Origin of the sequence: Calothrix sp. NIES-2100, assembly GCF_963875285.1 — a bacterium.
In the GTDB taxonomy this organism is placed as follows: domain Bacteria; phylum Cyanobacteriota; class Cyanobacteriia; order Cyanobacteriales; family Nostocaceae; genus Aulosira.
The window spans coordinates 7,596,761-8,058,133 of sequence record NZ_CAWNLA010000001.1 but is presented as its reverse complement, the minus strand read 5'-3'; the positions used below and the strand labels follow the sequence as shown (position 1 = coordinate 8,058,133).

Sequence of the window (461,373 nt, the reverse complement as noted above, 5' to 3'; positions counted from 1 at the left end):
AGACTTCTCACCTACGTCAGATTAAGTAGATGTAAAATTACTGGATTATCTATGAAGATATTGTGATTTTTTTGCTACAAACCTTGGCTGCTTTTGCCTCTATTTCCTGCCCCATCAGGATTTAACTAGGTAGCGAGGATAACTTAGATATTAATTATGGCATGTGTTTTCTATGGTAATCTATCAGAAAGATTACGGATAATTTTTGCAAGTAAACTATAGTCAAAACGCTGAGACGAACAGTCGTTAATTTTAGTACTGCCAGCAAAAAAAATCACTTTTGCTCGTAATTATGACGAATTATTAAATTAATTAATTCTATAGAAAATATTAAGGCGGAATGTGATGGGAAAGGAGGCTATTCTTCAATCAGATAAAATACAAAAGTTTGATGATAGTGGATTTGCGGTTGATAAGTGTCATATTCATAACCAAAGTTTAGCTTCAGAGTGGCAGGGATCGGTAAAAGAAGCTTATGAAACTACATCAGCAAATACACCTAGTTGTATTGCTTTAAACTTTGATGATTTGAAATGTTTTGAAACTGTAGAACGCCAGTATGAGTCTTGGGGTGCGATTTTTCATAATTCTTTGGCTATCCAACCATCAAATCCAGCATTTCCCACCCACTCAGGTTTGACAGTATTGATGGGATCGCCGAAGAGTGGATTGTTAGAAGTGAGTTTTTTGCAACCTGTCAATTGGGTTAGTGCTTTGGTCACAAGTTCACAGCGGCTAGTGTTGACAGCTTACGATCGCGATCGCAAACTGCTGGCCCAAACAGTACTACCAGGAGCAAATCTGGCTAATTCAGACTCCGCTTTACCGCCCAATACTCTGTTATCTATAGACGCAAATGGTATTCATTCTGTTACCTTCAGTGCGTTTGACGGTCTATTTACCCTTGATAACTTTCGTTTTTGTTTTTAGCTAAATTGTCAGTTGTCAGTTGTCAGTTGTTTTTCGGCATTGGGCATTGGGGAGGCAGTGCGTTGCAAAGCCAGTCGCGTGGGCGGGTTTCCCGACTTGAGCGAACTGGCGTGGGGTTTCCCCCGTTGTAGCAACTGCCGTCATTGGGCATTGGTTATTTCTCCTGGAGCTTTCTTGTCCTCCTTGTCCTCCTTGTCCCCCTTCCCTGTTTTGATAGATGGCGACGAAATATTTTTTCATCGGGACTGCCAGAAATCTACCCAAGTCTTCTAAATAAGGTATTATTGATTGTCGATGGCAGCGTGAGGCAACTCCAAAAGCTGGCATAAATACGCCCACAGGCCTCGAAAGCCTTAAGAATAAATGGGTGTCGTATTTTTTCCTTAATATATAGTAAAACTTATACACTACAATCTTGTAATCTAGATAGGTAAACACCGTGGCGCAGGCTTTGTCTTCGTGGCAGCAATTAATTAACCAGCTTTCCAACTGGTCGCTTCCAGATCTTAAGACAGGAGCCTCAAAGCAGCGAAAATTCCAGCGGTTTTCTGGGCCAGGCGGCATTCTGGGATTCCTGACAATTATCGTTGCTATGCTGTTGTGGAACTGGAAACTTCTGTTGGCGCTGCTGATCGGTATTGGGGTAATGTTATCAGTCTACTTAATGCAGAAGTGGGACTGGCAAAAACGCTGGTCTCAAATGCAGGAGTTTGTCAACCCCCCCAACCGTCAGTTAATCTTGGCAGTTAGTAGTGGTGGGATTGCAACTTTTACCACTTACATAGCAGCTACAATTTGGTTTGACTCCAACAGTCCTTGGATTGCGGCTGGTGTGATTCTCCAAGGTTTGGGAACTGTATTAACTTTAATTTTGTTGGTCTGCCAAATTGTTAATTTTTATGGAATTCGCCAAGAAGACTACCTCGATCGCTTATTGGATAACTTAACCCAAGCAGATCCCTTAAAGCGTCTCATCGCTGTGCGTCAATTAACTAAACTTATTGCGCGAAAACGGGTTGATGCTGGGTTACAACAAAATGTGATTGAATGTTTGCAACTTTTATTAACTAAGGAAGAGGAAGCAGTAATTCGAGAAGCAGCTTTTGAAAGTTTACAAACTTTAGATAGCTCAAAAATACCACTATCCAACACATCTGGTATTTTGATTCCTGTATCAGCAAAACTCAAAAGTCAACTGAAGGCTGAAATATGACGTATGAAGTATGAAGTATAAAGTATGAAATTAACCCAGCCATAAAGCGAAAATTTGCAGTCGGGTGTGGGACTGGTTACCCGAATTGTAGACTCGTAGTGACTTGTAACAAATTCCTCATTTCATCCTTTATCCTTCATCCTTTGGGAAATGATTATTATCATCATGGGTGTTTCTGGATCTGGTAAAACCACAGTCGGAAAACTGTTAGCAGACTCTTTAGGCTGGACTTTTAGCGATGCTGACGCTTTTCACTCACCAGAGAATGTTGAGAAAATGCGGCGTGGTATCTCCTTGAATGACGCAGACAGAAAACCTTGGTTAAAAGATTTGCAAACAGCCATTAAACACTGGCTGCAAGAAAATACAAATGTAGTGTTGGCGTGTTCGGCCTTAAAAGACAGCTATCGCCAATTTCTGGTAGTGGATAGCGATCGCATCAAGCTAGTCTACCTCAAGGGAACTTACGATTTGATTCAAAAGCGATTACAAGAGCGTCAAAATCACTATATGACGGAAATACTCCTCAAGAGTCAGTTTGATACTCTCCAAGAACCGTTAAACACTATATATATAGATATCGCACAACCACCCCAGGCAATTGTGCAAAACATTAGAACAGTTTTAGGAATTTAGATTTAACAAAATTAAATAAATAGGCGGACTGCCTTACTAAGGGTATCCGCCTTATAGACAAACAACAATACTATGAACTTACCCATCATTACAGCTGATGAATGTTTATTGCCGAATCTAATTGCAGTATATTCATGAAAATTATGAATAAATCGCATTTTTGAGAGCGATCGCGCAAAACAAGGGTGCAGATATCCTACTTACCAGTACTCTAAATTTGCCTATCTGATCGCGCAAAAGGGCGGGGAGACCCATTGGTGTCAACTTAAGTTAAAAGGCTTATCCCACAAGCGTTTTACCCCTCCCCTTAATCCCCTCCCCGTTTACGGGGAGGGGACGTTTTGGCTTTAGACAAAACTGGGGTGGGGTAACGCGGATCGTGATGGTAGGCAATTTGATTCTAAATAACGTCTTGGCAAGGGTTTCGCGTTAAGTTGACACCTATGGGGGAGACCCCGCCCCTACAATTTGGGATAATTTATTTTTGGTATTCCCTATGGAGTGTTAGGAATCAATCTACCGCAGGGATAGGTAGCTGCTTGCTGAGATGCACTATCAGCTACAACCGCTGGGATTTGCTCGGATGGTTGCGCTTTAGCTGCTAGATAATCTTGGCGCAGTTTCTCGAAAATGGCTTCTCGCTTGTCATATATCCGCTTCAATGGGCGTGGCTGGCACTTTTGGAGAACGTATGCTGTTACCAGTGGTAAGGCGATCGTACTATCGGTGTAACAAACAATCGTGCTGGGTAATTCTTCTGGGTCAATTTTACCCCAACTGACCGCTTCTGAAGGAGTTGCGCCAGACAAGCCACCTGTATCAGGACGCGCATCGGTAAACTGGACAAAGAAATCATGTCCCCGTTCTTCTAGCCCCAGTACCTCGTGAAGTTGCGGTTGGGTTTGTAGCAAAAAGTTTTTGGGACTACCGCCACCAAGAATCACAGCTGCACTTTTACCTTCTGCTTCTCGTGCATTGTAGGCGATCGCAGCTGTCTCGTTAACATCAATTGAGGGATCTATGACTAACTGCGAACCTTCCAACGCTAAAGCGGCGACGTTCATCCCAATGGAACTATCTCCTGGAGAAGAAGTATAAATCGGTACGCCACACTCATAAGCTGTGGCTAGCAAGCAGGAATTTTTCACGCCCAATTGCTTTTCGATTTCCCACACATACTTTCCTAGCAAATGGTGAAATTCAGCAGTTCCCATCCGCTTTTGAAAAGCTTCTGCTTGCAGTATCTTGCGGATAAACGCATCAGTTTCCAGCAGCACATCATAGCCAAAAATAATGTCATAAATCCGGATAGTCCCTTCTTGGCGTAGCTTCACATCATCCAAAAAGGGATTACCCGCAAACAGTTCAAAACCCAAACCATAGTGCATATCGTGGTAAAGATTTGCACCAGTGCTAATCATCCAGTCAATAAAGCCATTGCGAATCAAAGGCGCAAGGGCGGAAACCCCGAATCCGGCTGGTGTCATCGCTCCAGAAAGGCTAACACCCACCGTTACACCGTCTGTTAACACCTCACGACTCAGCAGTTGACAAATTTCCCGCAACCGCGCCGAGTTGTAAGCGGTGAAGTAATTATCAATCAAATCAACTACCCCAATATCCGCTGACATCGGTGTTGGTGCAATTTTTTGACCCAGCTGTTTTGACATTTTGAGAATCCCGAAAAGATAACACGAATCTCATGTTATCTAGGATTACGTTAATTCTCGTATAACTTTTAGATAACAATCGTAGGCGCTTTGTCCAAAGCACACAAAAATCACTTGTTCTATGGACTGATGGCTGTGTAAAAACTTGTTAACTTCTGTAATGGCAATTTTGCTAGCGCGTTCCATTGGAAACCCATACACACCAGTGCTAATCGCCGGGAAGGCTATGCTTTTAATTTGATATTGTTCTGCCACAGCCAAGCTATTGCGGTAACATTTCGCTAACATTTCGTCTTCACCTTGATTGCCACCATACCAGATGGGGCCGACTGTGTGAATTACCCATTTTGCTCTCAGTTGGTAACCTTTGGTGATTTTGGCTTCCCCAGTAGCACAACCATTTAACTGGCGACATTCAGCCAACAATTCTGGCCCTGCGGCGCGATGAATTGCACCATCAACACCCCCACCACCCAGTAAGGAATTTTTAGCAGCATTCACAATCGCATCTACTTGTAGCTGAGTAATATCCCCTTGAAAAACTGATGTTTGCTTGATCATGTTTGCTTCACCATTGTTATGAGTATTTTCTAACATCCAATCTGCATGAATTGCTTGTAATCTTTGAAATATTAAGAGCAAGTGTCCATTGTTGATCATCGCAGATCAATGACCGCTACAAAAACGCTCTTTGCGAATGTGCGTTGTAAACAATTTCTGCAATGTAGAAATGTCTGCTAAAGTTAATAGTTCACTCCTCTGTAACAAAACTATGTGCTTCCTGGTGCCAAGATAGCCAATCAAAAGAAATGATAAAATTTTCTTGATAACCAGATGTAATAAACTGGTCAAATTCTTTAGAATAGCAATATGGCTCGAAAGTCAATGGTTCAGTTTGTATGTCATATAGCTTTGCTTCTTTATCCGTAAATAATTTGACAAAAGCTAATATACTTTCCAGATTTTTCAGGGTAATTTGAGGAGACATAATAACAACTGAAGACTGAAGTATTAAGTATAAAGTCTGAAGTCAATAAATTCTCAACTCTGGACTTTTGACTATTGTTAACATTATTGCCAAATAAAATTGATGAAAAACGATAACCCACAACAATTAGATTCAGACCAAGAGATCGCACGCGTAATTGACGAGGTAATGTCCTCATCTTTAAGTAACGAACAGTATCGCCAAAAGATGCAGCGACGTAAAGAAGTACAGGACAAGCGCATAGCACAAGCTGTACCAGAAAAAGGATTAATTATTGTAAATACTGGAAACGGGAAAGGGAAAACGACTGCGGCTTTAGGGATGGTAATGCGATCGCTTGGTCATGGATATAAAGTGGCGATCGTCCAGTTTATCAAAGGAGCTTGGGAACCCTCAGAAAAAAGAGTGTTCAGTAATTGGCAAGACCAGTTAGAATTTCATGCTATGGGCGAAGGCTTTACATGGGAAACCCAAGACCGCGATCGCGATTTAGATAAAGCTCAAGCTGCTTGGGAAAAATCATTAGAATACATTCGTAACCCTGACTTTAGATTAGTCTTATTAGATGAAATTAATATTGCTCTAAAAATGGGGTACTTACAAGTTGAGCAAGTTTTAGCAGGTTTAGCCACAAAACCTGCTGATACTCACGTTATTCTTACAGGTCGAGGCGCACCACCTGCTTTAATCGAACGCGCAGACCTAGTAACAGAAATGACCCTAGTTAAGCATCCCTTCCGTGACCAAGGTGTGAAAGCTCAACCAGGAATTGAGTATTAAAATAATTCGTAATTGAGCCAGCGTATTGCAGATAAATAAACTACACAGGTGGGGGCAGAACATTGTTGTGCCCTTACAATTATCTATACCCCACCAAGTTCTCATCCGCTGCAATTAGTAATAATTATGAATTAGGCATGATGTCTTCAAGTTTAAGTTGTAAATTGGGAAATAAATAAGAAGAAATAGTATCTTTTAAACGATATTGTTGCTGCTGGTATACACCGTTAACTAACTGACAAACAGTGAAGGTGGGTTGTTTTGGATTACCGATAAATTGCCAACCACCCAAGCCACGAAAGTCCACAATCCAATATTCTGGAATGTTAAGAAAAGCGTATTCTTCCACTTTTCTAGCATAATCATCTTGCCAATTTGTACTGACAACTTCTGCAACTAGTTTGATTGTACTGCCGTTACAAATAATAGGTTCTTTTTGCCAGAGTGGTTCTTTACTAAGTTCTGCTTGATCTAGAACAATGACATCAGGACGTAAGGCTGTGGCTTCAGCAGCAGGTGGTTTAATCAGACAACTTTTTGGTACTAGCCAGTTGAGTTTAGAACTAAAAATTTCCACATAGATCCTACCTGCTATGCTACCTGCAACAGCTTCATGAGGGCCTGTAGGTTCCATGTCTCTAAGTTCTCCATCAATTAGTTCGTAGCGTTCATTATCACTATATTGGGCGATAAATTCCTCAAAAGTTAAGGCTTTGGATGGGGTGTAGGTCATAGGTCTTGCTTGGACGCTAACATAGCCTTATTGTAGCGGAGGCGTTTTTGCAGGATAAAATTTTCAGCTAACAACAGCAGCGATCGCTATAACTCCGATGCCAATGGATTTGATATCAAAACATTACTATAAATTAGCAATAAATTAGGAGTTATAAAAAACATAAATCCTAATTTATTATTCATTATTTGACTAATTTGTGATATTCAGTTTGTAAAAGCTTGATTGCACATTTGCAACATGCGCTTATCATTAGCACTAACAGATTTTAGCTGATGATAATCTTGCAATGCTACTGAATAAGCATAGGAACTGAACTCATCATCATTAATGCTAGGTATTGTATTAGTTGTGGCAACCTGATTTGTGCTAGTGTCATCTGAGGTAGCTTTAACAGTCATTGCCAACTCTCCTGAGCGATCCATTGTGCCTTGAAAACAACTAAACTCAGAATTAGGCATATACATTGCACCCTTTACCGTCGCTTGGCGCTTTTCAAATATAATATACCCTTGCCCAAGCTGGTTTGGTTTTGGTGACTGACCATACAGATAAACTCCATCTTCTGTCGGCAAATTACTTATTGGTACATTTGTAACTTCTGCGGCAGATTTTTGAGTTCTAGTCACCAACGCTGTGGTTTCGGTTGGTGTTTTTAAATCCTTTGCTGAACCTTGAGAATTTGGTTGTGGCAAATTCTCAGTATTATTGCTAGTTGCGGAAGCTTTCCAATCTTGATTTCTCTGGGCTTTTACTTCTCTTAGCTGTGATAAGAGATAATTTCCCGAAACATTTTGAGAATCTACTGTTATGGGATGACTCAGTACTGATTTAACTTGTTCACCAAACACACCAAGGGTAATTATTAAAGCTACAGCTGGAATTGCCACTTGATGAGAGGAACAGAACTTATAAAGATTGTTAAGCACCCAATTTCTCCTCTTACAAAAATAACTACTCTCTCAACACCTGACTTAAACTTAACTAAGTATTTATGAAGCTAGGCTCGGCCAAAGGTTCGATTTATATTGTCCCGGTAAAAATACGTCCGAGAACGGAAATTTTTATATAATTTGCGATCGCCACCTTAGATTACCGTCCTTCAGCCATCTCCGGCTTCACCCCATAGCATCACCTGATCGGGTGATGCAAAGTTAAGCAGAAAAAATTGTTTGCTTTTGTGAAACTCAACGATTCATGACATTTAACTCGAAACATCTAACTTTTGCCCTATAACTTCGGTAGCAGTATAGGTAACTACATCAGATAATATCTCTATTACGGAATATTCCTCAAGATTTTTCTCAAAAAACCTAACTGTAGAGTGCTAATTAGGCTGAAAAGCTTATGTGAACACCATTTGAGGTATTAATGGGCACTGGATTTGATTAGGATAGTGGAGGCGACTAACTGATACCGTTTTTTTGTTAGCTTTGCCAAATTCTCTTAATCTCTTATTTCTCGGCGTTCTTGGCGGTTAGTTTTTTTCCGAAGATAATTAAGCGCATCTTCATCCACAATTGGTAAGTAGCCGTCATGAACTGGGTACACCAGGAGACATGAAAAAATTTCTGATTCCCCTCCTCGCTTGCGGGGAGGGGTTAGGGGTGGGGTGACGCGGATCGTGATGGTAAGCGATTAACTTTTTACTTTTGCCTTATTTGGTGAGGTTTGTCTCGTTAACTGTGATTGTTCTCGGCTTTGGCAATTTCTAACATTGTTTTTAAGACGGAATCGGGATTTAAACTAATCGAGTCTATTCCCTCTTCCACCAAAAACTGGGCAAATTCTGGGTAATCGCTTGGTGCTTGTCCACAAATGCCAATTTTGCGATCGCTTTTTTTTGCAGCTTGGATTGCCATTTTTACCATGCGCTTGACTCCTGGAGAGCGTTCATCAAATAATCGCGCTACCAGTGCTGAATCTCTATCTAGTCCTAATGTTAACTGAGTTAGGTCATTAGAACCGATGGAAAATCCATCAAACACTTCAGCAAATTCCTCTGCCATAATTACATTATTAGGCAACTCGCACATCACATAAACCTGCAAGTCATTTACACCTTGCTGTAAACCATTCTTCGCCATTTCTGCTAACACTAAACGCCCTTCATCGGGAGTGCGACAGAAAGGTATCATCGGGATAACATTAGTTAAACCCATGTCTTCCCTAACTCGCTTAATGGCATGACATTCTAAGGCAAACGCTTCCCTGTAACCTGGATCGTAATAACGTCCAGCCCCTCGCCAACCTAGCATCGGGTTTTCTTCATCAGGTTCAAATTGTTTACCGCCTAAAAGATTGGCATATTCATTACTTTTGAAATCCGACATCCGCACAATGACTGGCTTCGGATAAAATGCGGCGGCAATTCTGCCGATACCTTGGGCTAATTTATCAACAAAATACTGGGGTTTATCTTCATAAAGTGCGGTGATTTCGGCAATTTTTTCTTTAACAAATTCATCTTTTAAATCGTCATAGTGAATTAACGCCATTGGATGAATTTGAATTTGATTGGCGATAATAAATTCTGTCCGGGCTAAACCAACTCCATCATTAGGTATAGCAGATAAGCTAAATGCTTCTTGGGGATTACCCACATTCATTAAAATTTGCGTGCGGGTGCGGGGTAAGTCTTCTAAGAGGACTTCTTGGACTTCAAAAGGTAATAACCCTGGATAAACTCTTCCTTCGTCTCCTTCCGCACAAGAAACTGTCACTTCTTGACCAGTTGTTAAAATTTCTGTCGCTTTGTTGCAACCCACGATCGCCGGTACACCCAATTCTCGCGCAATAATCGCCGCGTGACAGGTACGTCCGCCAGAGTTAGTAATAATTGCACTCGCCCGTTTCATAATTGGTTCCCAGTCGGGGTCGGTTCTATCTGTGACCAATACGTCCCCAGGCTGGAATTGGTCAATTTTATTCACATCTAAAATTAGACGTACTTTTCCTTGACTAATCGCTTCGCCGATCGCCCGTCCTGTAATCAGGGGCTGAGGGGATTTCGCTGTGATGAGCCGATAACTCCGCAGCACATTTCCCCGCTTCTGTGACTGGACTGTTTCTGGACGTGCTTGGACGATAAATAGTTGATTTGTAATGCCATCTTTTGCCCATTCAATGTCCATTGGGGTGTAATGACCGTGGACTTGGGAATAATGATCTTCAATTACACAAGCCCAATTTGCTAGTTGTAAAATCTCATCATCACTCAGGACAAATTTACATCTATCTACTGGAGGAACTAAAATATTTTTGGTAAATTTAGAGCCATCATCATAGACCATTTTCAGTTCTTTGCTACCCAATTTTTTATCGACAATTGGGCGAAAACCAGCTTTTAAAGTAGGTTTAAAAACATAATATTCATCTGGATTGACAGTCCCTTGCACGACATTTTCACCTAAACCATAGGCGGCGGTAATTAAGGCTGCATCTTTAAAACCTGTTTCTGTTTCAATGGAGAACATTACCCCAGCAGAAGCTAAATCAGAACGCACCATTTTTTGCACGCCTACAGCTAGGGCAACACTAAAATGGTCAAAGCCTTTAGTATGACGATAAGAAATAGCGCGATCGGTAAATAAGGAAGCAAAACAGCGATGACAAGCGGCTAAAACTCCCGCAACACTAACAACGTTGAGGTAAGTTTCTTGTTGTCCAGCAAAACTTGCATCGGGGAGATCTTCCGCTGTGGCGCTAGAACGGACGGCGACATCGGTATCTGCATTATATGGCTCACATAAACTTTCGTAGGCTTTGGCGATCGCCACCCGCAGTTCTGCTGGAAATGGTGTGTGCATCAACAGCGCCCGCGCTTTTTTACCTCTTTCTTGTAAATTTTTGACATCCTCCACATCCAAGTCGGCAAATAGTTCTCGTAGTTTAGCGTCTAACCCAGCAGACTCGATGAAATAACGATAAGCATATGCAGTAGTTGCAAACCCAGTGGGAACATTCACGCCCTTGGGTGTCAACTGGCGAATCATCTCTCCTAGTGAAGCATTTTTCCCCCCAACTAAGGCAATGTCCCCAATCCCCACCTCATCAAACCAAAGAATCAGCGATCGCTCTTTGGTATCCACAGACAAAGTATTCTTAGCTACTGTTACCATCAGGATTACCTCACAAGTAAATGCTCTGGTTGTCAGGGCAAAATTGCTAGTACTGCTACGCATAAGGGGTTAAGAGTCAAGCACCACTAGTCAGGGATCAAGGAGAACTATAAGTATCTCAAAAATTCTCCTTCCTCATATAGAATTTTTATTTGCGCCGTAGTGTGCTAGTATATTTTGCCTATGTTCAATTTTAGATATTAAATTCGCAATTGTGCTATAAAATGCCCAGATATAGTCAAGAAAAATTAACAATAATCTGAGATAATCTCCATATTGAGAATTAAAGATATAATATAAGATGGCGCAACTAGAACAATTACTGAGAATGGCCGAAGACGAGCTAACAGAGTACAGTACTGATGCGCGCAAAATTGAAAAACTGCGCCGCAAAATTGGATTATCAGTATCTTTAGCAGAGCAAAGGCAAATCAAAGCCGAATTATTAGAGACTATGCAACCGAATCAAATTGCCCAAATTGTCGAAGAACAAAGACAAGTAGTAGCTTTACCATTTTGGGGAATTGCGGGATTAGGTTTATTATTAGGAATTTCCTTAAATCAACCGATAGGATTATTAGCAGCTGTAGCGGGTTCTGTGGCTGCTTTTAGAATTCAAAAATGGGGTTGGCAATTACAGGCGAAACGTCTATTACTGCAAACATTAGAAGATATCGAAGCGCGGATTGCTCAACCTAAGTAGACCAACAGAAATAAACATAACTTACAAAAAATAAATTACTCATTTTCCGTAGTGCAAGCCGAAAAGCTCGCTGATGTTCATTCATTGAGCGAGAGTAGTGCGAGCCGAAAAGCTCGCTGATGTTCATTCATCAAGCGAGACGTTTGTCCTTCCCTACGGGAGGCTGCGCCCTAAGCGTAGCTATGCCGCAGGCTTTACGGACACGCTCTCGCATTCGCACTACAAATTTTGGTGGTATTTCAAAAATTGGATGTCCCCAAGAAGTAGGAGCGGGTTCACAGATATAATCCCTTCATTTACGAATATCTGGCTTACAGCTGTTTTCAAGTAAATAGACCACGCGGTAGGGGCACGGCACCGACAATCGAATGGTACATATAATAATCTTACTGATGTTCCCTACGAAAGGATCTGTGGTTCAATTACCACTGAAACTGCTGTAACCCGCCCCTAAGTTGAAAAAAGTTGTGATAAATCCAGGTCTTTCGTCCATAAAGTGAACCCTTTCGTTAAGAAAGGGAACCCCTTCGTTGAGAAAGTGAACCCCTTCGTTGAGAAAGGGAACCCTTTCGTTAACAAAGTGAACCCTTTCGTTGAGAAAGTGAACCCTTTCGTTAACAAAGTGAACCCCTTCGTTAACAAAGTGAACCCTTTCGTTGAGAAAGTGAACCCCTTGGTTCAAAACATGAAGACTTTCATTCACAAAGTGAAGACTTTGGTTAACTAGACAAGTCTGTGAGTGGGACTTTGAGGGAATATAGCGCTTCTGCTTTGGATGCAATACAAAATTATATCGTTGCGGGTAGGGGCACTGCCGTGCCCACAAGAGTGTATTGGACTCAACCGAAAACCGCTATATATCGTCGCGTGTAGGGAACACGTTCGCCCTACAGCCCTTCTCCCAAGGCGAGACGCTACGCGAACGGGCATCCTAGAGACTACCAAATAAAAAAATATTCCAATCATTAATTTACCAAAGCCGCAACTCGTAGGGGCGGGGTAACCCCGCCCCTACAATTTGGCATAATTTATTTTTTGGAGTTCCCCTACGGCAGGCGTTGCTGTTCGACGAAGTCGTTCCCGCTTTCTTAGACAAATTTGAAATGCTGCTGCAAGTTTACATCGCTTGAGTCTTGAATAACACAAATCAAATCATCACCAAAGTAAACCGCAGTATCGTCAGCGGAACTACCAGACCAGTTTCCTGAAACGAGTTTATATAGGCTAGCACTACCTTTAGCTTCGATAGAATCTTCCTGCCCATTCCAGTCAGTAATAGTAGCATGACCATAGTTTCGGTATGCAATTCCCTGGCTACCACCAATAACGAAAGTATCAGATCCAGCACCACCGACTAGGGTGTCTAATTCAGAGTCGCTGTTATAGCCATAGCCGTCAAGGCGATCGTTACCATCTTCACCAGACAAAATATCGTAACCGTTCAGACCTAAAAGAGTATCATTGCCGCTGCCACCTATAAGGGTATCATTTTTATCGGTTCCTTCGATTGTCTGATCGCCGTTAGTCTTATCGTAACTTCTATAAAGAATGTCATTGTCAGTGTATTTGCTCAAGCTGTAGGTGGCATTTTCTTTGCCATACTCACTCGCCTGAAAGTACAATGATTCTTGACGCATATTCAAGTCTGGTAAGCTTGTGGTACTACTGCTAGACCTTCCAGTAAATAGAGTATCTGTACTTAGGACACAAAGATCCAAACTGGAGCCTAGTACGCTTGCTTGAGTGCCATTAACAAAACTAGTATTTTGAGCGTCTAAAGGATTCGTATTTGTACTATTTGCTGCAAACATGCGTACTCTCCTGGATTTTCAGAAATGCTTGTTGCCGATGAAGCAATTTTTAAACTTTAAAAGTCTAAATTGCCCATAGTTCAAGGAAGACTAAAGCCATCCTTTTAAGATTGTTTAAATTTTGTTGCCCAGATTATCTGGTAGGAACGCTCGTAATTCCCCTAATAAATCGGCTATTTCTAGCTTGATTTTTGCTTGCAGATAAATCTCCTAATCGGTTATTTTCCATTATTTATTTAGGAGAAATATGTTGCATTTTGCTTCTTCAGCGCGATCATAGCAGATTAAAACTTATAAAAGCAATAATTAGAAATACTGGGTTTGCTTATAGGAGCGATGCCTACGGCAAGGCTTCGCCAACGCACTTAACATTTCGCATAATCAGAATTCAATTTAAAACATAATTAAAATACATACATTAACTCACCTTTGCCAGTATGATTTTCTATCGCTTTCAATGAAAACACATTTGCTCTGTGTTAACCTGTTTACTGAAACTTTTATTTTTGCTGGTCGATGAACGTTTCTATCCGTTTACTACAGTCCCATGAATTAGCTGATGCTGACTACATTTTTCGGTTGGCTTTTGGCACTTTTGTCGGATTACCAGAACCGACTCAATTTGCTGGAGATGCAGCTTATATCCAGCACCGTTGGCAAACCGATCCAAAGGCTGCATTTGCGGCTGAGGTGGATGGAAAATTAATCGGTTCTAACATAGTAATCAACTGGGGAAGTTTTGGTTATTTTGGCCCTTTAAGCGTTCATCCTGATTTTTGGCAGCAAAAAGTTGGTCAACAACTCATAGAAGCTGCGATCGCCTGCTTTACACAATGGGAAACTCGGTTAGCTGGACTTTATACTTTTGCTAACAGTCCCAAACATCACGCACTTTATCAAAAATTTGGTTTTAATTTACGTTTTTTAACTCCCATCATGGCAAAGTCAGTGCAGCCATCTGTGCTGCTACCCCAAGGCATGAGATACTCACTCTTAAGTGAAAATGAACGTGCTGAATCTCTCAAAGCTAGTTACCAGCTAACTGATTCTATCTACGAAGGGCTAGATTTAACAAGGGAAATTCAGACAGTGCAACAGCAAGCACTAGGCGATACAGTTTTATTTTGGGATGATATCGGTTTAGCCGGATTTGCCGTTTGTCATTACGGCGCAGGTACAGAAGCAGGTAGTAACACTTGCTTTGTCAAGTTTGGTGTAGTGCGATCGGGAACTGATGCAGGACAACGTTTTGAGCAGTTATTAGATCTATGTGAAAACTTGACTCTCACCCTAGGAATGTCAACGTTAGTTGCTGGGGTGAATACTAGCCGTGACGAAGCTTACCGCAGAATGATCGCCCGTGGTTTTCGTAGCGATCATATTGGCGTGGCCATGCATAGACCAAATGAACCAGGATATAATCGCCCAGATGTTTTTGCACTGGATGATTGGCGATAATTTGATTTTAGATTTGGGATTTGAGATTTTGGATTGAAAGTCTTTGCCAAAAGCTATTCCAGAAATTTTAACGGAGCGCGGAAATCCCCACCCTCAACTCGCGAGTTCGGTGGGGATAGGGGGTGGGGGATGAGGATTACATCTGGAATTGATTTTTTACCTAACCACTCACTTCATCCTTTCTAAGATTCCCTTCCTGGTGTCCAGGTATCACGCCACTTCACAGTACCTTCTTTGGCAATTACCCAACGACGGGGTACTGTATTTTCGCGTAGAGGCGATCGCCCTTCGCGCCACATGGCATATTTATAACTAATTAACTTACCTGTACTTTCATCAAAGGGAATTTCTGCAAACCAGGTGTTTGTGTTAATATACTCCAAAGGGTATGCTTTGCTAATATCCCAGTTACCCAACTCTGGACAGTCGCCAGTCACCACGATGGTTTCACCTGGTTGAGTTTGTACACCGTTTAATTGCACGCGCACAATTGTCGTTGCTCTGATTCTCTCCCCAACATGGCTGAAAACAATCACCCCACGTTCTGCAAGTACTAAATTTTGAATTTTGCCGTCTTTGACTTCATACTTGTTACGAGTGACGACACAGGTATGTTCGCCATCTGGTAGTTCTGTATCTACTTCTTCTAGAGTGACTTCTCCCCCCCGATTCAAGGCGACAAAGCACAGAGAATCACGATAACGGCGCACGTAGCAATAAACATCTTCAGTTAAGTATTTTTGCCAGTGGCTACCCATTGATATGGCTGGGTTTAGTCGCCGTAAACCAGATAATAATCTGATGTAACGATAAATCTCTGTATCACTATCCCAATTTTCCATCATGGGGCGATTGTAGGGATCGTTACCGCCATCGGTATCGTTGTGCAGATATTGTTCTGTACCATAATAGATGCAGGGAATACCGCGACAAGTCATAATTAAGGCGATCGCTACTTTTAACATCGCTGGATCTGGGTTCAGCGATTGGAAGCGACACATATCATGATTATCGATAAAGGTAATTAACTCTGTCGCGCCACTGTAGCGATGGTCTTGGTCAAAGATATATTGAATTGTATGGAATCCATTTTCTGAACCTTGTCCTAATGCAGCTCGAATCGCCACACACAAACCAAAGTCTAGAAGTGTCATCCCGGAGTTATTCGCAAATTCCACAGAGCGATCGTCACTGGGACTACTATAAATCCATTCGCCAAAAATGAATACATCTGGCTTATGATTGCACATATCACCAGTGAATTCTTGCCAAAACCAAATCGGCATATGCTTGACAGTATCCACCCGCAAAGCATCTACACCTCTATCTAGCCATTGTTTAATCGCTGACTTAATATACTCACGGTAGTCGCTATTATTTTCATTAAAGGTTGCTAGACCAGCTAATTCGCAATTCTGGACTTGCCAATCATCTTCCCAATTTTGCACCTCACCGTAGTGATGATACCAATTATTCACATCATTATTAAAGTCGGCAATTTTTACCCCATCATCATATAATTCGCCTTTGCTACCACTTGTATCTGGGGTGCTATGGTTGCAAACAATATCTAGGATTAATTTCATATTCCGCTTATGCATTTCTGCAACTAAGCGGTCAAAAGTTGTATCTTTTGTTTCCTGAGTTGCGTTTAAAGAAGGGTTTTCATCTTGGGCAATAAAGCGGGGATTGATGCGTTTAAAATCTTTTGTCCAATAGCCATGTATGGCAGCATTACCAACAAATAATTCTTCAACTTGCTCAAATAAAGGAGTTAGCCAAATGGCTGTGACTCCCATATTCTTCAAATAGTCTAGTTTATCAATTACACCTTGTAAATCCCCACCCCAGTACTTACCCCAATCTTTTCCGGTGGGGTCGTACAGTTCTGAGTTAATCCCTTCGCTATTATCTGGATCGCCATCATGAAAGCGATCGACTACGAGAAAGTAAATAGTTTCTTGACGAAATTCAATATCTCTAGTGTAGAGAAATTCTAAATTAATCTCCGTCTCTGATGGTGGCGATTGGATAATATTTTCTACTTCTTGAGCGGGCGCATCTACTTTGTATTGTTCGGGAGAAAATTGAGATGGAGGAGTCTGTACCATAAAAATATTCAAAGTTATAGGTAATACAAGTTTGCAGTTTTTAATGTGTTTTTTCACTGCGAACTCAGGTATTATCTAATGATTTTTTTTCTTTGGGCATCTATCTCCAGTTAGTCTCAGCTTCAGCCTTTAGATATATAGCTCCCAATTATATAAGGTACACCCTAGCCTCTAACCTAAGCGCTGTAACTTTCGTACCAAGTTGTAGATTTTTTCTCGCTTCCCTTGTACTACGGTGTACACACAAGTCTTATAACCTAGCCCCATAACGTTTCGCTCCCCCTAAATCCCCCTTAATAAGGGGAACTTTGATTCTAATTCTTCCCTTAAAAAAGGGGGGTTAGGGAGGATCGAGCAACATTTTGCACTTAACACAAAGATGTGTGTACACCCTAGCTTCCCTTGTAGGGAAGGGTTTGGGGTTAGCTTACCTAGAACTCACGTTAAAATAAGTCTAATTTATGAGACTTCCAACAGTTTTTTCAGAGAATGCTTGTTGACATACACCATCATTTCTTCCATACTTTCTGAGAAAACTTCAAACACTTTCTCTACTAACTCAAAAGATTTAGTTTTTTGCTCTTCTGTCAGTTGCAAGTTTTCCACAAACTGCTGTAAGTTATCTGTTCCTACGGCGTGGCCAGTTTCCACACAAAAGTGATGCTGACCAAAATAGCGATAATTTTGCTTGGTATCTTGTTGGAGTTCTTGTGCTACTTGTGCAGTTAAAGCTAAAGCTACATGACCTGTTGCTTCTATGGCTTCAATTGCTGCTAGCACAACTACAGGTTCTGCTTGGAAAGTATGTAGTGCAATTTGATGACATATTTGGCGTGTTTTGTATGTTTCCTCACCCCAAAAAAATTTCATCGCATCACTGAACTTCATTGAATTGTTCAAATTCAGTTTCTCGATATCTTCTAGAAACCATCCCCAGTGATTATCATCTTCATAAGTATGTTTATTAATTATTGCCTGAATAGGATTGTTGGTTGGCTCTTTTCGGAAATCATATTTATTCAATTGTCCAAAACCCATTGCAAAAGGAGCTAGACAAGGTGCCCAAGCTAGTCTTTCTCTTGGATCTATATTTTTATCTTGTAGAAATTTAAATAACGGCAATTGGGCGAATTCTCGCTTCCTCTTTTCAATTAATTCTAAAACTTCTTTCATGTTTAAACCTCAATGATTCAAAAATATTGATTTCCAAAAGTTACTTGTAAAGTAAATACAAAAGTACTCTATAGAAAATACGTAAGTAATAATTATTGCTAGCAAAGTTAACTATACTAGTAAACTTTTCTACAACAGATAAGGCGTAACGTATTCTCAAAACTTAAAATATTTACTTTACACATCAAAACCAACTTTCACACTGCACTTCAAACAGTGTAAAACTCATTTTTTCGCCACTTATGTCACTATATGTGCCTTTGATTTAGTTTAAGTTTCATTAAGTTTAAATGCTAAAACTTAACTTAATTAAGTATTTTTTAATATTTTTCACCAAAAAAGTATCCGTAAATTTATGTATTTATTATGAATAACGTTAATACTTTTAATACATTGTTTTATAATTTACTGCTTTTTATAAAAAATAAGTAAATTTATTTAAGTAATTTACTAAAAATAATTTTGGAATTAAATACATAAAGTTGGCAAACACTGGGAAAAACAAGATAAATTCTCAATAGATTATTAAGTAATTTAGCAAACTAAAAATTTAAGTATAATTTCTTAGATGTCATCTAATTATGACATATTAAACTGATGCAGCATTTCATTTGGATGTAGAAAATAGATTCAAAAGTTCAAACTCTGCCCAATTACATAGACATTTTTCTATCTAGTCACAGATGCAGTGGGAAACAATCCGCTGCAAGTAATAAATAATACACGGTTAAACAATATTATCAAAGCGTAATAAATATCATTCCAATTGAAGATGACAAATTAAGTAAGCTTATTGTAATACTTTGACAATATTATTTTGAAAATAAACATTTTCTATACTGTTTGAAAGGAAGCAACTGGTACATAAAGCATATTGAATCAACTTAAAGTATCGAAACCTAAAATAGTAAACGATTTCCTTTCTTGCGGCGTTTGATTTCCGCCTGAATTGCATCAACTACAGTTTCAATTACCTTGACTCTGGCATAATATTTATCATTGGCAGCAACAATTGTCCAAGGAGCAGTTGGGGTAGTGGTACGTTGAATCATCTGATTTACTGCGACTTCGTAATAAGGCCACTTTTCCCGATTCCGCCAGTCTTCATCGGTAAGCTTGTATTGTTTAAAAGGGTCATTTTGGCGTTCGGTAAAGCGCTTGATTTGTTCTTCTGAGCTAATATGCAGCCAAAACTTGACTAAAACGTAACCTGCACTGGTTAATTGGGCTTCAAACTCATTAATTTCTTGGTAAGCTCTGCGCCACTCTATTTCCGCTGCAAATCCTTCGATGCGCTCGACTAACACCCGCCCATACCAAGAACGGTCAAAAATGCCAATTGTCCCAGTGGTGGGTAATCGCCGCCAGAATCGCCAGAGATAATGATGGGCTTTTTCTTCATCTGAGGGAGCAGCAAAGGGATAAACAAAGTAACTCCGGGGGTCGAGAATATCTGTAAGTCGCTTAATCGCCCCACCTTTACCAGCTGCATCCCAACCTTCAAACATCACCAACACAGGAATTTGATGCTTGTGGATGCTTAACTGTAGCTGACGCAGTTGTATTTGTTCGTTAGCTAATTGCTCATCGTAATCTACTTCTGAAAGACTTTGGCTTAAATCAACCTGGGCGAGTAAGTCTGGTTCTGTGGGTTCTAAATGAGACTGTGCTGGTAGGATAGGAGTAGGAAGTTGGATTTGCTGCCGATCTAAAGCAGCAGTTAAAGTTGCAGCCAAATGACTTAACACCTTCACCCGCGCCCAGCGCTGCGAGTCACCCTCTACTAAAGTCCAGGGGGAACTACCAGTACTAGTTTGCACTAGCATATCTTCAGCCAAAGTTGTATAGCGATCATAATGTTTTTCTTGTTGCCAGTCTTCTTTACGCACCCGCCAAGCCGTTAGGGGATCTTTACCATATTCTTTCAACCGACTTTTCAATTCTTTCCGGCTGAGATGTAACCAAAATTTAGCGATCGCAACTCCATCATCTACCATCTGTCGCTCAAAAGAGTTAATTTGCCCCATTAATAGCGGAATTTGAGCGCTTGACACTCGGTCAAATAAACGGTCTTCTAAAACATGGGTATACCAACTATGATAAAAAATACTGATTGCACCTTGGGCGGGTAGTTTTCCCCAAAATCTCCAAAGAAAGGGATATTGGCGTTCCTCTGGTGTCGCCGCCCAGATAGGATGTACCTTAAATCCTCTGGGGTCAATATAGGATACCATTTGCTTGACCAAGCCACCCTTACCAGAAGCCGCCCAACCTTCCAAGACGACAATCACAGGTAATTTTTTTTCCCAACAGGCGGTTTGCAGCGTTCGGAGTTGATGCATTAACCTGTCAATCTCAGATTTATAGGTTGTTTTGTCTAAAGTTAAGCTTAAATCTAATGTATCTAGCATAAAAGGTGTCAAATATTAGCATTGCTGAACTATTAACCTCGCCCAAGTTGAAAACTGGAGTTTTTCAAAAGGGAACTCTGAACAGGCAAAGAGTATAAGATTTGGGAATAAAACCCGATTCAGAAAAAAACTAGGGGTTTCAAAGTAGACGTGGTTTAGATAATATGCCTAAAACTCTGGATATGCGCACAAACAGCTAATGAAATATAAATTTATTCACAGATATTTAGGAATTGGGCTGGTAGCTCGTGACAGTATAAATAGCGGTTGTATTTCTCCCAAAGACGGAAAAAATTAGTTTTTACACACAGCTAAAAACTGCTGAAGCAATCCTATTTGCTTTTTCAACAAAACTCCGGATACTTTTATGCGTTCTTCGCTTTTCCCTGTTTAGAGTTCAGAGTTCCCTATTCCCTACCCAAGTAAGTTAAGGAATCCAATCGGATTGCTAGAAAAAATCCAAATATTTTTGCTAAAAATGGTAAGCACATGACTGAAACACCAACTAATGTGAGGTTTCCTCAAGGTCGCACAGCTTTTTTACTCATCCACGGGATTGGTCAACAAAATCCTTATGAAACTGTAGACTATTTTGCACAGAATTTGCTCAAATATTTTCAACAAGAGAAATTACCAACTGACCTAGAACACCAGATTGCTAGGCGTAAATATGACAATGGTAGTGGGTGGACAGAAAGCTTTGTCAGATTAAGCCCCAAGGACGCTGAAACAAAGGGATTACAGGGACAAATTGATGTTCATGAATATTATTGGGCACCTGATACAGAAAATAAAATTTCTGTGCCCGAAATATTGCAATGGGCAGAGCAGACACTTGAGGGTACAATCGAGTTTTACAACCGCCCGGAGAATAGAAAGTTATTAGATCATCTGCTGAAAAATCAAAATCGCAAAGGCTGGTTTAAATTTCGCTTGCGATCGCTCACCATCTTCCTGCGTATATTTAACTTTATATACCCTTTATTGCGACTGGCAATTTTGTTAGTTTTATTGTTGGCAGGCCCTTTTCTCAAAGGACGTTATCTCCAATCAGCCTGGAAACTCAGTAAAACGCTAATCACTCCAATGTTAATTAATTTTGTGGGTGATGTAGCTATCTACACCAAAACCGACCCAAAATCACCTTACCAAAAAATTCGCCAACAGGTGATTTCCGAATGCTTAACATTACTCCAACAAATTTTACAAGACCAGCAAGCCAATTACGACCAAGTAATTATCGTTGGACATTCACTAGGTAGCTGTATTGCCTACGATACATTAAACCAGCTCTGTATTGAGTCTACCCTTTCTCCCGATTTGCCTAAAAGTATCGGTATCGATCGGCTCAAAGGATTGGTTACCTTTGGTTCACCACTAGATAAAATCGCCTTTTTCTTCAGCAATGTCGCGCAGGAGGGGCAATATATTCGACGGCGGATAATTGAACACCTCAAGTCCTTCCGTGTGAAAACAGAATTGGTGGAAGAAAGTCCCTACTTAAGCAAAAACCCAGTAGTTTGCAAACTTGAGCATATTTCTTGGGTGAATTATTACCATTTACAAGATCCGATTAGCGGTAACCTAGATTACTACGAAAATCTCACCAATGAGGAAATGACATATAAAACTTCTTGGGGAACTTCGGGACATTTAGGTTACTGGACTGATATGAAGTTTTATGAAAGCATTGCTAAACGCTTTCTTTATTAGGGCTTAGGGTGTCAATAGTCAGTAGTCCACAGTCCACAGTCAAGTGACTAGGGACATCCAATTTTTTAAATACCACCAAAATTTGTAGTGCGTAAAGCCTTCTCTTCGAGAGGCTGCGCCTACTGCATAGCTTCTCCTATCGGAGAGGCTGCGCCCTAAGCGTTCGCGTTGGCGTTAGCGAAGCGGTAGCGACGTAGGAGCGTCAGCCTCTCGCAGAGAAGCGTCTCGTAGAGAAGCTATGCCGTAGGCTTTACGCTTAGCGCGAGAGCGTGTCCAAAGGACAAACGTCTCCCTCGATGAATGAACTTGCGTAAGTCCTATAGCCAATAAATTTGTAGTCCGAGCGAGACGCTCGATGAATAAACATCAACGAGCCGAAAAACTCACACTACGGAATATGGGTAATTTATTTTTTGTAAGTCCCCTAATAAACCTTAACTGTTGACCAATGACTATTGACTCTTGACCAATTCCCGAATCTGTTGTGGCACAGATTCGCTACATTGCTAAACTGAGACTTGCACGATTCTCAATCACTCAATTTAGGGCATAGCCCAGCAAGCTATTTTTTAGGAGGTAGCAAGAATGACCAAGTACGATCAGATTTTTCACTCCAAGCAAACCACCGCAGAATCATTGAGTCCAGAAGAAGCAGTAGCCGCGATCGCAGTTATCAGCGCGATCGCGGATTCTTCTATAGAAGAAGTGGATGCAGAAGCCTTAGCCACCGTGCTTTGGGATTTTGAGGTGTTTGATGAATACTCAGAAGAAGAAATCACAGATATAGTTTATCGGCTGCTAGAAATTTCCCAAACAGATGGACTCGGTGCTTTATTTAATAGCGCTAGTGCAGCCCTTTCTGATGAGGTAGTTCTAGATGCTTATGCGGCTGGTGCGATCGTTCTTTTAGATGAAGAATTGCTAATTCCCGATGACAAAAGATCTTATCTCCAAGATTTACAAAAAGCCTTAGATTTGGAAGATGAAGAAGCAGAAGAAATTATTCAAGAGATAATAGCTGCTATTGAAGAAGCAGAAAATGGAGAATTCACAGACGATGAAGTAGAAGTAACCTCAGTAGAAGACTATGGTGACCAGGTATATGAATCACCTTTAGGAAATTTTACAGTCCCAATTCCTGTGACCTCAGAGCAAGGGGGTAAAATTCAAAGCCAGGAAGGAGTAGTTGGCTTTGCTGATGACTTTGGCACTTTAGTGAGAATCGATTATTATCCGATTCCACCAGAACATGAAGAAGAAATAGAATCTCTAGGACAGGAAGAATATCTGCAATCAATTTTAGTAGATAGGTATGTACCTCAGGCAATTTTTGCCAATGTACCCAATGCTGAAGTCAAGTATGGCGAATATTTGGAAAATACCCTAGCCGGGTCTTACTATGTGTTGGTTGATATGCCACAGGGGTCAACAATTTCCAAGCAAGAAAATAATGGCAATGCTAAAAGATTAGATGCGTACCGAGGTTTACTAACCTTTATTCATACTGACTTTTTATATATAGTTAGTAATCAGCGCAGCTTTTTTAACGGCGAAACGCCTGCGGCAGTGGAAGAAGAAGCTAAAATCCTCAAAGAAAAGATTTTAGATTTTGTTAAAAGTATACAGTTTAATTAAGCAAATGGCGGCAATCCTTCTGTGATTTCAGACAATGCATTTTATTAAATAGGCATAAAACCCCAACCCATTCTTAGGTAGGGATATAATACCGATTCAATCAATGATTGCGCGCTCTTGATTGTCGTCATGGCGGGGGTTTCCCCGCCCGTACAAATGCAATAAAAGAACACCAAGAAATAAATTATCCGACTCTTAGGAGCACGGCACCGATAAAATATCGCTATTACCAAAAGTTTGTGGATGTTGCCGACAATGGGGATATTTTTTATTTGGAAGTCCCTAAGCATTACTGTTTAACCTGAATTCGGGATAAACAAAGGGACAGGTAATAAGTTGAAAATCCTACTAGCGGTTGGTGGTGGGTAATTCGCATTCTTTCTGGAGATATATAGACAGAGCAAGTAATTCTACCTAAAAATTACAATGGACATTATTTATTTGGCAGAATGACCAATAAAGGTTGATATTCCCCAAAATTAATCTTTGGGAGAATGTGCTGGCAACGACTTCTCTGTAGCTGTCAACCACCCATCGCTGATTAGGAGTACCTAATACAGCGAGGGCTTGAAAAAGCCCTAAGTTGACCAGACTAAGTTCTTAACTGAACTACGTTAGAGGCAAGAGTTTAAGACCTACCAAGGGATGCGAAGCTAGTTCCTTGCTCTAGAACTAAACGATTAAACAGGCTTAAAGGGTTAAACCAGTGTCGTTTGGATAGTTACCGACCTCTAACATTGTCGAAGCTAACTTTACCCAGAAATGGAGGGACTTATGTCCAAAGTATTTGTTTTAGACGCAGAAAACCGTCTACTAAATCCAATCCACTCAGCACAAGCAAGACAATTATTAAGGAACAAAAAAGCAGCCATTTATCGCCGTTTTCCATTCACAATTATTCTCAAAGAATCACACTTATCGCCAGTACAACCACTGCGATTAAAGCTTGACCCTGGCGCAAAAGCAACAGGGATTGCATTAGTCAACGATGCTACAGGGGAAGTTGTATTTGCAGCAGAATTAAAGCATAGAGGTTTTACTATTAGAGATGCTTTAACTTCTAGGAGACAATTAAGACGCGGTAGACGGACTAGAAAAACGCGCTATCGCAAACCAAGATTTTTAAATAGAACCCGTCTTGAAGGATGGTTAGCACCAAGTTTGCAAAGTCGTGTTGACAATATCAAAACCTGGATTAATAGATTATCTAAATTAGCACTGATTGGAGCGATTAGCCAAGAATTGGTGCGCTTTGATATGCAGTTAATGCGTAATCCGGAAATCGAAGGTAAAGAATATCAGCAAGGCACACTCGCTGGATATGAGACTAGAGAATATTTACTTGAAAAGTGGAATAGACAATGCACTTATTGTGGTGTTAAAGATGTCCCTTTACAAATAGAGCATATTCATCCCAAAGCTAAAGGCGGTTCTAATTCCATCACAAATCTAACCTTAAGCTGCGAAAAATGTAACCTAAAGAAAGGCACTAACGATATTAGAGATTTTCTCAAAAAAGACCCTAACAAATTGCAAAAAATTCTATTGCAAGCTAAGAAGCCATTAGCTGATGCAGCAGCAGTTAACACTACTAGATATGCATTGCTGGAAGTTTTAAAAGCGACTGGTTTGACTGTCGAATGTGGTTCAGGAGGTTTAACTAAATTCAATCGTAACAATCAAAACTTGCCTAAAAATCATTGGCTGGATGCAGCTTGTGTTGGTAAATCAACGCCCTTTCTTGTTATTAAAGGTGTTAAACCATTGTTGATTACAGCTAACGGTCATGGTACTAGGCAATCATGTCGCACAGATAAATACGGTTTCCCAAATCGTCATTGTTCAAGAACTAAATTTCACTTTGGTTTTCAGACAGGAGACATTGTTAAAGCTGTTGTTAAAACTGGTAAGACAGTTGGTGAATATATTGGGAGAATTGCAACTCGTGCGACTGGTAGCTTCAACATCTCTACCCGGAACGGATTAGTTCAAGGAATTAGTCACAAATATTGTTCAGCAATTCACAAAAAAGATGGTTACTCGTATGCTTTGGGAAAGATTTAGAAATTACTCAACTGTTTCCCTTACGGTTTCTGCTATGCAGAAAAATGCTCAGAAAACGTTTCGTAATTTCTCTCCCATTCCTCCCACCACTAATCGGAGTACCGATATAGTGGGGGTCTCCTGGGAGGTTTAGATGAAGCAAATTAACTTACTCAAACACCCGTATCCGTCTCCGCCCGCCGCTGAATGTGAGGTTTTATGAAATCCTTTTCCAAAGCGGAGTAAAGATTATGGGGAATGAGCAAAAATTGATGGGATGTGCAGATATTCTAGCGGGCGGAGGTGAGATGAGACAGCTGATGCGATCGCTTGACTGGTCAAATACTGCAATTGGTGATGTAGAGACTTGGCCCCAAAGCTTGAAAACTGCGGTTCAGATTATTTTGGGTTCCCGTTACCCCATGTTTGTTTGGTGGGGAACCGATTTGATCAACTTTTACAACGATGCTTACATTCCCGTTTTAGGTCAACGTCATCCCCAAGCACTAGGTCAGCCAGCTTCCCAGGTATGGGCGGAGATTTGGGATACCTTAGGGCCGCAAGCTGAAGCTGTGCTGCAAAAAGGGCATTCTTCGTGGAATCAGGAATTGCTGTTAGTAATGCAGCGCAATGGCTACCCAGAAGAAACCTACTTTACCTTTTCCTACAGTCCCGTTCCCCAAGATGATGGTACTGTGGGTGGGGTCTTCTGCGCCTGCACTGAGGAGACTCTTCGCGTTGTCGGCGATCGCCGCTTACACATTTTGCGAGAACTAGCTGCGAATAGCGCAGAGGCGAAAACCGTCGAAGATGCTTGTGAAATTTCCGTCAAAACCTTAGATCGTAGTCTCTATGATGTGCCCTTTGCCCTGCTGTATTTGTTAGATGATACACAAACGCGGGCACGGTTGATGGGTGCAACTAGATTAGCCCCAGGAACCCCAGCCAGTCCCCAAGAAATTGAGATAGGATCGGCAATATGCGATCGCTGGTCATTACCTGCTGTCCTTGCTGCTGGTAAAAGTCAGTTAGTAGATTTGGTAAAATCAGAATTTGCGGATCTACCTGGTGGTGCTTGGCCTGAGTCACCAAAAAATGCTGTAGTTCTACCCCTCACCACCCCCGGACAAGACCGCAAGAGCGGATTTTTGATTGCTGGTATCAGCCCGCGCCGCCAGTTTGACGATGATTATCAAGGATTTTGGGATTTAGTAACCGGACAGATTACCACTGCGATCGCCAACGCCCGCGCCTATGAAGCCGAACGTCTCCGCGCCGAAGCACTTGCAGAAATCGATCGCGCCAAAACCGAGTTTTTCAGTAACGTCTCCCATGAATTTCGCACCCCATTAACCTTGATGTTGGGGCCGATTGAGGATGCATTATCTGATTTTGATGCTTCCTTACCTCCTGTGCAACGAGAACGAATTGAAATTTTGCAGCGCAATGCACTGCGGTTACTAAAATTAGTCAACACCCTACTCGATTTTTCCCGCATTGAAGCAGGGCGAATTCAGGCAGTTTATGAGCCGACAGATTTAGCCACCTTGACTGCTGAATACGCCAGCGTATTTCGCTCCACAATTGAACAGGCGGGAATGCAGCTCATTGTGGATTGTCCCCCATTACCAGAAGAAATTTATATAGATCGGGAAATGTGGGAAAAAATAGTATTTAATCTGTTATCAAATGCATTTAAATTTACATTTTCCGGGACAATTACAGTTAAATTACATTATTTTCAAAATTACGTTGATTTAGTTGTTGAAGATACAGGCATAGGCATTCCATCTGAAGAAATTCCCCATTTATTTCAGCGATTTCATCGAGTTAAAGGTGCCCAAGGACGGAGTTTTGAAGGCTCAGGTATAGGATTATCCCTGGTGCAAGAATTCGTAGAACTTCATTGTGGTACGGTTACCGTCACCAGTGTTTTAGGCGCAGGAAGTTGTTTTATCGTCGCCATTCCCACAGGATCTCATCATTTGCCAAAGGAAGCAATCTGCGCCCGTCGCACATTAACTTCAACAGCTTTAGGCGCAACCCCTTATGTAGAAGAAGCTCAACGCTGGATACCGGAAGAGAGCAGGGGGAGTGTGGGAGATAAGGGAGATGAGGGGGATGAGGGAGATGAGGGAGATGGAATTATCTACTCATCTGTACCTCAAGAAGTTCGCATTCTGTTGGCTGATGATAATGCTGATATGCGCGAATATCTCCAGCGGCTGTTGAGTTCCTACTATCAGGTGGAGACGGTTGGAGATGGGAATGCGGCATTGAATGCGGTGCGGCAAAATCCACCAGATTTGGTGCTAACAGATGTGATGATGCCAGGAATGGATGGTTTTGAATTACTGCGATCGCTACGTTGCGATCGCAAAACTCAAGATATCCCAATTATTTTATTATCAGCTAGGGCGGGGGAAGAATCGCGAATTGAAGGATTAGCCGCTGGAGCCGATGATTATATCGTCAAGCCATTTTCTGCTAGAGAATTACTCGCCCGTGTCGAAGCCAGTCTCAAATTAGCCCAAATGCGACAAGCGGCACAAGTGCGCGAACAAAGCTTAAGAATACAAGCCCAAACTGCACTGCGCGATCGGCAGCTGATAGAAGCATCTCTGCGTGAAAGCGAAGAACGCTTTCGCCAAATGGCAGAAACAATCGAAAGCGTCTTTTGGCTAGCCGATGCAAATTCACAAAAAATACTTTATATCAATCCTGCCTATGAGCAAATTTGGGGGCGTTCCTGTGAAAGCCTCTATCGCGATTTCAGCAGTTGGATAGCAACGATTCACCCCGATGATCGCCAGCAAGTGCAAATTGCCACAGAAGAATGCTTAGATAAAGGTAATCATACAGAAGAATATCGCATTGTCCGCCCTGATGGTACGATTCGCTGGATACGCGATCGCAGTTTTTTAGTCCGCGATGGCAATGGACAACCATATCGGATTGCTGGAGTTGCCGAAGATATTAGCGATCTCAAACAAGCCGAGCAAGAACGTGAAAAATTACTCATGGGCGAACGCGCCGCCCGGGAAGCAGCAGAAAAAGCCAGCCGCATCAAAGATGAATTTCTCGCCGTCCTCTCTCACGAATTACGCTCCCCCCTCAACCCGATTATTGGTTGGTCACAATTATTACAAAATGGCAAACTCAACCCCAGCAAAACTGCTGAAGCACTGGCAACAATCGAGCGCAATGCCAAGTTACAAGTACAACTAATTGACGATTTACTGGATGTCTCGCGCATTATCCAGGGGAAATTGGTTTTAAATGCCATACCCCTGGATTTGGGGAGCGTCATTTTATCAGCCTTGGAGACAGTGCGATTAGCTGCCGATGCTAAGTCATTAGAAATTTACACAAATATTACCCCAAAGGTCAGCGTCATCGGTGATGCAACGCGATTACAACAAATTGTGTGGAATATTTTAGCCAACGCCGTGAAATTTACCCCATCAGGTGGAAAAATAGAAGTTGGTTTAACCTGTGTGGGCAGTAATGCCCTTCTTCAGGTGCGAGACACAGGCAAAGGTATTAGTGCTGAGTTTCTGCCCTATGTATTTGAGCATTTTCAGCAAGAAGACGGCTCCATCACTCGTAAATTTGGGGGTTTGGGGTTGGGATTAGCGATCGCCCGCCAACTTGTAGAACTGCATGGAGGTACTGTAGCAGTGGATAGCCCCGGTGAAGGAGAAGGCGCAACTTTTAGAGTGCAAATTCCCCTATCCTTAGATCTATTGCCCACACCAGCTTTAACAACAACAGATGAGCAAGCCTTAAATCTCAACGGTATCCATATTTTAGTTGTGGACGACGATGCCGACTCCCGCAATTTGATCGCTTTTGTCCTCAGACAACACCAGGCAAAAGTAACAGCAACAGCATCAGGAAAAGAAGCACTTCAGGCTTTAGTGCAAGCAATTCCAGACATATTAATTAGTGATATCGGTATGCCGGAAATGGATGGCTACATGCTCATGCAAAAAATTCGGGCTTCACCACAAGGCAAATCTATTCCCGCGATCGCCTTAACTGCTTATGCTGGAGAAGTTAATCAGCAAAAAGCGATCGCCGCCGGTTTCCAAAGACATATCGTTAAACCAGTCGATCCTCATGCAGTCGTGGCGATCACTGTCGAGTTAGTTCGGCAACAACAAATACAAGAAGCTAGGAGCTAGGATCTAGGGGGGATGAGGGAGACAAGGGAGACAAGGGAGACAAGGAGGACAAGGGAGACAAGGGAGCAGAGGAAGCTCTTGAGACAACTGACAAATGCCCAATGCCTAATACAAATAACCAAATACCAATGACAAATGACCAATGACTATTGACAACTGACAAATGACTAAAAATGAGTTCCGAATTGGACTAGCGGCTATATTTATTTTCTCACTTGCCTTGCGTTTTTGGCAGTTAGATAGATTCAATACCCTAGTATTTGATGAAGTTTACTTCGCCAAATTTGGGAATAATTATCTCACCCATACTCCCTTTTTTAATGCTCATCCACCGTTGAGTCAATATATTATTGGTATTGGCATTTGGCTGGGTAAGCATGTTCCTTTTTGGCAACAACCAGTTAATGGTTTAGCAGGTTCTTTACTATCTCCTTGGAGTTATCGTTGGGTAAATGCTCTGACTGGCTCATTTATTCCTTTAGTAGTTGCCGCAGTTGCCTATCAAATTAGTCATCGTCGTAGTTTTGCTTTGCTAGCAGGCTTTTTCACAGCTTGTGATGGCATATTTCTCGTTGAGTCTCGCTATGCTCTGAATAATATTTATATTGTAATTTTTGGTTTATTAGGGCATTGGTTTTTATTATTATCCTTAGAAAATCAAAAACAGCGACGTGCTTTATGGTTAATTGCCGCTGGTATTAGTTTTGGTGCGTCAGTTGGCACAAAATGGAATGGTTTATGGTTTCTTTTAGGTGCTTATTTAATTTGGCTAACAGCTTGGCTAGTGCGGTTGTTACATTCTTATCAAAATAAGCAAGCCATTGATGCCGAAAAAGCTCCAAAACTGCAAACACCACTACAAAAGCTAACTCAGCTAAATATTTTGCAGATGGGGTCTTATTTAGGAATTATCCCGGCGTTAATCTACAGCCTCATCTGGATTCCGCACCTGCAACTAGATAAAAGCTATGGTTTTATCGAAGTACATCGACAAATTTTAAACTTTCACCTGCACATGGGTGGTAATACTCCAGATGTGCATCCTTATTGTGCTGCTTGGTATAAATGGCCTTTGATGACTCGCCCAATGGCTTATTATTATCAAACAGCTCGTGATTTTACCGATCCACTACCGATAATGGGGCCTAATTTACCTCCTGCTGATGGACAGGTAATTTATGATGTTCATGCAATGGGTAATCCTTTTTTGTGGTGGACTGGTATGGCTGCTATGTTGTTTTTAGTCGGATGGCTATTGTCAAAATTGGCGATTGTTGGGAAAAAACGTCAGCAGTTTTCTGTACCTGCAAATCTGGAAGTTGATACTTGGATTGCTTTATTTTTAGTCTTAAATTATGCTGCTAATTTATTACCTTGGGTAAAAGTAACTAGGTGCGTTTTTATTTACCACTATATGTGTGCTGTAGTGTTTGTCTTTTTAGCGATCGCTTGGTTTGTCGATCAATGTCTGCGCAGTTATCATCGCGAATTGCGCGCCTTCGGTGTCACAATTACTTTTCTCATTTTGGCAGCTTTTATCTTCTGGATGCCAATTTATTTGGGCTTACCTTTAACTTCTGAGGGTTATAAACTGCGAATGTTGTTTAGCTCTTGGATTTAAATACCAATCAAAGTAGATGATTTACCTAGAACGCAAACAGAGCGATCGCTTCTGTGAACGTCACAGTGTAAATTTTTGTAACCTTTGCCAGACGATTTGGATAAAAGTCACAATTACCGTTCGATAGTTTTTAGAGAAATTACGATTCTCACAAACCTATGAACGAGCAACAGCTTCAAGAGCTAGCTCTACAAGCCCAACAACAAGCCCTAGAAACAACTACTAGACGGATAACTTTATCAAAACTAATCGATGGTATATACCGCTCAGGTAAACTTTCCCGCCCATATAAAAGTCAATTTCCAGGAGTTTATGAACAAATTTATCAAGAAGCTTTACAAGATCTATTTTTGTATATCTGTAAAAATATTGATAAGTATGACTCCCAACGAGCCTCATTTATGACTTGGGTAAATATGTTATTGAGTCAACGTTTTTTTAAAGAGGCTATTCCCAAAATAATTGGTAAAGTCAATGAAATTCCGGTAGAAAACTCTGTCTTAGAAAACCTGGAAGATTTGGCATTTGACAATACCGAGTCCGAGGATAATTATATCTCTGCTTTTCAAAAAATCAAACGATATATAGAAATAGACCCCAAAGGGATTTTTAAACAAACATATATCAAAAAATATCCCCAAGCAAATTTTCAAGAAATTGCTATCAAAAGATGGTTAGGTATATCTTGGAAAGATATTTCCCAAGAATTGAATATTCCCGTAGCCACATTAAGTAATTTTTATCAGAGAAATTTAGAAAAATTTCGCGACGATCTTAAAGATTTATCTGGTGTTAAAGACTTAACTTAAAGGAGACAAATGATGAGTGAAATGGCAACTATTTCTACATTTACAGGTCCGATATCGACCGTTGCTCACAGGCTAGCACAAGCATGGTCAAGACAACAAGGAACTCCGGGAAAAAGTCAGCAGGTTTTTTTTAATACTTTGTCTGTATCTTTCATGAATTTCTATCTAGAATGTATGGGTTTTGAAACTGACATAGAAGCGAGTGACAGTTGGAATCCGGTAGAACAAACTCTGATGGATGTAGCTGATTTATTGATTAAAAATTTGGGTAAATTAGAATGTCGTCCGGTGTTAGAAAATGCACAATTTGTTTATGTACCACCAGAAGTCCAATCAAACCGAATTGGCTATGTAGCTGTAGAAATAAGTGCATCTTTCCAATCAGCCAAGTTGTTAGGATTTGTCAAGGAAGTATCAATTGATAACTTACCTATCAACCAACTACAACCCATAGACAATTTACTGCAACATCTAGAATTTCTGGAATTACAAACCAATCAATTATTGCCGCAAAATTGGGATTTATCTCATCAAAATACCGTTGAATTACAAAAATGGTTTGAGAATATTTTTGCATCTGGTTGGTCAACAATTGAATCTATATTATCAACTGAAACAGCTTGGCAATTTAGAAGTGGGGAAGAGGAAGTTAAAAAATATGTTGAGCGGGCTAAGTTGATTAATTTTGGCATCAAAGCCAACAGGGGAACAGTAGGAATAGTTGTTAAAGTCAGTCATGATGAAAACAACTGCGACGAAATGAAAATTATTGTCGAGTTACATCCAATTAATCATCAAGAACACTTACCAGACTTTCTTCATGTCATGATTTTAGATGAAGAGGGCACTGCTGTTATGGAAGCTAAAGCTCAAAAAGAACACAAAAAAATTACATTGGAGTTTAACGCTACTGTGGGAGATAATTTTAGTGTCAAGATAGCTTTAGCAGATGTTAGTATAATAGAAAATTTTGCAGTTTGAAAATTTAAACCCATTTTTTCAGTAAATAATTTTTGATATACTGGCACTTGTAATTTGTCAATTTTCAAAGCATTTGAATTAATTATTGACGGTTGACGGTTGACGGTTGACGGTTGACGGTTGACCATTTTTTGAATTCAAAATTCAAAATTCAAAATTCTGTTAGGAATAATAAGAATAATTTTGAATTAATTAATTCTGGTTACAAGCCCCCACTGATTGTAATTTTGAATTGATAATTTTGAATTTTGAATTGTTTTGACGGTTGACTATTGACTATTGACTATTGACTATTGACTGTTGACTGTTGACTGTGAACAATAGCTTCGGGAATATTTTTTTACGAGTAAGTCCGTGTAATTAAATAAGTATTGATTTTACTATGGTTACGCCAGACATGACATGAGTGATATCAAATGCGACTAATTAGGGATAATTCCTGAATCTATGCATAAAACCTAAAAACCTTTCCCCCCAGCCCCCCTTGCGGACATGATATGAAGGTTATAGATTGCAATTAAACATCAAATTTTGGCAAAATTTCTGAGGAAAGGTGTAACTTAATAGAAATGCTGATTTTTTTTGCTAGCAATGACAAAGTTGGTTGCTTTAAAGCTAGATGGCGATTTACAGCAGGGTGTACGAGTAACCCTTTCCATAGCCAATGAAGGTGTTAGTCCACATAAAGAAGTCACTGGTAATCTACCAGCAGTTGTTTCCTTGCAGACAACAATTGATCAGTGGCGATCGCACTACCGTAGTTTGGGAAGTGACAATCGCGGTATCAAAGCTATAAAAGTTACTTACGATGCTTCCATTACTCAGAATTACGAAAATTGCCAAAAATCAGCGAAGGAGTTACAAACACAATTAAATAACTGGCTGCGTTCCGAATCATTTCGCCCCATCCGCGAAAGTTGGTTAAAGGAATTACCAGAACAAGAATTGGTGAGGGTGCTAATTCGCACATCAAGTCAGCAGTTGCGACAAATACCTTGGCATCTTTGGGATTTAGTGGAAGAATACCCCAATGCCGAAATAGCTTTGAGTGCAACCGATTATCAAAAAGCAATAACAACAAAAACCCCTACCAAAAGAGATAAAGTAAAAATTCTGGCGATTTTGGGCAACAGTACTGGTATTGATGTGGAAACAGACCGAAGGTTACTCAACAGTTTACCAGATGCCGATGTAACTTTTTTAGTGCAGCCCCAACGTCACGAAATCAGCGATTCCTTGTGGGAGAAATCTTGGGATATTCTGTTTTTTGCAGGTCATAGCCAGACAATAGGAGATAGTGGTCGAATATATATTAATGAAAATCAGGAAAGCTTAACTATTGATGACCTCAAATACGGCTTGAAAAAAGCGAAAAGCAACGGTTTAGCTGTAGCAATTTTCAATTCCTGTGATGGTTTGGGATTAGCGTCTGATTTAGAAGCACTACAAATTCCCCAAATTATTGTCATGGGGGAACAAGTACCTGATAAAGTAGCACAGGTATTTTTAAAGCATTTTTTAGAGAATTTTGCTGCGGCTGGTAAATCTTTATATCAAGCAGCCAAAGAAGCAAGGTTAAAGTTGCATGGACTTGAAGATCAATATCCCTGTGCTTCTTGGTTACCAGTAATATGTCAAAATGCCGGTACAGCCCCACCAAGTTGGTTAGACTTAGGTCGTCGTCCCACAGACATTATTCCCTATCGTGGTTTGTTTGCCTTTAAAGAAGAACATGCACAGTTCTTTTTTGGGCGGGAATCTTTCACAGATATATTGATAGCTGCGGTGCAAAATCAACCCTTGGTGGCGGTGATTGGTGCTAGTGGTAGCGGTAAATCTAGTCTGGTGTTTGCAGGTTTGGTCAAGCGTCTGCGAGATACTGGTAACTGGGATATTGTTGACTTTCGTCCCGGTTCCAAACCTTTGTTTAATTTGGCAAATGCCCTTTTTTCCCACAAATTAACCGATTTTAATGCAGATGCTCGTCAAAAAGGGTCACCACCACCTGTACTCAGCCGCACTGAATGCTTGCAGGAAATTAGAAAACTTGCTAGCCACCTGGCTGAGTGTGAAAATAAGTTGCGAGATGTGGTAGATGATCTTCTTCAACAAGATCCCAACCAGCATTTGTTGCTCATTGCCGATCAATTTGAAGAACTTTACACCCTTTGCACAGATGCACAAGAGCGTCAAGCTTTTCTCGATAGATTACTAGAAGCAATCAAGAATCGGCCTAATTTTACTTTTGTCCTGACTCTTAGGGCAGATTTTTTAGGACAAGCATTATCTTATCGTCCCTTTGCTGATGCTTTGCAGTATGCAGACTTAAAACTTAGTCCGATGACAAACTCGGAATTGCAAGCGGCGATAGAAAAGCCAGCTTCATTGCTGGGGGTAAGAATAGAAGACGGGCTTGCTGAACGCATAATTTCCGAGGTGAGTGCAGAACCAGGGGATTTACCTTTATTAGAGTTTGCCTTAACTCAACTGTGGGCAAAACAGCTTGATGCCCAGTTAACCCATCCTGCTTATGATGAAATTGGCAAAGTAGAAGCAGCATTGGCTCGTTATGCTGACCAAGTATATAACCAGCTTTGCTTCGAGGACAAAGAAAGGGCACAGCGAATCTTTATTCAACTGGTGCATCCAGGAGAAGGAACCGAAGATACCCGCCGCCTCGCTATCCGTGCTGAGGTGGGTGAAGAGAATTGGGATTTGGTAACTCGCTTAGCTGATGCGCGGTTGGTAGTTACCGGATGGGATGAAAAAACAGGTTTAGAAACAGTAGAGATTGTCCATGAAGCCTTGATCCGCAGTTGGGAAAAATTACATCAGTGGATGCAACAAGACCGGAATTTTCGCCAATGGCAAGAACTTTTGCGGATAGCAATGCGTACTTGGGAAAGTAGCGGCTTTGATGAAGGGGCACTTTTAAGGGGAAAGCCGCTTACTGATGCGGAAGATTGGCAGCAAAAACGTCCTCACCAGTTAAGCAAATCCGAGCAAAATTTTATTTTAGAAAGTTTGGCACTCAAAGATCGCGAGAAACAGGAACGGGAACGCCAACGACGCAGAGCTATGATCGGGCTGACTGGTTTTTCAGCAGTTGCCTCGATTCTAGCTGGAGCCGCTGCATTGGGGTGGTCGTTTACAGAATTTCAAAGACAACAAACCATTAATGGTTTGACAACTGCTTCACAAGAACTATTTGACTCAAATAAAGAATTTGATGCCCTGCTGACAAGCATAAATGCAAGCAAGCAACTCAAACAGTCAGCATTCGGGATACATTCCGAGATGCAGTTTCAAGTGAAAGTTGCATTGCAACAAGCAATTTATGGGGTAAAAGAGCGAAACCGCTTAGAAGGACACAACAGTGGTGTTTTTAGTGTTACCTTTAGCCCGGATGGACGAATGCTGGCTTCTGGTAGCCGTGATAGTACTATCAAACTATGGGAGACTGGCACAGGCAAAGAAATTCGCACATTAACTGGGCACAAAGATACAGTCTCTGTTGTTAGTTTCAGTCCGGATGGGCAGTTGCTAGTTTCTGCCAGTAACAGTGACAAAACTGTTAAACTCTGGGATGTCTCCACTGGTAAAAATATCTTCACCTGGAATGGATATCAGGCTGACGGCAATGGTAACAAAGGTGTCAGTTTCAGTCCGGATGGGCGATCGCTAGCTGTTGCAAGTATTAACAACACCATCCAACTGTGGGATGTTGCTACTCGCCAACAAATAGCCACCTTTACCGGACATAGCGGGACAGTCAATGGCGTAAGTTTTAGCCCGGATGGAAGATTACTCGCTTCTGCCAGTTTTGATCGTACGGTCAAACTCTGGGATGTTGCCACACACAAAGAAATATCCACCTTGACTGGGCATAATGCTTGGGTCTTTGGTGTTAGTTTCAGCCCGGATGGACGAATACTGGCTTCTGGCGCTGATGGCGGTGGTGTTAAACTGTGGGATATTGCCACACGCAAGGAAATTAGCCATCTCTCTGGTTTTTCTGGGCGGGTCACAAATCTCAGCTTTAGCCGGGATGGGCAACAGTTAATTGCTAGCGGTTTTAACAATGCCATTAAAATTTGGAATGTAGCTACACGCCAAGAAATATCCACCTTGACTGGACATCGCAATAATGTCAATAGTGTTAGTTACAGTCCTGATGGGCAATGGTTAGCTTCTGCTAGTAGCGACTATAGCATCAAGCTTTGGTATATCGCCCAGCGTCAAGAAATCAAGACTCTTTATGGAGGTAATGTCAATGTCAGCAGCGTTAGTTTCAGCCCAGATGGACGGTTACTGGCTGCTACTAGTAAAGAGTACAACAGAGTTAAACTATGGGATGTCGCTACTGATAAAGAAATCCCTAACAACATTCAGCATAGTGATTGGATTGAAAGTATAAGTTTTAGCCCCGATGGGAAAAAGTTAGTCTCTGGCAGTTGGGACAATACTGTGAAACTGTGGAATGTGGCTACTGGTAAAGAAATCCCTAGCAATATGCGGCACAACCTTTGGGTTACAAGTGCAAGTTTCAGCCCAGATGGGAGACGGTTAGCTTCCGCTAGTTGGGATAATACAGTCAAACTGTGGGATGTTGCTACAGGCAAAGAACTTTATACCCTTACAGGTCATAGCAGTGTAGTCTTTAGCCCCGACGGAAAAATACTAGCTTCTGCTAGTAGCGATCAAACTATAAAACTGTGGGATGTCGCTACAGGCAAAGAACTTGCTACCCTCACCGGATCTAAGACTGAGGGGGGAAGCGTCAGTTTCAGCCCCGACGGACAAATGCTGGCTTTTGGTGGCGATAAAACTATCGTATTATGGGATGTCGCCACCCGCAAAAAAATCGCTACCCTGACCGGACACAAGAGTGAGATTAACAGTGTTAGTTTTAGCCCAGATGGGCGATCGCTTGCTTCGGGCAGCAAAGACAATAACATAATACTTTGGGATATTGCCACCCGCAAACAAATCAACATCTTCAATCCCAGATCTGAGATTTATAGCCTCAGTTTTAGCCCCGATGGGCGACAGTTAGCTTCAGGAACTGCTTCCGGAAGAGTAATTTTGTGGAATTTAGAAAAATCGAATTCCACTCTTGAAGATCTACTAGCACAAGGTTGCAATTGGCTGCATAGCTATCTGGAGAATAACCCCAATGTTAGCAACAGCGACAAGCAACTGTGCAATGGAATTGATGATACGAAATAACGAATTACAGCAGTTTTCACGTATTTGAACCACATCTATATAATAGTGCGATTATCAAAGCACATATTTATTTTTTTAGATTTTTTTGTTTATTTTAAAATAAAAATACCAAAGTAAAGTACCCCGATGGGTACTTTTTTTATGTAGTTTCGTCGTCATAAAAGTACCCATCAGGGTAATACCATTTTATCTAAATTTATGCTGAATTTAAGACCTAAAGCGACTTTTGGTATTATCTAAACTTTTGTTACAAGTCTGCTTTATTTCAGATAAAGAAGTTTTTTTTTGACCGAGTAATTTGTAGAGCAACCTCGAAATGAAAGGAAGCAAAAAATAAATATTAGGAAAAATTATGAGCGATTTTTTATTAATTAATGCTGAAAGCCAGACTAAAAAACTCTTAATGAAATATTTGGAAAACGCAGGGTTTGAGGTTGTTGGCATGGAAAATGGTATTGTTCGTGTTCAGCTAGCACAGGAGAAATTGTCTACCACTGAGGAAAGTATAAAATTAAACAATACTCAATCCATATTTCCATCTATTCCCCGACTGCGTGAGGTCTTTGAGTTCATTGAATTGAATTATCATCAAAATATTAAACTAAAAGAAGTAGCTCAAGCAGTCGGCTATTCCTCAGCCTATTTAACCGACTTAGTGCGAAGACTTACCGGGAAAACGGTCAATAATTGGATTATCGAGCGCCGACTAGCAGCAGCAAGCACCTTGCTTTTAGAAACTAATTACTCCGTTGATGAAATTGCCTTAAAAGTAGGTTATCAAAATATCAATCATTTCTACTGCCAGTTTCGCGATTACTATAAACATACTCCCCGTGCTTGGAGAGAAGCACAGCGTTCTCGGCATTCTTATAACTGCACATAAAATCTTACCTATTAAGTTCTAATTAATCAACTAATATATTATCTCAATGCCTACTAGATTATGTTATTTACGAATCTAGTATTTTTTATGTGAAGATTTATGGTAGTTATCAACTCTCAACCTTAGTAAATGCTTATAAAAACTTAAATATTTGATTTACATTTTCTGGTTTTGCAGAAAATCTAAAAATACTTAATGTTTAATTATAATTAAACAAAAAAATAGTTAATTATCAATAACATTGCATCGAAATACTATGTATATAGGCAAAGGAAAGACTACAGCGTATATAACGGTTTTGGGATGGTTGAGGTACAGTTTTAAATCGCAAAGCCTGTAGGGGCGGGAAAACCCCGCCCCTGGTTGTATTGCATCCTTGTATATTTTTGAGAAATGCAATGCTTGAGAATTCGCATTTTTGTAGGATAAATTAAGTAAGCGTTCATAATAGTTTAAATGCTACTGTGAAAATGTTTATATATAGATGCTTAATTAAAAAATACTAAATTTGAGCTTTACCAAGTTGTAAATTATTGCGGCAGTGAGTAATTGTTTCGGCAGTTGCTCACTGCTTTTTCTATAAATGGTTTTATATTCATCAATTTGGCTTGACTAAACAATATACATATTATCTGGACAAGAATCAAGCAAGCATCACTAACTAAAAATAATTAACTATCGCTTCTCTGAGTACCTAAAAATAGTTAATTATCAATCCAAGGAATCAAGAATAATATTGGTATTACGAAAGAACGAAAGGGTTAACAAACACGCTAACCACAATGTTCAACAAAACTAACTTATCAAAGGAGAAAAACATGGCTAAAAAACAGAATGAAGGTCTTCCTACCACACATAAAGTTGAACAAGGTGACAGTTTTTCTGATATTGCCCAAGCCTACTACGGAGATAGCAATCAGTATAAAAAAATTATCGATGCTAATGGCGGTATCGACCCCAAACTTTTACAAGTTGGCACAATACTTACAATTCCTGCTTAACAGATTTAAAAGACTTGTAAACATAGCTGCTTCTAATAGCAGTTATTAAAAATGCAGAAGGTTAGAAACTAAAACTGACCTTCTGTAACCAACATTTGCTAATGGATTCATATTGGACTGAAAAAAGCCAAAGTAACTACTTTTCAAATTTTGGAGCGTTAATTATGTCAGTCGAAATTTTTATAGATTCCCAATTCTCTGGACGCGCATCAGGTTCTCTCGATCAAGACTATTCTTATGTTGGAGATTTTTGGAATGACAAAATATCTTCGATTAAAGTTTACTCCGGCACTTGGGAATTTTTTGAGCATCAAGACTTCCAAGGGCGAAGTTTTCGGCTTACGCCTGGTGAATATGCTTGGGTCACCAATGAATGGAATGATAAGATTTCATCCTTCAAACAAGTCGGACAAGGTACTCCATCTGTTCCGTCAGGCGGTGGTATGGCACAAGAGATATTGAACGCCCACAATTCGTATCGAGCGCAAGTCGGTGTTCTACCCCTCACTTGGTCTGATACTTTAGCCCGTGATGCTCAAGAGTGGGCAAATTACCTCAGTTCTAACAGAAAACCTCTCGAACATAGTCAACAGAGGAAAGGACAAGGAGAAAACCTTTGGATGGGAACATCACGCCGCTTTAGCTTCACACAAATGGTTGGAAGTTGGGGGAATGAAAAGCAGTTTTATAACGGTGATGTTATCACTCAAAGCAATATTGAAAAATTTGGTCACTATACTCAAATGGTTTGGAGAAATACTACACAAGTTGGATGTGCTTGTGTAGACGGTCCTGATGGAAACGCTCGACTTGTTTGCCGCTACAATCCTTCAGGAAATTTTATTGATCAAAGGCCTTACTAAAATTATTTGTCTTTTTGATAGAGATCGACCAAATTTAGATTTGGACTCAAGCATTGCAAGGCTTTTAGACTTCTCATCAAAGAAGTCTAATGGCAGATTTATTGCAAGTTAAATGTGGCACAGCTTATTTAGCGAAAGGAGTAGAAAAATGGGATTTTCTCAAGATTATTCAAACGTTCCTGACTGGGTATCTAAAAGCGAAGGATACCAAACCGGAGCAATGGTTAAATATCAAGGAAATATCTTTTATGCAAACTTTTGGGCTTCAGAACCTGGCGTAGGAGATGCAGAACAAAATGGTTGGCGATTTTATGATGAGTTATATGATGTAACACCTCACACTCCAACTGAGCAAGCCAAAATAATAGCATATATTCCTACATGGCGTAAAAAAGAAGGCTTTAACTATACCAATGATGAGATATATCAATACATTACTCATGGAATAGTCGCTTTTTTAATGTTTAGCGAGACAAATCTTGGTGAGTTTGACACCAATTCAGTCAATGATGTTAATGCAATTCTTGCAGATGTTGTTAATACTGGGCATCAAAACGGTACGAAAATTTCAATTGCACTGGGAGGTGCAACTGATTATGGATTTCTTAATTTGATGACATCTATAGGAAATAATCCGGCGAATCCACTACTCGATCAAGCAGTACAAAATGTAGTCAATTTTGTGAACTCGAACAATTTAGATGGTGTAGACCTAGATTTAGAATGCTGGTGGGGTAAACCGGGTGAACAGGAGCAGGGAGGAAGAACAAAAAGTGAAGGACCTCATCCGGCTGGATATGCTTTGACTTTGTTTGCACAAAAATTAAAGCAAGCTATGCCTGACAAGTTAGTTTCAGCTGCTGTCTTTGGGACATCATGGTATGGAAATAATTATGATTCCAAAATAGCTGATTATGTGGATTGGCTAGGAGTGATGACATATGATTTAACTGGCTCATGGAATAACTCTCCAGTAGGTCCACATTCAGCCCTTTTTAAAATAAGAAATCAGGAGTCTTCTAAAATACGTAACCAAGAGTTTTATCAGGAGTCCTACATTCAGGAGCAACAGGGAGAGTGGCCTGGTGATGGGAATGTTAATAATCCGATTCTTTCAGTGGAAGATACGCTTTGGTACTGGACAAATCCATTATTTGTCAACGGGCAAGGTAGTGGACACAACATACCCAGAAATAAGATAGCAGCAGGTGTGCCGATATATGGATATGACTTTGCCTATGGTAAAGATCCAGACGACCTCAGTGGTCAAGTACCTCCCGGATATAAGTCAATTAAGTATAAAGACATCCTGAGTCAATTTCCTGATGCTCATCAAGCTCCCAATGGCAATATTAAAGTGTCGGGAAACACACCAAGACCTCCTTTCATCTCAGCTTCAGGAAACTACCCCTATGCTCACAATATCTACTTTGAAACTCCAGATACTGCTGTTACCAAATTAAAATTTTTGAAAGACGTAGGATGCCAGGGTGTGATTATTTGGGAGCTTTCCAATGATGTTTGGGAAGAAGCAAAAAGCATTATTAAAGCGCTTTACAAAAATTCAGGTAACACCGAGTTAAGAACACCAATATTAAGAGCAAATCTATCAAAGCAAACAAGTTTTCCTCTAATAAGTTTAGAGTTTACTAAAGATACACAAGTACCAAATGTAGGTATATCAGGTTCCCCTGCTGTGGCAGTGTTTAATAACAAGATTTATTGCTTCCATGAAGGATCTCATAGCAATCAAGAACTATGGTATACCACTTTTGATGTAAGCAACTGGGAAAATGACAAACTAATACCTAATGTAGGTATATCTGGCTCGCCCTCACTAGCAGTATTTAATAACAGACTTTACTGCTTTTATCAGGTAGGAGTAGATATCATAGAAGGTTTTGATTCGTTTACTAAAATGGAATTATGGTATAGGAGTACTGTAGATGGAAGCAACTGGGAAAATGATCAGAAAGTACCAAATGTAGGTATATCAAATTCTCCTGCTGTGGCAGTATTCAATAACAAACTCTACTGCTTCCATGAGGGAGCTTACAGTAATCAAGAACTATGGTATACCACTTTTGATGGAAGCAACTGGGAAAATGATCAGAAAGTACCAAATGTAGGTATATCAGGTTCCCCTGCTGTGGCAGTATTTAATAACAAGATTTACTGCTTCCATGAAGGATCTCGCAGCAATCAAGAACTATGGTATACCACTTTTGATGGAAGCAACTGGGAAAATGATCAGAAAGTACCAAATGTAGGTATATCAGGTTCCCCTGCTGTGGCAGTATTTAATAACAAGATTTATTGCTTCCATGAAGGATCTCGCAGCAATCAAGAACTATGGTATACCACTTTTGATGGAAGACAGTGGGAAAATGACAAACTAATACCTAGTGTAGGTATATCTGGACCGCCAGCACTGGCAGTATTTGAAGACAAACTTTACTGCTTCCACCAGGGATTTAATGAAAATGGGGAATTGTGGTATACCGTCTTTAGTGATGTCGCCCCTCAGACAAAGAAGTGGCCAAGCACGATTATCTTAGTACACGGCTACGCAGACAGTCGCCGACCTGTGGGGGACAATGCGAACAAAAACAAAGGCCAAGAAGACAACTTCTGGTACTGGCAGGGCATGTACTCGGATAAAACAGAAAGCTACGATGTTCCCAATGCGCTGATCAATGCTGCCAAGGCGGATGGTGAGCAGGTGACGATCAAGGCCGCAAACTGGGATGGCCGTAGCACCATCGAAAATTCCGTCCATTATCTTATTGACGTGCTGGATCGCTACTGCACTGGTTCCAACACCTGCGACTTGGTCGGGCACAGCACTGGCGATGCTATCATCGGCTACGTGCTGGACAAGTTTCAGGAGACTCACCAATGGAACGTTCGCACTGTGTTCGTTGCGGGCGGTGCGGGCGGAGGGACTGAGGTCTCCGACTGGCCAGACCCTCGTAATTTTTTCTCAAATGGAGATCCGGTCGTCAAGCAACTCGTGCCCAAGACAATGCGCGAACTATACAACCACAACATGCGAGGATACTACGCAAATGTCCCCAACATCCGCTTTGTCGGGGCTGGTACGAAAAGGGACGAAGCTAACAACATTACCTACAGCTTTTTTGCGAGTTTTGTCCGTGGCCAGAGCGATGGGCTGGTGCCCTTTCACTCTCAGGGTGGGGTGAGCGAGATGGAGTACGATCTGGTCAACCAAGCGTATGATGCCTACTGTATCAAGAAGCATACAGGTCTCGTCTATTCATGCGGTCAACTCAACCTGTACCCACAACTAGCCGAGCGCTGGACTTACCAGAAATACCAGGAAATATCCCTCTTCCACGGCTTCAACATCCAGATGATTGATGATGGCAAGTTCTACAACCACAGCGATGAGGTCGGCCGCCTAGCAGAGTGGATTATCCGCTACAAGCATGACCAAACGCCGTGGTACTCCTCAAAGATGCTTCCCGTACAAGACAGGTTTCTCGTACAATCGATATTCTTCACGTACAAAATAAAATCTGTTTTAAGCGGAAAAGTAATAAATGTACAAGGTGGCTCACATGACTCTGGTGCCGACATCATCCAATATGATGATAATGATGATAACCATCTGGGCAGCCAGTGGTATTTTAATCATGTCGGAGGATACGTATATAAAATTACTTCTGCATTGAGTGGGCTTGAACTGAATGTTAAAGGGGGTTTACGTGACAATGGGACTCAGATCATTCAATATCAGCAAAGTGACGACGACAATAGTAAATGGAAATTAGATATTGATGGAGAGAGTAATAACTATAAAATTATCTCAGTACTAAGTGATAAGGTTTTGACCGTGCAAGGCGACTCGATCGTTCAGTATGACGATCAATATAATCCCGGAAACATATGGAAACTCGTACCTGTGCAACCTAGGATTGCTCACGATGACGATAGTGTGGTACCTGACGATATTATAATAATGCCTTAAAACTCAAGTGCGATCGCCTGTTTTTCCAAGCTCTTGTATATACAATCTTAAAAGTCAGGCGATCGCTGGTATTTTATTTTGTCGGTGCCAAATCAAAACTGGGATGCACTCTAAATTAAATGGCATTAGCTGATTAAAAACTTAAACATTAAAAATTATGTATTTTTTTAATCGCCCAGGCGATCGCCTGTTCATCATTTAATTTTGCCGTACTCAGCAGTTATAATGCTGACTATGCTGACATTATTACCTATTAAATTTTGTTATAGTTGCTAACTGCAAGCTTCTTTTTACACAACTACACATTTAGCGGTTTATTTAATCACCTAGTTTTCATATATCTTATCTCTACACGAGTTTACTGCCTGTTAAACTGTGAATTGCAAAGCAGAAAAGGGAGATACTGCGCAATGCTACTGAAAATTTCCACATTCTCAGCATCCAAATCATTAAGCTAGCGCAGTGCATCGGGAATAAAATATAAATAATGATATATAAACTGTAATTTATAAGTTTTTTCGCATTGGCATTGTTTATTCCCCGCCTCTGGCAATTGGGAAATTGGAATCCTAATATTACTTAGGACAAGATTCCTACCGAGGTATTAATCTCACTATCTGTAACTGAATTGTCAACATCATCAGTACTGTGCAACCTTCAGTAAGTAATTCACACTTATTGATACTCTACTTTTGATGCTCCCGTCCTCTAGAGGAGAATCGTAATGGTAAGAGAATTAGAATTACAAGGCATTAATGTCAGTAGCTTAAAAGAAGCAGCAATACATATTCATAGTCAAATTCAGTCTCATGGTGTTCTGTTTGTCTTAGAAGAACCTGAGCTAAAAATATTACAAGTTAGCAATAATACATGGAATGTTTTCGGCATATTGCCGGAAAATATTTTGCAAACAAAATTAGAGGAACTACTCGATCCCTTCCAAATCGAAAGAATTAAAGCAGGTCTATTAGAAGGAAATCTTGATTATATCAATCCGACTAAAGTATGGGTGAGAAAAAAGGGTGATGAATACGTAGTATTTGATGCGATTTTTCACCGCAATCCAGAAGGATTTTTGATTTTAGAATTAGAACCGGCTATTTCCCAAGAAAATATCCCCTTTCTCAGCTTTTATCATTTAGCTAGAGCTTCTATTAACCAATTAGAAAAAACAACTAATCTCCGCGATTTCTGTCAAATAATTGTCCAGGAAGTCCGCAAAGTGACTGGATTTGACAGAGTCATGCTATATAAGTTTGACGAAGATGGACATGGCTGTGTTATCGCTGAAGAAAAGTTAGACAGCATGGAACCATACTTGGGTTTACACTACCCAGAGTCAGATATTCCCAAACCAGCGAGAAAATTATTCACTTCTAATTTTATCAGAATCATCCCAGATTCCTATGGGGAACCTGTACAAGTGATTCCAGTTAAGAATCCCATTAGTCAAAGTCCGATTGATTTAACCAATTCAATTCTGAGAAATGCTGCTGCTTGTCATTTAGAGTACTTGCACAACATGGGTGTAGGTGCTTCTTTGACTATTTCTTTAATTAAAGATGGTAAACTCTGGGGTTTAATTGCTTGTCATCATCAAACACCGAAATATGTTTCTTATGAATTGCGGAAAGCCTGCGAATTTTTAGGAAGAGTAATATTTACAGAAATCTCCGCCAGAGAAGAAACAGAAGATTATGACTACCGGATGAATTTGGCATATATTCAGTCAGTTTTGATGGAATATATGTCCCAAGAAGAAAACTTTATTGATGGGTTAGTTAAACACCAGCCAAATCTTCTAGATTTAACGAGTGCGCAAGGTGCAGCTGTATGTTTTGGGGATAATTGCACAGTTATTGGCGAGACTCCCAAAGAAGAAGATTTGAATTTTTTAGTCCAATGGCTAAAGAATCATGTCAATGAAGAAGTATTCTATACAGATTCTCTACCACAGCTTTATCCAGATGCCGAAAAGTTTAAAAACGTCGCCAGTGGTTTGTTAGCGATTCCCATTTCCAAGCGGAATTATGTATTGTGGTTTCGACCGGAAGTAATTCAAACGGTAAATTGGGGTGGTAATCCCAATGAAGCGTTTGAAGTTAACCAATCAGCAGGAAATTTGCGCCTTGTTCCCCGCAAATCATTTGAATTGTGGAAAGAAACGGTGCGGTTAACTTCCTTACCTTGGCAATTTGTGGAAATCAAAGCAGCCTTGGAACTGCGCAAAGCTATCATTAATATTGTCTTGCGCCAAGCCGATGAACTAGCCCAGTTAGCGCAAGATTTAGAACGTTCTAATGCGGAATTGAAAAAGTTTGCCTATGTCGCTTCCCATGATTTACAAGAACCGTTAAATCAAGTAGCAAACTATGTGCAGCTATTAGAAATGCGCTACGAAGACGAACTTGACGAAGACGCAAAGGAATTTATTAACTTTGCCGTTGAGGGAGTTAGTTTAATGCAAACGCTGATTGATGATGTACTAGCATACTCTAAAGTAGATATGCAGGCGATCGCCTTTGGGCTAACAGAGGTCGAAGCACCACTCAATCGCGCCCTCAGCAATTTGCGTGGACGCATCCATGAAACTGGAGCGATAATTACCCACGACCCCTTACCCACTGTGATGGCTGATAGTACACAATTAATGCAGCTATTTCAAAACCTGATCGCCAACGCCATCAAATTCCGCAGCAACAAACTACCACAAATCCACATCGGAGCCGAAAGATTAGAAGATGAGTGGTTGTTCTCAGTACGGGATAACGGTATTGGACTAGATCCCAGATTTAGCGATCGCATTTTCGTCATCTTTCAGCGTCTACACACCAGAGAAGAATATCCCGGTACAGGCATGGGCCTAGCAATCTGTAAAAAAATTATAGAATGTCATCGGGGACGAATCTGGGTAGAGTCACAGCTAGGTGCGGGTGCAAGCTTCTACTTTACGATTCCAGTCGGAGGCCGCGAGCGTGAGCGTAGAAACGGAAGAAAAACACAAAACAATCTTTTTGGTTGAGGACAATAAAGCTGATATCCGCTTAATCCAAGAAGCACTGAAAAAAAGTACAGTCCCACATCAAGTGGTAATAGTTAGGGATGGCATGGACGCTATGGCTTATTTACGCCAAGAAGGTGAATATGCTGATTCTCCACGCCCTGACCTGATTCTCTTGGATTTAAACCTACCCAAAAAAGATGGTCGTGAGGTACTAGCAGAAATTAAAAGCGACCCCAAACTCAAACGTATACCAGTAGTTGTGCTGACAACATCCCGCAACGAAGATGATATTTTCCACAGTTACGATTTGCATGTAAATTGCTACATCACTAAATCTCGTAACCTGAGCCAGCTGTTTCAAATCGTCAAAGGTATTGAAGAGTTTTGGCTCTCTACTGCCACATTGCCCTCGGAGTAGGGGGATGAGGGGGACAAGGGAGACGAGGGAGTGTGGGGAGTGTGGGGGGTGTGGGAGAGTGAAAGAATTAAATATTATCTGTTCATCTCCCCACCCTTCCCCCTCTCCCCGCTCTCCCCCATCTCTTCCCCATGCCCCATGCCCCATGCCCAATGCCCCATGCCCCATGCCCCATGCCCATTTTCAAAAAGGAGGTAATATCAGGAAATGATGGCGACAGGCTCAGTAAAAATCTTGTTGATTGAGGATAACCTAGCAGAAGCGAGATTGTTACAAGAGTTTCTGAAGCAAGCCCAATCCAAAGACTTTAGTGTAGTTCATGTTCAGCGCTTGCAGAATGCGCTTCAGGAATTAACTAAAGACAGAGCATTATGCTCTTATGATGTCATTTTGTTGGATCTAACCCTACCTGATAGCGAAGGATTATCATCCTTGCCAACATTGATTGATTATGCGCCTAAGCTACCAATTGTTGTGCTTACAAATACCAATGATGAAGCACTAGCAATTGAAGCAGTCAGACAAGGCGCACAAGATTATTTGGTGAAGCGACAGGTAAATGTTGAGGTGTTAGTTCGCTCTATACATTATGCGATTGAACGCAAGCAAGTATTAGAATCATTACGGACAACGAATAAAACATTAGAGACCAGAGTTGAACAACGCACAGCCGAACTGGTGAAAGCTCAAGAAATCAACCAGTTCAAATCTGAATTTGTTTCTATGATCTCCCATGACATCCGCAATCCTTTAAATACGATCCTCCTAGCTGCTGGCTTGCTACAAAATAGCGATGACAAATTAACCAAAGAGAAAAAAAGTTCTCATTTTCAAATGATTCGCTCAGCAATCAAAAACATGGCGCAGCTATTGGATGAAGTTTCGCTAATCGGTCAAGCGGATTCAGGTAAACTTCACTGCGAACTCATCTCCATAGATTTACAGAACTTCTGCCGTTATCTAATTGAGGAAGCGCAACTCACTACTGGGGAAAAGCAGATAAATCTTGTGTTTACAAGTGTAGGAGAATTTAGAGATGCTCTCTGGGACGAGAATCTCCTACGGCATATTTTAGGTAATTTGCTGACTAATGCAATTAAATATTCACTACCTGGTGGTACAGTTAAGTTTGAACTAATTGGTCAAGAACAAGCGATCGCCTTTCGGATTCAAGATTACGGGATTGGCATTCCCGAACCAGACCAGAAGCGCTTGTTCCAACCATTTCAGCGGGCAGAAAACGTCGGTTCTATTCCTGGTACAGGCTTAGGTTTAGCAATTGTGAAAAAGTGCGTAGAAGCACATGGCGGTGAGATTTTACTCGAAAGCAAAGAGGGAGTGGGTACTACCTTTATTGTTGTGCTACCTTTGCTGTCGTTGTGAAGGCAGGAGGCAGCGCCTCTCTTCTCCCAAGGGGAGACGCTCCGCGAACGGCTCCGCTCGGCGACCGGGGCAGGGGAGCAGGGAAGCAGGGAAGCAGGGGAGCAGGAGACTTGAGTCAAGCTGAAGGCGCTCAGTATGAAGTAGGGGCGGGTTCACAGATATCCTCAATTATTCACGATATTTTGGATAAACCCGCCCGTACGAAATTACCCCACCCATAAAGGGATGGGGCATGAATTAAGGAAAAACTTATTTTTTTTCGCCCACAATTCCACTCGGCTCCTACTTCAATCACTTCATCCTAGCCTGCGGCAAGCCGCGGAGCGTCTACATCCTTCATCCTTCATCCTTTCTTTTGTCAAAAGCCTCGTTAATGGAGTTCAAAGCTTCGTTAATGGAGTTCAAAGCCTCGTTAATGAAGTTCAAAGCTTCGTTAATGAAGTTCAAAGCCTCGTTAATGAAGTTCAAAGCCTCGTTAATGAAGTTCAAAGCCTCGTTAATGAAGTTCAAAGCCTCGTTAATGGAGTTACAAAGCCTCGTTAATGAAGTTCAAAGCCTCGTTAATGAAGTTCAAAGCCTCATTAATGGAGTTCACAGCCTCATTCACCGAGCAAAAAGCCTCGTTAATGAAGTTCAAAGCCTGGTTAATGGAGTTCAAAGCCTCATTAATGGAGTTCAAAGCCTCGTTAATGAAGTTCAAAGCCTCATTCACGGAGTGCAAAAGTTCATACCCCATGCCCAATGCCCAATGCCCAATGCCCCATGCCCAATGCCCCATGCCCAATGCCCCATACCCCATGCCCAATAAAAACTGTACGATTAACAGGAAAACATATTTCTTTTTTAAGAGCTGAGAGCAGTTGTTACAAAGAATTCTGTTAATCGATGGTCATCCAGTAGAGCGATCGCTCACTGTCCAAGCACTAATTCAAAATTTACCAGGAGTTCAGATTGCGGAAATTGTCAATGGCGATCAGTTAGCACAGGCGATAGCAACCTGTAACTTTGATTTGGTAATTACCGATTATCAGTTACCTTGGACAACCGGACTGGATGTTTTGCGGACTCTCAAAGCGCAGCTCAGCGATTTTCCGGTGATTATGTTCACAAATTCCGGTAGCGAAGAAATTGCTGTTGCAGCCATGAAAGCAGGGTTGGATGATTATGTGATCAAGTCGCCCGCTAATCTGACTCAATTGGTGCAAGCAGTTCGTAGTGTCTGGCAAAATAGCCAAACCCGTTATCCAGCAGCACAAGCTTTAAACAGAAGTGAACGCCGCTTATCCACCTTGATTAGCAATCTACCTGGTTATGTATACCGGGTTGCTAACGATCGCAATTACACCCCTGAATTCGTCAGTGAGGGAGTGTTTAATATTACAGGCTATCGACAAGAAGAATATCTCATTGATAGCACGATTACTTGTGGACAAGAAATGCATCCCGACGACTGCGATATGGTCTGGGAGAAGGTTCAGCGAGCAGTGGAACTCCAGCAACCCTTTGAGTTTGAGTATCGGATTATCACGAAATCGGGAATCCAGAAATGGGTTTGGGAACGAGGAAGAGGTATATTTTCCGACAGCGGGGAACTCCTCTTTTTAGAGGGTTTTGTCACAGATATTACTGCTCGCAAAGTTGCCGAAACTGCGCTGCAAGAGTCGCAACAGCTATACCAAACCCTGGTGGAACATTCCCCTGATATTATCGAACGCTTCGATACACAGCTACGACATCTTTATACTAGTCCAGCCCTGACACAAATCACAGGCATTCCCAAGGAAGTGTTTTTGGGCAAAACCTGTCGCGAACTGGGATTACCAGAAGCAATGATCAACACTTGGGAAACTGCTGCACAAACGCTACTGACAACAGGTGAAAAACAGATTATTGAATTTGAGACACCAACACTCAACGGAGTGCGTTTCTTTGAAATGGCGATCGCACCTGAATTGACTCGTGAACATACAATTAACTCAATACTCTGTATTTCGCGGGATGTCACCGATCGCAAAGCTGCCCAAATTGCCTTAGAACGTCAGGCAAAGCAAGAGCAAACCTTAAATCGAGTAGTTCAAAGCATTCGCAGTTCTCTAGATTTATCGACAATCTTCTCCACAGCCATAGCTGAAGTCACTGAATTATTGGGAGTTAATCGGACTTCTATCGTCCAGTATTTCCCAGACCGCCAATGTTGGCAAGTTCTGGCGGCTCATTGCCAAAATGCATCGCTGATAGATACAACAGGTTTAGAAATTCCCGATGAGGGCAATCCCTATGCTACACAACTAAAGCAACTCCAGGTGGTGCAGATAGATGGAATGGATAGCGTTAAAGATCAGGTTAACCTAAAAATTGCCGAGAGTCTTCCGCCTGCTTGGTTGTTAACACCCATCGTCGTTAACAGTACAATTTGGGGCAGCTTATCGCTGTCCAAGCCTGTTGAAGAAGCTCCTTGGAAAGAAGAGGAGGTAGAACTTGCTGGTAAAGTAGCAGTTCAGTTAGCGATCGCTATTCAACAAGTCCAACTTTATCAACAGGTACAGCAAGAACTGAGCGATCGCCAACGCGCTGAAGCCGCCTTGCAACAACTCAACCAGGAACTAGAACAGCGAGTTCAAGAACGAACCGCCCAACTCCAGATGGCGCTCTTTGCTGCCAAAATGGGAACTTGGGAGTTAAATACACAGACAAATGTCGTCCACTGGTCGCCTGAAGAATATGAGCTATTTGGCTTTAAAACCGATGCTCAAGGACGAGTTCTCGATCAAAACGGCGAAGAAATTAGTCCCTATCCAACCTTTGAGGTGTTCTTGAGTTGTGTTCATCCCGATGATCGAGACTATGTTGTGCAAAAAACCCGGCAAGGTTTAAAACAAGGTTCTTCCTTTGAAGTAGAGTACCGACTGCTGCGACGAGAAGGCTGTTGGGTGTACGCACGCGGTGCTTGTGTCCTGAACGAACAGGGACAAGCTGTTAGGCTGACGGGAATTGCAATGGATATCACCAATCGCAAACAAGCAGAAGCCGCTCTACAAAAGCAAGCAAGACTTGAGCAGGTGTTGCGGCTGGTTACCCAAGAAATTCGTCAGTCTTTAGATCTCGATGCCATCCTCACAACTGCCGTGACTGAAGTTAGGCAAACATTACAAGCCGATCGGGTTGCAGTTTATCGTTTTCATGGCGATTGGAGTGGCAGCTTTATCGTTGAGTCAGTCGCCCCAGGATGGGTTGAATTGGTTACACCCAACATTCAAAAAGTCTGGGAAGATACTTATTTGCAAGAAACCCAAGGAGGACGCTATAAAAATCACGAAACCTTCGCTGTTACAGATATTTACACTGTGGGACACTCTTGTTGTCATATTGAGCTTCTAGAACAGTTTCAAGCCAGAGCGTATGCGATCGCGCCGATTTTTTCTGGAGATCAGCTTTGGGGTCTGTTAGCAATTTACCAAAATGCAGCACCTCGCCATTGGCAATCTTGGGAAATGGAACTATTGCAACAGCTAGCCAATCAATTGGCGATCGCCATCCAGCAGTCGGAACTCTACAGACAACTTCAAACCGAACTGCAAGAACGCCGACAAATTGAACAACAAATCCGAGCATCCCTTAAGGAAAAAGAAGTTTTATTGCGTGAAGTCTATCACCGGGTCAAGAACAACATGCAAATGGTTTCTAGCCTGCTAAACCTACAGGCCAGTAGCATTGACGACCCCACCGTTCTGAAGTTACTCAGCGAAAGCCAGCGTCGAGTCAAAACAATGGCACTCGTCCACGAACGGCTTTATCGTTCGCAAAACCTTGCCCGAATTAACTTTGCCAGCTATGTGGAACATCTTGTCAACGATTTAGTACGTTCCTATACCTCGAATAAGTCATTTATCCGTGTTTTACTAGAGGTGGACGATCTGGAACTAGACCTAGATACAGCCGTTCCCTGCGGTTTAATCATCAATGAATTAGTTTCTAATGCCCTCAAGTATGCTTTTCCCAATCAGCAAGGAGAAATTAAGCTGCAATTTTACCTGGATAATCCTGAATATTATTGCCTAGTTCTCAAAGATAATGGAATTGGAGTTCCTGCCCATATTGATCCAGAGCGTACTACTTCCCTAGGAATGCAACTTATATATGGATTAACAGAACAACTTGGAGGTACGCTGCAATTAGATAGACAAGGAGGCAGTCAATTTAAGATCCTCTTGAAAAAAAGGTTGTAATTTCCTATGCCACAAGTTTCTTCTCCTCCCACTATCCTAATTGTCGAAGATGAATGGGTGATTGCTTTAGATATCAAACAACATCTGAGCAAGTTAGGCTACAACGTGTCTGGAACTGCTAATTCTGCCGAAAAAGCTTTGGAACTTGTAGCCGCAACTAAACCGAATCTAGTGTTGATGGATATTTACCTGCAAGGCGACAAAAGCGGAATTGAAGCAGCAGAGCAAATTCGGCAACAGTTTCATCTACCCGTTGTCTTTCTCACCGCCCATGCTGATGAAGCAACATTAACACAAGCGATCGCTACCCATCCCTACGGTTACATCGTTAAACCCTTTGAGGAACAGGATCTTATTATTGCTATCCAGGTAGCCTTGGCTAACCATCTCGCTGAACAAGCCATACACCAAGCACTACAGAAAGAAAAACAGCTAAACGAGCTGAAATCTCAATTCGTCTCCATTGTTTCCCATGAATTTCGCAATCCCTTAAGTTCCCTACTCGTGACACTAGAACTCTTTGAACAGCCAGATAGACTAACTCCCGAAAAGCGACAAGCTCATATTGAACGGGGTAAAGCAGCTATCAAGCACATGGCACAATTGATTACAGATGTTTTAGTTCTAGGCCAAGTAGAACAAGAGCAGTTTCACTCTCAACCAACACTCATCAATATTTACCAGTTCTGCTCCTATCTGGTAGAAGATCTACAATCCCCTGCTCAAAGCAGAGATAGATTGGTGTTTACCGTTTCGGGATGCGATGAACCAGCACATCTTTTTTATGAGCTAGATCCCAAGTTATTGCAACATATCCTCATTAACTTGCTGGAGAACGCCCTGAAATATTCCCCAGAAGATAGCACAGTCACATTCCAGTTACACTGTGAGGCAGATTACATTCAATTCCAGATTCAAGACCAAGGAATTGGACTAACAGAGCAAGATTTGGCAAAGCTATTTACGCCCTTTCATCGCGGAATGAATGTTAGCAAGATTCCCGGAACAGGCTTGGGATTATCCATTGTCAAAAAATGTGTTGATGCACATGAGGGACAAATCTCAGTTGATAGCACTGTTGGCGTCGGCACAACTTTCACCGTCATCATACCCGCGTTGAAAATTTGACATTCAACGGTTAACAGCGATGCACTCAGAGCTTCAACAAGTCTCAACTGCCAACGCTTAACAAACCTTTATGCAGTATTTCAAAAATTATTTAGGAGTGCTAGATCTCAAATTACTATATATAAAATCTAACTGCTATCAAGTAACGTTGTAAAGATTAGACTCTTACCCAAGCCTCAAATAAACAGTATTTACCTCAATATCAAAAAATCCTTGCTTGTGTCATTTAAGTATTATTAGTTATTTTTTCGGGAAATTTTTTATTATTGATACAAGTGACTGATAGATATCATAATTTTTATATTTTCTGGCAATCAAATTTTGTAAGTTTTGCTACAGAAAATTTTCTGGGAATTTTATGCATAAAAATGATGAAATTTGTGTATAAAGAAATTGAATTTTGTGTAGAATGTAACTAATTTTTATGGATAATAGATCCAAATATCATGGGTAAAAATGTTGTTTAAGCCTGAGTAAGCAAAAGATAATAGCTCCTTATGGTTACTTTAGATGTAAATAACTATTAATAACCCTTGGTAAAGGTTGCATTTGAGAAAATGTGTGAAATAACGGATAACAAACATGTTTACTTAAAGACTGGCCAAGTTCAGTTATTGGTCTGAAGTTCTTAAAGTAGGACTTGACTTTATACCGCAATTCAATGTAACCTATCTTACTTTACAGGTGTGAAGAAACTACCCAATTAATTGTTACTTGTAGCAATTAATTATGGGACTTTCGTGGAGAGGAAAACGGAAATATGTCTCATATATTGTGGAAAAATCTGGTATTACTGCCAGTATTTTTGGGTGCAAATGCCTTGGCTTCGTCTAGTGTCATGGCTGCGGAAATATTAAATGCTTCTAACTCACAAGCAGCAAAAAATAGCAGTGATGCTGCTGTTGTACTAGAGCAACCAACAACTAGTAAGCAATTACTTGCACAGGTTAAAACTGGTGAAGCTAATAACCAGGACTCAATGTCTCAAGTTACGTCAGTATCACAGTTTTCTGACGTACAACCAACCGATTGGGCATTTCAAGCATTGCAGTCTCTAGTTGAGCGCTATGGCTGTATCGCCGGTTACCCCAATGGAACTTATCGGGGAAATCGTGCATTAACCCGTTATGAATTTGCCGCTGGTTTAAATGCTTGTTTAGATAGAGTTAATGAACTGATTGCAACAGCCACCGCTGACTTGGTGACAAAGCAAGATTTAGCCACCCTCCAGCGTTTGCAAGAAGAATTTGCCGCCGAACTAGCAACTTTACGCGGTCGAGTCGATGCTTTAGAAGCACGGACTGCGGAACTAGAAGCAAATCAATTTTCGACAACAACCAAGTTAGTTGGTGAGGCAATTTTTGCTGTCACTGATACCTTTGGCGACAACAACACTAACAAAACTGTATTTCAAGACAGGGTACGTTTAGACTTACAAACCAGCTTTACTGGTAGAGATACCTTACACACCCGGATTGCAGCTGGTAACGCCAATGCATTAAGTTTGCCCGGTAACAGCTTTGAGAGTACTCAAACCTTTAACCTAGGCAATACTGGCAGCAACAGTGCCATTATAGACTGGTTATCCTATTACTTCCCCTTAGGTAACTCCCAAGTATATATAGCAGCCAGCGGCGGTATTCACAGCGATTACGCGCCTACCGTTAACCCTTACTTTGAAGGTTATGACGGTGGTAACGGTGCTTTATCTACTTTTGCATCTGAAAGTCCAATTTACCGGATTGGCGGTGGTGCAGGCGGTGGTGTTAATTTTGTTTTTGGTAGCGGTAAGGGCGGTTTCCAACCTTCAGTAACTGTAGGTTATTTGGCATCCCAAGGTAATAACCCCGCGCCAGGTTCCGGTTTATTTGAAGGTAACTATGCAGCTCTGGCACAATTAAACTTGAACGTAGGCGAGCGCTTTTCTTTTGCTGCAACCTACGTTCATGGATATCATAAAGCCGGAAATGCTTTATTCGATTTAGGCGGAGGCGGGAATATTGGTGTAGTCGGAACTAACCCAGCTAACTTGCCTATTGGTGACACCAATCCATATAACAGTAATTCCTATGGTTTTGAAGCTGCTTTCAGACCTAGCGACAAACTCTCAATTAGTGGCTTTGTATTGTACAGCGATATTACAAGCTTAGTCGGCAATAATAATGATGAAGTTTGGAGTTATGGTGTTGGGGTAGCATTACCAGATTTCGGTAAAAAAGGCAACATTTTAGGAATTTTTGCAGGTGCCCAACCATACTTAGGTAGTATAAGTGGCGATCGCCCCTACCACATTGAAGGGTTCTATAAATATCAAGTCAGCGATAATATCTCCATTACCCCAGGTGTGATTTGGTTAACCAGTCCTGGTCAAGTTGCCAATAGCGACAATGCCATCATTGGTACATTGAGAACCACTTTCACCTTCTAAATCCCAGGGCGGGGTTTCCCATTGGTGTCAACTTAACGTGAAACCTGCTTGGTGACAACGTTTTGCCCTCACCCCCAACCCCTCTCCCTGAGGGAGAGGGGAGCCAGAAATTCAATTCCCCTTCTCCCAAGGGAGAAGGGGTTAGGGGATGAGGGCGTGGGGAATTTGTACAACGCCCGCCCTATATAGCTTTTGGCTTAAGTTGACACGTATGGGGTTTCCCCGCCCCTACAAATAACCTAAGAAGCAGAGGGGTTAAGGGCGATGAGGGAGACCAATGACCAATAACAAATGACAAATGACAAATGACAAATGACTATTCAACTAGTCACAGACAATTTGACCTGAACAATTAAATCGTTGAAATCCCAATCGCTACCTGCTCCTACTTGATCCTCAAAGCCAAAGCAGTTATTCCCCAGCAGGCGAACATGATTGTTTTTATCAGAATTTGCACCTAAGAATGGACTGTAAACTGCTGTGTCGCTGGAATTACTATTTAAAATTGCTTCCACAGTAGAATTAGCAATCACAAACGGTGCAAAAAGCCAACCTGATTCAAAATTGCTGGTGAAAGTTGCTTTACCTTGGTTGTTCACCTTCAAGTCAATGCCCTCAACACGGGCGCGAAGCATGGCTTTAATATAGCCTGCATCCCCTGGACGGAAGTCAATTTTACCATCGCGATCGCTATCAATTCCACCATCTGCATCATCTATTCTACAGAAGCCTACAAGGTTGTCGTAAGCAGCCTCTCTGTGGACAACAAATTCTGCTTTTACCTTAGTTTTAACTTCCCGTAAATCGATGACTTCCCCTTGATGTTTTCCTTGCAAGCCGATACCTAGAGGAATGTCTTGATTAGTTTCCTTCACCTTCACGACTAAATCGCTACCACTAAGACCTAAACCTTTCCAAGTTAGAGAGAACCCTTCAGTTTCGGAACTTGTCACGCTGACATTAGTCGCAGATGAAAAGACAACCTCAGACAAAGAAGTTTGTCCAGATAGCACAGAATAACTGGTGCTGTTGCGGATCATGTAGAATCTCAAGTTTGCACCTGAGTTGAATTCTAACAAGCTTGGCAGGTCAGATAGATTAAAACCATTGGGTGCATTGGCAATAGCAGAGCAAACTATTTTTGCTCGCTTCAGTGCTACTTCTGCGTAACCTACTGCACCTGGAGCGATTCCGTCAATCCTACCTTGTGCATCGTCAACGACAAATACACCCATTTCATTGGCTGCTTTAGAATTACTGCCTTCAATTTTGATTGACAGTTTTGCTTTATTACCTTTGATTTTACTTTTGACGGTAAAGATATTTTCAGTAACACTGGTTAACTGGACAGTCGTTTTCACCTGAGAAGTTGTAAAAAACCCAAGCTGCTCAAAATTGATAGACAAATCCTTATCAAAGGAGAAACCTCCACTGTCAGTAGTGCGGACGCGGATGTTGTAAACAGATTTAGTCGCAGAAGATTTAATTTTTAGGCGCCCCTCTTCGATAATGAACGCATCATTATCAGTATCACCAGTGCCTGTAACTAAACTATAAGTGTGCTTCTCGGTTTTGTTTGAATCAGTGGTGCTGATGATGCCAATAACTTTGTCATCATCGTCATCATCATCACCATTACCATCGTTATCATCATCGGCGCTGAGAGTGCCAAATATTAAGTCTGTAGGGGCAGAATTATAATACAGTACCGAGATGCTATCAGAATCAGCATCTGCCACTACCAAGTCAGGTTTGCTGTCATCGTCTATATCTCCCACAGCAATATAATCTGAAGATGTTTCAACTGTGTAAGTAGTCGCAGTGTCAAAGCCACCCTTACCATCATTCAACATCACCGAGACTTGCTTCTGTGCAGCGTTTGCCAACACTAAGTCAACTTTGCCATCACCGTCTATATCTTCCAAGACGACAGAATTAGAAGTTGTCCCGATTGTGAAATTAGTCGCAGCACCAAAGCTACCCATCCCATCATTCAACATTACTGAGACATTACCAGAAGCATAATTCGCTACTAGCAAGTCAAGTTTTTTGTCCCCGTCTATATCTCCCACCACAACACCAGAAGGTACAAATCCGACTGAAATATTGGTGGGAGTGCCAAAGTTGCCCATCCCATCGTTCAAAAATACTGAAACATTCTTGTTTTCAGCATCCGCCACCACCACATCAACTATGCCATCACCATCTATATCTCCCACGACAACAGCAGAAGGTTTTGTATCAAGTTCGATTTGAGCGACATTGACAAAGTCGCCACTATCATCCCTCGACAGTACTGAGATAGTCTTGTCATCAGCGTTCGCTACCACCAAATCATCTTGTTCATCACCGTCTATATCTCCCATAGCGATGGAACTAGGAGTTGTCTCAACTGTGAAATGATAGGGATCTTTAAAGTTGCCACTACCATCGTTTAATAATACGGTGATGTTTTTGTCATTAACGTTCGCCACCACTAAGTCAAGCTTGTCGTCACCGTTGAAGTCTTTGACTAGAACAGAAGAAGGATGTGAACCAACGGGAAATTTATTTTCAGTTGTAAATGATAGGCTCATAACTTTTTCCATAAAACGTGTTTATTCTTCCTCACAATGATTCTTTTTAATTCACACAATAGTCAGCACCGCAAATTTAATATTCTTTATTCAAATTGTGAGGAATACTTCATTCAGGTTATTGTGTAAATCATCAAAAATGCTTCAGTAAAGATACTATAAATTTATTCAGGGAAATTACGCAAAGACTTTCACAACAAGCTTTGACGCTGTTTAATAGACTTAAATGGAAAATAGAAAATAGGGTAACCAGGGCTAGAGGCTAGGGACTAGGTAAGAGAAATTTTAATTTTTAGTTGTGAGATTTTCCCTAATTGCAGTCATTAAAAATGAAAAACTCCATCCACAAGGGGGTGGAGTTTTGGGCATGGGGAAGAATTTACCAATGCCCTGTTTGGCTAATGCCCATTAAAAAAGAAAAGTACTTCTCAAAATACCAATAGTAACTGGCTCGTTATTTGGTGTATGACCAGGTTCTATAATATGAATTATTCCTGGTGTAATACTAATATTATCTGTGAGTTGAAACCGATAAAATGCTTCGATATGAGTAGTCGTTCCTGGTTGTCCACCGGCACGTCCTAAACCTGTATTAAGTGAGTCAGGAACATTGCTACCATCTGGTAAGTTACTGCTAGTAATTTTCGGAGGTTGTCCTATATAAATTCCGCCCAAATTTCCTTTAGCAAATAAATCAGGAAAATTGAGAAACGCCATATAATTTGTTGTTTCTACACTTCCTGTCTGCCCAGGAATGTAAGAACTAGTGTAACCACCCCATGCACCAAGAGTAATGTGGGGTGAAATTTGCCAGGTGACAGTTGCACCTACAGCATTGGTTTGTAGGGGTTCTGATGTTGCAGTTAAGCATTCATCCCCCACATAAGTCAATAAACAACCATCTGAAGAATAATTATTAACGTAATATAAACTTAAATCTATAGTATCAGTTGGCGTTACAAGTAACTGTACGCCTGTAGTAGTGTTGCCATCAAATAAGCCATTACCTTTATCAGAATTGCCAGGATTATTACTAGAATAAATTGCCTGTAAACTGGCACGTTTAGCAAATTGCCAATCCACAGCTATACCACCATGACCAAATCCCATATCTAAAATTGGGTTGCGTTGGGCAAAGAAAGATAGTGGTCCTGTAGCGCCGCTTTCTACCCGATTTGGACCTCGGAAAGCAGCTGCCATATTTACGCCTTCTGTTCCCACCATCAGCGCAAAGTTATCAGCAACCAACCAGTGATAATTGAGGTCACCGATAATAAATTCGTTATCTGTGGGATATTCATAACCGAGAAAAAAATCATTCCGAGAAACTTTATTGGCAGTAAATCTCGGATCGCTAGCACCCATACCATATAACAGACTTGTAAATAAGTAACTGCGAGGGCTAAATTGGGTCGTTAAAGATAGTTGCGCTATGGTAATAATATTAATATTTGTCCCTGCATCATCTGAATCTTTGATGCCATCTCGAGGATTAACGTCACCTCGATTGCTAGTCCGTCCTTGAACGCCAGAGACGATGATTCCTGAAAGTTTAGTTGTGGTGGAGAATTGCTTACCTTCTAGTTCAGTGGTGCGTGCTTCTAAACTATCAATTCTACCCCGCAAGGTTGCTAATTCATGGGCAAATTCTGACTGTAATTTTTGGATCTTGGCGATATCTGCGCGGGTGACAGAATCACTTGTAGCTGTAGCAATTAACTCATTGACTCTATCTAAGCAAGCATTTAGACCTGCGGCAAATTCATAGCGAGTCAAAGCGCGATCGCCGCGATAGGTGTTATCTGGATAACCTGCTATGCAACCATAGCGTTCCACTAATGATTGCAATGCTTGAAATGCCCAATCTGTAGGCTGTACATCTTTTAGTTGAGACACCGATGTGATTTGTGACATCGGGTCTTCTGAATCCAGATCAGACTGTAAACTAGGTGACGGAAAGCTGTATTCTTGTGCGATCGCTGTTTGTACAACTCCATTTATACCCGCCATGATTAACCATGCGAGCATCCAGGCTTTACTCTTATTGTGGCTAATCATTCTAGTCTTCAATTTCTTGTACTCTATTTATACGGGTAGGTTATAAGTATATGTAAATTTATTTATTAACATCCTGAGTAAATTTACTAATATTTGGCCAAATTAGATTAAAAAATTCCTGGGCAATATCTCAGAAGCGCGAGTATAAAAGATAAATTACTCAGCCCAAATATACTCTCCAGAGAGTGAAAATTAGCATGGCAAATCGGTTGCGAAAGCTGACGCTCAAAAATCAGCCTCGTGCAGGTAAAATCAATCATCTGTTGCACAAACCCCAGAACAATAGTCAGTTGGGAAATTGGTTGCTCTCAACATTAGCGATCGCTACATTATTGAGCAGTGTTGGTTTACTAATTGCTTTTGCCTGGATCAGTATTCTCTTTATCTTCAATCCCGAAAAAATTATTTGGCTGAATAAATTTTTACCGGAGTGGGCACAAATCACAGTCGGTAATTACGGTGAACGACCCCAAACCCTCAAACAAATTAAAACCAACCTCAGTCAAAAAAAACTCATAGCCGGGGAAATCCTAACTTTGGAGCGGGATAAAGAAAATTCTTTTTTACTACCAGTGATCCAAAAACGCCCAAATTGTCAATTTGATTGTCAAGCAATTGTCGAACTGAGGGTTTATCAACAATCCCAAGATGTAGAGTTGCAATCCCAACCAGAAAAATATTACCGTCTGGCGTCCCAATTAGCGATCGCGGGGATAGAAGAAGCCTTTGTACTTTCTCCCACAGATGAAGTTACAGTAGAAAACTCAGAAAACAGCATTCCCTTACCTGTCAATGAAATTAAACGCTTTGAGGGTCAAACCCCATCTAATGGTGTTTGGTTTTATTTACAAGGTAAACTGCCACAAGGCGCTGGTGCGATCGCCTACGGTAAAATTGTCTACTACAATCCACAACGCAGTCAGATCCATCAGATGTTGTCGTGGAAAAGTCCCAATGGAGATGTGCCTAAATGGCAGCAAGTAACTGGTGATACTAACAAAGAATTAGTCATCGATCAAACAGTAGGTTTAGAACCACAGTTACGGATTTACCAAGTCAAATCTCTGAAGTTATCTCACAACGCCATTGAATTAGCAGAAATTTCCCTCAAAACACCAGCCATCAAAGATACTGCTTACCAAAATGCGTTATTACTCGCCCGAAATGGACTGTGGACACCAGCCTATGAGTGGTTAAAATCTATACAGAAACAGCGAAAACAGCCACTACCGGAAGCGGCGCAAGCACAAATCGATGTAATTCGCCTACACTCGCAAATAACTAAAAGCCAAGCCGATCAAATTTGGGCTATTCCTAGTCAACAGGTAATAGCAGATTTGATTGATGGTCGTTGGGAGAAAGCTTTAGAGGTATTTTCAGCATCTGCGGAGAATGTCCAAGAAGTTGCGACTCTACTGCAAATGGATGGGGGACGGTTGTGGAATCGTAGCACAACAGCATTGCGAGTCAACCCTAATAGACCAGAAGTTGCAGCTTGGGGAGCATTGATTCTAGCAGTTCAACGGGGAGAAGAACGAGCAATTTCTTGGTTGCAAGCACAACCAAAAATTAGTACAGATACTCTGACTCGAATTCAAAGTCTCTTAGTCCAGCTCAATAACGAAGGAGTCAAACCGAAAATCTTTTCCACTCACCCCAGTCGCATTGTGGGTTCAGTCCAACCCCTGACTAAATTCAACAATACTGAGTGGCTCAGACCAAACCCACAAGCAGATCTGCAACTTACAGATAACGAAGCTTGGTATCAGGTAGAGGTGAGTGCATTTCATGACGGTAAACAGTGGCTCAATTTCCCCTTTGAAAGGTTACAGCTACCGCAAATTTCTCCTGGTAAATTTCTCTGGGAAACTTTGGGTATTTATTCTGACCCAGCAGTTTTACTTGTAGTTTGGTTACCTAATGGAGAACAACAAATAACTACCGCCACTATTAAAGGCGTAAAATTAGAGAGTGGGGTTTTGCGCCTACTAATTGCTGGACAAAAAATCGCTGACAATCAAAATTATCTGCTTCAACCCCCTCCTTTAGCCTTGACAGATGCGGCGCTGGAATGGGTACAACCATCGCCGCTGACTCTGGAACAACTATCTCAACAAGATCCAGCCAGAGTAACGGCAATGTTGCCAATCGTGTGGCGAATTTTACAACAATCTGGACAAATTCCCAACGGTACTTTGCCTAGCCTGCAAAAAATGCAGCGAGAACTCAGCTATTGGCCTGTACAAGTGATGAATTTAACCAATAATTCTCAGCCAGAAACCGTACTAACGATCTCAGCAGAAGCGATCGCCTTGTTGAAACAGTCCCTAACTGGAGATGAAAAGCCAGAAGAACATTTATCTCCTCCCCGGACAGTGATCTTGTCTAATAGTGGTAAAGTAATTTATACTGATTTTCAAAGAAATTACCCACAATCATTGACAGCGATCGCTAAGCTCCTAGATGGGCAATCTCTAGCTTTGTTAGTAGAAAACGGCGATAAATACAGCCTCAAGCGCTGGTCAAAGAAAAATCAACGCTTTGAATAGCAATCTTAGGAAGGCTGAAGGTTGCGAGGGTTTAGATCCCCGACATCTTGGAGGATGCTACTGGCGAATCAGGAGTAAGACCCCTCCCTTACCCAACAGACCGCCGTCACCCTACAAGGGTGCGGCTAACTCTACAAAGCCCACGAAGGTGGGCTTTGTAGAGTTAGCCCCAGGCTTCCAGTTCCTGCGGGCGTTATTTCGGGTAAGCGAGATCACTGTTTGTATCGGTATTGAGGGGTCTAACCCACTATTCGCCAGCATCCTCCAAGAAGTTGGGGATCTAAAAACCGTGTCAGAGCGTCTCAATTCTCCCCCGACAATGAGGATATTTTTTGATTTGTAAGTCTGTTATTGTTCTTGGCTATTGGTAGAAAGGCGTTGTTCCTTGAGGTTCTGCAACTGCATCAGCAAAGAATCCACCTCTGCTTGCAAGTGCATAAATTTGACTTGCTGATCGTCTTGGTAATAAGACTTGTTTAGCTTTGTTGCCCAAACATCTTGGGCGGAGCGGTCAGAAACACTAGATGAACAGGTAGACATAGTTAACTTTATTCCACAACTTAACTCACACCATTAGAGATATTATAATAATGTAGTTTTAAGCTTTGTTAAAAGATTGTAAATTTTCAATTACTTACTCTAATGGGTTTTTATCTTTGTGATAAGAGACTCAAATTAGGAAGACTGTGTTCCAGAAAAAACATCACACCTGTGATCCGGTGGTGACAAAACTTCTGGTAAAGCTGACCCGATAAAATGGTAAAAAAAAGTAATAGGTATCAGCCTGCACCATAAGAAATTTCTTTCTTGTGTTGAGAGCCTCTAGTGGTGCAAGATGTGTACCACTGGTATTTTTCAGTTTGCACTTAAATAAAAATTTGTATAAATCACCGTGACTGTAAGCCCGTCTGTTGCTAAATCTCATCGCCAACCCTGGCCTGGACTGATAGAAGCCTATCGTGAATACTTGCCTGTCAGCGAAAAAACGCCGGTTATTACCCTATTGGAGGGAAATACACCTCTAATCCCAGCGCCGGCGATCGCCGAACGCATTGGTAGACAAGTGCGTGTATTCGTCAAATACGATGGTTTGAACCCCACTGGTAGCTTTAAAGACAGGGGAATGACAATGGCCATTTCCAAGGCGAAAGAAGCAGGGGCCAAAGCAGTGATTTGTGCCAGTACAGGAAACACCTCCGCCGCCGCCGCCGCTTACGCTAGGCGTGGGGGAATGAACGCCTTTGTATTAATTCCCGATGGTTATGTGGCGTTAGGTAAGTTAGCCCAAGCTTTACTATATGGGGCTGAAGTACTGGCAATTAAAGGAAATTTTGACCGCGCCTTAGAAATTGTCCGCGAGATGGCTGAAAGTTATCCGATTACCCTAGTGAATTCGGTAAATCCCTACCGCCTAGAAGGTCAAAAAACAGCAGCCTTTGAAATTGTCGATGTGTTGGGTAATGCTCCAGACTGGCTGTGTATTCCCGTAGGAAATGCGGGGAATATCTCAGCATATTGGATGGGATTTTGTCAATATCATCAAGTCGGGAAATGCGATCGCTTACCCAAAGTAATGGGATTCCAAGCAGCAGGCGCAGCCCCCTTAGTCAATGGTAAGCCAGTAGAGCATCCAGAAACCTTAGCAACAGCGATTCGTATTGGGAATCCGGCGAGTTGGGAAAAAGCGATCGCCGTCAAATCAGCCAGTCAGGGAAATTTCCACGCTGTCACCGATGCCGAAATTCTCGATGCTTACCGGCTGTTAGCATCATCGGAAGGGATTTTCTGTGAACCAGCCAGCGCCGCTTCCGTCGCCGGATTGTTGCAAGTCAAAGATCAAGTCCCCACAGGCGCAACAGTAGTTTGCGTCCTTACAGGTAATGGTTTGAAAGACCCAGATACAGCGATAAAACACAGTAACAGCCAATTTAAACAAGGTATTGCGGCAGAATTAGGAGCAGTCGCCACAGCAATGGGATTTTAAAGAAGGCAAGGGGCAGAGGGGGACAAGGGGGACAAGGGGGACAAGGAATTTTAGATTTTAGATTTTAGATTTTAGATTTTAGATTCAAACCCAATCCGTCTTGAAAAGCTTTGATCGCCGGAAGCCGGCGCTCAAACTTTTCGCAAAATCGCAAATCCAAAATCCAAAATTGAATTGCCCCATGCCCAATGCCCCATGCCCAATGCCCAATGCCCAATGCCCAATACAATTAACGTTGAAAAATGGCTGAATTTGCCAAATCTCCGACTGGAGAAAACTGTGATGGCAATAAATTCCACATGAGACGATAGAGTTGTAAAGGCTTGTCTTGACCTTTAACTTCCACAAGCGGCATTTTTTCCAAAGGCCAATTTAGATTCTTGATCTGATCAAATGTGGTTTGAGAGATCACAATTTCACCAGCTTGAGCGACGTTACATATTCTACTGGTGACATTTGTTGTGTCACCAATAGTGGCGTACTGAATTAGTTTTTCCGAACCAATGTTACCCGCAGCAACTTTTCCTGTATTCAATCCAATGTGAATTTGAATTGGTTGCTTACCCTGCTGTACCCACTTTTGATTTAGCCGCCGCACAGCCCACTGCATATCAATGGCTGCTTGTATAGCGCGCTGTGGATCATCTGATTTGCTATAAGGCGCACCCCAAATCGCAAACAAAGCATCCCCAATATATTTCTCTAAAGTGCCTTCATATCGAAAGACAATCTCCTCCACTATCACCTCAAAGTATTCATTGAGCATTTCAATCACTTGACGCGGCTGCATTGTGGAAGACATTTTCGTGAAATTACTAATATCAGCAAATAAAGCTGTAACTTCTGTATCAACAATGCCTAAGTTTCCTTCTTCCCTGAGTTTTTTTCTGACGGGTTCTGGAAAGAAGCGTTCTAATTTATTACGGATGATTGCTTCGGCTTCAATCTTTTTGTAGAGATTGGCGTTGTCAATAGCGATCGCCGCTTGGTTCGCTAAACCAGTTAAAAAGTCTACATCTTCGTCCGAGTAAACATTCGACATGGATAAATTATCCACGTATAATACCCCAATCACCTCTTCTCTGGGTTTGAGAGGAATGCAAATTGAAGCTCGAATGGTTTGGACAAAGATAGACTCGGATTCATTAAACCGGTGATCGCGGCAAGCATCTCTAGTTAAAATGGCATTACCATTTTTATAGACAAGATTCGTAATATTCTTACTATAAATTTGATTTTCGTGAGGAATTCCCACACGTAATTTTACAGCCTTTTGCTCAAGCTGCTTTGTAGTTTCATTGACTAACAAGATAAATGCTCGGTCTACATTTATAATCTCGAGTAGTAAATCGAGAATTTTCTCTAACAGGCGATCGGGTTCTTCCGGAGAGGAAAGCAGTTTACTCACCTCTAGCAGAATTTTTAACTTGTCTACGTTTCGTTGATTACTAGCCCTTTCTGATATTCTCAGCAGTGAATCACTTCTCCCTGGCGCATCCAGTAAATCCTGGATCTTAAAGCGACTTGGCTCAGTGGAAAATTGCTTGATGATTGTTTCCGCGATAGGTGTTTGATCGTCTGGTTCGCTTACGGTTGCTTGCTGGGAACTCGCCTTATCAGCAGTTTTGGGTGTGGTATTGATTTTCTGAACAAACTTCAACTCCACATTTCCACAATTAATCAAGTCTCCATTCTGAAGTTCGGATTGATCAATTTTCACCTGATTCACAAAAGTGTGGTTAAGGCTTTGCAGATCCTTAATCATTAGCCGATCGTTGGTGACTGTAATCTCAGCGTGGTAACGGGAGAGACTTTCATCAGCGATCGCGATCGTGTTGTCAGTACAACGCCCAATCGTGTTTACCCCAAACATCAACTGATGAGCTTTTTCTTGAGGAGTGTTGGGAGCATAAATTAAATAGAACATATTTCGCCCTCACCTTTCCACCTGTCTTGAAAATTGCTTTGCTGACTTAAAGAATGAACTCTACAGTCATGGATATAGCATTCCCAAATGATTGGCGTTCTCAAATCCGGGTAATCACTGATCATTAGCACCTCTGGGTGTCAGACTAAACAATAAGTCTTTCAGCGCACATTATATAAGAAACTACTAACGACAAGCGACTATTGACAAAAGATCCAACTCCAATAGAATGGCTATAGTATAGAATTCACCAGATTCCGCACTGATTTCGGAATATCACTATATATATTTACTGTGCTAACGTCAAAACCCAACCCAAGAGTGGATGAGGATGAAGATTGAGCCAATTTGGTTGTGTGGGGTTGTGATGTTGAGTCGCTTTGTCACAAACAAAATTTTTGGAGATTGAGCAACTTTTCGGTTTAAAGTTTCTGAAATCACAACAATCCAGTGGCGATCGCAACTACTCCCAGTAGGCTATGACTGAAAATGACACTATATAGATTTTGGAAATTTTTGTAGTGATATCCCCAAACCAAACCGATTATGAGAGTAAACAATAAAGTTGGTAAGTCCCAGTAAATCACATGGACGAAGCTATACAATATAGCAGAAACCACAAGAAAGTATTCCGAAAAACCTACTTTTGAGAAAAGATGAAATAGATAACCTCTATATAGAAATTCTTGAAAAGGCGTAGATACAAGAATAAAGAATAAATAGAAGTACCACTGGATAGCAGAATTATCTATTCTTGTTCCCTTCAGGAAGTAATAAACTAGCATTAATAATGCAAATCCGAGTGTTACAGGTAAAATATCCCTGACAGCAGGTACTAAATTTTGGTGAGTACAGCCTAATTCTTCTAACTTTATTTGATTTATCCTAGTATATAAAATTACTAAAATAGTCACTAATACTAGTAATATAAATCGATAATAAAACGATATCAGACCAACAAGCATCAAGGCAATAGGACAAATATATAAGATGACAACGATGAATGTAAATTTAATTTTTTCATAACTTGATGCAGCCATTTTAGGTTTCTCTCACTTTATTATCAACTAAATAAATAATTAAAACCGAGAGAAATATAAAAAAAGTAATTGTCCCCAACCAAGTGATAAAAGTACTATTACTGTGAATTCCAAACATCTGATCGATAACAGATACACCACCCCAAAGCCTCACTAAATTAGTCAGCACTACCACAGCAATCACAACAAAGCTTAAAATATAGCGATATTTTGGTGATTTAATCTGAGTCATAGTCACGATAAGTGTCAGGACTAGTAGAGAAAAGATGAATAAATATACAATTCCTGTAAGATTAGTTAATTCTGGATTTGTATCAAACAATAATGGCTTGATTTCGTGGATATAGTAAGAATAAAAGGGACACCAAAGTAGAAGTCCTGTATCACAGATAATCAAATAACTAATATACTTATGCTTCTTAAATACTGATGAAGGTTCGAGTAAATTTTGAATAAGTAAAGCAAATAATTCTGCTCCACAAAAAAAGATAATGAAGTAACTGAAGGCATAAAACCAACGACTTACAGATAATTGGTTATTCCAGAGCCGATACTTCAAGACACTTCTAAGAAAACTCTTATAGGCTTGGTAGTTTGGATTTTGTTTATCCTGTGGCTTAATCCGAATAAATTGTTTTACAGACTCTTCGATAGGTTGCTTTTTTAGCGTAAAATTACCTCGATAATCAATTGTTTGAGAACTATTCAACAAATCTTTGGGGATGGTTTTTAGCTCGTGTTTGAATAGTTTATAACCTGGAAACTCTGCCGCCAAATCCTGTAAATTTACCACTGCTGTTGCATTCGACTTTAACTCAAGGAGCAAAGTGGGATCAGTATTTAAATCCAAAGCTAGTCCAATACTGCTAAACACAAATACTATGGCTGTGAAACCCCAAAATATCTTTGCTTTTTGCCGAATTAAACATATTGATCTGTATAATGCGTATAGTGATATCCACAGAAAGAGAGATGGATAAATCACAAGGTGTGAATAAAGTTGAGCATAAAGTTCTAAAGTATTGACATCCCTAAACTCTGCCAAGATACTAAGTGGTAGTCCGATAACTGCTATCAGCAAGATAGCAAAAATCAGAAACTCCCATTTTCTATCTAATCTACGCTCAGTAAACATCCCATCCCAGGTGAGCGATCGCGCTTCTGGATTCGCTACAATTACAGGTAGCCAACTTTTGCCAGGATGTTTACCGTCTTCGTCAAATTCTTGGCGCAGAGATTCACGCGCTGTACGCATCGAAGCAAATAGCGATTTACCTTTGACAAAAGCAGTCAGCAAATGTCTCAATAGCCTACGAGCAAACAAAGATTCGACAGGCTCACGCATGACGATACAGTAAGGTAAAGATAGGGAAGTTAGCTGATTTGCTAAACCCAAACCATCACAGGAATTAAAAATAGCAAGCTGTAACTTATCTCGAATGAGTTTTTCCAGTTGAGTTGTGAGATTTTCAATTGAAATTCTTTCATAAGGGTTAATTTCTATCCAGCCAATTTTACCGTTCTCATCACTGCCACTATGGCCTGCGAAGAAAAATATATGCCAACCTTTCGATTCTTGCAATGCTTGCTCTAGAGTTTCTCGATTTGGCTGGTGTAAAAATTTAATTAGCCCTCCATATTTTTCTAAACTAGCAATTAAAGTCTTTTCTTCATCTAAGCCTAGTTTTTCATCTCCGAAAACAGCAAGAATTCTCACTCGTGCATCTAGCAAAAGAATTTGTTTTTGCTCTGGGCGCTTGAAATTCGTTGCACTAATCGATACCTCTGTATTAGAGTGATTAATAAAGAATTTTTGGAGTACATCCCATTCTTGCCAAGGTAGCCCCCTTAAATCTCTGTTTTCAGTCTGAATAAAAATCTGTATTTCTTCCTTTTCGGGATAGTAGCTTTCTAAAATATTTTTAATTTTGGTATCTTTATTTCCATCCTCATTGAGCCATCCTTCCTGATTCAGCCATTGGTTGAGGTTAGTCTTAAAATTATTTGCTATTTGCTCAAAGTTAATATTGCTGTCATTAATTTCTGGATTATTACTGGGATTTATCGGTTCTAACTTGAGCCGCCTAACAGAAGAATCATCAGGATTAGGAGCAACATATTTTTGCCATCGGCGAAATGAATCTCTGAGAGTTTTAGGTAAAAGAGATAAATAAAAACCCGAACCAATTTCTTGTAATAATCCCACATCATCATAAACTGTCAGCGTCACAGGTAAAGCTGCTACAGATACACGTTCTAGTTGAACGCTAGATCCAAGCTTAAGGTATATTCTTTTCACCATGACAACCAGCTACCCAGGAAAATCTTCCTTAACAGTTTCATTTCCCAAAGTTAGTCCGACACTAAAACGATCGTTCAGTTCACAGGTAAATCTTTGTCCATAAGTAATATCAAGCAAATTAGTTTGATGAGCAGCAAATTTTTCTAGTATAATCTCATCAAATTCATCGAATATACAAACTTTTAGTCCCTCCGGTAAATACCCTTTACCTTCTGATGGACGAACTTTCAGAAATATTTGTATTTCTGTTGCACTTAATGGCATGATTGTAATGAGAAGTTCTACAGATTTATTCTGGAATTGAATTAGTTTAATACCTGTAGCAGATTGACTACTTCTTACAGCTGGTTGTAGTCCCTTTTGCCAAAGGCGATCCAACCAAATTCTATATAAATCTAACTCTTCATTTACAGACTCGATTAAGGATTGAGAAGCAACAGACATTGCTTGCCGAGATTCTAATTCTTCCGCAGAAATCATCCCTACATCTAGAATTTTGATACCTAGTAGATTATTCAATTCACCAGACTCAAAAAGAGCTACAATTCTTTCGAGTTCGTCTGTAGAGCCTTCTATAATAAAAGTACTGCGTTTTGCCATGACTCTATATCTCAAATATTTTTTTAAGCGTCAATTATTCGACTAATTTTAATGTTGAATCCTCTGTTTTGTACCAGAGCATTAAGTTCATCAACACTAATATCACTTTCGACTAACATCCGCGCTAATTGTTTTTGTGATGTACAACTCGGACTTATCTTATATCCACTATTTTCTAAAAATTCAATAATATCTTTCCAAGATGGCATACGTTGATTCTCATCTATCAAATTCATCAGTCGCTTGATATACCTGTTTATTCGAGTAGACATCTCAGCATTTAAGTTTTTTCTCCACCGTTCTATATCTTCACAAGCTTCTAGTTCTTGACTATTTGGAATTTTATGTCTGTAAAAATAATAAGCAATCTCTCCTTTGCTATAGCGAGAAAGCGAAAGGCAGAGGTATTTAATTTCTTTGTCAGATAATTCTTGACTGTGTCGATGATACTTAGACTTACACTGTGCCAGTTCCAATAACAAGCGTTTCACATCTATTCCGGAGCTTTTTTGCGCTTCCAAGCATTCTGGACAGAGACTTTCGTCTGTATTCGCGTGGCACATAAATATATCAAAAAAGACTCAATATTTAATAAATCTTTACATCAACCTCTATCCCTTAAGGAAAAATCAAGAGTTTCAGTAATTTTTACAGAAATATGAATAATCACATAGTATCAGTATTTTGACGTAAAGCAGCAAAAAGTGTGAATAGCCCAACTTATCGCGCTGAAACAGCCCAACTTATATTTAATTGTTGTGTAGCTTGTTTAGTTGGTGGATCTGTAATCTTGCTTACATATCAGCAGAACTTGATGCACGAATTAAGTAATAGGAGTTAAAGAATATAGGACATCAAAGCACGGGTTGAGTTTGTGGCGATCGCTATTTTATTCTGTCTGATACAAAACTTATATTAACCAGAAAATGCAGATGTTTCGATATTTAAGGCGATTTCCTCTATTAGTTGTGATGTCTTCTGGTGCGTCTGCTCCGCGAACAGTGAGCGCAGCGATCGCACTACTGTTTTCAATCTGCTCAATTGTTCCTGAAGGTGCGTTGGCGCAGTCCGCCATAGGCATCGCCACTCCCACAAATAAACAAAAGGGTTGTCTTGATAATAGATCGCTGAAATTGGGGATAAATAGTCCTGGCACTTATATGTTATTTGATGGAAGCGATGATTCTATCAATCTGCGCTCAAAACCCAGTGTTCAGTCGTCTGTACAAGGTGTTGTAGCTTCCCGAACACCAGTAGTTATTAAGCAGCAAGTTTCAGGAAAGGATGGTTATTGCTGGCTCGAAGTGCAGCTTACCACTTATGATGTCACGGGTTGGGTACGAGGTGACTTGATTAGCATAGTCTCTGCCAAATCGAGACAATCTAAATCTACAACGATTGAGCTACGCACAGGCAGTCCTTACGAATCTATCGTAGCCAATTACTACCGTAGCGACTTTCAGCCTTCGGAAGAACATTTGAAAAATACATTTTACCCAACTGCGGCAATCGATCTCAATGGTGATGGTATTGATGAAGTGATTGGTCAGGTTACAGGAGGATCGAATTGTGGCACGGCTGGATGTATCATCTATGTTTTTGAGAAGAAGAAAGGTAAATGGCAACCGATTGGTGATTTGTTCGGTAATACTATTGCACTGGGTTCCAGTACAACAAAAGGTTATCGTGATTTATTAATTTACGGTTGGAAAGGTCGGCAAGCGCTTGTGCAATTTGATGGTAAACAATATTCCCTAGCCCGTTAGTTAATTAAAGCGGCAGAATAGACTATCAATGAAATATCAAAAAACATTCAGTATTTTGGTGGCGATCGCACTACTTTTTTCAATCTGCTCAATTGTTCCTGAAGGTGCGTTGGCGCAGCCCGCCTTTGGCATCGCCATCCGTACAAATAAACCCAAAGGCTGTGTTGAGGATGGAGAGCTAAAAAAAGAACCACTGGAATTTTACATAATACATGACCCAGAAAATCCTTCTAGTAACTCTCCTGCTTCAATTAATATTCGAGAAAAACCAAGCACTACATCTGCCGTTGTTCATGTTGCATCTTCTGGGAATCCTGTAATTATTTTTCAGCAAGTTGTTATAGATAACTATTGCTGGCTCAAAGTCGATGTCACTAGTGTAAGCAAGAACGATCCAACATCTTATATTACTGTCAGAGGTTGGGTACGCGGTGATTTTGTAATACCAAGTCAGAATATATAAATCTATATAAACTACAAAAATCAAGGATATTTCATGCAAGTTTACATTCCAGAAAACCTAAAACTCTTTATAACATCTCATTGGATAAATGGAAAGTGCAAAGTGGAACTTGAAGCAATTACAGGTATTGTGATGAGCCACGAAGAGCGTACTAAAACACGAGTCTATGGAGATCATACAGGTGTTGGTAGTTCAACATCTATAGATCAGGCATTTTGGATACAGCTTGAAAATGGTCGCGAAGAGTGTATTGAATTGGGCAATATTGATCTTCATCTAGCTAGACCTGGACATCAGCTTACTTTTATCAAAGCTACAAATTTACTAAACAAGGAACACTATAGTTTGTATGTTGCATTATATAACCACGTAACCGATAAACATTGTATTTATCAACAGAGAGACACTCCTTTTACATGGAAATGGAGATTTATTCTGTATAAACCCAAGAAAAAGTTTAACTGGCTGAAGTTTGTAATATTTTATTTTGCTGCAACTGTCTTGTTACGATTGATTGTAGCGAATCTCGGACTATCCACTTCCGATATTGGTGGTTTAATAATCATAGGAATGTTTGCGTTCTGGGGATTTGCCATAATATGGGCGCTCTTAAAAAAAACTGATCGTCGATTTAATGAGTTTGAAAATCACATTAGAAAAATCATCCATGACTTTCGTGAACAGCTTAAAATAAGTTAAACAACCTCCTCAGGTAAAATTAAGTAATCTTACTATAATTACCATATATATGTGGTAAAAAACTCATTACTTGAGTGGTAGACTGTTGAAGATATAGCTAGTCTGCATTGAAGTGACTGAAATAAACATCCATCCATCATGAAAACATATACTATGCTAAAAAAATCTCAAAAGTTGGCGGCTCTAATTAGCACCCCTTCAATAGCTATGCTTGTCTTTTTTTTCAGTAATCCCGCAGTAGCAGAACGAGCCTGTGTCAAGACAGATGCGGGAAAAGTTGTCTGTGGTGAATTAGTAGAGGATGGTAATAATAGAACTGCTCCAAAGCCAAACTCTTCAATACCCCTTGATGGCAAATATTCTTTTTCATGGACTCAAGACGCAAACCAAACAAGTGGGTGTGTGCCAAGTGCTGCGTTAGACGAATTAATAATTTTTCCTAATGGTTTAATGAATGGTCATTATAGCGGAAAAAATAGTAGTACTGATTTTGATTTTAATGGGAAAATTAATCCCGATGGCACTTGGTCAGGTAATATACCTGCAACTGGGTATCGATTTGAGGGAAATATTCGTGATGGTAAAGTATCAGGAACATACACTGCACAATCAGAGATTACCATGTCACAACAACAATGTATAGGAACAGTTACAGGTTTTAAAAAGCCTAAATGATACTATTAATCAATTAGTCAATGTCAATTTTTAAAACCTATTTCCTGACTCAATTGGGTGCATCTATACTTTACAAAAATAATACAGCAATAAATCGAATTACTGGCATTGAATTCGACAAACCTCACCCACCCAACCTCCCTCTCCTTTTAGAGAGGGAGGAGTAACAAAAAATTAGCCTTTTTGCACCCCTGTCTTGTTAGAAGAGGGGCTGGGGGTGAGGTCAGAATTTTGTGTATAGAACTCGCGTTAAAGATGTAGAGAAATTAATCAGAAGAATCACTGACAACGTACCTGAGAGAAATTCGTAGAACTCGATTACTGAGTGGATACGAAGAGATTGAACTTTATTAAAATCTCCTATCAATCAGCAACGCCAAAATACCAATATATCAATGGGTAGTACCTTGAGTATTTGATTTTTCCTGATTTAGCTGATTATTCTTATTATATTTATCTACAGTATTTCGTCCCTGTTTAGCTAAATTATCCGCAGCTTGTTTGAATAATGGTGCTAATTTATCTTGCCAGTATTTAATGTTAGGCAATTTTTCGGGATGTTTTTTATAATCTAAAACTTTATCCCATTGACCTTTATCTATTGCCGCATTAATTTCATTAAATAAAGCATCTGCCTTCGCCCAATCTTGTTGCCACTGAGCAATCATTACCCCAGTTTCTTTAAAATCAGCAGCAGCTGTTTGCGGTACAGATTTCAGCAGTGCGATCGCTCCGATTAAATCCCCTGATTCATACTTCTTCCTGGCTGATTCCAAAACTTGAGCGCTGTTATCCTTAGACTGCGACTCGGATTTTTCTGTGCCACCGGTAAACGGTTCGGAACGAAATGGATCTGATTTACTAGATGATGAAGTTTCTACCTTAGTAGATTTAGGTTCTGGTTTCGGCAGCGGTCGAGCCGCAATTAAAGTATTATCATCTACTGTCTTAATTGCAATTCCTTTATCTCGCAAACAAGCAAGCCATTGTTCATTATTTGTGATCACATCCGAGTGCGCCCAAGCTGATTGTCCGGAGTTAAGTTTCACTTCTATCCAACCCCGTTGGGTGCGTTTACCAGTCACTTCAAACTTACTATTACTGATAACTGTTTGCACAACATTATCTGAATTAATCCCACTCGGTTCAGAACGAATATTAGAATTACCCTCGACAACAGCTAAGCACTTGTTGCCTACATTAGTATCATTACCTGTTAAATTAGCAGCTACATTTTTGATACTGGGATAGACATTTGTCACCAAAGCCGCCGCCCCACCCGCCAACATCAGTCCCACTATTAAAGGTAAGGGGTCAGGTTTGCTATAATCTTGACGGACTGGTTTAGCAGCTACTTTATTAGCTGGTGCAACTGCAATAGTGTGCTGCTGTGTTCCTTGGGTGGGAGTGTGATTTGCTTGAGTGCTAGAATTTAGCTGCAATTCCTTTAATTTCGCAGCTACAGCCACAGGAGTCATCAACCCTCTACATGCTTGCAGTGCTTCTGTAGCACTTTGGTAGCGGTCTTTAAAGTGATAACGCACCATTTTAGTCAACACCGCTGCTAACTCGGAATTGACACTCACTAAATCTTGCCACAGGAGTTCGCCTGTATTCGGGTCTTCTTGCAATGCTGAGGCTGCTACTCCTGTTAAAGCTTGAATAGCAATGATTCCTAAAGAATAAATATCGCTATTGGCACGGGGTTTACCTTGCCCTTGTTCTGTAGGCATATAACCAGGAGTACCAATGACTATCGTCGCACTAGGTTGCGCCCCAGGCACAACTAACTGTGTACGTAGTTGTTTAACAGCACCGAAGTCTACTAAAACTAATTTATTGTCAGAACTCCGACGGATAATGTTATCTGGCTTGATATCGCGGTGAATCACGCCTTGACTGTGGACATATTCTAAAATGCTCAACACTTCCAACAACAGTTGGACTACCTGAGTTTCGCTCCAGCGCTTACCAGGTAACAGTTCCTCACTTAAAGTATTTCCTTCAATAAATTCTTGTACTAAGTAGAATTGCTGATTTTCGTCAAAGTAAGCCAAAAGCCTGGGTATTTGATCGTGTTTGCCCAAAATTTCCAAAGTTTCAGCTTCAATGTTAAATAAACGCTTGGCTGTGTCAAAAACTCTGGGGTCGGAACTAGTAGGCTGAAGATGCTTGACAACGCAGATGGGGTTACCTGGCCGTCTAGTATCTTGAGCAATGTAAGTTTGACCAAATCCGCCCGTCGCTAGGACTTTAATTACTTGATAACGATGGTCTAGTAGTTTACCGATCATATTGCCTCCCCAGAGTTAACACCCAAATTTCCAGATGCTAATCAATATCTCCAAATTTTCTTCCATGAAATCCGCTATCTTGAGAAAAGATTTGAATTAAAAATGTAATTTTTTTCATAAACACACTTTGTTAATTTTTGTTTCAATATCCTTTTGTGATTAGCAATGCCACCCAAAATCAACAACTCTGTTACATGGCAGCAAGCTGAAATGCTTATGCAGCCTGCTTTCATCCGCGTAGTTGATAATATTCGCAAGCAACTAGATGTATCTTCCTGGACTGGAACTTATCATGATGTCTTGATTTGGCCGGCCAGTATCACCGATGAAACCAAAGCAATTGTGACCAATCTGTTGCAGGAAATGGAAACTGCGACACCAGAACAAGCAGATGACATCAGAAAAACCCTTTCTGGTCTGCCAATGCCCCATCCAGGATATCATCTACGTTTACAGCGTCAAGAGCAGCAAGTAACTATAGACTTGTGGGATCTATGTTATCAAGTGTGTTTTCTAAATTACAGCCCAGAAGCGCCAGATGCGGAAGCTTCGATGATTGACACTAGTTTATTTGATGAAATGGGAGAAGTGGATTGGCAGCATTTAGAAGTGAAGACGAAGGAATTAGTGGAACAGGTATTTGCCAGTTTACCCACATGATAGGGAACTCCAAAAAATAAACAACAGCTTAAAGTTGTTGACGGTTGACGGTTGACGGTTAACAGTCAACCGTCAACAATAACAATGGAATATTTTTTTACTACACTAATTCTTGTGTCACTACTCTACGCAGAATCTCAGTGACTTCAGTTGCCATTCTCGCATCTAGCTCAACTGCATCGCGGTTTTTTGCCTGTTCAATAGCATTAGGATTAGTTTCCTGTAAAGGTTTTGCTCCCCGCAGAGCCAAACCTAACGTTATCAGTTCAGCAGGTTTTTTCCCAGGTTGTGGCAAATCCAGAATAAATTTAACTAATGCTAGGTAAACTATTTCCGTACTTTTGCGTGTATCGCTGTAGCCGTCGCCTAATTTAGAGATAATCACTGGAGAACTAATAAAGCTTTTCAATCCCAATGTCTCAATGGCAATATCAGTATAACGGCAGGCATCTTTGCCCATAGCTTTGATGATCTGTCCTAAACTGTGCCACTGGGCACCTGGTATTCTCGCTTCCGGTGGTAGCTGATGATGCCAACCTAGCATCGAGAGCAACCTGAGTAAATCGTATGCAGTGACGAGATTATCTCCTCTAGTTGTCTCCGGTGCGGCACTCAGCAATACTTTTCGCGTTTTTAAATCAAACAACTCAGGCTGGTTAATAAAAGGATCTTCGCCATAACGCCCACGGAAAACTAAATCTTGGTTACCTGTGATTTTTTTGACCCAGGTTTCTAAGCCTTCCCAAGTCTCGAATCTTTTGCACATAGCAGCTAGTGAATTAGAGCTGGCTATCTGTTTTTTATAACTAATTATGTCAGCTGCTACGTCAAAGAAGGGAACATCTTTCTGACGCTTGGCTGGGTCTCTAATAACGCAGTTTTCTAGGCTTGATTGAAAGAATTTTGTATTGGATTGAGACACAATATTTAACAAAGGAATGATTTTGGTGCCACTCCAAAACTGATTTTTATTCAGGGCATTCCGACCCATCCAATGGGCTTTGATCTTCCCGTCATTTACTCGACCAATGCAGATACAAGCTTCTTTGATATCTGAATGGAGAAACTCTAAACCTTGCCGATCAATTTGCGGCATTTCTCCGACTTTAGGATAAGGTTTAAATATTAATTCCTCTGGATTTTGTGCTTGTTTCAGGCTCTCTGGATAATTATTTATATCTTCTTGATAGGGCGAACTCTCCACCCCTCGATATAATAATGCTAGCTTCTCAGCCGTGGAACCTGCATTAATTCCCACTTTGAGATATTGGTCAAAAATTTTATCCCTATTCTTAGCCTGATCTAGTTGGTCAGTTGTGAGGGCAGAAATAGCAGGGTTATTAGTATTTGCAGAATTGGACATAAGCTAATGATGGCTTAAATATTAGGTTAGTAGCTGCATTGCTGATGGCATTGTATCTTATTTACAACTGACAGAGCTGATTGAAATGTGGCGACAGGATATCAAGGTGTAGAGCATGAAAAACTGGAGCGGAACTTTTTAATAGGCGACTACATCTCGATTTTGAAAAGAAGGAGATTTAGTGCCAATGGCGAATAAATTTGCCGCACTTCTACAGCAATAAATAAACTGGGGAAGATAGAATGACATTTAGTATCTTGCTGAGCACTTTTCTTGCCCCATGCTACCAGTCATCTATTCCGATGAGTTTCTGGAACACAAGACGGGAAACTACCACCCAGAGACACCAGAACGTTTGACAGCGATCGCAAAAGCTCTCAAAGAAGCTGAGTTTGCAGATAAAATTGACTGGCGATCGCCTACACCAGTTTCACAAAACCCATCGCTGATGTCTGTACTGTTGCAAGCCCATACAGCAGATTACATCCACAAAGTTCAGGCGATCGCGACAGCAGGTGGTAGTTACTTAGATGGAGACACACCTGTATCGCCTCGGAGTTATGATGTAGCACTATTGGCTGTGAGTGCTTGGATGGATGGCGTTGATACAGTATTAGCCACAGAAAATCCAGCTTTTGTCCTAGCCCGTCCCCCCGGACATCATGCAGAAACTGATGCGGGAATGGGTTTTTGTTTATTTTCTAATGCAGCGATCGCAGCTTTTTACGCTTTAGAACAACCTGGAATTAACCGTGTCGCCATCTTAGATTGGGATGTACATCATGGTAATGGTACTCAGGCGATCGTGGAAACTCAGCCGCAAATTGCCTACTGTTCTCTACATCAGTACCCTTGCTACCCTGGTACTGGTAGAGCCTCCGAACGCGGCTTTCATAATAATGTCTTAAATTTACCTGTACCGCCTGGTAGCACTATAGACGTTTATCAACCGCTATTTGAGAAGTCCGTAGTCCCCTTTTTAGCTCAATTTCAGCCAGATTTACTGATTATTAGTGCTGGTTACGATGCCAACGCCGCAGATCCTTTAGCTAGTATTAATTTGCAACCAGCAGATTATGGTTTGTTCGTGGATTATTGTTTAAAGCTGACTCGCAAAATTCTTTTTGGCTTGGAAGGTGGCTATGATTTATCAGCCCTTTCCCAATCAGTTGTCGCCACAATCGAACGCTGCTTGCTTTAGCACTCTTAGACTGACAACGCGAAAGTTTAAAGATTTGATTGTAAAGTTTTATTTCAGCCTCCCAATCAGGCTGTAGTTCAAGCAGGCGAAAACAGGGGAGGTTATCACCTGCTGACAGTCGCTAGCGGGATAATTTTGCCATTTTGACAAGCTGGCTACAAAAAATTTTTTCATGTCCAAGCATAAGAATTAAATAATACAATTTTAATATGTAATATTACTAGTAAACTTATTCATTATTTGCTGTAAATGCTTGAAATAAAAGCTATAATCCCAGCAAAATAAAATATAAATTTTTGTATCACAGTCCTATAAAAGACTTATTCGCTATATAAATATACTTAAAAAAATGTTGCTAGATTTTTGACAATAATTGATTTTCAGTATTGAATTGCACAAAATACCAAGAAAATTCATGGAATCTTCAAAAAGAAAAAATTTGAGATGTGTTTTTAAAGAGCTAAAGTTTTGTTAAGATGCAATTGCTAGGAAGTTCGAGAACGAAATACACCCATCGGGGTGTGAAGAGATTAAACAGCACTAGCAACACAGAGTTATAAAGGTGAAGCGTAATGACCACCTACATTTTTTTCAATGATGCCCTGCAAATGCTTGCCAACGCCTATTTGATATCCGCAATAGTGCTAATAGCAGCTTCTGGTATAGGTTTGGTAGTTATAGAAACAATTGAAAAGACTGGAGAACGCTAAATTCTAAGCTGGCGTTTTGCATTTGAGCAAAAAACCGATTGAGTGCTTGTGTTCGCTGTCAAGAAATCTTGGGAACACTAAACCATGAAAGTCTCACAGCGTTGCAGGCTAACCTGGAAGTTATAGAACATACAGGTAACTGTACCGCTATTGAGACCTCAATCAAGGAGCAACTACAATGGGTTTATTAGACACAGTATTGGATACAGAAAGTCAGGCTCATGTGACACTTAGTCCAGCGGAAGCATTTGCGGCTATCACTCTGGCTGCAACGGCTATTGATGGTTATTTGTCAGAAAATGAAGCGCGTTGTATCTCCTCAGTTTTATCACGGTTAAAGCTTTTTAGAAACTATACCAACGAGTTGATGAACAGGCTATTTGAAAAAATCCTGAGCATCCTCCGACGGGATGGGATGAATGTTTTATTCGATGCAGCTAAAGAATCCTTAACCGAAGAACTACGGGAAGCAGCTTTTGCGGTAGCGACAGACTTGCTATTATCTGAGGGTATAGTCAAAGAAGAAGAGAAAAATTTTTTAAACGATCTATATCAAGCCTTGGGGATTTCCAGAGACGTGGCAATCCAAATCGTGCAAGTAATTTTAATCAAAAACCGTGGATAAGGTAGCTGCGTTCAAGCGATCGCGGACTTCCAGATAAAAAAATATTCAATAATATTGGGTGTGTCAGTCAGATAACAGTTGGAAATACCAAATTATTCCTACTGATGCACCCTACTGATTAGTAAAAGCCCAATTTTGCAGTGTGTGTTACGTCGCTGGAAATCTCTAGATTCCATTTGCTCAAATAAAGCGGCGTAACTCACCACCTTTGACAGCGTGCATAACTGATTTTGATCAAAGAATGAGACAGATGCATCTGTAGAGTCGGGGTTTCCTCGCCCTTTGCGACAATCCATATGTCACGATCATTAATTGAATCGGTATAATACAAGAGCGTTAAAAATCTTGGTAGATAGATGATAATAAACTTATTTACCAGTAAACGCACGGTTATGCTTTGTTGCCTCAACCCAGCCTGTCACAACCCGCCTGCACCTGATGGTACGAAATTTTGCTCTAATTGCGGCGTTCCTTTGGTTGTGTTGAGAAATCGTTATCGCCCACTTAAATCGTTGGGTGGTGGGGGATTTGGTAAAACTTATTTAGCAGAAGATATTGACAAATTAAATAAAAAGTGCGTCATTAAGCAATTTGCACCACAAGTTCAAGGAACTCTAGCGCTGCAAAAAGCCACAGAATTATTTGAACAAGAAGCAAGGCGACTAGAACAATTAGGCGAACATCCACAAATTCCGACGCTGTTAGCGTATTTTAAAGAAGATAATCGCTTGTATTTGGTGCAGCAGTTTATTGATGGGCAAAATTTATTAAAGGAATTAGAACAGCAGGGAACTTTCAACGAGAGAAAGATTAGAGATTTATTACAGGATTTATTGAGTATTCTCCAGGTTGTACATCAACAAAACGTTATTCATCGGGATATTAAGCCAGAAAATATTATTCACAGAGGTGATACCTCCGGTAAGGGCGAAGCCCTACGCAAAGTTGTTTTAATTGACTTTGGTGCATCCAAGCAACTCACAAAAACAGTAATGACTGCAAAAGGAACCATGATAGGTTCTTTTGGTTATGCACCTTTGGAACAAATGCAAGGAGGGGAAGCCTATCCAGCAAGTGATTTATATAGTTTGGGTGCAACTTGCTTTCATTTACTAAGTGGAATTCATCCTTGGGAACTTTGGAAAACACAAGCTTACGGCTGGATTAAGAGTTGGAAACAGCATTTACAGCAACCAGTGAGTCGAGAATTGGGGAAGATTATTGATAAGTTACTACAAGAAGATTATCAGCAGCGTTATCAATCTGTAGAGGAAGTTTTAAAGGACTTAAATCCACAGCTAATACTGTCAATTCAGCCTGTTAAACCGATAGTTACTCCGTCAGCACCACAAAGACAACGTAAAGTTTTCACATCATTAACAAATTTACAAAAAGTATTGATAGTTGCGACTTTTATTGTAGCAGCAATCATTACAGATATCTGGGTCAAGTATACTAATATATCAGGTGTTTCTACTGAAAATAACCCAATTTCTCAACCCACAAATACAACTACAACCACAGAAACTATAACTCCAACTAAATCTGCATCTAATAACAGCAGCGAGAGCATTGCTGGCATAGAAAATTTACCACGACTTGAAGGTAAGGCAACAGTAGTAATGACTGTTAAGGGTTCACCAATAACAATTGAAGTAGATGGGCTAAATGCTCCAATTACTGCGGGAAATTTTGTCGATTTAGTACAAAGAGGTGTATATGATGGGTTATCTTTCCATCGAGTTGTGCGCGATCCCCAACCATTTGTAGCCCAAGGTGGAGATCCCCAAAGTAAAGACCCTAGAACTCCGGATAGTAGAGTGGGAAACGGTGGCTATATTGACGAAAAAACGGGGACTGAACGCTTTATACCCTTAGAAATTAAACCCAAGGGTTCTGATGCACCAATTTATGGCAAAACTTTGATAGATACCCCTGTACTGAATCACAAACAGGGGGCTGTGGCAATGGCGCGGGGACAACAGCCAGACTCTGGTTCTTCTCAGTTTTATTTTGCTTTAGCAGATTTGGGATTCTTAGATGGAAATTATGCTGTGTTTGGTTATGTCATCAAAGGCTTTGATGTCGTAAACAAGATTAAGCAGGGCGATCGCATTGATTCAGCAAAAGTTACCAAAGGTGCAGAAAACCTAAAAAATGCTAGTCAATAGGGAGTAAAAGAACCGGGAGAAAGCTTGTGGCAAATTATTTTCTAATTGATGCGATCCTTCTGTCGAGCCAATTTTTGATTCAATAAATAACAGTTTTAACTTAGGCGATCGCTTGTTGACAAGGGTGAGGACAATACCAATAACAAATAAACGGTAAAACTTTTAACGTTTAACAATAAATGTATAGATTCACAAAGAATGCTGGACTTAAGTTACAGAGTATTTTATGGAAATGAATTACACACTTTAGGGCAGAACTTCCTACGATTATCTGTATCTCAGCAAGTTACAATCTGCTGTATAACTCTAAATAAAAAGCCAAAATGGCTACATTTTTTGATTGTTTGGTTATAGGATCATCTGGAAAACATTTAATATTTGAATTTAAAAATCTCAGAGTAAAGCTGTCAGGCTTTAAAAAATACTATTTCGATGGGTGAAAGCTTGTAAACCTTATCTATTTTGAAAGTGGGAGTTTTGAATTATTTATCACGTCAAACTTTATGGGGTAAAGCTTCCCCTGAGAAGATTTGATTGCAATCATAAATGAGCAAATATAAATGCCATTTACATCATCAAGGATGTAGGCAATCAACATATCGCTTGCTTTTTCCTGTAAACTACACGGAGGTTTTTTATGTCTGATACATCACAATCTCGCTCTTTAATCGTCGGTCATGATTTGTTTGACGATGAAGAAACTTATTTGCACGACTTGAGTAAGGAAGAACTTAGTAGCCTTTCTGGTGGAGCGCTGAAAAAGACAGGCCCTATGACTACCGCCATTAATTGTACAGTTCCCGCCCCAACCAAAACAGTTGCAACCACTGCAATTAGTTGTACTTGTCATCCAGGCCCACAACCAACACCACCTGTGGTAATTGATCCTTGTCCGAAACCGATAACCACTGCTTGGTTCTGTACTCTTTACTAACGGGTAAGTAATGTTTGAAAATCTCCTTCTCATGTTGAGAAGGAGATTAAACTTCAACCCAGAATTGAGCCAGGAAAGGGGGATGAATGACCTTTGTTTTGAGCGTTCAAAATGTGGTGGACTATTTGGTAGAGTGCAACCTTTGTGATGTTGTCGATCGCTCATCTATCCAAATTCAACCATTACCTGCCAAGAACTTCAATTTGCTGGTGACATTATCCGACGAGCGACACCTTTTGGTGAAGCAGGAGCGGTTAAATCAACCGGGGAAAACTGCTGGAGAATTCCTCAATGAATGGCAGGTTCACACACTCGTTCAAAGCTTTACTGCGCTCGATCGCATTCGTCGGTGGCTATCGGAAGTAGTGTATTTTGATCCGGTCAATTCGGTCATTGTAATGCGTTATCTCACGGATTATCAAGACCTGTTGACAGTGTTTGCTCAAGACAATTCCTTGACCATTTCCCTGATGAATGGGGTGGGTAAACGGTTAGCTACAATACATCAACTAACCTGGAATCAGAGTAGCTATCAAGAGTGTCTAGTTCGTTCGCTTCCTGCTGTCCATCAGGTGATTGGTACTACTCGCATTCTGGGGCGGATTACGCCGGAAGTTTTTGGGAAAGCGCCGCCTGCGGGTATCAAGTTTCTGTCACTTTGTCAACGATATACGAGTTTGACTGAAGCGATCGCCGAATTGGTGACAACGTTTACTCCTTGTTGTTTGACGCACAATGATTTCAAACTAAACAATATTTTGGTTCACAATGATTGGCAAGCAATCGGCTTAGAGTCTGATGTGTCCCTGAAATTCATTGATTGGGAACGCGCCGCTTGGGGTGATCCGAGTGCGGATCTGGGATTTGCGATCGCCAACATCCTAGAATTTTGGTTACAGAGTTTAATCGTCAATCCGGCAATTGCGATCGCCGATTCTCTGTTGATGGCAATGGTACCACTAGACGAGTTACAACCGGCGATCGCCGCATTTATCACTGGCTATCTTCAGGAATTTCCCGATATTTTGGCACTCGAACCACAATTTCTCAAGAAAGTAGTGCAATTTGTGGGTATTGCTTTGCTGCATCACATCCAAGCAGACATCCAATATAATAAGTCTTTCAATAACACAGGCATTTGTACCCTGCAAGTTGCTAAAAAGTTGCTGTGTTATCCTGAGCAATCTATACCGACAATCCTGGGGAAAACGGAAGCAGACTTGATGCAAATGAGGGCTGTGGGAGTTTAGATGATGATGCAACCCGTTCCTTTCTCCGCTCTTTCTCCCAATCTCCAAGATGCTCTCCAGCATTTGGTGGAAAATATCCACATTCAGTCCGCTTTCTGCATCCACCATCCCAACTATGGTAAAATTGAACTGGTAGGAGCAGTTGCAGAACGATTTGGGCAGCTTCCACAGACCCTGCAAGATCAATATCTGCTCATACAACTGCAAAACTTAATTTACTCCGTCTATTACAACGGTTTAATTAAGATTTCCCAGAATGACTCAACGCCGGATTCCCAAACAGTTATTCAAGGTTATCAAGATTTAGAGAATAATACCTTACTGGGAGTCGATACTCAGTTTTACGATCGCTTGCATGAACACAATACCGGAGTTGGCTACTTTGATCCGGGTTGGGCGGTGATCGGTTGGGAAGATAGCCAGACGCTGATGGTAAAAAAGAAAGAGATTACCCTACACCTCGATCCAGAACGCCATTTGCACCCTGAAAGTCGCGCAGGTATTTTAGCCGTTACTGAACTAGTTCCCGAAAAATATGCAGTTCCTGTCTTAATGCCGAAAAATCGCGTGCAAAATGGATTTTATATGGCGGTTGGTAATGCAGGAATACAGCAACCAGATGAGAATTCAGTCATTGTGAGAATTTATTTTAATATCACGGCTGAAGGTGCGGTAATGTTAATGCAGCACATAACGCAAAACCTGAATCAGCAAATGATACCCTTCAGCTTCAAGGTTTTGTACAATCCCTCAGATTACAAGCGTTATGATGCTGGTGTTCTTTACTTCCATCAGCGGGATTTTGCAGCCATTTGGTCTATCTTACAGTCCATTGATGATGCAACGCGATCGCACTTTCGTTCTCCAGTGCCGCTATTTACAAAGCCATTAGCACCAGGATTGGGATTAGCCCAAGAACCCGATCGCAAGTTTGCTCAAGAAGAGAGTTTTGGAATGCATCGGTGTCGAGCGATCGCTCAGGGTTTATTATCTGCCTATAGAGAAGGAAAAACATCTGTTGAGCAGCGATTGCATAGCATTTTACAACAGTTTGCCGCCAGTGGTGTGGATTTGCGCTATCCCTATTTAAACTCAGGTTCAACCGATTATTATGAAGAAATTTGTCGAGCAATACGCGATCGCACCTGAAGCAGCGCTTGGATCAAAGCCAATTTATCAACCAGGAAACACCTTGGATAAGTCCAATACTAAATCATAAAAATTTGGCAGATTAACTGATTCATTAGGTAGAAAAATTACCTTGCGGCGATAACCCAATTTACTTTGTGAAGCTTGATAAGGCTCGCTGTAGCATTCTAGATAATTATCTACTAAATTAAATATCCAGTAATCAGAAATACCTGCTTCTGCATAAAGGGGTAGCTTTTCTTGTTGGTCATATTTTAAAGAAGAATCAGCAATCTCAATTAACAATAATATATCTGAAGATCTAGGATGTGTATCAAGATAATCGTCGGCGCGATTTTTTATTATGACTAAATCTGGTTCAGGTTCACTGTCTGGAGGTAAAGTAACAGGAGATTGACACCCTAAAATTGCTTGTTCTGCTATCAGCTTAAATAACTCTCGCATCAGTTTAGTTATACAAGCTGAGTGCTTTGGAGTTTTAGCTATTCTATGGGTGACTCTACCGCGAATTAATTCAAATCTGTTATCCTCAGCAAAAAATCCCAGTTCTATAAGGCGGTGATATTCAGCTATGGTAAAGCGTTTAGCACTGCTTAGGCTCATAACAAATATGGAAATGCATAGTTATTTGCATCTTACACTTTTACATGGAAAATAGGCGGACTGGGAGCTTACCCTTTCCACCTGTTAAATTTAATTACCAAATATGTTGACAAATTAAGTTAAGTGATTTTCCAACAGAGAGGCGATCGCTTCTGGATGAACTTTCTTGTATTGCTTTTTACCAATCCTGACAACGCAGTTAGGCGCGCTGCTACAGCGTTTTTGACAGCCTGTATGCTCAATTGTTACTTTGTCGATCAAACCGCGATCGCACAAAGTTTTTTCTAAATCTGACAATAAACCTTTACCACCCCGCTTGATGCAACCAGATTTTTGACAAACCATGATTTTGGCTTTGGTTTGCGGTGGTAAATTTTCAATCGGGCAAACACCAGTTGCTTTTACCCGGAATGCTTTGAATTTTATTTTACCTGTTTGCGGGTTTAATTGGCTGATACCATCAACGCGAATGTGTTCCCCAAGTACTAAGGTTGAACCTAAAGAACTGCGTAACTCTTTGGGAACTTTAACTTGCAAATTCCCGGCGGGAATGGCTAAGCGCAAGTATTTAAATTTCCCTTCATCGCCTACAAAACCCAGGAATTTACCCTCAAGGTTTAATTCCGATAACGTCTGATATTTTTCACCCATGTTCAGTAACTCACAATTCAAAATGAAACTTAGTTCAACCTGAATCTAAACGGGTGCTATCATGTCCTATACAATGCTGATATCATGTCCGATAAATTAACAATAATTAAAACTTTTAACGTTGCCGCCTGAGTCTAAATTATGTATATTTAAACATACATGATATTCGCTAATTCTTGGTTGCTCATCAACGCCAACTGAGCAATGACCAATGACAATTGACCAATGACCAATGACAATTGACCAATGACCAATGACCAATGACAACCAAGTAATTAGTTGGACATGATATAAGAGATAGATGCTTCCCCAATTCCTATCTCCCCCGACAATAAAGTACTTCCAAGTAAAAAAATATTCCATTGCTATTGTTGAACGTCAACACTTCCCTGCGGGACGCTACGCGAATGACTTCGCGGTATTTGAGCGCAGTCCAAACTCAGTGCGGCGCAGTCAACAGTCAACAGTCAACAGTCAACAATCAACAATCAACAATCAACAACTTTAAGCGGAATAATTTATTTTTTGGAATTCCTTAATTTTAGGCGAGCCGTCTAGCTTCTACTGTTAGGGGTAAACTCTTTTCGTCTGGCATCTCACGAAATTCTAATTCCCAACCATTAGCTAAAGTGAGAATCTTCCCCTCAGCGCCGTCTGTTTGTTTGACTACGACTTCTTCTAAATCTTTTTTAGCGACGTAGACAACTAAATGACCAGCATCATTCATCCGTAGCATTACTTTCATTAATTTCCTCAACCAATTCTAGTTCTTTTTTGCGACAACCAATGACGAACCCTGTATCTAAGAAATGCACAGCATAGATATAGGATCTCTGCAAATATGTGCCTATACTAGCAACGTAGCCAACTTCTCCCTTTTTGGCTAAAACTACCCCAATGTCTTGACCGGGAAATGTGCCATCGTTTTTAATCAGCTTACGCAATCGTACTTTTTGGCCCATTTCAAAAGCGGGTGGTGAGTCAAGTTCCATTTCATCGGGTCGCATGAGAATACCTCTGTTCTCTGGCTAAATTCAACAGTTCTTCTGTAGTCAAGCTACGTTTTTTCTGGGTAGATTGCTGGCGGACTGCATCTAAAACAGTTTGGGTTTCTTCTGAGTTGAGAAAAATACCATGCTGTTCTAGGACGCTAGATACTAAGTGACGACCAGAATGTTTACCAACTACTAAACGGCGTTCCCAACCTACTTCTTCCGGTGCAAATGGTTCGTAGGTAACGGGGTTTTGCAACACGCCATGAGCATGAATTCCAGATTCGTGAGCAAAGGTATTTTCACCAACAATTGCTTTCCAAGGTGGAACACTGCTACCTGATGCTGATGCAACTAGTTGAGATAGTTCTAGTAATCTGGGAGTGTCAATACCTAAATCTTGACCGTAAATGCGTTTAACGGCCATGACGACTTCTTCTAAAGCTGCGTTTCCAGCGCGTTCACCCAAACCGTTGACTGTGGTATTTACTGAAGATGCTCCGGCTTTGATACCAGCAAGAGCATTGGCAGTAGCTAAACCAAAATCATTGTGGGTGTGGATTTCCAGCGGAATCATCAAAGCTGATGCTAGCCGCTTGACTTTATTGTAGGTAGTAAATGGGTCAAGAACGCCAACAGTGTCGCAAAAGCGAAACCGCGATGCACCCCATTCTTGAGCATAAAGCGCTACGTCCAAGAGGAAATTTTCATCCGCTCTTGAGGAATCCTCTCCGCCTACTGCTACCCAAAGACCATTATCAACCGCAAAGCTGACACAATCTTTAAGTTTTTGCAGACTTACCCGCCACTGTCCATGAAATTTCGCGGCGATTTGAATACCAGAAACGGGAATGGCGATATGTACTCGCTGTAAACCGCAAACAATAGAAGCCTTAATATCTGACATCACAGCGCGGTTCCAGCCGAGTAATTTGGCTTGCAAACCCAAGTTAGAAATTGCTGAGATTGCGCGTGTTTCTTCCTCACCCATCGCCGGAATACCGACTTCTAATTCAGGAACACCGATGGCATCTAGAAACTTAGCGATCGCAACTTTCTCTTCTAAGTTAAAAGCAACCCCTGCTGCTTGTTCGCCATCACGTAATGTAGTGTCATTAATTATGATTTGACTCATCTCAAACATCTCACTATGGGAATTATTCTTAATATTGTTTCTAGATTGCATTCCTGGTGTTCTGCAATCGTCACTAATGGTAAATGCCTATATATTTTCCAGAAAATGATGGTAAATGCTTAAGAATCTTAAAAGGCATGATTCATGACTCTTCATTATGCTCCATTAAAACTCAACACATCTGTATGACAGAGAACCAAATTACGGTATCATTTACAAATTCTTTTTACGTTGATGGTTGACTGTTGACGGTTGACTGTTGACTGTTGACTGTTGACAAATGACCAATGACTATTGACTATTGACTAATTTAACTTTGCTCGTATAGCCAATCAAAAATCCGTTCAAGTTGCTCTAAATCAACTAGTCCGTATTGCCAAAGCAGCATTGGTAACGGCCCGTTATCCATTTGTTGGTGTCGCAGTGCGACAGAAATATCCGCACTGGAAAGTTCAAGTTCATTATGCAAAAAATTAAGGAATTGTTTATCGCTGTTGCGAATGACCATAATCAGACTGTACACTTTTAGATAGGGGCAAAACTCAAAAACTTGAAATTACAACTCTGCATATGTAACTTCACTTTTTTATTTGCCAAAATATGTCAAGAAACTTTCAGATTTAGCAGATGGGACAAACCCAAAGTAATTCGTAATTCGTAGTTCGTAATTAAGAGGGGTCAGATTTAATCGGGGTTTGGTGCGGTTGAATCTGTTGCCGGAGATGAGAGAATTGATATTACTTCCTCAGTCTGCAATAAAATGGCTTCGGGAACAGTAACTTCTACTTCTAATTCTCCCAGCAGATTATGCATATCTGCAAAAATTCTCAATTATCCTGACAAATGCAATTTGCAATTTGAGATGGGTCAAGACTCAGGAGTATAATGCCAGCAATGTTCTAACCAGTCCAGCAATTGTTGGCGAGAAGCGAAAAACTGCATCAGAGTACTCCGAACCAGTATTGCGGTTTGTAGACTATCTACTTGTACCCGCAAAGAACCATCAGCCAGACAGGAACAGGGAATCATTAATTCTTGCAAGCGGGAATAGATTCGCCAGCGATCGCTCAGAGGAATTTGCAACACGCGATCGCCTAGAAAGTTAGAACTACTAGGGGGTAACATTTATAATTGTCCTTTGTCAGTGGTCAGTGGTCAGTGGTCAATAGTCAATAGTCAATGGTCAATGGTCAATAGTTAAGAAAATTTCTACTTTTGACTCTGGACTGTTGACTCTGGACTGTTGACGGTTGACTGTTGACGGTTGACTTTTAATTCTTGCAGTTGTTGTTCTAGTTGCTCGATGCGGGAAAGCAAAGAGCGCATGACGCTGGCTTCCACGTCGGGGAGTTTACCATGTTCTAGGGGTTCGCCTTGCTTGCGAGAAATAACGCGGCCAGGAATCCCTACGACAGTGGAATCTTCAGGGACATCGCGTAAGACAACTGAACCAGCGCCAACTCGGACGCGATCGCCAATTTGAATATTACCTAAAACTTTTGCACCTGCACCGACAACTACGTTTGCGCCGATAGTCGGATGGCGTTTACCGCTTTCCTTGCCGGTTCCACCAAGGGTCACACCTTGATAAATTAGTGTATAGTCGCCGACAATTGCCGTTTCGCCAATGACGACACCCATACCGTGGTCGATAAATACACCTTTCCCAATCTCTGCACCTGGATGAATTTCAATACCCGTTAAAAACCGTCCTAGGTGCGAAATCAACCGGGGGAAGAAAACCACCCCGCGACGGTGTAACCAGTGCGCCAGACGATGCAAACAGATAGCGTGCAATCCAGGGTAGCAAAAGACTACCTCTAGCCAATTACGCGCTGCGGGATCGCGCTCAAAAATAATGCAAAAATCGCTCAACAATGGCTCAAGAAAATTGCCAGAGAGTAGATTTTTCAGCAGGGAGTTATTTGCAGAATCCGGCTTAATAGTAGTTTTGGGATTTCTGATACTATTTAATGTCTGTTGCATCGGTACTTTCTGGTTGAAAAAGCCATGTGCTATTTTTCTGCTTATATCAGGCAGCTTCAAATAGGACAGTCTATCCGATGTCTATTGGAATTATTGGATTGATTAAGCTTGTACTCAACCCCTCAAACCCCCATTGCAGAGACATCTAAAATTTATCTTGGGGTAAAGGTACTAGCTTTTTCTGTTGGGGGTACTAGCATTTATGAGGTAGGGGGTTAAGCTTTTCTGTACTCATCACCAAACCCTCAGCCTGTAACACTTCGCAATCATTTCTCTCACTTGTTTTGCGATATATTAAGCTGTACTCAAATGCTGATAAATCGGAAGTAAATGAGGTAACAAATGGAATATCTGTATTCCTAGTTACCTTTCTTATTTTATTATTTTGCTAGGGAAAAAACCTAATTTCTTAATTTTGTTTTAGGATTTGTTGTCTGTAAATATCTATACTTTTTGCGATCGATTTGGTTGTTAATAAAGGGGTTTTAGGTCACGCAGAGGAGGACACTTGCGTGTGGGGGTTCCCCCCGCTTTTGCAAAGTGTCCGTCACGCAGAGGCGCAGAGAGAAATACCAAAATTTATACTAACCTTTGAAATGTATTGCAATACCGTTGCTGATATTTTTGAATTTGCTAGAGATGATCAATATCTCAAAGATGATTTAATTTGCTGTAGTCGATAGCTGGAATGATATTTAATTCCTAGATGTGGGAAGAATAATATTAGTGTTATCTGCTTTTCTATACCCATGCTCAATTTAATATTTGCTTATGGATACTCCAGCCTTGGTTATATACTTTATAATGCTGGCGACTACACAGGAGCTATTGAAAATTGTAATCAGGCTATTTTACTAAATTCGGAAGATTTAACATCTTATCTTATTCGTGGTGCAGCTTATATAATGACAAAGAATTATCAAAATGCGATTGAAGACTTTAATCAAGCTATCCGCATGAGTCCTCAATATAGTCGAGCTTACGCTGAACGTGGTGTTGCTCGTGCAGCAATAGGCGAAAATCAAACTGCAATTGAAGATTGTAATCGTGCAATTGAATTAGAGCCGCAATATGTACGAGCCTATTATGGACGAGGTGCAGCGCGTTTTTACTCTGGTAACTATCAAGGTGCGCTAGAAGACTTCAGTCTGGTAGCTCGTATGGAACGTTCTGCTATTGCTTACTACAATTTGGGGATTCTGCAATATTCTCAGGGGATTAATACTCAAGCCATTAAGCACTTAAGCAACGCTCTTGATAAAGATCCCAACTTAATGGCTGCTTACTATGTGCGGGGTAATGCGTGTTATGAATTAGAAGATGAGCAAGGTGCATTTGCTGATTTTAACGAAGCCCAGCACATTGAAACCATAGGTGCAAGTGAATTTTATTCTGAGGATGAATTTGCTTTCTACGCCAGAGGTTTGGCTCGTTATCGCTTAGGAAATCGAGAAGAAGCGATCGCCGATCTGCAACAGTCAGCCCAAATTGCATTAAAGCATCAAAACACAATACTTCACCAAAAAGCGATCGACTTCATGCATGAAATTCCTTCTTAATCAGGATTTGGGGCGGATGCTGGATAGGTTGTTATAAGAAGAACAGCAGTAGCGTTATCAGTTGGAGGCAGATTTATACAAGATTTAAATCCGCCTCCACCACTTTTAGAAACCGTAAAATTTACCAAAGACACAAGACTATTAATCTATTAATCCTGATTATTATTTTCTTGCTTAACTTTTTGAGCGATCGCTTCTTCAATTATCCGAATATTCTCTTCTATAGGTTTACCATCTTCAGTAAACATCGACGGATATATAATTGCTTCTGAGTCGGGAGTACGCCGACTAAATAGAATTTCCAACGCTTCCATATCTTCCCGATGAGCAAGCACATACGCTCTCAATTCTTTAGTGGACATTTGAGCAAAATTAGGTTTCATTGACAAATCTCCAAGTTCCATCACGAAATACAAGGATTTGCAGTTCTTCACCAGCTAAAATAAACACATCGCCAGTTGTGTCACTAAAACGGAATAGCTGAATTTCCCGGTAAAAATTGGACAAGTATTGGCAAATAATCACACACATAAGTGCTTGCCGAGTTGTAGGATATATAGAATTTTCCTCAATTGTGACATAAATAATATTAAGCCTTACAGTGTTAAAGAATCTCGGTTAACACCGGAATAATTCCCGCGATTGCCTTTATCGCCACAATCAACTCACCCTTGGATTGCATAAAGAGGTTCCAAGCCTCATTAATGGAGTTCTGAGCCTCATTAATGAAGTTATTAGCCTCATTAATGAACTTCTGAGCCTCGTTAACGGAGTTCTGAGCTTCATTAACGGAGTTCTGAGCCTCATTAACGGAGTTCTGAGCTTCATTAACGGAGTTCTGAGCCTCGTTAACGGAGTTCTGAGCTTCATTAACGGAGTTCTGAGCCTCGTTAACGGAGTTCTGAGCCTCATTAACGGAGTTCTGAGCCTCATTAATGAGGTTCTGAGCCTCATTAATGAGGTTTGATTACTCACGAACCAGATGCAACTTTAGCTGATCTACCTTTAATAGCTTTGAAGCGTTCGCCTAATTGTTCAGCGACAGTTTTTAAGCCTGGAGTCTTTTTCGCAGCAGTCTTCACATAGTCATAAACTGTCAAACTGCTGCTCATAGCTTCACTACCGACTGCTAGTAGAGTATCATCTACTTGTTCAGTTAGTTGGCGCATAGAGGTTAAAAGTTCAGTGAGTGCGGAGGCTAATTGATAATCTCGAACAAGTTCCTCAACATCAAAGCTAGCTGGGAGAATTTCCCGGTTCGACTGAGCAGCAGTGACGCTATTGTTCACAAACGCAAGGCTTTTATCACCCATTTTTAACAAGCTACGCCGTTCATCGTTGCTGAGAGTGATTAAAAAGGGTAGCTTTTTTTGGACAGTCTGTAGCGCGGCTTTAATTTCTTGGATATCTTGTGGTGAAAGGGAGCCTGTGATGTTTTGATAAGCCATCGTATTATTACTGGGGTAATTCTAAGTTTGAGTAGCAATACTTGCTAAGTATAGAATGCCCAGAATCAGGATGCGATCGCACATCTGAGAGTAATTTTCAGTAATAAAATTCTTGAGTTAGTAGGGTGTGTTATGCCGTAGGCTAACGCACCTTAAATTGCTAACTATGGTTTGGTGCGTTGCGCTGCGCGACAACACACCCTACAAATACTCTGTACCTGTAGGGGTGAAAATTAATGTAGAATCTGTGGTTTCTGTTTAGATCAAAGCCTATTTTATATAGATTTTGCACAAATAAATTGAGCTTATATTTTGCTAGTTTGACTATGAGTAGGTTATGGTTAAGCAATAATCAATACACTTGCACTTGTCCGTAGAGACAAAGTTATGATCTGCTGCCTAAATCCAGCTTGCCACAATCCACCTCATCCTGATAATACAAACTTTTGTTCTAATTGCGGTGTTCCCTTAATAGTTTTGAGGAACCGCTATCGCCCCATTAAATCATTAGCTGGTGGGGGATTTGGTAAAACTTATTTAGCAGAAGACATTGATAAACTCAATGAACATTGTGCGATCAAACAATTTGCACCACAAGCACAGGGAACTGGCGCACTAAATAAAGCCACAGAACTATTTAAGCAAGAAGCAAAACGACTGCAACAGTTAGACAAACATCCCCAAATTCCTACACTTTTAGCGTATTTTGAGCAAGATAATCGCCTGTATTTGGTACAGGAGTTTATCGAAGGGCAGAATTTATTGGTGGAATTACAACAGCAGGGAATTTTTACCGAACAAAAAGTCAGAGAATTATTGCTTGATTTGTTAGATATTCTCAAAACAGTTCATCAATACAAACTTATTCACCGTGATATCAAACCAGAAAATATCATTCGTCGCAGTGATGGGAAGTTGGTACTCATTGACTTTGGTGCATCCAAACAGCTGACAGCAACAGTGATGACACAACTAGGAACAATCATTGGTTCTTTTGGTTATGCACCATTAGAACAAATCCAGGGTGGAGAAGCTTATCCAGCGAGTGATTTATATAGTGTAGGTGCAACTTGCTTTCACCTATTGAGTGGAATTCATCCTTGGGAATTGTGGAAACGACTTGGTTATGGTTGGGTTGCTAGTTGGAGACAGCATTTGCAACAAAGCGTGAGTCAGAATTTAGGGCGAATGCTCGATAAATTGTTGCAAGAAGAATACCAGAAGCGTTATCAGTCGGCTGAGGAAGTTTTACAAGCATTCAATTCACAACAAATACTAGTAACTCAACCACTTACACCTCCAGTTCCGCCACCACCTTGGCACAACAATTCTCATCCTATATCTAATGTTGTTAATTTTCTAAAAAAAGGATTAGAAAAATACAACAACAAGGATTTTCACGGTGCAATTGAATATTATAACCAAGCCATCAAAATCAATCCCAACTATGCAGAAGCTTACTACAACCGTGGTAATGCTCGTTCTGAATTAGGAGATAAGCAAGCAGCAATTCATGATTACACCCAAGCCCTTAAAATCAATCCCAACTATGCAGAATCTTACTACAACCGTGGTAATGCTCGTTCTGAATTAGGAGATAAGCAAGCAGCAATTCATGATTACGCCCAAGCTATCAGAATCAATCCAAATGATGCCGATGCTTACTTCAGCAGAGGTGTAGCTTTCTATGAATCAGGAGATAAGCAAGCAGCAATTCAAGACTACACCCAAGCCATCAAAATTAATCCCAACTATACAGAAGCTTATTTGAACCGAGGTGTAGCTCACTATGAATTAGGAGATAAGCAAGCAGCGATTCAAGATTACACCCAAGCCATAAAAATTAATCCTAACTATGAACTAATTTACAACAATCGTGGGTTGGCTCGCTATGAAATAGGAGATACTCAAGCAGCAATTGAAGATTACAACCAATCCCTCAAAATTAATCCCTACTTTGAACTAAGTTACTACAATCTTGGGTTAGCTCACTCGGCTTTAGGAGATAATCAAGCAGCGATTGCAGATTACACCCAAGCCATCAACATCGATCCCTACTTTGCGCTAGCTTACAATAACCGGGGTAATGCTCGCTCTGCTTTAGGAGATAATGAAGCAGCAATTGAAGATTACAACCAAGCCCTCAAACTCGATTCCAACTATGCAGATGCTTACTTCAAACGTGGTAATGCTCACTCTACTTTAGGAAATAACCAAGCAGCAATTAAAGATTACAATCAAGCTCTCACAATCAATCCCAACTATGCAGATGCATACTTCAATCGTGGTTTAGCTCGCTATGAGTTAGATGATAATGAAGCAGCAATTGAAGATTACAACCAAGTCCTCAAAATCAATCAAAATGATACACATGCTTATTTCAATCGTGGTTTAGCTCGCTATAAGTTAGGTTATAAACAAGCGGCAATTAAAGATTTTTATAAATCTGCCGATTTGTATAAGCAACAAGGGAAAATAAGTGAATATCAAAATGTTCTTAACTCCATTAAACAACTTGAACAATAACAAAATTGCCAACTTGTTCATCAAGCCAGCAATATTATCCGCAAAAGTGTAAAATTTTGGTAATTAGGAGTTAATCAAGATTATCTGGATCTATGCCAAGCGATCGCAATTTATCAGCTAACCGTTGAATTCTCTCTTGCGGTGTAGGATAGCGTTTTCCTGATTCATCATACCAATAAAGCCATTCTCTAGTTACACCGGAATAATTGCCGCGATCGCAGCCAATTCCTAAGCCTATTTCCGGTAGCCAAACCGGATTTCCTGCTTGCAATTCATACTTGCCATTCACTAATTTATGTACTTCTAAACGAGGTTTACGACGACGGCGAGAAGAATAGATTACATAATAAAGTATGCCCAAGTCTGCATATTCATCTAATTTAGTTGTGTACTCTTTACGATAAGTTTGAGATACCACCTCTAACACTAAACTAGGTAAAACTTTTTCTTCCCACAACACATAACTAGGACGTAATTCTTCATCATAAAACCGTTCTACCCCTAAACTCAAAAACCCATCTGGCACAATCGGTGGTTTCTCAGGGTGATAATAAATACCCATATCTACGCCAAAGAACCAGTCCATGCGTTCCGCCCAAAGTATCAGCAGTATTGCCTTCAGCAAGCCTGGTATTAATTCTTGCAGTTCATTATCCACAGGCGTTTCATCTGAGTCGGGTAGTTCTTCGGCACTTGGCAAGTACCTTGGCAGATTGTACTCTAACATGGCTAGTTTCCCTAAAACTCACCAAAATTATAGCGGTTAACTTTGATGATTATTCTCTTGCTGAATTCTTTGAGCGATCGCTCATTATCATTCATCTGTAATTGAGTAATAATGGTTATTTTATTTCTAGAATTTTGTTGTCATTACCGTGAAAGAAATTTCAATCATCATCATCGTGAAATAGTGATGATAAATCTCGATAACCACTAATCACACGGAAAATCTCGACATCTTCTCCTATGGGCATATATGGGCATATAAAGGATGAGATAATTATCTATATGAAGACTACGGATACCTGGTAAAATTTCATCACGCTGTCGTCCTAATTTTGGGAATTGAGCAAAATTGCTCAATTTAGCATCAAGTTTACTCAAGAACAACTCTGATTGAGTTAAACCAAACTTTTTGGCAATATAATCTGCAATCTGCTCAATATCCTGAATCGCAGGTTCAGTGAGGCGAAATTGTGGGGTCATACTTCGTCTGAGACACCGTAGCGCGATGTCTACGACGGGCTACGCCTACTCAAATTGGCACGGATTTGAGCCATTGCAGTTGAACCATCAACTACTTTACCCTCCTGGGATGCTTCTAATCCAATACATGCTTCCATCTGAAGCTCTCCCAGTCGTCCTTGATATATGTCTTCTTCTTGCTGTTCTAGTAGTTTTATTCCTGCAACAATAACGTCAACGGCATTATGATATTTACCGCTTTTTAGTTGGCGTTGTAGCAGGGCTTCTACCTCTGGGGGCAAAAAGATTTGCATGGAATTTTTTCAGAGTCAGGATTAACTCCATTGTAAGCGGTAAGCAAGGATGATTGTTGACATCGCTCCTTAATCAAGATTATCTGGGTCTATGCCAAGCGATCGCATCTTAATTAACGCGATCGCCATCTAAACTAGAAATAACAGCAAAACCCCATATTTGGAGGTGCAGCAGTGGTACAACAAGTCACACCAGAAGACACCATCGCAGTCATCTACCCAGAAAGCGACGGACAGCCAATGGCGGATAATACAGAACAATTTGCATGGATTGTCAAAATTAAAGAAAATTTAGAAATCTTATTTGCATCGCAAGCTGATGTATTTATCGCCGGAGATTTGTTTTGGTATCCAGTTCAAGGAAACCCGAATATTAAACAAGCGCCAGATACGATGGTAGTCTTTGGTAGACCAAAAGGAAAACGGGGTTCCTATTTACAGTGGGCTGAAGATAATATTCCCCCACAGGTGGTATTTGAAATCCTATCGCCTGGTAACACCCTTAAAGAAATGACCAAAAAATTGCAGTTTTACCAGCGTTACGCCGTGGAAGAATATTATATTTACGATCCAAATAAAAATGATTTAAATGGCTTGCTCCTTTCAGGGGATAGTTTTGAAGTCATCGAAGAAATCAATGGCTGGGTAAGTCCGCGTTTGGGAGTCCAGTTTCAACTGACAGCCGAAACCCTAGAAATTGTTTCTCCTTCTGAACAACAGTGCTTAACACTGGTAGAACTTGAGCAGCTACGGGAACAGGAACGTCAAGCAAAGGAAGTGGTTTTACAAGAATTACAACAAGAGCGCGATCGCTATCAAGCATTGTTAGCTAAACTCAAACAGCAGGGTATTGATACAGATAATTTGTAATTGCTGCTAAGTTAATGCTTGACTAACGAAATTCACAATTAATACTTACTCTTGTAAAATCAATGAACTGGAAACTGGACGAAGCACAACAAAAACTACCAGAGGTAATTGATGCTATTGCATTAGAACCTCAATTAATATTCAAGCAAGACAAATTAGTGGCTGCAATTGTAGAACCAAAACTTTTTCAAGAGTTTCTTGCTTGGCATCAGCAACAAAAAGCCTCTTCCCTCGCAGATGCTTTTACAGAATTACGCCAACTCTGTGCGGAAGAAAATTATATTTTAGAAACTCCTGCACGTTCTAGCGATCGCCCCATTCCATTTGCAGATGAATAATTATGAGTTTTCTCTGCGATACTAACATTATCAGTGAATTAGCTCGTCCATTACCTAATCCTGGTGTCATTGCTTGGAGTCAAAGCATCTCATCAATTTTTATTAGCGCTATCACTTTAGAAGAAATTTACTACGGTTTATCAGCAAAACCCAACCCCAGAATTCAAACTTGGTTTGATAGTTTTTTCGTAACTTACTGTCAAATAATCCCTGTCAGCCTAGAAATTGCTAAACGTGCGGGTGAAGTAAGAGGATATCTACAAACTCAAGGAAAACCCCGCTCTCAAGCTGATATGATAATTGCCGCAACCGCCAAAATCCACAAAATTACTTTAGTAACAAGAAATACAAAGGACTTCGAGGGATGCAGTATTACTATACTTAATCCTTTTACTTGAATTTTTTTTAATCAACTCTAAACCCTATTGAGTAACAGCGATCGCAATTTTCCCGATGGCACGTTCTGTTTCACTTTCTGTATGCGCCGCTGCTAATTCTTTTAAGGGATATGTGCGGTGAATCACAACACGAATTTTATCCGCTTCAATCAACTCTTTTAAATACAGCAAGTCTTTAGTATTGGGTTTTTCTAAGATAAATTTGACTTTTTGACCGGGTAGGAAGGTTGTTAAAATACTCTGCACGAAACTTTCTGCGCTGGGTATAGTTGTGATGTATACACCATTGGATTTGAGAACTCTTTTGCATTCAGCAGGCGATCGCTTACCCACAACATCGAAAATAATGTCATAGGAGTTTGTGTCTTTGGTAAAGTCCTGCTGTGTATAATCAATGACTTTATCTGCTCCCAAAGATTTCACCAAATCCAAGTTTTTAGTACTGCAAACTCCCGTTACCTCAGTCCCTAAAGCTTTGGCTATTTGCACTGCAAAAATCCCTACACCACCAGCAGCGCCATTAATCAAAACACTTTGCCCAGACTGGATATTACCCTGCTCTCGTAGCGCTTGCAAAGCTGTGAGGGCAGCTAAGGGAACAACGCCTGCTTGTTCATAGTTCAAGTTCGTAGGTTTGGGAGCCACTAAATTTGCTGAGACAGCCGCGAATTCTGCATAAGCGCCTCCAGGTAAAGCCGTACTTCCGTAGATAGCATCTCCAGCCTGAAAACCCGTGACACTAGAACCAACCTCTACAACTTCCCCCGCCAAATCAAATCCCAGAATCATCGGGAATTTGTTACCTATAAGCAATCGCAACATTCCCTTGCGGATTTTCCAATCAATAGGATTAACACTACTGGCATGAATTTTCACCAGTAATTGGTCAGGCTTGATTGTTGGTAGCGCTACATCTTCATACTGCAACACCTCAGCGGAACCGTATCTACGAATAACAACAGCTTTCATCTCATTCCCCCTGCTACCCTGTGTTTCTCTATAAATACAGTGTAATGACGGTTGGGGCATTGGGCATTGGGCATTGGGCATTGGATAATTATTATTTCTCCTCGTCCCCTCATCCCCCTTGTCCCCCTTATCCCCCTTGTCCTCCTTGTCCCCCTCATCCCCCTCATCCCTCCCATTCCCCTCACGCTCAAATCAAACTCTCCATCGCCTGTTGTAAATCATTGGTCAAATCTGTTACAGCTTGCTTTGCACCCAAGCGATTAGCTTTATACGCCGGATAACGCTCAGAGACAGATATCGGCTCACCTATGCTGATTTTTACGCATTGCTTACCCAATTGGGGACGGCGCTTTGGGTTATCATTACCTTGAATTTTCTTGACCATATCTCTTAACAATAAGGTAGTTTCCGCAAACCTTTCTACTGTGGGTTTTTCTTTGATATAGTTACCAGAAACAGCCACAAAACTTTCAACTAATCGCATATGCCACATCCGAGAATATGCTTCTTCCGCAATGCGATCGCCTAAGGCGCGTTCAATAGGTGATAATGCTTTTACGTCCTTAAAGTCTTCTCTAAAAATATAATTCCAGCCTGCTTGCTCTAGTCGCCGACAACGGTCATTCCAAGCACCCTTAGGCGGTAAGTCAAAATACTGCTCGGATATTTGTAATGCTACGTGCATCAAGGCTTGTAAGCGAGCTTTTAAAACTTGATTGCGATCGCCTGCTTCGGGAATTGCGATCGCAGGCTCTTTGAGTTTTTGATGATAAAACCGCTGATAAAATTCTTCCATCAACGTTAATAAACGTTCTGCCAAAGTCAACAATCGCGGATAAAGGGACTCGATAGTTGCACTATTGCCATTTTCCGAGGGATTCACAGGTAAACCGCTAGCCACTTCCAATTTACTGAGAAGATCGGCGATCGCACTCCAAGGAGCAGCAACGTAACTATATTTAATTCCAACTGGTAAAATTAAAACCTGCTCGTCGGCGCGGGAAGCTTTGTGCAAATCTTCAGCGCACCAAAAGCCTAATTGGGCAATACCCGGTTCTAAGGGACTCATAATCTCCGATAAACCATTAGTTGCTCCTTCTGGCGCAGCAGCCATCGGGAATTTCCCATTGGCGAATAGATCGCGTGCTGAACGTAAACCATTCCAGTCAGCCTTACCGCGCTGAATGGGAGTACCGCCTAAATGAGAAGCCAGCCAGCCAATGTGTTCACCTGCCCATAGAGGAATACCGCGATCGTAGATAAAATGAGCATGAATTGGAAGTTGGATTTTTATGTCTTGTTCTCGTGCTACCTTAGGCACGAGTTGGGAAAGCAAGTAGCCTAAACAAAGTGGATCTTCCGTTTTTGGATGGCGAAATGCTAGCAAAAACCGAATCTTACCATCCTGAAACTGACGATAGAGATCCGCTAAAATTTCTACGTTGTCTGCTTCAATCTCGGTAATCGCTGTTTTCCAGTTGATCCAACTTGGGAGTAACAAGTGCGCCAATTGAAGTAATAAGGGGTTAAACCTCGGAGGAATAAATTCTAGAGGTGGTTTTGCTTGGTAAATTCCGTTAGACAAGATATTTTTCTCCTATAAGTAGCGATTAAAAAAGGCAGAAGGATAAAAAATGAAGGATGAAACTTGATACTTTATACTTCATACCTAATGAAGTTAGTCAACAAATTGTAGTAATTGCAGCTTTATACTTCATACTTCATCCTTCATCCTTCATAATTCATTAAGTGTTTTGGTAAAGGGAATAAACGATGCGACTGTCACAAATGTTATTCGTTACACTGCGGGATGATCCAGCTGATGCGGAAATTCCCAGTCATAAATTATTACTGCGTGCAGGTTATATTCGTCGCATCGGTAGCGGTGTTTATGCTTATTTACCACTGATGTGGCGAGTATTGCAGAAGGTTTCCCAGATTGTGCGCGAAGAAATGAACGCCACAGGCGCACAAGAATGTTTGTTACCGCAATTACAACCTGCTGATTTATGGAAAGAGTCAGGACGGTGGGATACTTATACCAAGGCTGAGGGTATCATGTTTTCCCTCATCGACCGACGAGAGCAGCAATTGGGATTAGGCCCAACCCATGAGGAAGTCGTCACCACGATCGCCCGTGATATGATTCGCTCATACCGTCAGCTACCGCTAAATCTTTATCAACTGCAAACGAAATTCCGTGATGAAATTCGTCCCCGCTTTGGTTTGATGCGCGGACGAGAATTTATCATGAAGGACGGTTATTCCTTCCATGTGGATGAAGATAGCCTCAAAGCCACTTACCAAGATATGTACCAGGCTTACAGCAACATGCTGCGACGTTCTGGTTTGGCTTTCCGTGCAGTTGATGCTGACTCTGGCGCTATTGGTGGTTCTGGTTCCACAGAATTCATGGTATTGGCGGAAGCGGGAGAAGACGAAGTTCTCTACACCGAAGATGGGAAATACGCCGCCAATGTGGAAAAAGCTGTTTCTTTACCAGCTGATGCGGTAACCTCACAGTTTACAACTCATGAGAAACGCGATACACCTGGAACAGACACCATTGAAACAGTCTGTAAATTTCTCAACTGTTCTCCTAGCCAAGTGGTGAAGAATGTTCTTTACCAGACAGTTTATGACAATGGCAAAACAGTTTTAGTTTTAATTAGCATTAGAGGCGATCAGGAAGTTAACGAAGTCAAATTACAAAATGAATTGACTAAATTAGCTCCGAATTACGGTGCTAAAACTATTATTTCTTTAACTGTACCCAATGCCGAAGCACAACAAACATGGGCAGCAAAATCTCTACCTTTAGGCTATATTGCACCTGATATCGCCGATGAGTATATTAAAGGCGATAAACAAGTACATCCCAAGTTTTTACGCTTTGTCGATCAAACAGCGGTTGATTTAAACAACTTTGTCACAGGCGCAAACGAAACTGGCTATCACGTAGTTGGAGCTAATTGGGGTGAGCAATTTAAGTTACCTGAGTTAGTAGTAGATATTCGCAAAGCCAGACCAGGCGATCGCGCACAGCACAACCCAGAGCAAACCTTACAAAGTGCTAGAGGAATTGAAGTAGGACACATCTTCCAATTGGGGACAAAGTACTCTGTAGCGATGGGTGCAACTTATACCAATGAACAAGGTGAAGAAAAACCTTTAGTTATGGGTTGTTATGGTGTAGGCGTGTCGCGATTAGCACAATCAGCCGTAGAGCAATCCTATGATAAAGATGGGATTATTTGGCCAGTGGCGATCGCGCCCTATCACGCCATTGTGACAATTCCTAACATCAAAGATGCCCAACAAGTGGAAATTGCCGAAAAACTCTACAGGGAACTCAATCAAGCCGGAATTGAAACCTTACTAGATGACCGTGATGAACGGGCAGGAGTAAAATTCAAAGATGCCGATTTAATTGGCATACCTTACAGAATAGTCACCGGTAGAGCGATCGCTAACGGCAAGGTAGAAGTTGTAGAACGGGCAACTCGTCAATCGCAAGAAATTGACATTCAGGAAGTGACAAGTACGATCAAACAGTGGATTGCAGCCGCGATATAAGATGAGGGGCTAAGGGATAGGGGCTAGACGGGACAAGGCAAGGGGGACAAGGGAGACAAGGGAGACAAGGGGGACAAATAAGAAATGACTTATGTCCAATGCCCCATGCCCCATGCCCAATGCCCCATGCCCAATACCCCAGATAGGTGACGTAGTAAAATTACGAATCTAAAATAAAAGTATTCCCTGCGGAAAGAGACATGGCGGCATTGTTGTTAAAAATAGCCATCCTCTAGGTGTTAGGAAACTCCCGATTTATCAGTATCGTCCTTAATCAGGCTGCTCTTCCCACACATAACATCTCAGCCCTCAGTCAAGCAGGTTTTGAATATGAAAGACCAACAAGGATCTAATCGGAATTCTTCGGGTGTCATAGCAGCTGTCTCAGCAGCGGTCGTAGCAGTCAGTGGCGGTGTTGCTTGGCTTACTTGGCACTCCAACAATCCGCCGACACCATCAGTAGACAACACAATCATAATCAAAAAGCCAGGAAACAAAATAAGCGAACAGCCCCCTCAAGAGCAAACTGCTAATATTTATTGGCTCAAAGACAATGGCAAAAATTTGGAACTGGCTCCGCAGCCGGTTAAAATAGCCGCTGCCCAACCTAACCAGGTCTTAGAAAAGGCTTTAGAAAATTTATTAGCAGGCCCCACAGAAGGTGCAGAATCTACAACCATTCCCAAAGGCACCAAATTACTAGGTGTGAAAGTTAACAATGATGAAGTTCATGTTAATTTATCTGAAGATTTTACCAGTGGTGGCGGTAGTAGCTCGATGACGGGTCGTATTGGACAGATTGTCTATACTGCTACCACAATCAATCCTAATGCCAAAGTGTACATTGATGTCAATGGCAAACAATTGGATGTTTTAGGTGGCGAAGGCGTGGAATTGGAACAGCCACTGACCCGTGAAAGCTTTAAGAAAGATTATCCGCTTTAGTCAATGGTCAATCGTCAAGAGTCAATGGTCATTGGTCATTGGTCATTTGTTTTAAACAAACGACTAATGACAACTGACAACTGACAACTGACAACCGACAACCTATAATTTGCTATTTAACACCCGAAATTTATGGGCTTGCTGTTCTAACCTCGTAGCGAGGCGATCGCAAACCCGATTACATAATTCAAAAATCATCTCATCTTCCACCCGGTAGTAGGCGCAAGTTCCTTCACTGCGGCGGCTAAGAATACCTGCTTGCCACATTACCTTCAGGTGTTTTGAGACGTTTGCCTGGGAAGTCTGTGTTGCCTCTACCAACTCTTGTACGCATTTTTCTTCATCTCGTAGTAAGTGCAACAGCCGAAGGCGCATCGGTTCACTTAACAGACTGAAGTATTCAGCTACTTGTTGCACCACTTCTGGTGGTACAGGCAACACTTGTTTCATCAGGATTAACCCGCTGTACTGACAACTTTAAAATGACTCACGTCATATATAGATTAATACTTAATCAGGGTTAATTCGCATTAAAGGCTGACCATATTCTACAGGTTCACCATTTTGCACCAAAATTTCCATGACCTGACCAGATACTTCAGCCTCAATTTCGTTCATCAGCTTCATCGCTTCAATAATACAGACTGCTTGACCACTGCGGATGCGATCGCCTACTTCCACAAATGGGGCTTCTCCTGGTGCTGGTGCGCGATAAAACGTGCCTACCATTGGGGAAGACACTTCTACTAATCTTTTATCAATCGCTGAGGGAGATCCTGACAATTGCACGTTAGATCCAGCAGCATTATCAACCAGGCGTGTCCCTGTTTCTGCTACGGTCGTTGATACTGTTTGGGGTGCAACAGGTGAAACCGATGTTAATCCCGCACCAACCACACCGCCTGATGCTGCTTGACCTACCGCAAAACTCACAGCTTTACGTACCGTTAGCTCAAAATCATCGCTTTTTAGCGTGACTTCGGCAATATCTGTTTGTGCAATAGTTGCTAGCAGTTGGCGAATTTCATTAAAGTCCAATGGCACAGTTTTTATTACCTCGACCTGTACATAAAAAAATTTTCAGTGTGGCAGGGATTTAATCCCTATAAAGGGATTGAAATCGGAATTGTTCTCAAATGAGATAATAATTATTCCCTGCCTAAATATTTATCATCACGGGTATCAATCTTGATACGTTCACCTTGAGCAATAAACAAGGGAACCATGATAGTTGCACCTGTTTCTAGAATTGCTGGTTTAGTACCACCTGTGGCCGTGTCACCTTTAACACCCGGATCGGTTTGCACGATTTCTAAAACTACAGAATTAGGCAGTTCCACTTCTAGCACTTGGTCACCCCAGCGGATGACGTTAACTTCCATGCCTTCTTTGAGATATTTTACGCGATCGCCAATCTGCGTCGCACTCAATCTGCCTTCTTCGTAATTTTCCATATCCATAAAGACGAATTCATCACCTTCTTTATAGGTATGCTGCATCGTGCTTTTTTCGAGAGTGGCTTGCGGTACTGTTTCCCCCGCCCGGAAAGTTTTTTCTAGAACCTTACCACTCTGGACATTTTTCAGTGTTGTCCGCACAAACGCTGAACCTTTTCCAGGTTTAACGTGGAGGAAGTCTATCACTCGCCATACAGACCCATCTAAAACAATTGAGACACCGGGTCGAAAGTCGTTACTGGAGATCATGAAACTTTCAAATATTGGAAGACAATCGGCATTTATTGTACCCTTCTAGGGTAGTCAATGGTTATTAGTCATTGGGAATTGGGCATGGGGGAGGCAGTGCGTTGCGGAGCCAGTCGCGTGGGCGGGTTTCCCGACTTGAGCGAACTGGCGTGGAGGTCTCCTCCGTTGTAGCAACTGCCGTCATGGGGCATTGGGAGGGGTAGGAAGCTTGTTTATATTCTTCCTTGTCCCCCTGGTCTCGCTTGTCCCCTCTAGCCCCTAACCCTTAATCCCTAATCCCTAGTCACTAATACTGTGGGAAGATAAGTGATGGGTTACGTCCAGTCAACAATTTTAATGCTGCATTTAAGCCATACCATGTTTAATTTATTAAAATCCTGGCTGAAGAACAGCCTCATGGCAATACTGCTGGTAACAATATTTTTAGGCATAAGTACAGCTGGATGGACTCCCTCCAGTAGCGCCGCCCTACCAGCCGGGAATGCAATCACTGATGGCAGATCTCTGTTGCGGTATGCACTCCCGATAAATAATGAACCTGTACGGCAATTGCAAGCCAGTTTAGAAGATATCAAAAACCAACTGCGGGGAAATCGGCGGTGGGGTGCTATCTCCAAAGACATCAGCAAAGCTGCCAAAGTTCTCGATCAACCATCCAAAATCCTAGCAAGCATTCCTGAAGAACGCCAACCCCAAGCTAAAGCTTGGATTGAAGAATTGCAATCTGGCGTTAATGCATTGGCTGAAGTTGCCAAGGCCAAGGATAAAGAAAAAATCAAAGATGAACGCAATCGACTCCTCAATCTCGTGTCTCTTCTAGAAGAGTCAATGGTGACGGGATTTCCTTTTGAAGTCCCTAAGGAGTACAGTAACCTACCCCAACTCAAAGGTCGAGCTACCGTAGATATCAAAACTAACAAAGGCAATCTTACTGTTGTGGTAGATGGTTATAGCGCGCCTATTACTGCTGGTAACTTTGTTGATTTGGTACAACGTGGTTTTTATAACGGTTTAGAATTTACCCGTTCGGAAGAATCTTACTTTCTACAAACTGGCGATCCCGCAGGAAAAGAAGTAGGTTTTATTGACCCCAAAACCGGAAAATACCGTTCTATCCCTTTAGAAGTCCTGGTTCAAGGCGATAAAGCTCCCACCTACGGTATTACACTCGAAGACGCTGGACGTTACCTCGATATGCCAGTTCTGCCGTTTTCTTCCTTTGGTGCTGTGGTCATGGCCCGTCCTGAAAGTCAAGTAAATGGTGCTTCTTCACAATTCTTCTTCTTTCTGTTTGAACCAGAACTTACCCCAGCCGGACGCAACCTGTTAGACGGTCGCTATGCTGTTTTTGGCTATCTGACTGAGGGAGAAGAAATTTTGGATAAACTCAAAGCAGGAGATAAAATTGAGTCTGCTACTGTTGTTCAGGGCATAGAAAATTTAGTTCAACCAGAAGCTGTATAATAGATTTTAGATTTTGGAGTTAATCCAAAATCTAAAATCTATTGATATTTTTACCAAAATGTTTTCTAGACAGTGATTTGATGCTGATTAGTTAAACACATTGCAGTACCTGTCTCGTAATAAGCTGCTTCATTGATAAAAACCGGATAAGTAATTGAGTTACCTTCGTAGGGAATTGTTTGACCATCCAATGTCAAGAACATAGGATCGCCAGGATTTAAAGCCTCATAATCTTTAAACTGAAGCTGTGGATGAATCATGGCTGTAATTTCTCCGTTTTCATTTCTCGGATAATCAATTTTTTCTATGTATTTGTACAAGATAAAAGTATTTGGAAATTCAGGTAATTTATTCACGTTATACAGTTCTAAGTAATTTAAAATTGTGTAAATTATGCTTTGAGTTTTTAAGAAAAAATCTGCATTCAACACTCCTTGAGGTATGCAACCAACCTCAATCCCAATGCCAAATTTACCAAGCGATCGCAGTGCATTTTGGCTACGTCCAGAGTTTCCCGAACTATAAACTTTTATTGCTGGATTAACGTGCCTTAAATAGGCAGCTAATTGCAGATGAAATGGTTCCTCATTATCAATCAGGATAGTTACGCCCATGTTGGACGTTGTACTATGTAAATCTAAAATAAAATCCACAGGCTTTTTACCATTTTGCCCATAAGAATCATTAATTTTTTTAGCCAGTAAATCTTCATAAGTAGACAGCGTTGTATCCTCTAAGTTTTGGCGCAAAAAGCATCTATTTAAATCTTTGTGAATGTACCGCCTTCCGACTGCAAAAGCTTCAGGATTCGCCAACAAAGTCAGGGTTTCAAACTTATCTCTGCGAATTAACTCGGGAAACTGCTCAAACAGTTTAATTAAATATACTCCGGTAAACTCGTTTCCATGAGTTCCACCGACAATCAAGGCGCGATTGATTAGATTATTAAGTTTCATTTCTAGTTTTTCCATGACTATTTGTTTTGGTGTCATTAACTTATCTGGAAAAACAGCGATCATAGTGTCTGAATTAGACAACATTCGATGACGATTTTCGTGAGTTGATTGCTCACCAATGATTTAAAGTTGCTCTATAATGCTCAACAAACAAAAATCTTTAGCCTGTTACTGATGGTTAAATGGGATGGAATAGAATTACTGCAATTGAAGTATGCGATCGCTGTATATGATCACCAGGGACTTACCAGAGCTGCTGAATACCTGAACATCGATAAGGGCTTTTTAAGTAGAAAAATCGAATTACTGGAAAAAAAATTGCAGTTTAAAATATTTAAAAGTAAAAAAAGTCCATTAAAATTAACAATTGCTGGTCATGAATTTTTACAAGCAGCCCGTCAAATTCTGCATCAATTTCAACAAACAGTTGAATTAGGTCAGCGATTAAATCGGGCGGAAAAGGAACAACTAAATATAGGCATTAATACTTCCATTGCTAACAGCATACTACCCGAAATTCTCAGAGCATTTCATCAGCAGTGTCCAGAAGTAGAACTGATGTTATATGAAATGGCTTCCTACGACCAAATTGAAAAATTACGACACCAACAAATAGATTTAGGCTTCTTTCATTTACATAATTTGGAAAGTATCCAGCAAAATAATGATAATGATGTCTTGGCTTTTAAGACCATTCTCAAAGAACAACTAGTGATTGTTTTACCAGAAAACCATCGTTTGGCAAGACGAGCTAGCATTGAAGTGAAAGAATTGAGAAATGAACAATTTATTTTGCCACCCGATCACCTATTACATAACTTACGCGATAAAATTAATGAGCTTTGCGCGATCGCAGGTTTTCAGCCAAATGTCAGACAAGAAGCAGCATGGATATCAACAGTTGTGAGTTTAGTAGCAGGTGGTATGGGGATTTCACTGCTACCGGCTAACGTCCAAAATCTCCAACGCAGTGGTGTAATCTATCGTCCTCTAGAAGGACTATCACCGATATTAGAAATCGTTGCTGTTTGGCGCAGCAATCATGTATCGAGAATTTTGTCAAATTTTTTGCAAGTACTCGATAATTTAAGATACATTTCTTAGCTTACAAATTTCCAGAACTTAACACCAAATCAACTGCGATCGCAATTTCGGGAAAAGTCTGCGATACAATCTGCTGATTACCTGTAAACACTTTTTCCTCATACAGTCCCTCTTCAAGTAATAACACTGTAATTTGTGCAGTTAATGGGTCTACAATCCAATATTCTGCTACTTCCAACGCCGCATATTCAGACCGCTTATACCGATAGTCCCGTTTCACAGAATCTGGACTGACAACTTCGACAATCAACAATGGCGGAGACTGAAATACTGCTGACTTATCGATCAATTCTTTTGCTTGTTCTAAAGTCACCACAGATAAATCAGTCAACCGAGATTTATTTCTCCCTGTTCTCACCCCACTTTCACGAAAGCACAGCCAATGTAAACTCAGCCGTTTAATTTCTGCTTTCAACAGAGTATCCAAGAAATCTACAATCAGAAAATGTTCAATTGTCGGTGGGTTCATGAGTTCTAACCTACCATCCACCAGTTCGTAATGAAAACCTGTACCATCATCATAGGTTAAGTACTCTTCAAAAGTGATACTGGTAACTGGTGTAGTGACCATAAGTAGTGTTGAGTAAAAAAAACTAGTAGTAAGGACTTCAGTCCTGATTTTTCAAGCACGCTTTGTGCTAACTACAAATCTATCAAAACTTTGGCGATGGAAAAGGCTATAAATTTGGAGGATAGCGATTGTGAATAATGAGTTATCTTCCATGCTCGTGAAAGATATTGGCGAACAAGGATTGTTAGCCAGATTACAACGCTTTTGTCCTCAAGACATTATTGGGGATGACGCAGCGGTGCTTGTCACGACACCAGAAAAATCTTTGGTAGTGACGACAGATGTCTTGGTTGATGGTGTGCATTTTAGTAATGTTACCACCTCCCCAGAAGATGCAGGTTGGCGGGCTGCTGCTGCTAATTTATCAGATTTGGCGGCGATGGGTGCGACACCTTTGGGAATCACCGTCGGATTAGGACTTCCTGGGGATGTTAGTGTCAGTTGGGTTGAGCGTTTGTACCAGGGAATGACAGAATGCCTACAAAAGTACAATACGCCAATTGTCGGTGGTGATATTGTGCGATCGCCTGTCACTACTTTATCAATCACCGCCTTTGGTCAAGTTCACCCCAATCAAATTATCCGACGTTCTGCTGCACGGGTGGGAGATGCGATCGCAATCACAGGTATACATGGAGCCTCCCGTGCTGGCTTAGAATTGCTCTTACATCCAGAAATAGGACAAACCCTCAAAGATGCAGACAAGGCGGCTTTAATCACCGCACACCAGCGTCCCCAGCCACGATTAGATGTCTTACCGATACTTTGGAAAATCTTAAATTCCGCTTCTCCCATTCTCTCCTTTCCTCCCATTGCTGGGATGGACAGCAGCGATGGTTTAGCAGATGCTGTTGTGCAAATCTGCCGTGCTAGTAATGTTGGCGCTATGCTAGAAGCTAAGCAAATTCCTTTACCAGCAGTTTGCGATCGTTGGTTAACTAAAGAACAAGCTCTAAATTATGCCCTCTACGGCGGCGAAGACTTTGAATTAGTGCTGTGTTTGCCACAATATGCAGCATCAGCTTTAGTAGAACAACTAGGTCAAGATGCAACAATTATCGGCACGATTACATCGGGAACAAATGTACTATTACATACAGACAAAGCAGAAATCCCTGACCAAGTTTTAAATCTTACTCAGGGATTTCAACATTTTTAGTCAATTGTCATTTGTTAGTTGTCAGTTGTTTAATACCAATGACTAATGACTAATGACTAATGACTAATGACCAATTTATTGCCATTTTTCAGCTACTAGTTCTGCCAAATCTAGAACGCGCTGGCTGTAACCCCACTCGTTGTCATACCAAGCCATGACTTTCACTAGGTCATTGCCCATAACCAGAGTCAAGCTAGCATCAACAATCGAAGAAGCATCAGTACCTTGATAGTCTGATGATACAAGTTGTAGTTCGCTGTAATCTAAAATTCCTTTGAGTGGCCCTTCGGAAGCATCTTTTAAGGCTTGATTAACTTCTTCCGTAATAGTACGCTTCTCAACCTGAACTACGAAATCTACCATTGAGACGTTTGGGGTAGGTACACGTAAGGCAACGCCATTTAGTTTGCCTTTCAGGTCAGGGATCACTAGTGCTACTGCCTTTGCTGCACCAGTAGAGGTAGGTACAATGTTAATGGCTGCTGCCCTAGCACGGCGTAAATCGCGGTGAGAAGCGTCTAGCAAACGCTGGTCACCTGTGTAGCTGTGAGTGGTGGTCATCGTACCTTTGATGATGCCAAATTTGTCATTCAAAACTTTGGCGATCGGCGCTAAGCAGTTGGTGGTACAGCTAGCATTACTGATGATGTGGTGTGTGTTGTGGTCGTAATCATGATGATTTACTCCCATTACAAAAGTACCATCTTCATTTTTACCGGGAGCGGTGATCAGAACCTTCTTAGCTCCAGCATTCACATGCTTGAGTGCTCCTTCTTTGCTGGTAAAAACACCTGTTGCTTCGATAATTAGGTCAATTCCCCAATCTTTCCAGGGCAAGTTTTCTGGATTGCGATCGGATACGCACTTAACGGTCTTACCGTTAATGATGATGGAGTTATCATCTGCTGTAATGTCAACATCCTTTAACTTCCCTAGCATTGAGTCATACTTCAGCAGGTGAGCGTTAGTTCTAGGGTCAGATGTGTCATTAATAGCGACAAGGTCGATGTTGCTGTTCTGTCTACCGACCCAGCAACGTGCAAAGTTACGCCCAATCCGCCCAAAACCGTTGATTGCGACTCTAATCACAGTGTCTTGCCCTCTGTATTTATGCCTATAAGTTTATATCGTTGACCCCAATCATATCGCAAAGGGGGGGAGCTTTAATAACCATAAAGTGTTAGATCCAGAAAAAAAACACATAATTTATTCAGATTTATTTTGAGTAAAGGTTGTGGGCGGTGATGTACAACCTCACCGGTTCAACAACTAAATAGCGAATAGACTGGCGTTCGCGAATTAATTGACGAATTAGGCTTGACGAAACTCCTACTAATGGTATATGCAGTAATTGCCACTTAATACTGACTGACTGATTTTTTAATTGTTGCTCTACTTGCTTGCAGATTAACTGACTTTGCGCTATAGTCTCACCACCTAGGAGTCGGGGTGCAATTAACCAATCACACATCTGGGCTAGTTCGTGTCCACAGTACCAACGGGGTAAGGTTTGGAATGCGTCCAAGCCGACAATCCAGTACCAGTGAGTATTAGGGTAAGCAGCAGATAAATTGATCAGGGTATTGATAGCATAGGATGTTCCAGGGCGATTTAGCTCAACTAGTGAAACCGTAAATCGAGGATGATCATTTGTAGCTAGTTTCAGCATTTCTAAGCGATGCTCAAACGCAGCTGCTTGTTTATGTGGAGGATTTAGCGATGGCACCCAAATTATCTGTTCTACAGGTACTTGATGCAAAGCTGTCTCGGCTATGAGTAAGTGTCCCCAATGAATTGGATCAAATGTGCCACCAAAAATTGCTAGTTGCTGCATCCAGTTAGATCAAGCTCATATTCAACTTCAAAGAAGTTGGACTATCAATGTACTATTGTAGTCAATTTGCCCCTAAACTTTATCTAATTAAAAGCAGTTTCACTGCAAACGTTGTACTGTAGCCAATTCCAGTCAGGACAAGGAAAATATGTGTTTTTCATTACAAGAATTTCTTTCCCGATGTGGCGGAAATTTTCAGAATAATCATAAGATACAGTTCAGAAATAGCAAAAACCTCTAACAAAGGTAAAATCATTCTCAGGCAAAAAAAACAGAGGAGAAAAATCCACGAACCTACAAAAATTAAATATATACAGGAGCAGTTACAGTAAAAATCCAATTCCTGTTATGATACGCGTGTCATTTGAGATTATGGTGTGGTGTGGTGTAAGAGGAGTAATCAATGAATAATTCTGTAGATTTTAGCGGTAAACCATTTCATTTCATTGGTATCGGCGGCATAGGTATGTCAGCGCTGGCATATGTTCTGGCCAAACGTCAATTGCCAGTATCAGGTTCGGATCTACGTCCAAACCACATTACAAGAAAGTTAGAATCTATCGGGACTCATATTTTTAGTAGACAAGAAGCCAGCAATCTGGAATTCTTTCGCCCGCGAGTTACCGCAGGAGTAGCATCAAACTCGCAAGCAGAATTGCCTACAGCGGCTAACACAACACTGCCTCAAGTTATTTGTTCAACTGCAATTAACACCAATAATTTAGAATACAAAGCAGCACTAGAATTGGGTTGCCCAATTTTACATCGTTCAGATGTACTAGCTGCGTTAATTGCCGATTATTACAGCATTGCAGTTGCCGGTACCCACGGCAAAACTACAACCAGTAGTATGATTGGCTATATGCTGTTAAAAGCAGGTTTAGATCCAACTATTCTCGTAGGTGGTGAAGTTAATGCTTGGGAAGGTAATGCCAGATTAGGAGAAAGTAGGTATCTCGTAGCTGAAGCTGATGAATCAGATGGTTCTTTGGTAAAACACGCTCCAGCAATTGGCGTGATTACCAATATTGAACTAGATCATCCCGATCACTATGAAACATTAGAAGAAGTCGTTGATATTTTCCAAGAGTTTGCTCAAAGTTGTCAGACTTTGGTAGGTAGCATCGATTGTGCAACAGTACGCGATCGCCTCAAACCAACCATCACCTACAGCCTACACCCAGATACTAACGCTGACTATACTGTCACTAATATTGACTATCGTGCTGATGGTACCACAGCTCTTGTTTGGGAAAAAGGTAAAGCCTTAGGCATGTTGAATGTGCGCCTACTAAGTCGGCATAATCTCAGCAATGCCCTAGCAGCCGTAGCAGTAGGTAGAGCATTAGGCTTAGAATTTGGAGAAATTGCCAAGGGTATTGCTACCTTTGAAGGCGCAAGACGGCGCTTTGAGTTTCGTGGTGAAGTCGATGGTATTACCTTCATTGATGACTATGCCCATCATCCGAGTGAGATTCGCGCTACTTTAGCAGCAGCACGCCTCCAAGCAAGACCAGGGCAAAGAGTTGTGGCAATTTTCCAACCCCATCGCTATAGTCGGACACTGACCTTTTTAGAAGAATTTGCTGAATCTTTTACTCATGCTGATTTAGTGGTACTGACTGATATTTACAGTGCCGGAGAACCCAATTTAGGGCAAATCAGTGGTGAATTATTAGCAGCAGCAATTACTAAACAGCACCCACAGGTTGTTTATCAACCAACATTGGAATCAGTGTGCGAATTTTTACTCAAAACCTTGCGTCATGGAGATTTAGCACTATTTCTCGGTGCGGGAAACTTGAATCAAGCGATTCCCGAAATCATTGCGACACTTTGCCAACCAGCAAAGGCTACATCTTAATTTCATTTTAGAGACAAATGTCTACCGCATTTGTCAGAGTTTCATAAAAATTTCATAGTACAGCCGTCTGATTACGGCAGATAAATGTAAAAATTTCACTAAATTGACCTAAAGATGACAATCTCTCAGGCAGATGCCAACGTCTGCACAGTTTCTACATTGACGACAGAGAAACCAGAAATCGGAAATGCCGTTGAAAGTTCGGTAATTTATTTGCCTGGGACTGATTGTGTAATCAAGTCCCAGGCTTCTTTGTCTGCATACACATCCTATAGGGTCGGTGGAGCAGCACAATGGTATACCGCCCCCCGCAACTTAACAGCACTGCAAGCAGGGTTGAAGTATGCAAAAGAACGTGATATCCCAGTAACAGTAGTGGGTGCAGGTTCTAATTTGTTAGTGAGCGATCGCGGTTTACCGGGCTTAGTGATTGCGACTCGTCATCTGAGATATAGTTACTTTGACCCCGAAACCGGTCAATTAACCGTAGCCGCAGGTGAATCGATTCCTAGCTTGGCATGGCAAGCAGCAGATTTAGGCTGGGAAGGACTAGAATGGGCTGTTGGTATCCCCGGAACTGTCGGGGGTGCAGTTGTCATGAATGCAGGAGCACACAGTAGCTGTACCGCAGAGATGTTAGTCAGCGCCCAGGTACTATCACCCGATGGCACCCTGGAAACTGTGACGGCGGCGGATTTAAATTACAGCTACCGGACTTCAAAATTACAGGGTAGCGATCGCATCGTTACCCAAGCAACCTTCCAACTGCGTCCTGGTGCAGACCCCGCAAAGGTTTTTGCTGCAACCAAGCAACACAAACAACATCGGCTCAGCACCCAGCCATACAACTTTCCTAGCTGTGGCAGTGTTTTCCGCAATCCCAAACCTCACTCAGCTGGATGGTTGATTGAACAAACCGGATTAAAAGGCTTCCAAATTGGTGGTGCCCAAGTAGCACAACTCCATGCCAATTTTATCGTTAACCGTGGCGGCGCAAAAGCTAGCGATATCTTTTGTCTGATCCGTCATATTCAGCACCAGGTGCAAGACCGTTGGTCAATTCTCTTAGAGCCAGAAGTCAAAATGCTCGGAGAGTTTCAGGCGGCTTGTGGATAAGGACTTCACTGTTAAGCAGACAAGGGGAATACAGAGGACAAGGGAGATGAGGGAGTGTGGGGAGTGTGGGGAGTTTTCTTCCCTATCTCCCCCATCTCTTACCAATGCCCCATGCCCCATGCATTAATTAGAAGTAAAAAAAGAGGCAATTTGCCTACCGCATCTATAATTGAATTTGATTTGTTATTGAACGCACACGCGGACTATTAATTATGACAGGAAAAGGACAGGGTTTTGGCTTTGGCTTGGGAAAAATGAAAGAACTAGCCGAAGCTTTCAAAAAAGCACAACAAGTTCAAGAAGGTGCAAAGCGTCTCCAAGAAGAATTGGAGCAAATGGAGATTCAAGGAGAGTCTGGCGGTGGTATGGTCAAAGTAATTGTCACCGGCAACCAAGAACCCAAGCGTGTGGAAATTTCCCCACAAGCCCTAGGAGAAGGTGCAGAAGTACTGTCCGACCTGGTGACAGTGGCAATGAAAGATGCCTACAACAAGTCCACAGCTACAATGCGGGAACGCATGGAAGATTTAACCAGTGGGCTGGAATTGCCTGGATTTTAGTCAATGGTCATTTGTCAATGGTCAACCCTTCGACTTCGCTCAGGGTAAATGGTCAATGGTTATTAGTCATTAGTCAAAGGACAAATGACTAATGACAAACGACAAAGGACAACTGACTAAGCACAAAAGATACTTATGCCCTACAAACTACTTTTTGTCTGCCTGGGTAATATCTGTCGGTCACCATCGGCAGAAAACATTATGAATCATCTGATTGAACAGGCTGGCTTAAGCAATAGTATTGTCTGCGACTCTGCTGGTACATCCAGTTATCACATCGGTAGCCCACCTGACCGACGTATGAGTGCCGCAGCTGCTAAAAAGTTGGGAATTAAACTGCGCGGTCAAGCCCGTCAATTTCGGAAATCGGACTTTCAAGACTTTGACTTAATTTTGGCGATGGATCGGGAAAATTATGAAAATATCCTGGCCCTTGACCCAACCAAGTCCCATCAGGATAAAGTTCGGTTAATGTGTGATTTTTGTACTCAGTATAACATTAAAGAAGTTCCAGATCCTTACTACGGTGGCCCAGAAGGATTTGCTCAAGTGATCGATCTGTTAGTCGATGCTTGTGAAGGTCTGCTGAAAAATATTGTGAGTCAGCAACTTAAAACGTGAGTGCTGAGTGTTGAGTAAAGTCCCTGGGAAAAACTCATTACTCAGCACTCTGTTGTACTATTCCACTAGACCATGCTTGATCGCAAAACGCACCAGTTCAGCTCGGTTACTGGTTGCGGTTTTTCTCAATAAGCTACTAACGTACTTTTCTACTGTACGCGCACTTAGATGTAGCTGGTGACCCATGTCAGCATTAGACAAACCATGTGTTAACAGTTCTAGCACTTCCTGTTCTCTGGGAGTCAATGATGAGAGCATTTGAGATTTTTGAGTTTGAATAATTTCGGCAGAATGGGCATCCACCGCTTTTATTTGGTTGGAACTGCCCAAATTTTCTTGATGAGAAAAGCGATACTCAGATTGAATAATTTGCGATCGCTCCAGTAAATTCCGAATAGCTGCTGCTAACTCTTCTAGCTCAAAAGGTTTGGGCAAATATAAATCGCACCCTGATTGGTAGCCCAGAATTCGTTCTTGGGTCTTAGTTCGGGCTGTTAATAAAATTACAGGTAATAAACGGAACTCTGATTTTTGACGCACCCGGCGCACCAATTCATAGCCATTCATTCTTGGCATGACAATATCAGTGACAATCAAATCAGGATGGAACTCCTCTACCATTACCAAAGCTTCTTGACCATCATTCGCCGTAATCACTAAGTAGCCAGACAGTTCAAGATAATCGCTAATCGACAGACGAGTGCCCAGATCGTCATCCACCACAAGGATCGTCAAGGGCATGGACAGTACACCCCTAGCATTGTTTTTACTAACAAATTGGCTTGTTTGAGCACTATTAGTGAACACAGGCATGAATGATGTGCTCTTATGTTTCATACTATGACAGGATTACTAGCTAATTACTGCCTTTGGACTGATTTATAAAGAAAATCTTAATTCTTTAGAAATTGTTAATAAATTTTAACGCACTGTTCCATCTTAGTGCTTGGCAAAGATAAATAATGTAGCACTTCATAACAAATAACCAACACGATAGAGTAATCTTTTACCCTACTGTAAATTAAATTCACTCGATCAGCTGTCTAGTTGAGACAAAATTTGCTTTGAAATTTTTGATTGAGAACATCAATTACCCTACCTAACTCTGTCGAATTTTGGGGAAAAAGCTAAATTAAGTAATATGAGACTCCTACCTAGAGTAAGCATTGATCGTGGTTTAATATAGGCTCAATGAATTTTTCTACCTACTCCAACCATTTTTTAGACACATTTTCAGTACGCATAATTTTCCATGAGCGATAAAAGTGACGGTTACAAAGTAATTAGCGACAATCGACAAGCCCGTTATTTGTATGAAATCCTGGAAACCTACGAAGCCGGAATTCAGTTGACAGGAACAGAGGTCAAGTCGATTCGGCAGGGAAAAGTCAATCTCCAAGATGGGTATGCTTTGATTCGCGATGGCGAAGCATGGTTAATCAACGCCCATATTTCACCTTACACTGCTAGCGGTCAATATTTTAATCATGAACCACGTCGAACGCGCAAGCTTTTACTGCATAAGCAGGAAATCCGCAAGCTAATTGGTAAAGTCGAACAACAGGGTTTGACTTTAGTACCTTTAAAGTTGTACTTCAAACGTGGCCGGGTGAAGGTGAGTATAGCCCTTGGCAAAGGTAAAAAGCTCCACGATAAGCGAGAAGACTTGAAAAAACGCCAGGATAAACGGGATATGGAACGGGCGATGAAAAATTATTAGCGATAATTTTCGTTCTCATCAGCACACAAATTTTAGCCCGTCCCAAGGATAAGATTTTCATCCCCATCTACTAAAGGGATGAGGGCGATGATGGGGATGAGGTGACGAGGTGAATCACAAATGACAAATGACAAATGACAACTGACAAATGACTCTTTCAAGCTAGTTGTATATCCTCAGTCAGAGTTAAGCAAAAGCCGAGTTTATCGCCGCAGATTGATTTTGTTCTGTCTTGGACTGTGTAAAGTGGTGAGTAACTTTGGAAGGGATGAGATTTTTCACCATGACAAGCAATTTCACTAAAGTGATAAGCACTGGCGTTCTCACCTTGAGTATGGCAATTTTGTCCTTAACTCTACCCGTACAAGCCCAAACTTCTACCACTGACCCTGGAACCACCACTAGCCCAAGCACAACAACTTACGATCGCAATGATTTTGATTGGGGTTGGTTAGGATTAATTGGTCTATTAGGTCTAGCGGGTTTGACAGGTAGAAAACGTGACGACGAACCAACCCGTTATCGCGATCCCAATACGCCAGGGGCTACTACCTATAGAGAATAAGTCATTAACAATTTTCCCCTGATAGTTGTCAGTTGTTTGTTGACTGTTAACTGTGAACAGTCAACAAGTTTCACCGGAATAATTTATGTTTTGGAGTTCCCTAACAAACAACTGACAACTAACCGATTTTAGTTTGCTGCTGGTTCAGAGTTAGCTGAAGCTAGCTCTTGAGTATTGTTTTGACTTAAAGGTGTCCAGTAGCTAGCAATCAAAGCAACTAATAGCCACCAAAGACTATTAACTTCAGGACGAAACCAGACGGTATCAACAGTCCCATGAGCAAGTATACCTACCATAGAAGCGATCGCCCCGATTAACCAAAATGCTTCTTTGTTTCCCAATTGTCGCAATCGTCGCAATTGTAGGTAACCTGTATTAAATGTGACAATCAATAGCCACAAGAAACAGGACAAACCAATAAAGCCTGTTTCCACAGCAATTTCTAGCAAAATCGAATAAGCACTCAAGGCAGTATAACGGGGACGCTGGTAAAGGGGATAGATTTTATTAAAAGCATTGTGACCAGGCCCAATACCTAAAATTGGGCGATCGCGAATCATCTCAAATACAGCATCCCAAACATTCCGGCGAAAGTTATTACTGCTATCCTGGCGGTCAGCAAAAATACTTAAAACCCGCAACCGGACAGGCTCAATGAAAATTACCGCTAGCACCAATACCCCAATTAAACCTCCCAAGATAATTGGCAGTGACCAAGTCCGCCAGAAAGGAGGCATTTGCACACTCCACCAATAAATTAGCAATGCCATGACTGTCAATATTGCCGCTACTAAGCCAATCCAACCGCCACGACTAAAGGTGAGAACTAGACAGGCACTATTGACAATAAACGCCGTTAATGCTAAAGCTTTTTTATACCAACTTTGCCAAGCAAAAATTGCCACCAAACTAAAAACTACTGCGGGGATAAGATACCCAGCCAATAAATTGGGATTACCCAAATAACTGTAAACTCTTGTAGTTTTAGACAAAGGCGATTCTGGGTCAACCCAAGTTGCTAACGCCGCTGCGCCAAAAAACCATTGCCGTAAACCATATACACTGACAATGAGCGATACATGGAGGTAGAGGACGATCAACCAAGATCGTAAGCGGGAAGACCTCAGCACCCTAGCACAAAGAGCAAACAGCAGCAAATATAGCGTTAAAGTGACAAAATCGCTCAATGCTGCCTTTTTGACAGGTGAGAATGCTGTAGCTACTGCGGCAATTGCCCAATAGAGTAATACCAGCAGATGAATCGGGGTAAATGATGAAGTAGTTGATGTTGCTTCATCCGATAAAGTCAGTAATAGCCAAAATCCCACACAAGCTGTCAGCAACAACCCTAACAAGGTAGTTGAAACAAAAGGTGCTAGAACATACACTAGGCTAAGTAAAGCGATCGCTATAGTATCTCCCCACTGCATCAATATACTACTTTGCCGCCAAGACGATAACAGCCCCACCAAAGAACGGTGGAGGTAGCTGGTAGCAAAATATTCTTGGACTCGGAAATAAGATAACGTGAATGTTTGCCAGACTAAATTCATAAAACACGCTGTGACTGATTAGCACGCCCGCTGAGAACTTGGACTCGATCATAATGCATGTCGTCGTGTCTACAACTATGCTTTGGCAGAGTGCAAGGACTAGTTTAAATCTTGTACAGGGGCAGAACGTTTAGTTCAGGACAGCAAGACACTAAGTGTGAATGAGCAAGTGGTGAATGAAGCCGGAATCCCAAATAGCCCTGTTGACAATCCCACCCTTGAAGGGGTGGCTGGATGTAAAGGGAAGGTGTAAGCAATTCATGATGGCTATTTAGGAAGCTGACTTAAACATCACTCATTGCTTCTGGAGAAACTACGACTTGCAATGGCAAAGACAGCACGTAGCGATATCCTGATTCTGGAGAACCTTGGATCGAGATTTGTCCGCCGTGTAATTCTGCTAGCTGACAGCTAAGTAATAGACCTAAGCTTTCGCGAGACAAACTACTCTGTGGCTGAGCTGCAGTAGCTGGATTGATAGTCATGACCTCTGAGTGGGAAGCACTCGCGTTGTTTGATTTTTCCACTACTAGTGGGAAATTTCCTGCTTGTTCATGGTTATCTAAATGGATATTATAATTTGCTGCCTCAGTGGTCAGCTCCAGCAAAGACAAGGGGCTAAGACGAAAATAAGGGTCAACCTCAGTTAAACCGTCTCCCAGCCAAGGATGTGAAACCCAAACTGTAATATTTAGCGTGTTTTCTTTATAAGAAACATGAATGCGCACTACACTACCTGTAGCGGAGAGTTGAATCACACTAAAAATTAAGTGATACAGCATTTGTCGGACTTTATCTTTATCCAAAGGACAAATGCGGCTGTGTCCAGGTTCGATAGATAGACGAATATCTTGCTCGCGACGATTAGCAGCTTCCTCTAGAGTATTGATAGCCTGTTGACAGACCATTTCAATATCTACAGGAGCGATATTCAATTCAGTTGAGCCTTCATCCATTGCTCCTAGTTCAGTAATTTCATTGACCAAAGAGAGTAAATATCGACCACTGTGTTGGATAATATCCAGATATTCTCTTTGCTTAGTTGTCAAAGGGCCATAAATCTCACGTCCTAAAACGCTAGCCATTCCTAGTACTGAGGTTAAGGGCGTACGTAACTCCTGAGTTAGCTGCCCTAATAGTTCTAGTTTTAGTTGCTTAGTAGAACCAGAATCTGGTTCTAAAGCAGGTGCGGTGATTTTGATCTCAGTGCTAGTCTGCTCAGAGAATGATAAGCTCAGTGCATTTTCAGGAATACTGACTTCTGACTTTGCTTTGAGCAATCGATTACGCTCAAACTCACTCATGCTCCAACGAGCTATGATTTGTAAAAATTCAATATCGCGATTAGTAAAATTACGCGGTACTAAATCCATCACTGCCAATGCTCCTAGACAATGGCCAGAAGCATCAATTAATGGCGCTCCCAAGTAAGCGCGAATGCCATAATCCTGTATCAACTTGCTAGAAGCAAGAACTGGATCAGTAATTTTGTGCGTATCATTTATTACTAAAATTTGAAAACTGTCTACTACTTGGGTACAAAAAGATTCTCGGCGTAATAATTGCCGACTTTGTGCCAAATGATTCATTAGCCCCAGTCTAGATAAACCTACTGCTGACTTGAACCAATGACGTTCTTGATCTACAAATCCCAAAATGGAAATAGGTGCTTCCAAAAAATGGGCAGCAGTTTGAGTGGCTTCTTCAAAGACAGGAATTGTTTCTGATTGCCGCAAACCTAAATCGGACAAGGCTTGGAGGCGTTGTTTTTCTCTTGTTTCCTGGGAAGACCAACCATCCTTGAGGGCAAATAATTTGTTTTCAGGCTCTACCATTCCCACCCTTACCTTGATAATTGCTCGATACTGTAGTTTATATAACCAATGTTTGTAGGTTATTATTTTCTATTTTTAAGCATTCCCCAATTTCACCTCCGATAAACAACTTGAGCGCAAAAATTTTTATCTTCTTTTCTGAGTTGCTAGGAAATATCAGTAAATATTCTAGTTTGCACGAAAAAAAATCAGATTGTTGCTTTAGCTTGACTACACAGCGTTAGTTTTTGTTTCAAGCTGGGTAATATAACAATTAGCAGAGAAAATAAAGTCTATGTCATGCTGATGTATAGTAAATATTTTTTCTGTATATACACAGTTCTCGTTCTGTTTGTAATTTAGTTAGATTTTGAGTTTCCGAAGGCCATGTTTGGAAGCATGAATAATATTTGGGAAAATTTATCAATGATTTACTGGTGCTGACATTTCATAAATTTAAAACATAGTATTTTCCTAAAAATTTTATAACAGAGTATCATTTTTCCTACCGAAAACAATAAAAACAAATTAAAGTTACAAATTTAAATAAGAAAAAATTATTTATCTGGTTCATCATTTGTACTAAAAGAGGAGAAATCAAGTATGAAGAAGACAAGGATTTTAATGTCGATTAATAGAAAACTTTAAAGAGATAGTTTTTCTAGGTTTAAAAAAATTATCAAAATCAAAATATTGTTGAAAATATTATGATGTACATAAATATGTAACCAAATTTTTAATTAGTTATAAAAAGATATTTATATTTTTAAATAAAGAGGTAATTTGCCAATGAATAACAACACTATGAGAATTCCTTTTGTAGACCTGAATTTACAACACAAATCGATTCAAATTCAACTAGAGCAAGCCATCCAGGCTGTATTAGCACAGGGAGATTTTATTTTAGGGCAAGCACTTTCAGATTTTGAGGTGGCATTTGCTGCCGCTTCTGGAACAGAATATGGTGTTGGTGTGGCATCAGGTACGGATGCGATCGCTCTCGGTTTACAAGCCTGTAATATTGGCAATGGTGATGAAGTTTTATTACCTGTGAATACCTTTGTTGCCACCTTGATTGGCGTGCTACGTGCTGGGGCAAAGCCGATTTTTGTAGATTGCGATCGCCAAACAGCTTTAATTGATTTAGAAGCCGCAGCCAAAGTAATTACACCTCGGACTAAAGCCATTATTCCTGTACATCTATATGGTCAAATGGTATCACCCCGACAGCTGTTAGATTTTGCTCAGACATACAACCTGCTAATTTTTGAAGATGCAGCCCAAGCACATTTAGCAGAACGAGATGGATATCGTGCAGGTTCAGTAGGAATTGCAGCCGCTTTTAGTTTCTATCCTAGTAAAAATTTGGGTGCATTTGGAGATGGCGGGATGCTGTTAACGCGAGATCCAGATGTAGCCAAAAAAATGGTGCGTTTGCGGAATTATGGCGCATCACAAAAGTATTTTCATATCGAAGTGGGGACAAATAGTCGCTTAGATACCTTGCAAGCAGCAGTATTACGGGAGAAGCTACCATATTTACCCAAATGGAACTGCGATCGCAATCATATCGCCCAACAGTACGATCGAGAACTATTACCCTTAGCATCTGCTGGGATTCTTCCTCTACAAAATCACAGCGATGTAGGGCATGTATATCATCTTTATGTAATTAAAATTGATAATGCTTGTCCTTTAACACGCCAGCAAATTCAAGAAAAACTCGCAGAATTGGGAATCCAGACAGGAATTCATTACCCAATTCCCTGTCATCTCCAGCCAGCATTTACTAATTTAGGCTATCAACCCGGAGATTTTCCCCAAGCAGAAAAATTAGCAACGCAAATATTATCTTTACCCATGTACCCAGGTTTAAGCAGTAGTGAAATTACAGAAGTTGTGAAATCAATTACATCAATTCTTAGCGTTGAACCACAACAATTACTATGCCTTTAATTATTTCCTAGACACCTAAAAACCACCCACTTTTGGGTTGTGGTCTTAGACTTCTTCCAAAAACAACTGACAACTGACACGCGAAGCGCAATAAATTTTGCATTGCTTAAAATTATGGCAATCCAACAATATCTGAAATATAGAAATACTGCACAATTAGTCAGTCTAGCAATTTTAGGTGTTTTAATACTGCTTTATGCGCCTATATTGCTACACTGGGTGGATGGTTGGCTGCACAAAAATATTAGTACAGAACACGAATATTTTAGCCACGGTTTAATTGGTTTACCCTTTGCTGCTTACCTAGTTTGGCTACAACGCAAACAATGGCAAAGACTACCAGATATGATCCATCCTCTAGGTGCTGTTTTATTGTTAGTTGGGGGAGTGTTTTATTTAAGTGGTGTAGCTGAGTGGGTTAACCTTTCTTTCCCCGCAATTTTAGCCGGATTGTGCCTATGGTTCAAAGGTATACCAGGTTTCCAACTACAAGGATTTCCGCTATTACTAATATTTTTAGCAACTCCAACGTCACTACCTTACCTGATTGCACCTTACACCTTACCCTTGCAAAGTTTCATTGCTGGTACGGCTGGGTTCATACTAAATCAGTTTGGTATGGATGTAACTGTTGAAGGAATAAATCTTTTCGTAGGTGGGCGGATTGTAGAAGTTGCGCCTTATTGTGCAGGGTTGAAAATGTTGTTTACTACTATATACGTCAGCTTAATGTTACTTTATTGGACAGATGCTTTGTCTTCACGCCGCACAACAAATTGGTTTTTAATAATTGCTGTTGTTATTAGTATTAGTGCCAATATTATTCGCAACACTGCACTGACCTTTTTTCATGGTACAGGTCAAGAAGCAGCTTTTAAATGGTTGCATGATGATTGGGGTGGTGACCTCTATTCTGCTTGTCTGCTGCTGTTACTAGTGCCTTTGTTGAATAAAATTAATAGTTATTTTTCAACAGTAGTAGAGATGGAATCAGAAGCAGATAGTTAGAAAAGAATTTAATTTATCTAAACAAAAGTTGCTCTTTATCGATTTCTCAATATGTCTGGTAACTCCGACGAGTTTCCAATTTAGATAAAAACTCACTAAAGTAATATTCAACTCGCGCTAAATTCATTTCATCTAACAACATAATTACTATTCTGTCTTGCATTGCTGAATCGTGATTATATTGATACAGTCCGCGCATTAAATCAGTTGGCTTAAATTTTTTCTCTACATAGTTATAAAAGCCTTGCAAATCTTGAGGGGAATTACAGCGCGGCTGCACAGCTAAAGTTAATAACTGTGCCCCAATATAATTAGCATATTTTTGTGGTAATTCGCTTTTACCTGTGCTTTTAGGCTCGTCAATTGTTGATTTAACTTTTTCCACTCCTCTTGTTTAACTACCTGCTGTCGCAACACCTTAATCTCAATTTCTGTTTTTCGTTGTTTATGACTGGAAATAGCTACTCCTAAAACCACGCCTGTGCTACTTCCTAGTAATGCTCCACTGGCTCCACCAGCGCCACCTGCAAAGGATGCTGTTGCACTTACCACTAATGCTATTGAACCTACTATTACCCAGTCTGATAAATTTTGCACCCTTTAACCTCAGAAATCTTGACGCTAGGTTTATTTTTACATTCTAAATGAATCTTTTTTTACAACGCTCCAGTAAATTTACTGTTAAAGCAAATTTAGATATTTTAAATTGCAGTATTTTATGAAAATCGAGAGACTCATATACCCAGGCTCAGATACCCGACTTTTTTAAGAAGTCGGGTATCTTTTTTTTCAAAAATTATTTATAATGCTTATATCAAGATTTAATGGTACTATTTGAAAATCTTTTATTGAATATAATTTATGTGAAATAAAGATAATTTATATGTGCTTGCATCCAATCAATAAATAGGTGCTATATATATCATCGAAATAATTCATACTTGCCCCAATTATCTATAATTTTAGCATTGATAAAACCATACAGAGGTTGCAGTTAGGAATAAACTTTTATTATCGCTATCAATAAATTGAGTTGTTACACCCTTTAATGACGAATTACGAATTACGAATTAATTGGTCAATCTTACTGAACTCATAACGCCATCTGACAAAGTAAACTTTGCCTAAGTATTGCAAAGTTTATGAATGATTTCCTTATCTAAATTTCTCAAAGAAAGCCAATGGAATCAAGTAGTAGCGCTTTTCTTATTACTACTACTGTTTGCTATTGGAGGTGTTCCCGGATACCTAACAGGACACTGGCAATGGAAACAGCCGCCACCGATAACCAGCCTGAAAGCATTGAAACATATACGCAATTCTGGGTTAACTGTTCCAGGTTGGCAAACTATTGAGCAGGTGCAACAACAAATTGGTGAGCAAAAATGGTCGCTACAGGTAATTCAGAAACAAGACTCGCAAACTCAAGCGATACTACTGTTGTTACCGCAAAATGGGCCGATGGATCAACCTGAGGTTGAATGGACAGAAATTAACGGTTGGGCAAAGTCGCGTTGGCGAAAGTGGGACATAGCTCAATATCGTGCGGCTAAATTTACTGTGAAACAGCCTAGAGAAACCCAGGTAGAAGCAAGATTCTTTCGCGCTAATACAAAACAGGAAACTTTTGGTGTGTTGCAGTGGTATGCTTTACCAAATCGGGGAAACCCATCACCGTTACGCTGGTTTGTAGCGGATCAATTAGCACAGTGGCGTAAGCAGCGAGTTCCTTGGGTTGGTGTGAGTATTCTCCTGCCTATGGAACCTTTAGGTAAGGTGGAAAAAATTTGGCCTTTAGCTGAATCTATTGGCCAGACTGTACAAGCGGCTTTAATGGCAGACTCATTACAGAGCGATTAAGTAGTTGTTGTTGCAGAGATATGGTTGTCTGGTGTTAAGGAATACCAAAAAATAAATTACCCCAAATTGTAGGAGAGGGGTTTCCCCGCCCCTATGAGCGATCGCATAGGCAAATTTATGATTGGGATTGTTTTTTTATAGTAATTCTCGGTTACGTGAGGTACACCATGAGGGCATTGCCGTGCCCCTACATTTGGCGATATAATTTTTTACCGCATCTGAATGGGAATCGCTATATTTGTCCCGATCGCAAATTGTTGCTGAAATATGGTTGCGATCGCTCTCTTAAATCTCAATTCCATCATAAAGGGCGGGGAGACCCCACCCCTACGTTATGTATGCCATATTTTATCCTGATGACATCTGGTAATTTCTCGGAGAAATCAGAGACAGTTTAGGTATTTACAGAGTAAAATAGCGGCTCGACAAGACCCATTCTGAGTCTAGCTTTACTGCACAAATGCTTATATTTTACAATTCTCATATGCGTGCAATCAGCGCTCTGTGTTTTGTGAGCCTTCAGATAGGTGTTTTCTGGACAACAGCGTTTCAAGTGGTTGTTGCTCAGTCTGTACCATTTCCAGAACAACCCTCAGGTCAATCTCCTTCGTTATCCTCACCCACTGAGGTTGCACCTGGGGGTTTAAATAACGAAGTTTCTCCCCAACTCAACCGATATCTTTTAGGGCCAGGAGATACTCTTAGTGTGGTGGTTCAGCGTCCCCCTGGCCCCTATCGCTTAGGGCCAGGAGATACTATTAGTGTTGTGGTTCAACGCTTTCCAGATTTGAGTTTCCAAGCTGCAATTAATCCCGAAGGCAACATCATCGTACCCCTGATTAAAAAGGTGTCGCTACAAGGTTTAACTTTGGAACAAGCACAAGAAAAAATTCGCTTGTTACTCAATCGTTACGTAGTCGAACCGATAGTAGTTTTATCATTAGCAGGACAGCGTCCAGATTTGAACTTTCAAGCCGGAATTAATCCTGAAGGTAACATTTTAGTGCCGCTTGTAGGAACAGTATCCCTACAAGGCTTAAGTGTGGAAGAAGCACAAGAAAAAATTCGCTTAGCTTTAAGTAGCGTTTTGGTAAATCCGATTGTGGTAGCCTCATTGACAGCGCCACGACCAGTGCAAGTGACTATTAGTGGGGAAGTGTTTCGTCCGGGGATTTATCCAATTGCTTCAGCTACACCCCGTGTCGGGGATGCTTTGCTGACATCTGGTGGGACGACAAGCAACGCAGATTTAAGGCAAGTGCAAGTGCGTAGGCGGTTGCTTGATGGTTCTGTGATTTCCCAAACTGTTGACCTGTACACAGCATTACAAAATGGCAGTTCCCTGCCTAATTTAAGGCTACAAGACGGCGATGCTATCATTGTGCCCCGTCGTGAAATCGGCACTGAAGATGGCTATGATCGCAATCTGATTGCGCGTTCTACTTTAGCTATACCACAAATTAGAATCAGGGTTTTAAACTATACTGCCGGTGGTATTGCTAATCAAGTCCTTCCTAATGGCAGCACATTTATAGATGCATTAGGAGGTATCAGTCTTGACACTGCTAATCTCCGGGATATTGCCTTAGTACGCTTCGACCCCGAAAGAGGTCAAGCTGTTACCCAGAGACTGGATGCGAAAAAAGCTTTAGGTGGTGATATGTCTCAAAACGTGCCCCTACAAGATAATGATGTTATTGTGGTTGGTCGTAACCTCATCGGTAGAATTACTAATGCTCTCAATACAATTACACAACCATTCTTTAATTTTCAGAGCTTTATTCGCTTCTTTGACTTCTTTACAGGCGGATCGAAGTAATTGCAAATTGGGGAATGGAGGGATGAGGGAGATGAGGGGGATGAGGGAGTGTGGGTAGAGACGCGATAACCCTTGTCTGTACAAGTGTGGGGAGTGTGGGGAGAAGGAGAATGCCAAATGCCAAATGCCAAATGCCAAATGCCAAATGACTAATGACTAATGACTAATGACTAATGACTAATGACTAATGACTAATGACTAATGACTAATTTCTTATGACCCCACCAATTGTTAAGCGCTATTTTATTGCTTTTGAAAAGTATAAATGGATTGGATTAGCTAGTTTTGTCTTAGTTGTAGCAGGTTCAACGGTGGTGGCTATACAACCTGAACCGCCAGCTAACTACATAGCAAATGCTGCTCTTACTTACAATCGTCCGCCAGTTTCATTTTCTACCACTGGTAGTGAAATTCAACAACAAGGGCAGGAATTGAATGAACAAGTTTTGCTATCAGATCAGGTGATCGAAACTGTGGCAAAAAAATTGAATATCAATCCAAAAAAAATTGGGATGAATGTTGTCATCACAGTACCTAAAAAAAATCCCCGGACGGGACAATTAGATTCGACGATTATTGAGCTTAAATATAAAGATAATGACCCTAAGCGATCTGTAGAGGTATTGCGATCGTTAATGCAAGCCATGATTAAGCTCAGTGGTGATATTAATAGTGGGCGATTAAAAGCAATTATTGAAAAAATTAATCAGCGTTTACCACAGTCTAAGTTGGAATTGCAAGCTGCTGAGAAGAAGCTAGAACAGTACGATCGCACACAGCGTCCAGCTATATTAGCATCGGAGAATGGTAGTTTACTGGCTGCGGTGACTAGCAGTCAAAATCAGCAACGGCAAATTCAACTGACTATTGCGGGGATTAATGCCCAAATTAGCAGTTTACAGGATAAGTTGGGATTAAATGTCAGTCAAGCTTACGTTTCCTCAGCTTTGAGTGCCGATCCGATTCTGATCGGCTTGCGATCGCAAATTTATCAAGTTGAGTCACAAATTGCTGTTCTCCGTAAGGATTTGCGTCCCGAACATCCGACAATGATTCAATTGCAACGTCAAAAACAAGCAGCTCTGGAATTACTGCAACAACGTGCGGTTGAGGTAGTCGGTGGTGGTGGAGCAGCAGCACCTCTGACTGGTAATGTCTCTAATATTCGCGCTCAAAGTAACTTAGATCCAGCACGACAACAATTAGCAAACCAGATGGTGGCTTTGCAAACCCAAAGGGAAACGCTGCAACAACAATTAGCACAACAAGTTCAAGAAGAAACACGATTGCGGCAGGTATATTCTTTAATACCTAATAAACAATTAGAGCGATCGCGTTTAGAACAAGAGGTTGCACTCAAAAAAGCTATCTATGATAAGATGCAAGCGAAGCTAGCCGATGCTAGAACCGCAGAAGCAGAAACTGTCACTAGCCTAACTCTTGCTAGATTGCCGATGGTAGTTGCCGATGCTGTCAAACCAAAGAAAATGTCTGTGACATTGGCTGTCGGTGGCTTCATGGGATTGGTAATTGGTGGTGGTGTCATCTTCTTATTGGGTTCACTAGAAGGTACTTTCAAAACTAGAGAAGATATCCGCGAAAGCTTGAAGCAACGAGAAGTTGCGCTGCTAGGAGAAATACCTTTAATGCCAATTGATGATTTGGATCAAGCAGTCATACCCGCTTTACTTTCCTCAGATTCTCCCTATTTAGAGTTTTATGAAAAATTCCGCAGTAATTTGCGACGACTTGGCGGGAAAAATTTCAAAATAGTTTTGATGACTAGTGTGAGTAAAACTGAGGGTAAGACTACAAGTGCTTATAACTTAGGCATCGCATCTGCCCGTGCTGGTAAAAGAACTTTAATTATTGAAACAGATTTGCGATCGCCTTCGGGTTGTTCATCCTTAAAAGTTACTCCCGATCCAGATGCGAATATTGAACCTCTGCACTATTATGGCAACCTCAGCGAATGTATACGCTTAGTACCTGATGTAGAAAATTTATACATTATTCCTAGCCCTGGTCCTGTGCGCCAATCTGCGGCAATTCTTGAGTCTAGTGAAATGCGACGACTCTTGGAGGATGTTCGGGAGCGTTATGATTTAGTTATTTTAGATACTAGCCCACTCAGTTTATCTAACGATGCCTTATTAATCCAACCTTACAGTGACGGTATAGTAATTGTGACACGACCAAGCTATACGCAAGAAAATTTATTAGGTGAAGCGATTGATCAATTAGTTGATTCAGAACTGGGACTGATCGGAACTGTGATTAATGGTGCTGATATTCTCGTCTCTTGGCCTGATTCAGTAGAACCATCACCAGCCTCTTCACCACAAGAAGAACTCTCAGTAGGTGCAAAGAATAACTAAAAAAATCCCAAAAAATAAGTATAAATTCGTAGTCATGACTTTAGTCCTGAATTTTTCAGCACTTACAGCAGATTGCAAGTTGGTGCAGTACAGATAATTGTAAGGGCAAGGCAGTGCCCATTGGTGTCAACTTAAGCTTGAAGGAACAATTAGATGTCATCTCAGAACATCTTGATTGATGTTGTTAGTGATACATCATGAGTAAAAAACGTCCAGCGCGAACAGGAAACTCTGATCTGCGGCAGCAAAAGCATGTACCAGCACCGCCAATAGAGGAAATGTTTATACCATTTTTCTCCAGCTTTTCTCCGTGGTGATGCCAATGAAGTTGTGACCTATCTTGTCGAACATCAAAAGCTATGCAGGATTAGTCAAAGCCAGGCGTAAGCGCCATCGAGAGATTGACGCTTACACTCAACAAATTTGGGCTTTACCTTCTTAAGTTGACACCAATGTTCATGAATCACCCCTACATTTATGTCAAATTCTTTTTTCAAATTTGGTATAAGTTGATTACGCTGTATTTTGGATACAGGACTAAATCTTCCTTTTCCGTTCCCCGTTAAAAGTTCCCACCCCACAGGGCTTAGTCAAACAATTAAGGTTGAGTGGACTTTTCTAGAAGCTCTTTTTGTTGCAACCAATCTTTACCTACTTGAATACTAATATCGGAAGCGATATTACCAGTACTTTCCACGCGGACTTCACCAAATCCCAAAATATCGCGAATTGAGCCGGCGCTATTACCATCACCTTGTTGAGCGACAATGTGAGTCACATCCAAAGGTTCACTCCAAGGTTTAGACACATAAATATTGCGATATCCAGCTTTTTCCAAAGATCTAATTAAAGGACGCAAAGTATTAAAATCGCTACCTGTGCTGTCTTGAATTGCTACACGCACAGAACTAGGTTCAGTTGTTTGTTGTTCTTGTACTTGTGTTGATTCCACTCCATAGTGTTGTGCCATCAGCTTGGCAATTCCATCTTTATTTGGTAACCAATAGCTAGCATCATACTCATTCTTTTCGCTAAAGCGACCAGGTACCATTAACATCTGCATATTGGAGCGATTGGTGCGGACACCAAAACCCACTAAAGCCACCAATTCTTCGACATTTAAGTTAGTATCAATATGTTCTTTAACTACATCAAGCACTTTCGGGAATTGAGCCACAGTTGCGGGGTTAAGTGACTGATCCATCAAAGCACGAAGCACCATTTGTTGCCGTTGAATTCGCCCAATATCGCCTAATTCATCGTGGCGGAACCGTAATAGTTGCAGCGCCTGATCGCCATTAAGATGTTGTTTACCTGCTTTTAAATTGATGTATAAATGCTGGGCTTCATCTTGGTACTTCATATCTTTCGGGACGTAGACTGTGACACCGCCCAAGGCATCAATTAGTTTAGCAACTCCCAAAACGTTAATCCGGACATAACGATCAATTGCTACCCCATCTAAGAGATTGCTGACGGTTTTAGCTGTTAAAGCAGGCCCACCTTCAAGATTGGCATGATTAATTTTTTTTACGCCATGTCCTTCTATTTCTGTGCGGGTATCTCTAGGAATAGAAAGCATGGTCATTTTTTTGGACTGCGGATCAAATTTGATCAAGAGCATGACATCAGAAAGACCATCAAAGGAGTTTACCTGGGGGAGGTAACGCAAATTTTTGGTTTCCTCGGGAGGATTATCCACATCTGGTGGGAGTACGCTCATTCCCATCACTAATATATTGACAGGACGCGTTAATTCCGAAAATCGCAATCCACCGCCAGAAATGCGATCGCCATCAAATACAGCCTCTTCTTGGGGGCTAAGCTGAGCTTGCTGCAAAGGCGTACTGGTTAAAGACACTGCCAACAGCGCACCTGCTGTAGCTGAAACCATTGCAATACCGCTCATACCTACCCAAAACCACAACCAACGCCCAGATTTAGAGTTTTGGTGCTTTTTTTTGCTCTTGTTAGCAACGTTTCCCAACTGGTTTTCTTCCGTCGAAGTTCTTTGAATGGTCACAGACATCCTCACACTTACTGATCAAATTCGGTACATTTGCAGACTAATAAATATGCAGACAAATCAAAGCATAATAGCTAATTCTTAATTATTAGTGCTAACGTTTTCATTGTTGTGTCAACCACAACACTTATAGCAGTCTTTTTCTTTTTTTTCGACAAATTGGATGATGTGTTATTGCAGTATGACAACAATAAACGAATTTGACCAGATCCCTGAAGATATAATCTTGAATTTGAGATAAAATTAAGTAGAATTACTGGACTAAAGATTCACCAAAAATTTAAGATAAATATTTGCCCAGCACTCGGTCAGCAAAACGACTAAACCCCGGTAAACGGTGAGACTTTCCCTGAATCAGGCGCAACATCAGCCAGACACTCACCAAAAAGTAACCAGAAGTGAGAAAACTATTGAGGATTAATAGGCGAAGTCCGAAAAATTCTGAAGTCTGGGCCCCGGTTGCTAATAATAAGTATCCCAGAAACCAGGTAAATGCCAAAGTAATAGACAGGCGGCTAGCAGCTATTTGTTCCCGACTTCCCTGACGGCGATAGAGAGTCCACAGGGATGGGAAAAAGCCAATCACTGGAATCAAGTACACAAGCAGCTGGGTGTTAGGGGTGGCTGAGTCTTGATCGGAAGTGAGGAATTGGGAAGATGAAAAAGACGCGGTGACGCGGTGACGCGGTGACGCGGTGAAACGATTCTCCGTGTCTCCCTGTCCCTGCGTCTCCGTGTCTGTTGACTCAGACGGGGGCGAATTGTGATTTGGTTGAAAATTTTCCATTTGGTTGATTCTAATCCTAAACTAGGAGGATGAATGAGAGTTATGTAGTTAGAGATAATAAGCTGTAAAGAAGGATTTTATTTAGTTCTATCCTGTAATCGGCTAAAGATGCAGACACGTAAGCTACTCGACTGGTGGGAGACACTAACGCCCATAGCGCGGATCGGAGCGATCGCGTTATTCATTCCGCTGTTAGTGCTAAATGGTTGGGCTATTTCATCGATTTTTAATTATTTCCACTCCTTAATAGTCATTTTAGTCGGAGCCTCGGTGCTAGCATTTCTGCTCAACTACCCCGTTAGCTGGATGGAGCATCATGGTGCTAGGCGAGAGCCAGTTGCTATTTTAGTTTTTCTCTTGGCCTTATCAATTTTATTAGCCTTGGGTGTGACTCTATTTCCCCTAGCCCTTACCCAAGCTCAGCAACTAGTGGCTCGCATACCGGAGTTGATCGACTCTGGACGTTCCCAGTTAATGATGTTAAACGAAAAAGCAGAGGTTCTTGGCTTACCGATCAATCTTGATGCCCTAGTCGTGCAAATTAACGATCGCGTCAAGGGACAATTGCAAGCGATCGCCGGACAAGTGTTAAATTTAGCTGTAGTCACAGTCACTAGCTTGCTAGATTTCGTCTTGACGATGATTTTGACTTTCTATCTTTTGCAACATGGCGGTGAACTCTGGCAAAGTTTGGTAGAATGGCTACCCGCAAAAGTTCGTGAGCCTTTTTCCCAAACAGTACGCCTCAGCTTTCAAAATTTCTTTATCACCCAGCTGATTTTATCTACCTGTATGGCATCAGCTCTGATTCCAGCATTTTTGTGGCTGAAAGTCCCATTTGGTCTGTTATTTGGCTTAACTATTGGTATCATGGCTCTCGTTCCCTTTGGTGGTTCTGTAGGTATAGCCCTGACTACCTTATTGGTGTCGCTGCAAGATTTCTGGATGGGCGCAAGAGTTTTGATGGCCGCAGTCATCGTCCAGCAAATTCTGGAAAATTTAATCGCCCCCCGCATTTTAGGGAGTTTTACAGGTTTAAACCCAGCTTTAGTAGTTATTTCTGTGTTGACAGGGGCGAGAATTGGGGGACTTCTCGGTGTAATTGTGGCAGTACCCAGTGCTGTTGTGATTAAAACTGCTATCAGTGTCATACGTCCGGCGACACTAAGCGGTGATACTGAAGAATATTCCCATTCTGGGGAATTAGCTGCACCTATTACACCCGAAGTCTCCCCAAAACCTGAAGCGCAAAATCCCCTGAGCGTATCAGAAGCTACATCACCCTAATATAAGAAAGCATGGGGGCTGGGGAGCAGGGGAGCAGAGGGGACAAGGGAGACAAGGGAGACAACTGACAACTGACAACTGACAACTGACAAATGACAAATGACCAATGACAAATGCCCTATTGTGGTTCCATAATTGAACCCATAAACAAAACGCTTCCTGTCTGATTATCCCGAATAGCGCAAAAGAAGGGACGGTCAACAATCATTTTGAATGGTTCTGGTTTTTGCATGGCAGATGTTGCCACTATTGATACTGAAGTTGATGCTGCGGCTTCAGTTCCTTCTTCATTAACTTCTACAAAGGTTTTATGCTTCACCTGGCTAATCGTCAGGTTTTTACCGATTCCAGAGAAATTCGCTTTGGTGCTAAAAGCTTCTTCCATACCTAAAGCTTTTAGTGCATCGTTGAGGGTAACTTCATAGTCTGTTTTAAACCGAGGTAACTTAATTGAGCCTTCCCGCTTGCGAAACTGAGTCATCCATTGTTCCCAGTTCTCAGCATTCAAGTTTTGATATAAGGCTTGCAAATTTGAGTTTGGTTTAGGCAAAAAGATATAAAGGCTGACTTTACCATCTTTACCGTAAGGTAAACTTATTGCCTGAAATTGTTCATTTTCTTGGTATTTGTAATCGCCATCTTGCGACATAATTGGGTGATTTTTTTGTTTGCCAGATGCTAGGTTAAAGGGCAATGTAGCCGTTTTACTTTTATCAAATTCGTTGCTCCATTGTCCTTTAAAATATATGGCATTTATCAGAAATAACATTTGATTTGGATCAAGATTATCAACTATTTTGTTGATTTTGCCTTGGGTATTATCCTTGACCCAGCTATTGATAATATTTGGTGCTGATGCATCCTTAAAATTTAAATTAGTCACCTGAGCTTGATAGAAATCCTGGTTTCTCTGGAGAAAATCTGACTGTAAGCTAGCATCTTTATTAGCCCAAAGCGAGTTAGCGATAGTCAGTTTTACATCGTTATCAGGATTTTCTAATAGCTTCTTTAATGCTGCGTAAGATGAGTTAATTTCTGACAAATTCATCCCCTGTAATTCCAGGGTTTTTGCCATCGATTTTTGTGTAGAACCGCTAGCTCCATTGTAGGTCATGGCTAAGGCGATCGCGACACTCGAAGGCGAAACAAAAACGTTCTTTTCACTACTTTCGGTTTTCAGAATTTCTGAAAACAGTTTAAAGCCAAATTTATTGTTAGCATTAACTAATTTTGTATCAGGCTTAACTGTTTTTTTTTGCACAGGAGACTCTGAACTAGGCAAAGAAGATTGGGCTAGTACGCTCGTATCGCCATTAACCTGAGAACAGCCTAATACACCCAAAAGTACAACGCCAGCCGCCGCCAGCACGTAACGTCTTCCTAACCGAACACCGTAACGTCTTTGCAAGAAATTTTCTTTCACACCACTACCACTAAATTTCTGCCGATTCATTCTGCCACCTCGTTCGCCATAGATTTTTAGCCGTCTTTCAAGTTGGACGCTAATGACCTGTTAATTGTTAACTATGGCATTTACAGCAGCCGAAGAAGTTGGCTGTTACAGTTTTGGTAACAGTAAATAATTTCCAGAATTCAATAAAAGTTATGCCAGCTACTATTTGCTAATTGAGACAACAATATACATGGATAATTCGCCAGTATTTCCTGGTTTTTGAATAATCGTATGTTAGGCTACAAAAGCGCAGAAAATTAGAATTTTTTTGAAGGATGAAAAGGGCATTGGGCATTGGTCAATAGTCAATAGTCAATAGTCAATGGTTGTTTGTCTCCCCACACTCCCTCATCCCCCGGTTGGTGAGCGTTCGCGTAGCGTCTCGCAGAGAAGTCGAACCACATCCCCCTCATCCCCCTCATCCCCTAGTCTCTAGCCCCTAGGTACAGTCCACCAAGCTAAACCATAGCTTTCCGTGGCTTCGTTAACTTGTTGGCGCATCTGGACACGAATTTTGTAATTTCCATCCGCAGGAATAGGACAAAAAATGTGTTCTACGCTATCAATTGGGCTGATAGATGAGCAAACAGTACCAGCATCTGTATTTTGAGCATCAGCTTTTACTAGATACAGGTCGAGGTTATTCAAACCGCGATCGCGAAAACTATCTCCAACATCATAAAGTTCATTTTTATTGCGATCGTTGAGTTCTACCAATCTGTCCCAAGTTAAAGTAATCGCCACAAAACTTCCCCCTTTTAAGGGTTTTGCTAGCACATATTCTACAGGGGCAAGCATATCTACTGTCCGGTAATCCCAACCAATCGCAGGTACGGGAGTTGATGGCTGCCATTGACCGACGCTAAATTGTTGATAAGCGCGGAATGCATTCAAATGACCTGTTCCCATTTGAGAATCCAAGGGAATTTTTGGATCTTGATAAGCATCAGAAGCCAGCCAGTCTTGATTTTGTTTATCAATCAGTGTCCGAGTCATTCCTAAGCGCAAGCCATCACCGCTATCTTTGAGCTTATCGGCAGAATTGAGCAATACAGCTTTCATTACTTGATGACGGCGAGAATCGATACTCCAATTAGGTTGTTTTGTCCGTAACTGGCGATCGCCAAATTCCTGCAACAAAGCCACGGTAGCTGTAACGTGAGGTGCTGCAAAACTTGTACCTGTGACCTTATTCACTTTACCATCGGGATTGAGCAGAACAATATTACTGCCCGGTGCAACTAAATTGATCGCACGACGATTACCAATATTAAACTCCTTCCCCGCTAGCCTACCAGTGACTCCTTGGGAAGCACCCGCCAGATTAGAAACGTCAACTTTATTAAAAATCCCTTCTCGGCGGGATGAAAAAGCCACGTTCACTCCATTAAAATTATCTGTAGGAATGGGAATACCACCTTTGCCCTGGTTACCTGCGATCGCATACACAACATCATGAACACGGCTCGACCAGTCAATACACAGAGTCAGTAAAGCATTGCCATCTAAAATAGCTTCTGGGCGCGGATCGCGGTTTAAAGGTTCACCAAAACTAAAATTGATGGCGCGAACATCACCACCATTTTGCAGTGCAATGTGTTGTGCTGACAAACATTCCTCCGGTTGTCCCATATTTTTAGTCGAGCCAACAGCCGAAGAATACAGCCGCGCCTCTGGAGCAACTCCCGGCCAAGCCTTGTCATTACTAACCATCACACCAGCAACATTATAGGCATGGGGGTCAACGCCACTATTTGATTTCGCTGGGCCATTACGTAAAAAAATGCCTGCTAGGGATATAGCACGATTTTTAGATACCGCTTTATCCCAACCAAACATTCCCGGACGCCCGATTTCTACCTGACCAATAGCAATTTTACGACCGCTTAAATTATAAGGAGGTAGGTGTAGCCTCAGAGCATCAATACCATTAGTTCCTAAAGATGTTTGTAAAGCTGAAGCCAGTACTGGCACACTCAAACAAGAAGCACTCAGTCCCCAAAATAGCCAAGTTAGTTTTTTAGTCATTTGTCAGTTGTCAGTTGTCATTTGTCATTTGTCATTTGTCTCCCTCATCCCCCTCATCTCCCTCATCCCCCTAGCCCCTACAAAGCCGGGGATCAAATTTATGAGCGATCGCTAAATATTTTGTTACAATACTTACAGACGAGGATGCTTCAAAACCCACTAGCCATGACCCAAAACCTATCTCAAAAGCCCATTGTTATTGCTCCATCTATCCTATCAGCCGATTTTAGCCGTCTAGGTGACGAAATTCGCGCAGTAGACGCAGCTGGAGCAGATTGGATTCATGTTGATGTAATGGACGGTCGTTTTGTACCTAATATTACGATAGGTCCTCTGGTTGTGGAGGCGATTCGTCCGGTGACAACCAAACCACTTGATGTCCACTTAATGATTGTGGAACCAGAAAAGTATGTAGAGGGCTTTGCGAAAGCGGGTGCTGACATTATCTCCGTACACGCCGAACATAATGCTTCGCCCCACCTACACCGCACTCTGGGACAAATCAAAGAACTTGGTAAAAAAGCAGGAGTTGTACTTAATCCTTCCACACCTTTGGAATTTATTGAGTATGTATTGGAACTCTGCGATTTAATCCTGATTATGAGCGTCAACCCTGGTTTTGGCGGTCAAAGTTTTATTCCCGGTGTAGTACCCAAGATCCAAAAGCTACGTCAAATGTGTGATGAACGCGGACTCGATCCTTGGATTGAAGTCGATGGCGGACTCAAAGCCAATAATACTTGGCAGGTTTTGGAAGCTGGCGCTAATGCGATCGTTGCTGGTTCAGCTGTATTTAACGCTCCAGATTATGCGCAAGCGATTACAGCAATTCGTAACAGCAAGCGTCCAGCGCCGGAATTAGCTAAGGTTTAATCCTTTTTGGATTAAATATTCGGTCAAAAATGAAAGTAGGCTGAACAATGTTCATCCTACTTTTTTTGCTCGTAATTTTGCACTTGATGGTCTATCTCATTAATTTTGAGGAGTTTGTATTCATCTATTCAGTGCTTCTCAATCCACTGAATAAATTCCTGAATACGAACTTATGCAGTATTTTCTCAGCTTTTATCTACTAATTCTTGCCCATTGGGTTGCTTTCCAAAAACTGAAAAATAAAGCTGCTGAAACCAGAGCACCAAGATTCCATTTCACAGAATTCTTGACTAAGTTTAGACGCTGAGAAGATTCAGTAGCCTGTGCTTGGTTCTTAATTTGTGATTTAGCTTTAGTAACTTCTGTCAAAATTTGATTTTTTACTTCATCAGGACTTTTACCATCTAATGAGCGCCCTTGTCCCTTTAAAAAATTACCTATTTGTTCTGGTGTAGCTTTGCTTAGCTGCTGTTCTACCTGTTCTGCTTGGGTTAGTTGTTGTTTGGATATATTGGTAATCTGCGCTGCACTTTGTTTACTGAGACGAACAGTGTTACCAATTCCTAAAGGTATGAGTAATAAAAAGATGACGGCTAACAATAAAGTTAACCAAGATATCAGCTTCAGACTCAGGAATTCCCATTTGCTTCGGGAATACAGTTCTCCATAAAATATCAGCGCTAAACCGATTAAAGGTACTGGTACTCGTTCCACAAGTGCGCCAAAAGTTTGAAATTCCCAAGCAGGATTCATAAAGTTTGGTGGAACGAACATCTCAACAACATCGAACAAAGCCAATATTAGTAAGCCGTAGCCCAGTATTCGCAAAATCTTCGTTGAGCCTGTTTGGCTGAAAGCAAACTCTTGTAACTCTTGTACTAAAGCGGGAATGAATTTATCACTACTTGATTTAGTCATGTTCCTTATACAGTAAAAAAGAAAGATCCCAAATGAGGAGAATCTAAGGTTTTTTTATTCAGGTTTTGCCACTATTAATTCCCATAACACCTTTGAGTTAGAGAAATTGGCAATATACCTTTTACTTGCAACCATTGTCTAGTTCTTACCTCTATCTGCTCCTAGCTCTAGCTAGGAGAAAAAGCATTATCGTCTGTCTTTTGGTGTGAGGCTATGCATATGTGGTCTTTACACAACGCAACATTATAAGATTCGCGTTGAGACTGTTCTGGTTTTGGCTTCTTGATAGTTGTCGTCAAAAAAACTTTCACTAAAACAAAGAGGACGCTACCTAAAGTTATAGCCAAAAACACTATTCGCAGTTGTTTCCACAGAGTCATCACCTTTAAAACTCCGCAACATCATCAATTTGTTCATTCCTGCTCTTGTAGCAGGAACAGGTAGTATGACACCAAAATCAGCACTGCGTAGGCGTAGCCCGTCGTAGACATCGCCACTAAGGAAAAGTATAAAAGCTAATGACAGTTTTTACTCATCAATAAAAGTTTTACCGTCTCAAACCCCTGACAAACCATCATTCTGTTTCTTGAGGATACAGCCATCGATCACAATCAGTGAAGTATTTCATCTTTGTTTTATCTTAGCTGTAGTAATTATTTTACGTATTTATCCTGAAGAATACGTAGCTATTATTACGTAGTTTTGTATTTTTAATCAAGAATTTTGCTTTATCTTAATACAATCTTTAATTTCATTTGTTTTTGGAAATTAACTTTATGTAGTGTCTAAAGTCAGTTTACATAAGGTTTACATCGAAAAAAAAAGATGCTTTTTAGATAAATTTTACATAAAATTATCTAAACTTTGCATAAAATTGTCTAAAACGCAGTTAAAAAGTATGTTTTTATACTAGCAATTTGCTAGTATTAATCACTGTGCTGAAAAAAATGCATGGGTGGGAATATTAGATACACAAATATTTAATTTATACATAAATACTTAAATTCCCAAAACCCATCACATACTTGATTTAAATGCAACTATGTATTAGTTGTAGCTTTTTGTTGCTGCTTTTGTTTGCGACGCAAAGCCACACCAAAAGCGCCCGCTGTCAATGTACCAAAAATAGTCAAAGGTTCCGGGACAGAGTTGGAGGGTTCCACTACTGGAGCCTGAGTAACTTTAATGATGCTAGATTTAATTCCCTGTTTAAAGTCATAATAGTTGTCGTTAGGGTCTACATCATCAAGTTGGTAAACAACTTCTTGGGTATTCACAAGGCTGGTATAAAAGTTATCAAGATTTGATTTATCAGTGACATGGAACCAGCCTGTATCCAAAGTATTACTGCGGAAACCACCACCGCTCACACCAGCAGCAGCTTCATTTCCTAGAGCATCCGTATTTTGAGTAATTACACTGCCCCAGTTACCAAAGTTAATGTTATTTACCAGCAGTGTATTGTCATTATGATCAAAGTTGCCTACCCCTGTGTCACCATCAAAAAGGGTAAAACGAACAGCCAGTTCTTTAATACCACCCCCAAGTGCATCTATGATTGTCGAGGTAAAACCGCTTTGGATACCGATAGTCCCAGGATTACCTTCATAATCAGCTGGCTTACCATTATTGAAACGGCCTTTGAATAACTTATTGCTTCCCAATTGGCTAGTTACCCGTGAATTGTTCTGACCAATAAGATCCAAAACAATTCCACCTACTGGAGTGATTTCAGTGGGTAAAACTCCTTTAGCTGTAGGCGAGGTACTCGTTAAACTTGCAGCCTGCGCTGACTCTGCTGCTGAGAAAGTTGCCAAACTGAGAACAGTTACTGTTGCTACTTTCCACAATTTTTTTCTGATTTTAAATCTAGTCATTGCACTTCTGCTCATTACTAATAATCAAGTTGGATGCTCAATGTACCCACGGTAAAATTTGCTAGTACCGCAAAACACTTTGCACAAGTAATCGATTAGCTGGCGACAGTCAGAGGATGTATTAAAAATCTTCTTGTCGGTAGCAAAATCTTCTATATCCCCTTGTCCAAGGGAACTTTGATTCTGATCTATTTCCAAAGGATGCTAGGAATCAATAAGTACAAAAATACAGCCAAGCACTTTTCAAACAACCTCTAAAGAAGGCTCTTCGATTGGTACACAATTTTTCAACAGTCAAACCAAACTTCTACATCTCAGCAGTAATCAGTAATTTTTAATATAAAGAACTCAGTAAAATCAACTAATTAGCCCGAAGTTCATGAAAACTTTAGGGTAATTTTTTTGCAAAAAATATTACAAGCCTTAATCTGTAAAGATTAAGAACTGGTTAATTTAAAAAATTGGATATAAAATTTACATAAATTTAGAGGAATTTATCCAGAAATTTACTATTTCCGGAGTAAATTTTTTACATAAACTTGCCTATATATCAAAAATCAAGGTGAGTATTACTCACCTTGATTTTAAGTATTAATAGATACGCAAATCAAAACCCAGTATTTACTTGTGTCTGCCTAACCACTTAGCTGCGGCGATACCAATAATACCTGCAACTACAGGATTGCTGAGAAATTTAATAATACCTGGTTGCTCAGCCAACACCTCACGGAAAATATCCGGGTGGTTGTGATAGACGAAGGAAGCTAGTTTGCTGACATCATCAGCACTCATGCGACTGGCGTGATGAGTGGAAAGACCTAGTTGTTGCTCTAGATGACGTTCATCTAGTCCTCTTTCCTTGAGGTTTTTGAAAAAGGCGCGTGCGACATCATCCCGTTCATTGGGTTTGATTTGGGCGATCGCCTGTTGTAATTCCGGTTCCATTTGGCTGGGGGGAATTTTCTCTGGATGTAAAGACCGACTAAATAATTGACGACGCTGATCTGTTGTGGTGCGTTGAGCAAAATCGTCAAAGTTTTCGTATTGGGTGCTTGAATCTGTCGTTACATCATCTAAAGATTCGACATTTCCCTGTGCCAAATCTTTCATAATTTCACGCTTGTATTGTTCGCTGCTTGTCACTTTGGTTCTCTCCTTTTTCAGGTTTATTTTTTAATCACCTGATATCCTGGGAATTTTCATCATCCACAGAGATAAATCTGGGGGATTGGATTGCTAACTCAGTAATTAGCTGTACTGAACTTGCCTACTTTGAGTGTCGTACTTAGCAGTTAAAATCAGTTTTTTGTCGGGAGCATAAACTAAAACTGTTAGGTCTTGATTGGGGAAATTCTTGCGAAATCCTTGTACTAAGGATTGTGTTAAAGGTCGCACTTCATTAGGACGCACCTGTTGGGAAATTACAACGCCTAATTTGTTGTTATCACGTACATAGGCATCTTTAATTAACCCTTTAGATGTTTGCACAACCCAGTTACCAAAATTTTGTCCGGAGGAAGTATTACCCCGTTCTAATTCTGTATAGGTTACATCTCGACCAATTGCTGGAGTGCTGGTTGTGCGGTCAAGTTGGGCAACGTTGCTACCACCGCAGGCAGTGGTGATTGTCAGAATCAAAATCAAGATGCCAGCCATCAAGATTCTCCGACTCTGCTGAAGCAGAATCATTTTTACACCTCCTAAAAAACAGAGAATAATAATTAAATAGCTTCTCAAGGCGAGCTATTTTAATTTATATTTTTATATCTATATTTATAAATATTTTTACTGCAATTTTTCAAAAAAAATGCTACAGAAGGGCTACAATACCTCTACTATTCCTCTGAAGATAGAGGGAATAATAGAGGTATAAACTGATTAAACTTCTTGGGGGAGTGGGGAAAGGCTAAGGGGTACGGGATAAAGGGGAAGAGGCTAAGAAAAACCCTTTCCCTTTAACCTTTTTCCTTTCCCCAAGAGGTCTATTGTTTATCCGCCGCTATTTTTGCAGAAGTAGTTCGCATCTAGGTCAGTTTTCTAGAACTTCTGCAAAAATATATTGGCTTTAGTCAAGTTTTTTCTTGACGTTGTCTTTCACGTCTTCTATGCCATGACGGACTTCACTTTCAGCTTGTTTTGCTTTACCTTTAGCTTTATCTTCTGGATCACCAGTAACGTTACCTAAAGCTTCTTGAGCTTTACCTTCAATATTTTTAGCTGCGGCTTTTGCGCGATCTTCTATACTCATTTTGTACTCCTTCATTTAATAGAGATTTTGTTGCAAAGTTATGTTGTAACTTTGAACTTTTTCTGATTACTTTTACACAGTAGCTTAAAGTTTTCTCCATAGACTTCTGCCACAAGATATATTAACTATCTATGCTAAGAGACAGATAAGATAGCAGTTTTAAATCATTCTAGGACTAAAGCTGCGTATCATATTTTTTCAGTCAAAACCGTCCTGAGCGGAGCCGGAGACGCTCCGCCTCCGGTCAAGAGTCAAATGTCCAAAAAACCTTGACAATTGACTATTGACCATTGACTATTGACCAGAATATATGTGCCAGTTGCGTAAGTCCTGATATTTGACCAACAAAATTATTCTTCACTAAATTTTAGAAATAAAATTATTAGGTATTCGCTATTTTTTTTGATAAATACTTGATATAAATAACCCGCCTTCTGTATAGAGGACGGGTTGATAAAGTTATGAAAATGATTCTTATATTTAATCTAGAAAACCCATCAGGTTTTCAGAATTATCAATCTCATTTGATGCTATTGGACGGTTGCCGAATATTGAATAGCTTTCAGAAATTACCAACGAACTTGAGCTAACTGGGCGAATACCAGAGAGATTGATGCTTTCAACAACTTGGAATGTGTTCGCACCAATTGGGCGAATACCCATTGCGTTATAAGTTTCAACGACTTCTAATGCACTTGTGCTAACAGGACGCACCCCAGCAATTGAGAGTTTTTCAGCCACTTCTAAGTCGCTAGCGCCTATGGGACGTATTCCAGAGATCGCCAGTGTTCCTTGATTTTCTTTCTGCACTGGCTGTTCTTTACCTTGTTCGACTTTATCTGTATTCAAGCTATTACCCTGATTGTTTTCAACTTCCACTGTACTTTCTCCTTTGAGCTTGGCTCCCCTTTGGCGGGGACTGACAGCTTTGCCAGTGCTACTGATGCTCATGACTTAACTCCTCCGATATGTTAACTGGTTTTTACAATAATTAAACTGACGTGAATTTTTATCTATATATGAGAGTTTAACCTTAAAAAACCTGACATAGATATAATTATCTTCAAGATCTACACATAAGTAAATGCAATACGTAAAATTTTCTAAATAAAGATTGCTATTTATGCATTTGACTCATTTGGTGCCACGAGTTGATGTCAGATCGCTACTATGGGAGAGGGTATTTCTGGCACAACTGTATGACAGAATTTGGTCTGCAAGCTCCCTTTAGTCCAACAGGCGATCAACCACAAGCGATCGCCCAACTAGTAGCCAGTATTCAAGCTGGGAATCGTTACCAAACTTTACTGGGTGCTACGGGAACCGGTAAGACATTTTCAGTAGCAGCGGTAATTGAGAAAGTTGGTAAACCTACCTTGGTACTGGCTCATAATAAAACTCTGGCGGCACAGCTTTGTAATGAGTTGCGGGAGTTCTTTCCCCATAACGCTGTTGAATATTTCGTGAGTTATTACGACTATTATCAGCCAGAAGCGTATATTCCTGTGACGGATACTTATATTGAGAAAACAGCGGCGATTAATGATGAAATAGATATGTTGCGCCATTCAGCGACGCGATCGCTTTTTGAACGTCGTGATGTGATTGTCGTTGCTTCCATCAGCTGTATCTACGGTTTAGGGATTCCCTCAGAATATCTCAAAGCTGCCATCCCCCTAAAGATAGGTATGGAAGTAAATCAACGCCAAATTTTGCGCGAACTAGCATCTGTGCAGTATAGCCGCAACGATTTAGAAATGGGTCGGGGAAAATTTCGCGTCCGGGGGGATGTGTTAGAAATTGGCCCCGCCTACGAAGATAGAATTATTCGGGTAGAATTTTTTGGGGATGAAATTGACGCGATTCGCTATATTGACCCAGTGACAGGTGAAATTATTAATAGCCTACAAGGGGTAAATATCTATCCAGCGCGTCACTTTGTCACCCCAGAAGAACGCTTAGAAGTAGCTTGTGATGATATTGCAGCTGAATTAAAACAACAAAAAGCCGACTTAGAAGCGGCGGGGAAATTATTAGAAGCGCAACGGATAGATCAGCGTACAAGATATGACTTAGAAATGTTGCGCGAAGTTGGTTACTGTAACGGCGTAGAAAACTATTCGCGCCACCTCGCAGGAAGAAAAGCCGGGGAACCACCAGAATGTTTAATTGATTATTTTCCCAAAGATTGGCTGTTGGTGATTGATGAATCTCACGTTACTGTACCGCAAATTCGCGGTATGTATAACGGTGACCAAGCAAGGAAGAAAGTGTTAATTGAACATGGATTTAGACTTCCCAGCGCGGCTGATAACCGTCCTTTAAAAGCTGAGGAATTTTGGGAGAAAGTAAATCAGTGTATTTTTGTTTCTGCTACTCCAGGAAATTGGGAATTAGAAATTTCTGAAAATCATATAGTTGAGCAAGTAATTCGCCCAACCGGGGTAATCGATCCAGAAATTTCGGTGCGTCCAACAGAAGGACAAATTGATGATTTATTAGGAGAAATAAAAGACCGAGTTGACCGCCAAGAAAGAGTTTTAATTACGACATTAACTAAGCGCATGGCGGAAGATTTAACAGAATATCTGGAAGATCACGGCATTCGCGTGCGCTATTTGCATTCAGAGATTAATTCCATTGAACGCATTGAAATTTTGCAAGATTTACGTGCAGGTAAATTTGATGTATTAGTGGGAGTCAACTTACTGCGGGAAGGTTTGGATTTACCAGAAGTTTCCCTAGTCGCAATTATGGACGCAGATAAAGAAGGATTCCTACGCGCCGAACGTTCCTTAATTCAAACTATTGGGAGAGCCGCCCGACATATCCAAGGACAAGCAATCATGTATGCTGATAATCTCACAGATAGCATGATTAAAGCCATTGATGAAACCGACAGAAGGCGAGGAATTCAAATGGCGTATAACAAAATGCATGGAATTACGCCGCAATCGATTGTTAAGAAATCAAGTAATGCGATTTTGTCCTTTTTAGACATTTCCCGACGGTTAAATGCAACAGACTTGAAAGTTGTAGATGAACATATAGATGAACTACCTCTAGAAGACATTCCCGACTTGATTGTGAAACTCGAAGCGCAGATGAAAGAAGCCGCCAAGCAACTAGAATTTGAAGAAGCGGCAAAATTCCGCGATCGCATTAAGCACCTGCGGGATAAAATGCTCGGACGTTAGTATTTAGGCGATTTCTGAAAAATAATCTCCCCGCCCAGTGTTGGCTTCTCTGCGAGACGCTACGCGAACGACTTCCAATAGCCAACACCGCACCCTGAGCGAAGTCGAAGGGTGCGGTGTCGTTGGCGCAGCCTCTCCGTTCGCGCAGCGTCCCGTAGGGAAGGAGAAGGGCACAATCACGATTGGTAGAATATTTTCTAGAAATCTCCTGAGTCAGGATAGCAATTAAGAGAACGCTCTTTTTTCGCTATCCTATAACAGTAAATCATTTCCCGATCGCGCCGATGGTTGCTTTACCCGATCGCATTTTGATGAGTGCAGAAGCATATCTCGTTTGGGAACCCACCCAAGAACAACGCTATGAGTATTGGGATGGGGAAGTGGTGGCGATGAGTGGTGGTACACGCAACCATAATCGGATTTCTTTCAATTTCTCGAAGCTTTTAGATGATGCTTTAGGCGATCGCACTTGTGAAGTATACATTGTAGATGTCAAGGTGCAGGTTGAACCGGGGCAAAAGTATTTTTATCCCGATGTGGTGGTAACTTGCGACGAACGCGATACCGATCCGCAATTGGTGCAATTTCCCTGCTTAATTATCGAAGTGCTATCACCTTCAACAGAAGCAGCCGATCGGGGGAAAAAGTTTGCCAAATATCGCCAGTCTCCCACCTTGCAAGAATATGTTTTAGTCCAAGTAGCGCAACCGGTTGTGGAAGTATTTCGGCGCAACGAACAGGGTAAATGGGTGCTGTCGGAGTATAATTTGGATGAGAAATTGCGGCTGGAATCGGTAAATGTAGAAATAGCGATCGCTGATTTGTATCGCCAAGTGCAGTTTGAACCTGAAACAAGCGATAATTCGGTTTAGGTATCACCAAAAGTTTTCTGTAAAAGGCGATCGCATTCAGCATCTGTAGGATTTATTAGGACATTAGCTGAGTCTGATACTTGTCAACGAGGCTTTTAGCTTCATTAACGAGGCTTTTAACTCCATTAACGAGGCTTTTAACTTCATTAATGAGGCTTTTAGCTCCGTTAACCAGGCTTTTAGCTCCATTAACGAATATCCAATGTTAACTGTGGATACAAACTTGTCATTGCGAGTGGAACGAAGCAATCCCAACCCTTGCGATTGCTTCCCTTCGGTCGCAATGACGATTACTTAAATGGATATGATATGAAGCGATCGCAATCACCGTAAATATTTTTGCGCCTGTGTGCGGCTCACAGTGGGAAAATCTGCGAGAAATTCATCCAGGCGATCGCATTTCCCCTAATAAGCTTGAGTTAAAGTTTATTCGTGCGGCTTTAGATCCCCGACTTCTTCAAGAAGTCGGGGATCTGGATACCTGAATGTTTAACGTTCATCCTGAGAAACTGCATCGATAACAGGCTAAACCTGACTACGATCAAACACCCAGCCATCGCCAACAATCTCCTCTAGGCGTTGATTGAGTCGGGGGAGGAAATATTCTGGATCATTTAGCCTTTGCTGGACAAACCAATTATCAAAGGCTTCTCGTGTCTCAATTCCTTGTCTACCCGCCGCACCTGCTATCATCTTCCAACTACTCTCTTGCTTTACCTTGGACATCACCAATCTGCTCAATTATTTCCAAGGATTGCGGCCAAAGTGTGATCGCTCTTGGGATGTCCCCTTGTTGGGCGATTACCCCTGCCATATTACTGAGGGTAGCAGCTTTGCCTTGGACATCACCAATCTGCTCAATTATTTCCAAGGATTGCTGCCAAAGTGCGATCGCTCTTGGGATGTCCCCTTGTTGGGCGATTACCCCTGCCATGTTGTTGAGGGTGGTGGCTTTGCCTTTGACATCACCAATCTGCTCAATTATTTCCAAGGATTGCTGCCAAAGTGCGATCGCTCTTGGGATGTCCCCTTGTTGGGCGATTACCCCTGCCATGTTGTTGAGGGTGGTGGCTTTGCCTTTGACATCACCAATCTGCTCAATTATTTCCAAGGATTGCTGCCAAAGTGCGATCGCTCTTGGGATGTCCCCTTGTTGGGCGATTACCCCTGCCATGTTGTTGAGGGTGGTGGTTTTGCCTTTGACATCACCAATCTGCTCAATTATTTCCAAGGATTGCGGCCAAAGTGCGATCGCTCTTGGGATGGGGAGCAACGTGATTTGGTGAGGTCGGATAAAAAACGTGCGTTCACGCAGTGTGCCGTAGGTATCGCTAAAAACTCATTTCGGTATAAATAGGATATTTATTACAGCTAATTACGTATTAATACTAATTAAAATTGGCTGATAATTTTAGAATATGAAGATGAGTTGTTTTTTTGGGACAAAAAAAAGGTAGGATTCCCGAATAGTAAAGGTTTTGATATCTGACATCAAAACAGGGAATGCCTACACTGAATGAAAAATAACATATATTCTACCTGGGATTTAAGCAAATCATTGTTACATTTTCAAGAAAAAGTTACCAAACTTTTAGAATCAACAAATATATCAGAATTTGATGGAATACTTTTAAAACTATGTGAGAAAGAAATTAGGGAATCTGCATTAATTTTAGCAGGAGAATGTATTGCTTTATTGCTTAATAATCTGTCTAAATCTCAAGAATTTTTAGATAAAGCAATGCACCAAACACAGGGATGGTGGCATAATAAAACACAAAAACATGGTTGTAAAAAGCGACGAATATTAACAATTGGCAATGTCGAAGTAACTCTAAAAATGAAGATATCATGCAAGAACAATCTTCAGATAGAGATTATAACGACATTATCTTTACAGTCAAAGGTGCAACTACAACAGTACCATCTCTGGGGAAATTAATGGTTCCCACCAAAGAATGGCGGCATACAGAATTAGGCAAAATATTAATTAATAATGCTTTAACTGTGGCTAACTTTGACACAGAAGCGCCTAAAGTTACAGCAAACTTAATTAAAGATACAGGTTCTGCGATCGCCAGCCTTAGCTATCATTTCCATGATGCTAATGAAATCCCTGTCACTATTAATAGTGATAGAGTATTTGATCAAGAATTAGCGGATATGCAATGCGATCGCCAAATTAACCTGGAGGGTGGTTGTAAACCGATAGAGCATACTTGAGCATAAATCCAGAGAGTAATGCTAGATAGGGTAAAAGCAAACACACCACACAATAAAGGTGGAAAAGCTGTTAATGCAACTTTGCTAGCAACCTGATTTCCGCCAAAGAGGATACAGAGGCCAAGGGCAATTAAAATTGCGATCGCTGGCATGGGAGACTTATCGTTGGCGGGTAGTTCATCTGGCATGATAACACTCTGTTTATATATGTAGATATACTCACAAGTTCCTCACATTTTTTTTCTAAATTGAATGTAAATTCATAAAAGATGCTCAGGTGGATGGTGAATATTCACTTGCAAGTTTTCATGCTTGAGCAGTGGTAATTGAATGTGAAATAAAGGTGAAAATTATTATGGATAATATCAAAGTTTTGTTTCTAAATCAGTCTAATGCTAGCGATCCATTTAGCCCAGAGCGTGACAATGTTTTGGCCTATATACGATCTAAATTCTCATTACAAGAATCAGATTCCATAAAAGATGCTCAAGCACAACTAGCAGAAATTGACATTTTGATTATGTGGGTTGATCTAAAGAGGTCTGGAAATTGGGAAAAACTAGATATTTTTATGAAAGAACAAGATATATCTTATGTAGGATTTATTATTATTTTTGGCTTTGGCGGGGATGAGTTACTTACTAAAGTGCATGAAGCATTATTGCAGAAAAAACGCACTTTTGTATGCCCCATTAATCTATGTGCAATTGAAGCATCTATTAACGCCTTGGCAGAGGAGATGAAGTATAAAAAATCTCTGGAAAATTTCAAAAGTGAGCTATTTAAAGCAGATAGTTTAAATTCTATAGTAGACAAAGCACTTAAGCAATTAAAAACGCATAAATTGGTTGGATATGAAAGAGCCACTATATCCTTAGTTGATAGAAATACTGAAACTTTGGCAAGATATTTATTGAAGTTTGACTCAGAACCAAAAAATAATCAGCCAAAGCGGAGACTTCAGAAAGATATCAGACCTGACAAAATTCTTTTGATTTTCTTATGGCAACTTTATTTAATAGACAGTAGCAAACGGAATATCGCTACACAGTTTACACTATGGTTTATAAAATTTGTATGTATAATAGCTGGCGATAAGCTAATCATGAGAGTTGATAAAGAAACAGTATTTATCATACAAAATCTTGAAGATAAGCGTAAAGATAAATCAGGCAGACAATTAGCTGATTTGGGTTGGGATGAGGACGAAACTACAACAAAAGATATCAAATCTTGGATTGGATTAGCTGCAAAACATCAAAATCAGACTGTAGCAATTATTACTCTTGATTATACAACTGAAGACAAGTATCAAGAAAACAATCATAAACTTGTAGATTTTTTGAGAGATTTTGGTGAAATTTTTGCAAATGCTATCATAGACTTCTTCTCGCAAAGAAATAAAAGAGTAATCAAAAGTATTTTCAGTGAAATGGGAAATCATTTAGAAAGTAAAGAACTGGTAAGAACAATACTCACAAAATTGAAAAATGAACTTGGCTGTGATAACTGCACCTATTTTTTAGTTTCATCTGATCCTGACTCTAATCCTGATAAGGAAGAAGTCTTTCTCGAAGAATGGACTTCAGCCAAAGACGATCCTCATAAACCAGTAGAAAAAAGTAACCACAAATTTAAAAAAGGTGTGGGGATTGTAGGTACTGTTTTAGAAAGTGGTCAAAGTAGAATTGTACCTCATGCAATTGAAGATAATAAATTTATTCCGTCTTTGAGGCATCCAGGCGATAATCTTTCTTTATTAGCAGTACCTGTAATACCAATATTTAACGAAAACTCAGTGGAAACTAATCGGATCATTGGTGTTATTTCCTGTTATAAGGAAAAACAGATGGATTATTTTACAGTTTACGATCGAGATTTAGTTAAAGATATTGCGCTCAGTGTCGCTACTGTCATTGAACGCACAATAACTTTAGAATTCTTAAATGATATCAGTTCAAAAATGGCTGAACTTGTTCTTAATCCAGACAAGAAACAACTGCTTGAGCAAATTTGTCAACACGCATTGAAAATGACAAGTGCAGGGTCAGCTAGTATTCATCTTCTCGAGTATTTAGATGGAAAATATAGAGCTATAGAATCTCCTCAATATACTTATCCTCCTGGTAAAAAAGAATTACCTCCTCGTTTAGATGGTACAGGCACTACTGATTTAGTAATAGTAGATAAGGAAATTAAAGAGTTCTCAGAAAAGCTTGGAAATTCTGATCGTATTAGGGATAAAGGCGTTAAAAGTAAGATTGTAGTCCCTCTGATCATCACTAAAGATAATCAGCAATCTCTTATCGGAGCTTTATATTTAAATAAATATTCAGAGGAGCCATTTTCTAAAGTTGAAAAGTTTGCGCTGGAGTTGTTTGCAAAACAAGCAGCTAGCATTATTAATGATCAAAATACTTTATCGGAAAAACAATTTAGAGCTGATGCTCACCAAAAATTTAGTAGTGCTATTGCAGAAATAGCCGATAAAGATGATATAGGCTTATTATTGCGAGACGTGGCAAGATATTCATGTGAACTTTCAAAGGCAAAATTCAGTTTTGTAGATATGTATAATCATGAAGATAAGCCTGAGGTCAAAGCTGCGTGGCCTGAGTATAGATTGATAGACGTAAAGAACAAGTCTTGTGAAGATGACAAGATAGGGATTATAGGTCTTGCTAAAAAAGATAAAAAACCATATCGTATTGATGATATTAATGAGGAAAAAAAGAAAAATAGTGAAAAGTGGCAACAGTATATTGAGTATGATAAAGAAACTATTTCAGAATTAGCTGTGCCTATTATAGACCAGAAAAATCACAAAGTAATTGGCATGATTAATCTTGAGCATAGTAAACCTTATGCTTTCACTAGACTACATCAAGAAGTTATCGAACATTTTGCAGCACAAGTCGCCATTGCATATCAAAAGAAAAAACTGATTGATTTTATTAACAATAATAATGGGATGTTGACTAGTCTACATCAATCCTTACCTAACATCATGTCAGAGACACCTCAAAATATGTTGTATAAAGCAGTGTCAGCGACTCGTGAATTATTAGAAGCAGACGAAGTTATTGTTATTCCATTTAAAGATAAAAAAAATCTTCTTTTAAATCAGAATCCAATTGTTTTGAAGGATGAAATTGTTCCTCAAAAAGCTGATAATATCATACAGATTCTAGAAGAAACTTCTCAAAAAGTTTATTGCGATCGGAAAGATAATCAGCTAAAGAATTTTTATTTTGGAGGGCTAAAAATATCTTATGGATTATGCCTACCTTTCTCTGCTGGATTAAAAAAAATTGGAGTGATGTGGATACTTTTCTCCAAATCAATAGATGTATTACAGTTAGAAAAAAATAAGGATGTATATAAAGCTTATGCCAATCAAATTGCTTTAGCTTATGAAAATGCCAAGCGATTTGAAGAGTTAAAAAATAAGGAAGCTGAAGATTTATCTAAAGAAATTAAAACCTATTCTAATGATGTAAGAAATGAGGCGAAAACTTGGTTTTTGGCTTCACTCATTTCTGCAAGCCTTGGTTTTGTTTTTATTTGTTTTGGTGTCTATTTATTATATATTGGTGTCAATGCAAACCCGTATTTAGTTAACGACTCTAAAAATACTATAAATACAGAGTTAACAATTGATAACAAAAAACCTGCAACTGGAGAAAATCTTCTAAATCATCTAAATAAAGGAGGTATTGCTTCTACTATAGCAGGTATTATATTAGAAGCCGTTACTGTACTCTTCTTTAAGAGTATGAAGGAATCAAACAAGCGATTAGATCGATATCATGAAGAACGTGTTGATATTGGTAAACTAAGTATTCTACTTGCTGCTACAGGACAAATTGCTCCAGATATGATACTTGCAGAAAAGCAAAAAATTATTCAGCTTACTGCTAATAAGTGGTTAAAATCAACTAATGAAGTAAAAAATACAGACAAAGTTGATGAATTTAACAACACGGGTAGATAGGTGATTATTATAAATAAAAGTGGAGATATTTTTAGTTGGGGTCGCTCATATTATGTGGCAATCCCAATTGAGTTATGAGAAAACACGTAGAGTTTAAATCAAAACTAAGAGTTATATTTTATTCAGCCTTGGCGATTAGAAATCGCAGCTATACAGACAAAACCCGCCTGCGCGGGTTATTGTATTAAGTCCCCGCACCATCTCGACTTTATTTGTGTAGTAGCGAATTATATTCGCGTAATTAGTTCTCAATTTCTTATAAACGATTTAGGATTGCTATAGATGAGTTCGATACTAGGTAAGTAAATGTCTTTTTCACTTACATTCTTAACTGCTTCTGCCATCAGAATAATTTACTATCGATTTTCGCAGTGAATACTTCATACTGATGCTTATAGCTTAAGATTACCAATAATAGACTTAGCCATTTCTTTCAATTCATCTGCATATAACTCACACAAAACCCTTTCAGGTGTAAGTGGAGATGTAAAGGCTAATTCTCCCTGATAATGAAACGCTTGCATCGCTTGACGTATCGCAAAAAATACTCCAACCCCATACATTAACGGCGGTTCTCCTATGGCTTTAGAACCATAGGGTGCAGGAGAGTTATCAGCATTCTCTAAAAATTTAATCTCTATTTGCTTTGGTACAAAGTAAATATCAGGAACTTTATAATTTGCCAGATTATTAGATAGTAATTGCCCCTTTTCATTAAACTGTAAATCTTCAATTGTCATCCAACCCAAACCCTGAGCAAGTCCGCCTTCTACTTGCCCAATGTCAACCAGCTTATTTACCGATCGCCCTAAATCATGTACTATCTTCACCGCATCTATCTGATAAATTCCCCGCAAACAATCTAGTGTCACCTCAACAATTGCTGTACCGCAGACATGGTAAGCAAAGGGGTGTCCTTTTTCTGTGATGCGCTCAAATTCCAGCCCAGGAGTGGCGTAAAATCCATGAGCAGAAATATTCTTGCGAGATAGATAAGCTGTTGTTACCAACTTCTCCCAAGTTAAGTCTGTGGGTTCTCCAGCGTACAGGACTTGTTCATGGGCGATCGCTATTTTATCAACTTCATCTACTCCCAGTTCTTTTGCTGCTACTAATTTCAATCTGTCTAAAATTTGACCAATAGCCGCCAAGGTTGCATTCCCATTTAAATCAGCAGTCACACTAGCAGCGCTGGCAGACATATTCGCAATTCTTGTTGTGTTAGTGGTTTCTATATTAATGCGGTTTTCATCAATACCAAGCGCTTTCACTGCGATTTCGGCAAGCTTGGTACTCAATCCTTGCCCCATCTCTACCCCACCTGTGGAGATGCTGACATTACCATCTGTATAAATCTCAACTAAGGCACTGGCTTGATTGAGAAAAGTCTGGGCAAAGGAAATACCAAAACACACAGGCATGATTGCATAGCCCTTTTTTGTATCAAAATGACTGGCGTTGAATTGGGCAATACTATTTCTGATTTCTGATAACTTATAGGTTGTTTCTGCTTCCTGCCAACACAAGCGGACATTATTCGTGGCTAACTCTTGACCATAGGGTAAGATATCACCTTGCTGCAACAAATTTTTCGCTTGAATCTCCTCACGGGGGATCGCTAAAGTTTCTGCTACCTTTGCGATCGCACTTTCAATGACAAACATCCCCTGCGGCCCGCCAAAACCCCGCAAAGCAGTACTTGGAGGCAAATTAGTCCGACAGGAAGCACCAAAAATCCTGACGTTGGGGATAAAGTAAGCGTTTGTACTGTGAAACAAAGTTCTTTCTAATACTGCTGGTGATAAATCCGCATAAGCCCCAGCATTTTGATAGTGCTTAACTTCATAGGCGAGAATCTTACCTAGGTTTGTCACGCCAATTTTGAAGTCTGAAGAATAGGGGTGGCGTTTCCCAGTCATTTTCAAGTCGTCTAAACGTGACAACACCAACTCTACTGGCTTTTGTAGATGCCAAGCAGCCAGCGCAGCCATACACGCCCAAGGTGTCGCCTGTTCTTCCTTCCCGCCAAAAGCACCACCCAGACGCTTAACATCCACTTCTACGGCGTGGCAGGGTAAGCCTAAAATTTGGGCAATGGTTTTTTGCGTACCGTGGGGATTTTGGGTGGATGAGTAGACACGCATCGCCTTACCTTCTAGAGGAATAGCACGCGATCGCTGAGTTTCTAAGTATAAATGCTCTTGTCCGCCAATTTCGCACGTCCCCTCGACAACCAAATCACACTGTTCCCAGCTACTATCCACGTTCCCCAAAACAAAGGTTCTGGGCTTACCAATTATTTGTCCTTTGGCAAATGCTTCTCGTGGTTCAAGAATAAGGGGAAGTTCTTCTATATCAATAGTGATGTGTTTCGCAGCTTTTTGGGCGATTTGCTGAGTTTTCGCCACTACCACAGCTACAGGTTGCCCTACATACTGCACTTCATTAATAGCCAGCAAGGGTTGATCGGCAATGATTGTACCCCATTGATTGCATCCAGGGATATCAGCTGCGGTGAAAACTGCGATCGCCCCATCCACAGTCAGCGCTGCTTGCGTGTCTAAGGCTAAGATTTTTCCATGTGCGACTGGGGAAGCAAACACAGTCGCATACAGCATTTGGGCTGGTGGAGGTATATCATCTACGAATTGTGATTCCCCTCGGACGTGGTAAACAGCATCAATTCGTTGCATACAAATCTCTCACTTTTCTCTATCGGCTATTCACACCAGGTTTTTGCACAACATTGATAGTCAATCATTCACAAATGCCAGATTGACTAACTTGATGAAAAGTACTTGTAGATGCGATCGCACTTTTGTATCTAACTTAAACTCAACCTATTAGCCATTGCCTGAAACCCTTAGTATACAGAATTGCGACAGATTGTAGGGGCATGGCACTGCCCATTGGTGTCAACTTAAGTTAAAACGCTTATCCCACAAGTCTTTCACCCCACCCCTTAATCCCCTCCCCGTAAACTCTGAGGGGACGTTTTGGCTTTAGACAAAACTGGGGTGGGGTAACGCGGATCTTGATGTTAAGCGATTTAATTCAAAATCAAGCTTTGGCAAGGGTTTCATGTTAAGTTGACACGTATGGGCACTGCCATGCCCTCTAGAATATATTGATGTGTCGCCAACATGATTTGATTTGGTATAATTTGCGATCGCACCATCCACAGCCAACCCATCGCACAGAACTACTCAAATTATCCATGCAATTGCTCTGCCATATTTAGTTCTGCGATCGCTTCTTGTTCATTACCCTGTGCAGCTAAAGCCAATCCTAAATTGTTGTGAGTTTCTGCGAGATAAGGATCGAGCGGAACGGCTTTGCGAAATTCAGCGATCGCCTCATCTACTTTACCTTGCTGATACAAGACTACTCCTAAATTGTCGTGTGCATCGGCTAATCCTGGATTGAGGCGAATCGCTTGACGGAATGCAACTGCTGCTTCCTCCCATTTATCTTGTTGACACAGGACGACACCTAAATTGTAGTGAGCATCAACACAATTAGAGTTAAGTTGGATTGCTTGCTCAAATGCCGTCACTGCTGCTTCCAGATCACCCTGGCGGTAAAGGGCAAGCCCCAGATTAGAATGCACTTCAGCTATCTCTGGATCGAGGCTGATTGCCCGTTTGAATTCTAGGATCGCCTCCTGGAATTGCCCTTGTTGATACAACACCGTTCCTAAATTAGACTGTGCTGCTGCCAGTGGAGGGTTGGGATAAATGGGTTGTTGGACTTTCATACCATACTCCTTCTTTAATCAGGCCTGTGTAACTTTTGCTGATTCAATGGCTAATCTCGAAAGTTAATCGCTGTCAGTTCCAAAGCTAAAGTCTCAGCTGATATCGTCAGATATGCTGAACTGCCAGTGGTTGAGTCAATTGGCTGTAGTATTGTGCTAAGACCATTGGGAATTGATCTACCACCTGTCTAACTTTAGTTGCAGGGGTTGGTTGAGCTATTTGTCCGGCGATGCGGTTAATCTGACAAGCCATGACAGCCGCTTCTTTGTGGCTAATTCCAGCATAGACGAGCGCTGAAACTAAACCCGTAATGGTATCTCCTGTTCCCCCAATTGGTTCTAAGGTGGGAACATTAGGTTGATCAATTGTGGCAACAATCTGCCCATCGATCGCTACATAGTCTGTTTTACCTTTAACCAGCAAAAGTTTTGCGGCACTGTTGAGTTGGAATGCAGTCTTAATTTGCTCAGGAACAGCACTGGCATCCGAAGCTAACAGGTGATGGGAAATATAAGCTGGATGGGTGGCTTGTGGATCAGCCAGAAACGCGATTTCGCAGGTATCTGGTGTGAAAATGTCAAACTCTTGAGCTAACCCAGCTCCTTTAGCCGCATACATTCCCCCAGCATCAGCAATCAGAATGGGTCGTTGAGGACAGCCCCCAATGGCTTCACAGAGTTTTTTCAACAGTCCCATGATCGGTAGACAATAGTGCAGGGTCAGCACTTGCGGCGAGAGGATAACAATGTTTTGGGTCAAATATTGAAACAATGCCTTGGTGCCCTTGCCATCCCCAATATCACCTGCAACTAAAACATAGGGTGGATCTAAACCTAAACTTGTGGTGACAGCTAAAGCGGCACTGATCATAGCACCCGTTCCTTGAGTGCGAGAGAAACTACGTCCTTCTGCCACCAGTACATCTCCATCCCGTTGAACTGCACCCATCGTCAGCGGTAAGGATGGATCGGGGACACTACCAAACAGGAGTAGCATAATTAGATTCCTCCTTGTTCAAGGTGAAGGGACTCTTCGTAAGCACGTTGCAGCATTGTGGCACAGAGGGTATAGCCCAAGTCTCGCGGATGAGGAGCTTGATTGAGAGGTTTGTCTACCATTTCGGCATGGAGATACGGAATATCCGGACACCCTCCACCAGATATGTTAACGATCGCTCCTGTATCTTTTTCATAAGAAAGTTTCATATTCCCGGCTTTCACCATCACCCACTGACCAAAATCAGTGACTTTGACGATTTCGCACATCCGGGTACTTCCTTTGCTGATCGGCAGGATTTTGACATAGGTGAGGCTTTGCTCCTGCAATAACCGTTCAATGCCATGCTGCTGCACTAAACTGATTTCCAGTGCTAGATCGCAACCCATTCGCAGTTCGGGTGGAGGCGCTACTAGCTTCACATCATACCCAGTTGTTTGAATTGCCTTTTCTGTTTTCATAGCCGAGGCAACATCAGGGAAGATAATTATGCCATCTCCTGCAAACATCTGTTTCTCTTGTTGAGCTTGAGGTTGCATACTTCTCAGTTGTAGGAACCCCAAAACCAGACAGAAGCCAAGCCCTAAGAGGACAGCCATTGGCCCCCAACTGCCCAAACCTGCGGAACTGGAAGCAATGGGTAGACGATGGGTGATCGCAGCTCCTGCAAAATAGCCGAGGATTGTCACCGTAGCATCGGTATCACCTTCACCAGCGCGGATTAAATTTCGCAGTGGACAACCTTCCAGAAAAGTTCCTGCTAAACCCACTAAAGCCAGACTTAGGAACGTCCAGACATATTCAGTCCAGTGCGTCATCGGCAGTGCGATCGGTTGGTGAGTGAAGCCCCAGTGATAGCCAATTCCAGTTGGGCTGAAATTGCCAGCTATATAATTAGTTAACACAGCCGCCATTAGGAAAGCTGCAACGCCACTGAACAATTGGAAATCTTTGACCAAAAAGATATCCCGCCATGCTCCGATCGAACAAAATCGAGTCCGCTGTACCATCACACCAACCAACAGCCCCAATCCCAGACCAAAAAGTATTGGTGTATGTTGAGCGCCAGCCCCCGTTGTACTGAAGGCAATGAAAGCAGGATGCCTTACCAGTAGAACAAGCAAGCCCACTGTCATTAAGGGCGCGATTAGTCCCACCACTGGGGCTTGGTTAGCGTTAGTCCCCAGAGAGAAACCTTGCTTCAAGAAGAATGTCCCAGTTCCGATTCCAGCCACGAATCCTGCTAGCGCGATCGCACCATTGAGATCGCCCCCAGCAATGCGAAGTATGACTCGAATGGGACACCCTAAAAACACCAGCACGCCAATCATGACGAACGCACCCAAGATAAAGCGGAGAATGGGAGAAGAACCCCCACGCGATCGCCATTCTCCCATCGCTAGAGAAATGCCAAATGCCCCCAGAACAAATCCAATTATCTCAGGTCGGATGTATTGTGCTAGAGGGTTGTGGTGCAGTTGCAACGCACCAGCCGTATCCCGCAAAAAACAGGCTGCACAAATGCCCATATTCGGTGGATTTCCCCAGTTGACGGCTAGCGCCCCCAATGTACCAAACAGAATTCCTGTTAGGATAATCCACCTATTTGAGGTCAAGAATTGTTTATTATTCACCTTCTCTTCCTCCTTCAACTATTAATGAAGAGTTTACCTGTGGGGAGAAAAAACCATCGAGCAGATTTTTTACCTCATTTTGAGAGGTTTATATAAGTAGAGCTAAACAGTCAGGATGGTCAGTGATTTTATTTACATACTAAATTTATAATAAAGATGTTGAGGAAGTTGTGAGGAAATAAAAAAAGGCGATCGCCTTTTTTTTGGTTCTAGTTGTTATGGTGCAGGATGGGTGATGAATCACCATTAAGCTAAGGGAAAATCAGGGGCGATTTCCTCGGTCATAACACACCTGACATCTACTGAACAGTGTGCTTATGATAGGGGATTCCAGTTAAGAGCTTTCCGAACTTCGTTAATGTCTTCAATAATAGAGTTCTGTTCAAGTTGAACTCGAGGACTTGAAGAGCGGTATGTATCATAACTACCTCCATAAAGCAAGCTAAGATTAACAACTGCCTGCTTCACACAATCACGAAGGTGTTTTGGTAAGTTAAGAAACTCTTTTTTCCCGCTCCTTATGTCTTCAGCCACTACTGAGACTAGGCTACCTAGGCTCTCTACTTGCAGGGATGCAAACACAAAATTATTATGGTAGCAGCTAAGAGAGTGTACATGAGTTTCTGGTGGTTGAGTAAATAACGCTGGGAACCAAATTGCTCGACTCCTTGGACGTTCATATATGATGTGACTATCAGGAGATATCTTTCTAATTGCTAACTTTGTCTCATCGATACCTAAGAGATGTGCAAATTTATAATCTTGGTTCCATTCAGTCACTGCTTGCAGTGCACGATGGACTTCATCTGTAATTAATCTAGTAGTTGGGTCTACCCCCTCCCCTCTGATAACAGTAAAGATTGTAAAAGGTTCAACTGATTGTGTTTTACGTTGTAGAATACCTGCGCGAAAAGCTGTGAAACATTTCTCAGCAAAAGTGCAAAGAGTTAAGTTTTCTGAAACTCCTGGATTCCATTCCACCTCCAATGTTTTTCCCCTTCTAACTTGAAAGGCTACATCAACAGCTTTATCCAAGGGAAGTTGGCTGCGACATCTTGCTGTTACAACTAAAGCAATACCATGAGGATAAAAAAATGATTCTAATTTGAGGTAGCCTTTTTCCCCGAAGCACTGCGGAGACTCTACCACAACAGGAACATTACAGCGAAACGGAACGAGTGCTTGCCAAGCTTTCTCACCATTGATATCTATGTGCCCTTTCTTACCGAATAAGTAGTATACCCAAAAATGTTGTCCTGCTAGCTTTTGATCTTTCCAAGGCAGTTTGAGGTAAAGTTCCTTGTTCATCCCCAGCCAAGGTAACTTTAGACACAAAGGTTCTTTGTTTTGCTTTAGAGCTTCAAACTGTTTCTTGTATTCGTAGTCACGACCAAGAAAAAATAAAGGTGAAGAAGGAGGGTTTTCTTCAAGAAGGTCGAGAATTGTCTCAGCCCAGATCAAAGATAACTGGAAATCGTGGATTTTAATTTCTAAGGTCACTTGTAAAATTACTCCATTTATGATATTTTTTTTGTTCATGTTATAATATAGTTAACTAAGGGTAGACCTAGTATTTCAGTAGAAGTATGAGGATGGTTTATCAGGTGGTTTGACAAGGGATTACCACAAATAAAATCTGTAAATTTTGTTTGGAGGTTAAAACTGTGAGTATCAAAAACTAGGTAATCTGAAAGGATGATACGGCTCTTACCTAGTAGCGGCTCTAAAATGACACGACATCAAACTTATTCCACAGTCGCGGCTCTTAAATGACCGCCACATAAACCCCTTTTTCAAAAGAGAAAGGGGTTTGAAGTAGGACAATATATTGTGATGCCATAATCCTGTTCTCCTTAGATATGTTCATTTTTCTTTGACAAAAATATCCTTTGAATAATTTGTAATATCTATACTCTTCACTTGCTTAGGTTTAAGGATATTACTTCCAGTTTGCCAATCTACTCGCAGTGCCTTAATTTTTTCACCTTTTTTGAGTAAATTTGCCAAAGTCTTAGCCTTACCTTGGAGAGTAAGTTGGTTGCTCACATCTTCCCGCAGTGTCTTACACTCACTTCCTTTAAGCCATTCCAAGATAATAGGAGGAGCTACCCAAAGCTTTTCTTTGTCATCTTTTGTGGATTCAAGTAAAAATACAGGTTGTTCTATCCCTTTCAAATTCACACACTCTAGAGCAACCCCTAAACCTTGCTTATCTAGCTTGTACAGTATTGTTACAGGGTCATCTTCTGGTGAAGGAGCATCTTGTTTTATTCTCCATATTTTATATAAATTAATTGAACCTATACTTATTAAGTATAATGCAGCAGCAAGAAGTATTGAAGATACCCAAACTAGTAATACATCGGTGGGTCCATAGGTTTCTAGATAGCTACGACGGATTTTTAAAACCCGCTCAGTAATAATAGGATAAAGAAATATCATAGGTATTGATAATGTTATGGCTATGAACCAGAATTCCGGGCTGATAGTTTTTAGTGGAAATGTGTTATTTTTGTCTTTAGTATTATTAAGTTCCCAAAATATTTTTACTGTCACTAGCATTAGAAATCCTGGAAGAACTAGAAGAGATGGTACTCCCAGAAGCTTGAGAATCTCTGATTCACCTATAACCCCAACGTTAATTTCTTTAAAAGAAACTAGATTTATTATTTTAACTTTACCTAAATCTTTCCATTGAAAAAAAATGTTAAATAAAAAAAGATGCTTTCCAGGTAAAACTTGACCTTGAGTTTTGATTTCAATTGCAAGAATTTGGGTTTGATGAGGAGAAATAGTTATCTTATCTTTTGAATAAACAAAATCTATAAAATCAGGACCAATCGGACAAACTTGACTTATCAAAATATCTTTATTAAATTTATTTTTTATTAAAAGATATATTTTCCCTGGATGATACTCGTCAAGTGATGAAATAGTAGTTTTTATATTGACATCTACCACTTGTTCAATCGTCTCAGTTGCATTAGTGGATTTGGCATAGACAATCGGAGGCTTTAACAGTTGATTTTGAGCCGGATACATAATTGAAGCAAGCACTGTCACTACTGTTAGTATCAGCAGTTTGATTAGACTTCTATTTAATCTTTTTGGATAATTAAGATAATTTTTCATGTCAAAATTTTCTGTGTATATAATACAGCAAATTGCAATCAAACGTACCACAGATAGAAATATTAAAACCAATCCTGGACTTAGTTTCCCAATTATTTTTGTGGCGGGTTTGCTCGAAAACTGCTGTAATTCTGTTGTTGCCCAGCCGCAGGTCCCTGATTTAACTCTGCAAAATCCTTTCCAAATCTTTCTGTTACTTCCCAATAATCAGCCTCATTTTCCTGATGAAGAAAACACAGATGCGTAAAGCATTTCGGCTGGTGGGAGCATATCATCTACAAATTCTGACTCCCCTCGAACGTGGTAAACAGAATCAATTCGTTGCATAAACATCTCTCACTTGCAAAAATTCTGGAAACAGCTTGGTAAAGTGAGCAATTAATACCTGACGCGCTAGCAGTCGCTTATACTCCTCAGAACCATGTACATCGCTTATGGTAGAAATTTCCTGTTGTAAGAAAGGTAAAACACCCTGAATCGTTTTGGATGTGATTCTTTTCCCAAGGAAATAAGCACTAGTTTCTTTTAATAACAGAGGAATGGCAGAAACACCTCCCATAGAAACTGCAATTTCACGAATGACATCCCCTTCACAGCGTATTTTGATCGCACTATTAACTACAGCACAATCTAAATATTGACGTTTCGATATTTTTTCAAAATTAAACTTTGTCAGTGCAGAGGGGAGAGGAATCACAATCTCGGTTAAAATTTCGCCGGATTTTTTCGCTGTTTCCTTGTATCCCTGGAAGAAATCTGTCATTGGTAGGATGCGGTTTTGTACTCCGTAGTCGAGTACTAACTGTGACTCTAGGGCTAACAGCATGATACTCCCATCTGCCAAGGGAGAAGCAGCAACGATATTACCGCCCAAGGTCGCACGGTTGCGAATCTGCCAAGAGGCTATTCGCTGCACGTAGGTTTGGATATCGGGAATCAGTTTGATAATTTCTGGATGGGTAGCAAACTCTGCAAAAGTCGTGAGTGCGCCAATGTGAATCTGATTGTCATAGCTGGAAATTCCCTTCATTTCTGCAACTGAAGTTTGGTTTAATAACGTCACTTGAGAATCTGGGATGACATCGTCTTGTTCTACATAAATATCAGTACCTCCGGCAATCACAAAATCTGGCGTTGCTTTTCCATTTTCTAAAGTTGTTGGGGCTAACTGGGATAGACGCGATCGCACATCTTGGAAATATTCGGGAATGATTTTCTGGGCGATTAAATCTGCAATAGTTAATTTTGTTCTATTGCCAAATAGCTTCACTAAGAAACTACCCACCCGCTTCAGGGATGCGTAACCTGTACAGCGACAAAGATTACCACTTAAAGCATTTTTTACACCTTCATCACTGACTTCTGTCTCATTTGCCAACAAGTAGCCAGTCAGAGACATGACAATACCTGGCGTACAAAAGCCGCATTGGGTTGCACCAAAATCAGCGATCGCTTGTTGCACGGGAGAAAGCTTTTGTTGATTTAATCCTTCTATGGTGACGAGATGTTTCCCTGATATTTCACCCAGAGGTAACAAACAGGAGAGGACAGATTTGTAAACCAGGTTTCCGCCTTGTAATTCTCCTAAAAGTACCGTACAAGCACCACATCCTCCTTCCCGGCAACCCTCTTTAGTTCCTGTGAGTCGTTCTAATGAGCGCAGATAGTCTAGCACAGTACTACCTGGAGATTGAGAGGTACAGACCGTGCGATCGTTGAGGATGAAGTGGATTTGAGCCGTCATAATTACAGCGAGCAAGCTTTAGATCTGTTTTTAACCTGCTTTTAATTTCTATTCTTGATCGTGGTTTGTGGAACTGAGGCGATCGCTTTTCAAAAATTTATACCACAGTTACTGGCGAGGAATACAGATCAATCCATTTGCCACCAGCCCCTTGCTTGGCTATAAGTCAAACTAATTATTCCCTATTCCTACAAATGTAAGTCGGTTGTGTGCGATTGGCAGGGAGTAATATAGCTCAATAAAGAAGTGTTTCAATAATTACATTTTATCAGAGAACTTCCTTAAAATAAAAATAGAAATAATAATTAAGTCCTTGCAAAAACCTCAGGAGGCGAGTAGTATGCAAAGGGCTGTAAATAGACATATTTACAAGAAAATACTTGTTTATACTTTAGCAAGTTTTTTAGTGATTTTTTCTGCTCTTCATCCGTTAAATTTAGCTGTAGCCCAAAACATCAACTCAGCTATTGAAAAAATAGAACAGGCTTTAAAACAAAACCCCAATGACCCAGAGGTAAACCTAGCCTTAGCTACTGCCTATTTCCAAAAATACCAGGAGACTGGTAAGATTAAAGACTTGGATACAGCGATTCAAACTGTGCAAAACGGAATTAGTTTAGAATCAGAATTTGCTCCTGCTCATTTGGTTTTATATAGGTTGTTAACTGAAAAAGCAATACAGCAGAGTAATATCAATTTATTGAATGAAATCAATCATGAATATCAGGAAGTTTTGCGGACTTTTCCTGATTCCGAAAGTCTCAAAGTAATTCCTCATCCTAACCTGATAGCGGGAATGTTGTACTACAATCTTAGCCACAAGGAAGCAGGAAATAATGAACAAGCTAGATATGAAGAAAAAGCTATTATTGAACTCCAGAAAGCTATTAATGCTCAACCCAATAATGCCAACAATCATCAGTTATTGTCAATAATTTACTTTGACAGAGACAAAAATGATTTAGCTTTATTGGAAGCGAAGGAAGCGAACAGATTAGCTCCGAATGATGCCGAAAACTACAAGTTAATTGGTAGCATCTACGGTGACAATATTCATCGTTCAAAGGATTGCTGGGATGCTGATGCAATTACACAGGGAATTAAAGCATTTAAAGATGCAATTCGGCTTGCACCAGAAGATGCTGATACACATATGGGTTTAAGTGATTTTTATATTCATCAGGGAGCTTATAATTTGGCTGTAGCAGAGAGCAAAATAGCTGTTAGACTTTCTGCTAGTCCGCAGCACCATAGAAAATTAGGAGACGCGTTGTTATTTGTTGGAGATTACGAACAGGCATTTAAAGAATATAACGAAGTTCTGAAAAGAAATAGCTCCTACGTAATAGCACATGCAGATTTAGCTTTTGCTTACTTCCTACAAAATAAATTTGAGGATGCCGCTAAGGAATATCAAAAGTATACCAAGCTTGTGAAAGCACCAGGTGCCTATGCAGTCTCATATTATAGTATTGCTTTACGGCATCTCGGTAAGAATGCAGAAGCGCAGCAACTACTAGAAAAATATGTGAAAAACTATCACGAAGGAGAATGGCAATTACAATTATTGAATTTTAATTTAGGCAAGCTCACGGACGCAGAATTGATTGGTAGAGCTAGAAATAAATGCCAAACAAGTGATGCCTTGTTCTTGATCGGGTATAAGTATTTGCTTGCGGGTGATAAGTACAAGGCACGGGAATATTTCCAAAAAACTGTAGATACACAAGTTTTTTGCTCCTATCGCTATATAAATGCTAATGCCAGATTGAAAGATTTAATACTTCATTGAGGAATAGAAAATCAAGAATAAATAAATGTCATTGTAGTAAGTACAAAGTGTGCTTACTACAAATGAATAATGTTTTAGTTAATTTTACCAACGAGATTCTCAACAATAATTAATAACTGTGAGAGGAAATATGTACCCAAAACAGTTTAACATCAACTTTCTTTGCAATATCATCAGGAGTCAAAGACAAATTTTGCAAAGAACGACTGCAACAATATTGTCAGCAGTGTTACTGATGGGTGCAGAAACTCGCATGGCTCCAACGAAAACTCTGCAACCAACCAAGCAAAATACCTCACAAGAATTACTCTTTAACAATGCAGACAATTCTTACAGTTTAATCAGTAATAAAAACAGTATTGAAATTACTTCACCGTCTCTAACGGCTCAAGTCCGCAGAACTGTTTTAGCAAATGGACTCACGGTTCTGACTAAGGAAGTTCATACAGCACCAGTCGTAAGCTTACAAGTTTGTTATCAAGTTGGTTTAGCTTATGAAGCACCATCCGAGAAGGGGATTGCTCATTTAGTCGAACACATGTTGTTCCGAAAAACCCAAGTCCGCCCAGTTGATTTTCGACATTTGTTAACTGCTCTTGGTAGTGAGTTTAACGCCTGGGTCGCTAATGATTATACATGCTACGTTGATAATGTCGAGTCAAATAAACTTAACGCACTGCTGACTCTAGAAGCTGACCGCATGCAGAATAGCGTGTTTGATGATAACGGCATCACTCAAGAAAAACAAGTTCTGATCGCTGAACTGCAAGCTACAGAAAATATCCCCAACTACCGCCTTTACAGTGCTGTAATGCAATCAGCCTTTGCTAATCATCCTTACGGTCAAGTTCTCACAAAAGCTGATTTTGAAAAGATTACAGTCGAGCAAGCGCGGAACTTTTACCGCAAAAATTACAGACCAGATAACGCCTTGATTGTAATTGTGGGAGATTTTTCAACTGAACCAACTCTCAAAACAATTCAAGAAAGCTTTGGTAAGATTCCCAAAGGTAAGGGGATGACAAGCCGAGAAGAAAACGCGAACAAATTGGCTTTTTCTCCCAACCCATCACTTCGTAAATCTGTTGTGATCAACCAACCAGGAAAGCTTCCTTTGCTGGCACTAGTATATCCTTTACCCGATCGCAATCACCCCGATATATCTGCTTTAGTGGTAATGGATTATATTCTGACTTCTGGGGCAACTTCTAAGCTTCATCAAGCTTTGGTCTGGTCTGGTTTGGCTAGTGAGGTGGTAGGAAATACAAATTTATATAGTGATGGCGGATGGTACTTTTTAGGGGTGACCGCCAATCTAGATCGGAAATTGGAAAACGTTGAGCGGACTATTGAACAAGTCATCGCCAATTTACAAACTCAAGGTGTAACGGATGAACAGTTAAACCGGGCGAAGAAACAAATCCAAGCTGGGACAATTTTTAGCAGCCGCAATCTTAATAGCCAAGCAAGTCTATTAGCTTACGACCAAAGTACGACCGGAGATTATCGTCAGACAGACCGTTTTTTAGAAGCTGTTGCTCAAGTGACTGCTGCTGACGTGCAACGGGTTGCCAATCAATACTTGAAAACAGAGAACCGTACTTTAGGATGGTTAAAACCAACTAAACAGACACAAGTTTCTGGCAGTCTTAACATTACAGATTTTAGCCGCATTACCGCAGACTTTCGTCCCACAAAACCTTTCTCATTTCCAGAGGTCGCTAAGTATTTGCCGCCGTTCCCACCATCAACTGCTAAATCCCAGCAAGCCATACCACAGCAGTTAACTTTATCTAATGGCTTGCAAATTTTACTCCTACCTGACTCCAGCAATCCATCTGTTTCCCTTAGGGGTTTTGTTCGCGCTGGCCAAGAGTTTGACCCGAAAGAAAAAATAGGTCTGTCTACCCTTACCGCTATGAACTTATTCAACCAATCCATCTGGCTTGTTGAAGAGTTTGAAAATAGGGGGGGATTTGGACTCGCAGTGCAGCCAGACAGGGAAGGTACTTATATTTCCGGGATAAGCTTAAAAGCCGATTTACCCTTCTTGCTCGAAACGCTCGCAGATGTGATGCAATATGCTTCTTTTCCAGCAGAATCTTTAGAATCTAGCCGTCAATCTTATCTAAATGCTTTAAATGCGGGTGCAGAAAATCCAGTTGATGCTGCCAAGCAATTGTTTCTACAAGCAATTTATCCCGCCAATCATCCCTTGTCTGCGCCTCCCACTCAAGCAACTCTCAAAGCAATTAGTCGAGAAGACGTTGTAGATTTTTACCGAAAATACTACCGCCCTGACACAACCGTACTAGCTTTAGTCGGAGACTTTAATCCAACTGTTGTGCGATCGCAACTAGAAGCCATACTCGGCAGTTGGCAAGCTAGTAACAATGCTCCTTCTGCCTCTAATTTGCCATCGGTTTCACCTCCTAATCAAATCGTGCGTTTGCGAAAAAGACTGCCAAGCCAAACCCAATCACTGATTGTCATGGGTTATCCAATTTCTAACTTGACAGAATCTAAATTCTATGAGTTAAAAATCCTCAACGAAATTCTGGGCGGTAGTTCATTATCCAGCCGTTTAGGAAATGAACTTCGCTACCATCAAGGATTGACTTATACAATTGGCTGTAATCTCCAGACTGGGCACAATTTCGGTTTATTTACTATCCTCATGCAGACTGCACCAGAAAATACCGAAAAAGCAATTGATATTACTCTGGCTGTTCTCAAGCAGTTACAAGAGCAAGGGGTGAGTAAGTCTGAAGTTGAGATAGCGAAACAGAGTTTAGTCAGCAGATATCAACTGGCTTTAGCCGATCAAGATGTTTTAGCTGAGATGATTCTCAACAACCAAGTCTATGGATACAAACCGGAGGAACTGCATCAACAACCTCGTCAAATTCAAGCTGTTACTTTGAATCAAGTTAACCAGGCTGTCAAGGATTTCATTCACCCAGACAAAATTATTGTCATCAGTGTAGGTGCGAACTGAATCGCTGTTTTAGGGTGTCCTTACCCCCATCCCCTCTCAAATTTGGGAAAGCAGGGTGGTTTCATACAACCGTAGAAAAATCAAAATCTCGATAAGGGTGTTTAAGCATATACGGTTGGAACTGGACTTGAGACTAGATTTTGAATATCTACAAAGTTAGATTAAATTTTCTTTGCATTGACAGGAGGTTTATAACCGTGAAAACGAGTACCTATTTTATTGCTTCAATGGCTGGGTTAATCGTGCTTCTGAGCGGCTTGCCGGGATTTAGCGGTTCAGATCTTGTAGCAAAGCAATCAAATACAACCCCTGAAAGCCCCAGTCGGATCTCTGAAGTATTTGAAAAGCTAGAGAGCGGCATGACCTACGAACAAGTCGTCTCTAAATTAGGAAAACCCGGACAGAATATTCCACTTGATGGATTCGTCGCACGTTGGTCACGTAAAAATAATACTGAGCAAGTCACACTAATTATTGAAGGGGGAAAAATTAACACCAGAGAAATATTGGGAAACTGGGGGCTGGAGGTTGAACAAGCTAAGACCTATGCTGAGATGCTGAAGCTTTTAGGTGAACCCATTGGCAAGAGAGAGATTTATACCTACATTTGGCAAGATGATCGAGGATGCCAAATGAATGCTAAGTTTGTCAAAAATCAGGCTATTGAAGTTCAATATATGTGCATAGACGGCAAGTTTGGCTTCATTCATAGTGCGCTGGGAAATATTGAACTCCAACCTCTACCCTCTATTCCAAAAAAGGGCGTTGCTAAATAATGGGATGATTAAGGCTGACACGGTGACGCTGTGAATAGTTGTTGATAAAAATTTCAAAATCATCCCGCAATAATGCAACGCCCAAAAAAGTAATTACAGTCCATAGAGATACTGTATCGTCTCATCATCTTTGCGATCTCCAAACTTCGCCAAAAGCCTCTTAATCAGAGTCTGCAAAGCGGGATCATCATCTCAGCATTTTCAAAGCTGAGTGATGTTGTAATTGACACCAGTTTCAAACTTACCTAATAATTTGAATGCATCCTGATAGGCGACTTCTTTACCTGGTTCGTTGAAAAGCCCATCTCCATCCAAGTCTATATTAATGCTGCCGAAGTTAAAGGTTCCACCAAAACTAAGTTCATGGTACCCCGGATCTAACACCAGATTTATCCAAATCCCATCTGACATCCCGCCTTGAATCAGCCCACGACCATTGTCAGTTGCTTCCAAGGGAAGACCTAACACGTTGTTTTCCGGGATGGTATAGTTAAATCCCTTCGGAGTCGGAGTGACTTGCCGATAACCCATTAACCCATCATCGCCCCAGTCTGCATCGGCAAACAGGGTATCTCCGTCAATCTTGAAAAACATGTCCGTTGCCGTTTGCATGTTATTTTCGTTCAAGTTACGGAGTTCTTTGGGGGTCAAGATGCCATTATCAGGCAAATCTCTGAAAAAATTGCCAAAAAAAGCCTGTAATTGAGCATTATCCCATTCCACATTGAGTATCGGCAAGAAAATTTCTTTACCGCGAGGCACTTCAATGTCACGGGTTGTACCCGGTTCTGCTGGATCAGCTCCTCCTGGTACAAAGAGCGCCCCTGTCAAGAAGAAGACAGAACCGGATTGATTGACATCAGCAAATTCTCCAGTTGTATCATTAAAGGGGCTTTGATCCGCCGGAATGGAATAAGACCATTTCCAGAAGTCTGTAGTCAGCTTCGCTTGGGATCGTCCAGTTCCTGGCTCATCCGGAATGATTCTGAATGACGAGGGTTGATGACCTGAAAGTCCAGAAACTGAAGAAGTTTGAGGAATTTCGGAGGAGGCCCAGGTATAGTTTGAACGATTGAGGTAACGATCAACCTCTTGCAATGGACTGTGGGGAATAAGACGGCTGTCCTCTGAATTGGGTAAAAAACCAGCAGAATAAAAATCTTGTCGTAAACTCATAACTGTTATCTCCAATTTCTTCTAGACGATGAACCCAATGCTCCATCCCTGAATGGAACCATTACAAGCATTTCGCCTGCCTGAATCGATCAAAAAATGAATGGCACAATGCATTCAATATCTGCATTGTTCAGATGCCCATCTAGATGCTCTCTTTTGCGATATAGGGAATTCATCGAGTATGCCTCCTTCAGTCCTGCTATTTGAGGACATGGTTAGACCAGCTTTCATATCGATAACCGAGCAGCTCAGGCGATTACTCCGATTTTTAGACTACAGATCAAAAATGAAGAATTTGTGAGGAATCAAAAATAATATCAAAATTACAGATTCTTAATATGTAAATATATTTTCAGTCAATAACTTTATACTTAAGCTGATACGCACCTAAATCAAATATTCTTGCATTGGGGATGTCCAAGGTCAAAAGGAGCCAGTGCGTTCGGTCGCCAGACCTGAAAAAACTGGCGTTCCAGGGTCAAAGGTTGGCTTGGATTTTCGACTCTTAACTCTTGGCAACCTTAGTGCGAAATATACAATTTAAATGCGTAACATAAAGTAAGCTGCCGTGATTTTCCCGGAGGGTGGGTTATGGCAAAGTCTAGCGTTTCTGGAAACATTGTAGATCTTCTCCACAAAATTATATTTCCGGGAACAGTTGTTATTGTAGACGGCAAGATTCAAGCGATCGCACATGAAAATGGGCAACACTACGACCAATATATCCTTCCTGGTTTTATCGATGCCCACGTTCATATCGAAAGTTCTATGCTCGTACCAACAGAATTTGCTCGTTTGGCAACGGTACATGGTACGGTAGCAGCAGTTTCCGATCCCCATGAAATTGCTAATGTTTTAGGATTAGCAGGTATTCGATTTATGCTGGCCAATGCTGCCCAAACACCATTTACGATTGTTTTTGGTGCGCCTTCCTGCGTTCCTGCAACTGGCTTTGAAACAGCAGGTGCAGAATTATCAGCCAAAGAAATTCGTGAACTTTTTGAGCAGGATGGTATTTCTTACCTCAGCGAAGTGATGAACGTTCCCGGCGTTTTAAATCGCACAACTGAGGTGATGGAAAAAATCCGTATTGCCCAAGAACTAAGACATCCAGTTGATGGACACGCACCAGGATTGTGCGGTGAGGCAGCACGTAACTATGCTAATGCTAAAATTACTACCGACCACGAATGCTGCACCCTGACGGAAGCCTTGGATAAAATTGCATTCGGGATGAAAGTTATTATTCGTGAGGGTTCGGCAGCTAAAAATTTTGATACACTACACAGCTTGATAGATTCCCATTCAGATCAATGTATGTTTTGTAGTGATGACAAGCATCCTGATGATTTAGTCAAAGGACATATCAACGAACTGGTGCGGCGTGCTGTGGCATTAGGTCATGATGTAATGGATGTGCTGCAAATAGCCTGTGTTAATCCTGTCTGGCACTACAAAATGAATGTGGGATTGCTGCAAGTTGGCGATCCTGCCGATTTCATTGTGGTCAACAATTTGCGAGAATTTAAGGTGTTATCTACCTATTGCCAGGGAATTTTAGTTGCTAAAGAAGGTAAAGCATTAATATCATCCTTGCCAGTTGCGCCGATAAATAACTTTAGTGCTACTGAAAAACAAATAACCGAATTTCGCATCCCCGCACAAGGTACAACAGTCCGAGTTATGACAGCATTTGACGGACAATTAATTACAGAAGAAAAACTTTTACCTGCTCAGATTCAAAATGGCGAAGTCATCACAGATATAGAAAATGATGTTCTGAAAATTACCGTTGTCAACCGTTACAAAAATACTCCACCAGCTGTAGCGCTAATTCAAAATTTTGGATTAAAACGAGGTGCGATCGCCTCTAGTGTTGCTCATGATTCCCACAATATCGTTGCTGTGGGTACAACTGATGAGGAACTCTGCGCGGCGGTGAATGCGGTGATTGACGCTAAAGGAGGTATTGCTGTAGTAGAAAGCAACACTATCCAAGTGCTGACTTTACCCGTAGCTGGACTGATGAGTGATGCAGACGGCTACATAGTTGCAAAACAGTATGCTCAAATGGATGCTTGGGCAAAACGTCTGGGTTCTCAACTATTAGCACCATTTATGACGCTTTCGTTTATGGCGCTGTTGGTGATTCCCGATTTAAAATTGAGCGATCGCGGGTTGTTTAGTGGCAAAAATTTCCAGTTTGTTTCTCTGTGGGTTGATTAAGGCCGGGGTTTGATCATAAAGCTAATCGCAACTAGCATAACTTCTAATGAGTGCCTATTCTTCCTCTATGAGTTTTTCTAATTCATCTAACATCTGAGTAATTCGCTCTTGTTAAGTAAGTCGGTGGAAAAAAACCAAACTATGTTAAGAAACGTAAATTGGCTTGAAACCCTTACCAATGACAAATGACAAATGACAGTCCTCGCCAGTTATGTTTAATTGCACCGCCCTACTTACTCCTTTAAAGGAAACCGCCGCATCATCTCCTGCACTTCCACTGCATCCCCCGAAGGCGCATACACGAATCCGCCAGACATTGCGATGCCTGCGGCAACCCCTTCGGGGAACGCAATCCTCTGCTGCCTCGCCCAATCAAACCAAGCACTCACATTCGATGTCACCACATTCTTGCCCTTAGCCCCACTCTTGCAGCTGTTGATAAATAAGCCAGTCGGATTGTCACACCATCCCTCGTGAATTGCTTCTTTTACACGAGCGATCGCCCCCTGTACATTCACCCAATATTTCTTTACCACCCCCAAACATGGCTCTGGGTTTATTCGTAACCGTCGCAACTCTGTACAAACCTCAGCAATTTGCTGCTTATTTGGCTTATCCGAAGTTGAACCTGCTTCGACCTCCGCCTCGGAAAATTCGTCCTCATGAGAGTCTATCCCGCCCGTCGAGTCATCCAGTTCTAATTCATCAACGAAGTGAGTGATCTGGGGTTGCTTTGATTTTGGGGTTTGCTGAGCTGGCTCATATTCGCTTTGTTTTACTCCTTCATCCTTTACTTCCCTAATAGCAGTGTTTTGTTGTGGCTTAGAAGTTTCAGGATGGGATCTGTGATATTGTTCTGCATTGAATCTGGAATGTTCAGTTTTGCACTTACCAAGTTCAAGTAGCTTATTCAGTACATCAAAGTTTAATTTATACTGCCAAGTCTTATCTTGCCCATTTCCAGGATTTTTCTGCTTGGAGAGAATGCCCATCTCCTCAAGCCGAGCGATCGCACTCCTAATGACATGAAGACTATGCTCACCCATTAGGTCAGCATAAATTCGTTTGAGTGGCTGGTAAACCCAAGGAGTGCGGTGATTTTTGAGCTTCCATTTAGTCCAGTGTCGGAAATACTCAATCAGCTTGGCAGCACAGAAGTTGCCAGTAATGTCCAGATACTCTCGCCGCAATATCACCAGCACCGATGCTTTTTCGGTAGAGACAACAGTACTCATTTGTTGCCTCCCACATGCGGACGAAAAGTTAAGTTAATTCGCGTACTAAGTAGGTCAACCAAAAAAAACGTAAGATAGAAAGAGTTCAGAAATTAAGTAATAACTGATGCCAAGTGCGTTAAGAATAATACTAACTGCCGAAGAAGACCGTACACTAAAAGAACTCAGTTGTGCAGATCAAGTCCCACGTAGAACTAAACAAAGAGCGATCGCCTTGCGCCTAAATGCCCACGGATGGAACGTACCGTACTATCGCAGAGTATCTAGATTGGGCACAACAGACAGTAAGGGAGACGATTAAACGCTGGCAATATCAGGGTTTAGGAGGTTTGTGGGAAAAACCAGGACGCGGAAAAAATTCGGGAATCCTACCTTTTTTTTGTCCCAAAAAAACAACTCATCTTCATATTCTAAAATTATCAGCCAATTTTAATTAGTATTAATACGTAATTAACTGTAATAAATATCCTATTTATACCGAAATGAGTTTTTAGCGATACCTACGGCACACTGCGTGAACGCACGTTTTTTATCCGACCTCACCAAATCGCGTTGCTCCCTGTCAACAAACTACGGAAACGATTGGTGGGTTCTTGAAGCGTAACATCAGCAAGAATCGCGTCGCGTAATTTGAGAGCTTCCTGGGTTTGTTGGGCAATAAATTCCTCGCGGGTTAAAACAGTAGCACTAGCAAGAACATGGAATTTAAAGGCAACATCTTCAGGGTCTACGTCGCTCAGAGGAGTTCCTAGTGATTGATAAATCTCAAATAATCCTGGGGAGATTAAATCTAAGTCTTCGGGTTGTTTAATTTTGCCACGAAATTCGGGAAGGCTATCATCAACTATGCGGCGAATACGTTCAAAGTTGTGATCTACCAGTTCTTTTAAACCAGGATAGGTCTGCACCGTAAAGGTTTGTCCGATCCAGTCGCGTGTTGGTAAATCAAAGACATATCCCGGCACAAGAATTTCACCCGTTGTATTCACATTTGAAACTAAGCTAGCCCAAGGAAGCCCTTGAACCGTAGCGTTATCTGGTTTACCACCTAGGTTAGAGCTAAAAGTAGCATATTTAAAGCCATAGATAACTCCATTTTTGCCGAGTTCAGGAATGCCAAACTGGAACTGCACATAGGGAATATCAATATTAGTCTGGCTGCGAACAGATACCCCATAAGTACCTTTTTCTCCGGGCGTAATCACTCTTGGCCCACCTAAACCAACATCCACATCCGGTTCAATGGTTTGTTCCACCAAATAGCGATAGGGCACGATCGCTACCTGCCCATCAGGATTGATGACTTTGACATCATAAAGTCCGTGGGGTGCTGCTGTTAGATCAAAGATGGCAATAATTTTGGTGCTATCCATGACTTGGTAACGCACAGGTTCATATTCGGCAAAACCGGGACGAACCAGTTTAACGATCGCCTCGGGCTGGAATTGCGCCCCTGTAATCGTCGTGGTGACAAAGCGACTATCTCCACTTTTGTCTGTTTCAATAGCAGAAATGCCAAAGGGAAGTACTTGCGCTGTTAACGTGACCGGATTGTTGGTTTGTCCCCGCACCAGAATATAGTAGGAACCTGGTTTAGTTGTGGGAATTAAGGCAGATTGGTTAGGAGCTAAAACACCTTCATCCGCTGCATCATAGATAGTATCTGTAGGCGCAGCACCGTAACGCAGGAACAATTCATTACTGGCATCACTGGCGCTGGAGCTAAGATTGACTCTGAGTGTTTGCCCTAAGTCTACATTCACCTGGAACAGGCGCTCTTGCTTACCAGCGAGCGTTACATTCTGAGGAACACCCAATTGCAATTGGGGCACGGTGATATTCAGGTAATCCGCAGAAGTTGTCCGGTTATTGGATTCAAACCCACTCTCATAAACCTGGTTATAAATGTCTGGGCGAATAATGATGCGATACGAGCCAGGCGTGGCCGGGGGTAAAGTAGCTTGTATTTTGGCAATGTAATTGTCTCCCGGTTTTAAGGTGCCTTGATGCGGAACTCGACCCAGCAGCCGATCGTTGATGTCCCAGATGGCATCACTCGATAGATAAGCAGCATCAGTCCAACTGCCGATTGCATCTTGATTGCTGTGATTGGAGACAGTCCATTCCAGTTGCAGGGAATCTCCGACCTGAGCAGAACTTGGCAGGGTGATTTGATCAACTTGTAAATCGGAAGGCGGCGGCAATTCGATAATTAAGGGTTGAGTGCTGGCCGTTGCATTATTGTTCTCGTTGCTACCCTCAAAGACTTGTCCTTTGACACCAGAATAATCATTGGCTGGGTCAGTGACGACGAAAAGATAAAACGATCCGGTTAAATAATTGGGTAGTTTGAGCGTTTTATTGATGGTGTAATCAGCGCTAGCAGCTAACCCCCCTTGGTGAACAACATAATCCAGATAGACATCGCTTTGCAGATCCAAGAAGCGATCGCGGGATAAATAGATTAAATCTCTCCAGGTTCCCTGTTTAGCTGGTGTATTCCCGTTACTGTCGTTTTTAACGGTATAGTTCAGGTTAAAGCTTTGTCCCACGGTAGCATGTTCGACAACTGTGAAGGGAAAAACTTTCAGATCGGGAGGCGTTGCTAGGGAAATAGATAAAGGCGTAGCAGTAATATTATTTCCCTCATCTTTAAATTCACCCACCCCATTTCCAGCATCAGTAACGGCTAGGATGTAAAAATCTCCGGCGACACCAATGGGTAAATCAACGTTCAATGTTGCTGAATAATTGCCACCTTGGGTCAGTGAACCAGTATGAATTGAAAAACCTAACGCTTGATCGTTCTTATCTAAGGATGGGTCACGGGAAAGATAGATTTGGTCAACCCAGTTTTTTTCTCTTGTATCCCGGCTTCCTTGGTTAGTCACTGTCCAGCTAATGGGAATCGTTTGACCGGAGAAGGGGGTTGGCGTAGGAACAGTTAACTCTGTAATCTTGAGATCTGGTTCACGGTAGGTAACTGGAATAGATGTCACTGACAGGTTGTTAGCGAAATTCTCAAATCCTCCACTGGTATATCTTGCTATTGCTTGTTTGTTATCGCCCCGATCGAGAATTCCACCTTCAATATCAGCGATTATTTATATAGATATACTGTTTGCCATCAATTCCTGCTGGCAGGGTAATTTGTTGGGTTTGCGTGTAACTATTGGCGGCTGGATGGCTAAATGAACCTAAGGCTTTAACTCCTCCCAGTGTTTGATCTCCCGGGTTATAGTTTTGCACCGTTAAGCGGGGGTCTGGCAAAAGATAAACTAAATCAGTCCAATAGCGGGTTCCTGACCAAATTGGCGATCCCTGATTTTCCACTGTCCATTGAATTGTCGTTGTTTCCCCTGAGAAGTTGGTACTATTGGGAACAGTAATGTTGGTTACCCGCAAATCAGCGGGACTGGCAGTAACATTCGTGGCGATCGCTTGAGAACTATTTTCCTGATAAATTCCTTCCCAGGCTCCTCCAGTTTCCACAATTACATATTGTCCTGTAGCAGCTGAGTTGAGATTAAAGATTTGTTCTCCCTCGTAGCTTTGATTGCGGGCTAGTTTTCCATTGTGGGAAATAGCTCCTAAAGTCCAAACTTTGGCTGCTAGATCGGCATAGGGAACAGGAACAACATCAAAGAAGTTAGGAGCGAAGGCCTGGTTATTAGCTTTTAAACCATTTTCAAACACTAATCCCGTTGCATCGGTCTGTACAAACAGATGATAATTCCCCTGGAATCTAGGTGGTAAAAGTACGGTTTGGTTTTGGTTGTAGAATTGACCAACATCTAGTAGCCCAGTATGGATAAAGTCCCCAATTAGTATGTCATCACCGTCACCTGCGATCGCATTACCAGAGACAAACACCCGATCAACCCAGGAAGTGACTGTTCCTGCACCCTTACCGACATTCGCCACCTGCCAGCCGATTGTAACTTCAGCCGGGTTGCCCACGGTCAATTGAGGTGCTGTGACCTGAGAGACTTGTAAATCAGCATAGGGAGCTAAATCAAAATAAATGGCTTGCTCATCAAGATTATTAGTCTCATTCGTTTCTGGCTGGCTGTTAAACGTATCAGTCTGAGCCAGGATGTAGTATCGCCCTGCAATCGAGCTATCGTTGAGAGGTAAGGTAACCGTAGCAGTCTGGCTATATTCCCCATTGGGAGCTAGGGGCGTTTGACTGGCGCTTTGAGTTAGGAGGATTGTATCATCTTGACTCAAGGTAGAGTCTGTAGAAAGGTAAAGGCGATCGCTCCACAAATTCGTAGTGGGATCGGTACCAGTATTGCGAACAATCCAGGTAACATCAAAAGGCTCACCAAAATTTGCAGTGGTAGGAATTGCCTTGATCTGTACTGTTAAATCAGATTCAATAACATTATTAACCGTAATGCTAAATGCTTGATCGTAAGTAAAACCAGAACCCCCCGCATCTTGGGTACGAACGATGATTGAATAAACTCGGTTCTGCTCGAAATCTAATAATGCACTATTAGTAACAATTAAGCGGTTTGCTTGAATACTAAAACGACCACCCGCATCATCTAAAAGTTGATAGATATAGGTATCTCCTTGATCTGGATCAATGGTTGTGAAGGTACCAATGAGCGTTCCATTGGGACTATGTTCATTAATAGTTGCGTTACTGAGTTGAATCCCAGTCGGAGCCTCATTGACGTTACTGACATGAATCGTCAGGATTTTCTCAATGCTTAATCCACCTGCATCGACTGCTTGAACTCGAATGCTGTAGCTTGATTTGGTTTCAAAGTCTAATGAAGTTGCCAGTTGTAATTGATCGTTAACAATCACAAAGGCAGTATTATCAGTATCACCAATACCTGTCACTAAACTGTAAGTGAAAGTATCTCCTTGATCCTGATCGGTTGTGCTTAAAGTACCAATTATCGTTTTAAATGGACTGTTTTCATTAATGCTTGAATTAGTGCCTTTGCTTTCTCTTCCGCCTCGAATAAGGAATAGTTGAATGGGCTGTAAGTTAAATCGCCAGATGTTGGCAGTCGTCGCCCCCCTACTGGCAAAGATGTACTCATCACTGAATTTGAGTGATTATCCAGGTGAGGAATGCCCAAGACATGACCCATTTCGTGGGTGATGACGGTTAACAAGTCCACTTTTCCGGCAGCAGCGTTGTCTGCTTTCGCCCAGAAAGCATCTTGAGAGAAAGTTGCATTAAATTCAATATTGTCCTTAGGTGTGGGATCAATAAACCATCTTCTTCCTGCGGCATCAACATCAATAGTAATGATCTGTCCTGAAGTCAGCCCTAGTTGAGCATCTGGGAGATCCGCAACTTGCAAGGTCACATTCTCAAGTTGCGCCAATCTTTGCCCATCCAGTCCCGCTTGCTTCCAAAGATCGATCGCTTCCCTACGAAATAAATCAAGCGTTTTTGAAGAAAGGCTGGGAAATTGATCGACAGTTCCAGACTCCTGAGCGGAAATTCCGACCAGTAAATCCCCGTGACCTACCCATGTTAAAGGATCGCGATCGCCCAGATTAATCTCCTTTGCCGTAATCAAAGCTTCTAGTTCTGCCAACAAATGTTTTAACTTTTCTTGTTTGTCTATATTAGACCACACTTTAAATTTTTTGACTCGTTTGTAGGTACTTTCTAATAGCTTTTGCAGTTCCATTCCCACCGAAGGTGGCTGTAAAGCTTTTACTTTCTCTCGAATTTGATTAATTGATAAATCATACTCTATAGCTGCTGACAGAAGCTCTATCCTCTCAGATTCTGATTCTACCTTACCTATCTCCCTAGCTTTTGTATATTCGATTTCCCCAGAGCGCAAAGCATCCAATATATCATTGGGGAGATTGAGTAATGGCAGCCTGTGGGTGCGAAAAGACTCCGAAGACATCTTGCCAACACTGGCAAATACTTCTGCAAGTATCTGTTTGGTTTCAGAGCGGACATCGTTGTCCGCCACCACACCCCGTTTTGCTTTAGATAATTTGTTGAGTAGTGAGACAACCCCTTCCCTATTGCTTGACAACCTTAGCGCCAATAAATCCAAGATGCCTTCTGTCTCTTCCACCGGATTTAAATTTTCCCTCTGCAAATTCTCTATCAGCGCATACTGTATTGCCTGAATATCAGACATCTCTCGGATGGTTACAGGCACTTCCTTTAAGGAACATTTTTTAGCTGCACGATATTTTCTTTCTCCTGCCACTAATTCATACTTATCAGCCACTTTTCTGACTAACAAAGGCTGGAGGATACCTTCGGTGCGGACTGATTCGATCAGAGATTGCATTCCTTTGGTATCAAAATAGTGTCGGGGTTGAGTAGCTGGCATAACAATCATGGATAACGGTACTAATTTAGCAGCTAAAGCAGAAGTTTCTTCTTCCCTTATCGGCAATACAGTCGTACCAGTTACATCCTGTAATGCTTCTTTTTTTGTTTTAGTCGCATTTTTAGTTCCAGGATTGGTTATTTTGATAGATTTTCCTTGGGTAGTAGTTACTCGATAACTCACGTTAAAATCTCCCTATAAAGTACTAACTTATCAATGATTTAATTTTCTGCTAGGAAGTAAATTATACTAAAAGCATCTGGAAAATTTACTTTTGAATGAGCGCTAAAAACTCGATCAGATAAAGCTTCCTGCTTTGAATCAAACAGTCCAAATGACTGCTAATTTCTGTCTTGCTTATCTCTCAGTAATCTCAATTTTTTCAACTAACCTCGTTAAAACAGAAATACTGTATGATATTTCACTCTAAATGATCAGTTGTGAGGAATTTGTGAGGTATATGAAAATAAATACACAAATTCATAGAATTATATGTAGCTCTTACCTCTTACCAGCTGTGCTGCGCTTAGTGGAAAAGGAAAAACACATACGCTAAACATAAGTTTCAATTATTACTTTTAAAGTGGCAGTGTTAATTCGATAAAATATAGTTATATTTTTGACTAAAAATATCTTTTATCCTCACAAGTTCCTCAAATTTTCTTTGTAACTTAATTAACAGAGCAAGCAACTAACATATTGGTTGAGTTGCAAGAGTAAACAGGATGTAGCCAAGATGCATGGCGTGATTAGTTCAGCAGAAATCCTTTGTCAGGGATGGCTAGCTCCGGTAAACTGACTAATTTTAGTTGAGTGTGCGATCTGTGCCATGTATGAGGGCAAAATGTGGCGTTAGGGATATGCGATCGCAGTTTCATCAAAACAAGGAGGTTGTAAGTGTCAGATTTATCAACACCGCTCTATTTCTTACCTCGCTTATGAAGTTCATAATGATACCTCCATTTGGGAGGACTTTGATAACAAGATAGTTAGTCCAGTACTGGACAAGCTGTTGCCAAACGCAGACATCGTTGCCGAGAGCTTGCTATGATTGACGACCTAAGCAAAACTTTGAAGGCTATCTTAACCCAGCCAGGTTTACCCGCAGAACTGGCGAATGTAATGATTATGTTTGACCGTCCAGTGGAAAACTTTAATCCCCAACAGACGGCGATTAATTTATTTCTTTACGATATTCGTGAGAATTTAGAACTGCGAAGTAACGAGCCAAGCATTGAGCGTAACAATGGACAGGCTGTGATTATACGTCCGCCATTGCGGATGGACTGTACTTATTTAATTACAGCTTGGCCTTTTGGTGGCACAGAATTAGCTTTACAGGAACACCGACTGTTAAGCCAAGTACTACAAGTTCTCTCCCGTTATCACACGATTCCCAAACAATTTTTACAAGGTAGCCTAAGTGAGCAAGAGCCACCATTACCTCTGACGATTTCTTCTGTTGGTGCGATTCGTTGCTTAGTGAATCACGGTAATCAGTCCGTACATAACTAAGCCAACCTCAACCCGACAACGGGAAACAGGTTGAACTCTCGGTCAGATGTAGGTGAAAGTCCTACCAATCAGACTCAGATTTGACTCCTTATCTGCCCACACCGAACAAGCTCGGTTCTTGTAGAGTGAAGCTGGGAACAGGGCGCAATCAGACAACCGTTGCGGGTTGACACTGGTGCTAACAGGGAGTTCCTACGGTGAAACTGAGCCTAGAAAAGCAACCTAAGAAAAAGCAGGGCGCAACCTTAAAAGCCTGACTTGATTGGAGACAATTCCCGCTGCATCATCAACAGGATAGCAGCTAGAGTCCAGGGAATCCAATGGTTGAATTGGCTACACCTAACGGAACAACGCCACACGCTACAACGGGGGGAACCTCATGGCGGACTACGGGAAATTCCAATTCCTAAGAAGGACGGAACCACCAGAATGCTAAAAATACCGACCATCGCGGATAGAGCTTGGCAATGCCTAGCAAAATATGCCTTAGAACCAGCACACGAAGCCACTTTCCACGCCCGGAGCTACGGGTTTAGAACTGGACGCTCGGCACACGATGCCCAGCAATACATTTTTAACAACTTACGCTCCCATAGCAACGGAATAGAGAAGCGAGTCATAGAACTCGATATTGAAAAGTGCTTTGACAGGATTAATCACTCAGCAATCATGGATAGGCTCATCGCTCCAAAAGGCTTAAAACTCGGAATATACCGATGCCTCAAGGCAGGAGTCAACCCAGAATTCCCCGAACAAGGTACACCTCAAGGGGGAGTAATTAGCCCACTATTAGCGAACATCGCTCTCAACGGGATTGAAGAAATCCACCCATCCGTAAGATATGCGGATGACATGGTATATTTCCTAAAACCTAAAGATGACGCAAACAAGATACTTGTGAAAATCAGCCAATTCCTAGCAGAACGCGGGATGAAGGTAAGCGAGAAAAAGACCAAAGTAACCGCTACGACAGACGGCTTTGATTTTCTAGGCTGGAACTTCATGGTTCAGAGCAACGGAAAGTTTAGAAGCACCCCTTCAGTGGGTAACTTTAAAGCCTTCCGCGAGAAAGTAAAAGCTATCGTCAACAACTCGAATTATGGCGCTAAGGTCAAGGCTCTCAAGCTTGCCCCCTTAGTTAGAGGATGGCGGAACTACCATCGTTTCTGCAAGATGGACGGGTCAAGGTTCTCACTTTGGCACATAAATCACAGAGCGTTCACGGTATTTAATAAGGAAGCCAAGAACGACCGCAACTCAAGTAAAACACTTGTTGAGAAGGCGTTCCCAAAAGTTTCTTACGCCCAAGGCAAACACGTCATGGTTAAAGGTGAAAAATCTCCCTATGACGGAGATATCACTTTCTGGAGCAAACGTAACAGTAAACTTTACGACGGCGAAACCTCTTTTGCTCTCAAAAAGCAAAGCCATAAATGTGCATCCTGTGGTATGAAATTTATCGGTGAAGAGCGGGTTCACCTGCACCACATCGATGGAAATCATGCCAACTGGAAGAAAAATAACCTCAAAGCAATTCACGAGAGTTGCCACGACTACAAGCACATGAGCAAAAGCGCAAGCTAAGAACATCGTGAGCCGGATGCAGTTAAAGCTGCACGTCCGGTTCTAACAGAGAGGTGCGAGGCATAATAGCCTCCATCGACTCTAACATAGACTCAAAAATCCGGCAGAGTTTTGGACAGCTTTAGGTACACCATTACGAGCTGCTGTAGCAGCAACCATCACTATCAGTTTAGAGCCTCTAAAGGACAACACTGTCCCACTAGAAACTTACAAACTAGTACAAAAAACTGCTCTACAGCTAGAACAAGACCGCTTTGCGATCGAGGGCGAAATAGAGGACATCAACTATCAGCCTATAGCTAATGCCACAGTACAGTTAGTGGAACTGGAACAGACAGTAACTACCAAACCTGATGGTTACTATAGCTTCAGATTCATTCCTGCTGGTATTTACACATTGCGAGTTCAGCCTCCCAGTCTAAAAGCGCAGAATTTCCCGAGTATTCATACGGATGTTCCGTCGGACGAGTTGAATCGGTCAATACAGGCGAAGGCGTTTAGCACGGGTCAGGATTTATTCTTTCGGCAGGGGGCGTATGAGTCAACCAGGCAGACGCTACAGAGGCAGGAAGAGAATAAAGAGGAATTGCAGGCGAAATCTGAGATTACAGTACTGCAACGGCAGGAAGAATCGAGAAACCCCAATCAAACGGGATTACCCGATGGCCTCAAAGCAGGGGTTGAGAATTTATCGGGATATTCCTTAGATGATGTTAGGGTTCATTATAATTCGCCCAAACCTGCCCAATTACAGGCATTAGCTTATACCCAAGGGACTGAGATTCATGTTGCCCCCGGACAAGAGGAACATTTACCCCATGAAGCATGGCACGTTGTCCAGCAGATGCAAGGGAGAGTGAAGCCCACGATGCAGTCCCTGGGTATGGCGATTAATGATGACCGCGCTTTGGAACGGGAGGCAGACCTGATGGGGGTGAAAGCTGCTGTTGACAATCGACCTGAAACAATAACACAAAGAAAACTATTGGACACCGCGAGAAAAACGAAATTAGACCTTTCAAAAACTATTGTTGAAGATAATAGCAGGATCATCCAACGATGGAAATCCCAGACATTGGAAGAGGAATCAGATAAAACAGGATACGAACGTATGATAGGACTGGCTATGTTCTATGCCGAGGAGGAATTAGATTCAGATATAGATGAATATTCTACAGATGAGGAGTTAATTGCCTATTTAAATGATGAGGAAAAAGAACAATTCAGATATAGCAGAAAGTTACGAGAACTTCAGGACGCGGGCATGGCAGATACCATTCATCATATTCTTTCCAGGAAAAAAATAGAAAGTCTTTATAAACGCCTCACCCCCACTCAGCAGTTATTTTTCAAAGAAATCTTTTCTCGACAAACTAATATAGGCGGTTACAGAGGGATATCCGATGCAACAACAACAGAAAGTTTGTTGAGTTTGCGTTCAAATCTGGTATTGGAACCAGAAGGCTCCAAACGTTCAGATGATCCAGCACGCATACAAGGGAATTCGAGTGACTTCGATCCAGTATTTGAATCAAGCGGTCAGATGACCAAGATTTCATTGATTTATCAAAAAGTTGATCAAATAATTTCCACGATGCTCACTCAATCGAAAAAGGAGTTAGACCAAGAGGCAGTTAATGTGATTATTAATTTGCTGTTAGATGCAGAAATCGCCTATGCAGAGGCACAAGGACAGGATAGTTTCTGGAAAACTAGAATGGATCTCAATATAAAAGATGTTTGGGAAGGAACAAATGTTGGGCAAAAAGGTGAATCATGGAAGAAGAAATATCGCAGAGGTTCTTGATCATCCGCCACCATGGAGGTGGGCGGCTGATGCCCAGAATTTAGCCAATCGTTTCCGCAAGTATTGGTCAGATTGGTTTACTTTTCTCTCTCATCCAGAGGTGAAACCGGATAATAATGACGCGAAAAGGGCATTGCGACCAGTGGTAGTCCATCGCAAAGTTAGTGGTGGTGCCAGAAGTCATTGGGGCGGTCAACTGGTAGCTATGATGTTCAGCTTCTTGGAAACCATGCGACTCCAAGGCAAGAATACCGTTGAGTGCGATCGCGTTTGTAGGGTGCGTTAACTTAAAGTACGACACCATTTGTATCTGATTTCCGGTGCTTTACGCTAAATAACACACCCTACTGGATCGACACAGCTAAAGTTGTGCATTAAGAATAAAGCAGAAAGTATTGATTTATCTCACTTTTCACAAAAATCTATTGCATCATTTTAGCTGTGTCAGTCCAGTACGTTAACGAAGTAATGCACCAACCCCAACGAAAACTGTGTGTCACGGCAAACCTTCCTCATCTTTTGTGAAGTAATATGATCGCTATCCCAAAAATCGCACTTGACAATCAAGCAAAACGATTACCAGCAGGACTTGCACCGTCAACAGATGTAATAGAGCGGGTTCGCCAAGAAGCAATTTTTTCACAGTCAAGATAAAAAAGGCGGTAACGATTATGGGAAACGAACACAGCAGCCAACGCCAAGCCCAAACTAAGACACAACAGCAAAGCGAGGATAGGGCGATCGCATCCAAGCAGAACCAAGCAACACGCGCTGCGGTTCACCCCTGGCTGCAACTGCAACGGCAAATCGGTAACCGAGCCGTGACGCAACTGATTCAGGCTAAGTTAACTGTTAACCCAGCAGACGATATCTACGAGCAAGAGGCAGATCGCACAGCCTTGGCGGTGGTCAACTCCTTGAATGCTCCTGCTAGCCCAACAGCCCAACGCCAGGAAATGCCGGAGGAAGAGGATAAAATCCAGACTAAGCCGTTGATTCAAAGGATGTCAGCAGAGTCAGGGATGGAGGTGACACCACAGCTAGAAGAGTCCATCCAACAGGCTAGGGGTAGTGGACAGCCATTGGCGGATAGTATCAGAGAACCGATAGAGCAGGCCGTTGGGGCTGATTTTAGTGGTGTGCGTATTCATACGGATGCACAGGCTGACCAGTTTAACCAGTCGATACAGGCGAAGGCGTTTACTACGGGGGAGGATGTGTTTTTTAAGCAAGGTGCCTACAACCCAGGTAGTCAGGGTGGGCAGGAGTTAATCGCCCATGAACTGACCCATGTGGTGCAACAGAATAACCAGGCAATCCAGCGCTCATCGGTAACACTGCATTTTCTAGGGGAGCAGGAGGCGGATGCGATGGGAGCGAAGGCAGGCAGTAAAACCGAACAACGCAGAGCAAAAGGTTCGGAGTCAACATCAGGAGCCGGGGCTGCTGGATCTGAAACGGTTCAGCGAAAAAGAAAATGGACTCCGCAGCAGCGCGCTCAAAGTGAGAAGTTTTGGAAAAAGAAACACGAGAGAGAACAAAGAAGGGCAGATGCTATTCAGGCGTTCGTCTCCGGTATGAGTAGGGAGTACAAAATCAACATCACGAGCCAGCAGGCCATGATACTCAGTTCGCATGGTTACAGCAGGGGAGAAGTGAACAGTCTTGTTCAAAAGAGGATGTCGGTACAAGACATCGTGAAATTTTGCGAGGAATGGTATAGCCGGTGGGCCGTAGAACAGGCTGCTGTCGGCAAATTGAGTGCAGACTTGATGAGACAATGGACGGGAAATGTTGCTCCAGCAGGGTTGATCAACAGTAAACCAAAAAGTTTTTCCCCAAAGAGCGATCGCTAAATATTTTGTAGCCTACGATACTTTTTAATACTCGCTCCTTTAACCAGCAGACATAGTATGGATAATGATTACTTATGATTAGCTGATTGATAATTTGTTGGTGCTAACAGTCGTGGAATATAAATGCTTTCTACTACTTGATATTTACGCTGTAGGGCTTGAGATAAAAAGGCTAACATCTGTTTAAGTACGAAAAGTGTCCGGTAAATTAATCGGCAACATGAGCCTTTTCCGACTTATTCTAAGCCAGAGGAGGTTAACCCAAATATTAACTAAAAGAAAAGATATACCAACGAATAGTAATCTTAATGCGGGATTTTTATTATTTGTTCTAATTCGACAAAGATTTTGCAGCCGATAACTACTTTCGATGCCAAATCTTTTTCGATAATCCTGATATATATAATCTAAATTAGTTTGGATTTTATAAGTAACATAAGCAAGGTATTGCACCCCCATATTTTTTACGCTTTCCTTTTCTATATTTACAGACAATCCATAAGTCAAAGGTGACTGAGTCATCTTTGTCTCTTGTAATAGTATGGGTAGTTTTATAGCTTTTTCTTCCCTTCAAAAACTGTTTAATTCCTCCCTTTTTTCCTGTCTTGATAGCAGGCATCATAAATGGAATATCTAATGCTTGCAACCATCTTATTACAGGAGTATTAAAAAATCCCCTATCTAAATAGAGTTTTTTTACATTTATTTTAAGGGATTCAAGTTCCGCCAATAAATAAGTAATTATCGCTACACTAGTATCTAGTCGGCGAACACCTCTGACGGCTAGAGTTACACGCTTGTTTTTGTTAATCACATATAAAGTTGCAGCCGTCAAAAATGAATGAGTACCAGATTTAGCTTCACTTTTATATATGTATGGTAATTCTAAGAATGTTGGCTTACCATAATAACAAATTAAATTTAAATCAATCGCTATTTTTAAACATCCTTTTTTTAAACCTAAAGGAATTCGACTTTTCAATGCTTGATTAATTCGTGTCTCTAACTCCTCAAAATTGTTGATTTTATTAAGATGATATCTAATATCATTAGCTGTAGGAACATTTTTTAATAATTTGGCTGTATTCTCAATACTATCTCCACTGCTGGCTGCTTTTATAAGAATCTCAAATAAAGTTTGTTGGTCACATCCCCCCTGAGTTTCAATGGAAAAATTTTCTACTAAACACTCAATAACCTCTTCAAGGGTTTCTGAGTCTGTTAAAACCAGTTCTTCTGATGAAACAGTCAATTTTAAGAGCCAATATGCTACACACTACTTTCATCATTTCATTTTTTGAACCCCAAAAGAGCAGTATAAGCATTAATTATGCATTTAGTAGTTTACACTACCTTGTTATACGTAAGAGTGATTAGCGATCGCTCTTTGGGGAAAAACTTTTTGGTTTACTGATGGTGGGTGATGAGCTTTGGCTGGTGATTTTTGGTGCGATCGCTTTTTGGTTGTGTCTGTCCGATCGGTCAAGCGATCGCTTGATGAAGAAGTGCGATCGCCATTTGGGAGTGCGATCAATCGTACCTTGTCGTCAAACTGAGCTTTCATTGTCCGCTCCAATACCCGTAGCTGCTGTATGTAGATATGCGATCACCTGCTCAAAATTTTTAATGCTCTCCATCTCTTCAGGTAAGGTAAACTCCTCTTGAGAAATAAAACTAACCAATAAAATTAATCAAAATATATGTCTCAATCAAACTTATCGTCAGAAAATACCTTTAACATTAGCGGCAGTTCAATTACCAACTTAACGGGTTCAGGTAATATTTATTACAACGAGGCTACACCACAATCTGGTCAGCAAAATGCTCCAGATCCCAATTTGCAGAAATTGCCTGTCTCAGCCTCAAATCTTACATCTGCGCTTAAAACTATCCTATTTCTAGCTGCCAATCCCAAAGGCTCACCCCAACTGCGCTTAGATGAAGAAGTACGAGAAATTGATGCTGGGTTACAAAGGGCAAAACGGCGCGATCAATTCGTATTACAGCAGAGATGGGCGGTAAATTCCAGAGATATCCACCGAGCGATGCTAGATTATCAGCCCCAGATCATCCATTTCTCTGGACATGGAGCAGGAGAAGAAGGCTTAGTGCTAGAAGATGAAACGGGAAAACCTCAGCTAGTAGATACAGCAGCCCTGTCAAGCCTGTTTGAACTATTCTCCGATCGCGTGGAATGCGTAGTTCTCAATGCTTGCTATTCCCAGACGCAAGCAGAAGCGATCGCTCAGCACATCCCTTATGTAATAGGAATGAACAAAGCGATCGGGGATCAAGCCGCTATTGAGTTTGCTGTCGGTTTTTATGATGCGATCGCCGCCGGAGAATCTGTAGAGTTTGCCTACAAACTAGGCTGTAACACCATCCGTATGGCAGGAATTGCAGAGCATTTAACACCAGTCTTGATACAAAAATCAACTTGAAGGCGTTTGTGCTGAGGTGGTTGTTGTAGTTGGAGAGTTAGTTGCATCACTTGTACTTGTAGACAGCGTTGGTGGTGGGGGAAACCATTGTGCGCCGTAGATTGTACCGTGGTTAGCGTTATCTGTTAAGTCAATTGCTATTGTATTGCCTTGACCACCATCATCCAGCCGCCAGTACCCTACCATATTTAACCAATATTTATCTTGTTTTCCTGGCTCTATCTGTTGATCGGAATCCTGCTTACTCAACCTTCGAGACATATACTTTTTAATTTGATCCTGAGTTCGGGGTACTTTCCAGAGACGAACTTCTGCGATCGCAATATTGTAATAGGGAGCATCCCGTTTTTGTAAAAGCATTACCCAAAGTAACGACAGCCCAAGGGTTTCAGTCCCCCTTAAAACAGCTAACGTGCAAAATTGGGATGCTCTCTTGTAATAGGTCTTTCCTTCTTTACCAACTTCATTAGAACCTATGATCAGAGGTTCTTCAAGGTCTGCAAAAGAATCTGTAACCTTTTCAAGGTCTGCAACAGAATCTGTAAACAAACCAATGCTCTTAGTTTGCCCTGCAAAAAGGATAGTCTTGCACTTTCCTTCTACAACACAGTTCTGAAGCCTACCATCAACATAAACCGAAATCTCTTTTGTTTTATTATCCCAAGTAAAAGCAATATGGTGCCAGATATGATCTTGAGGAAAATTTTCTTCGGTATAAACAACTATTTTTTCATCAGAGTTTTTACGCTGTAATACAATCCGAATTTTGCCCTCGAACCAGGAAAGGGAATAACCATTTCTTTTTTGATCAATCCGACTGACAATCAAACAATTACCAAATTTGTGCTTAACCCATGCTTCAACAGTAATCCCTTTAGTAGTAATCCCTTCAGTGATATTCAAAGCTTGATATTTATTTTTCTGGACACCACATACTACGCGATCGCTACTTTCGATAAATTTCAACCCAACCGGCAGAGGTAAAGCTGGATATTGAGAAGCTCTTACACGTTCCTCTATACTAGAGTTTTGTTTGTATGATATCTTTACTAAATCTGAATAGTCTGATTTGATGATTTCATGGTTAAGCTCATAAATCTCAATACCAATTGTATCCTCTAACCGCCAGTAGCCTACTAAGTTTGACCAATATTGATCTTCCTCTCTCAAGAGTCCTGAATCTTGTTTACTCAAGCGACGAAACATATTTTTTTGGATCTGATCCTGAGTTCGGACTACATTCCAAAGACGAACTTCAGCAATAGAACCATTGAAATCATAGATGCGGGGTATTTGAAACTTAATATGAGGCAGTTGATCAAGAGGACTCTTGAAAGTTTCAACTAGTTCACTATTTATACTGGGAAATGAATTATTAATCATCTTTTCAATACTTGCAGCATGACCAATAGTTAAGCTGCTAGAAATGTTAACGAAACTGAAACAAGATTGAGAATTACCCAGTACGTAATCTACTGTTTGACGTTCTCCATCGATATATATACAAATTCCTTGATTTAGCTCCCATGTGAATGCTATATGATGCCATAATTGGTCATTGAGAACAGATTGTTGAGTATCAGCAATAATTTTTGTTTTATTAGTATCTTGTAACTCGACTCTGAGCTTTCCTTGGTATTTCCATACGCAATAACCAGGAAAATCAAAACTTCCTCCTCTATCAAAGATAAATCCATCTGAATTTGGATCGTTATTTCTAACCCAAGCTTCAATTGAAATTGCCTTATCAATCTTCAAGCTTTCATTACAGATGCAATCGACATAGCTTACTTTTCCACCAAACTCAATTGCCGAAGGCAAAGGGGGATAGTTCAATTTTTCAGAAGTAATTACAAAGTCTTCAATAAAGCTTTTCAGTTTAGAATTGCTAAAGCTCTTTTGCTTCAAATCTTCAACGATACGACAGGTTCGGATACCTTGTTGAGCTATGATTTGAGTTTGGTTATTATCTTTATTGTTAGGTATAGCTGCATGATGTAATGCAACCAGTTTCCATCGGGCGTTAAATACAGGGCTACCTGAGGAACCATAATCAGTATCTGCTCGGTATCTTAAAAATTTCCTATAGAGACCAAAATCGATTACATCATTATCATGTAAAACTACTTTCTTTTGTTTTCCTTTAGGATGTTGAATGATATAGACTGGATCTCCAGGTTTTTTTTCATATAAATAGATTTGAGTGGAGGGTACAGATATATTTGAATTTGGCTGATTGAGTTCAGTCTGAAGAATATCCAATCCCTGATTATAATCTTTGGTGTTAGACTGCCATTCAAGAATGACTAATTCTTTATCAACTATATCTACTTTAACTGAGATTCCTTGCCTTTCTAGGTCAGGTATTTTCGCTTTGATGTATTCTACAAGTGCAACAAAATCTACATTATTACTGTTGATTTTAATAATATGAGGTAATGCTGGGCAAATGGTATCGTCTGCTTCACTCAATTGAATCCAACCAAATTGATATCCAACTGGTCTAGAAAACACATCCGTCTTTAGCTGCAAAAGAGTATAGTCTAACTTTGGTTCAGTCACAAACAAAACAGGATCAAACTCATAATCAATAGAGGTTTGAGTATAACCTTTTTCATTTTCGACGTAATTAAACTGGGCAACACATTGTTGAGCAACTTCTTCATCTGGGATGACATGAAAGTTCGTCAGTAAATGAGCACCTCCTACTAAAAAACCAGTTCCAATAGGAATTGGATTTATTTTAGATAGCTGGCTATCATTAATGTTTTCACCCAATTTTTGTAAAAAATCTTTAGATTCTGTATTCTGGGAAGTAAAAATCTCTTGGGCAACAGAGTCAGGAATTGAGAAGATCTCTTTCACTTTTTCAGGATTGTTGAATTGTTCTGTCATCTTCCATTCTTTAGCTTCTTGTTCAACATCCTTAATAAACCTTTTAAATTCCTCTACCGAGAAATATCTAGCAATTCGACAAACAGCAAGACCTTTTTCAACCCCTATTTGTAAAACATTTAATGGAAGAAAATCTGTCTCACCAATTACAGCAGTGACCAGAGAGCGTTCCTCAGTAATTAACCTCTCTTGTAATATTTCAATAACCCTGTCCAACGCTTCTGGCTCAGGCTCTTGATAAATAAAATCTTTTGATAAACCTACATTAGAAAGCCAGAAGAATGGAAGGATCATATGAATACCTCAAAACTATGATTTTATAGGATATCCGAGAGTATTTTTATCTGGGTAATTCGAGCTTGGTAAATTTTGTGATAAAAGGATTTTATTTTTGAATTTATCTATCTCAGAAATGGCTAAAATCCTTACAATTAAATAATTTGTATTTGGTTACTGATACTTAGCTGATATCTTTAAACTTAGATTAACTTAAATGGATCGAAGAAGGTTTGTGATATATGATAAAAGTTATGTTTTTTAACAAACACATATTTAATTTCAATTAAATCTTGAAACCATTGTAATTTCGTAGGTAGTCCTAAAACAACAATTTTGAAGGAATCAAAAAACCCTTATGGGATAAGAGGCGTTTTTAAACATCTAGCGTAAATACGGTAAACAAAGTAAAATAAAATACTCTTAGCATATGGAAAAAGATATTCGAGGCCAACGATTTCAGGAAGATATCCCAGGTACTGATTTGAGTGGTGTAATTGCTGGTCAACATGCGATCGCCAAAATTATCTTAATACTTTTTAATTATATTTTAAGTTTCATAATCAATTTTTCGATTGGCTATATGGGTGCAACCAGCATCCTGGGCTTGCTAACTCCAGAGTATCGATGGATTTATATATATGTAATTGCTGCTCTTATTGCCTGGTTTCTGACCATTATCTTGAAGCCTTACATGATTAGCCTGTTGGTTGCATTCTTGAGCTTGTTTATCCTAATTTATATTTCAAGTTATTTCACAAATAATCTACATTTTGAACTTACTTCTGAGTTGCTTTTAGAAACGCTATTAGCCTTTATATTTATCTTATCAATTTGTAGTTTTAGTTTTTTATTCAACCGTCTTACAAATGCTATTATTAATATTATATTAATTAGAGATATTTGGATAAAAAGCATAAGAATACTCAGTATATTTGTAGTCTTGATTGCTGCAATAATTGGTTCGTCAGTAGTTGTTTCAGCAGCAATTTCAGAACGATTTCGTGGCTCACCTATTAGGGAAATGTTATTAACCCTAGATGCAAACCAATTAGTAACTGTTAAAGTGTTCGCAACTGTTACAGGTTGCATTTATTCTTCTGCATTAATTCTCAGCAGTTGGTGGGTTGATCAACGCCAGGGTTCGCCCTGGAATTATCCAAACATACTTAGGAATTGGGGTCTCACTATTGGTTCTTGGCTAGGCACCTCCTTTTATAAACTCAACCTTGGTGAAGTTAACTTTAGAGGGAGTAATCTGGCAAACACTGATTTACGACGTTGTAATCTTTATAGAACCTGCTTTCAAGGAGTTATCGCACTGGAACGAGCCAGGGTTGACAATCGTTATTTAGATCTCGAAATTCCTAAAGTTCAGAAGATCCTGACTGATGCCAGATCCAATGAACAAGATTTTAGTCGTATTAATCTACGAGGAGCCTATCTACAATTTGCTGACCTCAGACATATTAATCTGACTAATACGGATTTGAGCGGAGCAGATTTGCAAGGAGCAGATTTACGAAATAGTATCCTAGTTGATGCTCAGGCGATCGATGTTGACTTTACCAATGCCAATCTCACGGGCATCTGTATTCAAGATTGGAACATCAATAGCAAAACCTGTTTTACTAACGTTCAGTGTGACTACATATACCGCAAATTAGATGAAAGAGGAAAACCAACTGATCGCTACCCAGTTGATGGCGAATTTAAACCTAGAGAATTTGAATCCCTCTATCAAGAAGTAGGTAATGTTGTTGAATTAGTTTTCAAAGAAGGTCTCAACTGGCGTGCTTTCGCTTTTGCTCTACAAAAGCTGCAAGTAGAAGATGAAAGTTTACAATTACAAGTCAAAGGAATTGAAAAACGTGGGGAACTATGGGTTGTGAAAGTTACTCATAACCAAAATATTTCTACTCAAGAAGTTGAGAAACTCTTCTGTACTTTGTATGATTCTTTACTGCGACAGCTTGCCAGTAAAGAACAGATAATTTATAAATTACTAGCAACCAATGAAGAATTAAGTAAACGTCCCTCTGGTAATAATTTCTTAATAATCGACAGTACTATTACTAATCTTTCTGGTTCTGGACAAATTGCATATCATGAAGCTGTTAACCAAATTCGCAATATTGTTACTAATCATTCAGAATCTTTTCAAGCCAAGACAATTGTGCAGAATTTATTGACACAACTTCAAAAACAAAATGTAGCCACAACAGCCGAAATGCAAGCAGAATTTATCAAACAAGTTCTTCTGGATATGGTACAGAAAGATTCTCATTTACAACAACTCTTAATCCAGGAAGAGCAACAAATCACTGAAGCATTTCCAGAAGGTGCGATCGCTACCGCCATTCAAGATGCGATCGCTCAACTTAAGCGAAATTAAATAGCTGGAATCTTTTTTATGTCCAACTTCCAAAATATCTAGTTCTTCATCTACTAGCTTATATTTGGTATCTGTCCCATCGTCATAAGCGAGATATTCTTCTAGGGTGAGTTTTTTGGTTGCTGTACTCACAGCGGTCATAGCGATCGCCCTTTGATACCCTGTTATTGACACTACTTCAGGTAGACATCAAAATTATAGCCAAGGTCATGCCCCACCAGAAGGTAGGTTCATTTGCCACGTCCGACCCAACTTTTGATGCTCCCGCGCTGCCGCCTTCTTCAAATGCGCCATCCCAATTTCCATCCCATCACTTGCTGCATAAAACGCCGCTGCCAAACCAATATTTTTAATATTTCCCCCGGCTAACTTAACTTCTCTGGCCAAAAAACCAAAGTCTACATCCTCAGCCAAAGGCGCTTCTGGGGGAAAAATCACCTGCCAAATCCGCTGGCGTTCTGACTCATCAGGGAAAGGAAACTCGACAATTGCCTGGATGCGACGCACAAAGGCATCATCTATATGATCGCGCAAGTTAGTTTGGACTGCGATCGCATTTTCACTCTATCTCAGTTGCGATCGCACTTTTTATACCTGCTTATAATGATCTGCGCTGACAAGATAGCGATCGCATCATACCAAACCCTGGTGTGGATGAACTGTACGTATTTCCAAGGCAAGGGCATCTTTTACTTGTCAAAGTAAAGCTAAAATTGGCTCAAATAACCCACTATCATTTACCCCTTTAGAAAGAGCAATTTTTTGATTTCTTCGCCAACAGCTTCGCAAGCTCGATGTATTTGAATCTACTTTAATTCGTCGTATTTCCCAGTTCTCCACGGCATACTCACCTAATATTGAACCATCTATCGGTTGAAGGGTAGGGGTAGAAGATTTGCGTGACGGCATATAGAATTTCCGTAAACTTCATTAACCAAATGGCGTAAGCCAATGTCTTTTCAGAAGTAGCAAATCGAAAGTCAGAACTGTTTTGAAAATTCCGACTTTCGACTTACTAAATCAAATTTAGGCGTTGCTGATTGATGGGATGATTTTTGCCTCACGCAAAGACGCAAAGGCGCAAAGAATCAACTTTCAGCTTTGCCCAAAATTCAAAATTCATCCCGCAAATATGCAACGCCCAAACTTAATATTGTGTTAAATTTCAGCCTGCAATTGGAACGTGCTACCACCAAGCTGAATCATCACAATCAGCTATCAAATCTTTCCTTTCGCTGCACATGTGATACTCAGCTTCTAGCTGTTGTAAGTCTGCATCTAGTGCCAGATTTTTCACCGCTAGCATTATTTCTTTTAGATGAGTTTCTTCACTTATACCCGTATAATAAACCTTGATGAACTTATCTGCTTTACCCACGAAGCTTTCGAGATGGGTGACAAATGTTTGTTCAAAATCTATTGCCTGAATCATGGTTGATTGCTTCTGAATACCTTCAGTTCTCTTCAGGCGTAAGCCAAAAATGTAAGGCAAAGCTGAAATAAACAGTAGAAATGCTCAAACTGTATTGGTTAGTTTTGTTATGCAATCTAGTTTTTACTGGGCTTTTTTATGGATGTCTCATCGTTGTATACGTTGTTGAATAACCCACTTTGTTCTTTCTACAGCGTTCTAAAATGACCAAATTTTTCAACGTTGTTGTTGTTTATATAGATATTTTAGGTAGAGATAAATTATGGCAACTTTTATCATGAGCCAAAACCTAAGATAAAAACGCCCACAGCGTTACTATTGGGTCAAATAATCGCTGATGATATTTAATTTTCAGATCCAGGGCGAACGCACGGGATTTCTGAAACCCCTGCTGGATAAGGATCTTGACGAAAAAATAGGCTAGATTATAAAACGCCGAAACCCTTGCTATTAAAGGATTCTTACCCTTTAGATGCGTTTGCCCTGTTTTCAGATCCGTCAAAGCTTGCTCAATTGCAGATTCTGGTAACAGTTCTTTAAAGGGTAGTCCCACACTTTGACTAAATTTTTGCGCTTAGATTTTTACTCGTAGTGTCACAGTAGTATTTATGTTGTTGGCTTATTCGTATCAATGAAAGTATTTCATGAACAAGTAAGCTTTTCCTAGCGAAGAGAAATTTTTCGACAACTTGTACATCTGATTCCACTGTCTGGAGCAAGCCCGCCCGTCGGCGATCGCTTCCATGACACCGCATTAAGGACGACCATCTGACCCCTCCCTTCTCCACTGTTCAATAGCTTTCAAAGCTGTGGTGCCTATTCTGTATAGCTTATAGCTTTTCTTAGTGCCATTCCTCCTTAGACTTGGTGGATTTTTACATTCCTCAAAGTTCTAAAACCGCAAAACAATTCCTTCGGGATCGGTAAGTGCATCAATACGAGCAGCTTCAATGTTAGCCTGTTGAACCCAGGGCAGTTCCTGGCGGGCAGCAATTTCCATCCTTGTGCCGATGCGTACATATAACGGTGCCAGTAACCCAAATCGCTGCTCATCTAGCGTCGCAGGTTGAGGCAGTAAAGAGACGGGTGAGAAAGCACCGTTAATGGGTAATCCCCGATCCATCGACAACTGTTGCAGCAAATAGGTATAAATCAGGCGTTGTTGATCAGGTGACGGCACTACCGTAGTGATTTGGTAGTCTACTGTGTAAGCACGGGCAGGCGATCGCACACTACAGACAGTGAGATTGCCCCGTTGCCGAAAGCTATCCCGCTGTGAGGCATAGCCTGTGCGTTCTAAATCCTCCCGGGCATCTCTTGGGGTGAGGACGATCGCCGGACTCACCGACGGTAAAACTGCGGGTGGATTCTCCAAAATCACGGGCAGTAGCCACGGCATCGAATGCAGAATCACTTGGCACTTGCTGCTGATGCTCTGATGATGCCCTTTTCACCCACCAGCGACCGTCAGTACATCCGGCTGAACCTAGCTTTTTGTCGTTGTTGTAGATACCGTCATCGAGGAGTTCAAAGCCAAACTTTTCGCATTCCAAGGCAATTTGTGCCATCACTTCGTTACCAGTTGTATTGGCTGGAACTTTTTGCTTTTGCACAGGCAGTGTGCCTTGCTTGTGGTGCCAAGTGACGTGGCTATGGCACTTGGCCCATCTGTTTGCACGATGTTCTTCAACTGAGTTGACCATGACCACCCAGCGTTGGGTTACGAATTCGTCGTGGTCGTAGGTGACTGGAGTTTAGACTAAATGGGAGAGATGAAAGAGAAAAAGGGGATGTCTGATTGAAGACAGTCCCCCTTTCGGCAGAAGCTAAGAGAGAATCACCTACTCTTATCTGCCAATATGAAACGTGCCAGACTCGAAGAATTTCGTCAAGCCGCCTATACGCATCTAGGCAAAGCACATGATGCAACATTTGAACTAACAGATGCGATACTGTTGACCCGTAATGTTTACAGTCTGGCAGATTTATCTTTATCGCCAGTGTTTAGACGCACTCTTGCCGAGTATCTATGAAGCGATACAAGATACCAAACCAGACCGCGAGAAATTAATGGAGTTATATATCAAGCAAATACCAACAGAAAAACGCATATTGTTGGCAGGAGATCATACAGCTTGGTCACGCCCAGATGCGGTGACACTCAAAGAACGGACAATAGAACACAGTAGCACAGCGATCGCGGGAAATAAAATGTGAACATTGGAGTGACTTAATGCCGTTAATCACTTGGGAGTTATGGTTAGCTTGTGATATCGTTGCTGATAATCCTCTTCCTTGGCAGAAGTCAATGGATAAATTGACCCCAGGACGAGTTGCTCAAGCTATGGGTGGAGTTTTCGCCGCGATTGGTACTCCTACCTCTCCACCCAAACCTCGTGGAAAGTCCCTTGGGTGGACACCAGGTAAAGTCCGTAACCGGAAAATACGATATCCAATTGTTAAAAAGACTGCTTCTAAACCACGCAAAGAGGAACAAAAATCTGCTTAATCTCAAATATCTTCATTCTTGAAGGTTGTGTTTTATGAACTCAGCACTGCTGGGTCATTTGTTGCTGTCTAGTCTAAACTCAAATGAGTAAGCGAGTGGTGTCTTCAGCCGTCGTTACTTCAATCGTTTTGGGAGCAACAAAGCGGGCTGTACCAATGATCAGTTCGTGACCCAAAGCCGTTTCTAAATTGTGCAAGTTCATTTCACGCATCCCTTGCACAACCATTCGTTTACGTCGTATCGCCTCTGCTAAATCAACGGTGGGTGCATCGGCTTTAACACCATAAGCGGAACTGTTTCGCACTATGTTTGCTACATTGGCACTCGCCACCATAGTTTTAGTAGGAATGCAAGCGAGATTAATGCACTCGCCACCAATCATGTTTAAACTGCGTTCAACCAGAGCAGTTTTACGTCCAGCAGCGACCAGCGCTGGTGCAAGTGTTTTACCTGCTTTGCCGCCACCGATAATAATATCGTCATAGTGTTGAGTGTCTACTTCCATATCCTTTGAGTTTGACAAGGTGAAACGATGTTATGAACTTCAAAAAAGACTGGCTTTTAACGATGGGCTACACTGAGCGGTTACGCGATCGCGCATTTGGGGAGCATAATTTAAGATGCTTGCTGTAACTGGGTTTCAAAAAAGTGCATAACACCCGCACTTAGGATTCAACTTTTCGTACAAGCTTGCTTCATCAAGATACGGTTGTTTTTATATACCTCTAAAGTACCAGACTGCGGGTTATCTAACGTGCCATCCCACACCCAATATTCATAAATTCCACTCCGAAACTTATACACTTGAACACCTTCTGTCGCTTGGCTAGTTCCTTTGCCCAAACTTAAATTCCCGTTGGGACTGGTCGCGCGATAAATTTGAAGGTGAAACGGCACAGGGTTATCGCATCAAAGAAACGTTAACGTTTCTTTGATGCGAGTTCCCAGACCCCAGTTGCAAATTACCCTTTTCCCCTACGCTAACTCGGTAAGCAGCAAAGCGATGGAAGAGCGTCTTTTCCTTTTCCCAAAAACATCGATCGCATTCTATTGCAGATGTTTCTTCAATTGGGCAGCAGCTTGAACAAACAAAGAGCGGACTTGTGGCAGATCGGCTAAACCATTGAGCAGTCCAAAGTCATGAATCATACCGTTGTACTGCACCGTTGTCACCTCTACCCCAGCTTCATCGAGCTTGCGTCCGTAGGCTGTACCTTCGTCATGCAAGATATCGCTCTCTGCAACTGCAATTAATGCTGGAGGCAAGCCTTTGAGTTGCTCAACCGTCGCCTGTAGGGGAGAAGCATAGATGTCTTTGCGCTTTTCTGGGTCAGGGATGTACATATCATACATCCACTTCATCGTAGGTGCAGTTAGGTACCTTTTATCGCCGAATTGATGATAAGAATTCGTTTCAAAATCGGCATCGACGATCGGCCACATCATGATGTGTAGCTTGATGTGTGGCCCTCCGTTTTCTTTCGCCTTCAAAGCAGTGACAGCTGTCATATTTCCGCCGACACTGTTGCCGACCACTGCCAGATTCTTGCCATCCACCCCAATCTCTTCACCATGCTCGGCAACCCATTTGGTCGCAGCATAAATCTCATTAATCGCCTGTGGATACTGAGCATCTGGCGTGCGTGTATAGTTGACAAAGACACCTGCAAACCCTGAAAGCACAACCAGATCGCGCACCATACGCTTGTGTGTTGGATAATCACCCAGTATCCAACCACCACCATGAATAAAGATGAAAACAGGCAATGTTCCTTTGACACCTTCCGGTCGCACGATATTGAGCGTAATCGAATAACCGTCAGCGATAATTTTCTTCTCAGACTCTTCAATGCCTGAAAGGTCTACTGGAACAGAAGCCTGTGCATCCACGAGAACTTGACGCGCTTCGAGTGGAGGTAATGTCTCTAGAGGCACACCTCCTGAATTCAGCACTTTCAAAAATTCCTTCACCCCAATAGAAAGACGTGGATCTTCAGCAACTTCCAAAATTTTTGCTGCTGGCGAGTTTGCTTGAGCAACCATGACATTCTCCTTTGATAAGTAGTAAAAAATCTGTTGAAATGACACTGTTAAGTGAATTGATTTAACAGTGATACTTGATTCAGCAGTGATTGTGGAATGGCAATCACTTTCTACCGACATCGTTTAAGAGCCGGAATTATTTGTTACTGGTGAAAAGGTTTTCTACCTGGCGGGTCGCTGCCTCGATCGGTTGTTTCCACACCGCAGTAGCATAGAGCGAGTTCTCAAAATCGGGGGCGATATCGCCTGTGATACGTGCCTCATGATGCGCCCAGTCCTCAAAGAACAAGTCGTGGCTGATGCACGATACTATTCCAGGTATGTCGCGGCGGATGCTAAATATGTCACCAATTGGCAAGCCAAAGCTGACGAAACCAGCAGGATTAAATACGTGAATGTCTTTCAGGTAAGGGGCAGTGCCAGGTACTTTTTCTAGGTATTCGCGGGCGTTACCCAAGTAAGGGTGCGTTCCCAAATAGTCGTCGCGCAGGTCTTCTGGTGGCTCGTAGCGATCGCGCCAGAGGGCAATGTGCTGGGCAAAGTCGGCTAGTTCGGGACGCTTTGTTGGGTCAACGAAGTAACCAGTGCCAGCGATCGCAAAATCAAACTCGAAAACCTCATCATTCACCTGAATGACAATGCGTTCGCCCTTGGCGGCGGCTTCCGCATCGCCCATTGTCCGTGCCGATTTCCAAGGTGCAGATAGGTGTATGTGAAAGTTCGGGAAGGCGATCGCTCGCTCAATCGCGTTTCGTGATGGCGTGGAGCCTGCTTGACGAAAGCGCCAAGCTTGAAACCAGCGGGCTGCATCGGGTAGTTGGGGATAGTTGCAGTAAGCACCAGGATATTCCCGTATCCGAAGGATTGGTAGAGATGGAAGTGCCGACCGGCGTACAAATAGGTGTACTGCCTTAGCTCCCGATTCTAGCGCCACTCCTGCTGCATCGAAAGCTGAAGCCGCCCCACCCAGCACCGCCACAGTCTTACCTCGCAGTGCTTCAAAATCGATGGCATCGGCGGTATGAGCGTACAGCGTGCGTGGTAAGTCAGCCAGTACTGGAGGTATGTATGCACCACCAGTGCCAGCCACGCCATTGGCGAAGATAATTTTGCGTGTAGTCTCTATCTGCGGAACACCGTTTACCTCGAGGTGTAGGCTGAAGAAACCTACGGCTGGCTCAATTCGCACCAACTTCGTCCGGTAACGAACCTGAATACCGAGGAAGTGCCGATACCAACTGAGGTACTCAGCCCATGTCACTCGCCCAATGCGATCGATCGCTGCGTAAGCTTCCGTCCCGTGCCGCGCTTCGTACCAGGCTTGAAAGGATAATTCTGGGATGCCTAGTTCCGGGCCAGGCACATTTTTCGGCGTGCGGAGCTTTTCCATCCGCGCTCGTGTCAGCCACACGCCTGCATGAGCCTCGTCATCGGCTGCATCGATCGCCGTCACGCGACCGATACCAGCACGCCGTAGCGCAAATACAAAGGCGCTACCGCTGCCGCTGCCACCGATTATAGTGACATTGCGATCGATGCCAGGGCGATCGGGCACCCAGTTTTCGGGATCGGGGCCGAGCAGGCGTAGTGCCTCGCGGGCAGCAAAATCGGAATCGGTCGTTATTGTCATCTCGATCTCCTCAGATAGTGAAATGCGATTGTTTATTCGGGTCGATCTATCTCACATCCTGACGACGGATCTGCTCTTGAAAGTAGTCCCGCCAGCTTTCGGGTAAGGCTTCACGGCAGCCCGACATTAACAGAGATCAGTTTCATCTTTAACTCCTTTTGGACTTCAAATCTGTGCCATACCACCATCGACAAACAACTCAATGCCGTTCACAAAGCTGCTGTCATCTGAAGCCAGAAAAACAACCGCTTTGGCAATCTCATCCGGTGTGCCGACTCGCCCTAATGGAATAGTGACAGCTTGGCTGTCCACGAATTCTTGCAACTGCTGGTCATTCAGTCCCAAATGATCGTAACCAGGAGTCGGAACAACACCAGGGCTAATGGCATTCACTCGGATCTTGCGTTCTCTAAGGTCGAGTATCCAATTCCGAGCAAACGATCGCACGGCGGCTTTGGAGGCACTGTAAACACTGAATGCTGGTGTACCTTTTATAGAAGTAATCGAAGCATTCAAAATAATAGAAGCGCCCTCTGGCAAAAGTGGCAGTGCCTTTTGTACGGTGAACAGCAAACCTTTAACGTTTGTGTTGAATGTTTTGTCAAAGTGTTCCTCAGCGATCGCTCCAAGTGGGGCAATTTCTCCAACGCCAGCATTAGCAAAGATGATATTGAGGTGTCCTTGCTCTTGCTCAATGGTGGCAAACAGGCGATCGAGGTCTGCCAGATTAGAAACATCGCTCTGCACAGCCGTAACATTTTTACCAATGGCTTCTACAGCAGTATCCAGTTCGGCTTGGCGACGACCTGTGATGTAGACATAGGCTCCTTCAGCAACAAACTGTTTGGCTGTGGCAAGACCGATACCACTGTTGCCACCCGTGACAAGGGCGATTTTTCCTTGTAGTTTTTTCATTATGCTAATCCTCTGATTGTTGGGTTTTAAACGGTCAGTTGCTAATGGAGAGTAGAGTCAGGAGGAAGAATAGTCAGCCCGTATTGGGGAGCTAAGGCGATCGTCTTTTGTATTTTAACTTAGTACCATTCCTTACATCTCCTTTGATTGCTCTGCTTGATGACGCTGCTTGAGACTTACAACGAGGTCAGTCACTTGACGTTGAGCCTCTGCGCTCAGTGAGTCAAAGTCGTCTAAGAAGAATTGACGTTCTAGCGTTAACTTCCGGGTATTGAGCAACCCTTCGATTTGCCAACCTTCGTCGCCTTTCGTTATGACGTATAGCGGCAGCGAATTTCGTGACGGTGAAGCTTCGGTTTGTCCGGGCAGTATTACCCTGATAACTAAGAGCATGAGCGCGAGTTGCGAGTTCACGAAGCGGATAAAATCCACCTCACCCTCTAGGCGTGTTCCTTTAACAACTGTGTCGAACAATTGTTGATGAAATGCAGCGATTTCTTTTCGACCCTTGAGATGCGTACCCTCGAACGTGATAAAATCGGCAGTTTCGCTGAATGGGGCAGCGAAGCCTTCGCCGCTACCTCGATTCCAAGCATCAATCATCTGGCGATGGAAAGCACGGATTGCCGACTCGTCAGCAATAGTGGTGGTTTGAGCTGTTTGTAAATTCATAGTTTTGAGTTTTCTTTTTAAGTGATAAACCAGTTCTCAAGCAGCATAGAGGGGTTTATTGGCAATGCTTTGTGAGGTACGCTCCGCTTTAATTAAATCTGCCGCTTTTTCGCCAATCATGATGGTCGGTGCGTTCGTATTTCCCGTGGTGATTGTTGGCATGATGGAAGCATCAACAACTCGCAATCCCTCAACCCCATGTACCCGCAACTTAGGATCGACCACTGCCATTGGGTCAATGCCCATTTTGCAAGTGCCAACTGGATGCCATACAGTGCTGCAAGTGTCCCGAATGTAAGCTTCCAGTGCTGCATCACTCTGAACGTGGGAACCTGGAGCAATCTCTTCACCATGAAAATCATCAAAGGCACTGGTGTGAAATAATTGGCGGATTAATTTAACTCCCTCAACCAACTTCTGCACATCGGCTTGACTTTGTAGATAATTCATCCGAATGGTTGGTGCTTCTTTGGGGTCAGGCGATAGCGAGGCGCTGCTGCCTCCGGCAGGACGCAAAGTGACGCTACCAATATTTTGGAGACAGGTAAGAGAGACTGCACCTGTAAATCCAAAATCAGCAGGAGTATAACCAGGTGACAAAAATTGAATCGGGCCGAAAAAGAACTGCAAATCTGGTACTGCCTCCACATTACCCTTGCTATGCAAAAATAATCCGGCTTCAACTCCATTACTAGTGATAGCAGGGTGTATATCTTGAGTAACTTCTTGAACGACAGAAGTGAGAATGTGATCCTGAAGGTTTTGACCGACACCCGGCAAATCTGCAACAACAGAAATTCCCATCGCTTGCAGATATTGTGCATCCCCAATACCAGAAAGCGTTAGCAGTTTGGGCGAATCAAACGCACCCGCACTTAAAATCACTTCTTGGTTGACTCTAACCTGGTGGAGCGTACTTTCATGCAGATATTCCACTCCCACACAGCGAGTGCCTTCAAACAGCAATCGCGTCACCAATGCCCCTGTCATTACGGTCAAATTAAGACGATGGAGAATAGGTAGGAGAAAAGCAGAGGCAGCACTGTGCCGTTTACCATCTTTGACCGTTAACTGATAGAATCCTACCCCTTCTTGCTGTACACCATTAAAATCAGGATTGTAGTTGTATCCCATTGCCACACAAGCATCTACAAAGCGTTGAGAAACCACAGCAGGGGATATCAAATCGGTAACGCTCAACTCCCCATCAACCCCGTGAAATTCTGATGCGCCTCGTTGCTGGTGTTCCGATTTCTTGAAATAGGGCAAGACATCAAGGTACGACCAACCGGGATTTCCTAATTCCTGCCAGCGATCGTAATCGTGAGGATTGCCCCGGACATACATCATAAAATTAATCGAACTGCTGCCCCCTAAGACTTTGCCACGGGAACAAAACATTTTGCGACCCTTCAGGTAGGGTTCCGGCTCAGAAAAGTACCCCCAATCCACTTCAGAGCCTATTAGACTAAAGCATTGCGCTGGAATTTGAATTTCTGGTTTTGTAGCTGGGTTGCCCGCTTCGAGGAGTAACACGGTTGTGTCACAGTCTTCGGTTAAACGATTGGCAACCACACAACCAGCCGAACCTGCACCAATTACAATATAGTCATAGTGACTCATAGCATTCATCGTTCATCTCCCTAATGTGCGAATGGTTAGTGCAGTAAGGGTTGACTGCGATCGACTTCAGTGATAGCTGTATTTTGAGTCGCCACGATCAAATCTCCGAGAGTCAATAATTAAGTTTGTTCTATTTGTATGTACCGAGAAACTGCTTCTCTTAGGATTGGGATTACTTCACACAGCCGTGCTTGCTGCTTCAATCACTTTAGTAACTTCTTTTGGATGAGAGATAAAAGGAACATGACTGGAGTTAACTTCGGTTATCTTAGCACCAATCCGTTTAGCCATAAATCGTTGAAGTTCGGGGTTAATGGCGCGATCGCTTTGAGTCACGATAAACCAGGAAGGAATTGTTTTCCAAGCGATTTCATTGACTGATTGCTCAAAGGCTGCGCTGGCGATTGGCTTTTGGGTTGCTGCCATCACTCGCGCCTCAGCCTTTGATACGTCCTGGGCAAAAAATTCGTGAAACTTCTTGCGATCGACATAGAGAAAGTTTGCAGCATCAGACATGATCGCCGTACTAATCGGAGGTGCTGCGTACCTTTTATTTAAATCACTCGTCTTTTCACCTACATCTGGTGCGAAAGCATTAACATAAACCAGAGCTTTTACCTGTGGATTGCCAGCTGCTGCACCCGTAATCACATTTCCAGCATAGGAATGTCCAACTACTACAACAGAACCTTTTTGATTATTAATCGCCCGCTTTGTCGTTGCTACATCATCAGCAAGCGAGGTGAGGGGAATCTGCACAGCAGTCACTCTGTAGCCATCTTGCTCTAACAATGGAATAACGTGTTGCCATGATGTACCGTCAGCATAAGCTCCATGAACGAGAACGATCGCAGGTTTAGAGTTGGACGCTTGAGGTAATTCCTGGGAGGTGGCTGGTGTTGGATGCATTGATATTCTCACGACAACACTTAATGCAAATAACCACAGCAACAATTTTTGAACTTTTTTCCATGTAAAAACTATCATGGCGATCGCCTCTGTATTCTTGCTAAATTGCTGAAATCTCTAATTCTTGTCGTCCGTATAGAAGTTATGAAATACTTGTTGGGATAAGCATCAATAACCTTAATTATTTGCAGCAACAATGGCTGCCATTATCTGCTCAACAGTCCAGCGATCAAGATAGCGAATTCCATTAATAAACAAAGCGGGTGCAGCCTCCACTCCACTTCGCAGTCCACCTTCGATATCTGCATTGATCCGATTGACATACGTTCCCCTGGATAAATCCTGTAAAAATTGAGAAATATCAAGTCCTAAACGATTGGCGTACTCCACTAGATAGCCATTTCCCAACTCCTGTTGATGGATAAACAGCATCTCATGCATTTGCCAAAACTGCCCTTGAGCCGCAGCGGCTTCCGCAGCTTGCGCTGCCCGTTGAGCATGGGGATGAATCTGTACCTGAGGAAAATGACGGAAGATAAAACCTAAATTGTTTTCTCCAAACTCCAGCTTCAATTGCTGCCCGGCAACTTTAATTAATCGATAGACGTTGGCACTTTGAAAACATTCATAATCTCCATACATGACGCAGACTACAGCAGCATTCAGTACACCTTGAATATGATCCTGGGTTGAAGGCAGAACGAATAAAGAACGATTATCGCGGTCGTAAGTCATGTTTCGGTTTGTATTAAGCAAACTTAAGCCTTACAACCCAACTGCGCTAACGTTGCTATGGATTTAATATAGATAATTGACCTTTTGTTGTCATCCACTCTGGGTTGACATTTTTGTACAATCGAGTGATGGATGAACCCGTCCAGCTTGCAGTGGAAGGTTTTCTCCAACTAAAGTTGGAATTTGGATACCAACTTTAGTACAGCTTACAAGCTGACAATTCCACGCTTAACAGCAGTAATCACGGCTTGTGTGCGATCGCTCACACCCAGTTTGCTTAAAATTCGATTTACATGGGATTTGACGGTACTTTCACCAATATTTAAAGCAGTCCCAATTTCTTGATTACCCTTTCCTTGTGCCATCAAACGCAGCACTCCCAACTCTCGTTCGCTGAGTTCTGGATTGCTCATTCGCTGCAATAATTTTGCGCCCACTTCTGGCGGAATGTATTTCTGATTATTATAGATGGCGCGAATCGCATTCAAAAGCTCGCCAGGTTTAGCATCTTTCAGCAGATAGCCTTGAGCGCCCGCCTGCAAGCCGCGATAGATATCTTCATCGCCATCGTAGGTTGTGAGTACGGCGATCCGAGCCTGCTTAAATTCAGCACAAATCGCCATAATGGCTTCAACACCTTCCATTTGGGGCATTCGTAAATCCATTAGTGTGACATCAGGTTGGTGTTCTCGAAACGCGGCGATCGCCTGTTGCCCATCTTCAGCTTGAGCTATTGCTGTCATTTCTGGATCGCGGTTAATGATGGTTGTTAGACCCTTTCTGACTATGGCATGGTCGTCAACAATCAGCACTCGAATCGTAGTGGATTGGCTCATTGTAATTCTCCCACTCGATTGATAGTGACAATAATTTCTGTTCCCTGTCCCGGTTGGCTTTGAATTGTTAGTTGTGCGCCAATGCGCTCTGCTCGTTCGCTCATTCCTAATAAGCCAAACCCACCGCTCAAAGGACTGCTACCTACTCCAAAGCCCTTGCCATCGTCTTTAACCCTTAAGATACACTGTGTCTCGTTGTACACTAACTCAACCCGAATTTCGCCAGCATAAGCGTATTTAATCGCATTGGTTAATGCTTCCTGCCCAATTCTGAGTAAGTTATTCTCCACTTCGGTTGATAAGAAATAGGCTATACCCTGAGTTTCGCAAATCAGAGCCGTGTCGGTCGTTGCTCGCATTTGAGCCACAATACGATGCAATGCACTCTCTAAATTACCTTCTTCTAGTAGCCGCGGACGGAGTGCTGATACGGATCGCCGCGCCCCTGCTAGCCCAGCGCGTGCTAGTTCCTCAATCATTTCCAGATGTACTTGGGTTGCTTCTGGGTCGTCCGCCAGCACTTGTGTTGCTGCTCCCACCTGAAGCAGAATACCTGTGAAGGATTGAGCTAGTGTATCATGAATTTCTCGCGCCATTCGGTTGCGTTCTTCTAAGATAGAAGTGTGTTCAGCTCGTTTACGATCGCTAATGTCTGTCATTAGACTGTAGAAACCCTTTACCTGAGAATTGTCATCGAAATCAGGAATAAAGGTCGCGCTGATGCACCGCTTATCATCCGGAAAAGGGATTTCTGCTTCTAGAGGGACAGTTTGCCCTGCAAACACCTGATTAATATACGGCTCAACCCGTTCATAAACCGCCTCACCGAGCAGTTGACGAACAGGGTTGCCCAAAATTTCATCACGGCTACGGTTGAACCAAACCTGATATGTACGGTTGATAAATTGAAAGCAGCGATTGGCATCGACGTAGCTAATCAGAACGGGTAGAGCGTCGGTAATCAGTCGTAATTCCTGCTCCTGTAAGCGAAGCTCGTCGTAGACACTGCGTAGCTCTGCTTCGTTTGCCTGCAATGCTGTCGTGCGTTCTGCAACTTCTTGCTCTAGGGTGCGATTGTATTCTGCTAAAAGCTTCTCTGCTTGTTTACGTTCGGTGATGTCTTGAAAGGCTGCGATCGCATACAGAATGTTGCCAGACTCATCAAAAATTGGAGTTCCCCAACTTTCGATCGGAATGATGCGATTCCCCTGGTGAATTTCGATATCATCTACACTGCCCTGTTCGCCGTTTAGCGCTCGCCTAATCATCAGTTGTTCGGTTGGGTAGGGGCGATCGGTTCCAGCCACATAGAGTTGATAGACCTCGGCAATTTGCTCTGGGGTGACAGACGGCAGCACGCTCTTGCCCAAGAGTTGGATTGCCTTCTGATTCGCGTAATAAGGGCGACCTGTTGCGTCTATAACCACAATTCCTACCGGAACCGACTCTAAAATTTTCTGGAGGCGGGTTTCACTTTGGGCGAGGGTCTGGTTTAAAGACTGCATTTTGGCAAATGCGATTTGAAGCTGCTGTGCCATCTGGTTGAACGATCGAGCCAGTTCGCCCAAATCGCCCGATCGCTCAATTTCTACCGTCTGATTCCATGCACCGTCTGCTAGGGCTTTTGCCGATTGACTGACGCTGACAATCGGTTTAGCGATCCATCGGGCAATCAAAATGCAGATCGCAATGCCAAGCAGCAAAACTGCAATACAAAGCAGAATCGTCGTGTGGATGCTTTGATTAATCTTGGCCATGAAATCGGATTCAGGCAACACTGTGACAATCAGCCAGTCTAGCCCACGAGTATCTTTGAATGGCATCACCTGAATCAACTGCCGCCTGCCATCGAACTTAAAATCAAGCTGTTCCACAGTCTGGATCTGCCACAAATCGCTGAAATGCTGGCGCAAATAGGCAACAGTAGCTCGCACGGTAGGGTTACGGCTCTCAACTGCGGACAATCGATTTGCTGCCGCCCCAGGACTTATGATCGCTTCTCCGGTGGAAGTGGCAACCAGTTGCCCCGATCGCTCTAGAATAAAGGCGATGCCTGTCTTGCCAATTTGCAGGCTAGCCAAAAAACGGCTCATCTCATTAGGCAGAAATACATCGGTGGCGCAGACTCCCAACAGCGATCGATCGGCAGTGCTATAAACAGGCGTACTGGCGGTGATCGTTGGCAACTGGCTAGCAAAGTCGGCATAGATTCCACTCCAGATTGGCTCGCCTGCTGTTACTGCTGCTTTATACCAGGGGCGAACCCGCGCATCGAAGGCTTTGTTGTTTTGAGTGATTAACTGGTCTCGCTGACCATTGCGATCGAGGCTGTAGCCGTAGAGTTTACGATCTGTAGCAACATTACTTGACCGCAGTTCGATTGAGCGATCGGCAGGGCTACGTCGCACCCCCAGAAGAGAACCTTTGCGATCGCCACAGTAGATATCACTTACCATTGGATAAATCTGAATTTGCTGCCAGAGTGGAAACTCACCTTTGACTGCACTAGGGTCAATTTTTCCCTGAGCGAAGGTGCTGGCATTGAGCCGATTGATGTTATGGGGTATCTCAGTATAGGTTTGTAGTTTGCCTTCGATCCGGTTCGTCAGTTCGCGCCGCAGTTGACTGGTGAGATCGTTGATGGCTTCCTGTCTATTTTGGAAGGAAAAATATCCCACTAAGCCGACTGTCACCAAAGTTTGCAGCACAAACGGCACAATCAAAACCGTCTGCAATGGCACCGTTCTGGAAACTTGAGCTACAACTTGCTTGAGAAGACTGCTCATCAATCAGATTCCTCATTTAGGGCAGTTCGCGCAGGTTAGTCCATTGACGAAAATACTAATGGTTTGCCAACCCAAAAATGCTGGGTGAGGGCGGAGTAAAGGGCAAGGGGTAAAGGGTAAGGGATTTAAAACCTTTCCCCTTTCCCCCGCCAAGTGAACTTGGCGAACTACTAGCCATGAGCAGCTCCAACGATCGCAACAAGTAGTGGCTCAAGCTCGAAAGCGTCTCTATAACGCACACCATTGATAAATAAAGCTGGAGTGCTAACTACCCCACTATCCATTCCGCTGGCAATGTCTTGATTGATGCGATCGACATGCACTTTTTGGGCAATGTCTCGAATAAATTGAGTTACATCAAGCCCTAAATTGTCAGCGTATTCTGCTAAATACCCATCTTCTAGCTCTTGCTGATGCTTCAATAGCATCTCATGCATCTGCCAAAACTGCCCTTGTGTTGCTGCTGCTTCTGTCGCTGCTGCTGCCTTTTGAGCTTGAGGATGGATTTGAGGTTGCGGAAAATGTCGGAATACAAAGCATAGAGAATCTCTCCCGAATAAGGTCGCCTCAAGCTGGCGTTGAATTGCCTGAATTGAGGTATAAAGTTCACTACATTGGGAACACTGATAATCCCCATACTCAACAAGCACAACGCGAGCATTCAACGATCCTTGTCGATGGTCTTGCTCAGAAGGAAGTACAATTAATTGATTGCGCTCTGCTTCGCAGCTACCGCAAGAGGCACGAGGTGTGCCCTCAGGAATAACATCGCTCATTCTAAACCCTCATTTTAAATCTTTGAGGGAAAGAGATTCATCGCGTGCGCTCTGAAATTTCTTTCCTTCAAGCCTATAATCGTTTGTATGAGTTTAATGTATGAGACTTGCTTAGGCTTGTCGTCAATTCAGGGTCTATATTTTAATCAACAAAATGATTGAGGATGAGTCAATTTGAGGGAGTAGAACGAATCAAACTCAGGTTTGATTGCCTCACAGACTAAAATTAATTGTGAACCCAGGCAGAAGTACCATCTTTGCTTTTACAAGCTAGCAATTCCGCGTTTCAAGGCAATAATGGCTGCCTGAGTGCGATCTTTAACATCTAGCTTGCTTAAAATTCGGTTGATATGAGTCTTCACTGTACTTTCACTAATATTGAGAGCAGTGCTAATTTCCTGGTTGCTCATGCCCTGTCCGACTAACTGGAGAACTTCTAACTCACGATCGCTCAGTTCTGGAGCAGTCAGCCGTTGGACTAGCTTGGCAGCCACGTTGGGGGGAATATACTGTTGTCCCTTGGTCACTGTCCGAATTGCTGTCAATAGTTCCTCTGGCTCAGAATCCTTCAGTAAATACCCCTTTGCCCCGGCTCGCAATCCTTGATAAATCTCTTCATCGGTGTCATACGTGGTCAGCACAATAATTCGGGCATTGGGAAACTGATTGCAAATAACCGTAATCGCCTGAACACCTCCCATCTCAGGCATCCGTAAATCCATCAAAGTCACATCAGGTTGCTGTTGCACAAAAACTGCGATCGCTTCATGCCCATTTCGCCCCTGACCAACAATGACAATATCTGGAGCCTCCTCTAACATTCCGATCAAACCTTGGCGGACAACAGGATGATCGTCCACAACCAGAACGCGAATGCTACTGGGTTGATTCATGCTGACTTAACCCCCGATTAATGGATACCACGATCTCTGTCCCTTGCTCTAAGTCACTTTGAATCTTTAATTCAGCTCTAATGCGTTCAGCCCGTTCTGCCATCCCCAGTAAACCAAAACCATTCCGCATCGCCTGGTTTTCTACATCAAATCCCTGCCCATCGTCTTTAATTCGCAAGCTGCATTGGGTCGGTTCATAGATCAGTTCAATGTGGATTTCACTTGCTACAGCATGTTTGATTGCATTTGTCAAAGCTTCTTGCCCAATCCGAAACAGATTATTTTCCAGATCGGAGGATAGGGGATAGGGTGTACCCATGACTTCGTAGACGATTTGGGTGGCGATGGAGGAGTCTAATTGAGCAGCAAGACGGCTTAAGGCATCCTGTAAGTTACTGCTCTCTAAAAGGTATGGGCGGTGTAGTGCCTCTACTGAACGACGTGCCTCCGCAAGCCCAGAACGGGCTAAGTCGAGGATTTGAGTGAGGAGAGTTTGCGCTTTTTCTGGGTCTGCCGTTACCTTATTGGAGGCAGAGCGAGCATGAATGATAATACCTGTAAATGCTTGGGCTAAAGTGTCGTGAATTTCCCGCGCCATGTGATTGCGCTCTTCTAGAATGGAGGCTTCTTCAGCTCGTTTGCGATCGGTGATATCTCTTGCCAGCCAAATGACAGAATGTTCTGAGATGGGAGAGATGCGAGTTGCAAACCAGGTTTTCCAACCTCCCACAATCGAGCTATACTCAATTGTTAGGGGCTGCTGAGTGCTTAATGCTTGCCGAATACAGCTAAGAAATGTATCGGCTTGCGATCGCTCAAAAATTTCGGAAAATGTTCGACCCACCTGTTCGTCAATCGGGTTAGATAATTTCTCTGACTCAAGCAGGGTTGCTCTCAAAATCCGCCCTTGTGCATTTACTACCAAAAGCGGATCGGGCATTGCACAAAAGAGCGCCCGAAGTTCTGCTTCGGAGGCTTGCAACGCTTCTTCTGCCTGTTTGCGTCTAATTCCTAATGCAATCTCGCGGGCTGAAAACTCCAACGCCTCAAAGTTGGACGACGGAATGGGATGTCGAGTAAACATCGCTATAACTCCAACAAGCTGCTCATCCAGCAGTATCGGATAGCCCGCAAATGCCACCATGCCTTCTCGTTTTGCCCATTCTTGATTAATGGATGATTCATCAAACACATTGTTAATCAACAGAGGACGGCGTTCCTGAGCAATTTGTCCAACTTTGACGCTACCTACAGGAATTAGACTGTACTCACCGTCAAGACGGGTATACATCCCCGCACTGGCTTGTAACTCCAAAATATTCTTGTCTTTATTTAGCGTCCAAATCCGAGCAAATGCCGCATTAAAGTGCTTAACAACGGCTTGGGCACAGCGATGCAGCATCAAGGGCAAACTAGCACTTTGAGCCAAGGCACTATCTACATCGGCGCGAAAATCGGAGAGGATTGCCTGTTCTCGAAATTGAGCCTCGGACTGACGCAACACTTCTTCTGCTTGTTTGCGTTCGCTAATATCTGTCATGATACTGTAAAAGCCTCTGACTTGAGCATTGTCATCGAAATCAGGGATCAAGGTCGCGCTGATGCACCGCTTATCGTCCGGAAACGGTATCTCTGTTTCTAGAGATACCGTTTGCCCTGCAAAGACCTGATTAATGTAAGGCTCAACTCGTTGATAAACCGCCTCACCGAGAAGTTGGCGAACAGGGTTGCCCAGAATTTGATCGCGGCTACGGTTAAACCAGACCTCATAAGTATGGTTGATGAATTGATAACATCGATTGGCATCTACATAGCTAATCAGAACTGGTAGAGCGTTGGCAATCAGTCGTAATTCCTGTTCGCGATGGCGCAATTCTGCTTCACTTTGCTCTAAAGCTGCCGTTCGTTGGGCTACTTGTTGCTCTAGGGTACGATTGTAATTGGCTAAGAGATGTTCGGTTTGTTTGCGCTCTGTGATGTCTTGAAAGGCTACAATCGCATAAGCTACCTTGCCCTGTTCGTCAAAGACTGGCGTTCCCCATGCCTCAATGGGAATAATAGTCTCGCCTTGGTGAATCTCTAAATCATCCGTTCTTGTACGTTCGCCTTTTAACGCTCGGACGATTGGCATATCCTCAGGGGAACATTCTCGATCCGTTCCAGCCAGGTAAACTTGATAAACTTCTGCAAGATGATCTGGTGTTGCGGTAGGATCGACACCTTTGCCTAGTAGCTGAATGCCTCGTTGATTAATATAGTAAGGGCGGCCAGTCGCATCTAAGACCCCAATTCCCACTTGAACCGCTTCTAAAAATTGATTTATCTGACTTTTGCCGTCGCGTAGTTTCGAGTAGAGTCTAGCATTTTCGATCGCGATCGCTGCTTGAGTAGAAAGTAGATTTAAGACTTGCGATCGCGTAGCGTCTTTGAAGGGGACTCGATCTAGTGTAAATACTCCAGTTGCTAATTGATTTTCTAGATACAACACGCCAACAAGTTTACTTTGATTCAATAGCGGCAAACAAAGAAGTGATTTTGTTTGGTTCTGCTGAATATATGGCTCATTGATAAAATGACTTTCGCTAGTTGCATCATTTAATATGACAGATTCATGAGTACGGATAACATAATTAATAATTGATTCAGGTAAACGATTTGCAATTGGGAGCGATTGCAACACTTGCGTAGCATAGACCTTCTCATCATCATTGAGTTCACAAGAAGCTTCGATCGCCCATTTTCCTGAGTTTTCCAAAATCAAAAATCCTGTTTGTGCGCCAGCATTTTCGATTAATATCTTCATTAAGGAACTGAGTAACTTATCCAATTCAATTTCACTCGAAATTGCCAGGGAAGCTTTCATCACTGCTGCTAAATCGAAAGCTATAGGTAAGTGATTAGAGGAAGTTCCAGAAGTAGTGCGAATTGGCGTGTGAGCTATGCTCGACGATTGAGGAAATAGTTGAGGATAACGAGTCTCTAAATCTTTAACCTTTGCTCTTGCTCCCCAGCGTTCATAGCAGTAGTGAGCTTCTTTCATGTAAGTTTGAGCAAATTTTCCCCGACCACGAGCTAAGTAAAATTTGGCAGCTAACTCATAAGCTAATGCTTCTTCTTGGATATATTCATTTTGCTTCGCTCCCTGAATTGCTTGCTCATAAAATTCTTCTGCCTCAAGCAACTGACTCAAGACTCGCGCTTTCTCTGCCTCAACTAAATGATACTTGTGCAAATAATTCATTGGCGCATAATATGCCCAGCGTTTCATTTCCTCTTGCTTTGCCGTAACTTTTTTGAAGATTTCTGCCTGTACTTCGGTGCTGCTTTCAGGATATATAGCCAACCTTGCTAACGCATCATAGAAATAGTATAAAGGAGCAAGCGGTGTGCCTATAATTGGGATGAAATAAGGTTCTGCTAAATCTGAGTTTTCAATTGCCTGAGCATACTCAGAAAAGAGATAGCACAGATAAAGTTTATTAAAATAAGCATCAAAGATTGCTGTTCCATCATTTGCTACTTCATGTTTTGGTAATCCGTCCTTTTCATTGTAAAATTGACCAATTAGATGGATTGGATTAACCGAATATCCCATCAAGTTTGCGATCGCCTGCTGAAACGTTTGATTCCAGGTCAGTGCTGTTTTCTGTTTGATTCGACTAATCGCTTCATTGTAGGTTGTCATAGCGTATTCAACCTCTACGAGTTCTTTCCCAACAACATAGAGATGAAAACAATAGCAATGCGCGCAATAAGCTGCGAATTCTAAATCCCCAGTTTCTAGTCCAATTTGATAGGCTTCTAGCAATGGCTCCAGTGATTCTTTAATATGCTCTTTCCAATGCAGGACGTGTTCATGTGCCATGAACAATGTCCTGGCTTTGAGTGAATGGGTATTCGGTTGTGATAACAGCCCCAGAGCAAGCTGTCCAAACTGATAACCAGACTCGATGTCTCCAACCAAACCACAAAGAATTAATCCAAAAATGGCATAGGAGAAAGGCGAAACAGACGCATTGCCATATAAGATTGACAAATTGACTTGTTTAGATGTGATTGGTAGCAGTAAGTTGGGAGCAGCAAATTTAGCTGCGGTCGTGATGTCTGATAGGATTTGCATAGCTGCCAACTTTTCTGGCTCAACCATGTTAGGCAAATGAATCAAATCCTCAATTGTTTTTTCATCCAAGAAGGATGTGATTATATCTAACTCAATACAAACATCCGGGTGACTTGGCTGTTTAAGGAAAATTATTCCCAATTGTTGTAAAATCTGCAATCCCGTATTGACTGCTTGCAGAGGTTGGTTCTGCGCGATGTCAGCCTGAATTTTGACTCTGTAAACTGTTATGCGATCAAGAACTGTTTTAACATGTTGCAGAACGATCGCTGCCCATCTTTCTACATCTTCAAAATTGCCGCACAGAAACGCGACTTCTGTTGTCTCTACGTATAAAGCTAAGGTCAACTCATAATTTGTTTCCCAAGTAGCGGCTTCTAGCCATTGTCTACCGATAGCTAAATAGTTTCTTGCCGTACTATAAGCGATCGTTACCTTTGCTTTTTGCCCTGCTATCAAGTTCAATTTGGCAATTTCATCTCGTTCTGTTTGATTAGTAATTAGTTCAATTCCATGATTGAGATGATCCACAATTTCAAACAGTCGATCTGATAGACGAACTGCTAATACTTCTTTAAGCAAATTGCGACCAATTTGAAGATGAACTATTTGTTTATTTGACTCATCAGTTAGAGCGTAAGCTGCTTGCTGAACGCGATCGTGCAAGAACTTATACTCTTGAATTAACAAGTTTTCATCTAATTCAGATAGTGGTTGAATTAATCCAACTTGTATGGCTGCTAGTAAATCTTGAAAAACTGTTTCAGGTGGTTTATCACAAACAATAGATAAAGTATCTAAATTAAATTCAGCACCGATACAAGCTGCTAATTGGAGAATTTGCTGTGTGTTTTCTGGTAATTTATTTAACTGGATCAGTAGCAACTCCACCACATTATCGGTAATATCCTGGGCTTGAATATCAGCTATGTTCCATTGCCAGCATAAATGTTCAGCATCAAATGTCAGCAGATTTTCGCTATACAACATTCTCAAAAATTCATTGACAAAGAACGGATTGCCCTCAGTTTTACGCAAAACTAACTCAGCTAAAAGACGAACGATGTCTGCATTCCGATGCAGCGTCTCGGTAATCAACTGATTCAACGGCAAGAGCGTTAAGGGTGCTAAAATAATTTCCTGAAGTACTACCCCTTGTTTTCGCAGTCTCTCTAGCATTAATGCTAATGGATGCGTTGGCTTTACTTCATTATCTCGATAAGCCCCAATCAAAAATAGTGATTGGGCTTGCTCATCCAGCAGCATCAACTCAATTAAATTCAGCGTTGCTGAGTCTATCCATTGCAAATCATCTAAGAATATCGCCAGGGGATGTTTTTTTGAACAAAACACCCGCACAAATTGCCCAAAGATTCGATGAAAGCGATTTTGAGCTTCAGTTGCTCCAATCTCTGGTACGGGCGACTGCTTGCCGATAATTAATTCAACTTCTGGGATGATATCAATGATGATTTGTCCGTTGCTTCCCAAAGCTGTAAGTAAGAGCGATCGCCACTGTTGCACTTGGTAGTCTGGTTCGCTGAGCAATTGCTGTACCAATTTTTGCAGAGCAGATGCGATCGCGCTGTAGGGAATATTGCGCTGAAATTGATCAAATTTACCAGAGATAAAATAGCCGTGCTTTTGGGTAATTGGTTTATAGATTTCCTGCACTAACGCAGATTTACCTACTCCCGCATAGCCAGATACCAACATCATTTCGACTTGGAATTTTGGTTTGCCTCTTTGTTCGCTTTGTGAAGTTGTTTCTGAATTGTTTGGTAAAGCAGCAACGGGATTTGACTCTGGACACGCTACACGATCAAACGCCGCCAGTAACATTGCAACTTCCTTTTCCCGTCCATAAAGTTTTTGGGGAATTTGAAAGCGATCGCAAACGTCTTGAAACCCAAGTTGAAAGCTAGAGATTTGACCGATTTGTGCTAATTGTTCAGCACAGATTTCTAAATCCGCTTTGATGCCCCAGGCACTTTGATAGCGATTTTCAGCATTTTTCGCCATCAGTTTGAGAATTATATCTGAAAATGGCTTGGGAATTGTTGTATTTATTTCATCAGGCGGAATAGGATATTTGGCAATATGACAATGGACTAGCTCAAGTATGTCCGTTGTGGGAAACGGCAGATATCCAGTTAGCATTTGGTAAAATGTCACGCCCAGCGAGTAAAAATCGGTGCGGTAATCAAGTAAACGGTTCATCCGCCCGGTTTGCTCTGGAGATAGGTATGCGAGTGTCCCTTCTAAAACATGAGGACTTTTGAAAGTCGGATTCGTGCGGTTAAATTGGGTGGCAATTCCAAAGTCAATAATTTTGACAACACCAGTATCCAGATTGAGAACTATGTTTCCTGGGTTGATATCTTTATGAATGACATTGGCTGCGTGGATTCTGCCTAGAATATCGGTGAGGGCGATCGCAAGACTTAAAAATTGGGATAAAGGCATCGGGCAGAAAATATCTGGACGCTTGTGCATCCATTGCTCTAAGGACTTTCCTCCAAAATCTTCTAAGAGAATCACCAGAGTGCGTTGATAGTCTTGCTGACTATATGCCCTCACCACTCCCTCCAAGTTGAGGGAACGGGTAATTTTATATTCCTGTCTGTAACGGGTTAGTTCTTGAGGTGAGGGATAATCAAGCTTTAGCATTTTTACTATGATCGCGACCCCATCCTCTCTAATGCCCCGATAAACTAGAGAATTAGAACTTTCATATATCTTGTTTTGGATGGCAATACCAGGTAGAGCAATCATAGAGCAACTCTTAAGATTATAATCTGCCATACCTCAAACTATACAGCAATTCTCAAAATGAGAATTGCTGGGAGCGGCCAGGATTCTATTGGCTGGCACGCAGATAATGAATCATCGATGCCGTGAAGTTCAGCAATTGTGGTCAAAGTGGGAAGAAATGGGTTTGTATATCTTCTTTTTACCTAAATATTGTTCTCAAATGAACCCCATTGAATTGGAGTGGCAACACCTCAAAAAAGATGAATTAGCCTCGAAAACCTTTGAGAATGAGTTAGATCTTGACTACGCTGTGATTGATGGAGTTGAAACACGAGCAGAAAAATCCTGGAAATGGGCAAGATAAAACTTGGAAGTATAAATTGCACCTTGATGTACTTAATCGTCTACTAGAACACCGCAAGTGCAAAAATGAACTTTCAGAATTCAATGCAGAACAACACCTTAGATCAGATTCTGAAACTACTAAACCACAACAAAACAGGAAACAGAGGATTGCATTCCCCGCATGGGTGGCCGTAGGAATCACAATGTCTGGCGGATTCGTGTATACGCCTTCTCTTGATGCAGTGGCGTTGCACTTGTTGATGCGGCGGTTTGCTCACCAGCTAAAACAGTAAATGTTAAGCCAATGCTTTCAACTTGTTGTAGAGTTTAGAATTCGCTCTCATTTCCAGTAAAAAGCAGTTTCTACCTTAGAATATCCACCAACGGAAGACTAATTAATGATCCATTCCATAAAAAGAGTATCTTTCTTTCAAGCACCCAAATTATAGCAGCAACAAAATATACAGTTAGGCTAAATTGGTATATTGGCTTACTGATAATATTTAGCGATCGCTCTTTTATAAGAGTAAAACTCGTCAGCCCCTTGTGTTTAGTGTTCGCTACTTTTTCAGCAAAAGTCTAAAACTTAACTTTGTTGCCGATCGCATGACTGACTTACTTAATTTTTATACTGACCTACAAGTAATTAAAAGCAATAGCCCTTTCCCGCTAAATACAAGCGATACAGTGTGGATGCTAAAAGGTGGTGCAATGGCAGTATTTGCGATCGCTACTACCAACGGTAGCCCCCAAGGTGCGCGACGTTATCTATTCGATGTCAATCAGGGAGATGTGCTGTTTGGTACCGCAACGGTATTAGAAGGGCTGTCTCATGGATTAATTGCCGTTGCTTATGAAGAAACGCATTTAGTATCGATTAATTTGGCAGACTGGGTAAAGCAAGTAATCGCCAATAATGAATGGGAGACAGTTTTTCAGCCGTTGCAACAGTGGAGCGATCGCTTAGTTGAAGCTTTTCAAGCAGCAGATATTTCACTCAATGGTATCAACTTAGCAGGACTAGACACTTTTGATTTGGTCAGCGAACACCTGGATCAATTCCACGCTGATGTTTTACTTTGCTTGCACCAACTCGACCAAAAAGAGACTTTAACACGCTTTGAGCAATTTCGTTCGCGGCAGCAATTGAATCAAGAGGCGAGCGATCGCGCCATCCGTAATTTTACCGCTATTTTTCGCCGTTCAGAAGTAAAAGTTTTACCGGAAGGAACAGCTTTATTAATTGCGGCTGGGGCTGTGGGTAAAGCTATGGGGATTGAAATTCGTCCGCCAGGAAAATCAGAAGACCCCAAGCGCGTTAAAGACCCCTTAGAAGCGATCGCCCGCGCCTCGCGAATTCGGCTTCGCCAAGTTATTTTACGAGGTGCTTGGTGGGAGTTTGACTCAGGCCCAATTTTGGCATACACGGCACAAGATCAACGTCCCTTGGCTGTGCTTCCTGTAGGTAGAAATCGTTATGAAATATTAGATCCCGAACAACAATGCCCCATTCCCCTCAATGTCAACACAGCTCAGTTGATTTCACCTGTAGCCTATGTTTTTTATCGACCATTCCCAGACAAAGTACTCAAATCCTTAGAAATTCTCAAGTTTGCTACAAAGGGGACGCGGCGAGACTGGGTAACGGTTTTGCTCTTGGGCGCGATTATTTCTCTATTTGAGATGGTAACTCCTCAAGCAACAGCCATTTTAATTGACAATGCCATTCCTAGCGCCAATCGGGGGTTGATTTTTCAACTTGCTTTGGGGTTGCTAGCGGTGAACTTTGGTAGCACGATGCTGAATTTGGTAGATAATATCGCTATCATGCGGGCGCAAACCCAGGCTAAAGTACAAACTCAAGCAGCAATGTGGGATCGGCTGCTCAAGTTACCCGTTCCGTTCTTTCGCAGATACACAATTGGTAACTTGCAAAGTCGGGTTGCAGGTATCCAAAAACTGCACCAAATTCTCAGTCGCAGTGCGATTAGGTCACTTTCCCACAGTTTCTTTGCTTTATTAAATTTAGCTTTGCTGTTTTCTTACAGTTCTCAATTGGCGCTGGTAGCAATGGCAGTGGCAGCAGTTAACGTGGGAATGACGCTGTTTTCGTTTATGATTTCCCGCCAAAAGATGATTCCCATGCAAGAACTCAGTGGGGAAATATCTGGGCTGACAGTGCAGTTGATTGGTGGAGTATCTAAGCTGCGGGTTGCTGGTGCAGAACAGAGGGCATTTGCTTATTGGTCGCAGATGTTTGGGCAGCAACTCAAGCTAATGCTGAGTACGGAAGCAATTGAAGATGGGGTAACATTGTTTAACATGATTTTGCCTACAGTCAGTTCTATGCTGATTTATGGTACGGCGATACTCATTGCCCAAGCGCAAACCCAAGGACAGACAGGGTTTTCTACAGGAACATTTATTGCTTTTAATACGGCTTTTGGTACGTTTGTCAGTGGAATTACGGCTTTAAGTGGAACCTTAATTAAGGTGATGGAAGTTGCTGTTATCTGGGAGCGAGTGCAGCCAATTTTGACAGAAAAGCCGGAAGTTGATCAGGAAAAAACCGATCCGGGGCTATTAGCGGGGGGAGTGAAGCTAGATCAAGTCAGTTTCCGCTACCAGGAAGATAGCCCCCTAACCTTGGATCGAGTGACGATTGAAGCCAAGCCAGGAGAATTTATCGCTTTGGTGGGGCCTTCTGGGAGTGGTAAGTCTACAATTGTCAGGTTGCTGCTGGCTTTTGAACAACCAGAGCAAGGGACGATTTATTACGATGGGCAGGATGTGTCGGGGTTGGATATCTCTGTGGTGCGACGGCAGTTAGGTGTGGTGTTACAGAATGGTCGGATTAATAGTGGTTCAATTTTCAAAAATATTTCTAAAGGTGCGTTGGTAACAATAGATGAAGCTTGGGAAGCTGCACGGATGGCTGGATTAGCCCAGGATATCGAACAAATGCCGATGGGAATGCACACTGTAATTTCCGAAGGGGGAACGAATCTTTCTGGAGGTCAGCGTCAGCGGTTGTTAATTGCTCGTTCTTTGGTTCTTAAACCGAAAATTCTGATTTTTGATGAAGCGACAAGTGCTTTAGATAATCGCACCCAAGCAATTGTTAGTGAAAGTTTGGAAAGGTTAAATGTCACAAGAATTGTCATTGCTCACCGTTTGAGTACGATTCGCAATGCTGACCGCATTTATGTAATTGTTGCAGGGAAAGTGATGCAGGTAGGAAATTTTGAGGAATTGATGTCTCAATCAGGAATATTTGCTGATTTGATGGCACGACAAGTAGCGTGACTATAACAAAACAAATTTTTCAAACACAAGTTTTTCAACAGACTATTACCAGTAGTGGTTTATTGTAGTTTTTACAACATTTTATTCATGCGTATTTAGACGTAGAAAATACTGCATTTTCTTTATATTATTAATACAACGCTGCTACTTAATAAGTCATTATCTTTACAAAAAATCAAATTAAGTAGCCTAAAATAGGCAAAGACGAATACAGAGAAGGTTGTAAAAATTAAAACTATACATAACTATGTATGTAACAATATTCTCTCTGTAAACGAAGACAACCCAGTAGCATAACAAGGGAAAACCAAAGATGAAAGTTGAAACTCAAAAAACTATCACCAACGTAGTAGATAACGGAGAGTTGTCATTACAGGATTTAGAATGGGTCTCTGGTGGTCAGAACGGAGAAGATTATGAGGAACAATCAGAACGACAAGAAGAAGAAGAATCAGGGCCACAAGAACGCAATTAAGCAAAGCAATGTAGCTTAACATCCAATTCTTCTGAAAATATCCATTTCCCCAGAATGTTCTTAACGAATGTTCTGGGGAAATTACATTTTATAGTACTTAATTTCACTCCGCTTGAATCAATCTCCTATAAGCCCCGTCCACACTCTTCATCTGGTCATGAGTCCCCCGTTGCACCACCTTTCCCCGTTCCAGCACAATAATCTCATCGCAATCACGAATTGTACTTAAACGGTGAGCCACAATAATACAAGTGCAACCGCGTCGGCGGATATTTCTATCAATAATTTTCTCTGTATTGGCATCTAAAGCACTCGTCGCTTCATCCATTACCAAAATTGACGGGTTATTCACCAAAGCACGGGCAATTTCTAAGCGTTGGCGCTGTCCACCACTTAAGTTAGATGCACTTTCCAGTAATTTACCATCCAAACCGCCAGAAATCGCCATCACTACATCCAAAATGGCTGCATCCTGACAGGCTTTCATTAACTGCACATCAGGAATTGTTTCATCCCACAAAGTCAAATTCTCCCGTACCGTACCACCAAACAGAAAAATCTCCTGCTCTACCATCGCTAAAGAATTAGTAATTACTGCACGGGGAATTTGCTGTCGGGGAACACCATCGAACAAGATTTCGCCATCCCAAGGTTGATAAAGTCCAGTAATCAATTTGGATATTGTAGACTTTCCCGAACCGCTACTACCCACAAAAGCCACCCGTTGTCCTGGTGTTAGGGTGCAACTAAAATTTTTAATTAACGGTGCTTCTACCCGACTGTATCCAAAAGTCAGATTGCGAATTTCGACATATCCCTGCAAGTAACATTTTTCGACAGGCCAAGCATATTGAACAGGTGATTGCTCAATAGTAGCTGCCTGTTGCAATGATGAATCTGTGGGGTTTTGCAGCACATCATCTAAGCGTTTCATATCACCGTTGAGTGTCTGAATGGTTGTTCCCAAGCCAAGCAAAGTATTTACAGGACTTTGGAACTTACTCATGAGGCTTTGAAATGCAACCAACATCCCAATAGTCAAATGACCATCAATTACCCGCAACCCACCGATAACTAACAATAACATCGTCGTTACGGATGAGAGAAATAATGGTAGCAGCGATACCCACTGTTCATCTTGGTACATTTCCTGCTCGGCACTGGTGAGTTTGGCGTAGTATCCTGCCCAACGACTAAAAATATCGGATTCTAGCGCACCAACTTTAATGGTTTCAATACTTTGTAACGTTCCAATTTCGACTCCAGCTAGTTTGCCTTGGTCTTGGGCTAACCTCATACTAGTATCAATTCGACGGCGAGATCTCAACTGAATAGCGGTAACATTAATCACAACAGCAGCTACACCAATCAGTGTTAACAGCCTGTCATAAGCCAGCATCATTGCTGCGTAGAAAACAATCATGACTGCATCAATGACGCTTCTAGCTAACTTTCCTGATAGTATTGAGGCAACTTTTTTATTAATCGCAATGCGATTGCTAATTTCTCCGGCATAACGCTGGGCATAGAAACTAGAGGGTAAGCATAACAAATGCCAAATAAATTGCCCAGTCATGCTGATGGACAGTCGCAGATTGAGATATCTCAGTTTTCGTAATTGTAGCAAGTTCATCACAGCTTGCAGCAATGCGATCGCTCCCATCCCAATTAACATTGGTTGAAGCCAGTTTAACCTGTTTTTCATCAAGACATTATCTATAAATACTTGGCTCATAGCGGCTAGAGCCAAATTAGGAATTACTAATAAAAAGCCAATTAAAACACAAAATAACAGTTCGCTAAAGGAATTTTTCAGTCGAGAGTATAACGCACCAATAATATCTGCTTTCTTACCACCTTTTTTAAACTCCGCACCCGGCTCCATTACCAACACTACACCTGTATAGGCTTCGTCAAATTCCTCAATTGTGACGCTACGGGGGCCAGTCGCCGGATCATTTAAGCAAACACGCTGACGCAGTTTTCCACCACCAGTATTGCCAACAAATCCTTCCACCACCACAAAGTGATTAAAGTTCCAAAATACGATAAACGGTGGTTTAATTTCTTGAAGCTGTTGGATGTCTTTTTTAAAACCCTGAGCCTGCATTCCATAACTTTGTGCTGCTAATATCATGTTCGAGGCTTTAGAGCCATCACGGGAAACACCACAACTCACTCGCAATTCTGGCAAAGGAACTATTCGCCCGTAATAGCTGAGAATAATACCCAAAGCTGCTGCTCCGCATTCGACAGCCTCCATTTGTAATAAAGTCGGCGTTCTCATCCGAGTGTTGTAATATCTGGGTTTTGGGGTTGGTTTTTTTATCGCAGCAGCTTGCTTGAATTTTTCAAATAATTGCATAATCAATCCTGAAATCGAACAGGCAGAAGGCACAAGGTAATAAAAATCACAGCTAACAAGATAAATTCTTCAATTTTCTGGCTTGTCTACTCCTTATAAGAATTCAACTAAATTCCTCAAGGTATTGATTAATATAAGGATATCTCCTACTTAGGAGATAGTATAAAAAATACTGGTATATGAAAGTCAAAAAATTGAACCTATTTCGTCCAAAAGCCTTAGAGAAGCTTGCATCTCCAGAGCAACTTGATTTTCTAGTTCCGTTGGTACATTCCAAGGACTGGGTTATATTAGCTACATTTAGTGGACTAATAGCTGTTGGGCTGGTGTGGAGTATTTTTGGACAGATTCCAGTCGAGGTGGAAGGTAAGGGAGTATTAATACAACCGGATGCCGTGGTTCCACTGAATGCTCCTATCAATGGACAGATAAAAACGCTGAATGTTCAATCTCACCAGTGTGTTCGTAAAGGAAGAGTATTAGCAACTTTAGAGCCAATCGAGTTGAAGGAACAGCTCAAACTTCAACGTGGTAAACTTGTTCAACTTCAAGCTCAGGCTCAGGATTTTGCAAATATCCAAGAACAACGCATTGCTTCCGAACAACTAGAGATTGCTGCGTCGCGGACTCAACTGCTGCGACAACTACAAACAACTCAAAGTTTGTCACCAGATCTGAAAACTAAAAGTATAAATGCACTACAACAGCAGCGCATCAGTCTGCAACAAAGATTGCAGAATGCTCAAGCAACGGCTCCAGCGTTGAAAGACTCTTTGCAGAAGCGTCAAGAACTAGCAAATGTAGGAGCAATTTCTCAAACTAATTTGATTCAAGCTCAACAGGAGTATAATCGCATCTTGGAAACAATTACAGATGCACAAGCACAACTAAAGCAAACAGAAGTTACTGAGGCGGAAATTCAACAGAAATATGACCAAAATGTCAATATTATTAGTGATATTCAGACTCAATTGCAACAGCTAAAAACTCGTAATCGGCGTTTAGAGCAAGAGAAATTAGAAACAAGAAACAATCAAATTAATCAAATTCAGGAAGTGAAGCGCAAGGTTGATGAATTAGAAAGTGAAATCGCTCGTAATAGCCAAATTATCAGTTCTTTTGATGGTTGCTTGTTAGAATTTGCAGTTACACCAGGACAAGTGATTAATCGCGGGGATAATCTGGGACGAATCAACGTTGATGGTAAGCAAGACACCACAATTGTCATGGCTTATTTTCCTTCAGGTATTCAATTAACTTCTTATTTTGACAAAGAAGTAGCTATAACTCCAAATAATATCTCTGATGGCGAAGGAGCAGTCATCGGCAAACTCGTTTCTGCATCCATCCTACCAGTTACTAAACAGGGAGCAGCTACAAGCATAGGAAATGATGAAACAGTTTCCAATGTTGTTGGTTCTAGGGGAGGAAAAATAGAAGCAAAAATTGCAATGGAACGAGATTTATCTACTTACAGTGGATATCGTTGGACTTCTGGTAAAGGGCCTAAAGTCAAACTCACGCCTGGAATGTCGGTACACGTAAAGATCAAGGTCAAAGACCGCGCTCCCATTACTTTGTTGATACCAATGTTAGAAGAAATTTTAGATCGTTCTTAACCATCTTAAATACAATTGCTAGTTATAAGTTAATGCTGCGATATATTGCTGTAGTAATCGCTTTCTAGCAAAATCCAAAATCCGGAATTTTTCAGGAATAAAGATGTGTTACCACAGTAAATTTACTACAAATTACATCAGATAAATTCTCATTTTATGTATAAAAGTATAATTTGGATGGCTATTATAGCTATTACATTCCTTTTAGGAAGCTGTTCATTAAATGTTTCTGACTTAATTTTATTTTTAAAAGCTGAAAATACTCAACCGCAGTCACTTGAAATTAGAGCTTCTTTTAAGGCTAAGGGAAAAACTATTTTTCTGGAAGTGGCAGAAACAGAAGAGCAACAAAAAAAAGGCTTAATGTACCGCACTTCTCTAGCAGATGATCGGGGAATGTTGTTCCCATACAACCCACCTAGACAAGTTTCATTTTGGATGAAAAATACACTCATCCCTTTAGACATCATATTTATCCGAGATGAACAAGTGAAATTTATTTTGCATAACTATCCTCCCTGCACAAGTTATCCTTGCCCAAGTTATGGCCCTTTTGTACCTGTAGATCAGGTGATTGAAATTCCTGCGGGACAGGCTAGCAAATTGGGAATTAAGGTTGGTGACGATTTAGTTGTTCAAATTAAGTGATGGGACTTCAGTAGCAAAAATCAAAGCTCTAGAGAGCCAGTCCACTAAATATATGTTGACAAAATGTTAAGTATGTGGATTGGGACAAAACGCCTATTTTGGGCTAAATATTTAGGTCTGGTTTTTAGTGATCGCATTAAAACGGAGATCCTAAATGTTCAACTTAAACAACACCCATATTATGCATTTTATGTCAACTACTTCTACTGGACTGGCGCTCTAGAAGACCCATGCTTGGGAGCGGTGAAGAAATATTGGGTGAATAATGTGCCTGGGGCAATGCCTTTGGCGAGCTTTGCTAACGCACGAGTGAAGGAAGGAATTCACGAGGGATGGTGTGATAATCCGACTGGCTTATTTATCAACAGCTGCAAGAGTGGGGCTAAGGGCAAGAATGTGGTGACATCAGATGTGAGTGCTTGGTTTGAGTGGGCGCGACGGGAAAGAATTGCGTTCCCCGAAGGGGTTGCCGCAGGCATCGCAATGTCACAGGGATTGGTATATACACATAATGGGGATGCGGTGGAATTACAGGAGATGATGCGGCGGTATCCGCTTGAGCTAAAAGAGTAAACAGCAACCCCAATTGTCACCACCTCCAACAATTTTGCCTTTTCGCAATCGAAAATCCAAATTGTTGTTACCAGCGAGATTTGCAATAGTTTTCAATCTCTTCGTCTGTTGTCAGCTTGCTAGTTAAATTTCCACTCCGCACAAATAAACAGCGTTGCATTTCTTGATGCAGTCGCTCATGGGGGAAACCCCCAAGACCGCGCTGCATCGCTTTCTCACCCTTGGTTTTTACCTCAACGAATGCTGGACGAGGTGAAGGTTTTACGGTGATGTGTTAATGCATCTTGTTTAACTTGTTCGGGAACGATGGGGAATGTGGTGAGGATGTATGCAAATTCTGCTTCGGTTAAACCGTAGAGGTGAGCTATAATTCCGTCGAGTTCTGCGCGGAGTTTGGCTCTTTCGCTTTCGTCGGTGACTCCGTTAGTGTGGGAACCGAGTCCAACTTCTTGTGCTAGTTCGTCAAATTCTGGCGTGGTGCAGATGAGTTTGGCTGCGCGTTGTACAATTTCATTGAAGTTGCGATCGCTTTCTGTTAGTCGTGGTACAGGCATTTGATATATATAAAATATTGTTAAATTTTGGCTAATCCTTTGTCTAATCCCATAATCAAAAACAAAAGAGTTTAAACAAGCAGTAATAAATAAAATTTCTGAACTATTAATTAGCTGTTTGGCTTCAGGACTGCTTTTATCAAAAATTACGCTAGCATTCATCGAATGACCGAAGAAAACTTTTGGAGGTAGTACAGATGCAATTAAAGACCTCTCGTTTGTACTAGCAGCTACAGAGCGATAAACTAATCGATACATTTCATAATCTAATTTCTGATTATTATCTGTACAGCGACCAAGTACGGCTTTCTTACCTTCATCCTCATTTACCCAATATCGAGGTTCAGCATACTTATGGGTAAACTGATGAATCATTTTACCTTCATATAATGGTAATCGACCGTTGAGCTTTGACTTAAATAAATTTTTATCATCAGTCATGTGAAATTCACGACTTAAAGAAAGATTCCACTTGTTATCTAATTTTTCTCCCAACAGTGGGAACTTAGTCATTTTTTCAGAAATATAAAAGTCTATTTCATTTTTAAATTCAACTACTGAAAGTGAGTCAGGTGACAAACGACGCACAAGCTCAAGGCTTATTGAAATACTTTCACTGCTAGGAAATCTTTGTAATTCCTGAACATCGTGACGCATAAAAGCAGCAGGAAATTTTTCAGTACTACCACCTTTTTCAAAGGTTAGTACAACAAACTTAAAACGGCTATCGACACCTTCAAAAATTGTTTTACGATTTTCAAAACAGAATAGACCATTAATTTGAGTATGATTAAATAACATTTCGCGTAATTGTTTTGCTCCTAAGTCATTGTAGAAACTGCTAGGAATAACAATCCCGCATTCACCACCAGAAGCTAATAAGTTAAAACACTGCTCTAAAAACAGTTTGTAAAGGTTAATATCTGTTGTTTTAGATTTCTTACCATTAACAATCGAAATTTGATTGGAATATTGGCTCGATGAACGGTAATAAAGATTAGCATAAGAAAATGAACTTTTGTATTGCAACCATACATTTGCAATTTCTTTGTCTTGTAATAATTGGTCTTTTGTGTCTTCAAAAGTATGTATATCCATTTTTTTCTTCGTTACCAAATCACTATATTTGGCGAAGAACTCTTTACCATCTGGCTTAAAAGCTTCCCAAGGTGGATTAGTTATAATCGCGTCAAACCCACCCCTTCCCAAAACCTTATCAAAATGATAACCCCAGTGAAAAGGCTTCAACGCAGCAATATCATCAGCATTTAAAACCCGCTTCTTTGGTTTACCAATTAACTGAACTTCCTCATATTTAATACCTAAGCGCGTGCTAAACTCATCCAAAAGTAAAACATTTAATTTTTCTTGTGACTTATTATTTATCTCATCAATAGATGCACGCAACAATGAAAGTCTTTTATCTTGATGTGTTCCCTCATCTAAACCGCCAACTTTCTCCTTTCCAGGGATGAAAGCGTGTTTTTTATACAATTCAATTGACTTATTCTTCTCCTCTAAAATTGACTGATATGTATAATAAGAACTAGATTGAAATAAACTTAATTGCAAATCGGGGATTTCTTGTTTATATCCCCGTGCTTTTGCTTTCGCTGTTATTTGAACTTTATCAAATACAGTTGCATCAACTTTTATCAACCCAATTAGGGAATTACCAGCCATAATATTAAAATCAATATTAGGCAATGGTTCTAATTGATTCACATCATGAGCAGAAGACACCAAAGCTAAAAATAAGCGTAGTTTAGCAATTTCTGTGGCTTCCTCCATGATGTCAACACCATAGAGATTATCAGTAACAATCCGTTTTTTTAAGTAATAAGATATAGACTGATGTTTATCTCTAATATCTTTAATTTGTTGCTTTAAACTTGCATCTCCTATGACATCAATCATGCCAATTACTGCACCGTAAACTAGGATGAGTGTTTTCATCGCCGCCACAAGAAATGCACCCGAACCGCAAGCAGGGTCAAGAATTGATAATTTTGGCAGAATATCATTAATTAATAAACGACAGATATTTCCATCTAGTTTAAATATCAGTTCGTTATAATCTTCAAAAGGTCTATACTTATCAGATAAAGAATCATTAACGCGGTTTAAAATGAGTTTATGAATCGTTCTATCACAAAGGTATTCGGTGATTTGCGGACGAGTATAATAAGCACCAAACGCTTTTTGGTTAATGTATTTTTCAAAAATATATCCTAAAACATCGGGCGATATTTCATCATCTTTACCTTCTGGTGTATCGTCTAAATTCCAAGAATATTTGGCAAATAACTCTAAAACTTTTTCAAATGCTATGTCAGGAATTGAAATATTATTTTCTTGTTCAATGCGATGTTGAAGGAATAATCCCCCATTAAGATATTTAATAACCCCGACCAACTTTTCCACTGATGGGTCACGGTCTTCTTCTGGTGTAGCAAAACTGTCAAAAAATAAAACTTTCAGAAAACTACTATAAAAAAGATTCTCACCTTTATCTTTACTTTGTTTGAGTCGATTTTGTAAGTAATTTAAATCTCCATTATCAAGAAAACTCTTACGCTGGAGAAAATAAACAAACATCATCCGATTGAAAATAACTGATGCATACCAACGTTTATCAGCCTCGTTGTTGATTCCTTTTATATGCTGTAAAAACTGCTTATGTTCTTCTTGAAACTCTTTATAAAATTTCTTGGTTACAGGTTCAACATCAAATGCATCTTGAAGACGACGTGCAATTTCTACAACCGAAAGATTATCATCTTCGAGTTCAGTAATATCAATAACTAAAGAACCGAGCTTACTTAAAAATAAGTCTCCCGGTTGACCCTTGACGTACAAAGGCTCACGAATGTAACTTTTATTTTCTTCTCGCTTCACCCAATACCAAAGACTTCGAGTACGCTGACCATCAATAAATATCAACAGATTTTCAGCGATTAAATTAGTAACTTCTTTGTGAATTTCAGCCCGAATTTTTGCATCAGGAATATTACCATCTGCTGCTGTAACTTCAAAAATAGCCACACCAGAACTCTCAGCAATTCGCTGGTATTGGTAAGTTTTTTCTTCAACTTCCAAATGTACAGCTTTTTTCTGCGAAGAATCTGACCAACCCAATTGTTGGATAAACAAATCCTGAAATTGAAATGTATGTAATAATTCGCGTGTTATTTGAAAATTAAGTGTCATAGTATGCTACCCTTGCAGATAAAAATAGAATTTTGTATAGTAAAAAACGAGCATAAAAAATATGCCCATAGACCAAAATCTTGGAGCCACGGCTCTTAATAAATAAGGATTTATTTATAAAAACTCAATAATACTGCTACTGTGATAACCTTTTTAACTACTAAAAGGCTCAGTATTTATATTGAGGAAGTGCAACTTTGTCTATGAGCATAGACTGCAATTAGTAGTATATTTGCGGTTAAAATTTAGCAGTATAAAAATATTTTTTTGATTAAATCTCAGTCTATAAACCCAATAAAAGCTTAAAGGCTTGTCTAGTAAGGCTTTAGAGAACTATAAGTAATTACTTAGGAAAAGCCGGCAAAAATCATCCCACTAATCAGCAACGCCATATTTCGGTATCTAATTACTCACCTTAAGAAGGCAAGAGGTAGGAAACATTAGAAAAGCCGCTATTGAGTTGAGAATAGCCACTATTGAGTTGAGAATAGCCACTATTGAGTTGAGAATAGCCACTATTGAGTTGAGAATAGCCACTATTGAGTTGAGAATAGCCACTATTGAGTTGAGAATAGCCACTATTGAGTTGAGGAAAGCCACTATTAAGTTGAGAATAGCCACTATTGGGTTGAGAATAGCCACTATTGGGTTGAGAATAGCCACTATTGGGTTGAGAATAGCCACTATTGAGTTAACGATAGCGGCTTCTGTTGTTTGTTGGCGAGGAAAGCGATGCCTACGGCGGGCTTCGCCTACGCAGGTGAATATCTTACCTGAACTCCGAGAGAATGCTCCCGCCACAGTCGCAGACTTGGCGGCGAGATGAATCGAGGGCTAAAAACGAAACACCCCTTAACTAACTCAAACCGCAGGTTTGACAAGGCAAGGGGTAGTTGAGTTTTTTAGCCCTTCGGCTTCGCTCAGGGCTAACGGTGAGCGAAGCCGAACCGTTAGCAATATTCGTGATATCATTACGTCAGTGAGTTTGACGTAACAATGCTGGTATTTGAGGCAAAACTGGAAGGAACAAACGAGCAGTATCAATCGCTGGATAATGCGATTAGAACTGCTCGTTTTGTTCGCAATGCTTGCCTGAGATACTGGATGAATAACCGGGATATTGGCAGATATGAATTGAGTGCTTATTGCGCTGTACTCGCTGCCGATGAAAACTTCCCTTGGGTGGACAAACTTAACTCTATGGCTCGACAAGCTTCTGCTGAGAGAGCGTGGAGCGCAATCGCCAGATTCTTTGACAATTGCAAGAAAAATAAACCAGGAAAGAAGGGTTATCCACGCTTTAAAAAAGAACAAGCTCACGGATCTGTTGAGTACAAAACCAGCGGTTGGCGCTTGTCCAATGACCGTAGATACATCACTTTTAGGGATGGTTTCAAAGCAGGAGCTTTCAAGCTCTGGGGAACTCGTGACCTGCATTTTTATCAGTTAAAACAGTTCAAGCGAGTGCGGGTTGTGCGTCGTGCTGACGGCTATTATTGCCAGTTTCTTATTGACCAAGAACGAATTGAAAAACGCGAACCAACGGGTAAAACTATTGGTCTTGATGTTGGACTCAAGCATTTCTTGACTGATAGTGATGGCAATACAGTTGAAAATCCCAGACATCTTCGCAAGAGCGAGAAGTCTTTGAAACGACTGCAACGCCGTTTTTCCAAAGCCAAAAAGGGTTCTAAAAATAGAGCCAAGTTCAGAAACAAATTGGCTCGTAAACACCTCAAAGTAAGTAGGCAGCGTAAAGACTTTGCCGTGAAGTTGGCAAGGTGCGTAGTCCAGTCTAGCGACTTGGTAGCCTATGAGGATTTGAAGGTGCGGAATATGGTGAGAAACAAACATCTTGCCAAGTCGATTAGTGATGCAGCGTGGACGCAGTTTAGGCAATGGGTTGAGTATTTCGGTAAGGTGTTTGGTGTGGCAACAGTCGCAGTTCCACCCCATCACACTAGTCAAAATTGCTCTAACTGTGGGGAAGTAGTGAAAAAGTCTCTTAGCACAAGAACTCATGTTTGCCCTCATTGTGGTCATACCCAGGATAGGGACTGGAACGCTGCGCGGAACATACTTGAATTAGGCTTGCGTACTGTGGGGCACACAGGAACGCTAGCCCTGAGCGTAGCCGAAGGGTTAATCGCCTCTGGAGACATCGACCTCTGCTTGGGTGAGGTAACTCCTCCAAGTAAGCCGAGTCGTAGAAAGAGGAAATCCAAAGAGTGATCTTTGGAATCTCCCGCTACACCCGCAAGGGTTAGCGGTGAGAGGATGTCAATACCTGTTCATTTGAGAGATTAATGTTATGGGAAAAGTTAAGTAAGTCGGCACAAATAAACCGAACTATGTAACAGAATGTAAAACGCACAAAACCGCAAGCGAATTGCTTCTCTGCGAGACGCTCCGCGTAGCTATAGCCCTACCTACAGATACTGTATTGTTTTATAAGGAATGCGATCGCAAGATAAGTAAGTCGGTGGAAAAAAACCAAACTATGTTACGAAACGTAAATTGGCTTGAAACCCTTACCAATGACAAATGACAAAGCGCAAAGTCTGATCGGAGGTTTCCTCCGATCAGAACTTTGTAAGAATGACAAATGACAGTCCTCGCCAGTTATGTTTAATTGCACCGCCCTACTTAATTATTTTGCAAGTATTTATGCAGCAAGCTGGCGCACAAGTTTTCAACTAAAGCTCAAACAGCCAAAGACATCCTCTACAGATAATTGCCAATTTCCTAATACGCTGAGGACAGGTAAAATATCTTTTCCTTGTTTTATTTCTGGTAATTGATTGGGCTGAAAAACCATTATTGATTCATCATCAGAGTCAAGAAACCAACCTAGCTCTGCACCATTTTGGATAGAAAATGTGATTTTACGGATAACTCGGTTAGCAGATTGTTCTGGAGAAAGAATTTCAATAATCCAATCTGGAGGAATTTCAAATTTGTTGGCAATTCTGCCATTTTGACGTAAAGGAATACGTGACCACTCAAAAATAGCAACATCTGGGACTAACGACATCCCCCCAAATGTGCAGCGTAACTCTGGAAATGCGTAAGCTAACTTTTGTGGTTTGCCAATCTCATTAATACTAGTCACCAAAAAGCTTTGTAAGGTACTGTGTTCTCCCTGGGGTATGGGTTTTTGGTTGATTTGACTATCAATATATTGGCTGGCTGGTTGAGTTTCCGGTAATTTTAAAAAATCTTCTAGGGAAAAATTTGAGGATAAGTGAGGTGATAATGTCATAATTAATTACCCAATCCCTATAGTTATTGTAAAATATGTTGCTATCCCTCAAACAATCCTAAAGAACAAATGATTTGAGGTTCCCGTTTCTCAATTTCTTCGCTGACAATACATAAGCGATCATCCATCCGCAAAGCAACTACTAATTCTGCTAATTGCTGACTACTAATACCGCTTTTTAATTGCCGATTTAAAGTATCGATTGCAGACTGTCGTAATGGGTAACGATAAATATCATCAATCGCTTTTAACAGTTCCTCAGTCACAAATAAAGTGCCTTTCATCTCCTGTGCATAACTTTTCAATCGTTCGTAACTACGGAATCTTGCACCGGATGGTCTACCCAATTGACCACCCATATTTTTTTCTTCCTCAGCCAGCAATTCGGCACCTTTTTTAACTAAATCATGATGCTGTTTATCTTTAGCTATTGCTGGTGTCGCTTCATCACAAGCTGCCATTTTTAACACAGCTAGTTGCGATTGAGTAACACTATCACCATTGCGATCAACGTAAATTAAAGCATCATTTCCCTCAGTAGTTTTCATATACATTAATACTCCTTCCGGTTGCACTGGCTGAGGTGTATGTTCACGAGTAGAATAAACTACATTTGGCATTTCTTCGATAGTTTTTTTCAGCCCTGGATTATCATCTGTTGCTTTCTTCCAAATTTGAAATGCTTCGGATGTTAAATCAACTTCTGTATCCTCATCTCCATCTAGAATACCCGATTTTTCATTATATAAATCCAAAATTACTTGTGCATCATCATCTTCAAAAAATGCCTCATCAGTTCCGACAACTTCGGCATTTTCTTGCAATCTTTGCTTGAGTCTTCCCCGCAAATTAATAATCCGTTCTACACCTTCAGCAGGAAGAAAAGAATAACAAAGAATTTTGTCAGCATTTTGTCCAATCCGATCAACTCTTCCAGCCCTTTGAATTAATCGAATAATTGCCCAAGGTAAATCCCAATTGACGATAATTGCACAATCTTGTAAATTATGACCTTCACTTAAAATATCCGTGGCGATTAATATACGTAATTCATCTGTTGATGATACCCTATCTCGCTGATTATTACTCACAGGACTAAATCTTCCTGTCAGTTCCGTAGGATATTGTGACCGCCCCGTTACTCCTGCTACTTTGGTAATCTTTTTTGCCTGTAAGTTATCTGTTATGTAGCGTACCGAATCTGCAAATTGTGTAAAAATTAATACCTTTTCATTAGGGTGAGTTTTTGTTAACAGATTGATTAAGGCTATCAATTTTTCATCTGCTTGAGAATTCCATTTACCAATATTTTGCAATATATTAATTAGTGCTTTCGCATCGGCTAATAAATCTTTTTTTAGTTTTTTAATATCAAATAATGACGAACGCAACCACTTAAAGCGACGTTGATATCGGGTAGTATATTCCTGATAAATTGACTCTGCTTGTTTTCTAAAAACTTTTTCGGTTGACCCCATCCCTGCTAGGGAGGAGATAATTTCTTCTCCGGCTTTTTCTCCCTTCTCTGCTGGCGGAGAATCGGGTGAAGAGGTAAAGTCATCTTCTTCTATTTCCACATCAAATAAACTTGCTGTAACTGAATCAGCATCCTCATCATTATTCCTCGTATCTAATAATTCTGCATCTTGAGTACCAATAGGGATATCAAGCGCGTTTTCTAAAGCATATAAATAAATAAAATTCCGTAAAATGTGACGTTCAATTGATTGAATAAAAGCAGAACCACTACTTTCTAAGCGTTTAAATAAATTAGTGCGGGAAAAACCCATCAACCTCCGTCCCCCACGAAATAAGCCGCTAATTTGGCGCTGTTCTGCATCTGTGGGTGGTTGTTTAGGTTTTGCAACTACATAATTACCCAATCCATAACGGGGTAAATTTAATTGATTAATTACTTCAACTACTGCTTCTGAATAAAGACTAGAATAGGAGTCGTTAGCAGTATCTAAAGTAAATTTAATAGTGCGCGGTAAACGGTCGGGAAAATAAGAACGTCTCCCATCGGGAAACTCTAAATATTTACGTATTACTTTTTGTTTATCCTGAGTAAGAGAAGCAGAATTGATGTCTGATTTGGCATAATTATCTTTAATAAAAGAACGAGTTCGCCGCACCATATAGCGTTTCATTAATTCTCGCCAATCGTCGGGATGTTCGCTTTTTTCAAAAGCAGCAAGAGACTTAACAGAACATTGATGCTTTCTAATAAATTGCAATTCTCCTAAGGAACCGCCACCCAATTCATTAATCAAAGCTTCCGGTCTAAAACCCAAATCCTGGTCTTCAGGAACAAATAATCTTAATTGAGCAGAAAGGTCAAGATAAGTTTTATTATATGGTGTTGCCGAAAGCAAAATACATTTGCTTTCATTGGCTGCAATATATTCGGCGATCGCCCGATATCTTTTACCTTCTCGGTTGCGTAAGTTATGACTTTCATCTATTAATACAACCCGATAGCGACGCAATTCTGGTAATAAACTTTGGACTTTACTAATGGGCATTACCTTAGCATAAAGCCGATAATTATCCACATATTCCTGCCACATCAAAGTTAAGTTTTTTGGACAAATAATTAAGGTTTCCAAAAAACAATCTTCTTGTAATATTTTCGCTAAAGCTGTTCCAACTAATGTTTTACCAAGCCCCACCACATCGCCGACAATTACCCCACCACGGCGAGTGACATGACGCGCTGCTAGCTGTACGGCAGCTTTTTGGAAATCAAACAAATTATTAAATTCACGGGGAATTCGGAATTCGGAAATTCCGGCGATCGCTTCATGGGATAAATGATAAGCAATCTTCAAGTAAATATGATACGGGGGAATTAATTCTTCTCTTGCCCAACTATTATCAATGATTTCCGCAAGCTCTTTAGAAATATCGATACAACCATAATCTTTCCAACGGTCTTCAAACCAATTTTGCAGTTTATTCGTTGCATCATGGTCTAAAATATCAACATTTAATTCCCCTTGTTTTCTCAACCCTGCCAAAGTCAAATTACTACTACCTAAAAACCCAACTATCGGACTATTGGGGTCATGGCGATGAACGAGGTATAACTTAGCGTGGAGGGGATGGGCTAAAAATAATTTAATAACTAATTTCTTAGTTTTCAACTGACGACTTAAGCGACGTAACCCCACTTCATGATCATCTGTTGGCGCACCGATGGTAAGCTGTTGGCGAAACTCTGCCGCTATCTTTTTTTTGAGACGAATAATAGTGTTATTATCGAGCCTACCTTCCCCAGTACCCAATGTAAATGCAGTATGCACTTCATCGCTGGGTAAACCTTGCATCCCCACTAACAACCGACAACAAGAAGTTTCTCCCCCCACATACTGTTCAATTAAATCATCAAGCTTGCGCCAGCCTCTGAGGTTAAAATAACCCACGCAAAAATCAGCCCGATAAGATACTTTGAGGGTATCCCGCAAAATTGGTAGCAGTTGTAAGTCAATGTTGTCAAAGATGCGTGGCATGATTTCATACTCTATGGGAAATTTTCAGGAGGTTAATGGTAGTGTTCTATGAGTATAAGATCTTGGAATTGTTTGTACCAGATGAGTAAATAGCCTAAAATCATGCATTGGCTCAACTGCACTAAGCTTGAATCTGGCGGCTAGAGAAACTCCTTTTTGGCAATTTGGCACCCAAAGTCTTTCACTGAAAGTTTCAATAGATAACAACAGATGACGACACAGAGAAGATTGTGTAACAAACGCAGTCAAAATCCCTACTTCTGCTGTCGTAAGCCAGTTGTGAGAGTGCTGTAGTCGCTACATCATTAATATTAAACCGTTACCACCTTTTCCAATCGGACCATAACCTTCTTTTTTAGCCAGAATGCTGTCATAACCCTTGAAAAGTAGTGTCTCCAACACACAACACTACATCATATTCTGCAACAGTTTCCGCCGTCATTTGACAGTGCGGCTCTATTAGTTTTGCAAATTCCACTTTTGGGTTGGCAAAAACTCATAAGCCCTCTTGAGTACGGTTCCCTTGTTGAAGATTTCCGATAGTGCTTTGCCAAATCCAAGACTTAGAGCATAGCTGATTGACACATTCAATCGGCGATCGCCTAAATCATAAGTCGCAAAATTTTTCTCCCACCAGTCCAGCATTGCTTGTCGCCTCCAGCACCCGATTTCAATTACTGTACCGTATATGGTGTGCTTTCTCCTCAATACGAGTGTGAGCAAGCTTTTCGAGACTTAACGGGAAAAGTTAGAATTAAAATCTGCGATCGCATCTTGCGGCTTTCCTAAGTCAAGATAAGCTCTACCTCTTTGAAAATAAGCATTTGCCAGATAATTTGGCTCAAGGATAGAACGAACTTGCGGACGGATCGGAATTATCTTAGTAAAATCTGCGATCGCCGCTTGTTTTTGTCCTAAATAATTGAAACGGGTTTCACCACGCTCAGAATAAGCCTCGACGAAGTTGGGATTGACTTGAATCGCTTGATTATAAACTTCAACTGCTTCTTTGGGTTTATTTAACTGGCGGAGAATTTCGCCCTGTTTAATATACGGTTTTTCCAATTTCGGATCTTTAGTAATGGCTGTTCTATATGCGTATAGTGCATCCTGTTTCTTACCCTGACCAGCCAGAGCCAGCCCCTCATAGTGGTGAAACAACCCTGTGGATTTGGAATTAGGGATAATCTCTTGTGCTTTGCGCGCATCCTGAAGCGCACCTGCATAATCTTTATCTTGCCACCGTGCAAAGCTTCTATATCCGTAAATTATTGCTAACTGTTGATTAGGAGCCATGACTCAGTAGGTAATGGGCGTTGATTTTGCGTTTGATAAACTTTTTTATCAGAATTTCTTCCTGGGAAAGGATAGGTAAGTTCATGATATTTTAATTTCAGAGATTTGGGGGCGATCGCTTTGGTTTTGGTTACCAGTTAAAATCATAAGGACTATCACAATCTTGAGCTTGGTTGTAGCTAATTACCATCATGCTAAAGCAAAAGTTGAGATGATAGCTGACTGCGGGCAATAATGCGCAGCCCCACATTTAATTTTTATAAATAACATACTCACCGATAAAGGATTATTACAATTAAATCTTACATCTCGATCTAAACAACGTGTGGAAGGTATACAAAATTGCGGAAGTTTCACCCAAGTATAACTTTCCACCTGACGTTAAATTATTTTGTAGTCAGGACTTTAGTCCTTTTTTTTGCAGGACTGAAGTCCTGACTACGAAATGTGGTGGAGTACTAACGACTTGGGTTAGTAGGGGCCTATTTGTGGGAACAAACCAAATAGGGTGAGCAAAGATAAGCCGGCGATCAAGCAGGCTCCAGATGCTAGGATCAATAACACTAAATCCCTGTTCGGACTACGTAAGAATGTTTCTAAATTAAATGGCTGGGGTTGCCTATATCCCACCATCGAAAGTGGCAACTTGTCACGATAATCAGTGCCGTAGCGAGCCATTCTTTCAAAGGGTAATTCGCCTTGAGAACGCTGGGGTAAAATCCGCCGCCGTTGGTAAGGAACCGTATCATCACCAAAGTTGCTGAGATATTCTTCGCTGTTGAGCAACTCTTGAACAAAGCTAACTAGTCCTTTAGTAGCAAGGACTATTGACCAGGCGAGTTTTTCTTTGTCGCTATATATCCTCCGCCCCAGAATCCTTTGTACACAGAGTTCTACAAAGCGGTAATTATTATTGGCATCATAATTCAACCGACGAAACGAATCGGATAAAACTAATCCGCGAATAAAATCTCTGACCGTGATTTGTCTAGCTCTGAGTTGAGATTCTAGGAAGATTTGACGATTACTAGACAGCATCTGCTGTTCATGAAAAATTTGCCGATAAGCTGCCACAATTAAGGCATCCATTTCCGTAACTGACAGCAGGTTCTCCGTTGTGTAAATTCTGGGCTGTTCATCACCAGGAATCTCAAAGGCGGTAACACGCTGGTTTTGAGATGAGGGGGTATACTCCAACAAAGGAATTGACATAATAAATACCTTTCTGATGAGGGCTGACATGCGAAATTCCGGCTGTGATTGATCGAGTTAGTCCCACCCGATCGCCGCAGCTGATAATTCGCAGCCATTTAACTGCTATCCAGATTCGGAATCTCAAAATTCAGAATCAGCCTGTGTCAGAAATTCACCTTTTGATTTGCGGGAGAAAGCAGTATTTTTTAACATTCAATCGCTAACTGCTTATTCTCCCCGCCAAAACGCTAAGGGATTCTGAGTGGGGTGGTAATCAGGATAAAATCGCAGATAAGATTCCATAACAGATTCTGGCGGTGCAATCCCTAATCCTAAACAGAGGTGAGATAGCGATCGCGCAAATTGTTCATGGTGTCCTGGGGAACCCACATGAGCATGGGCATATTCGTGGACAACTAAGAGTAGCCAGTCCGCCGGCATGACTCTTCCCACATCAATGAGGATGGTAATTGGATTTGTTCGCAGATTGCACAGACCATCAATACCAAAAGACTGAGCAATAGGAGCAGCAAAGATTTGAATCGCAGGTTGTTCCCAAGAGTGAAAACAATCGTGGCAAGCTTGAAGATAGTTTTCCAGTTGTGTATTCACCGCATCAATATGCTCACTGATCCAGACACACAGAGATTTGCGGTTTTCCAGATCATAAACCACATCGATCATCTCTGCATCGAGAGCCAGACTCCTCACTCCATAAAGATAGTCTAGCCCTCGTGTAAAAGGATCAGTACTGGTGGTGACGATTAATTTACCAACCAAAGAGGGAGAAGTATTTTGTGGGTTCGGCCGCATTTTTCATCTGGTCAGGAGTCTCTTTTGAGAGGTCAGCCTCATCTAAGTTAGAGGTAACTTCTGAAACATCTGCCACTCGGAATTCGGTACAGAAGGTGGCGGTGCTAAAACCACCAAACCGTTTGACTGTACTGGTGCGCATCCGGATGCTCGGGCTGGCAAACCAGAATCTTTCAATCGAACTCATGGTTTCGTACTCGGTGATCAGGACTAACGCATCTTCATCATCCATCTCATACCGCCCCGCCACTGGGACAATTTCCGCATAGCCCCGTTCTCGCAGCAGCGATCCTTGACGGGGGTTATCGGCATCAGGAATCAGGGAGAATACCGTCGAACCTTCATGGTTTTCTTCTTCTCTGTCCCATCCCATTGCTCCTTGCCAAGAAACAAAAGCGCCACCAATAGCTAACACAGGGTCAACCTGGTGGAGTTGGCAAATTTCAATCACTTTCGGATGATCGGCAGCAAGGGCTTCAACCAGAATCTCAGATTCCCCGGCTTCAGAGCGCTTAAAGGCTAGGTGGTGAGTCGTGCGTTGCGATCGCCATTTACCTGTACTTAGTTGAAAAAACTCCATTGCGTCCATAAATCAAAAGCTAACTCCAAACAACAAGTTGAGCAACCCAATCCTAATCCTATCCATTATAAAACTGCCAGAGCCATCCTTAATCAGAGATTTTGGGCAGGGGGGTAGGGGGGAAGAGGGGCAGGGAGGCAGGGGAGCAGGGGGAGCAGGGGGCAGGGGGGACAAGGAGAACAAGGAAAACAAGGAGAACAAGGAAGAAATCACCAATGCCCAATGCCCTTGTCCCGCCACAAGCCCAATGACAACTGACAACTGACAACTGACTAATGACTAATGACTAATGACAAATTCGTTTATTCGTAATCGTCTAAAAGTGACCACTTGTCAAGTAGGTGTAACTTTCGTTAACATTAACTCAAGAGGCTAGACATAACTGATCAAAGCGAAACACCGGAGAATAGAAATTTATGGATATCCCAATGGAGCTTAACTTAGAGCAGAAATTCAACCTCAAACTTTATGAAGAGCAGGTTAAGGGATTAAACCAGGAAGAATCTCAAAAATTGCTTTTGGAGGTGCTGCGGCAATTAATGGTCAAAGACAATATGATCAAGTATCTTCTCAGGCAGTCTTAACTACATGGGGATGTTATTTAACTTCCTAAACTAAAAATTTAAACAAAAATCTGTGGAAAGGCTTCTGTCAGAAGGAACAGAGAGTTCATAATATTGCAGTGATTTCAGGGTGGAGAAGTGCTAAACCCTGAAATCTGCTGTAATAGATAGTTTTCTTGTCTGTTTCACTTCTCTGGACTTCCTAATCTCCCTCATCTCCCTAATTCTCCTAGTCCCTAATCCCCAGTCAGCATCTGTCTGACTGGGGATTGTTTGTTAAGGATTATTACTTTGTTTCTCATAACTGAGACTGGGGTATGCCTCATCTTTTATGTTCTATATTGTCTTGTTCAAGGAACAGGCAATCACGTAGTAGAGAAAACCAATATATAAGGAGAGCGAAATGCTTGACGCTTTTTCTAGAGCTGTAGTTTCAGCCGATGCTAGCACTTCTACCGTAACTGATATTGCTGCTCTCAGAGCGTTCGTTGCAAGTGGTAACAGACGTTTGGATGCTGTAAATGCGATCGCTAGCAACGCCAGCTGCATGGTTTCTGATGCTGTTGCTGGAATGATCTGCGAAAACCAAGGTTTGATCCAAGCTGGTGGTAACTGCTACCCCAACCGTCGCATGGCTGCTTGTCTGCGCGATGCGGAAATCATCTTACGCTATGTAACCTACGCTTTATTAGCTGGTGACGCTTCAGTTCTAGATGATCGTTGCTTGAATGGTTTGAAAGAAACCTATGCAGCTCTAGGTGTACCTACCACCTCCACCGTACGTGCTGTGCAAATCATGAAGGCTCAAGCAGCTGCTCACATTCAAGATACTCCCAGCGAAGCTCGTGCTGGTGCCAAATTGCGTAAGATGGGAAGCCCCGTTGTAGAAGATCGTTGCGCTAGCTTAGTTGCTGAATCTTCTAGCTACTTCGATCGCGTAATTTCTGCTCTGAGCTAATTAATTGCTAATAGCAATTAACTCAACAGATTGACATCCAACACAGTTAAAATTAAAAGCCTTTTGGGAGATTTAAGAAATGAAATCAGTTGTTACCACCGTAATTGCAGCAGCAGATGCCGCAGGTCGTTTCCCCAGCACCTCTGATTTAGAATCAGTACAAGGTTCTATCCAACGTGCAGCTGCTCGTTTGGAAGCTGCTGAAAAGCTAGCTAACAACATTGATGCAGTTGCAACCGAAGCTTACAACGCTTGTATCAAAAAGTATCCTTACTTGAACAATGCTGGTGAAGCTAACTCCACCGATACCTTCAAATCTAAGTGCGCTCGTGACATCAAACACTACCTGCGCCTAATCCAATACTCCTTGGTAGTTGGCGGTACAGGCCCATTGGATGAGTGGGGTATTGCTGGTCAACGTGAAGTTTATCGCGCTTTGGGCTTGCCCACCGCTCCTTATGTTGAAGCTTTAAGCTTTGCTCGTAACCGTGGTTGCGCTCCTCGCGATATGTCTGCTCAAGCATTGACCGAGTACAACGCTCTTCTTGACTACGCTATCAACTCTCTGTCCTAATTAATGGCCAGGCTTGTGATTTGTTGACAGTGGTACATTAGTTACCCTACAAACCTGGAGGTTCTTGGCTCTTTGCTTTGCCTATGAAGGTTAAGTAATCGCACAGAATCTCTGGGTTTGTTTTGTCATTTGTCATCAAAAGCGACGGGAAACCCACTCCTTCAAGGGGTGGGAGGAATAGCATTGGTGTCAACTTAACATGAAACCCTTGCCAAAGCTTGATTTTGAATTAAATCGCTTAACATCAAGATCCGCGTTACCCCACCCCAGTTTTGTCTAAAGCCAAAACGTCCCCTCCCCGTAAACGGGGAGGGGATTAAGGGGTGGGGTGAAAGACTTGTGGGATAAGCGTTTTAACTTAAGTTGACACCAATGGAGGAATAGTCGCCCCGTCGCTGTCAATTGTCAGTAGTCAGTGGTCATTTGTCATTGGTCATTAAAGAGAATTGGGATAACATCCGCTAAGAAATATTTGCTGAAGGTTGGTAACTAACAGCTAACATCTATATATATGGATAAACGCTTTTTTAATTTATTTAATCTGACAGAAGACCAGGCGATCGCTATTTTGGATACGCCCCAAGACCAATTGAGTGAGAATGATTCACGCTATATTGCGGCTTCTCATTTAATCAACTTCCCCACGGAAAAGTCAATCAACGCGCTGATGCGTGCAGTGCAGCAAACTGATCCCTCGTTGGATAACCGGATTGTCCGTCGCAAGTCGGTGGAGACTTTGGGAAGACTTAAAGCAGCGATAGCCCTACCGATCATCCACACCTGTCTGTTTGATGAAGACTGCTACACCGTGGAAAATGCTGTTTGGGCGATCGGTGAAATTGGCACTCAAGACCCGGATATCCTAGAAGATGTGGCTCAATTGCTGGATAAGCCAGGGCAAACTTACCGAGTGATTATCCATACACTCACAAAGTTTAATTATCAACCAGCCCTAGAAAGAATTCGTAAATTTGTCTATGATGCTGACCCACCTACAGCTAGTGCAGCGATCGCCGCAGTTTGTCGCTTAACTGGTGACTATTCCCAAATGGGGAAAGTGGTGGCGATGTTACAACACCGGAATGTCTTAGGGCGGCGTTTGTCAATCCAAGATTTGATGGATGCGCGGTATTATGAGGCAATTCCCCATATTGCCAGATGTCCAGTATCTTTGGTGTTTCGACTGCGAGGAATTCGCACCTTAGCAGAAGCAGGAATCGCTACGGGCGCAATTACTTTTGCCACAGTTCAACCCTCTTTAGAGCAGACATTATACGACCACCCAAAGGATCTGAGTTTGGTGCATAGTTACGATCGCCCCCCCACTTTACCAGTTTTGATCCGCGATTTGTACGAAACCGACTTTGGGCGCTGCTATTTAGCCACGAAAACCATTTTGGAGGATCACACCGATGCTGCGCCTGAAGCTCTATTTGCAACCTATGCTGAAGAAGCAAATAATGATTATGGTGCCCATTTCCATGTGATGAAATTATTCGGCTGGTTGAAACATGCTCCAGCATATGATTTGCTGGTGGAAGCCCTGCATAACAAACAACCACAGTTTCAAAAATCACGGGCTGCTGCTGCGATCGCTCTCGGTGAACTCGGAGATCCAAAAGCCATTCCCGAACTGAAAGCCTGTCTAGAAACCAAAATTTGGGATCTGAAATATGCAGCTTTGATGGCTCTGGAAAAACTCGGTGATACCAGTGGTTATGAAATAGTCGCCAATGATAGTGATTGGCTGATTGCTGCCAAAGCCTTAAGCACCCTGAAAAACCAAGAAATAACAGCGTAATTTTTCTGTAGTGAAAATCCAAATTTATGGATGCTATGTGGTTTAGAGAAACTAATGTAGATGATGATACCACCATTGCCCGTCATTTTTTCCAATTGTGGCGTGATAATGATGTACCGGAAGCATCCATTCAAGGCAATTGGCTAGAAACAACCGTGGAATTTATCCAGAATGCACGTCAGACACTAGCTTACAAAGGCTTCGTAGCAGAAATAAACGGAGAAATTGTCGGTTCCGCAGGATGTCAACTATTTGCAGGGTTGTATCCCCATGTTCTGAGTGAACAGCAAAGAAAATATGGCTATATTTGGGGAGTGTATGTTGATGCTGGATATCGTCAGCAAGGAATCGCCAAACGCCTAACTCAAATGGCGATCGCTCATCTTCAATCCCTCAATTGCACCCGTGTGATTCTCCATGCATCGCCTCATGGGAAACCAGTTTATAGTAGTTTGGGATTTAGGGAAACCAATGAAATGAGCTTAGATATAGTTTCTCATTTTTGAATCATTCCATCTTGTTTTTTGTAATTTTTTATTCAAAACCATGTCAACAGAAGAACTATTCCAACAGCTGAAACACCCTAACCCCCACATCCGCGATCAAGCAATGTGGGCGCTAGCTGAAAATCCAGATGAGACAACTATTCCCAGGTTAATGAGTATTCTCGATGAAGATGATACCACCTATCGCCGAGCAGCTGTGAAAGCCTTAGGAGCGATCGGCCCTGATGCGGTGACTCCTTTAGTGGCAGCCTTACTCAATAGTGATAATGTCACAGTTAGGGGAAGCGCCGCCAAAGCACTAGCGCAAGTCGCCATTAATCATCCAGATGTTCCCTTTTCCGAAGAAGGCGTGCAGGGTTTAAAAACTGCCCTCAACGATGCCAATCCCGTAGTGCATATTGCTGCTGTGATGGCGTTGGGTGAAATTGGTACACCTGTGGTGGATGTTTTGATTGAGGCGTTGCAAACCACAGATAACCCAGCTTTAGGAATCTCCTTGGTGAATGCTTTAGGCTCGATTGGAGATAGCCGAGGTGTAGAAGTACTACAATCCCTAATTGAGGATGAATCAACTGATTCCTATGTCCGCGAGTCCGCCACCAGTGCATTATCTCGCCTCGAAATGACTACGAAGTTTCAGCGGGGAGAAAAATAATTATTTTATGGGGTTGTTGACGGTTGACGGTTGACGGTTGACTGTCATGACCTTAAATGTGTAATGAGGAAAATTTCTGGGGTTTGTAAAATATAAACTACAAACAATTTTCTTGAATCCGATAATCGTGAACCTCCAAACCGACAAAGACAAACCACAAGCCAGCACCAGTACAAATATCGCGCCAGAAACAGAAAAAATTCTTTGTGTTCATTGTCAGCGCACAGCTACAAACGGCATCAAATGTAAGGGAATTTGTGTGGCTGACAGTGACTATTGATATCCTCCCCACCCCTGAGAAGGTGATTCAACGATATTCAAATTAGATAAACGCAAATGGCCTTGCCGCAGGCTATTATCAATTACGAATGAATATTTTGCCGCCATGTCAGATTCCCAAGCAATTAGTGCAGCCGTTGCCAAACTCTACAATACTTATCCCTTCCCGCCAGAACCGTTATTAGATGAACCGCCTCCAGGTTATAACTGGCGCTGGAACTGGCTGGCGGCGTATAACTTTTGTACTGGACAAAAACCCTCTCATCACAATGTCCGGATCTTAGATGCTGGGTGTGGAACAGGGGTAGGTACAGAATACTTGGTGCATCTCAACCCCGATGCGACGGTTGTGGGTATTGATTTGAGTGCAGGTGCATTAGCTGTAGCTAAGGAACGTTGCCAAAAATCAGGGGCAACAAGGGTAGAATTTCATCACCTGAGTTTGTTTGATGTGGAACAGCTTCCCGGTGAGTTTGATCTGATTAACTGTGTGGGAGTACTCCACCATACCCCCGATCCAATTCGGGGGATTCAAGCTTTAGCAAAAAAACTGTCGCCTGGTGGTATAATGCACATTTTTGTGTATGGGGAACTGGGGCGTTGGGAAATTAAGTTAATGCAAGAGGCGATCGCACTTTTGCAAGGTGATAAACGTGGCGATTACACCGATGGCGTAGCCGTTGGGCGACAATTGTTTGCTGCATTACCAGAAGATAACCGCCTCCGCAAGCGTGAACAAGAACGCTGGTCTTGGGAAAATCAACGTGATGGCTACTTTGCAGATATGTATGTCCATCCGCAAGAAATTGATTACAATATCAATACGCTGTTTGAATTAATAGATGCTTCTGGGTTAGAGTTTCTCGGCTTTTCTAATCCGCAGATTTGGGATTTAAAACGATTGATTGCTAAAGCACCAGAACTAATTGAGCGTTCTCAAGATTTGAGCGATCGCCAGCGCTATCGGTTAATTGAACTGCTCGATCCGTCAATGATTACCCACTATGAGTTTTTCTTAGGACGTAGCCCCATCACCAGAGAAGATTGGGCTTCAGATGCAAAACTGATGTCTGCAATTCCGTCACCGAGTCCTTGCATTCAGGGATGGCAAAATGGTCAACAATTCTTTAATCATGACTATCAGATTGTGCAACTCAATGATGCAGAATGGCAATTTCTCCTCGCCTGTGATGGGAATCAGACAACAGAGCAAATTTTGCAGTCAGTGGATGCTAGTTTAGCGGATGTGCGATCGCTCCAAAAGCAGCAAATTATTCTCCTCACAGCCAAAACAGAGTAGTAACTCAAAAAATTGCTCTGCTTTTTTTGGGCGCTGTCCTCTAGTATAGATGACAGCAGTTTTCATGTAATTAGACCAAAATAAAAAGACCTAACCCCCGCCCCCTTCCCTTGTAGGGAAGGGGAGAAAATGCTCAACTAACGAACTTGGTCTGATAACCGTGATATTTCTGTATACCCAAATATTCCCGCAGTCACAGCACAAATACCAGAATTATTGTTGAATACTTAAAATCTTACAGCAGTTTTCATGTATTTAAACCAATACGGTTCAGTTAACGTTTTAATCTTCTGAAGATCCCCCCAACCCCCCTTAAAAAGGGGGGCTAATAACCCTCTTTTACCCCCTTTTTAAGGGGGTCGCCGCAGGCGGGGGGATCTTAACTGAACCGTATTGGTATTTAAACCACAAATATGAGACCTAACCCCCAGTCCCTTCCCTTGTAGGGAAGGGGAGAAAATCAAAGCCTCTCTCCTCTTAGGAGAGAGGTTTGGAGAGAGGTCTGTTTGTGGTTCATTTACAGGAAGATGCTGTAATAGGAATCTCAATTAAAAACTCAGTTCCCTGACCTAATGCAGAAATACAACTAAGTTGTCCCTGATGCTTTTCTACAACAATTTGATAACTGATAGATAACCCTAAACCAGTTCCTTTACCAACAGGTTTAGTCGTGAAAAATGGCTCGAATACGTGTTTTTGAACCTCTGAATTCATCCCAGAACCATTATCTTTTATACTAATTAAAACTCTTTTGTCATCTATCACTAAAGTTTTAATTTTAATAGTTGGTATCTGATTAGAAGTTTGCCAATATTCAATATTCTCTTTTAAGGTATAAATCGCATTATTGAGAATATTCATAAACACTTGATTCAACTGGTTCACATAACAACTAACCTTGGGTAGCTGACCATATTCCTTAATTATCTGAATATCAGGTATTTTATTGGGCAATGTCAACTGATGATTGAGAATCATTAATGTATTATCTATACCTTCATGAATATCTACAGACTTCATTGTTGCTTCATCTAGTCGTGAGAAGTTTCTTAAGCCCAGCACAATGTCTGTAATGCGCTCACTACCTGCTGTCATCGATTTCATTAACTTAGGTAAATCATTACATAAGTACTCCAAATCGATAGCTTTGATTTTGGCTGCTATGGTGGGATTAAGCTGGGGATATTGCTCTTGATAAACCGCAATTAAATCTAGTAAATCTTCAATATACTGATTTGCATATCCGAGATTACCAGCAATAAAACTAATGGGATTGTTAATTTCATGAGCAACCCCTGCTACCATTTGTCCAAGACTGGACATTTTTTCACTGTGAACCAGTTGAGCTTGGGTTTTTTGTAAGTCTAGCAGAGCTTTTTTTAATTCAGCCGTGCGTTCTTCAACTTTCTGTTCTAACTCATTATTAGCCTTTTGCAGAGCGGCTGCGGCTCTAGCAGTTTCTGTAGCAATACTAGCAATATGAGTAGCTGTTTTCAGAATTTCTAGATGATGGGGAGTAGGATGACAGGGAAATTTATGAGATATCGCAAATGTTCCTAAAACTTCACCAGTGTGTGAAGTAAAAGGTGAAGACCAACAAGCTCTAATGTTGTAACTCAAAGCAAAATCTCGAAAATCAGCCCATAAAGGATCAGTAGCAATATCATTAACAAATACTGAATCTCCTCTATAAGCCGCAGTCCCACAAGAACCACAACATTCACCAATCATCAAACCATTAACACCTTTAGCAAATTCTGGTGGTAGAGTGGGTGCTGCTCCTCCCCGCAATCGCCGATTTTCTGGATCTACTACTAAAATTGAGCAATAAGCCCCTGGTAATTGTTGCTCTAGTAAAATACACAGATTATTAAAGATGTCATATAAGTTAACTCCAAACGCAACTTGTTCTAAAATTTGACTTTGAGTGTATACTAATGCTTCTGCAAACTTGCGTTCAATTGCTGTTGCTAAAACATGAGTTACAGATTGTAAAAAATGAATATCGTCTGGAGCAAAATCTCTCGCCTCGATAGCATATATTTCTAGAAAACCTAACGGTTTAACCGCACCAGGAATTAAGACACTCAAGCCAGCAATACTATCTGGTGGAGAGGGAATAGTTAAATCATCTATCTCACAACAAGGTGTTTTGAGATTAATAATTGGCTGAGTATGCTCCAATAATTTTTGTAATTGCTGATTAGTTGTAACATTAATTTCAGCATCTTTTGTGAAAATATCTTCTCCAATGCTAGCTACTTTACGCAAAGAATTATTATCTGAAAGTACTTGCCAAACCCTAGTGTATTTAACATTGAGTATTTGTGATACTAAACCAACTGTATTTTGGAACAAATCCGATAATTCAATGCCTGATAGAGCTTTTTGTCCTAGTGCATTCACTGCGGCTTGATGGCTGAAATTCATTGATGAATTGTCAGACTTATACCAGTTAGTGTTTGATTGACTTGATGTTTGTATATTTAAGTTCATAAACCAAATGTTATTTAAGGTCAGCAGCTTATATTTCCCTAATTTTTTTTTCAAATTAACAGGCTTTTGAAAACTTTAAAATCAGGAAAGATTTATAAATTAAAGATAAAGTGTATATGCCAGGGTTTATCCTACTATTTATAAGTAAGTCTGTGGGAATTGTGTAAAGAATCCTGCCAATTCACAATTAAGTTTTTAACTTTGCAGATCTTAATTAAGAGCGATCGCACTTGCTGAGGAAAGGTTAAAGGTTTTTCCCTTCGCTCCTAATGTCTACGAAGTGGGGGAGGGGGATTTGTTAAAAACAATACTATTGAGGGAACAATAAATTTGCGTATGAGACGAGGCTGATAGTCATGAAACTGGTTTTTGTTAGTTGGGGTTTGGTAAATCGAATTTTCACAGCTTCTATACTGCTACCATTAGGAATCAGCTTCCTGGGGAACAGGTGCGCCAATGCTCAGATCACTTCTGATGGTAGCCTGAATACTACTGTTTCCCAAAATGGTAATCACTTCACAATTACTAATGGTAGTGCCGCAGGCAGTAATCTGTTTCACAGCTTTGGGCAGTTTTCTGTGATAAATGGTAGTTCAGCGACATTCGATTTAATTCACACCCCAAATATCTCGACGATTTTTAGCCGAGTCACAGGGGGTAGTGTTTCCACAATTGATGGCTTAATTCAGACGATTAATAACAGCAATCCTGTTAGTCTATTTTTACTCAATCCCAGTGGCGTTATGTTCACGGAAAATGCCAGACTCAATATTGGTGGTTCGTTTGTGGGAACAACGGCGAATAGCATTAAGTTTGCTGATGGGACGGAGTTTAGCGCTACAAGTTTGACGGATAAACCTTTATTATCAATGACTGTCCCCATCGGTTTACAGATGGGTAGTAATCCTGGTGCAATTACCGTCCAAAACACTGGACATAGTTTAAGGTTCCCGATTACCCCTTTTGCATCTTCTCCAGATCGCAGCAACAATCCTGTAGGATTAAGTGTCAACTCTGGCAATACATTAGCATTAGTAGGCGGACAAATCACTTTAGATGGCGGAGTGTTAAATGCACCCTCTGGACACATTGAACTCGGTAGCGCCAGTAATGGGACAGTTAATCTCAACACCTCTTCTCCTAGTTGGAGTTTTGATTATAGTCATCTTCAGCAATTTGGTAATATACAACTTTTACATCAATCCCTAACTGATGCTAGTGGTACTCCTGCGGGTTCTATTCACTTCCAAGGACGAAATATTAGCTTGCATGATGGTTCTGCTGCTTTATTAGTTAATCAAGGAAGTGGTAATTCCGGTGATATCAGCGTTAATGCTAGTGAGTCGTTGGAACTGCGGGGAATTGGTACTGATGGATTTCCACAAAGTTTGTTGCGTGCTGATAACTTTGGTGATGGTGCTGGGGGTAATATAGTGGTTTCTGCCTCACAGTTATTCCTCCAAGATGGCGGATCTTTTCATGGGTTTAATTTTGGTAAAGGTACAGGAAGTAATATCTCAGTGGAAATTCGAGATTTACTTCAGCTGACGGGACTATCACCGTTGAGTGGATTTGCTAGTTCAATTAACACCAACACCAACAGTTCTGGGAAAAGTGGTGATGTTCGAGTAGTGACCAACAGATTGCAGATTTTAGATGGTGCTGTAATTGGCAATTCTAGCTTGGGAACTGGTGTAGGCGGCAATACTACGATTAATGCGACTGATTCCATTGAAATCAGCGGCGAAAATCCACAAAACTTGGCTGACAGCGTCATAGTTGTCGGTACATTCAGCCAAGCGAATGCAGGTCAATTAACTATTAACACTCCCAAACTGATAGTAAGAGATGGCGGCGGCATAGTTAACTCTACCGTAAATAGTGGTAACGGAGGAGATTTGCTGATCAATGTTGCCGACAGCATTGAAGTTAGTGGAGTGGGTAGTATTTCTGGTCTTCCTAGTCGCATTGGTGCGAGAGCAGAATTACTTGCACCACCGATTCGACAACTATTTGGATTACCAGATGTGATTACAGGTAATACCGGTAAACTTATCCTGAATACTTCGCACTTACAGATTAAAGATAAGGCAATTGTCGGCGTTGATCATCAGGGTATCGGCGATGCTGGAAAACTAGAAATTAATGCAGGTTCAATCCGGATGGATAATGGTGGAAGTCTGACAGCCGCTACTGCTCAGGGTGAAGGCGGTAACATTTTTGTCCAGGCAAACGACTTGCTTATGCGTCGTGGTAGTGCGATCGTGACTAATGCTGGTGGTATTGGTAATGGCGGTAACATTACTATTAACTCTCCCGTCATTGTCGGTTGGGAAAACAGCGATATCGATGCCAATGCAGTTAAAGGTAATGGGGGTAATATCCAAATCACTACCCAAGGCATTTTTGGGCTACAGTACCGTCAAGCACTCACAACAGAAAATGACATCACTGCTAGTTCTCAATTTGGTGTTAACGGGACAGTAGATATTAATAATTTTGGTGTTGACCCCAACTCTGGTTTAGTGGAATTACCCACGAATGTTACCGATCCATCACAGCAAATTGCTACAGGTTGTTCTGAGAATACTAGTAGCAGTTTTGTTGCCACAGGCCGGGGTGGCGTACCACAAAATCCCACTCAGGAAGTGAGGAGCGATGTCTACGACGGGCTACGCCTACGCACTTGGTCTGACATCCGCAACATTTCTGCATTTCGCCACAATAGCCCAGTTACAGGCCAAATCCCTCAATCGAGAGAGGTTCTTGTCCAAGCCACTTCTTGGCATCGTAACGCCCAAGGCAAAATCGAGTTAGTTGCAGATAATTATCCTACACATTTAAAACAAGCATTAACCTGTATAAACGTTACTAAAAATCAAATTTAATAGATAAAAAATACTACTAACACTGTTATTAACACTAACATTGTGGGCAACCTAACTTGTGTGAGAGCAAGGGAGTATTGAAGGTATGAGTACAATTAAATTTCTTGCAGCATTTACCACACTTTTATTGACTGCGGGAATGATATTACCTGCAATAGGTCAGGTGACATCTGATGATACAACTAACACCATTGTTAACACTGACGGGAATAATTTCACTATTTTGAATGGAATTCAAAAAGGTAATAATTTATTTCATAGTTTCAGCAAGTTTTCAGTGCCTAGTGCAGGTTCAGCCACATTTAATTTAGTAAATACACCCAATATTACAACTATATTTAGTCGGGTAACTGGAGGAAATATTTCCGAAATAAATGGCTTACTTGGCACAATTGGTGGCAATAACCCCGTAAATTTGTTTTTAATCAATCCGGCAGGAATTATCTTTGGTAAAGATGCCATATTGAATATTAGCGGCTCATTTGTAGGGACAACAGCCAATAGTATTAAATTTGCCGATGGGACGGAATTTAGTGCAGTAAATACAACGACACCACCATTATTAACTATGACTGTACCCATTGGTTTGCAGATGGGTAGTGCTGCAAGTCAAATTCAGGTACAAGGTAAAGGTAATGATGGCATTGTACCGACCAATAATTTAGGAATAGTTGCCAGTCCGGGAAAGACAATTGCCTTAGTTGGGGGAGATATCAAATTTACAGGTGGTGTCATAACTGCACCTGTGGGTCGAATTGAAGTAGGTGCAGTGGGGAGTGGTACGGTGAATTTAACACCCACACCCGCAGGATGGCAATTAGGTTATACAGAGATTGCAGATTTTGGCGATATACAATTTACAGAGCGTTCCTCGTTGTGGAATCCCTATCCTGTGGGCAATCCGTTTGGGGGTATTCAAGTAGTGGGGAGGGATATTACCTTAAATCAATCCCAAATAGCCGCAGCAACTGCTGGTACTGGGCAGGGTGGTAATATTACGGTCAATGCAGTGCGATCGCTCTTTTTAGGTGGAGTAAATCCCTATGCTTATGCTCCTAGTGCCTGGATTGTCAATCAGGTAGCACCAGGGGTAACGGGAAACGGGGGTGCTGTGAATATTCAAGCAGGACAATTGACTTTAAAGGATGGTGCAGCCATTGAAACTCTCAGCCTAGGTGCAGGCGCAGCAGGGAAAGTCCAGGTAATCGCTGATACCATTGCCGCTACAGGTGCTATTGCCCTGCAATCTCCACTTGCACCTTCTGGGAGTAGCAGTAGCCGTATTGGTAGCCAAACTTTCGCATCGGGAGATGGAGGAGATATCAGCGTGGTTGCCCACAAACTCACTCTTGAAGATAGTGGACTAGTGGGAACAATTGTTTTTCCGGGAGCAACTGGACAGGGGGGAAATGTGACTGTTGATGTTGCTGATAATATTTATGCCAACGGGGTTAACCCGAACAGCTTGCTTTCCAGCGGCGTAAGTAGTTACACATTCGGCATTGGTAATAGTGGTAATGTTAATGTCTCCACAGGGGAATTGAATCTTATGGATGGGGGAGGTATTTTTACCTTTGCTAGTCGTTTGGCAGGAATACCAGGAACAGGTTTTGGCAACAGCGGAAATGTCACTGTGATGGCACGGCAAGGTATTAATATGGTAGGTGCATCCCCAGTTTCGCCAGCCCAAATCAGCTTTATTGGTAGTTCTACTACTGGCTCTGGTAATGGCGGTAATGTATTGCTTACTACACCTTTTCTTTCGATGCAAGCCGGAGCTTCTTTAGCCACAAGTTCTATATCCGTAATTGGTAGCTTTGGCGATTCCAGTCAGTCCAATAATCTGGGAAATGCTGGTAATATCAGTGTAAATGTAGAAGAGCGTTTAACCATCAGCGGCATCAATCCTTTTACAAAGGCTTCCACTCTCTTAGGAAGCTTAACCTATGGCAATGGTAAAGCTGGCGATGTGACGCTCCAAACTAATCAATTGCAGGTACTTGATGCCGGGGCAGTTGGTAACGTTACTGGCGGTACTGGCGATGCAGGCGCTTTGACAATTCAGGCAAATGACATTCTAGTAGAAGGTAAGAATATCCATACCTCAGCAATTGCTGCTGGTGCACTAATTCCACTTGAAACCGCCCGTCGATTTTATAATTTACCAGACGCACCTACAGGCAACATAGGTGTATTAAACATCAATACCCAGCAGCTAACAGTTCGTGATGGTGGTAGGGTTAGCGTCACCTATGAAGGTACAGGTAACGCTGGACAGTTAAATATCCAAGCTGAGCAAGTCTTTTTGGATACTGGAAATATTATTGCTACCACTGCATCTGGAAAAGGTGGCGATATAAATTTAGCGATCGGAAATAATTTATTGAGCCGTCATGGAAGTAAAATTAACGCCGAAGCAGGTGGTAATGGTAACGGTGGCAACATCAACATCTCCTCTCCAGTGATTGTCGGTTTAGAAAATAGTGATATCATTGCCAATGCTTTTAATGGTAATGGCGGTAACATCAACATTACCACCCAAGGTATTTTCGGATTAAAATATAGCACCCAACTCACAAGCGAAAATAATATCACTGCTAGTTCTCAATTTGGCGTCAATGGTACAGTTGATATTAATAATTTTGGTGTTGACCCCAATTCTGGTTTAATCGAATTACCAGCAAATATTACTGATTCATCACAACAGATTGCTACAGGTTGTTCTAATAATATTGGTAGCAGTTTTGTAGCCACGGGACGCGGTGGTGTAGCGCAAAATCCAACTCAAGGAGTGGGGAGCGATGTCTACGACGGGCTACACCTACGCACTTGGTCTGACATCCGCGATATCTCTGCATACCGCCAAACACAGCAAATACAAGCACAAATACCCCAATCGCCAAAAGTTCTTGTCCAAGCTACATCTTGGCATCGTAACGCCCAAGGCAAAATCGAGTTAGTCGCAGATAAATCTTCTGCTGTGGTGCAACAAACATTAACTTGTGCTGGAGTTAGCGAATATTCTCGTTATTAGTTCTCAAAACTACTTATCAGCCAGGGGGATTTCAATGGTAAAGCAACTTCCTTTACCAACCTCACTCTGAATCCAGACATTACCGCCATGTTGTTCAACAATTCGCTTTACCAAAACAAGTCCTAATCCACTTCCCTCATATCGACGGTTCAAACCGCTATCTAATTGGACAAAAGGTTGAAAAAGTTTATCGATGTTTTCTGGGGCTATACCAATGCCAGTATCAGTTACAGATATAATCAGCAAAGAATGATGATTTTGTGTGCTGTCAATATCTTTAATATCTCTTGTATAAGCTGATGTAGGGAAATACCCCACTTTTAGTGTCACCGTACCACCTTTAGCAGTAAATTTGACCGCGTTACTAAGTAAATTTATGATTGATTGCGATATGCGTCGCCTGTCAATTGTAATTTTTGTCAAATTAGGCTGAATTTCTGCAATTAATTGAATCTCTTTATTCGCTGCTTGTTGACTGATTATGAGCAGAACATCAGCACAAAGTTCCTCAACACTAACTGATGTCAGTTCAAGCTCTATTTTTCCGGCTTCGATTCTTGATACATCTAAGATATCGTTGATCAATCCCAGTAGATGTTCTCCACTTTGTTCGATTGTTGATAAAGCTGCTTTTTGTCGCTCGTTGATAGTACCAAAAATTTCATCGTTCAATCCTTCTGTCATACCCAAAATGGCACTTAGAGGAGTCCGAAGTTCATGACTCATCACAGAGAGGAAATTACTTTTTGCTTGGTTAGCAATTTCTGCCTTCTCTTTGGCCTGAACTAGTTCAGCAGTGCGTTCTTGAACAAGTTTTTCCAGTTCCACTTGTAGTGTGTACAAGGAAATATGAGCTTTGATCCTTGCTAATACTTCCTTTTCTTGGAAGGGTTTGCTAATGTAATCGACTGCGCCTAACTCTAAAGCACGGACTTTACTACTAGTATCAGATAAAGCAGTCATAAATATGACGGGAATATTTGCCGTGATCGCATTGGCTTTCAACCGGCGACAAGTTTCAAATCCATCGATTCCTGGCATCATGACATCTAGCATTATTAAATAGGGATGGGCATATTCTGCTTGTTCAATAGCTGATTCTCCATCCCTTGCCATCAGTATCTTCCAGCCACATTCTTGAATAATTTTCGATAACACTTTGAGATTAATAGGATTATCATCTACTAAAAGAATATGCTTTGGTAGGGTCAAACAATCTTCTATCATTTTGAATGCCTTTGCAAATATGATTTCCTGTTTTCCTTTGCTTTGAGCAACAAAAGCAAGTTTTACAGCATCTTCCTGTAAATGAACCACAATTTTATATCTCACGCATACCGCCGAAGCGGAACCCACTTTCTTAGGCGCATAGACGCGGAGCGGCTTCCCGCTTTCTTAGGCGCAAAGGAACAAAGAAATACAGATATCAGCCTGTGGTCTAAATACATGAAAACTGCTGTAAGCATGACACAGTATTTTAATTTTAGGCGATCGCCCACAAACTGATAGATTCCACAATCAACTGGGCAATATAAATTAGGATGTATCCTACAACACTTATTTGATAACTAGTTATTAATCAAGTTATATGAATTTAGGTGATTCTTTTTCAATAAAACAACGTCGTTGGCTGTATCCGTACTTAAGTATTTTTAGCTTATTTTTAGCATCTACGATTATACCTGTTAACGCATCCGTACCCGTCACAACCCCTATTGTCTCTTCTACTCAGGCTACTAATTCCCTAGAACAAGGACGAAACCTCTACAGTTCGGGACAGTTTGCTGAAGCTATCAGAGCTTGGCAAACGGCAGCACAACAGTATCATACTCAAGGCGATCGCATCAACGAAGCTCTAAGTTTGAGTTACCTTTCATCAGCACAACAGGAACTCAATTCTTGGGAAGCAGCAAGCCTTTCAATTGAGCAAAGTCTGAAACTGTTGCAAACGGCTAAACCCGCTGCTGATGCGATTCTTTGGGCACAGGTACTCAATACCCAAGCAAATTTGCAATTGCATAAAGGCAAAGCCGAAATCGCCCTAGAAAATTGGCAACAAGCTCAAAAATATTATGAGCAAGCAGGGGACAAAATGGGCAGCTTGGGTAGTCAAATCAACTCTGCACAAGCTTTACAAAGTTTGGGATTTTACCGCCGTGCTAAACAGCAGTTAGAAGCGCTGACCCAAAAGCTGTTAACAATGCCAGATTCGGAAGTTAAAGTCACTGGGTTGCGATCGCTTGCTTTAGCTTTACAAATGACTGGCGATTTGACCAATAGTCAACAGATATTGGAGCAAAGTTTAGCAATAGCGAATAAAATTGCCGCTAGACCTTATTTGAGTTCTATATTGCTGAATTTGGGCAAAAACGCTGTTGAGTTACAAGATCCACAAGCAGCATTAGATTACTTTGAACAGGCACAACAAATAGCCACCAACCCAGGCGATCAGTTGCAAGGGCGTTTAGCTCAGTTTAAACTTTTCCTCTACTATGACAAGCCTGAGCTTGCTGCTCCCCTAGCACCGCAACTGCTACAACAACTTGGAGAATTACCCCCCAGTCACAGTTCTCTCTACGCAGCGATCAATTTTGTTGCCACCGTCAATCAGCTAAAAAATCCTGAAAAAATTATACCCCTGAAAGACCTGGCACAACTCATGGCAGTTACAGTTAAGTCTGCACAGCAAATTCAAGATGCCCAAGCAGAAGCCTATGCACTGCATCAGTGGGGAAAACTCTATAGTCGGACACAGCAGTTATCACAAGCACGGGAGTTAATGGAGAAATCTCTTAACATTGCCCGTCAACTGCAAGCTGAGGATATCATTGCTCAATCTGCTTGGCAGGTGGGAAAACTATATAAACAACAGGGCGATCGCTCACAAGCAATTACTGCCTATACTGAAGCAGTGAAAGCTTTAAAGTCCATTCGACGGGATTTAGTTGCAGTCAATACCGATATCCAGTTTTCCTTCCGGGAAAGTGTGGAGCCTGTTTACCGGGAATTGGTAGCTTTACTGCTAGATAATCAACCCAGCCAAGCCGCACTCATCCAAGCTCGTGACTTGATTGAAGGACTACAAGTTGCAGAACTCGATAACTTTTTCCGGGAAGCGTGTTTAGATCGGGCGCAGCAAATTGACCAGGTTGACCCCCAAGCCACTGTTATCTATCCGATTATCTTACCAGATCGGCTAGCGGTAATTCTCTCCAAAACCGGGCAACCACTGCGTTACTATGTGACAGCAAAACCGCAAACGGAAATTGAACAAACTCTAGGTAATTTGTTGGCTAGCTTTAATCCTGTTTCCGACTCCAAAGAACGCGATCGCACCTCCAAACAAGTTTATGATTGGTTGATTCGCCCTGCGGAAATGGATCAAGCCTTCAAAGATAGCAAAACACTAGTATTTGTTTTAGATGGACGTTTGCGTAATATCCCGGTAGCGGCTTTGTATGACGGGCAGCAATATCTGATTGAGAAGTATGCTGTAGCCCTTTCACCAGGAATGCAATTAATGGCGGCGCGATCGCTCTCTTCAAAGCGCATCGATGCGATCGTTGGTGGTATCAGTGAATCTCGTCATGGCTTTAGTGCTTTACCTGCTGTGGAATCAGAAGTCCAGAAAATCTCCAAAACAGTGTCATCTTCAATGATGCTCAACCAAAAATTTACCTCTCAAGCCTTGGGCGATCGCGTGAAATTTAGTAGTGCTGATGTTGTCCACCTCGCAACCCACGGACAATTTAGCTCTCGCTTAGAAGATACCTTCTTACTGACTTGGGATGGAGAAGTCAATATAAAAGAATTGTCTGAACTCCTCAAAAACCGAGGTAACGATCCATCGAAAGCGATCGAATTGCTAGTATTAAGCGCCTGTGATACCGCAACCGGGGACGATCGCGCCGTTCTGGGACTAGCAGGCTTGGCTGTCAAATCTGGTGCCCGTTCCACCCTCGCCACCCTCTGGCCCGTCAAAGATAAAGCAGCAGAGATGCTGATGACGCGCTTTTATGACCAACTGCGACAGCCCAAAATCACTAAAGCGGAAGCATTAAGGCAAGCCCAAATTAACCTAATTCGCCAAACTGATTTTCGCGATCCTTTCTTTTGGTCTGCCTTTGTTTTGGTTGGTAACTGGCTTTAAATACGTAATTTTACATAAAAAACACTTGGTAAAATTGCATATTTTTTTACAATTTAAAAGTCATGATTAATGTATATTACTAGTTAAGTATTTACTCATTTGACTTTTAAGTAAAGTTATTTTCCAGCTTCTCCCCACAATCAGAATCAGCCTACTTAGTATTACTTTTTCTCACCTAAGGTGCAACATCATGAAACGTCGATATTTAGCTAGTACATTGAGCATCATTGCTCTACTGGCTAGCAGTACATGGAATAGTGCCCATGCTGTGAAATTTACCCCACCAACTAACAATGGTGCTCCCAGCCAATCAACCGGGGGAGCTTCCCGTGGTAGTTTCTTTATACCTGCTTCTGGAAAAGGCGCTCCCAGCCAAGCAACCGGAGGAGCTTCCCGTGGTAGTTTATTTACACCGAGAGATGGAAAAGGTTCTCCCAGCCAAGCCACTGGAGGAGCTTCGCGAGGTAGCCTGTTTACACCAGCCACAGGCAAGGGCACACCCCAACAAGCAAGTGGAGGAGCTTCGCGAGGTAGCCTGTTTACACCAGCCACAGGCAAGGGAGCGCCCCAACAAGCAGCGGGAGGAGCTTCGCGAGGTGAACTATTTACACCAGCCACAGGCAAGGGAGCGCCCCAACAAGCAGCGGGAGGAGCCTCCCGAGGTGAGCTATTTACACCCGCAGCAGGTAAAGGCACTCCTCAACAGACAAGTAGTGGAGCTTCTCGCCTTGGTACTTACTACTTAAATCCTGCAAATGTAGGCGCAGCAGGCCCAGCAGCCTTAATTGCACTCCTACCCGAGAACTTCTATGGCACAACGGTGTCGGAACATCCCACAATTCTGGTCTATCTCCCTGCTTCTAATGCAGAAGAAGCTGTGTTTAGCCTCAAGGATGAAGCTGGCAATACACAGCATCAAATGACCATTCCCATTGCGGGGAAAGCCGGAGTAATCGCAGTCAAATTACCAGCCGATGCACCCGCATTAGCCGTAGGGAAAAACTACCATTGGTTTTTGGCTATCAAAGTTGATGGACAACTCAGCCCCAGTACACCTTATGTTGATGGTTGGATTCAGCGCATCCAGCCTAGTGCTGAGTTAGCAGCAGCAATGCAGCAAGAAGATGCACTCAAACGGGCAGCAGCTTTTGGTCAAAACGGCGTTTGGTATGACTGCGTGGAAACACTTGCAGCCCTACACAGTGCCCAACCCACCGATGTGAATCTTACTAAGCAATGGGAGGAACTCCTCTCCTCAGTAAGCTTGAAAGATATTGCGACAGCAAACATAGCAGTATCTACGAATTAATAAAAATTGGGGCATGGGGCATTGGGCATTGGGTAAGAGATGGGGGAGATGGGGAGGAGAGGGGAGATGGGGAAGAAAACTCCCCACACTCCCTCATCTCCCTCATCTCCATCATCTCCCTTGTCCCCCCTGCCCCCCTGCCCCCTACTCCCTAACCTATGGCGCAAATATGTGGCGCAAATTCCAGAGCATAATCCAACGCACTCGTAGTATTTTGATTATTACTCCCAGTGTTGCCTTGATTGTAATTGTCGGGCAGTCGTTGGGATTTTTCAATTTACTAGAATGGAAAATTCGCGATGAATGGGTTCGTCAGCGATCGCCAGAAACGATCGCTGATGAAATTGTCATTGTCACCATTGATGAGCGCGATATCCAATCGGTGCGTAAATGGCCAGTTCCAGATTGGGCATTAGCAAAATTAATAGAAAAAGTTCGGGCGCAGCAGCCGAGAGCCATTGGCTTGGATCTCTATCGAGATTTACCAGAAGGAAGCGGACATGAGCAACTAGTGAAAATCTTCCGCACCACTCCCAATTTAATTGGTGTGGAGAAAATCACCGGGGAACGTGTCAAGCCGCCGCCGGAATTAAAGAAACTCGATCAAGTAGGATTAGCCGATTTGGTGTTAGATGGCGATCGCTTTGTGCGCCGTGCTTTGTTGACAGCAGTTGATGCCAAAGAGCAAGGCACACTCAAAGCGGGTTTAGCAACTATGGTGGCGCTCAAGTACCTGGAAGCTGATAAAATTACCTTAGAAAGTATTAACCCCCAGCAGCAAAAGTTTCAATTAGGCAAAGCAATTTATCAGCCACTGAGCAATCAGGAAGCAGGCTATGCGGATGCTGATTTAGGCGGCTATCAAATTCTCCTCAATTGGCATGGTTCCGAAGCCGCATTTTGCACAGTGGCGATGCGCGATGTCTTAGCCGGACGAATTCCCGTCAACCTGATGCGCGATCGCATGGTGTTTATTGGTTCGTTTGCTTCGAGTACCAATGATTTTTTCAGTACCCCTTTCTCTTCCTGGTTATCTGCGCAAAAACCTACGCCTGGTGTTGTGATTCATGCCAATATTGCCCATCAATTGGTAACAGGGGCAAAAACAGGCAAAGGAACCTTGCATGGAGTTTCCGGCATTTCTCTGTCACTGTGGATTGTATTTTGGTCTGTCATCGGTTCCGGTGGTAGTTGGTTGTTATCTAGTAGCAAGCTGCGGATTCCTGGGGGTAAAATTCTCTGGGCAACTGTTGGTATCAGTGGCCTATGTCTGGCTGGTGGCTATGGGCTGTTCTTGGATGGGATTTTGATTCCAGTCACACCTGCTTTAGCTGCATTCATCAGCGCTGTAATTGCCACCACTAATGCTTATAAACAACAACGCCTAGAAGAATCAAATCAGCAACTGGAAATTGCTAACAATCAACTTTTGGATTATTCCAAAACTCTAGAGTTCAAAGTGGAAGAGCGAACACATGAACTGCTAGAAGCTAAGCAAGCTGCTGATGCTGCTAACCAAGCTAAAAGCGAGTTTCTCGCCAATATGAGTCATGAGTTACGCACACCACTCAATGGCATTTTGGGTTTTGCTAAGGTGCTAGAAACAGCACCCAACATGACCAAGAAAAACCTGGAAGGTGTCAGCATTATCTACCAATGTGGGACACATCTCCTGATGCTGATTAATGATATTCTCGACCTCTCAAAAATTGAAGCGCGTAAATTAGAATTAGTGGCGAATACTGTAAATTTGTCCAGCTTTTTACATGGTGTCACCGAAATTTGTAGTATCCGCGCTGAGCAGAAAGGGATTGGATTTAACATATTCATAGACGATCACTTACCAATTGCCATTCAAGTTGATGAAAAGCGGCTCAGGCAAGTGTTAATCAACTTACTAGGCAATGCTATCAAATTCACAGACAACGGTAGCGTCACTTTCAAAGTAGAAGTCATTAGTCATTCGTCATTAGTCATTGGTCAAGAATTGAAACAAATGACAAATGACAATGGACAAATGACACACCAGAAGATTCGCTTTCAGATTGAAGATACAGGTATTGGGATGTCCCCAGACCAACTAGAAAAAATCTTTTTGCCCTTTGAGCAAGTAGGCGAAGCTGGGCGAAAATCTGAAGGTACTGGCTTAGGATTAGCAATCAGTCAAAAAATTGCAACATTGATGGAAAGTCAAATTCAGGTGCAGAGTCACTTGGGTGAAGGTAGTCTTTTTTGGCTAGAATTGACAGTTCCAGTCCCAGTTTCCCACGATTGGCAGATCGGCGCACTTAGCCCAACTCATCAGAAAATCATCGGCATTCGGGGTAGTACACCGCAAATTCTCATCGTCGATGATGATATTAACCACCGTTCAATGTTGACAAGTTTGCTGCAAGGAATTGGCTGTCAAACTCTGGAAGCAACCGATGGTAAACAGGGGCTAGAAATGGCAAATGAACATCACCCAGATGTGATTTTGTTGGATTTAGCCATGCCGAATATGGATGGCTTTGAACTCATGGTTCACTTACAAGAAAATCCGCAAACTTCTAATATTCCGATTATTGTTTCTACTGCTAGCGTCTTCGAGGAAAATCGCCAACGCAGTTTACAAGCAGGAGCAACAGCATTTTTACCCAAACCCCTACAAATTGATGAACTATTTAATGCACTGCTATTACTGCTCAAAGTTGAGTGGATTTATGCTGAATCTGCATCTGTAACCTCATCTTCCCAATCTCAGGAGACAGGCGAGGCTGAATTAGTTCTACCATCACAAGAAGTGTTGCAACAACTGTATCATTTGGCAATGATGGGAGATATTCCGACAATAGAGGGAATTATAGAAGAGCTAATGCAGCAAAATAGCCAGCTAGATGCTTTTGCAACTGAGTTAAGTAAACTCACTAGCAATTTTCAAACCGCAAAAATCCGTAAATTCCTAAAATCTTTTGTCACAACGGAGTCACATCAATGATCGCCGATCCGCTTACAAAACCAATGCATATCCTTTTGGTGGATGATAATCCCAACAATCTTAAAGTGCTGTCAGAAGCGATTCTTGGATGTGGCTGGAAAGCACTCATGGCTACAGATGGAGAATCGGCGATTGAACAAACAGAATACGCCCATCCCGATCTCATTCTCCTGGATGTGATGATGCCAGGTATTGATGGGTTTGAAACTTGCCGCCGGCTGAAAGCTAATCCCCATACGCAAAATACTCCGGTCATTTTTATGACTGCCTTAGCTGATGCGACAGACAAAGTCAAAGGGCTGGAAATTGGTGCGGTTGATTATATTACCAAACCTTTCCAACAAGAAGAAGTCATAGCCCGATTAAAGTTACACCTGAAAATTTCCCATCTCACACGAACATTAGAACAACGGGTGCAAGAACGTACCGCCCAATTAACTCAATCTGTACGAGAGTTACAACAAACCCAATTACAACTCATCCAAAGTGAGAAGATGTCCACCTTAGGACAACTAGTTGCTGGTATTGGGCATGAAATTAATAATCCGGTTGGTTTTATTAGCGGCAATTGTTCTCATATTGAGCAATATGTTAACGATTTACTGCGCCTGATACATCTCTATCAGGAAAAGTTACCTCATCGAGATCAGGATATTGATGAGCTAGTTGATGAAATCGATTTAGATTATATTACTCAGGATCTACCCAAATTGCTGGCATCAATGGCTCAAGGAATTGATCGCCTGAAGGAAATGAGCCTATCACTGAGAACTTTTGCGCGTTCGGATATCTCATCTAAAATAGAATATCAAATTCATGAAGGCATCAATAGCACCTTAATGCTATTAAAACATCGGCTCAAGGGCAATGGCGTAGACGCGAAGCGGCTTGTCGATAGACATCGCTCTAAAATCGAAGTTGTCACACAATATAGTGAATTACCCCCGATAACTTGCTATCCTGGACAGCTAAACCAGGTATTCATGAATATCATCGCCAATGCTATTGATGCATTTGAAGAATGCGATCGCAAGCACTCTGCTCAACAGGTAGTTGCCCAAGCAAAGACTATCACTATCACTACATCTGTTGATACCCACAAAGAAACTGTAACCATTTGCATCCAAGATAACGGCCCAGGAATGCTTCCAGAAGTGAAAGCTCGAATTTTTGAGCCATCGTTTACAACCAAGCCTGTAGGCAAGGGAACAGGGCTAGGATTAGCTATCAGCCACCAGATTATCGTCAATAAACACAATGGACAAATTAATTGCCTGTCAATCCCTGGTCAGGGTACATCGTTTATCATCACTCTGCCGATTTAGATCTGGCTTGTGGGCAAGTCTCTAGACTATTGAGACAGGTTTTTTTGGTTAATTGCCGATATTAAATGATCCAATGAGTGAAAGTGAAGAGATCATCAGATGATTCCTCATCTGCTTCCTCTGGATAATTTATTTCTTGCTAGTCCCTGAGATGAATCCATTTGTCGCCATCATTTTTATAGTTGCTATCATTGATATTTATCAGTTTTTGTAACAAAAATATATAAAAAGTAAAGATTACAAATTATTTTTTTACTAAAGTATAAAAGAAGTGGAGGATTATCAGGGAATTTACGATTTTTTAGGGCATAGCTGTTACTTTTGAAATTAATAATCCCCTGTAGTACATGCTTTTACTTACTGTTAACTTTTTCAACTTTTTTCCCGAATCAGTGTATCTATGAATAGACTGGTTTTTCAGTATAGTAAGTTACTAATTTAGGAATTTGCTAAATGAATGTACAAAACAATAATCTTTCTCGGCTCAGGAATTCAAATATCAAAATCGGTTAGTAAGAAGTACAGTTAATTCCATCAGTCATTTCCAAAAGCAGCTATGTTCATGGCAGAGAAGCCACTGCTTTGTGGAAGTTCTTTTAAAGGTAGGGACTTAGGCTATAGACGCTTTGGTTCTCGTGTCATATATTGCGAATTCGGGTTTTTAGAGTTGGCTGCTCAACCCAAAACTACAGTTTGTATTGATAGTTCTTTCCTGATGCTCTCTACCTTTCTTTGTAGCTTCCAGATAATGTTAAGGTTGGTTAAGATTTGGCAACAATCAATTCAATTTTTTGAGCAAACGAATTGATCCCTAAAAACTTATGCTGCGTTTTGTGTAGTTTCCTGATACTAAATTGAAAATTTGGAATAATTAAAGTTAGATAGACAAAACATCGGTACATTCCCACTGTAGTAAGTGCTGTTTCTAAAGGTTCTACTGGTATTAAGTATAACTTTTAACTTTTGCATAGACAGCACATAGATGTTTAATAATTTTACCGAGATAGCATTTTAGATTCAGGGTTTGGCCATCTCTTAATGTAAATCACTTGTAGGTGGTTCTTTTGTCAAAGTTACCGCCTAGAAAATTTGCTCATGTACAAGTTATTGACTGGATAATAAAGGAGATGAAATTTATGAAAACGGTAGTTAATTTAACACAACAAACAGTCTTAGGAGAGATTGAAAGTGTATTAGATACATATCCATATCACCCGTATCAACAAGCTTTTGCAATTCCTGACTTGCGCCAAGAGTTAATAGCCTTTGTCCTCAACCGGATTCCTTGCTTGTTTTATACAATTTCTGAAGGGCTTCCCTTGGACGAAGCAGAAAAAGAGTGCTTGCTAAACTACAAGCGACCCCGTAGTCCTTTAGAGCAACAACTCCATGTCCAAAATTTGATTCATCAAGGAATTTACTCCATTTTCAAAGACAAGTCAGATTGGATTAGCCATCATCTATGTGAAAAAGTTCAGCCTGGATTAGAACCATCGCACTGGTTTGGCTGAACTCTAGTTACTTCTGAGGAGTTAAACAACTCCTCGATGCGCTTACGGATTTATGTCCGATTGATTCATCGTCGTCCTTTTTTTGCCCTACAGATTGAGATTCCTCAGTCTTCAGCCAAGATTCCAATTCTTTTGCTGTCATGTTGACTGAGGAATAAAACTCATCGATAGCTGATTTGACATCTTTACTCATCAAGTCAAACTACTCCTCAATATTTTCCAAAGCATCAGGTTTATGAGCAGCTTCTTTCCCAGTTTTGTCGCTTTTGACTAAATATTGGGGATTGTCTTTAGCAGCAGCGACATGATGTCCTTTGATATCTGTAGGCGAAGTCAATTTTTTCTCAACCTCGCCAGTGGTTTCACCTTGGGCTGTATTCCACTTTACCTTGTCGCCCTTGTTGAAGTCTTCAGTCATGATTTTTCCTTGCAGCTGTTTTATACCTGATTATTATGTTGACTGTGACAGCGTAATTAATCAGTCGAGAGACATAAACACTGCTAGAGGAGGCTATAGGTAGCCTTCTTCCAGATACCCGACTTCTTCTAGAAGTCGGGTATTTAAGCGATCGCGAATTATTTAGGACTGCTATAGTCAGCATTCGATAGAATTATCATTGTCAATTGGGCTACACCTAGAGTTATCATTTCTAAAATATCAATCGTGAACGGTTATTTAGGTAAGTTGCATGGCGGATGATAAAAAACTCAAACTTCCCATCGTTCTACAGGTTAAAGGGTCGGTTCTCAAAACCATTTCTAAAAATGTTATATGTTGTGGAATTTTCGGTACTATTATTTCCATACTTCACTATTTTAAATTCCCCGTTTCCCAACCTATTTTAGGGAGTGTGATTCCCAGTATTGTTTTAGGTTTATTACTAGTTTTTCGGACAAATACAGCATACGATCGCTTCTGGGAAGGAAGAAAAAGCTGGGGTTCTATAGTCAATACTGTCAGGAATTTGGCGCGACAAATCTGGGTGAGTGTTGATGAAATTTCCCCAGAGGATAGAAAAGATAAAAAAACAGCTTTATATCTATTAGTCGCTTTTGCTGTAGCAATCAAATTACATTTACGAGGGGAACCCGTAAACCATGAATTACGAGAATTAATGCCATCTTCGATGTATTTGGAACTAAAGATTATGAATAATCCTCCCATAGAGGTGGCGTTTTGGATTGGCGATTATTTACAACGACAATATAATCGTAATTGCCTAAATAGCTACCAGTTAATATCTATGCAAGAGCTATTGAATACTCTGGTAGATAATTTAGGAATTTGCGAGCGGATTTTAAGAACACCTATGCCACTTGCTTATGCTATTCATCTTAAGCAACTGTTATTACTTTACTGCCTGCTGCTACCCTTTCAAATGGTGAGTAGTCTGGGATGGTGGACTGGTATAATTACTTCTGTAGTCAGTTTTACTTTATTTGGTATTGAAGCTATTGGCTTAGAAATAGAAAACCCTTTTGGTTATGATGCTAACGATTTACCATTAGATACGATTTGCAAGACAATGAAGCTCAATATCGATGATTTAATTAGCTTAAGTCCAAATGCGCGATCGCAGTCTAGCAATTTTAGCAATGCCGAAGATTTTAGCCTGGGAAACTAGGGGTTATAACCGCCGAATGGCAATTTCTAGCCCTGCACATACACCTGTGAGAAAGTCTAAATCTAAAGTCGCGATCGCATCACTCGGTTTATGATAATGTGGATTACGTAAAAATGCCGTATCTGTAACCATAATTGCGGGATAACCTGCATCCCAAAAAGGTGCATGATCGCTGAGTCTAGTTTGCCGCACAATTAAACCTCGATTCGGTACTGGTAGCCACTGACTAGATACACCAACTTGGCGAATACTCCGACTCATGCTAATTAAGTCAGGTATAGTCCGCAGATTCCCAATTAAAGCAATAAAATCACCGGTATTTGGGTAAAAACGTTCTAGCGGGGGTGGATAACTCTGGCTACCAGGGGTAGAATCTTTATAACCCAGCATTTCTAAAGACAACATCAAGCGTAATGGTTGTTTTTGCTGGCGTAACAAAGCTGCATAGTCAGCACTACCTAGTAAGCCATATTCTTCCATATCAAAAGCTACCAGCCTTATGGGATATCTGGCTGGCTCAACAGCAAATTTGCTTGCCAATTCCAATAAAACCGCCACACCTGTAGCATTATCATCAGCGGCTACTGTTCCCGGTACGCCATCGTAGTGCGCAGCAATTAAAATAGGTGGCAAATTCCGTTTTTGCCGTTTAGCTTCAGCAGGTAAATTTAAGATGAGATTTTGGCAGGTTTTACCCCCAGCTTCAAAGGTGTGGATTTCCACACTTCCCCATTGGGCAAATTGCTGTCGAATATATTCTTGGACAAAAAAATGTCCAGCCGTGGCCATGTAGGGATCACGTTCTCGCGCTATTGCTGTTAGGTAAGTTTGTAATCGTTCTTTTAAACTCAATTGTTTAAATAAAGCTGCAATATCAAAGTTTGTAGACAACAGGTGAGGAGGGGGACACGGGGATGAGAGATATAGGGGAGAACGAATGACTAATGACTAATGACTAATGACCAATGACTATTAACCAGTAAAATCTTTGGAAAACAGGAATAGAGCGTGTTTGAACACACCAACCATTGTCAATGTTATCCTAGTCTTGCAACTAGCTGCTTTCGCTAAAATCCCGATCCTTTAAACCTGAATAATGAATAATGACTATTATACCTTTGAGGGGTTTTTATCCCAGAGCAAAAAGCTAGAGGCATTCTCGCCTAATCATAATATATATAGTAAGACACATTAGGAGTAGAGTAACGCATGGGCAAGGTAGTCGGCATCGACTTGGGTACAACCAACTCAGTAGTCGCCGTGATGGAGGGTGGCAAGCCGGTGGTGATTGCCAATGCAGAAGGAATGCGCACAACCCCCTCCGTTGTTGGCTTTAGCAAGGAAGGCGAAAAAGTTGTGGGACAAATGGCGCGGCGACAAACTGTGCTAAATCCCCAAAATACTTTTTTCGCGGTGAAACGCTTTATTGGGCGTAGGTATAGTGAACTAAATCCAGAATCGAAGCGCGTACCTTATACTATCCGCAAAGACGAAGTCGGTAATATTAAGATTGCTTGTCCCCGGTTGAATAAGGAATTCGCGGCTGAAGAAATTTCGGCAATGGTGCTGAAGAAATTGGCAGATGACGCTAGTACCTATTTGGGTGAACAAGTCACAGGGGCAGTAATTACGGTTCCTGCTTATTTTAATGATTCCCAGCGCCAAGCCACTCGCGATGCTGGCAGAATTGCTGGTTTAGAAGTATTGCGGATTCTGAATGAACCTACAGCCGCTTCTTTAGCTTATGGCTTGGATCGGGGGGATACGGAAACTATATTAGTATTCGATTTAGGTGGTGGCACCTTTGACGTATCGATTCTAGATGTAGGTGATGGGGTTTTTGAAGTTAAAGCCACTAGTGGAGATACTCAGCTTGGTGGTAATGATTTTGACAGAAAAATTGTAGACTGGTTAGCAGAGCAATTTTTAGAAGTAGAAGGGGTAGACTTAAGACGCGATCGCCAAGCTTTACAAAGGCTGATGGAAGCGGCGGAAAAAGCCAAAATTGAACTTTCTGCTGTCAGCGTTACCGATATTAACTTACCTTTCATCACCGCGACTGAGGATGGCCCCAAACATCTGGAAACTCGCATCACTCGCGCTCAATTTGAGGATTTGTGCGGTGATTTGGTCGGACGTTTGCGCACACCAGTCAAACGCGCCTTGAAAGATTCTGGTCTTTCACCCGCAGACATTGAAGAAGTGGTTTTAGTAGGCGGTTCTACCAGAATTCCAATGGTTAAGCAGTTAGTGCGTGACCTGATTGGTGCAGAACCAAGCGAAAATGTCAATCCCGATGAAGTAGTCGCAGTCGGTGCCGCCATTCAAGCTAGTATTCTGTCAGGGGAACTCAAAGATGTGCTGCTGTTGGATGTCACGCCCTTATCTGTGGGTTTGGAAACCATCGGCGGTGTGATGAAAAAATTAATTCCCCGCAATACCACCATCCCTGTACGCCGTTCTGATATCTTCTCTACCTCAGAAAATAACCAGAACACTGTGGAAATCCACGTAGTTCAGGGCGAGCGGGAAATGGCAGCAAATAACAAGTCTTTAGGACGTTTCAAGCTGTATGGTATACCCCCAGCGCCAAGAGGCATTCCTCAAATTCAGGTATCATTTGATGTAGATGCTAACGGCATTTTACAAGTAACAGCCTTAGATAGAACTACTGGTAGAGAGCAAAGTATCACTATTCAAGGTGCTTCGACTTTGAGCGAGTCAGAAGTGAACCGGATGATTCAGGAAGCGCAAAAATATGCTGATATCGACCGAGAACGCAAAGAACGAGTAGAAAAACGCACTCGTGCTGAGGGATTGATTGGTCAAGCAGAACGCCAACTCAGAGAAGTGGCGCTAGAATTCGGGATGCAGTTTGCGCGTAGTCGCCGCCAACGCATTGATAATATATCTCGCGAACTGAAGGATGCTTTAAAAGATAACGACGATCGCGGAATTGATCAAGCTTACTCCGACTTGCAAGATGCTTTGTATGAGCTAAACCGGGAAGTCCGCCAGTATTATGCTGAGGACGAAGATGACGACTTATTTGGTACTATTCGCGATATCTTCACTGGTGGCGACAAAGATAAGGAAAGGGATTCTCCGAGAGATTCATACTGGAATGATTCCTTTGGCAGGGATTCTACCAGAGACTATGGCAGGGATTCTAACAGGGATTATGGCAGGGATTCTACCAGGGACTATGGCAGAGACTCTAACAGGGATTATGGCAGGGATTCTACCAGAGACTCTAACAGGGATTATGGCAGGGATTCTACCAGGGATTATGGCAGGGATGCTAACAGAGACTCTAACAGAGACTATGGCAGGGATTCTACCAGGGATTATGGCAGGGATGCTAACAGAGACTATGGCCGAGATAATCGTTCCTCCTCCTCTGACAATCGGTCTTCTCGCAAACCTCGTCCCAGCTACCAGGATAACTGGGATGACGATGATGACGATTGGTTGTAGTACTCAGAAGCTAGCGTATCGGTCTAGTAGTGCAAAAAAGCGAGTGAAATTGCTTCAAAATTCGGATTTGGTAATTGGTAATTGGTAATTTGTTATTAGTCAGCGGTATTGAGCAAAATAGCTGACAACTAACAGCACCCATGACTGATTACCAAAATCTCAAATCTAAAATTTAAAGTTGAATAACTGACTATGCAAAATTTGCAGAATTTTCGCGATTACTACGAGATTTTAGGAGTACCTAAAGAATCCTCAAGTGAAGAAATTAAAAAGGTTTATCGCCGCTTAGCACGACAGTACCACCCTGACTTGAATCCTGGGAACAAAGCCGCTGAGGAAAAATTTAAGGATATTGGTGAGGCTTATGAAGTCCTTTCCGATCCAGCCAAGCGCGCACAGTACGACCAGTTTAGCCGCTACTGGAAGCAAAAAGGCTTTGCTAACAAGCAAACACCAAAGGCTAAAGATTGGAATAATCGCGCTAACAACCGCGACAACAATCAAGAAGTAGATCCTAGCCAATTTGCAGATTTTGAAAGTTTTATTAACCAAGTCATCGGTGTTGGTGGACGTAAAAACAGCAGAAATGGGTCAGCTAGCAACACAGATAGCGATCCGTTTCGTACCCCTAAAAGTAGAGTAGAGTACACAGTACCTAAGAGCCAACCACGCCCAGCCCGTCGGGATATCGAAGCCAGATTGACTCTACCATTAGAAAAAGCTTATGTTGGTGGTAATGAACGGATTAGACTTGAAGATGGGCGATCGCTTGAAGTCAGTATGCCAGCTGGTATGGTCACAGGTCAAAGTATCCGGCTACGTAACCAAGGCATTGGCGGCGGTGACTTATACTTAAAAATTACCGTTGAGCCGCATCCTTTATTTAAACTAGACGGTTCTAATATCTTTTGCCAAGTACCTGTAACTCCCAGTGAGGCTGTCTTAGGAGGACAGGTAGAAGCACCAACTCTAGATGGCCCTGTAAAAATGACCATTCCCCCAGGAGTTAGATCCGGTCAAAGATTCCGCTTGGCGAATAAAGGTTACCCTAATGAAGGTGGTAAACGTGGCGATCAATTAGTAGAAATTCAAATCGTTACGCCAAAAACTATTAGTGATGAAGAAAAAGAACTATATGAAAAAATCCGCCAAATTGAAACCTTTAAACCTCGTGCAGATTTACTAGGTTTGGGATAAGAAAGTATGTTGATATTCGCGTATATTTAAATCTCTTTTAATTAAAAAAATTACACTCATACTCTGAAATTCAGAGTATTAATTCTTTGCGTCTTTCGTGTGTGATGATATTAATCATTAACAGTTTGGTGAAAAGCATGAATTTCCAGGATATAAAGCCAAAAATTTCGCCCATAATCAAAGTTATATCTACAATCCTCATAACTGGTGCAATAGGCTTGGAATTGTGGAATATTTATGCGATCGCAACTGAGATTCAAGTACCAAGCAGTCTAAATCCTATTTTTTGGTTTGAGCGCTTTGCTGTTAGCTGTCATATTATTGAAGCGGTTATAGCAGCTTTTTACGCACCTTCGAGAAATCAGATGCCAATCCAATATGCTATTTATACTTTTTTTGTCGGTACAGTTGGTTTGTTAGAATTATTTGATCGAGAAGATTAATTGGTGCATTGAAGATTAATTGGTGCATTTGTTATACCAGTATTCATGAAAATATTAACTTTGATATTACGAAACATGCTTTGAAACAAGGATTACAGATTTTTCTTTGGTGAAAGTGCTACAAAGTGTGAACGCACTGATATAGCGATTCTCAGTTGGATGCAATACAAAATTATATGGTGGCGGGTAGGGGCACGGCAGTGCCCGCAAGAGTGTATTGGACTCAACCGAAAACCGCTATATTCACATTTTTTTTAAAGTTTAATTACATGAAAAAAACAATCTTGGTTCTGCCAGCAAATCCCAGCCAAACAGCACGCCTACGTTTGGGTCAAGAAGTGCGTGAGATTGAAGAAGCTTTGCGAGGGTCTAAATATCGCGATAATTTTTTACTCAAGTCCTGTTCTGGGGTACGTCCAAAAGATATTCGTCGAGCATTGTTACAGTATCAACCACACATTGTCCATTTTTGTGGACATGGTGTAGGGAAACAAGGATTATTGTTTGAGGATGAAACTGGAAAAGGAAAATTAGTAAGAGGAGAAGCACTGGCTGGACTTTTTGGTCTGTTTTCTAGTCAAATAGAATGTGTGTTGCTGAATGCCTGTTACTCTGAATTTCAAACAGAGGCAATTGTCCAACATATTGATTATGTAATAGGCATGAATAATTCAATAGGGGACAATGCAGCAATCACATTTGCTACTGGGTTTTATGAGGCACTAGGATTCTACGAGCCGCAATTGGGTGGAAGTTCTCCGATTGAGTTTGCTTTTGATATGGGTTGCAGTTCAATTCAGCTTGAAGGTTTTTTGCAACACAAAACACCCATTATGAAAAAAAAGCGTGAAATAATTTTAGAAGAATCAGAATCTATTCGTGCCTATTTAGCTGCTCAGGTGTTTGAGTCTAAGGCTATTCCTTTTGGGCAAGTAGTTTTAGATAAGGAGGAAGAAGAATCTATTCGTGCTTTTAAAGCTGCCCGGATTTGTGAAGATAAGTTTATTCCGCTTACGCAAGCAGTTACTAAAATTCAAGAGGAGCATTGAAATTGTATAAAATTTTTATCAAAGAATGCCCTGCTCTTCAACAGTTGACAGATTTATTTAATCGTCAACTTGAGTTTGAGTGTTCACTAGTTCTCGAGCATATTTGGAAACTTGCTGAAAATCCTAGACCGTTAGATTGTCGAAGAATAGCTACAACTGAAGGATGGCGTATTTATGTACTTGATTATCGTATAATTTATATTATTTACGATAGAGACAAAATTATTATTGTCTTAGATATTAGTCCTAGAGTAAATTGTGATGCTCAAGGTTAAGTTACACATTGTATCAGTTCCTATAATGTCCAGTTCAAATATTACACCATAATTCTGTATCTCTCTGCGTTATCCTATATCTTGAGAAGAAAGCTGTTGCGATTAATTTATATTCTAAATAATCCTTAAAAATATAAGCAAAACAGTTGCCCCAGGATTTGATATTGTGGCAGCGCGATCCATAGCCGTAAAGCACTGCTTTAGTTTCACTGACCATTAAGTTTTACTGGTGGGCAGTGCCCACCCTACAGTAGATTGGGAGAAATTGTCCTAATTATAGGCAGTTACCGGACGTTGTTTAGGTTCGGGAATTTTCCGCTTTAACCTTTGAGCAATTTCTACCCATTCTTTCATGATGACTTCTAGATATTGCAGTGCTTGTTGATAAGTTTCCCCATCAGCAACACAACCGGGTAAGTCTGGAACTTCGGCAATAAATGCTTGGTCTTCTTCGCTCCAGTAAAGAATTATTTCATACCGAAACTTCATGTTTAATTCCTATCTGGTACTTAAGAATGACGGAACGCACTAGTTTGACTTGATAGGCTTTAGCTTTTCCGTTTTTGTGTTGGAGATTTAATATTTCTGCAATACCTTTTTTGGTAAATATATAATGTCCACCACGAATTTGCTCATCAAAGCCTAGTCTGTTTAAAAGTTGCCATAGTTGAGCGAAAGGGATTGCTGTATCAGCAGTCCCTGCTAGTATTTTTGCTAGGATAGGGTCTGGTTGACTCACTTTTTTGACAATGTCTCACTGATTCTAGAGTCTCTTATTAATTTAAGAGTGTTTTGACGTTTATAGCATGTCTAACTTGAAAATGGGGATGGGGGATGGGGCATTGGGCATTGGGCATTGTGTGTTGATTTTTCTCCCCGTTGATCTGTGGTTTCTTTTTGTCTTAATGATGAAAAAATTGCTCCAGACGCTGAGGGCGTAGAGGTAGAGAAAAAAGGAATCATTCCGAGACAAAGGGATTTGATATGATGCCAGAGTTTTATTGGCTACCAAAAACAGATTTTTACTGAATTCGCAGATTGCTATCTTTGCCATCTTTGCCTACTAAAGTAGGGCTAGGGTTGGTTTGAACTGGGGAGGTATTTTTTAAAGCAGCCCAGCTACTAGCAATTGGCATTCGCCAACCAGTACCAAAGGCGCGATCGGTAATTTTTAAGCCCGGAGGTGCTTGTCGGCGTTTAAATTCAGCACGCGCCAGCATTTGAATTACTCGATCTACAATTACTGTATCGTGTCCGGCGTTGACAATTTCGGCGACTGATTGGTGTTTGTGAATCAGGCGTTCTAAGATGTCATCTAAAATCTCGTAAGCTGGGAGAGAATCTTGATCGACTTGTCCGGGTTTGAGTTCAGCGCTGGGTGCTTTGGTGAGGACGTTTTGCGGAATAATTTCGCCCTTGCGGTTTAACCAATGGCAAATTGCATAAACGCGGGTTTTGGGAACGTCAGCAATGACTGCTAAGCCACCATTCATATCACCATACAAGGTACAGTACCCAACTGCCATTTCAGATTTATTGCCAGTGGATAAGAGGAGATAGCCGAATTTGTTAGCAATCGCCATTAATAGGTTACCCCGAATCCGCGATTGCAGATTTTCTTCGGCGATACCAAATTCAGTTCCCGCAAATAACTCAGCTAAGCTATTATCGAAGCATTGCATCGGTTCGGCAATTGGTAGGATGGTAGTTTTTATACCTAAATTTTCCCCTAATGCTAAGGCATCGCTGATGGAATGTTCGGAACTGTAGGGAGATGGCATCAACACACCGAAGACATTTTCTTTACCCAGTGCCGCAACTGCGATCGCCGCTACTAATGAAGAATCAATCCCGCCACTTAAACCCAGTACAACTTTAGAAAAACCACACTTCCGGGAATAATCCCGCACGCCTAAAACCAAAGCTTGCCAAATTTCTGCTTCTGGCGATTCATAGACAGGTGCTACTTTACTTGGCTTAAAATCTCGTTGTTTTTCATCAAATTCTACTAGGAGTAAGTCGGTTTCAAACCCACGCCCACGAGAGACAATTTCACCTTGACGGTTCAAGGCAAAACTGCAACCATCAAATATCAGGTCGTCGTTGCCTCCGACTTGGTTAGCATAGATCATCGGTTGCTGAAAACGCACTGCACTATGCTTCAGCATCCGTTCTCGGAACTCCTGCTTACCGACAGTGTAAGGTGAGGCTGACAAATTGACAATCAAATCTACACCCAAAATTGCTAAATCCGCGATCGGGTTAACTGCATAAGTGCGTTTACCCCAAAATTCCTCATCATTCCATAAGTCTTCGCAAACAGTGACACCAATATGCACATCATCCCAGGTGAAATAGTTAGCTTGTAAGCCTGGTTCAAAATAGCGATTTTCGTCAAATACATCATAAGTAGGTAAAAGCCGCTTGTAAAAAACTTGTTTTACCTGTCCACCTGCTAACAAAGCAATGCTATTGTATAAAGATTTACCGCCCGTAGTACTAGCTCTGATATTTTCTTCTACAGTTCCTACCAAAACCGCTAGATGCGGCGGTAAATCCCGTGCTAATTTTTTCAGGGTATTACCCATCGCTGCCACAAAACTAGGATTTAGTAATAAATCCCTGGGAGGATAGCCACACAAAGACAGTTCTGGTGTTAATAATAACCTAGCACCAGATGCTACTGCTTTTTGTGCCGCTTGGAGAATTTGTTGAGCATTTCCAGTTAAATCACCAATTTTCGGATTAAGTTGAGCGATCGCAATTTTCATATTTGTCAGTTGTCAGTTGTCAGTTGTCAGTTGTCAATTGTCAGTTGTCAGTTGTCAGTTGACTATGGACTTTTGACTTTTGACTATGGACTTTGCAGTTAAATAAATACCAAAGGCTTATCCTTAAAGGGGGCAAAAGCCTCAGCGTCAAATTTATACAAACTAGCGGGACGACCTGCACCACGGGATACCTTAATTCCGGTATCGCACAAAAAACCTAACTTGAGTAGACGGGAGCGAAAATTAGAATAATCACTGAAGTTTTCGCCTAAAACTGTGGTGTACAACTGATATAAATCATTTAAAGTAAACATCTCTGGTAAAACTTCAAAAGCCACCGGGCTATACTCCAACTTATTACGCAAACGCCTGTGTCCGTAAGCCAAAATTTGATTATGGTCAAACGCTAATTGGGGCAATTGTTTCACTGGATACCAAGCTATGCCCGTAACGCCATCAGCAATTAATTCTGCTTCTTCAAACCGCACTAGGGCAAAGTAACTCACGGAGAGATAACGGACACCATAACTATCAGTGCTTTCTCGTGGGTCGCGATTGGGGCCGCCAAAGGTATATAACTGTTCTAAATAGAGATTGTTCACTCTAATTTTTTCAGCCATAATCCGATAGGCAGCATCTTCTAAAGATTCTCCTTGACGCACCAAAGTACCAGGAAGACTCCAAAAATTTAAAAATGGTTCTTGCTGACGCATAATCAACAGCACGAGCAGTCGATTTTGGGCAGTATCTACAGAAAAAATTACATTATCAACACCAACTTTAAAATCAGCCAAAGGTTGTTGATTTACCGGAGTTGGAAACTTTTTGTGGTTGCGTCCTGGCATTTGTACAAATGCTCTCGATGAATATAGGCAACAATAGGGGGGGTGAGGGCATGGGAATCTCCATGTTCGCGGTAGGCTGTGGAGGAAATATCTAGTCCAGTCAAGCTGGCGATCGCAATTTTCCCGCCTAGCTTTTGCACTCCCTCTAAACTAGACTCATCTATCGCATATCCCGGTCGCGGCACTACTAATAATTGCACTTGCCGCAACAAATCTTCAACTTGATACCACCGGGGTAGCTGGTTGAGCAAATCGGAACCAATCACTAAGGTATATTCAGTCTCTTCTCCCCAACGCACTTTGGCTTTTTCTAAAGTTTCCAGGGTGCGGTAGCTACTTAATTCCTGTTCTAAAGCAATATTCTGCCGTGATGTCGGGATATCCGCAATCAACAATCGTAGCATCGCCGCCCGATGTACTAATGCTGTTTGATGGGATTTAAAAGGATTATCCGCCGCCCAAACCGCTACCCAATCATAACGCTCAGACAACCAACTCAAAATCGCCTGATGCCCAGCAGTTGGTGGATCGGCACTAGTACCAAACAAAGCAATTCTCTTCATCTCTGTGCCCTCTGCGCCTCTGCGGTTCGTTTTTTAGTCTCTTGTGTCAACTCTTGCAACGCGGCAGAAATTTCCACCTTCACCGATACAGGATGATTTAATCGCCGTGTTTCCTCTGGTAAACTAGCGACAGATGCAGCAGTACGCTGACGTATTCTCTCTATAGATTCTAGTGGTTTTTGTTGTTTCCCGGCTTTCATTACCAGTTGCAGCAGCGGTTCTTCCCCTACAGGACTTTCCGTTGCTAATCCCAACCTATCTACCTTGATTGTTCCGCCAGCGAAAGAGCGAAATATTTGCTTGCGTCCCGGATAGGTAGCTTTGTCCCGCGATTCTTTCATCACAGGAATACCATCAATTTCCACAAGTTTATAAACTCCATTGACAGGCGTACCGGTAACTAGCTTTGTACCTAATCCATAGCCATCAATTTGCGCACCAGCGGCTTTGAGTCTGGCAATTTCCCACTCGTCTAAATCGCCACTAGCAAAAATTGTCACACTAGGAAGGAGCGATCGCACTTCTTTTGACAAACTCACCAAATCTCCAGAATCTAACCTGACTCCAGTCAAATGCATTTCCCCGGAATTTACTTTTTCGGCTAACCGTTGGGCAGCGGCGATGGTATCGTAAGTATCAATCAACAACGTAGCACCCGGAAAATACCGATGAAAGGCGCTAAAAGCTTGGGTTTCAGTACCTTCGATTGCTGACAGTGCCATCACCAAGGCGTGAGCCATAGTACCACTTGGCTTTTGATTGAGTTGTAGCGCGGCTAACACATTGGATGTCGAATCTAATCCCCCGGCTAACGCCGCCCGCGCCGCCCACAATGAACCTTGGGGGCTAAATGCTCTTCTTGTGCCAAATTCTAAAAGTGTGGCTTGTTCTCCGGCTACATCCCTGATTCTGGCGGCTTTGCTAGCTATTAAGGTTTGATAATTAATCGTATTTAATAGGTAAGTTTCTACTAATTGTGCTTGCCAAAGTGGTGCTTCAATCCGCAACAATGGCTGATTGGCAAACACTGCTGTTCCTTCCGGTACAGCCCACACATCACCAGTAAAACACCCATCAGCTAGCAATGACCAAAAGCGATCGCTAGCATGAGTAAAAATCCCAGTACTTTGCAAAGCTGCTATCTGAGACTGACTAAAACGCAATTTTTGCAAATATTCTAAGGCTTGGGCTAGCCCCATAGCGATTAAATAGCCAAAACCCTCTGGTAACCGCCGGACAAATAACTCAAAGCTAGCTTGTTTTTGTTCTATACCTTCACCTGTGTAACAAGCCGCCATTGTTAGCTGGTAAAGATCAGTCAGTAGGCTGTAATCAACAGCAGCAATATTCAGTTCCTGGTTAAGGCTATTTTGCTGTTGTTGACTGTTTGCATATCTCTCTAAGTCCGGGAAAGTAGTCATTCCGGAGCGTCCTTAAAAGAATGTTTGTTTTATTTATGGTAGATTTTACCATAAATAATGTCAAGTCTTGAGTAATTTCTGCAATTAATTGCCATAAAACCTCAGCTTTCCCGGCAATTAATCTAATTTTCAAAATTTATTTAATATTTTTTAATAGTTATAGCTAATAATAAAGCCAGTTACTTGCCAGAAGTATAATGAAATGTAACGATAGATTGTATGCATAAATTACCAATTGCTTTGTCAAAGCAGGGTTTGAGAGATAGCTGATTTACAATTAGAATCAAACAGAGAAGTTCAACCTGCAAACAAGCTAAAGTATTGCAAACATATCTGAAAAAGCATTGCAGAAATTGTTGATATATTGAGGTTTTAAGCAAAGACAGAATATCAGAATTAAAGTATAGACATCAGCAATTAAAGCAACTCGTAAAAAGAGGTCTAAGATTATGGCTATTACCAGAATCATTGCTAACATAACTCAGTATATTTCTGAAGCCGTAATGCGGATTTTTGGTCCTAATGATGATGCTTACCCTGTGATTGGTGTACAACCATTTACAGGCGATCCTTACAAAAAAGGTATGGCAGATATTTGGTAGAAGCTCTATACTAATCAATCATAGATAAATTCACGTAACAACTTCATAAATGAATCAGAAAAAGGCGTGGGAAAAACCTCACGCCTTTTTGTTTATCAGAACTAATAGCTAATCATGATTAGCTACTACTGAAGGCGAATGGCGACTGCACACCCAAATGCAGCACCAAATCCACCAAGTGCAGCACCAGCAACAGCTCCCCCTAAAGCACCTAAAGCGCCACCAGCAGCGCCAGCCCATGCACCAGCAGCAGCGCCACCAGCAGCAGCGCCTGCTAATGTGCCGATACTGCATTCACCAGGTAGGCTTTTACCTCCATAAATTTGAGCCATATCTGTTTTTGATAATTCAGATATAGTAATTCCTGTTTCTGGTTCTGCATGGGTGAATAAATTAGCATCAGCAGCAGACAAATCAGAGATTGTAATCATAGCCATCTTGAAATAAACACCTCTAAATTTTTGAGTTGAACGAGACGATTGGGAATTTTAACTTGTGCTGAAATTAATGAGCAAAGGAAACCTGCACTCATTAATTTACAGACGAATAATGGCATTTGGTTTGATTTATGAGAAAGCTGTAATTCAAGACTTATATTAATTCGTAATTACGAAATACGAATTATTAAAGTCTTGTGGAGTCAAGGTTAGATTATTTCTTGAACCAAGCTAGAAATAGTAATTCTAGCTTTATCCTCCTAATGCAATTAGCGATTTACAGACAAAACTATTGTAGATTATCGTTTTAAATAATCTATGGCTAAAATAAAAATTTTGGTCAATTTGGCAGCCATATTGGCTATTTTTTGGTTAAAAAAGCATTTTTATTAAATAATCAGGACTTATGCACTGTGCAAATTAATAATTATATGAATTTACCAAATTCGAGAGTTTCCCACTTTGATGAATCATTCCTTTGATGGGAGATAGATCCGCGCTATTGAGGGTAAAGCGCAGTGCTAAACCCCTAGAATAGGTGTGGTTTTTGATATCACATATCTTGTATTTATTGTCAATATGTAATTGCCCATAGTTACAAATTATACAGTAATAAAAAAATGTAGGGGCAATTCTTAAGCCATACGTGTCAACTTAACGTGAAACCCTTACCAAGACGTGATGAGCGAATTCTCTCACTTAACATCATGATCCGCGTCACCCCACCCCGGCTTTGCTGACGCAAAACCTCCCCTCCCCGTTTACGGGGAGGGGATTGAGGGGTGGGGTAAAATGCCTGTGGGATAAGCCTTTTAACTTAAGTTGACACCAATGGGCACTGCCGTGCCCCTACCGGCGTATCTGATTTAACCTGAACTTAAGTTTTACTTCAAGACGGTTGAGTTAAGGAAAACCCAACAAAACCCGAAAAATGTTGGGTTTCGTTCCTCAACCCAACCTACTCTCCCAAAAAAGAGTTTGAAAACACACCCTAGCCCCTAACCCCTAATTAATATTCATCGCGCCTAAACAACCCAAATAAGGGAGCCAGAATCATCCCAAAAGCAAAACCCCCAATATGTGCCCAGTAAGCAACTCCGCCTGTTTCCACACTCATATTGGCTGCGGTTTGCAAACTAGCAACACCAGAGATGAGATTTTGCACCACGAACAACCCGATGAGTATCATGGCTGGAACTCTGATAGTAGTCACGAAAAATCCCAAGAAAACTAAAGTCAAGACTCTAGTTTGCGGGAAGCGGATAATGTATGCACCTAAAACACCCGCGATCGCACCACTTGCACCCAAAGAAGGTATCCCCGAATTCATCCCAATAAACCACTGGCACAAAGCAGCTAAAGCACCGCAAGTCAAATAAAAAACTAGATATTTCAGATGACCTAAGCGGTCTTCAATATTGTTACCAAAAACCCAAAGAAATACCATATTCGAGATTAAATGCCACCAGCCACCGTGTAAGAATTGCGATGTAATTAACGTCGTCCATTCTCCGGCAAAGTTGCTAGTTAACTCTCGTGGTACTACTGCATATAGCTGAAAAAATTGCTCTAATCTTGCACCACGCAGGGTGAGTTCATGAAGAAAAACTAAAATGTTCATCCCGATCAACCCATAAGTCAAATATGGGGTGATGCGCGTTGGATTTTCATCGTAGAGAGGAAACACAGGTGTTTTTCCTAATTATTTATTACTTGCAATATAGCTTGAGTCACTGGTCATTTGTCATTTGTCATTTGTCAATGGTCATTTGTCCCCCTTCCCTTGTCCCCTTTCCCTTGTCCCCCTTCCCTCATCCCCAGTTCCTCATCCCTGATTTAGGCTTGTCGCTAAATAGCCCCAAAATAGGGCCGAGAATTGCGCCAAATAGGAAACCGCCAGCATGGGCCCAGTAAGCAATACCACCGCTTTCCATACCGATGTTGGTAGGTGTTTCCAGACTGGCGACACCATAAAAAGCTTGTTGCAGAAACCAGAAACCTAAAAAGAAATATGCAGGAACTCGGAAAGTCGGGAAGAAAATCCCTAAAGGTATGACACCAAGAATTTCGGCTTGGGGAAAGCGGAGAATGTATGCTCCCATCACACCAGCGATCGCACCACTCGCTCCTAAAGAAGGAATGTTAGAATTCTGGGAAAAGTACCATTGGCTCAGCGATGCCAAAATGCCGCAAGATAAATAGAACAGCAGATATTTAACATGACCTAGCTTATCTTCCACATTGTTCCCAAAAATCCAGAGAAACAACATATTTCCCGCTAGGTGTAATAAACCACCGTGCAAAAATTGTGAGGTAATTAAAGTAGCCCACTCTGGTACAGGTTGATGCACAGATACACCAGCAAAACTTAAGGTAAGTTCTTGTGGAACTACCGCTGCTAAATGTAAAAACCCATCTAAAGCGCGGGGGGGAAGACTGGCTTCATAAATAAAAGCCAGAACATTGATTGCAATTAGCCCAAACGTCACATAAGGTGTGATTTCTGTAGGATTATCATCTCTAATTGGAACCACAGGCGTTTATACCTCATATCTCAGCAACTAGGCTCACAATACTGGTTTTTGCTAGTAATCGCTTCTACCTCATGGCTGGATATGACGGAGAAATGTGAGAATGTTTACCTCTGCCTGATTTTCAAGACAGCCTCTTATGTGATAAATCACATAACCAGCGCGTGAAAATCTCCCAGTCAACCGTCAACCGTCAACAAAAGCAGATGCATTACCATAATGAACTGGTTAGCCCACTTGTTATTGTCTGAACCGAATGTTGAGAGTCGCCTAGGTAATCTTCTAGCGGATATTGTTAAAGGTTCGGCTCGTCAGGAATTAAACTCTTATATACAACGCGGAATTGCCTGTCATCAAGTAATTGATCGCTTTACAGACAATCACATAGTTGTGCAAAGAAGTAAACAGCGCATTGACTCTAGCTATAGGCGATTTTCTGGAGTACTCGTAGATATTTTTTATGACCATTTCTTAGCAAAAAATTGGTCAGCATATTCTCATGTATCTCTTGATGAGTTTACAGCAGAAATTTATAACTCATTTCGAGGCTATCAAGGTCAGATACCATTGATAGTTAGAGAGGTAATTTCTCGCGTAGCTGCTGAAGATTGGTTAGGAGCAAACCTTAACATAGCTGGTGTAGAAAATGTTCTGTTGCGGATATCAAAACGACTGACGCGACGACTCAATAGACCTTTTATGTTAACTCCAGCTATTAGTGAACTTATCACTAATTACGATGCTTTGGAGTATGACTTTCAAGAATTCTTTCCAGAATTATTATCTCATGTGCAAAATTGGTGTATTACCTAGTAGTCTAGTTCGTAGTGAGGACTTCAGTCCTCAAGTTAAGGACTAAAGTCCTGACTACGAAAAAAGCAAAGCTAAAAATCATGTTTTTTACTAATTCCTTAGAAAATCAACTCCAGCGTTGGGATGAAACTATCCGCAATCAGCCACAAAATCCTCATGCTTACGTTCGGCGCGGTATGGTTAACTTCCAGCTTGCCAAAATTGATGAATCTATTCAAGATTTTGATACAGCAGAAAAATTAGATGCTCATCTTAAACCATATTTATGGCAACGGGGACTATCTTATTATTATGCTGAAAGATTTGCTGAAGGTGCAGCACAATTCGAGATAGATTTGACAGTTAACGCCCAAGATGTAGAAGAAACAGTATGGCGATATCTCTGCATAGCTTGCCTTTCTGGTGTCCAAGAAGCACGCAATTCTCTATTAACTGTGAAAAATGACCCCAGGCGAATTATGCGGAGTGTATACGATTTATATGCAGGAAATTGTACAACAGATGATGTTTTAAATGTTGGTAAATCTGAGGGAATAAAAGGTAATTTTTACAGTCATCTTTATCTCGGATTATATTACGAAGCTGAGAATAATCGGGAATTAGCGCAGGAATATATAGTTAAGGCTGCTGATAATTACAAAATTGATGATTATATGTGGTATTTAGCGCAGGTACATAAAAATCTGCGAAAGTTCTAAACACATATTTATTTCTCACCAGTCGAGATGTCATAGGGGCGGGTTCAGCCAGATATTCGTAAATGATTGGATCGTATTTGTGAATCCGCTCCTACTGCTTTTGAGAAATGGGGGCTAATGGCGATCGCATCTTACAGACAACTTTCCTGTATGTGTAAAAATGGGTGATCGCATCTCTACATCTACTACTTTATTGTCACAAAACAACCTTTACCGCTGCGGTTTAAGTTGCTGTTGTAGCCGTAATACCTCCATTTGCTGTCTTTGCTGTATTAGTAATTGGTTTTGTCTAAATTGTCCAAACGGTTGTTGTCTCATTTGTCCAAGAGGCTGTTGTTGTCTGATTTGATTTTGTAGTCTAAATTCTTCGAGACGCTGTTGTTGTCGTAGCATTTGTTCATCTTGTCGCTGTCTAAATTGTTCCCATTGTTGTTGAGAAGTTGGAGAAGATAATTGTTTACTCAACTCTTTGTTTTGGGTTTCTAACTGCTGTTGAGTTTGAGGTATCTTCTGCGCAATTTCGGCTTTGACAGGAGAATACATCGCTAAATCTATTGTCAGGATAGTAAGTAGTAGCCCTGATTTAACTAACAATGAATGAGTCACGTTCATTTGCTGCTCCAAATTTAAAATGCAAAATATTAATTACGTAACAATCGCTTTACCCGCATTTTTCACCAGATGTAGGGGCGAGTTTACAGATATGACTCCATCATCCACAACTATTTGGCTCAACCCGCCCCTAGGAATTCTTGACAACTAAATCTTTACAGTCTTCGCCCGTTATCTTTCATTGCACCAACCTGACTTGAAAATAAGACCCCACCCCTAACCCCTCCCCGCAAGCGAGGAGGGGAATCAAAAATTTTTTCATGTGTCCTGCTGTGCGCAGTTCATGACGACTAGTTACTCAAGCGATCGCTCTATAGCTTTATAAACTATTTTACAAAATCTTCCATCGAGTAACTTCTTACTTCTGGTACAGTATCTTAACTTTGTTGACTTTGGAAATGTAGTGAGAATACGGTGAAGTTTATTTTTGACGGTTGAGGGTTGACTGTTGACTGTTTAACTGTGAACCGTCAACAATAGCAATAGACCCATCCAAAATATAATCTAGGCACAAAAAAGTGGTAGAAAGTAAAATTAGAAGTCTACCACTGTGATTTAAAATGTGTATTGTCTTCAATTATATCCAAAAATGCCCATCGAGAACAAAACAGATTCTGGGCATTAGTCACGAACAGTTTCAAGCGTTGCTTGAATCAGCTTTAAAAGAACATATAAAAATCCAGAAGGAAAAAGAAAAGGAAAAAATCAGGATTAATTATCCTGGGGGAGGACGGCAAGAAATATTATCCACTTCCGAGCAAATATGTCTATGCCTGTTTTATTTAAGACAGATACCCACCTTTGAAATACTAGGGATGTTGTTTGGTGTATCTAAAAGTGAAGCTCATGTTACTTTCCATTACTGGAGAAAGATCATCCGAGTAATTCTGCCATCAAGTTTACTTGAACAGATGGATGGTCAAGAAGGAGATTTCCTGATTGTACAAGAATTATTGACGAATTTTCAACTCTTAGTAGATAGCCTAGAACAGCCTATAAACAGACCATCTGACAATGAAGAACAAAAAAAGTTTTATTCAGGAAAGAAAAAACAACATACTTTAAAAAGTCAATTAGTAGGTCTGCCAAATGGCAAAGATATTATTGATGTAGTAGTAGGATTTCCTGGACCAACATCAGACATCAATTTATTTAGGGAACAACAGAAAAAATTTGATTCTGAACAAAAATTTGCGGGAGACAAAGGATATCAAGGTGGTAAAAATATGACGACTCCTCATAAGAAAAAAAGAAAACAGCAACTAACCGAGCAACAAAAAACAGAAAATAAAATTCTGTCAAGTAAACGTATATTTATCGAACATCTAATCAGGCTTGTGAGAATTTTTAAAATAACTTCACAAAGATTTGGGCTAAAGTCAAATATCTATAAAGAAATAATTTTAACAGTTTGTGGAGGAGTGAGGCTACGAATTGGTACTTTAGTTATGACGAGGTAATTATCATTAATAATGATTAGCGATCGCCTTGAATGCATAACTTCATTTTTTGGCTCTAAACTATCAGTAACGATATCAAACCCTAATTGTTACGTTTAAAGAGAATCTGCAAGGATTGGTCTCAAAGCCTTGTAGATATTGGCTTGCAAGTTTTAGGACGGGTCTAATGAACCAAAGGTAACTCTTAAAGGGCGATTGCAAAACTTTTTTGCGGCGATTGAACAAGAACACAACCAACCTTTGCTCTTGGTGCTGGATGACTTTGAGCAAAATATCCCCACAGCTAATATTGAGGATGGCTCACTGCGGATGACGGCTGGAGCTTACGAGATTTTAGAGGCGATTTGTGGGGCATTGGCAGAGAATGGGGGAGAAAGTCGGCTGATTGTTACCTGTCGTTATTTAAAGCCAGATACTTTACCACCTCATCGCCTGCACTTGGAATCTTTAGCGGGGATGAGCAGCAGTGATATTGATAAAATCTGCTTTGCTTTAGATAAGGAAGTCAAGCAGCAGTTAAGAACGCAACGGATTCTCAAGATTGCTGATGGGAATCCCCGGTTGCTGAAGTGGCTTTTGGAGGTGATTCAGCAGCCAGGACTAGCGGCGGATGAATTACTGAATCGGTTGGAGGCGACTGAGCAGAAATTCCGGGAGAATATTTTGGCGCAAACTTTGCTGGATGCTTTGGATGTGGAGGAGCAAAAATTTCTGGCAAGGTTGAGTGTGTTTAATTTGTCGGTGACGGAGGAGATTATTCAAGTTCTTACGCTTCACCCTACATCGGAGATCCCCCCAACCCCCCTTGAAAAGGGGGGCAATAATATTACTTCTTCCACCCCCTTATTAAGGGGGTCGCCGCAGGCGGGGGGATCTGATGTTGGTCTTGTTCAAAAGTTAAGCAAGCTTGTCAGCCTTAGCTTAGTTGAATCTGCTACCACTCACCCCAATCAGCCAGTTAATTACCGGGTGACGACAATTTTACAACCGTTGTTAGCACCAGTATTGACTGAGGAAGAATGGCAAGCAGCGCGACAGCAAGCGGTGAAGAAAATTCATCAAGCTTGGTGGGAGGAGAATGAAGAAACCACGGAAGCAGAAGTACTGGAAATTGTGCGGTTGGGATTGCTGGCGAAAGAGGAGGAAATTGCTGTTAGTGTTGGGCATAGGATTGCAAACAATTGGGTGAACAATTCCCGGTTTGTGGAAGCTGTAGATTTATGTGAGCAAGTCTTGGCAGTTTATGAAAACTACCGCATTCTGGGAACAGTCGCCCGTGCGGAAGAAGTTTTGGGTTTGGTGCAAGAAGCTGTTAGCCATTATCAGCAAGCTTTAGACCTTTGTCCGGAAGAGGAATTACAAGAAAAAGCCGCTACCCTCAACAACATGGCACTGGTATTTGCCCAACAAGGGAACATCACTAAAGCGATCGCACTTTGGCAGCAATCCTTGGAAATAATTGAGCAGATTGGTGATGTCAAAGGCAAAGCTGCTACCCTCAGTAATATGGCAGGGGTAATCGCCCAACAAGGGGACATCACTAAAGCGATCGCACTTTGGCAGCAATCCTTGGAAATAATTGAGCAGATTGGTGATGTCAAAGGCAAAGCTGCTACCCTCAACAACATGGCAGGGGTAATCGCCCAACAAGGGGACATCACTAAAGCGATCGCACTTTGGCAGCAATCCTTGGAAATAATTGAGCAGATTGGTGATGTCCAAGGCAAAGCTGCTACCCTCAACAACATGGCAGGGGTATTCGCCCAACAAGGGGACATCCCAAGGGGAGCAGTTCCGACAAGTATTAGAACTTCAAATCTACCTGGGACTGAAACATGGGAGAAATAGCATATCGTACTTTCGTCAAATGACTCGTCAAGAACTAGACCAAACATTTCAAATATATGGAGTTGAGATAAATGCCAGATTAGCAGCATTACAAAAAATACATAGAGACTCAGTAGCCCAAAAACCAGTTTGTGTAGTAGGTATTTTAAAAAAGTGAACTGCTGATTTAATCCTCATTACAGCTTACTACAGTGTTATTACAAGCATTTAAAGAGTTTTGCCCTTGATAACAAACTACATTTGTCCTGCTGAATTTACCAAAAATAGCATTGTAAAATTCTGATTGAGACCATAGATGAGTATGTTACTACAGCAATACAAAGCTAAAATGCTTACTCTATCTCGATTCAGCAGAATGTTAGAAAGTGTAATGTACCCTGTTTGATTCTCAATCTCCCGAATTTAGTACATATTTTTTCTAATTAGAGAATGGATGTAGTACAGCTTAAATAAATACAAATGTCTATATATACGGAGATATCATAATGTGTACAGGAGAGAGAAATATACAAAAACATCTCTTGATGGTGCAACTGAAACAATAGAAAGAGAAGAAAGAAATTCATCAGGGTTGTTAGAATTTTGTGCAGCTATTATCGCAATTACTCTCTCAATATTGACAGCCACTTTAATTTTGTAAAGTGTTAACCATGCCAGTAGTACTAGAGGATTGGATAAGCAAATCAACCAATCTGAGAAACATTTGTCAGAAGATCCGATCAGCGGAAATTAGCAATCGGACATGGTATGAGTGGGAGCGATTAGCGGGAGCTTGTTACGCCCAAGGCAAGAAAGTCTACACTCGTCAGTACACACAAGAACAGACAAAGTTGCTGTTGTGTTTGGCATGGTTGAGAAAGCATTACCCACGCTGCAAAGTGATTTATCGGAGCTTGAGAGATTATTTCCAGGCGAATGAATACAAATTAGAGGAGGTATTTGACAAGTATTGCGAACAGGTCAATTCCGATGAAACTTTTGTAGCCGATGAAGTTATACAACAACCTAAAAAAATAGCTTTAAGTGAGGTGAAAAATTGTTGTAACCGGATTATGAACAGGGAGATTTCCAGGAATTGCTGGGCAAGTTGGAAGCAGTATTTGGGAATTCCGAAGTATGAAAAGTTTATAGATGAAGGAAAAGGTGCATTGCTAACATACATGGCCTGTTGGCGGCACGATCATCCCACCCAACAATTTCCCTCAGTAAATCAATTGCTAGTAATGATGAGAAATTGGTCACGCACAGCGATGAGTATAGAAACAGCATCAAGCGCTCTGATGTGGCATCAATGGCAAATGCAGGGATGCTTGGGGAGAGATTTACACAGATACTTGGCTGCATGTGGCTACAAAGTCTCACCTCGCACATTGTACAAGTGGGGAGATTTTAGTAAACGAAGGCATTATTCGGTTTCTGAGTTAGCAAAGTGGAAAGAAAAAGCTTCAAAAAGGTCAGGAGTGGCAGCTAAATCTTCCTCGATGAATTCTTCGCAAAAGCCTTGTGGATAATCAAAAAATACTGTGTAATTCCAAGTATTACTGTAATCATCTAATCGCCATCCCGTAGCTGGAATTGATAATATATAAACTAGATTTAAATTTGCAAGATTAAATATTTTTATCTATGCAAATAACTAATGATAGTAGCACAGGTGTGAAATGATTCTAAAATAGAGGCAAGTACATAAAATCTTAATTATTTGACTTAATTATGATGTCAATAAATAAGAACTTAGTAGTTAGTTTATTTTGTGGAATTGGCGGATTAGATCTGGGCTTTGAATCTGCTGGATTTGAAATAGCAGTTGCCATCGACAATAATCCTAAAGTTTTAGAATTATATAGAATGAATTTCCCCAATACTTTAGTTTTATGTCGAGATATTGGGGATATTTCAGCAGCAGAAATTAGGGAAGTTATTCAAAATAAATATCCAGATTGGGATGGAGAGATTGCCGCAGTTATCGGTGGTCCCCCCTGTCAAGGATTTTCGGTTGCAGGAAAGCAAGATATTAATGACGAACGCAGTCAATTAGTCCTCAAATTCATCAATTTGGTGGTAGAGCTTAATCCATCAATGTTCGTGATGGAGAACGTTCCAGCGATCGAGTGGAAGAAGTTTTCTAATATTACCAAGAGTGCGATCCCTCTCATCGAGGAACACTACATCCTGTCCAAGTGGTTGCTCACTGCATCAGATTACGGTGTACCTCAAAAACGGCAGAGGGCTATTTGGGTGGGGTCGAAATTTGGTGAGCTTGCTGCACCTGTTGAGAACGAGAAGAAATTTAATGTGGGGGAGGCGTAGACGCGAAGCGGCTTGTCGCAGACATCGCTGACATAAGCTACATCCCTATCGATTCCCAAATCGACACCTGGGAATTAAACCACAAGGGCGAATACGCTCAATATTTGGAAAAAATCTTTCCTGGTACTCCAAAATTCTCAAACCTGATTAGTGGATTTCAAGCAACAGCACACACAGCAGCAACACAACAAAAGTATAGTGATACAAAGCCTGGGGAGAAAGAACCGACGACTTGGGCTTATCGCTTGTCTAGCGATGGCTTTTCCCCGACGTTACGCGCTGGGAGTGGAAATCGAACCGCAGCAAGACCGATTCACTATGAACATACGCGGGTGATAACAGTTCGTGAGGCTGCGAGGTTGCACAGCTTCCCTGATTGGTTCGCTTTTGGGGCAAGTAAGCTGGCTGCTCACAAGGCGATCGGTAATAGTGTGCCACCTTTACTTGCTTATGCCATTGCTTCTCAGGTATGGGCGCATTTGGAAGAACAGCAAAATTCAACGATTGTTTTGCGATGTCCGGAGACAAGTTGCTTTGTGTTTACACATCTACTGGACTTAGCAACCCTTGAAGCGTCGGTTGATTTGCGAATTTCTCACTCAATGGGGCAACAACCAGAAAAACGAATCTGCGGGACTTCTGGGTTAGTTGATAGAGAAAATATCAAAGTCGGTAACGAGCGTAGACGCGGAGCGGCTTGTCGTTGGCGAAGCCTCTCGAAGAGAAGACATCGCCTCCAAGTAATTTGCGGATCGCAATTCATAAATTACGCCATTTTGTGCAAACCAGGGTTTGTAACATAGGTCTTAATATTTTTGAGATCAGTTCAGATTGGTGTTTTGCTGAGATGGAGAAATACCAGAAGTGTTATTAAAGCTTACTCTTAAATAACGATCGCAAAACTAAAACTAGACAACAAATAGTACAAAAATACTATAAAATAGTCACAGGATAACTTATGAATGCTTGTGGACGAATAATTGTTACGTTTTGTATTAAGTTAGGTTAATGACTAGCTTAATCTTGTTTTGTCGAACATGGAATTTAATAAATTAGCATTACAGAATATAATGACTAAATAATATAATTTTATTACTTTAAGATAGACTAAAACGTTTTAACAATATAGATAGAAATAGTACATATTATTATGACAAGAGGTGATATTCTAATAAAATTATTTAAGAGCTTCTCACAAAATAATCGAGAAGATTTTTATGCTGTTGCAATGGATCTTATTTCGGATAGCGAATTAAAGATTTTTCGAGAAAAATTAAATTCATATAGCGGGTTAAATGATAGTAATTACGAATATGGCTATTTCGATGCGATCGAAGATATTGTTCCATTAGAGCCAGAAGATAGAATTGGTCGATTGCTAGAGTTGAAACCACTCGAAAATGATGAGATTTTACCATTAGACTGCTTGTAGAAATGTTGTTGCAAAAGTAGAAGGATATCCGTCTCCATTTACTAGGAGCGGCTTTGGTGTTGATGGCATGATCAAGCCTGATTTGGTAGATTTTGGAGGAGATTTGGTTATAGATGGAAATAGAATCATTGAAAATGAAATTGGAGCTTCTATAATTACGGTTGCTAAAAATTATCAAGCAGGCTCATTATTCAAAGCATATTGTGGAACAAGTTTTTCTGCTCCTCGTGTTGCTAATATCGCAACGCAATTATTTTCTAAATACCCAAAGGCATCATCTAATTTGATTCGAGCATTAATAACTAATGCTGCTGGCTTACCAATAGAAATACCAGGGTTGTTTAAAATAAAAACTAAAACTAAAGCTAAGAATAAAGCTAAAAATAAAGAGAATACGAAGCTTGATACGAACAAAATACTACAAGTATATGGGTATGGACATACAAATTTTGTACAAGCGGCTTATTCCACTGATAATGATGTAGTTTTACTTGTAGATAATGAAATCATAGAAGTTGGAAATTTTAAAATTTATGAGATACCATCTTTGCCGCCGGAGTTCCTAGATACAAAAGGCAATAAAAAAATATCTGTCACTCTTGCTTTCGACCCACCGACGAGACATACCAGAGGAGATTCTTACCTCGGTATTGCAATGGAATTTCAATTATTTAAAAATATTGATATCGAAGCTATTACGAGGGCTTTTCAGAAAGCCACAGATGAAAATAAAGATAATCCAAATGAGGATATTGCCGAATTGACGATGGAAGAATTAAAAAAGAAATATGGCTCTAGTGTTGTAGTTGATTTACAGCCAGGAGTTAATTTAAGGAAAAAAGGACCTCTTCAAAAAGGTCAAATTGAATTCACTTCTAAGACATGGAAATATAATCAAAAATCTATGTATTTAGTTGTTAGTTGCAATCGCAAATGGGCGAGGGAAGGCGAAATTGATACCCAAAGGTATGCTTTAGTTATATCAGTTAGTCATTCCAATGCAAAGGTTGACCTTTACAACAAAATTAGGTTACAAACGCAAACCCGAATTAATGAGCGATCGCGCGTTCGTTAAAAGCTTTTTTTACACGATAATTTGGCACGCATTTTCTCGCATCAATAATACTGCCTTATATATTCATAAGCCTTCCCAAAAAATTCTTTATCCGGATGCAGCGCATATTTCAACCTGACTTTTACCGTTATGTCTGGAAACATGGATATAGTAAGGGTTTCAGTCCACAAGCCGATTATCAATAAAAGACGTTTAATGAGAATAGAACAACAGGAAAATAGGACTTTTAGGATAGCACTCCTGATCGCGATCGCTGTGATAGAAAGATAACGGGAAAAGTCAGATGATTATAGGACAAAAACCTGATTTTATCGTGGTTTGCAGGAAGGCTTCAGTATGTTGATGAAGTTCGATGCGATCGCTAAGTGCTGGGTCATGCGTTTTCCCACATCGGTTAAGTTTAACTTAGCCACCAATATGCAGGATTATGGACAGCAATCTATTGAGGCAAGATTCGAGTTATTTTCTACGATTGTGTAAATAAAAGGTATTTTTTAGCACACAAATGGGGACAATAAATATTGATCCATAGGAAAGAATTACTTTTTGATATTTTATCTTCAGACTTAAAAGAAAGTATTCAAGAAACTATTATTAATAACTTATGGCAAGTATGTAGTTTGCAGCAAATCCCCTACTATAGCTCGGTAAAAATAATTCGTTACTTCACATTTGGGGGGTACGTCGCTTTTCGGTTTGTCAAACCCCTAAAACTCCGGTACAAACAACTCTTTTCTTGCCCCGGCATAATGCTCATAAATCATCTTGGCACTCGTACCGACTAACTTGGCGATGTCTTTGGCATCCAACATCCTCATTCCCCCATCAGGCATCAAAATTGGTGTTTCCAGTGCTGCGGTAATAAAGGTATGTCTGGTTTGATAAGTAGGTCAACCTTAAAAAAGGTAAGATAGATTTTTTGAGATTACTTCGCTACACTACGTTCCGCTCGTAATGACATTTGACGTTTAATTAGTTTGAACTACTTACAAATTACGGTATTCAATATTGCTATCCAATCTTTTGAGTACCGAATGCCATGCCCTATTGTTGAGATTATGGGTATCAATCCATCCTCCTTTTGGTGCGGGAAATACTTTGTCTTCCCCTGTCGCACCTTCCGGCTGAATGGATTGTAACAGCCCTGCCAACTTCGGATTTATGGGAAAAGACCGCTTTTTCTGCGTTTTTAACCCCTTTTTACAAACCAAGCCATTTTCTGACTCCACCACAGCCTGCTCAAACCGAATTGTCCGAAAATCATCTGTGACATGTTTCCACTGCAAAGCAACTGCTTCCGATGGTCTACAGCCAGTCATAAATAGGAATTCAATGAAGGAAGCGTAGTATTTGTAATGGCGATCGCTCTTAAAAGTCTGAATGATTTTATCCCGTTCTGCCAAGGAAAAAGGGTCAATATCCGTATCCTCCGACTCACCTTTGGGAACCCGAATATCGGCAGCCATCCCCACAAACGGATTATTGGTAATTAGTTGAGATTTCACAGCCCAATTGCAACAGGCATTTATTTGCGTCAAAATACGTTTTGCAGAATTGGCCGTTTTATTCGCCACCAACCAGTCTCTAATTGCAACTGCATCATCAATAGACTTCTTTGGCAGGTACAAATTAAGACAACGGTCAACTTTCTGATAATCCTTTGCCAGGGTACTTGGAGAAGCATTTGGTCGCTTAAATTCTACATATTTCTCCCACAACTGGGGAAGGGTTGGTTGGGACTTTTGCGATGGTGTACCTGCTTGAGCCTTACGGACAGAACCTTCGGGGCTGTACTTGCTTAAATCCTTGGGGTCAAACCGCTCGCACAAAATATCTTTTTCGATTTCTGAGCCTTTGAGTTGGGCTAGCTTCCAATGTTGTGGTGTGTCAGGATAGCCCGTGGAAATATAATGACGCTTGCCAGCAAAATGGAAGCGCAGCTGAATGCGTCCATTGGAAAGGATGGCTGTGACAGAACCCTTGGAAGCCCTGCCAGTTGGGGTTTTCGTTTTCATGAGGGTATCTGGTGTAATCTACATTCTAGTCTACACAAGGATTACACCATCTTTACACCATTTTTTTCGCTAAATCGACCTAAACATACCCAATAATTTGATTACAGCTTTTTTTACTAAACCTCCAAAACCCTTGCTCTGTGGGAGAAATGTAGATTTTGTAGTAATGCCAGGAACCAGACTTGAACTGGTGACACGAGGATTTTCAGTCCTCTGCTCTACCGACTGAGCTATCCCGGCTGGGGCTTTTATTTGAGCCACGATTAATAAATGTAGCAAACTTATTACGATTATGCAAGAGCTTGATGGAAAAAAGTTTTATGCTGCTTTCATTGTCAACTTGATCCAGATGAACACAGCTACAAATATGAGAAACTGAACCAAAACGATACTGGGGCCAGAGGCTAAGTTAAACATACCTGAAACCATCATGCCTACAAAACTGCTGCTAGAACCGATAATCACTGATAGAACTAGAAACCGGGTAAAATGGTGACTAATTAATTTGGCAGTGGAAGCGGGAATGACTAAAAAGGCATTGACCAGTAAAACGCCCACAGCCTTAATGGCCACAGCTACAGCTAGTGACAGCAATATTACAAACCCATAGCGATACAACTGAACAGGTATACCTTGTACCTGCGCTACATCTGCATTGAGGGTCAATAAAATTTGTTGTCTTAGGGTTGATAGCAAGAATAGACCACTACCTACCAACACCAGCAGCGTCAATATTAAATCTGTGTTGTCAATGGCGAGAATATCTCCAAACAGTACTCCCATTAAGTTACCGCGATAGCCTTTGATGAGGCTAGTAAGAATCACACCGATCGCTAAGGCTCCGGAGAGAACTATACTGAGTACGCTATCGCTAGCTAAATCGGTTTTGTCGATCAAGTAAAGGACTATCACACCAAAAACTAAGGTAAATGGCAGCAACATCCATGTAGGGTTTAACTGTAGCAATACACCTAATGCGACACCGACTAATGCTGCATGACCTACAGCATGGCTAAAAAAAGACAACTGGCGTAAGGTAACAAAACAGCCTAACAACCCGCCAAGTATCCCCATCAACACAGCACCTGCGATCGCTCGCTGCATAAAAGGCAATTGTAACAAGCTTACCAAGTCCTGAACATTGGCGACAGCTAGCCCAGTTATCTGGCAATCAGTGATTAAATTCATGTGTAAGCTTTTTAACTGATTAGCCTTTTATTTATCACAGATTGATCGATAATTTTCTCTTAAATTAACAATGGTGTAGGCTTTGGCTACGTTCAGCAGAACGCCGTAAAGCACGATGAGTAAACGAACACGATACGTTAACCATAACGCACTCTAGCAATATTAAATAATTTATTTTTGAATTTTGAATTTTTTTAGTGCTGATGTTGGTAACGACTAAACCCAGGGCCATAGGTTGCTAACAGGTTTTGTGGTGAAAGCGCAATTTCTGGTTTACCTGTACAAACAACTGTTTGGTTGAGACAGAGAACGCGATCGCAATGGCGGCTGACCATATCAATATCATGGGAAACTTGCAATATTGTCCACCCTTCTTGCTGCTTTAACTCGTTTAACAACAGATAAAAATCTGCTGCACCTTGCATATCTACTCCCGCAAAGGCTTCATCTAATACCAAAAGTTTGCGAGGTGTTATCAAACAGTAAGCGAGTAATACCCGCTTGAGTTGACCACCGCTGAGAGTACCAATAGCTTGATTTCGTAAATGATAAGCATCACATCGCACTAAAGCTTGTTCTACTGCTATTGATTTTTCCCGGTCTTTTCTCCACAAATTTTTCCATAAATCACCTCTTGGCTGGTTTTTATGGGTAATTTTCTCCCATCCTAGTCCTACTAACTCGCTGACTGAAATGGGAAAGCTCCGATCAAAGATAAAATTTTGCGGCATATAACCCAATAAATGGCGTAAATGCCCTAAATTTTGAATTCTCCGCCCCAATATTTCAACTTTGCCATTGTGGGGAATTAAATCTAAAATAGCTTTTACTAAAGTACTTTTACCTGCGCCATTAGGGCCAACTATAGCTGTATCTGTCCCTGGCAATAATTCAAAAGAAACATCCCGCAGCGCTAGGTAACTGCCTTGATATACGGTTAATCCTTCTACTTTTAAAATAGGTAAATTCATTTGTTTTTTGTCAGTTGTCAGTTGTCAGTTGTCAGTTGTCATTAGTTTTTATTCTCTTTCTTTTTGTGGGTGGATATTTTTCATGAAACTTATTTATTGGTAAAGGATGAATAAGCTAATAAAAAAGAAAAACCCAAAATCAAATAATCAATTATCCCCAGAGGTAAAGGAATAATGATTTCTGACGGTTATCACCTACTTGCAGGCTGTTTCCAGAGTTTGTAAATTTGCTTTCATTGCTTTGAAATAATGCAGGGGATTTGTCTCACCATTTTCCAGGGAATCTAGTGTTTGCAAATTTAACTTCAAGTCTTGGGAGAGACTTTTCAGCAATTTGTTATCTATTCCTGGTTCGCTAAACAAAGCTTTAACTTTATATTTTTTCACTGCATTGACTGCATTTTGCACATCTTTTGGTGAGAGTTGATCTTCAGGAATTTCGACTACAGCAACTTGCTTGAGTTGATAACGTTGTGCTAAATAGGGATAAGCATCATGAAAGGTAACAAATGTGCAGTTAGGATATTTCTGCAAAGTCTGCTGAAATTCGCTATTTAATTTTTCTAATTCTTGAATATAAGCTGCGCTATTAGCTTCATAGGTAGCTTTATTTTGCGGATCGGCTGCAATTAAGCCATCTCGAATATTTATTACCTGTTGTTTCGCCATAACTGGATCAAGCCAAATGTGAGGATTACCCGCAGCATGATCGTGATCGTCGTCTTTTTCTGCTTTATTAGTGTTTACCACCGGCGAAATTTCTTCCACTGGTTTAATACCTTTACTGGTATCGATTTCAGTTAATTGGGGATTTTGGGCATTTTTTACTGTTTCTTTGAGAAATTCTTCTAACCCCAAACCGTTTTTGACTAATACATTAGCAGTTGCGATCGCTCGGATATTTTCTGGTTTGGCTTGATACTCGTGTACCTCAGTACCCGGTGGTACTAAAATTTCTACTTCTGCTACATCCCCGGCTACTGCTTTAGTAAACCAATATATAGGTAAAAATGTCGTTACTATTTTGGTTTTTTTCGGAGATGGTAGTTCTTGAGACGCTGCTTTCCGATCCGTGGGCGATTGGTTGCAACCAGCAATTGATAATATCAGCAGAGCAATTAAAGGCAGAATACCACTTCTTTTTCTGCCTTTTTTAGGTTCTATACAAGTGCGAACCACAGTTTTTTCCCCTCCAAAGCTGCGAGTCCCTGTCTTCGTCAAAATTCCTATTGACAATGAGATTGATTCTAAATCCCATATTATAATAATTCTCATTCTCATGCAAATAGGGTGTAAGCCATCACATCAAAATTTTTGTCATTAGCATTGATGATGATTTCCTGACTGAATCTTATGCAAAAAAAAGCTTGGCTCCTGATAAGATATTGAGAATAGTTTTTAATAACCCCGAATTCAAAGCAGGGTAGTGTAGCCAGATACTCTCAATAGGTGTGAGGAAAAAAATGCGGAAAGTATGGAAGTCTCTGCTGACTAGTTCAGCAGTTGGCAGTGCAATGCTGTTTTTAAGTGCTGCGGCAATTGCGGGGGAAATTAGTGAGCCTCTTGTTGCAGCTGATTTAGAACAAGAGACTGAGAATACTACTCAACAACAGGTAATGTCTCAAGTTACCTCGGTATCTCAACTATCAGATGTGCAGCCTACAGATTGGGCTTTCCAAGCATTGCAATCGTTGGTAGAACGTTACGGCTGTATTGCAGGTTATCCGAATGGGACATTTCGGGGGAACCGGGCGATGACCAGATATGAATTTGCGGCTGGTTTGAATGCTTGTCTGAATCGTGTCAACGAACTGATTGCTACTGCGACAGCTGACTTAGTGACAAAAGAAGATTTAGCCACACTGCAAAGACTACAAGAAAATTTCTCCGCAGAACTGGCGACATTACGGGGACGTGTGGATGCTTTGGAGGTGAGAACTGCGGAGTTAGAAGCCAATCAATTTTCTACTACAACCAAACTGCAAGGAGAAGTGATCGCTGTAGTTAGCGATGTTTTATCAGGGAACCAAGTTAACGGTGGAGAAATTACAGACAAGAATACAACTCTTGGGGCACGGGCACGAGTTGAATTAGTCACCAGTTTTACTGGCAAAGATACTCTGTTCACTAGAATTCAAATGAACAATATTCTTAGCCCCAACCTTGGTACTCCAGAGGGTAACTTATTCTTTGCTGGGGATGGTACGAATGATGCTTTTATCGATGCACTATATTACCAATTTCCGATTGGTGAAAAACTACAAGTAATTGCCCTCGCTAATGCTGCGGCAGCAGATGATATTACTGATACCATAAATCTCTTTGATGGGGATGGTAGCTTTGGTGCTTTGTCTACCTTCGGTACACGCAACCCGATTTATTATCAGATGGATGGTGCGGGCTTAGGAATCAATTATGATTTTAGTGAGCAATTGGCACTGAGTTTAGGGTATTTGGCTAGTTCAAGTAATGATCCGAGTGCGGGGAATGGTTTATTCAATGGTGCGTACGGTGCTTTGGCGCAGCTAACCTTTAAACCGAGCGATCGCTTGAAAGTTGCCTTCACCTACATTAACGCCTACAATCAGGAATTGGCTACAGGTAGTAACAGAGCAAACGTCGGCTCATTTTTAGGTCAGGTTGTTGGCGGTGAAGAGCCTGTTACTGTACCAACTTCTAGTAATTCTTACGGTGTACAAGCATCTTTTGCGATTAGCGAGAAATTTGTTCTTGGTGGTTGGGTTGGTTACACTAACGTTCGTAGCTTATCCACAGTCGATGGGTTAATTGACACTGGCGATGTTGATATCTGGAATTATGCTGTCACTCTCGGCTTCCCCGATCTAGGTAAACCAGGTAACTTGGCTGGTATTATCTTGGGTATGGAACCGAAAGTTACAAGTTCCAGCATTAGTCAACTTCCTAAAGATCAAGATACCTCGTATCACATTGAGGCTTTCTACCAGTACAAGCTGAGCGACAATATCACTATTACCCCAGGGGTGATTTGGCTGACAGCACCAGATCACAATGAGCAAAATGATAATGTTGTGATTGGTGCTTTAAGAACTACATTCAGTTTCTAAGGGACTGTTGACTGTTGACTGTTGACTGTTGACTATAAAAATAGTAAAACCCAGCAGCAATGCTGGGTGAGATTTTTTACCCAAAGTTACCGTTTTTTCTCGTCTTATCTCAGGGAATCATTTCACCTAATGTTTCTCCTTACTTTTCAATAGTTTAGACATGGCTTGATGTTGCCTGTTTCATATTTATACCCTGACACATAAAGTAAATAATTGTGTAGAGGTTAGCAATATTTTTTACAAAACAAATATTTTTCTCACAAAACTCTGAAGATACAATCAAGTGTTTCTATAAAAATAGTTTAACATCTATTATTCTCGATTTATTTTCAGTATTTATAGGTAAATTAATGAAAGTACTTGTATTCATAAAGCTAGAATTTGTTGAATGTTTCAGTGAAATTTAGTATCACTGACACCTTTTCAGGAAAACAAGACATACAATGTCTACTGAATTTAACTTAGACCCAGTAAAAATTGCGGAAATTACTGAAAATATGTCAGTAAATCACTGTGGCTGACAAGTTATCCGAATTCACTAAAAGCATGATATGTAGGGATTTATCGTAGAGATAAAGCGGAATTTGCTATACCCCTACCTATGTATTTCTATCATGATGGGAATAAATATAAAAAAATGACCAGCCTCCCACAGCTGGTCTATAAAATATTTTCCGCGTTGTCTTCTCAATAGAGTTAAAACCCAGTTGCGCGTTCCCAAAATACAACGGGCAACTTTTCTTAACAATATTGTAGCAGTCAACACAGTTTTTTCGTAAAAATTTACAAAAAAAAGATAGTGTTTCCGGGTATTAACCTCTATCTTGCAGCAGAATTCACGCTCTGATGAGGGAGATGAGGGAGATGAGGGAGATGAGGGAGATGAGGGAGATGAGGGAGATGAGGGAGATGAGGGAGATGAGGGAGATGAGGGAGATGAGGGAGATGAGGGAGATGAGGGAGACAAGGAGGACAAGGAGGACAAGGAGGACAAGGAGAAATAATAAATGCTTATTACCTTCTGGACAACTGACAACTGACAACTGACTACTGACAACTGACTACTGACCATTAAGCATTAATTGTGGTTTACCCCAGATAATGCGTTCTTGTTTGTAAATGGCGATTCCTGGTTTAGCGCCTTTGGGTTTGTAGACGTACTTGGGCTGAGTATAGACTACTGGCACTTGGTCACTTTGTCGAGCGCGGCTGTAGTAAGAAGCAAGGTTAGCTGTAAATTGTAAATCAGTTTCTTCGGGGACAGCGCCTGGTTCTAAACGCAGCAACACATGGCTACCGGGAATTTCTTGAGCATGAAACCACAAATCGTAATCTCCAGCGACACGAAAGGTCAATTGGTCATTCTGGCGGTTATTACGACCGATTAAGACTTCAAAACCACTGGGGGTAAGGTAACGATGAAAGTTGCTCTTGGTTTCATTGTTACTGCGATCGCGGTATTCTGGATCTTCTAGATACTTTTGTCCAATTAGTTCATCGCGGATTTCTTCCAGCGCTTGTAAGTCTTCTGGTGTTTGGTATTGATCGATTTGGGCGATCGCGGCTTCTACTTGTTCTAAATATTCAATTTCGCCATTTACTTCCCTCAGTAGGGGTTCTACCGCCGCCCGCGCACGTTTGAGCTTTTGATGTTGTTTATATAAGCCTTGGGCATTTTGGACAGCATTTTTATCTGGTTGCAGAGCGATCGCAATTGGTGTACCTGTCTCAAAATCTGGGATAATAATTTCTTTCATCCCCGCTTCCCAGTTTTGCAGGTGAGCCATCAATAAATCAGCTTTTTGGCGATATTCATCAGCGCGATCTGATTGCTGTAAGCGTTCGCTAAAGGTGTTACCTTTCAGCCGTAATTTTGCCAAAATATTATTCAGCTTTTGAGTCAGCTGATGGCGCAGTTGGGCAAATACTTGTTCATTGAGGCGATCGCTGTAGTAACGGTTGAGTAATTCTTGGATGTTCTTGGCTGGTTTAATTCCACCCCAACCCATTACAGTATAGCCGTCTGAAGTCCAGGCTGGATCAAACTTTTCATTTTTTAAAGCTTCTAACCATTCTTGCCATTGGGCAAATAATCGTTGCCAATCTTCAGAACTAAGACTATCGGTATTGATTTCCGGTGCTATGTTTGCCGATCGCACCATTGATTCTACCAGTGCTGCACTCAAACCACTATAACTTTTGAGTAACTGGCGCTTAATCGCTCCTGGTACTAAACTAACTCGCTCTTGCCAACGTTCTTGTGATTCGTTCACACTGGGAACTGGGCCTGTGAGTTTGGGTGGTGTTTCATAGAGTTGTCCGGTTTGAATCGGCCGGACACTTGATTGTTGCTGACTAACTTGATGGGCTGCGGTGATAATCGAATTGCTCGCATCGGTGAGGATGACATTGCTATATTTGCCCATAATTTCCGCGTAGACGTGATATAAAGGGCTTTCTCCGGGACGACGAGCAAATTGTAAATCAATAACACGCTCCCAAGGTGCGATCGCTTCAATGCCTATCAGTGCTAAACCACCCAACTGATGTATAAGTTGTTGGCTAAAGGTAAAAGTGTCTGGTGTTCTTGGTGGCGGATCGCCAATGCAAATACGTGCAGCTTGGGGATGCCAAGAAATTTCTAGCCAACCCCGCTGTTTTAGAGTACGTAATGCTACTGAGATAGTATAGCGATCGCGCTGGTGAACCTGTTCCGTTCGGGATGGTAGCCAGTAATTGCGGATTTCGCTACAAGCAGCTGTGAGAGCGGTAAAGTCTAGTGGTTGCACAACAGTTAGCCATTGGCTTCAAACGTCGATGCTAGTATAGTCTTCATTGTGCCATACCTGATGGATCGGGTTTCCTTGCCCCAAAAAATAGACTTCTTGCATAAGTCGGGAAAAGGGGAAAGGGGAAGGGGAAAAGGTTCTGTATTGTCCCCTTCCCCTTTAACATGAGTCCCTTTTCCCCCTATTGCAAAAGTGCTTTTTGCAATAGGTCTAATGTATCGACTAACAAGGCACGAGCATTATCAACCTATGCAATTTAGATCTGCGACTTTTCAAAGGATGTTGCTGGCGAATAGTGAATCTAATCCCTCAATTGGGATCAAACAAGTTCTTTCGCTTACCCAAAATAACGCCCGCAGGAACCAGTAGCCTGGGGCTATCGCTACAAAGCCCACCTACCCTTCGAGGGTGACGGCGGGATTACGGGATCAGATCTGTGTGATAGCAATGCAGGGCGATGCAATTCAATTGCAGGTCGATGTATTAATATAACAAGGCGATGTTATGCCATAACAGGTCGATGTATTAATATAACAAGGCGATGTTATGCCATAACAGGGCGATGTATTAATATAACAAGGCGATGTTATGCCATAACAGGTCGATGTATTAATATAACAAGGCGATGTTATGCCATAACAGGTCGATGTCATCAAATTACTACCAGTGCGATGTCTACGACAAGCCACTCAGCGTCTATGCATTCTCTAGTAGTCGGATTTGGTTTGTGAATATAAATATCATTAGATACCCAACTTCTTTAAGAAGTTGGGTATCTTGTTGTTCAAGAATAATTTGGATAGTTATACTCGAAAAACTTGCGGACAAATAACAAATGACTCTTGTCTTAGGACTGTTTCAATGTTGTTGTATCAGAACCTAATTAGCTCAGTAAAGCCGCTGCTTTGGGAGATTCTACCGCAGGTGGTACGGCTGGCTTTTCTAAGGTTTGCTCCAATGTCTCTACTAAAGATTTTGCTACAGGCTGTTCTAAAAGTTGGGTGTATAGTTCACTCAGATCAGATGCGACACCATCCCAACTAAACTTCCGAATCACCCGTTCTCTAGCGCCTTTACCCAATTCATCGCGCCATTGGGGATTTATCAAAATTCGGTCGATAGCTTCTCTAAAAGCTTCTACATCTTGTGGTGGTGCTAATAAACCAGTTTCTTCTGGAACTACAGTAAACTGAAGTCCACCCACATCACTAGCTACTACCGGTGTACCACTAGCCATTGCTTCAATCGCCACTAGTCCAAAGGGTTCATAGTGACTGGGAACAACGCAAACATCAGCCGCAGCGTAATATGTGGGTAGAATTGTCTGACACAGACGACCGGGTAAGGTGGTAATGTCGTTCATGCCTAATTCATTGATAATACCTTCGATGCGATCGCGTTCTATCCCATCACTATTACCTGGAGTACTACCACCACCGATAATTAACTGGAGTTTTTGCGAATCGCGCAATTTTGACCCTCCGACTGCACGGACTACGGTTTCTATACCTTTACGAGGGTCAAATCGTCCTACATACAATACCACCTTCGCCTCTGGATCTATACCCAATTTAGCTCTTGCGGCTTGGCGATCGACAGATCCAAACTGCTGAATATCTGTACCGCAGGGAATAATGTCAATCTTACCTTTAGTGGAAACGAGCGATCGCATATGTTGCTTTTCTTGAGGACTCGTTGCCACAATAGTTTCTGCTGTCTCCAACACCTCTTTTTCTACTGCTAATCGCTTAGTTGCAATTGCCGGAATTACTTCTATAGTGTTGTATTTGACTGCTCCTAAAGAGTGGTATGTGTGAACCTGTTTACTACCTTGAATCTTCTTCAATTGCATCCCTACCCAGCTGGATAGCCAGTAGTTAGTGTGAATCAATTGATAGGTAATGCCATTTTCTCGTTGGAATGCCAAAAAATGATCTATAAATTCCGGTAAGTAGCCAAAAAGATCATCTCGAGGTACAAACTCCACAGGCCCTGCGGTCAATCTGATGGTGCGACAATTTTCGCTATGTTGAACAATCTTCTCTTGTGCCGCACTCACTTGGCGGGTAAACATATCTACTTTCCATCCCAACCGCCCTAGTGCTTCACCTACTTGGCGGACGTAAACATTTTGTCCGCCAGCCTCTTCCTTACCAATTTCAATCGCTGGGTCTCCGTGAACTGAAATCAAAGCGATGCGTTTTTCAGTGGTAGCGTTCATAGTTTGTTGTTGTTGATTGTAAAAAAGCTTACAGACACAGGCAAATCAATTCAAAGTTTGTGCCTAGCACTTTAAGGGAATCATTTAAGAACTTTAATTAAACTTTATTCTAATTTAATAAGTCAAATGAATTTGTGCATCTACTGGTGGAAATATACTTTCTGACACCGTATGTTTATTTAATTTCTTTATATATACGCTGCTATATTTATATCTAATACTTGCGATAGAAAAATCTTAACTTAATGCCGAGTTTGCTAATCTGTCGTCTGATAGATGTGTTTAGCGATCAAAATTCAACTACTCTTGTTATGTATTGCTCTATTTTTAAGCATTATTTAACACCTATGAGCATCAGTACTCTGAATGAGCAAAGATTAAATATATTCATGCTCAAGTTAATTTAGTTACAAAAATAGTCCATCTATCGTAGTTGCTTATACTTAAAATTTTTCAAAAATTATTTGGTTGCATAAGATACAGACTTTAAACAAATCCATGCTCTGCAATCAATATTCATGGTTTACTTTGCTAATTATTAAGCGGATAAAAAAGTCTAATGTCAGGTATAAACTTTACTAATGAAAAACTCAATGAGCGTGGGTGGAGTTTTTTATTTCATTCCATAAATAAATTTAGGCGGCTCACCATTTTTCTTTTTCTTTATGAGTGCCTTTTAACTTTTTACTTTTGCGTTATTTGGAGAATTTTTATGCACCTTGAAAGGCATAGTCCTAGAAATTACCAATGCCCAATGCCCATTGAACCACACTTCGCTTCAGTCCAGATGGTCACATTCTGCCAATAGCACAAAACAATAATCTCACGCCTAGATACCAAAATACTCATTTGCACCTTTGTACCTATGCGTGAGATTAGTTCACAGATTAGCGATCGCTCTATATTATTTACTTAGTCTACTTTAACCAGCGGGCTGCGTCTTTAGCGTGGTAAGTCAAAATTAAATCTGCACCAGCACGTTTAAACCCAGTTAAAGTTTCCATCACCACGCGCTGTTCATCAATCCAACCGTTGAGAGCAGCAGCTTTAATCATAGAATACTCACCGGAAACGTTATAGGCAGCAACAGGAAGGTTGCTAGCTTCTTTAACGCGCCAAATGATATCCATATATGCTAATGCTGGCTTCACCATCAACATATCAGCGCCTTCAGCGATATCGAGTTCAATTTCTTTAATCGCTTCGCGGGCGTTACCAGGGTCCATTTGGTAAGTTCTGCGATCGCCAAATTGCGGTGTAGAATCAGCAGCATCTCGAAATGGGCCGTAATAAGCAGAAGCATATTTAGCCGCATAGGACATAATCGGTGTATCCACAAATCCGGCTTCATCTAAACCTGCGCGAATAGCTTGCACAAAGCCGTCCATCATTCCGGAAGGCGCAATAATATCAGCACCAGCTTTCGCTTGAGAAACTGCTGTTTTTTTGAGTAATTCTAGGGTGGGGTCATTTAAAACTCTCCCTGTTAAATCACCTACTTGCAAGTAACCACAATGACCATGACTGGTGTATTCACATAAACAAGTATCAGCCACCACAATTAAATCTGGTACTGCTTCCTTCACCGCAGTAGCTGCTTTTTGGACAATCCCACAATCATGCCAAGCACCAGTAGCATCTACATCTTTATCGGCGGGAATACCAAATAGAATGATTGCCGGAATTCCTAAGTCATAAACTTCCTTGGCCTCTTCAACAATTTTGTCTACCGAAAGTTGGTAAACACCAGGCATAGATTTTACTTCATTAGCAATTCCCTCACCTGGTACTGCAAATAAGGGGTAAATCAAATCACTAGTTGATAAAACAGTTTCGCGTACCATTCGGCGCAGTTGGGGATGGTTTCGCAGACGGCGGGGGCGGTGAGTTGGAAACATAAAGTTTTATGAAGAATTACAACGCAAATGGACACAACATAAAGCGTCACAAAAGCAAGGAAAAACCTTACTCAGCTAGGACAGACTACGAGCAGTGCTTAACTGTCCTTTGCCCTACTGTTGATGAAGCTGTGGGGCAATTTCGTATTGTACAGCGTGGCTGACATCTGTTAGACACAATACAAAAAAACATTAATAGTCATTTGTCATTGGTCATTAGTCATTAGTCATTAGTCATGAGTCAACATAAATGACTAACGATCTAAGATAAAGGACGAACAGGAATTATTTGCTTTACAGATGAGCAAACAATTGTCAATTACCTGACAAAAACTAATAGTTACCAATTACCACTATTGACGTTAAAAGATTCGGCAACTGAACGGTATAATGGCATGGTTAATCAGTGAGTTCAGTTCGTAGTCAGGACTTCAGTCTGTGAATTTTACAGCACGCTTTGTGGTTACTACCCCTAATTACCAACAAGATCACCCTTAGTGTAGTAGAACCTGATAACTTGCAGGGGAATAGTAAATCAAAAATGAGTCAAAGCACTCCTGCCATCTATTGTTCCACAAAGCCATACATTCAAATCTAAATTAATAGATTCTTTGGTATTTTCTGAGGGAATGGTCAATAGTCAATGGTCAATAGTCAATAGTCATTTGTCTCCCTTGTCCCCCGGTTGGTGAGCGCAGCCGTACCCATTGGTGTCAACTTAAGTTAAAAGGCTTATCCCACAAGCGTTTTACCCCTCCCCTTAATCCCCTCCCCGTAAACGGGGAGGGGACGTTTTGGCTTTAGACAAAACTGGGGTGGGGTAACGCGGATCGTGATGGTAGGCAATTTGATTCTAAATAACGTCTTGGCAAGGGTTTCGCGTTAAGTTGACACCTATGAGCCGTACCACATCCCCCGGTTGGTGAATCTCGACTCCGCTCGATTACCGTGAAGTTGAACCACATCCGCCTCATCCCCCTTCCCTAAGTGAGATAACAAGGCGATCGCGTGCGTCATTGTTCTAAGATTAAAAGACTCACCAACCTAGAAAAAAATTAGGCTAGTTTAATAGCAAGCATACAAATACACTTATGTCAACCGCCGAACCGCAGTTAGATCTTCAAAAAGCAGTTGAACTTCGCCGCAACTTTGCGATTATTTCTCACCCAGACGCAGGGAAAACGACACTTACAGAAAAGCTACTATTATACGGAGGAGCAATTCACGAAGCTGGCGCAGTCAAGGCGCGACGGGCACAGCGGAAGGCTACTTCTGACTGGATGGCAATGGAACAACAACGGGGTATTTCGATTACATCCACAGTGCTACAATTTGCATACCGTGGCTGTCAGGTAAATCTGTTAGATACCCCAGGACACCAAGATTTCAGTGAAGATACTTATCGCACTCTCGCCGCCGCCGATAATGCGGTGATGCTGATTGATGTGGCTAAAGGTTTGGAACCGCAAACTCGCAAGTTGTTTGAAGTCTGTAAGTTACGCGGTATCCCTATCTTTACGTTTATTAATAAACTCGACCGTCCAGGGAGAGAGCCGATAGAATTATTGGACGAAATCGAGCAAGAATTAGGATTACAAACCTACGCTGTAAACTGGCCGATTGGCATGGGCGATCGCTTTAAGGGTGTGTTTGATCGTCACAAACAGCAAATTCACCTCTTTGAACGTAGCGCCCACGGTAGCAGAGAAGCCAGAGATACGATAGTCGATGTGGGAGATGCCAGAATTGAAGAACTCCTAGAACAGGATCTCTACTATCAACTTAAAAACGACTTAGAACTATTAGAAGGAGTCGGGCCGGAACTAGATTTAGATTTGGTACACCAGGGAAAAATGACACCAGTCTTCTTTGGTAGTGCCATGACTAACTTTGGCGTCGAGCTATTCTTGAATTACTTTTTAGAATATGCTCTCAAACCAGGTAGCCACAATAGCAGTGTAGGTGAAGTTGCTCCTACCTACCCGGAGTTTTCGGGATTTGTCTTCAAACTCCAAGCTAACATGGACCCGAAGCACCGCGATCGCGTGGCGTTTATCCGCGTTTGTACAGGTAAATTTGAAAAAGATATGACAGTGACTCACGCCCGCACAGGGAAAGTAGTCCGCCTGTCGCGCCCGCAAAAACTGTTTGCGCAAGAGAGAGAATCGATTGATGAAGCTTATCCGGGCGATGTGATCGGTTTGAATAATCCTGGTGTTTTTGCGATCGGTGATACAATTTACACCGGACAAAAGCTGGAATATGAAGGAATTCCTTATTTTTCACCAGAATTGTTTGCGACGCTGAGGAACCCCAACCCTTCTAAATTTAAGCAATTTCAAAAAGGCATTTCCGAATTGCGCGAAGAAGGTGCAGTCCAAATTATGTACTCCACTGATGAAGCCAAGCGCGATCCAATTTTAGCGGCGGTGGGTCAGTTACAGTTTGAGGTAGTGCAGTTTCGCTTACAAAATGAGTATGGGGTGGAAACCCTGCTAGAATTGCTACCCTATAGCGTCGCCCGTTGGGTAGAAGGCGGTTGGGAAGCGTTAAATAAGGTGGGACGTATATTCAATACTACTGCCGTGAAAGACAGCATGGGTCGCCCCGTATTGCTCTTCCGCAATGAATGGAATTGCCAACAGTTACAGGGAGACCATCCAGAGTTGCAATTAAACGCGATCGCCCCAGTATATTCCGGTGAACAAAAAGCAGAAGTATAGTCAAAAGTCAAGAGTCAATGGTCAATGGTCAAAACTCCCCCTTGTCCCCCTCTTGTTACTTTTGACTGGAAATTTCCCCCTCATCTCCCCTTCTTGCCATTAGACTATGGACTATGGACTATTGACTCTTGACTAGATAACTAGCAACTTACGTTAATAGAGGATAATTCCGGACGCGATTTGCACAAGAAGGTATCTAAATTTATGCGCTTTAGTGCAAACTTGGATAAATTAGAAGATATGGGAGTGCCAGAATTTCTATGCCTTCTCATGCCGAATTATCTTTGGAGGCTGGTTTAGCTGCTCTCAAGCAAGGCAATTATCAAACAGCGATCGCTCAATTAGAGCCTATTGCTAGCAGTCAAAAGCATAGCAATGCAGGCTTGCAAGCTCAGGTAGGGTTAGTGATGGCTTATGCACGCACTGGCCAAGTTTCAAAAGCGATCGCCCTTTGTCAAAATCTGCTTGATAGTCCTAATCCTCAAGTTCAAGAGTGGGCAGAACGCGCTCTTGAACATTTAAAAAAACGCCAAAAACGTCAAAACACATCATCTAAAAATTCTACATCGGGAATTGTCCGTTCAGATAATTCCCATCAGCAGCCTGCTGCTTCACAGCAGACAAAACAGACACCGATTCCAGCTACAACTGTCACTAGTAGTTACTACAATCCCAATGTCGCAACTTCTCAGGCAACAAGTAGCTTAATCGCTCTCAATCGCCCACAAGCTAAATCATTCAACATTTATTGGCGACATGCTGCCAGGGCTAAAGTTTGGCAACCGCTGCATAAACTTAATTTAATACCTTTAAAATTACTGGCGGCAGGAACCTTCATTGCCCTGTTTTGGGTAATCAAGGAAATGCTCAAGCTGGCAATGGGTTTAACCAATCAAATTTTCATTAAGCTACCTTACTTAGAGCCATTGCCATTATTAAATCGCGATCCCCGAGTAGTTGTGCTTGTGGTCTTGGCGATCGCAATGGCATTGTCACCTTGGTTACTAGATTGGCTCTTAGCAAAATTTTATCAGCAGCAAGAGTTGCCTAAAGAAATTTTGAATAACTACAGTCGCGAAGCCATTCGCGTCATCCAGCGTTCTTGTCAACAGCGAGGTTGGCAATTTCCCAAACTGCGGATTTTGCCCATAGCTGCCCCCATAGCCCTGACTTATGGTAATCTCGCTCGCAATGCCCGAATTGTAGTTAGTCAAGGGCTATTAGAGCAACTAGCAGATGATGAAATTGCCGTCATCTACGCCGCACAATTTGGGCAGATTATCCAGAGAGATTTTGTAGTCATGTCTGGTGTACTGCTGGTAACCATGACTGTTTACAGGCTGTATCAGGGCTTCTCGGAGTGGGGAAATAAATTATCCGGATTGGGGCGCTTACCTGCGATAATTTTGGCTAGTTTCGCCTATGGAATTTGGTGTTTGCTCACAGGTACAACTTTGTGGTTGTCGAAGTTGCGGCTTTATTATAGCGATCGCACGGCTTCAGAAATTACCGGCAATCCTAACGCCCTGATTCGCGCCTTACTCAAAATTACCATTGGTGTAGCTGCTGATATTGCCAAACAAGAACACACCAGTTGGCAGTTGGAAAGCTTGAATCTTTTAGCACCTGTAAGTTATCAACAGAGTATCTCTTTGGGGAGTCTGGCGGGTCATATTCCCTTCTCATCAATATTGATGTGGGATAACTTTAATCCCTATCGCCGTTGGTTCACACTTAATAACAGTCATCCTTTGATTGGCGATCGCATACAACGCCTATGTAAAATAGCCCGCCACTGGCATTTAGAACCAGAACTACATCTTACCAGCGAACAAGCCTTACGCGGTAACCCGCAGCCTTTTTTATTACAAATAGCTCCCTGGCTAGGTATTCCCATAGGCTTATTGTTTGCCAGTCTCATCTGGTTGATATGGCAAATAGCATTTGCACTGAAGATTTTAAACCTCAAATGGATATATGACGATTGGTCATTCATCACAGGTTGCTTGCTGATTGGTTTTAGCATCGGTATCATCCTGCGGATGAATTCTTTGTTTCCTGACATCCAAGCTGCGAATTTACAAACTGACGATCGCCTCCCTAACCTGTTAGCCAATCCATCTGCTATCCCCATCGATAGTATGAATGTCTGCCTAGCTGGTAAGCTATTAGGCCGTCAAGGCGTTGGTAACTGCCTAGCTCAAGACTTAATTTTGCAAACTCACATTGGCTTAGTGAAATTGCATCACATTTCCGGGCTAAAACCATCAATTAATCCCCAAGACTTAATCGGCCGACAAATTACAGTCGTCGGTTGGTTTCGGCGAGGTGCAACCCCCTGGATTGATATCCAAACCCTGCAAACTCAAAATGGTCAAACCATTCACAGCGCTCATCCAGTCTGGTCTACCATTGTGGCAGTTGCAGCCCAAGCTTGGGGAGCTTACATTTTCCTCAGAGGGTGAGGGAGTGTGGGGACAAGGAGGACAAGGGAGACAAATGTAAATAAATATTGCAATTATTCTCAAAAAGTGTTACATTTATTTACAAATTCCTCCCTAATTAACATAACTCAGCACCATAGCTTAGTTATCAATTACCAATTCTTCGGCCAATCTATCTTTGTGATTCTCCCAACACAGCAGTAACCTAACCAGCCAGTGGCTGGTTTTTGTTTCCCAATATCACCAAGTTGCGAAAAAATGTATTTTATGTTACAATTACTTAAAAATCTATGCAAGAAATGTCTGCGCTGAACTAGCTACGTAGAAAATACCGTGATAATCTAAGGGATGGTCTTTTATTCTGCGAACAGGTGCATAATTAAAAAGGTTTACTCGATCAAGCAGTAAGCTATTAGATTTATAATTTTGAGAATTAAGGTGGTATGTAAGATAGCGTTATGTACGCTTTTGTATTAAACAAGCTTGATCCCGACGAAAAATTGTATTGTATAGGTTGACAGTTTTGAGTAAGAAAATTGGTTTATGGCATTTTTTGCTAAATAGCATGTATTTAAAAGCCACAGCCAAATGATCGTTTTGTCTCCTTGCCATTTTCATTCAACTCTGGAGGTATAGTTCATGTCCGTTCGCCTATATATAGGCAATTTGCCAAAAGAAGAAATAGATCGCCAAGAACTGCAAGCAGTTTTTGCAGCCGAAGGTGATGCTGTCACCACCAAACTCATTAAAGACCGGAAAACAGGCAAATGTCGTGGATTCGGTTTTCTCACGGTCAATAACGATGAACAAGCTGATCAAATTATTGAAAAGTATAACGGTCAGTTGTTCAAAGAAACTCCCATCAAGCTAGAGAAAGCATTACCTCGCAATAAAGGAGAGGAAAGCGAAGAACAAGCTCCCAAGCCTGTGCAGAATGCTGGTGGAGGTAACGCTGCTCCCATTTCCAAAGAAAACAACCGCCGCGATAAATCTTCTAAGAAATCTCGCCGTGGTGGTGGTAGTAGTATTACACGGGAAACTACAACATCATCTGATTCAGATGCTATTCGTCCAGATCCCCGTTGGGCTTCTGAATTAGAAAAGCTCAAACAGATGCTAGCCGCACAAACTACAAATTAATTTTGAGGGAGTGTAATGTGATTAAAAATTAAAAATCAGAATTTTTGTGATTTTTAATTTTTAATTTTCAATATGCAACTCAAATTTGCATTCGCTGATACAGCAAGCTACCTTTCAGGCTTAATACAACAAGCTTCTCTGATGAGTTTTAAGCTGTTTGCTGCTTGTATGTGCATTGCCGTATGGAGTCCAGTTTTGTGGTTTAGATAGAGATTGAGTATTTTACAAAAAACTTTTTTCCTTGCTAAACTAAAAAATGGATTCCTGTAGGCAATGCAATCGATTATTATTTCTTAGCAAACTTTAGTAAAAAGTCAAAAATAGTTGTAATATCGCAAAATTATTGAAATTTTGTAAAACTTACACCAACGCCGCAAATTCTTGTAATGTTAAGTTATACCAACTTGTTGTTGGTTTTTGCCTTAACCACCACAATTAAAATCTGTTGCTTTCGGGTAATGGGCTGCAAGAAAGTCTCTGTGTGTGGTGAAACGAAAGAATATTTTAGCAATTAAAAATTATTGGTGAACAACAAGACCCCCGACTTCTTCTAGAAGTCGGGGGTCTGAGGCTTATGGATTTTGACAAATCAAATAGGGCTGCAATAGGATACAAACCAAAGTTCTCTAATTCTCCTGTTTCATCGCTAAAATTAATACTTATAAAATTCAATACCTGTGGTTGGAAAAGTTTTGTGAAAATTCTGTTAATAGAAGATGACAAACAGATAACTTCAATGCTATCGGAAGCATTTTCAACTCTTAATTACCAGCTTGAGACCATCAACGATGGTCAGACTGGACTAGAGTTGCTCAAAACATTTGAATATGACCTGTTAATATTGGATTTAATGCTGCCAAGACTAGATGGAATTAGTCTTTGTCGTCAAATCCGTCTTTTGGGGTATCAAATACCCATTCTGATGCTGACTGCAAACCAAGATATCAGCGCCCGCGTGACTGGATTAGAAGCGGGTGCAGATGATTATCTAATCAAGCCCTTTGAATTATCAGAGTTAATAGCCAGAATTCGGGCGTTAATGCGGCGCTTAAACACAAATTTAGCAAAAGTACTAGTTTGGGAAAACTTACAACTTGATCCGAATATCAAAGAAGTCACCTATGGGGGAAAGCGCCTGCACTTAACCCCTAAAGAATATGGTTTATTAGAACTTTTTCTCGAAAATCCTCGCCGGATATTTAGTAGAAGTGTTTTATTAGATAGAATTTGGTCGGCTGATGAATTCCCTGGAGAAGAAGCTGTAACCACTCACATAAAGGGTTTACGACAGAAGCTAAAAGCTGTAGGTATGACCGCAGATTTGATCGAAACAGTTTATGGGTTAGGCTACCGACTAAAAGAAGAACAAAAAAAGCCAGATCAAAAAACAAATTTAAGTCCTGAGTTGTTACGAACAGAACAAGCTCAAGCCAAGATTATGGCTGTAGTCGCAAAGATGCGGGACGAGTTTAAGCAAAGTATGTCAGAAAAGTATGATTTATTAGAACAAGCGATCGCGCAATTATCAAGTAAAACTCCAGACAAAAGCATACTCAAACAAGCACAAGCAGAAGCCCACCGTCTAGCAGGTTCTTTGGGTTGTTATGGCTATTTAGACGGTTCCAAAGTCGCACGAGAAATGGAACATTTGCTAGACAAGCACACCAGCCCAAACCAAGGTATGGCTTTGCAGTTAGCGGAATTAGTCAAATTGCTGAAACAGACATTGCTTCATGCGCCATCTTCACCTGCTAATCCTAGCAAATCGCAAGTTACATCAGCAAAACTGTTGATTGTTGACGACGATACCACCTTAACTGAACGGATTAAATTAGAAGCTATATTGTGGGGTTTTCAAGTAGAGGTAGCAGCAGAGCCAAAAACAGCAAGGACTATAATAGCCCTAAATCCCCCCGAAGTTATCTTATTAGATTTATCATTTCCTGAAGAAGAGGAAAATGGTTTCACCTTGCTGAGTGAACTAACACAAAACCATGCGCATATCCCCGTTATTGTCTTTACTAACAGCAATCAACTCCCCAACAGAGTAGAAGCAGCACGATTAGGCGCACATAGCTTTTTAAACAAAACCATGTCTGCTGTGGAAGTGGTTACCGCAGTCAACACAGCGCTCAACCAACAAACCACCACCGATGCCAAAATTTTAGTAGTGGATGACGATGCTTTAGTACTACATCAGGTTACCACTTTGCTGTCCCCTTGGGGACTGCAAGTTACGCCTTTACAGGAATCCCAAAGATTTTGGGAAGTCTTAGAATCTACTAAACCCGATTTGTTGATTTTAGACATTGAGATGCCTGGTTTTAATGGTATAGAATTATGCCAGGTAATACGTAATGATTGCTATTGGAGCCGCTTACCGATATTATTTCTTTCAGCCCATTTTGAGCCAGAAATACTATACAAAGTTTATGCTGTGGGAGCGGATGATTATATCAGGAAACCAATTGTGGAACCAGAATTGGTGGCTCGGATACTGAATCGCTTAGAACGGACAAATCTCACGAAAAAATTATTACATCAGTAATCAGCTGTAGCCGGTTTGATATTATGCCAGCAAAACGCGTCTTAGTAATTGATGATGAAAAAAATTTGTGTACTGTAATTAAAGCTTGTTTAGAAAATATCGGGCGTTGGCAAGTACTAATAGCACTGTCTGGTGGTGAAGGCTTGACTTTAGCTGAAACGGAACATCCTGATGCTATTCTCTTAGATGTGATGATGCCAGACATAGATGGAATGGCTCTGTTTCATAAATTACAAGCTAATTTAGCTACTCACAAAATTCCCGTAATTTTACTAACAGCTAAGGTACAATCAGTAGACTTAAATGAATTTTCTCAATTGGGAGTCGCAGGGGTAATTTCCAAACCATTTGATCCGTTGCGGCTATCGGAACTAGTTGCAAAAACTCTGGGGTGGTAGTCATCACCAAAGATCAGGGAGCAACGCCTCTCTTCTCACTCGGGGAGACGCGCAAGGGACGAGACGCTCCGCGAACGGCTATGCTCAGCAACCGAGAGCAGGGGAGCAGAGGGGACATGCAGAAATAATAAATGACTATTGCCCAATACTTCTCTTTTCCCAAGGGGAGACGCTACGCGTAGCTTGCTTCCCGTAGGGTACGACTTCGCTCAACTACCGCGAAATCGAAACTCAGTACAAGTGCCCAATGCCCATTAACTATTGACATTTTGCTAAAAAATAAAATCCTCATAATTTCCTCAGAATTACTATTTATTCTTAATCAGAAGCTAATTAGGAAAGAATCAGAAACAAGAGATCAAGAAATAGTTTGGCTGACTATAGGAATCCGATTTGATTTGTGAAAAAAATTACGTATAGGAATCCGATTTGATTTATCAAAAAATTACGTATATGTAAGTAGGGCTATGCCATACAAAACCATAATACGTAAGGCATAACCTTACCTACGTGTATTTCAAAAATCAAATATGAATCCTATATTTATCTTCATGTGTACTGAGCAAAAAATATTTATGGGATTTAGATATTCAAAATTGGCAACTCTTCTATGTCCAAAAAGCGTATTCTTTTGATTGATGATGAAAAATCTCTAGCTACAGTAATTCAGGCTTGTCTAGAAAACTTAGCTGATTGGACAGTACTGAAGGCTGAATCCGGTAGAGAAGGGTTAATCAAAGCCCAAACTGAAAAGCTGAATGCCATTTTGTTGGATGTGATGATGCCCGATTTAGATGGATTCACTGTATTACAAGAGTTAAAAAATAATCCTACAACTCAGGGTATTCCAGTCATGTTGATTACTGCTAAAGTTGAACCTACCAAGCACGATCAATATGCGAAGTTAGGAATTGTCGGTGTGATTAACAAACCTTTTGATCCCTTAAAGCTGGCGGAACAGGTAGCAGGTCTTTTAGGCTGGAAGTGAGAAATTTGATAGCAATGTAACAAGTAGTATTAAGTCATAAAATAAAAGTTATGGAATCTGATAATTTGATTGATTATCGTATCTATGAAGATGAAGAACTAAAAGTGGAAAATGCAATTTTCAAAGCTTATTTACATGCTTTTTTTCGCCATAAGGCATACATTTGTAAGTTATACAATTCTGGCAAGATATGTGAATCACAGGCAGTTGACAGAATTAGTGTTGCTTGGGAGAAGTTGAAGCTAATACGAAGCAATCGGGAATCCCAGATAAATCTTGACAAAGATGATGCAAAAAGTCGGTTTTATTTAATTCAACCAATCCTTTTTTATTTATATTTAGAAGCAGAAGTGGGTTTGTGGAATTAGTCAAAAAATTTGGGATTTTGGCTGTCGGGATGTTAAATAGATTCTTGCTATATTAACTTTCGCTTAATTTGGGAATTGTAAAATAGAAAATACTACCTTCTCCTACAGTACTTTCTGCCCAAATATTGCCACCATGCTGTTGTACAATACCGCGACAAATAGCTAAGCCTAAGCCTGTTCCTCCTTTTTGGCGGGAATCACTAGCATCAACTTGTTGAAAGCGCCCAAAAATAGTTTCTAACATAGTCTCAGGAATTCCTCTACCCTGGTCTTGAATTTTAAATAAAACGCGATCGCGCAAATCTTCTACACTCAAGGTGACTGTGCTATTTGCTGGTGAAAATTTGATGGCGTTACCAATTAAGTTGACTAGGGTTTGCATAATTCGATCTGAGTCTACCCATATTTGTGCAGAACTGAGTGACATCTCTAAGGTAATCTGATTTTCTGTGGCTAGAGGTTGCACAGCTTCCACAGACTGGCGGAGGATTGTCGCAGTATCACACCACTGCTTAACTAACGTAAATTTATTTGATTCTAAGTGTTCTAAATCTAAAATATCATTGACTAAGCGTACTAAACGTTCGGTATCGCTGTAAGCAATATCTAACATTTGTTGCGCGGTTTCTGGTTGGGTTTGCAGTACTCCAGATGATAACAATCCTAATGCACCACGAATAGAAGCTAAGGGGGTGCGTAATTCATGGCTGACAATTGAGATAAATTCATTTTTCATTTTCTCAATTGCCCGACTTTCAGTAATATCTTCGATCGTGCCAACATAGCCCATTAGCTGATTTGTGTCAGAAATCATAGGAACGATCGCAATCCGACAAAACCGCAAGGTTGAATCAGGTAAAATGTAACGCACTTCCGTGCAGAATTCTTGATTTGCTGTGGTTAATGCATGTAATTGGGGCAAAAATTTCGCTAAATCTTCTGGATGAATAAATTGCATCCAGCGATCGCCTAAGGATTCGGCAAAACTCAAGCCACAAATTGCTTGAAAGCGGGGATTTGTATAAATATTTGTTCCTTGTCCATCACTTCTAAAAATGCCGATTGGTGCAGAATCGCTGAGAGTCCGAAATAAAGTTTCGCTTTGTCGCATAGCGTCTTCTGCTCGCTTGAGATCGCTGATATCGATGCTGACACCAATGACTACCCAGCTATTATCCGCTGCTTCGTGATAAGCAGAATAAGTGGTGGAAATCCAGCGCAGAGAATTATCTTTGTGGCGGAATCGATACTCTACAGCACAAGTGCCTTCTGTAATACTTTGCAGAAAACGAGTATACATCACTTTGTCTCGGTCTTCTGGCAATACTCTGGAGAGCCAAAGCATTTTGTCAGCGAGAATTTCTTCGACAGAATAACCGAAAATGATTTCGCTAGCCTTAGATTGATACTCATATTCCCATTCTTCATTAGCAGAGACGCGAAAGCTAAAAATTGAAGCACTAGCTGTGGAAAGAATATTCTTGAGTCGTTTTTCCGAAGCTTGTAGGGCTAGTTCTAATTGTTTGCGATCGCTTATATCAATACTTACTCCCGTTACAATCCAGCAATCAGCCGCTTCATCTCGATGGGAGGTGTAAGTCCCGGAAATCCAACGCAAAGAACCGTCTTTATGGTGGAATCGGTATTCCACAGTTGTCGTCCGTTCGGCAAAAATTTCCCCAAATAAAGGATAAATAACTGTATCGCGATCCTCTGAAAATACCTGTGACATCCAAAAGTGTTTGTCAGAGATGATTTCCTCAGGGGTATAGCCAAACAGAATTTCGCTACCAATAGACTGATATTCATATTCCCAGTCGGAATTGCTCCAAACGCGAAAACTGACAATTGAGGCGTTGGCTGTGGTGAGTATGCTTTGTAATCGCGTTTCTGATGCTTTTAAAGCCAGTTCTAATTGTTTGCGATCGCTAATTTCTATGCTGCTACCAACCAGGCGATAAACCCGTGAATTTTCATTACACAAAGGAGTCAAGCTAGTGATCCACCAAGTATCTTTCCCTTGAAATTGCAAACATTCTTCATAGGTAATAGTTTCTCTAGCTGCGACACAGGCTTGATAATGCTGTCGAATTGATAATGCTATGTCTGGAGGAAACAAATCTTCTGGAGTTTTACCTTGTATATCCACAGAAGGCTTACCTATTATCCTTTCCCCAACAGGATTTAGCCCTGTAAAGCGAAAGTCATCATCTGCGAGAATATCCACCACAAAAATACATTGTTCTACACCGTTATAAATACTGCGTAAAAACTGTTCTTTTTCTTGTAAAGCTTTCTCTGCTAGGAACCGTTCTGTAATATCCTGGGCTGTTCCATAAAGACGAATCACCTGTCCATCTAGATTAAATTCTGCATTGCCAATACCTTCAATGTACCGAGGAGCAGCATCCGGCGGGGTATTGAGTCGCAGCAGCACCTTGTAGGATTCACCAGTAATAATTGTACGTTCAACTATTTTGTGCAAGTTTTCTCCATCTTCTGGGTGAAACAGTTGCAGGTGTTCATCATAAGTAGGTTCCCCTAGTGCTGGATCTCGATTCAATACTTGAAACAGTTGTTCCGTCCAAGTAATTGTTCTGGCTCCTGCTAGATCTAACTCCCAATTACCAATCTGAGAAACTTTCTGAGCTTCTGTAAGTAAAGCTTTGCTTTTACGTAAAGTTTCTTCAGTATGTTTAAGTTCAGTAATGTCAAGTCGAATACCCTCCCAAGAAATCCGTCCATCGTCTAGGCGGCGCGGAGTTGAGCAGAGGCGCACCCAATGGATGTCTCCTTCTGGGGAATACTCTCGCAGCTGGACATCAAATACTGACATCGTTTGTACAGACTCCTGCTGCTTGGTGAGCAAGTAGGGGATATCTTCTGGTACTACATTGTTAAACAGCAGACTAGCATCAGCCAAGACAGCTTCGGCTTTAAATCCATTCGTCCGTTCAACGCCAGCACTAATGTAATAAAAGCGATTGCTACCATCTCGTTCTTGAACCATCTGGTAGATGTAGCCATTGGGAATGCGATCGCCAATCGCCCGCAGAAAAGCTTGTTGTTGTTGTAGGGCTTGTTCTGCTAGTTTGCGATCATTAATATCTCGGTGAATACCGATCATGCGTAATGGTTGACCATTTTCATCCCAGATGACAACTTTACCGTGGTTAGCAATCCATTTCCATTCACCGGATTTGGTTTGCATTTGGTATTGAAAAGTGTAGGGAACAGAACTATCTGTGAGGTGAGACTGCAAAACATCCATTACCCAAGCTTGATCTTCTGGATGAATCAATTGCTCCCAAGTACTCAACTCATTCCCTAGAGAGCCAGCAGCATAACCGAGCATTTCACACCAGCGGTGGCTGAGATAAACTTCTTTGCTGGGAATATTTAAGTCCCATAGTCCATCTCCAGAGGCTTCTAATGCTAGCTGTAATCGTTCTTCACTCTCGCGTAAAGCTGCTTCTGTTTGTTTACGCTCTGTGATGTCGGTTTTTACACTCATCACCAGCCAAGATTGGCTTTTTTCTTGCCATGCGGCACTAAATGTATCGAAAATCCAGCAAATTGACTGATCTCTATGGTGTAATTTGTACTCAATACTAACTGGCTGCTGAAGAGCGATCGCATCCTGAAGACTTTGAAAATACAAAGCTTGGTATTCTGGTAACAGCCGAGAACTCCAAAGAGTAGGATCTGCTAAAAATTGCTCTGGAGAATAACCTAAAATATTCTGACAACTGGGAGAAATATATTCATACTCAAATTCTTGAGGCGATCGCAGTCTGATGCGGCTGACAATGGTACAAGTATTACTGAGAATTTGATCTATCTGCGCCTGGGACTGCTTTTGGGTTTGTACCACTTGCTCGCAACAATCAATTTCCTGTGGTAACGCTTGCTGAATACTTTGAGATGTAATCACACCTAAAATTTGTTCTTGTGCATCCAAAACTGGCAGATAGGAGATTTGATGTTGATTTAAAAAGCGGACAATACTAAATAAATCGCCTAAATCTGATTCTCGGATGCTAATGACATCCACAGCCATGACATCTGATAGGCTCGCAACACTCAAGTTTATCCCTGATGCGATCGCCTTGACTAACTCTTTCTCAGTAAAAATACCCTTGATTTGCTGTTGCTCTAAAACTAAGACATAGCTGGTGCTGGCTTGGCTCATCATTTGAACTGCAAACTCAACTGATGTCTCTGCCGCTAAGGAGAGGAAACACTTTTGGATAAATTGAGTTTGGGACAATGGCAGCATACACCAGAAAGAGCAATTCTCTTGAATATTTTAATTACAGCTAAGTAGCTCAGTGTTAAAAATTATGGTTATGACAAGGCAGGAGGCAGGAGGGAAGAGGATTCTAGCTTTGTTTACCTTTCTTATCTTAGTTTTGTTTTTTCCCACCGACTTACTTAACTGTCGCTGCAAAACAGAACCAGCCTATTTAATATAAGCTCGACATTTAGAAAAATACAAAATATTGCAGCAATTCGTAGCGGCACGACACCGAAAATATCTTAGTGTGTAGAGTAATCTGACTAAAGCCGTGCCCTACTTTACTCAGTGGATTTGCCAGCAAGCTTTCTGCTGATGACTCATTCATCAAAATTAATGTGGCAAAGTACTAGAATAAATACCGAGTTGAGCCATGCTCAGAGCCGATCTTCTCCCGTAATAGTACATAAATATTAAGTGGTGTGGTTTGCCAGAGAGGGAGGCGATCGCTTATAAAAGAAGATAGTTAATAAAATTTCTGTAATTGACATTTAATGTCAATTGATTTAATAAATACAATCTAAGTTTTTTCAAGGGAGCATGAGATATGGATATGCAAGTCCTGAGAGAACGTGCTGGGCTTAGCCGTGCAGAAGTTGCCTTCAGGCTTGCAATCAGTGAAACCAGTGTTCGCAACTGGGAAGCTGGGCGTACAGAACCGACAATGACACCCAAAAAATATTTAGATGCTTTGCGTCTATTTAAATGCACACCTGAAGAATTGGCAGCAGCTAGTGAGAAGTCAATTAATCAGCGTCATAAACGCAAACCTGGAAGACCTAAACGCTTCCCTGATAATCCCGTAACTCAGGTAACTGATACGCCAGTTTGTAGCTGATTGTTTGCTAAGAGATTCAGGCTAATTCGCCTGCGCACAAGCCCATGCTGACAGTTGCTCCGGCGAAAGGCGATCGCGCTGCAAAAACTTGGCTGGTGCTACGTTGGCTATAGTCCAATACGTTTCAGTTAAGACTAAAAAGCTTATCAAAAAAGAGATTGCGTACCTCAGTACGCATCTGATAAGATATCAACGATATGACTAAACCCGTAAAACCAAAAACTTTAACCGTTTATCAGGATGCAGATGGAAACGAACCATTCACAAACTGGCTTAATAGTTTAAGTGATGTTCAGGGGCGTAAGAGGATCAGCGCCCGGTTAAGACGGCTAGAGCAGGGGAATTACGGAGATTGTGAACCCATAGGTGAAGGACTTTCAGAATTACGAATGTTCTTCGATCCAGGCTACCGTGTGTATTTCGGGGAAGAGGGTGACAACATTGTGCTTTTGCTGTGTGGCGGCGACAAAAGCAGCCAAACACAGGATATTGAAGCGGCGAAAGCGTATTGGAAGGAGCATCTAAGTCATGGGTAAATACAGAACATTTGACCAAGTTGAAGAAGAATACTATCGCGAACATCCAGAGGAAATTGACAGTTTTCTAATTGTTACCTTTGAGGAATATGCAAAGGACAATGATACAGGTGCTTTATTATCCGCATTGCGTATGATTAGTCGTGTCAAAGGAGTTACAGCAACAGCAGAAGCAGCAGGAATTAGCCGGAAAGGACTACAAAAAGCCTTGTCAGAGCAGGGAAACCCACTCTTTGAGAATGTAAACGCGATTCTACATGCTATGGGCTATCAGCTTGTTCCACAAGCTTTGGTAATGGATGTCACAGACTAATCATACGAAGATAAGCTGACGCAGGTACAAAGACACACTGGGAAAATTCATTCAAAAATATCTCCGCGTCCCCCGAAGTTCTGTTCGTCGTTCGCGTAGCGTCTCCCTTTGGGAGAAAACGTTGGCGTCCCTTGCGCGTCTCCCCTTGGGAGAAGCCAGACGCTCGTACCTCGCTAACGCTGACGCTCGAAGACTCGCTAACGCTGCGCTAACGCTAACGCCGGAAGCCGGCGCTCAGACTTCTCACCGTTTCTTCCCCTTTCCGTGTCAGTCTAAACTTTAACTTAGTGCCATTCAGGTTTAAATTTGCATTCCTTCGTGTAGAAATTTGTCAACTTCGAGATCTATATCAGGAAATGCTAGGGATGCGATCAAACCCGATTGCAATTGCCACACAGACTGATACTGACCGTGAACAGGTTGACGATGAACCCATAACTGAGAATTAGGAATATCTATCACCCAATATTCTGCTATACCATTGCGAGCATATAGAGATGCCTTTTCTTCTAAATCGTAGTTAATAGTTGAATTAGACACCTCGATTAGCCAGTAAATATCCGCAGGTTCTGGATGGCGTTCGTCATAACTGGACTCAGGAGGGACAGCAATACAAATATCTGGTTGTGGTTCGCCGTTACTGGCTAAGAGGATTGGGGCTGAGGAAAATATCACCACCCTATTGCCTAGCATTGATTCTAAATACCTAACTCCCCGCCGATAAGTTGCACGATGAATCGGCAATTCTGGAGCCATATCGATAATATTGCCATCTAGAAGTTCTACCTGTCGTCCTGCCAATAGCCCAGTCTCGATCATGCGGTGGTATTCCTCAACTGTCCACTTTGTTAATGATCTGACCATTGGTTTTCTAGGGCAATACCGGACTTTTTTAATTATAAAGCGCTAATTCTGTATTAGATCTAATATTGAAATGGAGAACTGACAAGGAAAAGGCAGAAGATTTTTGCGCTTAACTCTTTGTAACTCTTCGCCCCAAGTGGTAACTTGTGAAAAAACCAACTTCTAACTAGTGCGATCGCTCACGGTATTTGCCACGGCGGCGCGATAAGATTCTAAAACAACAGTCTTATTAAAGGTTTAAATGGCAGAAACTCTTTTCTTTAACGCCCTCCGTGAAGCCATTGATGAAGAAATGGCGCGTGATTCCAGTGTATTTGTTCTGGGTGAAGACGTAGGACACTACGGCGGTTCCTACAAAGTTACCAGAGACCTTTACAAAAAGTATGGTGACCTGAGAGTTCTCGACACCCCGATCGCCGAAAATAGCTTTACAGGTATGGCAGTAGGAGCTGCGATGACTGGCTTAAGACCGATCATCGAAGGTATGAACATGGGTTTTTTGCTGCTGGCCTTTAACCAAATCTCCAACAACGCGGGGATGCTGCGTTATACTTCCGGCGGGAATTTTAAAATTCCAATGGTAATTCGGGGGCCTGGAGGTGTAGGTAGACAACTCGGTGCAGAACATTCCCAACGCTTAGAAACTTACTTCCAAGCAGTTCCAGGGTTAAAAATTGTTGCTTGCTCTACACCTTACAACGCCAAAGGTCTACTAAAAGCGGCAATTCGTGATGATAACCCAGTATTATTCTTTGAACATGTTCTGCTTTACAACTTAAAAGAAGACTTGCCAGAAGAAGAATACGTACTACCTTTAGATAAAGCAGAAGTTGTACGTCAAGGTAAAGATGTGACAATTCTGACTTATTCACGGATGCGCCATCATGTCATGCAAGCCGTGAAAACTTTAGAAAAACAAGGTTACGACCCAGAAGTCATCGATTTAATATCACTAAAGCCATTAGATTTTGATACCATTGGTGCATCTATTCGTAAAACCCACCGCGTCATTGTCGTAGAAGAAGCTATGCGGACAGCGGGTATTGGTGCAGAAGTCATCGCTTCTATTAACGATCGCTTATTTGATGAATTGGATGCGCCTGTATTACGTCTTTCATCGCAAGATATTCCCACACCTTACAACGGTAATTTAGAGCGCCTCACAATTGTTCAACCAGAACAAATTGTCGAAGCCGTAGAAAAAATGGTAGCGCTGCGCGTTTAGGACTAAGGGCGCTTGGGCAGAGGGGCAGAGGCGGCAGAGGGGACAAGGGAAGGGGGACAAGGGAGATTAATAAGAAATGCCTAATGCCCCATGCCCAATGCCCAATGCCCCATGCCCCATGCCCAATACCCAATGCCCCATTAATAACCAATAACTCATAACGATGAAAAAGAACGCTATTATAGCGTTTGTCAGTTACGAGAGATGGTTATGGTATGCAAAGACAGCGATCGCTATTAGCTTTGATTGTAGTGTTGATTATCGCCGCTTTTGCGGTAATTTTCACAATTCCCATACCCTTGGGGTTAGATTTGCGGGGAGGCTCACAGCTAACAATTCAGGTGAAACCTACAGCAGAAATTAAGCAAATCACCAACAAAGAGTTAGATGGTGTTAAGAAAGTAGTTGAGGGACGGATTAACGGGCTTGGGGTTTCTGAACCGGTAATTCAAACTGTTGGTACAGACAAAATCCTCGTGCAACTTCCAGGGGTGAACGATCCAGAACAAGCAGAAAGGGTGCTAGGAGGTACAGCACAGCTAGAATTTCAGAAACAAAAACCCGGTACGGAAACTCAATTGTTTGCTTTTCAAGCATCGCGCAACGAGTTGAAAGCCAAGCAAAAGGAATTGAGAACTAGCAAAGACAGTACGGCGATCGCTAAAAATCAAGAAGAGTTGCAGAAAAATAGTCAGGCGATCGCCGAATTGTTTGAAAGTACTAACCCACCACTCACAGGTAAATATCTCCAAAATGCCTATGGTGAACCCACCCAAGGTAACAACTGGAACGTGGCGCTGCGCTTTAACCCCAAGGGTGGTGAATTATTTGCCGAACTGACGAAAAACCTTGCAGGTACTGGACGCAGTATTGGGATTTTTCTAGACAACGAACTGATTAGTGCCCCTAATGTACCGCCAGAATTTGCCGCCACAGGAATTACTGGTGGTTCGGCTGTGATTACAGGTAGGTTTACAACCCAAGAAGCCAATGATTTGGGTGTGCAGCTACGCGGTGGTTCATTACCCGTACCCGTAGAAATCGCGGAAAGACGCACCGTAGGAGCCACTTTAGGTAAAGACAGCATTCAAAGTAGTATCTATGCTGGTATTGGTGGTTTGTCTTTAGTATTAATATTTATGGTAGTGTACTATCGACTACCAGGATTAATTGCAGATGTGTCATTAGTAATTTACTCGCTGTTGACTTGGGCTTGCTTTGCTTTGCTGGGCGTAACTTTGACTTTGCCGGGAATTGCCGGATTTATACTCAGTATCGGTATGGCAGTTGATGCCAATGTGTTAATTTTCGAGCGGACGCGGGAAGAATTAAAAGCAGGTAAATCACTATATCGTTCTGTAGAATCTGGTTTTTACCGCGCCTTTTCCAGTATTTTAGACAGTAACGTCACAACATGGATAGCTTGTGCTGCCTTGTTTTGGCTGGGTTCTGGGTTAGTCAAAGGCTTTGCCCTAACTCTAGCTTTAGGAGTAGCAGTCAGTATGTTTACGGCAATTACCTGTAGCCGCACATTATTGTTTTTGGCAATTTCTATTTCCTCCTTGCGGAAGGTAGAACTTTACTGTCCTAACGTACCCGTTGCGAATAAGACAGAGGTGGCGCAATGAAACTGGCTGTTAACAAATCGCGATCGCTATGGTGGACTATTTCCGCTGCCTTCATCCTCAGCGGTATCATCTCAATGGTGATTTCTTGGCAAAACCCAACTATCAAAGCACCCCTACGTCCGAGTTTGGATTTCATCGGTGGTACGCGCTTACAATTTGAACGCGACTGTACCAAACCAGGTAACTGCGATAAACCAATTGATATTGGCGCTGTTCGAGATGTAGCTAAAGAACAAGGTCTAGGTGATAGTAGTATCCAGCTTGTCGGTGATAACGGGATCTTAATTCGCACCAAAAACCTGGATGGCGATCAGCGCACCAAGTTACGCAATACCATAAGCGAAAAAATTGGTGAATTTGATCCGCAAAAAAACCAAATTGACTCTGTAGGTCCGACTTTAGGACAAGAGTTATTTCGGTCTGGAATTCTCGCTTTAATTGTATCCTTCGTGGGAATCACAATTTACATGGCTTTCCGCTTTCAGTGGGACTATGCCATTTTTGCGATCGTTGCTCTATTCCACGATATCTTAATCACCGTAGGGTCTTTCTCAATTTTGGGTTTAGTACTAGGTATTGAAGCTGATAGCTTATTTATCGTCGCCCTACTGACGATTACAGGTTTCTCAGTGAATGATACAGTCGTAATTTACGATCGCATTCGCGAAACTATCAAAACTAACCCTGAAAGACCAATTGCCGAAATTGTCGATGATGCAGTTAATCAAACTTTAACTCGGTCAATCAACACAACCTTAACAGTATTACTGACATTATTGGCAATCTTTTTGTTTGGTGGAGAAACATTGAGAAATTTTGCCCTAGCCTTAATTATTGGCTTCACAATGGGAGCTTATTCTAGTATTTTCATCGCCAGCACTCTATTAGCTTGGTGGCGAGAACGTACAGGTCAATCCCTAGTAGCAACAAGCGCCAAAACCACTGATACATCTGCTAGTTCTCAGTAGAGCTAATTTGATGTATTTTTCCTCTTTGGGTTAAAGCATTTTGAATTACTAATACCATATAGCGAGCGATTGTCTGATTCCAAATTGGTGAAATATTTTCAACATCAATATTGCCAATTCTCAATCTCAAATCTTCAATCCAAAATTGGTATAGTCCGAATTTTGCAGTTTTACGCCCTATGGATCAATCGAAACAACCGTCACTTAATGGCGATAATTTTCACAATTCTGACCCAGCTTTTGCCCAACAAGTGCAAAAGCTACATCAGCTGACAGTCTACGGTCGATGGTTGTTTGTCGGTTGCTTGTGGCTTACCATTGCGCCTGTTTGCTTGTGGAACCTACAAGCAGAAATTGCTTTATGGCAACAATACTTTACTTGGGTAGCAGTGCGATATGGACTTTTTTACCATCCACTGTCTACCTTGGGATTAGCCTTTTGTATTGGAATGACAACTTCTGTCTTAATTTGGCAAAGTCGCAATATCCTTTTAGGGCTACCAGAACAGGAAAAGCAACGTTTAGAAAAGCAAGTTTTTCGCATCCGCCAGCAAGGCCCTAGTCATCCTTTGTGGAAATGGGTTTGTCAGCCTCTCAGGAAAATTAAAGATTAAAAAATACTTGATTAAGATGAATCAGAACCAGATGTATAAACGCATTTTTAGCAGAAAATTACTAAAGTAGAAATAGAGGTTAAGTCTACCTGTTAAGTAGTTCAAACTAATTAAACGTCAAATGTCATTACGAGCGGAACGTAGTGTAGCGTTCGCGTAGCGTCTCGTAGAGAAGTAATCGCAAAGGATTTATTTTACCTTTTTTAAGGTTGACCTACTTAGCTGTACATAGCTAGTACGCAACGCGGGATGGCTTTTAAAAATTCGTTGTCGGATTTTTTTAACCTACACAGGATCAAGGTTTTCAGAATAGCTATGGGAAAATTCTCCAAATCTTGGTTCAATACCCAAACCCAGTAGACCGAACATTTGGGCGATCGCTACAGCATAATTACACAAAAAATTCCCGATGGACTGTAGCAAAATCTGTAAAAATAAGGGTTAAAAGTGGTAAAAATACTGCTAACCTTGGGTCTTGTACATGAACTATCCTCAAATTCAATTTAGCGATCGCAAGTCTCTTATTGATCTTGACCAATTACAACAACTATTTAATCTCTCCGCTTTTTGGGCAAAAGAACGTAGTATTGAAGATTTGAAGATAGCCATTACCAACAGCGATCCGGTAATTTCTCTTTGGGATGAAAAAAAACTCGTTGGCTTTGCCAGAGCAACTTCCGATGGCATCTATCGCGCTACCATTTGGGATGTAGTGATTCATCCAGAATATCGTGGCAGGGGCTTAGGCAGCAAATTAGTCGAAACAATTTTAAGCCATCCTCGCATGAGGCGGGTTGAGCGTGTTTACCTAATGACTACTCATCAACAGGGATTCTATGAAAAAATTGGTTTTCAGTGTAATCCAACTACTACTATGGTGCTACACAACCAACCTAACCTGGAATCTCTTGCGTCTGGGGAAATTCAGCTTCAGGAATCACGAGGGGGATAGTAATTTGTAATTTGGTAAACTGTTCATTGCCTACCTCGGTAGTGGGTGGTAAAATTTCAAGCTTTCCTCCCATCACATCCAACAAAGTTTGATTGAGTAAAAGCTTCATTCCTGGTGAAAGATGAAGATTTTCTTTGTTAGTTGAAACAGCTTTATCTTCTACCGGAATGAACTCTATAGATTTGATGAAATCTATAGACTCACTCCAAGGTAGAGCATGAACTGGAACATCCAGCCAAATGAACGCAGAATTACTCGTAGCTGAAGAACCAGTAGAAATAGAGATACTACCTTCTTCCATCTGCACAATGGTGGTGTCTACTAAATTTAGCAGTATTTGGCGTAGCCAGCGAGGATCTGCCAAAACATAAATTTCACCCTCTGGAGGCGACACCTGCAGAGAAAAGTTGCGATTCGCCGCCAGCATATAAGTTAACTTATAAATTTCCTGCAAAAGTTCAGTTAGTGATACGGGTTGAATATCTAACTTATTAGTGCCATGTTCTACTCTAGCAACGTTGAGAATTTCATCGATTAGCTTGAGCAGTTTTAGTGCGCGTTCGTGAGCTTGAGTGATAAATTCCCGTTCTTCCTCCGGATTTTCACACAAATCCGACAAAATTAATTGATGTAAACCAATTAAACCATTTAGAGGCGATCGCAATTCATGGGTAGTTCGCGCTAAAAAACCCGCTTTAAACTGGCTCATTTCCTTAGCCATTTCGTATGCTAGCTGCATTTCCTGCAACTGTTGCGGCGCTTGTGGTGAAGATTTTGGTTCTGTTGTTGCTATTAAGGATGAACTAGGAATAGTCTTGTCAGAGCGTGCAAATAACCACCGAAAACTCATTCCTAGTGCAATACCTGTTCCTAAATATACCCAGTTACTCCAATGCATAATATTTAGCAAATATTCAGCTTGATTCTTTGACCACAAAGACTCAAAATAAGGTTCCTGATTCCCAGATTACTTATTAAAGTATTAGAGTGCTTCAGACCTAGATATTGAGAATGCAGCAATTTTAGTATTCCCTATCGCATCCTCAAAACTCTACATTCTAGACGCGATCGCAAATTTTTTTGTTTTCATGCAGGCAAATGACTGTAATTAAATATACTATACCTTTCTCTAGTACTTTCCGAGCTAAATAGGATTAACCTTAACTCAGTTAGAGTTAGGGCTACTTTCAGCGAACTGTTTCTAGAGAATACTCACCAAATTTCAGATTTTAGATTTTAGATAATATTCTCCCATAAATCCCAAATCCCACATTATTGCTGGTGGAGCAATTTAAAATACGGTTATAAAAAAAATCCGTATAAAATCCAGATCAAATTACGTAACTTTCTCTGCTCTCGACGTTGTTTTTTGATTGACTCTTCAACTTCCTTTTGTTTACGTTCTTCATCTAATCGAGCTTTATAATCTGCTAACGCTTCTAATTTACGTCTTATTTTACCAGTACAAATAGGATGAAAATATTTAATTTCATCTAATAAATCAATCTCTACCTTTACAGCTAATTCCTTAATAACCAATAATCTGCAAAAATCACAAATTTCATATGAAAAAATCTGACCACAATTCAAACATGAATTACTAAATTTTGTATGCAGCGAAGAACAGCTATGACATATATATTCAATAGTATTAATATCATTGAAACACCTTTGATGATAATGATAAACTTTCACCTCTTCGATGTAACCGTCATTATGTAATTCTCCATAAAAATCATACCTCATACATTGAGATCTAATATTTTCTTTACTTAATATTGCTTCTGAATCTGTTACCTTAGCATTACAAAATCTACAAATGTGCCCATACGGATTTTTTGAACATTTTGGGCAGAGAGATATAATACTAACAGGATAATGTCCACATTCTATACAGGTAATATAATTATTCATTTTTTATAATATAAAAAATTAAGTTGTACAAAATTTTAATTATTCAATAATTACCATATTGTTGATTAAAAGTGTTGAGATCGTGGGGAAAGAATGAGCAGATTATATAGATATGTAGGTGCTGAAGATATTCGGCTTTCTGTTGCAGCTTCTCCGGTTGGAATCCCGATTTTTTCAGTAAATGATTTGCATAATTGGATAAACCAAACAATGCAGAAACCAAACAATTGGGGACTGATTCCAGCCACTTTTGTAATTGACAATGAAGGCTACCTTCGTGTAGCAGATCGCCATTCTGAGCATATAGCCTGTGCAGGTGGTGAATCAGTACTGTCAGCGGGAGAGATATTTTTTACCTGTAATCAGCATGGTTTTGAAGTAGCAGAAATTACAAATCAATCAACAGGCTATTGTCCAGAGTCAGAATCTTGGTTCCAAGTAGAAAAGGCTCTTGAAAAAATTCCAATTCTTCATCCTGGTAATTTTACTACTGAGTTTATTTTTCGCCGCTGTCCTGTATGTCGTCAATTAAACATAGTCAAGGATGAATTATTTTTATGTGCTGTCTGTAATGCAAATCTTCCGAAAATTTGGAATTGTGACTGTTAATCTCAAAGAACACAATCTAACACAAGTACATATATTAAAACTGTTGCACGAATGTAAAATTTACCCTCATCCCCCAATCCCTTCTTTCAATTGTGGGAGAAGGGGCGCAAATTTCAAAGTCCTTCACCCACAGAGCGAGGGATTTAGGGTGAGGGATTTTGATTCATGCAACAAGTCTATTTACTAAATATTAGCTTCTAGATTTATCAACGACTCCAGCAACACACTAATTTATGAAAATTAGTGTGTTGTTTTAATAACAAAAGCTAAAGATTTAACTCAATAGCACCTTGGCGCAAAATTTGCCAATTCATCCCCGTCCATTTAGCAACCGTAGAAGGTACACCCCCAGCGCCCACCTCTCTCTGAAATTCTGTAGGTATTAAAGTCAAAATCTCAGGAAATTGCTGCTCAATTTCTACCATAGTCTGTAAGGGTGGTTGTCCCGAAACATTGGCGCTAGTGGTGGCTAAAGGCCCTGTTTGCGACAAAATACTTCGAGCGATCGCACTATCTGGGACTCTAATCCCAATTGTAGTTGGATCGGTAGGATTCATCACTTTTGGCACTAAATTTGATGCTGGTAAAACTAACGTCAACCCTCCTGGCCAATATTTATCTGTGATTTCTTGCCAAATTTTGAATTCGCGTTCCCCGAAGGGGTTGCCGCAGGCATCGCTACCTTGGACATAAGGCCATAAATCCTCTGCACTTGCTCCCATTAATATCAAAGGTTTATCCTGACTGCGTTGTTTCGCCGCAAAAATTAATTCTGCCTTTGATGGTAAAGCTGCAAGTGCTGGAACCGTATCTGTCGGAAAGCTTACCAACAAGCCAGCGCGTGCGCCAACTATTAAATCTGCGAGGAAAACTTGCGTCATTTTGCTAATTGTTAATAATTATATAAATTTATCAAAACTAGTGTTGTTGCTGAATCTAGATCACTACTGAAGTTATTTTTCAACCACTAATGCGATCGCTGCCGAATTTATATTAATTAATTATTAAATTAATTCCTGGGACTTTGTAATACATAATGTATCATGGTACATTTACTGTAATGAGTATAGAAATTAAATTTCATGGTAGAAAATATACTGAAATCTTGACATGTGGCAATAAATGTTGAGATTACTCTAACTTTTCACAAATGAAATTAGATTTTTAGACAACAGGAACTTTCTCCAAATTGAACAAGGGAGAAACACTGTTGGTGCTGTGCTGTGGCTGAAAGTTTTATCTGTCATAACCTCCGAAAAAACCATGTTTGACACTTTACCACAAGCCAATTCTTTTCATCGGATTAACGATCGAGACTTACTCAATTTAGATCCGGGGCGATCAGATTTAGGAATTTTACCTGAGAGCAAAATATCCACAAAGGAGCCTTCTCTGAGTCTGAGGTTGGATGTTCCAGAAATTGAGCCAGTAATCAACAGTTATTATCAAGCTACTTCTATTGGGGAACTATCTAATAGTAAATTTGTTAGTAACCAAACCCCAGCAGCTTCTCTGAAAGCGGGAAACAATGGTGTTGTAGATTCCCTCACAGGTAGCGCTTTTAGTAATGGAAATAACAGCCTTAGTACTCAAGCGAACCTTGCTGCTGCCTTTCTACCAGACTTAATAGTACAAAATACCGTTACAGCTCCCAGTTCTGCCGCTGCTGGGAGTAGCATTCAAGTCAGCTATCAAGTTGAAAACCAAGGCAATGCTAGTGCTGGTTCTAGCTACACCAAGTTTTATCTGTCCAAGGATCTCTATATAGGAAGTGACGATATATTCTTGGGCTATGACTATGTTGATAGCATCTTAGATGGTTACTACAGGTCAGAGTCAACCACACTCACCATCGACGGTAGTGTTGCCATAGGTAGCTATTATCTAGTGTATGAAGCCGATGGCTATGACTATGTTGCCGAAAGCAATGAAAGCAACAATGCGATCGCTGGATACATTACAATTACTAAACCAGACCTAGTTATTACCAGCATCTCAGCCACTTCGGGAACCGCTGGCAATTATCTCAACTTCAGTTACAACATCAAAAATCAAGGCACAGGTACTGCTGCTGCTAGTAATACAGCATTCTACCTTTCCAAAGATACGAAGTTAGATAGTTCTGATACCTATTTAAGTTACGACTATGTGAGTTCCTTAGCCCCCAGCAGCACTAGTACAGAATTCACTTCTGTCTACCTTGATGGCAGTCTCATTCCCGGAACTTACTATCTGTTTGCTGGTGCTGATGACTGGAATGATGTCCTTGAAAGTAATGAATCTAACAACCTCGTTTATAAAGCGATTACCATTTACAAACCAGATCTAGCTATTAGCACCATCTCAGCCACCTCTGGAACCACTGGCAGTTATCTCAACTTCAGTTACAACATTAAGAATCAAGGCACGGGTGGTGCTGGTTATAACTACAGTGCATTCTATATCTCCAAAGATACGACCTTAGATAGTTCTGATATCTATTTAGATTACGACTATGTGAGTTCCTTAGCCCCCGGCACCACAAGTACAGAATATGCCTCTGTTTACCTTGACGGTAGTCTCACCGCCGGAACTTACTATCTGTTTGCTCAAGCCGATGGCTGGGATTATGTTGCAGAAACCAATGAATCGAATAACCTCGTTTATAAAGCGATTACCATTTACAAACCAGATCTAGCTATTAGCAGCATTTCAGCCACTTCTGGAACTGTCGGCAGCGATCTCAACTTCAGTTACAACATTAAGAATAAGGGCACAGGTAGCGCAGATTATAACTACACAGCATTCTACCTTTCCAAAGATACGAAGTTAGATAGTTCTGATATCTATTTAAATTACGACTATGTGAGTTCCTTAGCCGCCGGCACCACAAGAACAGAATACGCCTCTGTCTACCTTGACAGCAGTTTCACCGCCGGGACTTACTATCTGTTTGCTCAAGCCGATGGCTGGAACTATGTTGCAGAAACCAATGAATCTAACAACCTCGCTTATAAAGCGATTACCATTGCTTCGCCTAAACAAGACCTAGTTATCACCAGTATCTCAGCCACTTCTGGACAACCTGGCAGTGATCTTAAATTCAGTTACAACATCAAGAATCAAGGCACAGCTAGTGCTGGTGATAGCTACACGGCATTCTATCTCTCTACAGATACAAAGTTAGATAGTTCTGATATCTATTTAGATTACGACCATGTAAATTCTTTATCAGCCGGAGTTGCTAGTAATAGATCTACTTCTGTGTATCTGGATAGTAGTCTCAAATCAGGGACTTACTATCTGTTTGCCGCAGCTGATGACTGGGATGATGTAGTGGAGAGTAATGAAAAGAACAACATTGCTTACAAAGCCATTACCATCGGTGCAAATACCAAACCAGACCTTGTAATCAACAGCATTTCAGCTATATCAGGCACATCTGGTAGTAGTCTCAATTTCTCTTACAAGATTAAGAATGAAGGCAGTGCAACGGCGAATAACAGCAAAACTGGATTTTACCTTTCTACAGATACGGCTTTAGATAGTGCCGATATTTACTTAGGCTCTGATACCGTCAATTCTTTAGCAGTTGGAATTATCAGTACAGAATCTGCTTCCTTAGCTCTGGCAAGCACTATCAAATCAGGGAATTACTATCTCATTGCTAAAGCTGATAGTGGAAACACTATTATTGAAAGTAATGAAAATAACAACCTTGATTATCAAGCTATTACCATTACGGCAACTACTAAGGCAGATCTAATAATTAGTAGTATCACAGCCACTTCTGGTATAGCTGGAACTAATTTCAATTTCACTTACAAAATTAAGAATCAAGGAACAGTTATTGCGGGTGGTAGTTCTACGCGATTCTATCTTTCCAAAAATACGACTTTCGATACTGCCGATATCTATTTAGGCTCAGATGCTGTTAATTCTTTAGCAGTTGGAATTACCAGTACAGAATCTGCTTCTGTGGCTCTTGGCAGTACTCTGATTTCCGGGACTTACTATCTATTTGCTCAAGCTGATGGTGATAAGAAAATTACCGAAGGTAATGAAAACAACAATCTTGCCTATCAAACAATTACGATTAAAGGATCTGATGGGGGTGCAGATTGGTATAGTGACAATCTCCAAGATGCGGGACTAATTGATTTGACTCGTAGCCTTGCATCTGATGGGAATTTGAGCCGCAATGACATGATTGCTTTGTTGCGTAATGCTAAAGATGGGGCTGTGATTGATGCCAAGGAACTGACTGATCTCCGCCGCATTGTTAGTAATGCAAGTCGGTTTACCATGCAAGATTATGTTCAAGCACTTTCGGGTTACGTGGTTAACGGAAATCCAGCGAACCAGTGGTGGACAGGCGGTACAACTACCCGCACAGCTTTAGGCAATCTTTATGCAGGTAGTAGTGACACCCAAATGGAAAAACTCATTGGCAAATGGTTCTTAGGAAGCGATCGCCCCGACCTACTGGCAAAAGGAGATATTGCTAGAGGGAATGAGGGTACAAGCACTAGCGGTAAAACTTATCGAGCCGTTAGCGGGTCTTTATTCCAAAATGGCATCAGTGCAGAAGATATTAGGCAAGGAACTGCGGGGACTTGCTATTATCTGGCAACCCTATCCTCTATTGCCCTCGAAAAGCCTTCTTACATCCAAAATATGTTTATCGACAATGGAGACAATACCTACACTGTGCGCTTTTTCAATAATGGTGTGGCAAATTACGTCACAGTTGATAACTACTTACCTACTAACGATAACTATTGGGAGGATGACTATGGGTATTTAGTCTATGCTAGTCACGATCAGTTCTACAATGATTCAACCAACGAATTGTGGGTAGCCCTGGCGGAAAAAGCCTATGCCCAATTGGGAGAGTCAGGTTGGAGTCGCCCGGCTGACACTACTAATGCTTACAGTTCTATTGAAGGTGGATTTATGACTTATGTAATCGAACAGGTTACTGGTTTAAGCTCATCTTGGAACGATGTCAGTGGTATAACTAAAACTCAGTTAATTAGCTTAGTCAATTCCAGTCAAATATTAACAGTTGGACATGCTTGGGGTGATGGTGGCCACGCCCTTGCTATTACATCTTATAATGCCACAACTGGCCAGTTCCATTTACGAAATCCTTGGGGAAATACACACGAGGATTTAACCTGGGAGCAATTGGTTAATATTAAGGCTCAAATAGCATGGTCAGATACTTAATCTAAATGTGGGATAATTTTCCCCGAAATTTCTGGTATGGGCTTATATTATCGTCTGTACCAGATTATTCTCAGGATTTACGCAACTGGCATATTATTTTAAGTTCGTAGTCAGGACTTCAGTCCTGAAAATAAGGACTAAAGTCCTTACTACAGAGCAGAATTTAGATTGTTTCAATATGAAAATTCAACTTGTAAATATTCTGGCTTTATTAATGTTAGTGGAAACAACAACTGGCTGTGGAGTTTCTTCAACCTATGCTAATAATCAACCCGATTCTTCACCTACATTGATCGTGGCTAATAATACTAATTTACTGAAAAAAGTAACTCTAATTGCTAAAGAACAAAAGTTACCACCTTTGGGCGTTCCTATTGATCCCCAACGAAATATTGGTTTTGCTTCAGTTTTGATTCGTCTGGAAAATCCCCAAGAAACTCCTGTAACTGTAACCATTACAAAAATTGAAATTCGCAATTCCTCAGATGGTCAATTACAAGATTTTACACAAACACCCCAGGTAATTGAGTTAAAACCTTTAGAAAATTCTGAGTTAGCTTTTCAGTTGACTAACAAAAATGGCTATGTCGGAAAGGATAAGGTGAAAGCAATTGTCTCTTATGAGATAGAAAATCAAAGTAGGGCGATCGCATCAGAGGCGGTTGAAGTTACTCAATGAGTAACTCAACTCTCATCCTTAAAAAATTAGCTCCCCGGCTTCCCAACGAATTCAGGGATCTGGAAGGAGCGCATTTTCACAAATTATCTAGGATTGATATAAGCCAAGGCGAAGCGTTCAATTCCCGCTAAATCCGAGTAAATTTGAATGTTGCTATAGCTACCTTGATTTTGTAAAAGTTCCCGCACTGTATCCGCTTGTCCTGCCATCATCTCGATCAACCACACACCACCAGGACGCAAATAATCAGCGGAGGTTGCTATAAGATGGCGAATGCAATCTAAACCATCAGCACCACCATCTAAAGCTAAATGTGGTTCATGACGAATTACTTCTGGTTGTAGGGTAGGTAAGGTGCTGGTGGGGATGTAAGGCGGATTTGATACAATACCACTAAACTGGCCTTTCAGGGGTGTCAGTGGCTCCCACCAGGAACCTTGATAAAATTGAATCCGGTCGGCAAAACCCAAATTTTGGGCATTTGCCGCTGCGATCGCCAAAGCTTCAAAACTGTAATCTACGGCGTGAATGGTAGCTTCTGGAAAGACATTTGCTAGCCCCAGAGCGATCGCTCCACTTCCAGTACCCAAATCCACCCAATGACCTTGTTGTAAAGGTGGGATGGCTTCATTTAAAGCAGATGCTACAGCTAAATCAATCAAGGATTCTGTTTCAGGTCTGGGAATCAAAACTGCGTTCGATACAGCGATTTTAAACTGTCGCCAAGGTGTAACTCCCGCGATGTACTGTACTGGTAGGCGATCGTGTAACCGCCTTTGCCACAACTTTTCTAAATCTTTTAAAGGCAACTTTAGTTGAATCTCTTGCCAGTTTTTGAAAGATTCTAAACGCAGTACCAAGCGATCTAAACCTGCTACCTCTTGTAGCAGCCAATCGACTTCTGCTACCGAAACATCTGTGGCGATCGCAGCTTGAATTGCCTGACAACGCCACTGCCAAAGTTCTAAACCAGAAACTACTCTTGGCTGTGTATCCGCCATGCCTTAACGTGGTTTGGGCTTTTGAGGTTGTGCATTGTTCTGATTGGGTTTAGGCGCATTATTATCCCTAGGCAATGTCTTAATATATTCTCTAGACTCTGGGGATGGCACTAAAACAACTTGATTCAGCCAAGGATCATTTTTATCCTGCAATGTTTTAATCACTCCGTCTACATCTATTACCTGAATATCCGCTTTGGGATATTTAGCCTTGACTTGGTTTAACAAACCCTGTGCATCTTGCCTACTTAAAAACAAAGGAATTAATTGCTGATTGTCAGAGGACAGTTTAATTGGTACATATCCTTGATCTGGGGCAAATCTCACCGCAAACACTGGCACACTCTTAAACTGATCTACTTTTTGACCGCTTTGACGCAGCAAGTCCATCGCCCCTTGTATTTCCTGATCTACAGGCTTAAAAGCAAATAAAAGGCGGTTGGGCTGATTTTTCGTTTGTTGCAATTGCTGATAAATAACTCCCAAAGGAACTGCTGTTACTTGCAGACTTTTAACAATTTCTTGGATTTTCGGGTCTTTTCCTTGGGTACTCCGCAGATCGTTGATAAATTTCTGGGCTTCTTGCCGACTGAGATAAACTCCTGTCACTGAGCCACCAGGTTTTTGCCCATTTTGATTTTCGGGCAGCGGACGACTAAGTGGTAGTCCTTTTTCATTTGTAACTAGATATACTGGCACTGAGTCTAATTTTTCTTTGATTTGCTGTTCTGACAATGCCAGCACTGGCAGATTACCAGCAAATACTGTCCCCAGCAGAGTACTACCAACTAAACCTAATGTTGCGCCCCAGCGAACCAATGATTTCATAACTACTCCTCGTGTCAACAATTCTATTCACTCAGACAAATAGTTGGGTTTACACAGCACCAACTTGTTTTAGTTATATAGCAATCCCTTAAAAATGTGAAAAATTCGTGGTGGCTATTGAATGTGCATAGACAACCTCAAGAAGTCATATTCACTCTTCATTTAGGATTGCTATAGTATCGCTTTGGCCATTGAGAGTGTTGAACTGGTATTTTTCTCAATGTTGATCTGGCTATTCTTGCTCTGCACTACAAAATGCACTAGATGCTTCTAATATGACGCTATCCAGTAGCGAAAAATTGCTCAAATTATTTCAGCGCTAAATACCATTTGATTGTCTTTACCCACCTATAAATGACGCCATTATATAGTGAATCGTTCCAATTGCCTTGAGTTTAATATCTGCCCAAATTTAAGTAACTGTATATAAAATTGAGGTTACCAATCATTAGCTGCTAGGGAACAAATTTGTCTATAGTAGCTTGCACAGTAGCTGAAGACCAGAAAGGCAAATTAAATTACTCCGAAAAAATATCTAATTTAACAGCACAGCTATTTACTAAAGAAAACTCCCACTTAACTATTTATTTTTTTTATTGGATATTAAAAAAACCATAGTTATAGTAATGATTCTACAGTGGGTATAACAGAAGGAGGAACTTGGATCTACCCATAAATGAGGTAATGGGCGTTTTTTCAGACAAAGGAAAAATTATCGCTCTTTGCTATTACAGCCAGACATATTTTGGCACAATTTTCCCATCAAGAGTCCCCAGTTTCTAGTGCTGAAGCGGCTTTACACCAAAGCTTTCAAGAAGCCAAGCTTTTCGCCATTTCCCCTAAACCAGGTTACTCCTGAGTTAAACTGATAGATTTTCAGATCAAAATCGGGATGACAGGATTTGAACCTGCGGCATCCTGCTCCCAAAGCAGGCGCGCTACCAAGCTGCGCTACATCCCGGCTAATTGCTCTACTCTCAGTGGTGCTATTTACTCTTAGACAAGGTGTTTGGAGTTTCGCCGCAACACATCAATTAGTAGTAGCTGAGTTAGCTTAACAAAGCAATATATTGACTATATCACAATAAGTAGATATTTTCTAACTTTTTTTGTGCGTCTCCTCATACGACAGAAATCACGCTTTAGATCAATAGTCCATAGTCAGTTGTCATTTGTGATTTCCCCGTCCTAAAGTCTCCCCTGTCTCCCTGGTCTCCCCGAAGTTCTGAGCGCCGGACGCCGGCGCTCAGACTTCTCTTCTTGTCCTCCTTGTCCCTTTTTCATACGTGGTGATGAAAATGTATTCATTCGGACTAGCTTGACTATCAAGGTAGTTGCTAGCTGATAAGCAAAATTTATATAACTAAATTTTTCAGTAACCTTTCGCTATGATAACTAAATTGTGGGTGGCAAGTTGTTTGATTTGCTCAAGGATTTAATGAGGATACCAGAACATGCCTTTTATGCCTTCTGGATCGGCCATAAAACCCATAGTCCGGTAGAAATCAACAACATGGGGATCGGCGAAGAGAGTAACATTGCTAATCTCTTCACTTCTAAGTTTTTTCAGAACGTATTTCATCAAGGCTTTACCCATCCCTTTACCTTGAAAGTCAGGGTGGACTACTACATCCCAGATCGTGGCATTGAAAGCGTGATCTGAAGTAGCACGGGCAAAACCAATTAGCCGCCTTTGGTTTCCTCGTACTTGCCACATCGAGGCTACGAGAAAACTATGCTCAATGGCTTTTTTAACTTTTCTCAACGGACGACGCGACCAACCGACAGCGTCACAGAGTTCTTCGAGTTCATACAAATCGATGTCTCGCTCTGTGCTAAAGACGATGCGATCGCTATTCGGGCTATTGCCCATAACGTCCGCGCTCATCTCTTCATAGGGAGATGTTCTGGTTGTCGCTGTAGATTCAGAAGTACTAAACCAAGTTTTCCAAAAACCCATGCCAACGTGGTTCGGGTAGTATAACTGAATTGGCTTCCACAAAATAAGGTGGAGATTCACGTCTGGTGGTAGCAGCCCCATCTACTGTCCCTCACACTAAAAATTTTTTGGTGTGTTTCGGGTTCTCGATGGCAACAGCCTCCTAAGGCGTGTTTCAGACCAATCATTTTCAACTTTAGCATTTTGTTGTAAAGGTAGGAGAAATTCACCAAAAGCGAAAAATAAAAGAGTGAATTGTAAATAGAGATTAGAAATTAGATATAGGGTATTAAGATCAGAAAACTCTTCCCCAGTTTCTTCTAATACCTAATCCCTAGGCCTGTCCAGTCCCCTGGTGACCAATCTCGCGAGTCTTACCCCCAAAGATGGCTTCTGGTTTAAAATCTTCAACTCTGGAACTCCTAAAACGCTTTAACCGAGCGTTTCCCCAGTTTTATGAACAGTTTGTTAGCAGTGAGATTCAACTGCAAAATTTACGACTAGCCTACCGTCTCTATAAAACTAGACGCGCTGTGATCGAGCTGAAACCGGAAGGTAGCAAAAGTGCCCTGCATTTTGCTTACCGTAATCAGTCTTTTCTCCTCAGCGATATTTTTGGTGTGCTGGCTGCGTATGGGCTGACTATCCACGGTCTAAGTCTATACGGTCAGATCCGCTCGCCAATGTTGGTGTTTATCAAACTGCTGGTATCTCGTGGTAGCAAAGCCTTGACTGAAAAAACCGCAGACAATGTCTGTCGGGCCATTCGCGAGGCTTTAGGAGGGCGGTTTGAGGTAGAAGAAATGCTGGCTGTAGAATTCAATCTTGATACTGGCTTAGAGCAAGTACAGACAGAATTCTATGTCGATCCAGTTTTTCATCTCCCAGCTTTAGTTATTGAAGCCGATAATCAACCGGGATTATTTTACAAAGTGATGTACGCCATCTGGCAAGAAGACTTGCTGGTAGTCAATGCCAACTTACTGGTTTGGCGCGGACGTACAAGGCTAATTCTCTACTTGTTGGGGCCAAATGAAAGTCTCATTCCAGAATATTTGGGTCACAAAATTGCTGAAGGAGTGCGACAGCGGTTACTAGGTAAATGAAGGATGAAGTATGAAGTATCAGGTATGTAGATGCAAAGCGGCTTGCCGAACGTGAGTGCGTCTTTGACACGAGAAGGCTAGGAAAAAAGTTTTTAGCCTTTAACCTTGGTGCTTTTGCAGTCCCTATTTAGTCGTACCCGCCCTTAAAGGTACGATATTAAATATGGCAACCATCGAAATCCTGGGCGTTCCACACGCATACGAACTAACGGCTCCCACCACCTCTTACCCCCATGCTTTAGTTTTTATTCACGGTTGGCTCAATAGCCGTGGATACTGGCAACCTGTAATTTCCCGTCTGTCAGTAGATTTCCAGTGCCTATCCTACGATTTACGAGGGTTTGGTGAATCTCAGTCTCAGCCAGATACCGAGTTAACTCGGGCAGAAGTTTCTGTAAGTCTGGCTGCTAATTCCACTAGTGCAGTTGACTCATCCTTTGATTCTTTGTATACGCCCGCTGCCTATGCTCAAGATTTAGCAATCCTCTTGCAACAGCTGCACATTACTAGTGCTTGGCTAATTGGTCACTCTTTAGGTGGCACGATCGCTCTTTGGGCAGCAGATCTGCTGCCTGATTGCGTTCAAGGCGTTATCTGTATTAATGCGGGTGGTGGCATTTATCTTAAAGAAGCTTTTGAGCAGTTCCGTTCTATGGGGCAGCGATTTTTACAAGTCCGTCCTCGCTGGTTATCTCAAATACCTTGGATTGATTTACTGTTTACCAGAGCTACCGTAGCGCGTCCCTTGGAGCGTTATTGGGCCCGTCAACGAGTGATCGATTTTGTTGTCGCCGATCCAGAAGCTGCCTTAGGAACTCTCTTAGATTCTACTACTGAAGAAGAAATCAACCGTTTACCTCAATTGGTCTCTCAACTCAAGCAACCAGTATATTTTTTGACAGGTACTCACGACAAGGTGATGGAACCTAAATATGTCCGTCATTTAGCTAGCTTTCATCGGCTATTCCAATACTGTGGTGACAATGTCATTGAAATTCCTGATTGTGGACACTTGGCAATGTTAGAGCAGCCAGATGCAGTTGCTAGTCATATCCAGTCAATAGTCAATGGTCAATAGTCATTGGGCATCCCTTCGACTTCGCTCAGGGCAAGTGGGCATTGGGCATTGGCACAAATGACAAATGACAACTGACAACTGACAACTGACAACTGACAACTGACAACTGACAACTAACCCGCTTGATACAACTTCATGACCTGGGTCAGGGATAGCCTAGATTCGACGCCCAGTGTCAAAGGAGATGTATGCCCTCGTGACAGATGGTCAGCTGCGGCACAGGCAATCATGGCAGCATTGTCAGTGCAAAATTTCAGGGGAGGGAAGAGGACTCGTAGGTGATGCTGGGTAGCGGCGGCTTGTAAATGTTTTCTCAATCCACTATTAGCGGCGACACCTCCACCCACCGCAATTGTCTTGAGACCATAATCTAGGGCACAAGCGATCGCTCTTTTAGTGAGCGATCGCGCTACTGTTTCTTGAAAGCTGGCTGCTACATCTGAATAGGGAATTTGGGCGTTATTTTTCTCTAGCTGTTGCACTAACCGCAGTACCGCTGTCTTTAACCCGCTAAAACTGCTGTCATAGCGATGATAACCCCCACCTGGTAAGGAAACTTTTCCTTCAGGCAAAGCAAAAGCTTGGGGATCGCCTGTTTGCGCTAGCTTATCGATAATCGGACCGCCGGGATAACCTAGCTTTAAGAGCCGAGCTATTTTATCAAAAGCTTCACCTGCCGCATCATCACGCGTTTCACCTAAGGTTTCGTAAATACCACAATCCTTGACATATATCAAGCTTGTATGTCCACCGGAAACTAGTAAGCTAAGAAAAGGGGGATCTAAACTTGGCTCGCTCAAGTAAGTTGCATAAATGTGTCCTTCGAGATGATGCACTCCCAAAAATGGTTTTTGTTGAATCATGGCCAAAGTTTTGGCAGCAGTTAACCCTACCAACAGTGCGCCTACGAGTCCAGGGGCACAGGTGGCTGCAATAGCGTCAATTTGTGACCAATTCATCTGGCTTTGTTCCAAAGCTTGTGCGATCGCCCAATTGATCGTTTCTAAGTGCTCGCGGGATGCTACCTCTGGCACTACCCCGCCATATTGCTGATGGATCGGGATTTGTGAAGCTATGATACTGCTACAAACTTGACGATTGTTAACAATTGCCACAGCAGTTTCATCACAGCTAGTTTCGATTGCTAAAACGGTTGTCATTGTCATTTGTCATTGGTCATTTGTCATTGGTCATTGGGTCGTTCTTATTTATCTCCCTTGTCCTCCTTGTCCTCCTGCCCCTCTGCCCCCTGCCCCCTCACTCCCCAATCCCCGATTTGAAGTTTGAGAAGCTTTAACTTTTATTTACTTAAACTTTACTCGGTTCCCAGGCAAGAGTATGATGACTTGCTAGTTATCTAAATAAAGACTGTACAAGCCGCTTCGTTTTGTACAAAAAACTTTTTGTTTTGTAATAAAAGGAAACAACTCCATGCGACGATTGTTTGCTTTGATTTTAGCGATTGGTCTTTGGTTCAATTTTGCCCCGCCCGCCCAGGCGCTGGGGGCTGATCTTGCACCATGCGCAGACACTCCCGCTTTTCAAGAGCTAGCAAAAAATGCCCGTAATACCACCGCTGACCCAGAATCTGGGAAAAAGCGGTTTGAGCGTTATTCTCAAGCGCTTTGTGGTCCTGAGGGCTATCCCCATTTGATTGTTGATGGTCGTCTTGACCGTGCAGGCGACTTCTTAATTCCCAGCATTCTCTTCCTGTACATTACTGGTTGGATTGGTTGGGTAGGTCGTGCTTATCTACAAGCAATCAAAAAGGGACCTGACACCGAACAAAAAGAAATCCAAATCGATCTGGCTTTGGCGCTACCAATTATGGCCACAGGCTTTGCTTGGCCTGCGGCGGCTGTCCAAGAATTACTCTCTGGTAAATTAACAGCCAAGGATACAGAAATCCCCATTTCCCCACGCTAATTCATCAGCATCGATCGATTAACTTGTTTTGGAGACTAAATTCATGGCAGACAAAGGCGACTCATCGTCATATTTGGTTAAATTTATTTCCACCGCACCTGTAGCAGCCACCATTTGGTTGACAATCACAGCTGGAATTTTGATTGAATTTAACCGCTTTTTCCCTGACTTACTTTTCCACCCACTGCCATAGGTAGAAGACGGTATTTTTATAACCTGAATATCTTGTCTTCTGTCTAATATTGTGTAGCTATATATTTTCGCCTATATAGGTGAAAATATAGCTAAAATACGCAGTACAAATAATTTGTTGAAGCTCTTACGCTCTTTACAGCGTAAGAGTTTCTTTTTTTCATTAACTAAATTAATTTTTCTAAACTTCTCTGACAAAAAGCACCTTTAGCTACAATTATTATTAATAGAAAACTGCCACAATTCTAAATTTAGAGGCGAACATAAAATATGGCGCAAGCAGTAGATGCATCCAAAAATCTTCCCAGCGATCCTCGAAATCGTGAAGTTGTTTTTCCCGCAGGGCGCGATCCTCAAACAGGCAACCTAGAAACCCCAATTAATTCTTCTCCCTTAGTGAAGTGGTTTATTGGTAACTTACCCGCCTATCGCCCTGGTCTTCTTCCTTTTAGACGCGGGCTAGAAGTTGGTATGGCTCATGGTTACTGGTTCTTTGGCCCCTTCGCCAAATTAGGTCCCCTGCGGAATACAAGTAGTGCTGACTTAGCTGGGTTACTGGGAGCAGTAGGCTTGGTTGTACTTCTGACCGCCGCTCTATCCTTGTATACCCACAGCAATCCTCCCAAAGCACTGTCTAGCGTTACCGCAGGTAATCCTCCAGATGCTTTTACTACCAATGAAGGCTGGAATAACTTTGCCAGTGCTTTCTTAATTGGTGGTATTGGTGGTGCAATAGTTGCTTACTTTTTGACTATCAATCTAGCACTCATTCAAGGTTTAGTGGGTTAACCAGTCCAACGATAATTCCCCACCTATACGAATTTTAGGTGGGCATAAAAAGCGCGTCTGCATAGGGGATTTGATTTACCCTATGCAGACGATTTCTGTGTCAGTCTATTTAGTCAGCCTAGGTGAAGTACCCACCAGCAAAACGGAGTACCGTTTATGTAGGGGACTTCCAGTTTCATCGTTAAAAAATATTATCCAAATAAATCCGCTTCTAGAGCTTTTAAAGTCGTTTCAAAATCGTCATTAACGATTTGAACATCGAATTCATCTGCTGCGGTAACTTCTTCTTGGGCGCGGCGCAAACGACGGGCAATAGCCGCTTCAGAATCCTGTGCGCGACCCCGAATCCGTTTTTCTAACTCATCAAAGGAAGGTGGCAAGATAAAAATGCTATGCGCACTAGGGAAAGAAGTGCGAATTTGTCTTGCCCCTTCCAGCTCAATTTCTAGTACAACCAATTTTCCAGACCCAACTTGGCTAAGCACAGCTTCCCGGGGTGTGCCGTAATAATTACCTGCAAATTCTGCCCACTCTAAAAATTCGCCTTGAGCAACTAATTGTTCAAACTTGCTACGGCTGACAAAGTAATAATGTTTGCCGTTAATTTCTCCTGGACGAGGAGAACGTGTCGTCATCGACACGGAATAATATAATTCCGGATGACGTTGCAACAACGCACGCAGTAAAGTGCCTTTGCCAACACCACTGGGACCCGTTAAAACAATCAGCCGACCGGAAGGCGGGCATTCTTTAGTAGTAGCACCACTCTGGATGGGTAGAACTTGCATCATCCGCTAAACCTGTGAATTAATCGATAGACCTGGATTTATTAGTCTAGTATCTGTTAGGTGTGTAACTCTTGACTAAGAAATTTGCCACACGGGTGACAAAAAAGTCGTCTAATTCACATGGTACTGCTGATATGGCGCAAATAGGGTAGGGCTGTTAGCCCAGCCCGACTCAATTATCTACCACTTGATGCTCCCGAGAAATGACAAAACGATTAGCTACAGTTTCCGGTTGAATCGCCGACAGAATTACGTGGCTGGAATCGGTGATAATTACAGCCCTCGTCCGACGACCATAAGTTGCGTCAATCAGTTGACCTCTGTCCCGTGCATCGGTAATGATCCGCTTAATCGGTGCAGACTCTGGACTGACAATAGCAACTACTCGATTAGCAGATACGATGTTGCCAAAACCTATATTGATTAATTGAATTTCCATAGAAAAACTGAGGCCAAACCTGGCGTGAGTAGTCAGTACACAATTATTTCCATGTTATCCTTAAAAAATACGAGTTACAACGCTTAAATGGAAGGAATCTTTAGTCTTTAAACAAAAATTGCTTTTTTTAGCGATTTATCAACTATTCTAGTGAAAATATTCCTTAGGATACATGTCAACTCAGCTTAATACAAGCTATGCATAATCACTGAGACACTTAATCCATTTATTCATTGGCCTTACGCAACTGGCACAATAAATAAAGATTAAGGTGGTTAAGACTCAATCGTCAATAGTCCATAGTCCACAGTATAGAATTTTGTGACCACTGACAATTGGCCAATGACCATTGACTATTGTCAAATTTAACCTGTAAATCCCAGTACCCCCCGCTCTACCAGTATCCACCGCTCTACAGAAGTCAGCAGTATCCCATTTTGTCCGGGAAACAGAGGAGATACTTTTGCAGGTTTAATTAATGTGAATGTATGAGAATGCTCATCTTGATAATTTTGGCATTCAAATAGAGGTTGGACTATTTCTAAAGTTTCCCGATTAATTATAATATTCAACTTAGGAAATAGGTAAATTGTTGGTTCCGCAGTGACTATCCAGTAATGACCTAAGCGAACTTGTACCAGTTGAATTTTATTTTCTGTTTTAATAAAAAACTCTCTATTAATGCTTTCTTCTGATTCACGAACTTCTATTACAGAATATATTGATGCAAATAAATTACGTTTTTGGTTATAGTCATTAACTAATAATATTTCTTCGGGCGATCGCAAACGCTCTTCTGGGTATATTGATATATTTTGAAATACAGAACTAGATGCTTCTAACTGACCTTTTGTATTGCTGTTATCAGCCGGATTTTCATCCAAATTTTTAATATCTACTACCTCTGAACCATCCAAAACAGTTGTAGTAAATTGCAATGCTCCTCTTTGAGCCAACATCCATTGTTGCCCATTTGATGTTAGTTCAACGATAGCGGGCTGATTCAGGATAAATTTGTTATATACATCAGGCTGGTATCCATGACACTGAAACAAAGATTCTATTGTTTGATAATTATACCGATCAATATTCAGATTACCTTTTGGTAAAAGATAGTAATCATCTTCTTGAGTAACTATAATCCAATAGTTAGCATTTCTTCTTTTTTCTAATAAAATTTTATGAAAATTTTGTTGAGACAAGCTATCTTCTGTCACTGATACTTTTATGACATAAGGAGTTAGCTGCTGGAAGTCACTATTATAAATTTCTACTAACTCATTTTGGGAAAAATTGACTTTGTTAATTGTCGGAATTTCCATAGCCTCAGTTACCTTTATTCCTGAGTCTATGACGGTGGGTTTATTTATCTTTCCCACAGAATTCTCTAGAAAAACCAATCTCCGCTCTAATTCACTAACCTTATCAAATATATAATTAAATTTTTGTAAAATTTCTTCAAAATCTTCTGGATTTAACATCATAAATAATGATTTTATCCTTAAAAAATTCCTATAAAAAATTAAAACTTAAGTACACCGAGTTCCTGAAGTTGCCATTTTCCCGATTCGTTCAGAAAAACAACTGCGGGCTTTATCAGGGTAAATGCATGAGATTTTTCGGGTAAATAATCAATACATTGAAATAAGACTTGAACTCTTGATAAATTAAATGGATTGATTTTTAAATCGCTTTTAGGTACTAAATAATTTTGCTGACTTAATATTAGTATCCAATATTTTCCTCTACCTTTACGGACTTTTTCAATAACTACTGGCTGATTATTACCAAGACGACGTTGAATCATACTCTCTTCGGTTTCTGAAACTTCCAAAGCCAATTCTGAGAAAGAATCTGGGTTATGATTATAAGCCGACAACCAAGATAACTGTGGTGAACCGTCAGCTTGGTTAAAAGATACTTCTTGAGTTGGAGTTGTAGATATTTGAAAATCTTTGTTAACAGGTGGTAATTTTTTTTGTTGATTTGATGTTAAATAAATTTTGATGTCTTTTAACTCAGTCTCTAGCTTATTAAGCTGAGTGCTAAATTGCATCTGCATTCTATTTAATAGAGAGTGAGTTTCTTGGGCAGCTTGCTGAATTTGCTTGTTAAATTCTTGTTTTTGTGATTGAATCTGTTCAGTTAATTGTTTGAATTGAGACTGCAATTGATAAGGCTCTTGAGATAATTGTTCTAACTGAAACTGAAGTTTATTATTTTCTTCATTTAAGCATTCAATTTCTGCTTGTAATTTAGATAATTCCGAAGTTTTACTAAAATTTAAAAATTCTAATTTTCCTGGTTTTTCAAGCTTCCACTTCAGAGAATCGGGTGTAGGATCAACTTGGGCTGGCTGTATGAGGGAGAACTTTTTGGCTGTTTCGGGTTGATATTCATCGCAATTAAATAATAATTTGAGCGTTTCATACTTAAATATATCTATTTTGAGATTAGCTTTTGGTAAAAGCCAGTAATTACTATCTTCTGTAACTATTACCCAATAATTCCCATTCCTGGTAGTTTCTAAAAAAATTTGCGGATTATTTTGAATGATAATATCGTCTTCCGTAAGCGACACTTTGATAGCTTTTCTTGAAAGCACATGAGGTCTATAATTATAAATTTCTATTAACTCTGAAAGATTTATATTAAAATGCTCCATCCTCACAACCTGGTTATATAAATAATATATAGTAGTCCGGTTTGATATTTGAAAAAATGATTTATTCTTAAAGCTGAGGTTTACAAGCCTCTCTCATCGCAGAAGAGTGGTTTCGAGTCTACTTATTGACTTGACAAACATCCTCTCAGGCAATGCCCAACCTACCTGTATTTCAAAAATCAAATAAGATTCCTATATTTTAATAAATCTTTAATAAAAATAAAAAATGTTAATATTTGATTTATTGCTTTTACTTAATTTAAAGTAATAAAAATTAAAACTCGAATTTTAGTACACCACGTTCTTGAAGCTGCCATTTTTCACCTTCTATAGGAAAAAATTTGGCTGGCTTCACGAGTGTAAATTTTTGCCAATTTTCTAATCAGTAAGGTTTCAGATACCCGACTTCTTTAAGAAGTCGGGTATCTTGTTGTTGACGAATTATTTAGAATTACTATGGATTAATTTATATTTTTTATAAGATAATGTTGATTTATTAAAATTTTAGCACGCCGTAATCAACAATTTCCCAAGTTTGTTGAGAACTTGGGGTAACTTGTGCTGGTTTAACCAGTACGAAATTACTGGAAATACCTGGTTGATAGCCTTGACATTCAAATAAAGATTCAACTGTTTTATAGTTGTATTCATTTATCTTGATATTTCCTTTGGGAACAAGATAATCTATGCCTTCTTTATGGATTATCCAATAACTACCTTTGCCTTTACTGACTTTTTCGAGAATTGCTGTTTGATGACTACCTAAACGACGTTGATTAATGCTTTCCTCGGTTTCGGAAACTTCTGTAGCATATTTAGATAAGGAATTGCGATTTTGATTATAAATTGTTATTAATTCAGTAACAGATGCATTATTAATTATTTTAGTAATAGACTTGTTGTTAGGTGCTGCTGGAGTATTAGCAGGATTTTCTGTAGCAGACTTAGATGGATTTATTTTTGTTTTTGATTTAGATTCAGGTTCTTGTTTAATAGGTTGTGCGGTATAATTCTGGTAATTTTCACTGGGAGTGTAAGTAGACTCTTGTACTTCGGGACTTGGAAAACTACTTTGCGTTTCATTGGAGCCTTTATTACGTATTTTTTGATACGAAATTACTCCCAGCAATCCTATACATATACCAGCAACGAATGCGGCTGTAACAGATAAGTTATATTTCCAATAAAAAGTCTTTATTTCGGTTTTTAATTGTTGATTTTCAGTTTCTAAATTAGCTGGATTTTGATTATTATTAATATTGGCATTGTTCTGACTAACTTTTTTCAATTCCTCAATATTAGCAGCTAATTTTCGATTTCGCTCATTGAAAAAATTTTGCATAGCTGTTTGAGTTTTTGTCCCAAATTTGCCTAAATTTCTTTTAACTGAAGGATCTTGGGTAAGTCCAAGAAAATTTTGGATTTGGGCGACATTTTTAACTGTTAAACCGTTAGCTAAGGGTTCAACAATTCCTGATATTTCATTGAGAGTAGTGTTGATGTTATTAAGTGTATCTTCCAAGCTAGATTTTTTTTGAGCCAGCAAATTATCGTTAGCTTGACGCAGTTGTTTTAGCTTGTCATTTGGTGTTTTAACATCTACAGAATTTTTATCTTTATTGTTTTTAACTACTTCCTGAAGTTCGTTAATTAAGGTCTTAATAGATTGCTCAAATTCATTATACGCCTGAGTTAGTTCTTTAATGTCTGGAGCATCAGATTCTGATTTCTGCTGGCTGACAACATATGAGCTATGATTGATTTCATCAGCACGAGTGATTAAAGCTTGACAGTCTACTAATAGACATGGCACTATTAATAAAGGTAGTAGTGATTTTAAGATTTTTACCTTTTTCATAATCAAACTATAATGGTTTTACCTAAGATCAAGGGTTGTGCCAATTCAAATCAATCTACTAGCATATTGCTGATGATATACCTAGATTAAAATTGCAGTACACCACGTTCTTGAAGCTGCCATTTTTGTTCGGGTTCAATAGGAAAAACTATTGCTGGTTTCACGAGCAAAAACTTATGATAATTTTCAGGAGAATATCCAATAAATTTAAATAATTCTTCTACTGTTGGCATATTAAACTGATTAATTTTTAAATCTCCTTTAGGTAATAAGTAATATCCACTTTTTACAGTTAGTAGGCAATAATTTCCTCTACCCTTGCGGACTTTTTCAATAATTACTGCTTGATTAGTAGTACGACGACGTTGATTAATACTTTCTTCTGTTTCTGATACTTCCACAGCAAATTCCGAGAAAAATTCTGGGTTTTGATTATAAGCTAACACCCAAGGGAACTGGGACTCAGCAGAATGTTGGCTAGAAGATACTTCTGGAGATTGAATCGCTGGTTGTTGGATTATTTGATATGTCGGTTTTTCGGTGTTTTCATCTCGCGGAATATTCTCTTCTAGTACATTTTCGTGAGGGCTATTGGTAAGATTTTTATTTGTTGCTTCTACTAATGCTGCTATTATTTTGTTAGCTATACTATCACTCAATTGTTGGTCAAGCTGAGAAAGTACTTCTACTGAAATAGTTTGGCTCCAATTTGGTATTTGAGCTTGAAAAAGCAATCGCTCCTCTTGAAAAATTTTACTCAAATCCTCTTTTGTCAAGTACTGGAGTTGTGATTGTTCTTGATTTGATTGTTGAGACTGAGGTTGTTGCTCCTCTTTTGGTTGTTTTGCTGCTAGATTTATGAAAGGATTTTGATTACTCTGGATTTGCTGTACAGAATTTGTTGTTCCTGGTTTTGATTTTAATAAATTACTAGTAATTAACAGATCGAAACTGCTGCTGAACTCTCCCATATTTTTGTTCCATTCGCTTATCTTGCTTACAAGTTTTGACTTAGGGTCATTTAATCTTTGTTGGTCGGCGTATTCAACAACAATATGTTGTGGAAGCTGCTTGCGTAGTTGATCCAAGCCTTCAGCCAAGTCAGCTTTGTCTTTCTCTATTTTTTGTAACTTAAAATATTTTTCCTTAGCCCATTTCAGCACTTGTTCCTTTTTGAGTCCATCAAATGCAGAAAGAAGACGCGTTACAGGAAAGTCACACTCAGGACAATACTCTTGATTTGTATGGTTTGGGTTTCCACAAACTGGACATATGTATGACGACATAAGTATTATTGCTCTTCTAGAAATTCTGCAATCGCCTGATTGCTCATCAGTATAAATTTCTTTGAGTTTGTGCTGCAAGTAATTTAGAAAACTTATGATAAGGCCTACTAACCCAAATAACTGTCAGCACCTAACATAATTTGACATCAAATCCAAACCAGGAATGGAGTTGAGGATTTTTGACTGACATATTGCACTATTTTCAATAATTTCAGGGTGCAATACTGCTCGGTTGAGAATATTCGTATGTTATGAAAATATCTAGGCTTCAAATTCTAACATACCCAGTTTTTCAAGCCGCCATTTTTCAGATTCTATAGGAAAAACAATCGCTGGTTGGACGAGTGTAAATTTCTGAAAGTTTTCGGGAGAATCTCCAGTACATTGAAATAATGCTTCTATTGTTGGTAAATTATATTGATTAATCTTTAAACCTCCTTTAGGGACTAAATAATGTTCATTTGTCTCAGTTATTAGCCAATAATTTCCTCTACCCTTGCGGACTTTTTCAATAATTACTGCTTGATTACCAAGACGGCGTTGATTAATACTTTCTTCTGTCTCTGAAACTTCCAGTGCGGATGTTGAAAAATAATCTGGATTCTGATTATACTGTGATACCAATGGTAACTGTGGCAAAGCAGAAGATTGACTGGGAAATGTTGCTTGAGGTTGAAGTGCTGATGTTTGAGGGATTTCGTACCCACAATCTTTGATGTTTTCGCTAGTTGCAATATTAGTTGAGGTAATTTTTTCCGGAGTTTGTAAAGCTAAATTTTTAATTTCTTTTAATAAATCAGCGTTTAAAGAACTCACTTTTTCACTAAAGCGTTGCTCAAGTAGTGGAAATAGTTGCGAAACATACTGGTTCCAATTTTGTAGTTCAGCTTGAAAAGGCGATCGCTCGTCAGTTGTATGATTAACCTGGGGCTGAAGTTGCGAAACAATTTTCCTCAATTCTTTTATAATAGACTGAAGCTCCAATTGTTCTTGATTTGATTTGGCTGGCTGAATTGGTGATTCCTGATTTTGCGCCTCTGCTGCTGTCTGTATTTGTTCTCTCTCCCGATGTTCTAAAGAAAACTTATTTGTTGTTAACGAAATTACTAACGATCTGAAATCTCCTTGAAATTTTCTGATCTTTGCATTCCTCTTATCTAATTGAGTTCTTTGAGATTTATCTACTATCTCAATATCATGAATTGTCTCTGGTAGTTCATTCGTTAATTGTTCTAACTTACGCACAAGATTTTTATAATCTTGATTAATTACATCTATCTTATGGTGAAGAGATGATATCTCTTGTTGCATTTGGTTATTCAGAGATATCATCTGGTGGTGTTCGTTATTTTCTTCTTGATCTGCAAACCGATCTAAACCTTCATCTGTCACTTGATTTGTGGTTGATGAAGACTGAAAACCATCTAATTGTTTTTTTAATTGCAAATGTTCAGCATATAATTCATTCCCCCAGCTTTCAGCCGCCTTTTGGAAATTTTCTAACTCTTTTACTACTAAAGTTGGGTTGAACTGAGCTTTATAATGCATTACAGGAAAGCGACAATTAGAGCAAATTTGCTGATTTGTATCTGAAGGGTTTCCACAAACTGGACATATGTATGACGACATAAGTATTATTGCTCTCCTAGAAATTCTGCGATCGCCTGATAGCTGGTCAGTATAGATTTCTTTGAGCTGTGCTGCAAGTAATTGAGAAAAATATGATATGGCTTACTATCTCAAATAACTGTCAGCACATAACATAATTCAACCTCAAATCCAAACGCGCTATGGATTTGAGGATTTTTTTACTTAGACCATTTATCGGCCCACTGCTTACCTAAAACCTTCAAAAGCGCTTTCAAACCTAGTATATAGGGCGGTTCTAGACGAATTTCATCTGATTTACCCCTGATTTTGAGTAACACATTTGTCAATTCGCGGTTGGTTTCACGCCATAATTTGTCATTGCTTTGCGGATCTGGACTTCTTTTATATCCTTCTAACGGTTTGATTCCTTCAATCTCAAGTTCCCTTAAAGTCATATGGAAGTCATAAAGAAACTGTGGTAATATTTCCAATTTGGGAATTTTAAATTGCTCAATTCCATCTTCTTCGTCTAACAGTTCCAAGCGCTGATTCCAGTTCATTTCTCTACCATTAATTTCCGAATATTCTCCAGCAATTAATGGATCTTTGGCTTTTTTCTTCAATCCTTGCAGCTTAGTTTGATTCAGCACTAAACCGCAAGCAACTTCATCTTTGAGATTTTGACTTAATTGTGTAGGTACTTCCGTATCTTCAAAGCCCGAAGCTTTACTTAAAATTCGGCTGAGTAATTCATTGATTTCCGAGTAGCGATCAAATCTTCCACCTTCAGCTAGCCAGTGTAAAAATCTCCCGCCATTACCGCCTATATAAACAGGGGTAATTTCATCCCGGCTATATTTGCCTTCTGCGTGCAGAATTTTTAATAAAATACCTACATAATAGTACAATCCCGCTGTGCCAATTGCTGTCAGTTGGATCAATCCTTGAAAATCTGGTTGATCGGCGATATATTCGCGTTTATTATTTAGCCAATTATCGCCTTCCAATCGCAACCACACATCTAGCTTGGGATTAAATGCAGTACCTTTTAGTCCTTTGACTTCAGCAGCAGCAATCCCAAATCTGGTTTCCATAAACTTAGGATTGAGTTCTAAAAATTGCGAAAATAAATCTCGTCCGGCGAACAGCACCGAACATTGATGAACGAGATTTTCTTCTTCCCAAATTGAGATGTCAGAAGTTCCGCCGCCGACATCAATACAGGTAGTATTAACTAGGTCGTGTCCTTCTTGATCTGCAAAATATTGTGCTACTGCTAAACTTTCCGAACGGAAATAATCGGCATTATCTATTTGTGGTGATTTATGGATAATTCCTGTTTTTGCTTGTAATTCTTTGGTTAAATCTTGCCATGTTTTAGCATATCTATTTCTGTCACCACGAGAAAATGCTGAAGGGAAAGATAATGACCACTGAATTTCTTTAACACGGTTCTTAGCTGCTAAGGCGGAAATGTGTAAAGCTAGGTGCTTGAGAAACAGTTGATTGTAACTCAAGTTTTGTGATTCTTCCCATTTGAGATTGGTTTTAATCCAGTCTTCTTGGGGCTTAAATCGGTTGCGATCTGGTACATAGATTCGACCATCAAAAATCGGTTGCCATTTTTCTTGACTGGCTCCAGAGTTACCTCTAATGGTGAGTACACTAGATAGAGGTAATGGCTTTTCTACGGGAATAAAATTCTCAGGGATGAAGTATTCATACAACAGAGGTAACCGAGTCTCTGGGTTAAATTCTGTAATTTTGAGATGTAAATTCTCTAGTTTTAATGGTTCGGCTACATCAGTTCTATTCACATAAACATTGGTAAAAGAAGTGCCGAAATCTACACCAACTGTCCAGGAACTCCTCAGATCAATTTCATCTGGAGCTTTGAGTAACATTAAACCAAGGAGTTTTCTGTCTTTCCCTTGACAAATAATAACGGATGGGAATTGTTCTAAATAAGCCATTTGGTAGGAACCCCTACCATCTTTGAAAATATGTGGTTGTTTGGCTTCTGGTAGAAAGACTTGAAAAGTATCATTTTCGTGTTCACCATCGTAATAGAAGGCATAATATGTTTTCCAGCCTTTGGCACGAAAATTAGGCCAAACTTCTAAAACAGGCACTTCTGCTAAAGCGTTCTCTTCTTTAAGGGGATAATCTTTAGATATGCGATAATTAGCAGGTGGATTGCCATCGTTTAAACCTGCTAGAGGTAAATCTAAAATTACCCTGACTTGAGGTCCCTCATCACCATTAAATGGTTGGAATTGAACCCGGCGATTTATATCTTCTGGTGTTAAATACTCTAGCAGTTTGGGATTGAGGGGAATTAGGGGTGTAATTCGTTCACCCTCAAAGATTAAAGGTACAGTTTCCTTGGGGAGATAAGCGCCTGGTAAAGCTTCTTCTTGATTAATAAAAGTGAATTCTGGTAAGAATAAATCTTTAGATTCAATCCATTGCACAGTTTGCCAAACAAGTTTTTTAGTCCGCAAATCTTCTATGTTTAAAGATGCTAGGGTTTTACCTCCATGTACCCATATATGTTGTGGTGATTCATTCCAGGCTTTGGCAATTTCTGGATCGATAATTAGTAAGTCAGGTAATAGACCTTTTTCGGGACTGGGAATTAAACGGACATTAGAAGATTTTTCCTGTGCTTTGACAGGTTTATTTAATGCGTTGAGTACACCGCGATTGAGGGGTACGCCAAAAAATTGGGGATCTGCTGTTAAACTTAAGGCTGGTTGAGTATCTGCATTTAATTCGCTGCGGAATTGATCGATCAATCCCCCAATCATGTTAATAGCTTGTTTCTTACCTTGATAGTTACCTAACTCTTTGCGGAGATTTTCTAACCAGCGCCACAAAAGTGATTTTTCTGTACTATTGATATGGCGAATTGGGGATTGTAATCTGCCATCTTCCCACCAAGGTAATCCTATCCATTTGCCTTCCTCTGAGGGACAAACTAAGGTACTAGGTGTGGTGATACCTACTGGTTTGCCATCCCATAAAAATATATAAATATCTTCCCAAGGATGTTTATTTTCTAATGTATAAAGACTATTACTATCACTCGGTAAAAGTTCGGATAAAGAACGGGCAAATTCTTCGTGTCGGAAATCTCGCAGTTGCAGTAACTGTGCTGTGATGGGAAAACCCCGGACTTCCGCCAGAGCGATCGCGGTTAACATCCCCCGCCATTGCTCGATCATTTGATCGCGGATGGGGTATTTACCATTATGTAGCGCCATTTCCATAGACAGAGGACGCGCCCACATTGTCGGTACGGAACTAACGCTTTTAACTGCTCTAGGGGCTTTATACTCTAAACTAGAGGCTACATCTTGAAAGACTTTGTTTTTTTGCGCTTGCCATTTTCCTGATTCATCAATTGGTTTGACATCAGAATCTGGCTTTAATGTGGGGAGAAAAAAATGCAACTGCTTTTTACTTGGTTGTGCGTTCGTCATAGGGGCTAGGGGCTAGAGGGGCTAGGGGTGTTGAAGTTTTGTAAAATAGGTTTGTGCCAAAACGCAAAGCGACTTGTCGTAGACATCGCGGAGTTACTGAAAACCTTTCTTTCTTCTCTGTGCGTCCTCTGCGTCTTCTCTGCGAGACGCTACGCGTTCACGTAGTGTCTCGTAGAGAAGGCGGTTCGTTAAAAAATTGACTTTGTTCGCAAAGTTTTAGCCTTAACTAAACTGAAAAGTTTGCAGCGCCGACTTTTGGCTATCTAACTTTTCGCTTTATAAATAGAACAATTTCATCCTTCATCCTTCAGTTAAAGCCGACAAAGCATGTATAAAGCCTTAGCTAGTCCTGCTGTACCTTGATTGGGTGGATTAAGAACTCTGGGTTCAGATATTAGGGATACGTGTAATCTCTGCACTGTGTCTTGGTTTTTTTTACCTTCATCTCGACTATCACTTTTGATCAGCTGAGAAAATTCTTCTTGCTTGAGTTGTCCTTCGGGATTGCTAAAAGAATTAGCTGTAAACAGATTCACTGCATCACCTTGACATTGATGCAATTCATGCAACCAGCGGAGATAATCCTGACACCAAGAATTGACAATTCTCACAGCTTCCTGTTCTTTAGGATCGGCAAAGTCGGGTAATTCTTCGCCTTTTTTGTCAAAAATCTTGCCTAGCATTCCTGGGTTAGGACGGTAAAATCGACTAAACCAATTAATGTATCTTTGCGCCCAATCAACTCCTTTATCTTTAGCACTAGTTAACTCCACAGCAGTGTTGGATAGCCAAGCATAGGCGAAGCGTGTAGCATTCACCAAGGCTGATTTAATTACATTTTCTTCGGGAATATCGCTCCAATTTAGTTGTTTTTCTCCTTCTCTTCCAATTAACACTACTGTTCCAGTTGGCGGAGAATTGAATAAAAATTGTCTGGCGGCGGTGGCTGCATATAATTCGAGAAAGTGTGAGTGATTGCGTTGAGTTTTTTTGCCAATACTGAATTTAACTGGTGTGGAGTTGGAATTACCCAACAGATACACTGTGTCGAAAATTTCTTGGGCTTGACTTTCGTAGTATCGGAGTGCAGCTTCTGTGTTGAGCAAGAATAAATCAGATTGGGCATAAACAGCATTTGGATCTTCTCCGGTAGGCGCTGAGAAGTTAAAATAAGGCAGAACAAATAAACATGCAATTTTGACGCGATCGCGGACACTAATTTTTCTCAATTTATTAGCAATTAACCTGCCAATAGTTGGTAAGCCGGAAGCGCCTGTACCGCCAAAAATTGAACCGCACAGAAAAATCTTTACTGGCTTACCAGCACCAACATCACTTTGAATTTGATTAATTATGCTCCGCCAAGGTTCTTGATCTAGAGTATCTAAATCTACTTGACTCATAATCGCCGAACCAATAGCCGGTCTACCGCGAAAACCTACATCTAATTCAACTTCTCGTTCTTCTTGTGTGTATAAAACATCAAAAAGATTACCCAATGTCTGATAATTTTGCTTGAGGTTGTTGTAACCAAAAAATGAGCCAAGATTTTTATTAATAGCTTTTTCGCTAAACGGCGACCAGACTTCAAAGGCTTCAATTGGTGTTTTCATCCAAGGAGACTGCTGTTTATCTCCTGCTAGTAATTTGCAGCATCTTTGATAAATATTGAGACTAGAGTTAGCACGTTCTAAATTACCATTACTTTCATCTGCATCGATAAACAAAAGTTTAATCGGTTCGTCTGTAAATAAACCTACAGCAGCCAGATGTATTACAGATTCCATGCATTTAGCACCTGTACCGCCAATGCCAATAATATAAAGTGACATGATCTATTTCCTAAATAGACGCCGGATTAAAAATGCACCAGGAGGAACAAACTGTAAACTTCCTGGAGAACTAGTTGCGGTGGTAAACCAATAAAGAAACAAAATATCGATGACAAAAAAGGTGGTTAATGATAAAAGTGCTTGATTGTCTCCCTTAAAAAAGCCGATCGCAATACAAACACCGATCACCGGTAATAGTAAAATTAGCCACCAAACCAAAGACCATTGTTGCACATCATGTCCGCCTTTAGATGGTGCTTTAGCAGCCATCCAATACCATGTAATTGTCGAAAGAACAGCAACAATAAATACAATACTTGCCCCTACCATGTAAGATTGACTGAGCCACTCCTCAATAGGCCGTTGCATACGGACAAAAGGAAATTTACTCCTGTAAATCCACGGTTGAACCAAAAACATTACAACCCAACCTATGAGGCTAAAAATAATGATGCGAATTACCTCACTCGCTCTCATGGGTCCTCCCGAATAATTCCGAGCGCAGTTTTATTTCAGTATTCTTATTATGGACTATTATAAACATTTGACACAGTGAGCTTTATTTGTAAAGTAATAATAATTACGCTTTATTTAGAGAATTTAAATTTTGGCAATAAAAGTAAAATATGGTACCAGCCCAACACCCAAGCCTGATGCGTCTAAGCCGACTAAAGCAAGGAAAAATTAACTGCGGTCAATAGATGTTAAAGTACGTAAATGGTGTAGTTTATTGCGATAATCTATAAAATACCCGCTTTTATGCTTAAGGAAAGCATGATCCGAGCAAAATGGCTAATATTGGCGATCGCTACAAATCTACTGGTAGTTGCTTGTACTTCACCAAAACAGGTGGATTTTAACTGTGAGATTCCCGCAGCTAGTAGTCAGCCAACCCAATCCCAGAAGTTGACTATTGAGATGTATGTAGATGGGACACCATCTATGGCAGGCTATGTAACACATCCGACAAATGCTAAAACTCGCTACATTGACACAATAGATTTACTTGACCAAATATTACAAACTGGCTGGACACCGATACCGAGAACTCAGCCACAAGTGCAATATTACCGTTTAGGGGAAACAATTAAAAATATTGATCGTAAAGACTATCTACTAGCAAAACAGTCGAAATTTTACAATGGCACAGACACCACAAAGTTTCCTCTACTAGGAGTTAGCAGAATTGAAACGGCGATTAAGCCTGCAAATGATGAAAAACTAACAGTTATTGTCACAGATTTGTACCAAGATGGCGAGGATGTCATTCAACTTAATAAAACAATTCTGGCTCAGAATTACTTTAATCCCAATCAACCAGGTTATGCAGTAGGTATTTTAGCCGTTAAAAGTGAATTTAATGGTGACGTTTATCTAGAAGATGGCAGTAAGAGAAAATTTGCATATAAAACTAATGATAATCAAGGTAATACCATTAAAGGTCAAGAATATAGACCATTTTATGTAATTTTTTTAGGGCGGTATAGTGATATTTCCGATTACTTCAAGAAACTAACTGAGAGCAATAAAATACCTGGAGATAACCACTTAACGATTTTTTCACCCAGTAATTTAATAGGTGGAGTATCTTATTTGCCAGATTTACCCAAAACTGAAGAAGGCTTACAAAGATTGCCAAATCTCACTAACGATCATGTCTCATTAGACAGAAAGGATAAAACTGAGCTATTAGAAATAGATAAAAATTACACTAAGGACTTATCAGTTAATTATAATGTTCCTTTTCTGCCTTTGAGTAATACATTGCCAGTAGACCCAGATTTTATCCAAACAGAAGTTAATATCAAAACTTCGTCTTCCTCAACACCTCTGCAAGAACTACCTCCAGATTCGCCGGTGCAAAAGGCACTAGAACTAAATCAATGGAAAATAGATAATCAGAGTTTAAATTTTACAACTACAATTAAACCCAGCATTTTTCCCCAACCAGAAATTTACTTATTCACTGTTGATGCAGTGGCTAAAAAGGTACAAAAGGAATCCTGGTGGTCTGATTGGAATGCAACTAGCAATACTAGTCAGGACTGGAAAACTTATAATTTGCAACCATTCATGGAAGGATTAAAAAATAGTACAGACAACTTGATGAGCAATAATAAAGTTGTGGTAGGGCGTTTTTGTTTTGCGATTCAAAAAAATTAAGATGGTGAGGGCGGGGAATCAGGGAATCAGGGCGGGGAGACCCATTGGTGTCAACTTAAGCTCAAACGCTTACCCGATATACGTTTTACCCCACCCCCAACCCCTCCCCTTGCCAAGGGGAGGGGCGGTTTTGCGTCAGCAAAGCCGGGGTGGGGTAACGCTCCTCGTGAGGATAAATGAGCGATCCCATCTGGGCAAGGGTTTCACGTTAAGTTGACACGTATGGGGGAGACCCCGCCCCTACGAAGGTGTTGTTTAATTAATTTCTCACTCAAGAATCAAAGTTCAGCACTTTACATTGTCCGTGATTTCTTAATAAATGATCGCACAATACTAAGGCTACCATTGTTTCTACCATTGGCACGGCCCGGGGTAATACGCAAGGATCGTGTCTACCTTTGGCTGCTAATAGGGTTTCTTCACCTTCACGAGTGACTGTTTTCTGTTCTTTTCTAATTGTGGCTGTGGGCTTAAAAGCAACTCGCAAAATAATATTTTCGCCGTTGGAAATTCCCCCTTGAATCCCACCAGAACGGTTGGTGACGGTGCGAATTTCACCTTGTTCATCAATATAAAATTCGTCGTTATGTTCAATTCCGGTTAACAGGGTTCCTGCAAAACCGGAACCAATTTCAAAACCTTTGCTAGCCGGAAGAGACATCACAGCTTTGGCAATATCTGCTTCTAATTTATCGAAGACTGGTTCGCCTAAGCCTTTGGGGACGTTTCGCGCTACGCATTCGACTACGCCACCAATAGAATCACCTTGTCTACCAATTTGCTCAATTAATTCAATCATCCGTTCTGCCGATTCCCCATCGGGACAGCGAACGATGTTGCTTTCCACTTCTTCTAAGGTGACGGTGTTGGGATCGATAACGCCTTCTAAGTCTTTGATGCGCTTGACGTAACCAATAATTTCCACATTGGCGACTTGACGGAGAATTTTTTTAGCGATCGCACCTGCGGCTACTCTGCCAATTGTCTCACGCGCTGACGACCTACCCCCGCCTTGCCAATTGCGAATTCCATATTTAGCATCATAAGTGGCATCAGCGTGAGAAGGGCGATACTTTTGTGCCATCTCATCGTAATCTTGGGGACGAGTATCTTTGTTGCGGACTAAAATTGCGATCGGTGTTCCTAATGTTTTGCCTTCAAACACCCCAGATAATATCTCGCAGATATCAGCTTCTTTGCGAGGCGTTGTAATCTTACTTTGTCCCGGACGCCTTCTATCTAGTTCTACTTGAATTTCCTCCGCAGAAATTTCTAGTCGCGGCGGACAACCATCAATCACAACTCCCACACCACCGCCGTGGGACTCACCAAAAGTAGTAATGCGAAATAGATGACCAAAAGTGTTGCCCATGATGTTGAGGAAATATACCAGGCTTATGTATTTTAACTGGTGGGGTGACAAAAGGGCGAACTCTTGAGAAAGAAGGCAGAGAGGAGAAGGAGGATGAGGGGGACAAGGGAGACAAGAGAGATATTGGGAGTGTGGGGAGAATATGAAAAAGCTTCCCGCCCAATGCCCAATGACTATTGACTATTGACAAAAAACGAGAATTTTAATCTTTATTTTCGGATTTACTCAATATCTTAAATGCTATTCTTCTCAATAAGAATGTCAATGTTATATGCAGTACATTTTTTTAGTAAAAGTCTGATAAGTTACTATAGAAACCTCAAAGTACTTACCCAGCCGTTATTTTAGATCTGTGCAAATTCATTCATATTCAGAATTTGACCCCAGTCGCCAAAGGAATTATGAGCAGGGGTTACGAAGAGTGCTTGACCGTCTGGTAATCACCATGCAGCGGGATGCATTAATTCGACAAACGATCAATCAACTTAGAGAGTCACTTCAAGTTGATCGCGTAGCTCTATATTACTTTTATGGCTGTTGGCAAGGACAAGTAACCTTTGAATCTATAGTTAAGAGTGAATACTCAATCCTGGGTTCTAAAGGGCCAGATAATTGTTTTAATGAAGAATATGCGACTTTATATTTAGCAGGAAGAGTCCGGGCAATCCCCGATATCGAATTAGAATCAATACATGATTGTCATCGAGAATTTCTCCGCAGTTTGCAGGTTCGCGCCAACTTAGTAGTACCTGTTTTGATACCTAGAGGATTATGGGGATTGTTAGTAGCGCATCACTGTCAAGCACCTCGCTTTTGGTCGCCATCAGATATTGAACAGATGCAAACAGCGGCGAAAAGTATGGCAACAGCCCCTTGTATCCTAGAGAGTTAATTATATGAAGTTCGGTTACACGATCGTTTGGGTGGATGATGTAGTTAAGACCGTTGAGTTTTACGAAAAAGCGTTTGGCCTGGTTCGTCGTACTATCCGGGAGCAAAACCAAGTTACCTGGGCAGAAATGGAAACGGGAAACACTACCCTAGCTTTTTCTTCTATTAATGAAGCGCAAGCATTATTTCCTGCTGGCTTCCATGCTAACGAACCCACCCAACCACCAACGCTAATTCAAATATCCTTGATTACACCTGATGTTGCTACTGCTTATATGAGAGCATTAGGGGCGGGAGCAAAAGCACTAGATGCGCCAAAACGTCAGCCTTGGGGACAGACAATTGCTCGTGTCCGCGATCTCAATGGCGTGTTAGTGTCGTTGGTGAGTGATTAATACATGGATTATAATCCAGCGTTGTGTGCAGCTATAGCCGATCGCATTAGCACCAGTCCCCAAGGGCGAATTAGTTTTGCTGAATATATGGACATGGTGTTATATCACCCTGAACATGGTTACTATTCCAGCAATGCAGTCAAACTTGGGTTTGAGGGTGGTGATTTTTTTACTTCTGTTCACCTGGGTAATGACTTTGGCGAATTGCTAGCGGAACAATTTCTCCAGATGTGGGAGATTTTAGGGCAACCTGAGAGCTTTTATCTGGTAGAAATGGGAGCAGGTCAAGGACTGCTAGCATCCCATATCCTTCACTACTATCAGCAGCAGTACCCAGATTTTTTGGCTGTGCTGAAATATTTAATTGTGGAAAAATCCCCCTCTCTCAAGCAAGAACAACAGCAACGCTTACAAGATTTCCCGGTGCAATGGTGCAATTTAGAAGACATACCAGCCAATTCCATTACAGGTTGCTTTTTTTCTAATGAATTGGTGGATGCTTTGCCAGTGCATCAGTTTATCCTCGAGGCGGGGGAGTTGCGGGAAGTTTATGTGACAACTTGGGGAGAAGGGGACAAGGGGGACAAGGGGGACAAGGAGGATGTTGCTTTCTTTACTCCCTCATCTCCCCGCACACCAGCGCCATCATTTGTGGAAGTTACAGGGGAACTGTCTACCTCACGGTTGGCAGAATATTTCGATTTAGTGGGGATTGATTTTGCCCAAAATGGTTATGCAGATGGCTACCGTAGTGAAATTAATTTAGCAGCTCTAGACTGGTTGAGTATAGTGGCAGACCGCTTGCAGCGGGGGTATGTGTTAACTATTGATTACGGCTACCCCGCCAATCGTTACTATAACCCCAGGCGATCGCAAGGAACGTTAAAGTGCTATTATCACCATCGCCACCATGACAACCCTTATGTCAACATCGGCCAGCAAGATATTACAGCCCATGTTGATTTTACTGCTTTGGAACGATGGGGCGATCGCTGCGGTTTAGATAAAGTGGGTTTTACCCAACAGGGTTTATTTTTAATGGTGTTAGGCTTGGGAAGTCGCATTGCGGCGCTTTCCCATCAAGAACAGTCCATTTCGCAACTATTAAGGCGGCGAGAGTCACTACATGAACTGCTGAACCCTTTAGGACTAGGTGGCTTTGGCGTTTTAGTTCAAAGCAAAGGCTTAAAGGAAAAAGAACTTTCCCAACCGCTAAAAGGCTTAACTGTGCCAGAGTAAAAGTAGGCGAAAAGTTAAAACTCTATTAATGCTGCTGTACTCTCACTTGACTAAGGTAACACTGTAACAGTGACAACTACAACATCAGGCAATGAAAAATTATGAGTACCCATGACTTGTTAATGCTAGTTACCCTACTTACTCCCGGTATTTTACTGTCAGTTGTAATTCTGGCGACTTTTGCCGCCGGGGGTTAATTACCAGATTCAAAATTCAGCAAACAGTTACCAGTTATCAGCCATCACTGTTAACTGGTAACTGTTCACTGTTCACTGTTAATTGATAATAGAAACGCGATGTCTAAGACAGGCTTCGCCTAAGCTGTACGAAAGGAACGTAAACAATGAAGGTGGCATTTCTGGGAACTGGACTGATGGGACTACCGATGGCGCAAAGGCTATTGGCAGCAAATATAGAGTTAATTGCCTATAACCGCACCCCAGAAAAATTAGCACCACTACAAGCAGCTGGTGCCGAAATCGCAACACATCCCCGCTATGCAATTCGCGCTGCTGATTGCATCATCCTCATGCTGACAAATGCAGCGGCTATTTATAGTGTGCTGCTTTCAGATACTTCTTGGCGCACTCTCTCAGGACGCACTGTCATTCAAATGGGGACGATTACTCCCACAGAAAGCCTAGAAATTAGAGACTCAGTTGTGTCTGCCGGTGGTGAGTATCTCGAAGCACCAGTTTTGGGGAGTATTCCCGAAGCACAAGCTGGTAACCTCATTCTCATGGTAGGCGCTCGCGAAGATCAATTTCAACGCTACTTAAATTTACTCCAAAATTTTGGTCCTGAACCTCGATTAGTCGGGCCTGTCGGTGCTGGAGCATCAGTTAAACTAGCATTAAATCAACTAATTTCTTCCCTAACAACTAGTTTTGCGCTGAGTCTAGCTTTTGTCCAACGTCAAAATATTGACGTAGAAAAGTTTATGGAAATTCTGCGGGAAAGTGCCCTTTACGCCCCTACCTTTGACAAAAAGCTATCACGAATGTTAGATGGCAATTTTGCTAATCCGAATTTTCCCACCAAACATTTGTTGAAAGATACAGACTTATTTATCAATGAAGCCAAAGCAGTGGATTTAGATGTTAGTAGTATTAAAGGTGTCCGGCAAATTTTGCACTCAGCGATGAAAATGTCATTTGCGAATGATGATTATTCATCCGTGTTTTATGCCATTAAAGCTTGGGAAGAGGGGCGTTGGGAATAGGGTGACATAGTAAGCTTTTAAACATTGAATTGCTAGCATTCGACTAAAAATATACCAGTTCAATGTGTATCAGCTTGCTAATCATAGTTTTTCGTTTATTGTACCTTGCTGCTAAAAAATTAACTACTTTCTGCTTTATTAACCGTAAACAGTACTGATTGTTCTATTTATGAATAATCAAAAATTTCGCGATCGCACCTGGATTCATCAATTTTACGAAAAATAAATTATGACCAATAATCAAAACCAACCTAGAGAATTCGACGATAATGGGTATAATAATTTGGCTTTCGCGATCGCGAATTCTCCAATGATAGAGAATTTAGTTGAACTCGACCTTTCAGTAGGAGACATAAATGATATAGGTGTAGAAGCTTTATTTAATTCTCCAGTAATTTGTCAACTCGATACTCTTGATATTTCTTATAATTGTATCAATTATGAAATGATTAATAAAATGAATCAATTAGGTATAAACTTTATTTGTAAAAGTGACAAACCATCTGATTACAGATACTATCCTGCTAATGAATAATCAACAGATATCTAATCATTTTTAACTATATATAGCAATCCGATGTGATTTCTGAAAAACTCTCCGTATATGTAGGGTGGGCATTACCCACCCTAAGCGTATATTCAAAAATAAAATAGGAATCCTATATATATTTCGGATTTTATGTTAGTGAATCAGTCCTAGATTAAATAAATAACCGCCAAGTACGCCAAGTACGCCAAGGAAGAAAGGGTTTATAGAGAATTTGTATTAGTAGCCAAGTATTTCTGAAAACTAATATGAGAGAAAGAGTAAATACCCCTGGTTCTCTCAACCAATAAACCATTTTGAGCTTGAATAAATTTAATAATCGCTTCGCTATCAATTTCCAATACATCTAAATTTTTATTGTCATCATATAAGCTATAAATGTATTCTTGTATCTGCTGCTCAACAGCTTCTTTTTTAAAGAAATACTCGCCTTTAGACCAAGAATTACGAGCAATTTGGCTCAATAATTCTCCTGTTTGTTTTACAGAAATGTGCTGATAAATTCCATCTCGTTGAATATGACGCTGATTATCCCATTGTTTAAGCAAGATATCCAATGCTTCTTGATAAATTGCCGATGTATTAAATATGAAATCTGCTCTCGCTGCAAAAATTAAACATAAAAATGTCAGCAATAAAGGATTAGTTGCTAGTGCTTTTAGTGATTGATTCTCTCGTAGCTTGTGTAAAAAATATTCTGCTTTTATCGCTTCTTTATCCTGAAACCATTTAATCACAAATTCAGTTATCTGTTGCTCATCAAAATCAGCAATTTCTACTTCAGTGAACTGCTCAAAAATATAATTCTGTGCCGCAACTCGGCAGGTAATCACAAAGGAATTGGCGTAAAATCGGGTTGTAAAGCTGCAAATATCCTGCAAAACTCGGTTATAATCCGCATCCCTGACTTGATCTAAACCATCTAATAAAACTATTGTTTTCCCTTGCGTGAGAAGGGTTAGCCCTGCATTGGGTACAGCTACTCCACAATCTTCAAACTGTTCTGTAATGTACTCTAGTAAGGTGGGTTGCTCTTTTGCCTGGGCAAAGTCTTTGAGAGCAATGAATATAGGGACGCGATCGCCTCTATACTCACCTAGGTTACACAGAAACGCCAGCCATTTTAAAAATATCGTCTTACCCGTTCCTGGTTTCCCGAAAATCATCAATTTGTCGTAGCGTTCCACGGCTTCTAAGGCTGGTAGGCGCGGTTGTTCTAGGCTTCCTAAGTTAAAACAGTTAAACTTCGTCGGGTCAAAATCCCGTACTATCTCCGCAATATCCAGCCGTCTGCGTCCAGTGATGCGTTCCCAAATATTGACATGAGTGTAGATAGTATCTAGCCTGATTGGCTGTTCCATATCTAGCACCCGCATGACACCACAACGTCTTTGAATGCTGTCGTGGACTTTTTCGCGGACATTATGCACCAAACTCTGAATTTGGCTAATGCTGGCTGATTGTTCTTCCTCAGGGAAGGATGAAGGCTTGACAATCTCTTCCCAATTCAAGTTAAGCTTTTCGCAAATAGTGACGAAAATATAGCGATCGACTGCTTTACCTTGAAAAAACTTAGTCACTGGCTGACGACTAATTCCTAGTTCTCCAGCTAACCCCTGCTGTGTCAAGGAATTACGGATCAGCGCCGCTTCGGCCTTACTAATTCCCTTAGCCGATGCTTGAAGCGATCGCCTAGTCATTACGTCTATATCAAACCATTTTGTTAATTATATCACTAATTTAGCAAAAAATCATACCCATCTCATTCAAAAGTCATACATAAGTCATGCCCAAGAATGATTGTAAAACATGCATAAGAATGCGAATCTAGAGATCTAGATATTTGACATCTCTTACATGAAGAAGTGAATATTATGTTATGTGGTCGGTTTAGGAGGGATTATGAGCGGAATTAACGTCTCGATTGATGCTCCTTCCGGGAAATATGTTATGCAACAAGCACTAGAGCGAATCGCTATAGAATTTCAGGATTATCTTAATTCCCTACAACCGGAGGAAATTAAATGTTTAGCTGAGCGATTAACACCAACTAATATTAAGCCAAAGTATTCCCAAGCTGAAATTGACTTTGCTGCCAAGCTTGGTGCTGATCAAATTAGTGATGAAGAGCGTAGTAGGTTAGAACTGGCTACCCTCACAAGAAATTTTAAGTGGAGACAAGAATTACTTAAATCTTCATTAACGGCACCACAAGTGGCCGATTTATTAAATACAACTCGTCAGACACCACACGATCGCTTAAAAAAGAATAGCTTAATTGCTGTTCAAGATAACGGAGTCTGGAAATTTCCCACCTGGCAATTCGATCCTGAGGGGCCAGATGGCACGATCGCTGGACTTCCAGATGTTTTAAAAGCTTTAAAAGTTCCTGCTTTATCAAAAATTAGTTGGCTAACTCGACCCAACAAAGCTTTAAATGACTTAACCCCCATAGAAGCCTTGAAATTTGGTCAGATAGATGACGTAATTGCTGAAGCCAGGACTGTGGGTGTCTTTTAGCAGTCTCTCCACAAACAAATGATCAATCATATTCGACGCGCAGACGCGGGGAAATTTTCATTCTCCGCATCTTCGCGTCTTTGTTTTTGGTCATTGGTCATTGGTCATTGGTCAATTGTCATTTGTTTTCCTTTGTCCTCCTTGTCTCCCTTGTCCTCCTTGTCCCCCCTGTCTCCTTTGTCCCCCTTGTTTCCTTTGTCCCCCTCATCGGAAACCTAAACAATGGACTCTTGACTATTGACAACCCTAACCTTGAATGTGTGTGCCCTTTGCGTAAGTCCTCTAAGTATAAATCCTGCCCAAAAATTAAATAAGTGGCGGCTAAAAGTTACAGAAACTACAATTAAATTGCTAAAAATGTCCGGAAACACGTAGCTAACACCTGAATTTTGCAGTAGATATAGTTGTAATGTACTAGTGCAGCGATCGCAGAAATGCAGCTAATATTCAAAATAGATAAAAAAGCTACGTAATCAGCTTTTTGAATTTTGAATTCCTGGCGACGGCTGTAGTTGACAGATGCAGTCAAAGTCTGCAATTTCAAATGAAGGCGCTCAGTATCAAGGATAAAGGATGAAGTACACTCTATAAATCAATAACATTGTTGGTCAATTCATCAGGGGTAAAACACCTGACCAAATAAACCCTGGTTTTGTGTTGTTTTATCGCCTAGAGGAACTTTCATCTTTCATCTTGTATCGTTCATCCTTATTCAGTCAAGTATTCCCATTTTCTCCGTCAATCAGATGAGGAGTGATCAAGGTGGTCAAACTAATTGTCCCGCCACCTCGCTTTGGCAGGCCAAGACCAAAATTTTATAGTTTAAAGAAGGGTACGGAACTTTTCAGAATTTTCCGGACAGATTTTGGTACTAGTGCCCTAAGTTTTCGATTTTGGGGTCCACTTTATCGCTTTGATCATCATCGTGGTAAATTGCCTAAAATTTCCTACGAACCACTAGATCACCAACCAGACAATGACCACGAACGGGGTATTTACTACCTTGCACCAAAAATCTCCAGTTGTCTAGTAGAAATTTTTGGTGATACTGGTTGTATAGAAATTACCGACCAGCAAATTGCGATTGTAACTGCCACAAGGGATTTAAAATTACTGGATCTACGTGGTGATGGTGCAATGCGGGCTGGTGCGAATGAAGCCACTCTCGCCAAGACAGAAAAACGTGGTCTTAGCCAAGCTTGGTCACGCTATTTTTATGAGCAGCCAGCAATTTACTCCCAAATCCACGGGTTAATTTATGGCAATGCCCATAATAATGAAGAAGCGATCGCTATTTATGAACGTGGTGAACATTTCTTCAGCTGTAAACCAGAAAATATATTACCGCTGAAACACGAATTGTTACGGGGCGTAATCTTAAAAGCAGCAGATGACAATAATTTAGAAGTTATTCCTTATTGGTAATTTTGTCATTTGTCATTTGTCATTTGTCATTTGTCATTGGTCATTAGTAAAGGCTTCAGATATATTTACGGTTCGCAACATAGCTTTGGACAATCGCCAACTAACTTAATTCCGGTTAGCGCAAATCCTCGTAGGGCTGGGGTCTCCCCGCCCTTTTCTTGACGACAATTTATATATCGCTATTATTAATTAAATTTGTAAACAAATTATGATTAGCAAAACCGATAAAGAACCAGGTAACAACCAGATTTCTCGGGAAGCGGTGGATTGGCTACTAAGACGGATTCTTCATATCCCCAAAAACTGGTTAATTATTAGTAGTCTTTTTATCTTACTCAGCACCTTTCAAATTACTGGTGGTGAAAAATTAACTTTTAAATTTCAGGTAACAAATACAACAGCAATTTTCTTAGTCCTAATCTGGCTACCATCTGTGCTGAAAATTGTGGCTTTAACTGGAGGAGCAATCAAAACACCAGCGGGTGAAATTACTGGTTCTAGTATGATGCCGATGCTACAGTCATTGACTGGGGATACTCTAGGATTTTTGATTGAGCATACTAAGCTAGCAGAAGATGTTGCACCACCACAACAGCAGCTAGAAATGCGGCAAATGCGTCATGAATGGCAGAAAGTTTATGCATCAAGGGTTCCTGCGTCGGAAATACAAAAACAAATTGAGAGCTTGAGTCAACGTTATAAAGAAATTAGAAGTTCTCTACCATCAGGAGCAAAACGCACATTTGAGATGGAATCTATTACTGGTAGGATGCGTGCGCTAGCTCCCGAAGTGAATTTTTCTGAACCAGAGGTAAACAACCTGCTCAAATCCAACGACCAAGGTAAGCGATTACTCGGGCTGTCTGTAGTAGAGTGGTCTGGAGATCCGACTTATTTTTATGCAGTGCTAAATATGATTAATAATTCGGAAACTGCTTTTGAGCAGACTTGTGCATTGCGAGCTGCTGAGAAGATGGTCAGTAAACTAAACACTCAGCAGAAACAAGATTTGCATTCAGTACTGCTACATCAACGGAATTTCAATGAAGCAGAAAAATGCTGGATTAGACCTAATTCTAATCGTTGGGCACTGAGCGATCGCATTTTAACAGCCCTAGAACAATAGGCAGAGGGGACAAGGGAGAAATAGCAATTTCCAATGCCCAATCCCCACTTGCCCAATGCCCAATCCCCAGTATCTATAACTTAGGTAAAATTTCCGGTAACATCTGAGCGGGAATTTTGGATAAAGCAAAATTTTGCCCTTGGATTCCTAATTCATTATGGAAAGCGCGAATTGTTTTCACCACATAAGAAAAGGTTGTTTTATAAGCTTCTGGTTGTTTGCTCAATCCATTTAAGGCTTGCAAATGGTTATTTAATGCTGCTTCTAAATGTTGAGAACGTTCTGTTTGATCGCCATTGAAATATTGATCTGTAGCCATTTGATAATGGGCTAGACCTAAGTTATTGTGAGTAGCTAGCAAATCAAAACTTAGAGCCGAAGCATGAAGTGAGTGCGCCAGAGCCAAGGCTTCATCATAAGCGGCAATGCACAATCGCAGATAATTATATCGGTCTTCTTTAGTTGTCTGTGATAGATTTGCTAAATGCCAATAAGCAGTGCCAAGATTATTTTGTGTCGCAGCACAGCCGCTAGGAACAGTTGCGGGTGTGCGGTATTTGAGCGCATCACAATAAACATCAATCGCCATTCGCAGATTGTGAGCGGGTTGCTCGTATTGTGCAAGATTCCAGTAGGCAGTGCCGATGTTATTTTGAATCATGCCATACTTGAGCGGTTCATCTTTAGGGCTGTAGTGAGCAAGTGCTAAGTTATAAGATGCGATCGCTTTCTTTAAATTCACCGTAGGTTGATTGTATTGTCCCAGATGCCAGTAAGCAGTACCCAAATTATTCTGACACGCTGCATACTTTAATGGCTCCATTGCCACTGTACGGTAGCGCAAGGCTTCGTTATAAGCTATAACTGCTTGTTGCCAGCAATCTGGCGGGTTAGCAAACCGGGCTAAATCTCCGTAAGCTGTGCCTAAATTATTTTGCACACGAGCATAAGTTTCTGGGTGCGTCTGTGGTGATATCTGCTTTAAAGCTAACTTGTAAAATTCAATTCCTTGTTCTATATAAGTTTGTCCGTCTTCAGAATTATGTGGGGTGCGATATAACATCCAGTAGAGTGTGCCCAAATCATTTAAGATATCTGGCATGTTTGGCGAGGTGTCATCAAAGGATATCGCTTCTTGGTAGGAAATAATTGCTAACATTAGGTTTTCTACCGTTACTTGTCCTTGTTCAATGCGAAGGCGGTATAAGTTTCCTAAACGATGATAAGCGGCTGCTAATGCTTCGGGTGAACCGTTCTGTGAGTGTAATCGTTCAATCTCAAACAGAATTTGCTGCGGTTGCGAAATCTCCTCGTCATCTTGAATTATTTTTGTATTAATTGTTGCTAATACTAGATCGGTTAACTCTTTGCTAATATGAGCCAAAGATGGCAGTGATGGGAGATTATCTTCAGTGGATCTGTCCGGAGCTTGTTCCTGCTGTACATCGACTTTCAAAAGTTCCGTTGGCACAGAGATTTCCTTTGGTTGCTGTCCGTTATTTTCGGCTGTATCTTTCTGAAAATCAAAATCATCTTCAAAGTTTAGTTCGCTTGAAGTTGCGGCTTCTAGTTCTGCCTGCGCAACTGCTTCTTCTAAAATTGAAGGTTGAAGATTCTCAAAATCTAAACTTCTAGAACCTGCAAACCTTTCCGGAAAATCTGCATTTTGTATCGTAGGTGTCGGATCTCCTGCAAAGAAAAATACACCTGTACGGCTATCCCAAAACTGTGGTGCTGACTGCTGAATAGCAGATAACCAAGGACGCGGTATCCACAACAGTATGCTAGCTTCTAAAAACCTGGTGGATTGTGGGCTAGATAAATATTCCTGACTTAAGCTGAGGTGGTGTAAAAATAAACGCTGGACTGCAACTGCTTGTCTGGTAAGTAGCTCGACGCCGACAATTTGAAATGCAGGTACAGGTAAAGGCCTTCCTGGGCTATCTTTTGATGCTCCTACAATTGGCGGTGGATAATTAGTCAGCCATTGATTTATCTGCGCTATGGGATTAGGATCGCTGAGATTTAAACGCAAAGTTGCTAAGCGTGGATAAGCTGGTGTACTACTTTCCAGCATATCTTCTGGCTGATATAACACTTGTCCAACTGGATAAGCCAAGGTAGAATGCAAACGAGCTGCTATTTGATTTCTTAAGTGTAAATCATCACAAACTGCTAAAAATAGTTGTCTTCGTAAATTCAAACTCAAGGCAAGTTTTAATCGGTGATATACTTGCCGATTCCAAGTAAAATTGTCTGTGTGTGGAGTATCATTCACGCTCATCGAAAAAATGGGTCTGAAACCCCGTCCTTTAGCGAAGCGAAGGACGGCTTTACATATCTTTTAGACAACAATCAACCCGTTGGAACGACGAATTAACTGCACTTTGCTAGAAGCAATCTGCCCTAACCGTTTCCAGTTAGCATCGCTGACAGATACTTGTTTTTCGGTGTCTCCTGACACATAACCGACACCCTTGGGAGATTTAACAAAGTCACCCTTGCGTAATCCGTGACGGGTTGTAGAACCGCCATATCTACGTCGCACTCCACCCTTTGCAGGAAGCATTAAGTGAAGTTGGCGACGAGAATAAGGAGGACGAAGAATTACCTTGAATATTGCAGACGTAATTGTGACATTACCAAACCAATCACCACTATCAACTTTTGTTGTGTGGTACTGGCGATACTCAACAAAAGCTGTTGCCGCAATAGTTACACCATCAACAGCATGAGTATTAAACTCAGGATTGGACTTGTCTAGCTTATTCTTGGTTAGCCCCAAGTGTTTGCGAGTTGATGCGGTTTGATAGCCCTCAACTTTAACAACTGGTGCGAACTTTTCTAGTTGGCTTAACATCCATTTTTGTCCGACCATTACAGGTGAAAAGCCTTTACCAGATTTCGCTTTTTTACGTCCACTGGTGAGGTCTACATCAGCCCGGACATACTCGTACCGAATTTTTGACACTGGATAGATTTTGCATAACTCTGAAACTATCCTGAGTTCCAATTGACGATTAGCACGAATCGAAGGTGGAAGCTTACCTTGACAACGATTATCAAATCTTTTTTGGCGGTGTGCGCGGTTTAAAAAATCGACCTTGCGGTTGATTCTTCTTTTTCTGCGACCTTGCCGCATTAATCGCCTTGAGTCCATGCGGTCACGCACTGTTTGAAACGGCAAAATCAAGTGAGCCGTGTACAGTGTAAACTTTGCGGACTGAACACCAATTCCAGAGAAATTTTTGCCGGGGTCAATCCCAACGACAATATCTTGGGCTACCCGTCCAGATGGCTTACCAGTCAGTTGAACATAAAATTGTCCACAATCCGACCAGCGTTTTACTGCTTTACCTGATGCAATCCATTTCCTTGCTCGTGCAGGTGTTGTGGGCATCAGTGGTTGGTGGTTTTGATTTACTACAGGTACTCGCATTTTTTTGGTATAACCCAATCACTTGTTTAAGTCCCTTCCCGCAACATAGCTAAGATGCCTTGCCTTTACGCAACGCCTAACCAATTAGGCTTACAAATAGTCCAGACTAGGGAAGTATCTGGAAGTGTTTACTAAGCCATGTCTCAATGCGGTATTCACTTCTTGCGTTGTCTAAATTGGTTTAGACAAACCTCACTCTAGAAGGGTGAGGTTAGTGAAAGTGGCTACAAAGCCAAAACATCGTTTACATTCTTTTTAAGGGTACATCTAAGTCGTTAACCCCTTTGGGGAATTTAACACTCAAGAGTACAATCCCCATAAATTAATGATACCTAAATGATACGGGTAGCAGATAGCCCCGAAGTAAAACCATCAAAATGCCCAAAATTTTGATGGTTTTACGTCTTTTAAGTCTGGGTGTAATGAGGACAGTCCTAATTTATTAGGCACCCGTATTATTTTGCACATGAAAAATTACACGCAGACTGACTATAGCAGTAGTCCTAAATTATTCGTGAGAAGTTATACTAATTCAAAGAATTTTTGCTACACATAAATTATTCGTAAGGGCACAACATTGTAGTGCTACTACCCATCTGTCGCATTATTTTTTTAAATGAATTTGACTTTTAAAAAGACTGACCCAATTCTTCTTACTAAACGGACTAAGCCACATGAATAGTAGCTTTACCGCTTCTCAAATTTGGTAATACCAATTCAAATAATGTTTGCGACACATCAATATATTCTAGAGGGCACAGCAGTGTTCCCTACCATCTGTCACATTCTTTTTTCAAGTTGGTATAACTTCAACATAATTCACTACTTAGAGAAAAAATTAGGTTCCGCGCGAACGGGGAACCTGAAAGTTCAGAAAAATTAAATTTTATTAAAATTCTTTGCTCTCAACTGAGGTTAAGAAACAGAGAAGGCGACGAAAATCAAGCCACCGACCAAGACTATACCGGCGACTCCTAGAAAAATATAGGTGCGCTTTTGCCCTGCATTGGGGGGTTCTGCTGCATAAATCTTTGGTTCGCGAGCAAAATTATTCAGACGACCGCCTTCTTCAGTTGTATAGGGCATGAACTAATTCCTTATTCTTATCTTTTGTTTAATTGTTGCATAAACTTTATATTACCGCTTCACGAAAAGTAAAGAATCGTTACCTTAGTCATTAGTCCAGAGTCAATAGTCATTAGTCAATAGCATTTATCGGTTACGGAATGCGGGGCAGCACTTCGGCTTGCAAGAGTGACCAGGTGGCAGGGGACAGAGGAGAAATAACTATTGACCATTGACCATTGACCATTGACTATTGACCAATGACTAACTACTAATAGTCCCTGTGAGTGGTGAACTAGCACTGGCGTAGTCTTTGATGGGCATTCTCCCAGCTAGGTAGGCGAGACGACCGGCGACTGTGGCGAGATTCATTGCTCTTGCCATTGCAGGTGGATTTTTTGCGAGTGCGATCGCACTATTAATTAATAAGGCATCTGCTCCTAATTCCATCGCCTGGGCTGCTTGGGATGGCGCACCAATACCAGCATCTACTACGACTGGGATACCCGCGTTTTCAATGATGATCTGGATGTTGGCTGTTGTCTTCAATCCTTGTCCTGAACCGATGGGTGATGCTAAAGGCATGACTGTTGCACAGCCGACTTCTTCTAACCGCTTGGCTAACATCGGGTCAGCGTTGATGTATGGTAAGACTGCAAAGCCTTCTTTAACTAATTGTTCTGCCGCTTGTAAAGTTCCAATCGGATCTGGTAACAAATATTTAGAATCGGGGATAACTTCTAACTTGACAAAATTGTTATCTTCTTGTCCTAAAAGTTTTGCCATTTCTCTCCCTAAGCGCGCTACCCGAATCGCTTCTTCTGCGGTTTGACAGCCTGCTGTGTTGGGTAACATCCAAATTTTCTGCCAATCAAGTGCTTCGGCTAAACCTTCGTGTCCAGCAGCTTTGGTTTGGACTCGCCGCACTGCTACGGTAACGATTTGACACTCACTCGCGGTAATACTTTGCTGCATTTCTTCAATGCTGCGATATTTACCAGTTCCAGTCATGAGGCGAGAGTGGAAGGTTTTACCAGCAATCGTTAGTGCTGAGTCCTGTGTTGTAATTACAGCGTTGTTTAAAGCAACAACAGGACGATGGCCATTGGAGAAATTCGCAGAGTGAGTGAGCATGGAGGTAGATGATGGCGGCAGGAAGCGCGAATAGTGAAAATGAGATAATAGAGGATCTGACTTTTGTTGTGAAATCAAATCGGCAATTAAGGCTGCGGTTATGGGTGCTAGCAAAATGCCATTGCGATAATGACCAACTGCCAAAGTTAAATTTGTACAGGGACTAGTGCCTAAAATTGGTAATTCATCAGGGGTAGCTGGGCGAAATCCCCACCAAAATTCCTCGATGGGATAATCTTGTAATTGTGGATAAAGGCGGATGGCTTTTTGCAGTAGACTTTGAATCCCGGCGGGGGTGTTGTGGGGGGTAAAACCCACATCTTCGCTAGTTGCACCAATAATTATTTTGCGATCGCGTCTCGGAACAATATAAATCTCTTGCCCATACAAAACTCTTTTCAAAGGCAATTCTGGCAGAGACTCCGGTATCCGCAGCCGCAGCATTTGCCCTTTTACAGGACGTACGGGAAATGGTAATAATTCATTTGACCAAGCACCTGTGGCTAATACATAATGGGCGGCGCTGATGACTCCGGCGCTGGTTTGCACACCCACTATTTTGCCTTGCTGCTGTAAAAATGCTTCGACGCTAACGCTATCTTTGAGTTCAACACAAACAGACTCAGCCGCTGTCCACAGCACTTGTGCTAAGGCGCGATTGTCTACTTGTCCATCTTCGGGATACCACCAGCCACCAACTACTTCATCTGACAATCCTGGTTGATATTGTGAAATTGCTGTTTTATCTAACCAGTATGCAGGTGATTCCCGGGAAGATGGTGGCAAAGCTGCATTTTTCTGGTCTTGGTGTTGATAAACAGGTGCTAAGATGCCACAAGGCCAGTAATGTGTGGGTAAACCAGCTAGTTCTTCGAGTTTGCGCGTCCAATCTGGATATAAAGCACGCGATCGCCAGCACAAAGCATACATTGCTTCATTTGTCAATTTTTCGGCATCTGGTGCTAGCATCCCAGCCGCCGCATGGCTAGCAGCGGCGTTAAAATCACGGCAAAGCACGGTGACAGTTGCCCCGCGCAGTTTTAGTTCTACGGCGATCGCCAAGCCAATAACGCCGCCGCCAATAATTAAAATGTCACTAGTCATTAGTCATTAGTCATACATTATTAGCCATTTATCATTAGTACACAACTAACAACTCATAACTAATAACTCATCACTCATAACTTATAACTTATAACTTGTAACCTATGACGAGCAAGCTCTACCACAAGGCGCGAATGGGTTGAGAGTTTTGATTTTCGTCACTGGATTGGCTGTCTGTGGATTGGGTATCTGTGGATTGAGTATCTGTAGTGGTTGTGTCTGTAGAATTTTCTGTATCTGATGTGGAGTCATTCGTCGAGTTATTATTTTGAGCAACATTGCTTCTGCTTTCAGTTGCAGAACCGTTATTCCTGCCCCCCTCTGTGGTATTAACATTAATATTAGCTGGGAGGACTTTTGAGGTTCTACCATTTCCAGGCGCGCTGGCGCTTTGTCCCCCCATAGGAAAGTTAATGCCAAGTAATGTACCCAGCAATATCGCCAACCCCCCAGCCATCAGAATTAGCGGCGTCCATCTACCCATTTTGTTTTGCTCCTTGTTAACTTTCTGTTTTTCACTTGATTTGAGAACTTTGTCTGAAGGATGAACGATAAAATTAAGCTACCCATCAAAGCAGCAGGTATGAATCAAGATAACTCCTCGCGCGTACCATTTGCTCACTTCATCCTTTATCCTTCATCAGATTCCTCACATCTGCCAATTGGGCGATAGTTTATTAACTTAACACCGCCCTTGTAGAGGTCAATACCATTTTGCACTAAAGTTTCTCGTAAGTCGGCTGTCTAATGGACACTATTTTGCTTGAATCTTTCAGTAAGGACTTCCAAGTCAAAAAATATTCCATTGTCATTGTTGACTATTGAGCGTTGGGAGTTGACTGTTAAGAGTCTGTAGGGGCGGGTTCTCTCGCGATATTTACACAGGAAACAAATATGTCCGTTAAACCTGCACTTACCATTGTCAACAACTTTAAGCTGTTGTTTATTTTTTGGAATTCCCTCACATAACCCGCTGCGGCGATCGCATAGACTCATGGGTTTGAATTAGCAAGCTGGCTTTTTGTTGTATATTGGCACATTGCCTTGAAGTTGTCTCGCTTTTTTTCAGTCTTATGACTACAAATTCTTCACCCCAACTTTGGCTCTATGACACTACGCTACGAGATGGTACTCAGCGTGAAGGACTATCGGTGTCCATAGAAGATAAGTTACGCATTGCTAGAAGACTTGATCAACTAGGGATTCCTTTTATTGAAGGTGGTTGGCCTGGTGCCAATCCCAAGGATGTACAATTTTTCTGGCAATTACAGGAAGATCCGCTCAAACAAGCAGAAGTTGTGGCTTTTTGCTCAACACGTCGCCCTAATACCACTGCTGCATCTGAACCGATGCTACAAGCGATTTTAGCGGCGGGTACGCGCTGGGTGACCGTTTTTGGCAAATCGTGGGATTTACATGTCACAACCGGGCTAAAAACGACTTTAGAAGAGAATTTGGCGATGATCCACGATACGATCGCCTACCTTTGCGCTCAAGGACGGCAGGTAATCTACGATGCCGAACATTGGTTTGATGGCTACAAGCATAATCCAGATTATGCTTTACAAACATTAGCGGCGGCGATCGCAGCTGGTGCCCAATGGCTAGTCCTTTGTGATACCAATGGCGGGACTTTACCCCATGAGGTTAGCCAAATTGTCCAAGCCGTCAATAGTCATTTGTCATTAGTCGTTTGTCAAAAACCAATGACGAATGACCAAGGACAAATGACAGTTCCCCAAATTGGCATTCACACTCATAATGACTCCGATTTAGCCGTTGCCAATGCCTTAGCGGCTGTCATGGCTGGGGCGACGATGGTACAAGGTACAATCAACGGTTATGGTGAACGTTGTGGGAATGCTAACCTTTGTTCGTTGATTCCTAATTTACAATTGAAGTTGGGTTATAGCTGTATCGGTGAAGACGAGCTGGCGCAACTTACAGAAGCCAGTCGCTTTGTCAGCGAGGTAGTCAACCTAGCGCCTGATGAACACGCAGCCTTTGTTGGCAGATCAGCATTTGCTCACAAAGGCGGTATTCATGTATCCGCAGTTGAACGCAATCCTTTAACTTACGAACACATTCAGCCTGAACAAGTAGGGAATCGTCGCCGCATCGTTATTTCCGAACAATCTGGACTCAGCAATGTGTTAGCCAAAGCCCGGACTTTTGGCATTGAATTAGATCAGCATCAACCAGAAGCAAGGCAAATTCTCCAACGGATGAAAGATTTGGAGAGTGAAGGATATCAATTTGAAGCCGCAGAAGCCAGTTTTGCACTGTTGATGTACGAAGCGTTGGGGAATCGCCAACAGTTCTTTGAAATTAAAGGTTTCCAGGTTCACTGCGACTTAATTGCCGGCAAGGAAACAAGCAACTCTTTAGCTACAATTAAAGTATCTGTCAATGGTACAAATATTTTGGAAGCTGCCGAAGGTATCGGTCCGGTAGCAGCTTTAGATGCTGCTTTACGCAAGGCTTTGGTTAACTTTTATCCCCAAATTGCCTCTTTTGAGTTGACAGATTATAAAGTTCGTATTCTCAACGGCAACACCGGTACAGGCGCGAAAACTCGTGCTTTGGTAGAATCGGGTAATGGTTATCAACGCTGGACGACGGTAGGCGTTTCGACAAATATTTTGGAGGCTTCCTATCAAGCTGTAGTCGAAGGACTAGAGTATGGTTTGTTGCTACACTCCCAACCAGTATTTATCGAAGCGCGAAAAGCTGAAACCTCAGAACACAAAGGTTCCTGAATCCTAATATTTACCATCTCAGAAACGTTTTTAGCTGCCCAGAAGCATTTCGATTAACAGCAGCCTAATTGCCAATCTCAAAGCACACATCATTTTTCTTCCCACACCAATATATGCAATTGGCAAGCTGGGGAAACACTGTACTATTACTGCTGTTATGCGAAGCTATCCCAAGCTTGAGCAACCAACTTACTCAGCCAGCGTCGCTGCTGTTTATCAAGCATGGGGTCGTCAGCTAGCACCTGGGCGGTTAATTCTTCCAAGGATTGACCTTGCGATCGCACAATTCTAATCACTCCGGCGATCGCAGATGCAACTAATTCTTCATCAACTGGTCTTTGTTGCAGGGCAACAATATCTTGGGGGCTGTCTGGGATGGGATAATTCATGGCGTGGGTTTACAGAAATTCAAAATGAACAATATGTTTGATAAATTATTAAACTTTCTTCACCAAATCTTTATGTAACTGATAGGGCGGAGTTTAGCGTATTTCATGCCTTCTTGAAATCTGTCTTAGTGAGTAGATTTAGTGGAGATGTCAGAAAAAAATGAAAGAAGTACTTTATTTAGAAATTCCGACACCAGATACAGCATCTGTTTGCAGTTGGCTACAAACAGATTTTAAAACAGGGACTTGTGAAAAAATAATCACTCCCGACGGATTTCGCCTCAGAGTAACTGCTGAAACTACAAATGCTGAGGCTGCTATTTCCGAAAATTTACCGAGGGAACTTTCCATATTTGTTTGGTCGGTGCAGCGAACTACTTACTTAAAAGCGTTCCGTTGGGGAAACCAGCCCTTTCCTCAAGAAGCACAAATCTTACACCGCCTGATTGCTGACATTAGAAGCCGCTTTCCCCATAAATATCCAGAACCACCAGCAATTGATTTATCCCAGCAATCGATATTTACAGCCCTAGCACCCTATTATCCTCTCACAGTCAAATATTTTCAGAAAATGCCCAATGGGGAATATGATCTCAAACGTGCTTATTGGTGGGAGCAACGATGGCGGGAGGGTGTACGCAATCCGCAGCAGCCCCGTCAGGTGGTGTTTAGAAATGACGCGGAGAATGGGAGACGCGGGGACGCGGAGAATTTTCTCCCCGCGTCCCCGCGTCCCCCTGTCCCGGTGTCCTCATCCCCTACCTACGACATCATCTACATAGGCGGTGCCTTAGGTGCAATTCATGCAGCAGTGATGGCAAAATTAGGCTATAAAGTTTTACTAGTAGAACGAATGCCTTTTGGGCGGATGAACCGGGAATGGAACATTTCCCGTGATGAACTGCAAAGCTTAGTTAATTTAGGTTTGGTGACGAATACTGAGCTAGAAACCGTAATTGCTCGTGAGTATAAAGACGGTTTCAATAAATTTTTTGATGGTAATAATCCAGCTAAATTGCGATCGCCTGTTTTACATACCCCCACAGTCCTAAATATCGCCCTCGACTCCGATAAATGGCTGCAAATGTGCGGTCAAAAGCTCCGCGCCGCTGGGGGTGACATCTGGGATGAAACAGAGTTTTTGCGTGCAGATATTTCTCAGACACAAGTTACAATTAATGTCAAGCATTTACCAACTCAAGTAGAGAAGCAAGTAACTGGCAGGCTGTTAGTAGATGCGATGGGTACAGCCTCCCCAATTGCTTGGCAATTAAATGGTGGTCGGGCTTTTGACAGCGTATGTCCCACAGTAGGGGCGGTAATTGACAAAGGATTTGAACCCCAAGTGTGGGATTCGCAGTATGGGGACGTTCTCTATAGCCACGGCGATATTTCTCGCGGTAGACAATTAATTTGGGAATTATTTCCCGGAATTGGCGAAGAATTAACAATTTATTTATTTCATTACCACGAAGTCAATCCGCAAAATCCCGGTTCCTTGTTAGAGATGTACGAGGACTTTTTCACGATTTTACCAGAGTATCGACGCTGCGATGTAGACAAGCTGGTATGGAAAAAACCGACATTTGGCTACATACCAGGGCATTTTAGTGTGGGAAGTAGCGATCGCACAGTGGCTTTTGATCGATTAATTGCGATCGGTGATGCAGCATCTCTCCAGTCTCCCCTGGTGTTTACTGGCTTTGGTTCCTTAGTACGCAACTTAGAACGCCTAACTCAACTTTTAGATGTTGCTCTCAAGCATAACCTGCTGAGTTTCCGCCACTTAAACCGAATTCGCGCCTACCAAAGTAACGTTTCTGTGACTTGGCTATTTTCCAAAGGAATGATGGTACCAACAGGTAAATTCTTACCACCCCAAAGAATCAACGCCATGCTGAATACCTTTTTTGGGCTGTTAGCAGATGAACCCCTAGAAGTCGCAGATAATTTTATTAAGGATCGTTGCGATTGGTTAACTTTTAATCGCCTCGCCATCAAAGCAGCACGGAAAAACCCTGCCCTGCTATTGTGGATTTGGGAACTTGCTGGGCCGAGAGATTTAATTAGGTGGCTAGGAAATTATTTTAACTTTGGTCGTCATGCACTTGTCAGCGCTGTGCTGCGGGGCTGGTTTGGGCGCTTGTTGGTAAAAATCAATCCTTGGCTGGAACCCCACTATCCCGGATTGTGGTTAAGGCTATTAGCTATTAACTACGCTATCACCACAGGTAAACCGCGATCGCAAACTCAAATAGCACAAGTCAACCCAAAAGCCAGAATCCAAACTAGTCATTAGATTTGTTTGCTATCTAATTAGCGCACAAAAAAGTGGTAGATGCGAAAAACCAACATCTACCACTTGCACTAAAAGTCTGTATGCAAATTAGAACACTTGGCGTTGCATAATAGAGAGATGAATTGAGCGCTCGATTGTGCAATTTCCATACTGGGAGTCTACGAAATGCTATTCTCAGTCTGAAGAAATGCGCTCGTTACTACACTATTTCACCTATCAAATTGTACCTACATAAATCTATTCATCCCTTTAGTTTATAACACCGCCGAGCCGAATAGGAAGTTAGCGTCAGTTAAGCTACTAGCAGTGACATTATTCAAGGTAGCTAGAGTAGCAAAGCTAGCAGCACTACCAGTTCCATCAGTGTCGATCTTAACTAATGTATTACTGCCAGACTGTAGTAATTGTAGATAACCGTTAGCCTGTGCATCATTTAAATTAGTAGTACCTGGACTAATAGTTGTGAATAAACTACTTAGGTCTAAGACATCATTACCATTACCAAAGTCATTGATGGTATCACTAGCTTCAGTCATGCTAGAGAAGACAAATACATCACTACCATTACCACCAGTTAAGGTGTCACTACCATTACCACCAGTTAAGGTGTCATTACCATCAAGACCATTGAGCTTGTCATTACCGTCATTCCCTGTGAGGCTATTATCAGCAGTGTTACCTGCAATCGAGTTGTTAAGGGTATTGCCCGTACCATTAATCGCATTACTGCCAGTTAGGAAAAGATATTCTAGGTTCGCACTGAGAATCCAGGTAATAGAAGCGTTCACGGAGTCTGTGCCAGCACCTGCATTTTCTGTAATTGTAACGGAGTTACTATCTACAACGTAAGTGTCATTACCAGCATCACCAAATAAAGTGTCATTACCAGCAGCACCATATAAGGTGTCATTACCGCTATCACCGTGGAGGATATTATCACCACTGTTACCAGTAATCGTGTTGCCGAGGGTATTGCCCGTACCATTAATAGCATTAGTGCCAGTCAGCACAAGATTTTCTATGTTCGCATCTAGAATCCAGGTAATAGAAGCACTCACAGTGTCTGTACCAGCACCAGCAGCTTCTGTAATTGTATCAGAGTTACTATTTACAATGTAAGTGTCGTTATCAGCACCACCTATTAAGCTGTTAGCACCTAGACCGCCATCAAGTGTGTCATTACCAGCACCACCATCAAGGATATTATCACTGGCATTACCTGTAATCAAGTTGTTGAGGGTATTGCCCGTACCATTAATCGCATCAGTGCCAGTCAGAACAAGATTTTCTAGGTTTGCAGCTAGAGTAAAGGTGATAGCAGCCCTCACAGTGTCTGTGCCAGCACTAGCATCTTCTGTAATTGTATCGGAGTCACTATCTACAAGGTAAATGTCATTACCAGCACCACCTATTAAGCTGTCATTACCAGTACCACCATCAAGGGTGTCGTTACCAGTACCACCGTCAAGGGTGTCATTACCAGTACCACCATCAAGGGTGTCGTTACCAGTACTACCATTGAGGGTGTTATTGGCACTGTTACCAATAATCATGTTATCAAGACTGTTACCTGTACCGTTGATTGCTGTACCAGTGAGGATGAGGTTTTCTAGGTTGTTGTTCAATGTCCAATCAATCGCAGAAATGACACTATCATTTCCCTCATTTGCGTTCTCCACAATCCTATCGCCGACATTATCAACGCTATAGCGATCGTTACCCGCACCACCAATTAAGCTGTCATTACCCACACCACCGTTGAGGTTGTCATCACCCACACCACCGTTGAGGGTGTCATTACCCGCATCACCAAGGAGAATATCATTACCCACACCACCAATGAGGGTGTCATTACCTGTACCACCAAGAAGGGTGTCATTACCTGTACCACCATCAAGGCTGTTGTTTTGAATGTTACCAATAACAACATTATTGAGGCTGTTACCTGTACCGTTGATGGCTGTACCAATGAGGGTGAGGTTTTCTAGGTTGTTATCTAATATCCAATTAACCGTAGAAGCTACAGTATCAGTTCCCTCATTTGCGTTCTCCACAATGGTATCGCTGACACTATCAACAGTATAGCGATCATTACCCGCACCACCAACTAGGCTGTCATTCCCCAAACCACCAACTAGGCTGTCATTCCCCAAACCACCGTTGAGGGTGTCATTCCCGTCACCACCGTTGAGGTTGTCATTTCCGTCACCACCATCAAGGCTGTTGTTTTGAGTGTTACCAGTAATAATGTTATCTAGGCTGTTACCTGTACCGTTGATAGCTGTTGTACCAGTCAGGGTGAGGTTTTCTAGGTTGTTATCTAAACTCCAATTAACCGTAGAAGTTACAGTATCAGTTCCCTCATTTGCGTTCTCAACAATGGTATCGCCCACACTATCAACGTTATAGCGGTCGTTACCCGCACCGCCAACTAGGCTGTCATCACCCAAACCACCGTTGAGGCTGTCATTCCCCAAACCACCGTTGAGGCTGTCATTCCCGTCACTACCGTTGAGGGTGTCATTTCCGTCACCACCATCAAGGCTGTTGTTTTGAGTGTTACCAGTAATAATGTTATCTAGGCTGTTACCTGTACCGTTGATGGCTGTTGTACCAGTCAGGGTGAGGTTTTCTAGATTGTTATCTAATATCCAATTAACAGTAGAAATGACGCTATCAGTTCCCTCGTTTGCATTCTCAACAATGGTATCGCCCACACTATCAACGTTATAGCGGTCGTTACCTGCACCACCAACTAGACTGTCATCACCAGTACCACCGTTGAGGTTGTCATTCCCTTCACCACCAATGAGGGTGTCATTCCCTTCACCACCGTTGAGGTTGTCATTCCCCGCACCACCATCAACGGTGTCATCACCAGCGCTACCGTTGAGGTTGTCATTATTCACAGTACCAGAAATTAGCTGAGTCATAGTAAATTTTTCACTCCTAAAAAAGTAGCCACAAAAGTAGTCGCCGTATCTTCAATAACTCTGTAAATTTTGAATAAATTATTTCTACAACTGGGGTAAAATAAAAATAAGCGAGTAAATTGCTCAAATTTGCTTTTTACAGAAAATTTGACAACTGCTAATAAGCTCATCCCAGCCCCTTACGATGTAGGATGAACTTCAAAAGTCGGTTGTTTTTGATCGTGAGCAATTGACTATTAACCAATAACGATATCTTGAAGTTCGTTATTGGTTTGATAGCATGTTGTAGAGAGCGACTTTATTGTTGCCCTTTTGTAATAGTTATTCAAAAAACCCGGGAAGTTTCTCTGGACAAAAGTCAGTTATTTTTGTATGTATCTACCTGTTCTGAAATTGGTACAAATTGATTTTTAAGTAAAAATACGGCTAATGAGTGACAATTTACTTAAAATTTCCACGAAATCAACCAGTACAGTGCAGTTAAGAAGAGTTGTAAATTATGGTGCTATGCGCCTAAACAGTATTACAACCGACCCTAGCTGAACTCCATTGATTATAGCTAATGATTATAGCTAAATAGTATAATCAATGACAAGTGTTCAATAATTAGTGACTCTGCTGACGAAAATTTGGTAGCTCTACAGATGCCAAAGACTTGCGTCCCTTGGGTGGACGTTTGGGATAAACTACTGGTGAAGGTGAGTTAGCAGATGAGTCTTGTGTTAGATCCGACAAAGGCAAGTTTACCTGATTCAACTGGGAAATGTCTGACCAATAGTCTTCATTGTCTGCGGTATCAGTTGTTTGCGCAAAGACGCGGAGCGGCCTGTCTCCAGACATCGCTGGATTGGGAGATACAGGTGAGTTATTCGCTGATTCAGAGGCGTTATTTACTACCCAGCTAATAGAGGGGTTGCTTTCTGGTACAGCCTCTAATTGCTCGTCATCGGTAACAGTTGTTGCTGAAGTTTCCCAGAAAGATATATCATCAGCTTGATTGCTGTCTGCATCTATGTCAATAGTAGACATTGAAGATGAAGATGCAGGTGGGGAAACAAAAAACATTTGGATGAGACTTTCAATTTGCTCATCAATGTTAGAAGCACCCAAATTTGCTCCTACTTCTGATGTCGTGGCGGAATCGTCAATGATGTGGGATGAGTCTAAATGGGGAACGGCTTCTTTGGAAGTATCTGCTTGTGGCGGTGTTGGCTGTTCTTCTCTATCTGACCAATCCCAAGGAGAGGATGAAGTAGTAGGAGGTTCACTTCTGTGATGTGAGGCTGATGCAGAAGATTCTCTGGTGGAAGTATCTAAATTATCAGTTAAAGATTCTGGTTCTGCTGACCAAGGCTTAATTGGTTGCGCATTGGGAAACAAAGACCGAGCTTTTTTCGCAAATCTTGATTGCTTTGTATTTTTCTCGTGCTTAGGAGTTGCAGTATCTGCTAGGGAATCATCACCAGGGACGGGTGTCTCCAAACACTTTTCCAGAGCCGCTTTAAATTGTAGGGTCTGGCGTTGTTGTCGCATTAACCTGGTACGTAATTCTCGACAAGAATTTTCTGATTGTAATAGCTGCTGAGATTGCTCGCTATAGTTAGTTTGCAGCAGCGAACATTCCCGTTCTAATTGCGCCAGACGTTGTTGACTAATTTGTAGCTGTGCTTTGTATGTTTCAATGCAAATTTCTTGGCGCTGAACGTTTTGCACAGCAGTTTCTAATTCTTGGAATAAAGATTGTATTTGTTCTTGGGCTGCGGATAGTTCCTGAGTTTGTTGGTTGAGCATTGACTCAGTGACGCTAGCCCGCCTTTTCTGCCATTGTATAACCTTTTCTGACTCAGCTAAATCATCTTTGAGTTTTTCTACCTGCTCATACAAGCCATCGTTAGCCGAACGCAATTGGGCATTCAATGTCAGCAGTTTCTGAAATTCAGCATCTATCAAGGTTTGTTTATCTAGATCTGGCTCAGCCACCCAGTCCTGCTTGGTTTCCTCTGCTGGGATCTCTGGAACTTCTATCTCGTGCTGCTCATCTTTTGCTGGAGCTAGAAGTGGCAATTTCCGAATTGCCATATTGTCATTAGGTACAACAGAATAAAACGGACAACTCGCCTGCTCAACTTGTGGCGAATTAGCAGAATTTAAGGATTCAATAAAAGCCTCATTATTTGAGGTCTCAGCTTCATTCATCACTCTTGACCCACCTGCTTAAAAATGTTCAGCAGTGCTGGCGTTAGCATTGCTTATCGACAGTGTCCGAATCGGTTTTGACGCAAGTAGCTGGGGTAAACTTGAGCAGCCCCTGGCTTGAGCCTTGGGGAGATGCACTCTAGAAGCCAAGTGTAGCTCTCCTCCTCCAGGAATAATTAAGCATTTATTCGTGTTCCCCATTTTGCATCTAGAACTGATGAAGTTATAACATTAAGAGGTTATATCCCGCCAATGTAAGAATGACGGAAAAATCTAGTTCTGATACTAATTGCAGCCGCGATTCTGCTTGATTTTAATCAACAGTTGTGACTAAATAAGTTATTGGCACAAATTCAGCACGGTAGAAGCGTTAGTACTGTATCTAATTTAGCAAACAGCTTACCCTCAGCTGCAAGTAATTTGAAAAATGGCAGAGATGGGCAGTTGTCAGTTGTCAATTGTCAGTCGTCATTTCTTATTTATCTCCCTTCCCTTGTCCCCCTTGTCTCCCTCATCCCCCTTGTCTCCCTCATCCCCCTCATCCCCCTCATCTCACGGTAGCCAATGGGGGGCAAATCCATCTAAAGGAAGCTTCTCTGGCTGAATTTGGGCAGTAGTGGTGTCGGCGATTGGCATTAAGGGCATTAACCACAAGCTACTAGTAGCGATCGCTTCGCCATCATCGGTTTTTAAAGGATTTGTCGTTTGTGCAGCAATTGGCTGTGCTACTACTTGGTCAAATAATAAGCCTAAACCATCTGGTGATAGGCTCATTTGCACATTTCGCTGGGCGATGGGTAGTAGCAGTAGCGGTTTTTGTTGTGCAGTTTTCAAATCGATGGCGACTACATAAGGCTGTTCTATGTATTGTTCTTTAGATACTAACTGTGTTAGCAAGCAGTAAAGGGTGGGAGAGGCTGGATCGAATTGGCAATTGAGAATTTCGCCTGTTGTTTTTAACAAGGATTTTTCAATTCCTTGGTTGGTAACTAAAAATAAATCTCGCGTGTAATCTGTATTAAATTTGACCATTGCTGCTTGCGAGCCATCTTGAGAGAAAGCTTGGACTAACCCATACTGCGGCAGAAACTCTAAAGGTTTACCAGCATCTTTTTTTAGAGGTAAAGTTGCTACTCCCTGTCCTTGGGCAACTGCCACTGTTGTACTATCAGCTGAAATAATAAAATCTCCCCCTGGTTGGCTTTTGAGGGGTTTAGCAGTAAGTTTTTCTCCAGAGTCGCTAGTTGTTGGCATGATCCACAACCCAAAGTCGCCAGGATTAGATTTATTTCCTCGCTGAATGACAATGGTTTTTCCATCTGGCGATAAGTCAAATTTCAGGTTTTGGTAGTCTTTACTATCTAAAAGTAGGTCTACTCTACCTGCTGGTTGTGCTTGTTGATCTACTTTGGTAGAAATACCTGTTGTAACTGTGTATAGCTGAGCCGAAAGTAAGTCTTGAGTTTTACTAGTGCGCGCGGAAAATAAAATTTTATCTCCATCTGGAAATGGCTCAAAGTCCATGACAATCAAATCTTTGGGGCTAAGTACCTTTTTTTGCTCTTGGGTTAAGTTGTAAAGAATCAACTGTCCCCGTTCTTCTGGATTAACTCCGATATAAAGAATTGCGCGATCGCGGCTGCGAAAGCTACCGACAAAAGGCTGATTTCCCCTGTTGTTGCCTGTTTTCTTAGCGAATTGATCTTTGGCTCCCTGCAACTGAACTTTATAATTCGTGCCATAGGGTGCGGGTGTCAAAAGTGTATAAACCATCCGCCGCCCAGCCCAACTGATTTTTCCAGCTAGAGGTGGTTCAATTTTCAAGTTATCCTCTACACTTTTTGTATCCATTGGGCGGCTAAAAGTGAGAGTAAAAGCTCTATCTTCTGAGCCAATTTGCAGGTTTTGCCAGGTGAAGTTTCGCACCTTCGCCTTTACTGCATCACCTTGCCAGATTACCAACCCAATCAGCAAACTCAGCAGCAGTATGAATGTGATCGCCACGCGATCAAGTGGTTGGATAAATGCTTTGGATGTAGTCATTTGTCAATAGTCAATGGTCAATGGTCAATGGTCAAGGGTCAATGGTCAATGGTTATGAGTCTATTAACCGTGGACTTTTGACTCTTGACTAATCAAAATAGGGATTTTTTGGTTGGGGAATCTTTTTGAGTGAACTGGCGGCGATGGTGAGTTGGCGTTTTCCAGAAAGATTTTCTGTGAACATTTGTCCTTCTATTTCCAGCCAGGTATCAGCTGGGTAACGCTCATGATTGTCTTGTAGTTTCACGGGTAAGCCCACCGGATAAGCATCAGCAGCACAACAAGTTAAGACGAATCTAGCTAAGAAAATATATTCTTTCCCTAGGTCTGGTGGGTGGATGACAAATCCCCGCACCTTGACTTTTTGCCCTGTATATGAGTCTGGTTCAGGATAAACATTCAGTGTGCGTACCCAGTCTACAAGCGATCGCTCTTCTGGACGAACAGTAGCTCGAAATGCTTGGGGTTTGAGGCGTGAGGTTCCCAAGGAATCAATTGTCACACCGCGCTGGAGTGCTTTATCACTGGCAAAGACTTGGGGTGTAATTATGAAACCCAAAATCGCCGTAATCAATAGTAAACTAGCACTCCACCCAGGAGGAAATATATTGATATGCATCGGGTTGGCTACATCATCTCGCCTACGCCGCCGCCATAGTTCCTCAGCTTTAAAAAAACCGACAACTAGCAAGCCAATAGCACCAGCAATTGCTAATCCAAAATAATCGGGGTGAATTAACAAGTTCAGCTTGCCGGTGACCCAGTATTTTAAAATTAAAATTCCCCAAGCTGTAATTGCTAAAACATCCAGCCAAGGTATTAATAAATTTCGGAGTTTAGATTTAGACTTTGGTTTGGAATTCATGGGTAAATAGTCAAGGGTCAATGGTCAATGGTCAATTGTCAATGGTCAGTGGTCAATGGTCAGTGGTCAATTGTCAATGGTTAAAAATTAAGGAACAAGGGTCAATTGTCAAGGGTAATTACTATTGACTTTGGACTCTGGACTATTGACTCTGGACTATTGACTTTGGACTATTGACTATGGACTAATTGATTTACATGACATGTAAATTCAAAAACAATGTGAACAAAAACGTTAATAATCCTGCTAAAGCAAATAAATAAAATAACGCCTTAGCTTTGAAAATTGATAACATCAAACCTACACCTTTGATGTCAATCATCGGACCGAATACTAGAAAGGCCAACAAGGAACCAGTGGTAAAAGTAGAAGCGAAAGATAGGGCAAAAAATGAATCTACTGTTGAACAAATAGATACCACTGCTGCTAATACCAGCATGGCAGCGATTGAGCTAATCGGGCCTGCACCCAAACTCAGGATTAATTCTCTGGGTGCTAAAACTTGAATAGCAGCGGCGATCGCACTTCCTAAAACCATGACTCCGCCTAATTCCCGCAATTCCTGGACGATGTTATCTAATAACAACCGCAGTTTATCTGGAAGAGGTTTATTGCTAGGAGATGATGAGTTAGATGCTGGAATTAAATTACTATCTATGCGCGTGGTTAAATTGGATTTTCCTCCGAGGATATAACTTCCAGATTTCAACAAATTAGAACCTGTGGTGTTTTGTTGTGTTTGATGTCCTCGCCCACGGCGGGTTGCTTGTGGCGGCGCTGGGGGATTAAACTTGAGATAACGAGCGATCGCTGGTTGCACAATTGGACTCAAGTCTTTTTGAACACTAAAAACATAACCGAGAATTGTGGCAATCAATAACGAAAATACGACACGTAAGACCACTATTTCTGGCTGATCTCGAAACGCTGTCCAAGTTGACCAAATTACAATGGGGTTAATTGTTGGGGCTGCTAGCAAAAAACCAATTGCTACTGGTGTGGGTACTCCCTGCATCAGCAAGCGCCGCGCCACCGGCACATTACCGCACTCACACACCGGAAACAAAAAGCCGATTGTGCTACCAAATAAAGCTCCCAGTAGAGGATTTTTGGGCATTTTTTCTACGAGTTTGCGCTCATCTACAAAAAATAGCAGCACACTGGAGAATAAAACTCCCAGAAGCAAAAAAGGTATGGCCTCGACTAGCAAACTCAGAAATAAGGTGAAACCATTGTTCAGTTGATTCATGGGTGTTGCAGTCAAAAGCGGTTTGGAGTTTTTAGGTTATGCCTAGTCATTTTATCGAAATGGGGATCAAAAGCAGATAGGGACAATTTAAGCTCATTTAAGCCAAAACTAGATATGGGATTTATATTAACGCTTCCGCCAGAGAAAGCCATAGCTATTCAAAGATAATTATGTTTACCAAAAAAAATAAAGTGTAAAGGATGAAGGATGACAACAATCGTTACATCCGCTCAGAGCCAATGGTTGTGATAGATAAGTTTTTATCCTGATTTCTACCCACTCGCTATTTAGAGAATAGGGACTAGGGGAAGCAGGATGAGGAAAAAGAGATTTTCCTGTGTAATCGCAGTCCTTGAAAAGTGACGCTCCTACGTCGAAGAGAGCTGCGCTAACAGAGCGCCGACAGCCGATGCTCCGCTTTTTTGCTTACTAGGTGGAATAATTTCATACTTCATACTTCTTCCTATCTACTTCATACTTCAGTTGACTTGAGTGGATTTACTGACAATTACCATTCTTCAGAAGAACTATCTTGATAAATGGTTCCAATTATCTAGCTTAAGCACCTACTGTACTATATTTAATTCTCTATGTTTATACTGACTTCAATTTGGCTAGTTAGTAGCTTGACTTACATGCATTTTTATCAATGCTTCACAGTTTTTCAACATTTGGGGAGCAATGTTAATAGCCTCTGCTGCTGATTTTTAGCAACATTTCCTACTAAAGTAAGCTGTAAGATAAAGATTGAACATTATACTTTCCGTAATACTGAGTGTTGCCTCTTGGGTAAATCAGTTAGTAGAGGCACGACACCGAAAATATTTTAGTGTATTTACTGAAGCCGTGCCCCTACTTTAGCCCTAGGTTTATCAGCAGGCTTTTTGCTGATTAGGAACTGTGCTTTCAGCCACCAGGTATTGAACAAAAGCAGACAGAGGCTAAAATGATTGCTTATTGTTTGCTAGTTTTTATACAAAGTTAAGAGTCTCCAGTGTCACAAGATTTTAGTTTCCAAATATCACCACCATCTTTATCTCAGGGTAGCGATCGCGATCTCGGTTTAGAGTCAACTCTCCAAGAACTGTCAATGTACAATTTCCAAGTGGAACTTAGCTGTACCGCTATGGAAGTTGCACGGGTTTTTGAACAATACCCTTTGCTACCAGGTGCAATTTTACGCGAACAGGGAAAGTTCATCGGGATGATTTCACGGCGACGGCTGCTAGAATTTTGGATTCGTCCCTACGGAAAAGAGTTATTTTGCGGGGAACCATTGGGTATCCTCTACAGCTATGCAAGAACATCGATTTTGCAGCTTCCGGGTACGACACCAGTTTTAACAGCAATGCAACTTACCTTGAGGCGATCGCCTGAATTTGTCGCCGAACCTGTGGTGGTGGAAACTGCACCTGATACTTATCAGTTGTTAGATATATACGAACTAAATCTTGCTTCTTGGCAAATTCGCGGTATAGAAACTCAAGTGCGTTATGAACGCAGCCAAACCCAAATGATTCAAAATGATAAAATGGCAAGTTTGGGACGGTTGGTAGATGGAGTCGCCCACGAAATTTTAGACCCCGTAAGTTTTATTTGGGGTAACTTAACTTATATCTCTAACTATAGCCAAGACTTGCTTAAACTCATAGCCGCTTACGATCAAGAGTTATCTCCTAGTTCTAATTACATCAATCATCTCAAAGAAGAAATTGAATTTGATTTTTTAGAAGAAGATTTATCAAAATCCCTAGCTAGTATTCGCACTGGGGCTGAAAGATTAAAAAAACTTGTCACTAGTTTACAGAACTTCTGTCATATCGATGATGTTTATCCCAAGCCAGGAGATTTACACGCCTGTTTAGATAGTATTGTCTTATTAATAAATAGCCGGATTCAAGGAGAAATTGAAATAGTTAAAAACTATGGTCACTTACCACCTGTCTATTGCTTTATGGGACAACTAAGCCAAGTTTTAATGAATATTTTTACTGAATCTATAGATAGCTTGCTGAATGAAATTGTGCGGCATCAGTTTCATCCAGAAAATACAAATCCTCAGGAAAAGCCGCGCATTGAGATTACTACAAAAATTATTTCCCAACCAGCAACTAAAGCATCAGCACCTGACTCTCGCTGGGTTTCTATTTGTATTGCTGACAATGGCCCTGGTATGTCTTTACAGTTACAACAGCAAATTCTTGAATCTTTCTCGATGGAAAAACGCTCTGATAAAGCAACTAGTTTAGCTGTCAGTTATCGGATTATTACTGCTAAACATGGGGGTCAATTAAATTTCCGATCGCAACTTGGTCAGGGTACTGAATTTGAAATTTTATTACCCTTACTGTGATTAAACTGGAAAAATACTGCTTTAGGGACTTCCAAGTAAAAAAATATTCCATTGCTATTGTTCACTGTTGACGGTTGACGGTTCACAGTTAACACTCAACCGTCAACCGTCAACGTTTAACGGAATAATTTATTTGCTTAAACCATCATATCTATTTGGGTCTTTTTTCTCCTTTTTTTTATCAGGATCTTTTTTGGGTTTCTTGGATTCTCTGTTACCCTTTTTTTCCTTAGTCATTATTTCTCTCCAAATATAGTAATGAGTGAAATTTAGCTAGAGAGCTAATTAAGCCTTTTCCTGGTGAGATGTCGTCAAGCTAAAGAATGTCCAAAAAGTGCAGAAAGCCGTGACCGGAAAATACTTCAATCAACATAACGGTTACAAACCCTATCATTGCTAGACGACCGTTCAAAATTTCCGATGGAGCAGTAAAACCCCCAAACCAAGTCTTGCTTTTATTTGAACTCAACTGTTTAACTTTTGTTGTGTTTGGCATAAATATCGCTCTAAATTTTTCAGTTTCTTGTAGGCTTTAGTCTCGAATCAATCAAGTATTTGGCGAGGCTATTAACCGAAAGCTATAGCTGCAAAAGACTCTTGCCATACTGCATGACAGCGATTATTGAATTGAACTAAGGATTAAGTTCACTAACATCTTCAGCAGACATTATTTTTGCTCAAAACATAAAATTTTAGATGCTAAAATAGCACTTATGGTCGCTCTCAACCGACAAGCAAATTTCTTCATCTTTAACTAAAGTAATTTGCTGAAATTAAATTATCATTGTGCATCCTGCCATCGCCGATTTTTGCCCCACTGACGATTAGGCCTGCTGATATTTATTCCTCTCAGGTTGATCCAATTTAAATTGGCAATACCTAAATTTGAGTTGTTCAAATTTTCTCCAGGAAAATTTACTTCCGTGAAATTGACTTTGATGAGGCTGATTTCTCTCAGATCTGCCTGCCTACAATTTCTTTCTCTGGCTGCATATAGACTGAAACTTCATTGGCATCCATATTGGTTGCCTCGCAACGTGTAGCGCGATCGCTTTTTATATACTTTTAATTGTATGGCATAAGCTGCAATTTTGCTCAAATTACAGATTCATGAAAGTCGGTGGGAAACTCCATCTCCTTGTGGGTGCGAAGGGTGCGCGCCCCGCCGACTTGGGGCATTGGGCATTGGGCATTGGTAACCATTCATGCCCCATGCCCCATTCCTCATGCCCAAAAACTCCGATCCGTGGATGGAGTTTTTCATCTCAAGTGACTGCTCGAATATGCCTCTATATTTCAATAGAGGCTTAAAAACTTTATTCTTCAGTACTAAGTTGTAGATTTTTTGCCCCTTCCCTTGTAGGGACGGGGTTGGGGTTAGGTTCCCTAGAACTCAGGTTTATTTACAATGTCCCTTGCAGCGAATTTTCGCCCCGTTGGTAAATTTCTCTAGCATAATCAGTCCAAGTACCCTGTCCCCAATAACGAAAACAGCTAGTTTGCAACAAAAGATTATGTAACAAAAGCTGGCGATAACTAGCTTGTTTAGTGATAGATTCGGCTGTTGTGGAATTAATTAGTAATTTATCAACCTTATCATGGAATAAACTACTTAATTCATACATAGGAGACAATACATTTTCATATCCCTTAACCCAACTTATATGATTAGTCCATGAGGCTCCATCTAGATGAAAATGGGGATTAGTTTGCTTTAATTCTAAAATGGCATTCTCGACAGCTTCAGGTTGAATATTCTCAGGTGCAACTCGCTCCCAAATATAATGTTGTCCTATGGGCTGACAAGTGGGATAGTCTTTAGGTTTGCACCCAGCATCTGTGATTAATTCTAAATATTCTGTCCCACAAAATCCAACTACACCTGTTTTTCCACCACCATGATTTACCATATCCCACCAAGCTTGTTTGAAAGCACTGGGAAATTCATTCATCATCACCCCGCCGTTTTCACCATCTCCAATTTGACTAACAATTGACGGTACTAATGCAGCGCCTAATTGTTGTTTAGATAAAGTTTTGGCTTCATAATAAGGCTGCATCTGAGCAACTAATTTAGTATCTGAACCTTGGGTTTTAATTAAAGCGGTGATGCTAATTGTTTCGCCTTGAGAATTGCGAGCAATTAAACGGTGTGGTAAATGTTTGTAACTAAGAGGTTGTCCGTTAATTGTTTCTACAGTATGTTCTTGAACAAGTAGCCAGCGATATCCACATTCTTTGAGTGCTTTGACAAATGCAAATAAAGTATCAGGATGATTTGGCAGGTGCATTTCTGGGGGAGAAAATCCTTTAACTCTCGCTAAGGCTTCCCAACCAAAAATTGCGGCAAAATGCTGTTGCCATGCGAGGATTTGTAATTTAATGTCTGCTATGGGGGTGGAAGGGATCACCGCATGACTCCACATTGTACCCAACCACTCAACATAAGGCTGATAGGTGGGATCGCAAGTGATGCGTTTGAGGTTATCGATAATGTCACTGCGTCCCATTTGTCTCAATCCCCAAAAAAGATTACCAGAGTAATCCAACATGACGCGGGGATTGCAACCTTGACTGACGAGTTCGGGAATAAAATCTCCAATGCGGCTGTAACAATAGGCAAAAGGCCCAGCATTGTGATTATCACCTTCCCCTTGATGTTCAAACATGTATTGGAGATTGCTAATCAATCCCCCATCATATCCAGCGGGTATAGTTGGCTGGTGCATATGTAAGGCGATCGCAAATCCGGCGTTAATATCTTCTAAACTCAGGTTGGTTTTTGCTAAAAATACGGGTGCATCATGGTTTACCACCGATAAAACCTCTGTTTCCCAACCAGAAATATTTGGTAACCCATCGATAATTTCGGGCAAAATGGGGAGATTATCTGGCAATTTCAGCATTTCTGGTGGCTCCGAAACGAGGTGTATCTTACTTATCCAAGCACAGTCTGTAGTCAGGGCACAAAGTTGTTGTGCCCCTAGTGTATGTTACTTACGCGCAGATACGATCGAAACCATGTTTCTTGATAAAAGTAGATCCCTGGTAATCAGGCTGAGTTTTTGGGTAATTGCGCTCAGTATGGTGTTAGGCTGTTGGGTTCTCAAAGCTCTTGGCGTTGCTAGTTGTAAAATTGGTTCTAGCAACCAAGGCATCAGGCGTTGACACCAAACAGCTAGATGACTTTGCCAACCTACTAAAATTTCTGGTGAATCTCTTTGCAAGCCAGCGACAAACGTTTGGGCGACTTCCTGGGGTGTCATTGGGATCACCCAGCGAAATAATTGGAAGCCGCGTACCATGTCTGTGTCTGTCAGGGAAGGTAGTAATGCTTGCACTTGAATATTGTATGGTGCGAGTTCCTGACGTAAGGCTTGAGTAAATCCTAAAATGGCGAACTTAGTAGCTGAATAAGTCGCCATTGTGGGTGCAGCGATTTTCCCCATCAAGCTGGACACATTCACAATTGTCCCTTGTCTGTGGTTAGCCATACGCCGCGCTACCAGACTAGTTAGGTTGTACATCCCCAATAAATTAAGGGAGATTTCTTCTTGAACTTGGGGAAGTTTAGATTGTAAAAACGGACTTTGGTAGGCTACACCCGCACAATTAACCAGTAGATGTATGGGGCCATGATTGCGCCAAAGCTGCGCAACAGCAATATTTACCTCAATAGCTTGAGTTAAATCTATCGGTACGATGGTAGCGTCTGCGCCCATCGCCTCGATTTCTTGAGCTACTTCGCTCAACTTGTGGCGATCGCGTGCCAACAGTATCACACGTTTGATACCTTGCTGTGCTAATTCTAGAGCGATCGCACGCCCAATACCACGGGAAGCCCCAGTAACTAAGGCAACCTTACCTTGAATCTTCATGAATTTGTACCTCCAAAATCTTCAGTCTTACCGCGTTCTCGCATATTTTGGGTAAGACACATTAGTTATTGCCATTGAAATCAAAAGTAAGCCTTTAAACAAGCAGAGATTTCTGAGTTAATCTACAAATCCCTTATAGTCAGCCTCCCAACCACAGAAATTTCTCGCTTGCTGTTTGACAATTACATACAATTGGCTGCATGGATATAGCTCATAGGTTTTTCAATCTCCTTAATCCAAGCATTAACCAAAACGCTGTCATACACACGTTAACAATTTAATCAAGTTATGGCAACATTTATTAATAAGCATTTCTTAATACTTATTTACAAATAGTATATATATAGGCCAGATTTTTGGGATAAGTTTTTATTAATACTGCTGGAATAATATAAAAATTTCTTGACAATCAGTACCAATTTCTGGCATTAATCAATAAAATCAGCAATTTAGCTAAAATATGACAGTTTGCGTCATCACGAAGACATTAAATGTACATATAGTTTGGGAAACATTGTAGTAGTGATTGTCGTCAGCAAATCTACTAAATTTAGGCGATGAATACTCCTAGCCATGCGATCCTCAATTTGGTGGTTTTCAGCCAACAAATACGAAATCAGGCAAGTCACGCCATTTTTATTGGTGCAATCTTGCCCGATGTGCCGATATTTGTGTTCTTCTTCTTGATGAAATTTGTCTATCGCCTGCCTTCACATCAAATTTGGTCAGAAGTTTACTATCAGCCCTTTTGGCAAGCCATAATCAGTACTTTCCACTCCATTCCTTTAGCATTAATTGGCGTAATCATTGCCCATTTTTTGAATTGGCAAGTCATAGAAATGGGGTTTATCAGTATGGTGTTGCACTCACTTTTAGATTTACCAGTGCATAATGACGATGCTCACCGCCACTTTTTCCCCTTTAGCAATTACCGTTTTATTAGCCCAATTTCCTACTGGGATCGCCAGCATTACGCGGGGATCGTCGCTTTCGTAGAGATATCCTTAGTATTAATCGCCAGCATTTCTCTATTTCCCACTATGCGCTCATACTTCAGTAAAGGACTATTATTAGCAGTCAATCTATTTTACTGGGGTGCATACATCAGGTTTTACCTAATGGCAGCAGTCAATAGTCAATAGTCAGTTGTCAGTTGTCATTGGTCATTGGTCATTGGTCATTCTTACAAAGTTCTGTTCGTCGTACTCCAAAGGAGAACTCGAAGAGTAGACGTTGGCGTCCCTTGCGCGTCTCCCCTTGGGAGAAGCCAGACGCTCGTACCTCGCTAACGCCGGACGCCGGCGCTCAGACTTTGCGCTTTGTAATTTCTCCCCTTTGTCCCCCTTCCCTCATCCCCCCATTCCCCTTATGGCGACCGAGTAGGCGTTGGTTGCGGCTGTAGTTGCGGTGGTGGTACGGTTGGTTGAGGATTTAAGCCATTGAGTGCTTGTTGTAACTGCTCTGTTGTCAAGGACTGTACAATACTGAGATTGAGAGGAGCCTGACTAATATATTGGGCATAGGATGGCTGCAAGTACGAGCGGTATTCAGTACGGTTTAAAAGATGGGTTTCTAAAAAAGCTAGGCTTAAAGCTTTGATATAGGAATAAGCAGGCGCACGATTTGGCCCTAGCAACGCCTCTGGTACAGGTAAAACATCATTGTTAGCAGTTGGTTCTGCGATCGCACTAAAGTGTGTAGCTTTTTCAATAACAACTAAGTATTTATTGGGATTAGGCAGCCAAGTAAAGGGGTAAATCTGTTCAGCGACCGGTGGGGCAAAGATATCTTCGCTACCAGCGACTAGCATTGTTGGGACTTTAATTTGACTCACGCCACTTTCACCCAAGACTGAACTATCAATCGGATTAATCGCGATCATCGCTTTAATGCGAGGATCTTGCAGTGGATAATTTTCTACTGGTAAATCATCGGCGCGACATTGCAAAAATACTGACACATTCAAGGTGCGATTCGGATTGCAATCGCGGCGCAGTTTGTCAAAGTTAATTTTTGCTCCCGCTAAAGCCATGACAGTATAACCACCAAAGGAATGACCGAAGGCGGCGACTTGTTGCAAATTTAGTTTACCTTGGAGGTTGGGATTAGTCTGATCTAACTGCTGGAGTTGATCGAGTACGAATTTAACATCTAAAGGTCGATTAATAAATTCTTGCGCTTCTGGTGGCCCCGCTAAGCCGGAAAAGTATAGCTGAAAGCGTTCAGCGTTACTACCAGGGTGTTCCAATACAGCAACAGCAAAACCGTGAGATGCTAAATGTTCAGCTAGGTAGACGAAAGCATAACGATCGGAAGCGATACCATGAGAAATCACAACCAGCGGAAAGGGAGGTTTAAGTGCATCTGTTGTTGTTGACGATGATGCTTGAGGTACATAAACATCCACTGGGAGACTGCGATTCCGGGAATTGTCGTTAAGTTTCAGGCTAGTGATTTGAAATTTAAAATTTCCAGGCGATCGCAAATCTGGCTGTTGGGCGAAGTCAACTGTGGCATTATTAGTTTGGGTGATGGTCTGTTGTTTGATAAATGCCACAATTTGATCCTTAGCTTTACCCAACTCTACCAAGCTATTAACTATCTGTAGCCCCTCAGAAAAATTCAATCGCAAACTGTCGCTAGGATACTTACGCAACAAATTGACAACAGTTAAGCCGTCTGGATCAGCCGCAGATAAAATCAAAGCCGCACGAATCGCATAAAAACCATTCTGGCGAGAGTCGGTAAGCAGTATTTCTCCTAAACGTCGCACTACCGCCTCCCCTAATGGTGAGTAGGTAAACTGAGACACTAAAACCGGAGGAATATCAAATTTTTGTTGCAGTAGTTGTCGTAATTGCGCCAGTTGTTCAGGAGTAGCACGGCTGGCATAAAATGCTAATTCACTATTGATTTTACCTTCTTTGGCAAATTTTTCCAGAGATTCAGCCGATAAAGAAAATTCTCCGAAGGGAGGGTAAAAAAAACTAATGCGTTCAGCGCCTAATCCAGGCGTTGCCGTCAAAATCGTAGACAATATACCTAAACTGAGGTATTTCAGAAATTTTTTCATCAGCAAAACCCGCTGTCTACCCCGTCCACACAAATTTGGGCGGCGAGGAAAGCGGGGCGGGATATGTACCGCTTTCCTATTTACCTACTTTGATATATAACAAATGGCTGATTACTACACATATATCTAATAGGATATATAGCATTTATCAACCATTAATGAAAAAAAAGATCCCCGACTTCTTTAAGAAGTCGGGGATCTGATACTGGCGATTTTCGTTGATTAAATAACTTGATTTATCAGCGGACATCGGCGGTTAATTATGCTTATTTGAACAGATGTTTCGAGTCACCTTCAAAGGGCTAGCCCCTAGCCCCTAACCCCTAACCCCTATTTTCAAGCTTTTAAAACCAAATTGAAGGAATTTAAATAACCTGTTATGGTTTTAGCTAAAGTTGGGCGTTGTTTTTTTGTCGTTATCGCCATTACTTGATACAAACGCCCTTCGGCAAAATACATTCTGCTTTTAGTGAATTTACCCCCAGCATTGACATACTCAATTTCTTTACCGGGATGACCATTAGTACTACGAATATCTCGCTGACTAATTAAATTGCTTTTCGTAGTTTTTAAAGCGAGATCTCTGGCATTATTAAGTACTGTTTGGGGGTTTACCATTTGACCATAACTGTAAGGAAAGTCATTGTAAGCAACTACATAAGCTACTTCCTGTTTTGGTGGTTGAGCTGTAAATAGTTCTACATTGATTTCCCCCATGTAGGTTTTTTGAGCTTGGGTCTTCCTGATGGGTATTCCTGGCATTAAAACGCTAAAGCGCCCATCTGGGCCAGTAAACAACTTCCATTGTGGCTTTTGTGGTTGAGTAACCTTGGGTTTAGCTGGTGTTACCTTTGGTTTAGGTTGACTGGCCTCAACCAGGAAAGACCCGCTGCATACAAGTGTGGCAGCAAGTAAGGGCAATAAAACTTTAATTGTCATAGTTTTTGCTTTTGATGATGCTGATATCACCGTTGTTGCTAGTACAGCACAGCGGAAATAAATATTCGATTCAAAATAAACGCAAAGCTTACTTTATAAGCTTTTTGCAATTTTGAATTTTGACCCTTCGACTACGCTCTGGGTAAAATTTTGAATTTTGAATTCCGCAAAGCGGTACTAGCTGTTATAACCTAGCAGCATACAAAGCAGCACCAATTAGCCCTACTTGTTGATTGAGAATAATATACACCGGTATTTCTTCGAGGAGGGAACGCATTCTACCTTTTTGGGTAAAATTCAAGAGGAAAGTACCGTCTTGCATTAAAGGCAATATTTTCGGAGCGATACCACCAGCAATATATAATCCGCCATAAGGTAGAAGTTTGATGGCAAGATTTCCGGCTTCTGCACCGTAAAGTTCGACAAACAGATGCATGGTTTGTTCGCAGAGGCGATCGCGTCCTTGGAGTGCAGCCGTACCAATGATCGCATTTGGATCGACGCTTTTCTCTAGTTTTCCCGCTTCTTGTTCCCAAACTCTGACGATATGGGCGATATCTGGTGATTCGGCGGCAATTTTTTGATCCCGCAAAAATTGGTAAATTGAGATAATGCCTTGCCCAGACACAACTCTTTCTACAGAAACGCGCTGGATATCATGTTTATCCATCAGATATTTCATCAGCCGAAACTCTAACTCGGTACGCGCAGCAAAGTCGGCGTGTCCACCTTCGGAAGCAAAAACGTGATAATTTTCTCCCTGCTTGATTAAAAATCCTTGTCCTAAGCCAGTCCCCGCGCCAATAATGGCAATGGGTGCTTCGGGTCTGGGTTTCCCTGGTTGTAAAGTCAGCAGATTTTTGGTGTTTAAGCCGAAAATGCCGTGACCAACAGCAGTAAAGTCATTGATCAGGGAAACAGAGGTAATCCCCAATTCTTGTTGTAGACGTTCACTATCTAAATACCAAGCTAAATTGGTCAGCTTAGCAGTATTGTTCACTACTGGACCGGCGATCGCAAAGCAAGCCTTTTGGGGTGTCGAAGACTTAGCTTTGATGAGAAACTGTTGGACTATCGGTACTAAATCAGGAAAATCCTGACTGTGAAAACTCTCCTCATAAATATTGCGTAAAATATGTGAGTCTGAGTTTTCATGCAATCCTGGTGAATCTGTGGTTTCAGCCAACCGCAGAATAGTTTTCGTACCACCAATATCTCCCGCTAGTAATAATGTCATAAAACTTATTAGTAATAGAGTGACTTTCTCAGTACATGGCAATATCTAGATTAGCGTCAGCCAGGATTTAAAGTCTCTATCCGGGAATTAAACAAATCGAATTACTTCTTCTACCTCCACCAGATGAGAAGTATCCCCCTTAAGTTCTAACAACCATTCTGCGTCTTGAAGCACGACTTTGACTAAAGAACATAAAGAAGCTTTCACTTCCATTTTGGCAATTTCCCCGACTAATCCCATCGCCGCTCCTAGTACAGAAGCGCCATGCCCTACTAATAGGATATTGGCAGGGTAGAATTCACTGGCTAGACATCTAGCGGTTTGTCCAGAACGTCCCCTTACTTGTTCTTGTGTTTCGGGATATTTGGCTGCAATGCGTGGAGTATAGCCCAGATCAATTCTCGGAAATAATTCTGCTAACGCTGAAGTTGAGAGTCTTTCTGGTTCTTCTGTCATCCAAGTGGGATTTAGCCATTCACTTAACCCAGTTTCTAATTTAATCGGTAAATCTAGCGCTTCGGCTACGGCGTTGGCTGTTTGTACTGTTCGCAGAAACGGGGAAGCAAAAATATGGCTGATTTTCTCTTTCTTCAGGCGATTAGCTAGCTGCTTGGCTTGAATGAAACCATCCTCCGATAAAGGTGGATCGTAGCGTCGTTCAGCAGTGAGAAACCAATCAGGGTTGACAAAGTCGAGGCGGTTGGCGTGTCTGGCGATCCAGATAATTTGACTCATGGCTTTGATTATTTGGGCGAATACAATTCGCTACAGTGATAGATACCCAAAAACTGGGAGACAAATCTCAATATATGCTAAATATTGTAACTTTTTGTAAAAGGGTTACTTCTGAGACTAGTAGATCAGGGCGTAAATAAATTTAGCGCCAAGTCTGAGTCGAAGTATCCTTCAATCAGAACTTTCTAAGAGATCTGCTTGTATCCTTTCTTTCTTCGGTCACTCAGAGATATTTACATTTAATGTATATAAAAAATATAAATTATCCGTATGACATTTTATTCTTAACTTAGATTGTTACTACTTACTAAATATTGATAACCTCACTAGTTAAACAAAAACAAGATACAAATCAACATAAAGTGTTGTATAAAATTAAAACAACATAAAATATTAAAATTTCTGATACAGACCATCGTAAATTTAAATTGAGGAGAGAATGGAGAAAAAAAATGATACCTCTTGTTACGCGGTGCCTGGCAGAATTTCTCGGAACATTGGTGCTAGTTTTTGGTGGATGCGGCAGTGCTGTTTTTGCAGCAGCATTTCCTGATGCCAAAGCCAATGAATTCGGAATTGGTTTTTTAGGGGTTTCTTTGGCATTCGGTCTGACAGTATTGATTATGGCCTATGCGATTGGTCATATCTCTGGTTGTCATCTTAACCCAGCCGTATCATTTGGTTTGTGGGCGGGAAAACGTTTTCCCGGATCAGAATTACTTCCATATATTATTTCCCAGGTATTAGGAGCAATAGTCGCCGCTGGGCTAATTTATTTAATTGCCAGTGGTAAACCAGGATTTACACTTTCTGGATCTAATCCATTAGCAACAAATGGCTTTGCAGAACATTCTCCTGGAGGTTATTCGCTGGTTGCTGGTTTCATCACAGAAGTTGTACTTACCTTCATTTTTTTAATAGTGATTTTAGGTTCAACAGATGGACGTGCGCCTAAGGGCTTTGCACCTATTGCGATTGGTTTAGCACTGACACTAATTCATTTGGTTAGTATTCCCATCACCAATACATCAGTGAATCCTGCTCGTACTACTGGCCCTGCACTCTTTGCTGGGGTAGAAATGTTTAAGCAAGTATGGATGTTTTGGGCTGCTCCTATTTTAGGTGCAATTTTGGCAGGATCATTCTATTCACGAGTTTTGGGTGAATCAGGAGAGCAAATTGTCGGTGAAGCAGAGTTGCAACTGAAATAGCAATTCACCAAGACAAGATTAGTCGTAATTTCCAACAATCAAGAAATTTCTTGTAGCAGAATAACAGACGATTTATAAAGTACATCTTAAGTAGGGTGCGTTAGGCTTCAGCCATAACGCACCATTTTTATCTTATAACTTTAACCATCCAAATAACTCACCTACAGTCAATTGTAAATTACTCACTAAATCGGGAGCTGGTAAGATTTCCTGTTCTGCTTGTAAAAGTTCTGGTTGCTGTTTTGGGGGATAAACTATAACAGAACGTTCATCTGGATCTATCAGCCAACCTAAGCAACTACCATACTTTAAACAATGCAAAATATTTCCAGTTACTTTCGTCTGACTTTGTTCGGGTGAAAGAATTTCAATTGTCCAGTCTGGATAGGTTTCAAAGACATTCGCTACATCTCCGTTTGCATCTAGAGGAATTCTTTCCCACGCAAACACAGCGACATCGGGAACAATTGAACGCCCGCCAAAGGTACACCGCAATTCTGGAAAAGCTAGGGCAATTTTTTGAGTTTCAGCTAGTTGATTAATATCAGTAACTAGCTTACCCTGTAATTTACTATGTTTTCCTCGTGGCATCGGTTTTTGAATAATTTGCCCATTGATATATTCACTAGCTGGCTTGGTTTCCGGCTGGTTTAAAAATTCTTCTAAAGTTAGAGGTTTGGTTGGTGAATTTAGCATATGTTCGCGCTTATTGCTCATAATAAAAGCACCCCACCCCCAACCCCTCCCCGCAAGCGAGGAGGTGAGTAAAAGAGGAGAGGAGAAGTTGAGATTTGGTGGGGTGGGGTAGTAGGGACATGAGATAAAATTAAGTTATCCTAAATAAGCTTTTTTAACTCGCTCATCGATAATTAATTCGGATGCTACACCTGTTAAGCTTTTCGCGCTTATTGCTCATAATAAAAGCACCCCACCCCCAACCCCTCCCCGCAAGCGAGGAGGGGAGTAAAAGAGGGGAGGAGAAGGGTAGATTTGGTGGGGTGGGGTAGTAGGCATACGTGTCAACTTAACGTGAAACCCTTGCCAAGACGTGATGACCGAATTATCTCACCTACCATCACGATCCGCGTCACCCCACCCCAGCTTTGCTAACGCAAAACTTCCCCTCCCCGTTTACGGGGAGGGGATTAAGGGGTGGGGTGAAAGACTTGTGGGATAAGCGTTTTAACTTAAGTTGACACCAATGGGTAGTAGGGACATGAGGTAAAATTAAGTTATCCTAAATAAGCTTTTTTAACTCGCTCATCGGTAATTAATTCGGAGGCTGCGCCTGTTAAAGTAATAGAACCAGCTTCTAAAACATATCCTCTATCGGCAATTTGTAGAGCCAGATTTGCGTTTTGTTCAACTAATAAAATCGTTACGCCTGTAGCTCGGAGATTTTCAATAATTGTGAAGATTTCCCGGACGATCGCAGGCGCTAAACCTAAGCTAGGTTCATCTAACAGCAGTAGTTGGGGTCTACTCATTAAAGCACGAGCGATCGCTAACATTTGTTGTTCGCCACCGCTGAGGGTTCCTGCTAGTTGATTGCGTCTTTGGGCTAAGCGGGGAAATAGCTGATATTGATGTTCTAAATCTGCTTTAATTTCTTTTTGATCGTTGCGAATATACGCACCTAATAACAAATTATCTAAAACTGTTTGTCTAGCTAATACTCTCCGTCCTTCCGGAGAATGGGCGATACCCAGTTTTACTACCTCATAAGCTTGACGGCGCGTAATATTCCGTCCATTGTAGATAATTTGTCCATTTTTAGGGTTAACTATTTTTGATATAGCGCGGAGTGTAGTAGTTTTACCAGCACCGTTAGCACCAATTAAAGTTACTACTTCGCCTTTTTTAATTGTTAAATTAATCTTTTTCAGAGCTTGAATGCCGCCATAATTTACATCCAGGTCTGTAACATCTAAAATCGTAAAATCTTCTTTATCTTTTAAATCTCGGCGTTCATCGGCGTTCATCGGCGGTTCAATTCCTCATCCACTTCCCAAATAAGCTGCGATTACTGCTGGATCATCTCTGACAACAGCGGGTTTACCCAAAGCAATTAATTGTCCAAAATCCAAAACAGCAATGCGATCGCACAATCCCATAACTAAGGGTACATGATGCTCAATCAATACGATCGTTAAGTTAAAGCGTTCTCTAAGACTGCGGATAAAATCGCTGAGTTGCTTTTTCTCGCTGGGGTTCATCCCTGCTGCTGGTTCATCGAGGAGTAAAATTTGCGGTTCTAGGGCTAAAGCGCGGGCGATTTCTAAGCGACGCTGATCGCCATAAGCAAAATTCTTGGCTTTTTCTTCAGGGCGATCGCTCAATCCCACCATCTCCAATAACTCTAAAGCTTTTTTCCGACTTTTAGATTCTTCACTAGGCGCTGGTGGTAATCCTAGAACTCCTGTAATCATACCACTTTTCGTATGTAGATGACCGCCGATGATGACATTTTCTAAGGCTGATAATTCACCAAAGAGGCGAATATTTTGAAATGTTCGCGCAATCCCTAAACCTGCAATTTTATGGGGACTTAATTGAGAAATGTCTCTACCTTGATAAATTAATTGTCCATTAGAAGGGGGAATGAAGGCTGTAATTAAATTAAATAATGTGGTTTTTCCCGCCCCATTAGGGCCAATCAGTCCAAAAATTTCATGATTTTGAACTGCAAAAGATACATTATTCACAGCCACCAAACCACCAAAGCGGCGAGTTAATGACTTTGCTTCTAAGACAGTAGAATTGTTATCCATTTTGTTAGGGGCTAGGGGTTAGTGCGTAGGTTGGGTTGAGGAACGAAACCCAACATTTTTGCCGCTATTTCATCGGAGAAATTTTGCTTGAAAAATCTCTTTTTAATCTCTTGTCTCTGTGTTCTCTGCGCCTCTGTGGTTAAATAAATTATTTTTTTGTACCGCAGAGGACGCAGAGGACGCAGAGAGAGAATAACTGTTTTATCTATTTTTTACTTGACGTTTTTTGAAAATATCTGGTGTCACTAATCCTTGAGGAAAAAATATTGTGCCGATGACAATTAGTAAACCAAAAATAATTAATCTTCCATCTCGTAAAAATTGCGCTAACCAAGTAGGTAAACCGCCTGTATCGGCTAGGCTGCGCAAAATTTCTGGTAAGGCTGTAAATACCATTCCTCCAACTACCGAACCTAAAAAAGTTCTCGAACCGCCAATTAACACAAAAGTTAAATAAATAATACTCGCATCAAAAGTACCTTGACGCGCATTCCATGTATTGAGAAAATGGGCGCTAATTGCACCAACTACACCTGCAAGAATTGCTCCTAATGTAAAGGCTAAAACTTTGTAGTAGGTGGGGTTGATTCCCATTGCGCCGGCTGCTAATTCATCTTCACGAATAGCAGTAAATGCTCTGCCTACCTTAATACGCTCTAGACGGTAAAATAAGACCATCGCTATGATTAGTAATGGCAAAGCAATCCATAAATATTCGATTTGAGATTGGAAGGGTTGAGGAATGCCAAAAATGCCGACAGCACCGCCTGTAATGTCCAAATTGAGGGAGATAACTCGCAAAACTTCGACAAAAGCAATAGTGGCGATCGCTAAATAAATTCCTCGCAATCTTAACGCCGGAATTCCTACGGCTACACCCAATAAGCCGGAAACTAAACCAGCAATTATCATCTCAGTTAATAACAGCCAAATCGGAAATGAGCTACTATCAGATTTAAAAACTGTTGTTGATAAAATTGCCGCAATATAACCACCTAAAGCATAAAATCCAGGGCTGGCTAAAGATAGTTGTCCTGTCATTAATGGTAAATAAAGGGATAGTCCTAATAAAGCCCCTAATACCATAGAAACAATTAGCGAAGCGTAAGTAGAGAAAAATTCAGTCATTTGTCAGTTGTCATTTGTCGGTTGTCATTTGTCATTTGTCATTTGTCATTTCTCCGCGTCTCCGCGTCTCCGCGTCTCTTTGTCCTCCTTATCTCTCTTCCCTCATTGTCATTGCGAATGCAGCCCAATTGTCAGGCTTAAGCTGTTAATATTTGCTCTGCTGTCAATGTCAATTCGCAGTTTTTAAACCTTCTGAATAAACCTGCGTCCTAGTAAACCTTGGGGTCTAACTAATAGCATGACAAATAAAATTGCAAATGCTACAGCGTCTTTATAACCGGAGTATTCGCCGGGGACAAATGCTTCTACTAAGCCAATAACTAAACCTCCTAGGACTGCGCCGGGAATACTACCCAAACCACCTAAGACAATGACTGCTAAACCTCTTAAACCAAAGGCGATACCAAAATATGGCCCAGCAATACTGACGCTAGAAGCCACTAAAGTTCCGGCTAATCCGGCTAAGAAACTGCTGATGAAAAATGTCAGCACAATAAAGCCATCGGTGTTAATTCCTAACAAACTGGAGGTAGTTGCATCTTCAGCGATCGCTTGCATGGCTTTACCATGTTTAGTACCGTTAATAAAATAGGTGAGAATTGCGACAAATACCACAGACACAGCAAAAATTACTATTTGTACGCTGCGTATAGGAATGGGGTTTTCAGGGCTGCCAAAGTTAATCGATGCTGGTAAATTCCCGTAAGCATCGGCGGGGAAGGTATAACTTTCTGCACCGACTAAATATTGAATCAGGTTGACGATGACTACCGCCACACCCAAGCTGGAAACCACCGTTAATAAGGGATCAGATCCTTTACGGCGTAGGGGTTGAAAAGCAATGCGTTCCATCGCTATACCCACCAATCCCGCTAAGGTGCTGCCTAAAAATAAGGCGATCGCAAATGGTAACTTTATCGGTATTGTCGCATTAGCTAGCAAACCATTAAATCCGAAAGTACCACCCATGAGTGCATAAGTAAAATATGCACCCAGAGTAAATACTGCTCCATGAGCTAAATTAATAATGCCTAAAATAGAATAAACCAGAGTGTATCCCAAGGCAAAAATCGCATAAACGCTACCAATAGATAGCCCGTTTAAGACTTGTTGTAAAAATAGTGTGAATGTCATTTGTCATTTGTCATTTGTCATTTGTCATTTGTCATTGGGCATTGGGCATTGGGCATTGGGCATTGGGCATTTCTTATTTATCTCCCTTCCCTTGTCTCCCTTGTCTCCCTTGTCCCCCTTGTTTCCCTTGTCCCCCTTGTCTCCCTCATCCCTATTCCCTACGCTATTTTAAAAAGGCAAATTGCCCTTGGTTACCATCTTTATCCATTTTGATTTGGGCTACATAAAAATCTTTTTGGACAACTTCACCTACGGGAGTAAAGGCAATTTCGCCTAGCGGTGTATTATATTTTCCAGCTAGTATCTGTTTATTTAATTCATTCCGCAATTGTGGCAGTGCTAATGTATTAACTTTGGTTTTTTTATCTAAAGCTTGGAGTGCTTCGACATAAACCTGAACTGCGCTAAAAGCTTGAGCCGTAAATTGTGGTGGTTCTTTTTTATATTGCTCGGTGTAAGCTTTACGAAATGTCGAATTAATTTCACCAGGATGTTCTGGACTGTAAGCTTGCGCAATCAATACACCATCGCATAATGCTTTACATACTGGAAAAATGTTGGAAGTATTGAGTCCATTACCACCAACAATTAAACCTTTATAACCGAGTTCTCTTAGTTGTCTGACTAAGTTACCACCATCAGCAGCTAAACCTGAAATAATTACTAAATCTGCTTTGAGGTTAATCGCGTTGGTGGCTTGGGTTTGAAAATCTGTATCGCTAGTTTGGAATTTTTGGACTGTGACTAATTCCAAATTCTGATCTTTCACAGTTTTCTGGAAAATGTCTGTTTCTGATTTACTATAAGAATCATTTTGGGCAAAGAAAACCGCAACTTTTTTAATGTTGGGATTGAGCTTGAGTGCGGCTTTTATAGAATTAGGTGCAACTACAGAACTAGGTGCAGAAACCCGCGCTACATAATCCCCGATTTCGGGAATTTTAGCCGCTGTATTCGATGCTGCTAATACTGGTACTTTACCACGGTCGGCAACTGGGTCAGCACTAAAGGCTTGCTGTGACAAAGTGGGGCCGACAATACCGACAACTTTATCTTTATTAATTAAAGTTTGAAAGGCGTTGATTGCACCATTTTCATCACCACTAGTGTCTTGAAACACTAGTTTAATTGGTGTACCGTTAATTCCACCTTTATCATTAAAATACTTCTCAGCAATTTTAGCTCCTGCTACTTGTTCTTGACCGAGTAAAGCGACGTTACTAGTTTGGGCAAAAGCAATACCAATAGGAATTACACTTGATGTATTTGTAGTCTCATTTTGAGAAGTATTACCTATATTTGTACTATTACTAGCTCCACTACAGGCTGTTAGCAGCATACTCAAAGTGACGAAAAATGTAGTTGTCAGCGCAGCGGATTTTTTCATGGATAAGAAATAATCTATTTTTGGAATCATCTTTATTTGACCACAAGCAGATCCAGATTCCAAGAGTAGTATGTCAGTTTTGCAAATATCACGCCTCCCTCAAGGCTAAGAGGATGTCTGAAAACTTTTTGGTGTAGTATTCGAGACTTGTAGATCCCCCTAAATCCCCCTTAAAAAGGGGAGCCACTGCGTTGGGCGGGTTCCCCGACTTGTAGCAAGTGGCGTGGACTTTGATTCATTTTCCCCCCTTTGTAAGGGGGGCTAGGGGGGATCTGGCGAAATATTTAATACTTCAAGAGACAACCTCTAAAAGCCTCAGTCTGAGTTGGTTAGCTTTGCTCATGTAGCGATCGCCTTTAGGGTTTTAAACATTTGACAGATTTTCTAGATGTTTACAAAAATTTAACGGTTCAATAGTGGTGTATGCGCAATAAAAGCCGGATTAGTGCGAGTTGCAAAAGCTTACTTATCCTGAAAATTACAGAAACACTCAAGCACAAACTAATCATCACAAAACCCAATACTTTCAGTCCCTTGTCAATCACAACGTACCAGCCAAGCCATTTCGTTTAATGCTAAAGCGGAAGGAGATCGGGGTCATCCTGTCAACATAATATTAGTTGACCGATACTCTAGTAGGAGTTCGGACAAAAGTTACAAATCTTATTAGGGAAAATACCTCGTTTAATTTTGCGGGGAAAGCCAACAAATAGCGATTGCCACTGTCAAATTATTGCATAAGCTCCTACACGCTAGAAATATATTAAGTAATAAACGAAACACTACACCAAGTAAGCTAATGAACTACCACCTAAAATATCTAGTCCTTACTACCGTGCTACTCTCTCTCAGTTGCCATGTTGGCATTGCCTATTCGAGAACTGAGGAAAAAAATGACCTAACACATTTGAAACTGGCACAGGTACCACCAATTCCAACTGCGTTACCGCCACAGGAGCAACCAACAAACTTCCAGACACCGGCTGTACAACCAATTCCTGATCCGTTACTGAACTTGATACCGGCTGTACAACCAATTCCTAATCCGTTACTGAACTTCCAGACACCGGCTGTACAACCAATTCCTAATCCATTCAAAACACAGGAGCTACCAAACAACTTACCGATAACGGCGCCACAACCAATTGTGACTCCGTTCCTAACACAGGAACAACTAAAAAACTTCCAGCCACCGTCTGAACAACCAATTCTTACTCCGTTCCTAACACAGGAACAACTAAAAAACTTGCCGATACTGTCTCCACAATTAATTAATATAGAAGCCGATAAACAATTCCAGGAGCAACAGCGTCAAATCAGTGAACAAGTGCAGCGCTCCCAAGAAGAGAATCGACGCAAACGTGAACAACAGCAGCAAAAGTTGCAACAGCAGCAACAGCACCAACAGATGCGACAGATGCAACAGGAGCAACAGATGCAAGAATGGCAACTGCAAGCATGGCGACATCAGTTGGAAGAGCAATTAAACCGCCGTAATCCGGAATATTTGAGTGGTGAATACCAAGCAGCTATGCACTGGATGAGAATAGGTGAATATCAAAAAGCTTTAACCAAGTTGGAATGGATTTTATCGGCTCAAAGAGAAAATAAGTTTCGTAAAGATGAAGGTATAACTTTAACTGCGATCGCACAAGCTAACAAAAGTCTCAGCCGTTATTCCAAAGCTTTAGAGTTTTGCCAGCAAGCCCTACAAATTCAAAAACAAATTAACGACCAAGAAGGAATCAGCATCAGCTTGAGAGTTCAAGGTTTAATTCACCAAACTTTAGGACAGTACTCTAAAGCTTTAAACTTATATCAGCAAGCTTTGATAATTACCAAAAAAAGTGGTGATAGGTTTCAGGAAGGTCAAATTATTGTTGACATTGCCAACATTTATATTCATCAGGGTAACTATTCTCAAGCCAAGAATTTATATGAGCAATCACTAACTATTGCTAAACAAATTTCCGACCAACAACAAGCATCTAAATCCTCGGAATCTAAACAAGAAAAGCAAGCATCTACCACCATCAAAAAAGAACGTTATCTCCAACTAGAAGGACAATCTTTAAGTGGTATAGGTGAAGCGTATCAAAAACTCGGTGAATACAGCCAAGCTTTAGATTTATATCAGCAAGCTATAAGTGTACAAAAACAGATTAAAAATAAGCCAGATGAAGGAGAAACTCTGACTAAAATAGGTTCTGTTTATGTTAATCAGGGTAATTTACCACAAGCATTAGATTATTATCAGCAGTCTTTAAATATTGCTAGACAAACAAATGACAAAGTAGCGGAAGCTACATCTCTCAATAATATTGGTTTGGCTTACAATACCCAAGGTAAATATACTGATGCAGAAAAAACACTATTTACTGCTGTTCAAACTTGGGAATTTTTACGAAACGGATTATCGGATGATCAGAAGATATCTATCTTTGAAAACCAAGCTACTTCCTACCAACTTTTACAACAAGCTTTAGTAGCTCAAAATCAAAGCAACGCTGCTTTAGAAATAGCAGAACGTAGTAGAGCTAGAGCTTTTGTGGAGCTACTAGCTTCAAGACTATCTGCTAATAGCATAAATCCCGCAAACGATCATCCCCTTAATATCAAGCAAATTCAACAAATTGCGCAGCAAAAATCAAGCACAATCGTTGAATACTCAATCATTAACGATCCATTAGTAGAACAGGGTAAAGAAGAATCACATCCATCACAACTTTACATTTGGGTAGTGAAACCTACAGGTAAAATTACTTTTAAACAAGTCAACCTTAAATCCTTAAATGTATCTTTACGAGACTTTATTGCCAAAGAGCGCGATTTGATTGGCACAAGAGGTCGCGGTGGTATTAATGTAGTTATGGGTGATTCGTCAGTAAAAAATCAACAGCAAAATTTATTACGACAACTCTATCAAATTTTGATTGAACCCATAGCATCTGAGTTACCAACAAATCCAGATGAACCTGTTATTTTTATCCCGCAAGGAAATTTATTTTTCCTTCCCTTCGCTGCTTTGCAAGATGAGCAAGGTAAATACCTGATTGAAAATCATACTATTCTCACGGCTCCTGCTATCCAAGTGTTGCAGTTAACCCATCAACAGAAAATAAAAAACCGCAGCACGAGAATCACAACACGCCCATTAATAGTGGGTAATCCGACCATGCCTAGTATAGCCCCGGAAGTAGGCGAACAACCTCAGCAGCTATTATCATTACCAGGTGCTGAACAAGAAGCTTTAGAAGTTGGCAAAATATTGAATGCACAAGTTTTAACGGGTAAAGGGGCCAGCGAAACTTTTGTCAAGCTTTTGATGAGATCGGCAGGAATTGTGCATTTAGCAACCCACGGACTACTGGATGATTTTAAAGGATTTGGCGTACCAGGAGCTATTGCTCTTGCCCCTTCTGTTAGAGATGATGGATTATTAACAAGCAGCGAAATCTCTGAAATGCAACTCAATGCTGATTTAGTTGTTCTGAGTGCCTGTGACACTGGTAGAGGAGATATAAAAGGCGATGGTGTTATCGGTTTGTCACGCTCTTTGATTGCCGCAGGTGCATCCAGTATTATTGTTTCTTTATGGGCGGTATCGGATAACTCTACTACATTTTTAATGACCAACTTTTATCAAAATCTACAACAAAACCCTAATAAAGCTACAGCACTCCGTTCAGCAATGCTTACAACTATCAAAAAGTATCCTGAACCATTAAATTGGGCTGCATTTACATTAATTGGCGAAGCAGAGTAAGCAGTTAAGCCTTAGAGGATGTTTGAAAAGTTTTATTGTAGGTATTAAAACGTTCTATATCCCCCTAAATCCCTCTTTTTAAGGAGGACTTTGATTCCGGTTCCCCCCTTTTTTAGGGGGGTTAGGGGGGATCAAGAGGTGCGTAAAATCACAACAAAACACTTTTTTCACAACCTCTTAAACATTTCCAAATAAGATGTCTGTATTAGCGAAAGTTTGTAGATGCGGTGCCTTTACTGGTTGATTAATTTATTTTTTGGTATTTCCTTATACTCTTCATAAAAACCTGCTACTTCTGCCAAGGTATAAAGAGGCCTTTGTTTTACCTCTTCATAAATCCGCCCAATATATTCACCCAAAATCCCAATACTAAATAGTTGTACGCCGCCGATAAAGAAAATGGCTACCAAAATAATCGCCATTCCCGTGAGGGAAGAATGTGGCTCAATCAGTCGCCAGTACAATACCAGCACACACATGAATAGGGAAACTAGGGCGGCGAAAAAGCCCATATAAGTTGAAAGTTGCAGGGGGACTTTAGAAAAAGAAACTAAGCCGTTAATTGCTAATCCTAAAGATTTGCGAAATGTATATTTCACCTCACCTGCAAACCGTGGATCTCGTTCAAATTTAATCGCTATTTGATTAAAACCAACCCAAGCCCGCAAGCCGCGAATGTAACGATTTCGCTCTGGCATTGCATTTAAAACATCGACAACTTTACGATCTAATAAACAAAAATCCCCTGTGTCTGTGGGGATATCTACATCGGCGAGATTTTTGAGAATGCGGTAAAAAGCATAGGCTGTGAAACGCTTAAACCAGCCTTCTTTTCGGCGTTGAAGACGTTGGGCGTAGACAATTTGATATCCTTGTCGCCATTTTTCCACCATATCGGGAATCAATTCCGGCGGATCTTGTAAATCGGCATCTAAAATGACAATTACCTGTCCTCGGACAAAATTTAGTCCCGCTGTCACCGCAATTTGATGTCCAAAATTCCGCGCTAGACTTAAGTAAACCACACGCGGATCTTTTTGATGTAATTCTCGCATCATTTGTAAAGAGCGATCGCGGCTACCATCATTCACCAAACATAACTCTACCTCACCATCCATCCGATTCATCACCAGGGAAATGCGGCGGTACATTTCCTCGATGGTCTCTTGTTCGTTGTAAATCGGTACTATAAAAGAATACTTGGGTAGCATGATTAACTTAATCTTTGCGACGAAAGGGAAAACTGCGACGACGGCGATACCAGGTAGATCCAGCTACTAGCATTCCTGTCAACGCCAAAGCGCCAATCAGTGGCATAACTTCGCCTGTACGGATGGCTTTTAAGCCGGAACTACCCAATAACACAAATGGTAATACTGACGGTATTGTCCCCAAAATCGTGCCAATTAGGTAATCTTTGAAGCTAATTGATGTCAACCCAGCCGCAAAATTTACCAATCCATAGGGCATGATCGGTACTAGACGAATGGCAAACATATAATAGACTCCACCTTGGCGCACCTCCGCGTCAATCGCTTGCCAACGCCCTGCTAATCTTTTAGCTACAGCATCATGTCCAATTGTCCGCGCAAAAATAAAAGAAGCGATCGCTGCCACAATTGCTGCTACACTTGTCCAAAATGTCCCCAGCCAAGCGCCGAAAATTGCGCCCCCCGTTAAATTCAGGGCGGTGGAAGGTAAAACTAAAATTGTTGCTATCACATAGATTACTACATAAGTTACAGGCGCCCAGATACCAGAGTTTTTCAACCACAACTTAATCACATCGGGATTAATTCCTCCTAAACAATAGGCTGTGAGTCCAGTCGCCACCAGACAAACAACAAACAATAAAATAAAACTGGTTTTAAGATTGAGCATAAATACATTAATGTTTGTACGGCTGGGCAGAAATAGAGTACCACCCCAAAATACCTTGACATTCATTCAAACATTACGTGACTTTCTTTGTGCAAGGTTGGTGAGTTTCGGCTACGCTCAACTACGGCAAAGCCGAACCACTGACTTTTTTTGGTAAAATTGTATCTATCGGCGTGACAGAGGCGATGTCTACAACAAGCCGCTTTACGCCCACGCTATCACAAGACTTTTGCCCTGCGTCTAGCGTCAACCAGTAGGTGTTTAAAAACAACAGTCAAATTTTGCGCCTCAAAAGCTTACTGCCTCTAGTTTTGAACCCTTTTTCAGAGAATATGAGGTTGACGCAAATTCTCTAACCCTTGCTATACAAGCATTTGCAGCTTTTTGCCTATGACACCCTTGACAACTCAATGTCCTAAAAGCTATTTTAATTTGAGGTTGACGCAACTGTACCTTGAAAACCAAATACAGCAAGCCTTCCAACTCCGGGCATTGCAATTAATTAAAATCCCTATTAGGGATTGAAACCTGAAATAGACAAACACATCCATTGATTCAGGAATATTGCAATTAATTAAAATCCCTATTAGGGATTGAAACCAAAAATTACTTTTTGGGGCGTTCAAAGAGAAGTTTGCATTGCAATTAATTAAAATCCCTATTAGGGATTGAAACATTCCCCCAATAAGTATCAAAATTGGTAATGTTGTTATTGCAATTAATTAAAATCCCTATTAGGGATTGAAACCCATCCAAAGTATTGTGGTGATTCACCACTAAGATTGCAATTAATTAAAATCCCTATTAGGGATTGAAACAAAAATTCACAGACTACGGAATTTTTGACGAATTAATTGCAATTAATTAAAATCCCTATTAGGGATTGAAACTTCATTAATGCCTAGTTCAGAAGCAAATTGCTTTATTGCAATTAATTAAAATCCCTATTAGGGATTGAAACACATCGCCCGCGCTAATTCCACTCAAAGCTGCTAATTGCAATTAATTAAAATCCCTATTAGGGATTGAAACGTAGATAATTCTCAGAGTGCTGATATAGCAGCATAAATTGCAATTAATTAAAATCCCTATTAGGGATTGAAACCAGGTTAAACGTACCAAAATTCTAGGAAAATAAATATTGCAATTAATTAAAATCCCTATTAGGGATTGAAACACTGACTTTTCTATAGGCTTAAAAAAGCTTACGGGATTGCAATTAATTAAAATCCCTATTAGGGATTGAAACTATGGGTGGATTTGTAAAAGAAAGTAACGGTAATTATTATTGCAATTAATTAAAATCCCTATTAGGGATTGAAACAACAATTCTTCCAATTCTGGCAGGGAACTCTTTATTGCAATTAATTAAAATCCCTATTAGGGATTGAAACCAAGCCAAATACGGTAATGTACCGACAATGGTATTTGCCTCTAGATTGCAATTAATTAAAATCCCTATTAGGGATTGAAACCTTCGGCTTACCGGATTTGTAAGAATTCGCCTGCATTGCAATTAATTAAAATCCCTATTAGGGATTGAAACAGTGCGACTCGTTCTAGAGTAAAAAATACTACCAAGTATATAGCTCTAGGTGAGAAAAATCCGGATGAAACCTGGAAAATCTCATAACTAATTCTCGGATGTAGGTATAGAATCCTACCCTGGAAAGGAAACAGTGACTCCCAACCTGTCCACACCGACTAGACTCGGAATTCTAGAGAGTGAAGCTGGAAACAGGACACAATCAGAGCTAAAAGCAGATATGGCACACTGGTGTTAATGGGGAGATGACAAGGATAAACAAGACCTAAAAAAGCGTCATAATCCCAAGCGGTAATCTGAAAAAAAACATACCGACTTGATGTTTTTATTCTCGCGGCAATATTGTTTCGTTAGCCGTATTCCTATGAGAAGAACATTGGCGAACTGGTCTGTCCTAAATCATCAAAAAATCCAGAATTGGAACGAGGAAAAATAATGATGGAGTCTAGAGAAAGGTCGAAACTCTAGTAGGTAAGACGAGATAAGTAAACCTCCACATTAGGTAGGACGAACCGTAATTGGTTCGAGGCAATCAGAGTATAATTAGCGGCGTAGAGTATGGTTAGACACGTAGAAATAAACTACAGTGAACTGTGGAAATCGTTACCGTGGAAGAAACTCCGCAAAAACCTTTTTCGCCTACAATGTCGATTATATAAAGCGATGCGAGCCAATGACCAAAAACTTGTCAAAAGTCTCCAAAAGCTGATACTCCGTTCCCGGAGTGCAAGATTATTAGCGATTCGTCAAGTCACACAATTAAATGTTGGGAAGAAGACCGCTGGTGTCGATGGAAAAAAGTCCTTAACTTTCTTTGAAAGAATTGAACTCGATGAATACATCAAGGTAAATATTCATAATTGGAAACCCCAAAAACTCAGAGAAATTCCCATACCAAAGAAAGACGGTACTCAAAGAATCTTAAAAGTACCCACGATTCGGGACAGAGTATGGCAATGCTTGCTCAAATACGCGATAGAACCAGCACACGAAGCATTATTTAATGCCAGAAGCTATGGATTTAGACCAGGACGTTCGGCACATGATTGTCAAAAGTTGATTTTCCAAAACTTGAACTCTCATGCGAATGGAAAGGAAAAACGAATCCTAGAACTCGATATTGAAAAATGTTTCGACCGCATCAACCATAACTTCTTGATGTCTGTGGTAATCGCGCCGCAAAGCGTCAAACAAGGGCTGTGGAGAAGTCTGAAAATCGGTACAAATCCCGAATTCCCTGATTCTGGTACACCACAGGGAGGAGTATGCAGCCCACTTCTTGCCAACATCGCATTAGACGGCATCGAAAATATCCATAAATCCGTCAGATATGCGGATGATATGGTATTTATCCTCAAGCCGAATGAAAATGCTTCACAAATACTTGATAAAGTCAGCGCCTTTTTGCACATTCGCGGACTAAATGTAAAAGCCTCAAAGACAAGATTAGTTAGAGCGACAACAGGCTTTGACTTTTTAGGCTGGCATTTTCAAGTCCAGAACAATGGCAAGTTTAGATGTACTCCGGCAATGGAGAACTTCAAAACTTTTCAAGCTAAAGTCAAAACCATTATCAATAACTCGCATGATGGTGCAGCCATCAAAGCCGATAAATTAGCCCCAATTATTCGGGGTTGGCGAAATTATCATCGTTACTGCAAAATGTCTGGTTCTCAGTTTTCGCTCTGGTTCATTAATCACCGAACATTTAAAGTGTTCAACCAACAACCTAAAATGAACCGTTACCAAGCCGAAACCCTAGTCAAAAAGGCATTTCCTCCAGTCCCCTACTCGGAAAATGATTTCGTCAATGTCAAAGGAGATTATTCTCCCTTCAACGGCAACCTGATTTATTGGAGTCAACGTCAATCCAAATTCTATGATGGTGCGACATCCAAAGCTTTGATTTCTCAACACCACAAATGTGGATTTTGTGGCTTAAGTTTTGTAGATGCTGAAAGAATTCACCTCCATCACATTGATGGTAACCATGACAATTGTCATCCTAAAAACCTTTTGGCTATACATGAATCTTGCCACGATTTAGTTCACTATCGCAAAGGCAAATAGCCTCAGATTTGTCGAAAGCTGGATGCACCGAAAGGCGCACGTCCAGATTGAAATGGGAGGTGCGGGGGATAATACCCCCCATCGACCCAACCAGTAAGATTTTTCTCTCTCGTAGTAGTCATATTATTGCAATTAATTAAAATCCCTATTAGGGATTGAAACGCCTAATAGCTAAAACTACGACTGAGCAATACTCTTGATTGCAATTAATTAAAATCCCTATTAGGGATTGAAACACGCTAATCTTACTGCTTCATTCTGCGCTCGAATTGCCAGTCTTTGCGATTGCTTCGTTCCTCTCTACGAGACGCTTCGCGTTAAGCGAAGCTATGCCGAAGGCTTTACGCAATGACAAAACATATTATATTTATTTACGTTGAGCTACTTATCAGCAAAAGATAGCTCTAAGTCGTGTTGATCGGCTTCAACATCGTATTTATCGGCGTAAAAGTCGTGTTGATCGTCATCAATATCGTATTTATCGTCGTCAAAGTCGTGTTGATCGTCATCAATATCGTATTTATCGGCGTAAAAGTCGTGTTGATCGTCATCAATATCGTATTTATCGGCGTAAAAGTCGTTTTGATCGTCATCAATATCGTATTTATCGGCGTAAAAGTCGTGTTGATCGTCATCAATATCGTATTTATCGTCGTCAAAGTCGTTTTGATCGGCTTCAAACTTTGTCGCACCGCGATCAAGTAAGTACACAGGTGCGATGTCTGGCGACAAGAAGCGGATACTCTTGGCGAATCAGGGGTATCACCCTTGACACAAGGGACATCCAATTTTTTAAATACCCAATAAATTTGTAGTGCGAGCGTCTCACTCGATGAATGAACATCAGCGAGCTTTCCGGCTCGCACTACGGAATATGGGTAATTTATTTGTTGTAAGTCCCGAAGGATTTTTCGTCATTTCAGACGATTGTAGGGGCGGGGTAACCCCCATACGTGTCAACTTAACGTGAACCCCTTGCCAAGATGTGATTTGATACAAAATCACGTACTATCAAGATCCGCATTACCCCACCCCAGTTTTGTCTAAAGCCAAAACGTCCCCTCCCCGTTTACGGGGAGGGGATTGAGGGGTGGGGTAAAAGGCCTGTGGGATAAGCGTTTTGACTTAAGTTGACACCAATGGGTTACCTCACCCTTACGAGGGTTTTTTGATTAAATGAAGGGTCAGAGGTATCACCAGCGTAGCTCTCTACACATGTTAGGTGAGAATGGAGAAGGCGATCGCAAACTGCTTCAGTTGAACAACAAGATCCCCGACTTCTTTAAGAAGTCAGGGATCTGAGTCTGTTGAATTTTACAAATCAAATATAGCGGTTCTCACTTGGATGAAATACAACCGAAGGCGGGGAAACCCCGCCCCTACAGGCTTTACGATTTAAAACTGTACCTCACCGATTTGAAAACCGCTATATAACTGCTATATATCTTTTATTTTTGGTAGCTGTTGAAAGCGTTGCATAAAGCGACGATCAAGCCAATCTTTCCAAAGCCACAATAATTTATGGGGTGGTAAAGTGAATCCACCTTTTGTGGCGATCGCTTTTTTATCTCCTGTACCAATTAAACTTAAATATTGCTTTTGCGGTATATAAGGTTTGAGCGGTTTACCTAAGACATACCGCTGTAAATTCTCAAACAAAGGTTTACCTTGTCGCACAGCAAATACCCCAGCTTTGGGGCGGGGATGATTAATCATTGTCGCAATGTCACCGGCGGCGAATACATCGGGGTGAGATGGGGATTGTAATGTGTCTTCTACTAAAATAAAGCCTTGGTCATCAGTTCTCAGTCCTGTAGATTTTAACCACTCAGGTGCAGCAGCTTGAGTTACCCAAAAAATTTTGTCACACTCTACTGTCAATCCCGATTCACATTGAATTTGTAATATCTGTGGATTTTCCTTCTCTGTTAGGGGTGTGACTTGAGTGACAGTTTCTCCTAAATGGAGTTGAATACCCCGCTGGGTAAGAATTTGGCTAGCTGCTTGCTGTACTGATTGATCATACTTCGCCATCAGTTGGCGATCGCGCTGGAATAAATGAATTTCCAGAATCCCCGATGGCTGTAAAATCCGCTGTAACTGTGCTTGCATCGATAGCGCCAATTCTACACCACCAGCACCACCGCCGGCGATCGCAATAGTTATCGGTTTTTGCAGTTTTTCTGCCACATTTCTCAGTAATTCATCCCAATGTTTGAGCAATTCTGATACTGGTTTTGCGGGAATTACATATTCTGCTGCATCGGATACAGATATTTTTGCCGGAGTACTGCCAATATCAACAGACAGGACATCAAAATCTACCGCAGGGCGATTAGCACAAATTACTTGATGATTTTTCAAATCCAGATTAATAACTTGGTCAAGGTATAACTGTGCTTGGGCAAATTGGGTTAATACTCGTAAATCAATATGGCATTCATCATGGGTGTAAAAACCAGCAATGTGTCCGGGAAGCATCCCAGAATAAGGTGTATCTGAATTTGTAGTAATCAAAGTTAAACGCACACCCGGTAGAGGTTTCATCCCAAACATCCTCAGCACAATTGCATGGCTGTGACCACCACCAACCAGTACCAAATTTTTTAATATTGGCTCTCTATCCTGCTGCATCTCCATATTTGAGTACATGCTGTTCCTTTATCTATTGTGAGCCGATCAGCCACTTACTAATTATTTTCGTTTAGCTGATTTAATTCTCTGGCTACTATATATTACTGATTATTGCTAAATTAAAGGGGTACAGAGTAATTACATTGGTTGGTGGTATAATTACTTAAATTAGATTATTTTTTTGGGTAGAAAATATCTAAATTATTAAAAATAACTTCGGGTATGTTAAAACGAATTGCAAGTGCTTACAATACGGCAAAAACTTGGAATCCAAAAAATATATTGTTATTAGAAAAAATCTATCAAGCAATATTTGCTAACGATAACCAAGTACAAATTATTCCTAAATATTCTTATACACAACGTTTTCACCTAGCAATTGAACAGCTAGAACGCCAAAATAGAGAAATCAATTTGGCTGTATTTGATGATTTAGCCACAATGGCTCAAGAAGATCCAAAATTACATGGAAAAATCATGGCATCTCTGACGAGTTTTATCCGCAATAATGCTCAAAAAGAGCCAGAAAAAGAAGCCAAGGACAACCCATTAGCAACAATTCGTGTCGATATTCAAGCAGCCTTATCGGTGCTAGCTAAAAGAAATGCTTACAAAGATAAAGAAAGTGAACCACTAGATTTGAGCTACATAGATATTAGAGGCGCTAAACTCTGTGGGGCAAATTTACAGCAGACAAACCTTTATCAAACTAATCTTTCGGGAGCAGATTTGTGTAGCGCGAATTTGCATGGAGCCATCCTGACTGCGGCTAATCTTTCGGGAGCCAACCTGGCTGGAGCTAATCTCAACGAAGCAATTTTAAGTGCAGCTAATCTTTCAGGAGCCAACCTGGCTGGAGCCAACTTATATCGAGCAAATTTATACTTAGCAAAGCTGGATGGTGCAATTCTCCAGGATGCCATACTTGATGGAGCAAACTTGAGAGAGGCGAAATTTTCTGAGGGATGAGGAGGGGAAGGGGGAAGGGGGGAAGGGGAGATGAGGGGGACAAGGGGACGCGGGGACGCGGAGAAATGACAAATGACAAATGACAAATGACAAATGACAAATGACAAATGACAACTGACACGCAAAGCGCAATAAATTACGTCTAATGGAGAATATGCAAATTATATGCTAAATGATATACTTTTTGCCTCAGAAGATAAGTAATAATCCTGAGTTGTGAGGAACATTTCTGCAATGTCTGCTAACAAGACAGGCGTACTCTTAAATTGGTTAATAGTTATAACAGTTATATTTGCTCTCTTATTGAGTTTAATTGTCTTTGTATTATCAAAGATTCGGCAATTATCAATTCAGCAACAAATAGAATATGGTATTCAAGCATTAGCGACGATCGCCATCATTTTTCTAGGTTTGGCATTGCTGGTGAATGCTTACTATGGAGCCAAGCGTGCCCAAGCCTTACATAAAAGTGCGATCGCTGCTGAAAGAAATATTGAACTGGGGCTGCAAAATGCTAAACTATCTCAAGATAAGCTGATTGCCGAACGGTTTATGACAGCAATTGCCCAGCTGGGACATGATAAGAGCGAAACCCGCACGGGGGCAATTTATGCTTTAGAAAGAGTCGCTCAGGAATTTCCGTCAGAACACTGGACAATTATGGAAATCCTCACAGCTTTTGTGCGGGAAAATGCTCCTATCCGCGATCGCGGGCAAACAACTGAGGAATATCTAGCGTCTATCGATTTTGACAACCACAGAAACGAGAACCAGCGTACACAACAGTTGGATGTGAATTTACCAGAGCAATCAGCCAAAATTCCCACTGATATACAAGTAGCTCTCACAGTCATTGCTAGACGTAATTATCTCCATGACCGAGAAAATCAGAAAATAGATTTACGGAATACAGATATTAGACGAGCAGATTTACCAGGAGCTAATTTAGAAGGAGTTGATTTTCGGGGTGCTGACTTATCTGGTGCAGATTTGCGGGGTGCTGCTTTGACTGGTGCAGATCTGAGTGGAACGAAACTCACTGGAAGTATACTTTATGAAGCCAACCTACCCAAAGTCAACCTCAGTGGAGCTGATCTTTGTTGGGCAAACCTGAATCGTGCTAATTTGTCTGGAGCTAACCTGCGGGGAGCTAATCTTGCAGGAGCAAGTTTGCGTGCAGCTAATTTGCACGCAGCCAACTTATATAAAGCTAATTTACAACAAGCAACCCTAAAAGTTGCCAATCTCTCAGGAGCCAAATTATTTCTCGCTAATTTGCAAGGAGCAAAGCTTGGTAAAGCCAACTTGCAGCTGACAGGATTAATTGGAGCCAACCTGCAAGGGGCGAACTTGAATGGAGCCAACCTGCAAGGAGCTAACCTCAATGCGGCGAAACTTCAGCAAACAGAAATCTTTTTTGCCAACCTGTCAGAAGCCAGCTTGGCGGAAGCTGATTTGTATCGAGCCAACCTCATCGGCGCTAACCTTTCTAAAGCAATCCTCTATGAAGCCAATCTCCACGGTGCAAATCTGATGGGAGCTAACCTCTTGGGGGCGAACCTTTGTGATGTCAAATTAGAAGGGGCGATTTTGACAGGGGTGAAAAATTTAGAATTACAACAAATTACAGCAGCAGCAGGCGATCGCACAACTCGCCTACCGGATTATGTCGAAGCCCCAACACACTGGCGAAAACCTGGTTAGGGAACTCCAAAAAATAAATTATTCCGCTCAAAGTTGTTGATTGTTGACTGTTGACTGTTGACGGGGTTGGCTCGTGCATAATTACAGTAGTTTCTATTATTTATCAGTAAATTTATATAGATTTTTTTATAGCCAAATTTATTTATTCATTAAGTCAGTATTTTTACTGTACTAAAAGAGACTGGCAAATAATACTATGGATAAACTTAATTGAAGAAGGAGTCAACAATGAAGACTAATTCTATGTCTTTATTCAAGTTAGATGGACTCACTAATTGGTTTATTTATATTACTACCATACTTGTTCTATCATTAACTTTAATTATGTGCTGGTGGTTGAGTTTTCAGGAAGTATCTATCTTTCAAACAATAGCAATCATTACTAAAATAATCACAATAATTTTAATTGTTGTTTGGGGAATAGTAATTAGCATTAATGCTTACTATACATCAAAACTTTCTCTGGCAGTGGGTCAGAGTGTATTAACACAAATTATTTCCGGAATTATGGAGCGTAAGCAAAATACAAAAATTGGTATAAATTATACAGAAACTAATCCAGAAGAATTAGTTGACAAAAGATTTTATCAAGCAATCGAACATCTAGGTCATGAAAAAATAGAAACAAGGTTTGCGGCAATATACGAGTTAGAAAGAATTGCCAGGGATTTTCCTAAACATCATTGGACAATTATGGAAATTCTTGCCGCTTTTGTTCGACAAAATGCCTCAGCATATGATAAAGATGCGGATAATTTATCAGCAAAAATTCCTACAGATATTCAAACAGCCCTGACTGTAATTGGCAGACGTAATACTCTGTTTGATTTGCCCAAAAAGAAACTAGATTTACGCGATATAAATATCAGCGGCGCTGATCTCATGGAAGCTGACCTTTCTGGAGCCATTTTAACTGGAGCCAATTTACAATGGGTAAACCTGATAGGAGCCGACTTATCAGGAGCAGATTTAACAGAAGCAAATCTCTGCGGCGCAGTTCTTTATGAAGCCAACTTGAGAAAAGCTATATTTGCTGAAGCGAATCTCCAAGAAGCGGTTTTGCGAAAAGTGAATTTATCTAAAGCAGTATTATATGAAGCTGACTTGCAAGGGGCAATTCTTTATGATGCCAACTTACAAGGAGCCATACTTGAGAACGCTAATTTAGAAGCAGCTATTCTTTGTGACACTAACTTAGAAGCAGCGAACTTAGAGGGAAGCAACCTCGTGGGAGCAAACCTGATTGGTAGTAACTTGCAAGGCGCAAAAATGATCGGTGCAAACTTAGAAGCCGTCTTATTCAGTACTGCTAACCTACAGCAAGCTAACCTCTATGAAGCGAATTTAGAACAAGCAAACTTCTATGAAGCTAACCTCCAAGACACAATTCTTACTGGTACGAACTTAAAACAGGCAATTTTCCAGAAAGCGCGAATTTTTGGCGCAGACATGACTAGATGTGAAAATTTAGACTTACAGCAACTGGAATTAGCGTTTGGCGATCGCACAACCGTTCTTCCAGAAACTCTCGAAATCCCGGAAACTTGGTGCTAACATCTAGCGGATTTTACTGCAGTTATGAGTGGTTGCTCCTTTCTAGATCCCCGACTTCTTAAAGAAGTCGGGGATCTAGAAACGTTCTAATATCTTGTTGAGCCAGAACCAGTGACTTGATTAGGGTCTTGATAAGCGCGAGGCTTTTCGCGATTACGAGTTAGACCTGCTAAACCTGCTAAACCAAGTAATCCTAACCAACCCCAGTTAGAACCGCGATCGCCCCTCACATCGCTGGTTCCTCGCAACGAGGGGTTAGTTGTAGTACCCGTAGTGCCAGTACTGCCAGTACTATCTGTACCCGTAGTGCCTGTACCTGTTGTACCACTGCTACCGCTACCTGTTGTACCAGTACTGCCTGTGCCTGTTGTACCAGTACCATCTGTACCTGTTGTACCAGTACTGCCTGTACCTGTTGTACCAGTACTACCGCTACCTGTTGTACCAGTACCATCTGTACCTGTAGTGCCAGTACTGTCTGTGCCTGTCGTACCAGTACTGCCTGTGCCCGTAGTGCCAGTACTGCCTGTACCTGTTGTGCCAGTACTGCCTGTGCCTGTCGTGCCAGTACTGCCTGTGCCTGTCGTGCCAGTACTGCCTGTGCCTGTTGTACCATTACTGCCTGTACCTGTAGTACCACTACTGCCTGTGCCTGTCGTACCTGTAGTACCAGTACTGCCACCTGTCGTACCAGTGCTACCGCTACCTGTAGTACCAGTACTGCCACCTGTCGTACCAGTGCTACCGCTACCTGTAGTACCACCAGTACTGCTACCTGAGGAACCACTACCGCCGGAAGAGCCTGATTGAGCAAAAACAGACGTAGATAAGGGTACAGCAACACAACTGAGAGCAAAGATACCAGCCAAAGCAAATTTAGATAAATTCAAAGGACGCATGACAATTATTCCTTATATGGTATGGATTTCTGTGATTGATAGATAGATTGTCAACAATGCCGTTCTCAACTACATCTGCTACTAAATTGAGTTTTTAAGCATCTGATTTTGATAACCCTGTCAACTCATGACAAAAGAACTGAAAACATTGCCATTAATTAAGATTGAGAGAAAGCCTGGGCAGATTTTAGCGGTAATAAAACGATCAGAAAATTCTCGCCCTGATTCATAAGTATCTTTATCTTCCGAACAAAGTTTTGCTTTGAGTGTGAGCTTGGCGAGTGACTGATGGCATCAGCATTATCGAGACACGATTTTTCTACTCTCGTGAAAACCCCCACGACGGTTTGTTATGCGTCGAGGTAACTTTGACTAAGAATAACTGCTGTTGATGTCTTAAGCTTCTACCAGAGGATGAAAACTACTTCTATCAAAAGTATTAGCCTGCCATTGATCTCAAATTTTGTTTCTACCTAACAGAATTTGTCTTTGGTATCTTGAATATTTATGACTAATAGCAGTACAGTTGTTCATATAACAATCAACACTGTTTAGTGATGAACTATAAAGTAACCAATTTTAGCCAATTACTTTAGTTGCCAAAGCTGTAATTAAAGGTTGACTATGTGGAAATACTCTTTGGTTTTAGTCAGTGTAAATTCTTTCAAAAAAAATAATTTTATTATTAAATATTTGGCAATTACACCTGATGGAGGATACTCATTTAATAAAAATATGCCTCACCTAGTTTTACTGTCCCTAGGCGAAATTTAAGCCGGAAGATACTCATATTTAATATTTGCAAATTGTTAATATACCAATATGACCCTAGTTCCCAGAAATAATCTGCATCAACCAGTAATATCTCCAGAAAACTTGGCTCATCAGCGTCTTGCGGCTGAACGGATGCAAGATGTTAACCTTTTATTACAAAATTTAGCTAATAGTGAAGAAGCGACTATTAAGCTAATAATTGATTGTCTATATGATATTGGTTCGGTAAACTTAATCAACCGCAGGTTACATTTTCGTCCTTTAAACCGGACAATAAAACTAATTGCCAAAATGTCTAAGCCTGTATTTAGAATGATTGCATGGCGTTGGTTTCAAAAGAATTGTCCTCAGTTAATTACTAACTGGCTAGAAACAAAGATTGCTTTTGAAGATCCAACAAATCTACCTGAAGAAATCGCTGTTGAAACCTCACCGGTCAAACCCTACTCTCAGTTAGAAGTAGATAACATGAACCGAGAGATTAAATATTTACGTTCCCAAGTCAGATGGCTAGTTGGGGTTTCTATAGCTGCGCTTTCGACGTTAGGTGTCACAGTCACTGTACTCAACCGTAGTCCCGAAGCACCATTACAAAGTACACAGCCAATGCGATCGCAAATAATGCATCCTTAGTAGTAATTGGGCATGGGGCATCCCTTCGGCTTCTCCTAACGGAGACGCTGCGCGAACGCTCAGGGCATGGGGCATGGGGCATTGGGCATTTGTCCTCCTTCCCTCGTCCTCCTTGTCCCTCTTCCCTTGTCCCCCTTTTTTTCTCACCGCTTCCCGGTTATTGATACGCTAAAGTGGCAAATGAGTGTGCATCTAGCTTAAGCCATGAGGAAATAGTGATGAAAGCAGTCTTAATGACAGCCGCAGGAAGCCCTGATGTGCTGCAAATACAAGAAGTGACAAATCCTGGTGTTCCTGTCGGAAATACGGAACTTTTGGTGCGCTTGGTAGCAGCTGGCATAAATCCCATCGATACAAAACTACGGCAACGCGGTACTTTCTACCCGGAACAAATGCCTGCGATTTTAGGATGTGATGGCGCAGGTGTAGTGGAAGCTGTGGGTGCTGGGGTACAGCGCTTTCGCCCAGGAGATGCGGTGTATTTTTGCTACGGCGGCTTGGGCGCACACCAAGGTAATTATGCTGAATATACTGTTGTTGATGAGCGATTTGTAGCACCTAAACCAGCTTCGGTGTCTTTTGCGGAAGCCGCCGCCGCACCTTTGGTACTAATTACCGCCTGGGAAGCTTTATATGAACGGGGACGACTGGAACCGAAGGAAAATGTTTTAATTCATGCCGGTGCTGGTGGAGTTGGGCATGTAGCCATTCAACTAGCAAAACTTAAAGGTGCTAATGTCGCCACTACAGTTGGTTCTGAGGATAAAGCTAACTTCGTTAAACAACTAGGTGCGGATGAAGTAATTTTTTACAAACAAACTGACTTTGTACAAGCCGCCTTAGATTGGACTGCTGGTGAAGGTGTAGATTTGGCATTTGACACTATCGGTGGAGAAACTTTTCACAAAACCTTTCCAGCTGTGCGGATATATGGCGATATTGTGACGATTTTGGAACCTGATGCCAAGACTGTGTGGAAAACAGCGAGAATGCGCAACCTGCGCATTGGTTTGGAATTGATGTTAACACCGATGTTGCAAGGAATTGTTGAGGGACTTCAGCACCACGGGAAAATTCTTGAACAGTGTGCGACTTGGATCGATGAAGGAAAGTTAAAAATCCATGTCAGTCACAAGTTTCCTTTAGAAGAAGCGGCTAAAGCACACAAGTTAATTGAAACTGGCTCTATCACAGGTAAAATTGTTCTGCTGATGAGCGATGACTAGTAAGAAACAATTTGGGTAAATTATTTTGGCAACGCAGAGGCTTATACCAATTCTGTGTGAGGCTGCACATTAACGCCCTCACCTCCGGGTGGGGCTATCGTTACAAAGCCTGCCTGCGCAGGCTTTTATACATATTCAGAGTAAATTGGTATTTACGAAGAATTTATGGGGTATTCTCTAGATTTTTCTGGGTATTAATCGGCGTTTTATTAATTATTCTGCTTTTATTTCCCCTACCAGCTGCCGCAGTCCAAACTTCACTACAACGTACACCTTTAACTCTGGAAATCTTACAAGAACGAATACATACACCGATACTCCGCGAAGGTAATTTAACAATAGATTTGCGGCAGATGGTGATTGATTTACGCCCAGAAAATGCTAGCTTCCGCGATGGTTTTTACCAACTCTTACGTAAAGAATTACAAAAAACGGGTGCAAAACCTCTGGGTTTAGATCTGAGTTATTCTCTGATTCTAGGGGATTTTATCGGTAGCGATTTGGGTTTAAGAACTCCGCTTTATGCCCAAGAAATTGCCCCAATTTTTACGCCAACTGAACAAGAACAATTAGAAAATTTACGCTTGGTTTGTTTGCGATCGCTGGCATTTGGGTTACCTAATTCTAAAGACTGTCGATCGCTTTTAGGAACCCAGTTAGATACATCCAGTGAAATTACGGTGTTTCGTGGTTCTTTGACATTGGTACAAACTCGTTTCAATGGCGAAGTCTGGTTTCCGAATATCTTCTTTCTTCAGTCTGTGGACGCTCAAGGGGCAACTTTTGTCCAACCAACTAACTGGACTGAAACCAGATTCAACCGTGCTGTCAGCTTTACTGGTGCTACTTTCCGCCATCAGAGCAATTTTCAGGGAAGTATTTTTTTTAACAGAGCTAATTTTAAACAAGTCCAATTTCAAGACATTGCTGATTTTCAACACAGCATATTTGAAGATACTGCCAACTTCAACCAAGCAAACTTTAAGCAGTTGGCTAAATTTAATAGCGTGCAGTGGGAAGGAAGTGCTGATTTTTCAGATGTGCATTTTTTTAGTCAAGCACAGTTTACTAAAGCTAATTTTGATCAGTTTCTGTTGTTGACGGATGCGACTTTTGATCAAGCGGTAATTTTTCGAGAAGCACAGTTTGATCAATCTGTGAGTTTGCGAGGTGCTAGCATTTTGAACCTTGCAGACTTTAGCGATGCAAATTTTGCTAAGTCAGCTTTTTTAACTGTAGCTGGTCTAACTTTTAACTCTAATCAAGCAAAAATTTTAGGTAATTCTGGGGAGATAGGGCAGAGATTTTGCATCCCGACTTTGCAAGGAAATCAGAACGTTTTGCGAAATTTGGGGCAAAATTTTCGTCAACAACAGCAAATTGCTGATGCTAATTCCTTGGAGTATACAAAACAGCAATTGCGACTAATGGAGTTAGGCCATCGTCTGGTATCTACAAATATTAATACTGCTCCTCTAGCTAGTTTAAAGAGATTGGGTTTTTCTGCAAACCAGGCAGAAGCGATCGCCCAGCGTCGTCAAGTTAAATTATTTCGCAACAATAGCGAATTATTAAGTTTAGCAGACATAGATTTAGAAACGTATAGCCAAGTGCGCGATCGCCTGATTGTCAGCGAACCCCTTTCTTTTGGCGTGTGGTTACTCCACGCTTGGAGTTGGTTAGCTTTGAGTGTACTGCTGCTACTCAGTGGCTATGGAACAAATATTTGGCTAGTATTTGGGGTTGGTGGTGTGGCGATCGCATTTTTTGGCTTATTATTTTGGCTATGCGATCGCTATCGTCGTCTGCATCCCGTACCGATTATTCCCACATATTACGAAACTATTTCTATCTTGGTAAGTTTTAGCTGCTTAGAATTCTTGAGCTTATTAGCCATCTTTCGCAGTGCGGAACAACCTTGGCTAACACTAGGGTGTCTGTTAATTATTATTATCCCCATACCCGTAATTTTATTAATCCGACTTTACCAACAAGGACGCTATCACAATTTATTAGATGTTTCTTACTTTACAGAAGACGGGACTTTGCGCCAGTTACGATTACTGATTGGACGCTTACCAGTAATTCCCAGAAATCCTACATTTCGCGAACGATATATGCCTTTATTGTGGACTCGTCGCTGGAACTGGCTGAATTACTACGACTTTAGTTTAAATAATTTAGTAAGATTAGGATTTAACGATATTCGGATGCGAGATGAACATTTGCCTAGTATTATCGCCACGCTGGGCTGGTATGAGTGGAGTCTAGGTTTACTTTATATTACTTTAGTTTTGTGGACTCTCTCCCGCACCATTCCCGGATTAAATTTACTGATATATCTTAAGTGAAAATCTCCTCAACATAAAGGAGATTTGGTCAGGGAAATACATCAAATGAAATTATATTTTGCGCATGAAAATGGTGAACTTTGGCAGGGAGATGCAATTGAATGGCTACGTACTTTAGAGACAGAATCCGTTGATTTAGTAATTGCCGATCCGCCATATAATATCAAAAAGGCAGAGTGGGATAGCTTTGAATCTCCAGCAGCTTATATTGCTTGGTCTTTAGAGTGGATTGAGCAAGTATCCCGAATTCTTAAGCCTACTGGCAGTTTTTATATTTGTGGTTTTTCGGAAATATTAGCGGATATAAAATTACCTGCATCTCATTTTTTTACAAGTTGTCGCTGGCTCATTTGGCATTACAAGAATAAGGCTAATTTGTCAAATGATTGGGGACGTTCCCATGAAAGTATTTTACATTTCCGCAAGTCGAAATATTTCTATATGGATATAGAAAATCTCAGAATATTGTATGGAGAACATACTTTAAAATATCCCTCACATCCCCAAGCCATAACTAGTCAGTATGGCAATAATGGTAAGAACAATGGCAATAAATGGAATCCCCACACCAAGGGGGCGAAACCTAGAGATGTAATAGAAATTCCCACCACTTGTAATGGAATGCATGAAAAAACTAAACATCCGACACAAAAACCAGAAGAACTGATCAGAAAATTTATTCTCGCTTCATCGAAACGCCAGGATATAGTAATTGACCCTTTTTTAGGTTCAGGTACTACAGCAGTCACAGCCGAGCAATTAGGCAGAAGATGGTTAGGATGTGATATAAATGATGAGTATTTAGAGTGGGCTTTTGAACGGATAAAAAACGCCAAGCACATGAGTGATGAAGAGTGGTTTTGGTTTGATAGAAAAAATGAAGAACGCCGAAAAAAATTTAGGTAATAAAACTAGCCCAGCACTTAAAGATCACCTCTGTTTTCCTTGGCGTACTTGGCGTACTTGGCGGTTATATTATAAATATAATATTGCGCGTTAGATTGCTGAATTCCTGAGTCAAAATCGAGATATTTTAGGTGTTGTAGAACATAATTCAATACGCTTAGTGTTACCATCAAAAAATTTTCATCTCGCTACTTTGGATTTCCTTCTTCAAGGCAAAGTAGCGAGAAAAATCTTGGGTTTCACTTCGGTAAAGCCAACCTACGATTATTCTTAAAACCAAGCGTATTGGGATATAATTCGGATTACCTTCTGCACCTCGCAGTATACTTCGTGCCTTAATTAAGTAAAATAATTCTGCGGCACAATAGTTAAAGTAGCCCTGATTTAATTTAAAAAAATGCCTCCTAAACAAACAGCTAGTAGCAACACAATTCAAGCGTGTGACTGGCCGATTGAACAATTACCAGGATTAAGCCAAGAAGAACAATCCCAATTGCAAAATTGTGGAATTACAACCACAGGATTATTAGTCAAACAAGGGAAAACTCCAGAGGGAAGGCTGGCGCTAGCGAATAAATTACAAATTCACCTGCAATATGTAAATAAATGGGTAGCTTTGGCAGATTTAGCCAGAATTCCCACTGTCGGGACACAGTATTGCGGTTTACTGCTTCATGCGGGTATTGGTTCTGTAGCACAATTGGTTCAGGTTCCCTCTCACCGATTACACCAACAAATTCTCCGCTTACAGGTAGCAACTATGCAGCGGCGAGATTTGTGTCCAGCGATTGAACTAGTACAGCAGTGGAGTTATCAAGCACAAGCAATTTTAAATTTTAGATTTTAGATTGGGAATTTTGCAATTGTGAATTGGAAAAACCGATTAGCGATTTATTCTTTGGCTAAGACACCATTGAGAAAGATATCAGCCAATCCTTCCGCCATCTGCTGCATTTCTTGGGGGGAAGCGTCAGGTTCCATGAGGGTATTGTTGGAAAAGCCGGCGATCGCAAACATTCCCAAGAATACCTTAGCCACGAGTTTGGCATCGGTTTGGCGATAAATGCCTTTATCCATAGCAGTTTGAAAGAACGCCTCAGCAACATCCGTCATTTTCTCAATCACATCCGATTGAATGCGATCGCGCAAGTCTGGATGAAACTGCACCTCCATAAAACAAACTTTCATCAAATCGACATTTTTGTGTAAATTCCACATCCGGCGACGCATCACCTGGGCTACAGCTTTATAACTACCCATTTCGCTCAATTCTGTGAGCAAATCTGTGAGAATATCTACCCAGCCACTAGTTGCTACCTCGACCAAAATCGCCTTTTTATTGGGAAAATGGCGGAATAAGGTACCTTCAGCCACGCCTGCGGACTGTGCTAAGTCGCGGGTAGTAGTACCATCAAAACCTTGGGAGGCAAACAATTTTTGTGCCGCTTGTAAAATGCGGGTACGTGTCTGCGCCTCTGAGGGGGGAGGAGAATTAAAAACTCGCATAGTAGTTATTGGGAGATCTCCGGAACACGACTTGTAGCATTATTGTCTAACGTTCAGTAGGAAAAGCACAGAAAGCTTAATACAAGATTAACGCTCTGCTTTTTCATTAGCCCGTTTCTTAGAGGATGTTTGTCTAGTCAAAATGTATACTTATAACCTCTCTCCTGCTCTTGAGAGGCTTTGAAAACCCCGTTTCCTCCTAGGGAAGGCTTGATCGGGGGGTGAGATTGTGAGACTTAGATGTTACCAAAAATACTTTTCAAACATTCTCTGAGGTATTAAACAATCCGTAGTTTGTAATTCATAATTCGTAATTATGTTTTGTAACGAGGATTTAGCGCCGAACGATATCTAACCCCTATTGAATTACGAATTCCGAATTAGTAATTCCGAATTATGATGAAACTTTACTTTATTTGCCGCTTATGAATCAGCTCAATCGCTGGAGAGCAATTTTATATTCTTCCCAGAAAGTATCCGTGATACTTTATCGGATGTTTGTGACTTTGTTAGCATTGACAATTTCTTGGTGTAGTTTACTACCAAAAGTTGCTCTAGCTCAGACTCCAACAGCACCTCCGCCTCAAAGAGTGCAGCCACTGAGTAAAACTCCGACTTCGATTCAACCTTATTTGGAGCGAGTAATTAAGCAGTTGACGGAGTTCCGCCTGGATAATGGTCTCAAGTTCATTGTTTTAGAACGGCATCAAGCACCTGTAGTTTCTTTTCTTACCTACGCTGATGTCGGTGGTGTGGATGAGCCAGATGGGAAAACTGGTGTAGCACACTTTCTCGAGCATTTGGCTTTTAAAGGGACAAAGCGTATTGGTACAACAGATTACAATGCTGAAAAACCATTACTCGAACGCTTGCAACAGTTAGATGCCCAAATTACCGCAGCGAAGGCGAGTGGAAAAAAAGATGAAATTGCCAAGCTGCAAGCTGAGTTTGAGCAGGTGGAATTGCAAGCAGCCAAGCTCGTCAAGCAAAATGAAATGGGGCGAATTGTTGAGCAAGCGGGAGGTGTGGGTTTAAATGCCAATACTTCTACGGAAGCGACTCGTTATTTTTATAGCTTCCCTGCCAATAAGTTAGAACTGTGGATGTCCTTAGAATCAGAGCGATTTTTAGAACCCGTATTTCGCGAGTTTTATAAAGAAAAAGAGGTGATTTTAGAAGAACGACGATTGCGGGTAGAAAATTCACCCATCGGCTTGATGATGGAAAAGTTTATCGATGCAGCCTATAAAGTCCATCCCTACAGACGACCGGTGATTGGTTATGACCAAGATATCCGTAACTTGACACCGGAAGATGTGCAAAAGTTTTTTAACACTTATTATGTACCCAGCAATTTAGCGATCGCAATTGTCGGCGATGTTAACCCAACTGAAGTCAAAAGACTGGCGCAAATTTACTTTGGACGTTTTCCCGGAAAATCAAAAGCGGTTGAGCAAATCGCCACAGAACCAAAACAGTCACAAACGCGAGAAGTGACTTTAGAGTTACCTTCCCAACCTTGGTATTTAGAAGGTTATCACCGTCCAGCGGTTACCCATCCCGATAATGCGGTGTATGACATTATTTCTGGTTTATTGAGTAATGGTCGCACATCGCGGTTGTATAAATCTTTGGTAGAACAGCAGCGTTTGGCGCTGAGTGCCCAAGGTTTTAGCGGCTTTCCTGGTGATAAATACCCAAACCTGATGTTATTTTATGCGCTGACAGCGCCAGGTCATACAGTTGATGAATTGGCTGTGGCTTTGCGAACAGAAATTGACAAATTGCAAACTGAACCTGTGACAGATACGGAATTGCAACGAGTCAAAACCCAAGCCAGAGCCGATTTGTTACGTACCCTCGATTCTAATATGGGCATGGCGCAGCAGTTATTGGAATATGAGGTGAAAACTGGCTCTTGGCGGAATTTGTTTAAGCAGTTGGATCAAATTGCGGCGGTGACGGCTGCTGATGTTCAAAGAGTGGCGAAAGCATCGTTTACAGCCGAAAATCGCACAATTGGCAAGTTGTTGTCTAAGGGATGATGAACGAACCGCGAAGACGCGAAGGACGCAGAGGGAAGAGATGAAGAGAGATATGCACAGGTATAAGGTGAAGGGTAAAAAACAAGTGGCGTGGAAAATGCAATATGGCAAGCGGCTGATTTATGCTTTGGTTGTGACTTTTGCTTTTTTACTTTTTACTTTTAACTTTTCTTTAGCGGCGACAGCAGCAGCCAAGCATTACACTGAGTTGCAGTTACCACCGTTACCGGAAATTAAGTTACCCAAGTACGATCGCTTTGTGCTGCAAAATGGCATGGTTGTCTATTTGATGGAGGATCATGAGTTACCGTTAGTGGGCGGTACGGCGTTGGTACGTACTGGAAGTCGCCTGGAACCTGGGGATAAAGTTGGCTTGGCTGAGTTTACAGGTGAGGTGATGCGAAGTGGGGGGACGAAGCAGCATTCAGCTGATGAACTCAACGAATTGTTGGAACAACGCGCTGCTTCGGTGGAAACTGGAATTGGTGAAACTTCTGGTAGCGCTAGCTTTGAAGCACTGACGGAAGATTTAGATACGGTGTTTGGGTTATTTACGGAGGTGTTGCGATCGCCTGTTTTTGCGCCTGAAAAGTTAGATTTGGCAAAGACTCAGGAGAAGGGTAGTATTGCTCGCCGCAATGATAACCCTAATTCTATAGCTGGTCGCGAATTTCGCAAATTAATCTATGGGAAAGATAGTCCCTATGGTCGCACCACAGAGTATAGGACTATTGATAAAATTTCCCGTGAGGATTTGCTGAAGTTTTATCAGCAATATTTCGCCCCGAATAATATAATTTTGGGGATTTTGGGAGATTTTGATGCGAAGAAAATGCGATCGCTCATTCAAGCGAAGTTGGGTGATTGGAAACCTAATCCCAATCTTGCTAAACCTCAGTTACCACAAGTATCTCAAGCGAATACTGGCGGAGTGTTTTTTGTCAATCAGCCGCAATTAACCCAAAGTAATATTTACATTGGGCATTTAGGTGGAAAGTTAGATAGTCCAGACTATCCAGCTTTGGATGTGTTGAATGGGGTGTTCAATGGATTTGGCGGACGCTTATTTAATGAAGTGCGATCGCGTCAAGGTTTAGCTTATTCAGTATACGGTCAATGGAGTCCCCGCTACGATTATCCGGGAATGTTCATTGCTGGAGGACAGACGCGATCGCAAACTACTGTGCAATTCGTCAAATCTTTAGAAGCTGAAATTAAGCGCATCCAAACTCAAAGAGTCACACCACAAGAACTAGCTTTTGCTAAAGAGTCTACATTAAATTCCTTTGTTTTCAATTTTGAAGACTCCAACCAAACTATCTCACGCTTGATGCGATATGAATATTACGGCTATCCGGCTGATTTCTTATTTCGCTATCAAAAAGCAGTAGCAGCCACAACAGCAGCTGATGTCCAACGGGTAGCAAAGCAATATCTTAAACCCGAAAATCTGGTAACTTTGGTAGTCGGAAATCAAACCGCCATTCAACCACCTTTAACTCAGCTAGCAACAAAAGTCACCCCCATAGATGTGACTATTCCCCCCGCACAACCACAAGCACAAAATTAAGTATTTTGGTTGAAAATAGTGTTAACTGTTGACTGTTGACTGTTGACTGGGAATAACGATTTTCATCCTTGGTTTGTGGGATTTTACCCTGTAATTGTAGCCATCCTCAATATTGTAGGGTGCGTTATGCGAAGCTAACGCACCTGACATAAACACAAATATGTTACGAAACGTAAATATGCTTGAAACTCTTACCAATGACCAATGACTAATGACTAATGACAGCCCTCAGTAGCTATCTTTAATTGCACCGCTCTACTTATCAATAATTCACCATATATTCTAACTCTTTAGTTAACCAATTTTTAAAGATATTATCGAGAATTTCCTGATAACGTTCAGGGGTTAATTTTGCCGGAATAAATTCGTCAACTATAAAAATATGATAGCCTTGTTCACTTTTTAAAGGCCCGATTAATTCTTCAGGCGATGTACTAAATACAGCAGCCGCAATATCTGGTTCCAGCGCAAACCGATAAATATTACCTTCATAACCACACTTCTGGCGGCGCTGAATATCTATATCATAAATGTGAGCAGCTTCATAAAAACTAATTTCGTCTTCTTCAATTTGATAGTAAATCTCTTGAGCCAGTTTTTCCGATTCAACAATGATTTGGTAAAGGCTAACTTGCTCAAATTCTAGATAATTTTCAATAAAAAATGTTGAAACATTTTTAGCAAACATTGCTTCAGCTAATTTTTTAGATAATAAGCGATCGCGAATCCCTATTTCCCAATCATCAGGAGAAACTAATTGATCGGCTAACCATGCTAGCGTATCTGACGCTTTTTCCAGATGCTTCTCGCGTCTCTGGCGATTAGCTTCCGCCTCAATTTCTTCTGGTGTAACAATTATCCCTTGTTCTTGGGCTGTATAATTTATCAATCTTTTAAACAACACATTCTGATAAACTTGTTTAAAGTTCATTTCGCTTTTGAGGAAGTTGACAATTTCCTCTGGTTCCACAACTAATTTAGAAAGATCCATCTTTTAATTAGCTAGGCTCACGCCTTGATCATGGTCATTAACATATAAATATTTATTTCTGCACCTATCTTCAGGCAGAAAATAATAGATTAAACACTATATAAATTACTGATATTGAGAGCTAAAGTAATTCTCAATAACCTAAAAAAATTGCAATAAGTTAACCAGTGCCACATCTAAGCGCACTGGCTGCGATCGCCATCCTTTATGAATAAAACAAACAAAATAAACCTTTTTATATACTATCTCTATAACGAGCTATATATCCATTAACCAAAAATTAACTTTTTATTAACTATTTATTAATTTAATATTAATAATAATTATAAAACTGCCACACTAGTCAATAAATAGTCCAGAGTTGAGAATTTCTTAACCAATGACTAATGACCAATGACCAATGACCAATAACCAATGACCATAAATAAAAAACTGGAAGCTATTCAAGTTTTTTAGCATCCAGTATCGCTCATATAAATTGCTAATTTCTAAAACAGCCATAATCCTGTTTGGGAGTACGAAGATTACAGCTTCGCTTATAGAATCCTCAGAGCTAGAATACCAATTCTCTAAAATTTTGTCACAGATTCAAACCTAGAAACCTAGAATTGGTATAAGTTTCAACAACATTGACTACGATTTAACTGTTACTTTTTCTATTTCCACTCTTGCTAAAAGTGCTAAATATGATCTTTTTGGGCTAAAGCCATACTAACCACATTCAAGAAAGTTTTATCAGCATCAATTCCACCATCTCTAAACTAGGTGGGAGCAATTAAAAGTCTGGGATAAGCGGACTTCTTGTAGCTCAAGCTGACTGGGAAAAAGAACCACCACCAGCAACAGTTGGAGCGTCGTCTTGATGATTAAATCTATTTCACGATGGGAACTAATCATTGATTTTGTTCCTATACATGAAATTAGCTGGTCAATAAGCTATGTTTCAGTTGGCATTTATAATTTATAAAATTTTCTCAGGCAATAAGTGCCAAATTGGCAGATTTCATCATAAAAATTTTACTTATTTTCATAAACTTAACTTATAGTCAAATTTAATGAATTCCCACTCAATTTTTCTTACATTTTTGTTGCATTTTATATTTTTTATCCACAAATATATACGGTGTAACTATAACTTATTTATGCGTTATAATATCGAAGCACAATCTAGCAATCCTATTGGAGTTGTGAAATCAGTCTCGGAGGCTGGTAGCTAGAGATTTTTTCACGGATGCTAGAGGATTGCGATCGCATCGAAATTAAACATCTATGTTGAAAGTGAGCAAAGAGCAGTCCCCCCAAAAGGAGGGGGAAGCTAAAGTTCAACATTTTGAAGGTGGAAATCACAAAGCCAATCTGTAAGCTAGATTTTTACTAGCCCAATAGTTAAGCATAAAACATCATCACAAACCAGCCGTGCTGTAGATTTTCAATCTGCATGGCAAATAGGCAGCTACTTAATGAACTGCAAATCTTCTTCTATTTAATTAATCCCGAACTTGAAAGAAGAATCTAGTACAGCACGGCTGAAATTAACCGCGCATTGAAAACGTTTAACACCCTTGCGTAAAGGTATGTTATTGAACTTGCTTTGCTAACCACTGCTCCTGAGGCTTACGAATTTCTGCTTTTTGCTTGTTAACTTCTCGATAAGCCAAGTCTGTAATTTTACTTAAACAGCTTGGAGACACATTAGTATCAGACCTTTTATCAGAAGATTCAAGGTCTTGGTTCATGCTGGAATTTTGCTGCTTTTGCGCCCGATTCATGAGAGAGTTTTCTTTGAGTAACCGATTGTAGGTGCGGTAAGGAATATAGTGTAAAGGATTGTAGCCAGCAAAACGTAGCATTAAAACACAAGCCCAGGAATACTTTCCCGCAAGAATTGCTTCAACTACTTGGTCAAACTGTTCCGGAGGAAGTGAGTTCTTTAATTTGCTACTAATGCTAGAAATATCTTGGTTCATAGTCTGATTTGTAATTTTCTGCGGTTTGTGGAATTTAAGTTGAAATTGGTAAACAGCTCTAGCCGATATGCATTTGCTGAATTAGCTAAAAGAAGATATTGGAATGCAGTAGTAGTGAATTTTGAGGGGAAACACAATCCTATTGACTGGTTCAAACAAAAAATCAAAAGTCAAAAATGAAGTTGCTTGCTTGATACCACTCACTCTACTAGGTAGACATCGGCAATTATCTGCATCACCCTAATCTATATATAAAAGGTACGCTGCTTTTGTTGAACTATGCTGAACAGATTTTTAACTAACTAGATGGGAAACCCCTTCGCTTCACTTTTGTGCATGGAGTTTACCCAATCGCGCACCTGTTCTCGCCAACGCAGTAGTTCCCCGACCCATCTCGTGTGTTGATAGTTTGTGGGTGTTTCTAAGGCTGTTACCGCTGTTGATACTTTCTTCAAAGCAAAATGATTTTGTGGATGGAAATCATTTTGCTTCATCCCAGAACTCTCCCCTTCGCTAGAAATTTCCACTGCATTTAACCTGATGATTCTTTCCATGAGCTGACCTTAGTTCGGAAACTTGAATAATGTGAATCAAGCTTTTTTGCTGCTTTGTCGTAATACTTCAGATACTTTCCCAAGTTCCACAGTCCTCACTAGGTGGTACTAGCACGCTATGGAACAAGCTGCTTTTGCTTTGCAGTTAAAGTCAGGTAAAAATTTACCCTTTGTGCTTTCAGATGACTGGCAGAAAAAAGTCCCCGGATGGCTCGTGGTAGATGCAGTTTCGTCCTCTGGAAATTTTCTAACTCCTAATTCAATGACTTTTCCCTGATAAGCTCATTGTGTATTTATTTACAAAAAAATTAGGAGATACACTGTAAAACTCCGTAAAGTTTAGGTTAGTAAGGAAAATTTCTGTATCCTTGACGATCAAGAACAACATTTTTATTTATACTATTTTTTGTCGTTAATGTCATCTATCAAAATCGTAGCTTTATAAGTTAATTTTACTGATTTCATGGTGATTTCTACTTGTGTATTGTGTAACTTGACATTTTGTTAACTATTTCATAAATACCGAGGGGTGATACCCCCCATTTAATATAGATTAAAACCATTTATTCACTTCAGCTTACTCAGAAAGTTTACCATGAACTATGTCGTTTAACAGCAAAAAAATCAGCAGTATAGATATTATAAAAAAAAAATTAAGTACCCCATAGTTATTAAAAATGATTCTTATAAATTAGGGATGTTGTTCGCTAGCGATATGGCTGAAAACGCTTATTTGATAAGAGTTTCATCTGTTAACCTCTAAAGTTATATAGTATAGTTCTCAAGAATGTGACGTGATAGCCATGATGAAAATCCCGAGGAAAAAATCATAAAATCTCACGGTTTATGATATAATATATAAACCTTCAAAACCAGAGCCAATATTGCTCTGGCAAATCAGCCACCACTAAAATATTTTCCCAAAACAGATGTAGCAAATTAAGTCGGGAAATGCCGCTCTTAATCAGCAAAATCAAGACCCTTAATCCACATTAGACACAGGTAAGTTTTGGGAAAAACAAATAACTGTTATTTTGACTACAAACTGCTTGAACAAAATGAGATTACATAGCAAATTACAGTTTGTAGCAGGGGCGAAAAATGATGTTAGTTGCTATCACTTTTGCATAAGTACCTTTTTCCTCACGGATACAGTCTCTATGATAGACAAGGATGAGTCTTGTGCATCTAGGGAGAAATAACTGAGGTACAATATCCGGGAGCTAATTAAGAGTGTTCTACTGCTAGATGCGATCGCATCTTTTCATCTGACATCGGAACTTACCCAACTTTTACCTGCTGAGTACAGCTGGTTAGTTGTATATTATCTATCTACCTCAACTCTTAGCGACGAAGAGGAATTCATAGCTAAAGTTCGGTTTTAGGGTAAGCTTTTGATCTTTTCCGAACCGAGTACTTCCAGTATAAAAAAGTTACTCATCTTTTAACTGTTTAGATTGTTTCATTCCAACAGCCTCTGCAAAACGCAATTATTTGTGTTGTTAATCACCCATTGCTTAGTTATCATTTTTCAGTGGCTTTTCCTAGATGAAAGTTGAAAAAATTACATTGAATAAATAGTTAATAATTAATCTTACCGCAGATCTAAACAAATTTCTTCAAAAAAATGGTGCTGAGAGTATTTATTTTTACAGGAACATAGCTGGCATACGTTTTTATGAAAGTAAAAATTGTTAATAGTGAACATAAAATTTTTGATATTTAGTAACGTGAATGACTTGAGATAGTGATACTGCAACATTGTGACAATACTAGTCTTGAGGTCTCAATATTTGACATCTTTCTTGGTATTACTTATATTTTCCATTTAATTTTGAAACACCCGGAAAATAAAATCACAGATATAAATACTTACTGCTTCAGCTACAAGTAAAGTAGGCTGGAAAACGCAAATAATAAAACGTATATCTTTTTGTTTATGTATATTTGGTTGCAAATTTCAGATTAGTTAATCAAAAATTCATACAAGTAAAGATGAGGGGGACATATCAAGTCAAAAGTCAAAAGTCAAAAGTCAAAAGGGGGATGAGGGGGACAAGGAGGACAAGGGGGAAAGATGCCCCATGCCCTGTTTGGCCAATGCCCAATGACTAGTAAACTAAATAAATTGCCCAGATAGCCATTGGGCGCAGGTAGGTGCTAGCGCGAAAAGTACCAGTGGCGGTGATGGCTTCGGGTGTGCGAAATTGTAGACCATTGTCATAAATTTGCTGGACTACAGCTTGTGTCAAGCGCAATGCTTGATCCTTCATTCCCATCTGTACGAGAAAAGCTGCTAATCCAAAGTTGATACCTGTCCAGACTTCTAGTGGGTGTGTAGCTTTGGGGTTCTCTGGTGAACCGTCGCGAAGAACACCGTTTGCAGCACCGAATTGACCATTTTGGAACTTAACAAAGCAAGCATCATAG

General features: G+C 41.2%; 361 protein-coding genes, 2 tRNA genes, 8 pseudogenes and 1 CRISPR repeat array (1 of these 372 running past the window's edge). Of the genes and pseudogenes, 180 read left to right on the top strand and 191 right to left on the bottom strand.

The window, feature by feature from the left end:
- Positions 1-345 precede the first annotated feature (345 nt).
- From AACU32_RS32830 to AACU32_RS32820, 3 genes are all read left to right on the top strand, one after another.
- Complete coding sequence (locus AACU32_RS32830) at positions 346-930, top strand: hypothetical protein (RefSeq protein WP_096606099.1); 585 nt, start codon at positions 346-348, stop codon at positions 928-930.
- Positions 931-1,369: 439 nt separating this feature from the next.
- Entirely contained in the window at positions 1,370-2,143 is a 774-nt protein-coding gene (locus tag AACU32_RS32825; protein ID WP_096606095.1) for an armadillo-type fold-containing protein, read from the top strand.
- Positions 2,144-2,293: 150 nt separating this feature from the next.
- Positions 2,294-2,779 (top strand): gluconokinase, encoded by a 486-nt coding sequence (locus AACU32_RS32820; RefSeq protein WP_339378478.1) that lies wholly within the window; start codon positions 2,294-2,296, stop codon positions 2,777-2,779.
- Between the two features lie 494 nt (positions 2,780-3,273).
- On the opposite strand, the gene AACU32_RS32815 is transcribed toward AACU32_RS32820, so the two are convergent.
- From AACU32_RS32815 to AACU32_RS32805, 3 genes and pseudogenes are all read right to left on the bottom strand, one after another.
- Positions 3,274-4,449 carry a homospermidine biosynthesis protein gene (locus AACU32_RS32815; protein WP_096606091.1) on the bottom strand — a complete coding sequence of 392 codons (1,176 nt, stop codon included), beginning with the start codon at positions 4,447-4,449 and terminating at the stop codon, positions 3,274-3,276.
- Between the two features lie 45 nt (positions 4,450-4,494).
- A complete protein-coding gene (locus AACU32_RS32810) occupies positions 4,495-5,109 on the bottom strand; it encodes an O-acetyl-ADP-ribose deacetylase (protein WP_339378477.1) in 615 nt (204 codons plus the stop codon).
- 6 nt (positions 5,110-5,115) lie between these two features.
- Positions 5,116-5,437, bottom strand: a pseudogene (locus AACU32_RS32805) (DUF6508 domain-containing protein).
- A gap of 102 nt (positions 5,438-5,539) precedes the next feature.
- Here AACU32_RS32805 and cobO point away from each other — a divergent pair.
- Positions 5,540-6,217, top strand: a complete 678-nt coding sequence (gene cobO / locus AACU32_RS32800) for a cob(I)yrinic acid a,c-diamide adenosyltransferase (RefSeq protein ID WP_096606087.1) — start codon at positions 5,540-5,542, stop codon at positions 6,215-6,217.
- Positions 6,218-6,341: 124 nt separating this feature from the next.
- Here cobO and AACU32_RS32795 read toward each other — a convergent pair whose 3' ends face one another.
- The 3 genes from AACU32_RS32795 to ppsA form a co-directional block, all read right to left on the bottom strand.
- Positions 6,342-6,950 carry a Uma2 family endonuclease gene (locus AACU32_RS32795; RefSeq protein ID WP_096606085.1) on the bottom strand — a complete coding sequence of 203 codons (609 nt, stop codon included), beginning with the start codon at positions 6,948-6,950 and terminating at the stop codon, positions 6,342-6,344.
- 206 nt (positions 6,951-7,156) lie between these two features.
- Positions 7,157-7,879, bottom strand: coding sequence for a hypothetical protein (locus AACU32_RS32790; protein ID WP_096606083.1), 723 nt, complete (start codon positions 7,877-7,879; stop codon positions 7,157-7,159).
- A 750-nt stretch (positions 7,880-8,629) separates the two neighbouring features.
- Positions 8,630-11,071 (bottom strand): phosphoenolpyruvate synthase, encoded by a 2,442-nt coding sequence (ppsA, locus tag AACU32_RS32785; protein WP_096608279.1) that lies wholly within the window; start codon positions 11,069-11,071, stop codon positions 8,630-8,632.
- A 301-nt stretch (positions 11,072-11,372) separates the two neighbouring features.
- Between ppsA and AACU32_RS32780 the strand changes: the two genes are divergently transcribed.
- A complete protein-coding gene (locus AACU32_RS32780; protein WP_096606081.1) occupies positions 11,373-11,774 on the top strand; it encodes a hypothetical protein in 402 nt (133 codons plus the stop codon).
- Between the two features lie 1,088 nt (positions 11,775-12,862).
- Here AACU32_RS32780 and AACU32_RS32775 read toward each other — a convergent pair.
- Positions 12,863-13,585 (bottom strand): calcium-binding protein, encoded by a 723-nt coding sequence (locus AACU32_RS32775; RefSeq protein WP_096606077.1) that lies wholly within the window; start codon positions 13,583-13,585, stop codon positions 12,863-12,865.
- A 516-nt stretch (positions 13,586-14,101) separates the two neighbouring features.
- Here AACU32_RS32775 and AACU32_RS32770 point away from each other — a divergent pair.
- Positions 14,102-15,043 (top strand): GNAT family N-acetyltransferase, encoded by a 942-nt coding sequence (locus tag AACU32_RS32770; RefSeq protein ID WP_096606075.1) that lies wholly within the window; start codon positions 14,102-14,104, stop codon positions 15,041-15,043.
- A 182-nt stretch (positions 15,044-15,225) separates the two neighbouring features.
- Here AACU32_RS32770 and AACU32_RS32765 read toward each other — a convergent pair whose 3' ends face one another.
- From AACU32_RS32765 to pap, 3 genes are all read right to left on the bottom strand, one after another.
- Positions 15,226-17,154, bottom strand: a complete 1,929-nt coding sequence (locus tag AACU32_RS32765; protein ID WP_096606073.1) for an alpha-amylase family glycosyl hydrolase — start codon at positions 17,152-17,154, stop codon at positions 15,226-15,228.
- Positions 17,155-17,613: 459 nt separating this feature from the next.
- Positions 17,614-18,327 carry a hypothetical protein gene (locus AACU32_RS32760; protein WP_096606072.1) on the bottom strand — a complete coding sequence of 238 codons (714 nt, stop codon included), beginning with the start codon at positions 18,325-18,327 and terminating at the stop codon, positions 17,614-17,616.
- An 899-nt stretch (positions 18,328-19,226) separates the two neighbouring features.
- Entirely contained in the window at positions 19,227-20,738 is a 1,512-nt protein-coding gene (pap, locus tag AACU32_RS32755; RefSeq protein ID WP_096606070.1) for a polyphosphate:AMP phosphotransferase, read from the bottom strand.
- A gap of 489 nt (positions 20,739-21,227) precedes the next feature.
- Between pap and AACU32_RS32750 the strand changes: the two genes are divergently transcribed.
- The 15 genes from AACU32_RS32750 to AACU32_RS32680 all read left to right on the top strand — a co-directional run bounded on the left by AACU32_RS32750 (position 21,228) and on the right by AACU32_RS32680 (position 50,499).
- Positions 21,228-22,451, top strand: a complete 1,224-nt coding sequence (locus AACU32_RS32750; RefSeq protein WP_096606068.1) for a hypothetical protein — start codon at positions 21,228-21,230, stop codon at positions 22,449-22,451.
- A 585-nt stretch (positions 22,452-23,036) separates the two neighbouring features.
- Positions 23,037-24,086, top strand: coding sequence for a hypothetical protein (locus AACU32_RS32745; RefSeq protein WP_096606066.1), 1,050 nt, complete (start codon positions 23,037-23,039; stop codon positions 24,084-24,086).
- 774 nt (positions 24,087-24,860) lie between these two features.
- The gene (gene iscB, locus AACU32_RS32740) at positions 24,861-26,150 is read left to right on the top strand and encodes an RNA-guided endonuclease IscB (RefSeq protein WP_096606064.1); all 1,290 of its coding nucleotides are present in this window, start codon (positions 24,861-24,863) and stop codon (positions 26,148-26,150) included.
- A 230-nt stretch (positions 26,151-26,380) separates the two neighbouring features.
- Positions 26,381-30,316 (top strand): ATP-binding protein, encoded by a 3,936-nt coding sequence (locus AACU32_RS32735; protein WP_096606062.1) that lies wholly within the window; start codon positions 26,381-26,383, stop codon positions 30,314-30,316.
- Between the two features lie 163 nt (positions 30,317-30,479).
- Positions 30,480-31,937 (top strand): dolichyl-phosphate-mannose--protein mannosyltransferase, encoded by a 1,458-nt coding sequence (locus AACU32_RS32730; protein WP_096606060.1) that lies wholly within the window; start codon positions 30,480-30,482, stop codon positions 31,935-31,937.
- Positions 31,938-32,095: 158 nt separating this feature from the next.
- Entirely contained in the window at positions 32,096-32,746 is a 651-nt protein-coding gene (locus AACU32_RS32725) for a hypothetical protein (RefSeq protein WP_096606058.1), read from the top strand.
- A 9-nt stretch (positions 32,747-32,755) separates the two neighbouring features.
- Positions 32,756-33,727 (top strand): DUF1822 family protein, encoded by a 972-nt coding sequence (locus tag AACU32_RS32720; protein ID WP_339378476.1) that lies wholly within the window; start codon positions 32,756-32,758, stop codon positions 33,725-33,727.
- A gap of 591 nt (positions 33,728-34,318) precedes the next feature.
- Positions 34,319-38,956 carry an nSTAND1 domain-containing NTPase gene (locus tag AACU32_RS32715; protein ID WP_096606056.1) on the top strand — a complete coding sequence of 1,546 codons (4,638 nt, stop codon included), beginning with the start codon at positions 34,319-34,321 and terminating at the stop codon, positions 38,954-38,956.
- Positions 38,957-39,308: 352 nt separating this feature from the next.
- Complete coding sequence (locus AACU32_RS32710; RefSeq protein ID WP_096606054.1) at positions 39,309-39,839, top strand: helix-turn-helix domain-containing protein; 531 nt, start codon at positions 39,309-39,311, stop codon at positions 39,837-39,839.
- A gap of 818 nt (positions 39,840-40,657) precedes the next feature.
- On the top strand, positions 40,658-40,840 hold the full coding sequence (locus AACU32_RS32705) for a LysM peptidoglycan-binding domain-containing protein (RefSeq protein WP_339378475.1): 183 nt from the start codon (positions 40,658-40,660) through the stop codon (positions 40,838-40,840).
- A gap of 164 nt (positions 40,841-41,004) precedes the next feature.
- A complete protein-coding gene (locus AACU32_RS32700; protein WP_339378474.1) occupies positions 41,005-41,703 on the top strand; it encodes a CAP domain-containing protein in 699 nt (232 codons plus the stop codon).
- 148 nt (positions 41,704-41,851) lie between these two features.
- Positions 41,852-45,694: a glycosyl hydrolase family 18 protein gene (locus AACU32_RS32695; RefSeq protein WP_339378473.1), complete on the top strand. Its 3,843-nt coding sequence runs from the start codon at positions 41,852-41,854 to the stop codon at positions 45,692-45,694.
- A 724-nt stretch (positions 45,695-46,418) separates the two neighbouring features.
- Positions 46,419-48,716, top strand: coding sequence for a sensor histidine kinase (locus AACU32_RS32690; RefSeq protein ID WP_096606046.1), 2,298 nt, complete (start codon positions 46,419-46,421; stop codon positions 48,714-48,716).
- Positions 48,670-49,116 carry a response regulator gene (locus AACU32_RS32685; RefSeq protein ID WP_096606044.1) on the top strand — a complete coding sequence of 149 codons (447 nt, stop codon included), beginning with the start codon at positions 48,670-48,672 and terminating at the stop codon, positions 49,114-49,116. Before AACU32_RS32690 ends, AACU32_RS32685 begins: the two co-directional genes overlap by 47 nt.
- A 210-nt stretch (positions 49,117-49,326) precedes the next feature.
- Entirely contained in the window at positions 49,327-50,499 is a 1,173-nt protein-coding gene (locus AACU32_RS32680) for an ATP-binding protein (RefSeq protein ID WP_096606042.1), read from the top strand.
- Positions 50,500-50,835: 336 nt separating this feature from the next.
- Here AACU32_RS32680 and AACU32_RS32675 read toward each other — a convergent pair whose 3' ends face one another.
- Positions 50,836-50,988 carry a hypothetical protein gene (locus AACU32_RS32675; protein ID WP_339378472.1) on the bottom strand — a complete coding sequence of 51 codons (153 nt, stop codon included), beginning with the start codon at positions 50,986-50,988 and terminating at the stop codon, positions 50,836-50,838.
- Between the two features lie 10 nt (positions 50,989-50,998).
- On the opposite strand from AACU32_RS32675, the gene AACU32_RS32670 reads away from it, so the two are divergent.
- From AACU32_RS32670 to AACU32_RS32655, 4 genes are all read left to right on the top strand, one after another.
- Positions 50,999-51,307 (top strand): hypothetical protein, encoded by a 309-nt coding sequence (locus AACU32_RS32670; protein ID WP_339378471.1) that lies wholly within the window; start codon positions 50,999-51,001, stop codon positions 51,305-51,307.
- A gap of 52 nt (positions 51,308-51,359) precedes the next feature.
- The gene (locus AACU32_RS32665; RefSeq protein ID WP_096606038.1) at positions 51,360-54,725 is read left to right on the top strand and encodes a GAF domain-containing protein; all 3,366 of its coding nucleotides are present in this window, start codon (positions 51,360-51,362) and stop codon (positions 54,723-54,725) included.
- Between the two features lie 6 nt (positions 54,726-54,731).
- On the top strand, positions 54,732-55,853 hold the full coding sequence (locus AACU32_RS32660; protein ID WP_096606036.1) for a hybrid sensor histidine kinase/response regulator: 1,122 nt from the start codon (positions 54,732-54,734) through the stop codon (positions 55,851-55,853).
- Positions 55,854-56,613: 760 nt separating this feature from the next.
- Positions 56,614-58,281, top strand: a complete 1,668-nt coding sequence (locus tag AACU32_RS32655) for an iron uptake porin (RefSeq protein ID WP_096606034.1) — start codon at positions 56,614-56,616, stop codon at positions 58,279-58,281.
- Positions 58,282-58,601: 320 nt separating this feature from the next.
- Here AACU32_RS32655 and AACU32_RS32650 read toward each other — a convergent pair whose 3' ends face one another.
- Complete coding sequence (locus tag AACU32_RS32650; protein ID WP_339378470.1) at positions 58,602-60,857, bottom strand: FG-GAP-like repeat-containing protein; 2,256 nt, start codon at positions 60,855-60,857, stop codon at positions 58,602-58,604.
- A gap of 408 nt (positions 60,858-61,265) precedes the next feature.
- Positions 61,266-62,915, bottom strand: a complete 1,650-nt coding sequence (locus AACU32_RS32645; protein WP_096606030.1) for an iron uptake porin — start codon at positions 62,913-62,915, stop codon at positions 61,266-61,268.
- 197 nt (positions 62,916-63,112) lie between these two features.
- On the opposite strand from AACU32_RS32645, the gene AACU32_RS32640 reads away from it, so the two are divergent.
- Positions 63,113-65,464, top strand: coding sequence for a hypothetical protein (locus tag AACU32_RS32640; protein WP_096606028.1), 2,352 nt, complete (start codon positions 63,113-63,115; stop codon positions 65,462-65,464).
- Between the two features lie 348 nt (positions 65,465-65,812).
- Here AACU32_RS32640 and AACU32_RS32635 read toward each other — a convergent pair whose 3' ends face one another.
- Positions 65,813-66,004, bottom strand: a complete 192-nt coding sequence (locus AACU32_RS32635; RefSeq protein ID WP_096606026.1) for a hypothetical protein — start codon at positions 66,002-66,004, stop codon at positions 65,813-65,815.
- A 352-nt stretch (positions 66,005-66,356) separates the two neighbouring features.
- On the opposite strand from AACU32_RS32635, the gene thrC reads away from it, so the two are divergent.
- Positions 66,357-67,448, top strand: a complete 1,092-nt coding sequence (gene thrC, locus AACU32_RS32630) for a threonine synthase (RefSeq protein WP_096606024.1) — start codon at positions 66,357-66,359, stop codon at positions 67,446-67,448.
- Positions 67,449-67,677: 229 nt separating this feature from the next.
- Here the strand turns inward: thrC and AACU32_RS32625 are convergent, their stop codons facing one another.
- From AACU32_RS32625 to AACU32_RS32605, 5 genes are all read right to left on the bottom strand, one after another.
- Positions 67,678-69,375, bottom strand: coding sequence for an adenylate/guanylate cyclase domain-containing protein (locus AACU32_RS32625; protein ID WP_339378469.1), 1,698 nt, complete (start codon positions 69,373-69,375; stop codon positions 67,678-67,680).
- 437 nt (positions 69,376-69,812) lie between these two features.
- On the bottom strand, positions 69,813-70,415 hold the full coding sequence (locus AACU32_RS32620) for a CPBP family intramembrane glutamic endopeptidase (protein ID WP_096606022.1): 603 nt from the start codon (positions 70,413-70,415) through the stop codon (positions 69,813-69,815).
- 1 nt (position 70,416) lies between these two features.
- Positions 70,417-72,717 (bottom strand): CHAT domain-containing protein, encoded by a 2,301-nt coding sequence (locus tag AACU32_RS32615; protein WP_096606020.1) that lies wholly within the window; start codon positions 72,715-72,717, stop codon positions 70,417-70,419.
- Positions 72,718-72,726: 9 nt separating this feature from the next.
- Complete coding sequence (locus tag AACU32_RS32610; RefSeq protein WP_096606018.1) at positions 72,727-73,317, bottom strand: DUF1822 family protein; 591 nt, start codon at positions 73,315-73,317, stop codon at positions 72,727-72,729.
- Positions 73,318-73,340: 23 nt separating this feature from the next.
- A complete protein-coding gene (locus AACU32_RS32605) occupies positions 73,341-73,880 on the bottom strand; it encodes a hypothetical protein (RefSeq protein ID WP_096606016.1) in 540 nt (179 codons plus the stop codon).
- A gap of 369 nt (positions 73,881-74,249) precedes the next feature.
- On the opposite strand from AACU32_RS32605, the gene AACU32_RS32600 reads away from it, so the two are divergent.
- From AACU32_RS32600 to AACU32_RS40815, 5 genes are all read left to right on the top strand, one after another.
- Positions 74,250-75,083, top strand: coding sequence for an SH3 domain-containing protein (locus AACU32_RS32600; RefSeq protein ID WP_339378468.1), 834 nt, complete (start codon positions 74,250-74,252; stop codon positions 75,081-75,083).
- Between the two features lie 28 nt (positions 75,084-75,111).
- A complete protein-coding gene (locus AACU32_RS32595; RefSeq protein ID WP_096606012.1) occupies positions 75,112-75,546 on the top strand; it encodes an SH3 domain-containing protein in 435 nt (144 codons plus the stop codon).
- Between the two features lie 33 nt (positions 75,547-75,579).
- Positions 75,580-76,245: a hypothetical protein gene (locus AACU32_RS32590; RefSeq protein WP_096606010.1), complete on the top strand. Its 666-nt coding sequence runs from the start codon at positions 75,580-75,582 to the stop codon at positions 76,243-76,245.
- A 138-nt stretch (positions 76,246-76,383) separates the two neighbouring features.
- Complete coding sequence (locus AACU32_RS32585) at positions 76,384-76,920, top strand: hypothetical protein (protein ID WP_339378467.1); 537 nt, start codon at positions 76,384-76,386, stop codon at positions 76,918-76,920.
- Positions 76,921-77,202: 282 nt separating this feature from the next.
- The gene (locus AACU32_RS40815; protein WP_096608276.1) at positions 77,203-77,274 is read left to right on the top strand and encodes a sigma-70 factor domain-containing protein; all 72 of its coding nucleotides are present in this window, start codon (positions 77,203-77,205) and stop codon (positions 77,272-77,274) included.
- 38 nt (positions 77,275-77,312) lie between these two features.
- On the opposite strand, the gene AACU32_RS32580 is transcribed toward AACU32_RS40815, so the two are convergent.
- Entirely contained in the window at positions 77,313-79,214 is a 1,902-nt protein-coding gene (locus tag AACU32_RS32580; RefSeq protein WP_096606006.1) for a serine/threonine protein kinase, read from the bottom strand.
- 165 nt (positions 79,215-79,379) lie between these two features.
- Between AACU32_RS32580 and AACU32_RS32575 the strand changes: the two genes are divergently transcribed.
- Entirely contained in the window at positions 79,380-79,874 is a 495-nt protein-coding gene (locus AACU32_RS32575) for a hypothetical protein (protein WP_096606004.1), read from the top strand.
- Positions 79,875-79,974: 100 nt separating this feature from the next.
- Here the strand turns inward: AACU32_RS32575 and AACU32_RS32570 are convergent, their stop codons facing one another.
- Positions 79,975-81,237 (bottom strand): hypothetical protein, encoded by a 1,263-nt coding sequence (locus AACU32_RS32570; protein WP_096606002.1) that lies wholly within the window; start codon positions 81,235-81,237, stop codon positions 79,975-79,977.
- 280 nt (positions 81,238-81,517) lie between these two features.
- Between AACU32_RS32570 and AACU32_RS32565 the strand changes: the two genes are divergently transcribed.
- The 7 genes from AACU32_RS32565 to AACU32_RS32535 all read left to right on the top strand — a co-directional run bounded on the left by AACU32_RS32565 (position 81,518) and on the right by AACU32_RS32535 (position 89,277).
- Positions 81,518-82,438 (top strand): histone deacetylase family protein, encoded by a 921-nt coding sequence (locus AACU32_RS32565; RefSeq protein WP_096606000.1) that lies wholly within the window; start codon positions 81,518-81,520, stop codon positions 82,436-82,438.
- 572 nt (positions 82,439-83,010) lie between these two features.
- Positions 83,011-83,148 carry a hypothetical protein gene (locus AACU32_RS32560; protein ID WP_339378466.1) on the top strand — a complete coding sequence of 46 codons (138 nt, stop codon included), beginning with the start codon at positions 83,011-83,013 and terminating at the stop codon, positions 83,146-83,148.
- A gap of 178 nt (positions 83,149-83,326) precedes the next feature.
- A complete protein-coding gene (locus AACU32_RS32555; protein WP_096605998.1) occupies positions 83,327-83,773 on the top strand; it encodes a tellurite resistance TerB family protein in 447 nt (148 codons plus the stop codon).
- A gap of 392 nt (positions 83,774-84,165) precedes the next feature.
- The gene (locus AACU32_RS32550; RefSeq protein ID WP_339378722.1) at positions 84,166-85,944 is read left to right on the top strand and encodes a peptidylprolyl isomerase; all 1,779 of its coding nucleotides are present in this window, start codon (positions 84,166-84,168) and stop codon (positions 85,942-85,944) included.
- A gap of 637 nt (positions 85,945-86,581) precedes the next feature.
- Positions 86,582-86,878, top strand: a complete 297-nt coding sequence (locus AACU32_RS32545) for a hypothetical protein (RefSeq protein WP_096605996.1) — start codon at positions 86,582-86,584, stop codon at positions 86,876-86,878.
- 86 nt (positions 86,879-86,964) lie between these two features.
- Positions 86,965-88,128, top strand: coding sequence for a phosphotransferase family protein (locus AACU32_RS32540; RefSeq protein WP_096605994.1), 1,164 nt, complete (start codon positions 86,965-86,967; stop codon positions 88,126-88,128).
- A complete protein-coding gene (locus AACU32_RS32535; protein WP_096605992.1) occupies positions 88,129-89,277 on the top strand; it encodes a T3SS effector HopA1 family protein in 1,149 nt (382 codons plus the stop codon). It begins immediately after the preceding gene.
- 27 nt (positions 89,278-89,304) lie between these two features.
- Here AACU32_RS32535 and AACU32_RS32530 read toward each other — a convergent pair whose 3' ends face one another.
- The 10 genes from AACU32_RS32530 to cysE all read right to left on the bottom strand — a co-directional run bounded on the left by AACU32_RS32530 (position 89,305) and on the right by cysE (position 94,644).
- On the bottom strand, positions 89,305-89,880 hold the full coding sequence (locus tag AACU32_RS32530; protein WP_096605990.1) for a Uma2 family endonuclease: 576 nt from the start codon (positions 89,878-89,880) through the stop codon (positions 89,305-89,307).
- Positions 89,881-89,994: 114 nt separating this feature from the next.
- On the bottom strand, positions 89,995-90,531 hold the full coding sequence (locus AACU32_RS32525) for a (2Fe-2S) ferredoxin domain-containing protein (RefSeq protein WP_096605988.1): 537 nt from the start codon (positions 90,529-90,531) through the stop codon (positions 89,995-89,997).
- 96 nt (positions 90,532-90,627) lie between these two features.
- Positions 90,628-90,894: a hypothetical protein gene (locus AACU32_RS32520; RefSeq protein ID WP_339378465.1), complete on the bottom strand. Its 267-nt coding sequence runs from the start codon at positions 90,892-90,894 to the stop codon at positions 90,628-90,630.
- 178 nt (positions 90,895-91,072) lie between these two features.
- On the bottom strand, positions 91,073-91,276 hold the full coding sequence (nifT, locus tag AACU32_RS32515) for a putative nitrogen fixation protein NifT (RefSeq protein WP_096605986.1): 204 nt from the start codon (positions 91,274-91,276) through the stop codon (positions 91,073-91,075).
- Positions 91,251-91,538 carry a nitrogen fixation protein NifZ gene (locus AACU32_RS32510; RefSeq protein ID WP_096605984.1) on the bottom strand — a complete coding sequence of 96 codons (288 nt, stop codon included), beginning with the start codon at positions 91,536-91,538 and terminating at the stop codon, positions 91,251-91,253. The genes nifT and AACU32_RS32510 overlap by 26 nt, the downstream gene beginning before the upstream one ends.
- The gene (gene nifV / locus AACU32_RS32505; protein ID WP_096605982.1) at positions 91,525-92,658 is read right to left on the bottom strand and encodes a homocitrate synthase; all 1,134 of its coding nucleotides are present in this window, start codon (positions 92,656-92,658) and stop codon (positions 91,525-91,527) included. Before nifV ends, AACU32_RS32510 begins: the two co-directional genes overlap by 14 nt.
- A 310-nt stretch (positions 92,659-92,968) precedes the next feature.
- The gene (locus AACU32_RS32500) at positions 92,969-93,166 is read right to left on the bottom strand and encodes a DUF2949 domain-containing protein (protein WP_096605980.1); all 198 of its coding nucleotides are present in this window, start codon (positions 93,164-93,166) and stop codon (positions 92,969-92,971) included.
- Positions 93,167-93,342: 176 nt separating this feature from the next.
- Positions 93,343-93,471, bottom strand: a complete 129-nt coding sequence (locus AACU32_RS32495) for a hypothetical protein (protein ID WP_339378464.1) — start codon at positions 93,469-93,471, stop codon at positions 93,343-93,345.
- 54 nt (positions 93,472-93,525) lie between these two features.
- The gene (locus AACU32_RS32490; RefSeq protein WP_096605978.1) at positions 93,526-93,783 is read right to left on the bottom strand and encodes an Asr1405/Asl0597 family protein; all 258 of its coding nucleotides are present in this window, start codon (positions 93,781-93,783) and stop codon (positions 93,526-93,528) included.
- A gap of 84 nt (positions 93,784-93,867) precedes the next feature.
- A complete protein-coding gene (gene cysE, locus AACU32_RS32485; RefSeq protein WP_096605976.1) occupies positions 93,868-94,644 on the bottom strand; it encodes a serine O-acetyltransferase in 777 nt (258 codons plus the stop codon).
- 749 nt (positions 94,645-95,393) lie between these two features.
- Here cysE and AACU32_RS32480 point away from each other — a divergent pair.
- The gene (locus tag AACU32_RS32480; protein WP_096605974.1) at positions 95,394-96,203 is read left to right on the top strand and encodes a tetratricopeptide repeat protein; all 810 of its coding nucleotides are present in this window, start codon (positions 95,394-95,396) and stop codon (positions 96,201-96,203) included.
- Between the two features lie 149 nt (positions 96,204-96,352).
- Here AACU32_RS32480 and AACU32_RS32475 read toward each other — a convergent pair whose 3' ends face one another.
- The 3 genes from AACU32_RS32475 to AACU32_RS32465 all read right to left on the bottom strand — a co-directional run bounded on the left by AACU32_RS32475 (position 96,353) and on the right by AACU32_RS32465 (position 97,651).
- Positions 96,353-96,586, bottom strand: a complete 234-nt coding sequence (locus tag AACU32_RS32475) for a DUF6887 family protein (RefSeq protein ID WP_339378463.1) — start codon at positions 96,584-96,586, stop codon at positions 96,353-96,355.
- Entirely contained in the window at positions 96,576-96,761 is a 186-nt protein-coding gene (locus AACU32_RS32470) for a DUF6888 family protein (protein ID WP_445223239.1), read from the bottom strand. Before AACU32_RS32470 ends, AACU32_RS32475 begins: the two co-directional genes overlap by 11 nt.
- Before the next feature lie 413 nt (positions 96,762-97,174).
- On the bottom strand, positions 97,175-97,651 hold the full coding sequence (locus AACU32_RS32465) for a hypothetical protein (RefSeq protein WP_096605972.1): 477 nt from the start codon (positions 97,649-97,651) through the stop codon (positions 97,175-97,177).
- Between the two features lie 387 nt (positions 97,652-98,038).
- Here AACU32_RS32465 and AACU32_RS32460 point away from each other — a divergent pair, with 387 nt between their 5' ends.
- A complete protein-coding gene (locus tag AACU32_RS32460; protein ID WP_339378461.1) occupies positions 98,039-100,177 on the top strand; it encodes a tetratricopeptide repeat protein in 2,139 nt (712 codons plus the stop codon).
- Between the two features lie 70 nt (positions 100,178-100,247).
- Here AACU32_RS32460 and AACU32_RS32455 read toward each other — a convergent pair whose 3' ends face one another.
- The 3 genes from AACU32_RS32455 to AACU32_RS32445 form a co-directional block, all read right to left on the bottom strand.
- A complete protein-coding gene (locus tag AACU32_RS32455; RefSeq protein ID WP_096605970.1) occupies positions 100,248-100,904 on the bottom strand; it encodes a Uma2 family endonuclease in 657 nt (218 codons plus the stop codon).
- A 206-nt stretch (positions 100,905-101,110) separates the two neighbouring features.
- Positions 101,111-101,383, bottom strand: coding sequence for a type II toxin-antitoxin system RelE/ParE family toxin (locus AACU32_RS32450; RefSeq protein ID WP_339378460.1), 273 nt, complete (start codon positions 101,381-101,383; stop codon positions 101,111-101,113).
- Positions 101,384-101,412: 29 nt separating this feature from the next.
- Entirely contained in the window at positions 101,413-101,676 is a 264-nt protein-coding gene (locus AACU32_RS32445) for a ribbon-helix-helix domain-containing protein (RefSeq protein ID WP_096605968.1), read from the bottom strand.
- A gap of 174 nt (positions 101,677-101,850) precedes the next feature.
- Here AACU32_RS32445 and AACU32_RS32440 point away from each other — a divergent pair, with 174 nt between their 5' ends.
- The 3 genes from AACU32_RS32440 (at position 101,851) to AACU32_RS32430 (ending at position 103,282) form a co-directional block, all read left to right on the top strand.
- The gene (locus AACU32_RS32440) at positions 101,851-102,546 is read left to right on the top strand and encodes a Uma2 family endonuclease (RefSeq protein WP_096605966.1); all 696 of its coding nucleotides are present in this window, start codon (positions 101,851-101,853) and stop codon (positions 102,544-102,546) included.
- A gap of 62 nt (positions 102,547-102,608) precedes the next feature.
- Positions 102,609-102,884, top strand: coding sequence for a prevent-host-death protein (locus tag AACU32_RS32435; RefSeq protein WP_096605964.1), 276 nt, complete (start codon positions 102,609-102,611; stop codon positions 102,882-102,884).
- A gap of 2 nt (positions 102,885-102,886) precedes the next feature.
- Positions 102,887-103,282 (top strand): type II toxin-antitoxin system VapC family toxin, encoded by a 396-nt coding sequence (locus AACU32_RS32430; protein WP_096605962.1) that lies wholly within the window; start codon positions 102,887-102,889, stop codon positions 103,280-103,282.
- 24 nt (positions 103,283-103,306) lie between these two features.
- Here the strand turns inward: AACU32_RS32430 and AACU32_RS32425 are convergent, their stop codons facing one another.
- Both AACU32_RS32425 and AACU32_RS32420 read right to left on the bottom strand, forming a co-directional pair.
- On the bottom strand, positions 103,307-104,251 hold the full coding sequence (locus tag AACU32_RS32425) for a zinc-binding dehydrogenase (protein ID WP_096608271.1): 945 nt from the start codon (positions 104,249-104,251) through the stop codon (positions 103,307-103,309).
- Positions 104,252-104,438: 187 nt separating this feature from the next.
- Complete coding sequence (locus tag AACU32_RS32420; RefSeq protein WP_096605960.1) at positions 104,439-105,836, bottom strand: glycerol acyltransferase; 1,398 nt, start codon at positions 105,834-105,836, stop codon at positions 104,439-104,441.
- A gap of 188 nt (positions 105,837-106,024) precedes the next feature.
- Here AACU32_RS32420 and AACU32_RS32415 point away from each other — a divergent pair, with 188 nt between their 5' ends.
- Entirely contained in the window at positions 106,025-107,827 is a 1,803-nt protein-coding gene (locus tag AACU32_RS32415) for a proline--tRNA ligase (protein WP_096605958.1), read from the top strand.
- A 330-nt stretch (positions 107,828-108,157) separates the two neighbouring features.
- Positions 108,158-108,772, top strand: coding sequence for a GerMN domain-containing protein (locus tag AACU32_RS32410; protein WP_096605956.1), 615 nt, complete (start codon positions 108,158-108,160; stop codon positions 108,770-108,772).
- Between the two features lie 102 nt (positions 108,773-108,874).
- On the opposite strand, the gene AACU32_RS32405 is transcribed toward AACU32_RS32410, so the two are convergent.
- From AACU32_RS32405 to efp, 3 genes are all read right to left on the bottom strand, one after another.
- Entirely contained in the window at positions 108,875-109,222 is a 348-nt protein-coding gene (locus AACU32_RS32405) for an ArsR/SmtB family transcription factor (protein WP_096605954.1), read from the bottom strand.
- 60 nt (positions 109,223-109,282) lie between these two features.
- A complete protein-coding gene (gene accB, locus AACU32_RS32400) occupies positions 109,283-109,816 on the bottom strand; it encodes an acetyl-CoA carboxylase biotin carboxyl carrier protein (protein ID WP_096605952.1) in 534 nt (177 codons plus the stop codon).
- Positions 109,817-109,920: 104 nt separating this feature from the next.
- Positions 109,921-110,478, bottom strand: coding sequence for an elongation factor P (gene efp / locus AACU32_RS32395; protein ID WP_096605950.1), 558 nt, complete (start codon positions 110,476-110,478; stop codon positions 109,921-109,923).
- A gap of 357 nt (positions 110,479-110,835) precedes the next feature.
- Between efp and AACU32_RS32390 the strand changes: the two genes are divergently transcribed.
- Positions 110,836-111,942, top strand: a complete 1,107-nt coding sequence (locus tag AACU32_RS32390) for a peptidylprolyl isomerase (RefSeq protein WP_096608270.1) — start codon at positions 110,836-110,838, stop codon at positions 111,940-111,942.
- A 65-nt stretch (positions 111,943-112,007) separates the two neighbouring features.
- Here AACU32_RS32390 and AACU32_RS32385 read toward each other — a convergent pair whose 3' ends face one another.
- Positions 112,008-112,913, bottom strand: coding sequence for an aspartoacylase (locus AACU32_RS32385; RefSeq protein ID WP_339378459.1), 906 nt, complete (start codon positions 112,911-112,913; stop codon positions 112,008-112,010).
- 159 nt (positions 112,914-113,072) lie between these two features.
- On the opposite strand from AACU32_RS32385, the gene AACU32_RS32380 reads away from it, so the two are divergent.
- Positions 113,073-114,002: a LysR substrate-binding domain-containing protein gene (locus AACU32_RS32380; protein ID WP_339378458.1), complete on the top strand. Its 930-nt coding sequence runs from the start codon at positions 113,073-113,075 to the stop codon at positions 114,000-114,002.
- 1 nt (position 114,003) lies between these two features.
- Here AACU32_RS32380 and AACU32_RS32375 read toward each other — a convergent pair whose 3' ends face one another.
- Complete coding sequence (locus tag AACU32_RS32375; protein ID WP_096605947.1) at positions 114,004-114,573, bottom strand: Uma2 family endonuclease; 570 nt, start codon at positions 114,571-114,573, stop codon at positions 114,004-114,006.
- 151 nt (positions 114,574-114,724) lie between these two features.
- Here AACU32_RS32375 and thiL point away from each other — a divergent pair, with 151 nt between their 5' ends.
- Complete coding sequence (thiL, locus tag AACU32_RS32370) at positions 114,725-115,732, top strand: thiamine-phosphate kinase (protein WP_096605945.1); 1,008 nt, start codon at positions 114,725-114,727, stop codon at positions 115,730-115,732.
- 75 nt (positions 115,733-115,807) lie between these two features.
- Here thiL and AACU32_RS32365 read toward each other — a convergent pair whose 3' ends face one another.
- Positions 115,808-116,821 (bottom strand): type I glyceraldehyde-3-phosphate dehydrogenase, encoded by a 1,014-nt coding sequence (locus AACU32_RS32365; RefSeq protein ID WP_096605943.1) that lies wholly within the window; start codon positions 116,819-116,821, stop codon positions 115,808-115,810.
- 127 nt (positions 116,822-116,948) lie between these two features.
- Positions 116,949-117,566 carry a nicotinate (nicotinamide) nucleotide adenylyltransferase gene (nadD, locus tag AACU32_RS32360; RefSeq protein ID WP_096605941.1) on the bottom strand — a complete coding sequence of 206 codons (618 nt, stop codon included), beginning with the start codon at positions 117,564-117,566 and terminating at the stop codon, positions 116,949-116,951.
- A gap of 403 nt (positions 117,567-117,969) precedes the next feature.
- On the opposite strand from nadD, the gene murC reads away from it, so the two are divergent.
- The 4 genes from murC to AACU32_RS32340 all read left to right on the top strand — a co-directional run bounded on the left by murC (position 117,970) and on the right by AACU32_RS32340 (position 121,727).
- Positions 117,970-119,430 (top strand): UDP-N-acetylmuramate--L-alanine ligase, encoded by a 1,461-nt coding sequence (gene murC / locus AACU32_RS32355; RefSeq protein ID WP_096605939.1) that lies wholly within the window; start codon positions 117,970-117,972, stop codon positions 119,428-119,430.
- 114 nt (positions 119,431-119,544) lie between these two features.
- The gene (gene murB / locus AACU32_RS32350; RefSeq protein WP_096605937.1) at positions 119,545-120,546 is read left to right on the top strand and encodes a UDP-N-acetylmuramate dehydrogenase; all 1,002 of its coding nucleotides are present in this window, start codon (positions 119,545-119,547) and stop codon (positions 120,544-120,546) included.
- A 212-nt stretch (positions 120,547-120,758) separates the two neighbouring features.
- Positions 120,759-121,106, top strand: coding sequence for a YbaB/EbfC family nucleoid-associated protein (locus tag AACU32_RS32345; RefSeq protein WP_096605935.1), 348 nt, complete (start codon positions 120,759-120,761; stop codon positions 121,104-121,106).
- Between the two features lie 135 nt (positions 121,107-121,241).
- Positions 121,242-121,727 (top strand): low molecular weight protein-tyrosine-phosphatase, encoded by a 486-nt coding sequence (locus tag AACU32_RS32340; protein ID WP_096605933.1) that lies wholly within the window; start codon positions 121,242-121,244, stop codon positions 121,725-121,727.
- A gap of 57 nt (positions 121,728-121,784) precedes the next feature.
- Here the strand turns inward: AACU32_RS32340 and AACU32_RS32335 are convergent, their stop codons facing one another.
- The gene (locus AACU32_RS32335) at positions 121,785-122,468 is read right to left on the bottom strand and encodes a response regulator (protein WP_096608268.1); all 684 of its coding nucleotides are present in this window, start codon (positions 122,466-122,468) and stop codon (positions 121,785-121,787) included.
- A gap of 511 nt (positions 122,469-122,979) precedes the next feature.
- Here AACU32_RS32335 and smpB point away from each other — a divergent pair.
- Entirely contained in the window at positions 122,980-123,447 is a 468-nt protein-coding gene (smpB, locus tag AACU32_RS32330; RefSeq protein ID WP_096605931.1) for an SsrA-binding protein SmpB, read from the top strand.
- Between the two features lie 283 nt (positions 123,448-123,730).
- Positions 123,731-124,012, top strand: coding sequence for a WGxxGxxG family protein (locus tag AACU32_RS32325; RefSeq protein ID WP_096605929.1), 282 nt, complete (start codon positions 123,731-123,733; stop codon positions 124,010-124,012).
- A gap of 128 nt (positions 124,013-124,140) precedes the next feature.
- On the opposite strand, the gene AACU32_RS32320 is transcribed toward AACU32_RS32325, so the two are convergent.
- Positions 124,141-125,565 (bottom strand): IctB family putative bicarbonate transporter, encoded by a 1,425-nt coding sequence (locus AACU32_RS32320; protein ID WP_096605927.1) that lies wholly within the window; start codon positions 125,563-125,565, stop codon positions 124,141-124,143.
- 284 nt (positions 125,566-125,849) lie between these two features.
- Positions 125,850-127,400 (bottom strand): GAF domain-containing sensor histidine kinase, encoded by a 1,551-nt coding sequence (locus tag AACU32_RS32315; RefSeq protein WP_096605925.1) that lies wholly within the window; start codon positions 127,398-127,400, stop codon positions 125,850-125,852.
- A 768-nt stretch (positions 127,401-128,168) separates the two neighbouring features.
- Here AACU32_RS32315 and AACU32_RS32310 point away from each other — a divergent pair.
- Both AACU32_RS32310 and crtB read left to right on the top strand, forming a co-directional pair.
- On the top strand, positions 128,169-129,335 hold the full coding sequence (locus tag AACU32_RS32310) for a DegT/DnrJ/EryC1/StrS family aminotransferase (protein WP_096605923.1): 1,167 nt from the start codon (positions 128,169-128,171) through the stop codon (positions 129,333-129,335).
- Between the two features lie 114 nt (positions 129,336-129,449).
- Positions 129,450-130,343 carry a cyanoexosortase B gene (crtB, locus tag AACU32_RS32305; protein WP_096605921.1) on the top strand — a complete coding sequence of 298 codons (894 nt, stop codon included), beginning with the start codon at positions 129,450-129,452 and terminating at the stop codon, positions 130,341-130,343.
- Between the two features lie 46 nt (positions 130,344-130,389).
- On the opposite strand, the gene AACU32_RS32300 is transcribed toward crtB, so the two are convergent.
- Both AACU32_RS32300 and AACU32_RS32295 read right to left on the bottom strand, forming a co-directional pair.
- Positions 130,390-130,623 carry a hypothetical protein gene (locus AACU32_RS32300; protein ID WP_339378456.1) on the bottom strand — a complete coding sequence of 78 codons (234 nt, stop codon included), beginning with the start codon at positions 130,621-130,623 and terminating at the stop codon, positions 130,390-130,392.
- An 8-nt stretch (positions 130,624-130,631) separates the two neighbouring features.
- Entirely contained in the window at positions 130,632-130,940 is a 309-nt protein-coding gene (locus tag AACU32_RS32295) for a hypothetical protein (RefSeq protein WP_339378455.1), read from the bottom strand.
- 549 nt (positions 130,941-131,489) lie between these two features.
- On the opposite strand from AACU32_RS32295, the gene AACU32_RS32290 reads away from it, so the two are divergent.
- From AACU32_RS32290 to AACU32_RS32275, 4 genes and pseudogenes are all read left to right on the top strand, one after another.
- On the top strand, positions 131,490-132,203 hold the full coding sequence (locus AACU32_RS32290) for a cyanoexosortase B system-associated protein (RefSeq protein ID WP_096605919.1): 714 nt from the start codon (positions 131,490-131,492) through the stop codon (positions 132,201-132,203).
- Between the two features lie 460 nt (positions 132,204-132,663).
- Entirely contained in the window at positions 132,664-134,022 is a 1,359-nt protein-coding gene (locus tag AACU32_RS32285) for a polysaccharide biosynthesis/export family protein (protein ID WP_096605917.1), read from the top strand.
- Between the two features lie 215 nt (positions 134,023-134,237).
- Positions 134,238-136,400 carry a GumC family protein gene (locus tag AACU32_RS32280; RefSeq protein ID WP_096605915.1) on the top strand — a complete coding sequence of 721 codons (2,163 nt, stop codon included), beginning with the start codon at positions 134,238-134,240 and terminating at the stop codon, positions 136,398-136,400.
- A gap of 276 nt (positions 136,401-136,676) precedes the next feature.
- Positions 136,677-136,842: pseudogene (locus tag AACU32_RS32275) on the top strand (IS4 family transposase); the annotation flags it as partial.
- A gap of 156 nt (positions 136,843-136,998) precedes the next feature.
- On the opposite strand, the gene AACU32_RS32270 reads toward AACU32_RS32275, so the two are convergent.
- Together AACU32_RS32270 and AACU32_RS40810 are read right to left on the bottom strand one after the other, a co-directional pair.
- A complete protein-coding gene (locus AACU32_RS32270) occupies positions 136,999-138,423 on the bottom strand; it encodes an LCP family glycopolymer transferase (RefSeq protein WP_096608267.1) in 1,425 nt (474 codons plus the stop codon).
- A 283-nt stretch (positions 138,424-138,706) separates the two neighbouring features.
- Positions 138,707-139,213 carry a hypothetical protein gene (locus tag AACU32_RS40810; RefSeq protein ID WP_096605911.1) on the bottom strand — a complete coding sequence of 169 codons (507 nt, stop codon included), beginning with the start codon at positions 139,211-139,213 and terminating at the stop codon, positions 138,707-138,709.
- A 108-nt stretch (positions 139,214-139,321) separates the two neighbouring features.
- Between AACU32_RS40810 and AACU32_RS32260 the strand changes: the two genes are divergently transcribed.
- Positions 139,322-140,500: an AI-2E family transporter gene (locus tag AACU32_RS32260; protein WP_096605909.1), complete on the top strand. Its 1,179-nt coding sequence runs from the start codon at positions 139,322-139,324 to the stop codon at positions 140,498-140,500.
- 118 nt (positions 140,501-140,618) lie between these two features.
- Here the strand turns inward: AACU32_RS32260 and AACU32_RS32255 are convergent, their stop codons facing one another.
- On the bottom strand, positions 140,619-141,953 hold the full coding sequence (locus AACU32_RS32255) for a serpin family protein (RefSeq protein ID WP_096605907.1): 1,335 nt from the start codon (positions 141,951-141,953) through the stop codon (positions 140,619-140,621).
- Positions 141,954-142,385: 432 nt separating this feature from the next.
- Positions 142,386-143,981 carry a S8 family serine peptidase gene (locus AACU32_RS32250; protein WP_096605905.1) on the bottom strand — a complete coding sequence of 532 codons (1,596 nt, stop codon included), beginning with the start codon at positions 143,979-143,981 and terminating at the stop codon, positions 142,386-142,388.
- A 165-nt stretch (positions 143,982-144,146) separates the two neighbouring features.
- Between AACU32_RS32250 and rpe the strand changes: the two genes are divergently transcribed.
- On the top strand, positions 144,147-144,854 hold the full coding sequence (gene rpe, locus AACU32_RS32245) for a ribulose-phosphate 3-epimerase (protein ID WP_096605903.1): 708 nt from the start codon (positions 144,147-144,149) through the stop codon (positions 144,852-144,854).
- Positions 144,855-145,046: 192 nt separating this feature from the next.
- Here the strand turns inward: rpe and hpsJ-A are convergent, their stop codons facing one another.
- From hpsJ-A to AACU32_RS32215, 6 genes are all read right to left on the bottom strand, one after another.
- Positions 145,047-145,772 (bottom strand): HpsJ-like protein, cyanoexosortase A-associated, encoded by a 726-nt coding sequence (gene hpsJ-A / locus AACU32_RS32240; RefSeq protein WP_339378454.1) that lies wholly within the window; start codon positions 145,770-145,772, stop codon positions 145,047-145,049.
- 1,040 nt (positions 145,773-146,812) lie between these two features.
- Positions 146,813-147,649, bottom strand: coding sequence for a PEP-CTERM sorting domain-containing protein (locus tag AACU32_RS32235; protein WP_339378453.1), 837 nt, complete (start codon positions 147,647-147,649; stop codon positions 146,813-146,815).
- A gap of 621 nt (positions 147,650-148,270) precedes the next feature.
- Positions 148,271-148,792: a hypothetical protein gene (locus tag AACU32_RS32230; RefSeq protein ID WP_096605897.1), complete on the bottom strand. Its 522-nt coding sequence runs from the start codon at positions 148,790-148,792 to the stop codon at positions 148,271-148,273.
- A gap of 105 nt (positions 148,793-148,897) precedes the next feature.
- Positions 148,898-149,338 carry a hypothetical protein gene (locus AACU32_RS32225; RefSeq protein ID WP_096605895.1) on the bottom strand — a complete coding sequence of 147 codons (441 nt, stop codon included), beginning with the start codon at positions 149,336-149,338 and terminating at the stop codon, positions 148,898-148,900.
- 376 nt (positions 149,339-149,714) lie between these two features.
- Entirely contained in the window at positions 149,715-149,897 is a 183-nt protein-coding gene (locus AACU32_RS32220; RefSeq protein ID WP_096605893.1) for a CsbD family protein, read from the bottom strand.
- Between the two features lie 480 nt (positions 149,898-150,377).
- Complete coding sequence (locus AACU32_RS32215) at positions 150,378-150,848, bottom strand: hypothetical protein (RefSeq protein WP_096605891.1); 471 nt, start codon at positions 150,846-150,848, stop codon at positions 150,378-150,380.
- 248 nt (positions 150,849-151,096) lie between these two features.
- On the opposite strand from AACU32_RS32215, the gene uvrB reads away from it, so the two are divergent.
- From uvrB to AACU32_RS32200, 3 genes are all read left to right on the top strand, one after another.
- Positions 151,097-153,094: an excinuclease ABC subunit UvrB gene (gene uvrB, locus AACU32_RS32210; protein WP_096605889.1), complete on the top strand. Its 1,998-nt coding sequence runs from the start codon at positions 151,097-151,099 to the stop codon at positions 153,092-153,094.
- A 284-nt stretch (positions 153,095-153,378) separates the two neighbouring features.
- The gene (locus tag AACU32_RS32205; protein WP_096605887.1) at positions 153,379-153,966 is read left to right on the top strand and encodes a Uma2 family endonuclease; all 588 of its coding nucleotides are present in this window, start codon (positions 153,379-153,381) and stop codon (positions 153,964-153,966) included.
- A gap of 347 nt (positions 153,967-154,313) precedes the next feature.
- Positions 154,314-154,451: a hypothetical protein gene (locus AACU32_RS32200; protein ID WP_339378452.1), complete on the top strand. Its 138-nt coding sequence runs from the start codon at positions 154,314-154,316 to the stop codon at positions 154,449-154,451.
- A 40-nt stretch (positions 154,452-154,491) separates the two neighbouring features.
- Here AACU32_RS32200 and AACU32_RS32195 read toward each other — a convergent pair whose 3' ends face one another.
- Positions 154,492-154,692, bottom strand: a complete 201-nt coding sequence (locus AACU32_RS32195; RefSeq protein ID WP_096605885.1) for a hypothetical protein — start codon at positions 154,690-154,692, stop codon at positions 154,492-154,494.
- On the bottom strand, positions 154,667-155,239 hold the full coding sequence (locus AACU32_RS32190) for a tetratricopeptide repeat protein (RefSeq protein ID WP_096605883.1): 573 nt from the start codon (positions 155,237-155,239) through the stop codon (positions 154,667-154,669). The genes AACU32_RS32195 and AACU32_RS32190 overlap by 26 nt, the downstream gene beginning before the upstream one ends.
- 243 nt (positions 155,240-155,482) lie before the next feature.
- On the opposite strand from AACU32_RS32190, the pseudogene AACU32_RS32185 reads away from it, so the two are divergent.
- The 3 genes and pseudogenes from AACU32_RS32185 to AACU32_RS32175 form a co-directional block, all read left to right on the top strand.
- Positions 155,483-155,836: pseudogene (locus AACU32_RS32185) on the top strand (ISLre2 family transposase); the annotation flags it as partial.
- Entirely contained in the window at positions 155,818-156,189 is a 372-nt protein-coding gene (locus AACU32_RS32180; protein ID WP_339378742.1) for a hypothetical protein, read from the top strand. The pseudogene AACU32_RS32185 and the gene AACU32_RS32180, both read left to right, overlap by 19 nt.
- Before the next feature lie 355 nt (positions 156,190-156,544).
- A complete protein-coding gene (locus AACU32_RS32175; RefSeq protein WP_096605878.1) occupies positions 156,545-160,183 on the top strand; it encodes a GAF domain-containing protein in 3,639 nt (1,212 codons plus the stop codon).
- A 392-nt stretch (positions 160,184-160,575) separates the two neighbouring features.
- Here the strand turns inward: AACU32_RS32175 and AACU32_RS32170 are convergent, their stop codons facing one another.
- From AACU32_RS32170 to AACU32_RS32145, 6 genes are all read right to left on the bottom strand, one after another.
- Positions 160,576-162,876 carry a xanthine dehydrogenase molybdopterin binding subunit gene (locus tag AACU32_RS32170; protein ID WP_096605876.1) on the bottom strand — a complete coding sequence of 767 codons (2,301 nt, stop codon included), beginning with the start codon at positions 162,874-162,876 and terminating at the stop codon, positions 160,576-160,578.
- Between the two features lie 518 nt (positions 162,877-163,394).
- Entirely contained in the window at positions 163,395-163,940 is a 546-nt protein-coding gene (locus tag AACU32_RS32165) for a tetratricopeptide repeat protein (RefSeq protein WP_096605874.1), read from the bottom strand.
- 106 nt (positions 163,941-164,046) lie between these two features.
- Entirely contained in the window at positions 164,047-164,937 is an 891-nt protein-coding gene (locus AACU32_RS32160; RefSeq protein ID WP_096605872.1) for an NAD(P)H-hydrate dehydratase, read from the bottom strand.
- 2 nt (positions 164,938-164,939) lie between these two features.
- The gene (gene yedE, locus AACU32_RS32155; RefSeq protein WP_339378451.1) at positions 164,940-166,571 is read right to left on the bottom strand and encodes a YedE family putative selenium transporter; all 1,632 of its coding nucleotides are present in this window, start codon (positions 166,569-166,571) and stop codon (positions 164,940-164,942) included.
- A gap of 315 nt (positions 166,572-166,886) precedes the next feature.
- Complete coding sequence (locus AACU32_RS32150) at positions 166,887-168,110, bottom strand: hypothetical protein (protein ID WP_096605870.1); 1,224 nt, start codon at positions 168,108-168,110, stop codon at positions 166,887-166,889.
- A 324-nt stretch (positions 168,111-168,434) separates the two neighbouring features.
- Positions 168,435-169,703, bottom strand: coding sequence for a hypothetical protein (locus AACU32_RS32145; RefSeq protein ID WP_096605868.1), 1,269 nt, complete (start codon positions 169,701-169,703; stop codon positions 168,435-168,437).
- Here AACU32_RS32145 and AACU32_RS32140 point away from each other — a divergent pair.
- Positions 169,702-169,950 carry a hypothetical protein gene (locus AACU32_RS32140; protein WP_096605866.1) on the top strand — a complete coding sequence of 83 codons (249 nt, stop codon included), beginning with the start codon at positions 169,702-169,704 and terminating at the stop codon, positions 169,948-169,950. The two genes, AACU32_RS32145 and AACU32_RS32140, sit on opposite strands and share 2 nt — an antisense overlap.
- 66 nt (positions 169,951-170,016) lie before the next feature.
- On the opposite strand, the gene AACU32_RS32135 is transcribed toward AACU32_RS32140, so the two are convergent.
- Positions 170,017-171,447, bottom strand: coding sequence for an FAD binding domain-containing protein (locus AACU32_RS32135; RefSeq protein WP_096605864.1), 1,431 nt, complete (start codon positions 171,445-171,447; stop codon positions 170,017-170,019).
- A 340-nt stretch (positions 171,448-171,787) separates the two neighbouring features.
- On the opposite strand from AACU32_RS32135, the gene AACU32_RS32130 reads away from it, so the two are divergent.
- The 3 genes from AACU32_RS32130 (at position 171,788) to AACU32_RS32120 (ending at position 177,013) form a co-directional block, all read left to right on the top strand.
- Positions 171,788-173,239, top strand: a complete 1,452-nt coding sequence (locus AACU32_RS32130; protein WP_096605862.1) for a tetratricopeptide repeat protein — start codon at positions 171,788-171,790, stop codon at positions 173,237-173,239.
- Between the two features lie 193 nt (positions 173,240-173,432).
- A complete protein-coding gene (locus AACU32_RS32125; RefSeq protein ID WP_339378450.1) occupies positions 173,433-176,237 on the top strand; it encodes a M16 family metallopeptidase in 2,805 nt (934 codons plus the stop codon).
- 197 nt (positions 176,238-176,434) lie between these two features.
- Positions 176,435-177,013, top strand: coding sequence for a hypothetical protein (locus tag AACU32_RS32120; protein WP_339378449.1), 579 nt, complete (start codon positions 176,435-176,437; stop codon positions 177,011-177,013).
- Between the two features lie 201 nt (positions 177,014-177,214).
- Here AACU32_RS32120 and AACU32_RS32115 read toward each other — a convergent pair whose 3' ends face one another.
- Positions 177,215-178,189: a hypothetical protein gene (locus tag AACU32_RS32115; RefSeq protein WP_096605856.1), complete on the bottom strand. Its 975-nt coding sequence runs from the start codon at positions 178,187-178,189 to the stop codon at positions 177,215-177,217.
- Between the two features lie 591 nt (positions 178,190-178,780).
- Between AACU32_RS32115 and ade the strand changes: the two genes are divergently transcribed.
- Positions 178,781-180,415 (top strand): adenine deaminase, encoded by a 1,635-nt coding sequence (gene ade / locus AACU32_RS32110; RefSeq protein ID WP_096605854.1) that lies wholly within the window; start codon positions 178,781-178,783, stop codon positions 180,413-180,415.
- A gap of 233 nt (positions 180,416-180,648) precedes the next feature.
- Here the strand turns inward: ade and AACU32_RS32105 are convergent, their stop codons facing one another.
- Positions 180,649-181,650 carry a hypothetical protein gene (locus AACU32_RS32105; RefSeq protein ID WP_096605852.1) on the bottom strand — a complete coding sequence of 334 codons (1,002 nt, stop codon included), beginning with the start codon at positions 181,648-181,650 and terminating at the stop codon, positions 180,649-180,651.
- A gap of 106 nt (positions 181,651-181,756) precedes the next feature.
- Between AACU32_RS32105 and AACU32_RS32100 the strand changes: the two genes are divergently transcribed.
- On the top strand, positions 181,757-181,951 hold the full coding sequence (locus AACU32_RS32100; RefSeq protein WP_339378448.1) for a hypothetical protein: 195 nt from the start codon (positions 181,757-181,759) through the stop codon (positions 181,949-181,951).
- Positions 181,952-182,189: 238 nt separating this feature from the next.
- Here AACU32_RS32100 and AACU32_RS32095 read toward each other — a convergent pair whose 3' ends face one another.
- The 3 genes from AACU32_RS32095 to AACU32_RS32085 all read right to left on the bottom strand — a co-directional run bounded on the left by AACU32_RS32095 (position 182,190) and on the right by AACU32_RS32085 (position 188,168).
- The gene (locus tag AACU32_RS32095) at positions 182,190-184,649 is read right to left on the bottom strand and encodes a CARDB domain-containing protein (protein WP_096605848.1); all 2,460 of its coding nucleotides are present in this window, start codon (positions 184,647-184,649) and stop codon (positions 182,190-182,192) included.
- A gap of 94 nt (positions 184,650-184,743) precedes the next feature.
- A complete protein-coding gene (locus AACU32_RS32090; RefSeq protein WP_339378720.1) occupies positions 184,744-186,564 on the bottom strand; it encodes a CARDB domain-containing protein in 1,821 nt (606 codons plus the stop codon).
- Positions 186,564-188,168, bottom strand: a complete 1,605-nt coding sequence (locus AACU32_RS32085) for a ParB/RepB/Spo0J family partition protein (protein WP_339378447.1) — start codon at positions 188,166-188,168, stop codon at positions 186,564-186,566. The genes AACU32_RS32090 and AACU32_RS32085 overlap by 1 nt, the downstream gene beginning before the upstream one ends.
- An 864-nt stretch (positions 188,169-189,032) precedes the next feature.
- Between AACU32_RS32085 and AACU32_RS32080 the strand changes: the two genes are divergently transcribed.
- The 6 genes and pseudogenes from AACU32_RS32080 (at position 189,033) to AACU32_RS32055 (ending at position 194,747) form a co-directional block, all read left to right on the top strand.
- The gene (locus AACU32_RS32080) at positions 189,033-189,500 is read left to right on the top strand and encodes a DUF4255 domain-containing protein (protein ID WP_096605844.1); all 468 of its coding nucleotides are present in this window, start codon (positions 189,033-189,035) and stop codon (positions 189,498-189,500) included.
- A gap of 378 nt (positions 189,501-189,878) precedes the next feature.
- Positions 189,879-191,084 (top strand): annotated as a pseudogene (locus AACU32_RS32075) (group II intron reverse transcriptase); the annotation flags it as partial.
- 157 nt (positions 191,085-191,241) lie between these two features.
- On the top strand, positions 191,242-192,891 hold the full coding sequence (locus AACU32_RS32070; protein ID WP_339378719.1) for an eCIS core domain-containing protein: 1,650 nt from the start codon (positions 191,242-191,244) through the stop codon (positions 192,889-192,891).
- Positions 192,875-193,147, top strand: a pseudogene (locus AACU32_RS32065) (IS66 family transposase); the annotation flags it as partial. The gene AACU32_RS32070 and the pseudogene AACU32_RS32065, both read left to right, overlap by 17 nt.
- 275 nt (positions 193,148-193,422) lie before the next feature.
- The gene (locus AACU32_RS32060; protein ID WP_339378446.1) at positions 193,423-193,545 is read left to right on the top strand and encodes a hypothetical protein; all 123 of its coding nucleotides are present in this window, start codon (positions 193,423-193,425) and stop codon (positions 193,543-193,545) included.
- A gap of 17 nt (positions 193,546-193,562) precedes the next feature.
- Positions 193,563-194,747, top strand: a complete 1,185-nt coding sequence (locus AACU32_RS32055) for an eCIS core domain-containing protein (RefSeq protein WP_096605840.1) — start codon at positions 193,563-193,565, stop codon at positions 194,745-194,747.
- 68 nt (positions 194,748-194,815) lie between these two features.
- Here AACU32_RS32055 and AACU32_RS32050 read toward each other — a convergent pair.
- Positions 194,816-195,999: pseudogene (locus AACU32_RS32050) on the bottom strand (ISH3 family transposase).
- Positions 196,000-196,104: 105 nt separating this feature from the next.
- The gene (locus tag AACU32_RS32045) at positions 196,105-196,311 is read right to left on the bottom strand and encodes a hypothetical protein (RefSeq protein ID WP_096605838.1); all 207 of its coding nucleotides are present in this window, start codon (positions 196,309-196,311) and stop codon (positions 196,105-196,107) included.
- 136 nt (positions 196,312-196,447) lie between these two features.
- Between AACU32_RS32045 and AACU32_RS32040 the strand changes: the two genes are divergently transcribed.
- Positions 196,448-197,188 (top strand): CHAT domain-containing protein, encoded by a 741-nt coding sequence (locus tag AACU32_RS32040; protein ID WP_096605836.1) that lies wholly within the window; start codon positions 196,448-196,450, stop codon positions 197,186-197,188.
- Here AACU32_RS32040 and AACU32_RS32035 read toward each other — a convergent pair.
- Entirely contained in the window at positions 197,180-200,377 is a 3,198-nt protein-coding gene (locus AACU32_RS32035) for a LamG-like jellyroll fold domain-containing protein (protein ID WP_096605834.1), read from the bottom strand. The two genes, AACU32_RS32040 and AACU32_RS32035, sit on opposite strands and share 9 nt — an antisense overlap.
- Before the next feature lie 412 nt (positions 200,378-200,789).
- Between AACU32_RS32035 and AACU32_RS32030 the strand changes: the two genes are divergently transcribed.
- Positions 200,790-202,754 (top strand): pentapeptide repeat-containing protein, encoded by a 1,965-nt coding sequence (locus AACU32_RS32030; protein ID WP_096605832.1) that lies wholly within the window; start codon positions 200,790-200,792, stop codon positions 202,752-202,754.
- Here AACU32_RS32030 and AACU32_RS32025 read toward each other — a convergent pair.
- From AACU32_RS32025 to AACU32_RS32005, 5 genes are all read right to left on the bottom strand, one after another.
- Positions 202,659-202,928 carry a hypothetical protein gene (locus AACU32_RS32025; protein WP_339378444.1) on the bottom strand — a complete coding sequence of 90 codons (270 nt, stop codon included), beginning with the start codon at positions 202,926-202,928 and terminating at the stop codon, positions 202,659-202,661. The genes AACU32_RS32030 and AACU32_RS32025 overlap by 96 nt on opposite strands.
- Positions 202,929-202,961: 33 nt before the next feature.
- Positions 202,962-203,288, bottom strand: a complete 327-nt coding sequence (locus AACU32_RS32020; protein ID WP_096605830.1) for a hypothetical protein — start codon at positions 203,286-203,288, stop codon at positions 202,962-202,964.
- Between the two features lie 162 nt (positions 203,289-203,450).
- Positions 203,451-203,663, bottom strand: coding sequence for a hypothetical protein (locus AACU32_RS32015; RefSeq protein ID WP_096605828.1), 213 nt, complete (start codon positions 203,661-203,663; stop codon positions 203,451-203,453).
- A 277-nt stretch (positions 203,664-203,940) separates the two neighbouring features.
- The gene (locus AACU32_RS32010; protein WP_096605826.1) at positions 203,941-204,186 is read right to left on the bottom strand and encodes a Pb-reticulocyte-binding protein; all 246 of its coding nucleotides are present in this window, start codon (positions 204,184-204,186) and stop codon (positions 203,941-203,943) included.
- An 892-nt stretch (positions 204,187-205,078) separates the two neighbouring features.
- Positions 205,079-205,585: a hypothetical protein gene (locus tag AACU32_RS32005; RefSeq protein ID WP_096605822.1), complete on the bottom strand. Its 507-nt coding sequence runs from the start codon at positions 205,583-205,585 to the stop codon at positions 205,079-205,081.
- A gap of 460 nt (positions 205,586-206,045) precedes the next feature.
- Between AACU32_RS32005 and AACU32_RS32000 the strand changes: the two genes are divergently transcribed.
- The 3 genes from AACU32_RS32000 to AACU32_RS31990 are packed head-to-tail and all read left to right on the top strand — an operon-like array spanning position 206,046 to position 206,695.
- Positions 206,046-206,219, top strand: coding sequence for a hypothetical protein (locus AACU32_RS32000; protein WP_339378443.1), 174 nt, complete (start codon positions 206,046-206,048; stop codon positions 206,217-206,219).
- Positions 206,203-206,403 (top strand): hypothetical protein, encoded by a 201-nt coding sequence (locus AACU32_RS31995; RefSeq protein ID WP_339378442.1) that lies wholly within the window; start codon positions 206,203-206,205, stop codon positions 206,401-206,403. Before AACU32_RS32000 ends, AACU32_RS31995 begins: the two co-directional genes overlap by 17 nt.
- Positions 206,404-206,419: 16 nt before the next feature.
- Positions 206,420-206,695 carry a hypothetical protein gene (locus AACU32_RS31990; protein WP_339378441.1) on the top strand — a complete coding sequence of 92 codons (276 nt, stop codon included), beginning with the start codon at positions 206,420-206,422 and terminating at the stop codon, positions 206,693-206,695.
- Positions 206,696-206,774: 79 nt separating this feature from the next.
- Here AACU32_RS31990 and AACU32_RS31985 read toward each other — a convergent pair whose 3' ends face one another.
- The 14 genes from AACU32_RS31985 to AACU32_RS31920 all read right to left on the bottom strand — a co-directional run bounded on the left by AACU32_RS31985 (position 206,775) and on the right by AACU32_RS31920 (position 227,408).
- Positions 206,775-207,200: an FAD-dependent oxidoreductase gene (locus tag AACU32_RS31985; protein WP_339378440.1), complete on the bottom strand. Its 426-nt coding sequence runs from the start codon at positions 207,198-207,200 to the stop codon at positions 206,775-206,777.
- Positions 207,201-207,367: 167 nt separating this feature from the next.
- Complete coding sequence (locus AACU32_RS31980; RefSeq protein WP_339378439.1) at positions 207,368-207,592, bottom strand: hypothetical protein; 225 nt, start codon at positions 207,590-207,592, stop codon at positions 207,368-207,370.
- 150 nt (positions 207,593-207,742) lie between these two features.
- Positions 207,743-208,858 carry an alpha/beta hydrolase gene (locus tag AACU32_RS31975; protein WP_339378438.1) on the bottom strand — a complete coding sequence of 372 codons (1,116 nt, stop codon included), beginning with the start codon at positions 208,856-208,858 and terminating at the stop codon, positions 207,743-207,745.
- Between the two features lie 16 nt (positions 208,859-208,874).
- Positions 208,875-210,368, bottom strand: a complete 1,494-nt coding sequence (locus AACU32_RS31970) for a SidA/IucD/PvdA family monooxygenase (protein ID WP_096605818.1) — start codon at positions 210,366-210,368, stop codon at positions 208,875-208,877.
- A 165-nt stretch (positions 210,369-210,533) separates the two neighbouring features.
- On the bottom strand, positions 210,534-211,283 hold the full coding sequence (locus AACU32_RS31965) for a glucose 1-dehydrogenase (RefSeq protein ID WP_096605816.1): 750 nt from the start codon (positions 211,281-211,283) through the stop codon (positions 210,534-210,536).
- A 132-nt stretch (positions 211,284-211,415) separates the two neighbouring features.
- Entirely contained in the window at positions 211,416-211,955 is a 540-nt protein-coding gene (locus tag AACU32_RS31960) for an SgcJ/EcaC family oxidoreductase (RefSeq protein ID WP_096605814.1), read from the bottom strand.
- A 36-nt stretch (positions 211,956-211,991) separates the two neighbouring features.
- Positions 211,992-213,578 (bottom strand): GMC family oxidoreductase N-terminal domain-containing protein, encoded by a 1,587-nt coding sequence (locus tag AACU32_RS31955; RefSeq protein ID WP_096608264.1) that lies wholly within the window; start codon positions 213,576-213,578, stop codon positions 211,992-211,994.
- A gap of 177 nt (positions 213,579-213,755) precedes the next feature.
- A complete protein-coding gene (locus tag AACU32_RS31950) occupies positions 213,756-214,565 on the bottom strand; it encodes an alpha/beta fold hydrolase (protein WP_096605812.1) in 810 nt (269 codons plus the stop codon).
- Positions 214,566-214,664: 99 nt separating this feature from the next.
- On the bottom strand, positions 214,665-215,222 hold the full coding sequence (locus AACU32_RS31945; protein ID WP_096605810.1) for a DsbA family protein: 558 nt from the start codon (positions 215,220-215,222) through the stop codon (positions 214,665-214,667).
- Positions 215,223-215,428: 206 nt separating this feature from the next.
- Positions 215,429-216,058: a response regulator gene (locus tag AACU32_RS31940; RefSeq protein WP_096605808.1), complete on the bottom strand. Its 630-nt coding sequence runs from the start codon at positions 216,056-216,058 to the stop codon at positions 215,429-215,431.
- Positions 216,055-218,844 (bottom strand): PAS domain-containing protein, encoded by a 2,790-nt coding sequence (locus AACU32_RS31935; RefSeq protein ID WP_096605806.1) that lies wholly within the window; start codon positions 218,842-218,844, stop codon positions 216,055-216,057. The genes AACU32_RS31940 and AACU32_RS31935 overlap by 4 nt, the downstream gene beginning before the upstream one ends.
- A gap of 170 nt (positions 218,845-219,014) precedes the next feature.
- The gene (locus tag AACU32_RS31930) at positions 219,015-219,620 is read right to left on the bottom strand and encodes a DsbA family protein (RefSeq protein WP_096605804.1); all 606 of its coding nucleotides are present in this window, start codon (positions 219,618-219,620) and stop codon (positions 219,015-219,017) included.
- A gap of 263 nt (positions 219,621-219,883) precedes the next feature.
- The gene (locus AACU32_RS31925; RefSeq protein ID WP_096605802.1) at positions 219,884-220,513 is read right to left on the bottom strand and encodes a response regulator; all 630 of its coding nucleotides are present in this window, start codon (positions 220,511-220,513) and stop codon (positions 219,884-219,886) included.
- On the bottom strand, positions 220,497-227,408 hold the full coding sequence (locus AACU32_RS31920) for a PAS domain-containing protein (protein ID WP_339378437.1): 6,912 nt from the start codon (positions 227,406-227,408) through the stop codon (positions 220,497-220,499). Before AACU32_RS31920 ends, AACU32_RS31925 begins: the two co-directional genes overlap by 17 nt.
- A gap of 109 nt (positions 227,409-227,517) precedes the next feature.
- Between AACU32_RS31920 and AACU32_RS31915 the strand changes: the two are divergent.
- The 3 genes and pseudogenes from AACU32_RS31915 to AACU32_RS31905 all read left to right on the top strand — a co-directional run.
- Positions 227,518-227,751, top strand: a pseudogene (locus AACU32_RS31915) (transposase); the annotation flags it as partial.
- Positions 227,752-228,278: 527 nt separating this feature from the next.
- Positions 228,279-231,038 (top strand): NHLP bacteriocin export ABC transporter permease/ATPase subunit, encoded by a 2,760-nt coding sequence (locus AACU32_RS31910; RefSeq protein WP_339378436.1) that lies wholly within the window; start codon positions 228,279-228,281, stop codon positions 231,036-231,038.
- 313 nt (positions 231,039-231,351) lie between these two features.
- Complete coding sequence (locus AACU32_RS31905; RefSeq protein WP_339378435.1) at positions 231,352-231,513, top strand: hypothetical protein; 162 nt, start codon at positions 231,352-231,354, stop codon at positions 231,511-231,513.
- 103 nt (positions 231,514-231,616) lie between these two features.
- On the opposite strand, the gene AACU32_RS31900 is transcribed toward AACU32_RS31905, so the two are convergent.
- Positions 231,617-233,878: an NHLP family bacteriocin export ABC transporter peptidase/permease/ATPase subunit gene (locus tag AACU32_RS31900; RefSeq protein ID WP_096605794.1), complete on the bottom strand. Its 2,262-nt coding sequence runs from the start codon at positions 233,876-233,878 to the stop codon at positions 231,617-231,619.
- Positions 233,879-234,057: 179 nt separating this feature from the next.
- Here AACU32_RS31900 and AACU32_RS31895 point away from each other — a divergent pair, with 179 nt between their 5' ends.
- The 3 genes from AACU32_RS31895 to AACU32_RS31885 all read left to right on the top strand — a co-directional run bounded on the left by AACU32_RS31895 (position 234,058) and on the right by AACU32_RS31885 (position 236,718).
- Positions 234,058-235,497 (top strand): NHLP bacteriocin system secretion protein, encoded by a 1,440-nt coding sequence (locus AACU32_RS31895; protein ID WP_096605792.1) that lies wholly within the window; start codon positions 234,058-234,060, stop codon positions 235,495-235,497.
- Between the two features lie 177 nt (positions 235,498-235,674).
- A complete protein-coding gene (locus AACU32_RS31890; RefSeq protein ID WP_339378434.1) occupies positions 235,675-236,145 on the top strand; it encodes a DUF192 domain-containing protein in 471 nt (156 codons plus the stop codon).
- Positions 236,146-236,208: 63 nt separating this feature from the next.
- On the top strand, positions 236,209-236,718 hold the full coding sequence (locus AACU32_RS31885) for a hypothetical protein (protein ID WP_339378433.1): 510 nt from the start codon (positions 236,209-236,211) through the stop codon (positions 236,716-236,718).
- Between the two features lie 67 nt (positions 236,719-236,785).
- On the opposite strand, the gene AACU32_RS31880 is transcribed toward AACU32_RS31885, so the two are convergent.
- The 3 genes from AACU32_RS31880 to AACU32_RS31870 all read right to left on the bottom strand — a co-directional run bounded on the left by AACU32_RS31880 (position 236,786) and on the right by AACU32_RS31870 (position 241,283).
- Positions 236,786-236,926, bottom strand: coding sequence for a hypothetical protein (locus tag AACU32_RS31880; protein ID WP_339378432.1), 141 nt, complete (start codon positions 236,924-236,926; stop codon positions 236,786-236,788).
- Positions 236,927-236,951: 25 nt separating this feature from the next.
- Positions 236,952-240,371: an Eco57I restriction-modification methylase domain-containing protein gene (locus tag AACU32_RS31875; protein WP_339378431.1), complete on the bottom strand. Its 3,420-nt coding sequence runs from the start codon at positions 240,369-240,371 to the stop codon at positions 236,952-236,954.
- 513 nt (positions 240,372-240,884) lie between these two features.
- Positions 240,885-241,283, bottom strand: a complete 399-nt coding sequence (locus AACU32_RS31870; protein ID WP_339378430.1) for a hypothetical protein — start codon at positions 241,281-241,283, stop codon at positions 240,885-240,887.
- Between the two features lie 195 nt (positions 241,284-241,478).
- Here AACU32_RS31870 and AACU32_RS31865 point away from each other — a divergent pair, with 195 nt between their 5' ends.
- On the top strand, positions 241,479-242,714 hold the full coding sequence (locus AACU32_RS31865) for an RNA-guided endonuclease InsQ/TnpB family protein (protein WP_096605782.1): 1,236 nt from the start codon (positions 241,479-241,481) through the stop codon (positions 242,712-242,714).
- Positions 242,715-243,174: 460 nt separating this feature from the next.
- Here the strand turns inward: AACU32_RS31865 and AACU32_RS31860 are convergent, their stop codons facing one another.
- From AACU32_RS31860 to AACU32_RS31830, 7 genes are all read right to left on the bottom strand, one after another.
- A complete protein-coding gene (locus AACU32_RS31860) occupies positions 243,175-243,744 on the bottom strand; it encodes a Uma2 family endonuclease (protein WP_096605780.1) in 570 nt (189 codons plus the stop codon).
- Positions 243,745-243,785: 41 nt separating this feature from the next.
- A complete protein-coding gene (locus AACU32_RS31855) occupies positions 243,786-247,256 on the bottom strand; it encodes a helicase-related protein (RefSeq protein WP_096605778.1) in 3,471 nt (1,156 codons plus the stop codon).
- Between the two features lie 459 nt (positions 247,257-247,715).
- Positions 247,716-247,901, bottom strand: a complete 186-nt coding sequence (locus tag AACU32_RS31850; RefSeq protein WP_096605776.1) for an IS4/Tn5 family transposase DNA-binding protein — start codon at positions 247,899-247,901, stop codon at positions 247,716-247,718.
- Between the two features lie 90 nt (positions 247,902-247,991).
- On the bottom strand, positions 247,992-248,552 hold the full coding sequence (locus AACU32_RS31845) for a tetratricopeptide repeat protein (protein ID WP_096605774.1): 561 nt from the start codon (positions 248,550-248,552) through the stop codon (positions 247,992-247,994).
- A gap of 471 nt (positions 248,553-249,023) precedes the next feature.
- Entirely contained in the window at positions 249,024-249,764 is a 741-nt protein-coding gene (locus tag AACU32_RS31840; RefSeq protein WP_096605772.1) for a phycobilisome rod-core linker polypeptide, read from the bottom strand.
- Positions 249,765-249,974: 210 nt separating this feature from the next.
- A complete protein-coding gene (locus AACU32_RS31835) occupies positions 249,975-250,559 on the bottom strand; it encodes a hypothetical protein (protein ID WP_096605770.1) in 585 nt (194 codons plus the stop codon).
- Positions 250,516-251,148 carry a phycobiliprotein lyase gene (locus tag AACU32_RS31830; RefSeq protein WP_096605768.1) on the bottom strand — a complete coding sequence of 211 codons (633 nt, stop codon included), beginning with the start codon at positions 251,146-251,148 and terminating at the stop codon, positions 250,516-250,518. Before AACU32_RS31830 ends, AACU32_RS31835 begins: the two co-directional genes overlap by 44 nt.
- Before the next feature lie 407 nt (positions 251,149-251,555).
- Here AACU32_RS31830 and AACU32_RS31825 point away from each other — a divergent pair, with 407 nt between their 5' ends.
- The 8 genes from AACU32_RS31825 (at position 251,556) to AACU32_RS31790 (ending at position 257,775) form a co-directional block, all read left to right on the top strand.
- Positions 251,556-251,723 carry an NblA/ycf18 family protein gene (locus tag AACU32_RS31825; protein WP_096605764.1) on the top strand — a complete coding sequence of 56 codons (168 nt, stop codon included), beginning with the start codon at positions 251,556-251,558 and terminating at the stop codon, positions 251,721-251,723.
- A 382-nt stretch (positions 251,724-252,105) separates the two neighbouring features.
- Positions 252,106-252,660: a C-phycoerythrin subunit beta gene (cpeB, locus tag AACU32_RS31820; protein ID WP_096605762.1), complete on the top strand. Its 555-nt coding sequence runs from the start codon at positions 252,106-252,108 to the stop codon at positions 252,658-252,660.
- A gap of 79 nt (positions 252,661-252,739) precedes the next feature.
- Complete coding sequence (gene cpeA / locus AACU32_RS31815) at positions 252,740-253,234, top strand: C-phycoerythrin subunit alpha (protein WP_096605760.1); 495 nt, start codon at positions 252,740-252,742, stop codon at positions 253,232-253,234.
- 511 nt (positions 253,235-253,745) lie between these two features.
- Positions 253,746-255,035, top strand: coding sequence for a HEAT repeat domain-containing protein (locus AACU32_RS31810; RefSeq protein WP_096605758.1), 1,290 nt, complete (start codon positions 253,746-253,748; stop codon positions 255,033-255,035).
- A 26-nt stretch (positions 255,036-255,061) separates the two neighbouring features.
- On the top strand, positions 255,062-255,541 hold the full coding sequence (locus AACU32_RS31805; protein ID WP_096605756.1) for a GNAT family N-acetyltransferase: 480 nt from the start codon (positions 255,062-255,064) through the stop codon (positions 255,539-255,541).
- A 40-nt stretch (positions 255,542-255,581) separates the two neighbouring features.
- Entirely contained in the window at positions 255,582-256,196 is a 615-nt protein-coding gene (locus AACU32_RS31800) for a HEAT repeat domain-containing protein (RefSeq protein WP_096605754.1), read from the top strand.
- Between the two features lie 127 nt (positions 256,197-256,323).
- On the top strand, positions 256,324-256,476 hold the full coding sequence (locus AACU32_RS31795; protein WP_339378741.1) for a hypothetical protein: 153 nt from the start codon (positions 256,324-256,326) through the stop codon (positions 256,474-256,476).
- A gap of 105 nt (positions 256,477-256,581) precedes the next feature.
- A complete protein-coding gene (locus AACU32_RS31790) occupies positions 256,582-257,775 on the top strand; it encodes a class I SAM-dependent methyltransferase (RefSeq protein ID WP_096605752.1) in 1,194 nt (397 codons plus the stop codon).
- Positions 257,776-258,288: 513 nt separating this feature from the next.
- On the opposite strand, the gene AACU32_RS31785 is transcribed toward AACU32_RS31790, so the two are convergent.
- Complete coding sequence (locus AACU32_RS31785) at positions 258,289-260,205, bottom strand: GAF domain-containing sensor histidine kinase (RefSeq protein ID WP_339378429.1); 1,917 nt, start codon at positions 260,203-260,205, stop codon at positions 258,289-258,291.
- Between the two features lie 422 nt (positions 260,206-260,627).
- Between AACU32_RS31785 and AACU32_RS31780 the strand changes: the two genes are divergently transcribed.
- Both AACU32_RS31780 and AACU32_RS31775 read left to right on the top strand, forming a co-directional pair.
- Entirely contained in the window at positions 260,628-263,159 is a 2,532-nt protein-coding gene (locus AACU32_RS31780; protein ID WP_096605749.1) for a beta strand repeat-containing protein, read from the top strand.
- An 85-nt stretch (positions 263,160-263,244) separates the two neighbouring features.
- On the top strand, positions 263,245-266,193 hold the full coding sequence (locus AACU32_RS31775; protein WP_096605747.1) for a two-partner secretion domain-containing protein: 2,949 nt from the start codon (positions 263,245-263,247) through the stop codon (positions 266,191-266,193).
- A gap of 9 nt (positions 266,194-266,202) precedes the next feature.
- On the opposite strand, the gene AACU32_RS31770 is transcribed toward AACU32_RS31775, so the two are convergent.
- Positions 266,203-267,510, bottom strand: a complete 1,308-nt coding sequence (locus AACU32_RS31770; protein ID WP_339378428.1) for an ATP-binding response regulator — start codon at positions 267,508-267,510, stop codon at positions 266,203-266,205.
- A 271-nt stretch (positions 267,511-267,781) separates the two neighbouring features.
- On the opposite strand from AACU32_RS31770, the gene AACU32_RS31765 reads away from it, so the two are divergent.
- The 5 genes from AACU32_RS31765 (at position 267,782) to AACU32_RS31745 (ending at position 277,465) form a co-directional block, all read left to right on the top strand.
- The gene (locus tag AACU32_RS31765) at positions 267,782-270,343 is read left to right on the top strand and encodes a CHAT domain-containing protein (RefSeq protein ID WP_096605745.1); all 2,562 of its coding nucleotides are present in this window, start codon (positions 267,782-267,784) and stop codon (positions 270,341-270,343) included.
- A gap of 190 nt (positions 270,344-270,533) precedes the next feature.
- Positions 270,534-271,652, top strand: a complete 1,119-nt coding sequence (locus AACU32_RS31760; RefSeq protein ID WP_096605743.1) for a DUF928 domain-containing protein — start codon at positions 270,534-270,536, stop codon at positions 271,650-271,652.
- Between the two features lie 169 nt (positions 271,653-271,821).
- Positions 271,822-274,629, top strand: a complete 2,808-nt coding sequence (locus AACU32_RS31755; protein WP_096605741.1) for a CHASE2 domain-containing protein — start codon at positions 271,822-271,824, stop codon at positions 274,627-274,629.
- Entirely contained in the window at positions 274,626-275,954 is a 1,329-nt protein-coding gene (locus tag AACU32_RS31750) for a hybrid sensor histidine kinase/response regulator (protein ID WP_096605739.1), read from the top strand. The genes AACU32_RS31755 and AACU32_RS31750 overlap by 4 nt, the downstream gene beginning before the upstream one ends.
- A gap of 1,136 nt (positions 275,955-277,090) precedes the next feature.
- Positions 277,091-277,465: a hypothetical protein gene (locus AACU32_RS31745; protein ID WP_096605735.1), complete on the top strand. Its 375-nt coding sequence runs from the start codon at positions 277,091-277,093 to the stop codon at positions 277,463-277,465.
- Between the two features lie 7 nt (positions 277,466-277,472).
- Here AACU32_RS31745 and AACU32_RS31740 read toward each other — a convergent pair whose 3' ends face one another.
- Together AACU32_RS31740 and AACU32_RS31735 are read right to left on the bottom strand one after the other, a co-directional pair.
- Entirely contained in the window at positions 277,473-277,658 is a 186-nt protein-coding gene (locus AACU32_RS31740) for a DUF3140 domain-containing protein (RefSeq protein ID WP_096605733.1), read from the bottom strand.
- A 9-nt stretch (positions 277,659-277,667) separates the two neighbouring features.
- Positions 277,668-277,883, bottom strand: a complete 216-nt coding sequence (locus tag AACU32_RS31735) for a hypervirulence associated TUDOR domain-containing protein (protein ID WP_096605731.1) — start codon at positions 277,881-277,883, stop codon at positions 277,668-277,670.
- Between the two features lie 271 nt (positions 277,884-278,154).
- Between AACU32_RS31735 and AACU32_RS31730 the strand changes: the two genes are divergently transcribed.
- On the top strand, positions 278,155-279,090 hold the full coding sequence (locus AACU32_RS31730) for a bestrophin family protein (protein WP_096605729.1): 936 nt from the start codon (positions 278,155-278,157) through the stop codon (positions 279,088-279,090).
- A 3-nt stretch (positions 279,091-279,093) separates the two neighbouring features.
- Here AACU32_RS31730 and AACU32_RS31725 read toward each other — a convergent pair whose 3' ends face one another.
- Complete coding sequence (locus tag AACU32_RS31725) at positions 279,094-279,942, bottom strand: M28 family peptidase (protein WP_096608261.1); 849 nt, start codon at positions 279,940-279,942, stop codon at positions 279,094-279,096.
- A gap of 357 nt (positions 279,943-280,299) precedes the next feature.
- Between AACU32_RS31725 and dnaK the strand changes: the two genes are divergently transcribed.
- The 5 genes from dnaK (at position 280,300) to AACU32_RS31700 (ending at position 285,531) form a co-directional block, all read left to right on the top strand.
- Positions 280,300-282,567: a molecular chaperone DnaK gene (gene dnaK, locus AACU32_RS31720; protein WP_096605727.1), complete on the top strand. Its 2,268-nt coding sequence runs from the start codon at positions 280,300-280,302 to the stop codon at positions 282,565-282,567.
- A gap of 192 nt (positions 282,568-282,759) precedes the next feature.
- Complete coding sequence (locus tag AACU32_RS31715) at positions 282,760-283,764, top strand: DnaJ C-terminal domain-containing protein (protein ID WP_096605725.1); 1,005 nt, start codon at positions 282,760-282,762, stop codon at positions 283,762-283,764.
- 137 nt (positions 283,765-283,901) lie between these two features.
- A complete protein-coding gene (locus AACU32_RS31710; protein WP_339378427.1) occupies positions 283,902-284,207 on the top strand; it encodes a hypothetical protein in 306 nt (101 codons plus the stop codon).
- Positions 284,208-284,362: 155 nt separating this feature from the next.
- Positions 284,363-285,256 carry a CHAT domain-containing protein gene (locus AACU32_RS31705; RefSeq protein ID WP_339378426.1) on the top strand — a complete coding sequence of 298 codons (894 nt, stop codon included), beginning with the start codon at positions 284,363-284,365 and terminating at the stop codon, positions 285,254-285,256.
- 2 nt (positions 285,257-285,258) lie between these two features.
- The gene (locus AACU32_RS31700; protein WP_096605721.1) at positions 285,259-285,531 is read left to right on the top strand and encodes a type II toxin-antitoxin system RelE family toxin; all 273 of its coding nucleotides are present in this window, start codon (positions 285,259-285,261) and stop codon (positions 285,529-285,531) included.
- Positions 285,532-285,801: 270 nt separating this feature from the next.
- Here AACU32_RS31700 and AACU32_RS31695 read toward each other — a convergent pair whose 3' ends face one another.
- The 6 genes from AACU32_RS31695 to AACU32_RS31670 form a co-directional block, all read right to left on the bottom strand.
- Positions 285,802-286,020, bottom strand: coding sequence for a type II toxin-antitoxin system HicB family antitoxin (locus tag AACU32_RS31695; protein WP_096605719.1), 219 nt, complete (start codon positions 286,018-286,020; stop codon positions 285,802-285,804).
- Complete coding sequence (locus AACU32_RS31690) at positions 286,004-286,270, bottom strand: toxin HicA (RefSeq protein ID WP_096605717.1); 267 nt, start codon at positions 286,268-286,270, stop codon at positions 286,004-286,006. The genes AACU32_RS31695 and AACU32_RS31690 overlap by 17 nt, the downstream gene beginning before the upstream one ends.
- 283 nt (positions 286,271-286,553) lie before the next feature.
- Entirely contained in the window at positions 286,554-288,302 is a 1,749-nt protein-coding gene (locus tag AACU32_RS31685) for an NAD+ synthase (protein ID WP_096605715.1), read from the bottom strand.
- A 98-nt stretch (positions 288,303-288,400) separates the two neighbouring features.
- Entirely contained in the window at positions 288,401-289,147 is a 747-nt protein-coding gene (locus AACU32_RS31680; protein WP_096605713.1) for an NUDIX hydrolase, read from the bottom strand.
- The gene (locus AACU32_RS31675; RefSeq protein WP_096605711.1) at positions 289,108-289,710 is read right to left on the bottom strand and encodes a nicotinate-nucleotide adenylyltransferase; all 603 of its coding nucleotides are present in this window, start codon (positions 289,708-289,710) and stop codon (positions 289,108-289,110) included. Before AACU32_RS31675 ends, AACU32_RS31680 begins: the two co-directional genes overlap by 40 nt.
- The gene (locus tag AACU32_RS31670) at positions 289,707-291,131 is read right to left on the bottom strand and encodes a nicotinate phosphoribosyltransferase (protein WP_096605709.1); all 1,425 of its coding nucleotides are present in this window, start codon (positions 291,129-291,131) and stop codon (positions 289,707-289,709) included. The genes AACU32_RS31675 and AACU32_RS31670 overlap by 4 nt, the downstream gene beginning before the upstream one ends.
- 449 nt (positions 291,132-291,580) lie before the next feature.
- On the opposite strand from AACU32_RS31670, the gene AACU32_RS31665 reads away from it, so the two are divergent.
- Positions 291,581-291,733, top strand: a complete 153-nt coding sequence (locus AACU32_RS31665) for a nicotinate phosphoribosyltransferase (protein WP_096605707.1) — start codon at positions 291,581-291,583, stop codon at positions 291,731-291,733.
- A gap of 125 nt (positions 291,734-291,858) precedes the next feature.
- Here AACU32_RS31665 and AACU32_RS31660 read toward each other — a convergent pair whose 3' ends face one another.
- From AACU32_RS31660 to AACU32_RS31650, 3 genes are all read right to left on the bottom strand, one after another.
- Positions 291,859-292,170, bottom strand: coding sequence for a hypothetical protein (locus AACU32_RS31660; RefSeq protein WP_096605705.1), 312 nt, complete (start codon positions 292,168-292,170; stop codon positions 291,859-291,861).
- Positions 292,171-293,179: 1,009 nt separating this feature from the next.
- The gene (locus AACU32_RS31655; protein ID WP_096605703.1) at positions 293,180-293,857 is read right to left on the bottom strand and encodes a rhomboid family intramembrane serine protease; all 678 of its coding nucleotides are present in this window, start codon (positions 293,855-293,857) and stop codon (positions 293,180-293,182) included.
- Between the two features lie 124 nt (positions 293,858-293,981).
- Positions 293,982-294,704 carry a rhomboid family intramembrane serine protease gene (locus AACU32_RS31650; protein WP_096605701.1) on the bottom strand — a complete coding sequence of 241 codons (723 nt, stop codon included), beginning with the start codon at positions 294,702-294,704 and terminating at the stop codon, positions 293,982-293,984.
- A gap of 216 nt (positions 294,705-294,920) precedes the next feature.
- Between AACU32_RS31650 and AACU32_RS31645 the strand changes: the two genes are divergently transcribed.
- Both AACU32_RS31645 and AACU32_RS31640 read left to right on the top strand, forming a co-directional pair.
- The gene (locus AACU32_RS31645) at positions 294,921-295,514 is read left to right on the top strand and encodes an acyl carrier protein phosphodiesterase (protein ID WP_096605699.1); all 594 of its coding nucleotides are present in this window, start codon (positions 294,921-294,923) and stop codon (positions 295,512-295,514) included.
- 80 nt (positions 295,515-295,594) lie between these two features.
- Positions 295,595-296,212, top strand: a complete 618-nt coding sequence (locus AACU32_RS31640; protein ID WP_096605697.1) for a tetratricopeptide repeat protein — start codon at positions 295,595-295,597, stop codon at positions 296,210-296,212.
- A gap of 210 nt (positions 296,213-296,422) precedes the next feature.
- Here AACU32_RS31640 and AACU32_RS31635 read toward each other — a convergent pair whose 3' ends face one another.
- Positions 296,423-296,824, bottom strand: coding sequence for a hypothetical protein (locus AACU32_RS31635; protein WP_339378425.1), 402 nt, complete (start codon positions 296,822-296,824; stop codon positions 296,423-296,425).
- A gap of 560 nt (positions 296,825-297,384) precedes the next feature.
- Between AACU32_RS31635 and AACU32_RS31630 the strand changes: the two genes are divergently transcribed.
- From AACU32_RS31630 to AACU32_RS31590, 9 genes and pseudogenes are all read left to right on the top strand, one after another.
- Positions 297,385-298,284, top strand: a complete 900-nt coding sequence (locus tag AACU32_RS31630; protein ID WP_096605693.1) for a transposase family protein — start codon at positions 297,385-297,387, stop codon at positions 298,282-298,284.
- Between the two features lie 195 nt (positions 298,285-298,479).
- Complete coding sequence (locus tag AACU32_RS31625) at positions 298,480-300,132, top strand: tetratricopeptide repeat protein (RefSeq protein ID WP_339378424.1); 1,653 nt, start codon at positions 298,480-298,482, stop codon at positions 300,130-300,132.
- 19 nt (positions 300,133-300,151) lie between these two features.
- Complete coding sequence (locus AACU32_RS31620) at positions 300,152-300,289, top strand: hypothetical protein (protein ID WP_339378423.1); 138 nt, start codon at positions 300,152-300,154, stop codon at positions 300,287-300,289.
- Between the two features lie 493 nt (positions 300,290-300,782).
- On the top strand, positions 300,783-301,643 hold the full coding sequence (locus tag AACU32_RS31615; protein ID WP_096605691.1) for a hypothetical protein: 861 nt from the start codon (positions 300,783-300,785) through the stop codon (positions 301,641-301,643).
- Positions 301,644-301,845: 202 nt separating this feature from the next.
- Positions 301,846-302,442 carry a DNA cytosine methyltransferase gene (locus AACU32_RS31610; RefSeq protein WP_096605689.1) on the top strand — a complete coding sequence of 199 codons (597 nt, stop codon included), beginning with the start codon at positions 301,846-301,848 and terminating at the stop codon, positions 302,440-302,442.
- A 104-nt stretch (positions 302,443-302,546) separates the two neighbouring features.
- A complete protein-coding gene (locus AACU32_RS31605; RefSeq protein WP_339378422.1) occupies positions 302,547-303,245 on the top strand; it encodes a DNA cytosine methyltransferase in 699 nt (232 codons plus the stop codon).
- A 425-nt stretch (positions 303,246-303,670) separates the two neighbouring features.
- Positions 303,671-303,874 (top strand): hypothetical protein, encoded by a 204-nt coding sequence (locus tag AACU32_RS31600; protein ID WP_339378421.1) that lies wholly within the window; start codon positions 303,671-303,673, stop codon positions 303,872-303,874.
- Positions 303,875-303,902: 28 nt separating this feature from the next.
- Positions 303,903-304,949, top strand: a pseudogene (locus tag AACU32_RS31595) (S8 family serine peptidase); the annotation flags it as partial.
- Between the two features lie 336 nt (positions 304,950-305,285).
- Positions 305,286-305,429: a hypothetical protein gene (locus AACU32_RS31590; protein ID WP_339378420.1), complete on the top strand. Its 144-nt coding sequence runs from the start codon at positions 305,286-305,288 to the stop codon at positions 305,427-305,429.
- Positions 305,430-305,935: 506 nt separating this feature from the next.
- Here AACU32_RS31590 and AACU32_RS31585 read toward each other — a convergent pair.
- The 5 genes from AACU32_RS31585 to AACU32_RS31565 form a co-directional block, all read right to left on the bottom strand.
- Positions 305,936-306,964: an Arm DNA-binding domain-containing protein gene (locus tag AACU32_RS31585; RefSeq protein WP_096605683.1), complete on the bottom strand. Its 1,029-nt coding sequence runs from the start codon at positions 306,962-306,964 to the stop codon at positions 305,936-305,938.
- Between the two features lie 167 nt (positions 306,965-307,131).
- Positions 307,132-307,204, bottom strand: a tRNA-Phe gene (locus tag AACU32_RS31580).
- Between the two features lie 78 nt (positions 307,205-307,282).
- Entirely contained in the window at positions 307,283-308,152 is an 870-nt protein-coding gene (locus tag AACU32_RS31575) for a metal ABC transporter permease (RefSeq protein WP_096605681.1), read from the bottom strand.
- Positions 308,153-308,346: 194 nt separating this feature from the next.
- The gene (locus AACU32_RS31570; RefSeq protein ID WP_096605679.1) at positions 308,347-309,123 is read right to left on the bottom strand and encodes a metal ABC transporter ATP-binding protein; all 777 of its coding nucleotides are present in this window, start codon (positions 309,121-309,123) and stop codon (positions 308,347-308,349) included.
- A gap of 195 nt (positions 309,124-309,318) precedes the next feature.
- Complete coding sequence (locus AACU32_RS31565; protein ID WP_339378419.1) at positions 309,319-310,302, bottom strand: metal ABC transporter substrate-binding protein; 984 nt, start codon at positions 310,300-310,302, stop codon at positions 309,319-309,321.
- 284 nt (positions 310,303-310,586) lie between these two features.
- Between AACU32_RS31565 and AACU32_RS31560 the strand changes: the two genes are divergently transcribed.
- Both AACU32_RS31560 and AACU32_RS31555 read left to right on the top strand, forming a co-directional pair.
- A complete protein-coding gene (locus AACU32_RS31560) occupies positions 310,587-312,209 on the top strand; it encodes an iron uptake porin (protein WP_096605677.1) in 1,623 nt (540 codons plus the stop codon).
- Positions 312,210-313,033: 824 nt separating this feature from the next.
- Positions 313,034-313,213 (top strand): hypothetical protein, encoded by a 180-nt coding sequence (locus AACU32_RS31555; protein ID WP_339378418.1) that lies wholly within the window; start codon positions 313,034-313,036, stop codon positions 313,211-313,213.
- Positions 313,214-313,270: 57 nt separating this feature from the next.
- Here AACU32_RS31555 and AACU32_RS31550 read toward each other — a convergent pair whose 3' ends face one another.
- From AACU32_RS31550 to hemB, 3 genes are all read right to left on the bottom strand, one after another.
- Positions 313,271-314,998 carry an Rqc2 family fibronectin-binding protein gene (locus AACU32_RS31550; RefSeq protein WP_096605673.1) on the bottom strand — a complete coding sequence of 576 codons (1,728 nt, stop codon included), beginning with the start codon at positions 314,996-314,998 and terminating at the stop codon, positions 313,271-313,273.
- Between the two features lie 883 nt (positions 314,999-315,881).
- Positions 315,882-317,219 carry a glycosyltransferase family 4 protein gene (locus AACU32_RS31545; protein ID WP_096605671.1) on the bottom strand — a complete coding sequence of 446 codons (1,338 nt, stop codon included), beginning with the start codon at positions 317,217-317,219 and terminating at the stop codon, positions 315,882-315,884.
- A 917-nt stretch (positions 317,220-318,136) separates the two neighbouring features.
- Positions 318,137-319,117, bottom strand: coding sequence for a porphobilinogen synthase (gene hemB / locus AACU32_RS31540; RefSeq protein ID WP_096605669.1), 981 nt, complete (start codon positions 319,115-319,117; stop codon positions 318,137-318,139).
- Positions 319,118-320,208: 1,091 nt separating this feature from the next.
- Between hemB and prfC the strand changes: the two genes are divergently transcribed.
- The 7 genes from prfC to AACU32_RS31505 all read left to right on the top strand — a co-directional run bounded on the left by prfC (position 320,209) and on the right by AACU32_RS31505 (position 329,726).
- The gene (gene prfC / locus AACU32_RS31535) at positions 320,209-321,840 is read left to right on the top strand and encodes a peptide chain release factor 3 (protein ID WP_096605667.1); all 1,632 of its coding nucleotides are present in this window, start codon (positions 320,209-320,211) and stop codon (positions 321,838-321,840) included.
- Between the two features lie 260 nt (positions 321,841-322,100).
- Positions 322,101-324,305 carry a zinc metalloprotease HtpX gene (locus tag AACU32_RS31530; protein ID WP_096605665.1) on the top strand — a complete coding sequence of 735 codons (2,205 nt, stop codon included), beginning with the start codon at positions 322,101-322,103 and terminating at the stop codon, positions 324,303-324,305.
- 618 nt (positions 324,306-324,923) lie between these two features.
- A complete protein-coding gene (locus AACU32_RS31525) occupies positions 324,924-325,424 on the top strand; it encodes an RNA recognition motif domain-containing protein (protein WP_096605663.1) in 501 nt (166 codons plus the stop codon).
- A 694-nt stretch (positions 325,425-326,118) separates the two neighbouring features.
- A complete protein-coding gene (locus AACU32_RS31520) occupies positions 326,119-327,972 on the top strand; it encodes a response regulator (RefSeq protein ID WP_096605661.1) in 1,854 nt (617 codons plus the stop codon).
- 23 nt (positions 327,973-327,995) lie between these two features.
- A complete protein-coding gene (locus AACU32_RS31515) occupies positions 327,996-328,370 on the top strand; it encodes a response regulator (RefSeq protein ID WP_096605659.1) in 375 nt (124 codons plus the stop codon).
- A 610-nt stretch (positions 328,371-328,980) separates the two neighbouring features.
- Positions 328,981-329,358: a response regulator gene (locus AACU32_RS31510; protein WP_096605657.1), complete on the top strand. Its 378-nt coding sequence runs from the start codon at positions 328,981-328,983 to the stop codon at positions 329,356-329,358.
- Positions 329,359-329,408: 50 nt separating this feature from the next.
- The gene (locus AACU32_RS31505) at positions 329,409-329,726 is read left to right on the top strand and encodes a DUF7219 family protein (RefSeq protein WP_096605655.1); all 318 of its coding nucleotides are present in this window, start codon (positions 329,409-329,411) and stop codon (positions 329,724-329,726) included.
- Positions 329,727-329,778: 52 nt separating this feature from the next.
- Here AACU32_RS31505 and AACU32_RS31500 read toward each other — a convergent pair whose 3' ends face one another.
- Positions 329,779-334,005 (bottom strand): PAS domain-containing protein, encoded by a 4,227-nt coding sequence (locus AACU32_RS31500; RefSeq protein ID WP_096605653.1) that lies wholly within the window; start codon positions 334,003-334,005, stop codon positions 329,779-329,781.
- 565 nt (positions 334,006-334,570) lie between these two features.
- On the opposite strand from AACU32_RS31500, the gene AACU32_RS31495 reads away from it, so the two are divergent.
- The 3 genes from AACU32_RS31495 to AACU32_RS31485 all read left to right on the top strand — a co-directional run bounded on the left by AACU32_RS31495 (position 334,571) and on the right by AACU32_RS31485 (position 335,710).
- A complete protein-coding gene (locus AACU32_RS31495) occupies positions 334,571-334,861 on the top strand; it encodes a helix-turn-helix domain-containing protein (protein WP_096605651.1) in 291 nt (96 codons plus the stop codon).
- Between the two features lie 197 nt (positions 334,862-335,058).
- Positions 335,059-335,397: a type II toxin-antitoxin system RelE/ParE family toxin gene (locus AACU32_RS31490; protein WP_096605649.1), complete on the top strand. Its 339-nt coding sequence runs from the start codon at positions 335,059-335,061 to the stop codon at positions 335,395-335,397.
- The gene (locus AACU32_RS31485; protein WP_096605647.1) at positions 335,390-335,710 is read left to right on the top strand and encodes an addiction module antidote protein; all 321 of its coding nucleotides are present in this window, start codon (positions 335,390-335,392) and stop codon (positions 335,708-335,710) included. Before AACU32_RS31490 ends, AACU32_RS31485 begins: the two co-directional genes overlap by 8 nt.
- Before the next feature lie 300 nt (positions 335,711-336,010).
- Here AACU32_RS31485 and AACU32_RS31480 read toward each other — a convergent pair whose 3' ends face one another.
- Positions 336,011-336,574 carry a Uma2 family endonuclease gene (locus tag AACU32_RS31480; RefSeq protein ID WP_096605645.1) on the bottom strand — a complete coding sequence of 188 codons (564 nt, stop codon included), beginning with the start codon at positions 336,572-336,574 and terminating at the stop codon, positions 336,011-336,013.
- A 241-nt stretch (positions 336,575-336,815) separates the two neighbouring features.
- On the opposite strand from AACU32_RS31480, the gene AACU32_RS31475 reads away from it, so the two are divergent.
- From AACU32_RS31475 to AACU32_RS31460, 4 genes are all read left to right on the top strand, one after another.
- Positions 336,816-337,799: an alpha-ketoacid dehydrogenase subunit beta gene (locus tag AACU32_RS31475; protein WP_096605643.1), complete on the top strand. Its 984-nt coding sequence runs from the start codon at positions 336,816-336,818 to the stop codon at positions 337,797-337,799.
- Between the two features lie 215 nt (positions 337,800-338,014).
- Positions 338,015-339,427: a protein translocase subunit SecD gene (gene secD / locus AACU32_RS31470; protein ID WP_096605641.1), complete on the top strand. Its 1,413-nt coding sequence runs from the start codon at positions 338,015-338,017 to the stop codon at positions 339,425-339,427.
- A complete protein-coding gene (gene secF / locus AACU32_RS31465; protein WP_096605639.1) occupies positions 339,424-340,395 on the top strand; it encodes a protein translocase subunit SecF in 972 nt (323 codons plus the stop codon). The genes secD and secF overlap by 4 nt, the downstream gene beginning before the upstream one ends.
- 179 nt (positions 340,396-340,574) lie before the next feature.
- Positions 340,575-341,009 carry a hypothetical protein gene (locus tag AACU32_RS31460; RefSeq protein WP_096608258.1) on the top strand — a complete coding sequence of 145 codons (435 nt, stop codon included), beginning with the start codon at positions 340,575-340,577 and terminating at the stop codon, positions 341,007-341,009.
- 285 nt (positions 341,010-341,294) lie between these two features.
- On the opposite strand, the gene AACU32_RS31455 is transcribed toward AACU32_RS31460, so the two are convergent.
- Positions 341,295-341,432: a hypothetical protein gene (locus AACU32_RS31455; RefSeq protein WP_339378417.1), complete on the bottom strand. Its 138-nt coding sequence runs from the start codon at positions 341,430-341,432 to the stop codon at positions 341,295-341,297.
- A 58-nt stretch (positions 341,433-341,490) separates the two neighbouring features.
- On the opposite strand from AACU32_RS31455, the gene AACU32_RS31450 reads away from it, so the two are divergent.
- Positions 341,491-341,961, top strand: coding sequence for a GNAT family N-acetyltransferase (locus AACU32_RS31450; RefSeq protein WP_096605637.1), 471 nt, complete (start codon positions 341,491-341,493; stop codon positions 341,959-341,961).
- Here the strand turns inward: AACU32_RS31450 and AACU32_RS31445 are convergent.
- Complete coding sequence (locus tag AACU32_RS31445; protein WP_096605635.1) at positions 341,903-342,859, bottom strand: sensor histidine kinase; 957 nt, start codon at positions 342,857-342,859, stop codon at positions 341,903-341,905. The genes AACU32_RS31450 and AACU32_RS31445 overlap by 59 nt on opposite strands.
- 404 nt (positions 342,860-343,263) lie before the next feature.
- On the bottom strand, positions 343,264-343,875 hold the full coding sequence (locus AACU32_RS31440; RefSeq protein WP_339378416.1) for a hypothetical protein: 612 nt from the start codon (positions 343,873-343,875) through the stop codon (positions 343,264-343,266).
- A 93-nt stretch (positions 343,876-343,968) separates the two neighbouring features.
- Between AACU32_RS31440 and AACU32_RS31435 the strand changes: the two genes are divergently transcribed.
- Positions 343,969-344,484 carry a hypothetical protein gene (locus AACU32_RS31435; protein WP_096605631.1) on the top strand — a complete coding sequence of 172 codons (516 nt, stop codon included), beginning with the start codon at positions 343,969-343,971 and terminating at the stop codon, positions 344,482-344,484.
- A 266-nt stretch (positions 344,485-344,750) separates the two neighbouring features.
- Here the strand turns inward: AACU32_RS31435 and AACU32_RS31430 are convergent, their stop codons facing one another.
- Complete coding sequence (locus tag AACU32_RS31430; RefSeq protein ID WP_096605629.1) at positions 344,751-345,365, bottom strand: L-threonylcarbamoyladenylate synthase; 615 nt, start codon at positions 345,363-345,365, stop codon at positions 344,751-344,753.
- A 382-nt stretch (positions 345,366-345,747) separates the two neighbouring features.
- On the opposite strand from AACU32_RS31430, the gene AACU32_RS31425 reads away from it, so the two are divergent.
- Positions 345,748-349,695, top strand: a complete 3,948-nt coding sequence (locus AACU32_RS31425; protein ID WP_096605627.1) for a CARDB domain-containing protein — start codon at positions 345,748-345,750, stop codon at positions 349,693-349,695.
- A gap of 178 nt (positions 349,696-349,873) precedes the next feature.
- A complete protein-coding gene (locus AACU32_RS31420) occupies positions 349,874-350,374 on the top strand; it encodes a hypothetical protein (RefSeq protein WP_096605625.1) in 501 nt (166 codons plus the stop codon).
- An 83-nt stretch (positions 350,375-350,457) separates the two neighbouring features.
- Here AACU32_RS31420 and prmC read toward each other — a convergent pair whose 3' ends face one another.
- The 4 genes from prmC to AACU32_RS31400 all read right to left on the bottom strand — a co-directional run bounded on the left by prmC (position 350,458) and on the right by AACU32_RS31400 (position 354,163).
- Complete coding sequence (gene prmC, locus AACU32_RS31415; protein WP_096605623.1) at positions 350,458-351,375, bottom strand: peptide chain release factor N(5)-glutamine methyltransferase; 918 nt, start codon at positions 351,373-351,375, stop codon at positions 350,458-350,460.
- A 3-nt stretch (positions 351,376-351,378) separates the two neighbouring features.
- The gene (locus tag AACU32_RS31410; protein WP_096605621.1) at positions 351,379-352,203 is read right to left on the bottom strand and encodes a Tic22 family protein; all 825 of its coding nucleotides are present in this window, start codon (positions 352,201-352,203) and stop codon (positions 351,379-351,381) included.
- 887 nt (positions 352,204-353,090) lie between these two features.
- A tRNA-Pro gene (locus AACU32_RS31405) sits at positions 353,091-353,164 on the bottom strand.
- A gap of 474 nt (positions 353,165-353,638) precedes the next feature.
- Entirely contained in the window at positions 353,639-354,163 is a 525-nt protein-coding gene (locus tag AACU32_RS31400) for a GNAT family N-acetyltransferase (protein WP_096608257.1), read from the bottom strand.
- Positions 354,164-354,528: 365 nt separating this feature from the next.
- Between AACU32_RS31400 and AACU32_RS31395 the strand changes: the two genes are divergently transcribed.
- A complete protein-coding gene (locus AACU32_RS31395; RefSeq protein WP_096605619.1) occupies positions 354,529-355,248 on the top strand; it encodes a hypothetical protein in 720 nt (239 codons plus the stop codon).
- A 163-nt stretch (positions 355,249-355,411) separates the two neighbouring features.
- Positions 355,412-356,326, top strand: coding sequence for an alpha/beta fold hydrolase (locus AACU32_RS31390; RefSeq protein WP_096605617.1), 915 nt, complete (start codon positions 355,412-355,414; stop codon positions 356,324-356,326).
- Between the two features lie 113 nt (positions 356,327-356,439).
- On the opposite strand, the gene tsaD is transcribed toward AACU32_RS31390, so the two are convergent.
- Positions 356,440-357,486, bottom strand: a complete 1,047-nt coding sequence (gene tsaD / locus AACU32_RS31385) for a tRNA (adenosine(37)-N6)-threonylcarbamoyltransferase complex transferase subunit TsaD (RefSeq protein WP_096605615.1) — start codon at positions 357,484-357,486, stop codon at positions 356,440-356,442.
- Positions 357,487-357,757: 271 nt separating this feature from the next.
- Between tsaD and AACU32_RS31380 the strand changes: the two genes are divergently transcribed.
- The 3 genes from AACU32_RS31380 (at position 357,758) to AACU32_RS31370 (ending at position 359,233) form a co-directional block, all read left to right on the top strand.
- On the top strand, positions 357,758-358,252 hold the full coding sequence (locus AACU32_RS31380; protein WP_096605613.1) for a Photosystem I reaction center subunit III: 495 nt from the start codon (positions 357,758-357,760) through the stop codon (positions 358,250-358,252).
- A gap of 43 nt (positions 358,253-358,295) precedes the next feature.
- Positions 358,296-358,445 carry a photosystem I reaction center subunit IX gene (gene psaJ, locus AACU32_RS31375; RefSeq protein ID WP_096605611.1) on the top strand — a complete coding sequence of 50 codons (150 nt, stop codon included), beginning with the start codon at positions 358,296-358,298 and terminating at the stop codon, positions 358,443-358,445.
- 269 nt (positions 358,446-358,714) lie between these two features.
- Positions 358,715-359,233 (top strand): photosystem I reaction center protein subunit XI, encoded by a 519-nt coding sequence (locus AACU32_RS31370; RefSeq protein WP_096605609.1) that lies wholly within the window; start codon positions 358,715-358,717, stop codon positions 359,231-359,233.
- A gap of 191 nt (positions 359,234-359,424) precedes the next feature.
- Here the strand turns inward: AACU32_RS31370 and gmk are convergent, their stop codons facing one another.
- From gmk to AACU32_RS31320, 10 genes are all read right to left on the bottom strand, one after another.
- Positions 359,425-360,024: a guanylate kinase gene (gmk, locus tag AACU32_RS31365; protein WP_096605607.1), complete on the bottom strand. Its 600-nt coding sequence runs from the start codon at positions 360,022-360,024 to the stop codon at positions 359,425-359,427.
- Between the two features lie 169 nt (positions 360,025-360,193).
- A complete protein-coding gene (gene remA, locus AACU32_RS31360; RefSeq protein WP_086688026.1) occupies positions 360,194-360,460 on the bottom strand; it encodes an extracellular matrix/biofilm regulator RemA in 267 nt (88 codons plus the stop codon).
- Positions 360,461-360,825: 365 nt separating this feature from the next.
- Positions 360,826-361,944: a hypothetical protein gene (locus tag AACU32_RS31355; RefSeq protein ID WP_339378415.1), complete on the bottom strand. Its 1,119-nt coding sequence runs from the start codon at positions 361,942-361,944 to the stop codon at positions 360,826-360,828.
- Between the two features lie 38 nt (positions 361,945-361,982).
- Positions 361,983-363,125 carry a coiled-coil domain-containing protein gene (locus AACU32_RS31350; protein ID WP_096605603.1) on the bottom strand — a complete coding sequence of 381 codons (1,143 nt, stop codon included), beginning with the start codon at positions 363,123-363,125 and terminating at the stop codon, positions 361,983-361,985.
- Between the two features lie 496 nt (positions 363,126-363,621).
- Positions 363,622-364,983: a hypothetical protein gene (locus tag AACU32_RS31345; protein WP_096605601.1), complete on the bottom strand. Its 1,362-nt coding sequence runs from the start codon at positions 364,981-364,983 to the stop codon at positions 363,622-363,624.
- Positions 364,984-365,069: 86 nt separating this feature from the next.
- Entirely contained in the window at positions 365,070-366,347 is a 1,278-nt protein-coding gene (locus AACU32_RS31340) for a hypothetical protein (RefSeq protein WP_339378414.1), read from the bottom strand.
- 183 nt (positions 366,348-366,530) lie between these two features.
- Positions 366,531-367,898: a coiled-coil domain-containing protein gene (locus tag AACU32_RS31335; protein WP_339378413.1), complete on the bottom strand. Its 1,368-nt coding sequence runs from the start codon at positions 367,896-367,898 to the stop codon at positions 366,531-366,533.
- 179 nt (positions 367,899-368,077) lie between these two features.
- Positions 368,078-371,344: a hypothetical protein gene (locus AACU32_RS31330; protein ID WP_096605595.1), complete on the bottom strand. Its 3,267-nt coding sequence runs from the start codon at positions 371,342-371,344 to the stop codon at positions 368,078-368,080.
- 311 nt (positions 371,345-371,655) lie between these two features.
- Positions 371,656-373,176 carry a tubulin-like doman-containing protein gene (locus AACU32_RS31325; protein WP_096605593.1) on the bottom strand — a complete coding sequence of 507 codons (1,521 nt, stop codon included), beginning with the start codon at positions 373,174-373,176 and terminating at the stop codon, positions 371,656-371,658.
- 3 nt (positions 373,177-373,179) lie between these two features.
- Positions 373,180-373,653, bottom strand: a complete 474-nt coding sequence (locus AACU32_RS31320) for a hypothetical protein (RefSeq protein ID WP_096605591.1) — start codon at positions 373,651-373,653, stop codon at positions 373,180-373,182.
- A 282-nt stretch (positions 373,654-373,935) separates the two neighbouring features.
- On the opposite strand from AACU32_RS31320, the gene AACU32_RS31315 reads away from it, so the two are divergent.
- Complete coding sequence (locus tag AACU32_RS31315) at positions 373,936-375,339, top strand: hypothetical protein (protein ID WP_339378412.1); 1,404 nt, start codon at positions 373,936-373,938, stop codon at positions 375,337-375,339.
- 271 nt (positions 375,340-375,610) lie between these two features.
- Here AACU32_RS31315 and aroC read toward each other — a convergent pair whose 3' ends face one another.
- On the bottom strand, positions 375,611-376,711 hold the full coding sequence (gene aroC, locus AACU32_RS31310; protein WP_096605587.1) for a chorismate synthase: 1,101 nt from the start codon (positions 376,709-376,711) through the stop codon (positions 375,611-375,613).
- A 352-nt stretch (positions 376,712-377,063) separates the two neighbouring features.
- Between aroC and AACU32_RS31305 the strand changes: the two genes are divergently transcribed.
- The 5 genes from AACU32_RS31305 (at position 377,064) to AACU32_RS31285 (ending at position 380,993) form a co-directional block, all read left to right on the top strand.
- Positions 377,064-377,603: a GAF domain-containing protein gene (locus tag AACU32_RS31305; protein ID WP_096605585.1), complete on the top strand. Its 540-nt coding sequence runs from the start codon at positions 377,064-377,066 to the stop codon at positions 377,601-377,603.
- Positions 377,604-377,607: 4 nt separating this feature from the next.
- A complete protein-coding gene (locus AACU32_RS31300) occupies positions 377,608-377,997 on the top strand; it encodes a VOC family protein (RefSeq protein WP_096605583.1) in 390 nt (129 codons plus the stop codon).
- 3 nt (positions 377,998-378,000) lie between these two features.
- Entirely contained in the window at positions 378,001-379,236 is a 1,236-nt protein-coding gene (locus AACU32_RS31295; RefSeq protein ID WP_096605581.1) for a class I SAM-dependent methyltransferase, read from the top strand.
- Between the two features lie 343 nt (positions 379,237-379,579).
- Positions 379,580-380,458 carry an NAD(P)-dependent oxidoreductase gene (locus tag AACU32_RS31290; RefSeq protein WP_096605579.1) on the top strand — a complete coding sequence of 293 codons (879 nt, stop codon included), beginning with the start codon at positions 379,580-379,582 and terminating at the stop codon, positions 380,456-380,458.
- 229 nt (positions 380,459-380,687) lie between these two features.
- Positions 380,688-380,993 carry a hypothetical protein gene (locus AACU32_RS31285; RefSeq protein ID WP_096605577.1) on the top strand — a complete coding sequence of 102 codons (306 nt, stop codon included), beginning with the start codon at positions 380,688-380,690 and terminating at the stop codon, positions 380,991-380,993.
- A 215-nt stretch (positions 380,994-381,208) separates the two neighbouring features.
- Here AACU32_RS31285 and AACU32_RS31280 read toward each other — a convergent pair whose 3' ends face one another.
- Complete coding sequence (locus AACU32_RS31280; protein ID WP_096605575.1) at positions 381,209-382,705, bottom strand: NACHT domain-containing protein; 1,497 nt, start codon at positions 382,703-382,705, stop codon at positions 381,209-381,211.
- A gap of 202 nt (positions 382,706-382,907) precedes the next feature.
- Here AACU32_RS31280 and AACU32_RS31275 point away from each other — a divergent pair, with 202 nt between their 5' ends.
- Entirely contained in the window at positions 382,908-383,525 is a 618-nt protein-coding gene (locus AACU32_RS31275) for a hypothetical protein (RefSeq protein WP_096605573.1), read from the top strand.
- 343 nt (positions 383,526-383,868) lie between these two features.
- Here the strand turns inward: AACU32_RS31275 and AACU32_RS31270 are convergent, their stop codons facing one another.
- Entirely contained in the window at positions 383,869-384,054 is a 186-nt protein-coding gene (locus AACU32_RS31270; RefSeq protein WP_339378411.1) for a hypothetical protein, read from the bottom strand.
- 233 nt (positions 384,055-384,287) lie between these two features.
- Here AACU32_RS31270 and AACU32_RS31265 point away from each other — a divergent pair, with 233 nt between their 5' ends.
- Both AACU32_RS31265 and AACU32_RS31260 read left to right on the top strand, forming a co-directional pair.
- On the top strand, positions 384,288-384,950 hold the full coding sequence (locus AACU32_RS31265; RefSeq protein ID WP_096605571.1) for an RES family NAD+ phosphorylase: 663 nt from the start codon (positions 384,288-384,290) through the stop codon (positions 384,948-384,950).
- Positions 384,951-385,158: 208 nt separating this feature from the next.
- Positions 385,159-386,076, top strand: a complete 918-nt coding sequence (locus AACU32_RS31260) for a hypothetical protein (RefSeq protein WP_096605569.1) — start codon at positions 385,159-385,161, stop codon at positions 386,074-386,076.
- Positions 386,077-386,149: 73 nt separating this feature from the next.
- Here AACU32_RS31260 and AACU32_RS31255 read toward each other — a convergent pair whose 3' ends face one another.
- From AACU32_RS31255 to AACU32_RS31235, 5 genes are all read right to left on the bottom strand, one after another.
- On the bottom strand, positions 386,150-388,360 hold the full coding sequence (locus AACU32_RS31255) for a tetratricopeptide repeat protein (protein WP_096605567.1): 2,211 nt from the start codon (positions 388,358-388,360) through the stop codon (positions 386,150-386,152).
- Positions 388,361-388,420: 60 nt separating this feature from the next.
- Positions 388,421-389,515, bottom strand: a complete 1,095-nt coding sequence (locus AACU32_RS31250) for an RRXRR domain-containing protein (protein WP_096605565.1) — start codon at positions 389,513-389,515, stop codon at positions 388,421-388,423.
- Positions 389,516-390,430: 915 nt separating this feature from the next.
- Positions 390,431-390,601, bottom strand: coding sequence for a photosystem II assembly protein Psb34 (gene psb34, locus AACU32_RS31245; protein WP_339378410.1), 171 nt, complete (start codon positions 390,599-390,601; stop codon positions 390,431-390,433).
- A 243-nt stretch (positions 390,602-390,844) separates the two neighbouring features.
- Positions 390,845-392,818: a glycine oxidase ThiO gene (thiO, locus tag AACU32_RS31240; RefSeq protein ID WP_096605563.1), complete on the bottom strand. Its 1,974-nt coding sequence runs from the start codon at positions 392,816-392,818 to the stop codon at positions 390,845-390,847.
- A 118-nt stretch (positions 392,819-392,936) separates the two neighbouring features.
- A complete protein-coding gene (locus tag AACU32_RS31235; RefSeq protein ID WP_096605561.1) occupies positions 392,937-393,302 on the bottom strand; it encodes a hypothetical protein in 366 nt (121 codons plus the stop codon).
- Between the two features lie 60 nt (positions 393,303-393,362).
- Here AACU32_RS31235 and AACU32_RS31230 point away from each other — a divergent pair, with 60 nt between their 5' ends.
- Positions 393,363-393,491, top strand: a complete 129-nt coding sequence (locus tag AACU32_RS31230) for a hypothetical protein (RefSeq protein WP_339378409.1) — start codon at positions 393,363-393,365, stop codon at positions 393,489-393,491.
- A 400-nt stretch (positions 393,492-393,891) separates the two neighbouring features.
- Positions 393,892-395,577 (top strand): citramalate synthase, encoded by a 1,686-nt coding sequence (gene cimA, locus AACU32_RS31225; protein ID WP_096605559.1) that lies wholly within the window; start codon positions 393,892-393,894, stop codon positions 395,575-395,577.
- A gap of 155 nt (positions 395,578-395,732) precedes the next feature.
- Here the strand turns inward: cimA and AACU32_RS31220 are convergent, their stop codons facing one another.
- Positions 395,733-395,966 carry a hypothetical protein gene (locus AACU32_RS31220; RefSeq protein ID WP_096605557.1) on the bottom strand — a complete coding sequence of 78 codons (234 nt, stop codon included), beginning with the start codon at positions 395,964-395,966 and terminating at the stop codon, positions 395,733-395,735.
- Between the two features lie 160 nt (positions 395,967-396,126).
- Between AACU32_RS31220 and AACU32_RS31215 the strand changes: the two genes are divergently transcribed.
- On the top strand, positions 396,127-398,265 hold the full coding sequence (locus AACU32_RS31215) for an NAD(P)/FAD-dependent oxidoreductase (RefSeq protein ID WP_096605555.1): 2,139 nt from the start codon (positions 396,127-396,129) through the stop codon (positions 398,263-398,265).
- A gap of 254 nt (positions 398,266-398,519) precedes the next feature.
- Here AACU32_RS31215 and AACU32_RS31210 read toward each other — a convergent pair whose 3' ends face one another.
- The 5 genes from AACU32_RS31210 to AACU32_RS31190 form a co-directional block, all read right to left on the bottom strand.
- Positions 398,520-401,198 carry a beta strand repeat-containing protein gene (locus AACU32_RS31210; protein WP_339378408.1) on the bottom strand — a complete coding sequence of 893 codons (2,679 nt, stop codon included), beginning with the start codon at positions 401,196-401,198 and terminating at the stop codon, positions 398,520-398,522.
- A gap of 606 nt (positions 401,199-401,804) precedes the next feature.
- The gene (locus AACU32_RS31205) at positions 401,805-403,394 is read right to left on the bottom strand and encodes a hypothetical protein (RefSeq protein WP_096605553.1); all 1,590 of its coding nucleotides are present in this window, start codon (positions 403,392-403,394) and stop codon (positions 401,805-401,807) included.
- 552 nt (positions 403,395-403,946) lie between these two features.
- A complete protein-coding gene (locus AACU32_RS31200; RefSeq protein ID WP_096605551.1) occupies positions 403,947-405,437 on the bottom strand; it encodes an Ig-like domain-containing protein in 1,491 nt (496 codons plus the stop codon).
- 88 nt (positions 405,438-405,525) lie between these two features.
- Positions 405,526-406,302: a TIGR03943 family putative permease subunit gene (locus tag AACU32_RS31195; RefSeq protein ID WP_096605549.1), complete on the bottom strand. Its 777-nt coding sequence runs from the start codon at positions 406,300-406,302 to the stop codon at positions 405,526-405,528.
- Between the two features lie 193 nt (positions 406,303-406,495).
- Positions 406,496-407,551: a permease gene (locus tag AACU32_RS31190; protein ID WP_096605547.1), complete on the bottom strand. Its 1,056-nt coding sequence runs from the start codon at positions 407,549-407,551 to the stop codon at positions 406,496-406,498.
- A gap of 994 nt (positions 407,552-408,545) precedes the next feature.
- Between AACU32_RS31190 and AACU32_RS31185 the strand changes: the two genes are divergently transcribed.
- Positions 408,546-409,904 carry a sensor histidine kinase gene (locus tag AACU32_RS31185; protein ID WP_096605544.1) on the top strand — a complete coding sequence of 453 codons (1,359 nt, stop codon included), beginning with the start codon at positions 408,546-408,548 and terminating at the stop codon, positions 409,902-409,904.
- Between the two features lie 316 nt (positions 409,905-410,220).
- On the opposite strand, the gene AACU32_RS31180 is transcribed toward AACU32_RS31185, so the two are convergent.
- The 4 genes from AACU32_RS31180 to AACU32_RS31165 form a co-directional block, all read right to left on the bottom strand.
- On the bottom strand, positions 410,221-410,400 hold the full coding sequence (locus AACU32_RS31180) for a high light inducible protein (protein ID WP_096605542.1): 180 nt from the start codon (positions 410,398-410,400) through the stop codon (positions 410,221-410,223).
- A 285-nt stretch (positions 410,401-410,685) separates the two neighbouring features.
- Positions 410,686-410,844, bottom strand: a complete 159-nt coding sequence (locus tag AACU32_RS31175) for a pentapeptide repeat-containing protein (RefSeq protein WP_339378718.1) — start codon at positions 410,842-410,844, stop codon at positions 410,686-410,688.
- A 463-nt stretch (positions 410,845-411,307) separates the two neighbouring features.
- Entirely contained in the window at positions 411,308-412,810 is a 1,503-nt protein-coding gene (locus tag AACU32_RS31170) for a glycosyl hydrolase family 57 (RefSeq protein ID WP_096605538.1), read from the bottom strand.
- 87 nt (positions 412,811-412,897) lie between these two features.
- Complete coding sequence (locus tag AACU32_RS31165; protein WP_096605535.1) at positions 412,898-413,782, bottom strand: SDR family NAD(P)-dependent oxidoreductase; 885 nt, start codon at positions 413,780-413,782, stop codon at positions 412,898-412,900.
- Between the two features lie 557 nt (positions 413,783-414,339).
- On the opposite strand from AACU32_RS31165, the gene AACU32_RS31160 reads away from it, so the two are divergent.
- Complete coding sequence (locus AACU32_RS31160) at positions 414,340-414,924, top strand: hypothetical protein (protein WP_096605533.1); 585 nt, start codon at positions 414,340-414,342, stop codon at positions 414,922-414,924.
- 224 nt (positions 414,925-415,148) lie between these two features.
- On the opposite strand, the gene AACU32_RS31155 is transcribed toward AACU32_RS31160, so the two are convergent.
- From AACU32_RS31155 to AACU32_RS31140, 4 genes are all read right to left on the bottom strand, one after another.
- Entirely contained in the window at positions 415,149-416,855 is a 1,707-nt protein-coding gene (locus AACU32_RS31155) for an alpha/beta hydrolase (protein WP_096605531.1), read from the bottom strand.
- 336 nt (positions 416,856-417,191) lie between these two features.
- Positions 417,192-417,794, bottom strand: a complete 603-nt coding sequence (locus tag AACU32_RS31150; protein ID WP_096605529.1) for a hypothetical protein — start codon at positions 417,792-417,794, stop codon at positions 417,192-417,194.
- Between the two features lie 184 nt (positions 417,795-417,978).
- The gene (locus tag AACU32_RS31145; protein WP_096605527.1) at positions 417,979-419,031 is read right to left on the bottom strand and encodes a glucokinase; all 1,053 of its coding nucleotides are present in this window, start codon (positions 419,029-419,031) and stop codon (positions 417,979-417,981) included.
- Between the two features lie 87 nt (positions 419,032-419,118).
- The gene (locus AACU32_RS31140) at positions 419,119-419,766 is read right to left on the bottom strand and encodes a histidine phosphatase family protein (RefSeq protein WP_096605525.1); all 648 of its coding nucleotides are present in this window, start codon (positions 419,764-419,766) and stop codon (positions 419,119-419,121) included.
- Between the two features lie 452 nt (positions 419,767-420,218).
- Here AACU32_RS31140 and aqpZ point away from each other — a divergent pair, with 452 nt between their 5' ends.
- Positions 420,219-420,977 (top strand): aquaporin Z, encoded by a 759-nt coding sequence (aqpZ, locus tag AACU32_RS31135; protein ID WP_096605523.1) that lies wholly within the window; start codon positions 420,219-420,221, stop codon positions 420,975-420,977.
- A 132-nt stretch (positions 420,978-421,109) separates the two neighbouring features.
- On the opposite strand, the gene AACU32_RS31130 is transcribed toward aqpZ, so the two are convergent.
- The 6 genes from AACU32_RS31130 to AACU32_RS31105 all read right to left on the bottom strand — a co-directional run bounded on the left by AACU32_RS31130 (position 421,110) and on the right by AACU32_RS31105 (position 427,397).
- Positions 421,110-421,673: a Uma2 family endonuclease gene (locus AACU32_RS31130; protein ID WP_096608256.1), complete on the bottom strand. Its 564-nt coding sequence runs from the start codon at positions 421,671-421,673 to the stop codon at positions 421,110-421,112.
- A 536-nt stretch (positions 421,674-422,209) separates the two neighbouring features.
- A complete protein-coding gene (locus AACU32_RS31125) occupies positions 422,210-422,959 on the bottom strand; it encodes an ABC transporter ATP-binding protein (RefSeq protein WP_096605521.1) in 750 nt (249 codons plus the stop codon).
- A 15-nt stretch (positions 422,960-422,974) separates the two neighbouring features.
- Positions 422,975-423,748 carry an ABC transporter ATP-binding protein gene (locus AACU32_RS31120; protein ID WP_096605519.1) on the bottom strand — a complete coding sequence of 258 codons (774 nt, stop codon included), beginning with the start codon at positions 423,746-423,748 and terminating at the stop codon, positions 422,975-422,977.
- A gap of 201 nt (positions 423,749-423,949) precedes the next feature.
- Positions 423,950-424,876 carry a branched-chain amino acid ABC transporter permease gene (locus AACU32_RS31115; protein ID WP_096605517.1) on the bottom strand — a complete coding sequence of 309 codons (927 nt, stop codon included), beginning with the start codon at positions 424,874-424,876 and terminating at the stop codon, positions 423,950-423,952.
- A gap of 183 nt (positions 424,877-425,059) precedes the next feature.
- Positions 425,060-426,010, bottom strand: coding sequence for a branched-chain amino acid ABC transporter permease (locus AACU32_RS31110; protein ID WP_096605515.1), 951 nt, complete (start codon positions 426,008-426,010; stop codon positions 425,060-425,062).
- Between the two features lie 163 nt (positions 426,011-426,173).
- Positions 426,174-427,397, bottom strand: a complete 1,224-nt coding sequence (locus AACU32_RS31105; RefSeq protein WP_096608255.1) for an ABC transporter substrate-binding protein — start codon at positions 427,395-427,397, stop codon at positions 426,174-426,176.
- Positions 427,398-428,304: 907 nt separating this feature from the next.
- Between AACU32_RS31105 and AACU32_RS31100 the strand changes: the two genes are divergently transcribed.
- Positions 428,305-431,163, top strand: coding sequence for a CHAT domain-containing protein (locus AACU32_RS31100; protein WP_339378407.1), 2,859 nt, complete (start codon positions 428,305-428,307; stop codon positions 431,161-431,163).
- A 233-nt stretch (positions 431,164-431,396) separates the two neighbouring features.
- Here AACU32_RS31100 and AACU32_RS31095 read toward each other — a convergent pair whose 3' ends face one another.
- Both AACU32_RS31095 and AACU32_RS31090 read right to left on the bottom strand, forming a co-directional pair.
- Positions 431,397-432,374 carry a glycosyltransferase family 2 protein gene (locus AACU32_RS31095; protein WP_096605513.1) on the bottom strand — a complete coding sequence of 326 codons (978 nt, stop codon included), beginning with the start codon at positions 432,372-432,374 and terminating at the stop codon, positions 431,397-431,399.
- Between the two features lie 7 nt (positions 432,375-432,381).
- A complete protein-coding gene (locus AACU32_RS31090) occupies positions 432,382-433,044 on the bottom strand; it encodes a VTT domain-containing protein (RefSeq protein WP_096608253.1) in 663 nt (220 codons plus the stop codon).
- 491 nt (positions 433,045-433,535) lie between these two features.
- A CRISPR array of direct repeats spans positions 433,536-434,590; the repeat unit is 37 nt; unit sequence ATTGCAATTAATTAAAATCCCTATTAGGGATTGAAAC.
- Positions 434,591-435,148: 558 nt separating this feature from the next.
- Here AACU32_RS31090 and AACU32_RS31085 point away from each other — a divergent pair.
- Positions 435,149-436,660, top strand: coding sequence for a reverse transcriptase domain-containing protein (locus AACU32_RS31085; protein WP_096597853.1), 1,512 nt, complete (start codon positions 435,149-435,151; stop codon positions 436,658-436,660).
- A gap of 381 nt (positions 436,661-437,041) precedes the next feature.
- Here the strand turns inward: AACU32_RS31085 and AACU32_RS31080 are convergent, their stop codons facing one another.
- The gene (locus AACU32_RS31080; RefSeq protein WP_096605511.1) at positions 437,042-437,392 is read right to left on the bottom strand and encodes a DNA primase; all 351 of its coding nucleotides are present in this window, start codon (positions 437,390-437,392) and stop codon (positions 437,042-437,044) included.
- Between the two features lie 705 nt (positions 437,393-438,097).
- The gene (locus AACU32_RS31075) at positions 438,098-439,294 is read right to left on the bottom strand and encodes an FAD-dependent oxidoreductase (RefSeq protein ID WP_096608252.1); all 1,197 of its coding nucleotides are present in this window, start codon (positions 439,292-439,294) and stop codon (positions 438,098-438,100) included.
- A gap of 222 nt (positions 439,295-439,516) precedes the next feature.
- Between AACU32_RS31075 and AACU32_RS31070 the strand changes: the two genes are divergently transcribed.
- The 3 genes from AACU32_RS31070 to AACU32_RS31060 all read left to right on the top strand — a co-directional run bounded on the left by AACU32_RS31070 (position 439,517) and on the right by AACU32_RS31060 (position 443,521).
- Positions 439,517-440,263: a pentapeptide repeat-containing protein gene (locus AACU32_RS31070; protein WP_096605509.1), complete on the top strand. Its 747-nt coding sequence runs from the start codon at positions 439,517-439,519 to the stop codon at positions 440,261-440,263.
- Positions 440,264-440,497: 234 nt separating this feature from the next.
- Positions 440,498-441,967 (top strand): pentapeptide repeat-containing protein, encoded by a 1,470-nt coding sequence (locus tag AACU32_RS31065; RefSeq protein ID WP_096605507.1) that lies wholly within the window; start codon positions 440,498-440,500, stop codon positions 441,965-441,967.
- Between the two features lie 228 nt (positions 441,968-442,195).
- Positions 442,196-443,521 (top strand): pentapeptide repeat-containing protein, encoded by a 1,326-nt coding sequence (locus AACU32_RS31060; RefSeq protein ID WP_339378406.1) that lies wholly within the window; start codon positions 442,196-442,198, stop codon positions 443,519-443,521.
- A gap of 86 nt (positions 443,522-443,607) precedes the next feature.
- On the opposite strand, the gene AACU32_RS31055 is transcribed toward AACU32_RS31060, so the two are convergent.
- On the bottom strand, positions 443,608-444,420 hold the full coding sequence (locus tag AACU32_RS31055) for a WGxxGxxG-CTERM domain-containing protein (protein WP_096605504.1): 813 nt from the start codon (positions 444,418-444,420) through the stop codon (positions 443,608-443,610).
- A gap of 822 nt (positions 444,421-445,242) precedes the next feature.
- Here AACU32_RS31055 and AACU32_RS31050 point away from each other — a divergent pair.
- The 5 genes from AACU32_RS31050 to AACU32_RS31030 all read left to right on the top strand — a co-directional run bounded on the left by AACU32_RS31050 (position 445,243) and on the right by AACU32_RS31030 (position 451,157).
- On the top strand, positions 445,243-445,827 hold the full coding sequence (locus AACU32_RS31050; RefSeq protein WP_096605502.1) for a hypothetical protein: 585 nt from the start codon (positions 445,243-445,245) through the stop codon (positions 445,825-445,827).
- A gap of 218 nt (positions 445,828-446,045) precedes the next feature.
- Positions 446,046-447,053, top strand: a complete 1,008-nt coding sequence (locus AACU32_RS31045) for a zinc-dependent alcohol dehydrogenase family protein (protein WP_096605500.1) — start codon at positions 446,046-446,048, stop codon at positions 447,051-447,053.
- 353 nt (positions 447,054-447,406) lie between these two features.
- The gene (locus AACU32_RS31040) at positions 447,407-449,404 is read left to right on the top strand and encodes a pentapeptide repeat-containing protein (RefSeq protein WP_339378717.1); all 1,998 of its coding nucleotides are present in this window, start codon (positions 447,407-447,409) and stop codon (positions 449,402-449,404) included.
- 45 nt (positions 449,405-449,449) lie between these two features.
- Positions 449,450-450,310 carry a DNA-methyltransferase gene (locus tag AACU32_RS31035; RefSeq protein WP_096605498.1) on the top strand — a complete coding sequence of 287 codons (861 nt, stop codon included), beginning with the start codon at positions 449,450-449,452 and terminating at the stop codon, positions 450,308-450,310.
- A gap of 397 nt (positions 450,311-450,707) precedes the next feature.
- A complete protein-coding gene (locus AACU32_RS31030; protein WP_096605496.1) occupies positions 450,708-451,157 on the top strand; it encodes a DUF4332 domain-containing protein in 450 nt (149 codons plus the stop codon).
- Between the two features lie 44 nt (positions 451,158-451,201).
- Here AACU32_RS31030 and AACU32_RS31025 read toward each other — a convergent pair whose 3' ends face one another.
- Positions 451,202-451,816: a TetR/AcrR family transcriptional regulator gene (locus AACU32_RS31025; protein WP_096605494.1), complete on the bottom strand. Its 615-nt coding sequence runs from the start codon at positions 451,814-451,816 to the stop codon at positions 451,202-451,204.
- Between the two features lie 425 nt (positions 451,817-452,241).
- On the opposite strand from AACU32_RS31025, the gene AACU32_RS31020 reads away from it, so the two are divergent.
- Together AACU32_RS31020 and AACU32_RS31015 are read left to right on the top strand one after the other, a co-directional pair.
- Positions 452,242-453,861 (top strand): M16 family metallopeptidase, encoded by a 1,620-nt coding sequence (locus AACU32_RS31020; protein ID WP_096605492.1) that lies wholly within the window; start codon positions 452,242-452,244, stop codon positions 453,859-453,861.
- Positions 453,862-453,913: 52 nt separating this feature from the next.
- On the top strand, positions 453,914-455,431 hold the full coding sequence (locus AACU32_RS31015; RefSeq protein ID WP_445223202.1) for a M16 family metallopeptidase: 1,518 nt from the start codon (positions 453,914-453,916) through the stop codon (positions 455,429-455,431).
- Positions 455,432-455,693: 262 nt separating this feature from the next.
- On the opposite strand, the gene AACU32_RS31010 is transcribed toward AACU32_RS31015, so the two are convergent.
- The 4 genes from AACU32_RS31010 to AACU32_RS30995 all read right to left on the bottom strand — a co-directional run bounded on the left by AACU32_RS31010 (position 455,694) and on the right by AACU32_RS30995 (position 458,943).
- On the bottom strand, positions 455,694-456,422 hold the full coding sequence (locus AACU32_RS31010) for a foldase protein PrsA (RefSeq protein WP_096605488.1): 729 nt from the start codon (positions 456,420-456,422) through the stop codon (positions 455,694-455,696).
- A gap of 372 nt (positions 456,423-456,794) precedes the next feature.
- On the bottom strand, positions 456,795-456,923 hold the full coding sequence (locus AACU32_RS31005; protein ID WP_339378405.1) for a hypothetical protein: 129 nt from the start codon (positions 456,921-456,923) through the stop codon (positions 456,795-456,797).
- A 1,076-nt stretch (positions 456,924-457,999) separates the two neighbouring features.
- On the bottom strand, positions 458,000-458,389 hold the full coding sequence (locus AACU32_RS31000; protein ID WP_096605486.1) for a HetP family heterocyst commitment protein: 390 nt from the start codon (positions 458,387-458,389) through the stop codon (positions 458,000-458,002).
- 302 nt (positions 458,390-458,691) lie between these two features.
- Entirely contained in the window at positions 458,692-458,943 is a 252-nt protein-coding gene (locus AACU32_RS30995) for a hypothetical protein (RefSeq protein ID WP_096605482.1), read from the bottom strand.
- A 118-nt stretch (positions 458,944-459,061) separates the two neighbouring features.
- Here AACU32_RS30995 and AACU32_RS30990 point away from each other — a divergent pair, with 118 nt between their 5' ends.
- The gene (locus tag AACU32_RS30990) at positions 459,062-459,220 is read left to right on the top strand and encodes a hypothetical protein (protein ID WP_339378404.1); all 159 of its coding nucleotides are present in this window, start codon (positions 459,062-459,064) and stop codon (positions 459,218-459,220) included.
- A gap of 1,834 nt (positions 459,221-461,054) precedes the next feature.
- Here AACU32_RS30990 and AACU32_RS30985 read toward each other — a convergent pair.
- Positions 461,055-461,373: the final stretch of a GH116 family glycosyl hydrolase gene (locus tag AACU32_RS30985; protein ID WP_096605480.1), read on the bottom strand. It continues 2,096 nt past the right edge of the window; only the last 319 of its 2,415 coding nucleotides appear in the window; its start codon lies off the right edge, out of view; it ends in the stop codon at positions 461,055-461,057.

What these genes read in the sequence shown, in the direction of transcription:
- AACU32_RS32830 (WP_096606099.1), top strand. Translation starts at nt 346, where the DNA reads ATGGGAAAGGAGGCTATTCTTCAATCAGATAAAATACAAAAGTTTGAT.
- AACU32_RS32820 (WP_339378478.1), top strand. Translation starts at nt 2,294, where the DNA reads ATGATTATTATCATCATGGGTGTTTCTGGATCTGGTAAAACCACAGTC.
- AACU32_RS32815 (WP_096606091.1), bottom strand. Translation starts at nt 4,449, where the DNA reads ATGTCAAAACAGCTGGGTCAAAAAATTGCACCAACACCGATGTCAGCG.
- AACU32_RS32810 (WP_339378477.1), bottom strand. Translation starts at nt 5,109, where the DNA reads ATGATCAACAATGGACACTTGCTCTTAATATTTCAAAGATTACAAGCA.
- cobO (WP_096606087.1), top strand. Translation starts at nt 5,540, where the DNA reads ATGAAAAACGATAACCCACAACAATTAGATTCAGACCAAGAGATCGCA.
- AACU32_RS32795 (WP_096606085.1), bottom strand. Translation starts at nt 6,950, where the DNA reads ATGACCTACACCCCATCCAAAGCCTTAACTTTTGAGGAATTTATCGCC.
- ppsA (WP_096608279.1), bottom strand. Translation starts at nt 11,071, where the DNA reads ATGGTAACAGTAGCTAAGAATACTTTGTCTGTGGATACCAAAGAGCGA.
- AACU32_RS32780 (WP_096606081.1), top strand. Translation starts at nt 11,373, where the DNA reads ATGGCGCAACTAGAACAATTACTGAGAATGGCCGAAGACGAGCTAACA.
- AACU32_RS32775 (WP_096606077.1), bottom strand. Translation starts at nt 13,585, where the DNA reads ATGTTTGCAGCAAATAGTACAAATACGAATCCTTTAGACGCTCAAAAT.
- AACU32_RS32770 (WP_096606075.1), top strand. Translation starts at nt 14,102, where the DNA reads ATGAACGTTTCTATCCGTTTACTACAGTCCCATGAATTAGCTGATGCT.
- AACU32_RS32765 (WP_096606073.1), bottom strand. Translation starts at nt 17,154, where the DNA reads ATGGTACAGACTCCTCCATCTCAATTTTCTCCCGAACAATACAAAGTA.
- AACU32_RS32760 (WP_096606072.1), bottom strand. Translation starts at nt 18,327, where the DNA reads ATGAAAGAAGTTTTAGAATTAATTGAAAAGAGGAAGCGAGAATTCGCC.
- pap (WP_096606070.1), bottom strand. Translation starts at nt 20,738, where the DNA reads ATGCTAGATACATTAGATTTAAGCTTAACTTTAGACAAAACAACCTAT.
- AACU32_RS32750 (WP_096606068.1), top strand. Translation starts at nt 21,228, where the DNA reads ATGACTGAAACACCAACTAATGTGAGGTTTCCTCAAGGTCGCACAGCT.
- AACU32_RS32745 (WP_096606066.1), top strand. Translation starts at nt 23,037, where the DNA reads ATGACCAAGTACGATCAGATTTTTCACTCCAAGCAAACCACCGCAGAA.
- iscB (WP_096606064.1), top strand. Translation starts at nt 24,861, where the DNA reads ATGTCCAAAGTATTTGTTTTAGACGCAGAAAACCGTCTACTAAATCCA.
- AACU32_RS32735 (WP_096606062.1), top strand. Translation starts at nt 26,381, where the DNA reads ATGGGGAATGAGCAAAAATTGATGGGATGTGCAGATATTCTAGCGGGC.
- AACU32_RS32730 (WP_096606060.1), top strand. Translation starts at nt 30,480, where the DNA reads ATGACTAAAAATGAGTTCCGAATTGGACTAGCGGCTATATTTATTTTC.
- AACU32_RS32725 (WP_096606058.1), top strand. Translation starts at nt 32,096, where the DNA reads ATGAACGAGCAACAGCTTCAAGAGCTAGCTCTACAAGCCCAACAACAA.
- AACU32_RS32720 (WP_339378476.1), top strand. Translation starts at nt 32,756, where the DNA reads ATGATGAGTGAAATGGCAACTATTTCTACATTTACAGGTCCGATATCG.
- AACU32_RS32715 (WP_096606056.1), top strand. Translation starts at nt 34,319, where the DNA reads ATGACAAAGTTGGTTGCTTTAAAGCTAGATGGCGATTTACAGCAGGGT.
- AACU32_RS32710 (WP_096606054.1), top strand. Translation starts at nt 39,309, where the DNA reads ATGAGCGATTTTTTATTAATTAATGCTGAAAGCCAGACTAAAAAACTC.
- AACU32_RS32705 (WP_339378475.1), top strand. Translation starts at nt 40,658, where the DNA reads ATGGCTAAAAAACAGAATGAAGGTCTTCCTACCACACATAAAGTTGAA.
- AACU32_RS32700 (WP_339378474.1), top strand. Translation starts at nt 41,005, where the DNA reads ATGTCAGTCGAAATTTTTATAGATTCCCAATTCTCTGGACGCGCATCA.
- AACU32_RS32695 (WP_339378473.1), top strand. Translation starts at nt 41,852, where the DNA reads ATGGGATTTTCTCAAGATTATTCAAACGTTCCTGACTGGGTATCTAAA.
- AACU32_RS32690 (WP_096606046.1), top strand. Translation starts at nt 46,419, where the DNA reads ATGGTAAGAGAATTAGAATTACAAGGCATTAATGTCAGTAGCTTAAAA.
- AACU32_RS32680 (WP_096606042.1), top strand. Translation starts at nt 49,327, where the DNA reads ATGGCGACAGGCTCAGTAAAAATCTTGTTGATTGAGGATAACCTAGCA.
- AACU32_RS32670 (WP_339378471.1), top strand. Translation starts at nt 50,999, where the DNA reads ATGAAGTTCAAAGCCTCGTTAATGGAGTTACAAAGCCTCGTTAATGAA.
- AACU32_RS32660 (WP_096606036.1), top strand. Translation starts at nt 54,732, where the DNA reads ATGCCACAAGTTTCTTCTCCTCCCACTATCCTAATTGTCGAAGATGAA.
- AACU32_RS32655 (WP_096606034.1), top strand. Translation starts at nt 56,614, where the DNA reads ATGTCTCATATATTGTGGAAAAATCTGGTATTACTGCCAGTATTTTTG.
- AACU32_RS32650 (WP_339378470.1), bottom strand. Translation starts at nt 60,857, where the DNA reads ATGAGCCTATCATTTACAACTGAAAATAAATTTCCCGTTGGTTCACAT.
- AACU32_RS32645 (WP_096606030.1), bottom strand. Translation starts at nt 62,915, where the DNA reads ATGATTAGCCACAATAAGAGTAAAGCCTGGATGCTCGCATGGTTAATC.
- AACU32_RS32640 (WP_096606028.1), top strand. Translation starts at nt 63,113, where the DNA reads ATGGCAAATCGGTTGCGAAAGCTGACGCTCAAAAATCAGCCTCGTGCA.
- AACU32_RS32635 (WP_096606026.1), bottom strand. Translation starts at nt 66,004, where the DNA reads ATGTCTACCTGTTCATCTAGTGTTTCTGACCGCTCCGCCCAAGATGTT.
- AACU32_RS32625 (WP_339378469.1), bottom strand. Translation starts at nt 69,375, where the DNA reads ATGTTCTATTTAATTTATGCTCCCAACACTCCTCAAGAAAAAGCTCAT.
- AACU32_RS32620 (WP_096606022.1), bottom strand. Translation starts at nt 70,415, where the DNA reads ATGGCTGCATCAAGTTATGAAAAAATTAAATTTACATTCATCGTTGTC.
- AACU32_RS32615 (WP_096606020.1), bottom strand. Translation starts at nt 72,717, where the DNA reads ATGGTGAAAAGAATATACCTTAAGCTTGGATCTAGCGTTCAACTAGAA.
- AACU32_RS32610 (WP_096606018.1), bottom strand. Translation starts at nt 73,317, where the DNA reads ATGGCAAAACGCAGTACTTTTATTATAGAAGGCTCTACAGACGAACTC.
- AACU32_RS32605 (WP_096606016.1), bottom strand. Translation starts at nt 73,880, where the DNA reads ATGTGCCACGCGAATACAGACGAAAGTCTCTGTCCAGAATGCTTGGAA.
- AACU32_RS32600 (WP_339378468.1), top strand. Translation starts at nt 74,250, where the DNA reads ATGTTTCGATATTTAAGGCGATTTCCTCTATTAGTTGTGATGTCTTCT.
- AACU32_RS32595 (WP_096606012.1), top strand. Translation starts at nt 75,112, where the DNA reads ATGAAATATCAAAAAACATTCAGTATTTTGGTGGCGATCGCACTACTT.
- AACU32_RS32590 (WP_096606010.1), top strand. Translation starts at nt 75,580, where the DNA reads ATGCAAGTTTACATTCCAGAAAACCTAAAACTCTTTATAACATCTCAT.
- AACU32_RS32585 (WP_339378467.1), top strand. Translation starts at nt 76,384, where the DNA reads ATGAAAACATATACTATGCTAAAAAAATCTCAAAAGTTGGCGGCTCTA.
- AACU32_RS32580 (WP_096606006.1), bottom strand. Translation starts at nt 79,214, where the DNA reads ATGATCGGTAAACTACTAGACCATCGTTATCAAGTAATTAAAGTCCTA.
- AACU32_RS32575 (WP_096606004.1), top strand. Translation starts at nt 79,380, where the DNA reads ATGCCACCCAAAATCAACAACTCTGTTACATGGCAGCAAGCTGAAATG.
- AACU32_RS32570 (WP_096606002.1), bottom strand. Translation starts at nt 81,237, where the DNA reads ATGTCCAATTCTGCAAATACTAATAACCCTGCTATTTCTGCCCTCACA.
- AACU32_RS32565 (WP_096606000.1), top strand. Translation starts at nt 81,518, where the DNA reads ATGCTACCAGTCATCTATTCCGATGAGTTTCTGGAACACAAGACGGGA.
- AACU32_RS32560 (WP_339378466.1), top strand. Translation starts at nt 83,011, where the DNA reads ATGACCACCTACATTTTTTTCAATGATGCCCTGCAAATGCTTGCCAAC.
- AACU32_RS32555 (WP_096605998.1), top strand. Translation starts at nt 83,327, where the DNA reads ATGGGTTTATTAGACACAGTATTGGATACAGAAAGTCAGGCTCATGTG.
- AACU32_RS32550 (WP_339378722.1), top strand. Translation starts at nt 84,166, where the DNA reads ATGCTTTGTTGCCTCAACCCAGCCTGTCACAACCCGCCTGCACCTGAT.
- AACU32_RS32545 (WP_096605996.1), top strand. Translation starts at nt 86,582, where the DNA reads ATGTCTGATACATCACAATCTCGCTCTTTAATCGTCGGTCATGATTTG.
- AACU32_RS32540 (WP_096605994.1), top strand. Translation starts at nt 86,965, where the DNA reads ATGACCTTTGTTTTGAGCGTTCAAAATGTGGTGGACTATTTGGTAGAG.
- AACU32_RS32535 (WP_096605992.1), top strand. Translation starts at nt 88,129, where the DNA reads ATGATGATGCAACCCGTTCCTTTCTCCGCTCTTTCTCCCAATCTCCAA.
- AACU32_RS32530 (WP_096605990.1), bottom strand. Translation starts at nt 89,880, where the DNA reads ATGAGCCTAAGCAGTGCTAAACGCTTTACCATAGCTGAATATCACCGC.
- AACU32_RS32525 (WP_096605988.1), bottom strand. Translation starts at nt 90,531, where the DNA reads ATGGGTGAAAAATATCAGACGTTATCGGAATTAAACCTTGAGGGTAAA.
- AACU32_RS32520 (WP_339378465.1), bottom strand. Translation starts at nt 90,894, where the DNA reads ATGGAATATTTTTTTACTTGGAAGTACTTTATTGTCGGGGGAGATAGG.
- nifT (WP_096605986.1), bottom strand. Translation starts at nt 91,276, where the DNA reads ATGAAAGTAATGCTACGGATGAATGATGCTGGTCATTTAGTTGTCTAC.
- AACU32_RS32510 (WP_096605984.1), bottom strand. Translation starts at nt 91,538, where the DNA reads ATGCGACCCGATGAAATGGAACTTGACTCACCACCCGCTTTTGAAATG.
- nifV (WP_096605982.1), bottom strand. Translation starts at nt 92,658, where the DNA reads ATGAGTCAAATCATAATTAATGACACTACATTACGTGATGGCGAACAA.
- AACU32_RS32500 (WP_096605980.1), bottom strand. Translation starts at nt 93,166, where the DNA reads ATGGTCATTCGCAACAGCGATAAACAATTCCTTAATTTTTTGCATAAT.
- AACU32_RS32495 (WP_339378464.1), bottom strand. Translation starts at nt 93,471, where the DNA reads ATGCATAATCTGCTGGGAGAATTAGAAGTAGAAGTTACTGTTCCCGAA.
- AACU32_RS32490 (WP_096605978.1), bottom strand. Translation starts at nt 93,783, where the DNA reads ATGTTACCCCCTAGTAGTTCTAACTTTCTAGGCGATCGCGTGTTGCAA.
- cysE (WP_096605976.1), bottom strand. Translation starts at nt 94,644, where the DNA reads ATGCAACAGACATTAAATAGTATCAGAAATCCCAAAACTACTATTAAG.
- AACU32_RS32480 (WP_096605974.1), top strand. Translation starts at nt 95,394, where the DNA reads ATGCTCAATTTAATATTTGCTTATGGATACTCCAGCCTTGGTTATATA.
- AACU32_RS32475 (WP_339378463.1), bottom strand. Translation starts at nt 96,586, where the DNA reads ATGAAACCTAATTTTGCTCAAATGTCCACTAAAGAATTGAGAGCGTAT.
- AACU32_RS32465 (WP_096605972.1), bottom strand. Translation starts at nt 97,651, where the DNA reads ATGGCTTATCAAAACATCACAGGCTCCCTTTCACCACAAGATATCCAA.
- AACU32_RS32460 (WP_339378461.1), top strand. Translation starts at nt 98,039, where the DNA reads ATGATCTGCTGCCTAAATCCAGCTTGCCACAATCCACCTCATCCTGAT.
- AACU32_RS32455 (WP_096605970.1), bottom strand. Translation starts at nt 100,904, where the DNA reads ATGTTAGAGTACAATCTGCCAAGGTACTTGCCAAGTGCCGAAGAACTA.
- AACU32_RS32450 (WP_339378460.1), bottom strand. Translation starts at nt 101,383, where the DNA reads ATGACCCCACAATTTCGCCTCACTGAACCTGCGATTCAGGATATTGAG.
- AACU32_RS32445 (WP_096605968.1), bottom strand. Translation starts at nt 101,676, where the DNA reads ATGCAAATCTTTTTGCCCCCAGAGGTAGAAGCCCTGCTACAACGCCAA.
- AACU32_RS32435 (WP_096605964.1), top strand. Translation starts at nt 102,609, where the DNA reads ATGAACTGGAAACTGGACGAAGCACAACAAAAACTACCAGAGGTAATT.
- AACU32_RS32430 (WP_096605962.1), top strand. Translation starts at nt 102,887, where the DNA reads ATGAGTTTTCTCTGCGATACTAACATTATCAGTGAATTAGCTCGTCCA.
- AACU32_RS32425 (WP_096608271.1), bottom strand. Translation starts at nt 104,251, where the DNA reads ATGAAAGCTGTTGTTATTCGTAGATACGGTTCCGCTGAGGTGTTGCAG.
- AACU32_RS32415 (WP_096605958.1), top strand. Translation starts at nt 106,025, where the DNA reads ATGCGACTGTCACAAATGTTATTCGTTACACTGCGGGATGATCCAGCT.
- AACU32_RS32410 (WP_096605956.1), top strand. Translation starts at nt 108,158, where the DNA reads ATGAAAGACCAACAAGGATCTAATCGGAATTCTTCGGGTGTCATAGCA.
- AACU32_RS32405 (WP_096605954.1), bottom strand. Translation starts at nt 109,222, where the DNA reads ATGAAACAAGTGTTGCCTGTACCACCAGAAGTGGTGCAACAAGTAGCT.
- efp (WP_096605950.1), bottom strand. Translation starts at nt 110,478, where the DNA reads ATGATCTCCAGTAACGACTTTCGACCCGGTGTCTCAATTGTTTTAGAT.
- AACU32_RS32390 (WP_096608270.1), top strand. Translation starts at nt 110,836, where the DNA reads ATGTTTAATTTATTAAAATCCTGGCTGAAGAACAGCCTCATGGCAATA.
- AACU32_RS32385 (WP_339378459.1), bottom strand. Translation starts at nt 112,913, where the DNA reads ATGGAAAAACTAGAAATGAAACTTAATAATCTAATCAATCGCGCCTTG.
- AACU32_RS32380 (WP_339378458.1), top strand. Translation starts at nt 113,073, where the DNA reads ATGGTTAAATGGGATGGAATAGAATTACTGCAATTGAAGTATGCGATC.
- AACU32_RS32375 (WP_096605947.1), bottom strand. Translation starts at nt 114,573, where the DNA reads ATGGTCACTACACCAGTTACCAGTATCACTTTTGAAGAGTACTTAACC.
- thiL (WP_096605945.1), top strand. Translation starts at nt 114,725, where the DNA reads ATGCTCGTGAAAGATATTGGCGAACAAGGATTGTTAGCCAGATTACAA.
- nadD (WP_096605941.1), bottom strand. Translation starts at nt 117,566, where the DNA reads ATGCAGCAACTAGCAATTTTTGGTGGCACATTTGATCCAATTCATTGG.
- murC (WP_096605939.1), top strand. Translation starts at nt 117,970, where the DNA reads ATGAATAATTCTGTAGATTTTAGCGGTAAACCATTTCATTTCATTGGT.
- murB (WP_096605937.1), top strand. Translation starts at nt 119,545, where the DNA reads ATGACAATCTCTCAGGCAGATGCCAACGTCTGCACAGTTTCTACATTG.
- AACU32_RS32345 (WP_096605935.1), top strand. Translation starts at nt 120,759, where the DNA reads ATGACAGGAAAAGGACAGGGTTTTGGCTTTGGCTTGGGAAAAATGAAA.
- AACU32_RS32340 (WP_096605933.1), top strand. Translation starts at nt 121,242, where the DNA reads ATGCCCTACAAACTACTTTTTGTCTGCCTGGGTAATATCTGTCGGTCA.
- AACU32_RS32335 (WP_096608268.1), bottom strand. Translation starts at nt 122,468, where the DNA reads ATGCCCTTGACGATCCTTGTGGTGGATGACGATCTGGGCACTCGTCTG.
- smpB (WP_096605931.1), top strand. Translation starts at nt 122,980, where the DNA reads ATGAGCGATAAAAGTGACGGTTACAAAGTAATTAGCGACAATCGACAA.
- AACU32_RS32325 (WP_096605929.1), top strand. Translation starts at nt 123,731, where the DNA reads ATGACAAGCAATTTCACTAAAGTGATAAGCACTGGCGTTCTCACCTTG.
- AACU32_RS32320 (WP_096605927.1), bottom strand. Translation starts at nt 125,565, where the DNA reads ATGAATTTAGTCTGGCAAACATTCACGTTATCTTATTTCCGAGTCCAA.
- AACU32_RS32315 (WP_096605925.1), bottom strand. Translation starts at nt 127,400, where the DNA reads ATGGTAGAGCCTGAAAACAAATTATTTGCCCTCAAGGATGGTTGGTCT.
- AACU32_RS32310 (WP_096605923.1), top strand. Translation starts at nt 128,169, where the DNA reads ATGAATAACAACACTATGAGAATTCCTTTTGTAGACCTGAATTTACAA.
- crtB (WP_096605921.1), top strand. Translation starts at nt 129,450, where the DNA reads ATGGCAATCCAACAATATCTGAAATATAGAAATACTGCACAATTAGTC.
- AACU32_RS32290 (WP_096605919.1), top strand. Translation starts at nt 131,490, where the DNA reads ATGATTTCCTTATCTAAATTTCTCAAAGAAAGCCAATGGAATCAAGTA.
- AACU32_RS32285 (WP_096605917.1), top strand. Translation starts at nt 132,664, where the DNA reads ATGCTTATATTTTACAATTCTCATATGCGTGCAATCAGCGCTCTGTGT.
- AACU32_RS32280 (WP_096605915.1), top strand. Translation starts at nt 134,238, where the DNA reads ATGACCCCACCAATTGTTAAGCGCTATTTTATTGCTTTTGAAAAGTAT.
- AACU32_RS40810 (WP_096605911.1), bottom strand. Translation starts at nt 139,213, where the DNA reads ATGGAAAATTTTCAACCAAATCACAATTCGCCCCCGTCTGAGTCAACA.
- AACU32_RS32260 (WP_096605909.1), top strand. Translation starts at nt 139,322, where the DNA reads ATGCAGACACGTAAGCTACTCGACTGGTGGGAGACACTAACGCCCATA.
- AACU32_RS32255 (WP_096605907.1), bottom strand. Translation starts at nt 141,953, where the DNA reads ATGAATCGGCAGAAATTTAGTGGTAGTGGTGTGAAAGAAAATTTCTTG.
- AACU32_RS32250 (WP_096605905.1), bottom strand. Translation starts at nt 143,981, where the DNA reads ATGACTAAAAAACTAACTTGGCTATTTTGGGGACTGAGTGCTTCTTGT.
- rpe (WP_096605903.1), top strand. Translation starts at nt 144,147, where the DNA reads ATGACCCAAAACCTATCTCAAAAGCCCATTGTTATTGCTCCATCTATC.
- hpsJ-A (WP_339378454.1), bottom strand. Translation starts at nt 145,772, where the DNA reads ATGACTAAATCAAGTAGTGATAAATTCATTCCCGCTTTAGTACAAGAG.
- AACU32_RS32235 (WP_339378453.1), bottom strand. Translation starts at nt 147,649, where the DNA reads ATGACTAGATTTAAAATCAGAAAAAAATTGTGGAAAGTAGCAACAGTA.
- AACU32_RS32225 (WP_096605895.1), bottom strand. Translation starts at nt 149,338, where the DNA reads ATGATTCTGCTTCAGCAGAGTCGGAGAATCTTGATGGCTGGCATCTTG.
- AACU32_RS32220 (WP_096605893.1), bottom strand. Translation starts at nt 149,897, where the DNA reads ATGAGTATAGAAGATCGCGCAAAAGCCGCAGCTAAAAATATTGAAGGT.
- AACU32_RS32215 (WP_096605891.1), bottom strand. Translation starts at nt 150,848, where the DNA reads ATGAGCATCAGTAGCACTGGCAAAGCTGTCAGTCCCCGCCAAAGGGGA.
- uvrB (WP_096605889.1), top strand. Translation starts at nt 151,097, where the DNA reads ATGACAGAATTTGGTCTGCAAGCTCCCTTTAGTCCAACAGGCGATCAA.
- AACU32_RS32205 (WP_096605887.1), top strand. Translation starts at nt 153,379, where the DNA reads ATGGTTGCTTTACCCGATCGCATTTTGATGAGTGCAGAAGCATATCTC.
- AACU32_RS32195 (WP_096605885.1), bottom strand. Translation starts at nt 154,692, where the DNA reads ATGTCCAAGGTAAAGCAAGAGAGTAGTTGGAAGATGATAGCAGGTGCG.
- AACU32_RS32180 (WP_339378742.1), top strand. Translation starts at nt 155,818, where the DNA reads ATGCAAGAACAATCTTCAGATAGAGATTATAACGACATTATCTTTACA.
- AACU32_RS32175 (WP_096605878.1), top strand. Translation starts at nt 156,545, where the DNA reads ATGGATAATATCAAAGTTTTGTTTCTAAATCAGTCTAATGCTAGCGAT.
- AACU32_RS32170 (WP_096605876.1), bottom strand. Translation starts at nt 162,876, where the DNA reads ATGCAACGAATTGATGCTGTTTACCACGTCCGAGGGGAATCACAATTC.
- AACU32_RS32165 (WP_096605874.1), bottom strand. Translation starts at nt 163,940, where the DNA reads ATGAAAGTCCAACAACCCATTTATCCCAACCCTCCACTGGCAGCAGCA.
- AACU32_RS32160 (WP_096605872.1), bottom strand. Translation starts at nt 164,937, where the DNA reads ATGCTACTCCTGTTTGGTAGTGTCCCCGATCCATCCTTACCGCTGACG.
- AACU32_RS32150 (WP_096605870.1), bottom strand. Translation starts at nt 168,110, where the DNA reads ATGAACAAAAAAAATATCATAAATGGAGTAATTTTACAAGTGACCTTA.
- AACU32_RS32140 (WP_096605866.1), top strand. Translation starts at nt 169,702, where the DNA reads ATGTCAAAATTTTCTGTGTATATAATACAGCAAATTGCAATCAAACGT.
- AACU32_RS32145 (WP_096605868.1), bottom strand. Translation starts at nt 169,703, where the DNA reads ATGAAAAATTATCTTAATTATCCAAAAAGATTAAATAGAAGTCTAATC.
- AACU32_RS32135 (WP_096605864.1), bottom strand. Translation starts at nt 171,447, where the DNA reads ATGACGGCTCAAATCCACTTCATCCTCAACGATCGCACGGTCTGTACC.
- AACU32_RS32130 (WP_096605862.1), top strand. Translation starts at nt 171,788, where the DNA reads ATGCAAAGGGCTGTAAATAGACATATTTACAAGAAAATACTTGTTTAT.
- AACU32_RS32115 (WP_096605856.1), bottom strand. Translation starts at nt 178,189, where the DNA reads ATGAGTTTACGACAAGATTTTTATTCTGCTGGTTTTTTACCCAATTCA.
- ade (WP_096605854.1), top strand. Translation starts at nt 178,781, where the DNA reads ATGGCAAAGTCTAGCGTTTCTGGAAACATTGTAGATCTTCTCCACAAA.
- AACU32_RS32105 (WP_096605852.1), bottom strand. Translation starts at nt 181,650, where the DNA reads ATGAGTACTGTTGTCTCTACCGAAAAAGCATCGGTGCTGGTGATATTG.
- AACU32_RS32100 (WP_339378448.1), top strand. Translation starts at nt 181,757, where the DNA reads ATGCCAAGTGCGTTAAGAATAATACTAACTGCCGAAGAAGACCGTACA.
- AACU32_RS32080 (WP_096605844.1), top strand. Translation starts at nt 189,033, where the DNA reads ATGATTGACGACCTAAGCAAAACTTTGAAGGCTATCTTAACCCAGCCA.
- AACU32_RS32060 (WP_339378446.1), top strand. Translation starts at nt 193,423, where the DNA reads ATGATCGCTATCCCAAAAATCGCACTTGACAATCAAGCAAAACGATTA.
- AACU32_RS32055 (WP_096605840.1), top strand. Translation starts at nt 193,563, where the DNA reads ATGGGAAACGAACACAGCAGCCAACGCCAAGCCCAAACTAAGACACAA.
- AACU32_RS32045 (WP_096605838.1), bottom strand. Translation starts at nt 196,311, where the DNA reads ATGAAAGCTCAGTTTGACGACAAGGTACGATTGATCGCACTCCCAAAT.
- AACU32_RS32040 (WP_096605836.1), top strand. Translation starts at nt 196,448, where the DNA reads ATGTCTCAATCAAACTTATCGTCAGAAAATACCTTTAACATTAGCGGC.
- AACU32_RS32035 (WP_096605834.1), bottom strand. Translation starts at nt 200,377, where the DNA reads ATGATCCTTCCATTCTTCTGGCTTTCTAATGTAGGTTTATCAAAAGAT.
- AACU32_RS32030 (WP_096605832.1), top strand. Translation starts at nt 200,790, where the DNA reads ATGGAAAAAGATATTCGAGGCCAACGATTTCAGGAAGATATCCCAGGT.
- AACU32_RS32015 (WP_096605828.1), bottom strand. Translation starts at nt 203,663, where the DNA reads ATGCCGTCACGCAAATCTTCTACCCCTACCCTTCAACCGATAGATGGT.
- AACU32_RS32010 (WP_096605826.1), bottom strand. Translation starts at nt 204,186, where the DNA reads ATGATTCAGGCAATAGATTTTGAACAAACATTTGTCACCCATCTCGAA.
- AACU32_RS32005 (WP_096605822.1), bottom strand. Translation starts at nt 205,585, where the DNA reads ATGCCGTGGCTACTGCCCGTGATTTTGGAGAATCCACCCGCAGTTTTA.
- AACU32_RS32000 (WP_339378443.1), top strand. Translation starts at nt 206,046, where the DNA reads ATGAAACGTGCCAGACTCGAAGAATTTCGTCAAGCCGCCTATACGCAT.
- AACU32_RS31990 (WP_339378441.1), top strand. Translation starts at nt 206,420, where the DNA reads ATGCCGTTAATCACTTGGGAGTTATGGTTAGCTTGTGATATCGTTGCT.
- AACU32_RS31985 (WP_339378440.1), bottom strand. Translation starts at nt 207,200, where the DNA reads ATGGAAGTAGACACTCAACACTATGACGATATTATTATCGGTGGCGGC.
- AACU32_RS31975 (WP_339378438.1), bottom strand. Translation starts at nt 208,858, where the DNA reads ATGTCGGTAGAAAGTGATTGCCATTCCACAATCACTGCTGAATCAAGT.
- AACU32_RS31970 (WP_096605818.1), bottom strand. Translation starts at nt 210,368, where the DNA reads ATGACAATAACGACCGATTCCGATTTTGCTGCCCGCGAGGCACTACGC.
- AACU32_RS31965 (WP_096605816.1), bottom strand. Translation starts at nt 211,283, where the DNA reads ATGAAAAAACTACAAGGAAAAATCGCCCTTGTCACGGGTGGCAACAGT.
- AACU32_RS31960 (WP_096605814.1), bottom strand. Translation starts at nt 211,955, where the DNA reads ATGAATTTACAAACAGCTCAAACCACCACTATTGCTGACGAGTCGGCA.
- AACU32_RS31955 (WP_096608264.1), bottom strand. Translation starts at nt 213,578, where the DNA reads ATGAGTCACTATGACTATATTGTAATTGGTGCAGGTTCGGCTGGTTGT.
- AACU32_RS31950 (WP_096605812.1), bottom strand. Translation starts at nt 214,565, where the DNA reads ATGATAGTTTTTACATGGAAAAAAGTTCAAAAATTGTTGCTGTGGTTA.
- AACU32_RS31945 (WP_096605810.1), bottom strand. Translation starts at nt 215,222, where the DNA reads ATGACTTACGACCGCGATAATCGTTCTTTATTCGTTCTGCCTTCAACC.
- AACU32_RS31940 (WP_096605808.1), bottom strand. Translation starts at nt 216,058, where the DNA reads ATGAGCCAATCCACTACGATTCGAGTGCTGATTGTTGACGACCATGCC.
- AACU32_RS31935 (WP_096605806.1), bottom strand. Translation starts at nt 218,844, where the DNA reads ATGAGCAGTCTTCTCAAGCAAGTTGTAGCTCAAGTTTCCAGAACGGTG.
- AACU32_RS31930 (WP_096605804.1), bottom strand. Translation starts at nt 219,620, where the DNA reads ATGAGCGATGTTATTCCTGAGGGCACACCTCGTGCCTCTTGCGGTAGC.
- AACU32_RS31925 (WP_096605802.1), bottom strand. Translation starts at nt 220,513, where the DNA reads ATGAATCAACCCAGTAGCATTCGCGTTCTGGTTGTGGACGATCATCCT.
- AACU32_RS31920 (WP_339378437.1), bottom strand. Translation starts at nt 227,408, where the DNA reads ATGATTGCTCTACCTGGTATTGCCATCCAAAACAAGATATATGAAAGT.
- AACU32_RS31905 (WP_339378435.1), top strand. Translation starts at nt 231,352, where the DNA reads ATGAAAGTTGAAACTCAAAAAACTATCACCAACGTAGTAGATAACGGA.
- AACU32_RS31900 (WP_096605794.1), bottom strand. Translation starts at nt 233,878, where the DNA reads ATGCAATTATTTGAAAAATTCAAGCAAGCTGCTGCGATAAAAAAACCA.
- AACU32_RS31895 (WP_096605792.1), top strand. Translation starts at nt 234,058, where the DNA reads ATGAAAGTCAAAAAATTGAACCTATTTCGTCCAAAAGCCTTAGAGAAG.
- AACU32_RS31890 (WP_339378434.1), top strand. Translation starts at nt 235,675, where the DNA reads ATGGCTATTATAGCTATTACATTCCTTTTAGGAAGCTGTTCATTAAAT.
- AACU32_RS31885 (WP_339378433.1), top strand. Translation starts at nt 236,209, where the DNA reads ATGTTAAGTATGTGGATTGGGACAAAACGCCTATTTTGGGCTAAATAT.
- AACU32_RS31880 (WP_339378432.1), bottom strand. Translation starts at nt 236,926, where the DNA reads ATGCAGCGCGGTCTTGGGGGTTTCCCCCATGAGCGACTGCATCAAGAA.
- AACU32_RS31865 (WP_096605782.1), top strand. Translation starts at nt 241,479, where the DNA reads ATGCTGGTATTTGAGGCAAAACTGGAAGGAACAAACGAGCAGTATCAA.
- AACU32_RS31860 (WP_096605780.1), bottom strand. Translation starts at nt 243,744, where the DNA reads ATGACATTATCACCTCACTTATCCTCAAATTTTTCCCTAGAAGATTTT.
- AACU32_RS31855 (WP_096605778.1), bottom strand. Translation starts at nt 247,256, where the DNA reads ATGCCACGCATCTTTGACAACATTGACTTACAACTGCTACCAATTTTG.
- AACU32_RS31850 (WP_096605776.1), bottom strand. Translation starts at nt 247,901, where the DNA reads ATGCTGGACTGGTGGGAGAAAAATTTTGCGACTTATGATTTAGGCGAT.
- AACU32_RS31845 (WP_096605774.1), bottom strand. Translation starts at nt 248,552, where the DNA reads ATGGCTCCTAATCAACAGTTAGCAATAATTTACGGATATAGAAGCTTT.
- AACU32_RS31840 (WP_096605772.1), bottom strand. Translation starts at nt 249,764, where the DNA reads ATGTCAATTCCTTTGTTGGAGTATACCCCCTCATCTCAAAACCAGCGT.
- AACU32_RS31835 (WP_096605770.1), bottom strand. Translation starts at nt 250,559, where the DNA reads ATGCGGCCGAACCCACAAAATACTTCTCCCTCTTTGGTTGGTAAATTA.
- AACU32_RS31830 (WP_096605768.1), bottom strand. Translation starts at nt 251,148, where the DNA reads ATGGACGCAATGGAGTTTTTTCAACTAAGTACAGGTAAATGGCGATCG.
- AACU32_RS31825 (WP_096605764.1), top strand. Translation starts at nt 251,556, where the DNA reads ATGGATATCCCAATGGAGCTTAACTTAGAGCAGAAATTCAACCTCAAA.
- cpeB (WP_096605762.1), top strand. Translation starts at nt 252,106, where the DNA reads ATGCTTGACGCTTTTTCTAGAGCTGTAGTTTCAGCCGATGCTAGCACT.
- cpeA (WP_096605760.1), top strand. Translation starts at nt 252,740, where the DNA reads ATGAAATCAGTTGTTACCACCGTAATTGCAGCAGCAGATGCCGCAGGT.
- AACU32_RS31810 (WP_096605758.1), top strand. Translation starts at nt 253,746, where the DNA reads ATGGATAAACGCTTTTTTAATTTATTTAATCTGACAGAAGACCAGGCG.
- AACU32_RS31805 (WP_096605756.1), top strand. Translation starts at nt 255,062, where the DNA reads ATGGATGCTATGTGGTTTAGAGAAACTAATGTAGATGATGATACCACC.
- AACU32_RS31800 (WP_096605754.1), top strand. Translation starts at nt 255,582, where the DNA reads ATGTCAACAGAAGAACTATTCCAACAGCTGAAACACCCTAACCCCCAC.
- AACU32_RS31790 (WP_096605752.1), top strand. Translation starts at nt 256,582, where the DNA reads ATGTCAGATTCCCAAGCAATTAGTGCAGCCGTTGCCAAACTCTACAAT.
- AACU32_RS31785 (WP_339378429.1), bottom strand. Translation starts at nt 260,205, where the DNA reads ATGAATTTCAGCCATCAAGCCGCAGTGAATGCACTAGGACAAAAAGCT.
- AACU32_RS31780 (WP_096605749.1), top strand. Translation starts at nt 260,628, where the DNA reads ATGAAACTGGTTTTTGTTAGTTGGGGTTTGGTAAATCGAATTTTCACA.
- AACU32_RS31775 (WP_096605747.1), top strand. Translation starts at nt 263,245, where the DNA reads ATGAGTACAATTAAATTTCTTGCAGCATTTACCACACTTTTATTGACT.
- AACU32_RS31765 (WP_096605745.1), top strand. Translation starts at nt 267,782, where the DNA reads ATGAATTTAGGTGATTCTTTTTCAATAAAACAACGTCGTTGGCTGTAT.
- AACU32_RS31760 (WP_096605743.1), top strand. Translation starts at nt 270,534, where the DNA reads ATGAAACGTCGATATTTAGCTAGTACATTGAGCATCATTGCTCTACTG.
- AACU32_RS31755 (WP_096605741.1), top strand. Translation starts at nt 271,822, where the DNA reads ATGTGGCGCAAATTCCAGAGCATAATCCAACGCACTCGTAGTATTTTG.
- AACU32_RS31750 (WP_096605739.1), top strand. Translation starts at nt 274,626, where the DNA reads ATGATCGCCGATCCGCTTACAAAACCAATGCATATCCTTTTGGTGGAT.
- AACU32_RS31745 (WP_096605735.1), top strand. Translation starts at nt 277,091, where the DNA reads ATGAAAACGGTAGTTAATTTAACACAACAAACAGTCTTAGGAGAGATT.
- AACU32_RS31740 (WP_096605733.1), bottom strand. Translation starts at nt 277,658, where the DNA reads ATGAGTAAAGATGTCAAATCAGCTATCGATGAGTTTTATTCCTCAGTC.
- AACU32_RS31735 (WP_096605731.1), bottom strand. Translation starts at nt 277,883, where the DNA reads ATGACTGAAGACTTCAACAAGGGCGACAAGGTAAAGTGGAATACAGCC.
- AACU32_RS31730 (WP_096605729.1), top strand. Translation starts at nt 278,155, where the DNA reads ATGGCGGATGATAAAAAACTCAAACTTCCCATCGTTCTACAGGTTAAA.
- dnaK (WP_096605727.1), top strand. Translation starts at nt 280,300, where the DNA reads ATGGGCAAGGTAGTCGGCATCGACTTGGGTACAACCAACTCAGTAGTC.
- AACU32_RS31715 (WP_096605725.1), top strand. Translation starts at nt 282,760, where the DNA reads ATGCAAAATTTGCAGAATTTTCGCGATTACTACGAGATTTTAGGAGTA.
- AACU32_RS31710 (WP_339378427.1), top strand. Translation starts at nt 283,902, where the DNA reads ATGAATTTCCAGGATATAAAGCCAAAAATTTCGCCCATAATCAAAGTT.
- AACU32_RS31695 (WP_096605719.1), bottom strand. Translation starts at nt 286,020, where the DNA reads ATGAAGTTTCGGTATGAAATAATTCTTTACTGGAGCGAAGAAGACCAA.
- AACU32_RS31685 (WP_096605715.1), bottom strand. Translation starts at nt 288,302, where the DNA reads ATGAAAATTGCGATCGCTCAACTTAATCCGAAAATTGGTGATTTAACT.
- AACU32_RS31680 (WP_096605713.1), bottom strand. Translation starts at nt 289,147, where the DNA reads ATGCCAGGACGCAACCACAAAAAGTTTCCAACTCCGGTAAATCAACAA.
- AACU32_RS31675 (WP_096605711.1), bottom strand. Translation starts at nt 289,710, where the DNA reads ATGAAGAGAATTGCTTTGTTTGGTACTAGTGCCGATCCACCAACTGCT.
- AACU32_RS31670 (WP_096605709.1), bottom strand. Translation starts at nt 291,131, where the DNA reads ATGACTACTTTCCCGGACTTAGAGAGATATGCAAACAGTCAACAACAG.
- AACU32_RS31665 (WP_096605707.1), top strand. Translation starts at nt 291,581, where the DNA reads ATGGCTATTACCAGAATCATTGCTAACATAACTCAGTATATTTCTGAA.
- AACU32_RS31660 (WP_096605705.1), bottom strand. Translation starts at nt 292,170, where the DNA reads ATGGCTATGATTACAATCTCTGATTTGTCTGCTGCTGATGCTAATTTA.
- AACU32_RS31645 (WP_096605699.1), top strand. Translation starts at nt 294,921, where the DNA reads ATGAACTGGTTAGCCCACTTGTTATTGTCTGAACCGAATGTTGAGAGT.
- AACU32_RS31640 (WP_096605697.1), top strand. Translation starts at nt 295,595, where the DNA reads ATGTTTTTTACTAATTCCTTAGAAAATCAACTCCAGCGTTGGGATGAA.
- AACU32_RS31635 (WP_339378425.1), bottom strand. Translation starts at nt 296,824, where the DNA reads ATGAACGTGACTCATTCATTGTTAGTTAAATCAGGGCTACTACTTACT.
- AACU32_RS31630 (WP_096605693.1), top strand. Translation starts at nt 297,385, where the DNA reads ATGTGTATTGTCTTCAATTATATCCAAAAATGCCCATCGAGAACAAAA.
- AACU32_RS31620 (WP_339378423.1), top strand. Translation starts at nt 300,152, where the DNA reads ATGACTCGTCAAGAACTAGACCAAACATTTCAAATATATGGAGTTGAG.
- AACU32_RS31615 (WP_096605691.1), top strand. Translation starts at nt 300,783, where the DNA reads ATGCCAGTAGTACTAGAGGATTGGATAAGCAAATCAACCAATCTGAGA.
- AACU32_RS31610 (WP_096605689.1), top strand. Translation starts at nt 301,846, where the DNA reads ATGATGTCAATAAATAAGAACTTAGTAGTTAGTTTATTTTGTGGAATT.
- AACU32_RS31600 (WP_339378421.1), top strand. Translation starts at nt 303,671, where the DNA reads ATGGATCTTATTTCGGATAGCGAATTAAAGATTTTTCGAGAAAAATTA.
- AACU32_RS31590 (WP_339378420.1), top strand. Translation starts at nt 305,286, where the DNA reads ATGTTGATGAAGTTCGATGCGATCGCTAAGTGCTGGGTCATGCGTTTT.
- AACU32_RS31585 (WP_096605683.1), bottom strand. Translation starts at nt 306,964, where the DNA reads ATGAAAACGAAAACCCCAACTGGCAGGGCTTCCAAGGGTTCTGTCACA.
- AACU32_RS31575 (WP_096605681.1), bottom strand. Translation starts at nt 308,152, where the DNA reads ATGAATTTAATCACTGATTGCCAGATAACTGGGCTAGCTGTCGCCAAT.
- AACU32_RS31570 (WP_096605679.1), bottom strand. Translation starts at nt 309,123, where the DNA reads ATGAATTTACCTATTTTAAAAGTAGAAGGATTAACCGTATATCAAGGC.
- AACU32_RS31560 (WP_096605677.1), top strand. Translation starts at nt 310,587, where the DNA reads ATGCGGAAAGTATGGAAGTCTCTGCTGACTAGTTCAGCAGTTGGCAGT.
- AACU32_RS31545 (WP_096605671.1), bottom strand. Translation starts at nt 317,219, where the DNA reads ATGAACGCTACCACTGAAAAACGCATCGCTTTGATTTCAGTTCACGGA.
- hemB (WP_096605669.1), bottom strand. Translation starts at nt 319,117, where the DNA reads ATGTTTCCAACTCACCGCCCCCGCCGTCTGCGAAACCATCCCCAACTG.
- prfC (WP_096605667.1), top strand. Translation starts at nt 320,209, where the DNA reads ATGTCAACCGCCGAACCGCAGTTAGATCTTCAAAAAGCAGTTGAACTT.
- AACU32_RS31530 (WP_096605665.1), top strand. Translation starts at nt 322,101, where the DNA reads ATGCCTTCTCATGCCGAATTATCTTTGGAGGCTGGTTTAGCTGCTCTC.
- AACU32_RS31525 (WP_096605663.1), top strand. Translation starts at nt 324,924, where the DNA reads ATGTCCGTTCGCCTATATATAGGCAATTTGCCAAAAGAAGAAATAGAT.
- AACU32_RS31515 (WP_096605659.1), top strand. Translation starts at nt 327,996, where the DNA reads ATGCCAGCAAAACGCGTCTTAGTAATTGATGATGAAAAAAATTTGTGT.
- AACU32_RS31510 (WP_096605657.1), top strand. Translation starts at nt 328,981, where the DNA reads ATGTCCAAAAAGCGTATTCTTTTGATTGATGATGAAAAATCTCTAGCT.
- AACU32_RS31505 (WP_096605655.1), top strand. Translation starts at nt 329,409, where the DNA reads ATGGAATCTGATAATTTGATTGATTATCGTATCTATGAAGATGAAGAA.
- AACU32_RS31500 (WP_096605653.1), bottom strand. Translation starts at nt 334,005, where the DNA reads ATGCTGCCATTGTCCCAAACTCAATTTATCCAAAAGTGTTTCCTCTCC.
- AACU32_RS31495 (WP_096605651.1), top strand. Translation starts at nt 334,571, where the DNA reads ATGGATATGCAAGTCCTGAGAGAACGTGCTGGGCTTAGCCGTGCAGAA.
- AACU32_RS31490 (WP_096605649.1), top strand. Translation starts at nt 335,059, where the DNA reads ATGACTAAACCCGTAAAACCAAAAACTTTAACCGTTTATCAGGATGCA.
- AACU32_RS31485 (WP_096605647.1), top strand. Translation starts at nt 335,390, where the DNA reads ATGGGTAAATACAGAACATTTGACCAAGTTGAAGAAGAATACTATCGC.
- AACU32_RS31480 (WP_096605645.1), bottom strand. Translation starts at nt 336,574, where the DNA reads ATGGTCAGATCATTAACAAAGTGGACAGTTGAGGAATACCACCGCATG.
- AACU32_RS31475 (WP_096605643.1), top strand. Translation starts at nt 336,816, where the DNA reads ATGGCAGAAACTCTTTTCTTTAACGCCCTCCGTGAAGCCATTGATGAA.
- secD (WP_096605641.1), top strand. Translation starts at nt 338,015, where the DNA reads ATGCAAAGACAGCGATCGCTATTAGCTTTGATTGTAGTGTTGATTATC.
- secF (WP_096605639.1), top strand. Translation starts at nt 339,424, where the DNA reads ATGAAACTGGCTGTTAACAAATCGCGATCGCTATGGTGGACTATTTCC.
- AACU32_RS31460 (WP_096608258.1), top strand. Translation starts at nt 340,575, where the DNA reads ATGGATCAATCGAAACAACCGTCACTTAATGGCGATAATTTTCACAAT.
- AACU32_RS31450 (WP_096605637.1), top strand. Translation starts at nt 341,491, where the DNA reads ATGAACTATCCTCAAATTCAATTTAGCGATCGCAAGTCTCTTATTGAT.
- AACU32_RS31445 (WP_096605635.1), bottom strand. Translation starts at nt 342,859, where the DNA reads ATGCATTGGAGTAACTGGGTATATTTAGGAACAGGTATTGCACTAGGA.
- AACU32_RS31440 (WP_339378416.1), bottom strand. Translation starts at nt 343,875, where the DNA reads ATGAATAATTATATTACCTGTATAGAATGTGGACATTATCCTGTTAGT.
- AACU32_RS31435 (WP_096605631.1), top strand. Translation starts at nt 343,969, where the DNA reads ATGAGCAGATTATATAGATATGTAGGTGCTGAAGATATTCGGCTTTCT.
- AACU32_RS31430 (WP_096605629.1), bottom strand. Translation starts at nt 345,365, where the DNA reads ATGACGCAAGTTTTCCTCGCAGATTTAATAGTTGGCGCACGCGCTGGC.
- AACU32_RS31425 (WP_096605627.1), top strand. Translation starts at nt 345,748, where the DNA reads ATGTTTGACACTTTACCACAAGCCAATTCTTTTCATCGGATTAACGAT.
- AACU32_RS31420 (WP_096605625.1), top strand. Translation starts at nt 349,874, where the DNA reads ATGAAAATTCAACTTGTAAATATTCTGGCTTTATTAATGTTAGTGGAA.
- prmC (WP_096605623.1), bottom strand. Translation starts at nt 351,375, where the DNA reads ATGGCGGATACACAGCCAAGAGTAGTTTCTGGTTTAGAACTTTGGCAG.
- AACU32_RS31410 (WP_096605621.1), bottom strand. Translation starts at nt 352,203, where the DNA reads ATGAAATCATTGGTTCGCTGGGGCGCAACATTAGGTTTAGTTGGTAGT.
- AACU32_RS31400 (WP_096608257.1), bottom strand. Translation starts at nt 354,163, where the DNA reads ATGGGTTTTTGGAAAACTTGGTTTAGTACTTCTGAATCTACAGCGACA.
- AACU32_RS31395 (WP_096605619.1), top strand. Translation starts at nt 354,529, where the DNA reads ATGGCTTCTGGTTTAAAATCTTCAACTCTGGAACTCCTAAAACGCTTT.
- AACU32_RS31390 (WP_096605617.1), top strand. Translation starts at nt 355,412, where the DNA reads ATGGCAACCATCGAAATCCTGGGCGTTCCACACGCATACGAACTAACG.
- tsaD (WP_096605615.1), bottom strand. Translation starts at nt 357,486, where the DNA reads ATGACAACCGTTTTAGCAATCGAAACTAGCTGTGATGAAACTGCTGTG.
- AACU32_RS31380 (WP_096605613.1), top strand. Translation starts at nt 357,758, where the DNA reads ATGCGACGATTGTTTGCTTTGATTTTAGCGATTGGTCTTTGGTTCAAT.
- psaJ (WP_096605611.1), top strand. Translation starts at nt 358,296, where the DNA reads ATGGCAGACAAAGGCGACTCATCGTCATATTTGGTTAAATTTATTTCC.
- AACU32_RS31370 (WP_096605609.1), top strand. Translation starts at nt 358,715, where the DNA reads ATGGCGCAAGCAGTAGATGCATCCAAAAATCTTCCCAGCGATCCTCGA.
- gmk (WP_096605607.1), bottom strand. Translation starts at nt 360,024, where the DNA reads ATGATGCAAGTTCTACCCATCCAGAGTGGTGCTACTACTAAAGAATGC.
- remA (WP_086688026.1), bottom strand. Translation starts at nt 360,460, where the DNA reads ATGGAAATTCAATTAATCAATATAGGTTTTGGCAACATCGTATCTGCT.
- AACU32_RS31355 (WP_339378415.1), bottom strand. Translation starts at nt 361,944, where the DNA reads ATGATGTTAAATCCAGAAGATTTTGAAGAAATTTTACAAAAATTTAAT.
- AACU32_RS31350 (WP_096605603.1), bottom strand. Translation starts at nt 363,125, where the DNA reads ATGGAGCATTTTAATATAAATCTTTCAGAGTTAATAGAAATTTATAAT.
- AACU32_RS31345 (WP_096605601.1), bottom strand. Translation starts at nt 364,983, where the DNA reads ATGAAAAAGGTAAAAATCTTAAAATCACTACTACCTTTATTAATAGTG.
- AACU32_RS31335 (WP_339378413.1), bottom strand. Translation starts at nt 367,898, where the DNA reads ATGTCGTCATACATATGTCCAGTTTGTGGAAACCCTTCAGATACAAAT.
- AACU32_RS31330 (WP_096605595.1), bottom strand. Translation starts at nt 371,344, where the DNA reads ATGACGAACGCACAACCAAGTAAAAAGCAGTTGCATTTTTTTCTCCCC.
- AACU32_RS31325 (WP_096605593.1), bottom strand. Translation starts at nt 373,176, where the DNA reads ATGTCACTTTATATTATTGGCATTGGCGGTACAGGTGCTAAATGCATG.
- AACU32_RS31320 (WP_096605591.1), bottom strand. Translation starts at nt 373,653, where the DNA reads ATGAGAGCGAGTGAGGTAATTCGCATCATTATTTTTAGCCTCATAGGT.
- AACU32_RS31315 (WP_339378412.1), top strand. Translation starts at nt 373,936, where the DNA reads ATGCTTAAGGAAAGCATGATCCGAGCAAAATGGCTAATATTGGCGATC.
- aroC (WP_096605587.1), bottom strand. Translation starts at nt 376,711, where the DNA reads ATGGGCAACACTTTTGGTCATCTATTTCGCATTACTACTTTTGGTGAG.
- AACU32_RS31300 (WP_096605583.1), top strand. Translation starts at nt 377,608, where the DNA reads ATGAAGTTCGGTTACACGATCGTTTGGGTGGATGATGTAGTTAAGACC.
- AACU32_RS31295 (WP_096605581.1), top strand. Translation starts at nt 378,001, where the DNA reads ATGGATTATAATCCAGCGTTGTGTGCAGCTATAGCCGATCGCATTAGC.
- AACU32_RS31290 (WP_096605579.1), top strand. Translation starts at nt 379,580, where the DNA reads ATGAAGGTGGCATTTCTGGGAACTGGACTGATGGGACTACCGATGGCG.
- AACU32_RS31285 (WP_096605577.1), top strand. Translation starts at nt 380,688, where the DNA reads ATGACCAATAATCAAAACCAACCTAGAGAATTCGACGATAATGGGTAT.
- AACU32_RS31280 (WP_096605575.1), bottom strand. Translation starts at nt 382,705, where the DNA reads ATGACTAGGCGATCGCTTCAAGCATCGGCTAAGGGAATTAGTAAGGCC.
- AACU32_RS31275 (WP_096605573.1), top strand. Translation starts at nt 382,908, where the DNA reads ATGAGCGGAATTAACGTCTCGATTGATGCTCCTTCCGGGAAATATGTT.
- AACU32_RS31260 (WP_096605569.1), top strand. Translation starts at nt 385,159, where the DNA reads ATGATTAGCAAAACCGATAAAGAACCAGGTAACAACCAGATTTCTCGG.
- AACU32_RS31255 (WP_096605567.1), bottom strand. Translation starts at nt 388,360, where the DNA reads ATGAGCGTGAATGATACTCCACACACAGACAATTTTACTTGGAATCGG.
- AACU32_RS31250 (WP_096605565.1), bottom strand. Translation starts at nt 389,515, where the DNA reads ATGCGAGTACCTGTAGTAAATCAAAACCACCAACCACTGATGCCCACA.
- psb34 (WP_339378410.1), bottom strand. Translation starts at nt 390,601, where the DNA reads ATGCCCTATACAACTGAAGAAGGCGGTCGTCTGAATAATTTTGCTCGC.
- thiO (WP_096605563.1), bottom strand. Translation starts at nt 392,818, where the DNA reads ATGACTAGTGACATTTTAATTATTGGCGGCGGCGTTATTGGCTTGGCG.
- AACU32_RS31235 (WP_096605561.1), bottom strand. Translation starts at nt 393,302, where the DNA reads ATGGGTAGATGGACGCCGCTAATTCTGATGGCTGGGGGGTTGGCGATA.
- AACU32_RS31230 (WP_339378409.1), top strand. Translation starts at nt 393,363, where the DNA reads ATGAACGATAAAATTAAGCTACCCATCAAAGCAGCAGGTATGAATCAA.
- cimA (WP_096605559.1), top strand. Translation starts at nt 393,892, where the DNA reads ATGACTACAAATTCTTCACCCCAACTTTGGCTCTATGACACTACGCTA.
- AACU32_RS31220 (WP_096605557.1), bottom strand. Translation starts at nt 395,966, where the DNA reads ATGAATTATCCCATCCCAGACAGCCCCCAAGATATTGTTGCCCTGCAA.
- AACU32_RS31215 (WP_096605555.1), top strand. Translation starts at nt 396,127, where the DNA reads ATGAAAGAAGTACTTTATTTAGAAATTCCGACACCAGATACAGCATCT.
- AACU32_RS31210 (WP_339378408.1), bottom strand. Translation starts at nt 401,198, where the DNA reads ATGACTCAGCTAATTTCTGGTACTGTGAATAATGACAACCTCAACGGT.
- AACU32_RS31205 (WP_096605553.1), bottom strand. Translation starts at nt 403,394, where the DNA reads ATGAATGAAGCTGAGACCTCAAATAATGAGGCTTTTATTGAATCCTTA.
- AACU32_RS31200 (WP_096605551.1), bottom strand. Translation starts at nt 405,437, where the DNA reads ATGACTACATCCAAAGCATTTATCCAACCACTTGATCGCGTGGCGATC.
- AACU32_RS31195 (WP_096605549.1), bottom strand. Translation starts at nt 406,302, where the DNA reads ATGAATTCCAAACCAAAGTCTAAATCTAAACTCCGAAATTTATTAATA.
- AACU32_RS31190 (WP_096605547.1), bottom strand. Translation starts at nt 407,551, where the DNA reads ATGAATCAACTGAACAATGGTTTCACCTTATTTCTGAGTTTGCTAGTC.
- AACU32_RS31180 (WP_096605542.1), bottom strand. Translation starts at nt 410,400, where the DNA reads ATGCCAAACACAACAAAAGTTAAACAGTTGAGTTCAAATAAAAGCAAG.
- AACU32_RS31170 (WP_096605538.1), bottom strand. Translation starts at nt 412,810, where the DNA reads ATGCTGAAATTGCCAGATAATCTCCCCATTTTGCCCGAAATTATCGAT.
- AACU32_RS31165 (WP_096605535.1), bottom strand. Translation starts at nt 413,782, where the DNA reads ATGAAGATTCAAGGTAAGGTTGCCTTAGTTACTGGGGCTTCCCGTGGT.
- AACU32_RS31160 (WP_096605533.1), top strand. Translation starts at nt 414,340, where the DNA reads ATGAATACTCCTAGCCATGCGATCCTCAATTTGGTGGTTTTCAGCCAA.
- AACU32_RS31155 (WP_096605531.1), bottom strand. Translation starts at nt 416,855, where the DNA reads ATGAAAAAATTTCTGAAATACCTCAGTTTAGGTATATTGTCTACGATT.
- AACU32_RS31150 (WP_096605529.1), bottom strand. Translation starts at nt 417,794, where the DNA reads ATGACAATTAAAGTTTTATTGCCCTTACTTGCTGCCACACTTGTATGC.
- AACU32_RS31145 (WP_096605527.1), bottom strand. Translation starts at nt 419,031, where the DNA reads ATGACATTATTACTAGCGGGAGATATTGGTGGTACGAAAACTATTCTG.
- AACU32_RS31140 (WP_096605525.1), bottom strand. Translation starts at nt 419,766, where the DNA reads ATGAGTCAAATTATCTGGATCGCCAGACACGCCAACCGCCTCGACTTT.
- aqpZ (WP_096605523.1), top strand. Translation starts at nt 420,219, where the DNA reads ATGATACCTCTTGTTACGCGGTGCCTGGCAGAATTTCTCGGAACATTG.
- AACU32_RS31130 (WP_096608256.1), bottom strand. Translation starts at nt 421,673, where the DNA reads ATGCTAAATTCACCAACCAAACCTCTAACTTTAGAAGAATTTTTAAAC.
- AACU32_RS31125 (WP_096605521.1), bottom strand. Translation starts at nt 422,959, where the DNA reads ATGAACGCCGATGAACGCCGAGATTTAAAAGATAAAGAAGATTTTACG.
- AACU32_RS31120 (WP_096605519.1), bottom strand. Translation starts at nt 423,748, where the DNA reads ATGGATAACAATTCTACTGTCTTAGAAGCAAAGTCATTAACTCGCCGC.
- AACU32_RS31115 (WP_096605517.1), bottom strand. Translation starts at nt 424,876, where the DNA reads ATGACTGAATTTTTCTCTACTTACGCTTCGCTAATTGTTTCTATGGTA.
- AACU32_RS31110 (WP_096605515.1), bottom strand. Translation starts at nt 426,010, where the DNA reads ATGACATTCACACTATTTTTACAACAAGTCTTAAACGGGCTATCTATT.
- AACU32_RS31105 (WP_096608255.1), bottom strand. Translation starts at nt 427,397, where the DNA reads ATGAAAAAATCCGCTGCGCTGACAACTACATTTTTCGTCACTTTGAGT.
- AACU32_RS31095 (WP_096605513.1), bottom strand. Translation starts at nt 432,374, where the DNA reads ATGCTACCCAAGTATTCTTTTATAGTACCGATTTACAACGAACAAGAG.
- AACU32_RS31090 (WP_096608253.1), bottom strand. Translation starts at nt 433,044, where the DNA reads ATGCTCAATCTTAAAACCAGTTTTATTTTATTGTTTGTTGTTTGTCTG.
- AACU32_RS31085 (WP_096597853.1), top strand. Translation starts at nt 435,149, where the DNA reads ATGGTTAGACACGTAGAAATAAACTACAGTGAACTGTGGAAATCGTTA.
- AACU32_RS31075 (WP_096608252.1), bottom strand. Translation starts at nt 439,294, where the DNA reads ATGCAGCAGGATAGAGAGCCAATATTAAAAAATTTGGTACTGGTTGGT.
- AACU32_RS31070 (WP_096605509.1), top strand. Translation starts at nt 439,517, where the DNA reads ATGTTAAAACGAATTGCAAGTGCTTACAATACGGCAAAAACTTGGAAT.
- AACU32_RS31065 (WP_096605507.1), top strand. Translation starts at nt 440,498, where the DNA reads ATGTCTGCTAACAAGACAGGCGTACTCTTAAATTGGTTAATAGTTATA.
- AACU32_RS31060 (WP_339378406.1), top strand. Translation starts at nt 442,196, where the DNA reads ATGAAGACTAATTCTATGTCTTTATTCAAGTTAGATGGACTCACTAAT.
- AACU32_RS31055 (WP_096605504.1), bottom strand. Translation starts at nt 444,420, where the DNA reads ATGCGTCCTTTGAATTTATCTAAATTTGCTTTGGCTGGTATCTTTGCT.
- AACU32_RS31050 (WP_096605502.1), top strand. Translation starts at nt 445,243, where the DNA reads ATGACCCTAGTTCCCAGAAATAATCTGCATCAACCAGTAATATCTCCA.
- AACU32_RS31045 (WP_096605500.1), top strand. Translation starts at nt 446,046, where the DNA reads ATGAAAGCAGTCTTAATGACAGCCGCAGGAAGCCCTGATGTGCTGCAA.
- AACU32_RS31040 (WP_339378717.1), top strand. Translation starts at nt 447,407, where the DNA reads ATGGTGATTGATTTACGCCCAGAAAATGCTAGCTTCCGCGATGGTTTT.
- AACU32_RS31035 (WP_096605498.1), top strand. Translation starts at nt 449,450, where the DNA reads ATGAAATTATATTTTGCGCATGAAAATGGTGAACTTTGGCAGGGAGAT.
- AACU32_RS31030 (WP_096605496.1), top strand. Translation starts at nt 450,708, where the DNA reads ATGCCTCCTAAACAAACAGCTAGTAGCAACACAATTCAAGCGTGTGAC.
- AACU32_RS31025 (WP_096605494.1), bottom strand. Translation starts at nt 451,816, where the DNA reads ATGCGAGTTTTTAATTCTCCTCCCCCCTCAGAGGCGCAGACACGTACC.
- AACU32_RS31020 (WP_096605492.1), top strand. Translation starts at nt 452,242, where the DNA reads ATGAATCAGCTCAATCGCTGGAGAGCAATTTTATATTCTTCCCAGAAA.
- AACU32_RS31015 (WP_445223202.1), top strand. Translation starts at nt 453,914, where the DNA reads ATGCACAGGTATAAGGTGAAGGGTAAAAAACAAGTGGCGTGGAAAATG.
- AACU32_RS31010 (WP_096605488.1), bottom strand. Translation starts at nt 456,422, where the DNA reads ATGGATCTTTCTAAATTAGTTGTGGAACCAGAGGAAATTGTCAACTTC.
- AACU32_RS31005 (WP_339378405.1), bottom strand. Translation starts at nt 456,923, where the DNA reads ATGGCTGTTTTAGAAATTAGCAATTTATATGAGCGATACTGGATGCTA.
- AACU32_RS31000 (WP_096605486.1), bottom strand. Translation starts at nt 458,389, where the DNA reads ATGAACCAAGATATTTCTAGCATTAGTAGCAAATTAAAGAACTCACTT.
- AACU32_RS30995 (WP_096605482.1), bottom strand. Translation starts at nt 458,943, where the DNA reads ATGGAAAGAATCATCAGGTTAAATGCAGTGGAAATTTCTAGCGAAGGG.
- AACU32_RS30990 (WP_339378404.1), top strand. Translation starts at nt 459,062, where the DNA reads ATGGAACAAGCTGCTTTTGCTTTGCAGTTAAAGTCAGGTAAAAATTTA.